Origin of the sequence: Sporosarcina aquimarina (genome assembly GCF_023715615.1) — a bacterium.
GTDB classification, from domain to species: domain Bacteria; phylum Bacillota; class Bacilli; order Bacillales_A; family Planococcaceae; genus Sporosarcina; species Sporosarcina aquimarina_A.
In genome coordinates, this window is record NZ_JAMBOM010000001.1 from 980,417 (window position 1) to 1,441,789 (window position 461,373).

Genomic DNA, 461,373 nt, shown 5'->3' on the forward strand with positions numbered 1-461,373 from the left:
ATCTGCGTTGAAGAGAAATTATAACGTGAAAGATTCAGGTAAGCTGCTTCCTGGACACGGTGGTATTTTAGACAGGTTTGACAGTTTGTTATTTGTTTTGCCGCTGCTTCATTTATTGCACTTTGTTAGTTAATTGAAAGGGATGTTTTTGATGAAAAAAAAGATCAGCCTTCTTGGTGCTACAGGTTCTATTGGGCTACAAACACTTGAAGTAATTGCAGCTCACCCAAATCAGTTTGAACTTGTAGCATTTTCTGCTGGCCGTAATATTGAGAAAGTAAGGGAAATTGCCGCTTTTCAAATGCCGCCACTCGTTTCAGTTATGGAGAAGGCAGATGCTGAAACACTACAAGGCGAGTTTCCAGGGGTACGATTCCTTTATGGAGCTGAAGGATTAGAAGAAGTTGCGGCCAATTCAGGTGCTGATGTACTCCTTAACTCGGTAATCGGAAGTGTAGGACTTAAACCGACTCTTGCTGCGATTCGTCAAGGAATTACGATAGCAATAGCAAACAAAGAAACACTCGTTGCAGCAGGTGATATCGTGATGGCAGAAGCGAAGCGATATGGTGTGTCTATTTTGCCGGTAGATAGCGAGCATTCCGCTATATTCCAAGCGTTGAATGGGGAACAATCCAAATCGATCAGCCGGCTCATCTTGACGGCTTCTGGAGGCAGCTTCAGAGACTTAACACGTGATGAGTTAGCTAATGTGACACTGGAACAAGCACTTGCTCATCCGAACTGGTCTATGGGGAATAAGTTGACCATTGACTCAGCGACTATGTTTAATAAAGGGCTTGAAGTGATTGAAGCCCACCATCTTTTTAATATGCCTTATGACCAAATCGATTGTCTTTTACACAAAGAAAGTATCATCCACTCCATGATTGAGTTTGAGGATACAAGTGTCATGGCTCAATTAGGTTCTCCTGATATGCGTGTGCCAATCCAGTACGCGTTGTCTTATCCAGAACGAATTCCTATGAAAGATCCGCAACGCTTAAAGCTTGAAGATATTGGTACGCTACATTTTGAAAAAATGGATCTTACTCGTTATAAAGCTCTTGCACTTGCATACGAGGCAGGACGCATTGGAGGCACAATGCCGACAGCAATGAATGCAGCAAATGAGATGGCTGTGAGTCAATTCATGGCAGGTCATATTCCATTCATTCAAATTGATGAGCTAGTTGAGCAAGTGATGGAGCAACACAGAACGATTCATGAACCTGATTTGGAAATAATAATTCAGACGGATATGCAAACTCGTAAAATCGTCCATTCCATGATAAAATAAGGTATTTAGTACAGTAGCCTAGAAGGCTGAAAAGGTGGGTATAAATGGCGACGACAGTTATCTCGTTTATAATTATTTTCGGCTCATTGGTCTTTTTCCATGAGTTTGGACACTTTCTATTTGCCAAAAAAGCCGGCATTATGGTCCGTGAATTTGCGATTGGAATGGGACCGAAGATAATTGGTATTCAAAAAGGTGAAACTTTATATACGTTACGCTTACTACCGCTAGGCGGTTATGTTCGGATGGCTGGAGAAGACTTTGATACAGTTGAATTATTGCCAGGCTATCGTGTAGGATTAATACTTAATCCACAAGATGAAGTGACTAAAATTTATCTGAATTCAAATGTTTCGAATCCAGATGTGCTTTTTCTTGAAACAGAAGAAGCTGATTTGAATGATAAGTTATTCATTAAAGGATATGATGACGAAGGAAGTCTTGTTCGCTTTTCAGTATCTAGGACGGCTGTCATTATTGAAAAAGGACAAAAAACCCTTATTGCTCCAAAGGATCGACAATTCGACTCGAAACCTCTTATGGGAAGGTTCTTGACGATCCTAGCAGGTCCGGTTTTTAACTTTATTCTCGCATTTTTTGTTTTCGTTGCACTTGGTCTATTGAATGGCGTTCCAACTAACGAACCTATTATTACTGATGTTCAAGAAAACAGTCCAGCTCAAGCAGCTGGTATAGAAAAAGGCGACTATGTAAAATCATCGAATGGCGTAGCTGTCGATACATGGACGGAATTCACAGAAACCATTCAAGACAATCCAGGAAATTCGGTTGATTTAGAAATTGAACGTGACGGGGAACTTGTCACGTTACAAGTAACTCCTGAAGAAATGGAAGATGCGGGTCAAAAGTTTGGCCAAATAGGTGTATTCTATACTAGTCCAGTAGAGAAAAATCCTTTGAAAGCCATTGCGTATGGGGCACAACAAACTTGGTTTTGGATTGCTAAGATATTTGAACTTCTTGGTATGCTCATAACCGGTAAGTTTACTTTGGATGCACTTTCAGGTCCAGTAGGAATCTACAAAGCAACTGAGGAAGTCGCGCAGTATGGTATTTATAATCTCATGAATTGGGCTGCCGTTTTGAGCATCAACTTAGGAATTATGAACCTTTTGCCACTACCCGCACTAGATGGCGGGAGGCTATTGTTCTTCTTGGTTGAAGCATTACGTGGAAAACCGATTGATCGCCAAAAAGAGGGTATGGTTCACTTTGTAGGAATTATGCTGCTCATGTTACTCATGCTTGTTGTAACATGGAACGACATCCAAAAGTTCTTTTTCTAGAAATGATGATCTAATTGATCAGAGAGTAACGGAGGCGACGCACGATGAAACAATCAGGTGTATTCATACCTGCTGCTGAAACTTCAACTAACTGTCTGGCAGATCAGCTTCTCACTCAATCTGGTTATGTCCAAGAAACATCTGAAGGGATGTATGCGTATTTCCCTTTGGCTGGAAAGGTCTTGGAAAATATTAAACGTGTGATCCGTGAGGAAATGGAGTCAGCGCGTGTCCTTGAAGTGGATCTCCCGTACGAACAATTTGAACATGCTTCAGGAAAATCAGATGAAATGATTTTACTGTCGTTCATTGCAAAAGAAGTTTTTAGCTCTGAGCAATTACCAATTTCAGTATTTCAAATAAAACAGCACGTCAGGAAGGCTAAGAAGCCCATTCAAGATTCTAGTCTTCTGTATGCGAAAGAGTATTCACTGGTAAGTGGATATTCTTTCCATACAGATGCGGTTGAAGCGAAACAAAATGGCGAGACGCTTTTATCAGTCTTTTCAACAATTGCGAATAGAATAGGAATCCCGTATCGGGTCATTGAATCACAAAACGATAATGGGAGAACTGAATACGAGTTTATCGCATTTTCCGAATCCGGCAAAGAATCTTTTGCACAGAGTACGAATTCGCTTTATACGTCAAAAGCAGAACTTGCAGAAGCAGTTCGAGAAGAACTTGAAGAATCCCGAAAGCTAAAGAAGGCTGAAAAAGTTAGTGGACATGGTAAAGAAATCGGTCCTCTTGCTGAGTCACTTGGATTGGACTACTCCCAAACAATTCAAGCATTTTTATATGACATTAGTTCTGAACCTACACTCATTCTTATCCGAGGAGATCATGAACTGAATGAGATGAAATTGAAGAAAGTATTTGGTACTTCAACTATTAGTTTATTAGGTGCGGAAGAAATGAAAAAAGTGTTAGATGTTGAGTTGAAATCACTTGGACCAGTACAATTACCATTTGGTCTACCGGTTTATGCAGACTTTGGTGTATCGACAGTTGTTAATGGGATTTGTGGAGCAAATGAAAAAGATACATTCTTGTTGAATGTAAATCCAGATCGTGATTTTTCAGTCGATCATTACGTGGATATTCGTCTCGTGGAAGAGGGAGAACCTTCACCTGATGGCAACGGTACGATAACATTTCGTCAAGGCGTTACATTTGCCCGAATTATTGAACCGGAACCTGTATTTAGTAAAATTAACTTTGCAAACAAGGATTCTCTCGAAATCTTGACGGGATATTATTATATGGATTTGACACGTCTATTTGCATCAACTGCTGAACATTTTAGTGATTCACTTGGATTGAAATGGCCAATTCAACTTGCGCCATATGACATTCATTTATTGATTGAAGATATAGAAGATGAAATCCAACAGCAGCTAGCTGAAGAGATTCACTCAGTCATGAATGGATATCGGTATCGGGTATTGTTTGATGATCGGAATGTAAGCTCTGATAGTAAGCTCAAAACTTCGAATCAGTTAGGAGTTCCTGTGAAAATAGTGGTTGGTGATGAAGCTGCTGCAGGAATGGTGGAAGTCACTTATCGAACAATTGGCGAGGCTGTTAGCATGAGGAAAGAAGAAGTGACAGAAAAGCTTCAAGAATTTTTTAGAACAGAGTAAAGACATGGGAAGGCCGACTTACGGTCCTTCCCTTCTTTTTACGGGAAAGGAGAGCCGGATGGACGCTAAAATAAAGATGTCAATGTTGCTCCAACAAATTGGACTTACTGAAGATGCGTTTGTCATCCATTTTCAAGATGCTGAACTAGAGCGGGTGGATATTTACAAAAAATCGAAGGTGTGGCAATTCGCAGTAACTCTAGAAAAACCATTGCCTTTTGATGTATTTCACCTATTTCGCAAACGAGTTGAACAAGCATTTTCTAATATCGCAGCGATTCGTTTACAAATTAGTACGAAAACAGAAGTGAATGATGCAGAAATGATCATTGCCTACTGGCCAGCGATAATGGACGAGTTAGGTGAAGTTTCTCCTCCAATACGGGAAGCGCTAACTTCACAAAAACCAGTTTTATCTGGTGATAAAATCACGGTTTGTTGTGTAAATGATGTTCAACAACGGACATTGAAAAATAAGTATGGGCATCTCATTTCGAATGCTTATGAGTCATTCGGATTTCCCCGGATCTATCCAGAATTTACAATTGCTGAATCTCCTATTGAAGAAGAACAAGCCCGTGTTGCATTCTTTGAGGAGCGTAAAGCTGAAGAAGTTGCGTATGCACAAAAAGCGTTAGAGGCGATGCAACAAAGAGAGACAACGAAAAAAGAAAGTGATGGAGTGCCGACCGGTCCAATTTCTCTTGGCACACCAATCCGTGCAGATGAACCACTACTAGAAATCCAACAAATCCAAGATGAAGAACGTCGTGTAGCAATAGAAGGCTATGTGTTTGATGCTGAAGTAAGAGAGCTGAGAAGTGGCCGATCACTGTTAACCCTGAAAGTGACAGATTACACCGATTCAATCCTTGTTAAAATGTTCTCGCGTGATAACGAAGACGCAGAACTCATGAAAGCACTCACGAAAGGGAAATGGGTGAGAGCTCGGGGGAGTATTCAAAACGATACATTCGTCCGTGACTTGATCATGATGGCGCAAGATATTATGGAAGTTGCTCCGGTTGTAAAGAAAGACAAAGCACCTGAAGGACGAAAACGTGTTGAATTACATACTCATACGAAGCTGAGTCAGATGGATGGGGTTTCGTCTGCTGCTGCACTTGTTGGACAGGCTGCGAAATGGGGCCATCCTGCAATTGCAATTACAGACCACGCTAACGTACAAGCTTTCCCCGATGCCTATAACGCAGGTAAAAAGCATGGCATAAAAGTGTTATTTGGCTTGGAAGCGAATCTTGTAGATGATGGTGTTCCAATCGTCTATGACGAACAGCATCGACTTCTCGAAGACGATACGTATGTTGTATTTGACGTAGAGACGACTGGTTTGTCAGCTGTGTATGACACGGTGATTGAACTTGCTGCAGTTCGTGTCAAGAACGGAGAAATTTTAGACACGTTTGAGCGATTTTCCAATCCCCATCATCCTTTATCGTCCACAACGACAGAGTTAACTGGAATTACGGATGACATGGTGAAAGACGCACCTGAAGTTTCAGAAGTAATGATCGATTTCATTGAATTTATTGGGGATTCAATTTTGGTCGCCCACAATGCTTCGTTTGATATGGGCTTCTTTTACGAGTCCTGCAAGAAGGCGGGCATAGAAACTGTAGATTATCCTGCAATCGATACGTTAGAATTAGCACGTCTCCTGTATCCGGATCTCAGAAATCATCGCCTCAATACCTTAGCCAAGAAATTTGATATCGACTTGACCCAGCATCACCGGGCTATTTACGATACAGAAGCGACTGCTCATTTGTTTGTAAGACTGATGAAAGATGCTGCAGAAAAAGGAATTACATGGTTGGATGATTTTAACAAAAACGTAGGAGAAGGGGACGCGTATAAGCGATCACGACCTAATCATTGCACGTTGCTTGCAACCAGTGATGAAGGATTGAAGAACTTATTCAAACTCGTCTCGTTCTCTCATTTAAATTATTTTTACAGAGTGCCAAGAATTCCACGATCATTACTCGTGAAATATCGTAAAGGGCTACTTGTCGGTTCTGGATGTGACAAAGGCGAAGTGTTTGAAGCGCTCATGCAGAAATCGATTGAAGAGGCTGAAGAAGTTGCAGGATTTTATGACTACTTAGAACTTCATCCAAAGCCGGTTTACAATCATCTGATTGAATTGGATCTCATTCGTGATGAATGGAACTTAGAAGACATTATGCGTAAGATGATCAAACTCGGTAAAAAGACGGGACTTCCTGTAGTAGTAACAGGTAACGTACATTATATTGAGGAAACGGATGCAGCCTATCGTCAAGTATTGGTTCGTTCCCAAGGTGGAGCGAATCCAATGAATCGACATGAACTGCCTGCAGTCCATTTCAGAACAACGGATGAAATGCTAGAGGAATTTGCATTTTTAGGTCCTGAAACCGCAGAACAAATTGTAATTGATAATCCACTTGCCATTGTAGAACGAGTGGGTGATGTTAAACCAATAAAAGATGACTTATACCCACCTGAAATTGAGGGTGCTGACGAAGAAGTGCGCCAGCTAACGTATTCAATGGCTCATAAGATCTACGGGGAAAACCTACCGGAAATTATTGAAGCTCGTATTGATAAGGAGTTAAAATCGATTATCGGAAATGGTTTTGCCGTCATCTATTTGATTTCCCATAAGTTGGTTAAAAAATCTTTGGACGATGGTTATTTAGTTGGTTCGCGTGGTTCGGTTGGCTCATCATTAGTTGCAACCATGATGGAGATTACAGAAGTGAATCCAATGCCACCGCATTATGTTTGTCCGACTTGTAAACAGTCCGAGTTCTTTTCAGACGGCTCTGTGGGTTCAGGTTTCGATTTACCTAACAAAAATTGCCCGAATTGCGACATCCCTTATACAAAGGATGGACATGATATCCCATTCGAAACGTTTCTTGGATTTAACGGTGACAAAGTACCGGATATTGACTTGAACTTCAGTGGTGAGTATCAGGCAAATGCCCATAATTACACGAAAGAACTTTTCGGTGAAGATTATGTATATAGGGCTGGTACAATTGGTACTGTTGCAGAAAAAACGGCTTATGGCTATGTCCGTGGCTATATGAACGATAATGGAATTAATTTAAGAGGTGCTGAAATTGACCGTCTCGTTCAAGGGTGTACAGGTGTTAAACGTAATACTGGTCAACACCCAGGCGGTATCATCGTAGTACCAGACAATATGGAGATTTATGACTTTACGCCGATTCAATTTCCGGCGGATGATGTTGGTTCGAGTTGGAAAACGACTCACTTTGATTTTCACTCCATTGATAATAACTTATTGAAACTCGATATTTTAGGACATGATGATCCGACAATGATTAAAATGTTGGAAGATTTATCCGGAATTGATCCTAAAACGATTCCTCCTGACGATCCAGGGGTAATGGCTTTGTTTAGTGGAACAGACTCACTAGGGGTAACTGAGGAGCAAATTAACTGTAAAACCGGAACACTTGGTGTGCCGGAGTTTGGTACGCGTTTCGTTCGTCAAATGCTAGAAGAAACGAAGCCTTCTACGTTTTCTGAGCTCATACAGATTTCTGGATTATCTCACGGAACCGACGTTTGGCTTGGCAATGCCCAGGAATTAATACAGAACAAAACATGTGTCCTTGCTGAAGTAATCGGTTGTCGTGACGATATTATGGTGTACTTAATCTACCAGGGGCTTGAACCGGCTATTGCCTTTAAAATTATGGAGTCTGTCAGAAAAGGGAAAGGCTTGACACCGGAATTTGAAGAAGAAATGAAAAAGAATAAGGTTCCAGCATGGTACATTGCATCGTGTAAAAAGATTAAGTATATGTTCCCAAAAGCACACGCAGCGGCATATGTTCTGATGGCACTCCGTATTGCGTACTTTAAAGTACACCATCCAATAATGTACTACGCAACGTATTTTACTGTGCGTGCGACAGACTACGATTTGGCAACGATGATTAAAGGACCAGCATCAATACGAGTGAAGGCAAAAGAAATTTATGATAAAGGTCTGGATGCTTCGCCGAAAGAAAAAAGCTTAGTTACGGTATTGGAAATCGCATTAGAAATGTGTGAACGAGGATTTTCATTTGCAAAACCTGATTTGTACAAATCATCTGCTGAAGAGTTTATTATTGAAGGAAACACACTGATCCCACCATTCAACGCGATCCCATCCCTCGGAACAAACGTTGCAAAGACAATTGTAGAGGTAAGGGATGATGGAGAATTCCTTTCGAAAGAAGATCTTCAGCGACGTGGCCGCGTGTCCAAGACAATAACAGAATACATGGATTCACTTGGCTGTTTGGAAGGTCTACCGGAAATGAATCAGCTTTCTCTGTTTTGAGAATGAAAAAATAATCCTTGTAAGTTATAGATGACATCCTGATGATTAAAATGGATGCCCGTCTAAAAGTAGCGTCCAGTAATCAGGGAACCCCAAACTTACTTTTTACAAATATTTGTTTGAAAGTGTTGATAGAATAAGCAGTTATTCCAAGATATACATTTGGAAAATTTGCGCGGGATATGAACGTATGGTATAATTGGAACAACTTTTGCTATAGTCTTACGCGAAAAGAGTGGGATTCCCCGCTCTTTTCTGTTGTCTGCCATTATTATGTAAGCAAATTACAACCTGCAAGGGAGGGGTAAGATGAGTAAAATTACTGAAGAGGTAGAAGCGTTAGTGCTCCCGATTGTCAATGAATTATCGCTCGAACTAGTCGACATCGAGTTTTTAAAAGAAGGAAGAGATTGGTTTTTGCGCGTTTACGTTGATACGCAGGAAGGGAACATCGATATACTTCAATGTGCTCAAGTAAGTGAACGTCTAAGTGAAGAACTGGACCGTACTGATCCAATTCCGCAAAACTACTTTTTGGAGGTTTCTTCTCCGGGAGCAGAGCGCCCGCTTAAAAAAGAGCAAGATTACGAAAAAGCGGTTGGTCAGTATATTTATGTGAAAACTTATGAGCCAGTTAAAGATATGAAAGAATTCGAAGGGCACCTTTTAGTCAATGAACCGGATGCCATTGAACTTCAAATTCGTATTAAGACACGTACATTGACAGTCAGAATCGATAAGCAAAAGATTGCTGTTGCAAGATATGCAATCGACTTTTCTGCATAATTGAATAATCAGGAGTGATGAACATGAGTAGTGATCTTCTCGATGCATTAACTGCATTAGAAAAGCAAAAAGGCATATCAAGAGAGGTTTTAGTAGAAGCGATTGAAGCGGCTCTTGTAACTGCATATAAACGAAACTTCAATCAAGCTCAAAACGTTCGTGTTGACTTGAATTTAGGAGTAGGAACGATTAAAGTCTTCTCACGCAAAGATGTCGTCGCAGAAGAAGTGGAAGAAGATCGTCTGCAAATTTCACTTGAAGACGCATTGCTTATAAATCCGGCATATGAAGTAGGAGATATCGTTGAGCAAGAAGTGACACCTCGTGACTTTGGACGAATCGCTGCGCAAACTGCTAAACAAGTCGTTACCCAACGTGTACGTGAAGCCGAACGCGGACTGATTTATGAAGAGTATATTGATCGTGAAGACGACATCGTCAATGGAATTGTAGAGCGCTTTGACGCCCGCAATCTGTATGTAGGCTTAGGGAAAGTGGAAGCTGTACTTCCAATGACCGAGCAAATTGCATCTGAAAAGTACAATCCACATGATCGCATTAAAGTGTACATTACAAAAGTGGAGCGCACTTCACGCGGACCGCAAGTGTTTGTATCCCGTACACACCCAGGTCTTTTACGTCGACTATTTGAAATGGAAGTTCCTGAAATATTTGAAGGAATTGTAGAAATCAAATCCATTGCACGAGAAGCAGGCGACCGGTCAAAAATCTCAGTCTTTACAACAAATGAAGAAGTAGATCCAGTTGGCTCTTGTGTAGGTGCGCGCGGTGCTCGAGTTCAATCTATTTCAAACGAACTTAATGGTGAAAAAGTGGATATTGTGGAATGGTCAGAAGATCCAGTTGTCTTTGTTGCCAACGCACTAAGTCCTTCAAAAGTATTGGACGTTCAAGTGAAAGAAGAAGATCGTTCAACAACTGTTGTCGTACCAGATTACCAATTGTCACTTGCAATCGGTAAGCGCGGTCAAAATGCACGATTAGCTGCAAAATTGACTGGCTGGAAGATTGACATTAAAAGTGAAACAGATGCTCGTGAACTAGGTATCTACCCTCGTTTTGAAGAAGAACAAGCCGAGGTAGAGTACGATGAAGAGGCAGAGCAAGTAGATGTTTATTCTGACGAAGAAACTGCGTTGGAGTCGACTGAAGACCTACAAGAGCAAGATATGGATTCGATTGACTTGTATCAAGACGAACCTCAATAAGAAGTGACGAAAGGGTGCATACGCATGGCAGTCAATAACCGAAAAGTGCCGTTGCGCAAGTGTGCTGCTACCGGCGAAATGTTTCCTAAGAAAGACATGATCCGGATTGTTCGCACAAAAGAAGGAGAAATATCCGTCGATTTGACTGGTAAAAAATCCGGACGTGGAACGTATGTATCGAAATCTGAAGCAGCTGTAGAAAAAGCGCAAGCGACTCGAGCCATAGAGAGTCAGTTGGGCAGCGCTGTTCCGGAGCAAGTGTATGCAGATCTATTGCATGCGATTCGGAGAGAGGCTATTAAATGATTTCAACTGAAACTAAAATACTTCAACTACTAGGTTTAGCCGCTCGGGCTAGGAAGTTGACAACGGGTGAAGAACTCGTCGTCTCCGAAGTTCGGGCACAAAGTGCAAAACTTGTTATACTATCAGAAGACGCATCTGACAATACGAATAAGAAATTGTCGGATAAATGTAATAGCTACAACGTTGAGAAGCATGTTTTTGGGAGCCGTGAAGCACTCGGGCATGCAATCGGAAAAGAGTCGCGGGTCGTCCTCGCGGTAACGGACAGCGGTTTTGCAAAAAAGCTGTCCTCGCTCCTCAACGAATTATAACGGGGGTGGGCTAATGACGAAAATACGTGTACATGAATACGCGAAGAAGGTTAACAAATCAAGCAAAGAGGTCATTGAAGAACTAGGTAAAATGAATGTGGATGTTGCGAACCACATGTCGATGATCGATACAAGTTCTGCTGAAAAATTAGATAAGAAGTTTTCAACTACTAAAAGCTCTCCATCTAATAATCAAGGTTCTTCTCGTCCACAAGGACAAAATTCAAATCGTCCCCAAGGTCAATCAGGTAACCGTTCACAAGGACAAAGCAACAACCGTCCTCAGGGGCAGAGCAGCAGTCGACCACAGGGACAAACGGGCAACCGTCCTCAGGGTCAGAACAGTAATCGTCCCCAAGGACAAACGGGTAACCGACCACAAGGACAAGGTAACAATCGTCCCCAAGGACAAAACGGAAACCGCTCTCAGGGACAAACTAGCAATCGTCCACAAGGCCAATCTGCTAATCGTCCCCAAGGTCAATCCAACAATCGTCCATCAAGCGGCGGGCAGAGCTCAGCTCCAGCAGGACAAAACCGTCCTAACCAAGGACCGTCTTCTCAAAATCGACAAGGCGGTGGCGGAAATCGTCGAGGCGGGCGTCCGCCAGCACGCGGCATTAACCAAGGACGTCGTAGACATCGACCAGCGAACCCGATGCCTAAAGTGGAAAAGCCATTACCGGAAAAAATTACGTTTTATGAATCACTATCTGTTGGAGAACTTGCGAACAAACTAGGTCGCGAACCGTCAGAAATCATTAAAAAATTATTCCTTCTTGGTGTAATGGCTACCATTAACCAAGAACTTGATAAAGATGCAATTGAATTGATTTGTGCAGAGTACGATGTTGAAGTGGAAGAAGAAATTCGCATTGATGTAACGGACCTTGAAATTTACTTTGAAGATCCGGATACAGATGAGGATTCTGTTGAAACGGATACAGAAGCAATTGAGCGTCCACCTGTTGTAACAATCATGGGACACGTTGACCATGGTAAAACAACCTTACTCGATTCCATCCGGGATACGAAAGTCACTCAAGGTGAAGCGGGCGGAATCACTCAGCATATCGGTGCTTATCAGATTAAGTCCGGCGGGAAAAAGATCACGTTCCTTGATACACCTGGACACGCAGCATTCACAACAATGCGCGCACGTGGTGCAAAGGTTACTGACCTCACAATCTTAGTTGTAGCTGCTGATGATGGAGTTATGCCACAAACGATTGAAGCTATTAACCATGCAAAAGCCGCTGAAGTTCCTATTATTGTTGCAGTGAATAAGATGGATAAACCTACAGCTAATCCTGATCGTGTCATGCAAGAGTTAACAGAACATGGACTAGTTCCTGAAGCATGGGGTGGAGATACAATCTTTGTTTCGATTTCAGCATTAAAAGGTGAAGGAATCGATCAATTGATTGAAATGATTTTACTGGTTGCTGAAGTTGCTGAATTGAAAGCAGATCCTTCTGTTCGCGCAAAAGGGACTGTCATAGAAGCTCAACTTGACCGCGGTCGTGGTGCTGTTGCGACCTTACTTGTTCAAGATGGAACACTTCGAGTTGGTGACCCAATTGTTGTTGGTAACACATTCGGTCGCGTTCGTGCAATGATTAATGATGTTGGGCGCCGTGTAAAAGAAGTGGGTCCTTCTGCTCCTGTTGAAATTACTGGGCTAAGCAACGTTCCACAAGCAGGTGATCGCTTCGTTGTCTTCAAAGATGAGAAAACAGCCCGTCAAATCGGTGAGAGCCGTGCAGGGGAAGCAATCCAAGAACAGCGTACAGAAAAGACGCGTGTTACATTGGATAACTTGTTCGATCAGATGAAGGAAGGCGAAATGAAAGAATTGAACCTAATTGTCAAAGCTGATGTTCAAGGTACAGTGGAAGCAATGGCGGCTTCTCTCATGAAGATTGATGTAGAAGGTGTCAATGTGAAAATTATTCACACTGGTGCTGGCGCCATCAATGAATCGGATATTTCCTTAGCAGCTGCTTCAAATGCAATCGTCATCGGCTTCAACGTACGTCCAGATGTTAATGCAAAGCGTGCTGCTGATGAAGAGGGCGTAGACATTCGCCTACACCGTGTCATCTATAAAGTTGTAGAAGAAATTGAATCTGCAATGAAAGGTATGCTTGATCCTGAATTTGAAGAAAAAGTAATCGGTCAAGTAGAAGTCCGTGAAACATTCAAAGTTTCTAAAATCGGTACAATCGCCGGAAGTTATGTGACTGATGGTAAGATTACAAGAGATTCCTCAGTTCGTATTTACCGAGACAACATCGTCATTTTTGAAGGAGAACTTGATACATTAAAACGTTTCAAAGATGATGCCAAAGAGGTCGCGAAAGGATACGAGTGTGGAATCACGATTAAGAACTTCAATGATATAAAAGAAGGCGATATTATTGAGCCATACGTCATGCAGGAAATTAAGCGCGTGTGATTGTTTACGCAGAATGTTCGTTCATCATTCCAATGGCGGCTTCTCTTAAAGATAAACGCTCAGTGCTTAAACGCATGATGGATCGTGTGAAAAATGGGTATAATGTTTCTATAGCTGAATTGGATCATCAAGATTTATGGCAAAGGACAACACTGGGTGTTGTCGCAGTTGCTTCATCAACTGAAGCCGCTGAACGTGAAATTCATCGCGTTCAGCGATTTCTTGAGTCCAATCCAGAGTGGGAACTAACTGAAATACAGATTGACTATCTAGGATAGTGAAGCGGGGTGAAACTCCATGTCAATGCGTGTTAATCGAGTTGCAGAACAAATGAAAAAAGAGCTCGGTGACATTATAGGTCAACGTTTAAAAGATCCTCGTATTGGTTTCGTAACAGTTACCGATGTGGAAGTAACAGGGGATCTTCAGCAGGCAATGATTTATATTTCTGTTCTCGGAAAAGATTCTGAGAGAGAAGCGTCACTAGAAGGGCTTAAGAAAGCAAAAGGATTCATCCGCTCTGAAATTGGAAAACGAATCCGTTTGAGAAAAACACCAGAGATCGATTTCGCGTTTGATGAATCCGTCGCATACGGCAACCGAATCGAATCACTTCTACGTGAAGTGAAGGACGACGAGTCGGACAATTAAACAAAAGGGATCGGTATCCAATTGGATTTCCGATCCCTTTTTACGTTTACATAGCACTTAGCTAGCTGGATAAGAGGAGGCGATGAAATGGACGGAATCCTGCCGCTGTGGAAAGAAAAAGGATTGACCTCACATGATTGTGTATTTAAATTAAGGAAAATTCTCCGCACGAAAAAAGTAGGGCATACAGGGACTCTTGATCCGAATGTAGAGGGCGTCCTTCCGATTTGCATCGGCTCAGCCACTAAAGTCGCATCATACATTACAGATTCAGGAAAAGAATACATTGCTGAAGTGTTAATTGGAAAGGCAACCGAAACTGAAGATGCGGATGGCGCTGTTGTTGAGGAAGACTTATCGAACAAGGTCATCACTCGTGAACAGATCCTGCAAGCAGTAGAATCTTTAACAGGTTCTATCACACAGATTCCGCCTATGTACTCCGCTGTTAAAGTGAATGGAAGAAAACTTTATGAGTATGCAAGAAAAGGAATTGAAGTGGAACGTCCCGAGAGAATAGTTCACATCCATGAAATTGAGTTATTAAGTGAAGAGTCTCAATTCCAAGGAGTTGAGCCTCGTTTTACCATTAGAGTTTCTTGTGGTAAAGGGACGTACATCCGGACACTTGCAGTTCAAATCGGAGAACATCTTGGGTATCCTGCCCATATGTCCCAATTAGTTAGAACTGCTTCAGGGACATTTACACAAAATGATTGCCGCACGCTTGATGAAGTGCGCAAGATGCAAGATGAAGGTATTCTAGAAATGTTTTTAAAACCTTTGGAGTCGGCTTTAAATGGAATTGCTGAGGTGAAATTGGATGAAAATGAAGAACTGCTGTCCAAGATTTTAAATGGTCAAGTTCTCCCCCTTCATCCGGTATTCGACTCAGCAGACGAAGCGCTATTCATGTTAAACAACAAAGCTCTAGCTGTGTATGCGCCTCATTCAGAAAAAAAGGGGCTTATGAAACCGGTAAAAATGTTTCCGGTTAATAGAAGAGAGGGGGAGAAAGACCGTGGAAATAATTGAGTTGAAAGTTGAACAAGGGATTGTACAGATTGTAGACAAAGAATTTTCAGTAGCTATCGGTTTTTTCGATGGATTGCATAAAGGTCATCAGGTCGTCATCCAACGCGCAATTGACACATCAAAACAATTAAACAATTTTCCAGCTGTCATGACATTCAATCCACATCCATCTCATTTGTTTACAGATGAAAAAGGTAAGATTGGGTACATCACGCCTTTGGAGGAGAAAAAAAGAATTCTTCATGAAATGGGTATAGACACATTGTTTATCGTTACATTTGATCGAGACCTTGCTGATTTGAGCCCTGAGGAATTTGTTGAACAAGTCTTGAACAAGTTAAATGTGCGTCATGTAACAGCTGGATTTGACTTCACATTTGGTGCAAAAGGCAAAGGAACAATGGAACAGATGGCTTCTTTAGCAAATGGAACATTTGGTACGACACTTGTGGAAAAAGTTGCTGAGAGTGATGAGAAGATTTCATCTACACGTATCCGTAAGTTATTGGCAGAAGGAGAAGTGGCAAAAACAGCAATGCTACTTGGCAGGCCTTTTCGTTCAATCGGCAAAGTTGTAGATGGAGATAAACGCGGTAGGCAACTTGGTTTTCCGACCGCAAATATTATTCCGGGTGCTGAACTTATAGTTCCGCAAAACGGAGTCTATGCAGTTCGATTTACAGTAGACGGAACTACTTATGATGGTGTTTGTAATATTGGCGTCAAGCCAACATTCGATCAGCCTGATGAAGCACGAAAAACGATTGAAGTGAATGTATTCAATTTTGATGGAAATCTGTACGGCAAACAAGCAATTGTTGACTGGATTGACCACATCAGACCTGAACAGAAATTCGAATCAATCGACATGCTCATAAGTCAAATTGCGAAAGATAAAGAAATCGCTAAAAAGATTCTTTCTAAAAAAGACTGACGGTTGCAAGGGGAAGTCTCGCATGCTATGATAGGTAAGTGTACAATGTACACGAACCTTTCCTTGGCATGACGATTCACCAACGTATGCTTGGGACTTGGGGATATTAAAGAATGGGAGGTGACTAGGATGGCTATTACACAAGAGCGTAAACATGAATTGATTAACGAATTCAAAACTCATGAAAACGACACAGGGTCTGCAGATGTTCAGATCGCTATCCTTACTGAAGAAATCAACAACTTGAACGAGCACTTACGTTCACACAAGAAGGATAACCACTCACGCCGCGGTCTTTATAAGATGGTCGGTACACGTCGTCGTCTTTTGAAGTACTTGCGTGAAACAGAAGTTCAGCGTTACCGTGATCTAATCGCAAAACTCGGCCTACGCCGTTAATATTGACAACCGAAAAAGCGGGCTTTGCCCGCTTTTTTCTATGCACACGGACAATAACACTGGCGTTTGTAACTCCAATATCCCATTACTCAATGAAATATTTCGCAAACCATTGCTTAATTTGATACACTAATACGTAATACATACTACGTAAACACAGGATGTAAATCGAGAGGAGATCAATCATGACAGAACACAAAAAGTTTACAATGGATTGGGCTGGCAGAGAGCTCACCATCGAAACGGGGCAACTTGCAAAGCAAGCAAACGGGGCAGTTTTCGTGCGCTACGGAGAAACGACAGTCCTCTCTACTGCAACTGCTTCTAAAAATCCGAAAGCACTAGATTTCTTCCCCCTTACTGTGAATTATGAGGAACGTCTTTATGCAGTTGGTAAAATCCCAGGAGGGTTCATCAAGCGTGAAGGACGTCCGTCTGAAAAAGCAATTTTGACGAGCCGTTTAATTGACCGTCCAATACGACCTCTATTCCCAGAAGGATTCCGCAATGACTTGCAAGTGATTTCACTTGTCATGTCAGTAGACCAAGATTGTTCGTCAGAAATGGCAGCAATGATTGGATCTTCACTTGCAATTTCCATTTCAGATATTCCATTTGATGGTCCTATTGCAGGTGTTCAAATCGGTCGTATAAATGACGAATTCATCGTCAATCCTACGCCAGCACAACTTGAAGCAAGCGAACTTGATCTTGTAGTGGCTGGAACAAAAGATGCAATCAATATGGTAGAAGCCGGCGCGAAAGAAGTGTCTGAGGCTATTATGTTAGAAGCAATCATGTTCGGTCATGAAGAAATCAAGAAACTCGTTGCCTTCCAAGAAAAAATCATTGCAGAAGTAGGCAAAGAAAAGATGGAGATCGAATTGTTCCAACTCGATCAGGATCTTGTTGCATCGATTAAAGAGAGCTGTAATAGCGATTTAGTCCAAGCCATCCAGACTGAAGAAAAGCATGCTCGTGAAGAAGCAATCACTGCTGTGAAAAACGAAGTGATCGCACGTTACGAAGAGAACGAAGCAGATGATGCGACGATGAAGCAAGTTCGTAACGTATTGGAAAAGCTTGTGAAAGATGAAGTACGTCGTCTCATTACAGATGAAAAAGTACGTCCAGATGGTCGTGGACTTGAAGAAATCCGTCCACTTTCTTCAGAAACAGGCATTCTTCCTAGAGCGCACGGTTCAGGTCTATTTACACGCGGACAAACTCAAGCACTTAGCGTATGTACATTAGGTGCACTCGGTGAAGTGCAAATTATTGATGGGCTAGGGTTAGAAGAAACGAAACGCTTCATGCACCACTATAATTTCCCGAACTTTAGTGTTGGAGAAACGGGTCCAATCCGTGCTCCTGGTCGTCGAGAAATTGGTCACGGTGCACTAGGAGAACGCGCACTTTCAACAATCATTCCAGATGAAAAAGATTTCCCATACACAATTCGACTTGTAGCTGAAGTTCTTGAATCTAACGGTTCTTCATCTCAGGCTTCAATTTGTGCTTCAACTATGGCGATGATGAATGCAGGAGTTCCAATCAAAGCACCAGTTGCGGGGATCGCAATGGGACTTGTGAAAAAAGGGGACAACTACTCGGTGCTGTCTGATATCCAAGGAATGGAAGACCACTTGGGAGATATGGACTTCAAAGTAGCGGGTACTGCTGAAGGAATTACAGCACTTCAAATGGATATAAAAATCGAAGGTCTTTCTCGACAGATTTTGGAAGAAGCATTGTCACAGGCGAAAATCGGTCGTATGAAGATTCTTGGTCACATGCTCGAAACGATTGCGCAACCAGCACAAGAACTTTCCAAATATGCTCCTAAGATCATTATGATTCATATCAATCCAGACAAGATCCGTGATGTTATCGGACCTGGTGGTAAAGTGATCAACAAGATTATTGAAGAAACTGGCGTGAAAATCGATACAGAACAAGATGGTACAATCTACATTTCATCTCCGGATTCTGAGATGAACGACAAAGCGAAGAAGATGATTGAAAATATCGTCCGCGAAGCAAAAGTCGGAGAATATTACATGGCAAAAGTAAAACGTATTGAAAAATTTGGTGCTTTCCTTGAGTTGTTCCCAGGAAAAGATGGATTGCTCCACATTTCCGAAATTCAAGAAGAACGTACGAAAGCAGTAGAAGACGTTATGAAATTGGGTGACGAACTCTTCGTCAAAGTCATCGAAATTGACAACCAAGGTCGCGTTAACCTATCGCGTAAAATTGTCATTAAAGAAGAAAAAGAAAAAGCAGAACAAAAAGGCGAGTAATTTATATCGCAAGAAGCCTCCCTCCCACAGTTGTGAGAGCGGGGCTTTTTTGTTTACGGATAATAGGGAGGCACCATAATGGTAACTATTCAAACACTAGAAAATGGCGTAAGGGTCGTAAGTGAGGCGATATCCCACGCCCGCTCGGTATCGCTTGGGATATGGGTAAAAGTAGGTTCTGCCGAAGAGTTGACAGGTGAGGAAGGCATTGCACATTTCATAGAGCACATGCTCTTTAAAGGCACCACGTCCCTTACAGCAAAAGAAATCGCACAGCAATTTGATCGATTTGGAGGTGATATCAACGCCTTTACGACAAAAGAAGCGACTTGTTTCTACGCAACCGTTTTAGAAGATCGTGCAAAAGACGCAGCACGTATCTTGGCAGATATGTTATTGAATTCTAAATTAGATGAACATGAAATGGCGAAAGAAAAATCTGTCATTATTGACGAACTTGCATCTGTTGAAGATTCTCCAGAAGAAGATGCAGATGAACGCTTATGGGCGCTCATGTATCCCCATCATTCCATAGGCAAACCGATTGGCGGCACACCAGAGCGTGTCCAGTCCTTTACAAGACAGAACCTAATCGCATTCATGGATCGTTTTTATACACCGGAACGGATTGTCATTTCTGTTGCAGGAAATTTTAATCATTCTTTGCTACTAGAGATTGAGCAACTATTTGGTACATTTAACAAAACTGTTTTAAACGAGCCACGCCCAACTTTGAAACCGGCTAACTTCACAAATGGAGAAGGTCGAAAAGCAAAAGATATCGAGCAATCCCATCTGTTATTAGGTTACCCAGGTCTTCCCCTCAAGCACCCTGACATATACAGCTTGGCAATGCTCGATAGTATTCTTGGAGGAACGATGTCATCGCGATTGTTCCAAGAAGTGCGAGAAGAAAAAGGTTTGGCGTACTCGGTATATTCCTACTACGCTTCTCATGCAGAGGAGGGGGCATTCGTCATTGGATGCGCAGCTTCTCCAGAGAACGAGAAACAGTTATTTGAAACCGTTCAGTCCGCTATTCAAGAGATTATCGAGCATGGAGTAACTGCTGAAGAACTCAGGAACGCAAAAGAACAAATGCGCGGAAGTTACCTAATCGGCTTAGAAAGTACAGAAGCAAGAATGCATAGAAATGGCAATAACGAGTTGATCCTTGGCGAACATCGTTCGGAAGAAGAAATCATTGCTCGGATCCAAGCAGTTACGACGAAAGATGTAGCAGAAATGGCAAATGCTTTGCTAAGGAATGCGCCTGCAATATCCATTGTTTCTCCAAACCAATACTAATCAAATGGATTGTCAGCTTTTCACATGTTTAATCATAGACTAGTTGTAAAGAGACTAGGAGGAATGCATGTGCTATTGTCTGAACTCGCTCAAAAAGAGTTGATTCAAGTAGAAGAGGGCATCCGTTACGGGTTTTTAGCAGATACGGATTTGTTATTCGATCGTTCGAGCGGTACGATTATTGGATTTGAAATTCGTGATCGAGCGAGTAAAATTCCATTTCTACAAAAGAAAGAAGCATCAAAGCAATATATTCCATGGAGCGAAATCGTATTAATTGGCGAACACCGTATTTTATTTGGTCGAACTCATTTCTTAGATGGAGCAGAGTTTGATGAGTGAAGCGCGTTGGCTCATGATTGGTTCTGATCGTCGGATAGAAGAATGCGCCAGTTTTTTCAAAGAACAAGGCTTGGATGTTACGGTTCACTTACATGATGACGTGTCAGAGGACCTTACAAACAAGATTGTCGAAATTCACCCTACCCATATTGTGTTACCGATACAAGGGATGAAGGGGATGCTCGACTCAAAACTATTTTCCAGAGGGACTGCTTTTTTTACAGGCATTCTTCCTGAAGTCCAGAAAACAGCATTGGAATCATCAGGTCATTTAGTGTCGAGCTATCTAAGTGATGAACGATTTGTTTGGAATAATGCTCTTCTCACGGCAGAAGGTTTCGTGAAAGATTTTTATCTGGAAACCAACACGCCGATTGCTAATACCCATTTTCAACTAGCTGGTTTTGGAAGAGTAGGGAGAATGCTTGCTCACGTTCTCTCGGCATCTGGCGCCAAACTGACGGTTTTTGCAAGGTCAGAATCTCAACTCGGTGAAGCTGAAGCCTTGGGATTTGAAGTGAAAAATCTATCGCCAGATGTTGAATTCAAACCTGGCTTTTTGATAAATACCATTCCCTCTCAATGGCTATCTTTACAGCCAGAAGATACTTTACGTGTGTTTGATCTGGCATCTAAGCCCGGGTGCCTAAAGCCCGGAATGTCCTCTGCATACTATACGTTACACCTCGGTCTGCCGGGAAAACATTTTCCGCAAAGAGCAGCAAGCTACCTGGCAGATACAATTTTGAGGATGTGTAGAGGAAAGGAGTAAAAAAATGCTTGAAAACAAACGTATTGGATTGGGGATTACAGCGTCCCATTGTACGTACGAAGAATTGATACCAATGATTACTAAACTTCAAGACGCTGGTGCAACGGTTGTGCCTATCATTACTCATTCTGTCCTTACAGCAGCTACACGGTTCGGAACTGGTGATGAATGGATTGAAAAGATTGAGCGGGCAACCGGCGAAAAAGTGATTTCATCAATTGCAGGCGCTGAACCTTTTGGACCGTCCACTCCGGTTGATTGCATGATTATCGCTCCACTTACAGGAAATTCGATGAGCCGCTTTGCGAACGCCTCCACCGATTCTCCTGTTCTCATGGCTGCTAAAGCGACGTTACGTAATTATTCACCAGTCCTACTCGGGATTTCAACTAATGACGCTTTGGGATTGAATGCAGCGAATCTAGTCAAATTATTAAACATGAAAAATGTGTTCTTCATCCCATTCGGTCAAGACGATCCCTATAAAAAACCAAACTCCCTCATTAGCGACTTTTCATTAATTGTTGAAGCAGCAGCAGCAGCCATTGAAAAAGAACAGCTCCAACCTCTTTTAATACTTCATTCTTCTAAAAAATAATCCGCCGATTATTCAATGTTATGGTATAATTCCTGCAATACGAATTATCGATGTTCTCATTTTTGTGGGTCATCGTGTTAGCGAAGGAGAATCATTATGCAGACTTATACAGTTGCGATTGTTGGTGCAACAGGTGCAGTAGGCGCTAAAATACTTGATAAACTTATTGAGCGGGCTTTCCCGTTCCGTTCTGTGAAGTTGTTGGCTTCATCCCGTTCAGCGGGTACAGTTATTCAAGCGGGTGGAAGATTATTCACTATTGAGGAAGCGAAACCAGAGTCATTCAATGGCGTCGATTTTGCTTTTTTCAGTGCGGGAGGGGCTATTTCAGAAGAACTTGCGAATGAAGCTACTCGTCGAGGAACGATTGTGATTGATAATACAAGTGCGTTCAGAATGGATGCAGAGGTTCCACTCGTTGTCCCTGAAGTAAATCCAAAAGCACTGAATACTCATAACGGGTTGATCGCAAATCCAAACTGTTCAACGATTCAGATGGTCGTTGCACTTAATCCTATAAAAGAAGCGTTTGGCATAAAAAAAATACTAGTATCTACCTATCAAGCGGTTTCTGGAGCAGGAGCAGATGCGATCCTGGAACTGAAATCACAGAGTGGCCAATTTGACAGCAGAGCGGAAAATTCAGCGTCACAGCTGCCTAGTGCAGGTGCCGAACGACATTACCCGATAGCATTTAATGCGATTCCTCAAATCGATTCTTTCGACGACATGGGGTATACAAAAGAAGAATGGAAAATGATCAATGAGACGAAAAAAATCTTCAATGATCCTTCCATCGCAGTTTCTGCAACATGCGTAAGGTTGCCAGTCGTCACAGGACATTCAGAATCGGTATATGTGGAGATAGATAAAGAAGGCATTACAGCGGAGGAATTCAGTAGGGCGATTGCAAAAGCGCCAGGTGTAGTCGTTCAAGATAATCCTTCAACGCAAACGTATCCAATGCCGCTTTTTGCGGAAAATAAGGACGATGTCTACGTAGGACGCATCAGAAAAGATCCAGATCATCCAAGAGGCTTTCACTTGTGGATTGTCGCTGATAACTTGTTGAAGGGCGCAGCGTTAAACTCTGTGCAAATTGCAGAACAGCTCCTTAAAAATCGCGACGCACAAAACAACTAGATAACTGAAAAGGAAGGGTGCGAATGAAGTTAGGTTCGATTGGTACAGCGATGGTCACACCGTTTAATGAAGAAGGTGAGATTGACTATGAAGTGACACGACTTCTTATTAATCACTTAATCGAAAACGGAACAAATTCGCTCATTGTCAATGGAACAACTGGGGAATCACCTACTTTGTCAGAAGAAGAAAAAGAGCAGTTGCTCGCTCATGCAATTTCGGTTGTGGATAAACGAATCCCTGTCATTGCTGGTACGGGGAGTAATGATACACGCGGTTCAATACGAGCGACGAAACGTGCCGAGCAGCTTGGTGCAGATGGGGTTATGCTTGTAGTGCCCTATTACAACAAACCTGATCAAAACGGTATGTACGTACATTTTAAATCCATTGCAGAAAGCACTTCATTACCGGTATTGCTCTATAACATTCCCGGAAGATCCGGTGTGAATTTATCTGCAGAAACAGTAATTCGATTATCGAAAATATCGAACATTTTAGCAGTGAAAGAAGCAAGCGGAGACTTGGCACAAATGGCTGCTATCCTTGAAGGAACAGACGATACATTCAGTGTTTACAGTGGTGATGATGCGTTAACGTTACCGCTGTTGGCAATTGGTGGATCTGGAGTTATTTCCGTATCTTCGCATATCGTCGGGCTTGAGATGCAACGAATGATCCAGGATTTTCATAGCGGAAAAATTGCCAATGCTGCTGCGCTCCATCAATCTCTCCTGCCATTATTTCAATCGGTATTTTCAAAACCTAATCCAGTGCCGATTAAGTATTTTTTGAAAAAGGCTGGGCTTCCAGTGGGGGATGTACGTCTACCCCTAATCGGAATTTCAGAAGTGGATTCTTATTTGGACCTTACTCTACAAACGTTTCAACAACAATTTGATACAAAAAGGGAATAGCCGGCGAGACTGCCGGCTTTTTTTGTTTGTGCAGAAGTGCTATGTCAAGTATAATGAGAACTAGTCGTTTAGAGCGGGAATTTTATATAGGAGGAAACAATGTGACTAAAGTCAAAAATGAAGTAATAAAAGTCATTCCGCTTGGCGGGGTGGGAGAGTTAGGGAAATCGATGTATGTGGTAGAAATCGATGATGAATTATTTGTTGTCGATGCGGGCCTGATGTTCCCAGAGGAAGAAATGCTGGGAATCGATTTCGTTATTCCAGATATGACATACCTTGAAGAAAATAAAGATCGGGTTAAAGGGATCTTCTTAACGCATGGTCATGAGGATGCAATTGGGGCAATTGCTTATTTACTACAAAAAGTACAAGCACCAGTTTATGGTTCAAAACTAACACTTGCTTTAGCTAAAGAGCATTTGAAAGTGATGCCTGCTCCTTCTAGTGTGAAATTCTTTGAAGTGTCTACGAAGAGCCGCATGAATTTCAAGCGTACATACGTGACGTTTTTCAATACGACTCATAGTATTCCGGATGCACTTGGCATTGTATTCCATACGAGTGAAGGAGCAATTGTTCACACAGGAGAGTTTAAATTTGACCAGGCAGCTAAAGGTCCTTATAAGCCTGACCTTGGGAAAATGGCAGCTCTTGGTGAAGAGGGCGTATTTATATTAATGTCTGATTCAACTGAAGCAGAGCGACCTGGTTATACAACATCTGAAACTGTAGTCGAAACTCAATTGTCAAAAACTTTTTATGGTGCAGAGGGAAGAATTCTAGTTGCAGTCTATGCTTCGAATTTTCTTCGAATCCAGCAAGTTTTGGACAAAGCGGCTGAGGCAGGCAAGAAAGTTGCTGTCGTCGGAAAAAGCTTGGAAAGCTACTTTGAAGTCGGCGTAAAACTTGGCTATTTAAATGTAGGCGAAGATATTGTCATTTCTGTTAAAGATATCGGGAACTACAATGATAGCGAAGTGGTCATTATTTTGACTGGTAACCAAGGGGAACCACTCGAAGCTCTTGAAAAAATCGTCCGCAAACATCATCGCGATATTCGTATTAAAGATACAGATACGGTGTTGATCACTGTTACACCGTCTCCAGGATCTGAGGTCTCCGTATATTCAATGATGAACGAACTTGCAAAAGCAGGAGCAACTGTTCTGACGTCTGCGCGTAATGTTCATGTTTCAGGGCATGGTAGTCAAGAAGATTTAAAGATGATGCTGAATCTTATGCAACCTAAAAACTTCATTCCGGTAACGGGTGAATACAGAATGCTCATTGCTCACTCAAAGCTTGCACAAGAGACTGGTATGCGTAAAAATCAAATCTTCATTGCAGATAAAGGCGATATTGTTGAATACAAGAGTGGTAAGATTAGAATGAGTGGTCGCGTACCAGCGGGAAATATTTTGATAGATGGAATTGGCGTAGGGGACGTTGGTAATATTGTCTTGCGCGATCGTAAACTACTTTCACAAGATGGGATTTTTACAATTGTCATTACATTAAGCCGGAAGCAAAAGAAAATTGCAGCAGGTCCTGAAATTGTCTCCCGTGGTTTTGTCTACGTTCGTGAATCGGAAGAGTTGTTAGAAGAAGCATCCAATCTGATTCGTAAAATTGTAGAAAAATATGTGAATAAAGAAACGTTTGAATGGACAAACATTAAACAAGAGATCCGAGACACGCTCAGCTCTTATTTGTATCAGCAAACGAAGAGACGACCAATGATTATTCCTATTATTATGGAGTATTGATCGAAAGATTCTTCTTAAGGATTTCCTTGCCGTCAGGCAGGAAATCCTTTTTTCGCAAAAAGGAGGTACAGCATGTCTAAGAAAGTTTCAAAAAAGAAAAAGAAAAGAGCAGCTAGTAAGAAAAAAGGGAAATCAACCTTAAATCCGCTTTTGTTTGAAGTAATCGGATTAACAATGCTCGCACTTGCCGTTATTATGATATTTGAATTTGGTATTGTTGGAAGAGGTTTGGGTTCATTTGGAAGATTCTTATTCGGTAATTGGCATGTAGCTTTACCGTTTATCCTAATAGTTCAAGCACTATTATTTATGATAAAACGTGGAGAGCTTGGATGGAAAAATCGAATTGTCGGTGGAAGTCTTTGCATACTAGCAAGCCTGCTCCTATTCAGCCACATCCTTTTGTTCAAGGAACTGTCCGCTAGTCGTGTTCTTATGTCGGATTCTGCTTTAAAGGAAACGTGGAAAGTACTTATCTCAAACGGAGGGATTAGTACTAGAAGTGGAACACTTGGCGGCGGCATGATCGGGGCCGTCCTTTTTGCGATGTTCTATTCACTCTTCGATGCTGCAGGTGCAGCTGTCGCTGGAATATTGCTTTTATTGACAGGACTGATTCTCGTATCTGGTAAAGCACTCGCACCATATCTTGCTGAGTGGTTTCCTGCTGCATTTTCAACTGTCAAAAATAAGCTTAAAGAGATTAGTTTCCGTCCTGCACCTAAAGTTGCCCCAGAAAAAAAGTCAAAACCAATACGGACAACACGTTCGAGCAAGCATCAGAAGGAGCCTGCTCAAGTAAAGGAAACTACAGTCGATGCAATAGCGAAGCCTGAGGAAGAAGAACCCTATGTACAGCCGATCATATCAGCATTTAATGAACGCAATGATGAAGCAGCCGTACCGACTCAAAAAGAGACGGAACCTGCAAGTCCAATATATGAAAAAGAACTCGATGTAACTGAAGCATCCAGAGATCCTTATCAAGGTGTCTCAGGAGAAAAAGAGAACGAATCGTATCAGTTGCCATCGTTTAATCTATTAAAACAACCCCCTGAAAATGACCAGTCAGGGGAATACAACGCAATTCAAGCAAACGCACAAAAACTGGAACGGACATTTCACAGTTTCGGCGTGAAAGCTCGTGTAACTCAAGTCCATCTAGGTCCTGCAGTAACCAAGTATGAAGTGCTGCCCGATACCGGTGTGAAAGTAAGCCGAATTGTCAGTTTGGCAGATGACATCGCACTTGCACTTGCAGCGAGTGGAATTCGGATTGAAGCGCCAATTCCAGGGAAATCCGCTGTAGGAATTGAAGTCCCTAATACCGCGGTTGCGGTAGTGAGTTTGCGTGAAGTGCTAGAAGCGAAACAGAATAACCGCCCTGATTCGAAGCTTCTTATTGCATTAGGTCGAGATGTGACAGGAGAAGCAATGCTCTCGGAGTTAAACAAAATGCCTCATGTGCTGATTGCTGGAGCCACGGGTAGTGGTAAGAGTGTCTGTGTAAATGGAATCATAATAAGCATTATTATGAGAGCTAAGCCACATGAAGTGAAGATGATGATGATTGACCCTAAGATGGTCGAATTGAATGTCTACAATGGAATTCCTCATTTATTGGCGCCAGTCGTTACAGATCCAAGGAAAGCGGCACAAGCATTGAAGAAAGTCGTATCTGAAATGGAAAGACGTTATGAGCTGTTTTCCCATACAGGCACGCGTAATATCGAGGGATATAATACACACATAGACACTTGGAATGAAGAAAATGATGAAAAACACCCGAAAATGCCTTATATCGTAGTCATCGTGGACGAGCTAGCGGATTTGATGATGGTCGCATCCAACGAAGTGGAAGATGCAATTACACGACTTGCTCAAATGGCCAGAGCTGCAGGAATCCATTTGATTATCGCAACACAGCGACCAAGTGTAGATGTCATCACCGGAATTATTAAGGCGAATATTCCTTCCAGAATTGCATTTGCTGTCTCTTCAGCAGTCGATTCCCGAACGATTCTGGATAGTGGCGGCGCAGAAAAGCTACTTGGAAGAGGAGATATGCTCTTCTTACCAGCAGGTGCTTCCAAGCCAACACGGGTGCAAGGTGCGTTTGTTTCAGATCGTGAAGTAGAATCAGTTGTAGACTTTGTCATACAACAACAAAAAGCACAATACCAGGAAGAAATGATACCGACAGAAATAGAAGAAGTCCACCAGTATGACGAGACGGATGAGCTTTATGAAGAGGCGGTCCAATTGGTCGTAGAGATGCAAACTGCCTCAGTCTCCCTATTGCAAAGACGTTTTCGTGTAGGGTATTCAAGAGCAGCACGAATTGTCGATCAAATGGAAATGCGTGGAGTCGTAGGACCTCCAGAAGGAAGTAAACCGAGACAAGTATTGGTAGGGAAAGATTCAACAGACATGTAACACAGGAATTTGTCAGATTTAGAACAATAAGTAATTGAGGAAAATAATTTTTTTGAAACGATGTTTATTTTCTCGTCGTTAAATGTTATAGTATGGGTGAATAGAACGACGTTAAACATCAGAGGTCTGACCTCGGCCGGAGGGAGATGGGTTGATGATTAAGGCAGATCAAAGACATTTATATGTCCAAGTCATCGAGCATATTAAGCAGGACATTGAAGCCGGCGTGTTTAAAGAAAATGAAAAATTCCCTTCGGAGTTTGAACTGGCTAGGACGTTAGGCGTAAGTCGGGCGACATTGCGGGAAGCACTTCGTGTATTAGAAGAAGAGAAAATAATCGTTCGAAAACACGGAGTGGGGACATTTTTGAAAGCGCGTCCATTGTTCTCTTCAGGAATCGAAGAACTATCAAGTGTTTCTTCAATGATTCGGGATGCAGGTATGGAGCCGGGAACGATATTTCTTGAAGTTTCAGAAGCGCTTGCAACGGAAGAGAATATTGAAAAGTTCAGTTGCAACCACAAGGAGTCCATTGTTACTATTAAGAGAGTTCGAACGGCAGACGGTGAACCCGTTGTTTACTGTGTAGACCAAGTAAACGCAAAGAATCTTCAGACGGAAGCAACTGCTCTTATGAAGAATTCAATTTTTGATGCGCTGGAAAAAGATGGGAAAATTCATATTACCCAAGCGATTGCGCATATTGAACCTGTAGGATACGATCATGAAGCATCATCCATACTGAGGTGTGGTGTCGATGTTCCATTGCTTGTATTGCTACAAAAACACTACACGGAAACTGGTGAAATGGTCCTGTTCTCTAAGAACTATTTTCGCGCGGACAAATTTAGCTTCCACGTAGTACGTAAACGGGTATAAGGCGAATTCGCCATAATCATACCAACATATAAATAGGGAGGTCACAAAATGAGTAAACGCAGATTTGGTCTTGCACTGTCCCTTGTACTTGCTGCAGGTACGGTTTTGGGAGCTTGTGGTTCAGACAAAGAAGAAGGCAACGGAAGTGACAAAGGTTCATCTTCTGATGGAGGTAATACATCTGAATTTTCTCTAGGAATGGTAACGGATGTCGGCGGTATTGACGACAAATCGTTCAACCAATCCGCTTGGAAAGGTATTCAGGACTTTGGTTCAGAAAACAGTTTGAAAAAAGGCGACGGAGGATTTGACTACTTGCAATCACAAAGTGATGCAGACTACACAACAAATCTTAATGCGCTCGCTCGACGTGATTTCAACTTGATCTTTGGTGTTGGATTCCTTATGGAAGATGCAATTGATACAATTGCTCAACAACAAAAAGATACTGAGTTTGCTATCATTGATGGCGTTGTTGAACAGCCAAACGTAGCAAGTGTGCTCTTTAAAGAACAAGAGGGAGCTTACCTTGCAGGTGTTGCTGCAGCTCTAATGACTAAATCCGATAAAATCGGTTTTGTTGGCGGTATGGAAATTCCAGTAATTGAACGTTTTGAAGTTGGTTTCCTTGCCGGTGTTAAAGCCGTTAAGCCAGATCTTAAAGTAGACGTTCAATACACAGGTGCATTTGATAAAGCAGAACTTGGTAAAGCAGCAGCTAACCGTATGTATTCATCAGGCGTAGATATTATCTTCCACGCAGCTGGTGGTAGTGGTAACGGTGTATTCAGTGAAGCTAAAGAACGTAAATCAGCAGACAAAGATGCATATGTATGGGTAATCGGAGTTGACTCTGACCAGTACGACGAAGGTCAAGTTGGAGACGATAACGTAACACTGACTTCAATGTTGAAGCGTGTTGACAACGCTGTAAACGATATCGCGAAGCTTTCTAAGGAAGGGAAATTCCCTGGCGGAGAAACAAAAGTTTACGGTTTGCATGATGAGGGTGTAGCTCTTGCAGATTCACGCGGTGCGATTCCTGAAGATGTACTTGCTCAAATCGAAGAGTATGACAAAAAGATTTCCGAAGGTGAAATCGAAGTTCCAGGTGAAAAGTAAGAGGACTCTCAATGAGAGAATGGGGGCCGGTTCATACCGGCCTTCGTTGTTTTTGTATACATAGTCAAAATTAGAAATTCCTAAATTGCCAGACTAAAAGGTTCTATTTGGAATCTTTTATTGTGTTAATTTAACAAGTTAAACTAGTAGAAACTATAAGCAAGGAAGTGAGATCAGTGGAATACGTCATCGAGATGCTGAATATTAAAAAGAAGTTCGGCACTTTCTATGCGAATAACAATATTACTCTCCAGTTGGAAAAAGGCGAGATTCATGCCCTTCTCGGCGAGAATGGTGCAGGTAAGTCAACATTGATGAATGTATTATTCGGTCTATATCAGCCAGATGGCGGAGAGATTAGAGTCAAAGGCAAAAAAGTCGACATCACAGATCCAAACGTAGCAAACGATTTAGGAATTGGAATGGTTCATCAACACTTTATGCTTGTTGAAAATTTGACAGTTACTGAAAATATTATCCTAGGTAGCGAACCTACTAAAATGGGCACGCTTAACATCAAGGACTCTGCGAAAAAAGTAGCGGAAATTTCCAAGCTATATGGGTTGGATGTTGACCCTTATGCGAAGATTGAAGACATTTCTGTCGGAATGCAACAACGTGTGGAAATTCTAAAAACACTTTATCGGGGAGCCGAAATACTAATTTTTGATGAGCCAACAGCATCCTTAACACCACAGGAAATAGAAGAATTAATCAGAATTATGAACAAATTGATAGAAGAAGGAAAGTCAATTATTCTTATCACTCACAAACTACAAGAGATTATGTCAGTTTCTGATCGTGTAACTGTTATTCGTAAAGGGGAAGGAATTGGAACGGTTACTACAGCTGAAACGAACCCTGAAGAACTTGCTACACTTATGGTTGGGCGCCAAGTAACCTTTAAAACTGAAAAAGGACCATCCCATCCTACTGAAGAAATATTGAAGATTGAAAACCTTGTCGTAACAGATTATCGGGGAATTGAAAAAGTAAAAAAACTAAACCTATCTGTCCGTCGCGGTGAAATTGTTGGTCTCGCTGGAATTGATGGCAATGGTCAGTCCGAATTAATTGAAGCAATTACAGGATTGCGCAAAGTGAAGTCTGGTAAAATTATTATGGGTGACAAGGACGTTACAAATAAAAAACCGAGACAAATTACTGAAAATGGTCTAGGACATATTCCGCAAGATCGTCACAAACATGGACTAGTCCTAGATTTTAGTGTTGGTTACAACTCGGCGCTTCAGTCCTATTATCAAAAGCCATTTTCTTCGAATGGTCTTATGAACTACAAGGAAGTAACGAAACATGCGAACAAACTAATTGCGGACTTTGATGTTCGAACTCAAGGTGAACATGAACTTGCTCGCGCCCTTTCTGGGGGGAACCAACAGAAGCTGATTATCGGTCGAGAAGTGGACCGGAACCCTGACTTACTGATTGCAGCACTTCCTACCCGAGGTCTTGATGTCGGTGCTATTGAGTTTATTCACAAACGTCTCATTGAACAGCGTGATCAGGGCAAAGCGGTTCTCTTGATTTCGTTCGAGCTAGATGAAGTAATGAACGTATCCGATCAGATAGCCGTTATTTATGATGGCGCGATCGTTGACACAGTAATTCCTGCCGAAACGAGTGAACAAGAACTAGGTTTGTTCATGGCAGGGCATAGCAAAAGTGAAATTGTTGAAGGCAGTGACGGTGCTGTATTGAAAGAAGGTGATGACGACCATGTCTAATCGATTAATAAATGTGCTCGTTCCTGTGATTTCAATTATCCTCGGATTGTTAGTTGGAGCGGTTGTCATGCTTGTGAGTGGCTACGATCCAATTGCGGGTTATATTGCACTTTGGAACGGTATATTTGGAGATTCTTATGCGATTGGAGAAACCATTCGTCAAATCAGTCCATATATCCTTGCTGGACTAGCGGTTGCATTTGCCTTCCGAACAGGTCTATTCAATATCGGAGTTGAAGGTCAGCTGATTGTAGGTTGGTTTGCAGCGGCATACGTAGGTATGGCGTTCGAATTACCAAAAATCATTCACTTGCCGCTAGCACTACTTGCAGCGGCAGCGGCAGGAGCAATTTGGGGGCTAATTCCGGGCTTGTTGAAAGCGACGTTGAAAGTTCATGAAGTAATTGTCACGATTATGATGAACTATATTGCATTACACCTTGTGAATGCGCTCATTAAAGTGGTGGCTAAAGGTGGATTTAAAACGGATAAAATCCAAGATACTGCATCACTGCGATCGGATTTCTTATCAGAGCTAACAGATTTTTCAACGTTGCATTACGGAATCTTTGTTGCGCTCTTTATGGTATTCATCATGTGGTTCATCCTGGAAAGAATGAAGCTTGGGTACGAGTTGAAATCTGTTGGATTCAATGAAAATGCTGCACAATATGCAGGTATGAGTGTTAAGAAGAATATTGTAATGGCAATGGTCATTTCAGGAGCCTTCGCAGGTCTCGGTGGCGCAATGGAGGCACTTGGAACTTTTGGTAACATGTCTACACGGGCTGGATTTACAGGAATCGGTTTTGATGGAATCGCCGTTGCTTTGTTAGGTGCAAATACTCCACTCGGTGTAGTTTTCGGAGCGAGTTTGTTTGGATCGCTTAAATATGGAGCAAACAATATGCCGAATGCTGCTAATATACCAATTGAAATTGTGTCAATTGTCATTGCGTTAATTATTTTCTTTGTAGCATGTGGCTATATCATCCGCGTTGGTTTACAGCGTATTGGTAAGAATAAGGAGGCGAAGTAAAATGAGTGGCTTTCTCGATATACTATATTTCATCGTTCCAATATCGATTGCTTACGCTGCGCCTCTGATTTTCACCGCAATTGGCGGTGTGTTCTCTGAACGCTCAGGTGTCATAAACATTGGACTAGAAGGACTTATGGTGATGGGTGCGTTCGTAGGAATCGTATTCAACTTATTTTTTGTAGATACATTCGGTGATTGGACGCCATGGGTTTCGATTCTAGTGGCGATGCTCGTTTCGGCAATCTTCTCACTGATGCACGCAGTTGCATCGATTTCGTTTCGTGCCGATCAGGTCGTTTCGGGTGTTGCCATTAACTTGCTAGGTATTGCAATTGCTTTGTTTTCAGTAAAAATGATTTATGGGAAAGGACAAACCGACTTTATTCAGGAGAAAATTCCGCGGTTTAATATTCCCTTTTTACAAGACATCCCGGTAATTGGGCCAATGTTCTTTAAGTCGGTTTATGGATCCTCTATTTTAGCGGTTGCGATTGCAATCCTTGCCTGGTTTATCATCTTTAAGACTCCATTCGGATTGCGTCTTCGTTCTGTAGGGGAGCATCCGATGGCTGCGGATACGATGGGGATTAAAGTCAATCGGATTCGTTATATTGCAGTTATCATTTCTGGTGGTCTTGCTGGTATGGGTGGAGCTGTCTATGCACAAACCATGACGAATGATTTTGGCCATGCAACTATTAATGGTCAAGGGTTCATGGCACTAGCAGCGATGATCTTCGGAAAGTGGCATCCAATTGGAGCGATGGGAGCAGCGTTATTCTTCGGCTTTGCTCAAGCTCTCGCAATCAGTTCCTCTGGAATACCATTTATGCAAAACGTCCCTTCAGTATTTTTGTATATTTTGCCTTATGCGCTTACGATTATTGCGCTTGCTGGCTTTATCGGAAAAGCGAATGGACCAAAAGCCCTCGGAGATCCTTACATCAAAGGATCTCGATAATCAGTTACTGCTCGGAATGTCCAACCAAGGACACTTCGGGCAGTTTTTTGTTGAACCCATTCACTTGTATGAGAACGTTTGGAAATGTATAGTGAAGTTGGAAAGAAGCATACTACTTGAACACGTGATTTGCGTGAGTTTATCGCCATCTACTTATCCTAAAGATTGAGGTGTTTTTTGCATGTTCCATAAATCTGAACTTCAATCTGGCGTGAATTTGTATACACGTCAGACTACACAGTTTAAAACCGTGAGTGTAGCCATTAAGTTTACAGCACCATTGACAGAAGAAAATGCAGCGGCACGTACGGTACTTGCCAATGTGCTAGAGGATTCATCTGCACATTATCCAACCCGCACAAAGTTACGACAAGCTTTGGAAGAGTTATACGGTGCTGTGTACTATACAGACACAAGTAAAAGAGGGAATGAGCATATCTTTACAATTTATGCCGAGAGCGTAAACGAAGAGTATTTACGTAATCCTGAGGTGCCTGTTTTTGAGCAACTTTTAACACTTGTTACAGAGTGCTTGTTTAAGCCGAATTTGACAGATGGCTTTTTTGACGAAGCCACTGTAGAGAGAGAGAAACAAACGGTTATAGACCGAATCGGATCCATTTATAATGATAAAACCCGTTTTGCGAATAAGAGGATGCTTGAACTGATTCGCTCGGGGCAACCAGCTTCACTATCCGCTTCGGGAACGGAAAAAGCGGTCTCTGCTATTACGAAGGAGTCACTAAAAACAACGTACGATCAGATGTTGAGCGAGGATACAATTGATATCTATATTCTTGGAGATGTTGATACGGATCAGCTGACAGATCATGCAAAGACATTATTCCCTTTCATGAAGGAAGCACGTAAATCTGTACCTGTAACAGCATCGACAAAGAGTGAAGGAGCTATTACTGCAAAACATATCCGTGAAAGACAGGAGATGAAGCAAGGTAAACTGAACATTGCTTTCAGTACGCCAGTCGGTTTTAAGCATCCAGATTATCCGAAAATGCAAATGATGAATGGTGTATTAGGCGGATTTGCGCATAGTAAGTTGTTTATCAATGTACGTGAAAAAGAGAGCCTCGCTTATTACTGTTCGAGCTCGTATGCCTCTCATTACGGATTGCTCTATATCATGTCTGGAATTGATGCTGAACAGGAAGAGAAAACAGCAGCGCTCATCGACCAACAAATAGAAGCACTCCGAAATGGCGACATTTCTGACTTGGAAATGCGACAGACGTTAGCACTTTTGTCAAATAGCATTCGTAGTTCATTCGATTCTGCGAAGGGGCAGATTGAAATTTACGACCAATATAAGTTATTGGATGAAAACTTTTCATCGGATAAGCTCATTGAAAAATGGGAGCGTGTAACGAAAGAGGATGTTCAGGAGATGGCCGCATTATTAACGAAGGAAATCACATATCTTCTTTCAGGAAGGGAGGCAATGGATCATGAATAAAATTCACTTTGAACAACTACAAGAAACACTGTATCATCAGAAACTTGAAAATGGACTCAACGTCTATGTCCTCCCGAAAGAAGGCTTTTCCAAAACATATGTAACGTTTACAACAAAGTACGGCTCGGTGGATCGGACATTCATACCCCGTGGTGGGAAGGAACTGGTAACGGTACCTGACGGGATTGCACACTTCCTAGAGCATAAGATGTTTGAGAAGGAAGAGGGGGATGTTTTTCAACAGTTCAGCGAAAACGCGGCGGCAGCAAATGCATTTACTTCGTTTACTCGGACATCGTATTTGTTTTCATCCACTTCTGAGCTATATGAAAATACAAAAACGCTACTCGATTTTGTTCAACAACCTTATTTCACTGAAAAAACAGTGGAGAAAGAAAAAGGGATTATTGCTCAAGAGATTACGATGTATGACGATCAGGCGGATTGGCGTCAATATTTTGGTACCATAGAAAATTTGTTTGAAAACCATCCGGTTCGCATTGACATTGCGGGTACCGTGGAAACAATTCAAGACATTACTGCAGAGCATTTGTATGAGTGTTATGAAACGTTTTACCACCCTTCCAACATGGTGTTCTTTGCTGTCGGTAACGTAAATCCTGAAGAAATGCTGAAGTTTGTAGAACAAGATCAGCTTGCGAAGTCATTTGAAGCACCAGAACCTGTTGTTCGCAGTTTCCCAGACGAACCAGATCATGTTGCGAAAAAAAGAAGTGAGCTGTATATGGACGTCTCTAAACCTAAATTGATGGTTGGAACAAAATGCCGCAAAACAGATATGTCTGGAAAAGATATGTTAATCAGAGAATTGGCATCTGATGTGACGCTGGATATATTGTTCGGCAGATCTTCTGACTTCTTCACCCAAGCTTATAATGAGGGCTTAATTGATGAATCATTCTCTTACGAATTCAATCTTGAAAATGGATTTGGCTTTGCGGCTATTGGGTCTGATACTGATAAGCCTGAAGAACTTGAGAAATTGATAAAAAGAGTTCTCGACGATATGAAAAATAATTGGTCCATTACAGATGAGCAACTTGAGCGAATTCGCAAGAAACGAATTGGATTATTTATGAGAGCCTTGAATTCTCCAGAATATATAGCAAACCAGTTCACACATTACAATTTTAATGAGATGAATTTGTTCGATGTCGTTCCGGTGTTAGAAGGTCTCACAACAGAGCAACTGAAAACAGCATTTGATGATCTATATTATGAAGACGGTCAAACCATCATGACAATCTATCCAATGGAGCAATCGAAGTGAGTTTGAAAAACTATGCTCTTGTCCTCGGTGCTTCTGGAGGGATAGGAGAAGCCATCTGCAAAAGGTTAGCGACAGAGGGCTGGTCTTTGTATATGCATTACAACAACGGGGAACAGATCGTTAACAAGATGCAAGAAGAACTCAGTGAGAAGTATCCTTCAGGTGATTTTAAATGTGTTCAATCGGATTTTTGTCAGCTAGGAGCTGCCGAACGGCTAGCTTCTCAGCTGACGGATGTCCGAGCTGTTATTGTAGCAAACGGACAATCGATGCTAAAACTCTTAACAGAAACAACAGAAGATGAGATGGAATCTCTATGGCGTGTTCATGTCCAAAACCCAGTTCGCATGATTAGTTTACTTTCTGCTGGTTTACGGTCCTATGCATCTTCCTATGTTGTGTTTATCGGTTCTATATGGGGAAACACAGGAGCTGCGGGTGAAGTGATGTATTCGAGTGTTAAAGGTGCGCAGCATGCGTTTGTGAAAGCCTATGCCAAAGAAGCTGCATATGGTGGGATTCGTGTGAATGGTATTGCTCCTGGATGGATTGAAACACGGATGAATGGAGAAATCCCTGAAGATGAAAGACAAATGGTTATGGAAGAAATTCCACTTATGGTTCCAGGGAGACCTGCTGAGGTAGCTGATCTCGTCTGCTTTTTAACGAGTGGCAAAGCCGATTATATGACTGGGGAGATCCTGAAGTTGAATGGCGGCTGGTATATCTGACCAGTTCGTGGACAACTGGAGATCCTTGTTTTAGTTTTTCGCTTTCACTCAAGCACTAATTCAGCTATTATAGGAACTAAGCTGTTGTTTTTTACGTCCTATCCAATGAGTGGTGAACAGACGAAGGAGGGATTCCATTGGGTGAGTGGTATCTGGAATACAAATTACAAGTGAATCGCCCTGGTCTCTTAGGGGATATTGCTACTTTGCTAGGGATGCTCCGAGTCAACATTGTCACCATCAACGGAGTAGATGGGAATACACGCGGTATGCTTGTACGGACTGAAGATGATGACCAAATCAGACGGTTTGAATTAATTGCATCGACGATGGAACAAATTGAAATCCGTAAAATTAGAGAACCGAAACTAAGAGACGTTCTTGCAGTTCGACACGGACGATATATCCAGCGAACAGTGGATGAGCGTAAAACATTCCGATTCCTACGTAGTGAATTAGGGGTCTTAGTGGACTTTATGGCGGAAATCTTCAAGACAGAGGGACATAAGCTTGTTGGAATTAGAGGAATGCCTCGGGTTGGAAAAACAGAGTCTGTTGTCGCAGCAAGTGTCTGTGCAAACAAAAAGTGGATTTTTCTTTCGTCAACGATGATAAAACAGACAGTCCGCAACAGTTTAATGGGTGATGAGTTTTCAAAAGATAATATTTTCATTTTAGACGGAATCGTAACGAGAAAAGCTGAAGATGAGCGTCATATGCAGTTAGTTAGAGAAATGATGCGTCTCCCTTCAACAAAAGTTGTGGAGCATCCTGATATGTTTGTTCAACACTCGGAATATTCAATCGAAGATTTTGATTACATTATCGAACTGCGTACAACACCCGAACAGGAGATTACATATGAAGTTATCCAAAATAATGGGATGATTTCTGGCCGTGATGGCGCGGGCGGCTTTGGAATGTTCAATTTTTAAAACAGGCAGGTGATAAAGTTGTCCGGTTTAGGCGATCGCCTTAAAGAGGCGAGAAAAGCAAAAGGATACACTTTGGATGACTTACAAGCAATTACTAAGATTCAGAAACGGTATTTGACTGGAATTGAAAACGAAGACTACAGTATGATGCCAGGTTCATTTTATGTTCGGGCATTCATCAAGCAATACGCTGAAGCAGTTGGGCTTGATGCTCAAGAAATGTTGTCGTTGTACCGTGAGAACGAATCCTCAGAGCAAATGAAAGAAGAGGAAATTCAACGAAGTGCTCCCCAGCTGTCACAAAACCCAGGCTTTATGAAATCCGGTAGAATGAATGAAGTTCTACCTAAAATTATAGCAGCCTTGTTCATCATCGTTATTCTTGCTGTTGTTATTTTTCTGTATCAACACCAGGCAAATGCGCCGGAACCTGAAGTAGGGAAATCCGATGAGATTACAGTTGATAAAAACAAACCCGAAGATTCGAAAGTAGATGAGAAAAAAGATGAGGGTGGCAAAGATGCGGAATCTAAAGATGATGCAACTAAGCCAACTGAACCTGAAGAGGAGCCGGAAGAAGAACTAGCTCCTGAACAGACGCTTACACAAGGCGCTGTAAACGGTCCGACAACGACCTTTACGCTAGAAAATACGGATACATTTACGTTATCCGTCAAGGTGAAAGATGGCGGAGAATCATGGATTGGAGTTACCAACCAAAGCGGTCAGGAACTTCTACCTCAAGGTGCACGTGTTATGAAAAATGGAGAAGAAGCGGAACTTGAACTAACAGACCAACAATCTGCAAGAGTTCGTGTAGGGCGTACACAATTTACAGAAATTCTTGTAAATGGGCAGCCACTAGCTTATCCAAATGATACGGTCACTCAAAATATCATTATTGAATATAAAAAATAAAAATAGTCATCTGCGAAGATGACTTTTTTCTTTAAGCCCTGCTGGAAGGCAGGGCTTTTCAAAGAGTAAAACTAACGAAAAGAGGGTGCATTGCACTATGAACTTGCCTAATAAAATTACAGTTTCACGCGTCTTGCTGATTCCTGTATTCATCGTATTCATGCTAGTTGACTTTGGAATGGGTCAACTATCAATCGGCGGAACTACTTTACCTATTGAACAATTCATTGGCGGTCTTATATTTATATTTGCTTCTGCAACAGATTGGCTCGATGGATACATTGCTCGGAAGAACAACTTAGTTACCAATATGGGAAAGTTTTTGGATCCGTTAGCAGACAAATTGCTTGTCTCTGCCGCATTTATCATATTAGTAGAATTCGGACTAGCACCTTCATGGGTCGTCATAATTATTATTAGTCGTGAATTTGCTGTTACGGGATTACGACTTCTACTAGCAGGCGAAGGAGAAGTCGTAGCTGCTAATCAGCTAGGGAAAATCAAAACAGTTACTCAAATTTTAGCGATTTCATCATTACTATTGAATAATATTTTCTTTGAAGCTATTCACGTTCCATTTGGCACAATCATGTTATACATTTGTCTCTTCTTTACTATATGGTCAGGCTTCGATTACTTCATGAAGAATAAGCACGTTCTTACGAAATCTATGTAAAGGGGAAGATCGTTCATGCGAGCAGAAATTATTGCAGTTGGATCAGAGTTATTGCTCGGTCAAATAACAAATACAAATGCTAAATTCATGTCTGCTCAACTTGCGGATATTGGAGTCGATGTACATTATCAGACTGTTGTTGGAGATAACCCAGAACGGCTGGTAGAAGCAATCCGAATCGCTGAAGGTAGAGCGGACCTGATTATCTTTTCAGGTGGGTTGGGGCCAACTAAGGACGATTTAACAAAAGAGACCATTGCAAGACATGTAGGAGTTGAACTAGAATCCAACAGACAGGCATTGCAATCGATTGAAGCGTACTTTGAGCGTACGGGCAGACCAATGACTGAAAACAATAAAAAGCAAGCACTCGTCTTGAAAGATTCGGCTGTGTTGGAAAATCGATTTGGGATGGCACCCGGTATGGCAATTACGGCTAATGAAAGAACGTATATGCTTTTACCAGGTCCTCCCCATGAAATGGAACCCATGTTTAGAGATGAAGCTATTCCATATTTACAGCGACTGTCAGGTAGCCAGGAAGTAATTGTTTCAACTGTCGTGAAATTTTTTGGTATCGGAGAAGCAGAACTTGAATATAAAGTTCAAGACTTATTGGAAGCTCAAACGAATCCAACTATTGCTCCTCTAGCTTCAAAAAACGCTGTTACACTTCGTATCACTGCTAAAGCCAAAACGGCAGAAGAGGCACACCATTTAATCGAACCTGTCCTCTCTCAACTGCATGACGAAGTTGGCGAGTTCATTTATGGCACTGATGACGACACACTTTCTTCCAAAGCGGCTTCTTTACTAATTGAGGCTGGTCTTACGATCTCCGCTGCAGAAAGTTTAACGGCCGGACTCTTCACAGCATTACTCGCAGAAGAACCAGGTATCAGTGCGTCCTTAAAAGGTGGCATGACTGTTTATAATGTAGAAGCAAAAACAAAGCAGCTTGGGGTCGATTCACAACTTATTGAAACGTACGGAACTGTCAGTGCTGAATGTGCTGAAGCGTTAGCAGAGAGAATCCGTGACAAGTTCCAAACGGATATTGGAATCGGGTTAACAGGAGCTGCAGGACCCGACATACATGATGGACAACCTGCTGGAACGGTTTGGATTGGTCTTTCATACAAAGAGAAAATAAAATCCTACAAACTCAGACTATCAGGTTCTCGAAATACAAATCGTTTGCGCGCAGCGAACTTTGCCCTATATTATTTAATTCGCGAGCTGGAATCTGAAATGACCTAACTTTCGATTTTCACTCGAATTCTCAATTAAAATTCAAAAACACTTCGAATTCTCAATTAAAATGAGAAACTCTAATAAAAAGTCGAATACTCGTTCGCTTTTTTCTTGTTTATTTTTCTCAATAGGAGTATAGTAGAGACAGATAGAAAACACCTTGAAGGAGGAATTATTTTTGAGCGAACGTAAAGCGGCTTTAGATCAAGCACTTAAACAAATAGAAAAACAGTTTGGAAAAGGCTCTGTCATGAAACTTGGTGAGAAGACGGATAGAGAAATTTCAACATCGTCTACTGGTTCACTAGCACTTGACTCAGCACTTGGAGTTGGCGGTTATCCGAGAGGACGCGTAATTGAAATCTACGGACCTGAGAGTTCGGGTAAAACAACCGTTTCACTTCATGCAATTGCAGAAGTTCAAGCTTCAGGAGGAACAGCTGCTTTTATCGACGCGGAACATGCACTTGATCCTGTCTATGCACAAAAACTAGGAGTGGACATCGATGAGCTCCTATTATCACAACCGGATACAGGAGAGCAAGCACTAGAAATCGCTGAAGCACTTGTAAGAAGTGGTGCAGTCGATATCGTTGTTATTGACTCGGTAGCTGCCCTAGTACCTAAAGCAGAAATTGAAGGAGAAATGGGAGACTCACACGTAGGTCTGCAAGCACGTCTGATGTCTCAAGCTTTACGTAAACTTTCCGGTGCTATTAACAAATCGAAAACGATTGCTGTCTTCATCAACCAGATTCGAGAAAAAGTCGGAGTTATGTTCGGTAACCCTGAAGTCACTCCAGGTGGACGCGCACTTAAATTCTATGCATCTGTTCGACTTGAAGTTCGACGTGGAGAAGCCATTAAACACGGCAACGAAATCATGGGTAATAAAACTAGAATTCGCGTGGTGAAGAACAAAGTAGCACCGCCGTTCCGTACCGCTGAAGTAGATATTATGTATGGAGAAGGAATTTCCAAAGAGGGCGAAATCGTCGACTTAGGTGTTGAAGTAGAAGTCGTTCAAAAGAGCGGCGCATGGTATTCCTATGAAGGCGAGCGTATGGGACAAGGTCGTGAAAATGCGAAACAGTTCTTAAAAGAAAATCCGGCAATCCGTGCGGAAATCTCCGGTAAAATCCGTAGTAGTTATGGATTGACTAGTGATAATTATGTAATTGCAGCTCATGAGTCAGAAGATGAGGATGAATTAGAGTTATTTGACGAAAAAGAATAACACATTACTATACAGTTCTAAGCCGGCTTCCCTTTAGGAGGGAGTGCCGGTTTTTTTAATAACTTTTTCATTAACCGAACTACAACTCATCATTGTAGAATCATAGTCTTATCACTTCTCCCGTCTTGACATGGGAATATGACATCGATACAATTAGAGTTGTATAATTCTCACCATTTGAAAAGAATTTGGCGGTATGTTGAAAGTTGATGTACAAGCTGACTGAAAATGAAAAAATAAGCAAGAGGAGGTGACCTGAATGGGTACTATCATCATCTCCGCTTTGATCGGTCTCATCGTCGGTGCAGTTGTTATGTTTGTGTACAACAAAAACGTGAATGAATCAAAAGTGACAGGTGCAAAGCACTCCGCCGCAACAATCGTTGAAGAGGCGAAGCGCGAAGCGGAGGCATTAAAAAAAGAAGCACTTCTTGAAGCGAAGGATGAAAATCACAAATTGCGAGTTGAGGCAGAAACGGATATCCGCGAACGAAGAACAGAACTTCAGAAGCAGGAAAACCGTCTTTTGCAGCGGGAAGAAAATATGGACCGCAAAGATGACTCACTCAACAAGCGGGAAGCAAGTCTGGAGCGCAAGGATGATGCGCTATCCGGCAGACAACAGCATATTGAAGAGATGGAACGCAAGGCGGAAGAACTGGTTGCCACGCAGCAGACAGAGCTCGAGAAAATTTCAGCTTTGACACGTGATGAGGCAAAACGTCTAATCCTTGATGATGTAGAAAGAGAACTATCTACAGATATCGCAGTGATGACAAAAGAGTCCGAACAACGTGCTAAAGAAGAATCCGAAAAGAAAGCCCGAGAAATTCTATCTCTTGCTGTCCAGCGATTTGCAGCAGATCATGTGGCTGAAACGACAGTATCTGTCGTCAACTTGCCAAATGATGAAATGAAAGGACGCATTATTGGTAGAGAGGGACGGAATATCCGTACACTCGAAACGTTAACTGGAATTGATCTTATCATTGATGATACACCTGAAGCTGTTATTCTTTCTGGTTTTGATCCAGTCCGACGTGAGATTGCAAGACTGGCACTCGAAAAACTTGTAGCAGATGGAAGAATTCACCCTGCTCGAATTGAAGAGATGGTGGACAAGGCTAGACGAGAAGTTGATGAGCTGATCCGGGAAACAGGAGAGCAAACTACTTTCGACATTGGTGTTCATAATTTACATCCTGACCTTATTAAGATTTTAGGTCGCTTGAAATTCCGTACTAGTTATGGTCAAAATGTATTGAAACACTCTACTGAAGTTGCTTATCTTGCAGGTTTATTGGCAGCAGAACTTGGCGAAGATGTTACATTGGCTCGACGTGCAGGTTTGCTTCATGATATCGGAAAAGCGATTGACCATGAAGTTGAAGGTAGCCACGTGCAAATTGGTAAGGAACTTGCAGTTAAGTACAAGGAACATCCTGTTGTCATTAACAGTATCGCTTCTCACCATGGTGACGAAGAAGCGACATCCGTTATTGCAGTACTTGTCGCAGCAGCAGATGCGCTATCAGCAGCGCGACCAGGTGCACGGAGTGAAACACTTGAAAACTACATTAGACGTCTCCAGAAACTGGAGGAAATCTCCGAGTCTTATGAAGGCGTTGAGAAATCATTCGCGATTCAAGCAGGTCGCGAAGTTCGAATTATTGTACGCCCCGATATTATTGATGATATTACGGCGCATCGTCTTGCTCGTGACATTCGGAAACGAATTGAAGAAGAGTTGGATTACCCAGGACATATTAAAATTACCGTTCTTCGGGAAACACGGTCGGTTGAGTACGCAAAATAAGGGAAAAGGCTTCCTGCTGAATACTGGAAGCCTTTTTCTTTTTGGAAATGAGGAAAAGAAATGAAAGTGTTATTTATTGGAGATATCGTCGGTTCGCCAGGGAGAGATATGGTATTTGATTACCTACCTCGATTGAAACGAAAATACGAACCGGATGCGGTGATTGTAAACGGTGAAAATGCGGCTTCTGGAAGAGGGATTACGAAAGCGATTTTTGACGATTTACTTCGAGCTGGAGTAGACGTAGTCACGATGGGAAATCATACGTGGGATCATAAAGAGATTTATGATTTCATCGACGAAACGGATTCACTAATCCGTCCTGCAAACTTTTCAGATGAAGCACCTGGTCAAGGAATGACATACATTGAGCGTGGCGGTGTCACATTAGCAGTCATGAATCTACACGGTCGTACATTCTTACCACCACATGACGATCCCTTTAAAAAAGCGGATGATCTTTTGAAAGAAGCGAAAGAGCGTACACCACTTGTTTTCGTCGATTTTCACGCAGAAGCAACGAGTGAAAAAATCGCTATGGGGTGGCATCTAGATGGACGTGCTTCTGGTGTAGTTGGTACACACACACATGTACAAACTGCGGACAGCCGAATTTTACCAGAAGGAACGGCTTATATTACAGATGTCGGCATGACGGGACCATATGACGCAATATTAGGCATGAAGAAAGAAGATGTCATTTATCGATTCCAGACAAATATGCCCGTCCGTTTCCAAGTACCGAAACAAGGAAGAGCACAGCTGAACGGCGTCATCATTGACATTGATAATCAGACAGGTCGCGCACGTTCTATTGAACGAATAATGATCAATGAAGATTCACCGTTTCAGTCTTGAATTGAGCGTCTAATTGTTCCATCTCCTTCATAGGATAGTGCATGGAGAACTGCATTCCATACACTATTCTTTACAAGGAGGAAATACCATGAATCCATTAAAAGTATCATCACGCTCGAATCCTAATTCAGTTGCAGGAGCTCTTGTTGCAGTCATCAGAGATCAGGGATTTGCTGAAATGCAGGCTGTAGGTGCAGGTGCCTTAAATCAGGCAGTAAAAGCAGTTGCGATTGCACGTGGCTTTGTAGCTCCAAGCGGGAGTGATTTGATATGTGCACCGGCTTTTGCAGATATTGAAATTAATGGAGAAGGCCGGACCGCCTTAAAATTATTTGTTGAGAAAAGAACTCGTCAGCAAGCATTATGAAAACAAAAACTGTGGAGAACTTTCCTCCGCAGTTTTTTTCTGTGACAAATGGGGGACAATCCCTTATGCTCGTATACAGACGTCAATCCCTTCAGTATAATGGGGATACCTACTGTTTGGTTTCAACTAGATGAACAGAAACAAGAGAGGGGCTCATTGCATGAACGAAGAACAACGGCTAGCGGGACAAGCACCTACTACCACAGAAAAAGACTACAGTCAGTATTTCGAATCTGTTTATACCCCGCCATCTTTAAAAGATGCTAAGAAACGTGGCAAAGAAGAAATTTCCTATCACGATGATTTTGAGATTGATGAACAATTTCAAGGAATGGGAATTGGACGCAAATTTTACATACGGACATACGGCTGTCAAATGAACGAACACGATACGGAAGTTATTGCCGGGATTTTAGTGGGACTTGGCTATGAACCGACGGACACAGTCAAAGACGCAGATGTTGTTCTATTGAATACGTGCGCAATCCGTGAAAACGCTGAAAACAAAGTGTTCGGTGAACTTGGACATTTGAAGCCACTTAAACTTGAACGTCCGGATATGCTGATCGGTGTATGCGGATGTATGTCACAAGAAGAATCAGTTGTAAATAAAATCCTCAAAACGTACGACCAGGTTGATATGGTATTCGGAACGCATAACATCCATAGGCTGCCTGCAATTTTACGGGAGGCGTATCTCTCAAAAGAAATGGTAGTTGAGGTTTGGTCAAAAGAAGGAGATATCATAGAAAACCTTCCGAGAGTGCGAAAAGGCAATATTAAAGGCTGGGTTAACATTATGTATGGCTGTGATAAATTCTGCACGTACTGTATCGTGCCGTACACTCGAGGGAAAGAGCGTAGTCGACGTCCAGAAGACATTATTCTGGAAGTGCGTCAGCTAGCTGCTGCTGGCTATCAGGAAATTACATTGCTTGGTCAAAATGTAAATGCATACGGAAAAGATTTTGAAGATGGTAATTATCGATTAGGAGATCTGATGGACGAGCTTCGCAAGATTGATATTCCGCGAATCCGTTTTACGACAAGTCATCCGCGTGACTTTGATGATCATCTCATCGAGGTCCTCGCTAAAGGTGGTAACTTAGTTAATCACATCCACTTACCAGTTCAATCTGGTTCTAGTGAGATCTTGAAGTTAATGTCTAGAAAATATACGAGGGAGCACTTTTTAAATCTCGTAACGAAGATTAAAAAGGCAATTCCCAACGTAACGCTGACAACGGATATTATAGTCGGTTTTCCAAATGAAACCGAAGAACAATTTCAAGAAACCATTTCGTTGTATAATGAAGTCGGATTTGACATGGCTTTCACATATATCTATTCTCCAAGAGAAGGTACACCAGCTGCGAAGATGCAAGATAATGTCCCAATGGAAGTGAAGAAGGATCGACTTCAGCGACTAAACAAAGTTGTCAATGATTTCTCAGCAGCTGGGATGAAACCCTATCAAGGCAAAATTGTAAATGTGTTGGTAGAAGGCGAAAGTAAACGAAATAAAGAAGTACTCTCTGGATATACCGAAAAAAGCAAATTGGTGAACTTCCGAGCGCCATCTAATGTCATCGGTAAAATTGTTCAAGTTCGTATAACTGAAGCGAAATCTTGGTCACTCGACGGAGAATATATCGGAGTAAAAGAAGAGGAAAAGGTGGTATTATAATGGAAAAACTATATACAAAAGACGAGATTATTGTAAAATCAAGAGAACTTGCACATATGGTCGCAAACACGGAACAAGTAGAATTGTTCAAGAAAACAGAAGCTCATATTAATGAAAACAAAAAAGTAAGAGAAAAAATTGCAAGCTTGAAATCCTTACAAAAACAAGCCGTCAATTTTCAAGAATACGACAAAGAGCGTGCCCTTGGAATTATTGAAAAGAAAATTGAGCAAATCGAAAACGAAATCGATGAGATTCCTTTGGTTCAAGAATTTAAGCAATCTCAAAATGATGTGAACGATTTACTGCAATTAATTTCAAATACGATTTCCAATCGAGTAACTGATGAAATCATTGAGTCTACTGGTGGAGATGTACTAAAAGGGCAGACAGGTTCTTACGTTCAAAGCACTCAACATAAGCCTTTAACCTAACTTTCAAGTCGGGGGAGAAAAATTCTCCTCCGATTTTTTCACTTTCTGGGCTCCTGTTGCATAGGATGTAAAGAAGTCCACGAAGGAGGAAGAAAACTGAAGAATCTACGACAAGTCGTTACGAAGGCAGTGATTGCCAAAGGGAAGCAGCGTACAGAAAAAGAAGTCACGCTCATCCCGCCTAACCGTCCTTCCAGTATTCTTGGCTGCTGGGTCATCAATCACACCCATAGTGCCAAAAAAACTGGCTCATCCATTGAAGTTTCGGGTAAATTTGATGTCAATGTCTGGTACTCTCACCACGATCATTCCAAAACTTCAGTATTCACGGAAACAGTGACGTACAAGGATGTTATCCGATTACGCTATCGGGATGAACCGTCTTCATCTAAAGAAGAAATTCGAGTAGAAGTGTTGCAACAACCAAACTGCACAGAGGCAATCATCTCGGAGTGCAAAGAAAAATTCTTAATCAAAGTGGAACGTGAGCTCGTGGCGGAAGTAATTGGGGAAACGAAGGTCATGATTACAGTTCACCCAAATGACTTCGAAGAAGAGTGGTCATTCGATGAGTCATCTCACCATCAGAGTCATTCAAATGAGGCAGGTTCAAGAGTAGGAAAAGATAATTCTCAGTTTTAAAAGCCGAAGCATGTTTCGGCTTTTTTCTTTTTTTTGGAATGAAAACGATTGAGCTTTCGTCAACGAATGGACTCATCTTCTGTTATACTTAAGGAATACTATTTAGGCTGTGAGGGAAATAGAATGACAACACATACACCAATGATGCAACAGTACTTACAAATAAAATCTCAATATGAAGATGCTTTTCTCTTCTTTAGATTAGGTGATTTTTATGAAATGTTTTTTACCGATGCGACAGAAGCATCTCATATACTTGAAATTACATTAACGAGCCGTGAAGGTGGAGAGTCTGGAAGAATTCCAATGTGTGGCGTTCCCTATCATTCCGCTCAAGGATACATAGAAACTCTTGTCAGCAAGGGCTATAAAGTTGCAATCTGTGAGCAAACAGAAGACCCAAGACATGTAAAGGGTATTGTAAAACGGGAAGTCGTGAAAGTTATTACGCCAGGTACGATTACAGAAGGTAAAAACATCGATTCCAATTCCAATCATTTCATCGGGTCCTTCGATCGAATTTCTGAAAACTTATCTGCGTTTGCCTATGTGGATCTTGCAACTGGTGAAGGTACAGTGGAACACATCCAAGGAGACGAGGGGGCACTTGCGGCTGCAGTGGAATCCCTTGGAATGAAAGAAGCGGTCGTTGATGAACAAATGCAGCTGATGCTTGGTGATATTAGCCAAAACAAAGGCATTGTTTTATCCATTTGTGATAGAGAGCTATATAAGCCGCACGGCAGGGAACTTTTTGAAGCAATCCCGGAAATGGCGACGGGTGCATGTAAACGCCTCGTCGCCTATCTTCAACAGACGCAAAAAACAAGCTTAGAACACTTGCAACCATTTAAATTTCTAGCTAGGGAAGCTAAGCTGACGATTGATGCAAACTCCATGCGAAACTTGGAGCTCGTGCAATCGATTCGCTCTGGTGGGAAAGAGGGAACATTATTTTGGCTACTCGATGAAACCAATACCGCTATGGGTGCTCGTAAATTGAAAACTTGGATTCGCCAACCGCTCGCAGACCGCCTAGAAATAGAGCATAGATTGGATACGGTTTCGGAACTGATGGATGCCTACTTTTTACGGGATGATGTGAAGTCAGCACTACGTGAAGTGTACGATTTAGAGAGATTGGCTGGTAGGATTTCAATGGGAAGCGCAAGCGCACGTGACCTTGCACAACTACGAAATTCGCTTCGAACAGTTCCTGCTTTAAAACAGCAACTTGCTGATTCAGATAAGAAGCAATTAGTGGAGTTTTCTAAACGCATCGATCCGTGTACAGAACAATGTGCAGTCCTTGAAATGTCTATTGCTGAGTCACCACCTCTTTCCGTGAAAGAAGGAGGCGTCATTAAAGATGGGTACAATGAAAGATTGGATACGTATCGTGATGCTTCCAGAAACGGTAAGTTATGGCTTGCTGAACTGGAACAGAAAGAACGTCAGAAAACAGGGATTAAAGGATTAAAAATTGGTTACAATCGAATTTTTGGTTACTTCATTGAGATTACAAAATCCAATCTACATCTTGCGGATTTAACGCGCTATGAACGTAAACAGACTTTAGCAAACGCTGAGCGTTATATAACACCTGAGCTGAAAGAAAAAGAAGAGCTGATATTGAATGCGGAGGCAGAGAGTTTAGATCTCGAATATACGTTATTTGCAAAAGTTCGGGAGCAAATGAAACAGGGCATCGAACAAATCCAGCAACTTGCGTCTGTCCTTAGTGAATTGGACGTTTTGCTCGCGTTCGCTGAGATTTCAGAAACACAAAGCTATGTAAAACCTAATTTCACCGAAGATAGAGCACTCGATATTCGAAACGGTAGACATCCGGTCGTCGAAAAAATGATGGACCACTCGCTCTATGTACCGAACAGCTGTAAGTTAGCAACCGATGCCAATATGCTATTAATTACCGGTCCTAATATGTCGGGTAAAAGTACATACATGCGTCAAGTCGCATTGACAGTAGTTATGGCGCAAATCGGTTGTTACGTTCCTTGCGAGTTTGCATCACTACCGATTACAGACCAAATCTTCACGAGAATCGGTGCAGCGGATGACTTGGCCTCAGGACAAAGTACTTTCATGATGGAAATGTTGGAGTCCCAACAAGCGATTGCGCATGCTACAGATCGAAGCCTCTTGTTGTTTGATGAAATTGGACGGGGGACGTCCACGTATGACGGCATGGCTTTAGCGCAAGCGATGATGGAATACATCCATGACGAAATCGGTGCAAATACACTATTTTCAACACATTACCACGAGTTGACTGCTCTCGATGAACGGTTGGATAGTCTGATGAATGTCCACGTCGCAGCAATGGAACAAGAAGGGAAAGTTGTCTTCCTACACAAAGTGATGGCAGGTCCGGCTGATAAAAGTTACGGAATCCACGTCGCTGAACTAGCTGGCTTACCGTCTGAATTACTGCAACGGGCAAGAGAACTACTGGAAGGATTCGAGAATCAGAAAACTTCTGAAAAAATTCAGCTTCCACCGAGTGAACAAATTAGTTTCTTTGACTTACGATCTGAAGAACCAGTTGCTGTACAGCCACCTGAAGAAAACGAAATCCTTGAGAAACTGAAAGCTATAGATTTAGCGAATACTACTCCATTACAAGGCTTGCAGCTATTATTTGAACTAAAAGCAAAACTGTAATAAGAAGGGAGCGAGACGATGGATATCATTAAGGTGATGGACGAACCATTGGCAAATAAAATTGCAGCTGGAGAAGTTGTAGAGCGACCTGCATCCATCGTGAAAGAGCTTGTGGAAAATTCAATCGATGCAGGCAGTACAACGATTGAAATTACGCTGGAAGAAGCAGGACTAACAAGTATTCGTATAACGGATAATGGAAAGGGTATGACCACAACAGACGCGGTTCGAGCGTTTGAACGGCACGCAACAAGTAAAATTGATAATGAGCATGACCTGTTCAGAATTCGTACACTTGGTTTTCGTGGAGAGGCCCTTGCTAGTATTGCAGCTGTTTCGAAAGTACACCTTTGGACGTCTGATGGTGTAAGTGGAACCGAAGTCGATATTGAAGGTGGGAAGGTCTTGAACCATCGTGCGGCATCTCTCCGTCAAGGAACGGATATTACGGTTTCACAAGTGTTCTTCAACACCCCTGCCCGATTGAAATATATGAAGACAATCCAAACGGAAATCGGTCACACAATTGACTTAGTTAATCGGCTTGCAATCAGCCATCCAGATATATCATTTCGTTTAGCCCATGGTCAGCAAGTGTTGCTGAAAACGTCTGGTTCTGGTGATTTGCTTCGCGTACTATCTGATGTTTATGGGATTGCAGTAGCAAAAAAAATGATTCCCTTCCAAGCTGAAAATGCAGACTATAAAGTTAGCGGTTATGTAACCTTACCCGAAATGACACGGGCCTCTAAGAACTACATGACGGTGCTTATCAATGGTCGATGGGTTAAAAGTTATCCTGTAAATAAAGCCGTTTTGAATGCACTGCATACATATTTGCCGATTGGTCGGTTTCCGATTATTGTATTGCAGGCAGAAGCGGATCCTTATCTAACAGACGTCAACGTTCATCCTTCCAAGCAATACATTAAAGTGAGTAAAGAAGGAGAATTGCTCGCTGCAGTTCGAGATGGGGTTCATGCGGCAGTAAAAAAGGCGATCATTGTTCCGGATGCAATTGTAAAAGAAAAGAAAAAACCAAGTACACCTAGCGTCCAAGAATCGTTTTGGAAGCATCCTGAAAGCAGTACGAAACCAGTGCAAAGTTTTCAAACGACAAGTAACTATCCATCCCAACAAAAACCTGCTTGGACGGTTGAAGAGCTTGCACCAAGTGAAAATCTAAACATCGATCCGGAAGGTCAGTTCGACCATGTTGAGACATCCGAAACTTCCTACTCTGAAGATGAACTAGTGTCAGCTACTCATCAAGAAGAGGTAGCAGAAAATGTGGAAACCTCCGAACAAAAAGCCTCGTTCCCGAAGCTATTACCAGTCGGACAAGTCCACGGCACTTATATTGTGGCACAAAATGAGGATGGATTTTATATGATTGATCAGCATGCAGCACAGGAGCGCATTAAGTATGAATATTTTAGGACGAAAATTGCGGAAGTGGATCATGAAGAACGACAAATGCTATTAATGCCTTTGATTTTTCATTACTCTGCAGATGAGCAACTCAAAATTGAAGAGCGACTGGATGCGCTAGAGGACGTTGGCATCTTTCTTGAACAATTCGGCCCCTCATCCTACACCGTAAAAGAGTATCCTTCCTGGTTTCCTGCTGCAGAAGCCTCTTCAATTATTGAAGAAATGATTGAACAAGTTTTACACACTCGGCAGGTGAACATTGCAAAATTACGTGAAGACACCGCAATCATGATGAGTTGTAAAAAATCTATTAAAGCAAATCATTACTTAACGATGGAGGATATGAATCGCTTGTTAAATGATCTCGGTAAGGCAGAAAATCCGTATACGTGCCCCCATGGTCGACCTGTTTTAGTCCATTTCACGACGTATGAACTTGAAAAAATGTTCAAACGTGTAATGTAAGGGAGGAATGAAAATGAAAGCACAGATACTTACAATGTCAGACGGTGTTATACTTGATTCCTATTACGTGGAACCATCAGGAACACCCTGTGGACACATCCATATAGTTCATGGCATGGCCGAGCATATAGGTCGATATGAGGCTGTCATGAACGACCTTGCACATTCAGGCTATATCGTAACTGGTTATAATCAGCGTGGACACGGGCAACGAGCATTAGATCATCACCAGCTTGGCGATTTTGGAGATGGCGTTACATTTGATAGACTCGTTGAAGATGTTCTGGAAGTGATGGATGTATACAAAGTGGAATATCCCAACCTACCTCGCATTTTGTTCGGACATAGTATGGGATCGTTCGTTGTACGCCGTTTTTCTCAAAAATACGGTTCTGAAATAGACGCACTAATTTGTTCAGGGACAGCTGGAAAACCTGGTCTGACAAGAGTAGGTGGCAGTCTCTTAGCTTCGATTTTATCCATCAAAGATGGTGCGCATGCTCCGAGTAATGTTCTCGATACGATCGGTTTTGGAGGCTACAATAAAACAGTCTCAAATCCAGAGACGAAATTCGATTGGCTTTCAACAGATCGACAGACGGTACAAGACTATATTGATGATCCGCTTTCTGGTGCGGTTTCTACAAATAGTTTCTTCCAAGTTTTATTCGACGGATTAAAAATTATTAGTTCAACAACCGCCTACGAATCTGTCCCTAAGAAATTGCCTATACTTCTATTTGCAGGTGCAGAGGATCCTGTAGGGAATATGGGCAGTGGAATTTTTGAAGCAGCTGAAATGTATAAGGATGCAGGCGTTGAAAACGTTACCGCATATCTTTACGAAGGTGTAAGGCATGAATCCTTACAAGGACCTTCCAGAGAACCTGTGTTGAATATGATGAAGCAGTGGGTGAAGAATCTATGACTCGTTCAGCGGATGTACTAGCAATTGCTGGCCCGACAGCTTCCGGTAAGACCGCCCTTGCGGTAGGACTTGCTCAATGCCTCGATGGGGAAGTAATTAATGGCGATGCAATGCAGGTTTATCGCGGACTTGATATTGGGACAGCGAAAATCACTTTAGACGAAATGGAAGGCATTCCTCATCATCTATTTGATATCAAATCTCCAATTGAATCGTTTTCAGCAGCAGAGTATCAGCAAATCGTCCGGGAAAAGATTGCCGAGATCCAATCCCGTGGAAAACTTCCTATACTAGCGGGCGGTACCGGATTATATATGCAGTCCGTGCTTTTTGATTACAGGTTTACTGAAGCAGCAGCCGACCTAGAAGTACGAGCTCGACTTGAAGGTGAGCTTGAAACTTTAGGTGCGCATGTACTATACGAACGGCTACTTCAACAAGACCCTGTGAGCGCTGAAAAAATCCATCCTAATAATCACCGAAGACTAGTAAGAGCTTTAGAAATCCTTGAGGTGAGTGGTGAGACAAAAGCGAATCACGAAGCAGACCAAGGGGCGACACCAATGTACAATTCTTATATTGTTGGCCTTGAACTGCCAAGAGAAATCCTTTATGGAAGGATTGACCGACGTGTTGACCTCATGATGGAAAAAGGATTACTAGGTGAAGTACAGGGTCTGTGGAAACAAGGGATTCGCGATGTCCAATCTGTTCAGGCGATTGGATATAAAGAATTGTACCAAGCAATTGAAGGGGCATTACGCGTGGAGGAAGCAGTTGAACTTATTAAAAAGAATACACGTCATTATGCAAAACGTCAGATGACCTACTTCCGTAACAAGCTTGAAGTTAATTGGTATGATGCCACAACAGAGAAAAATCAGCTGGTTCAGAAAATATGTAACGAAGTAAAGGGATTTCAGTTGCATGTAGCGAATACAAAAAGCAGGCATTAATTGCGAATAAGAACTGTGGGGGGAAACGAGATGGCAAATGCCAATATGCAGGATACGTTCCTGAATTCACTCAGAAAGAATAATACGTTTGTAACTGTATTTTTAACAAATGGTTTTCAGCTGAAAGGTATGATTAAGTCGTATGATAACTATACGGTTCTTCTAGAATCAGACGGCAAACAACAACTTATCTATAAGCACGCGATCTCTACGTATGTGCCAGCAAAACCAGTTATTCTGAAAGATGAGCAATAAAAAAAGGCCGTGATTGGCCTTTTTTATTTTGGTAATAATGAGCGTTGAGGCAGTTGCCAGTGAAACTTAATAGATAACATACGTAAAGCCGCTGTAACGATTAGTAGAATATAAAGCGCAGCGTCATGTATATACGTATCAAAGCCGACAATTAGCCCTGCAAGCGCAGCCCATACCGCATATATATCACTTTTAAAGACAAGTGGCTGGCGTCCAGCAAGTAAGTCACGAATAACTCCCCCTCCGGCACCTGTTAAAACCGCAGCCGCCACTACAGCAAACAGAGACATCTCCAATTCAACGGCCATCAGGGCACCTTGAATCGCAAAGGCAGCTAATCCTACTGCATCAAAGTAAGATCCCCATCGATTCCACGTCTTCAGTAAGTAGCCTGAAAAGAAAAAAATCACGGCTATTAGAACGGAAGCCACTGTAAAGAACAGTTCTTGTCCCCAAAGGACCGAAACAGGCACTCCGATGAATACGTTACGTACCGCACCTCCACCAAAAGCAGTTACCATTCCTAATATATAGACTCCAAACATATCAAAGTCTTCCTCCATCGCAACAATAGCACCTGAAATTGCAAATGCAGCTGTACCGATTAGACTAAATACATCCCATGTCACTTCAATGTTCCTCCGTTCAACATGTCTTAAGATTGTCGGGATGTCTCTTCCGTTTACCGAAAGCGTTCTACCTGCTAAAATGGGCTTTGAACCTAAGGTACAGATTGGAGCATCCTGAATGAGTATACAGCAATTGAACGATGAAATCTTAAATCGTGCAGAAAAAGTCGAAACCGAGCTACAACCTTATGCAAAAGCTACAGAACGTATAGCTTTCATGAATCAAAAGAAAGTACTGGCAGCATTCAGAAAAAACCAAGTGAGTGACTTTCATTTAACCGGTTCTACTGGATATGGATATGATGATGCGGGCAGAGAAGTGCTGGAACAATTATACGCCGATGTTTTTGGGGCAGAAGCAAGTTTAGTACGTGGACAAATCATCTCAGGAACTCACGCAATTGCCATTAGCCTTTTCGGGATTTTGCGACCTGGAGACGAATTGCTTTATATAACAGGGAAACCATATGACACATTAGAATCCATTGTTTCAGGAGGAGAACAAGATACTGGCTCCTTACAAGATTTTAATATTGGCTACCATCACGTGGATTTATTAGAGGATGGAACTGTCGACTTTGAAGAGGTAGAACGTCAAATTAATTCACACACAAAAATGATCGCAATTCAGCGGTCAAGAGGGTACGCAGATCGACCTTCCTTCACAGTTTCTGAAATTGCTGACATGGTCAAGAGAATAAAAGCAAATCATCCTGATATTATTATATTTACTGATAACTGTTATGGTGAATTTGTCGAAGAGCTTGAACCCACAGATGTAGGCGTAGATCTTATGGCGGGTTCATTGATCAAAAACCCTGGTGGCGGTCTTGCTCGTACTGGTGGGTACATTGCAGGTAGAAAAGAGTTAATTGAGAAATGTGGCTACCGCATGACGTCACCAGGTCTAGGTGCAGAAGCGGGGGCATCGCTCGATACGTTACGTGAGATGTACCAAGGCTTTTTCCTTGCACCACATACCGTGAGCCAAGCCGTAAAAGGTGCACAATTTACAGCGGGAATGCTTGAATCCTATGGACTTGTGACTTCCCCCCATTTTTCTGCACCACGAACAGATTTAATTCAATCAGTTTCGTTCCAAAATGCCGAACAGATGGTTGCATTCTGCCAAATGATTCAAGCCAACTCACCAATCGATGCCCACGTGAGTCCAGTGCCATCCTATATGCCAGGCTACTCAGACGATGTCATCATGGCTGCAGGGACCTTCATCCAAGGCTCCAGCATCGAGTTGACAGCTGATGGCCCAATTCGTCCACCTTACACAGCCTACGTGCAAGGCGGTCTCACATACGAACATGTAAAAGTAGCCATTCTTTCATCTGTTGAACGACTGATTGAACAGGAATTGATCAAAGCGTAACTAGTGGAGAACTTGTGAGAGCTGAAAAATCTTGGAGAGTGCTTGTAAACTGCGGGAAGTGCTTATAAATTTGAGGAAATGATCATAACCTGTGGAAAGTGCTCATAAACTTGATTAAATGATCATAACCTCTGGGAAGTGATCATAAACTTGAGAAAGTGATCATAAACCCTTGGGAAATGATCATAAACTTGAGAAAGTGCTCATAAACTTGGAAAAGTGATCATAACCCGTGTAAAGTGCTCATAAACTCGAGGAAATGCTCATAACCCGTGGAAAGTGATCATAAACTTGGGAAAGTGATCATAAACCCTTGGGAAATGATTATAAACTTGAGAAAGTGCTCATAAACTTGGAAAAGTGATCATAACCCGTGGAAAGTGCTCATAAACTAGAGGAAATGCTCATAACCCGTGGAAAGTGCTCATAAACTCGAGGAAATGCTCATAACCCGTGGAAAGTGCTCATAAACTCGAGGAAATGATTATAACCCGTGGAAAGTGTTCATAAACTTGAGGAAATGCTCATAACCCGTGGAAAGTGCTCATAAACTCGAGGAAATGATTATAACCCGTGGAAAGTGTTCATAAACTTGAGGAAATGCTCATAACCCGTGGAAAGTGCTCATAAACTTGAGGAAATGCTCATAACCCGTGGAAAGTGCTCATAAACTTGAGGAAATGCTCATAACCCGTGGAAAGTGCTCATAAACTCGAGGAAATGCTCATAACCCGTGGAAAGTGCTCATAAACTCGAGGAAATGCTCATAACCTGTGGAAAGTGCTCATAACCCCCAGGAAAGTGCTCATAAACCCAAATAACTCCTCATAGCAAAAACTAAAAAAACTGCGTACTCATCAGTTGTGACGAGTACGCAGTTTTTATATAGAAATTTAATGAATCGTCCGGTAAACACCGACCACTTTTCCTAGAATTGAGACATTCTCAATAATTATAGGATCCATTGAAGAGTTTTCAGGTTGCAAACGGAAATAGTCTTTTTCTTTAAAGAAGCGTTTAACAGTTGCTTCATCTTCTTCAGTCATCGCAACGACAATTTCTCCATTGTTCGCATTATGTTGCTGCTTCACAACAACGCGATCACCATTTAAAATACCCGCTTCGATCATACTATCTCCTACGATTTCCAACATGTACAAGTTATCCTCAGAAGTCCCAAACGTATCCGGGATAGGAAAGTATTCTTCGATATTTTCAATAGCGGTGATAGGAGTCCCAGCTGTAACTTTTCCGACTAGTGGAACATGAACAACGCCAGTTTTTAACTCGTCCATACCTTGTTGGTCCAAGATTTCGATTGCACGGGGCTTGGTCGGGTCACGTCTAATGAGACCTTTACTTTCGAGTCTCGCAAGATGGCCATGAACTGTTGAGCTGGAAGCAAGTCCTACAGCTTCACCAATTTCCCGTACGGAAGGTGGATACCCCTTTTTTTGAACTTCATCTTTAATGAAAGTCAGGATATCCTCCTGTCTTTTGGAGATCTTTTTCAATATGTTCACCTCTTCACTTTTTTTGCAGCGGACGGTGCTCTGCGAAGTGTTTCTATGAAAATAGTATAACAGGTGTTCGTACACATAGCAAACAAAGGTTCTAATTTTTAGTGTTGACATACAAACCCGTGTTCGCATATAATAAAAATATAGAACCGAACGTACATTCTGAAAGGGGAAACCAATCATGATACTTATCCGGAAAAACAAAAATCTTATAGCGGCATTCGCATTATTTGCAGTATTAGCATTCGTTCTTATTCATAAACTTTCTGTTCCTCAAGATATTATTGAAGTGACAATCGTTGAAGGAGATACACTTTCACAGCTAGCCGAACGTTATGCAGGTGAAATACCGACTGACCGCTGGATTCATGAGGTAGCGACACTGAATAATTTAACGGATTCTGCTATTATTGCAGGTGAAGATCTTAAGTTACCTTCTTATATTGAGTCGGAGGTTGACGATACTCGACTCGTTCTTGCAGAGGAGGGAGAATAATGGGGAATAGAGGAAATTGCGTCTTGTATTGTAGAGTTAGTACAGAAAAAGATACACAGGAGCTATCACTCGCCCGACAACACGAAGAACTGACAAACTTGTCAGAATCATTGGGGTTTAAAGTAGCAGCAACATTTACAGACAAACACAGTGGATACGAATTGGATCGGGAAGGTCTATTGGATCTTCTTGATTATATCAAGGAAGACTCCGTTGATGCTGTCCTAATTCAAGATGAAACACGACTCGGTAGAGGCAATGCGCGTGTTGCAGTTTTGCACTTGCTTGCGAAAACAAACACTTCCGTTTTTACCAATCATGACAATGGCCCATTAGAATTGAACGAAATGGACTCCATGCTTCTTGAGATTCTTGCCATAGTAGAGGAATATCAGAGAAAGCTACATAACGCTAAAATTAGAAGAGGTATGAAACGCGCCGTGGAGGCTGGGTATCGACCAGAACGTAATTTAAGCAACCAAGGGAATGCGGAAGGTAGAGAAAGAGTTGAGGCACCAGTTCAAGAAATTGTTTCTTTACGAGACAAAGGGCTGACATTTGAAGAGATTACATCTGTACTCAAAGGCCTCGGGCATAACGTCAGCAAAGCGACTGTACATAGACGGTATCAAGAATATAATGCGGAGCAAGAAGGCTAATTGGTTGCACTTCCTTTCATTTTTGTTTACGTTCTAATTGACGAATTCGAAATGGAGGGAACGTTATGCTAGAAGAACATAAGATAAAACGTATTAATGAACTTGCAAAAAAAGCTAAAACATCAGGTCTTTCCATTGAAGAAGCGAAAGAGCAATCCCAGTTGCGTAGTGAGTATTTGAAAACTTTCCGTTCAACAATGAGAGACACGATCGAAAATGTTAAAGTTGTGGATCCTGACGGAAATGACGTAACGCCTGAAAAAGTGAAAGATGCTCAAAACAAGAAGTTTTTAAATTAAGTATCCCATATCTTTCTGACCGCAGTTTGTATTCCTGCGGTTTTTTCATTACAATGGATGAGGAATCTAGTTAAAATAAGAGAATGTGAAAGGGTGTAATTACCGATGACCAACACTATTGATCAACTGGCGGTTAATACGATTCGGACGTTGTCGATTGACGCAATCGAAAAAGCAAATTCTGGCCATCCTGGCCTTCCTATGGGAGCTGCGCCAATGGCCTATGTACTTTGGACACAGCACATGCACCATAATCCAACAAATCCTTCTTGGTTTAACCGGGATCGCTTTGTATTATCGGCTGGACATGGATCGATGTTGCTTTATAGCATGCTCCATTTAAGTGGATATGATCTTCCAATGGAAGAATTGAAAAACTTCCGTCAGTGGGGATCTAAAACACCGGGTCATCCTGAATATGGACACACCGCTGGAGTTGAAGCGACAACAGGACCGCTTGGACAAGGTATTGGAATGGCTGTCGGAATGGCAATGGCTGAAAAACACCTTGCTTCCACATACAATAAACCAGGTTTTAATGTTGTCGATCATTACACATATGCACTTTGTGGTGATGGAGACTTAATGGAAGGTGTAGCCGCTGAAGCTATTTCACTTGCGGGCCACCTTGAATTGGATAAGCTAATTGTTCTCTATGACAGCAATGACATTTCCCTAGATGGGGAATTGGACATGTCCTTTACAGAGAAAATCCAAAAACGATTTGAGTCCTATGGATGGAACTACATTCACGTAGGTGATGGCAATGACACCGCTCACTTGTCTAATGCTATTGAACAAGCAAAACAAAATACAGGTGGACCGACACTAATCGAAGTGAAAACCGTCATTGGATATGGCTCACCAAATAAATCTGGTAAATCGGATGCTCACGGCGCACCTCTTGGTGAAGATGAGATGAAATTAACAAAAGAAGCCTATAAATGGACATTTGAAGAAGACTTCCACGTTCCTCAAGAAGTCTATGAACAGTTTAAAACATCTGTACAGAAGCTTGGTGTGGACAGTGAGTCTGAATGGAACAACTTATTTGCTGCTTATGAAAAGGAACATGGTGAACTTGCAACTCAACTGAAAAAAGCAATTGATGGAACAGATAAAAGCGCAGTCGAAGCGCAGTTGCCTGTTTATGAAGCAGGAAAGTCCGTTGCAACACGTTCAGCATCAGGAGATTCAATTAATGCAATTGCAAAGGCTCTCCCTTCATTCTTCGGTGGTAGTGCAGACCTTGCAGGTTCTAACAAAACTTCAATTAAAGGAGCAGGAGATTTCCTTCCAGGTAGTTTTGATGGTCGCAACATCTGGTTTGGTGTACGCGAATTCGCAATGGGTGCTGCTTTAAATGGAATGACACTTCATGGCGGTTTGAATGTATTCGGCGGAACGTTCTTCGTATTCAGTGACTATGTTCGTCCAGCAGTCCGTCTATCTGCGTTAATGGGCATTCCTGTAACCTATGTATTTACTCACGACAGCATTGCTGTTGGTGAAGATGGCCCTACACATGAACCAGTTGAGCACTTAGCTTCACTTCGTGCAATGCCTGGCTTGTCTGTGATCCGTCCTGCTGACGGTAACGAAACGTCAGCTGCATGGAATTTAGCTGTCACTTCAACGAATAAACCGACTGTTCTTGTATTGTCACGTCAAAACTTACCAGTACTTGAAAAGTCAGCAGAACTGGCATCTGAAGGAGTCAGTAAAGGTGCGTATACCGTATCACCTTCTAAAGCAGACCAACCTGCAGCAATCTTGATTGCAACAGGGTCAGAAGTTAGCCTAGCTGTAGAAGCACAAGCGAAACTGAATGAGAAGGGAATTGATGTCGCAGTCGTCTCAATGCCTTCATGGGATCGGTTTGAAGAGCAAGATGCGGCTTATCAAGAACAAGTTCTTCCTAAAGCTGTGACAGCGCGTCTATCTCTCGAAATGGGATCATCTCTCGGTTGGCATAAATACGTCGGAAACGACGGTGATGTCCTTGCTATCGACACATTCGGTGCAAGTGCGCCGGGTGAAACTGTCATGAAAGAATACGGATTCAGTGTTGAAAATGTTGTATCGAAAGTAGAAACAATGGTAGGTAAATAAGTTATAACTAATAAAAGCAGAGGCCAACTTAGCCTCTGCTTTTATTAGTAAAAAAAACTTTAGATTTTCATGAAGTATAACTCTCACTAGATTTTAGTTATATATCTTACTATTTAGACGTTTCGACATAAATAGTGATGTTCTATTCCGCCAAGTGACAGCCTTTGCGAACCACCTCCTGTACGATAATGTAAAGGAGTGGTCATACATGCGAACATATGGAATTTATAAAATCAAAGAAATGTACCAGACTTTTGTCCTTGGACGTGAAAAACTGCTATATGATTTATTGAAAGCAGATGGTCGAGAGAATCATTTACAAGAAGTTCGATATTTATGCGATCGATTGGAAATTAGTGATGTCGAACAGGCGATTATGAGCGAACTCGGAAAGAATTTTCATACAGTAGAAGCTGGAGATATGAAATATACATTGACCCATCCATTGAAAGGCACGATTGATATCGGTTTTTCTTCTCATGCATTACATGCAGCTTGCCACGGTTCACGCATGCTCGATTTAGATTTGTTTGTAGCACTTTCAAGTGTGGAAGACCGCTATTTTGCTATTATGGATGAAGCTGGCGAATGGGGTTGGCTAAAGCCGGTACGCTATACGTCTTCTCCGTTAGAACCCCAATACGTCTTCGTTTGAGTTTGAATATTTTATGAAATATTCGTTAACTTGCAGTCGTGTGGCAGAAGAAAAACGCATTGTGATAACTGAGACGTTGCGTACTGGGGTTCTGATGCTGTATAATCCTTCTTGGTGGAAACACTTGGACTATTGCAGTAGGGGAGGTAGTACGTATGACTATTTGGTGGATCGTTGGAATTATTGTTGCACTTGCAGCAGGAGTTGCTCTTGGTTTCTTCTTAGCTCGTCAATATATGATGAAGTATTTGAAAGATAACCCACCGATTAATGAAGATATGCTTCGAATGATGATGATGCAGATGGGGCAGAAACCTTCTCAAAAGAAAATTAATCAAATGATGGCTCAAATGTCTAAGGCGTCTGAAAAAGACTCTAAGAAAAAGAAATAAAAACGTTGATATAATAGGCTTATATGACTATCATGAATAAAAAAGCACCCCGTTCAATAATATTGAACGGGTTTTTCAATTTAAATACCCATATTTTCTTAAGAAGCGTTTAACAGTAGCTTCATATTCTTCTGGATTTTCGTTAAACGATCTAGCATGCGCACCTTTTGGAAAAAGTTTAATAGACTTTCCGCCATTTTTTTGCTCATACAACTCCTCAGTCATGGTTGGTAGGATGAAATCATCTTCCAAACTATGAATGAAAAGCATAGGGTGTGCTACCTGAGCGATGACTTGTTTTGGAGAAACTAGAGAAGTAGTATAACCATCGCGGAGCTTCAAAAAGATATTAGCAATTCGAATAACCTTAGGGGTACGTAGCGGCGTGGTTGTTTTCAAAATATGAAAAACCTGATCAGTAAAATCCGAAAAAGGACAATCGGCTACATAAAAATCCGCTTCTTCTGGATAAGTCCCCGCTGTCAAAATCATCGTTGCTGCTCCCATCGATTCACCATGAATTCCGAGTAAAGCCCGTCGACCAATACGCTCCCGGACTGCTTGAATTATTGCGCGTAGGTCCATTTTTTCATAGAATCCAAAACTGGTCGTCTTTCCACCAGAATCTCCATGCCGACGATGATCGTATACAACAGAGTTAAATCCAAGACGTTCGAACATACGCGCAAACTTCATTGAATTTATTTTATTTTCCGTAACCCCGTGGCAAATAATTACTGTTCTTGTAGTATCAAGAGGTCTTAGATAGATTGCGTGCAACAAATATCCATTGGGCGATTGGATACGCATTGTCGTTTTCGGTACCGTTTCATACCAGTGCGCATCGAATCGACGAGCGATGGATTCTCGTTTTAAAACAACATCGGTATCTTTTATTTTAAGAAACATTAAGCGATTGGTAGCTAGGATGCCAAATGTAGTTACCAGAGCAGTCGCAATGAAAGTGACACCACCTGTAATTGCAAGCAGACGCTTTCTCAATAATTTCAGCTCCTTAGATCCTTCCGTTTTCATACAAACGGTACATGCCGCTCTCGATCGGCCGTGAGACATGTGGTGCAATTTTTTCAACTGCTTCACACACTTGTTTTACATCGATACCTGTAGAGATTTCTAGTGAATCTAGCATGTTCACTACATCTTCGGTCGCAACATTTCCAGTGGCGCCAACAGCAAATGGACATCCGCCAAGGCCGCCAGCTGCCGAATCGAATCGGTCAATGCCTGCTTGCAAGGATGCAAAAATGTTTGCGAGTGCCATTTTTCTAGTGTCATGGAAATGAGCAGTTAGCAGTACCGAAGGGAATGACTGTCGAAGGTGTGTGAAAAGTTCATAGGTCTCGACAGGATTGGCCATACCAATAGTATCAGCAACGCTAAGCTCATCTACACCTAGCGCGACAAACTGTCTGCAGAGTTCAATACAATCATCCACTTCAATTTTCCCTTCGTATGGACAATAAAACGCAGTAGAAATACAAGCGCGAACAAAAACGCCTTCATCTTTTAGCTTAAGTATTACCGGAGCAAGCGCTTCTACACTCTCATTAGTCGTACGGTTAATATTTTTTTGATTAAATGTATTACTCACACCTACAAAGACTGCGAGACTTTTAGCACCGGCTTCTTGGGCAAGTTCGACTCCTTTCGCATTGGGAGTAAGGACAATCGAGCGTTCCACTAAGTCTGCCTTCTTCATAATTTCTAGCGCGTCACTCATTTGTGGTACCCATTTAGGAGACACGAACGAGGTCAGCTCCATTTCAGTTACTCCGGATTTTTTTAATAGACGGATAAATTCTAGCTTTACATCGGTTTCAACCTGGTTCTTCTCGTTTTGTAGACCATCGCGGGGTCCTACCTCGATAATTGTCACTTTTTTTGGTAAACTAAACATACAATCCCTCCTACAGCCTATTCTAACGGACTGTAGCAGATGCAGGCAATTCATATGTGGGAATGTTCTGTATTTCATAAAGGGAAAGACTCATAAACACATAGGGGGAATCATAGTGTCAGAACAAATCGTAATTGCAAGTGCTGTAAGAACACCGATCGGCTCATTTTTAGGCGCATTGAAAAATGTGAGCGCAACAGAACTAGGTGCTCTTGTCATTAAAGAAGCTATAAATCGGGCTGGGCTTACAGGAGCAGACGTGGATGAAGTCATTTTGGGGAATGTACTACAAGCGGGTCTTGGACAAAATCCGGCTCGTCAGGCATCATTAAAAGCAGGGCTTCCTGAACAGGTACCAGCGATGACGATTAATAAAGTATGTGGTTCCGGATTAAAAGCGGTCCAGCTTGCCCGACAAGCAATTTTATCAGGTGATGCAGAAGTAATCGTTGCCGGTGGTATGGAAAGTATGAGTCAAGCACCATATGTCCTGAATAATGCACGTGAAGGATTTAAAATGGGTGATCAAAAAATGGTAGATACTATGATTTCAGATGGACTTTGGTGTGCATTTAACGATTATCATATGGGTGTCACTGCAGAAAATCTGTGTGATCGTTATGGTTTGTCTCGTAAAGAACAAGACGAATTCGCTGCCAATTCTCAGAGAAAAGCTTCTGCAGCGCGCACAGCTGGAAAGTTTGCTGATGAAATTGTTCCGGTTGAAATTCCTGTACGTAAAGGTGAACCAATCCTATTCAAGGAAGACGAATATATTAAAGAAGGTACGACTGTAGAGAAACTGTCCAAACTTCGGCCGGCATTTAAAAAGGATGGAAGTGTGACCGCTGGTAACGCATCAGGACTAAATGATGGGGCTGCTGCATTAGTCATCATGTCTAAAACGAAGGCGGATGAACTTGGGATTACGCCGCTCGCAACAATTGTTGCAAATGCAAATGCGGGAGTAGATCCAGCAGTAATGGGAATCGGGCCTGTACAGGCGGTTTCAAATGTGTTGAAACGATCGAACCTCAAGTTAGATGATATGGATTTGATTGAAGCAAACGAAGCATTTGCAGCTCAATCACTTGCAGTAGATCGGGAATTGAAATTTGATGCTGAAAAACTAAATGTGAACGGTGGTGCAATTGCACTTGGTCACCCGATTGGGGCAAGTGGTGCACGAATACTTGTCACACTGTTATATGAAATGAAACGGCGTGATTCAAAACGTGGATTAGCTACACTTTGTATTGGTGGCGGACAAGGTGTCGCGACAATTGTCGAGCGTCTGTAAGTAGAAAAGAGGAGAACAACCATGGCGAAAAAAAGAAATCAACAACGTTCAGAAAACAAACCGAAAGATGATGGTGCACTCCGACTCGTCGACGCATTGGGGGAGGATGTTCTTTCTAAACTAAAAGAAGCGAAGCAAGAACTCTCGCAAGCGGAAGCAAAAGAGGAAGAAGCTCGCAAGGAACAAGAGATAAAAGATAAAAAAGAGCGGGAAGCGAATAAGAGTTTCGCTGAATTGCTAGACGAATACGACGGAAAAACAGGTAAATACTAACGAACAAAACCGCATGTGTTTCTTACGTGCGGTTTTGTTAATGAAGGAAGGGAAGATGAAATGATTATTCGTGATGTAATCATTCGGAAATTGGAAATGACGATGAAGAATCCATTTTCAACAAGCTTCGGAACGATGCAAACTCGACAATTTCTCGTAATTGAAGTGATCGATGAAAGGGGAAATAAAGGTTATGGAGAAGGTGTAGCGTTTTCCATACCTTGGTATACAGAAGAGACGACAGAGACTTCTTTACATATAATCCAAGACTTTTTAGTACCGTTGCTAAAAGGAAAGACTATCCAACACCCTGATGAAGTGAATGAAATTTTTAAATCGATTCGAAAAAACAATATGGCAAAAGCTGCAGTTGAGTGTGCAGTTTGGGACTGCTGGGCAAAACGACGAGGAATTACATTAACAGAGGCGATAGGTGGTAAGAAAGAAAAAATCGACGTAGGAATCAGCATCGGACTTCAAGCGGATATCGATACGTTAGCTGAACGAATTAACCAGAGTTTGAAATCAGGTTTTAAACGAATAAAAGTGAAAATTAAACCCGGACACGATATGAAGTTACTCTCGGAAATCCGTGAACGTTTTCCTAAAGTTCCACTCATGGCGGACGCAAACTCCGCTTACACATTAGATGATTTGAAATTACTAAAACAGCTGGATCAGTTCAGCTTAACGATGATCGAACAGCCCCTAGCATCTGATGACATCGTTGATCATGCAACATTACAACGGCAAATCCAAACACCGATTTGTTTGGATGAAAGTATTCTTTCCGCTGAGGATGCACGAAAAGCTATTGAACTAGGTAGCTGCCGTGTTATGAATATTAAAATAGGTCGTGTTGGAGGAATGGCAGAAGCTAAACGAATCCATGACGTGTGCCAGGAAGCCGGAATCCCAGTTTGGTGTGGAGGTATGTTGGAAGCAGGAATTGGACGAGCACACAATATTGCACTTACTACATTGCCGAATTTCACATTTCCTGGAGATACAGCGGGTTCTTCTTCATATTGGGATCGCGATATTATTACACCTGAAGTCACAGTGGAAGATGGGACGATCACGGTATCTAAATTTAATGGCATGGGATATGAAGTGGACATGAATGAAGTTGAGCGCCATACCACCAAGCGTATTGATATTCATCTTTGACAAAAATACACATAGTTTTTCTACTTTTTGTCCATACTGTCTGTAAACAGATATGGAGGAGAGACAAATGAAGAAATTTTGGATGGTATTCGCTGCTTGCCTGCTGATGTTATCGCTTGCTGCATGTGGGAAAAAAGATAAAGATGTGGAAAATCAAACAAACGACACAGGTGTCGTGGAGAATGAAAATGATACAACGACAGACATGGATGGTACTGATGATGACACCACAAACGATGATGCGACAAACGATCAAACTGTCGAGAACGCTGATGAGATTGCAGACGCCGTCTCTAGCCTAGAAGAAGTCGATCATGCAAGAGTTCTTAAGATGAACAACAGTGCGTATGTTGGTGTGACTCTTAAAGAGGGGACTACTTCTTCGAAAGAATTAGATGACAAAATTGCCGACAAAGCTAAGGAAGCAGGAGCAGATACTGACCAAGTATATGTATCCACAAATCCTGACTCTGCAAAACAGATTGATGAGTACAGCGACCAGATTCGAGATGGGGAACCAGTAGAAGGATTTTTCGATGAAGTCGGAGATGCGATGAAGCGAATTTTCCCAGATGCTCATTAAGCCATAAAACAAAACCCGACACTTGAAGTGTCGGGTTTTGTTTTATGTTAACCTATTTTTACAGATGATGGCGAAAGTTTTGTTATCCATTGAAGTGTGTCTTCTTCTTCACCTAATTGTATTTTCGTTAATGTCTCATATAGCTTTTTTGAAAGAGAACCTGTCTTGCCATCATTGACGGTCATAATTTTACCATTCCAGTTCAATTCTCCAACAGGAGAAATAACAGCTGCTGTGCCCGTACCGAAAACTTCTTCTAATTTTCCTGATTCATGAGCTGCAGCCAATTCTTCCATTGAAATTTTACGTTCTGTCACAGGGATTCCCCAATGATGGAGAAGCTCGATAATGGATTTACGGGTAATCCCTTCAAGGATGCTTCCATTAATGGCAGGAGTAATGACTTCACCATCTATTTTAAAGAAAATATTCATACTTCCAACTTCTTCGACATACTTTCGTTCCACTCCATCGAGCCACATTACTTGTGAGTAGCCCTGTTCACTTGCAGTTTCCTGTGCTTTCAATGCAGAAGCGTAGTTTCCTGCCGTCTTAGCACCACCGGTCCCACCCTTGACAGCGCGGACAAATTCATTTTCAACTAAGATTTTAACCGGATGGATACCTTCTTCATAGTAAGACCCTACTGGAGACAGGATGATGTAAAACTGATAAGTCGTAGCTGGAGCAACTCCTAAAAAAGCTTCCGTTGCAATCACAAATGGACGAATGTAAAGGGAATTACCTTCTAACTTAGGAACCCATTCTTCTTCTACTTTCAATAATTCCAGAAGTCCTTCAATCGCTTTTTCTTCGTCCACCTGAGGCATACATAGTCTGTCTAAGGAACGATTTAGCCGTTTGAAATTCTCTTCTGGGCGGAATAGACGAATTGAATCATCTTTAGCACGATAAGCTTTCAATCCTTCGAATACTGTCTGACCATAATGGAATACGATGGCCGCGGGATCGAGCGAAATCGGTGCATACGGAACGATACGATGGTTTTGCCAACCCAGCCCTTTTACATAATCTGCAATGAACATATGGTCAGTGAAATGTCGACCAAATACAAGATTCTCTTCGTTCGGTTTTTCTTTACGGGAATCGGTAAGGTTGAAATCGATCTTAGATGTCGTCATGGCTTATTTTCCCCTTTTCAATTAAAAGTTACTTGCAATTGATATATCGAATACTGCCATTATACGCCATTCTTGTTCAAATGAAAGAATAGTTCGTATATTACTTTTATTACAATTTTGAAAACGATTACAGTGTCGGTGGTTTGATGAATGGTGTTGACCGTTGTACACTGTTAGGATGAAAAAGGAGGGAACACAGTGGAGCAAATCATAATTATTGGATCCGGAATTTTAGGTTCATCTACTGCATACGAACTTGCAAAACGGGGTGCCTCTGTTACTGTGATTGACCGAAATGATTCTGGAAGTGCAACTAAAGCCGCTGCTGGGATTATTTGCCCTTGGTTATCACAACGCAGAAATCAGGATTGGTACAGACTTGTCCGAAATGGTGCTAAGCATTATAAAACACTTATCACCGAACTTGGAGTCCTAGGTGAGTCTGAAACAGGTTACCGTCAAGTAGGTGCCATCAGTTTGTTTACAGATGAGACTAAACTTGAAAAAGCATACGAGCGAGCACTTACAAGAAGAGAACAAGCACCTGAAATCGGTCATATTGAAAAACTCTCAGAAGCACAAACTAAGCAGTATTATCCTCCGATTGCTGAAGGATTTCAATCGATATACATATCCGGGGCTGCGCGAGTCGATGGACGCCAACTTCAACAAGCCCTGATTCGTGCTGCGAAGTATTATGGCGCAGTTTTTGTGGAGGGGAGTGCGACGCTTCGCAAAAACGAAGACAATGCGATCCAAGTAGTATGCGAAAATCAAACCTACGACGCAGACAAAATTATTTTAACTACGGGTGCGTGGTCGCCGGATTTGAGTTCACTCAACATTCGTCTAACCGTTCGAGGTCAAAAAGCACAGATTATTCATATGGATCCGTTCAATGAGAACAGTTTGAACTGGCCGGTCGTGATCCCACCAGGTGACCAATATTTACTCTCTCTTGATGATGGGCGAGTAATCGCAGGGGCGACACATGAAGACGAAGATGTTTTTCAACCCTCTATTACAGTAGGTGGGGTTCAAGAAGTGTTAACTAAAGCATTGGATGTAGCACCAGGATTAGAGAGTGCAGAATTGTTGGAAGTACGGACAGGCGTACGACCATTTACTCCTGGATTTCTACCGGTCATTGGTTCATTACCAGAGCATCCGTCAATTTTTGTAGCAAATGGATTAGGGGCATCTGGACTTACTGCAGGACCATATTTAGGTAAATTACTAGCTCAGCAAATTTCAGGCGATCCAGTAGATATTGATCTATCGCCCTACTCAGTAGAGCAAGCAATTGAACTTCTATAAAAGAATCCGCTTACATTTTTCCTATTTTAGAATAGGTCTTGTTTTCTTGATTGAGCATGCTATACTAAAGTCAAAATCGAATACATTCACTCATATAATAGCGGAGATATGGTCCGCAAGTTTCTACCGGTTTGCCTTAAACAAACTGACTATGAGAGCAACGGACTTGAGAGGATCTGAAGAGTGACTACAGATTTTCGCTTGTTTTCATCTGGTGAATAGTAAGCCGTGATGACCTTTGCTCCACTCATAGATATGATTGGATGCGCGGGTCATACGGCTTTTTTGTATGTCTGCCATACCACTGAGGAGGAAATACGATGCAACTGTTAAAGGATAAAATTATGGAAGAAGGAAACGTGTTACCGGGAGATGTCTTGAAAGTCGATTCCTTCTTGAATCACCAAATCGATGCAGAGCTCATGCAAGCGGTTGGAAACGAGTTTGCGGAGAAATTCGCAGATGCTGGCATCACAAAGATTTTGACATTAGAATCATCAGGGATAGCGCCTTCAGTTATGGCTGCTATTCAGCTCAAAGTCCCTGTAGTGTTTGCCCGAAAGCGGAAATCATTGACGCAAAACAGCAACCTTTACAGTGCATCTGTTTACTCATACACAAAACAAGAATCGAACGAAATATCGGTATCGGAAGCACACCTTGGTTCAGAAGATACATTGCTAATTATTGATGATTTTCTTGCAAATGGACAAGCAGTCTTAGGCTTGTTGGAAATTGCTGAACAAGCAGGCTCAAAAACGGCAGGTATTGGAATTGTCATTGAAAAAGGATTCCAACCTGGTGGCGCAATGTTACGGGAAAAAGGACTTCGTGTAGAATCACTTGCAATTATCGAATCACTTGAAAACCTACAAATTACTTTCAAGGAGGCTGTCGAATAATGAAAGCGACGCTTCTAGGAATTCAACATCTGTTAGCTATGTATGCAGGTGCAATCCTAGTTCCACTAATCGTAGGTGGCGCGATTGGACTTACACCTAAACAGCTTACGTATCTCGTTTCTGTCGATATTTTGATGTGTGGTGTTGCAACCCTTCTACAAATTATGACAAATCGTTATTTTGGTATTGGACTTCCTGTCGTGCTCGGTTGTACGTTCACAGCTGTAGGACCGATGATCTCAATCGGAAACACGTTTGGCTTATCTGCAATCTATGGTTCTGTAATTGCGTCTGGTGTAATTATCGTACTCATCAGCGGAATATTTGGGAAACTGGTCAAGTTTTTCCCGCCAGTTGTTACAGGTTCTGTGGTAACAATTATTGGAATTACACTAATTCCTGTTGCGATCAACAACATGGGTGGAGGACAGGGGGCGGCTGATTTTGGCTCTACTACAAATATCCTGTTGTCTTTCGGAACACTTGCATTCATCGTTCTCGTATACCGCTTTTCCACAGGCTTTTTACGGGCGATCGCAATCTTAATCGGCCTCGTTGGTGGAACTATCGCAGCGATGTTCATGGGTGTAGTTGACTTCTCAGCTGTACGAGAAGCCTCCATGTTTCACGTCGCTCAACCATTCTTCATCGCTACACCAACATTCCAATGGCAACCAATTTTAACAATGACGATTGTTGCAATGGTCTCGCTCGTCGAGTCAACTGGAGTATACTTTGCACTCGGAGATATCTGTGAAAAAGACATAAAATCTAAAGATCTTGCAAAAGGGTATCGCTCAGAAGGTCTTGCATCTGTTCTCGGAGGATTTTTCAACGCATTTCCATATACGACTTTTTCTCAAAATGTTGGTCTTATTCAAATGTCCGGTGTGAAGTCTAGAAAGGTTCTTGTAATTACAGCTGGCATGCTGATTGGACTTGGTTTCATGCCGAAAGTTGCTGCAATTGCTACTGTTATTCCTAATGCTGTCCTTGGTGGAGCGATGGTTGCAATGTTTGGAATGGTCGTATCACAAGGAATTAAGATGCTCAGCACTGTTGTTGTTAAATCACAAGACAATGCAATGATTGTTGCGTGTTCAGTCGGAATTGGTCTTGGAGTATCAGTTGTACCAGAGCTGTTTGCGAAACTCCCTGAAGGCGTCCAACTATTGACGAGTAACGGAATCGTAGCAGGGAGCTTAACGGCGATTGCGCTAAATATTATCTTCAATATGATTCCGAAGCGAAAGCGTAAAGAAGCAGTTGTGTTAACTGAACAAGAAGCATAAAAAGAGTGGGAGCTAGTTGTTAGCTTCCCACTCTTTTTTGATTCATGATGTAAGTCAAATTCGGTGCTGGTCGTATTTGTGTAATTCAAGATGTTTAGTTAGGGCATCAAGTTCTACATGACTAACGTCTGTCTCATAAGCGTAAACGGAGTCCATCAGCTGTTCGTGCGTGCGTGCTCCAACCAATGTAGTCGCTACAACATCTTTCTGAAGACAAAAATGAATCGCAGCTGCATGAAGTTTTTTTGTATGTGCTGTCAAATTATGTAAAACCTCACCTAGTGCAGGTTGCTTATAATTAACAAACGAGTCAGTCTGAGCCGCTCGTTTCTCACTTTCAGCTGTCAGAAGACCTTTCGCTAATGTCCCACGTACAATGACAGAAGCATCGTGTTCCTCAACCGTGGAAAACCATTCTTCAGGACGTCGATCGAGCATATTGTATTGCATCATTACAGAAACAGCGCTACTGTTCTTCAAAAACTGTTGAATGACATTCGGACGGATTGATGAGATACCATACTGGCGGATTATCCCTTCATCTTTTAAACGCTCAAACGCTTCAATCACTTCGTCAGCATTATCCTCCATAGTTCCACCGTGTAACTGATACAAATCGATATAATCCGTACTAAGTCTTCTGAGACTCTCTTTGACCCCTTCTATGATGTGTTCTTTAGAGGCATCCCAGTGCCAAGTTTTCCCATCAGGATTCATCTTATTTCCAACCTTTGTAGCTAGGATGATGTCACCTCTCCGATTGCGGATTGCATGTCCGACGCCTTCTTCATTTGCTCCACCTTCATACAAATCTGCAGTGTCAAAGAATGTGATGCCTGCATCTAGAGCGGCTGCAACGATATCGTCTACTTCGTTGCGATTCGTTGGTAGTGACATGCACCCAAGTCCCAGCTCGGAAATAGCTAGATCACTTTTACCGAGTTTTCTTGTCTTCATCCAAACACCTCCATTATCCCCATGGTATACTGGACGAAACAAGAAAGAAAGTGGGGGATCTTATGAAAAAATTCGAAGAACGAACAGTAGTTAGTGAGACGCTATATAATGGGAAAATTATTAAATTACATGTAGACGAAGTTGAACTGCCTGACGGAAAACGTGCAAAGCGAGAGCTAGTCAAACACCCAGGAGCAGTTGCGATTATCGCCATTACAGAACACAACAAACTGATTCTCGTTGAACAGTTCAGGAAGGCACTTGAACGGTCAATCATTGAAATCCCTGCTGGTAAAATAGAACCTGACGAGGATCCAGAAAAAACTGCAATCCGTGAGCTGGAAGAAGAAACAGGCTACCGAGCGAACGAATTTACATATATCCAGTCTTTTGCAACTTCTCCGGGATTTGCAGATGAGATCATACATCTCTATTTAGCAAAATCTTTGGAAAAAGTGGAGAACCCTGCAGCGGGGGATGAGGACGAATTCATCAATCTTCTAGAATGTACGCTCGAAGAAGCGGAGGGAATGATGAATGATGGAAGAATCTATGATGCGAAAACAGCCTTTGCTGTTCTCTATATAAAAGAACTCCTGAAAAGTTGAACTAATTATTACCGGACAAGCATAGAGTAGTACAAACTATTCGGAGGTGCATGTCTATGGTTCGTTCGTTATCGTTTTTACAGTTGTTTGTAATTCTCGCCGTAGGTTACATAGGTGGCGTGTTACTCTATCGAGGTATTCCTGATGCTGATTTCTCATTTTTAGTTCAGCTTTACGATAGTCGTGCAGCACAGAACAGCTCCACTTCTTTACTGATTCAACTAGCATCGTTTCTTTCTTTTTACGTAGTGGCGATGATTTTGTCATTATCCAAGAGAACTAGTTGGTTCGTTATGCTGGTAGGGGCGCTGAAGGCGGTTTTGTTTGGGCTCGCTTCCGCGCATATTCTTGCTGGTGGAGTGAATATGCTCGCTTACTCAGGATGGTGGTTCCCATTTAAATTACTAGGAACGTTCCTTGTAATAGTATTCTGTTGGACCCTTTCACCACCATTTTTCACACGCAAAACAGTCAAACGTTCTAACAATAGTAAACTTCCTCTTATGATTGTGGGTGTAGGACTTGTACTTTTCTTCGCAGATAAAGCTGCTTACAATCTCTTAGGAGGATAAAAGCGCTATAGGACGGTTTCCTTTCTATTGTCATAACGAATGACGATTTGCTATAATAGAATCATTCTTGAGGGGGGCGTCCTATGGAAAGCCGAATTGAACGCATAAAAAAACAATTACATGGGGCCAGCTATAAATTGACGCCTCAACGGGAAGCTACAGTCATGGTACTTCTGGAAAACGAGGCAGACCATTTAAGCGCAGAAGATGTGTTTCTGCTTGTTAAAGAAAAAGCCCCAGAAATTGGTCTAGCTACTGTTTACAGAACACTAGAATTGTTAACTGAATTAAAAGTCGTAAACAAAATTAATTTTGGAGATGGCGTTGCCCGCTATGACTTACGTAAAGAAGGCGCGGCAAGATTCCACCATCATCTAATATGTATTGAATGCGGAGCAGTCGATGAAATTCAAGAAGATCTTCTCGGTGAGGTAGAAAAAGTCGTTGAAAAACGATTTGGATTTACAGTCAAAGATCATTGGCTCACCTTCCATGGGATTTGCAAACGTTGCAAATCTGAAGGAGATACAAAGGGAAAGTGAGAGAGGGCGGCAGCATGCTGTCCTCTTTTAACGTTTTTGTTGGAAAAGGAGGGAAGGAGTCTGAGTCTGCAGCATAGTGCTGTCTAATCAGATATCCGCAGCATATGACAGATATGCAATTTGCTTTGCAAGATTACTTGCACTTTTTAAAAGTCGAACGGCAGCTGGCAGATAATACGATCTCTTCTTACAAACGTGACTTAACCGCGTACACGAGCTGGTTAGCTATTAACTTAACACCATCAGATACGATTGACCAACAACAAATAACAAACTACTTATTCCAATTGAAAGAACAAGGAAAATCATCAAGAACGATTTCAAGACACATCTCATCCATCCGTTCTTTTCATCAATTTATGCTAAGGGACAAAGTGACAGACGCGGATCCAACGGTTCACTTGGAGTTACCGAAACTGGAAAAGAAATTACCGAGGGTTCTATCCGTATCTGATATAGACAAGCTCATCGAGACGGTTGGTACGAAGACACTTCAAAGTATTCGGGACACGGCTATCCTTGAATTGTTATACGGAACAGGAATGAGGGTAAGTGAACTAATAGGGATGAATGCAGAAGATATCAATTTAACGATGGGATTTGTTCGCGTTTTCGGTAAAGGAAGTAAGGAACGGATTATTCCTTTAGGCAACACAGCAGTGAAAGCGTGTACAAGCTATCTTGAAGACGTAAGACCACAGTTCGTTTCTTCTGGAACAGGGAAAGATGCGCTCTTCTTGAATGCCAGAGGTGGACGCTTAACACGTCAAAGCATTTGGAGTCTTCTACAAGAAGTTTCCAAAAATGCGGGAATGGTTCAAAAGTTAACGCCTCACATGTTACGTCACTCGTTTGCAACACATTTAGTAGAGAACGGTGCTGATCTGAGGGCTGTACAGGAAATGCTTGGACATTCTGATATCTCAACGACCCAAATTTACACGCATGTCAGTCGAACGCGACTAAAAGATGTATATAGTCAGTTTCATCCAAGAGCATAAGCATATTTTTTTAGGAGGCAATTCAAATGAGTACACAACCATTTAAAAGAATTCACTTAATCGTTCTAGATTCTGTCGGGATTGGTGAAGCTCCGGACGCCCACTTATTTGGGGATGAAGGCGCAGACACTCTCGGTCATATCGGGGAACACATGGAAAACGGTCTACATATGCCTAATTTAGCTCGAATGGGTTTGTCAAATATAAAAAAAATTCAAGGCGTTCCTGAAGAACAGTCACCTATCGGATTATACGGTAAAATGCAAGAAGCTTCAGTTGGTAAAGATACGATGACTGGACATTGGGAAATGATGGGGCTTAATATTGACCAGCCATTTAAAGTTTATCCAAATGGATTCCCCTCTGAACTAATTGAAGAATTGGAAAAACGAACAGGCAGAAAAGTAATTTGTAACGAACCGGCAAGTGGTACTGCGGTTATTGAAGAATACGGAAAAGAGCATATGGAAACAGGAGCACTTATTGTTTATACATCTGCGGATCCAGTCCTTCAAATTGCGGCACATGAAGAAATTATACCGATTGAAGAGCAATATCGTATTTGTGAAATTGCTCGTGAACTTACACTAGAGCCGGAATTTCTAGTCGGTCGTGTCATTGCTCGCCCATTTGTTGGGGTGCCAGGAAGTTTTGTTCGAACAACAAATCGCCATGATTATGCACTTAAACCGTTCTCTCCTACCGTCATGAATGCATTACAAGATATCGGACGAGATGTAGTAGCTGTAGGGAAAATCTCGGACATCTTTAATAATGAAGGTGTTACAAAAGCTGTTCGTACAAAGAGCAATATGGATGGTGTGGATAAGTTACTCATAGAAATGGACACAGATTTTGAAGGATTAAGTTTTACAAACCTTGTTGACTTCGATGCCCTGTTCGGTCACCGTCGTGATCCTGAAGGCTATGGACTTGCATTGCAAGAATTTGATGCACGGATGCCTGAAATAATGAGCCGCTTAAAACCAGATGATTTATTGATCATCACTGCAGATCACGGCAACGATCCAATTCATGAAGGTACAGATCATACACGAGAGTTTGTTCCATTGCTCGTCTATTCTCCTCGTTTTACAAGCGGCGGAACGCTTCCGCTTCGCAACACGTTTGCTGATATCGGGGCAACGATTGCAGATAATTTTGAAGCAACGGCACCTGAATTCGGAGAGAGCTTTTTACAATCACTAAACGAAAAGGTACGGTGATAAGAATGAGAATGGTCGATATAATTCAGAAAAAAAGAGATGGCGAGACTTTGTCAGAAGAAGAAATTCGTTTCTTCGTAAATGGATACACGGATGGGTCTATAAGTGATTATCAAGCGAGTGCATTTCTAATGGCAATTTATTTTTCTGATATGGACGCAGAGGAACAAGGCTATTTAACGATGGCTATGGTGAATTCAGGCGACCAAATCGACTTGTCGGCAATTGAAGGGATTAAAGTTGATAAGCATTCTACGGGAGGCGTTGGTGATACTACAACGTTAATTCTTGCGCCACTTGTCGCCGCATGCGGAGTACCTGTTGCGAAAATGAGTGGGAGAGGACTTGGACACACTGGAGGGACTCTCGATAAGTTAGAAGCAATCGAAGGATTTCATGTGGAAATAACGGAAGAACAGTTCGTGAAACAAGTGAACGATTTGAAGTTAGCGGTTATTGGACAAAGCGGTAATTTGACACCTGCTGATAAAAAGCTATACGCACTCCGTGATGTGACAGCGACTGTAGACAGCATTCCGCTCATTGCAAGTTCCATTATGAGTAAAAAGATTGCAGCCGGTGCGGATGCAATCGTGTTGGATGTGAAAACTGGTGATGGTGCGTTCATGAAAACTACTGAAGATGCAGAGGCACTTGCCGAATCGATGGTAGCAATCGGAAGAGAAGTAGGTCGTCATACGTTGGCTGTTATTTCGGATATGAGTCAACCACTAGGATACGCAATTGGAAATTCATTGGAAGTGGAAGAAGCTATAGATACGCTAAAAGGTAATGGACCTGAAGATTTAACGGAATTGTGTCTTGTTCTTGGGAGTAAAATGCTAATTGCTGGTGGAAAAGCAAAAGATACCAAAGAAGCTCGAAATCAGCTGAATCAGGTCATTCAAGATGGCTCTGCATTGGAGCTATTCGCTAAGTTTCTTGAAGCGCAAGGTGGCAATCCAGCTATAGTGAAAAATCCTGAACTTTTGCCGAAAGCTGCTCATCAAATTGAAGTGAAATCGACAACTACAGGATTCATAACAAAGATGGAAGCGGATGAAATCGGTGTTGCTGCGATGCTACTTGGAGCCGGTAGAGCAACGAAAGAAGACGATATTGACTTGGCAGTCGGCATAGTCTTAAAGAAAAAAATAGGCGATGCTGTTAACTCAGGGGAGACAATTGCTGTTATCCACTCGAATACTGAAAACATCTTGCAGACCGAAAGTTTACTACTTAAGCATATTCACATTACACAACATGCGCCCAAGCGCCCTAAACTGATTCATAAAGTTATGGCATAAGAGCAACCATAGATGAGAAAGGCACTATTCACGATTGTCGTGAAAGGTGCCTTTTTTTATGTAAAAAAAAGAATAGTTGTCTAAAGACTGTCAATTTTGGACAGGCTACAAGTAAGTTCTGTTGTCGGTTCATGTAACGTGAACACTAGTTTTGACTAGTTTTGTCACGAAGAAGGGTTCCGCTTAACCGCCGTTGAATAGTTGGCGAGAAGGAGGGGTTGACGATGACAGATATAGCAATTACAAAAAATGGCATCATAGTTGTGGCGTTACGTGGAGAATTAGGAAATCATGAAGCCAATCGCATCCGAACACAAATTTCATCGGAAATCTTTAGTGGAAAAGTACATGGGGTAATTTGGGATTTGACACATCTTGGATTTATGGATAGTTCAGGGATTGGATTGATTTTAGGGAGAATGAGAGATCTTGCTCCGCAAAATGGAGAGACGCTCATACTAAATCCCTCAGCAACTATGGAGAAGATTTTTCAATTCTCAGGACTTGGCACAGTGGTGAGGCATTGCAACGTAGAAAAAGCTATAGGTGAAATCGGAGGGGTTTTACATGAACAATGAGATGACATTGTCATTTGTCGCAATCGAAGAAAACGAAGCGTTAGCTAGAATGACGATGACGTGTTTCATAACACCTTTAGATCCGACGATTGAAGAGTTGTCCGAATTTAAAACAATTGTTTCTGAAGCTGTGACCAATGCAATTATTCATGGCTATGACTGTGATGGAATAAGAAAAGTGACTATTCATGGGAAAATTGAAGACAGTAAAGTCACGATGACAGTTTCGGACGAAGGAAATGGTATTTTCGACGTGGATCAGGCAATGGAACCGATGTTCACTACAAAACCATTATTAGAAAGATCTGGGATGGGTTTCACAATCATGGAAAGTTTTGCGGACAATTTGTCAGTTGAATCTGCAATTGGACAAGGGACTGTCGTGCGGTTTGAAAAAACATTTTCTCCGGTCACGGAAAAAAGCAGAATGAGGTGACCTATGGAAATGTCTGTTGAAAAAAATGGAGCACTTCTATCCCAAGAGGAAATGCGCATGCTGATTCAACAGTCCCAAGCAGGCGATAAGGAATCCCGCAGACGCATGGTGGAAGGGAATACACGTCTCGTCTGGTCAATTGTTCAGCGGTTCGCTTCGCGTGGTGCAGACTTGGAGGATCTGTTTCAAATCGGCTGTATCGGTCTCATGAAATCGATTGATAAATTTGATTTGTCTTATGAAGTAAAGTTTTCAACGTATGCAGTTCCAATGATAGTCGGAGAGATACAACGGTTTTTACGAGATGATGGAATGGTGAAAGTGAGTCGTTCCATTCGTGAACTCAGTTTTAAAATCAGACATGCGACAGACAGTTATGTGAAGGAGCATGGAATATCACCTTCCATTTCTGAGCTTGCTAAAACACTTGAAGTCACGATAGATGAAATTATTTTAGCATCTGATGCTTTGAGAGATCCTGCATCCTTGCATGAGCAACTGTACGACAGTGATGGGGATAGTTTGACACTGATGGATCAGCTCAAAGATGATCGTTCTACTCGGCTATTTGACCATATCCCTTTGCGAGATGTTGTTTCAAAACTTAACAAACGAGATCAGACAATTATTTACATGCGATATTATTTAGATTGCACACAAAGCGACATTGCGGAACGAATTGGGATTTCTCAAGTCCAAGTTTCGCGATTAGAAAAGAAAATTCTAGCCCAATTGAAAACCTGGATGGGTGCAGCTGCAGAAGAAACGTTGGATAAAGCGAGGGCTGATCGATAAATGAATCCATTATTTACATCTAAGACTGAAGCCGAAGCGTGGTTTGTTGATAAATTTGGAACAGGTGAAACGTATGATGCAGTAACACGAGAAATTCATTTGTGGGAAATGCCAGTTCTTCTACTATACATCAATGGACTTGTTGATGGGCAGACGATTACAACGTTACTAACGGAAATGCAAGATGCAGATAGAGGAAATGAAGCTTCTCACCATTCAGGTGAGAAGCTGCTCTCTTACTTCCCCTATCATGCAGTAGAGCAGCCGAAAAGTCGGGATGAATTTTTAACATCACTATTGAGTGGACTTGCAGGGTTCGTGTCTGATGATGGGTTCACCTTTCTTATCGACATTAGAAGTTATCCCGGGAGACAACCAGAAGAGCCTGATAATGAAAAAGTAATAAGAGGATCCAGGGATGGGTTCACAGAGAACATTCTTCAAAATACAACTTTAATAAGAAGAAGATTGCGGACACCGGAACTTCGATTTGAAATGCATAAAGTATCTGCGGTTGGAAAAACCGATGTGGCAATTTCCTATATTAAAGGAGCTGCCAATGAAGATATATTAGACGGAATTCGTAAAAGAATGGATGAAATTGAAACAGATGGACTAACGATGACGGATAAGTCGTTGGAAGAGTTTCTATTTAAGCAGAGGTTTAATCCGATGCCATTTGTTCGATATACGGAACGACCTGACATTTGTGCAGCTCACCTCTTAGAAGGACATATTGCTCTTGTTGTCGATACATCTCCATCTGCTATCCTCGTGCCGACCACAATTTTCGATCATATGCAGCATGCAGAAGAATACAGACAGGCTCCTTTTATTGGGACGTTCGTTCGCATGATTCGCATGGCAGGTGCAATTTTCAGTCTTCTATTGCTTCCCTTTTGGTACTTACTTGCAACAAAAACTCAACATATTCCTCAGTTTTTACATTATATCGGTCCGGATGATCCGGGGGCGGTTCCACTATTCGTTCAGTTATTACTTGCAGACTTAGGAATAGAAGTGCTGAGGATGGCGGCCATTCATACACCGACCCCTATGACAACGGCCATGGGGCTAGTTGCTGCAATTGTCATTGGACAAGTAGCAATTGATGTAGGCTTATTTACACCAGAAGTGGTGCTATATGTAGCGGTTAGCGCAATTTTAACATTTGCCATTCCTTCCTATGAATTGAGTATCACAACTAAGATTTTCAGGATTGGTTTGCTTTTTGCTGTTGCTATAGCTGGAGCGCCAGGGTTTTTCGTTATGCTTGCGGTACTCTTCTACTACCTGAGTTCTATGAAACCGTTAAATGTTCCTTACTTATGGCCAGCGTTGCCATTTTTCCCGAAAGCGATGCTGCGCGTAATCTTGCGTCAACCGATGACGGTGGATATGCCAAGGCCTTTCATCACGCACTCCCCTAAGCGTAATCGAATGCCGTAAACAATTGCCTCCCCCTAAAAGTTATGATAAATTTGTCCTTAGACAACTCCTTCTACAATAAATGTCTGTACGAGGAGATTTATCGCAATTATTGGAGTGGAGGCGTAACCGATGGACTTATACGGAACTCAAAAGGTGAACGACAAAGGGCACTTAGTCATTGGTGGAACAGATGCGATTGATCTCGCACATGTTTATGGCACACCGCTCGTCGTCTATGATACTGCGTTATTTCGTAAGCGAGCAGCAGGTTTTCAAAGTACGTTTAAAGCGATGGGGATAGAAGCTCAAGTTGCTTATGCAAGTAAAGCGTTTTCTTCGGTTGCCATCTATGAACTAGCCGCACAAGAGGGATTGTCCCTAGATGTGGTTTCAGGTGGAGAATTGTTTACTGCTGCAAAAGCTGACTTCCCAAGAGAGCGTATTCATTTCCATGGAAATAACAAAAGCTATATGGAATTGAACTATGCGTTTGATGAAAAAATAGGTTGTATTGTCGTAGATAACTTTTTAGAGTTGTCCATGGTAAAAGAAATCGCATCTACTCGAAAACAGCAGATGAACATTTTGTTGCGAGTGACGCCAGGTGTTGAAGCTCACACACATGAATTCATTACGACTGGTCAAGAAGATTCCAAATTTGGATTTGACTTGAAAAATGGACAAGCAGACAAAGCATTTGAACTTGTTTATGATGCGCCATATCTACAATTGCTAGGACTCCATTGTCATATTGGATCTCAAATCTTTGAAACTGATGCTTTTACCCATGCAGCAGAAGCACTGATGAAAAAAATGCAAGCGTGGAAAGAAAGCCATTCGTTTGTTTGTACGGTTCTGAACTTAGGGGGAGGTTTCGGAATTCGGTATACGGAAGAAGATCAGCCGCTAGAACCTTCTCAATATGTAGAAAAAATGGCTGAGGTCGTCCTTGAATTATCAAAAAGTTGGAACTATCCACTTCCGGAAATTTGGATAGAGCCAGGTCGGTCACTTGTAGGGGATGCAGGGACAACACTGTATACTGCTGGAAGTGAAAAAGAGGTGCCGGGAATTCGCACATACATTGCAGTTGACGGAGGAATGTCGGATAATATCCGCCCCGCCCTATACGATGCAAACTATTCAGCAGCCGTTGCAAATCGGATGTTGGAACCTCATAATACAACCGTTACGATAGCAGGAAAATGCTGTGAATCAGGGGATAAGCTCATAATTGACGCAAACCTTGCGGATGTTACTGAAGGCGATATCCTAGCACTGTTTTGTACGGGAGCGTATACGTATTCAATGGCGGGGAATTATAATAGACTTCCTAGACCTGCAGTAGTATTTGTAGAAGAAGGACATCACCAACTCGTGATTAGACGAGAGACTTATGAGGACATTACTCGTTTAGATCTCCCCCTTCAGCAGAAGGTGAGGAAAGAATCGTAATGAAAAAGCGTAACCTTCTATTGTTTTTAGGAATTGTCATTATCGCATTAGTTTGGGGAGCGGTATATTGGTATTTTGTTGTACCGGTTATCGATCCGCGCTAAGACCTAAGTTGATAAATAATCGACAATCCTGTAAAATCGAGCAGATAGTATTATTGAAAGTGAAGGGATACCCATGAAACTTGTTCGTTATAAAAAAGCGTATCACAAAATAGCAATGGGGTTTCTTTCATATAGTTCCGGTGACCAGCCTGTCAAACAACTCCAAGAAACCATGACCCGTTATGAAACAGATGATAACTGGGAAATGTACTTGGTGAAGGAGAAAGAAGATATCATTGGAATTGTCGGTGCAGAAGTTGCGGACCACTCATTTGTCGTTCAACACCTATCCATCAATCCATCTTTTAGAGGCGAAGGAATCGGGAAAGAAATGGTTGCCAAACTTCAAGAAGAATTTCCGGACAAAACTCCCTATGGGAATGAATATACGGATGCATTTGTCAGTAAATGTGTTCTGGAAGAAACAAGAGCGGAACGCTAACGTCCGCTCTTCTTCTTTTCGTTACGAAGTTTTAGAATATCACTTCTGTCCCTAAGCATATGTTTATGAATAACGTCATCGCTACCGGGTGGTAGTAAATATAGGTTTTGTTTGGTTTGGCGTACTAATTCATTTAGTTGCTGAGAATGGAAAGTGAGTTTTATTGGTTGGAATGAATTTCCATTTGAGATCTCGGATTTTGCAAAAGCAACCTCTTGAACTAGGTGGTCGAAGTCAACTACATCCAAATATTCATCGTATTTGGATGGAAGCGAGGTGAATCTCTGGTGCGACTTGGTAATTGTTCGTAAAGCTCCATTCAGATTCCCGCGTCTCCAATGATACATTCCAGTAGAAAGCAAAATATAAGCAGTAAGTGGATGTGCCTTTGAGTAGCCAGGAATGGACTTCCAATATTCTTCTAACACTTCATGGCCCTCGAAATAATCTTGATTGTCATTAAAATATACAATGAACTCCACGAAGAGCGGATGAAAATAAGGATGCATACAGTCACTCCTATTCATTAGTGCATCTGCTGTGAGCAGAAAAGGTGAAAAAATGTCTTATAATGTAAAGCTAGAAGCATTCGAAGGTCCTCTAGATCTATTGCTGCATTTAATCAACCGATTGGAAATTGATATTTATGACATCCCAATGGCGCAGCTGACAAACCAATACATAGAACACTTACATGCGATGCGTGTACTCGAACTGGATGAGCTAAGTGAATACTTGGTTCTTGCCGCAACATTAATAGAAATCAAAAGTAAAATGCTACTTCCTGTGCATGAGGGGGAAGTTTTCGATGACGAAGGGCAAGAGTTCGACATGGAAGAAGACCCACGAGATGAACTGATTGCACGAATACTTGAGTACAAAAAGTATAAAGAAGCAGCTGTGCAACTGAAAGAATCGGCTGATGAACGTGCTGTCCACTATACTAAACCTCCTACTGAAGTAGAGGCATATGGCGTCGTGGCTCCAGCCGATTCGGGTGATGAACTCAACGTGTTTGATCTTATCGGTGCCTTTCAGCGCATGCTACAGCGTAGGAGATTAAAAGCACCTATGTCTGCCAGTATAACAAATAATGAAATTTCTGTCGGCGATAAGATGGATGAGATTATGAGTCGAATAGAACGTAAGGGGGGGACTTGTGAGTTTGAAGAGTTGTTTGAAGAAGGAGACATTAGTGGTTTAATCATCACATTTTTGTCCATTCTTGAACTAATGAAACGAAGTGATATTATCGTAGAACAACACGGGAATTTTGACCGGTTACAGATTAGAATGCAAATGGAGGAACGGACGTATGAATGAAGGTAACATCCTAACAGCTACCTTAGAAAGTTTCCTTTTCGTTGCTGGTGAGGAAGGGCTGACGTTAAAACAGCTTGCTGCACTGACTGTTTGTACAGAAGGTGAAGTGACTGATGCTTTAGAACGGTTGCTAGCGGGATACGAAGAACGGAGAACAAGCGGGATTACGTTACGTCAGTACGGTGGAGTCTTTCAACTTGTCACTAAAGCGGAATACGCAGAGGATATTAAACGATTGTTTGAAAACCCTCCTTCTAAAATGATGACTCAAGCAGCACTTGAGGTACTTGCGATAATTGCTTACAAGCAGCCGGTTACACGTGTGGAGGTAGACGATGTCCGGGGGGTAAAATCCGAACGAGCTATCCAGACACTTGCTTCCAAAGGATTCATCATGGAAAAAGGACGTTTAGAAGCAAGTGGTCGGCCGATACTATATGCAACAACGGCGTATTTTTTGGATCGATTCGGACTCAATTCACTTGAAGACTTGCCGCCACTCCTTCAAGAAACAGAGGAAGATGAAGATACAGACCTATTTCTAACCAAGTTTCAAGACATATTAGAAGCTCAAGAAGAAGGAGGAAATCGTCTTTGAAAAAAGTGCTGGCTATACTGATGCTTTGTGCTTCAATGGTGCTCTTGCCCGTTCCAACAGCGAACGCTGCTGTAACCTCATCGTGGGTGGTCATCGATGGTGATACAGGGAGAATACTGGATGGAGACAACCCGCATGATCAGTTACCGATTGCGAGCCTAACAAAAATTTGGACGGCTCTGACGTTTATTGAATCAGGTGCAGCCGGTGAAGAAATAGAGATTTCACAACGGGCTTCATCAGCGGAAGGTTCTTCGATATACTTAGAGCCGGGCAGCACCGTCCCGACAAAAGATTTACTTCATGGACTCATGCTTCGATCAGGAAATGATGCAGCGATGGCACTAGCTGAGCATGCAGGTGGATCTGAAGAAGGATTCGTACAACTTATGAACGAACAAGCAGATCTTTATGGACTAAAGGATACGCACTTCACCAATCCGTCAGGTCTTCATGATGAACAGCATTTGTCGTCTGCCTATGATACTGCGATGATGCTCTATTTTGGAATGAAAAATAAAGAATTTAAAAAGATTGCTTCTACCGAGCAGTACACCAGGACGGGCAAACAACCGGGGGTTTGGGAAAACAAACATCGTCTTATCACATCCGACACCGACGCAGTAGCAGGTAAGACTGGTTTTACAAAAGCAGCAGGTAGGACATTAGCCACTTACTTTGAGAAGAATGGGAAGAAAGTGATCGTCGTTACATTGAATAATGGGAATGACTGGAACGTTCATAAATCGCTAGCAGCGAAAGTTTTCCAGGAGTATTCTGTTGTAACTGTTGCTAAGAAAGGTGAGTATTCGGTCTTGCCGGGTGTTACGGCCAAGTTGAAGAAACCTATAAAAGTGTTGCTCAAACCGGAAGAGAAGAGTAAAGTTAGTTCTGTCATGCGAATTCCGCGAGATGAGACGCAATCATCACTAGGTCAATGGACTGTCTCTTTGGACCAAGAGCCATTGGTAACTGCGGAAGTTGAACTAAAACGCAAATGAAATCTTCTGTATGAAAAAGTGGATAAGAAAAGTTGAAACTCTATGAAGCAGAGGACTACTTAAAGCCTCTGTTTTTTCTTTTTTCTTAAAAAACAGATGAACGTGATGAAAAGAGGTCGCTATCTTTTAGATCAAACATGTATTATGCGGTCTCCTTTTCATTTGCATAAAAATATGACATAATTTTTTAGACTGAAGAATGAGGTGACGGAAATGGAAAGACTACAAAAAGTATTAGCGCGAGCTGGAGTTGCATCCCGCAGAAAAGCTGAAGGGTTGATCCTGGAAGGCAAGGTTAAAGTGAATGGATCCGTTGTAACGGAACTTGGAACGAAAGTAACAAATTCAGATAGAGTGGAAGTCGAAGGTATCCAAGTCGTCAAAGAAAACTTCGTTTACTATTTATTGTATAAACCGAGAGGCTACATATCAACGGTTCACGATGAAAAAGGACGAAAGACTGTATTGGATCTTATGCCAGGCGTTGAACAACGGATTTTTCCGGTGGGAAGACTAGATTATGACACGTCGGGTGTCATCATTATGACGAATGACGGTGATTTTTCTTACACAATGACACATCCGAAGTTCGGAATACGGAAGCAGTACATTGCAAAAGTAAAAGGGATTCCAACTCGGGAAGCACTCAAGAAGCTCGAACATGGAATTGAATTAGAAGACGGCTTAACGGCTCCTGCAAACGTTAAGATGCGTTCAATGGATAAGAAAACACAAACTGCTCTCGTTGAAATTACAATTTCTGAGGGGAAAAACCGCCAAGTTCGTCGTATGTTTGACGCCATCGACTGCCCTGTTGTGAAATTACGTCGTGAATCCTTTGCATCGCTTACCACATTAGGTTTGAATGCAGGTGAAGCTCGTGAGTTAACTACTCATGAAGTGAAACAACTGCGTGTTCTTGCGGAAACCGGTAAAATTGGCTAATTTGTGACACAAATGTTTCACAAAACACTCATGAACGAAGCCAATTAAAAAACACATCTTTGTTATAATGAAGGATGCTATGAACGATTCGAAGTACCAACGTTAGGGGGGAAAGAGGTGGCTAAGATGGACAAAAAGAAGAAACGCCTATTCATTAGGGGAGCGATCTTACTAGTCTTGGCGGCAGCCATTGTCTTTGCACTTACTTCTAAGAAAGAAACCAAAGTGCTTGCTGTCGGGGATAAAGCACCGAACTTTGAACTTCAGGATATGAATGGAAAGAAAGTAAAACTCTCTGATTATGAGGGACAAGGCGTGTTTTTGAATTTCTGGGGAACATGGTGTCCACCTTGTAAAAAAGAAATGCCGTACATTGAAAAGCATTCTAAGGAGTTCACAAACAAAGGTGTCCAAGTTCTTTCTGTTAATATCGGTGAATCTGAGTTTAAAGTGAATACATTTATTAACCAATACGGACTAACATTCCCTGTTCTGATCGATAAGAACAAAAGTGTGAGCCGGAATAGTTATAATGTGGTCCCATTGCCTACGACAATGCTGATCGATAAAAATGGAGTTATTAAACAAATTGTTACTCGAGAAATGAGCGAAGCTGAAATTGTGTCTCTTATGGAGAGCATTCAACCCGAATAAGGAGCATGGTATCCAATGAGTAAAATTAAATGCCAGTGCGGTCACGAAAATCCTTTCGGAACCGTCCTTTGCGAAAAGTGTGGTCGACCACTTACTGATGAAGCAAAAAAAAGTGAAATGGTGGACATGCGTTATGAAGGATCCGCAAGACGTTCGCAAACCTATAAAAAATCAGTCATCGATAAGGTTTGGAACTTCTTCTCTAGTGTTAAAATTGGTGTCAGTATAATTATTGCGGTGCTAGCAACTTCAGCAATCGGTACAATCTTCCCGCAAAAGTTTTATGTACCGGTGAGTGGGAACGATCCTTCAGAGTATCTGGAGTACTATGAGCGTCTCTATGGTACTGTCGGAAAACTGTATTATCAGCTCGGTTTTTACGATATGTATAACAGCTGGTGGTTCAAAATCTTAATTGGAATGCTTGGAACTTCTATCATTATTGCAAGTTTGGACCGGGTTATTCCGCTTTACAAGTCATTAACGAAACAGCGTACGAAACGTCATCCATCTTTTATGAAACGACAACGAATTTACGGAGAAAGTAAGGTCTCTGATTCTGATGAATCACTTAAGAATGCTGAAAAAGCTCTAAAAGATTTACACTATAAAGTAAAGGTCGAAGATGGCGCAATCCTCGCTGAAAAGAATCGGTTTGGTCGCTGGGGCCCCTATGTTAACCATACTGGACTTATCATATTTTTATTAGGTGTGTTAATGCGTGGTATACCAGGGTTTTATGTCGATGAAACGATGTGGATTCGCGAAGGGGAAACTCGAGAAATTCCAGGAGCTCCTGGATACTTGCTTGAAAATGTCGACTTCTCTGTAGAAACGTATTCAAAAGATAAAGCGGACGAAGTTTTCGGTGAGGCTCTCGATAAAAATGGTGCCATCGTGAGCGAGTTCAAATCTGATGTTAAACTCTATAAAGAAAAAGAAGGCTCTCTACCAGGTTCTTCTGATGTTGAGTTCATGAAAGAATATCCGATCGTTGTCAACAAACCATTGAAGTTTGATGGATATAGCATTTTCCAAATGGATTACAAAACAGGTGAATTGAAAACAATGACGTTTTCTTTGATGAACAAAAAGACAGAACAGTCTGTTGGGGAATTTACTATTGATCTTAACGATCCGGCCAATGATTATGATCTTGGGAATGGAACTTCAATAGAACTCATGGAATATTATGCGGATTATGATGGAATTGTCGATGGACAACCTTCATCAAAGTCTCCTATTCCGAACAACCCGGCATTTATATTCAATATGAAGACTCCTGAACATCCTGATGGCGAGAAGAGTTTTGTTGCTATTCGTCAAACATTAGAAGTTGAGCCAAACGACTACGAAGCCAAATTTCTCTCTGCTGAAACTAGAGATGCATCAGGTCTCACAATCCGTAAAGACAAGACACTTTATATTCTTTTGTTAGGTGGGATCGTCTTTATGATTGGTGTGATCCAAGGATCCTATTGGCAGCATAGAAGAATTTGGATTCAAAAGGGATCGGATTCTGAAATGCTGATTGCAGCACACACCAACAAAAACTGGTATACACTTAAAAAAGATTTGGATAAAGTGAAAGAAGTTGCTACTCTTCCAACGTATACCGATAAGCAGGACAAAGAAGCTGTCATTGATACGACGGAAGGAGAGACAAAATAATGGATTACGCGGCATTAAGTGCGAATTTACTGCTAGTATCATTTATCGCCTACCTGGTCGGCACCTTCTTTTTCGGAGGGGCAGTCAAGGTTTCAAAAACAGAAAAAACCTACAAAGATAGCATGTGGGGGAAAATCGGGATTGTCATTACAATTATCGGTTTTGTTTCTCAACTAGGATATTTCATAACTCGATGGATAGCATCAGGACATGCTCCTGTCAGTAATATGTTTGAATTTACGACTGCGTTCAGTATGATGCTTGTCGGATCTTTCATTCTCATTTTCTTTATCTACAAAACACCTTCGCTCGGTTTGTTTGCGCTTCCGATTGCGATTGTCATTATTGCATATGCAAGTATGTTCCCTAGAGAAATCACACCACTAATTCCAGCATTGAAGAGTTATTGGTTAACTGTACACGTTATTACAGCAGCACTTGGTGAATCTATTCTTGCTATTAGTGCGGTGGCTGGACTGATCTACCTTGCTAAAAACGTAGACTTGACAAAGAAGTCAAAAGAACGTTTTTGGCTGGAAGCAGTTATGTTCACGGTTGTTTTAGTTCTTGGATTTGTTGTTTCGTCAACAGCTTTCAGCCTATCAGGTTATGAAGCAGACTTTACGTACGTCGACAAAAACGGTAAACCTTCTGAAATGACGTATAACATGCCACCGTTGTTCGGCATGAGTGAGTACGAACAAGTCACAACAGATACGATGAAACCTTGGTTCGAAACGCCTGCAATCGTCAATGCGAAAACACTTACAACATTTGTTTGGTCACTATTTACGGGAATCATCCTCTATATACTGATCCGACTCATTTTCAGGCGTCCGATTGCAGCACTTTTACAGCCATTTGCCAATAAAGCCAATTCGCAATTAATGGATGAAATTGGTTATCGATCCGTTCTCATAGGCTTCCCAGTATTCACACTTGGTGCGCTTATTTTTGCAATGATTTGGGCACATGAAGCATGGTCTCGATTCTGGGGCTGGGATCCGAAAGAAGTATGGGCTCTCATCACATGGCTCTTCTACGCAGCATTTTTGCACTTACGCCTATCACAAGGCTGGGAAGGCAAGAAATCGGCATGGCTTGCTGTTGCTGGATTCGTCATTATCATGTTCAATTTAGTAGCCGTCAATTTAATCATTGCAGGTCTACACTCATATGCATAACAAAAACTGTGCAGCAAATCCGCTGCACAGTCTTTTTATGTGTTTTATTTATCAGAAGTCCTACACAATGTGCGTTGTATGTGAGGTAAATAGGTATACTAGTTTCTTTTTTCACGCTGGACAAGTACAATGAAAGAAGTAGTTTTGAAAGGAGCAATCGTCAATGGATGAAAACTTAAAATTGCTCGTCGTGGACGACGAAGACCGTATTAGACGGCTTCTTACAATGTATCTCTCTCGTGAGGGGTATGAAATGGACGAAGCATGTGATGGCGCAGAAGCGCTTGAAAAAATTGAAGAAAATCATTATGACTGTATCTTACTTGACGTCATGATGCCTGAAAAAGACGGAATGGAAGTTTTGGAAGAACTAAGAATAGCTGAAAACCAAACCCCAATTATTTTATTAACCGCAAAAGGAGAAGAATCTGACAGGGTCACAGGGTTTGAAACAGGAGCTGATGACTATATCGTTAAACCATTTAGCCCTCGTGAAGTAGTATTGCGTGTAAAGGCGCTTTTACGACGTGCGGGCTCATTTAACGGATCTTCCACTGCTGCAACTTCTAAAGACTTAGTCGTTTTCCCACAACTAACAATCGATCACGATGCACATCGAGTTACGGCAGAAGGCAAAGAGGTCAGCTTAACTCCAAAAGAGTACGAATTGTTGTATTTCTTGGCGAAAGCACCAGACAAAGTGTTTGACCGTGAGCAATTGTTAAAAGAAGTATGGCATTACGAATTCTTTGGGGACCTCAGAACCGTGGATACTCATGTAAAGCGCTTAAGAGAAAAGCTAAACAGAGTCTCTGAACAAGCAGCTAAAATGATTGTAACTGTTTGGGGCGTCGGCTATAAGTTTGAGGTGCCCACTGAATGAATAGAATATGGAATTCAATCGTCGGGAAGCTATGGGCAACCATATTGCTTCTCGTTTCATTTGTCCTGTTTATCGTCACGGCATTGCTATTAGAGTTCTTTGATAACTTTCATACACGTCAAGCTGAAGAAACACTTTCACGAGAAGCGAAAACTGTGGGGAGTATTATTATGGACCACGAAAACGAATCTGCAATGAAACTCGTCGTCAACGATATTTTGAATAACGGTACACATGCCATGGTCGTTGGTAACGATGGGCAAGTCGCTTACTCATTCCATGATGGAGTAGCAAATGTTAAATCGATTGAAGAGAAAATCTTAAGTGATAAGGTATTCAGCGAAAAAAATGATAATGAGAATTCCTCGAAACAAATGATTCTTCCTTCTCTAACTGAAAAAGAAGTTTCAGAACGCTACATTGTATCCTCCACACCTTTGCCAAATGAAGGCGAAGGCTATGTTGTTGTATACCAAAGTTTTGAAGCAATCCATGACACGACTAAGTGGACAACACATATCGTGCTACTTTCTGCATTTATCGCTTTCATTTTAACTACATTTTTCGCGTTTTTCCTTTCTACACGAATAACTCGACCGTTACGGCAGATGAAAGAAGCTGCATTTGAGTTGTCAAAAGGCAATTTCGATGCCAGGATACCGGTGAAGCAAAATGATGAAATTGGTCAACTATCTACAGCATTTAACCAAATGGGTAGACAATTAAAGTACAACGTGGAACTCATTAAACAGGATAAAGAACAATTATCGAGTATTTTGACGTCAATGACAGATGCAGTAATTACATTCAACCGGGATAACACAATTTTGCTCAGTAACCCTCAAGCGGAAAACGTTTTGCAAAAATGGTCATTTATCAATCAAGACTCAAAAGAACTGTTGCCTCCTGAAATTATTCATATGTTGGAACACGCCGTCATGTTTGCGGAGGAAGTGGATGCTGAATTAGAACTTGGGAAAAGATTTTTTGTAGTGAAGATTAGTCCCTTATACAGCAAGAATAGCATTCGAGGAGCAGTAGCGGTCCTTCGAGATATGACAGAGCAACACCAGCTTGACAAATTGCGATCTGATTTCATTGCGAATGTATCTCACGAATTAAGGACGCCAATCTCCATGCTTCAAGGATATAGTGAGGCGATCCTAGACGGGGTCCCTGAAACTGCCGAAGAAAATCATGAAATGGTGAAGATCATTCATGATGAATCTCAGAGAATGGGACGATTGGTGACAGATTTGCTTGATCTAGCACGGATGGAATCTGGACATATGCGTTTGTATAAATCGGAAATGGCGGTTATTCCATTTTTAGAACGAATGCGGAACAAATTCATGCAAGTTGCAAAAGACGCAAACGTCGATCTTGAAATAGAGCCTAATGGATCAGAAATGTTACATTTGCAAGCAGACGAAGATCGGATTGAACAAGTGTTCACCAATTTAATCGACAATGCAATTCGGCATACACCTGACGGAGGGCACGTAAAACTTTCTGTTGAGAAATATCCTAAATCCGTTGCAATCTCTGTAATTGATACAGGAAGTGGAATTCCTGAAGAAGATTTACCCTTCGTATTTGAACGTTTCTACAAAGCTGACAAGGCTAGAACACGTGGTAAAAGTGGAACCGGTCTTGGCCTTGCAATTGCGAAAAACATTGCAGATTCTCACGGTGGGAGTATTAGTGCAAGAAGAGGTGAGAAGGAAGGCACGATCTTTACTTGTGTGCTACCTCTAGAGTAATTTAACATGTAACTTTAGCGGTATATAGCCGTCAACTTATGTGAACGAGGAGGATTATTGTGGACGACTCCGTATTTCATCATTTATATGAAACGTATCATCAGGATGTATATAACTTCTTGACATACTTGACGAAAAATCGTCAACTTGCAGAAGACTTATCCCATGAAGTATACGTGAAAGCGATTCGTGCCTATTCCTCGTTTGAGGGACGGAGCAGCGAAAAAACTTGGTTGTTTGCCATTGCTAAGAATGTATCGATCGATTATTTCCGGAAAACGAAAGTACGCAGTAAATATGACGCTACTTTTTTCGACTGGGACAAAGATGACTTGAAATCGACAGACAAGACGCCTGAGCAACAATCGATTGATAAAGAACAAATGCGTTCTGTTTTTGAAAATCTGGATTCGTGTACGATGGACCAACGTCTTGTCATCATTATGCGCTATTTCAATGACCTATCGATATCAGATACAGCAGAAGTGCTTGGATGGTCTGAAGGGAAAGTAAAAACAACGCAACATCGCGCACTGAAAAGCTTAAGGACAAAAGTAACTTTGGCAGAATCAGAGAGGGGGGAGCCGAGTGAATCACGAACAAAAAGTTGATGAATTGGAAAAGCTCCTGCACTCTATGCCAAAAATAAAGGATGAACGTTCTAAGGAAGAAGTACTGGAACGTTTGAAGAACGATAAGCGACTTACTAAAACACCAGCCGTACCGTTGCGCAAGAAAAGCCGCGTTGTTCCCTTAATAGTGGCAGTAGCAGCAGTCTTACTGGTTGCGATACTAATTCCTACTTTCATGAGCTCTATGGACACTGGGAAACAATCAGCAGATGAGGCGTCAATCGAAAGTGATTCAGAGGGTGTGCCTGCAACTGCAAGAGAAGATGAAGAGATGGAGAACTTTTCAAAAGATTTTAGTTCAAAATCTGCCGTTTCAATGGGAGATGATTCTCAATATGCCGTGTATCCAGCTGATCTGGATGGAGGACGCATATTGCATATAGGGTTACAGGATGCTCAGGCTGTCAGTATTCCAGTTTCTATTCTTTTGTCTAAAGAACAGTTAGAAGCTAAAGGGGTAACTGAAGACTCGACAGATCTGGAAATCTACAAGGCATTTGCTGGAGAGTTGGATGAGGAAGCGCTAGGTTTTGAACCCATGCATCCTTTAGATGCGACATTCTCTGAAAAGGGGGATCAGCTTACCGTACTACTTAGCGATACGCATGGGTATGACTTATCAGCTGCTACACAGGAAGTGTTTCTTCACTCTCTTATGCAGACATTCCCTTCATATCGCAATATCCGAATATTAGATGGTTATGGGCAACCCGCCGATTTTGATCAAGTAGGTGAGCTTGAGCCAATCGATATACAAACAGAACTAACCAATACGCCTTATTATGTCTACACACTAGAAGATGGTCAACAGGTACTTTCTCCAAACTTCATGCAGCAAGCCGAGTCATTTAAAGAAGCCCTAAATCTCATGCAAACAGCACCAAATGACTTGTATGACCCTGTGATTCCCAAAGAGATGGATTTCACTGTCACGGTAAATGAAGGAATTGCTGAAGTTAAATTTAACAACGTTGTTCAACTAGATTCCATGCCACTGGATGTAGCTAGTCAACTAATTGATGGACTTACGCTAACAGCAGCTAGTTTTAATCTACAGCTAAAAGTAGTCAATGTTGAACCACTGGATTGGAATGGCTTGAATTTCAGAGGACTTCTCCCAAAAGCGATTGGAGCAAATCCGATGCCATTTATTTTGAAGTAACAGCCAATCTGTAAACAGACAAGTTTACAGATTGGTTTTTTTTTTATATACTAATGGTGTAATAAAATATTGATTCATCTTCGGGGCAGGGTGAAATTCCCGACCGGCGGAAATGGAAGCGAAAGCTTTTTAGCCCGCGAGCTTAACAGCTGATTCCAGTGAGATTCTGGAGCCGACAGTATAGTCTGGATGGGAGAAGGTGAAGGCGAAGCCGTCTTTTTGTCTGTTAGGCAACGGCTTATTTAAGCGCGAACATTCTAATTGATGTTGGTGTCTTAATTAAACACGTCTACACACTCCCTTTGGCATATATTTGCTGAAGGGTGTTTTTGTGAAGACAGACGAAAGATTAGGCAGATCCTTTCCTCTTTGTGAAGTGAATCGCAAAAGGAGAGAGTAGTATGAATAGTAAGAAATTACGGGTGATGATTTTAGTCGCCATCCTAGGTAGCATTTCCACAGTTCTTATGCAGTTTAACTTCCCGCTACCAGCACTACCAGGTTTTTTGAAAATTGATTTTAGTGAAATACCTGCAGTGTTAGCGGTGATGACACTAGGTCCTGTGGCAGGAATTCTCGTAGAGTTACTGAAGAACGTACTCTATTGGTTCTTATCAGGAAGTCCAACAGGTGTGCCTGTTGGGGAAATAGCGAACTTTGTGACTGGTGTCTTGTTCATCATGCCGATCTACTTTATATTCAACAAATTCCGTACCTCACGCGGCTTAACTGTGGGACTTTTATCAGGTACAATCTCGATGGCAGTTGGCATGAGTCTGTTAAATTACCTAGTCTTTTTGCCGGCTTACACGTATTTCTTAAATGCGCCGCCAGTAACAGGAGAAGGACTCTATACAATGATTGTCTTAGGGATTTTGCCGTTCAACCTGATTAAAGGTGCTATATTAATGGGGATTTCTCTACTGCTATATAAAAGTATGCAGAACTGGATTTCACAACAACATCGTAAATTATCTGTATGAACTAGAAAAACAGGCTATCCGCTAAAATGCGGGTAGCCTGTTTTTTAGTCTTCATATTTGAGTGGATCGCCATCGAATGGATCATCTGCAATTTTGATGGAGTCTGTTGGGCATCCGTCAAATGCATCTTCAAGGTCCTCCAGCAGTTCTTCTGGAACTTCAGTATTTCCCGTGTTATCATCGAGGATAACAAACGCAATTCCTTCATCATCATAATCATAAATATCAGGCGCTGCAGCTCCGCAAGCTCCACAAGCGATACATGTGTCCTGATCTACGATAGTAAACTTTCGAGTAGACATGTTCGTTCTCTCCTCTTTTCTTCACACTAGCAACTAGGTACTTCATCCATTCTAAAACGGTTTTCTACAGTTTTCAACCTTTAACCACTAGAAAGTAGGGATTCTTAGTGAAGTTGAGTTCAATAATTTTAAAGATCGCAAAAAAAATGGATGGGCAAAGGTCTTTGAATGCGAGTTTACATGTCTTGCGTGGAAAACGTTCAGGGCAGACACTCCAAGATATCGATTATTTTTCAGTGAAACCATATTTTTCACTACTCCCAAAACTAGCAGATGCGACTTTTGCAGAGGCTGTTCAGTCACTTCGACATTCAGGATTAATAAAAGAGAGTGAAGGAATTGTAACAGTCACAGAAAAGGGGAAGCGAACGGAAGAAGAATTACGAGTTTTTCACTTTGATGGCTGGAATTATAGAGGAAGGGAAGAAGTTTTCTTTTTGCGATTGGTCTTACTTGTACAAACGCTTTCTCAGTTACGAGACTCCCAAAATTCTTTTCATCCAATCACGAACGACCGGAAAATCCAGCAGTTTGTGAAGGAAGTATTACGAAGTCTTTATGATTCAAGACAGAATAACGCGCAGTACTTAGCAGATGAATTACTTCTGGCTTTGGAAATGACCGGTATTTCTGACCTTCAGGCATCCATATTGTGCCACCGACTAACCGGGGTGAACGCTTCCGGCTGGACTTGGGAGCAGCTTGAAGAGGCAACAAGCGAACCTGTCGCCAGTTTACAACTCGAGTATTTAGAAGCACTACATCGATTAATTGCTGTGTCAGAAAGTGAAAAGTTGGCTGAAAAGCTCCCGATACTACATAAGCTTGCGCGAGGTATTCGTATTGAAACACCACTAACAGATTCGACATCGATTACAAAAAAGTTGTTTGACCAAGGGGTGTCTATTGAAGAGATTGCAAGTACCCGTCAGTTAAAAGTGAATACCATTGAGGATCATATTTCAGAAATTGCGGCGAACGACCGAGATTTCCCTATTTTACAATTTGTAAATCAGGAAGATCAACTAGCGGTTGAAATGGAAGTGAAAAATAATGATGTGAAACGTTTACGTCTTCTGAAAGACAAGTTTCCACATTTGACCTATTTTCAAATTCGTCTTATTTTGACTAAAATGAAAGGAGAATACGTGTAATGGACCTTCATCATGAATTAAAAGTGCGATTTGGATATGATGAGTTTCGACCGGGTCAAGAAGGTGTCATACGCTCGATTTTGCAGCGTAATGATACACTTGCAATACTCCCAACAGGGATGGGGAAGTCGTTGTGCTATCAGCTGCCCGGTGAGATGCAGGATGGACTTGTTCTTATCGTATCCCCACTCGTTTCTTTGATGGAAGATCAGGTAGCGAGTATCCGTAAGCGTGGAGAAAAACAAGTTGCGGCAGTTAATTCATTTCTATCATCTGAACAACGAAAATACATATTTGATGAAATCCATAAGTTAAAATTCCTGTTCATTTCTCCTGAAATGATTAGTCGCTCTGACATGACAAATTTTTTGATGAGAGTACCTATTTCAATTCTGGTGGTGGATGAAGCGCATTGTATTTCCCAGTGGGGGTTCGACTTTCGCCCTGATTATTTGCGTTTAGGAGAGTTTATCCGATTAGCTGGAAATCCTCCGGTTCTAGCTTTGACGGCAACTGCTGATGCTCGAGTAGAAGCAGATATTATCCACTACTTACATATGTCTAATCCAAACGTAATTCGCCAGTCCTTGGACCGACCGAATCTAACATATACGGTTCAGCAACTGGAAACGGAAGCTGATAAGACAACGTGGCTAAAAGAACGGTTGAGAATGACTAAGGGTCCTGGAATCATTTATGTTGCCTCCAGGAAGCGTGCGGAAGAATTGACACATGCCCTTCAGCAAGAGGGAATTAGGATTGCTTCGTACCATGCGGGAAAAGAAGCTGGGGACCGAAATATTATTCAACAGCAATTTTTGAGCGGAGAATTATCTTGGATTTGTGCAACCAATGCATTTGGGATGGGCGTCCATAAGGATGATATTCGGCAAGTCATACATGATCAAATGCCGGCATCTGCAGCTGCGTATGTTCAAGAAGCTGGCAGAGCGGGTAGAGATGGTAAACAATCGAGTGCAGTTTTGTTGTATGTTACGGACGATGAACAGAAAGTTCGTTTCATTGTTCAAAAGGATTTGCCTGATGAACCACAAGTGCATCATTTTGCGGCAATGCGATCTTCTGGTCAGTCGATAGAATCTTCAGCAGAACTTGCAGGGATTTCTGAAACGGGCTCCAGAGTTGTTCAGTATTATCTGGAATCACTTACTTTGGAAGATGTTTATAAAACGTTCACAAAGTTAAAGTACGACAAAGAAGAGAAGTTAAGGCAAATGATTGCCTATGTGCATGAGAAAACCTGTTTGCGAGGGCAATTACTTTCTTATTTTGATGAGACATCCCAGACAAAGCCTAATATGTGCTGTTCCGTATGCGGAACGGTGAATGATGAGTGGCTTATAAGTACTGAGAGTTTAGGTAATCGAAGACGACTCCTACAATGGGAGGAGAGAATTCGATTACTGCTTTGCTAGTAGACCTTATTGCCGTTTACTTTTACGACAAAATTCGTCATAATAAAGATATAGTAATAGGGGATAGGAGAATGCCACTATGACAAAAAGTGACTATAACTCAGAGTTTGAAGAAAATAGAAAAGAGATCGACTTAGAGGATGACACTAAAGCCGATTTGCCCTCTCGCGTAAAACTACGTCAGAATAAAAATGCGACCCCTGGGCGTAAAAAGAAAGAATCCCGCAAAGGACTAACGCTGATCAACGTTATTCTTGTGCTCTTTACGCTCATACCGGTTGGAATATTTGTGTATGTTCTTTCGGATTTGTATAATCCTAAAGAGGGAACTAACGTTGAAATTGATCAATCAGACGTGACATTTGAACTGGGTTCAAGTCAGTCACCGAATTCTTCGAATGATGCGGCGGTTGATTCAAATGAAAATAAAGAAGACGATGATTTGAAAAAGGATGAAAACGCTAAAAAGGATGATGAATCTGAATCTCAAAAGGCAGAAAATAAGCCTGTAGCCACTCCAAAACCGGATCCAAAGCCAGAAACAAAGCCGGACCCAAAACCGGATCCAAAGCCAGATCCAAAGCCAGAAACTAAGCCAGACCCAAAACCGGATCCGAAACCAGAAGATAAGCCTTCTGCAAAATCACATACCGTTCAACCGAACGAAACACTTTATCGTATTTCGGTCACTTATTATGGTTCGGGTAGTGGGGTTGAAAAAATTAAAGCAGCAAATGGGTTATCATCAAATTCAATCAGTGTTGGTCAGACGCTGGTCATTCCTTAATTAAAAATTTTGAAAAGGCAAAGTACGCTAACTTTGCCTTTTTCATATGGTAGGTGGATGTATGAAAAATGTTTGGATTGGAATACGTGTGTTATTCACGTGTTTAAGCGTGCTGCTTGGATGTATGTTTTATAGTGCACATCGAAATTCTTTAAAGACCCACCGCATGAAGGTGAAATCTTCCTCCAAAGCTGACTGCGAGCTTACTGTATTTTTTATAAGTGACGTGCACCGCAGAAGAATCCCTACTAAATTGATAAAAAAAGTCCATTCCCGATCCAGCTCAGTGGACCTAGTTATTATTGGTGGCGATGTGGCGGAGAAAGGTGTTTCATCAGAAAGAGTGAGAAGTAATGTAGAAAAACTATCAACCTTAGGACCGGTGTACTACGTATGGGGAAATAACGATAGAGAAATTGGAGAATCCGTCATTCGAGAAATTATTGAAGGTGTCGGTGGAAAGATACTTGATAATGAAAGTGTTTGCATCCCGTCACATTCAGATTGGATTCTTAGTGGTGCAGATGATCCTTCGAGTGGTAATACAAACTTAAAAAAAGCTGTGTCATACAATGGTGAGTATACGTATCAGCTTATAGCAGTTCATAATCCATCGTTGTTCAATAAACTTCTCCAGATTGCTAATCCTGAGCTCCTCATAGGCGGTCATACACATGGAGGGCAAATTCGCTTCGGACCTTTCGGGATGCAACCACGAGGTGAATTTAAGGTTGAGGAAGATTATGCACAACTGATTAGCAATGGTTTTGGCACAACGCTGGTTCCATTACGTTTTGGTGCCCCCCCTGAAACTCATCTTATAAAAATTGAGTATAAAAAAGGAGTGTAACAAGTCGACATGCTTAAAACAGATGCCATTATTATAGGAGCAGGTCCTTGTGGACTATCTGCTGCTATTCACTTACAACGGTTAGGTCTTGATGTATTGCTGATAGAAAAGGGAAGTATCGTAAACTCGATTCACAGCTATCCAACACATCAAACGTTTTTTAGCTCAAGCATGAAATTATCAATTGGTAACATTCCATTTATTACTGCGAAAGATAAACCTCAACGTAATGATGCGCTGGTTTACTATAGAACAGTTGCCGAACTCGAACAATTAATGATAAACAGTAATGAAACAGTTTTATCTGTTGAAAAAACTGGGCATGTGTTTCATGTCACAACGGATAAGGCAGTGTACGAAACTTCATACGTTGTAGTTGCTACAGGTTATTACGACCAACCTAATCGCCTTGAAGCAGTCGGTGCAGACTTACCGCATGTTCATCACTATTTTAAAGAAGCGCACCCATACTTTCGAAAGAACGTAGTAGTCATCGGAGGAAAAAACTCTGCAGTAGATGCTGCGCTTGAGCTTGAACGAGCAGGTGCTAACGTAACAGTCGTTTATCGTGGTGCCTCATACTCACCTAGTGTGAAGCCTTGGATTTTACCTGGATTTGAAAGTCTGGTCAATAACGGGAAAATCAGAATGATTTTTCAAGCTACAGTAGAAGAAATTAGGGAAGATACAGTTCGTATCCGTACCGAGACAGGTGTAGAAGAAATCCAAGCGGATACTGTATTTGCCATGATTGGTTACCATCCGGATTACAATTTCCTTGGAAGTATAGGAATCGAGTTGGAACAGGAAAGTGGATGCCCGTTGTATAACGAGGAAACCATGGAAACTTCAGTAGAGGACCTCTATATTGCAGGGGTGATTGCTGCGGGTAATAATGCGAATTCAATATTTATTGAGAACGGAAGGCATCATGGTGAGGCCATTGCTTTATCTATTTCTGAAAAGTTGAAAGCGAATTGTTAACAGAATAGGTAATTGTTTCTGTATTTGTGATATAATCACCCTGATTGGGGGTGCGAAGCTTGATAATTTTGTTTACAGTTGGGATCGCTCCGTCACTGGCTTTATTTAGTTATCTCTACTTAAGAAAAGAAATTTCTAGGGAACCTTCGCGCACTCTTTTTCAAGCCTTTGTTTACGGAGCAGTTATGACGTTTCCGATACTGTTCGTTCAACATGTTTTTGTAGAGGAACAGGTCTTCGCCAATGAATTTTTACAGAATACTGTATTCACAGGTGCTTTGGAAGAATTTTTTAAATGGCTGATTTTATTAGTCTTTGTTTACAAAAATTTTGAGTTTGACGATGTGTATGACGGAATTCTTTTCGGAGCCAGTGTTTCGCTGGGGTTCGCGACAGTTGAAAATATCTTGTTTTTGTTCACATTTGGCCTGGATACGGCTTTTATTCGTGCGTTACTTCCGGTTTCCAGCCACGCATTGTTCGGTGTAGTGATGGGATACTATTTTGGGAAATCGAAATTTGCAATGGCTGATAAGAAAAAATGGAACTTGTTAATTGCATTGATTTTCCCTTTTGTATTACATGTTACGTACAACGCAATTTTAGAAATTCATGATCTTTGGGTATATTTAATGATTCCGTTCATGTTGTTTCTATGGTGGTTCGGCCTTACAAGAGTGAAATACGCACATGTTTTTGCAATGAGACAAACCAAAAAAAGAGCATCATGAAAACCATCCACAATTGTTGGATGGTTTTTTTGTATTGAAATGGAACAACGCATCATAATTCTGGTGATTTAGGACAGTCTAAAGGTACAAGTAGAACGACTGGAGGAAAAGACATGAACAAAATGATGCGCACAATGTTAATTGGTTTGCTCTTTTTTGTAGGTATTCAATTGTCACTTTCAACTGACACTCAAGCTTTCACGAATCGGGAACTCGCAAAAGGCACTAAAGGAGACGATGTCATTGAACTTCAAGCAAGACTTCAATATATTGGTTTCTTCAAAGGGAAAATAGACGGTAACTTTGGTTATCAAACTTATTGGGCGTTACGCGAGTTTCAAGAAAAGTATGGGATGCCTGTAGACGGTATCGCAGGAACTAAAACGAAGAAAAAGTTAACTTCGGCCTCTTCTTACGACAAGAAATTTGTCATGGACAATATTAAGGCGGGGAAAGAATTTACTCATTATGGGGGTAAACCGTTGTCTTCTCAAGTTAAGGGGGGATCAACTACTACAAAACCGAGTACGAATACTCAAGTCCCTTCAAAATATAGTGCAGACGACCTCAAATTATTAGCTAATGCGGTATATGGTGAATCACGAGGGGAACCTTATGAAGGTCAAGTGGCTGTAGCAGCTGTCATATTAAATAGAATTGAGCATCCGGACTTCCCGAACACGGTTGGTGGTGTAATTTTTCAACCGGGTGCATTTACAGCAGTTTCTGATGGTCAAATATGGCTAGAACCTAATGAACGAGCAAAAGAGGCAGTAATCGATGCGATGAATGGGTGGGATCCTTCGGAGAATGCAATTTATTACTTTAATCCGGTAACTGCTACAAGTAAATGGATTTGGTCACGTCCACAAATTAAGAAAATAGGATTGCACATTTTTTGTAACTAACAAAAAAATTGTTACTTCCCATGAAACTATAACTATTACAGAAAGCAGGTGTAGTACATTCTTATGAAAAAACTAGTGTTTCTTGCTGTTTTTGCAATTGTTTCGTTATCCGTGTACTCCTATTCAACAGCTACACAAAATAAGGATTTGCAAAATGCTTTATCTGTGCAGTATGCAAAGAATATTTCTGATGCCTCTTCGAAGTTGCAGGAGTTAGACGAAGCCGTTAAGAAGACATTGCTATTCAACCAAGGCCAAGGAGATCTTGAGGCTCGTGAGGATATTTGGAGGCTGTCTTCGGATATTCAGCAATCTGTGGCATCACTACCTCTCGACCAACGATTTTCAACAACATGGATGAACTACTTAGGAAGGTTAGGGAAGTTCTCTAAAGAAGGAGATGAAAAGACTGACCCTACAGAATTTCACAATGTTATGGATCGTGCCTCGAAAAATATCCAAAGTCTTTCAGACCAATGGTCAGTTGCAACTGCAGATATGGCTAGTGGGAATCTTTCGATGGCAGAATGGCAAGATCGACTGGACGGTGAGAAAGCTTCTTTCGACTGGAAAGGACTAAGCGCATCCATTCAACAATATACGGAAAGTGATTTCCCGCTAACAGCAAGTGAATCCGATGCGTTAAAGAAAAAAGAATTAAAACATATTAAGGACCCTGCTGTTACCAAAGAGGATGCATTATCTAAATTCAAAAAATTATTTCCTGACGTATCCAATCAAGTTATTGACACAACAGAAAGTAAACCAGGTGCAGCCTATCCGTTTTATCATATCCGCTTTGCAGATAATGACTCCGTGGGATATATTGATATCACGAAAAAAGGAGGACATATACTCTCTTTCTTAACAGAACGACCTTCGGGTGCAGGCACTATGGAATTAGACGATGTACGTAATCGGATTGAAACGTTCTTAAAAGATTCAGGATACACGGATGTAGTCTTCGAAGAAGTTAGAGAAAACGACACAGCCTTTCACTTTGTTTATACACGAGTAGAAAAAATGCATAAGGCGAAAGTTTTGTCTGATACGATTCAGATAAAAGCAGCAAAAGAAGATGGTCGAATACTAGGTCTTAATGCTGCGGAGTACATTCGGAAAGAACAGCTTAAGGATCAACCGATGATTACAATAGATTGGAAAACATTCTTTCATAAGAATGTAACCGTAAATAAACAAGAACTTGTTTATGTCGAAAATGAACATGGTATCCAGCGTCTTGCCTATGCCCCAACCGTAACACTTGAAGAGAACGGTCAAGTTGGTACGTATATTGTCTTAGTAGACACGGAAACAAAAGACGTAATCAGGACGGAGAAGCAACCTTAAAATAGTGTTTGGAAAATCCCGCCACTCATGTCATAATACTAGTATGAAATCATGACAGGTGGCGGTTTTGTGAAGCTTGCATTAGGAACTTCTATCACAATAGACAAAGATTATACCGAAGAAGGCGAGAAATTTAAAAGTCGAGTCGTGGATATCGATAAAGAGTGTGTAATGATTGATTATCCGACTAATCTTGAAACAGGAAGAACGGCATTCTTTATCGATGGAACTCAACTTTTGGTCTCATTCGTTGATGAGTTGAAAATGGCTTATGTCTTTAAGACTGAAGTGATGGGAAGACTGAATCGAGGAATCCCGATGCTTCAACTGTCATACCCTGGTGATTCAGAATTGATAAAAATTCAGCGTCGGGAATTTGTACGCGTAGATTCCCCGTTGGATGTAGCTGTAGACAAAGATGGTATTGTTCACCAACTTGTTGCGGAAGATATAAGTGCAGGCGGCATGGCTGTCAATTTGGCGAAGTCGAACTTTGAAGAAGATGACATTGTCAGGCTGACAATCGTTCTTCCCTTCGCCAATAATTCCATTAAATATGTGAGAGTAAATGCGAGAATTGTTCGGATATGGGAAAAAGATGGTAGGAGAATTGCGTCTTTGCAGTTCGACCAAATTGATCACGAATCACGACAGCAAGTCATTCGTTTATGCTTTGAAAGACAATTGAAAAAACGGAACGAATAGGAAAAAGTCTTTAAGAAAAAGACTTTTTCCTTTTCGCTATGGTACAATGTTTGCGAATTGAGTACGGGGGTATTGGACATGGAAAAAGGAATACAAATTGCAATAGATGGTCCTGCAGCTGCAGGTAAAAGTACAATCGCAAAAATAACAGCAAACAAGTTGGGATACACTTACATCGATACAGGTGCAATGTACCGGGCTCTAACATATAAGGCGTTAAAAGAGCATATAGATGTATATGACGATGATGCCCTCTCTAGTTTGTTGGAGCGGATCGATATTGAGTTATTACCAACCGAAGAAGGACAAAGTGTGCGAGTAGATGATGAAGATGTTACGGAAGAGATTCGGTCACAGGAAGTTACGTCAAATGTATCTGCTACCGCTGCTCAACCACGTGTTAGAGAAATAATGGTAGAAAAGCAACGACTTTTAGCGAATACTAAAGGGGTTGTAATGGATGGTAGAGATATCGGAACTGCAGTATTACCGGATGCGGAACTGAAAATATTCATGACTGCTTCTGTAGAAGAACGTGCCGCAAGACGTTTTGTGGAGAACACGAAAAGAGGCATTGATCGTTCGATGGAAGAGCTCTGCCAAGACATCGCGAATCGGGACAAGGCAGATACAGAACGTATCGCATCTCCACTAAAGCAAGCGAGTGATGCGATTTTTATCGATACAACCTCGATGAGTATTGAACAAGTTGCAGATACGATCATTCATCATGCAGAAAAGAGGAAGCGCCCATGAATTTATATCCTCTTGGGAAGGCACTGTGTACTGCAGTGTTAAAACCGTTCTATCGAATCAAAGTAATCGGTCAAGAAAATTTCCCTAAAGACCAAGGCGTTCTTTTGTGTACCAATCATATCGATAACTTAGATCCGCCTGTTGTTGGTTTAACAGCTCCGCGTCCTGTGCACTTTATGGCGAAAGAAGAGCTGTTCCAACTTCCTGTGTTAAAATCAATATTACCTAATGTGAATGCCTTTCCTGTAAAACGAGGGCTGAGTGATCGTCAGGCGATTCGTAAAGCGCTTGAATTACTTCGCTCAGGACAAGTAGTTGGAATGTTTCCTGAAGGAACAAGGAGTAAAACTGGGGAAATAGGGAAAGGACTAACAGGGGCAGGTTTTTTTGCACTCAAAGGAGATGCGTTAGTCATGCCTTGTGCAATTATTGGCCCATATCGCCCGTTCAAACAGCTGAAAGTAGTTTACGGGGAACCAATTGATATGACATCTTACCGTGAACGAAAAGCTTCTGCCGAAGAAGTTACAGAAGTAATTATGGCCGCTATTCAACAGCTAATCGAAAAAAATCGCTGACACACAAGTTCAATTTTTTGTTTTTATGGGTATATTCCAATAGTATAGAATTATGATTATTATGGAGGAGGACTACATATGACTGAAGAGATGAATGTAGAAGCAATGGACGGATACAACGAAGGAGATCGTGTGACAGGTAAAGTAACTAAAATTGAAGACAAATCTGTCACAGTAGAAATTTCTGGAGCACCATTTGACGGCGTGATTCCAATCAGTGAATTATCTAGTCTTCACATCGAGACAGCATCAGATGCAGTAAAAGAAGGCGACGAACTAGAACTTTCTATTATTAAAGTTGAAGATGATGCCTTCGTGTTATCTAAACGTAAAGTGGATGCTGAAGATGCTTGGGATACTTTGGAAGAGCAATTTAATAATTCTGTCACAATTACAACAGAAGTGAAAGATGTTGTAAAAGGTGGTTTAGTAGTAGACCTAGGAGTGCGAGGATTCATCCCTGCATCCTTAGTCGAAGATCATTTTGTCGAATCATTTGAAGACTACAAAGGTCGCTCAATGGAATTTAAGATTGTAGAAATGGATAAAGAGAAAAACCGGTTAATCCTTTCTCATCGTGCAGTTATTCAAGAAGAAAAATCATCTAAAAAAGAGGAAATCCTAGAAAACCTTCACGAAGGCCAAGTCCTTGAAGGTACCGTGCAACGCATCGCTTCATTTGGTGCATTTGTAGATTTAGGCGGCGTGGATGGCTTAGTTCACATTTCCCAAATCGCTCATGGACATGTTGAGAAAGTTTCGGATGTCCTAAAAGAAGGCGATAAAGTGCAAGTCAAGATTTTGGCGGTGGACCGCGACTCTGAACGAATTAGCTTATCTATTAAGGAAACGTTAGCTGGCCCATGGGAAGGCATTGAAGACAAAGCCCCTAAGGGTGCAGTCTTACAGGGAACTGTAAAACGTCTTGTGTCTTACGGAGCTTTCGTTGAAGTATCCCCAGGGGTCGAAGGCCTTGTGCATATTTCAAGAATTTCTCATGATCATATTGGGACACCGAACGAAGTTTTGTCTGAAGGACAAAATGTTGAAGTGAAAGTATTGGACGTCAATCCTAATGATAAACGTCTCTCTCTAAGTATAAAGGATCTAACTGATAAAGAAGAGGACACCTACGATGGCTATGAAATGCCAGAAGAACCATCTGGTTTCTCTATCAGTGATGTCATCGGAGATCAGTTAAAAAAATTCTCCAACTAAAAAGGTTTGCGAACCTGTAACAACTGTATTGAAAGAGATGGCTCTTTTAGGAGCGCCATCTCTTTTTTTTGTGTATAATATGCAGAAGATAGCTTGGAAGGATGAATGACTAATGAGTAAACCAACAGTAGCCATCGTAGGACGTCCGAATGTCGGTAAGTCCACGATTTTTAACAGAATTGTCGGAGAACGTATTTCGATAGTGGAAGATGTTTCAGGTGTGACCCGGGACCGCATTTACAGTGCGGCAGATTGGTTGTCTCACGACTTTAATTTGATTGACACGGGTGGAATTGATATTGGGGATGAGCCGTTCCTAGTTCAAATCCGTATGCAGGCTGAAATTGCAATCGAGGAAGCGGATGTAATTATTTTCCTGACAAACGGAAGAGAAGGCGTTACCGATGCAGATGAGCAAGTTGCGAAAATCTTGTATAAGACAAAAAAGCCAGTAGTTCTTGCCGTCAATAAGGTGGATAACCCTGAGATGAAGGATATGATTTATGATTTCTATTCACTCGGTTTTGGTGATCCGCATCCTATCTCGGGATCACATGGCTTAGGACTTGGAGACCTTTTGGATACCGTTGCAGAAAATTTCCCTGATCCATCAGAAGAAGAAATTGAAGAGGATGTTATTCGCTTTTCTTTAATTGGTCGACCGAATGTTGGGAAGTCTTCTCTTGTCAACGCATTGCTAGGTGAGGAACGTGTTATCGTAAGTGACGTTGCTGGAACTACAACTGATGCAATTGACTCTTCATATGAATATGAAGGGCAGAAATTTAAAATTATTGATACAGCAGGAATGCGTAAAAAAGGTAAAGTGTACGAAAATACGGAAAAATACAGTGTGCTACGTGCGCTAAAAGCAATCGATCGTTCTGACGTTGTACTGATTGTCATTAACGGTGAAGAAGGTATTCGCGAGCAGGATAAGCGGATTGCAGGGTACGCAGAAGAGGCCGGGAAAGGAATTCTATTCGTTGTCAACAAGTGGGATGCTCTTGAAAAAGATGAAAAGACGATGAATCGCTTTAACGAAGATATTCGTAAAAATTTCTTATTCCTGGATTATGCACCGATTGCCTATGTATCAGCAAAAACAAAACAGCGGGTTCGCTCGTTGTTTGATATGATTATTAATATTAGTGAAAATCATTCAATGCGCATTCAATCCAGCGTACTAAACGAAGTGGTTGAGGATGCAATCGCTAGAAATCCTGCACCGACGGATAAAGGTAAACGACTCCGTATTTATTATTCAACTCAAGTAGCAGTTAGACCTCCTGCTTTTGTCGTATTTGTAAATGATACAGAACTAATGCACTTTTCATATGAACGATTCCTTCGCAATCGTTTGCGTGAGTCTTTCGGATTTGAAGGAACACCAATTCGAATTATCACTCGGGCTAGAAGTTAACGAAACTGTGGGAAAGGATGAGGAAACGTGACAAAAGTTTCTGTAATTGGTGCTGGGAGCTGGGGAACCGCTCTTGCCTTTGTTCTTGCTGAAAATGGACATGACTGTCTAATTTGGGGAAGACGGAAACAGCAAACCAATGAGATAAACGAACAGCATACGAATCATTCATATTTGAAAAATTGCATGCTACCAGAATCACTGAAAGCAACTTCAGATCTAAAGCAAGCTGTTGAGCATGCTGATGTTCTAATCGTTGCTGTACCGACAAAAGGAATGAGGGAAATCGGTGCACAATTGAATAGTTTGATACAAAATCCGAAACTCATCGTACATGTGTCTAAAGGTATTGAACCTGATACGCTCAAGCGAATTACTGAAATGCTAACAGAAGAAATTCGACCTGAAGCACGTAGAGCCTTGGTTGTCCTCTCGGGGCCATCTCATGCGGAGGAAGTCGTATTGCGTCATCCGACGACCGTAACAGTGGCCTCAGAGGATGGTCAAGCTGCAGAAGAGGTTCAGACACTATTCATGAACTCATATTTCCGCGTGTATACAAACGAAGACGTTCTCGGAGTTGAGCTAGGCGGGGCTTTGAAAAATGTTATCGCACTTGCTGCTGGGATTACAGACGGTTTAGAATATGGCGATAACGCAAAAGCCGCCCTAATAACTCGAGGTCTTGCAGAGATTACGCGTCTTGGGGTTAAGATGGGGGCGAGTCCCCTTACATTTGCAGGGCTTGCCGGTATGGGAGATCTTATCGTCACGGCAAACAGTGTCCATTCGCGTAACTGGAAAGCAGGAAATATGCTTGGGAAAGGTCATTCACTAGAAGAAGTGACACAAGGCATGGGAATGGTGATTGAAGGCGTCCGTACAACTAAGGCAGCTCATCAGTTAGCAAAGCAATATGACGTTTCAATGCCATTAACAGAGGCCCTATATACTGTCTTGTTTGAAGATAATGAACCGAAAGAAGCGGTAGATTGGTTAATGAGTCGAGGGAAAAAGAAGGAAACTGACGATTTTTCCAATTAAAGGAGCTTATTTAATGTTCTCGCGAATTACGCGTTGTGTCGCATAAATTTACGACTGGAAGGAATGACGTACTTTGTCCTCGTTGGATAAAATGTGGCTATCTTTTTACGCCATGGGTTTCATGATGATTTCAATGGGACTCATTCATGTTAGCCGTACCAAATTAACAAATAAGCTTCTCAAGATAGTGTTTGCGGTCATTGCCTATTGTTTACTGATCTTTTCATTCTTTGCAATGATCTATCTCGTCTTTAACGGACCTACGGGAGGCTCGTAAATCTATGAAAAGAATGTTACTACTTCCTATAGTGGCGATACTTTCTATTTTTTTGTCAGGATGCATGTACCCTCAAGATGAAATAGAAAGCAAGCAGAGACCATATGAGGATCAGCTAGGGACTGTTCAAAAAGCGGTAGATACGTACCGTGAACAGTCACAAGGTTTATTGCCAATAAAAACACGGGATATGGATGTCGATCAATATATTAAATATCCAATAGATTTCACTAAAATTGTTCCATCTCTAACGGAGAAAATCCCTTCAAATGCTTATGAGCAAGGGGGGATTTATCAATATGTTTTAATGGACGTGGAAGAAAACCCAACAGTTAAGCTTGTAGATTTACGTGTTGCAGAAAGAATTCGGGAACTGATATTACGAAAAACAGTGAATGGTGTACTGCCTTTCAAAGATCCTGTTCAAGAAGGTGCAAACGTCTATGAAGTGGATTTTGAAAAAATGGGTCTTAAGGAACCGTTGACTGTAGAGAGTCCTTATTCTGATGCTCATTTACCACTTGTTGTTGGCGGAGACGGCAATTTCTATATCGATTATTCAATAGATTTAAACCGTATTTTGGAGAAGGAAAAGCCTGATGTGAAGCCAGGAGAGGACATTCGCTACTTGCTTTCAGAAAAACATCCGATACTCCCTGCTTATTCTTTACCGTATACGGTTAACGAAAACAATGAACCGATTTTCATGAAATCGTCTAACTAAACAAGAAAACGTTTTGTGCTTTTATGCATGAAACGTTTTTTGTTTTCATAAACTACTATGCGTAGAAAAGGAGGACGATGGAAATGAAAGAAGAACTATATGAAAACTTAGCGAGACGAACAGATGGCGATATTTATATCGGAGTGGTAGGACCTGTTCGTGTCGGAAAATCTACTTTTGTTAAACGTGTCATGGAAGAAGTAGTTATCCCCAATATGAGTGAGCAGGCAGACCGTACTCGAGCACAGGATGAGCTCCCACAAAGCTCTCCAGGGCCAGTCATCATGACGGCTGAGCCGAAATTTGTCCCTGCACAAGGAACGGCGGTTTCGATTGGAGATGGGGAACTCTCTTTTCAAATTCGACTGGCAGACTGTGTGGGGTATGTCATCGATGGTGTGAAAGGGTATGAGGATGAGGATGGCCCTAAATACGTCCATACTCCATGGCATAATGAACCGATTCCATTTGAAGAGGCAGCTCGTATCGGAACAGACAAAGTTATTCGAGATCATTCAACAATCGGTATCTTGCTGACTACCGATGGAACCGTCAATAATATTCCGAGAGCTTCTGCTGAAGCTGCGGAAACAGAAATTGTATCAAAACTTAAGGAAATTGGTAAGCCGTTTGTCATTGTTCTGAACTCGAAAATGCCAGCACATGAAAAAACGGTTCAATTAAAACAACAACTACAAGAAGAACATGGTGTTCCTGTCATTGCAATTAGTGCGGATCAGTTGAATGCACAGGAAATCCAATTGATTTTAAAAGAAGCCCTTTATGAATTCCCAATTACACATATTGACCTTCAAAAGCCGGACTGGATGGATGTGTTAGGCTCAGAGCATTATTTAAATTCGAATATTGATGAAATAATTAATGAAGGCTTCCTTGAAGCATCCAAGATCCGTAAAGTTCAACAACTTGCGGAACGGTTGAATGAAGAGGACTACATTAAGCATGCAGAAGTCATTGAGGTAGATGCAGGAAAAGGAAGAGCCATCCTGGACTTGAAAATAGACGAACAAACGTATCTGGGCGTTTGTGAGTCCTATATGGACACCGAGATGAAAACGAAGAAAGACTGGCTAATATTCATCCAAGAAGCGGTCAAAGCGAAAAAATCCTATGATATGTTCGCTGAGGCAATCGAGACTGCGAAAAAGGAAGGGTATGGGGTCGCCTTGCCAACCATTGCAGATTTCCAGCCGACGCAGCCTGAACTTATAAAACAAGACTCTTTTTATGGAGTACGCATGAAAGCTACAGCTCCAGCGTTACATGTGATTCGGATTGATATGGAAGCAGAATTTGCCCCTCTCATCGGTTCTGAATTCCATAGTCATCATTTGTTGAAAGAACTGAAAAATGCTTACTTACACGATCGTGAAGCGTTGTGGGAGACTCAATTGTTTGGAACACCGCTCCATGAAGTGTTGAAGGAAAGCATCCGATTTAAGACGTCTGCAGTACCTTCCAGCGCTCGGAGAAGACTGCGTGAGACCATTGAGAAAATGGTGAATGAAGGAAATAAAGGCATGGTGACGTTCATCGTCTAAAGAGTAAAGATCCGTCTACAGCGGGTCTTTTTTCTGTTTTTTGGATACCTATCCACCACGTAGACCACAATATTCTTGCACCCTAGAATTGGTTATGTTACTCTTTTTACAGTGTTAAAGAGGTTTTACAAACGTTTGAGAGGAGGTGAACGAGATGAACAAAACTGAATTGATCAACTCCGTAGCAGAAGCAGCAGGTCTTTCTAAGAAGGATGCAACAAAAGCTGTTGAAACTGTATTTGAAACAATCCAAGACGCTCTTTCAAAGGGTGAGAAGGTACAATTGATTGGCTTCGGTAACTTCGAAGTACGCGAGCGTGCTGCTCGTAAAGGCCGTAATCCACAATCTGGAGAAGAAATTGAAATCGCAGCTAGCAAAGTTCCTGCATTCAAAGCAGGTAAGGCATTGAAAGATGCTGTAAAGTGAGTTCAATTACATAGAAGCCCGTCAGACGTCCATAACGGATAAGCTGGCGGGCTTCTTTCCGTATTACGAGGTAAATACGAGCCATCAACTGTACTGAATGCGAGGAGTATGCTACTATTTTGAAAGACTAGATGTGCATCAGAGGAGGTTCCATCCATGGAAGAAGTGAATTATGGGAAAATAGAACAAGCGGTCACGATGATCCTCGAAGCGATCGGTGAAGATCCGGAGCGAGAAGGATTGTTGGAAACACCAAAGCGCGTTGCGAAAATGTATGCAGAAGTGTTCGCGGGAATGGCGGATGATCCTCGTATGTACTTTGAAACCGTTTTTCATGAACAACATGAAGAAGTCGTCCTTGTAAAGGACATTCCATTTTACTCGATGTGTGAACATCATCTTGTTCCATTTTTTGGTGTTGCCCATATTGCATACATACCCCGTGACGGCGTTGTGGCAGGACTCAGTAAATTAGCAAGAGCTGTTGAAACAACAGCTAAGCGTCCACAATTGCAAGAACGTATTACAACGACTGTCGCAGATGTCATGATGGAAATGTTGAAGCCACTTGGTGTATACGTCATCATCGAAGCAGAACATATGTGCATGACGATGCGAGGTATAAAAAAACCAGGTTCAAAAACAATTACAACTGCAGCTAGAGGAATTTACGAACATGATGATGTTAAACGATCAGAAATTCTTTCGCTTGTAAAGTAAGATTGCGGTCCTTTGCGGATCGCGGTTTAACTATGATATGATAGGTAAGATATGAAAGACGGGGGAGAGAACTATGACTGCACCAGATTACATCGTCATTAAAGCAAAAGAAGATGGTGTCAGTGTTATCGGGTTAACCCGTGGAAACGACACGAAATTCCATCATACGGAAAAACTCGACTGTGGAGAAGTGATGATTGCCCAGTTTACAGAACACACATCCGCTATGAAAATCCGTGGGAGTGCAGAAATTACAACTGCGCACGGGGTTGTCTCCAGTGAAGAGAGAGCATAACAGCAACCTGCATCGTTCACTTGTTAGATGCCTTGGAATGGAGAAACGGTGATGAATAAACACGAATTGAATTCAATTGTAGAAAAATATATAAGCGACTTGCAATATGCACTTCGTGAATCCATTCTAAAGCGGGAAATTGGTCATTTTCCTGTGGACTCCATAAAAGCATTTTTTCTTTTGCTACCCATTGTGAACGAAAAAATCAAAGAAGACAAACTTAGAAAAATTACATTGTCTGTTGGAGCGATACACGCTGCGCTTGATATTCACGATCGCATAGAAAGTGCTCAAGCGACGTCTGCTGAGCAACAACTGACAGTATTGGCTGGGGATCATTTCAGTGGTATCCACTATCGGATATTAGCTGAAATTGGTGAATTCGGATTTATACGCGGATTATCCCAAACGATTGCTCATATTAACGAACAAAAAACATCGTTGCACCACGAACGACGTACGACAGGTCCAATCTTACTGGAAAGGCTAAAAGTAATTGAGTCAGGGTGCACTGCTACATACTATAAGACGTATGGTTTTGACAGCTACCTTGATTTAGCTGAGACTGTACTTACGTTTGTACGACTGGACAGAATGGCTAACTCCACCGAGCAACAAGCATTTGCAATTGATAAAACCATTATTCAACAGGCGATGGATTTACTCTTACCAAAGCTCAATCTTGAGCTAGAGCAAATGAGTTCGTTGGACCCGTTACTTCAACAGGTGATTCATGAGCTTGTGAACCCTTTGAAATCGCTTAGCTGATATTGAAAAGAGGAGATTCCACTTGAGTCAATCTAAAGAACAGAAAGTACATTCTGTATTCGAATCCATATCAACAGACTATGACAAGATGAATTCTGTCATCAGTTTTAACTTACACAAAAGATGGCGTGCCGACATCATGGAACGCATGAACGTAAAAGCGGGATCCAAGGCATTGGACGTTTGTTGCGGCACGGCTGACTGGACCATCTCTTTAGCACAAACCATTGGGATTAAAGGCGATGTAACAGGTCTTGATTTCAGTAATGCAATGCTCTCTTCAGCTGCGCCTAAAACTGCCAAGTACCCTAACATTACTTTGATACAAGGGAATGCGATGGACTTACCGTTTGAAGATAATACATTTGACTATGTGACAATTGGTTTCGGCTTACGGAATGTGCCCAATTATGAAACAGCGTTGAGAGAGATGTACCGTGTCGTTAAACCTGGTGGGATTGTTGCGTGCTTGGAAACGTCACAATCAGAGATTCCGGGATATCGTCAATTATTCAGACTTTACTTTAATTACATTATGCCGGTATTCGGAAAAGTGTTCGCGAAAAGTTATAATGAGTATTCTTGGCTTCAAGAATCTGCTGATGAGTTTCCAGGTCGTGAGGAATTAGCTCAGCTATTTAAGTCTGCTGGATTTACTCAAGTCGATTATCGTCCTTATAGTGGCGGGGTAGCTGCTGGACATATCGCAATCAAATAATAAGCAGGCGGGAGAAGGGAATCATTTTGGAAAAGTTGAAGGCGATGGCATTATATACCGATTTCCGAAAGGAACTCATTTATATCGAGAAAGAGCTTGAGAATGCCGTTCAATCGGATTCTCCGCTTATTCAGCAAGCATCCATACATTTGCTGAGAGCTGGAGGAAAGAGGATCCGTCCAATTTTCGTATTTCTTTCTTCCAAGTTCGGAGACTATTCGATGGAGACAACCGCAAAAGTAGCGGTTTCCTTAGAACTTGTTCACATGGCTTCTCTCGTTCATGACGATGTCATTGATGATTCAAATATGAGAAGAGGGCGCAAAACCGTTAAAGCAAAGTGGGATAATCGAGTTGCGATGTACACTGGCGACTTCATTTTTTCGCGTGCACTAACTTCAATTGGAGAAATTGAAATGACTTCCGTGCATCAATTACTAGCGGATACAATGCTCGAAATTTGTAAAGGTGAGATCATACAATTTGATTACCAAAGAAGAACGGACCAATCATTCCGAGATTATTTGCGTCGCATCAAGCGAAAAACCGCACTTCTTCTATCATCCAGCTGTGAGCTAGGTGCGTTAATCTCTAATGCGGACGATGAAGTTGTGCGTAGATTGAGGAATTTTGGATATTACGCGGGAATGGCATTCCAAATCGTCGATGATATATTAGACTTAACGTCTTCGGACAAACAGTTAGGAAAACCAGCGGGTTCTGATCTTCTCAATGGACATCTGACGTTACCTGTCTTATATATCCGAAACGAGCCCTCATTCCAACCGTATTTAGCAAAAGCTTTTGCTGGAACGTTGTCGGAAAAAGAACGTGGGGATATGTTGCGTTATATAAGAGAGAGCGGAGCCATTGAAAAAGCTCATGAGGTAAGTGACCTCTATCTAGAAAAGGCGACAGCTGAGATAAGGTTATTACCGGATAGCGATGCGAAAAAAGCGTTTGAACAAGTAGCTGAATTTTTGGCTAAACGAACATTTTAAATTCTCGCAGAAAAATAAAAAATTGAAAGATCGTTCCACCTTTGGTACGATCAGTAGGGGTAATCCCGATTTGTCACTATGAAGGAGTGTAATTGAATTATGGAAAAAACATTTTTAATGGTAAAACCTGACGGCGTTCAACGTGGTCTAATTGGTGAAATCGTAAACCGTTTCGAAAGCAAAGGATATCAGCTAGTTGGCGGTAAATTGATGACAATTTCTCAAGAACTTGCAGAGCAGCACTACGGTGAGCACAAAGAGCGCCCATTCTTCGGTGAGCTTGTTGACTTCATTACATCTGGTCCTGTATTCGCAATGGTATGGGAAGGCGAAAACGTCATCTCTACAGCACGTCTTATGATGGGTGCTACAAACCCTAAAGAATCAGCACCAGGAACAATCCGCGGTGATTTTGCAGTTACTGTCGCAAAGAACATCATCCACGGTTCAGATTCACCAGAATCTGCAGAACGCGAAATCGGTTTGTTCTTTAAAGAAGAAGAACTTTCTTCTTACGAAAAAGTAGTAAACAGCTGGATCAACTAATACAAAGCAAAAACAGCCTTGCGGGTTCCGCCGGCTGTTTTTGTTATACATAATTGCTGGATGGATGGAGGTAAACAATTGTCAGATTACACAAAATTTATCGCCAGTGTAAAACAAAAAACAGGAATCGACCTATCTCTGTATAAAGAAGCACAAATGAAAAGACGCCTAACCTCGCTTTATGAAAAACGAGGCTGTAAAAATTTCACCGAGTACTTTGAGTTGATCCGCAATGATCAATCCAAGATGGATGAATTCCTGGACCGCATGACGATAAATGTATCAGAATTTTACAGAAATTCACAACGATGGGGAGTATTAGACACAAAAATCCTTCCACAGCTTTTACACAAAACTAAAAAGTTAAAGTGTTGGAGTGCTGCGTGTTCTACAGGAGAGGAACCGTATTCAATGGCGATGGTTCTGTCGAATCACCTACCTTTAAGAGAAATTACGATTTCAGCGACTGATTTGGATAATGGAGTACTTGAAAAAGCTAAAGTGGGTCTATATCCGGAACGTTCTTTGAAAGAAGTCCCTCCAGATGTAAAGAGAAAATTTTTTAAGCAAGAAGGCCAGTTCTACCAGGTAACAGACGAAGTGAAAAAAACAGTCGTGTTTAAACAACATAATTTGCTTGATGATGCGTATGGAAATGACTTTGACCTGATTGTCTGTAGAAATGTCATGATTTACTTTACAGAAGAAGCCAAAGATCAAATTTACACGAACTTTGCCAAAGCGTTGAAACCTGGAGGGATTCTTTTTGTAGGAAGCACTGAGCAGATTTTTAGTCCCGAACGATATGGTCTTGAATCTGAAGATACCTTCTTTTATAAGAAAATATGAAAAATCCGGACACTTCCGGGTTTTTTTGTTTAAAGAAGTAGTCAATATTGCTGTAGTTTGGTAAAGTGCTAACAATGGTTCATTTCAGCAAGTATCAAAAGGGGGATTTGGAGATGAGGATATTAACAGCGGGAGAATCACATGGTCCAGAGTTGACCGCAATTATTGAAGGGTTACCGGCGCAATTGCCATTGACAGCTGAAATGATTACAAGAGAACTATCACGTCGGCAGGGGGGACATGGAAGAGGACGCAGGATGCAGATTGAAAAAGATCAGGTAGTGATATCATCTGGCGTTCGCCACGGGAAAACCCTTGGTTCACCTGTGACGTTGACAGTCGTCAACGATGATTGGAAGCATTGGACATCTATTATGGGGGTTGAACCACTTTCAGAGAACGTTCGACCGGAGGATATTAAACGACAGATTACACGGCCGCGCCCAGGCCATGCAGACTTAGTCGGAGGCATTAAGTATGGGCATCGAGATCTTAGAAACGTACTTGAGCGCTCATCAGCTCGTGAAACAACGATGCGAGTAGCTGCGGGTGCTGTGGCGAAACAATTTTTACGTGAACTCGGTATTAATACGATTGCGCATGTGGTCGAAATTGGAGGTATTGTCGCTGACTCCAATTCAACTGCTGAGCTGACCATGGAAGAAATTCGTGCAAAAGTGGAAGCCGATCCTGTATACTGTGCGGATTCCGAAGTATCTCAAGCAATGGTGGAAGCAATCGATGACGCAAAAGGTCGTGGAGACACTTTGGGCGGTGTAGTGGAAGTTGTAATTGAAGGATGCCCACCTGGTATGGGAAGTTATGCACAGTTTGACCGGAAGTTAGACGGTCGTCTTGCAGCGGCAATGATGTCCATCAATGCGTTCAAAGGTGTAGAGTTTGGCATTGGATTTGAAATGGCAAAGCGTTTCGGCAGTGAAGTGCACGACGAAATCGTATGGTCCGAAGAGAGAGGCTATTTCAGAAAATCGAATCGTCTTGGAGGATTAGAAGGTGGCATGTCGACGGGAATGCCGATTGTTATTAGAGGCGTCATGAAACCTATTCCGACGTTGTATAAGCCGTTAGAAAGTGTCGATATCGATACGAAAGAGCCATTTACAGCAACCATCGAGCGGTCCGATCCATGTGCGGTTCCTGCTGCATCCGTTGTTGCAGAACACGTTATCGCTACTGAGTTAGCAAAAGTCATCATTGAAGAATTTCGTTCGTTTGAGATGGATGGGCTGAAAGCTGACATCGAGCAATACCGCCTTTATGCAAAGGAGTTTTAAGCGATGGAACAACTCACTGTTAAAACCAAAAACTGTTCTTACAGCGTTCATATTGGAAAAGAGGTGTATGACCTCTTTTCCACAGAGTACAAGGAGTTACTGCACAATGCAGATAAAGTAGGAATTTTTGCAGATGCGACAGCTGCTTCCTATCACTTGGAAAAACTTGAACAAGCATTAAATGCTGCCGAGATTGCCTATGAGCTGCATACCCTTCCAGCGGGAGAAGAGAGTAAAAGTCCGTTAAGTTTCATGAGTTGCCACTCATTTTTGTTACAGCATAATTTTACGAGACAATCTGTGCTTATTGCATTTGGTGGGGGAGCTTGTGGTGACCTGACTGGGTTTGTCGCAGCAACCTATATGAGGGGGATTCCTTTCATTCAATGCCCCACAACGATACTTGCTCATGATAGTGCTGTAGGCGGTAAAACGGCTATTAACATGCCTGAAGGTAAAAATATGGTCGGTTCGTTTCATCAGCCGGCGGGTGTTCTGTTCCAACCAGATCTATTTGCCACCCTTCCGAAACGGGAAATTCGCTCTGGCATGGCCGAGCTCATAAAACATGCACTCATATCAGATGCTGACTGGACGGAGTCATTGCTTTTGAATTCTGACTTCCCGAACTTTTCTGCTGACGTGTTATCCTCTGAGCTATTAAAAGGGATTCAAGTCAAAGCTGAAATTGTTGAACAAGACGAATTTGAACAAGGTATGCGTAAGTTTTTGAACTTCGGTCATACTCTAGGCCATGCTGTGGAAGCATATTTTGGATTTGGTAAAGTCAGTCATGGAGAGTGTGTAATGATTGGTATGGCGTATAGTCTGTTGTTAAGTGAATCATATGGTGACATCACACCAGAATACACAGAGAGATTTATCCGGTTTTCTGATCATGCAGGGTATCCAATGCAGGCAATTTTGGAAGTTGAATTCTCTGCACTGCTACCATTTATGAAAAAGGATAAAAAAGTATCTTCAGGAGAATTGGTCTTTGTATTACTCAAGAGTCTGGGAAATCCATTTACACAAAAAGTTACTGAAGAACAATGTGAACACTCGTATTATGAATTGATTTCACGTATAAAGGGGGAAGTGCAAACATGACAGTAAGAGGCGTAAGAGGAGCGACAACCGTAAGTCAGGATGAACAACAAGCCGTTTTAGAAGCAACCGAGCAATTAGTTCAAACCATGGCTAATGAAAATAATTTCGAAGCCAATGACATTGTGTCAGTGCTAATCTCTACAACTGTTGACGTACAATCCGCATTTCCTGCAAAAGCGGTGCGAACTATAGAAGGTTGGACATATGTTCCTGTAATGTGTATGCACGAAATGGACGTACCTGGAGGAATGCCACTATGTATTCGTGTCCTCATGCATGTCAATACAGAAATTGCCCAGCAAGATATCATTCATATCTATCAAAATGATGCAGTGAAACTAAGACCTGATCTTAAGAAATAGGTCAACATACAGGAGGAGTTCTCACATGAATTGGAAACCAGCACTAGCAACTATGAAGCCGTATAAACCAGGTAGATCCATTGAAGAGGTACAAAAGGAATTCGGCTTAGAAGAAATTGTAAAGCTAGCTTCTAACGAAAATCCTTATGGTTGTGCTCCTTCGGTACGTAAAATTTTAGAGAATCCAGAGCTTCAGATTGAGATATATCCTGAGACCGGAGCCCCTCCGCTCAAAACAAAACTTGCGGAAAAATTAGGTGTGGATGAATCGAATGTCATCTTAGGAAATGGATCAGACGATCTTATTACGATTATTTGTCGTGCCCTCTTAACACGTGAGTCGAATACCATAATGCCAACGCCATCATTTCCACAATACGGGCACAATGCAAGGGTTGAAGGTGCAGAGGTTCGTGAAGTTCCGTTAGTGGATGGTCAACATGATCTTAAACAGTTCTTACAAGAAATCGATTCATCCACATCAGTTATTTGGATATGCAGTCCTAACAATCCTACGGGTGACTTGATCCCATCTAATTGTTTGAAACAGTTTTTAGATGAAGTGCCTAGTACGATCTTGACTGTTTTGGATGAAGCATACTTTGAATACATAACTGAGGAGAGTTATGAGGATCCGATTCAATGGCTATCTGAATACCCGAATCTCATAATATTACGTACCTTCTCCAAAGCATACGGTCTAGCCTCCTTCCGTGTTGGATACGGAATTGCTTCTTCTGAAGTTATTACAGAGCTCAACAAAGTTAGAAATCCATTTAATACGAGTTCCCTATCTCTCATTGCCGCAGAAAATGCTTTAGAAGACCAGAGATTCATTGAAGAATGTCGTCTTGAAAATGCTAAACAGCGAAAGCGTTTTGAAAAATTTGCAGACGAGCATAATTTGACCATCAATCGTTCTGAAGCGAACTTTGTCCTGATTGAAGTCCCTATAAGTGCAAATGAAGCAGCAAATCAGTTAATGCAACTTGGCTATATTGTACGAAGCGGAGATCTACTCGGAACGCCTAATCGAATTCGTGTGACCATCGGTTCTGAAGAACAGAATAATGGTTTCTTCAAAGCGTTCGAAACACTATTGACAAACAGGGGTTAAATCTATGACAACTAACGTATCTATCATTGGGCTAGGGCTGATCGGTGGTTCCCTAGCGCTAGCGTTGAAACGAAATCCTGAAGTCGTAATTACAGGATTTGATCGTTCTTATAAATCGGCGGATGAAGCTTACCGAAGAGGCATAATTGACTCCGTCGCACCTTCTGTCAAATCGGCAGCAAAAGAAGCGGACTTCCTCATATTTGCTGTGCCTGTTGCGGCAACTGCGCAACTATTACAGGAGGCTGTTTCATGGGACATGAAACCGACTGTCATTGTTAGTGATACTGGAAGTACTAAACAACCAATCATGACTGCGGCAAAGGCGTTAATCGACAAAGGAGTCACCTTTATTGGAGGGCATCCGATGGCAGGATCCCATAAAAGTGGAATTTCTGCAGCAATCGAGCATCTTTTTGAGAATGCTTATTATGTGTTAACTCCCGAAGAGAGTTGTCATTCAGATGACCTTGAACGCATGAAAACACTGTTAACAGTGACACAAGGCAAAATAGCTGTGCTAGACGCATCAGAGCATGATCAGATGACTGCAGTAGTAAGTCACTTCCCTCATATAATCGCATCCTCTCTTGTGAACTTGCTTTCTCACCAAGAACAACGACAGCCTTTCGTTCGAAGACTTGCTGCTGGTGGTTTCCGAGATCTTACACGGATTGCATCTGCGGATCCGATTATGTGGCGGGATATCACTGTTCAGAACAAAGAGGAGTTAGTAGGTCAGCTAGATAGATGGCTAACTGAAATGCATACGGTTCGAGAAATGTTAACTGACAACGACCCTAGTTCAATTCAAAAATTTTTCGATGATGCAAAAAAGTTTCGCGACAATCTTCCATCAGTTACACAAGACGAAGTTCAAGGCGCTTTATATATGCAATTCGACCTTCATATAGATGTCCCTGATCATCCTGGAGTGATTTCTGAAATTACACGTATTTTGGCTTTAAAAGAGATTAGTTTGACAAACATTCGGATTGTCGAAACTCGGACTGATGTATATGGAATTCTCGTCATCAGCTTCCGTTCTGCAACGGAACGGAACGATGCTGCACAAGTACTTGAGAAAGAAACAGAGTACTCTATGCAAATACTTTGACGGAGGCGCTTTTTATGGAGAAAATAGATAGGATTACAGCTTCCTTTGAAGGAGGCTCATTGAATGGTACATTGCAAGTTCCTGGCGACAAATCGATTTCGCATCGTGCCGTCATGCTCGGTGCTATTGCAAAGGGTACAACGACTATTAGTGGTTTTCTTGCTGGTGAAGATTGTCTTTCTACAATCCGTATTTTCTCCCAGCTTGGAGTGAATATTGAAAGAAGTGGAACAAATGTAACCGTTAAAAGCCCAGGAATCACTGGTTGGAAAAATCCAGATGAGGCATTGGATGCTGGTAATTCAGGTACCACAGCTAGACTACTGCTAGGAATTCTCGCAGGATCGATGGTGACAGCTGAAATTACAGGTGATCAGTACTTATGTAAGCGACCGATGCGTCGTGTCACAACCCCATTGACTGAAATGAATGCTAAATTTGAGAGTAATCATGAAGCAGGTACTTTACCATTAACGGTGAAAGGTTCACATCTCAAAGCCATGTCTTATGAGATGCCTATTGCCAGCGCACAAGTAAAATCTGCTCTGTTATTTGCAGGTTTTTCAGCCGAGGGAACGACAGTTGTTACTGAAAAAGCTGTCTCGCGCGATCATACTGAACGGATGCTTCAACAGTTTGGAGCTAAGGTCCAAACCGAAGGAACCTCTGTGTCAATTGTTGGTGGACAGTCTCTGCAAGCTTGTGATGTGAAAGTGCCTGGTGACATTTCTTCTGCTGCCTTTTTTATGTGCGCAGCAGCAATGGTTCCGGGAAGTGCCATTACCTTTAAAGATGTTGGACTCAATCCAACTCGCACGGGGATTGTCGATGTATTGAAAGAGATGGGTGCTAGAGTGTCTATTGAGCAGGAGTTTGAAATGGAAGGCGAACCCTATGGAAAGCTTACAGTGGAATCGTCAGACTTACATGCGGTTGAAATTAGTGGTTCTCTAATACCCAGGCTGATTGATGAGTTACCTGTGATTGCTTTACTTGCAACTCAAGCAAAAGGCACAACGATTATTAAGGACGCTGAGGAACTTCGAGTGAAAGAGACAGACAGGATAGAAGCGGTTTGTTCTGAACTTCAAAAGCTAGGTGCATCCATTGAACCGACACCTGACGGAATGCGTGTTACAGGTCCAACTAAACTAAAGGGTGCAACACTTACCTCTCACGGTGATCATCGATTGGGAATGATGGGTGCCATTGCTTCACTAGTAACTGAAGGGCCAGTGCAGATTGAAGATGCTTCCTGTATAAATGTTTCCTATCCTGGATTTTTCGAACATCTTAATTCGTTGACCCAATCGAAACACTAATGGACTTATTGTATACAACGTGTTAAAAAAGGAGAAACTATGGAGCAAGTACAACAGTTAGAAAACATGATAATGAATGGCGATTTACAAGAGATTGAAGAAGTGGTTAAGCAACTGTCAAAAAGCACCGAGTTTGAAACGGTTTATGACTGTGCGACTCTTCTAATGGAATATGGTCTCGTTCCTCAGGCGGATCAGTTGTATGATACTTTACTTACTCATATGCCAGATGCGGGTCAATTAAAAATCGATCGAGCAGAAGCGATGATGGCATTAGGAAGAGAAGATGAGGCACTGTTACTCTTGACGGATATACAGAAAGAAGAAGAAGAGTATCTCCAAGCGCTGTTATTGCAAGCCGATTACTACCAAACACTTGGAATGGCAGAAGTTGCATTATCTAAAATTGATGAAGCGGCTGAGCTTGCACCAGAAGAGCCTGTCATTCGTTTTGCGAAAGCGGAACTTCTGCTTGAGAGTGGTAAATATTCAGAAGCTGTTCGTCTTTACTTGAAACTGAGAGAACGGGGATTCGATGAAGTTGGTGGCACTTCTCTTGAATCGCGAATTGCAGAAGCATACAGTGCAGGTGGTGCATATGAAGAAGCAGTTCCTTATTATGAATCTTTACTAAAGCATGGGAATGTACATCCTGACACGCTTTTTGGTGCTGCATATAGCCAATACCAAAGTGGAAACCCTCAACCAGCGTTGAACCATTTAGATCAGTTAATTGAGATGGATCCTGATTATTTTTCTGCATATATGTTGGCGGGGCAGGCAAGTCTATTACTTGATGAAAGTGAAAAAGCGCTCTCTTTCTTCAAAGAGGGAATACGCAGAGACGAGTTCGACAAAGAGCTCCATCTCGCAGCAGGTAAAATTGCACTGAAGCTAGGAATGCCTAATGATGCAGAGCACTATTTGGGAGATGCTCTAGCTTTAGATCCTGAGTACGTAGAAGCTCGAATTTCACTAGCTTCTTTGTTTGAACAACGAGAACAACATGATAACTTACTGGAACTTCTTCAAGATACATCTGAAGAACAGTTGGAAATCCCTTTATTAGCTGCATTCAAAGCGTATGCTGAGGAGAATCTAGAACGGTATGCGGAGGCATACGATTCTTACGTTCAGGCATACACTGGCATGAAGGAAGATCCGGAATTTCTAGAAAGATACGCTAAATTTCTACTAGAAGAAGGGAAACGACCAGAAGCGATGACCATTATAAAGGAACTGGTGGTGCTTGTACCGGATCATCCTGAATGGACATCATTTCTAGAGGATCAGGAAGAAGAGGAGGCGTAAGATGGAAGCCATGATTCCTGTCGCTGCCAAAAAGGATTTCATTAGGTGGTTTTTAAAGCGCTATCGTTTAAAGCGCCGGGAATGTGTCTGGATTTTGAATTACTTATTAAGCCATGAGAAGATTTTGAGAAATGTTCATTTTACAGACGACGCGCATTTTTGTCCGCGAGCGATGGTGATTTCGACAACTGACTCGAATGGTGTGCCTTTCAGATTTTACAAAGGGAGTCTAATGACAACAGATGCGGAGAAATCGTTTCATGATTTGCGTTTACATCCGGATGAAAAAATGTTCATTCAGCTTAACTTCCTTAAGAGTAACAGTTCGCCCCATTACGCTAGTGTGCTTGAAGAGAATCCGTATTTTCCAATGGATCAGCAAGTCAGCGAGCGGGATCGACAGATTGCTCAGCAGTTATTAAATGAAAGTGTAACAACGATGACTAAAGAAACATTGATGAAGTATGTAGATGAAGCCCTTGATGCAAATGATGAGCAACAATTTTTGGCTTTATCAGCAATGTTGAACGAGTTGAAAGTATTTGAAGAGAAATGACTCCATCTTATGTGATGGAGTCATTCTTCTCTAGGAAAGGTAGGATACAATGAATTGGAACGCTTCAGATATGAACTTGTTTTTGCAACAAAAAGAGTACATAGATACATTGGTCGTCCCACTTATAAAAGTAGAGACAGTTGAAGAGAGAATGAAAGCCAGTGCATCTTCAACTGACTTTCTTATGAATTTAGTAGACTATATTGAATTGCAGTTCAAAGGAAGGATCATGGTGGCACCTCCTTTTGCGTACACACCTTCAATGGACGTTCATCAATTCGGTGAAGTGATTTCAACAGACTTGACTAAATCCCCATTTAAACACATCTTTTTTATTACAACGGATTCTGCATGGACAAGCATTGACATCCAAGAAAAAGTGTTATGGTTGCCTTCCATTCCGATTGAAAATATGGATGATCGGTTAAAACAATCTATTTTAGAAGACCAATTAAAGCAACTATTACCGCGGTTTACGGAAGAATGGATAAAATAGGTAATATGTAGAAGGATTTGTGAATTATAACTGAGAAAAATTCATGATTTGTTCACAAACAGAAAACGCATTTAAATGCAACGTTGAATTTCAAGTGGTGGTAGGATATTATAGATATGTCCTAGTATTAACAATTAGCAAAAGTATGTCCGTTGGACTGACTTTGGAGTAAGAGGAGGGAAATGAATGAGCAGCAAAGTGTCTAGACGCCAATTCCTTAACTACACATTGATGGGTGTCGGCGGATTCATGGTCTCAGCAGCTGCAATGCCGATGATTCGCTTTGCAATTGACCCGGTTTTAGCATCAGCAGATGGTGGAGATTTTGTCCCAACTGACCAAAAAGCGGATGATGTAACTGAAACGCCTGTCCGAGTCGATTTTACCATTAAAGATCGAAAAGATGCTTGGTACAAATCAGACGTTTCAAACACTGCTTGGGTCTATAAAGATGGCGATAAAATTATCGCGTTATCCCCTGTTTGTAAACACTTGGGTTGTACAGTGAACTGGGCAGGCGATGATACCCACCCTAATGAGTATTTCTGTCCTTGTCATGGTGGTCGCTATGAGAAGAACGGAAAGAACGTTCCTGGCACTCCGCCAACTGGTCCACTTGATCAGTATGAAGTTGAAGTTGTTGACGGTCTCGTCCACCTCGGTAAAACAATGCCGAACACACTAGTCTAAATAGTCAGGGGGTACAATCAAAGTGATGAACAAAATTTATGATTGGGTCGATGAACGGCTTGATATCACACCGATTTGGCGCGATATCGCTGATCATGAAGTACCTGAACACGTAAACCCCGCACATCATTTTTCTGCATTCATCTATTGTTTCGGAGGATTGACATTCTTCGTAACGGTAATCCAAATTCTATCTGGTATGTTTCTTACAATGTATTACACACCGGATATTGAAAATGCTTGGAAATCCGTTTATTATCTTCAAAATGAAGTGGCATACGGAGAAATCGTGCGTGGTATGCACCACTGGGGAGCTTCTCTCGTAATTGTAATGATGTTCTTACATACATTACGTGTATTCTTTACAGGTGCTTATAAGAAACCTCGTGAATTGAACTGGGTTGTCGGCGTTCTATTATTCGTTGTCATCTTAGGTCTTGGATTCACTGGATACTTATTGCCATGGGATATGAAAGCTTTATTTGCTACAAAAGTAGGAATTGAGATTGCAGGTTCTGTTCCGTTTATAGGTGAGTGGATTAAAATCCTTCTTGCAGGTGATGCAACGATCTTAGGAGCACAAACGCTAACGCGATTCTTTGCGATCCACGTATTCTTCCTGCCTGCAGCACTTCTTGGATTGCTTGCAGCACACTTTATCATGATCAGAAGACAGGGTATTTCCGGACCATTGTAAAATACGGAAATCTTTGATTTCTCACTAAGGAGGGAACAAGATGCAGCACGGAAAAGGTATGAAATTTGTTGGAGATTCACGAATTAAAACGAATAGAATGTCCAACACACCTAAAGACTATTCCGAATATCCGGGTAAAACGGAAGCCTTCTGGCCAAACTTCCTCTTGAAAGAGTGGATGATTGGTGCAATCTTCTTAACCGGGTATTTGATAATTACATTAGCGCATCCATCGCCGCTTGAGCGTCAAGCGGATCCAACGGATACGACATACATTCCTCTTCCAGACTGGTATTTCCTATTTATGTATCAGTTGCTGAAGTATGAATTTGCGTCAGGTCCATTTAACGTAATTGGAGCAATTGTTGTTCCAGGACTAGCAGTTGGTGCACTGATGCTCGTTCCGTTCATGGATACTTCGAAAGAGCGTCGTCCTTGGAAACGTCCGTTGCCAACAGGATTCATGCTTCTTGCATTTGCGGCTATTTTCTATCTAACATGGGAATCTGTAGTGAACCATGACTGGGAAAAAGCAGCAGCTCAAGGAGCTATCGTTGAAGAAGTTGAATTTGATACAGAAGCTGAAGGTTACAAAATCTATCAAGGTTCAAGCTGTATCAATTGTCACGGTGATCAGTTCCAAGGCGGATTGGGTCTTCCGTTAACGGATACTGGACTTGCACCAGAAGAAATTGAAAAAATCGCTCATGACGGTATTGGCACAATGCCAGCTGGTCAATGGGAAGGTTCCGATGAAGACTTGGCGACAATGGCGGAGTTCATCTCGAATCTAGGAAAAGAATAACTTTAAGGAGTCAGGAAACTGACTCCTTTTTTTTACATATAAATGGATTCTGGAATGTTTGGAGAGATGGCTATGCAATTAGCACGAACTTGGATACGAATGATTCTGTTCAACAAATCGTTCCTATGGATTTTATTGTTTATCAATATCATTGGAACGGTTTACGGGTATGATTGGTACATGTGGCAACTTGAAATTACAGAGCCAATCTATTGGATATTCGTTCCTGATAGCCCGACTGCTAGTTTGTTTTTCTGCTTTGTAATCATCGGTTGGTTATTGAATACGAACTTCAAGTTGTTTGAAGCTCTGGCCCTAATTACTCTTGTGAAATATGGAGTATGGGCTGTAGTTATGAATCTGCTGACATTGAACGAAGTAGGCACAATTGGTCCTGCTGGATGGATGCTCGTCATATCTCATGGGGCGATGGCGCTTCAAGGAGTATTGTATTGGAATAAGTATAAGTTCGGTATGATTTCGATATTTATAGCCGCTGTTTGGACGTTGCATAATGATGTGATCGATTATGTCTTTGGACAGATGCCGATCTATGGAGACTTGATGAAGATGATGGATACCATCGGCTACTTCACGTTCTGGCTATCCATTGCTTGTATTTTACTAACGGTATGGAATTGGAAGCGTCGTCATAAAATTGTAACAGAGCCAATCCATTAAGTATCTTAAAAGTTGCGAGTCACTTTCAAGCACATTAAAATAGGGAGTAGGGAAAGGGTGAGGACCGTTGAATTTCTTAGTGTATTTAGGCATCATAATTTTGTTGCCATTGTATGCACAGTTCAAAGTAAAAAGTACGTATAACAAGTATTCAAAAGTTCGTTCAACATCTGGAATGACAGGTGCACAAGTCGCTCGTCTAATCTTGGACCACAATGGCCTACAAGATGTAAAAGTTGTAGAAACTCAAGGAGTTTTAAGTGATCATTACAATCCTGTAACTAAAATTGTTGCATTATCGAGTCAAAACTATCACGAGGCATCTGTTGCTGGAACAGCTGTAGCCGCTCACGAGGTCGGTCACGCCATCCAAGACAAGGAAGCTTATGCGTTCCTTAAATTTAGACATCGCCTCGCTCCTGTAGCTGGAATCACTTCTAATGCAAGCTGGTTCTTTATAATGGCGGGTCTGATTTTCTCAAGCATGAACAGTTTACTGGGTATTGGTATTATCATGATGGCAGTTGGAGTAGTATTCCAGATTGTCACGCTTCCAGTAGAGTTCAATGCCTCGAGTAGAGCGATGACCCAAATAGTTGAGCTAGGGATCATTCGAAACGAAGAAGAACCCCATGCGAAAAAAGTTTTAAGTGCAGCCGCAATGACATACGTTGCAGCAGCTGCTGTGGCGGTACTTGAATTGCTACGTCTTGTAACAATTTTCTTAAACCGTGACTAAACAAAAAAATGCCCACGCTGAAATTTAGCGTAGGGCATTTTTTATCTTGGAATCGGTTGTTTCTTATCGTCTAACGTAAAGCCTTCTCCCATCACATCATGGACGTCTGAAACGGAGACAAAGGCATGTGGGTCAATGGAGGTGATAATATTTTTCATCCTCATAATTTCGTTCTTTGCGATGACGCAGTACAAAATACTGCGATCCGCTTTTGTGAAGTGGCCATATCCTTTGAACACAGTCACTCCACGATCCATCTCAAGGGCAATCTTCGTTGCAATCGCATCTTGATGGTCCGAGATGATGAACGCCCCTCTTGCGGCGTATGCACCTTCTTGTACAAAGTCAATGACTCGCGCACCGACAAATAATGCTACAAGCGTGTACATCACTGAACGATGATCGAGATAGACATACCAAGAGACTAGAATAACGACAGCGTCAAACATAAACATCGTTTTCCCAATGCTCCATCCCCAATGGATTTGAGCGAGACGTGCGATAATGTCTACACCACCTGTAGTACCTCCGAATCTGAAAATGATTCCAAGGCCAACACCGATAAAGATACCTGCGAATAATGATACGAGGAACATGTCCCCTTCGAGGTGGATATCAATCTGATACTTCATGAATACCTTGAGAAAAACAGAAACGGCAATTGTCCCCACGACGGTATAAGTAAATATCCGTTTTCCGAGCATGCGCCATCCGATGATGAACATAGGAACGTTAAGTACTAAGTTCATAATCGCAGGATCCCATTTGAAAGCGAAAAACAGAATTAGTGTAATCCCTGTAAAACCGCCTTCAGCTAACTCGTTTTGAATATTGAAATGAACGAGTCCAAAGCTGAAAATGGCAGCTCCGAGTACAATGAAAAACAAATTTTTTAACTTTATGTCCTTGAACATCTCATCACTCTCCTAAAAGCACTAGTGTTATTATCAGCCATCCAATATATTTTGACAATAGGAAGATGAATGAATACGATAAGGAAAGAAAGGTGTGAGCGACAATGAGTGAATTGAAAACAATGAAAGCGATGCAAGATGAGGTGGATGCATACATTTCAAGCTTTAAAGAAGGATACTTTCCGCCAATGGAGCTCATAGCCCGTTTGACAGAAGAATTAGGTGAGTTATCACGGGAAGTTCAGCATGTACATGGCATGAAGAAAAAAAAGAGTTCTGAAATGCCGAGTACGTTAACTGAAGAGACAGGTGATTTGTTATTTGTACTCATTTGCTTTGCGAACGCTCAAGGGATTGAGTTGACGGAGGCGTTAGATGCCGTTCTTAATAAGTTTAAAACGCGTGACGCAGACCGCTGGACTAAAAAGGAGGAAATCTAATGACAATCCGTGTCGCAATTGCAGGAGCCCGTGGGCGAATGGGAAGCACTGCAGCAACAGCAATAACTGAAGCTCCAGATATGGAATTTGTTGGAGCTCTTGACTATAAATATGATGGTTGGTACATAAATGAGGGGACACTTAATGAGTATTCACCTGGAGTCCGAGTATATACATCTATCGCTGAACTAGCAGAAGTTGAGAGACCTGATGTACTCCTCGATTTAACGGATCCAGAAGCAGTCTTTCCGAATGCTCAAAAAGCGTTGACTCTGGGCATACGGCCTGTTATTGGAACATCAGGTTTGACACTAGAAGAAATTGATCAATTGAAAATGTTGAGTGAGCAAAATGGATTATCTTGTATTTTAGCTCCTAACTTCTCGATTGGAGCAGTTTTGATGATGAAATTTGCTGCACAAGCCGCTCACTATCTAGGGGATGTTGAAATTATTGAAATGCATCATGACCGAAAGTTGGATGCTCCTTCAGGGACTGCAGCTAAAACAGCGGATATGATTTCGAAAGTAAGGACACCGCACCTACAGGGTCATCCAGACGAACAAGTGAACGCTTATGGTGCAAGAGGGGCTGATGTTCAAGGGATGAAGATCCACAGTGTCCGTTTGCCTGGATTACTTGCACACCAGCAAGTGTTGCTAGGTGGTGAAGGGGAGTTATTATCCATACGTCACGATTCGTTCGACCGAAAAAGCTTCATGCCAGGCGTTCTCCTTGCCGTGAGTGAGTCTATGAGTCAACATCAATTTATCAATGGGCTAGAAGAACTTATCTAAACACGTTGGACAAAAAAGTGTGATGGAACCTAATATTGTAGTCGTTAGTAGGAAATGTTGTAGCAGAGAAATACTTATGCCAGTGATATTGAAGCATTTGAGCATAAGTTGGTGTCCATTATTTTGGCGAATGGCCTGGAACTAGGGGAAGTCGAACTCGAACTCGAACTCTAGGTGGGTTGATGAGCTTAAAATTCAACTTCTTCGAAAACAGTCGATTGCAGCAATAAATAAGGACCTAGACAATTGCATAAAACGTAATGAAATCTTAATAAGTAAGGGATGATGGGATGGAACGATTAAAAATAGGTGTCATATGCTATCCATCCTTAGGAGGATCCGGAGTAGTAGCTACTGAACTCGCTATTAAAATGGCGGGAAAAGGCCATGAAATTCACTTTATAACGTCAAGCCTTCCGTTTAGATATAACGAACCTCATGAGAATATCCACTTCCATGAGGTAAGAATCGATGGATATGCAGTATTCAAGTATCCTCCATATGACATCGCTCTCGCAAATCGAATTGGTCAAGTCGTTGAAGAGCACCAGTTAGATTTGCTTCATGTTCATTATGCGGTTCCGCATGCAGTCTCAGCAGTGTTGGCGAAAGACATGATCCAATCGGATATCGGTATTATTACGACGTTACATGGCACGGATGTGACGATTCTAGGACACGATCCTGCACTTCGCAATACAGTTAAATATGGAATTGATAAGTCTAATATTACAACAGCGGTTTCTGATTCGCTTCGTATAGAAACTATAGAGTTAATAGAGCCTACTAATGATATTAAAACCATTTATAACTTCATCGATGAAGATACGTACCATCCTGTTGAATGTGGATCTTTACGTGAGGACTTCGATATTAAGAAGGATGAAAAAGTAGTCATTCATATATCGAATTTTAGAAGCGTCAAGAGAATTCCAGATCTGATTCGTGCATTTGCGAAGATTGTAGAAAAAGTTCCCGCCAAACTTTTATTAGTTGGAGAAGGTCCTGAGGTTCCAAGAATTCGTAGGCTGGTGGACATGCTTGGCGTTACTGAGAAAGTAATTTTTACAGGGAAACGTGATGACTTGCCAAAACTTTTATCATTCAGTGATGTCATGGTTCTTCCTTCTGAAAAAGAGGCATTCGGACTGGTGTTATTAGAAGGGTTTGCATGTGGGGTTCCTGCAGTCGGTACAAATGCAGGAGGAATTCCTGAAGTAATCGAAGATGGAGTTAATGGTCATATAGTACCTATAGGTGACCCGAATGCGATTGCAGAAAAAACGCTACGTATTTTGAGTGACGGCGATGTTCATCAAAAGATGAAAGAGAACGCGTTGAAAACTGTAAAAGGGAAGTTCGCATCTGACACTATCGTCGCACAATATGAAAAGCTTTATTATGACTTGCAAAAGAAGGAATGCTAATATGTTTGGAACTACTCAAAGCCGTACAGTCATCACTCGTTTGAACGAATTGGGGCATGAAGCTGTTTTTGTAGGTGGAGCTGTTCGAGACTTTCTTCTTGGTAAAGAACCAACGGATATCGATATTGCCACTTCAGCGACCCCAGAACAAGTAAAATCTGTTTTCAGGAACACAATTGACCTCGGAACAGAGCATGGCACCGTATTGGTGATTGAATCAGGTGAACCGATTGAAGTGACGACTTTTCGTACCGAAGGAACATATTCAGATAATCGGAGACCAGATGAAGTCCATTTTGTAACTTCTCTAGAAGAAGATTTGAAAAGACGAGATTTTACCATCAATGCCCTCGCTCTTCGGATTGACGGAGAAGTGGTAGATCCTTTTAAGGGTAGAGAAGATTTGTCAACGAAAACAATTCGGGCCGTTGGGAATGCGAGTGAACGCTTTAATGAGGACGCGCTTCGAATGATTCGGGCAGTCCGGTTTGTATCTGTGCTTGGATTTGAATTGGAAAACTCGACGAAAGATTCGATTACATTGCTGGCCAGTACTGTTAAAACTCTCTCTGTTGAGCGGATTAAAACTGAGTTCGATAAATTGTTTCAAGGTACATTTGCTCACGATGCTTTGAAGTTACTAGCAGAAACCAATTTGTCGGAGGCACTTCCTTTATTTCCCCCGAGGCAAGATACATGGTTGCAGTGTGCCCCATTCCGAAATTCCCTTGAAGGGTGGGCATCCTTGATGATTGCTGGTAATTACGATGCATCCGAAGTCGTACGAGCATATAAATTATCAAACAAGGAACGATTGTATTTACAATCGATACAAAAGTTCTTTAAAATTAGACAACTGCGCGCTTATACAATCGATGATTATTACGTAGCAGATTATTCGACGCTAGTTTCTGTTGAAAAGATGGTACGTGCGTTTACCAATCAAGTAACAATCGCAGAAGACGAGATTAACACAGCGATGAACGGGTTGCCGATCCATTCCAAGCAAGAGTTAGAGGTAAAAGGTGAACAGCTGATGGAATGGACAGGTAAAAAAGGAGGAAGATGGCTAGGAGAAGCGATTCAAGCCATTGAGCACGCGGTCCTGTATCAAGTAATTTCGAACGAACAGAATGCAATAAAGGAATGGTTTTTACATGAATACGAATGTGAAAAGTGAGTTACTGAAACGAATGTCGGCAGGAAAAGACAATCCGGTGTCAGGACAGCTATTGGCAGATGAGTATGGTGTATCTCGCACCGCCATCTGGAAATATGTAAAAGAACTTGAAAGTGAAGGGTATGAAATTGGTACGATTCGTAAAAGAGGGTATTACTTAATCGACTCACCAGATACTGTAGGTCCTGCTGCAGTCCAACAGTTTTTGCAAACGGAAAACTACGGACGTATCATTCATCATGTTGAATCGTGCCCGTCGACCCAGATACTGGCACATGAAGAAGCCCAAAATGGTGCAGCCGACGGGACAGTCATTATTGCGGATGAGCAAACGGCAGGCAAAGGTAGATTATCTCGTCCCTGGTCATCTGTTGCTGGAAAAGGAATTTGGATGAGTGTTATTACACGACCCAGGTTAACTCCCCAACAGGCACCTCAAATGACTCTTGTGGCTGCAGTCGCTATTGTACGTGCTATCGAAGAGCTGACAACTGTCACGCCGACTATAAAATGGCCGAACGACATTTTGGTGGGTGGTCGTAAACTAACAGGGATTCTAACAGAGCTTCAAGCAGATCCAGATCGTGTAAAAGCCATTATACTTGGAATTGGCATGAACGTTAATCAGCAGTCAGAAGAGTTCCCAGAAGAGATTCGTTCAATTGCCACATCACTTTGTATCGAAGAAGGTCAACCAATTAGCCGTGCCAAATTGGCGGCAAAAGTCTTGGATTACTTGGAATTATACGTGGCGTTATATGTAGAAAAAGGATTCGCCCCCATTAAACTCCTTTGGGAAGGCTACGCAGACTCTATCGGCAAACGGGTTCGCATCTCGACGCTTCAAGACACATATGAAGCGACTGCTAAAGGCATTTCAGAAGACGGTAGACTTGAAGTCGAGCTGGATGATGGAACAATACGAGGCATCTATTCAGCTGATATTCACATTGTCTGAACAATTAAAAACCATTTGGCAAGTACCCACATTGAGTGTTATAGTGATTGAGAAGGGCGATATCATATTGAATCGCACCTGTAATACCGGTACGTGAACACAATTTAATAAATCTGCCTTGATCATATTGACAGGGACGGAGGAAACCTATGACGATATCCTACACAACCCTTCTGTCTTCTTATGACTAGAAGGGTTTTTATGTTTTGGTTTTCTCCTGAATAGGAGAGGAGAAGAACAATGAAAACGATTACGGAATTGAAACGAATGAAAGCAGAGGGGAACAAAATTGTGATGATGACAGCATATGACTACCCTACGGCGGTTTTTGCTGAAAAATCGGATGTTGACATTTTACTAGTTGGGGATTCTCTTGGAATGGTCGTTCTGGGGTATCCATCTACTGTATATGTGACTTCAGAGGACATGGTTCATCATGGAAAAGCGGTAAGGCGTGGTGCGAAAGATACGTTTCTTGTTGTCGATCTGCCCTTTGGTACGTTCAGAGGGTCACAAGATCGAATTCTTAACGAAGCAATCCGAGTCTTTCAAGAAACAGGTGCAGATGCGCTTAAAGTTGAAGGAGCTGATGAAGTATTGGATACGATTCAGCTACTTACGAAAACAGGGATCCCAGTTGTTGCCCATTTAGGATTACTTCCTCAATCGGCATCTGTTATAGGGGGCTACAAAGTACAAGGAAAGACAGCAGATGCTGCACGTAAGCTGTTGGATGATGCAAAAATGTGTGAACAAGCAGGGGCGTGCATGATCGTTGTCGAGTGCATCCCTCATCAGTTGACGGCGCAGTTAACGAAAGCGGTCAATATCCCGATTATAGGGATAGGTGCAGGGGCAGAAGCAGATGGCCAAGTACTTGTGTTCCATGATCTTGTAAAATATGGAGACCACCGTCTGCCGAAATTCGCACAAAGCTTCAGTGATGCTGGAGTAGTCATTCAAGATGGAATTGCATCCTATACCAATGCAGTGCGATCAGGGGCGTTTCCTGACACACAGCACGAGTTTACGATGAAGGAAGAAGAATTGTTGACCTTGTATGGAGGCGAACACGAATGACTGAGACGACTCCAATGCAATCCACAGCTTTAATCTCAAAAATGATTGAATGGCAACAAGAAATGAAAACATCGAAACGGACAATTGGTTTTGTTCCAACGATGGGATTTCTTCATGAAGGTCACGTAGCTTTAATACAGGAAGCGAAAAAGAATAATGACTGCGTGGCAGTTAGTATATTCGTAAACCCTACCCAATTTGGACCAGGGGAGGATTTTGAAGCATATCCTCGCAAGTTAGATGCTGATATAAGACTTGCTTCGCAAGCGGGTGCAGACATTGTATTTTGTCCTGAGGTAAAGGAAATGTATCCAACTGACGGAGGGATACGTATAATGCCAGGTCCTCTTGCAGACCAGTTATGCGGAATATCCCGTCCAGGTCATTTTGATGGCGTGTTGAAAGTTGTCTTAAAGCTCGTTAATATCGTGCAACCAAACAATGTGTATTTTGGCATGAAAGATGCACAACAACTTGCGATTATTGAGACATTTTTCCGAGATTACAACTGTCCAGCAACCATAGTTCGTGTTCCGACAGTTCGGGAGATAGATGGATTGGCCAAAAGCTCGAGGAATGTGAATCTTTCTGTACAAGAACGAAACGAGGCACCAGCGATATATGAAGCCTTGCAACAAGGGCAAGTTTTAGTCCTTGAAGGGGTCGCAATTGATGCAGTTAAACAATTTGTCACAGATGTACTCGAGAAAAAGACGTCAGGAGTCGTTGACTATCTATCAATACTGACCTATCCACAATTGGAAGAACCGACCGCTATGTCGAAAAATCTAATTATTGCTTGCGCTGTCCAATTTTCAAAAGCTCGTTTAATCGATAATATCATTTTTGAGAGGGAAGGCTGAATCATGTTCCGTACGATGCTTACAAGTAAACTACACCGCGCTACTGTAACAGAAGCCAATTTGAATTATGTAGGAAGCATTACAATTGACGAAGACTTACTAGATGCTGCCAATATCCTCGTTAACGAAAAAGTTCAGATCGTCAACAATAACAACGGGGAACGATTCGAAACGTATACCATCCCAGGAAAACGTGGAAGTGGCATGATCTGCGTTAATGGTGCTGCTGCAAGGCTCGTCCAACCAGGAGATATCGTCATTATACTTGCGTATGCACTCATGGCGGATGAAAAAGCACAACAGCATGTACCAACGGTCTTACTCATGGATGAGCACAATAAAATACAACAAATCATCCAAGAATCCCACGGAGTTATTGTTTAATAAACTCTATGTGAATTGCGTTGAGAAACACACACTCAATTCGAATATAAAACTAATTGACTATCCAGAATCAGTATTCTATGACTTTCTGGATAGCATTTTTATTTTTTGTCCTGTTCGTACCCTTCCTTTAGAGCCTAGACTGAATATATGGTACAATCTGCAGTAGGAAACCGATACAGGAAGTTGATGAATCCATGGAAAATCTAAAATTTGCAGTAGTCGATTTGGAGACAACCGGTCATTCCTCTGAAAAAGGCGACCGGATTATTCAAATTGCCATCATGTTCATTGAAGATGGCATCCTCACAAACGAGTATGTCCGCTTTGTCAATCCCGGTCAAAAAATCCCTGTTTTTATACAAGAACTAACGGATATCACGAACACCGAGGTAAAAGATGCACCGTTATTTGAAGAAATTGCACAAGAAGTAAGGGATTTATTAGAGGGATGGATTTTTGCTGCTCACAACACGAATTTCGATTTAACATTTCTGCAAAAAGAGTTTCAACGTTGTGGAATTTCTCGATGGCAGGGAAAACAAATCGACACAGTCGAATTTTCGAAAATCATGTTTCCGTCGGCTGTCAGCTATCGTTTAAAAGAATTGACAGAGGAACTTGAAATCGAACTTTCCGCTGCTCACAGGGCAGATGATGATGCAAGAGCGACAGCCCACTTATTGCTTAAATGTATTGAAAAAGTCAATTTGCTTCCTGAACAAACTATAACTCGTTTACATAAGCGCTCCTTTTCGCTGAAAACAGATCTATCCGTAATATTCTATCTTGCACTAGTAGAAGCGCGTCAAAAAACTGCTCATTCGCATCTTTCTCATTTCAGGGGCATTCCTTTTCAGCAGACCCAAAAAATCCAAAATGTAGAATCGAGAGAAATTACCTATCCAATCAGTCAAGATGAAAAAGACCAGTTGCTCATTCAAGCTTATCCGTCCTACGAATCTAGAATGGCTCAACTACAATTCATGGATGCTGCTTGGAAATCGTTGCGCACAGGAACGGAGATCATGGTTGAGGTGCCTACAGGAATAGGAAAGACCGTATCCTATTTACTGCCTGCGGCCATTCGTGCAGTGGAAACAAAACAGGCAGTCATTGTGAGTACGTATACCAATCATTTGGCAGATAAAATTATGGAAGAAGAAATTGACGTCGTCTCGAGAGCACTATCGGTTCCCGTTCAAGCTACCGTGTTGAAGGGCAGTTCAAATTATATCTCACTAGCAAAGTTTGCTGAACTGTTGTTAAGTGGCGAATCGAGTTATGACAATATCTTCACTGAAATGCAACTGTTAGTGTGGCTGACGGAAACCACGACGGGCGATGTCAACGAACTCAATCTATCAGGTGGCGGCATGTTGTATATCGATCGAATCCGCAAACGCTCTTCGGTTCTTGCAGAAGATGAAGTCGGAGTGGATTTTCATCAAATCGCCTTGGAAAATTGCCGTCATGCAGATATTGTCATTACGAACCATGCATTACTTCTCAGCGATGGAGCCAGTAAGGAACAAATCGTTAAGGAATCTTGTGGGTTGGTTGTCGATGAAGCCCATCAGTTTATACACGCGGCCTATAAAACAAATGAAATCATCTTCTCCTATACGAATTGGAAATATGTATTGGGACAAATCGGTTCTGAAGCAGATGACCAGATTAGTCGTCGCATCGAAGCGATCCTCATACGAAAGAGAGTACATCGTTCACGCGAGCGTTCAAATCTTTTGATAGCATTCGAAAAATTCTCTTCTTCTTTTGACGCTGCTATCCATGAATTAATAGGGTCAGAATCAGTTCAAAGGGGACATGTAAAGGGTAGTCGACTTCATGTTGCTTTGGAGGACATCTCAGTAGACCGGATCGTATTTGAAACTGTCTTCCAATCGATGAATCGTTTTATTGAGCAAGCTTCGATATATGTCAAACGATTGGATCAGGAAGTGGAAAGTCTTTCCGATAAAGAACAGGCAATTCTAGCAGAATGGCATTATTGGATAGATGAGCTTCGCGTGAAAATCGGAGAATGGGTCGAATTATTCCTTGATTCTGAAACGGATGGAACTGTTTGGATGGAGCAAGACCAAAGAAGTATCCCGGGAAGTCTTACAGTTATTAAAAGTCCGATTGACAGCGCACCCGTAATTCGTAATTCCTTAAATTCATTTTTCACTAAGGAAAAAGGTGTAATATGGACATCTGGGACATTATCTGTGAAAAGTGATGAGCGTTTTGTTGCACGGCAATTAGGAATTGCCCCTGAGGTGCCCGTTTTGAAGTTGCTTGCACCTGAACACTTCTATACAGGTGCCCAGATCTTTCTCGTCGACGATATGCCAAACATACAACAAGTCGCACAACAAGAATACGTGGAAGAAGTGGCAGAGGCAATTGTCCAAACAGTTATGGTTACTGAGGGAAGACTTTTTGTTCTGTTTACCTCACAAGATATGTTAAATCAAACCCATGAACTCGTTTCAGACAGTGGATTATTGGAAGACTACGCACTCATCGCACAAGGCATTAGCTCAGGTAGTAGGTACCGATTGTTGAAATCATTCCGTCAGTATGAAAAAGCAGTATTGTTCGGTACAAATAGTTTCTGGGAAGGGGTTGACGTCCCTGGCAACTCATTGTCGGCGATTATCATCGTGCGTTTACCTTTCTCCTCTCCGTCTGAACCCGTGTTTAAAGCAAAAACTGCCCTACTGAACCAGATGGGGAAAAATGCTTTCACTGCTTATGCATTACCTGAAGCAATTCTGAGACTACGTCAAGGTTTTGGAAGACTGATTCGCTCATCTTCGGATACTGGTTTTTTCATCATCTTGGATCGACGAATTGAAACAAAATCATACGGTAAGAAATTTTTAGAAGCATTGCCAGACGTGCCTGTTAAAAAAGTATCACTTGCACGTATGGTAGATGAACTTAATAATTGCTATAATAAATGAGTCTAACGGACTTGGATGAATGCATTTTTGCACAATCATTCTAGGTCTGTCTATACCCATTAAGAGTGGGATGTGAAATAGTGGTCAACTGGATAAAATTTTTCGTCATTTTTCTCTTCACACTAACAGTAGCTTTTACGTCATTTGTCTTTTACAAAGCGTATCAACCTGCTTCTACATTAAAAGAAAATGCGACCAATCGCGTATTGGATGCGGGTCTTTTAGTAGAAGCAGATCGGGCTGAAGTGTACAATGGCACAACGTCACTTACAGTGGTCTATGGAAAAGATGAAAAAGGTGTTTCTAAAGCCGTTTTTGTAAACGAGAAGGCGAAATCAGATGAGGATTTGAACGTAATTGCTCTTAAAAAAGGCATTACCGCAAAACAAGCATTATCCTCTGTCAAACAAGAAATGAACGTCAACAAACTCATCCATGTTAAACTGGGGGAGGAAGACGATGCCGCTGTATGGGAAGTTGCATTTAAAAATGAGGCCAATAAACTGAATTACGTATATGTCTCATTTTCAGATGGACAGTGGCAAAAGCGAATTTTAAATTTATAGAAAGTGCATGAACGCACTGGTAAAGGGAGCGATGGACTTGGCGAAGCAATTAGCATCCAGAGTAACTACTCTTTCACCTTCAACAACTTTGGCGATTACAGCTAAAGCGAAAGAAATGAAAGAATCTGGTATTGATGTAATTGGTCTTGGTGCAGGAGAGCCTGACTACAATACACCTGAACCTATACTGGAGGCAGCATGGCGTTCTATGAAAGAAGGCAAGACCAAGTACACCCCATCTGGGGGTCTTCCTGCTCTAAAGGATGCAGTCATTGGAAAATTGGAAAAAGATCAAGGCTTAACGTATGCTCGTAGTGAAGTCATGATTGGAATTGGCGCAAAGCATGTATTGTATACATTGTTCCAAACGATTCTAGATCCATTAGATGAAGTGATTATTCCTGCGCCATACTGGGTGAGTTATCCAGAGCAAGTGAAACTTGCAGACGGACTACCTGTTGTCGTTCAGGCGACTGCAGAAGCAGAGTTCAAAGTGACGGCTAGTCAGATTGAGCAAGCCATAACAGAAAAAACAAAGGCACTTATCCTTAACTCTCCTGGCAATCCTACAGGAATGGTGTATACAGAAGAAGAACTAAAAGCGATTGCGAAAGTGTGTAAGGAACATGATATTTGGATTATTTCAGATGAAATTTATGAAAAACTCGTATATGGAACGGCAAAACACGTTTCCATTGCAACATTGTCAGAAGATGCTAAGGAGCGCACGTTCATTATTAACGGTGTTTCCAAATCACATTCGATGACAGGATGGCGTATTGGATTCATTGCGGGGAACGAGAAAGTCGTAAAAGCGATGACAGATCTTGCTAGCCATTCGACATCAAATCCTGTGACGACTTCACAATATGCGGCAATCGAAGCGTATACTGGTTCACAAGATGCAGTAGAAGTTATGCGGAAAGATTTTGGCACTCGCTTAGAACGTATTTATCCGCAAATCCAGGCTATTCCCGGTTTTCATACTGTGAAACCACAAGGTGCATTCTATTTGCTACCTGACGTATCAGAAGCTGTAAAACATACAGGATATGAAAACGTGGATGTGTTTGCAAAAGCATTACTGGAAGAAGCAAATGTGGCAGTCATCCCTGGTAGCGGATTCGGTTCAGAAGAAACGATTCGATTATCCTACGCGACTTCTATTGATTTGTTAGAAGAAGCTGTGCGCCGTATAGACCAATTTGTAAAAGAGAAATGGAACGACTGAACGAAAACTGACTAGGTAGTACTACAAGTACTTAGAAAAAATTTGGAGGCTCTTATGAAAACGATTATGATTCACGAAATGCCTGATCATGAAGGCGAAATAGTTCGAATGGGTGCGTGGCTTGCCAACAAGCGTTCAAGCGGTAAAATAGCATTTTTACAATTACGTGACGGCTCTGGTTTTGTACAAGGGGTTGTTGTTAAGGAAGATGCTGGTGAAGAATTATTTGCTACTGCAAAAGGTTTAACACAAGAGACTTCCTTGTATGTAACAGGTGAGGTCACTGTAGACGAACGTTCAAGCTTTGGCTATGAGCTTCAAGTTCAAGGGATCGAAGTGATTAAAGTAGCAGAAGATTACCCAATCACACCTAAAGAGCACGGAACAGAATTCCTGATGGATCACCGACACCTTTGGTTACGTTCACGGAAGCAACATGCAGTGATGAAAATCCGCGACGAAATTATTCGCGCGACGTATGAATTCTTCCATATGAATGGATTCATCAAAATCGATCCACCGATTTTGACAGGTTCTTCTCCTGAAGGAACTTCAGAGTTATTCCACACGAAATACTTTGATGAGGATGCTTATCTTTCACAATCAGGTCAACTTTACATGGAAGCTGCTGCGATGGCACTTGGTAAAGTATTTTCATTCGGCCCAACATTCCGAGCTGAAAAGTCGAAAACTCGCCGTCATTTAATCGAGTTTTGGATGATTGAGCCTGAAATGGCGTTCGTAGAACATGCGCAAAGTTTAGAAGTACAGGAGCAGTATGTAGCACACGTTGTTCAATCTGTTCTCCAAAACTGCAAACTTGAGCTAGAGCGTCTTGGTCGGGATACTTCGAAATTGGAAAAAATCCAAGCACCGTTCCCACGTATAACGTATGACGATGCAATTGAGTTCCTTCACAAAGAAGGATTCGATGATATTCAATGGGGAGATGATTTTGGAGCACCTCATGAGTCGGCAATTGCGGAAAGTTATGATCTACCTGTATTCATCATGAATTATCCAATCGGTATAAAGCCGTTTTATATGCAGCCACACCCTGATCGTGATGATGTTGTGCTATGTGCAGACTTAATCGCCCCTGAAGGATACGGAGAAATTATTGGTGGATCTGAACGTATTCATGACTATGAACTTATGAAGCAACGGATTGAAGAACACCAGTTAGATGCTTCTGCATACGAATGGTATTTGGAATTAAGTAAATATGGCGCTGTGCCTCACTCTGGTTTCGGTCTTGGATTAGAGCGTACTGTCGCTTGGATTTCAGGCGTTGAGCACGTGCGGGAAACGATTCCGTTCCCACGTCTACTCAACCGTCTGTATCCTTAATAAAGCAACAAGGAGGAGTTCGCCATATGCAACAAGATGAACGGCTCCGGATGTGGATTGAGCAGGGGAATGTTACTATTCCCCAGCTTTTTTTTAACTCTTATAAAAAACTAGGTATCCAGGATTCGGATGCCATGCTCATTTTACAAATGGAAGCCTACCATGCTCAACATATTGAATTTCCAACCCCGTCCGACTTTTCATCCCGGATGAACCTTACTGAAAACGAGGTATCCCAAGTATTGCAGCGTCTCATGCAAAAGGGATATTTGAAAATTGACCAAACTAGTGATTCTAACGGCGTGCTGTTTGAACAATTTTCACTACTTCCTTTATGGGAAGCAGTTTTAGAATGTGAAATTGGGAGTCAAAATAAATCAATAGAAGCACAAGAAAAAGAAGAAGAAGGGCAAATTTTTCACGTTTTTGAACAAGAATTCGGACGTCTTCTTTCTCCTATGGAATGTGAAACGATTGCGATGTGGATTGATCAGGATCATCATGGCATTAATATAATAAAAGCAGCTTTAAAAGAGGCTGTAATTGCTCAGAAACTAAGTATGCGTTACATCGATCGTATTTTGTTTGAATGGAAAAAGAAAAATGTAACGACACTTGCAGATGTCGAAAAACAAACGAAAGCCTTCCGTTCCCCTACGCAATCGATTCGACAGGGAAAAGCACAAGGTACTGTGAAACGGGTTCCTCTTTACAACTGGCTTGAAGATCGGGATGGGTGAGTGAAATGTTAACTAAAACCGAGTGGCAATATTGCTTAGAGGAAATCGACACAATGTTTCCAGATGCACATTGTGAGCTAGTTCACGAAAATGCCTTTGAACTGGTAGTTGCGACACTTTTATCTGCACAATGTACGGACGTGCTAGTCAATCGTGTAACTTCTGAGTTGTTTAAGAAGTACAAAACGCCAGGAGATTATTTGGAAGTTCCAATAGAGGAATTGCAACAAGACATTCGTTCTATTGGTCTCTATCGAAACAAAGCTAAAAATATCCAAGCGCTATCGCTCATGCTTCTAACTCAATTCGGTGGAGAAGTTCCTGAAGATCGCGACATGCTGACAACACTCCCCGGAGTGGGGAGGAAAACAGCGAATGTTGTAGTCTCAAATGCGTTTGGTGTTCCTGCTCTAGCTGTCGATACACACGTTGAACGTGTGGCCAAGCGTTTGGCAATGAACCGATGGAAAGACTCTGTGCTGGCAGTTGAAGAGAAAATCATGAGATGGACACCAAGAGAACGATGGACACAAACACATCATCAACTTATTTTTTTCGGTCGATATCACTGCAAAGCCCAAAGGCCGAACTGTCCGGAATGTCCACTACTTTCTGTATGTCGAGAAGGAAAGAAGAGAATGAAAAATAATGGATAATTCAAAACCTGCTATAACAAAAGACCAAATAATGCTTTACTTTGATAAATGGGAGTCTTTAAAACCTGAAATTCAATTGCTTTATGACCAAAAGCAATCCAATGCTTCAGAGTTGATGGCGATTGCGATTGCACACTATGAAGAATTACTAGAGGTATGTGCACCAGTCGGTGGTTCTGATCGTTGTACTAAGATGGAACCATTGAATGGGGAAGAGCGCCTTCAATTCATTAAGGATAAGATAGTAAGCCCTTTTGCACTCATTCAATTGAATTTGCTTTATACGGAATTGAGGAAGAAGATTGCCCGATTTATCACCCATTAAAAAACAGCGACTTCGTATTTACGAAGTCGCTGTTTTTGGTTGTCAGTTTTCGTCTGCTGTTTTTGTATCATCCGGTTTGGTGGCAGAAGGTTTCGACGAACTGGCTGTATTGGAGTTTGAGTTATTCGAAGGGTTGCTGCTGACGCCATCTTTGTCGTCAGCATCGTCACCTTCTCCGTTATTTCCAGTGTTATTTCCGTCTGTACCATTGCCGTTGTTGCCGTTATTCCCATTGTTGTTTCCATTATTATTGTTCCCGTTATTGTTATTTCCATTATTGTTGTTGTTGTTGTCACTGTTAGAGCCATTATTTTGACCGTCATCCTCTTTGTCCTGATCAGAGTCCCCTTGGTTTTCATCATCAGGATTTTCTTCAGGCACTTCTTCAGTTGCTTGAATCAGAAGCGTTGTTGAAGCAGGGGAGCTTACAAGATTATCTGCTTTTGCAATGACAGAGAACGTATACGTATGACCTGGTTCGACATTTCCGAATGTGAAGGAATTATCGGTTGTCTCTGTAAGTGATTGGGATCCGCCGCCATCTACAGATACTGAAACTGCAAATGAGACATCGCCTTCAAAATCATCAGAATCAGGTTCGTTGTGGTTCCAACTTAAGTCGATTTCCTGGTTATCAGCGTCATATTCTGCACTTAAATCAGTAGGTGCTTCTAGTTCCGTCACTTCTTCCTCAGGCTCTTCCTCTACATATGTGCGCTCAGGAAGAGTTCCACGAACAAATAATTCATCACTTTTCAAGTTGCTTGGTGTGCTGTTCGTTGCCAGCTGAAGCGGTTGAGATCCTGCGACAATTGTAGCTTCTTCAACAGAACTAGGCTTTTTGAATTTCTTCGGATAGTTGCCAGATGTTATATCGCGCATGACTTGACGGAACAATACTTTAGGCATATCGCGTCCGCCTTGGAAGCCAACTATTGGTTCACTTCGTTTTTCATGACCTCCCCAAACGGCAATCGTATAGTCTGTTGTGTATCCTGCAAACCAAGAGTCAGGCACGCTGTATTGGCCAGTAATATTATAAGTCTTTTTGTCGTTAGCTGAGTAGTTAGTTGTACCCGTTTTCCCCGCAATGTCCATTCCAGGAATATTCGCTTTTGTGCCAGTTCCATTTGGTTTTGTCAACACATCACGAAGCATATCTGTCACCATATAAGCGGTGGAATCCTTCATAGCAGAAACTGGATCGGGAGCAAGATTGATTTCAGTTTTACCATCTCGTAAAATTATTTTTTTCACTGCATGTGGAGTGTTGTAGATACCTTCGTTTCCGAAGGCTGCAAATGCTCCTGCCATCTGAAGAGTGGAGAAATCGTTTTCGGATCCGCCAATCGCATCGGACTGAAATAATTTTTTAACTGGCAATCCGAGAGAATTTGCAAACTCCCCAGCGTTTTTATTACCAACTTCTTCAAATGTTTTAATCGCTGGAATGTTACGAGATTCATACACTGCTTGACGCATGGTAATTGGACCCTTAAATCTACCATCGACATTATTTGCTTTAATACCTTTTGTTTTTTCGTCTACGATTGTCTGACCAGTCGACCAGTTCAAGTATTCAATAGCAGGACCATAGTCTAAAATTGGTTTGATGGAAGACCCCGGCTGTCGTTTTTGGTCGCTTGCAAAGTTATGGTTAAATAATTTGTAATCACGACCGCCACCAACTGCCACAATCTCACCAGTTTTTGTATCGACAACCGTCATTCCGGCTTGAATTGTGTCTGACTCAAAGTTACTTGAATCAGCAAGTGCTTTTTCGACAGCCTGTTGTGCGTTTGGATCGAGAGCAGTTTGAATCGTAACCCCATCTGCCTCAATATCTTTGTATCCTGCTTTTTGGAGTTCATCCATAGCAATATCGATATACGCTTGGTATTTAGTATCCATTGGTTTTTCACGTTTCTCTTCTGGAAGAAGAGAAGCGGTAACAGGAATGGACTTTGCGCTTTCCATTTCCTCTTTTGTGATTTTTTCGTGTTGGTTCATAAGTTTCAATACAATATCACGACGCTTTTGCGCACGTTCAGGGTGCTTGAATGGATTGTAAGCATTTGGTGATTGAGGCATTCCTGCTAACATTGCCATCTCCGGTAGCTCCAGCTCATTTAACTCTTTTCCGAAAAAGTACTCAGCACCAGTACCAAATCCGTATTTATTACCTGACATGAGGACCTTGTTGAAATACATTTCAAAAATTTCTTCTTTAGAATAATTTTGTTCTAGCTTAAACGCTAGCCATGCTTCCTGAGCTTTCCGCTTTAATGTTTTTTCATTCGTGAAGAATGAGTTTTTTATAACTTGTTGCGTTAAGGTCGAAGCCCCTTGAGAACCAAAACCGCTTTTAAAATTGGCAAGGACAGCACCACCAAGACGCCATAGGTCTATTCCGTGGTGTTTGTAAAAACGGGAGTCTTCCGTTGCAAGGATTGCGTCTTCCAATTCTTTTGGAATTTTGTCGTATGGGATATATTTTCGCTTTTCATTACCAGTTGTGTAAATAACATTGTCGTTGCGATCTAAAACTTTGGAAGATAGCGGATCTTTCAGTAGACTTTCGTCTAATTTAGGTGCTGTACTCGCATAGTAGGCGAATAATCCTGCACCTGCTATTAAAAATAGTAACCCAATCACGACGATTGCTTTGAATAGGGTCTTGACGAGACTTTTTTTCTTTTTAGGTGTTTTTTTATGTTTCCTTGATGATTTCTGTTCCGCTTCTGCTTGTTGTCTGCGTGCGGTCCTTGAATTTGGAGTATTATTGTCCATTAGGATTCCTACCTTTCAATTCGTTCGCCGGTTGTTTGTTCAACTATACCGGTTAAAGCATGTAAATAGTCTAAACGTGGTTGATAACCTGGCTGTAATTCGATTGACAATTCCTCAAGTTCAGAAATAGGAATCGATTTTCTGCCACCCTCAATCATTCTCGTCCATGTTCCGATGAAGTTTTTAAAAGGTAATACAAAATAGCGATCTAAGAGAGAGAACCGGATTATTAGAAATGCAATACCACCTTGTTCGTGTACTTGAGACATATGCTCAACTTGATGATCATGTATATTTTGTAAAGGAAAAGAAGTTTTGTTTTTCGTCTCCTTCGCTTCAAAATCGACATATTTCCCTTGCCATACGCCGTTGTAGTCCGTTGTGGAAGCAGTCTTGAAGTAAGCTTCAGTGATTACTGCTGCACTTCTCGCCGGGTAACGGACGTTTACAATTTGAATAGGTACAGGTTTTTTATGAATGACTGCGATCCCTCTACTAGTATAATACTCGTTACTGTCATTCAGTTCATCTTCCAACGTTTTCCCTCGATTGCTGAAAGATAATGAAGTTGGTTTGGCAGCAGTATTCGTTGTAGTTGGTATATATTTTTTGCCATTTGGATAGCGTATCGCCAACATACTCACCTCACATCATCAGTGTATCATACCACAATATTGAGACGTTAAAACGTTGTTTAGGTTGCAAACTACAAAAACCTCTCCCTTTTAAAGAGGAATGCACGTTCGTCAATATTGGAACTGAGAGCACTAATTTGATAAACTTAAAATAGAAGTAGTAGAAAGGTGACAAGTAGTATGAGGTTACAACTGTTAACAGAACAATTACTTGAAGTATGTGATGAATGCTTAGTTCGGCATAGCGACATGCGAAATGAAAATCGCGAACCCGACTTTTATAAAGAAGTTAAGCCATACGCCGACCACTGGCATGAAGTGATAGATGAATGGGACGAACTCGTACACCAATGGATTCGTACAAGCCGGCCAAAATACGTACGACCTATTCAAATTTCTACGTTGAATGATTTGATGAAACAATTTACTGTTCAATCCTTTTATCAAAAGACAGGGAAGAAGCGATTTGTTCAATCCATTCAATCCGCCAGTTATACATTAAATACCGTTCGTATCGCATTGGAAAAAGAGAAAAAGGAGGGCGGAGATGGCAAATAACCTAAATCTCCAGTCATTTATTGATGAGTTGAGACAGGACCCGGAATTCGCGAAGAATGTGAAGCATTATAAAGTGACGGAAGGAAAAGATGCTATCTATGCTCCGTTTCCAGAGAAATTACATCCTTCACTCATAACGGCTCTTTCACATAGAGGGATTCATCAATTATATAGCCATCAGCGGAGAGCATTCGACTTCGCACAACAAAAAAAATCATATACAGCGGTAACTCCAACAGCATCCGGTAAATCACTTTGTTATCATTTACCTGTTCTTCAAAGCATATTGGAGAATGAAGCCTCGCGAGCGTTGTATCTCTTTCCTACAAAAGCACTTGCGCAGGACCAATTAGCTGATCTACATGAACTCATTGAAGCGAGTGGAGAGACGGTATTGAGTTATACGTATGATGGGGATACTGCACCTGGACTTAGAACTAAGGTACGCAAATCGGGACACATTGTGTTGACTAACCCAGATATGCTGCATTCTGGAATTCTTCCACATCATACGAAATGGGTATCACTTTTTGAAAACTTGAAGTATATCGTGATTGATGAATTGCATACGTATAAGGGAGTGTTTGGTACACATGTTGCCCATGTGTTAAGACGCTTAAAACGAATTTGTGCTTATTATGGAAGTAACCCGGTGTTCATCTGCACTTCGGCAACCATTGCTAACCCTCAACAACTTGCGGAAAACCTGACGAATTCTTCGATGGAGCTCATTGCGGACAACGGAGCGCCGGCAGGCAAGAAGCATTTCTTGTTTTACAATCCACCTGTTGTTCATGAAACGTTCGGAATTCGTAGGAGTGCTGTCTTGGAAGTTCGGGATATTGCTTCTCGTCTTTATCGAGAAGGGGTTCAAACCATCATTTTTGCAAAAAGCAGGGTGCGTGTAGAAATGCTCGTAACCTATATGAAAGAACTTACCAAAAAGAAATTGATGGATGAGACGATCATGGGGTACCGAGGTGGTTATCTTCCTTCAGAGCGTCGTAAAATTGAAAAAGGACTACGAAATGGGACGATTAAGACAGTAGTTAGTACAAATGCTTTGGAACTTGGTATTGATATTGGTCAACTCCAGGCGTGTGTAATGACAGGTTACCCGGGAAATATCGCAAGTGCATTGCAACAAGCAGGTCGGGCGGGAAGAAGGCAAGATGACGCACTCATCATTTATGTCGCACAGTCGATGGCGCTGGACCAATACATCATTGAGCATCCGGATTACTTATTAGGTGGATCACCTGAGGAAGCGCATATTCACCCTGACAATATTGTCATTCTCATGGATCATCTACGGTGTGCTTCGTTTGAACTGCCTTTTTCGGTGAGCGACCAATATGCAGAGTTCGATGTTCAACAATTATTGGAATTTTTAGCGTCGGAAGGGGTTCTCGTATTAGCAGGGGATCATTGGCACTGGATGACCGAGCGTTTTCCTGCGAGTGAAGTAAGTTTACGATCTGCCTCTCAAGAAAATGTAGTGATTATCGATAAAACCCGTCCTAAAGAAACGACGGTCATTGGAGAAATGGATCGATTCAGTGCAATGACCCTGTTACATGAAGAAGCGATCTATTTGCACCAAGGTACACAATACCAAGTAGAAATGCTGGATTGGGAAGAAAAGAAGGCGTATGTGACAGAAGTGGATGTCGATTACTTCACAGACGCCAATTTAGCTGTTGAGCTGAAAGTAATCAGTGAAGATAAAAAGCAGGAACTCAATTCGCAGACAGTTGCTTTCGGTGATTTAGCCGTTCTTGCCATCCCTACAATTTTTAAGAAAATTCGATTCGATTCTCATGACAATATCGGTTCAGGTCCTATTCATTTGCCAGCTGAAGAGTTACATACTGCATCCACGTGGCTAGCATTTGATGTGCCTGAAGGATGGACAGAAGCTACCCTGACGGATGCCATGACCGGTGCAGCACATGCGATGCAATCTTTTATTCCTTTGTTTGTGCAATGTGACAGAACTGATATTCATGTAGTGCCGCAAGTGAAAGCAGTTCATACTGGAAAACCGACGTTTTTCATCTATGATAGCTATCCTGGAGGTATTGGATTGAGTGAGAAGATGTTTGACCAATGGTATTCATTGCTTTGCCAAGCTGCCTCTCACGTAAGTTCATGTGAATGTGAAGGGGGCTGTCCAATTTGTACAGGTCCGCCCGAATCTGATACAAATTTGAAGCGAGGCGCTTCGGAGCTTTTGAAGAGTTTAGCAGGTGGTGACGTGCATGTCCTATGAACAAAATCTCATGAAGATGAAGGGCATGTTGAAAAAAACAAAAGCCGGCTCTTCAACTCTGAAAGAAACCTCAAAGATTGTTCAAGCGTCATCACCTAGTTACGAATCACAGTGGCTGGCAGCTGGTCTCGAAAAAGAGACCAATCATTACGGGACCGTTTATAAGAAAGTTGTGGACTATGACGAATCCTATACACATGGGAGATATCAATTGACTGAGTTGACGGCCACGTTGCAAAAATGGAAAAGCTCAGGGGAACGACATCCTTTAGCACCAGATCCAGACAAACGACTCCTTTTTTTTGATACGGAAACTACGGGCTTGAAAGGGACCGGAACACTGATCTTTCTGATTGGTTTAATCGAGCAACGAGGCAACGGGTTTAGAATGACCCAATATGTACTGCCCGGTCCTGCTCATGAAGCAGCATTTCTTTATGCGACTGGATTATGGGAAAAGCCGGTCACGCTTGTCATGTATAATGGAAAGAGTTTTGATGTCCCCCAATTGGATACGAGGTGGACAATGAATCGGAACTTACTCCCCCCTTTGCCGAAGCACGATCAGATTGACCTACTCCACGGTTCCAGACGCATTTGGAAACATGAAATGGCGTCGTTCAAATTGCCTGCAGTTGAAGAGGAGCAACTTGGATTTGTTCGAGAAGACGATATGCCGGGGTATTTGGCACCGATTATCTATCAAGATGCAGTGAAAAATGGTCGTGCAGAAATGTTGATGAAGATTTTGCTGCACAATGAGTATGATATTTTGTCACTTGTCACGTTGTATATTCGTTCAACTGAGCTTCTTTTACAAGAGGAGCTATCAGGAACTGCGATTAGCCAAACGAATATTGCCAAGTGGTATGCTGATTTAAAGTCGCATAGTCGTGCAACTGCCGTCTTAGAGCAGGTAATCGAGGAATATGGGACTCAACATCCGACAACTCACTTCCATTTTGGATTTCTATTAAAAAGAGACGGTAAATATGGTGAGTCACTAGAAGCGTTTGGTGTCTGTATGACGAAGTCGACTGGACGTGAACGAATTATTGCACTTGAGGAAATGGCAAAAATTCTTGAGCATAAAAACAAAGATTGCACGAAGGCTCTACAACTTTGTGGAGTTGCCAAGGGTCTGCTTGCACGTGATTCCTCATTGTCTGCATCGTTTTCAAAACGTATGATTGCGGAATTCACAAAAAGGGAAATGAGACTTAAGAGAAAAATATTTCCCGGGCAAGCGCAGTACTCGACAAAATAACACTTCTAATCTTGACGTAAGCAGACAGAATTGGACAGGATATGCTATACTTAGAGCAGTTACCACTGACGGAAGGACGTTGTTGAATGGATATTAAATTGGATTCAAAAACGATTCTTGAAAAAGAGTTTAAAACAGGTATGCGCGGTTATAATCAGGAAGAAGTCGATTTGTTTTTAGATAGTGTGATTCATGATTATGAAAGTTTTAAAAAACGGATCGCGGAGCTTGAACGCGAAAACGGAGAACTTCAAAATGAGTTATCTACTGTCCAGAAACGACCAGCATCGAGCGCTCCTGGTACAACAAATTTCGACTTGCTGAAACGTATTTCTAATTTGGAAAAAGCCGTGTTTGGAAGTAAACTTTCAGGAAACGAATAAGACGAACCCCACTTATCCTTGCGGAAAGTGGGGTTCTACTGTATACTTATCAAGCCATGACGGAAATTCAGGTAATTGCTGCAGTGCTAGACACTGGAGAGGAAAGTCCATGCTCACACGGTACTGAGATGTCCGTAGTGTTCGTGCCCGGCCAAAAAATAAGCCGGGGCGCTGTTTACTCAGCTGACGGCGGAAATAATTCCTAAGTCCTTTTGGGATATGGAAGACGTTTCCTGAAAAGTGCCACAGTGACGGAGCTGTATCGGAAACGGTACAGGTGGAACGAGGTAAACCCCGCGAGTGAGAAACCCAAATTATGGTAGGGGCGCTCTTCCGAAGGAAATGAACGGAGGAAGGGACAGACAATCGTCTGTAGATAGATGATTACCACCCTGAGTACGAGGTGTAAACCGTTCGAGTACAAGGGAACAAAACATGGCTTACGAATTTCCTGATGGTACTTAATGTATACAATCATGCTCTCCTGTATTTATGGAGAGCATTTCTGCGTTAGAAAACAGGTTTGTTCATATAAAGCACGTACATAAAGTGATTCAACAGTGGAGAGGAAGTGTACGATTCATGAAAGAATACAAATTAGTAGCAACGGCAGCGATGGGGCTTGAGGGACTCGTAGCAGAAGAAGTGAAAGCATTGGGATATGAAACAATAACCGAAAATGGAAAAGTTTACTTTTCTGGCGATGCCCATGCAATTGCAAAAGCGAATATGTGGCTGCGCATCGCTGACCGCGTTCGAATTATCGTGGGGGAATTTAAAGCAACTACTTTCGACGAACTATTCGAAAAAACTAAAGAATTACCGTGGGAGGAATATCTTCCAGTGGATGCAACATTCCCGGTTGCGGGTAAATCAGTTAAGTCAATTCTTTACAGTGTGCCTGATTGCCAAGCAATTGTTAAAAAAGCAATTGCAGAAAAACTTAAAACCGTCCATGGCCGTGTCGGCTTTTTAGACGAAACGGGTCCATTATTCAAATTGGAAGTATCGATCTTAAAAGATAAGGTGACACTAACAATCGATTCAAGTGGTGCTGGTCTGCACAAACGTGGATATCGCGTTGGACAAGGGGATGCTCCGTTAAAAGAAACGTTAGCTGCAGCTCTAGTTAAATTAACCAAATGGAACCCGGATCGACCATTTGTCGACCCGTTCTGTGGTTCAGGTACGATTCCAATTGAAGCTGCAATGCTCGGACAAAATTTAGCGCCAGGCTATAATCGAGAGTTTTTAAGCGAACAGTGGCCATGGATGGCTGAAAGCGTATGGGACCGAGTACGTGAAGAAGTGGAAGATGTCGCAGATTATGATCGTAAACTGATGATCTCAGGTTCTGACTGGGATCCATCGATGATAAAAGTCGCAGAGAAAAATGCTGCGGAAGCAGGATTTTTAGATATTATTAATTGGAATGTTTGCAACGTTGCAGACCTTTCACTTGAAGGGGAAAACGGTGTTTTAGTCGGAAATCCACCGTATGGAGAACGTCTTGGTGAACTAGAAGAAGCTGAAGACATAACCGCTACATTAGGGAACGTCATGAAACCTTACCCATCATGGTCTGTCTATATGCTTTCTTCTCTTGAAAACTTTGAGACGATGTATGGCAAGAGAGCTACGAAGAAACGGAAACTTTTCAATGGGTTCATACGCACTGATCTTTATCAGTTCTGGGGCAAACGAAGCTAATTTTAATAGATCAAAAAGAGAGGATTCTCCTCTCTTTTCTTATGTACTAGAAAGGGGTTCACTATGACAGGAAAGTTACCATTTGCACTCACACGCGACAAAACATTCTACGAATCACTTAATGAGTGGATCGGAGATACCTTATATGATGAGCTCACCGAAAAAGGATTCGATTGCAGAGATGAACAAATCTACATGTCTTTCCAAATAGAGCAAGCCCTTCGTGAAAAAGAAGTATTATTCGCTGAAGCTGGAGTCGGAACGGGCAAGACAATTGCTTATCTACTTCCTGCCATCGCCTATGCACGTTACACAGGAAAACCAGCGTTAATTTCTTGCGCAGACGAAACATTAATTGATCAGCTCGTTAAAGAAGAAGGGGATATCCGTAAACTTGGTGAAGCATTAGAGCTCACAATTGATGTGCGACTTGCGAAATCGCGTGACCAATATCTTTGCTTAAAGCGTTTAGAAGAAATGAATCGCGCAGACGAAGAATATGCCGGGGAAGTAGAAGATGCTCTCCCAGAATTCGTATATGGGCCAGCTTCATTATCTGAAGTGTACCCATACGGAGAACGTTCTTCCTATCCGGATTTAAGTGATGGTGAGTGGGAGACGATCAATTATCATCCAATCCAACAATGTGGTGGATGTGACCTCCGAAACCGTTGTGGGCAAACGATTCATAGAAGTGAATATAGGAAAGCAGCTGATCTCATTATCTGCTCCCACGATTTCTTTATGGAACACCTATGGACGAAGGAGTCAAGAAAACGACAGGGGCAACTTCCATTGCTACCAGAGGTTTCTATGGCTGTTTTTGATGAAGGCCATCTACTTGAATATGCTGCACAACGCGCCCTAACTTATGAAGTACAAGATAGCACGCTTCTCGGGCTTCTGGAACGTGTCATGACAGATGGTGTTCGTGAGCAAACGCTTCAACTGATGGAACAACTGATGGAATGTCATGAACTGTTCTTCGACTACCTCTCTGAATGTGCTCAGGAAGATGGGGAAGAACGACTCGCGATTTCAAAGACTACCGAACTTATGAATACAGCACGTGAAGCCGTTCGTCTTTCCAATGCATTGCTCGAAGAATTTGTCTTTGATAGTGAACTTTATGTAATACCAGAGTATGACTTGAGAATGGTAGAAGAATATCTCGAACAATATATATTTTCTTTAGAATTGTTTTCGGATAATGCGGAAGCTGTCGATTGGGCAGAAGACCGAGAAGGGGAATTGACATTAGTGATAATGCCGCGCCTTGTAACGGATGTTTTACAGGAGCGCTTGTTTTCAGAAAAGCTACCAATTATTTTCTCATCCGCTACATTGTCCGTGCAAAATGATTTCTCGTTTATTGCTAATAATCTAGGTATCAAACATTCTGTTTCTTTTTCAATTGAATCTCCATATGATTACGACGAAGTTATGGATCTTTCCATTGAATCGCTATCTGAGGTTGGAAAAATGAACAGACTTGTCGAGTTATTGAATGATGGCCACCAGACGCTAGTGTTGTTTAAGTCGAAACAGTCCATGGAAAACTTCCGAGCGCAATTGCCGGAAGGACAACTTCCTTTCGCGGCGTTTGAAGGAGACCGTGAACTATCGTCTATCGTTAAAGAGTTCCAAGCTAAAAAGTGGTCTGCATTCTTCTCCTATCATTTGTGGGAAGGCTTGGATATTCCCCATGATGCATTAACGAGAGTGGTCATTTATGATTTACCATTACCGCCTGCTGACCCGTTGTTCAATGCGAAACGTAGCCATGCAACTGCTCCATTTGAAGAAGTAGACTTACCATATATGTTACTCCGTTTACGTCAAGGTGTTGGTAGACTTATCCGGACTGCGACAGATTCAGGTTCTGTTCATATTTTGTTGAACCCTGAAGAATCTAAATTAGTCCCCACATTCGATACAATTTTTCCCGTTGCCCCAAAAGTGAAATCTTGATAGGTATGTAAATAGAACAAAACAAAAAGCAACAGGCCGTTGGCCGTGTTGCTTCAGACTGTAGACAAAAGGAATGGAAATCGATTTGATTTCCATCCCTTTTGTCTTTTTGCATTGTTGACGCTGGAAATGAAGGCTGACAGGCCGTTGATCTCCGTTCCGGACGGGCGCTTTCCGGGGGCTTGCTCTCAGCCTCCTCGTCGTTTCACTCCTGCGGGGTCTTCGCGCTGCGCTGATCCCCAGGAGTCGCCGTCCTGCACTTCAATCAACTGAATGTCCGAGGACACATTCACTTCATTCAAGCAAACAATGCAATTGAGTCTCCATTTCCTGCTGGCAAGACTTATTAGATGTAACAGAAGACCTGAGACACCGATATGAAATCAAAGAAGTCTATATAAATGTAAAGAGACCGTTGAACGTGTCTTTGTCGACGCCAAAGAGAAGCTTGGTGTGCGATGGACAAGCCAAGGAGGGCTTAATTTAATGAATGGATGACATTTTTTGAGAACAACAGGATCAATGCTGGGTCTCCCACATAGGGAATATAGATTTTCAACCAATGGATAAATAAAGGGAAAATCAATTACTGCATCTAATTTACGGAACAGATGGTCTTGCGGAACTAACTGTTAGATTGTAAGCATCTCCTTCTGTTCTCGTTCTTAGATTTGATTATTCATCATCATTTCCATCACCTCATTTGATAATTGAGTGACATTGTTGATTGTAGCGGAGAGCAAGCCCCTCGGAAAGCGTCCGCTTGCAGCGAAAATCAACTTTTCATAGATAATTCTATTGTAAAAAAACAGACTGTAGGCAAGCCCCATGATTTATGGCGTTTGTCTACAGTCTGTGCAACAGGGCGTTGCCGTATTGCTTTTTGTATTGTCGTTATGATTCATCGTTTATTAACCTTTTTCAAGCTTCGTCGATAGTCAGTAACACATTGGAAGGTGGTGCGTTGTTAAAATTCAATGGTAATTTAAATGCTTGTTGGAAACCATAGAACTTTGTCTCACCGGTTAAAACAGTTGGAGGAGAAATATCCAGTGTTAGTGCATCCTTTTCGAGCAAGGTACATAGATTTCCTGCCACCATATTTCCGAGTTCGCCAGTAAACGACTCGATCATTTCGCCTTCAATCGTCATGCCGAACATCGCTTCGCCTATTTGAGAAATTGTCGATTCGTTTGTATCGATAATAAGTCTTCCGCGAACGTCGCCAAGCAGTGCAATAAGTACACTTAGTTCTTTTTGTTCATATGGCTGAATTGTGAGAGAAGGTGAGAGAACGTCGAATTTAACAGGGATAACTGTAGTTAGAGATTGTATTGTACTATTCAATATATGTTGGATTGTTTTTGCATCAGTCATTTAGGCACCCCTTCAGCAGGTAATAATAGTCCAATGATACCACTCGTGTCGTTAATTGTATAGAGTATTTCTATAATTAAAAACGGAGAATATATGGATAGAGTGTGAACAATAAATAATGGTATGATAGACAAAGCTCTAGCAGAAGGGATCGAAGCGTTTATGACTCAGCATAAAGATTTTTTAGACGAAACAGCAGTACTTGGTCTTCTTTGTAAGGAAGATGGGGATCAGGAAAGGTTTCAAAAAGCTACAATGCTTGCGAAGAAATTAGTGAAAGATGACTATACCATTGCATTTGCAGGCCACTTTTCAGCAGGGAAATCATCAATGATCAATGCGCTGACAGGAGAGGATCTGTTGCCATCTAGCCCTATTCCAACTAGCGCTAATATCGTTAAAATACATAAGGATGAAGAGGACTTCGCTATCGTTCATCGACAAGATGGGACTTCCGTTAAAGTTATAGGCGAAGGATTCTCACAAGCTGTTAAAAAAATGAGCAAAGAAGGCGCATCAATTGCTTCGTTAGAAATTGGACATACTGCATCTAAACTACCGTTAGGTATTTCGGTTATGGATACACCTGGTGTCGACTCAACAGATGATGCTCACCGGCTATCGACAGAATCTGCTCTCCATTTAGCGGATATGGTGTTTTATACGATGGACTACAACCATGTGCAGTCTGAATTGAATTTCAGGTTTACCAAAGAACTGATGCGTTATAATCCGAATGTCTATTTAATTGTCAACCAAATTGACAAACACCGTTCAAACGAGTTGTCATTTGATGAATTCAAGGAATCAGTACGGCATTCATTTTCACTTTGGGGTGTCGACCCGAAAGGGATATTTTTCACATCTCTCAAACAGCGTGACTTAGTAGGTAATGACTTTGATTCTGTGAAAGAAATTGTCAACAGATCGATTGAAAATCGCGATGAACACTTTGATCGGAATGCACAAAATGCTCTCGCGCAGTTAACTGCAGAGCATATTGACTTTTTAAAAGAAGAGATTAAAGAAACTATAGATACTCATCCTGAAATTGCGGATGAGGAATGGTCTGAAACAAATGAACTCGAATTAGAAACTGAAGAGCTTCAAATGCGACTATCACTCATTCATGGAGATGCATTCCATCTGCACTTTGAGAAAGAGCGAAAAGAACTTTTACAGAGTGCTACTCTAACTCCTTATGAAACGAGAGAATTGCTAAAAGAGTATTTAGAGTCTCAAACTAGTCATTTTAAAGTCGGACTTTTCTTTAGTGCGAAAAAGACAGAGGAAGAACGCAATCGGAGACTTCAGACACTTAGTGAGTCATTGGAAAAGTTAGCCCATACTCAAATTGAGATACATCTTCGGTCACTTATGAAGAAGGTATTGAAACAAGCGGGCTTGTTAACCGATGAACGCTCATTGGAAATCGATGATATAGATCTAGCATTCCGTTTTAGCGAGATTGCATCTACTTTGACAACACCGGATATTTTGACAGGCGAGCTAATATTAAATGCAGCAAGTCAAATGCGTGAAGCTGTCCTGAACGATTACAAGAGGAAAACAGATGATTGGAAGGTTCGGATTTCAGATGTAGCGAAGCGTGAAGGTGAGATAGCTTCCGAGCGTTTGCAAAAAGAACTTAACGATTTAGAGCTGAAGTTAGCTGCAATTCGACTTGTTAAATCACGTACTACAAACCTTCAATTATTTGAATCCGGTCAGCAACATGAATGGTCGAAAGAGGAGCTAGCCTCATTAAATCGCTTAAAAGAAGAGTGGAAAGCTCAATCCGAGCCTGAAATTCTCGATGTACAACGACAGCTAGAAACTGAAGTCATCCAGGAGCAAACTAATCAAGATCTCTTCGTTCAGGAACAAACCGAGGAAACCTTCATTGGGGATCTTGAACTCGTCGTAAAACGTGCACAACAAGTTGCAGACGAAGTGGTTCACATTCCGGGTTTCAAAGAGCTTTCTGTGTACTTGCAATCTAAGTCGAAAAGACTTGAACAGCAAGAGTTTACAGTCGCATTGTTTGGAGCGTTTAGTGCAGGGAAATCTTCTTTCTCAAATGCGTTGCTTGGTGAATCGGTACTGCCTGTTTCTCCAAATCCGACAACCGCTGCCATTAATCGGATTCGACCGACTTCCGACGCACATGCCGATGGAACGGCGGATATTCACTTTAAAGCACCTGAGCAATTGACTCAAGATACTGTGGACGCATTCGCAATGCTTGGTCTATCTATTTCAACACTTGAAGAAGCGTTCACACGTGCAGAGGAAGCGTTAAAATTAGAACTAGTTGAAGAATCACTTCATATCCATAAATCATTCATACGGGCATTCCAAACCGGCTACCCAACCTATCAAGATTTCCTTGGCACTGTGTTGACTGCTGAACGAGATGAATTCGTCCGCTTTGTAGCAGAAGAAGAGAGAAGTTGTTTTGTCGAATCGATCGACTTATATTATGACTGCGAACTGACACGCCAAGGGATTACCTTAGTGGATACTCCGGGCGCCGATTCGATAAATGCTCGACATACAGACGTAGCGTTTGAGTATATTAAAAATGCTGATGCCATTTTGTTTATCACCTATTACAATCATGCGTTTTCTCGAGCTGACCGTGAATTTTTAATCCAGCTTGGACGTGTGAAAGATGCGTTTGAAATGGACAAGATGTTCTTTGTGGTCAATGCAATCGACTTGGCTGCAAATGAGGAGGAAGCACAGGAAGTAAAAGGATTTGTAGCAGAGGAACTTGTGAAATTCGGAATTCGAAACCCACGCGTTCATGGAATCTCTAGCTTGCAAGCACTTGAAGCAAAACAACAAGGCGAAACCGAGTCGAAAATGAATGATTTTGAAACTCGTTTTTATTCGTTTTTAGAAAATTATTTAAATGCATTAGCTGTTCAAGCGTTGGATGAAGAGACTACAAAAACGGTTGAACGTCTTGCTGACCTCATTGATCGGACTGAAAAAAACCGTGAACGGAAAGCGGAACGGTTAGAAGAACTTGCTGTTTTTGAACAACGTGTAAAGGAACATTATAATTTAAGTTTTGCACCAGTTCTTAAAAAAGCTGTAGAAGAAGAGTTGAGGGAACTTATTTTCTACATCCATCAACGAGTATTTCTTAGATTCCCAGATTTCTTCAAAGAAGGCTATACACCGTCGTTATTTGTTCGTCACCAAGCTTCAGAAGCACTTCGTTTAGCACTTGAAGAAACCATAGGAATGACAGGCTTTGACTTTGCACAAGAACTTAAAGTGACAAATTTACGAATGCTGACGTTCATGAAGAAACAAGTTGACGCACGGCAACGGACTGAACAGCGTTGGCTAGCTGAAATGGATAGTGCGCTGTCGCCTTCTCCGTTCGATTCAAAGGATGCAGAAATGCTGAAATTTGTTGCGCCATTCGAACAGATAGAACGATATAGTGCAGTGAATCGACACTTTAAGAATGCGAAATCGTTCTTTGAAAAAGGTGATCGGAACACACTTCAAGAGCAATTGACAGAATTACTGAAGAAAGATGCTACCACCTATTTAGAGCAAGAACGACAACGCTTAGGGGAATGGACCAACAAGTGGATTGACGATGCTGCAGCCGCATTGACGGATCATTTATTAACGGAAACGTTGGCTCAACTTGAAGCTGAACGGAGTCTTTTGGAAAGTCATGAGCAGCTGTCCGAGTGGCGGTCGATTTATGGACAACTTCAACAGAAGGAGCTGATTTAAGTGAACGTATTCAAATCTATGGTTGTACAAAATAGTGACCAACCGCGTAAATGGATTGATGCACGATTCTCTCTTCAAGATCCTGGAATGGGAGTGAATCTCTATAGTCAAAGTCATATTCAACATGCAATCCATTGGGATCTTGAAAAAGATTTGTCGGATATGCAAAGAAGTGGCGGACGGCATCCTCTGCCTGATCACGAAACATTAACTGAGCTATACCGCAAGAGTGGTCTCCATTTGGAGGACGAAATCATCATTTACGATAATGGAGGAGAACCATTCGCTGCTCGTGCATGGTGGATGTTGCAATATGGAGGATTTAAAAATGTGTACATTTCTCTAGAAGGCTATGAGGAACTTGTAGAACTTGGATTTCAAACAGATGCCAGCGTTGTGACTCCTGAACGCTCAACAGTAGAACCGGAGTGGAATGAATCTATTTTAGCGTCAAAAGAAGATGTGAAGAACCTAGTGCAAGCAAATGGTGAGAACTTACTGCTAGATGCAAGGGCAGCCGCACGTTACCGTGGAGAGCATGAGCCACTAGATGCAATAGCAGGTCACATTCCAGGAGCACAAAATTTTGACTGGGCACAGTTGACTACGAATGGGCGCTTTGAAACATCGGGTGAGGCAGTTAATGGATTAGAAAAGATGGCCAATCATGAACAAGCGATTACCGTCTATTGTGGTAGTGGTGTGACTGCAGCACCTCTTTACGCCATGCTGACGGAAAAAGGGTATTCTAATGTCAGGTTGTATGCAGGAAGTTATAGTGATTGGATTTCTGAAGGAGACCTAGCGGTTGAAACAGGAGCTTTTAAAAAGGGTGATTCGCTGTGAAAGTAGCATTTATTAGTGATATCCACTCTTCTTTAGATGAACTGAAAATGGTGCTTGAGCAAATTGAAAAGGTAGCGCCAGATGCAAAAATAGTCGGTGTCGGAGATTTGTTCGAATGCACCATCGGTAAGAAAAAACTGGATGGCACGACCTTTCCGCTTCTCAGCGAGATCATGCTCAATCCAGTTGGGTTCGAACAACTTCTTGATTTTCCTTCAATTAGAGGGAATCAAGAAGAGCGGATTCTCCTCATTTCCCGGTCAACTGAACCGTTGTTGCAAAAGATTTCTCAATTACCAGAACGAATGAGAATCGGTGATGCGTTGCTTATTCACGGTCACCAATGGCCATACAATGAGTTGCCCCCGCAACACGTGACGCAAGGTGAACCTTTAGTGGTACATGGGCATACACATAAATCCTCTTGGTCTGTAGAAGGTGAGGAGCAGAAGTTCCACTTCTTTGAGCCAATTGAGATTCCTGAGAAATCCGTGACGGTAAACGTTGGCTCGGTTGTCGATAACAAAGAATGGGTGTTGTACGATGACAGTGAACGCAAAGTGACATTTATGAGAGTGGCATAGGAATTGATTCATCGTTGCTTATGAATCGCTTGACGAGCGAGCGCATCTGCTGCTCGATTGGTATCATCTGCAATCCATTTGATAAAAAAGTACTCGAAGTTCTTCGTGAGCTCGAGTACTTTTTTTAAATGAGGTTTATACAGGTCATTTTTCACAAATTCTTTTTCTACCGCCTGTACCACAAGTTGCGAATCGCTTCGGACTGAAAGGATTCCAGACGTTAACTTCGTAGCTTCCTCTAGGCCTCGTATGAGCGCTAAAAACTCCGCTGTATGGTTATCACATGGAGGTATCGGCTCAGAAATTTTAAGGGAGTGACCTTCACCTGTGATATAAATTCCGATTCCGCTTTTTCCCGGGTTTCCTGCACTTGCGCCGTCTGTATAAAGTTCAATCATGTGAATTGGCCTCCTGTATAGTTGCATCCTCGTCTCAGAAAACTTACAATTAACGTAAGGTCTGACGGGAGGGGCTTATGAAGAAAACTACTGTTATTTCTGAAATTGATGAAGTACTCGATATGTATTGTGAAGGATGTCTAGTGAAAAAGCATTTGACACAAGAGCGCGGTAAGACGGAAGCGCACAAGTTTTGTATACGTGAATGCACTGTGGGCGACCAACTTCGTTTTCTTGGGTCTGAAATGAATAAATTAATGAAATAAGATCCCACTGATGAAATCAGAGGGATCTTTACATATTATGGCGAGAGATCATTGGTCGGTCGAAGAGACATTTGCCGCTTGAGGACCACGATTACCTTCTATAATTTCAAAAGAGACATTTTGTCCCTCATCCAGCGTTTTGAATCCTTCTGCTGTGATGCCTGTGAAATGGACGAAAACATCTTGTCCGTCATCCGCTTCAATGAAACCGTACCCTTTTTCATTACTGAACCATTTGACTTTACCGTGGTACATAATTATTCCTCCTCGGCGTTAGATGTCTTCCCATTTGAAACATGGTTAAGTTTACTATACCGCAACCTTTTATGAAGGTCAAACGCACTATCAGATTTTTGGAAAATATAAAAAAGGTGTGATTTTGGAAATGACATACAGTGTACAGTGTGCGATTGTAACGAAAGAAATATACGAAAAATTTGATGCCAGTCATGATTTTGACCATATTCTACGAGTTTTACAAAATGCTCATGAAATTATGAAAGAAATGGACGGTGTGAACCGGACAGCAGTTGAGTTGGCGGTCTATCTGCACGATGTGGATGATCCCAAGTATGCAGGTCTCACCAATACTTCCGCTGTAGCAATATTAAAGGAATTAGCAGTGCCGCAAGCTCTTTCTGAACTCGTTTTAGCTACAATAGAGTCCGTATCTTTTAGCGGAGGCAATTCAAAAGAAATAGATTCTCCTGAAGGTGCCATCGTTCGGGATGCAGATCGATTGGATGCGATTGGAGCTATTGGGATTGCGCGCACTTTTGCTTATGGGGGTGCAAAAGGACGTAAATTATATGACCCGACAGAGAGTATACGCACGAGCATGTCAGAACATGATTATCGGTCGAAAAAAACAGCTTCTGTTACGCACTTCCATGAAAAATTATTTTTGTTAAAGGATTTAATGATAACAGAACGAGGTAAACAACTCGCGGAAGATCGTCATCAGTTTATGAAACAGTTTGTCCGACAATTGGAAATTGAAACAGGACAATCCTTGTAATACCGAATGGACATAAAAGCAGGCATCACTCAATGAGGATGCCTGCTTTACGTAGTGCTTCAATTGCTTGGTCAATCTGTTTTGCAGTATCCGCCATCACGGTATGTAAGTGAATATGATCTTCTGATAGAGCAGAAAGGTAGATGGCATTGGCTGTAGCAATCTTTCTGAGGAATTCTTTTACTTCCATGCGATTTGTAACCATAATCGAGGCAGTTAAGTCTCCATATACCGGATGTTCCACCCGAACGTCTTTAACAGTCACACCATGATCCACGAAAATCGTTAGTTCCTCTTCCGTTTGGTTGGCCAAATGCTGACACACCACAATTTTTTCGATTTGGCCAGGACCTTTTTGTTCACTCATGTACAAATACCCTCTACTTGTTGCAACAATCGGTTCATTTACAGCTTTCAACAAATTAATATCTCCAACCACAACTTGCCTACTAACACCTGTTCGTTCACCGATTTCTTTTCCTGTCATAGGTGTTTTAGTTTGTTTTAACAGCTCAAGAATTTGGACTCTTCGTGCTTCACTTGCTGTCCGGTTTGTTGACATGGATCCGTCATCTCCCTTTACTTATCAATCATTTCTTCTTTCTGAACTCTTTTAATCGTTCATAAATCGCAGCTGATTTTTTCTCTTCACCTGCTAAAACGGGCGTGTAAAATTGTAGGTTTGCGATTGAGTCCGGTAAATAGGACTGATTTACCCAACCGCCGAAAGAGCCAATTGGGTGATCGTGTGGGTAGATGTATCCGCCATGTCCTAACTTTTCAGCACCAGCATAGTGGGTATCACGCAAATGCATTGGAATATCACCGGTTTTTCCTTGGTGAATTGCTGCAATAGCAGCATCTAATGCTTTGTAAGCAGAGTTAGATTTGGAAGCGAGACACATTTCTATGACAGCATTAGCAAGTGGAATTCGTGCTTCGGGCAACCCTAATCGGATGGCAGCATCCGTTGCGGCAGCTACATGTGGACCCACTTCTGGTGCGGCTAGCCCGATATCTTCATAGGCCATTACGAGCAGCCTCCGATTGACAGAGACTAAATCCCCAACTTCGAGTAAGTGTGCTAAATAATAGAGTGCAGCATCCGTATCGCTACCTCTGACGGATTTTTGCAGAGCAGATAGAAGATTATAATGATGGGAGCCGTTTTTATCACCAAAAACCCCAATCCGTCCAATCAAGTTCTCGATGAGCCAATCTTCGATAATGACTTTTCCACCTTCTTCGTCAGATGCAGATATAAGTGATTCGAGTAATGTCAATGCTTTGCGAGCATCCCCATTGACTCCTTCAGCAATTTTTTCGATTTGATGATCAGAAATCTCAATTTGCTGCTTCCCTAGTCCGCGAGTTTCGTCGTTAAGTGCTCTAGTGAGCAAAACGAGTAAATCTTCTTTATCAAGCCTTTTTAACTGTAGAATTTCACCGCATCTGGAACGGATAGCTGGGTTAACATCATGAAATGGATTTTCTGTTGTCGCCCCAATCAATACAACCGATCCGTTTTCGACATGTGGTAAGAGAGTATCTTGCTGAAGTTTGTTAAAACGATGGATTTCATCTAAAAACAAAATCACTTTCCCGGTGATTCGTGCTTCATCTACAACACGTTCAATATCTTTTTTTCCTGAAGTCGTTGCATTTAATGGAATGAAAGTTAAATTCGTAGAGCCAGCAATCGCATAGGCAAGAGAAGTTTTTCCAATACCCGGCTCTCCGTAAAGTAACATCGAGGGCACGTGTCCATTTTTAATCATCTTATAAAGCGCCGTCTCATGACCGATGACGTGCTGTTGACCAGCAATTTCGTCAATCGAACGCGGTCGCATTCTAAATGCTAGTGGTTCGTTATGCATGGTATCCCTACTTCCGTTCAAAAGTGTTCTGTTGAGATAAGTATACATGTGCAATCGCTTGAAGTCATTTCAAGGAAGCCGAGTGTTCGAATATGATATACTATCGGAAGCAATTTCAAAAAAGGGACGATGGCAAATGAGAATATCAACAAAAGGAAGATACGGTTTAACCATAATTGTCGAACTCGGCAAACGATACGGAGAAGGACCAGTGCCGTTACGGAAAATAGCGGAAGAACAGACACTGTCAGAGGCGTATTTGGAACAACTTATTCCATTGCTTAGAAATGGGGGTCTGGTGAAGAGTATCAGAGGGGCTTATGGCGGGTACAAACTGTCAAAAGAACCTTGTGAAATGACGGCAGGGGATGTCATCCGTCTTCTTGAAGGTCCGATCCAACTTGTAGAAGGACTTGAAGAATCTGATATCCCACAACAATCGCTTTGGCTGAAAATCAGCGAAGCTGTACGGGAAGTACTAGACACAACAACAATTGAGGACTTAATACAGTCTGAAAGAAACCAACCTAAATCAGACGGTTATATGTTTTATATTTAAAGGAGTTAAAAGCATGAAAACACCTATCTATTTAGACCACGCAGCGACAACACCAATACGTCCCGAAGTGGCAGAGACCTATATGAAAACCATGCAAACGGTACCTGGGAACCCTTCCAGTGTACACAGTCATGGGAGGGCTGCAAGAAAGAGCGTGGACGATGCGCGGCAACAACTTGCTCGCTCAATTCATGCTGAAGCGAGTGAAATCATTTTAACTTCAGGTGGGACGGAAGCGGATAACTTAGCGGTCACTGGAACTGCAATGAGCAGAAGACATCTCGGAAAACATATTATTACCACGAAGATTGAGCACCATGCGGTATTAACAACATGTGAAGCCCTCGAGAAAAGTGGGTTTGACGTGACGTATTTGCCGGTGGACCGCAATGGACAAGTGACTGTTCAACAAGTTACTGAAGCACTACGTGAGGATACAATCCTCGTTACAATCATGTATGGCAATAACGAAGTGGGCACGATTCAACCAATTAAAGAAATAGGTGAACTATTAAGTGATCATCAAGCGCTGTTCCATACAGACGCTGTTCAAGCTTATGGGGTTCTTCCTATCAATGTGAACGAGTTACAAGTTGACTTGCTGTCGGTTTCATCCCACAAAGTGAACGGACCAAAAGGCGTTGGTTTTCTTTATCAGCGTAAAGGGATCGACTCCTTTCCGATTATTCATGGAGGTTCACAGGAAAGAAAACGAAGGGCAGGAACTGAAAACGTACCTGCAATCGTTGCATTCGCAAAAGCAGTCCAACTTTCTGCTGATGTCCAACTTGAAAATGTGATGCGCTATAAGTATTATCAAACAATTATGAAAAAAGCGTTCCAACAGTCGGAGGTCGAATATGAACCGACTATAGAAGAAGGGACGCCTGTGCTTCCACATATTTTCAATGTTTACTTTCCCGGAACAGATATTGAATCTTTGCTCGTCAATTTAGATCTAGAAGGTATATCTGTGTCCAGCGGTTCTGCCTGTACAGCTGGTTCTTTAGATCCTTCTCACGTTTTGCTTGCGATGTTCGGAAAAAAATCACCACGTTTAAGAAGCTCTGTCCGTTTCAGTTTTGGCTATGGCTTATCAGAAGAAGACGTACAACAAGCGGCAGAACGGATTGCACTCGTCGTCAAACGCACTATGAAATAACACCTAAAAGGAATGAATGATAAATGAGAATCGATAAAGCAAAAAAAGATACAAGAGTCGTCGTAGGGATGTCAGGGGGCGTTGACTCATCTGTCGCTGCCTATCTGTTAAAGCAAGAAGGCTATGAAGTCATAGGGATTTTCATGAAAAACTGGGATGACACGGATGAGTTTGGTGTTTGCACTGCCACCGAAGATTACGAAGATGTCATTAACGTATGTAACCAAATTGGTATTCCTTATTATGCAGTCAATTTTGAACAGCAATATTGGGATAAAGTATTTACGTACTTTTTGGATGAATACAAAGCGGGTCGAACGCCAAATCCAGATGTAATGTGTAACAAGGAAATTAAATTCAAAGCATTTTTAGAACATGCGATGAATCTTGGGGCAGACTTCCTTGCAACTGGGCACTACGCCCGGATAGCAGAAACAGAAGATGGAGTTGCCATGCTCCGTGGTGTAGATACGAATAAGGATCAGACGTATTTCTTGAACCAACTGAACCAAGAACAACTATCTAAAGTGATGTTTCCAATCGGTGACATGGAAAAGAGTCGTGTTCGTGAAATTGCGGAAGAGGCTGGTCTTGCTACAGCTAAGAAAAAAGACTCCACAGGTATTTGTTTTATTGGGGAAAGAAATTTCAAAGACTTCCTCTCGAATTATTTACCAGCTCAACAAGGCGATATGAAAACGATGACGGGTGAGAAGCAAGGTCGTCATGACGGATTGATGTATTATACAATCGGACAACGTCACGGTCTTGGTATCGGCGGTTCAGGAGAGCCTTGGTTCGTGATTGGGAAAGATCTTAAAGCCAATACATTATTGGTTGGACAAGGCTTCCACCACGACGCGCTCTATTCGGAAAGTTTAACAGCGACTGAAGTAAGTTTCACAACTAAACGGATTTTACCGGAAGAGTTCAAATGTACAGCTAAATTCAGATACCGCCAAGCAGATACTGGTGTAACGGTTAACATGACAGGACCGACAACCGCTGAAGTTGTATTTGACACTCCAGTACGTGCAATTACACCAGGTCAAGCTGTCGTCTTTTACGATGGCGATGAATGCCTTGGTGGGGGAACAATCGATACAGTCATAAAAAATGGAAAAACACTCGACTATGTCGGATAAGGGAGAACTAAGAATGGGACACAATGAACAAGCGATAGAAGCGTTACAAGCAGGGAATTTTGAAAAAGCAGTGGAAGAATTCATCAAAGCAGCAGAAGAATCACCTGACGATCCCGTCGGGTATGTAAATGTCGGGAACGTATTTGCATCCATTGGGGATGTTGAAAAAGCAGAACCATTTTTCCAAAAAGCACTCACGCTAGATGGTGAAATGGGAACAGCCTATTATGGGTTAGCCAACCTTTACTTTAACCAAGATCGTTACGACGAAGCAACAACACTCTATGAAAAAGCAATTTCATGCGGTGTTCTAGAAGCAGACGCCTATTTCATGTTAGGGAAAAGTTTGGAGAGAGCAGAAAAAGGTCGCTTGGCACTACCTTATTTGCAAAGGGCGCTTGAACTAGCTCCTGAAGATCTTGAAATTCGTCTATCTTATGGGATTTTGCTAGCAAACGAAGGTGTCTATGATCTAGCTGAAGACCAGTTCAAATCGATCTTAGAAGTGGAATCAGAGAACTCTGATGCTCACTTCAATCTAGGGTTCTTATATGCAGTTTCTACAGAAGACAAAGAACTGGCGCTACATCATTTAGAACGTGCATACACGATTGACCCAGAACATGTCCAGGCAAGATATATCTACGACATGATTCATATGGGGGAAGAAAACGAATCCGCTGACGAGTGAGGTGAGGCTAGACTATGGAAAAAACCGATTCAGCAGTTCAAGAAGAACCTTTTTTAATTGGCAGAGCGGTCGTGACGATTTTCCATAACCCTGATAGTTTGTTTACGATTGCTAAACTGAAAGTGCGGAAAACAAATTGTTCGTTTGAAGGAAAAGAAATTGTCGTCAAAGGGAACTTTCCAAAACTATCCGAAGAGGAAGAATACCGGTTTACAGGAAGACTCATCAATCACGCAACATATGGTCAGCAATTTGATGTGAAAACGTTTCAAAAAGAATTGCCTGCAACTGAAACAGGGTTAATCCACTACCTATCAGGAGACCTATTTCCTGGAATTGGGCGGAAAACTGCTGAAACGATTATCAATCATCTTGGTCCTGATGCGATTCGTAAGATAATGGAAAATGACGGTGTCTTGGATGAAATTCCTCGCCTCAACGCGGAAAAGAAAGAGACTCTCGTTTCCGTCCTGAGGGACAACCTTGGTTTGGAAAGGACAATCGTCAAGTTAAACGAATGGGGATTTGGTCCTCAAGTTGCCATGAGGATTTACCAAACGTATAGGGAAGAGACGATTGATATGCTTACTGAGAATCCTTACCGCCTCATTGAAGATGTTGAAGGTGTCGGATTTCAACGAGCGGACGAACTTGGAAGGCAACTAGGAATTACAGGTACACATACATCTCGGATTCAGGCTGCGATCCTGCATACGATCAATACCGGGACTCTATCGAGTGGTCATGTGTACTTGGAAGCCGTTCAAGTGTTACCGGAAGTTAAATGGTTGTTGGAATCCAGTCAACCTGAGGAAATCCCTTTCAAATTAATATCCAACGCCATTATTGAACTAGTAGAAGAAAGCCGGTTGAGTGCAGAACAACGCAAACTTTATTTGCCCTCATTGTATTTTTCAGAGCTAGGAATCGCTTCAAAAATGGAACGGATATTAGATCAAGATCGAAAAAATACATTTCCGTCTTCAGAAATGAGAAAAGCAATTGGTGAAACGGAAGAACGTCTTGAAGTCAACTATGCGGAGACGCAAATTGCTGCGATTGAACAAGCCCTCAATTCTCCTGCCATGATTTTAACGGGAGGACCAGGGACTGGTAAAACTACAGTCGTAAGAGGTCTTGTGGAAGTTTACGCAGAGCTACATGGCCTGACACTCGATCCGAAGGAGTACGCGAAAAAAGAAGAGCCATTTCCAATCATTTTGGCGGCTCCTACGGGGCGTGCTGCCAAAAGGCTGTCAGAATCCACTGGACTACCAGCCATGACGATACATCGGCTTCTCGGCTTTACAGGACAAGAAAAAGAAGAAGAAACCGAGCGAGAAATCAAAGCTAGGCTTGTCATTATTGATGAGGCGTCGATGCTCGATACGTGGCTAGCCCATCAGCTTTTGAAAGCAATCGATAATGACGCTCAAATTCTGTTTGTCGGAGATCAGGATCAGCTTCCTTCTGTTGGTCCAGGTCAAGTGTTACGTGATTTTTTGGAGTCCGGAACAATTCCTGTCGTCGAACTGACGGAGATTTATCGGCAAAGTGCTGGTTCTACGATCATTGAATTAGCTCACGCTATCAAGAAGTCTGAACCACTTGGCGATTTAGCGATGAAAACATCAGATCGCTCATTTATCCGTACTGATGCTGACCAAGTAACGACAGTTGTAAGTCAGATTGTTAAAAATGCGTTAACTAAAGGTCAAGCTATTAAAGATATTCAAGTGCTTGCCCCAATGTATAAAGGTCCTGCGGGGATTGATGCATTGAATACCATGATTCAGGAAATGGTGAATCCAGCTTCTGCGGGACGCAAGGAAGTCACGTTCGGAGATGTGGTTTACCGAATTGGCGACCGCGTGCTTCAACTCGTCAATCAGCCTGAAAGTAATGTGTTCAATGGGGATATGGGTGAAGTGATCGCAATCTTAAAAGCTAAGGAAACAATCGAGAAAAAGGATATGATGGTTGTATCGTTTGATGGAATTGAAGTGACATATGAACGGACGGATCTGAATCAGTTAACATTGGCTTACTGTTGTTCAATCCATAAGTCACAGGGGAGTGAATTCCCTACGGTTATCATGCCTGTTGTTCGTAGCCATCGGAAAATGCTTCGTCGTAATCTACTTTACACAGGGATCACACGAGCTAAAAACTTTCTCATTCTATGTGGCAGTCCAAACGAATTTGAAGAGGGGATCGCCAGGATGGACGAACGTGAACGGCAGACTACTTTAAAAGAACGTCTTCGAGGAGAAAGTCCGGAACCTGTAGCTAACGAGCCAACTATTGCTGAGATAGATGTCCCTGCAACTAATGAAACGAATGCTACAGCTGCCATAGAATCGGAAGTAACTAATTCAACTGAAAAAATCGTCCAAGTTCACAAGAAATTGGCGAACGTTTTATCGAGCGAAACTATATTGGATGTAGACCCTATGGTAGGGATGAACGGAGAAAGTCCATATGACTTTATGCGTACTGTGAATTGACAACACTTTCCGACTTCCTTATAATCCAAGTATAGCTTGAATACAAAACACATTGATGGAGAAAGTATGCATGTTGAAGTGTGGTAAGAGAGGCTTCCCCAGGCTGAAAGGGAGCTCACACAATGAATGCTGAAAGCTACTCCGGAGTGCGGGTGAACCCCGCCGTATGCCGCGTTATGGCAACTCAAGATGCCGGAGTCTATATTTTCGGCAATGAGGGTGGTACCGCGAACAATACTTCGTCCCTTTCCTGGGGCGGAGTTTTTTTATTTTCAGCTAGATACACTACTAGTATGGATGTACCCTTAAGACAGATGGTCTCAACTTTTGTCAACAGAACTATTTGCACCTGATTTTACAGTGAAAGCTTATATCCAAGGAGGAATTGATGATGAAATCACTTACAGCATCTGAAATACGGAGTTTATTTTTAGAGTACTTTAAAGCAAAAGGGCATAGTGTCGAACCATCGGCACCATTAGTTCCGATCGACGACGCTTCTCTACTATGGATTAACAGCGGTGTCGCGACACTTAAGAAATACTTTGATGGACGAGTTGTTCCTGAAAACCCAAGAATTGTTAACGCTCAAAAGTCAATCCGTACGAACGATATCGAAAACGTCGGAAAAACTGCTCGCCATCATACTTTCTTTGAAATGCTTGGTAACTTTTCAATTGGAGACTACTTCAAAGAAGAAGCTATCCTTTATGCATGGGAGTTCCTGACGCATCCAGATTGGATTGGTTTCAATCCGGAATTACTATCCATCACAATACATCCTGAAGATGAAGAAGCCTACACAATTTGGAAAGATAAAGTCGGCTTACCTGAAGAACGTATTATTCGTCTGGAAGGTAACTTCTGGGATATCGGGGAAGGACCAAGCGGACCAAACTCTGAAATTTTCTATGATCGCGGACCTTCTTACGGAGATGATTTCACTGATCCAGAACTTTATCCAGGTGGAGAAAATGACAGATACTTGGAAATTTGGAACCTAGTATTCTCGGAATTCAACCACAATCCAGACCATACGTACACACCACTTCCTAAGAAAAACATTGATACAGGAATGGGTCTTGAGCGGATGGCCTCTGTTTTACAAGAAGTCCCAACAAACTTTGACACGGATCTTTTCTTACCAATCATTCGCGCGGTTGAAAAAGTTTCCGGCGAAGCTTATGGCAAAGGGGATGTAACAGATACAGCATTCAAGGTAATTGCTGATCATATCCGTACAGTTGCATTCGCTATCGGTGACGGTGCACTTCCTTCAAACGAGGGAAGAGGATATGTCCTCAGAAGACTTTTACGTCGTGCCGTTCGATTTGCAAAACAGCTCGGCATCGACCGTCCATTCATGTATGATCTTGTTCCCGTTGTTGCTGACAAAATGGAAGATTTCTATCCACAAGTAAAAGAAAAACAGGAATTCATCATGAAAGTAGTTAAAAACGAAGAAGATCGATTCCATGAAACATTAACGGAAGGCATGAGCATGTTAAGTGGTATTTTGGAGAAAGCCAAATCTGCAGAACAGCCAATTGTTTCTGGTGCAGACGCATTTCGACTTTATGACACTTATGGATTCCCTTTCGAATTGACTGAAGAATTTGCTGAAGAAGCAGGTGTGGCGGTTGATGAAGCTGGTTTCCATAACGAAATGGAAGCACAACGCAAGCGAGCAAGAAGCGCTCGTCAAGATGTTGACTCGATGCACGTTCAGTCCGGTGTACTTGGCGATATCCATGAATCGAGTGAGTTCATTGGTTATGAACAATTAGAAAGTGAATCAAAAATAGTGGTCCTCATAAAAGATGGTGAACTTGTGGAACGTGCATCTGTAGAAGATGAAATCCAATTCATTCTTGACCGAACTCCGTTTTATGCAGAAAGCGGAGGTCAAATCGCGGATAAAGGGATGATTGAGAATGATTCATTTTCTGCAGAAGTGGTGTCTGTGAAAAAAGCGCCGAATGGGCAGCATTTGCATACAGCGATTGTCCGTTCAGGTGAAGTGTCACCTGCAACGTTTGTACGTGCACAAGTGAATAAAGCTGACCGCGCTCTTACTGTGAAAAACCATACCGCAACACACTTATTGCATAAAGCTTTGAAAACAGTACTAGGAGATCACGTCAATCAAGCAGGTTCTTATGTAGGACCAGATCGCCTTCGCTTTGACTTTTCACATTTTGGACAAGTAACTAAAGAAGAGCTAGAACAAGTTGAACAGATTGTGAATGAGAAGATTTGGGAAGATATCGCGGTTTCAATTGAACAAAAAGGCATTGCTGAAGCGAAGGAAATGGGCGCTATGGCATTGTTCGGAGAAAAATATGGTGATGTTGTACGCGTAGTATCGGTGGGAGACTACTCGCTTGAGTTATGTGGTGGATGTCACGTACATTCAAGTGGAGAAATTGGAGTCTTCAAGATTGAATCTGAGGGCGGGATCGGAGCAGGAACACGCCGGATTGAGGCTGTGACAGCGAAACAAGCATATCGTTCATTTAAGGAAGAAGAAGCTATTTTAATTGAAGCTTCGTCACTTTTGAAGTCAAATTCCAAAGAGCTTGCAACAAAAACGGCATCTTTCCTTAGTGATTTCAAAGAGTTGCAACGTGAAAATGAGTCCTTATCTGCAAAACTAGGGAATAGCCAGTTGACGGATGTGTTAGCGAACGCAAAACAGGTTGACGATATGACAGTCATTGCTGCACGTGTTGATACAAAAGATAATAATGCACTTCGTCAAATGATTGATGAGCTAAAACAAAAGATTGAAAAAGGTGTAATTGTTTTAGGTGCTGCATCTGAGGGCAAAGTGATGCTTGCGGCTGGCGTAACTGCTGATTTAAAAGGTGAGCAACATGCCGGAAAGATTGTCAGCCATGTGGCGTCAATATGCGGAGGTAAAGGTGGGGGCCGTCCTGATATGGCAATGGCTGGAGCAAAAGACGTCTCAAAACTTGATGAAGCGCTACTTTCCGTGTATGATTATGTCAAATCTGTTTAACTGAATTCGGCTCCCAAAATTGTGGCTTGTGAAGGTCATAATATTGGTTAGCCGATCGGACAAATTGAAAGCGGGGTGTCGATTGTGAATTCATATGACAAAACGATGAAGTTCAATTTTCCTGAGGAATCGATGGAGCAAGAGGTCAAACAGGTGATGCTCCACGTGTACAAGTCATTAGAGGAAAAAGGATACAACCCCATTAACCAGCTTGTTGGCTACTTGCTCTCAGGCGATCCTGCTTATATCCCACGCCATGAGGACGCACGTAATATGGTTCGTAAATTGGAACGGGATGAAATTTTGGAGGAACTCGTGAAGTTCTATATCCGTGAAAACGGAGGCAGTAAGAAGTGAGAGCGATGGGCTTAGATGTAGGAACTAAAACAGTTGGCGTCGCAATTAGCGATGCCATGGGTTGGACAGCTCAAGGCATTGAAACAGTTCAAATTGACGAAGAATCGGGTAATTTAGGCATGAAACGCATTAAAGAGCTTGTTAAAGAGTATAACGTCAGTTCTTTTGTTGTCGGTCATCCTAAAAACATGAATAATTCGATTGGTCCTCGAGCAGAGGCTTCTGAAAGATATGCCCAGTTGCTAGAAGAAAAATTTAATATGCCTGCAATCCTTTGGGATGAACGGATGACTACAATGGCTGCAGAACGGATGTTAATTGAAGCGGACGTTAGTCGTAAGAAACGAAAGACTGTCATCGATAAAATGGCAGCAGTCATGATTCTTCAAGGATATCTTGACTCAAAAACTACATGAGGTGATCAAATGGAACACGGTATGGAAACAATGACAATTGTAGACGAAAAAGGACAAGAACATGTATGTGAAGTGATTTTTACATTTGAATCAGAAGACTACGGCAAATCATACGTGCTTTATCACGTACTTGGCGATGAGCCTGAAAACGACGATGAAGAAATTGAAATCTTTGCTTCAAGCTTTGTCCCTTCAGAAGATGGTGAAGATGGAGATTTAATGCCAGTTGAGTCTGATGAAGAGTGGGAAATGATCGAAGAAGTTTTCGGTACTTTCTTGGATGAGCAAGACGAAGACGAAGAGTAAGCCATATGCGCACGTACGGAACGGTGCACACCGTTCCGTTTTTTTCATTGCAAACGAATGGTAGCGTTAAAGCAGCTGGCCAGTGATACAACAAGAAAGAGGTGACCTTCCATATGGCGAAGGGTTCAAAAAAGGAAGTAATGTTTGAACGTATGCAAGAACAGAAAAAAGAAGTTAAAGTCATACGCAAAATTGTTTTTTGGATCGCAATTGCATTGATTCTACTTGTTGCGGTGGGTGGGTTCTTCACGTATCGATACATAAAAAGTGCACTTGAGCCGATGGACGCCGATTCTGAAAAAACGGTGGAAGTGGAAGTTCCTATTGGTTCAGGGCTAGATACGATTTCTCAGATTCTTGAGGATAAAGGTCTTATTAAAAATGCGAAAATCTTCAAGTATTATGCCAAAGTGAACAACGAATCAGACTTTCAAGCAGGAACTTATGGGTTGTCTACTTCTATGACGCCAGACGAACTTTTAAAAAGTTTAAAGACAGGAAAAGTTTATCGTACACCTGTATTTACAATGACGATTCCTGAAGGTCTGACGGTCGAGCAAATAGGTGAACGGGTAGCAGCAAAAACAACTGTAACAAAAGATGAGTTCATTTCCTATATTGATTCCGACGAGACGATTACCAATTTACAAGCTTTATATCCAGAGGTTATTACGGATGAAGTGAAAAATGAAAACATTCGTCATCCGTTGGAAGGTTATCTTTTCCCAGCCACCTATCCATTTTACGAGGAAGAGCCTACCGTGCAGACAGTAGTAGAGACGATGATTGACGGAACGAAAGCAAATGTTACACCTTATTTAGCTTCACTAGAGGAAAACAAGAAATCAGTCCACTGGTTACTTACGTTTGCCTCATTATTAGAACGTGAAGCAACAGCCCAAGCGGATCGCCAAACAATCGCAAGTGTCTTTTATAATCGTCTGGAAGAGGGAATGCCTCTACAAACGGATCCAACTGTCTTATATTCTCTAGGAGAACATAAAGATAAAGTCTCTCTCAAAGATTTAGAAGTAAAGAATGCGTATAATACCTATCAGAACAAAGGTCTACCACCAGGTCCAATTGCAGCTCCAGGGGCGGAATCGATCGAAGCGGTAATAGACCCTTCCGATACTTCTTATTTTTATTTTCTGGCAGATAAAACTGGGAAAAATCACTTCGCTAAAACGTACGATGAGCACTTGAAGTTGAAAGCGGAGTATATAGATGGCAAGTAAAAAAGCAGGATGGAGTTTGTATAATGACAAATTATGAAACGTACCGGTTACACTTCGAAAAGGAAGTGGATCCAATTGTTCAGGAAATGGAGAAAGATGCTGAAGAGCATTTTGTACCTATCATGGAACGCAGTGGAATTGATACGTTTATCGGCTTGTTAAGTATTCAAAAGCCGCGTACCTTGCTGGAAATTGGAAGTGCTATTGGCTATTCAGCGATTCGTCTCGCACAAGCGAATCCTGTATTGCATATTTCCACTATTGAGAGAGACGAAGAACGTCATGCAAAAGCAGTTCACTACATCAATCGCGCCAAGCTGAATGACAGGATTACCTTGTTTAAGGATGATGCACTGACGTTCGATACAGATTTGCTTCCATTTGAATACTTTGATGCGTGTTTCATCGATGCAGCTAAAGGGCAGTACAAACGCTTCTTTGAAAAGTATGAACCACTTGTCAAGGCAGGTGGTGTCATTTACTGTGATAATATGTTTATGCACGGAATGGTATTTTTAGAGGATCAGGAAGTGCCAAAACGCAATCGCACGATGATTCGGAATTTAAAAGCATTTACAGAGTGGATTATGGATAATCCTGCGTATGAAACTTCCTTACTTCCTGTAGGAGACGGAATTTTAATCGCTCGTAAAAACTTATAAAGTTGCACCAGCTACAGAGGAGGAATTAGGAAGATGGGAACGCAAAAACCCTTAATTATTGGTATCGCAGGGGGCTCTGGCTCAGGAAAAACTAGTGTAACAAAGAAGATTCATCAAGTTTTTCAAGATCATTCTGTTGTCGTTATTGAACAAGACTTTTACTATAAAGATCAGTCACACTTAGATTTTGAAGAGCGACTTTTGACCAATTACGATCATCCACTCGCTTTCGATACGGATTTGTTAATTAATGATTTAGAAAAACTTCTTATTCGTCAGTCGATTAACAAGCCAGTATACGACTATGCATTGCATACACGTTCAAGTGAAACAATTGAGATTGAACCTAATGATGTGATTATCTTAGAAGGTATCTTGATTTTGGAAGATAAACGGTTAAGAAATCTCATGGACATTAAATTATTTGTCGACACGGACGCGGACTTGAGGATAATTAGAAGAATTCTGCGTGATATCAACGATCGAGGTAGAACAATTGAGTCTGTCATAGATCAGTACATGAGTGTCGTTCGCCCCATGCACAATCAGTTCATAGAACCGACAAAGCGCTATGCAGACATAATCATCCCTGAAGGCGGGCAAAACGAAGTTGCAATTGACCTAATGGTAACGAAAATAAAAACAATTCTTGATTCTGGTAATGATATGTAATATGATATTGTCAGATATTCATATAATAAACACTATGTCGCATACCTTTCTTTGAGGTGCGACATATTATTTTGATGATTTGTAAATTGAGGAGTGAGGAAATGGTTTCTGAAAAAAAATACCCAATGACTATTTCAGGTAAACAGAAATTAGAAGATGAACTTGAATTTCTTAAAACAGTAAAACGTAAAGAAGTTGTAGAACGTATTAAAATTGCGCGTAGTTACGGAGATTTGTCTGAGAACTCCGAGTACGATTCTGCGAAGGAAGACCAAGCTTTCATAGAAGGTAAAATTTCATCGCTTGAATCTATGATCCGCAATTCTGTTATCATATCAGAAGATACTCGCACTGAGGAAGCGCAACTAGGTAGCACAGTAACGTTTAAGGAAATCCCTGGCGGGGAAGTTGAAACGTATACGATTGTAGGATCTGCTGAAGCTGACCCATTAGAAGGCTTGATTTCCAATGATTCACCTATCGCCAAAGGAATTCTTGGTCGTAAAAAAGGTGATCAAGTGAAAATCATAACACCGGGTGGCGAAATGCAAGTTGAAATCACAGAAGTGAAGTAACATAGAGAAGCCGCCTTCAAAATAAAGGCGGCTTTTTTTGTGAAACATCACGCATGCAGAAACGTCCAATCGTTAGAAGCGTGGAACTAAGGGAGATGATTTCAAGTGAGTGAACAAAAACCGGAATATTCAAGGGTGCGTCGGAAACGACAAAACAATAAAGGGAATAAGATGTTAAATTGGATGATTGCCATTGTTGTTTTGTTAATTGTCCTCGTGGGAGTGAAAATACTTTCAAGTGACAGTACACCAGAAGACAAAGAAGTAGCTATAACTGAAACAACCCCTGAAGATGAAACGAGTGGTACAGAAAATAGTACTGATGAAACTGATGATGGGGAAAAAGAAAAGGATTCAGATCAGACTGCAGATGGCGATGACTCGTCTAAAGAAGGAATTGCCAATGACGAATCCGACGATAGCGAACAGAGTGAGGATTCATCAAAAAAGAATGATACTGAAAAAGAAGGCACTGTTACCTATACAGCTAGTGAAGACGCCGTCGTGGACGAAACAGTTTCAAATGCCTCTTGGGAGCCTGTAGGAACGTCACAGTCAGGTAATCACGTATCGCAGTATGATGGTTCATCAGTAGACTGGCAGGAGAAAAAGAAGGCGCTAGCGTATGCAACAGGGATGGCTGAAAACGATATGATTTTCTTGAAGATAAAAAATGGGGGGAGTCCTCAAAAGTCAATTGGGATCGTCTCATCAAAAGATAAATCAAAAAAATATAGAGTCTATTTGGAGTGGGTTGACGGCAAAGGTTGGAAACCGACGCAAATGGACGTTTTGAACACACTCGATTTTAACTACTAATAGGTAATGCCAGATAGGGGATATAACGATGAAAGTTGGAATTATCGGAGCAATGGAAGAGGAAGTTACCATTCTCAAAAATCAGTTACAGTCAGCTCGTCAAACGGTTATCGCTGGTTATGAATTTAGCGAAGGGACGCTTGGTGGCCGTGAAGTCGTACTCGTAAAAAGTGGTATTGGTAAAGTAAACGCTGCTGTAGCAACGACTTTACTCCTGCAACTATTTAAGCCTGATGCGGTATTGAACACAGGATCTGCAGGAGGTATAGGTGAAAACCTAGAAGTCGGAACAGTTGTGTTATCGAAGGATGTTACGCATCACGATGTAGATGTAACTGCTTTTGGATACGCACTCGGACAAGTGCCGGGCGGTCCAGTCACATACATGGCTGATGACAAGCTACTTCAAGTTGCGGCAAAAGCAGTTGAAGAGATTGGGAAGCATGCGCACGCATCTGGACTTATCGCTTCAGGAGATGTGTTCATGAGTGATCCGACACGGGTGTATAATGTGAAGCAACAATTTCCAGAGCTAATTGCTGCAGAGATGGAAGCTGCTGCAGTTGCACAGGTGTGTCACGAATTTCAAGTGCCTTTTGTTGTAATTAGAGCGCTCTCGGATATTGCTGGGAAAGAATCTTCCTTGTCATTCGATGAATTTCTACCTGCGGCGGCACAACATTCTTCAGTAGTTGTGCTTGAAGTCATCTCGAAACTTTAATCCATTCGTGGTAAACTAGATATTAAGAAGTAAAACCTAATTCATGGAGCGAGGAGGAACTCGTATGTTATTTCTAATGTTGGGTGCATTTATTGTCACAGCTGCTCTTACAGGCGTGATCTATTTTGAAGTGAAAGCTGATTGAAGATAATCAGTGTAGACGTCTCCAGCGAGGGTACGAATGCTGGAGACGTTTTTTAATTTGAAATCCAAGGTTACTTGGAGTCTTGTTCACGTTTGAACAACTGATACAACTTGACAATTGCTCTTTTTTCAATTCTAGACACATAACTTCTTGAAATTTGTAGTTCATCTGCAATTTCTTTTTGTGTCATTGGTTGGTCGTTTAGAAGACCAAAACGTTTTTGGATGATTTCAAGTTCTCGACCTTCCAAATTATGAAGATGTCGGTAAAGCCGTTCTTTTCGTTCATTCATTTCGGCATGATCGTGGGGAGATTCTTCGTCTGTTTGGAGTAAATCTGCTATTTCTAATGATTGCCCCTCACTATCTGTGCCAATGGGTTCGTTCAAAGAGATATCTTTTTGAGTCTTTTTCTGTGTTCTTAGAAACATTAATATTTCATTCTCAATACATCGTGCTGCGTACGTTGCAAGCTTGGTTTTACGATCTGGAGTGAAGCTTGCAATTGCTTTCATGAGGCCAATTGTTCCGATTGAAATGTAGTCGTCAAGCTGTTCGTGTTTAGGATGGAACTTCTTAACAATGTGTGCAACGAGCCTCATATTGCGCTCGATCAGTTCATCACGGGCGTCTTCATCTCCTTGTGCTAGACGTTCGAGACATTCGGCTTCTTCCTCTTTTGAGAGTGGGCGTTTAAATGCCTGCCCTCGGATGTACCCTAAAACTGCAGGAATCTCGAGCCAAAATTGTACTAGCGCCATAACAAAGCCGCTCAAATGAACCACCTCCTCTGTCGTTGTCTGACATCCTATGCGGGTAAAAGATGGCGTATCACCGCTGATTTTGGCGGACAGGCAGTTTTTACAAGCATGACTGCCTTAGTTTGGTCTGCAAGTATTATCGCTTAGGTATGGTATAATAAGTGCGAATTAGCACAGTAATGGAGTGGATAGGATGTACAGTTATTTCTTGCCGGATCAATATGTAAAGGATGTTTATCAACTTTCACCTACTGATTTTATAAATAGAGGCATCAAAGGAATTATTACTGATCTCGACAATACATTGGTCGCTTGGGATCGACCGGATGCAACACCCGAAATTGCTACATGGATAAAAGAAATGCAGGATGCCGGTCTGCAAGTAACGATTTTATCGAATAATAATGAGCTGCGTGTAAAAGCTTTCAGTGAGCCAATTGAAACGCCTTTCATCTTTTCAGCGAGGAAACCACTTTCAAGGGCGTTCAGGAAAGCGCTCGACCAGATGGGACTGCAAAAAGAGGAAGTCGTGATGATTGGAGATCAGGTAATGACCGACATCCTTGGAGGCAACAGGTTCGGACTACAAACGATTCTCGTTGTTCCAGTGGCAAGTTCTGATGGTTTCATGACAAAATTCAATCGTCAATTGGAACGTCGTATTTTGAAAACGTTGAAACGAAAAGGAATGATTTCGTGGGAGGAATAGATTTGGAACTCACTTGCATTGGATGCGGTATTGGCATTCAAACAGAAAACCCCAAAAAAGAAGGATATGCACCACCCGCTTCGCTTGAAAAGGAAGAGGTAATTTGTCAGCGTTGTTTCCGTTTAAGAAACTATAATGAGTTGCAGCCAGTTTCATTATCTGGGGATGACTTTCTCGCTATTTTAAATGGTATCGGGGATCGAAAAGGTCTTGTTGTCCTCGTTGTGGACATCTTTGACTTTAATGGCAGCTGGATTCATGGTTTACAACGCTTTGTCGGTAAAAAAGATATTGTGTTGATCGGAAACAAGGCAGACGTATTGCCAAAATCGGTGAATCGTAACAAACTGATTAACTGGATGAAAGAGCAATCTGCCAAACTTGGACTAAAACCTGTTGAAGTCATGCTGGTTTCTGCGGTTAAAGGACAAGGCGTTCCTGAAGCGCTCGAACGAATTGATGAATTACGTAAAGGTCAAGACGTATATGTGGTAGGTTGCACAAACGTTGGAAAGTCGACTTTTATAAACCGAATCATTAAGCAAGCTACAGGAACAGGAGAAGTCATTACAACTTCACATTTTCCAGGAACCACGTTAGATCTTGTTGAGATTCCTTTGGATGACGGCAAAGCAATTTATGATACTCCTGGAATCATTAACAATCATCAAATGGCACATTATTTAGATCCGAGCGAACTAAAAGCGATCACTCCCAAAAAGGAAATCAAGCCAAAGATTTTCCAATTGAATGCAGAACAAACACTTTTCGTTGGTGGTTTAGCTCGATTTGACTTTATAAAGGGAGAGCGTTCTTCATTTAACGTACACGCTTCAAATGCACTTCCGCTTCACAGGACGAAGCTTGAAAATGCGGAGGCGTTATATGAAACACATCTCGGAGACATGCTCTCACCGCCTGGGCCAGAATCGCTAGAACGTTTCCCTAAATTAGTTCGTCATGAGTTTTCAATTAAAAAAGCAAAGACGGACATAGTCATTTCGGGTCTAGGTTGGATTACAGTTCAGCATGCAAATGTATTGGTTGCTGTTCATGCACCTCGTGGTGTAGACGTGGTCTTACGCCCGTCATTAATCTAACAGAGGGGGACTCAATGTGAAAAAATGGTTTGCAGTCATTGGAGATCCAATTGCACAATCGATGTCACCCGGTATGCATGATCACTGGTTTAAGGAGAACGGTATTGATGCTACCTATATTCCTGTCCATGCGAAAACCGAGGAGCTACCTTCTGTAATTACAAGTCTACAATTATTAGGATGTAGTGGTTGGAATGTGACGGTTCCACATAAAAGTGATATACTCCCTTTCCTAGGAAGTGTTGATGAGGCTGCCTCTCATATGGCAGCAGTTAATACGGTAGTAACCGGGGAAAACGGATGGCTAGTTGGATCTAATACAGACGGAAGTGGATTCGTCAGGGCATTAGAAGAAAAGTACGGTAGTGGGCGGAAAAGAGATGAGATTTTAATTATAGGTGCCGGAGGGGCGGCGAAGGGAATCGCCTTTGCATTACGTAGCGCTGGATATGGCACGATTACCTTTACCAATCGGACATTAAAAAATGCTGCCGAAATAAGTAAACGATTAGCCAATTCAACTTATTTAACGATTGCTGAAGCGGAAAAGCAGCTTGCCCGTTTTGGCATCATTATACAAACCACTTCTGTTGGAATGGTATTTTCCTCTGAGGGAATGCCTCTAGATCCTTCTAATGTGAAACCGGGGACTGCAGCCATTGATATTATTTATAATCCTCTTGAAACCGAATTTTTAGCAACTGCTCGCAACAAAGGAGCGGAAACAGCAAATGGGATAGGTATGTTTGTCCACCAAGGAGCACTCGCTTTTGAGGAATGGACAGGCATTCGCCCAGACACTGTTGGAATGATGAAACGACTAACACAACAATTGGAGGATTAACATGTTAACAAGTAAACAAAAGAGTTTCTTACGTAGTGAAGCACATCACTTACAACCTATTTTTCAAATCGGTAAAAGTGGGTTGACGGACGCAATTATAAAACAAATTGAGGAAGCGCTTGAAGCGAGAGAACTTATCAAAGTGTCTGTTCTACAAAACTGTGAACAAGACAAAGAGGAAATTGCTGAAGTACTTTCTGAACAACCCGGTTTGGAAGTTGTACAAATTATCGGTAAAACGATTGTTCTTTACAAGGAATCGACAGAAAAGAAAAAGATTGTATTACCATAAGGAGTGGCGGAATGCGGAAAATCGGTATTCTTGGCGGTACTTTTAACCCACCCCATATCGGGCATCTCATAATGGCGAGTGAAGTTCGCGAAGCCCTTGAATTGGATGAAGTAAGACTGATGCCAACAGCAATCCCTCCACATAAGCAGCTTTCCGATACTGCTACCCCTATTCAACGTCTTGAAATGGCAACGTTAGCGGTGACAGGAAATGAGTACCTCAGCACTTGTGATGAGGAAGTGCATTTTGGAGGCGTTTCTTATACGTTCAATACGATGCAGAGATTGCTCGCTAAGGAACCTGATACAATGTTTTATTTTATTATCGGGGGAGATATGATCGATTCTTTGCATACGTGGTACAAGATTGACGAGTTGGTCAAGATGGTTCATTTTGTTGGTGTTAGAAGACCGGGCACTGTGAGCATTACTGATTATCCGATTCGATATATTGATTCACCTTTGATTGATATGTCCTCGACTCTCCTTAGGGCTAAATATGCACAGCATAAAACAACTGCGTATCTCGTACCGAAATCTGTAGATCGCTACATTCGTCAGGAGGGCTTATATGGAGCCTGGTAACCTCATTCAGGAATTGCAGCAACGGATGCCCCTTCAGCGTTTTCAGCACGTCCTACGAGTAACGGAAACAGCTAAATCCCTTGCCCGGATGCATGGCGAGTCAATAGAAGCTGCAGAAACTGCTGCACTGCTTCATGATGTTGCCAAGTTTATGGATGCAGAAGAAATGCGTAAGCTTTTACTCGCAAAGGGTGTAGGCCCATTGGTTTTTGAATTTCATAAAGAGCTTTGGCATGCTCCAGCGGGTGCTATCATTGCTCTTGAGGAATTCAAAGTTCAAGATGAAGACATTCTAAATGCGATTCGTTTTCATACGACTGGCAGAGCTGCGATGTCGAAATTAGAAATGATTATATATATTGCAGACATGATCGAGCCTGGAAGAAACTATCCTGGTGTAGAGGAATTACGGCTAAGTGCAGAAGGTCCGTTAAAACAAGCGATGCGTACATGTATTATACACAGCGTTACACACTTAATTGGAAAACAGGTCCCAGTATACCCAGACTCCATTGAGTGCTACAATTATTTTGTGAAGTGAAAGGGAAGTGAAACAATGCCAACATTATTAGAAGTAACATTTAAAGCAGCAGACGATAAACGTGCAGAAGACATTGTCGTCCTCAATATGGAAGGCGTATCTTTGATAGCAGATCAGTTTGTGATCTGTCATGCAAATTCCGAACGTCAAGTTCAAGCGATTGCTCGCGAAATTGCTGACAAAGCTTCTGAAGAAAACTATGAGGTGAAACGTATCGAAGGTATGGAATCAGGTCGATGGGTTCTCGTTGACCTAGGAGACGTTGTCGCTCATATTTTCCATAAGGATGAGCGTGGTTTCTATAACTTGGAAAGACTTTGGGGCGATGCACCAATGATTGAAATTGGAGAAGACTCCGTTCAATGATGTATGCTCAATTTGCGTCTGTATACGATGAGCTGATGTTAGATATTCCATATCCAGCATACGTTGACTTAGTCGATACAGCGCTACATGGTTTATCAGGTAAAAAGATCCTGGATGTCGCTTGCGGCACCGGGTTTCTTTCCGTTCTACTTGCTGAAAAAGGAGCGGACGTCACGGGAATTGATCTATCGGAAGAAATGCTTGCTGTTGCTGCATCTCGCGCGAACGAGCGTTTTCCATCTATGGAATTTTCACAACAAGCAATGCAGCATTTGAATGTGCCTGGCCAATATGATGCTGCGGTAATTCCAATTGATTCATTGAATTATTTAGAAGATGAACTTGAAGTGAGTCAAACGTTTAAAGGAATCCACGATGCGCTTCTTCCAGGTGGATTATTACTGTTTGATGTGCATTCAACGTTCAAAACGGATGAGCTATTCATGGAGAGTCCATTTACGTATGTTAGCAATACTATTTCATACATATGGGAAACTGAAGAAGGAGAAGAACCTCATTCTGTCCATTCAAACCTTGCTTTTTTTGTGCGTGAAGAAGATGGTCGGTATACTCGTTTTGACGAAGTTCATTACCAACGGACTTTTCCAATCATGAAATACGTTGAATTACTTGAGCAAACAGGTTTCTCTGTAGAACGAATTTTTGCAGATTGGTCCGATGAAGCACCGGCAGTAGAAAGTGAGAGAATATTTTTTCAAGTCCGTAAATAACAGTACCGCTTCATGAACGGATGCGTTATAGTAGAGAGGTCTCCATTAGCTAGCAACTTTTAGAAAGGATGACTAACTCTGTTTTCTAAACTAATCTTTGGGAAATGGCGGAAAGTCACCACTCCTCTTGCAATAGCGGCGGTCATCTCAGTATTTTTGTTCTTTCCCCGAGAACAAAGAGATGGCGAGCATCTTCCTGATAAAAGTTTGTACGATTCACTTGAGGTAACTTCTGAAACTCCACTTGAAGGGACTCCTGTAAATGAGAAGATTGACCTGGTTGCTGATCCTGCACCTCAAACACCTGAACTGATTATTGTAGATGTGAAGGGTGCAGTTATTCATCCTAACGTATACACGTTACAAGAAGGGCAACGTCTGATTGATGCTATTACAGCTGCGGGTGGATACACATCTGACGCAGACAGTCGACTGTTGAATCATGCACAGCGATTAACGGATGAAGCAGTGATTTACGTTCCGCTTATCGGAGAAGAACCTCCAGTTTTTGAAAATTCGACTAGTGGTTCAGACGAAATGGACGAGCCGGATACCGCATTGGTCAATATTAATACTGCTGATGAGACCGAATTGATGACGCTTACAGGAATTGGTCCTGCTAAAGCGTCTGCAATTGTGAAATACCGAACTGAACAAGGTGCTTTTCAAACAATCGAAGAGTTAAAAGATATTTCAGGTATCGGACAAAAGACCTTTGATGCGCTGTCCGATTTAATAACTGTTAATTAAAGGATTATGAAGAATGTAGTAAAAGTTTGGAGGCGACCATATGGATAGAATTACATGGGAACAATTTTTTATGGCGCAATGCAGCCTGCTTGCTGTCCGGAGTACATGTACACGGTTAGCAGTAGGGGCGGTCATTGTCCGAGATAATCGAATCATCGCTGGTGGTTATAACGGCTCGGTTTCTGGAGGAGATCATTGCATTGACAAAGGATGCTACGTCGTTGACAATCATTGCATTCGCACAATCCACGCAGAAATGAACGCCCTGTTACAATGTGGGAAGTATGGAATTCCGGCTGCGGGCTCTACGTTGTATGTGACACATTTTCCATGTTTGCAATGCTCAAAGGCAATTATACAAGCGGGTATTTCTAAGGTCTACTACGGCACGGATTACCGCAATAATGATTATGCAATTGAATTGTTTAAACATGCAGGTATTGATGTAGAGCATATTCCATTTGATGGGCGTACCATAGATTTTGAGAAAGCTTCAAAAGAGAAATTGTTTAACGATATGTTGAACTCGATGCAACAATCCAATGTTCCTGAAGACGACCTGAAAAGTTTTTCGGAACGTGCACAAGAATTATTTGGAAATTAGTTCCTAGAACCCGCTTGATGTACTGGACAATTTCGGTAGCCGTATCAGCTATGGCTGCATACGGTATTACTGAATTGTTATGGCTTAACCTTCTTCTACTTCCCCTTATATTGACAAGTAAAAAAGATATCCCCAATTTAATTATTCTGCTTGCAGTAAGTTCAATTTCCTATTGCTACTTCCTAAATTATCTATCTACACACACGCCGAAACAGACCGAGGAGACAATAATACGCTCTATGCAATGGAGTGATACCGTCAAAATTGACGGAGGTAAATTAAAAGGTTTTGCGAAAGATTCAGAGGGCACCCCTTATTACGTTACGTACACCATTGAAAGTGAAGAAGAAAAAAATCGTTTACTGGAAACCCCTTTATCAGGTAGGAGAATTTCTGTGCAAGGTACACTTGAGCTACCTGAACCACCAGCCCATGAGTTTTCATTTGATATGGCCACATACCTTCGAATGAATGGTGCTACCTATCTATTTCGAGCAACGGAAATGACTTTACACGGAAAAGTAATTCGACCTTCGACTCGGTTAACAGAGAGGCGTACTGCAGTTAAAACGCATATCCAAAACACGTTTCCCGCTTCTTTGCAAATCGAAGCCGAGGCATTATTAATTGGCGATAGGAGTGGCATGGACACTGAACTATCCTCCGAATATAGAACCTTAGGAATTACCCATTTGTTTGCAATCTCAGGACTTCATGTCGGTTTATTAACGGTCATGCTGCGCATAGTAGCCAAACGAATGCGACTGAGGATCGAGACGACTGATACCCTACTACTATTCCTGTTGCCTTGCTATGCGCTATTGGCAGGGGGTGCACCTTCTGTATGGCGTGCAGTATCCGTTACGATGCTGTTGCTATTATCAGCATCCGGAAAGTTGAAATTGAAAATGGACGATGCGTTGGCGTTGAGTGCATTAGGTTTTATATTTCTAAAGCCATATGTTTTGTTTCAACCTGGATTTCAGTTATCTTACATGGCTGCCTTCTCGTTGCTATATTCAGCGCGTTATTTACAGAAGCAACAATCGGTTCTTATAATTTCTGCCAGTGTGACCGCGATAACACAACTTGCGCTTGCACCCATTTTATTGGTTCACTTCTATGAGTTATCACTTTCATCCTTCCTCGTGAATTTAGTATACGTTCCTTTATACTCACTTGTAATTCTTCCAAGTAACATTGTTCTACTCATCGTTTCGTTACTTTCCCAAACAGTTGCTGCACCACTGTTTTTCATATATGAACCTTTCCGTAATTCCATCGCAACCGTAACTAGTTGGTTGGCAGGTTTACCTTGCCAAGTGTGGACTGCCGGTAAGCCGAGCGCAGTATGGTTAGTATGGATGATTGTAAGTATAGCCTGTGCCTTTATAGTGATTGAACGATGGAATAGGAAGCTGATAGCACTTATCATTGTTCTCATTCCGGCTCTACTTTTCCAAGTCAAACCGTATTTAGATCCGACTACGTATATTTCTTTTTTGGATGTGGGTCAAGGAGATAGTATAGTCATCGAACTAGGGTATAGAAAAGGGGTATATGTTATTGATGCTGGTGGAACAGTATCTATTGGTCCTCCTACATGGAAAACTCCAGATAACCAGTTTGAAGTAGGTAGGCAAATTGTCGTTCCGTATTTAAAAGGGAAAGGGATTCATACGATTGATAAGTTGATCATTTCCCACGCGCATGACGATCATATGGAAGGTGCGGATGAAGTACTCCAAGAACTAAGGGTAAAGGAAGTACATGCTCCGGTTGGAAGTTTGACAGAAAAGAATATGATTCCATTATTAAGAGAAGCGAAGCGTGGAAATACTCGCATCGCAACCATGCAGGCGGGGGAAGGGTGGAAGACTGCTCAAACAGAATTTACGTATGTATCGCCATTCGATGAAAAGTACTCACATAATGACAGTTCACTCGTATTACTGATGAAAAATGAATTTGGATACTTGTTGTTCACCGGTGATTTAGAAATGGAGGGAGAACGCAAACTCATTAATAAATACGGCCAAACAGAACTTTCCCCGCTTATTTTGAAAGTTGGTCATCACGGAAGCAAAACATCGACTACTCAAGATTTCTTAAATTTCTTACAACCGGAAATGGCAGTGATTTCGGTTGGCCGTCGTAATCGGTATGGACACCCACATGACGAAGTAATTGAGCGACTCTTCGAACAAAAAGTGAAGTTATTTTCAACAGCAGAGCATGGAACGATCATCTTACAGATGGACGGGGACGTATTGAAACCATCTATTACAAGATAAAAAAGAAAGACTCCGAGTAGTGGAGTCTTTCCCTAGTTTGACTATTGTCTGATCAGCGCGCAGCGACTTCGACAATCGTAGCAATTACCCAAATTAAAGAGAAACCTACGAAAGATACAATGAAGCCAACACCTGAGTCAAGAAGATCATTACGTTTGGACTGGACGTCCTTTTCGAATTCGTTCATTGCTACACCTCCTGATTCAACTTCAAGTATAGAACAAAGGGACTTAAAAATCCATAGTAAAACGGAGATATGGCAATTGCGTTTCAATTTGTCACAAATTCTCCATACACAACATCTGTCATGTATACTTAGAAGTAGTGAATGAGGTGAATGAAAATGGTATCAGCAGCGTGGAAAGAAATTGGGAAAAATCCTGAACAACCAATTTACTTACTCACAGGTACAGAGTTGTATTTGTTACAACAAACTTTGTCTAAAATTATTTCTGGAACGCCTGGCATAGAGCAACAAGACGTCATGTATTTCGATTTGGAGGAAACATCAGTCGATCGAGTCATTGAAGAGGCGGATACGCTACCTTTCTTACAAGATCGAAAAGTGATTGTCGCTAAAAATGCGTCATTCTTAAAGGCTAAGGAACGTGGGAAAGAGAAAATCGAGCACCCCATAGACCAATTTGAGGCATGGCTGGAAAATCCCTCTCCAACAGCTACAGTGATTTTTACCGCACCTTACGAGAAGTTGGACACTCGGAAAAAAATCACAAAAAAGATGATGTCCAAAGCCGTGGTCATTGAAGCGAATAAGTTGACTGGAAGTGACCTAACGGTTTGGGTACAACAAAATGCGACTTCGTTTGGAATTAGTATGGACCGTGGAATAGCTGACTACCTTGTTGAAACAACAGGTGAAAATATGATGCAGCTTTCTAAGGAACTTGAAAAAATCGCAGCTTTTTTAGAGGAATCGGGGAATGTGACAGAAGAAGTTATCGATCTCTTAGTACCCAGGTCCCCTGAAACAGAGATTTTCAGGTTAACGGATACGTATATTTCTGGAAATCGCGCACAAACATTAGCGGTATATCATGATTTGTTGAGAAGTGGAGAAGAACCGATTGCGATGACTTCGTTAATCGCTGGACAAGTTCGACTGATGTTACACGTAGGAACCCTTAAAAGAAAAGGGTACCATCAACAACAAATCGCCAGCACCCTTAATGTACATCCATATCGTGTGAAATTAGTTATGAATAATCGAAATAGTCCTTCGGAACAACGGTTGTTGCGGGTTTTGGATAAGCTAGCTTCTATCGATTTGAAACTAAAATCCACATCTGGTAGCCGTGAAAGGGTCCTCGAACTCTTTTTCATGGAAAAGTTGTAACAAAAAAAGCTGTCCGTCATTGACGGACAGCTTTAAAAATTACAAAGCTTTTTTTGTAAGACGTGCTTTTTGACGTGCAGCTGTGTTTTTATGGATAAGGCCTTTACCGGCAGCAGTGTCCAATGATTTAATAGCAGCGCGCTTCAATTCCTCTGCATTGTCAGCTTTGTTGTCAATTGCAACATCAGCTTTACGCAAAGCAGAACGCATTGCAGACTTTGTGCGTGAGTTTTGTTCATTAATCGCGTTGCTTTGCTTAACGCGTTTGATTGCACCTTTAATGTTTGGCATTTCATTCACCTCCAGAAATCAGGTAAGAAGAGTGTTTCCACGATCTCTCGGATATCTCTTTATAACAAAAATAATTTTATCAAATTCACACCGTTTATGCAACAACAAAACGCACACATGGGGAATCTCCTGTCAAAAAAACAACAAAGCATAAAAAGTAACTATCGCGTACACACTTATAATAGAGGTGATGGTCATGGAAAACTACGACTTTTACAGGACGGATTTAGTCGTTGAGAGTGAAGAAATGGTGAGACACCAAACTTCCGAGGAAAAAGAAAAACTTGATGAGTCAGCGGGTATTCTGTTCACTGAAGACAAAAAGGGAAGAACAATCCTGACGACCGTTGTTGTGGATGAAGAAGGCGAAAAACGAATTGGGAAGAAAAAAGGAACATATATTACATTAACAGATCCACTGTTACATGCAGATGATAACGTTGGATTAACGAAATTAGCAAAATCGATGACGCAACAACTAAAAAAATTGACTGAACCTTTAAATCTCAAGGAAGATAGTAAGATTTTGTTTATCGGACTTGGAAACAAGGATGTGACACCAGATGCAGTAGGCCCGCTCACAATGGAGCGGCTCAACACAGTTGTTCCGGATTACTATAAAGATGAGGGAGCAGATGTATATGTGTATTCACCCGGAGTTACGATTCAAACGGGTTTAGAGACAGCTGACTTCATTAAAGCGGTTGTCGACGTCGTGAATCCGGATTTACTCATTGTCATTGATGCACTTGCTGCACGTGATAGTTCGAGGTTGTGTAGGACGATTCAACTTACCGATACCGGGATTCACCCAGGCTCAGGTGTGGGTAATAGCCGTAAAGAAGTGTCTCAGGAATCATTGGGAATTCCAGTTGTAGCAATCGGAATCCCAACCGTGGTAGATGGTCCCGTGCTGATTGCGGATGCAATTGACACGTTATTTGGATATATGGCGGCTAAAATTGAGGAAGAAAGCAAACCTTCTTCGAGGCTTTCTGTCACGCCGTGGCTCCATTCTGATACCAAAAATGCAGATCGAAAAAGTTTAATTCCTGTATTTGGGGACTGGGCATCTTGGCCACACGAAGAGCGCGTTCAATTATTTGAAGAAGTTCTGTCGAATCATCAGTTGAAGACGTTCATCTCACCTAAAGAAATTGATAGCTGGGTGCAACATTATTCGTTAGCATTATCGAATTCCCTTGAATCTTGGATACGGAGTGTAAAACAGAGTTCTTGATGGGCTTCCCCCCGCATATAGTAGCTGAGACGGGGGGATGACTGTTGAAAAAGACACTAAAAATCTGGACTCTAGCTGTATTCATCTTATTTCTATTTCCAATCTTGCTCCAATTGCTTCCCGCAAAACAATCGGACAGTTCCTCAGTGATGCTAAAACAAAAAGCATACATTGTTTACGCATCCAATGTATTGGAAGCACCTAAACCATCAAGCGACAAGAAGGTATTAATCCATTTTACGCATTCTGAAGAAGCGTATGAGCCAATCACACTCGCTGCAAATGGAAAAGTTGCTGTCTCTCACAAAACAGAAAACATCACAAAACTGGGAGATAAACTGCAACTGCAGTTTGCTGCATACGGTGTGGAAGCTGACTTGTTACCAGTGGATATTCAAAAAGTAATGGCAAAAAAGAGTATTCCATACCACCGTTCCTACAAAACAATTCGTCCCTATTTGCAACAAACGCTCGCAGATAAAACCTATGACATAGTATTGGATATACATCGGGATGCCTTGGGTGCGGACAAAACAACGGTTTCTGTGGATGGGGAGAGGTATGCAAAAGTAGCATTTGTCATCGGGAAAGAACATAAGAATTATACCCAAAATTATGAAGTAGCGAAGCGGTTGAATAAAGAAATGGAAGCTCGGGTACCTGGCATTACGCGTAATATTATTGTAAAAGGTGGACCGGGAGTGGATGGTAAGTACAATCAGGATCTTCATCCGGGATTCGTTTTAGTGGAACTTGGTGGCATCGGGAATAATGAAGAGGAACTAAATCGAACGGTTGCTGTCATTGCCGAAGCGGCCGCTTCAATATTTGCGGAAGAATAAGAGGAAGTAAAAAATAGTGAGTTACCAGACTCAGTGTTTGAAGAAAGGAGGAGCGGATACTGCTTCTCTTTTTTTGTTTGAAAAGAAAAACACATTTAATCTATAGTAAAAAGGAAATGTGTAACACCCCTGCTCGGTTTCTGCTATAATTCATACTAGCCGAATTAGGAGTGAGAATTATGATGAATCATCAACAGAAATTAGACCGACAGAAAAATATACGCAACTTTTCAATTATAGCTCATATCGATCACGGGAAATCTACGCTCGCAGATCGAATACTTGAAAAAACCGAAACCATTACTGCTCGTGAAATGAAATCACAAACGTTGGATTCAATGGATCTCGAAAGGGAACGTGGGATCACGATTAAATTGAATGCAGTACAGATTTCTTATACTGCAAAGAGTGGTGAAGAGTACACGTTCCATTTAATCGATACTCCAGGGCACGTCGATTTCACGTACGAGGTGTCTCGAAGTCTTGCAGCGTGCGAGGGTGCGATACTCGTAGTGGATGCAGCACAGGGAATTGAAGCACAAACCTTAGCAAACGTTTACTTAGCGTTAGATAATGATCTTGAAATCTTACCTGTAATCAATAAGATTGACCTGCCAGCGGCGGATCCAGAGCGTGTGAAAGACGAAATCGAAAATGTAATCGGCATCGATGCATCAGAAGCAGTCTTGGCATCAGCAAAAGCAGGAATCGGGATTGAAGAAATCTTGGAACAAATCGTTGAAAAAGTTCCGGCTCCAACAGGAGATCCAAGTGCCCCACTAAAGGCATTGATATTCGACTCCCATTATGATCAGTACAAAGGTGTCATCGTTAACATCCGAATCATGGAAGGCACCGTTAAACCAGGAGATACAATTCGCATGATGGCAACTGGGAAAGAATTTGAAGTTGTCGATCTGGGTGTTTTCACTCCAAAAATCTCACCACGGGATGAATTGACAGTTGGGGATGTTGGTTATTTGTCAGCTGCTATTAAAACAGTAGGGGATACGCGCGTTGGAGATACGATAACACTTGCTGAAAACCCTGCTGAGGAGGCATTGGAAGGGTACCGTAAGATGAATCCAATGGTATTCTGCGGCTTATATCCGATAGATACTTCCAAGTATAATGATTTAAGAGAAGCGCTCGAGAAGCTTGAACTTAACGACTCTGCTTTGGAATACGAAGCGGAAACTTCTCAAGCTCTCGGTTTCGGATATCGTTGTGGCTTCTTAGGGCTTCTCCACATGGAAATCATTCAAGAACGGATTGAGAGAGAATTCAATATCGACTTAATCACAACGGCACCAAGCGTAATTTACAATGTCGTCTTGACGGATGGTAGTGAAATGAAAGTCGACAATCCGTCAATGATGCCGGATGCACAAAAAACGGAATACGTGGAAGAGCCTTACGTTAAAGCATCTATCATGGTGCCAAACGATTATGTTGGTGCTGTTATGGAGCTTTGTCAGAAAAAACGAGGTAATTTCCTTACAATGGACTATATGGATTCTTCCCGTGTTAACATTTTGTATGAACTACCACTAGCGGAGATTGTTTATGACTTCTTTGATCAGTTAAAATCGGGTACTAAAGGATATGCATCCTTAGATTATGAATTAATCGGTTATAAGAAATCCAAACTCAATAAGATGGACATCTTATTGAATGGCGAGACTGTCGATGCGCTTAGCTTTATCGTTCATCGTGATTTCGCATACGATCGTGGGAAAGCGATTGTTGAGAAGTTGAGATCCTTGATCCCGCGTCAGCAATTCGAAGTTCCAGTACAAGCTGCAATCGGACAGAAAATCATTGCACGGTCAACGATTAAGTCAATGGGTAAAAATGTACTTGCGAAATGTTATGGTGGAGATATTTCACGTAAAAGAAAACTTCTTGAAAAGCAAAAAGAAGGTAAGAAGAAGATGAAACAAGTAGGATCTGTAGAAGTGCCACAAGAAGCTTTCATGGCAGTACTACGTATGGACGAAGAGTAATTGGAATAAGCTGCATGAGCAGAGGGCATATAGCCCTCTGTTTGGCGTTTACAGGAGGGAAAGCAACTAATGAGAGGTATTTACATCCACATCCCATTCTGCCACCAAATCTGCCACTATTGTGATTTTAACAAAGTGTTTTTTGAGAACCAACCAGTGGACGAATACATTGAGACGATAGATAAAGAATTGTCGTTATTAAAACAAAGCGGAGCCGATTTCACAAAAGTTGAAACTGTTTTCTTTGGAGGTGGAACTCCAACTGCGTTAACAGCAAAACAGCTAGAGCGACTCCTTGAAATTGTGCATAGCTATATAAATGTCGATGCTTTATCGGAATTTTCAACAGAAGCAAATCCCGATGAGTTAACCATGGATAAACTGAATGTGTTAAAAAATGGTCACATGAAACGGTTAAGTTTAGGAGTTCAATCATTTGATGCGGACCTACTGAAAAAAATTGGGCGTTCTCACAGTCCTAAGCAAGCAATTGACGTTGTCAACAACGCCCGACGCGCAGGTTTTGAAAACATCAGCATTGATATGATTTATGCGTTGCCAGGACAAACACAAGCTCAATGGAAAGATACGCTAGACCAAGCACTTGCGCTTGAGCTACCACATTACTCGGGGTACTCGCTAATCGTTGAACCTAAGACAGTTTTTTATAACTTGATGAATAAAGGACGACTTCCGTTACCAGGGGAAGATGAAGAGACGGTTATGTTTGCTGAACTTATCGATAGGATGGAGCGCGCAGGAAGAGCACAGTATGAAATCAGTAACTTTGCAATTCCTGGCAGTGAGTCAATTCACAACATGATCTATTGGGAAAACGATGAATATGCTGGAATCGGGGCAGGAGCTCATGGCTATCTTAATGGTGTTCGTTATGCAAACATCGCACCGCTAAAACGGTACATGGATCATGTGGAAACTGGTGCGTTGCCGAGAAAAGAAGAGAATACAGTGACTCTTCAAGAAAGCATGGAAGAAGAAATGTTTCTCGGACTTCGAAAAACAAAAGGAGTTTCTATCCAACACTTCGCTGAAAAATTCGGAATTCCAATGGATGAAAAGTACGGTACAGTCATCCAGAATCTCATACAAAAAGATTTACTTGAACTCCATGAGAAGCGAATCCGCCTAACGCGAAACGGAATTTTTAAAGGAAACGAAGCCTTTCAACAATTTCTTGGATGAAACAAGACTCAAATGTTTGACACTATCTTTGTCATTTGATAAATTATGAGTAGTATTAGCACTCGTTTAAAAGGAGTGCTAACAGGAGTGATGATTATGTTGACAAACAGGCAATTGCTAATCTTGCAACTGACGGTTAACGACTTCATCGAATCCGCTCAGCCAGTGGGCTCCCGGCAACTTTCCAAAAAGGAGGAAGCTCCTTTTAGTCCGGCGACCATCCGAAATGAGATGGCGGATCTTGAAGAAATGGGATTTCTTGAGAAAACCCATACATCTTCCGGAAGGGTTCCTTCTGAAAAAGGATATCGATTTTACGTCGACCACTTGCTGACACCTCAAAAGCTAAAAATGGAGGACAACCTTCAATTACGTTCAATCTTTCAGGAAAAAGTCCTGGAAGCGGAAGTACTCATCAGGAATTCAGCATCTATTCTCTCGGAACTGACGAACTATACAACTGTCTTACTAGGGCCAGATACAACGGCTCATAAAGTAAAACGGTTTTCAATAGTTCCCTTATCAGAATCGAAAGCAGTTGCCATTATGGTAACGAATAGCGGCAGAGTAGAGAATCATGTATTCGATGCAACTGACGGATTATCGCCTTCAGATATTGAGAAAATGGTCAATCTCTTGAATGAGCGACTTGTTGGAACTCCGCTCTCTGAAATTCCGCGTAAACTAGCGACAGAATCGAAACTGTTGTTTGAACGGCATGTCAAAAATGCGGGTACAATTCTTACTTCCATTCAAGACGCCATGGCAGGTAAAACAGAGGAACGCCTATTTTACAGCGGTCAGATGAACATGATGAAACAACCAGAATTTAATGATGTTCAAAAAGTTAAGACGTTTTTAGAAGCAATTGAGCATGGAATGCCGCTCACATTGTTCAAAAATGATCTCGCAGGCATCCAAGTACGTATCGGTTCAGAAAATAATGAGCAAACATTAGATGATTTTAGTGTCATAACGACGGCCTATGCAGTTGGTACGGATATGACTGGCTCGATTGCAATCATTGGGCCGAAACGTATGGATTATGGCAGAGTGATTACATTGCTAGATATTTTAAGTGATGATCTTTCTACTGCACTTGCAAGACTCACGATTGAGGGAAGAACAGATAGGAGGAACGAATCATGACAGAAAAAGGCCAAACATCTGAAGAGATGGAAACTGAAATTTCTGAACAACAGGATGAAGCAGTAACTGCTGATACAGTTCAAGATGAAGCAGTTGAAGTGGAAGAACAAGTGACACTAACAGAAGAAGAACTAAAAGATGCTGAAATCGAAGAACTGAAGGCAAAGCTGCAGGACGAAGAGAACAGACGCTTACGAGTTTTAGCGGATTTGGATAATGCTCGCAGAAGAGCTACGCTAGATAAAGAAGCATTGCAAAAGTACCGTTCACAAGAGGTATTGACAAACCTTGTACCGGTATTGGATAACTTCGAGCGTGGACTTTCTGTTAAAGTAGAAAGCGACGATGCCAAGTCATTACTTACTGGAATGGAAATGGTATACCGTAGTTTGGAAGAAGCCTTGAAGTCATCAGGATTAACTGAGATTGAAGCAGCTGGTATCGAATTCGATCCGAATTACCATCAAGCCGTCATGACAGATTCAGATGAGAATTTCCCATCGGGATCGGTGCTTGAAGTATTGCAGAAAGGGTATACGTTGAAAGATCGTGTACTTCGCCCTGCAATGGTTAAAGTGAACGAATAACTATTCTACTAAAAACTTTGATGAACCAAAATTAGGAGGAATTTAGACATGAGTAAAATTATCGGTATTGACTTAGGAACAACAAACTCAGTAGTGGCAGTATATGAAGGAGGAGAGGCAAAAGTTATTCCGAATCCGGAAGGCAACCGTACAACTCCTTCAGTTGTTGCGTTTAAAAATGGAGAACGACAAATCGGTGAAGTTGCTAAACGTCAATCGATTACAAATCCGAACACAATCATGTCCGTTAAACGTCACATGGGTACAGATTACAAAGAAAAAGTGGAAGACAAAGAATATTCACCACAAGAGATTTCGGCAATGATTCTTCAATATATGAAAGGTTATGCAGAAGAATATCTTGGTGAAAAAGTAACGAAAGCAGTAGTTACTGTTCCTGCTTACTTTAACGACGCACAACGTCAAGCAACAAAAGACGCTGGTAAAATTGCTGGACTTGAGGTCGAGCGTATTATCAACGAGCCAACGGCAGCAGCACTTGCATATGGGTTGGATAAAACGGATGAGGACCAAACAATTCTAGTTTATGACCTTGGTGGAGGTACGTTCGACGTTTCCATCCTTGAACTTGGTGATGGCGTATTCCAAGTACGTTCAACAGCTGGAGATAACAAACTAGGTGGAGATGATTTCGACGATGTGATTATCGAATACCTAGTGCAGGAATTCCGTAAAGAAAACGGTATTGACCTCTCTAAAGACAAGATGGCAATGCAACGTTTAAAAGACGCTGCGGAAAAAGCGAAAAAAGATTTGTCAGGTGTTACAAACACACAAATTTCACTACCTTTCATCACAGCAGGAGAAGCTGGACCACTTCACTTGGAAGTTTCGATGTCTCGTACTAAGTTTGACGAACTCACGGCTTCACTAGTAGAACGTTCTATGATTCCAACTCGACAAGCGATTAAAGACGCGGATCTTTCACCATCAGATCTAGATCGCGTTATCTTGGTTGGTGGTTCTACTCGAATTCCAGCAGTACAAGAAGCAATCAAAAAGGAAACTGGAAAAGAACCATTCAAAGGCGTTAACCCAGACGAAGTAGTAGCAATGGGTGCTGCTGTACAAGGTTCAATTCTTACAGGAGACGTTAAAGACGTAGTATTGCTTGACGTCACTCCATTATCTCTTGGTATTGAAACAATGGGTAGCGTATTCACAAAACTAATTGACCGAAATACAACGATTCCAACAAGTAAATCACAAGTGTTCTCAACTGCTGCTGATAACCAGCCAGCTGTAGACATCCACGTCCTTCAAGGTGAGCGTGCGATGGCAACTGACAACAAAACACTTGGACGTTTCCAATTGACAGATATCCCACCAGCTCCACGTGGTGTACCTCAAATCGAAGTAACATTCGATATTGACAAAAACGGTATTGTTACAGTTAAAGCTAAGGATATGGGGACACAAAAAGAACAAAATATTACAATTCAGTCTAGTTCAGGTCTTTCTGACGATGAAATCGATCGCATGGTAAAAGACGCAGAAGCTCACGCTGAAGAGGATAAGAAGCAAAAAGAAGAAGCAGACCTTCGTAACGAAGCAGACCAACTCGTATTCATGTCTGAGAAGACGTTGAAAGACTTGGAAGGCAAAGTGTCTGAAGAAGAAGTGAAGAGCGTTGAAGAAGCGAAAGATGCTTTGAAAGCTGCAATCGAAGCGAATAACCTCGAAGAGATGAAAGAAAAGAAAGATGCTCTTGAAGCGGTTGTACAACAAATGACTATGAAAATGTATGAGCAAGCACAAGCTGAAGCGAACGCTCAAGGCGAAAACACAACGGGTACAGATGATGGTGTTGTAGACGCTGATTTCTCTGAAGTAGAAGATGACAAGAAAAACTAAATCAATAACTGATTGACGGAAAAGTCAAAGTCCGATATTCCGGCTTTGGCTTTTTCGTTTGTTACCAAACTTACTCAAAAAGTGTTACAATGCACACAACGCTAAATGAGTTTCGGGAGTGTAGATGAATGAGCAAACGAGATTATTACGAAGTACTTGGAGTGGCGAAAACGGCTACAAAAGAAGAGATACGGAAAGCTTATCGTAAACTTTCCAAACAGTTCCACCCAGATTTGAACAAAGAAAAAGGGGCGGAAGAAAAGTTTAAAGAAGTTACAGAGGCTTTTGAAGTCCTAAGTGATGAAAATAAGCGCGCTTCTTATGACCAGTATGGCCATGCAGATCCGAACCAAGGTTTTGGCGGAGGCGGATTCAGTGGCTTTGGCGGTGGTGGAGATGGATTTGGATTCGATGACATTTTCAGTTCGTTCTTTGGTGGTGGCGGAGGACGTCGCCGCGACCCGAATGCACCACGTAAAGGAGACGATCTGCAATATACAATGACCATCGACTTTATGGAAGCTGCTTTCGGTAAAGAAACGGAAATTGAAATACCACGTGAAGAAGTCTGTAATACATGCGATGGAAGTGGTGCTAAAAAAGGTACTTCAGCGAAAACATGTACAAATTGTGGCGGTACTGGTCAAATTTCAGTTACGCAAAACACGCCACTTGGTCAAATGGTGAATCGAAAAGTATGTAATGTCTGTCAAGGTACAGGTAAGATTATCCCTGAAAAGTGTGAAACTTGTCATGGTAGCGGCAGAATCAAAAAACGTAAAAAAATCAAGGTTACAATTCCTGCAGGTGTTGACGATGGGCAACAATTGCGCGTGTCGGGTCAAGGGGAAGCTGGTGTAAATGGTGGACCATCAGGTGACTTGTATATCGTATTCCGTGTGCGAGCACATGAGAAGTTCATTCGTGAAGCGGATGATATCCTTTTGGAAGTCTCGCTGACATTCCCTCAAGCTGCTCTTGGTGATGAAATAGAAGTGCCAACGATTCATGGATCTGTGAATTTGAAAATTCCTGCTGGTACCCAATCAGGAACTACATTCCGTTTACGCGGAAAAGGGATTCAAAATGTTCATGGACATGGAATAGGGGACCAACATGTAGTTGTGAAATTGTTGACACCTAAGAAAATGACAGAAAAACAAAAAGAACTGCTTCGGGAATTCGCTTCAATCGATGGAGCTGCTCCTGGAGAATATTCAAGTTCACTGTTTGATAAAATCAAACGATCCATTAAAGGTGATTGAAGGGACTGAGCGTACGTGAAATGGTCTGAAATAGCGATTCACACGACAAATGAAGCGACTGAGGCAGTTGCCAACATTCTACATGAGGCAGGAGCAAGTGGTGTAGTCATTGAAGATTCAGGAGAACCGGAACGTACTCATGAAGATCGGTTCGGCGAAATCTATGACTTGGATCCACAAGACTTTCCTTCTGAAGGTGTTTTAGTGAAAGCCTATTTACCAGCAAGCAGTTTCTTAAAAGAAACGGTGCAGGAAATTAGTGAATCGATTGATAAACTAAAACAATTCAACTTAGATACTGGTAAGAAAGCGATCACAACTACTGAAGTGGATGAAGAAGACTGGGCGACTGCTTGGAAAAAGTATTATCATCCGGTGAAGATTTCAGGCCGTTTCACCATTGTTCCAATTTGGGAAACATATGTACCGGTGGAATCTGATGAGCTTATTATTGAATTGGATCCAGGAATGGCATTCGGCACAGGTACTCATCCAACTACGGTCATGTGTTTACAAGCGCTCGAAAAGTATGTGAAGCCTGAAGACTATGTCATCGATGTAGGAACAGGCTCAGGTGTTCTCGCAATTGGTGCGACTTTGTTGAACGCTAACCGAGTACTCGCGTTGGATCTGGATGAAGTTGCTGTTCGGTCTGCAAAAGAGAATATTGCGTTAAATAATTGTAATGAAAAAGTTGAAGTCGTGCACGGCAATCTTTTGGACTCTGTAAAAGAGCCTGCAGATTTAATCGTTGCTAATATTTTGGCTGAAGTGATTGTTACATTCTCTGAAGACGCTTTTCAGCTATTAGCGGATAATGGGTTGTTCATCGTATCTGGTATCATTGGGGCTAAAAAAGACTTTGTAAAAGAAGACCTCATTCAAAAAGGATTTGAAATCGTTGAATCTGTTTTAATGGAAGATTGGGTTGCATTGGTTGCCCGCAAACGGGGGGAATAACGTGCAACGCTATTTTCTTGAACAGCCGTTTGGAGAAGACGGCTTTGCAATGATAACTGGTGAAGACGAAAAGCATATTACTCGTGTGATGCGTATGCGCGAAGGTGAAAAAATTTGCTGTGTTTCAGAAGGCGTTGGCCACATTGCAACGATTCATCGTTTCGATGAAGAGGGCGTAACTGTACTAGATACAGGCAATACTTCTTCTATGAGTGAACTTCCTGTACAAGTTACACTAGCGTGTGGATTACCTAAAGGGGATAAGTTGGAGTTAATCGCCCAAAAAGGAACTGAACTAGGAATGACTGGAATCATCCCTTTTCAAGCGGAGCGCTCAATCGTAAAATGGGACGAAAAAAAAGGCGACAAAAAAACAACGAGGCTACGTAAGATTGCCAAGGAAGCTGCTGAACAATCTCATAGGACAGTCATTCCAGAGATTTCCGAACCTCTCACTTTTAAAGAGATTTTGAAGCAAGCGAAATCTTTCGATGTTTGTCTATTTGCGGATGAAGAAGAAGCGAAAGAAGGAACTTCAAATAAGATTGCAGTCCGTCTCAAGAAGGTGTATCATGGACAATCGATACTGGTCTTATTTGGTCCTGAAGGCGGACTCTCAAGAGATGAAGCTGAAGCCTTAAGGGATGCCGAGTTCTTACCTGTATCACTTGGACCCCGTATTCTTCGAACAGAAACTGCTCCTTTATACGTGTTATCCGCTATGTCTTACGAATTTGAATGAAAGAGGTGAGCAGCTGATGTCATTGGTTGCCTTCCATACATTGGGCTGTAAAGTGAATCACTATGAAACTGAAGCAATCTGGCAGCTTTTTAAAGATGCTGGCTATGAACGTACTGACTTTGAAAAAAACTCTGATGTTTATGTCATTAATACATGTACTGTAACCAATACTGGTGACAAAAAAAGCCGCCAAGTCATTCGGCGCGCAGTTCGTCAAAATCCAGATGCAGTTATTTGTGTAACCGGTTGTTATGCACAGACTTCACCTGCTGAAATTATGGCGATCCCTGGCGTCGATATCGTCGTCGGAACTCAAGATCGTACGAAATTGCTTGGATTAATTGAAGAATATCGTGAAGAACGCCAGCCGATCAATGCTGTGCGTAATATCATGAAAAATCGGGTGTATGAGGAACTGGATGTGCCTGCATTCACAGACCGTACCCGTGCATCATTGAAAATCCAAGAAGGATGTAACAATTTCTGCACATTCTGTATTATTCCATGGGCTCGTGGACTAATGCGGTCCCGCGATCCGGAAGAAGTTGTTCGCCAAGCTCAGCAGTTAGTCGATGCTGGGTATTTGGAAATTGTTTTAACAGGGATTCATACAGGTGGCTATGGTGAGGATTTGAAAGACTACAATCTTGCTAAGTTGCTGATCGACCTTGAAACGAAAGTAAAAGGTTTAAAACGACTGCGAATTAGTTCGATTGAAGCAAGTCAACTAACTGATGAAGTGATTGAGGTGTTAAATAACTCATCTATCATCGTGCGCCATTTGCATATTCCTATCCAGTCAGGTTCTAATACAGTACTTAAAAGAATGAGACGTAAATATACGATGGAGTTCTTTGCTGAGCGATTGGATCGTCTTCGTGAGGCATTGCCTCATTTAGCAATCACATCAGATGTGATTGTAGGATTCCCGGGTGAAACGGAAGAAGAGTTTATGGAGACCTATAATTTTATCCGTGATCATCGATTTTCCGAGTTGCACGTATTCCCGTATTCTAAACGTACAGGGACACCTGCAGCACGCATGGAAGACCAAGTGGATGAAGATGTGAAAAATGATCGCGTTCATCGCCTAATCGAACTGAATGATCAGCTTGCAAAGCAGTATGCAGCCGAGTTTGAAGGTGAAGTTCTAGAAGTTATCCCGGAAGAGAAATTCCAAGAAGATCCGGAAAGTGATTTGTACGTAGGCTACACCGACAATTATTTAAAAGTGGTGTTTCCTGCTGAAGAATCAATGGTCGGTAAAATCGTTCGCGTGAAATTATTGAAAGCAGGATATCCGTACAACGAAGGACAATTCGTTAGAGTGCTGGAAGAAGAACAAGAATTAGTCCATTAATCGAAACCGCTGGGCATTGTGCCTAGTGGTTTCTTTTCTATTGTGATTGATTCTGATATGATGGAAGAAGTACGTACATCCTCCAGGAGGTCATAATTATGAATTCAATAGCAAAAATGATCGATCACACATTATTAAAAGCAGATGCTACAAAAGAACAGGTTATAGAGCTTTGTAATGAAGCGAAACAATATGAATTTGCTTCAGTATGTTTGAACCCGACGTGGGTAAAAACCGCTGCTGAATTGCTTCAAGGGACATCTGTAAAAACTTGCACAGTTATCGGTTTCCCACTCGGTGCAGCAACATCAGAGGTTAAAGCATTTGAAACGAAAAATGCAATTGAAAACGGCGCAAGTGAAATTGATATGGTCATTAACATCGGCGCTCTAAAAAGTGGGGATACAGAAGCAGTTCAACGAGATATAGAAGCGGTTGTAAACGCAGCAGCAGGCAAAGCAATCGTAAAAGTAATTATTGAGACGTCGTTGTTAACTGATGAAGAAAAGCGTACAGCTTGTGAGTTGTCCGTTCTTGCAAAAGTAGATTTTGTAAAAACTTCTACAGGATTTTCAACTGGTGGAGCAACAGTAGAAGATGTGAAATTGATGCGCAGCACAGTCGGACCTGAAATGGGTGTTAAAGCGTCGGGTGGAGTTCGTAGTTTAGAAGATTTGACGGCTATGAAGGAAGCAGGTGCAACACGCATTGGAGCAAGCTCTGGCGTAGCAATCATGAATGGCCTTCAGTCAAAATCCGACTATTAATTTCAACTTTTATATTGACCGTTAGAAAATAATACGTTATAATTTTCAAGTACATAGCAGTATGCTATGTTCGAAGTGTGTTCGGAGGGAGGGACAAGAGATGACTAAAACAACTGTTCGTAAGAACGAATCACTTGAAGATGCTCTTCGCCGCTTCAAACGTACTGTATCAAAGAGTGGTACGATACAAGACGTAAGAAAGCATGAGTTTTATGAGAAGCCAAGTGTTAAGCGTAAAAAGAAATCTGAAGCTGCTCGTAAACGCAAATTCTGATTAACTCCTATATTGTTTGCTTAAAGCAACGTTAACCCAGTAAAATGCGCGTAAGCCAGAAAATCCTATGGATTTTCTGGCTTACTTTTTTATATTCACAAATAAAGTTAATTCTTGTTAGGAGTTCATAGAATTCATTAAATCTAAAAAGTTAACAGTCGCAAATTATTCACAAGAAACTTTCCCCAGAGTGAAACTTACGTGTGTTTCGTCCGTATAATAGGTATACTTAAAGGACAATCAACTTAGAAAGTAGGTGAGGTTTTTGCAGAAGCTCATTAGAGGATTTCTGCTTTTGACACTTATCGTATCAGCTATTGTACTTCCATTTTCGAATACTTCTCTAGCGAAAACTGGAACCGTTTACAAAGTTCCTATTCATAATGAAGTAGAAAAGGGCTTGTATGCGTTTCTGAAGCGTTCTTTCAATGAGGCTGAAAAAGCAGGGGCAGATGTTATTGTGCTTGACATCAATACACCAGGTGGCTTTACAGATACTGCAGGTGAAATCGCGAAGTTAATGGATGAGACTGAACCTAAAATTGTTGCATACATTAACAAACGGGCTTTATCAGCAGGAGCTTTTCTCGCCCTTCATGCAGACGAAATCTATATGTCACCTGGCTCTAAAATGGGTGCTTCGGCAGTGATTGACGGTTCTGGTAATGCGGCAGATAAGAAAGCTCGAAGCGCTTGGTCAGCAGATATGAAAAATGCAGCTGAGTCACAAAAACGTGATCCTAAATTTGCGCTGGCCATGGCAAATCCAGAGGAAGATCTCCCGGAATTCCGTGCAGGTAAAGGTGAGTTATTAACATTGACTGATCGTGAAGCCGTAGAAGTAGGCTACAGTGAAGGAACAGTCGCTACTTATGATGAGTTGTTGACGGAAATTGGGATGGAAGATGCAACAACTATATCTACCAATCCAACATTTAGTGAACAGATTGCACGATTCATTACCAATCCTGTAGTTGTTCCAATATTACTTTCAATTGCAGGACTTGGATTAATCGTAGAATTGTACTCCCCTGGATTTGGAGTTGCGGGTACAATGGGGGGTTCAGCGCTATTACTCTTTTTCTACGGACATTTGATAGCTGGTTTAGCAGGCTACGAAGCGATTCTCTTGTTCCTCCTTGGTGCGGGATTGATTGTCGCAGAGTTGTTCTTGCCCCATGGGATTGCAGGAATAGCAGGTGCAGTCGCTGTCACCGGTAGTATTATAATGGCAGGTGCGAATCCTGCATATATGGCGATTTCTGTGCTCATTGCACTAATAATTGCTACAACGGGGATGGTGGTTATTATGAAATTCTTTGGAAAGAAACTGCATTTGTTGAACAGAATGATTCTTATGGACGCAACGGATACGGAAAGCGGATATGTTTCGAATGTAAACCGCATTGATTGGCTTGGCAAAACAGCAATCACTTTAACACCGTTACGTCCATCAGGAGCAATCGTGTTAGACGGAGAACGAATTGATGTCGTTTCAGAAGGAAGCTACATTGATAAAGGAAAGCGTGTTAAGATAGTGAAAGTTGAAGGATCTCGGACAGTTGTTCGGGAACTTCAAGAAATGGAGGGAAATGAATAATGATCAGTGGTAGTCTAATTGGGATTGTAGTAATCGCCGTCGCTGCGATTATAGTGTTGTCTGTGTTCTTTACGTTTGTACCTGTCGCATTGTGGATTTCCGCAATATCTGCAGGCGTTAGAGTGAGTATCTTAACACTCGTAGGAATGCGTCTCCGTAGAGTTATTCCGAGTCGTGTTGTAAACCCACTCATTAAAGCACACAAAGCTGGAGTGGATGTGACGATTAATCAGCTAGAGAGTCATTACCTTGCTGGTGGTAACGTTGACCGAGTTGTAAATGCACTAATTGCAGCTCAACGTGCGAATATTGAACTTACATTCGAACGTGCTGCAGCAATTGACCTTGCAGGTCGTGACGTGTTGCAAGCCGTACAAATGTCTGTAAATCCTAAAGTTATTGAAACACCATTCATTGCAGGTGTTGCGATGAACGGTATTGAAGTAAAAGCGAAAGCGCGTATTACAGTTCGTGCGAACATCGACCGCCTCGTTGGTGGTGCTGGTGAAGAGACAATTGTTGCGCGTGTTGGTGAAGGTATTGTTAGTACAATCGGTTCTTCAGTCGATCATGCAAAGGTACTAGAAAATCCTGATTTGATTTCTCAAACAGTTCTTACAAAAGGATTGGATTCTGGAACAGCATTTGAAATACTCTCAATCGATATTGCTGATGTTGACATCGGTAAGAACATTGGTGCAGAACTTCAAACTGAGCAAGCACAAGCGGATAAGAATATTGCACAAGCTAAAGCGGAAGAACGCCGTGCAATGGCTGTTGCTAGCGAACAAGAAATGAGTGCCAAAGTTGTTGAGATGCGCTCTAAAGTTGTGGAAGCTGAAGCTGAAGTACCACTTGCTATGGCAGAAGCACTTCGTAGTGGTAACATCGGCGTGATGGATTACATGAATTACAAGAATCTCCAAGCGGATACAGGTATGAGAGATTCCATCGGGAAAATAAGCGGTTCTGGAGATCAGGACAATAAGCCGAAGAACTAATGGTTAGCCGCAACTTCCCGGAAAGGGGATGTGCTGATGGAACAAATAATAATTCTGATTGTGATCGGACTTCTCAGTACGATATTCGGTAAAAAGAATAAGGGCGACGATCAAACTCGGAAGCAAGGGACACCTCAAAATACGGAGCCTCCTAATAGACCTAGTTCAGGTAGACAGTCAATGCCGCAAAGGACAGAAGCGTCTCAAACGCGGCAGGGGTCTTCTTCTGGACAAATGGATCCTTTTAAAAGGTTAAAAGAGCTTACAGGTGAAATTTATAAAGAAATTCAAGAAGACCAGCGGAAATCGGTGACGCAACAAACGACACCGATTGAACCTGTTTCAATCCCTGAAGAACCTGTGAAGAAGTTAGTGAATACAAAACCAGTTCGCGCAGAAAGACAGGCGAACACACGATCTTCGGGTAGACTCTCGACGCATAATCCAGACCAACATCGGTTTGTGAAGAGCGAATCCCTTAATGTCGATGTTACGAGCAAACAAGATATCCTGAGAGGGGTCGTGTTTTCAGAAATTCTGGGACCGCCTAAATCTAAACAATAAACCAATACGCATTGACCCCCTGTACCGAGCATAAGAATGGTATAGGGGGTCAATGCGTTGAGAAAACTATTTGAAATGGGATCTTTAGTTTCACTGGAAGATTTAACTTCACTCAAAGTACTTGGAGGATATGAGTTGGTGATCATTTCCGAAAATTACGCGAAGTTACGTAAGGAAGGCTATGTCATCCATATTAAAGGCACTGACATTCATTTTGACATGCTAATGGAAAAATCAGCGTTACTCTCCTTCACTGAGTTACACGAACTTCGAATTATGAAAGACACGAAGGAAGGAGAGGTGTATGAAGCGTAAGCAATATGACGTAGAATTGAAAGGTGAAGGAAAGCCTGCCCATCTAGTCAATGAGATGATTCAGAATAAGAAACGTGTTTCTAGACTTGAGCACATAGACGGTGCCGTTTGGTTTCGTACAGACAAAAGTGGTTTAAAGTACATTCGGGCAAATAGACGACGAATTAAATTAAAAGTCCATGTAGAGCGCTTAGGAGATGGAACCCCATTCAATCGACTATTCCATTCGTGGGTCGGCTTACTACTCTGCATCATCCCGTTTCTCGCTTCCATGTTTTTGTGGCAAGTAAATGTTGATGCGGAGCATCCTGAAATTGCTGAACGAATCGAACAAACTTTGAAAAAGTCATCAGTAGTTCCGATGAAGTTGTTGCGTCAGCTACCAGATGAAGGAACGATCAGGAGCCAAATTATGACGGATGAGCCTGATTTATCCTGGGTACGATTTGAAAAGAAGGGTGCCACACTTACTGTTATCCCGATGATTTCACCCAAAACCTCAAGCAAGATTGAAAAAACAGGAAAACCTGGTGAGCTAGCAGCGCGCACTGGAGGAGTTATTACAGGCTTTCAGCTGAAAAGTGGAGAAAGGGTAGCTCGGCTCAACCAAACCGTTAAAAAAGGGGATCTGTTGGCGACAGGCGTATTAAAGCAAGGTGACAAGGTGGCAGTAGTAGGAGCAGAAGGTGCTGTTTTTGCGGATTATTGGCTCGAGTACAAATTCTCATTACCTAAAACGGTTCAATACGCTGCCGCTGGGGAAAAGCGTGTCTTTGTAGAATGGCACTTGCCTTGGCTTAAACAAAAATCGTCAACTCGTCCATTCTGGAAAATTGTAGAATGGAACGAAGAAGTGGATACCACCATAAAGACTATTACTTTAGAAGAAGGCATGGAGAAAAAAATTTTAGTCCCATTATTAAAACACAAATTATTATCTGAAACCTCATTTGAAAAGGATATAAAGGATGAAAATATTTTACAGGTGACGTTTGATAGTGATAAAGTAACAGGGACTATACTTTTTTTGATCAACGAAAACATTGCGGTAAAAAGACCATTATCCCAAGGGGGAGACGATTGATTGAGTGAACAACAACTACAACTACATCTAGAAGATCCAAACGAAGCGATCATGTTACTTGGAATTTCCGACCAGAACATTAAGCTGATTGAAGAAAATCTATCCGTTGCTGTACTGTCACGAGGTGAAACGATATCTCTCAAAGGGTCGGAAGAGAATACAGATGCAGCGAAACAACTTTTAGAACAATTGTTGAAAGTGATTCGTAAAGGAATCCAAATAAACCAACGAGATGTTGCAACTGCTATTGAAATGGTGAATAATGGTACTATTGAATACTTTGCCGAACTGTATGATGTGGAAATCGCTCGCAACAGTAAAGGAAAAGTGATCCGCGCTAAAACAATAGGACAACGTGAATATGTTCAAGCTATCCGGCAGAACGATTTGACGTTTTGTATAGGACCTGCTGGAACGGGGAAAACATATTTGGCCGTTGTACTTGCAGTTCATGCCATGAAAACTGGTTCTGCAAAAAGAATCATTTTAACGAGACCAGCTGTGGAAGCAGGAGAGAGTTTAGGCTTCTTGCCTGGTGATTTAAAAGATAAAGTCGATCCGTATTTGCGGCCGCTTTACGATGCGCTGCATGATATGTTAGGAGCTGAACATACGGAACGTCTAATAGAGCGTGGAACCATTGAAATTGCGCCGCTCGCTTACATGAGAGGACGTACACTGGATGATGCGTTTGTCATTCTTGATGAAGCTCAAAATACGACGCACGCTCAAATGAAAATGTTCTTAACTCGATTGGGCTTCGGTTCTAAAATGGTCATTACGGGAGATAAGACACAGATAGATTTACCCAAGGGTTCAAAGTCCGGACTCATTGCAGCGGAATCCATTTTGTCAAAAGTTCGAGAAATTCACTTCCAATACTTAGAACCAGCTGACGTAGTCCGACATCCTATTGTTGCAAAAATTATCGATGCATACGAAGAAGAGCAGTCCTAACCGGGCTGCTCCTTACATACTTTTTTGTATTTCAGACTGAAAGGGGATTCAAGGGATGCTAAAGCCGTTGATCCAACTTATCAAGTCCTTAAAATTTCACGTAATTGCCTGGTTGGTTATTGGATTGTCTGCAGTCCTTCTGTTTTTTATTATCTATGATGATGTAAAGCAAGAGACGTATGAGTTAACTACATTTCAAATTGCGCCAAGTACGCTCCGATCTTTAAAAACGGTGGAGGATACTGCGAAAACAGAAGAAGAGCGTGACCGTGTTTCAGAAGAACTACCACCTGTTTATCAGTTCAATGAAGAGATTTCTACCAATCGACAGTCGATCGCAACCTCGTTGTTCGATTATATTCTTGAAGTGAAAAAAAGTACATTGAGTGAAGAAGAGACGATTTCAGCAAACTCAATGAAAGCTGCAATTCGTGAAATGAATAAGAAGTTAAAGGAATTAAAAGAGACTGAACCAGACTTTTATTTGAGTGAAACTGTCTTAACAGGATTACTCACTGAAAATGAATCAGTATTACTAGAGATGCGCTCTGAACTTACTAAAATTGTGGCAGAGGAACTATCGAAACCGATTAAAGCAAAAGATGTTACGGTTGCACAATATGATGCTGAGCGTAAAATCAGAACGTCTTCAAAAATTCCTGATGGACAAGTTCAAACGATGATTCAACTAGTACGCCCGCTAATTGTCCCTACAGAAACCATAAACGAGGAATTGACAGAGGAACGATTAAAACAGGCTCGAGACAGTATAGAACCTACCAGAATTCTTCAAGGGCAAGTGATTGTAAGGGAAGGTCAAGTGATTGACAAAGAAATATACCGTCAGCTTGAAGTAACGGGAATGCTGACAAACCAAACATCCATCAAACCGATAGTTGCACTAATTTGTTTGATTGTTCTTTTATCGGGTCTGGTCTATATTCATTTCATGTCAAGAAAAGAAGATAAACAAGTCTTAAAGAAAGCACTACTCATCTTTTACTCAATTTTCTTTTTGATTATTGTAATGATGAAGCTTACAGGATTATTGGAAAAAGAGTTCGATGTCCAAGTCTCTTTTCTTTTTCCTGCCGCATTAGCTCCTTTACTAGTGAAAATTCTTACGAATGAACGATTAGCCATTCTATCTGTAGTAATGACTGCCGCAACAAGTGGCCTTATTTTACAAGAAGGCGTTACGTCCATCATGCAAATGGAAGTAGTATTGTATTTCCTACTAAGTGGCGTAACAGCACTACTTGTCCTTGGCGAAAGTGGAAGACGACTTACGATTATGAGAACAAGCTTGGCGGTTGCCATTGCAAATTTGTTGTACGTTGCGTTCTATTTACTGATGACACAATCGACGTACACGCTTTCAGAACTCGTATTCTATGCAATAGCTGCTATCAGCTCGGCAATACTTTCAGCAGCGCTTACAATCGGTTTGTTACCATTCTTTGAATCGATATTTGGAATTGTTTCGGATATGCGTCTAGTCGAGTTGTCTAATCCAAACCATCCGCTATTGAAAAAGGTGCTGACAGAAACACCAGGAACGTATCATCACAGTGTGATGGTCGCCAATTTAGCCGACGCGGCGTGTGAGGCAATTGGAGCGAATGGACTACTTGCTCGAGTTGGCAGTTACTATCATGACATTGGCAAAACTGTAAGACCCTTGTATTTTATCGAAAACCAACATGGTGTCAATCCTCACGATCAGCTAACACCTGAAGAAAGTCGAGATATTATTATTGCTCATGCGTCAGATGGCGCTGATCTACTTGCCACAAAGAAGATGCCACAACAAATTATAGACATCGCACGTCAACACCACGGAACCAGTTTCTTAAAGTACTTTTATTTTAAAGCAAAAGAAGAAGGTAAAGATGTAGTAGAAGATGACTTTAGATACTATGGACCAAAACCGCAAACAAAAGAAATTGCAGTCATTTCAATTGCAGATAGTTGTGAAGCGGCCGTTCGTTCTATGAAAGAACCGACTTCTGAAAAAATCTCAAGTTTGGTTAAATCGATAGTGAAGGACAAACTTAATGATGGCCAATTCGATGAATGTGAGTTGTCCTTGAAAGAAATCCGTAAAGTGGAACAAGTGATTTGTGAAACGTTGAACGGTATTTTTCATAGTCGGATTGAATACCCAAAATGAGGAAACAGAGGAGGGAGTAATATGTTAGAAATCGATTTTATAGATGAAATAAATGGTGATGGGCAAATTGCTGAACAACTGATTCAGAAGCTCCTTTCTTTTGCTGCTGATGCAGAAGGGCTTGAAGCCGGAACTGAATTGTCTGTCACTTTTTTAGATGATAACGCCATAAAACAGGTCAATCGAGATTACCGAGGGAAAGATCAGCCAACAGACGTTATCTCTTTTGCGCTTGAAGAAGAGGGCGAAGGAGAAGCGGCTATTATCGGAGCCGATGATATGCCACGTCATTTGGGTGACTTATTAATTTCGGTAGAAACCGCTCAACGGCAAGCCGAAGAGTATGGGCATAGTGTAGAACGAGAACTTGGTTTCCTTGCATTGCATGGCTTTTTGCACTTGCTTGGATATGATCACATGACGGAAAACGATGAAAAGAAAATGTTCGGTCGACAAGATGACATCTTAAAGTCGTTCGGACTCGAGAGATAATGCGGTGAAAGCATTTTTCAAAGCATTCAGCTACGCTTGGATGGGAATTGTGCATGGAGCAACTAGGGAACGGAACGTTAAGTTTCATTTAGTGGCAGCGATTGTTGTGATCGTTGTAGGATGGTGGACAGGGTTAAGTTACTTTGAGTGGATAATTATTACCACTGTTATTGGACTGATGATTGCATTAGAATTAATGAATGCTGCAGTTGAGCGTGTGGTAGACTTAGTAACACAAGAAAGGCATCCTTTAGCGAAACAAGCAAAAGACCTCGCAGCCGGGGCTGTGCTTGTTTTTTCTATCGCCAGTGCGATAATTGGGTTGCTAATCTTTTTGCCGAAATGGCTGATGTAAACGAATGGAGTGAGATTTTTGGACAAACAACAACTAATGGAGCATGCAAAACATGCAATGCATAATGCATATGTACCCTATTCTAAATTTCCTGTAGGCGCTGCCTTACTTACAGAAGACGGGACCATATTTGAAGGATGTAATATTGAAAACTCAGCTTATAGCATGACAAACTGTGCAGAACGTACTGCTTTTTTTAAAGCAATATCTGAAGGCAATCGTTCGTTCGTAGCGCTAGCTGTGACAGGGGATACAGATGGACCGATCTCACCGTGTGGCGCATGCCGACAAGTGATTTCTGAATTTTGTTCTGTAGATATGCCTGTTTATTTAACGAATCTTAAAGGTGATGTTCTGAACACTACCGTTGGAGAACTGATACCTGGTGCGTTTCGTAAGGAGGACCTCGAATATGGCGCCAAGTAATTTTAAATCAGGATTTGTTTCGATAATAGGAAGACCGAACGTTGGAAAGTCGACTTTTTTGAATCGCGTAGTCGGTCAAAAAATCGCTATTATGAGTGATAAGCCTCAAACTACTCGTAATAAGGTCCAAGGGGTCGTCACGGGCGATACTTCACAGATTGTATTCATTGATACACCAGGGATTCATAAGCCGAAGCATAAGCTAGGTGATTTTATGGTGAAGTCTGCCAAGAACACATTAAAAGAAGTAGACGTCATTATGTTTATGGTGAATGCTAACGAGAAAATCGGACCTGGAGATCGCTTTGTTATTGAAATGCTAAAGAACTCAGATACACCAGTGTTCTTAGTCATCAACAAAATTGACCTCGTTCATCCTGATGATTTGCTAGGAATCATTACATCTTATGTTAATGAATATGACTTCGCAGAAATTGTTCCGTTATCCGCATTAAACGGCAATAATGTTGAACGCTTAATGGAGACGATCAACAAGTATCTTCCAGAAGGTCCTAAATATTATCCGGACGACCAAGTAACCGATCATCCAGAGCGTTTCATTATATCAGAATTGATTCGTGAGAAAGTACTTCACCTGACACGCGAAGAAGTTCCACATTCGATAGCGGTAGTTATTGAGAAAATCGCTCGTGATGAAGACAAAAATATTGTCAATGTCATGGCGACCATTATTGTAGATCGCGATTCCCAAAAAGGGATTGTCATTGGGAAACAAGGAGCCTTATTGAAGCAAATCGGTACAAAAGCACGACGCGATATCGAAATGTTATTGGGCTCTAAGGTATTCCTTGAACTGTGGGTGAAAGTTCAAAAGGATTGGCGCAACAAACCAGGACAGCTGAAAGAATTCGGCTTCCGCGACGACGAGTATTGATCGTCCCGCATACTAGTGGAGGCGAACGTCATGATGAACAAATGGGAAGGCATCGTATTACGTACGATGCCTTACGGTGAGACGAATAAGATTGTAACAATCTTAACGAAGGAAGCAGGCAAGATGACAGCGATGGCCAGGGGAGCCAAAAAGCCAGCCAGTCGTTTGTCTTCCATTTCTCAAGTATTTGTCTATGGATCCTTTTTACTGCGAACAGGAAAAGGGATGGGTTCTCTTGAACAAGGGGAGCCTATAGATTCCATGCGGCATATACGTGAAGATTTGGAAGCCACTTCGTATGCAAGTTATATTGTAGAGTTGATAGACAGACTTACGGATGATGGTGAGCGATCGGCAGGCGTCTTTAATCTTTTATACGAAGCATTGCATGCCATTAACGAAGGATATGATCCTGAAGCCATTGCGCTTTTCGTTGAGTGGAAGATGCTTCCGGTCGCAGGGATACATCCGGTGTTAAATCGCTGTGCATCATGTGGTTCGGTGGAAGGGGAATTTGCATTTTCGTTTCAGGAAATAGGATTTCTGTGCCATCGTTGCTTCCATACGGATCCATATATCGTAAGAATCACTCCTGCTCAACTGAAACTCATCCGTACATTTGCAACAGTACCGATTACACAAGTAGGTTCTCTTACACTAAAAAAAACGACCAAGCAATTCATGAAGAAGCTGGTTCGTCAAATTTATGATGAACAAGTCGGACTGAGATTGAAATCACGTTCTTTTCTAGATCAGCTCGATCGGACACCTAGTCTATTACCAATAAAAGAAAAACCGACAAAGTCAGATGAATAATCTGATTCTGTCGGTTTTTTCAATCACTCGTGACTTCATCTCATCACATATAGAAGTGGGAGACTGATGCTGCATTCAGTTAAAATGCAATACGTTCTTCGATATAAGCTTTTAGCTCTTCAATCGGCAAGCGAACTTGTTCCATTGAGTCGCGGTGGCGCACAGTTACTTGACGATCTTCTTCAGAATCGAAATCATACGTAATACAGAATGGAGTTCCAATCTCGTCTTGTCGACGATACCGCTTACCGATGGACTGTGAGTCGTCATACTGTACAGGGAAGTGCTTGCAAAGCTCTGCATACACATCTCCCGCACCTTCAGCCAACTTCTTAGACAACGGCAACACAGCGGCTTTAACGGGCGCTAAAGCTGGGTGGAAGCGCATGACAGTACGTTTGTCATCGCCTTCAAGTACCTCTTCGTCAAATGCATCGCATAAAAATGCAAGAGTGACACGGTCAGCACCCACTGATGGTTCGATACAGTACGGTACAAACTTTTCGTTTGTAACAGGATCTTGGTAATGGAAGTCTTCATTGGAATACTCCATATGACGCTTCAAGTCGAAGTCTGTACGGTTAGCGATCCCCCATAGTTCACCCCATCCGAATGGGAATTTGAACTCGATATCGACTGTCCCTTTTGAGTAGTGAGATAATTCGTCTTCGTTATGCTCTCGAAGACGCATATTCTCTTCAGATAGGCCAAGGTCGAGCAACCAGTTCTTAGAAGTGTCTCGCCAGAAGGTATACCACTCTTCGTCTTCACCTGGTTTACAGAAGAATTCGAGTTCCATCTGTTCGAATTCACGTGTACGGAATGTGAAGTTACCCGGAGTGATTTCGTTGCGGAAACTTTTTCCGATTTGAGCGATCCCGAATGGGAGTTTTTTACGCATGGATCGCTGCACGTTCTTGAAATTTACAAAAATCCCTTGAGCCGTCTCAGGACGTAAGAAAATTTCGTTTGCAGATGAATCAGTAACCCCTTGAGTCGTTTTGAACATCAAGTTGAACTGGCGAATGTCGGTATAGTCTAATGCAGAACAAGAAGGGCAGACGATTTTGTGCTCGATGATTAAGTCTTTCATTTTTTCAAATGGCATGCCGTCAACGACAATTTCCATACCTTTAGCTTCTAGTGCATCTTCAATTAGTTTGTCTGCACGATGACGTGTTTTACATTTTTTGCAGTCAATCATAGGATCATTAAAGTTCCCGATATGGCCAGACGCTTCCCAAACTTTTGGGTTCATCAAGATTGCAGCATCAAGTCCTACGTTATGTGGAGATTCTTGAACGAATTTTTTCCACCATGCTCGCTTGATATTGTTTTTCAGTTCAATACCAAGTGGTCCGTAATCCCATGTATTCGCTAGTCCTCCATAAATTTCGGATCCAGGAAATACGAATCCACGCTGTTTTGAAACGTTAACAATTTGTTCCATTGTATACATAATTATCCCTCCAATTAAAATAAGCACCCATCCTCGGACAAATGTCCGAGGACGGGTGCGTAATGCCCCGCGGTTCCACCTCGATTGACTGCGTAACTGAACAGTCCTCTTTAAGCTTACTATGGCTCCAGGCTGCCTTTTCATGTCAAGTACGGGCTCTCACTATCCCCGATCGCTTATTGCTGACAGTACTTATTAACCTTTCTTCGCCTATTCAAATGTTGTGTTTAGTTTAGCACGGTTCGTGATTCTTCGCAATAGAACTGGATTTGTTATATACTGAAGTAAGATTTGTTTAATTGAACGCTTAGGACGGTGACATAGATGGAACTCAATAAGCGCCAGACGGAGATCCTCGAGATCGTCAAGGCGGACGGACCGATTACCGGAGAACATATTGCCGAGCGGTTAAACTTAACAAGAGCTACCATACGACCTGATTTAGCTATCCTTACTATGGCAGGCTATTTAGATGCACGCCCTCGTGTCGGTTATTTCTACTCAGGTAAAAAGCAAGTGCATTCCGTGGGAGATGAAATGATTGGAATGAAAGTCGGGGACTTTCAATCCACTCCAGCTGTTGTACCAGAACACAGTTCAGTTTATGATGCAATTTGCCAGATGTTTTTACAAGATGTAGGTACCTTGTTTGTTGTAGATGAAGAAGCCTGTTTAACAGGGGTCCTTTCACGAAAAGACTTATTGAGGACAAGTATTGGGAATACGGAGCTCGAAAAAATACCCGTACACGTCATTATGACCCGAATGCCGAATGTTATTTACTGTCACAAGAAAGACACACTTTTATCTGCTGCACGAAAAATGATCGATAAACAAATAGATTCATTACCTGTAATAGGGACAGCAAAAGAAGGTCTAGAAGTGGTTGGAAGAATTACAAAAACAAATATAACTGCAGCGTTTTTAACACTTGCACAAGATCATGAGCTATGAGGTGAGTCCTATGAAAAAACTCAAGTTTTTTATCGTTTCAGATTCAGTTGGTGAAACCGCGGAACTTGTGGCGAAAGCAGCAGCGAGTCAATTCCGTCAAGATTTGGATACGGTTTCTATGAAGCGATTTTCCCATATTGAAGAAAAAAGTCAGCTTGAAGAAATTTCCTGGCTTGCTGAACAACAGGAAGCAGTCATCGTCTATACATTAGTTCGTAGTGATATGAGAGAAGCGCTGACACAGTTTTGTCGGGAGCACCATGTACAATGTATAGATTTATTAGGTCCCATTATGAAGTCACTTGAACATGTATTAGATGAAAAGCCAACTGAAGAACCAGGACTTGTCCGTCAGTTGGATGAAGACTACTTTCGAAAGATTGAGGCTATCGAATTTGCTGTAAAATATGATGATGGACGTGACCCTCGTGGCGTATTGAATGCAGACATTGTTCTAGTCGGAATATCCAGGACTTCAAAGACTCCTCTTTCTCAATATTTAGCCCATCAGCGCTTTAAAGTCGCCAATGTTCCGCTCGTTCCAGAGGTGGAGCCCCCTGCCGAACTTTATGAAATCGATCCTGATAAGTGTTTTGGGCTTGTCATTTCTCCTGAGATTCTCAATTCGATTCGTAAGGAACGGTTAATTGCTTTAGGGCTAAAAGATGATGCGAATTATGCTAAAATAGATAGAATCGAACAAGAAATTACTCATTTCAATAAAGTTGTCAGTAAAATCGGATGTACGGTGATTGATGTGTCAAATCGGGCAGTGGAAGAGACAGCGAATGTCATTTTATCTCATATGAATAGCCGTAAATTTGAACAAATTAGGAAGGACCTCCATCGATAAGGCGGGTCCCTCTTTTTTCGTTCAATACTTCATTTACAACTAGAACTAGTATTCACAGATACTTTCCTGTAAAATAGCAGTTTCGGAGAAAAATAAAAAATTTGTCGAATAAGAAGGATTTTCAATGGATACATCGAATTTAAAGACAGTGAAGATGGTGATGGCATGTCAAAAATTCCTGAACAGACGATAGAGGAGATTCGTTCAAAGACGGATATTGTGGATCTAATAGGTGAGCATGTCCGTCTTACGAAGAGAGGAAAGAATTGGTTTGGGCTGTGTCCATTCCATGGAGAAAGTACCCCATCTTTTTCGGTATCTGAAGACAAACAGCTCTTTCACTGTTTTGGTTGCGGAGCAAGTGGGAACGCCATTACTTTTGTAATGGACATTGATAATCGTCCATTTACAGAAGCGGTTGTACAACTCGCTGAGCGACTTGATATACCGATTGATGCATCTATAGAGATGGGAAGTGCGTCTGAAAAAGATGTAGCGCATAAACAGATGTATGAAGCCCATGAATTCGCGGCAAACTTCTATAATCACCTCCTGTTAAATACGGTGGAAGGCGAAAAAGCATATCAATATCTTGAACAAAGAGGATTTACAAGGGAAAACATCGAAAAGTATAGTATAGGATGGGCACTTGATGACTGGGAGGCGCTATCTTCCCTTTTGCAGCGTCAAGGTTTTGATATGAATGAGATGGAACGAGCAGGGCTTGTCATCCAGCGTGACAATGGAACTGGATTTTTTGATCGGTTCCGTGGAAGAGTAATGTTTCCACTTTATGACGATCATGGTACAATAGTCGGGTTCTCTGGCAGAGTGCTCGAGAAGACCGAAAAAGATGCGAAGTACTTAAATAGTCCGGAGACTCCTATATTCGAAAAAGGTCGATTGTTGTACAATTTTCACCGTGCACGTCTTAATGCTCGGAAAAAGGGTAATGTAATAGTATTTGAAGGATTTATGGATACGTTGTCTGCAGATCGTAATGGTATTGAAAATACTGTAGCAGTCATGGGGACAGCGTTATCAGATACTCAACTGATTAAGTTGAAACGGATTACTAACGATCTTATTATTTGTTGTGATGGGGATAACGCGGGATGGGAAGCTTCTAAACGTTTTGCAGAACTCGTCATGCAGAAAGGGTTCTCTCTTAAAATTGCAGTACTTCCTAATAAAATGGATCCCGATGACTATATTTCTGAAAATGGAATTGAAGCATTTCAAGAAAAAATTCTAGGTCGTCCTCATACGTATATGTCTTTCATGATGGCGTATGCAAAAAGGTCAAAAAATCTATCACATGAAAATGATGTACTGCAATATATCCATGAAGTGATGGAAGAACTTGCGGGAGTCTTAGCACCGGTAGAAAAAGATATGATGTTGAGGCAGCTTTCGATGGATACAAATGTATCGGTTGATGCACTCGAGCAGCAGTATGCAAAAGCTGCAGGTAAAGCTGTCAAGAAGTCACAATCTGACATCATCACCGAGCCCGTCATCCCAATCATTCAACAAAGAAAGCAAAACCTCTCCGCGACAGGACGCGCTGAGAGGCTACTGTTAAGTCATCTGTTGAACGATGGAACCTTATTTGACACGATTCAGAATCACCACGAGGATCTGTTTGTTCATGATGACTATGCTACCATATATATCCATTTAGCAGGCTTCTATGAGCAATATGGATCACCTGATTTTCATCGCTTTGCAGAAACAATCGAAGACCGCGAACTTCGGAAAATCGTGTTGGAGGCAGCAGTGATGGAAAGGGACCCAGAACGCGCAGAGCAGGAAGTGGAAGATTGTGTCTTACATTTAAAGAAACACAGAATTCAGCAACTCATTTCACAAAAAATGCACGAAGCAAAAGATGCAGAAAAAATGAACGATCTCCCCGCAGCCCTTCAGCTAGCGAGAGAGATCATACAGCTCCGGAAATCATTATCGGCAATGTAAGCCGACCGGCGTACTAAGGAGGAACAGGTTATTATGGCTAAAAAAGAGGAACTAACTGGAGAAACAGAGACAACGTTGGAGGAAGTCAAAGCTGCTTTGCTGGAAACCGGTAAAAAGAGTGGCGAGTTGACAATTGAAGAAGTCACTGAAAAATTGGCTACGTTTGAAATGGAGCCCGACCAGTTTGAAGAGTTCCTCGATCAAATCGAGGCAGCTGGTATTGAGATGGAAGGCAAAGAAGAAAGTTCTGAAGAAGCGCCAGGCAAACCTGCTGCAGATGAAGAACGATTCGACCTGAATGACCTGAGCGTTCCGCCGGGTGTAAAAATTAATGATCCCGTCCGCATGTATTTAAAAGAAATTGGCCGTGTGGATTTACTTACCGGTAAAGAAGAAGTAGCTCTTGCTAAACGTATTATCGCAGGCGAAGAGGAAGCTAAGAAACGATTGGCAGAAGCCAATTTGCGTCTTGTAGTAAGCATCGCAAAACGCTATGTTGGAAGAGGTATGCTCTTTTTGGATTTGATTCAAGAAGGGAATATGGGTCTTATTAAAGCCGTTGAAAAGTTTGACCATACAAAAGGCTTTAAGTTTAGTACGTATGCAACATGGTGGATTCGCCAGGCCATTACACGTGCGATCGCAGACCAAGCAAGAACAATTCGTATTCCTGTCCACATGGTAGAGACGATCAACAAGCTCATTCGTGTTCAGCGTCAATTGTTGCAGGATTTAGGAAGAGAACCCTCACCTGAGGAAATTGGTGAAGAGATGGAACTAACTCCTGAAAAAGTTCGAGAAATCCTAAAGATTGCACAAGAACCGGTATCACTTGAAACACCAATTGGTGAAGAGGACGATTCACATTTGGGAGATTTCATTGAAGACTCGGAAGCACAGTCTCCTTCAGATCATGCAGCCTATGAATTGTTAAAAGAACAGCTCGAAGATGTTTTGGATACGCTGACAGATCGCGAAGAGAATGTCCTTCGGTTGCGTTTCGGATTAGACGATGGCCGTACTAGAACTCTGGAAGAAGTGGGCAAAGTATTCGGAGTCACTCGTGAGCGGATTCGTCAAATCGAGGCGAAAGCTCTTCGGAAATTACGACATCCTTCTCGTAGTAAGCGTCTGAAAGACTTTTTAGAATAAGAAACTGGCACCGTGCAAATTCCTTGCCGGTGTCTTTTTTCAGTAGAAGGAGAGAACGTTTATGAATGCGCAGCGTAAACGAATAATTATTTCAGAAATACATTATTGGAAGAAGAATCGTCTGTTGCCAGAGCAGTATTGTGATTTTTTAATTACATTATACGCTCAAGGGGATGCAGAGGCAGCTACGAATGTACAAGTAGAAAAAGCGATTTTGGAAAAAGAGCGTTATACAGTCACGAAAAAAATGATCCTATTGGTAATTTTGGCAGCAGGTCTTTCCGCTTTGATGTTTACTATTGTTAAGTATCCTATCATTATGATTGCAACTGCATCCATTTTTGTTCTTGGATTAATTGTAAGATTACTAATTAGCAAACCATTACGTTCGGCCCTCATTCCTTTTACATATATTATTGCGGCTTTTATGTTACTCGCATTATCACTGAAAGTATGGTTTGCTTTCTTTGAAGGTGAGACAATGTTGTTAGTAGGCATTCTAATGTTGAATAGCATTTTATGGCTATTTGCTGGACGCTTGCTGAAGCTACTGTATTTTACGATTTCAGGCTCTGTAGGGTTACTGATGATTATTGGATTTTTGCTCATTTCTTATTGAGCGAAAATCCTTTTTTTTCTGTTAAACTATCGACTAATTCTGTATAATGAAACTTGTAAGCGTTCACAAAAAAGGGGATGTCATAATGGATTTCAATTTATCTACAGAACAACAAATGATACAGCGTACAATTCGAGAGTTTGCAAACGAAGTTGTCGCACCAGGTGCAATTGAAAGGGACCGGACGAATGAATTTCCTGTAGAAATATTTAAACAACTATCTGAAATGGGAATGATGGGACTTCCATTTTCAGAAGAGTATGGCGGAGCCGGAGCAGATACCATCAGTTTCGCTATCGTCACTGAAGAATTAAGTCGGGCTTGTGCGTCTACTGGAATTACTTATTCTGCGCACATTTCGCTTGGGGGAGCGCCACTTAGCTTGTTTGGAACAGAAGAACAAAAACAAAAATATTTGCGTCCTATATGTGAAGGAACCTCATTTGGTGCGTTTGGACTTACCGAACCTAATGCAGGATCAGACGCAGGAGGCACGCAAACAACAGCAAAACTTGAAGATGGAACTTATACCATTAATGGCTCTAAAGTATATATCACCAACGCAAGTTATGCTAAAAATCTTGCTTTGACCGCCATAACAGGACAAACCGAAAAAGGCGGAAAAGAAATTAGCGCGATTATCGTTCCTACAGATGCAAAAGGATTCAAAGTAATTGATAACTATGAAAAGATGGGGTTGCATGCATCCAATACGACCGAACTCGTTATGGAGAATGTACAAGTACCTGAGGAAAACCTACTAGGTAAAAAAGGGAACGGATTCCGTCAGTTTTTAGTTACACTAGATGGTGGGCGAATTGGAATTGGAGCAATGGCAGTTGGTATTGCTCAAGCAGCCTATGATCGTGCCATGCAATATGCAAAGGAGCGGAAACAGTTTGGAAAGTCGCTTTCCGAGTTCCAGGTGACGCAATTTAAGCTTGCAGATATGGCGATGAAAATTGAGCTTGCAAGAAATATGGTCTATAAGGCAGCATGGTTGAAAGACGAAGGAAAGCCGTTTACAAAAGAAGCAGCGATGTGTAAATTGTATGCATCTGAAATTGCAATGGAAGTTGCGGATGAAGCCATTCAAATCCATGGTGGTTATGGGTATATGAGAGAATACGAAGTTGAAAGATATCTGCGTGACGCAAAGTTATTGGAAATTGGAGAAGGAACTTCTGAAGTCCAACATATGGTGATTGCCCGCCAAATTGGATGTTAACGAAAAAAGTTCACAAAGTATGTCCAAAATGTCACAAAAGAGAAAAGTCTGTTGATAAGTCTTTCGATTTCATCCGGAATACAGTACAATAAGAGTTGTGCACTATATACTACAGAATCGTTTCTGGTGAAGGAGGTTAAGTTCGTTGAGTAAAAATCCTGTTGTTCCTTATATTTTGATTTTCGCATTAGGTATCGGACTCATTTTCTTCATGTCCATGTATGGTATTGATCAACAAAAAGAGATTGCCGATGCAGATGGCGAAGCAACGGAAGAAGGCAAGGAAGATGATGAAGGCGCATCTGCTGAATTCGATGCTGAAGCTGTTGCTCAGCAAAAATGTATCGGATGTCATGGTGGAGATCTAGAAGGCGCTGTTGGCCCGAGCCTTCACGGTGAAGACAAAGATCCTAAAGAGCTTCACGAGATCATCAAGAATGGTAAAGGCGGTATGCCTCCTGGACTCATCCCAGATGAGAACATTGATGCAATGGTCGATTACATTCTAACATTAAAATGATAATCTAGAGAGCAATCAGTGTGGCGGAACTCCGCTACCTGGTTGCTCTTTTGTTGATACGTGCAAAAAAGTCTCATTTTAGATAAAATTAACGGAAGAAGTCGACGACGGTTTGTACGTCTGCTGAAAGGTGGAACAAAAAGTGAACGCGAAAAATTTATCAGAACGATTGCGGTTGGTCGCATCATTTGCTGAACAAGGAACCGTCCTTGCAGATATCGGAAGTGACCACGCTTATTTACCCTGCTGGCTAATTCAAAAAGGGCAAATATCCAGAGCCATTGCAGGAGAGGTTGTTAAAGGACCATTTGAATCTGCAAAACGAAATGTTGCAAAGGAAGGCTTGACAGATAAGGTGACTGTACGCCTCGCAAATGGGCTACAAGCTATTTTTGCTGATGATGGTGTTGAAACAGTGACAATCGCAGGGATGGGTGGGGCTTTAATTGCCTCTATCTTAGACAATGATGCTGAAAAGTTAACAGGGGTTAAACGAATTATTGTACAGCCGAATATCCATGCAATGGCAATTCGTGTTTGGGCGGTCAGCAATTCATGGAAAATCTTGAATGAATCGATTCTTAAAGAGGATCATAAAATCTATGAAGTACTTGTCCTGGAAAGAGGCAATCGCTCTTACACCCCTGAAGAATTACTAATGGGACCGATTCTTTTACAGGAACGTTCAGCCGTTTTTCTAGAGAAATGGCAAGGAGAGTTAACTGAGATATCACGTGTGATCGATGTGTTAACACAGTCTGCACAATCTGAAGAGGCAAAAGTGAAACGTCAGCAATTAAGTGAGACGAAAGATATGATTGAAAGGGTGTTAAAGTCATGAAAGATGTGAATGGTCATCAAATCATTCAAGTATTTGAAGAGTGGGCACCGAAAAAATTAGCAATGGAAGGGGACCCCATCGGTTTACATATTGGTCAATTGAATCGACCAGTTGACACCGTCTTAGTCACATTGGATGTGAATGAAACGATTGTCGACGAAACGATTGAGCGAGGGGCAACGCTTATCATAGCACACCATCCGCCCTTATTTAGACCAGCGAAACACATATGGACAGATACCCCACAAGGACGAATGATTGAGAAGTGTATCAAACATGACTTGTCTGTGTATGCAGCCCATACGAACCTAGATATAGCGATTGGCGGGGTGAATGATTTACTTTCAGACAAACTAGGGCTCACTCAGATGGAAATTCTTGAACGGACTTTTTATGAATCAGACCAAGAATATGGCATAGGTCGAGTTGGCAAGCTTCCTTCAAGCATGTCGCTTGAACAATTTGCCATCCACGTGAAGGAGAAACTAGATGTCCCTGCAGTTAGAATGGTAGGAAATAAAGACCGATTGATACATAAAGTAGGCGTTTTAGGTGGAGATGGAAACAAATACATTTACGCCGCTAAACGTGCTGGAGCAGATGTGTTAGTAACAGGAGATCTGTATTACCATGTCGCACAAGATGCTGAAGCGATTGACTTATGTGTTGTAGATCCTGGTCATAATGTTGAAAAAGTGATGATTCAAGGTGTTGCAGAACATATGACTATGAAATGCCAAGAACTTAACTACAATGTGGCGTTCTTACAATCCCAACTAAAAACAGAACCATTTACATTTGTTTAAAAAAATCCCCCAGCTCTCAAGAGTTGGGGGATTTACTCAATTAAACATAAGGTTCAATTCGTGTAACGGGTGTGGGATTCTTTATTTTCGGTAACAGTCGATTCAAGTCAAACTTGCGCTCTGCGATGTGTGTTGAAGGATCTGCAGGGTCAAACTTAGTCAGGAATTCGATCACTTCACGAACAATTAATGTAGGAGTAGAAGCACCTGCTGTGACGGCCACGCGTTCGACTCCTTCTAACCAACTCAACTCAATTTCAGAGACATCTGAAATTCGATAGGATGGGGTATTAGCAATTTCAACTGAAACTTGTGTCAAACGATTGGAGTTATTGCTCTTAGGATCACCAACTACAATCAGCAAATCTGCTTCGCCCGCTTGCTCGGCAACCGCTTCTTGTCTAACTTGTGTCGCCATACAAATTTCTTTATGGACTTCGATGTGAGGATATTTCTTTTTTAAGTCTTCCATGAGATGGATTACGTCCCACTGACTCATAGTTGTCTGATTTGTGACAAGTAATTTGTCATTTTGAAGCGTTAACTGCTCGATATGCTCAGCATTTTCAACTAAATGTACTCTGCCGGGAGCAACACCAAGAGCGCCTTCAGGTTCCGGATGATGTGCCTTACCGATATAAATGATATCGTAGCCTTCAGCCGTCTTCTCGCGAATCAAGTCATGTGTAACAGTTACGTCAGGACACGTAGCATCGATTGAAACTAGCCCTTTTTTACGTGCAAGTTCACGTACTTCAGGAGAGACTCCGTGTGCTGTGAATATGACAGTTCCTGTCTCGACTTGTTTGAGAATTTCAAGACGATTATTTCCTTCTAATGTGATAATGCCATCTTCCTCGAACGCATCCGTCACATGCTTGTTGTGTACAATCATGCCCAATATATAAATCGGTCTCGGCAATGATTCGTCGAGTGCCGCATTTCTAGCAATCACCATTGCATCGACGACCCCATAACAATAACCCCGCGGGGAAATCTTCATAACTTCCATTTTAAGCTCACTCCTCTAAAGGGATCTATCCCTATTATAGCGGAGTTGGCTTAAAGGTTCAAAGTCTTAGATTGGTGGCTGAAACACTTTAGGTACAGAAGGTCGAGGTCCTGATGCGACTGGCGCTGCCCCACGTGCAACAGATGCTGCTGCAGATGCTCCTGCTACCCCTGCGTCTGGAAGAGATTGAAATCCTCGGTACAATTTCCACATGGCGGGTATATTTTGAAGCATAGGTGCAAACTGCTGTACCATGGGTGCGTACTGTTGTACGGTCGTCATAAAGCGATTGGCGGTTTCCATATACATTTCAGGTTTTGAAAGACCTGCTCTTGGAGGGGCTCCACCTTGTGCTTGCTGTTGTCCACCAAACCCAGAATCCATTCCAAATGGGGAAGGTTGCTGATTCGCTTGGCCTTGTGTAAATGGTGTCGCAGACCCTTGCGTAAAGGGGTTGGCCTGCTGAAAGTTTCCTCGAAACATCTGTTGTCCAGCAGGAGCTTGCCGCTGCTGATTAGCGAATGGATAAAAAGATTGATATCTCATAATTATCTCCTTTCCCAAAGAGTACTTTGTCGATAATGTATCCTATGCGAAAAAAGCAACCAGCGGTACAATTTCGTGCTACAATGAACGAATGATAGGAGGACACGAACATGTCTAGATATACTGATTACCAATTTAAACCGTTTCTTCGTGAAGCAATAGAACAGTTGGGCTTCACAAGTCCAACCCCCATACAAAAGGAAATGATTCCGCTCATTTTAAAAGGTCAGAGCGCAATCGGACAAGCGCATACAGGAACAGGGAAATCCCACAGCTTCCTAATTCCAATTTTACAACGCATCCATACAGATGCAGATGAGCTTCAAGCAGTCATCACAGCTCCAACACGTGAGCTTGCTATCCAGTTATTTGATGAGTTGAAAAAGCTCACGACTTCCTCAGAGGTCCGCACTAGTTTATTGATTGGCGGGACGGATAAAAAACGCTCAGCTGACAAATTGAAATCGAATCCTCATTTAGTTGTTGGAACACCTGGACGTATCCGAGATATGTCAGACACAGGTGCGCTATCGATTCATACATCCCGAATCCTTGTAATAGACGAAGCCGATCTTGCGTTTGATATGGGTTTCATTGAAGACATCGACCAATTTGCAGGGAAAATGCCAAGTGACTTGGAAATGTATGTTTTCTCTGCGACCATTCCAGAAAAACTGAAACCGTTCCTTGCTAAGTATATGGACTCACCTGTTCATATCCAGCTCGGGACAAAGAAGCCGTTAACGGAGGGCATGCACTATTCACTTGTTCCAGTAAGAGGGATGGATCGAAAAAAGAAACTATTGAACGTCATTCAGGCAATCAATCCCTATTTGGCGATTATTTTTACCAATACGAAACAAAATGCAGATGAACTTGCGGGCTATCTTGCAGCGCAGGGCGTGAAAACAGGTAAAATTCATGGCGATTTGAATGCGCGTGAACGGACTCGTATGATGAAACAAATTCGTGACCTCGAATACCAATTCATTGTAGCGACAGATCTAGCAGCACGGGGAATTGATATCCCAGGCGTGAGTCACGTCATTAACTATGAGCTACCTGAAGACCTGGAGTTCTACATTCACCGCGTAGGACGTACAGCGCGTGCTGGATTGGAAGGAGTCGCAATCACATTATTTGATCCTTCTCAGGATGATGCGATCGTTAAAATCGAGAAAATGGGTATTCCATTCGTACATGAAGATGTGAAAAATGGAGAATGGAAACAGCTGAAAGAGCGGCATTCCAGGAAAAATCGTCCAAAAGAACAAGACGAAATCGATAAAAAGGCTGCTTCTTTAATCCGGAAACCAACAAAGGTGAAACCGGGTTATAAAAAGAAACGGGCAGCGGAAGTGGATCGCTTTAAAAAGCGTGAAAGGAGACTGAATAAGAAAAAATGAGTGAACAACCTCTATTAATTGGATCCCATGTATCGATGAGTGGGAAGGATATGTTACTTGGTTCAAGTAAGGATGCTCTCGATTTTGGTGCTTCGACTTTCATGATCTATACAGGAGCTCCTCAAAACACGCGACGTAAACCAATCGAAGAGTTGAACATCGCAGCAGGGCAAGCTCATATGAAGGAGCACGGGCTATCCTCTATGGTCGTCCATGCGCCTTATATCATTAACATTGCAAATACCGTGAAACCGGAAACTTTCAAACTAGGTGTCGATTTCTTGCAGGAAGAAATTAGACGTACAGCAGCACTTGGTGCCAATCAGATTGTATTGCATCCTGGTGCGCACGTGGGCGAGGGCGTTGACAAGGGAATTGCAAAGATTATTGAAGGGTTGAACGAAGTATTAGCTGAAGACGCGGATGTCCGCATCGCATTGGAAACAATGGCAGGTAAAGGCACTGAATGCGGAAGAAGCTTTGAAGAGCTTGCGAAGATTTTTGATGGTGTTAAAAACAGCGATAGACTTTCGGTTTGTTTTGATACTTGCCACGTTCATGATGCTGGTTATGATATCGTAAACGATTTTGAAGGTGTGCTGGATGAATTTGATCACTTCATTGGTAGAGACCGAATTTCAGTTGTCCACGTCAATGATAGCAAGAACGTCCGTGGCGCAGGGAAAGACCGGCACGAAAACATTGGTTTTGGTCACATCGGTTTTGAACCACTGCACTATGTCGTTCATCATCCATCATTCACAAACGTTCCAAAAATACTGGAAACTCCATTCATTGGAACGGACAAGAAAAACAAAACAGCACCATACAAGGAAGAAATCATCATGCTGAAAAGTGGAGAATTTACCACTAAATACCGTGATGCACTTTTGAACGAGGCGACTAACGCATAATAGTCATCGTTTTTATGGGTTAATAGGTATGGATATGCAGAAAAACATTACAGTTTACAATACTTGTACGAAATGAAATAGACTGTCGAGCAAATCGGTCACTACTGATTTGCTCGACAGTCTCTTCTTACTTTCGCATATTCAAATAATCCTCTAACAACTGATTCGTGCGTTTCTGTCCTAAAACCCGTTCCACCTTTGAAATAAAACTCTCAGGAACCCCTGTCAAAATCCAATGCATAGAGATCTCATCTAACAAAGGTCTTAGCATTCTGATTTCCTCTAGAGTAAAGTCTAATCCATACGACTTGGACATCTTCAACATCTCTTCATCGCTTCTTTTTTTCATCTCCAGTAGCAAACGTGTGTAATCCAAATTGTCACCTAGCTTTCTTTAAATTTGTAAGCCCGCGCCATTTCGTTTATACTCATTGATGTGAATCGTAATCATTACTATTAATCGAAGGATGGTTGTATGCAAGAAAGTCTAGTGAAATTAACAGATGTAACTTTTAACTATGGAAATTCATCGGTGTTGAAAGATATCACCTTAACTGTGAAACCAGGTGAATTTTGGGCACTTATTGGTCCGAACGGATCTGGGAAGTCGACTCTCATAAAAATTTTATTAGGATTGTTAAAGCCTAATAAAGGTTCAGTCGAACTATTAGGGGAGCCAATTTCTTCAGTCAGCCACAAAGAACGAGTTGGCTACGTTTCCCAAAAATCTAATTCATTCAATAGCGGATTTCCAGCTACTGTTCTGGAAGTTGTGAGAAGTGGTTTGACAAAAAAAACGGGATTGTTCAAGCGATTTTCAAAAGCAGATACAGAAGCTGCTTTGAATGCGCTTTTGGAAGTAGATATGAAAGAATTTGCGGATCGTAATATAGGTGAGCTCTCTGGAGGCCAACAACAGCGTGTCTTCATAGCACGAGCACTTGCGGCAAAACCGGAGCTGCTTATCATGGACGAACCGACTGTCGGAGTGGATCAGCAAAACTCGGCTTCTTTCTATTCTATGCTTGAAAAATTGAATCGTGACAATGGCATAGCCATTATTTTGGTTTCCCATGAAATTGACCTTGTGACAGATCTTGCGTCACACGTTGCCTGTTTGAATCGGACTATGCACTTTCATGGTGGAAGAAGAGACTTTGCGAAGCTGAATGATAATGATCTATCGCGATGGTACGGTCACTCTGTCCGTCTCGTTCATCAGAAGGAAGGAGACACTTCCAATGATTGAAGCATTATTTACTTATGAATTCCTACAGAATGCGTTTTTCTCGGGATTAATTATCGGAGTGATTGCACCCATGCTAGGGCTCTTCATCGTTGTTAGGCGTCTTGCTCTAATCGCTGATGCCCTTAGCCACGTCTCGCTTGCAGGGATTGCAGGAAGCTTGTATTTAAGTCAGCAAGTGTTGTTCTTCGCAGGACTCAATCCGATTTATTTAGGAATGGCGGCTGCGGTGGGTGGCTCGCTCTTAATCGAGCGATTACGAAGGATTTATCGAAATTTTGAAGAACTTGCGATTCCGATCATACTTTCAGCAGGTATTGGATTCGGGGCTATATTCATTTCGTTAGCTAAAGGCTTTGGTTCGGACCTTGTAGGCTATTTGTTCGGTTCGGTCTCTGCTGTAAGCCGGCAAGACTTACTAGTTGTCTCAATCCTTGCAGTCGGTGTGTTTGCATTCATATATTTGTTCTATAAAGAATTGTTCACGTTATCCTTCGATGCGGATTATTCTCAGGCGTCGGGTATTAAAGGACGCGGAATCCAAATGTTTTTCATGGTGCTCACGGCGTTAGTAATAGGGGCTTCCATGCGAATTGTTGGAATTCTTCTTGTGTCGTCTCTTATGACTTTACCGGTTGCCGCTGCAATTCAGGTCGCAAAAAGCTTTAAATCCGCTATGTTACTGTCAATTCTTTTTGGTGAAATTTCCGTTGTTACCGGGCTATTCGCTGCATATCATCTGGATATTGCGCCCGGAGGTACGATTGTAGTGACGGCAATCGTCATATTACTACTTGTATTAATGGGGAAACGTTTCACTGGACAAAGTACTGTGAGAAGGAAGGGGGAAGTACTGTGAATGTAGAAAAAGCATGGGAGACATTGAAGGAACATTCTTTCAAACGAACAAAAAATAGAGAAGCGATTTTAGAGTTTCTTGCAGAGCGAGATGGATATACTGCTGCGATGGATGTTGGTGAATTTCTGAAGAAAGACAATCCCGGTGTGAGCTTTGATACAATTTACAGAAACTTAACCACGTTCGCAGAGCTCGGTATTCTGGAAGAAACTGATTTGAATGGGGAGCGCCAGTATCGGATGCATTGTGATCCAGGGGTACATCATCATCATTTTATATGTACGATATGTGGAAAAACGAAGCACATACCCACCTGCCCTATGGATCACATTGCAGTTAACTTACCTGGTGTGGAAATACAAGGGCACAAGTTTGAAATATACGGAAAATGCCCTCAATGCCAATAAAAAAGAAAGGCTCAGAAACTGAGCCTTTCTTTTTTTTATTTCACTGAAGTTGTAAAAAAATTATGCTGAATCCAATCATTAGCTTCGTTCCAGTTATTGACTCGAATGACACCATTCGGGATTGGATCCCGATTATATGGTGTGTCAAAAAGGATGACAGGAATATCAAGCTCCTCATGGAGGTCGACAGCATTATCGTGTTTGTCTTCGAAAAATACGTCCGTTCCAAATTTGCGAGCAGTCTCTATTTTACGATGACTTCCGATTAGCTCGATGTGGTCATAAGGGAGCTGCTCAAGCTCGAACCATTTCATTGTGACATCGAACACTTCAGAACCACGTGCAGAGATGTAATACAACTCTGCTTGCTGTTTCTGCCAGTCTGTTAAAAATTGTTTCGCTTGTTCTTGTGTAGAGGAGGTGAGACAAATCTCTGGTTCAGCCTCTTTGTACCACTTGTAAAACTCTGTAGGATCGACATCGAAAGCAGTTGTCAGATCATACTCCTTAATATCATCTAAAACGAGCTCGCATCCAAACTTTTTATTGATATGCGGAAGTAGAGAGGATGGAGTTGTTACAGTTCCGTCAATATCGATACCGAATCGATAGTTTTTCACTTAGAGGCTCCGCTTTCTTCAAGCAGTTCTTCTTGTCTCTTTTTCTCAAAGTACTCTTCCGCAAGCTTATCAATTTCCATCTTCAATTCCTCGACCATTGTTTCTTCAGGAACTTTCCGCACTGTTTTTCCGTGCATGAACAGAAGACCTTCGCCGCGGGCACCTGCGATTCCAATATCCGCTTCTCGTGCTTCTCCAGGACCGTTAACTGCACAGCCAAGAACAGCTACTTTAAGAGGTGCTTTAATATGTGAGATATATTCTTCTACTTCATTTGCAATCGATATTAAGTCAATTTCAATGCGTCCGCAAGTCGGGCATGAAATGAGAGTTGCTGCGTTCGATGATAGTCCGAATACTTTCAATAACTCACGCGCCACTTTTACTTCTTGCACAGGATCAGCACTCAATGATACACGCATCGTGTTACCGATACCTGCAGATAGTAACGCTCCTAGACCTGCAGAACTCTTAATGGAACCAGTAAAGAGTGTCCCAGATTCAGTAATACCGAGGTGAAGAGGGTAGTCGAATGCAGCTGCAGCTTTCTTGTAGGCTTCAATTGCCAAGTTTACATCAGACGCTTTCAACGAAACGATGATGTCATGGAAATCGAGGTCTTCAAGGATTTTAATGTGGTGCAGGGCACTTTCAACCATACCGTCAGCTGTAGGATAGCCATATTTCTCAAGGATTTTCTTCTCAAGCGATCCAGCATTTACGCCGATTCGAATAGGAATTCCTTTTGCTTTAGCTGCATTAACAACAGCTTCCACTTTTGCCTGCTTCCCGATGTTACCCGGGTTAATACGTATCTTATCAGCACCTTGTTCAATCGCAATCAGTGCCAGTTTATAGTTAAAGTGAATATCGACAACGAGCGGAATGTTAATCTGTGCTTTAATCGCGCCGATTGAATAGGCTGCGCGCTCATCTGGACAAGCAACGCGGACAATCTGAACACCCGCTTCTTCCAAACGTTTGATTTCTGCAACAGTTGCTTCCACGTCATGTGTTTTAGTCGTCGTCATACTTTGGATGAATAGTTCGTTGCTTCCTCCAATTGTAAGATTCCCAACTTTAACAGGACGAGTGTTGGATCGATGTATCATTTCAGTCATTATTTTCTCTCCTTACTTCGAATTACTACTGTTTACTATAGTACATTTTATCAATCATTGTGCTAAAAAGACAAGGAACTGCCCTCCGCACGCTATTGTTTTGAGCAAAATGTGACGGTTTCACTACTAAGTGGAATTTCAATCTGCTCTCCACCTACAATGTCCTGAAGCTGCAAATGAGGGTTCAATTGATAAAAAACATTCAATCGATCAATGAACGTTAAACTCGGATCTGGATAAAGTGCAAATAGTGTTTCAATTGTATCACCTTGAACCGTTGTGACGACAATAGATACAGGCTTGTCCACTTCCTGACAGGTGGGTTCATCTGATGCGAAAGCTGCAAGTTGAATCGTACCTTCTGTCAAATCACTTTTTAGCATATGGATAAGCGCAAATACAGCTAGCGCGGTAATAAGTAGTCTCATAAGAAAAGCCTCCCTTCGCACACGTTATGCAGGAAGGAAGACAATTATGCACGAGTTACTTTTACTTGAGGCTGTTTCGGATAATAGTTTGTAGCTAATGCTAAATACACAATATGAATAATCGCGGTAAGTGGGAAATTAAAGACATTTTCAACATGAACGATGTCCAGAACTAAAGAAACTAAAATAGGGACAGTAATTGAAACAGCTGAAGTACGCCACATATGCCTGTATTCTCCGCGACGTTTGAAAATTTTCAAAAGTCCAAGCCCAACAAGCCCGAAGAAACTAACTCGAATGAATAAATAAAAGGTGCTAATCAGAAGCTGAAGGACAAATGCCATAGGATAGAGCAAACCTCCCACAGTCTTTGCGTAATCGATTAATTCTTGAGAAGAGCCAAACAAATCAATATCTCCCGTAAGGAATCGTATAAAGGACACTAAGGTGGAAAGAATTACAAACAAAAATACGTATTGAAATACTTTTCCAATAGGTAGCAATCGGAAAGCTGCAAGTTTTTTTGGTTCGTGGATGGAAGCAAGAAACAATTGATAGTTCTTCAAAGTGGTGACTCCTTTCTAGGTATATCGCTAGTTTAGCATCGGTTGTATGCTATTGGGTAGGGATAGTCACAACAAAAACAAGTTTAGCATGTCAATTGTTAAGGGATTGTAAAGATTGACCGTTGTCTATTTACATATGAGAAGTCGGCGACAATAATAGGGGAGTATACATATCGTTATTGGAGGTTGTGCATTACATGGATATTAATTGGCAGGAAGTGGCGTTTCAATTTCTTGGTGGACTAGGTATTTTTCTTTTCGCCATTAAATACATGGGGGACGGTCTTCAGAAAGTAGCTGGAGATAGGCTACGTTCCATTCTTGACCGTTTTACTACAAACCCGTTCATGGGTGTACTAGTTGGTATAATTGTGACTTGTCTCATACAGTCTAGCTCGGGTACTACGGTTATCACAGTCGGTCTCGTAAGTGCAGGATTCATGAAGCTTAGACAAGCAATTGGAGTCATTATGGGTGCTAATATCGGTACAACCATAACTGCATTTATCATCGGGTTGGACGTAGGTGCTTATGCGTTGCCAATTATGGCGGTAGGTGCGTTCATGATATTCTTCATCCCAAAATTGACGGTAAAACATTTTGGTGAAGTCGTGTTCGGGTTTGGAGGACTGTTCTTAGGTCTTGAACTCATGAGTGAAGGGATGGTACCTTTACAAACACTTGATTCGTTTACTGATTTGACAGTTTCGATGGCAGACCACCCGATGCTTGGGGTGGTTGCAGGAACGGTGTTTACCTTGATCGTTCAGAGTTCCAGTGCGACTGTAGGAATTTTGCAAGGCTTATATGCGGAAAATCTTATCGATTTGAAAGCTGCTTTGCCTGTTTTGTTCGGTGACAATATCGGAACTACGATAACCGCAATTTTAGCTTCAATTGGCGCTTCTGTTGCTGCCCGTCGTGCGGCTGCAACCCACGTTTTGTTCAATATTCTTGGAGCTGCCATATTCATGATTCTCCTTGTACCTTTCACTGTTTATGTGGAATGGATTACGAGTACACTTGGACTCGATAAGAAAATGCAAATTGCGTTCGCACATGGTACTTTTAACGTTGTGAACACAATCATTCAGTTCCCATTCATTGGTGCTTGGGCATATTTTGTAACGAAACTTATTCCTGGTGAAGATGTGACGATTGAATATAAACCAAAACATTTAGATCCGCATTTCATCACTCAGTCTCCAGCTGTTGCAATTGGACAAGCAAAAGAAGAAATCATTCGTATGGGTTCATTTGCTGTCCAAGGATTGGAAGAAACATTTGATTACTTGAAGAGTAGTAAGAAGAGTCATGCAGAAACTGCGTACCAAATTGAAGATGCCATTAACAATTTAGACCGAAAAATCACGGATTATCTAGTTGAAATTTCGGCTGTCAATATTTCACCAGTTGAATCAGTTCGACACGTCATGTTAATGGATACGGTTCGTGACATCGAGCGTATTGGTGACCACTTTGAGAATATTATTGAACTTATTGACTTTAGAGAAGTTAATAAGGTGAAGCTTTCTGAAGATGCTCTAGAAGAACTTTCGGAGATGTTTGCACTGACTATCGGAACAGTACAAAAAGCAGTGGATGCTTTAGATACGAATGATTGGGAGCTTGCGCGTACTGTTGCAAAACAAGAAGAATTGATCGACAAAATGGAACGCAAATGCAGAAAGAGCCATATTATTCGATTGAATGAAGGTGGCTGTTCTGCGCAAGCTGGTATTGTATTTGTCGATATTGTCTCTAACTTAGAAAGAATCGGAGACCACGCTGTCAATATTGCTGAAGCGGTTTTAGGAAAACGCGCATAAGGGAGGAGGAAGTCGGATGGAGTGGATTGCATGGATTGTAGCAAGTTTGTTTTTCGTCGTTGCTTTTATGGGGTTAATCTATCCGATCATTCCTTCTGTTCTTTTCATCATTGGTGGCTTTTTGCTCTATGGGTTAATCGATACATTCGATTCCATGGGATGGCTGTTCTGGACTATACAACTTTTATTCACTATTTTGTTGTTTGGAGCAGATACAATTGCCAACCTTTTCGGTATAAAGCGCTTTGGAGGATCTAATGCTGGAGGATGGGGAAGTACGATTGGTCTTCTCATTGGGCCATTCCTCATACCAGTAGCTGGAATTCTCATTGGACCGTTCCTTGGCGCAGTTTTGGCGGAATTGCTCGTTACTCGTGCTGGTTTTAAACAAGCCTTTCGTTCAGGAATTGGTTCATTGGTCGGATTTTTAACATCGGTTGTCGTCAAAGGTGTTGTCATGATTGTTATGATCGGTATTTTCATCTTCTTCGTCACATAAAAGACAAGATAATTGAATGCCTATGGGAAGTTTGATAATCTTGAAGGGTAGGAAAGAATTTAATCATTCAAGGAGGAATTGGAAATGGCTTATAAATTACCTAAATTGCCTTATGCATATGATGCACTAGCACCACACATCGACAAAGAAACGATGGAAATTCACCACACGAAGCATCATAATACGTACGTTACCAATGTCAATAATGCATTGGAAGGACATGCTGATCTTGCTGCTAAATCTGTTGAAGAGCTTATCTCAGATTTAAATGCAGTTCCTGAAGATATCCGTACTGCAGTTCGCAATAATGGCGGAGGTCATGCGAACCACTCCTTATTCTGGACACTTCTTTCACCGAACGGTGGCGGAGCGCCAACTGGTACTCTAGCTGAAGCAATTGACAAGAAGTTTGGAAGCTTAGACAAATTCAAAGAAGAGTTTGCGAATGCTGCAAAAACTCGCTTTGGTTCTGGATGGGCTTGGCTCGTTCTTGATAACGGCGAACTTTCAATCATGTCTACACCAAACCAGGACAATCCATTAATGGAAGGTAAGACTCCACTTCTTGGCCTTGACGTTTGGGAGCATGCTTACTACTTGAACTATCAAAACCGTCGTCCAGATTACATTACAGCATTTTGGAATGTTGTAAACTGGGATGAAGTACAAAAGCATTACACAGAAAATAAGTAAGTGATTGATGCAACCAAGCACACATCTTGTTCGTCAAGATGTGTGCTTTTTCATTTTTAATGCTATAATTCATTTGATGTGCACCTAATGAAGGAGGAGGAAAACGTGAGGAAAAATCAGCGTAAAGTCGATCAGGCAAAAGTACGCCAGCGCAAATTGACTTCCTTCAGGATGAACTTTTTATTCTTTTCTATATTCGTTTTGTTTTCGTTGCTAATTTTTCGTTTAGGATATTTGCAAATTGTTAAAGGGGAAGACTATAAAAGTGAATTAGAACGTAAAGAAGAAATCGCAGTGAACACAAGTGTTCCAAGAGGCCGGATTTTTGATCGAAGTGGCCATCTGCTCGTCGATAACGAACCACGAAATGCGATTACATATACGAAGGCAACTTCAACAACTTCGGATGAAATGTTGAAAACTGCTAAAAAGCTTGCGAAGTTAATTGACAAACCTACCACGCGAGTCACGCTAGGTGATAAAAAAGATTTTTGGATTCTGCTACATCCTGATGAGGCATTGGAAAAAATTACGAAGAAAGAACAGTTGGCGCTTCAAAATGACGAATCCATCTCAAAAAAGGAAGCACAGCGTAAAATTACGAAAATGACGCGCGATCGCATTACAGACGAAGAATTGGATTCATTTTCAGATAGTGAGCTTGAAATACTCGCGATTTACAGAGAAATGATGTCAGGCTATGCCTATACTCCTCAAATTGTTAAGAGTGAAGATGTGACCGATGAGGAATTTGCAACGGTCTCAGAACAACTTGGCTCACTTCCAGGAGTTAATACGACAACAGATTGGGAACGCGTTAAGATGTCAGATAGCGCAATCCTTGGCACGACAACAAGCCCACTGGAAGGGATTCCTAAATCGGATCTGGACTATTTCCTTTCACGGGGTTATTCGCGGAATGATCGGGTAGGCAAAAGTTACATTGAACGATATTATGAAGATTTGCTAAAAGGACAAAAGACAGTTGTAAAAAATATTAAGGATAGAACTGGCCAAGTCGTAGAAACCAAAACCGTTCGTGAAGGTGAACCAGGGAAAGATCTGATGCTGACATTGGATACTGAACTGCAATCCCATCTAGAAAAAATTGTGGGAGATAATTTACTAAAAGCAAAACGGATGGGCGGCTCTCAACTTTTAGATCGTGCCTTCTTAGTGATGATGGACCCGAATACAGGCGAAGTACTTTCCATGGTTGGAAAAAGGATTGTAAAAGACAAAGAAACGGGTAAGCTAACTGTACAAGACTACACATTCGGTGCGTTCAGTACATCATATGAAGTGGGATCGACTGTGAAGTTGGCGACTGTATTAAGTGGTTATCAGCACGATGTATTAAATTTGGGAGACAGGAAAGTTGATGAACCTATCTATGTAGGTAAACAACGGAAAGCCTCTCTCTTCAACCAAAATTCACGTGTTTCCGTTAACGACATTGAAGCACTTGGGCGTTCCTCCAACGTATATATGTTCAAAATTGCAATGGACCTTGCAAACTATAATTATGTAAAAGGCGGTAGCTTGAAAATCGATTTTGATGCATTCAACAAATTACGAGAGAGTTATGCCTCATTCGGTTTGGGTGTGAAAACTGGAATCGATTTGCCAGGCGAAGTGTCTGGATCTTCACCAGAGCCAAACCGTAAAGAACCTGGTAAATTGCTCGACTTATCGATAGGTCAGTATGATACGTACACACCCCTTCAACTTGCGCAGTATGTTTCCACTGTTGCAAATGGTGGATATAGAATTGCACCACAAGTACTGAAGGCTGTATACGAGCCATCTAAAGATGGGAAAGAATTTGGAGCGCTCTTGGAACAGAATGATCCGAAGGTTCTCAACCGAATTAATAATACACCTGAAGAAATTGAACGAGTTAAAAAAGGGATGCATTATACGTACTATCAGCCCAAGGGAACTGCATACAACATTTTCCAAGGTGAAGATTTCGATGCTGCAGGGAAAACGGGTACAGCGCAGGCAGGATATTATGAAGGCGAAGATCGATCTCTATGGGGGACTCAAACAGTTTCTGTTGCTCACGTAGGTTTTGCTCCATATGATAAACCTGAAATTGCATATTCCGTTATTGTGCCGCACGTATCTACCTATACAAATGGTTATGCTCACCCCAATAATGACATTGCTCAAGCGGCTGTCAAAGAGTATTTTGCACTTAAGAAAAAACGGGCTGAGTCCGAAATCTTCTCTACAGAAACACCGACTATTCAGCCGTCGATAAAAGTGGAAGATGGAACAGAAAAATAACATACAAAAAAGACAAGCTTAGTGTTAGTAAGCTTGTCTTTTTTGTTAGTGCTTTATAGTTGTAAGCTCTTTGGCTAGATCTGCAAAATTCATAGATGAATCCACTTCGTGTTGCCCGATTTGCATCTTTCCTGACAGACCATTTTTAGTTAGATATCCTTCAAATTCTGTTGCACTTTTTATTATTCCTGATTTCTCAAGGAAATCAGAAGCGTCTTTAGAAGTATCACCGGGTGATAGAGTGAGAATCATCTTGATAACAGAATCCTTTTTCCCGGAATCGTCGGACTTTTGAGTGGATACAGCAGCTTCGTCATTAGCCTTGGTATCTTTTTGTGCGTCTGCTAAAGCAACTTTAACAGTAGCTAATTCTTGATTGAGCTCTGCAATTACCTTGCCCTGATTCACATATTCTTCGTCCTCTGTCCCGCTTGTGAAAAATAAAACAGCGCCTGCTGTTAAGCATCCCATGCCTATAAGTTGGAGGAGTTGTCGAATCATACGCGCACACCTTTCGAACGGAGGACTGAGAGGACCTGTTCTGAAGGGAGGGAAGAGCGTTTGGAAATATCCTCAATAGAGTAACCTTGACCGTGAAGTGCAATAATCTGACTTACGATAATCGTATGTACCGGTTTCTGCATTTCATTAGATCGTGATGAGTGAGTAAGTGGTTCTGGATCTACCATTAGCTCTTCTTCTAGTGCTTTTACCCTTTTTTTCAATTGGCTGGTCTCTTGGTGTAAACTGATGGAAATTTGTTCAATTTCATTTGTATTCGGTTGCTTTGATCCAAAAAAGATGGAAACGAACAAAGCAATTATCCCGACTATCATAAGGGTGATAGGCAGTGACACAATAGCGCCCTCCTTGGTTGGTTAGTTTACTTAATGGTACCATATCAAAAACCAATTAGGGAATTTAGATTTCTTGCTAGACAATCATTGAATTTATGATACAATAGAACAGTCGTATAAATCATGCTCATAAATACTCTACTATCGCTGATGAGTGGGAGGGACAACAATGCGCGTAAATATTACACTTGCTTGCACAGAATGTGGTGAGCGTAACTATATCACAAAGAAAAACAAGCGTAACAATCCAGAACGTCTTGAAATGAAAAAATATTGCTCACGTGAAATGAAACAAACGCTTCACCGTGAAACAAAATAATTGCTCATGCCAAAACCTATCACGGTTTTGGTTTTTTCTTTCAAAAAGAAGGGAAGAGAGTATATAATGAAAACTATAATCAGGAAAAATTGTTTATTGAAATTGAAAAATATGTCTGCGGATGAATATATAAAGAAATCAAATTGCATCCGTTTGCGCTTACTTGAAACCGCAGAATTTATAAAAGCTGAAACGGTTGCTATTACTATATCACGTACGACTGAAGTTCAAACACGTACGATTATTGAAGCCTGTTGGAGATTAGGGAAAAATGTTGTAGTTCCGAAGTGTAACCCAGAACAAAAAACAATGGACTTTAGAAAAATCACCTCTTTTGAGCAATTAGAAACTGTCTACTTGGATTTACAAGAGCCAAATCCGATAACTACAGATTCTGTAAAAAAGATTGAAATCGATTTACTAATCGTTCCCGGAGTTGTGTTCACAAAAGAGGGGTACCGCATAGGCTATGGAGGCGGTTATTATGATCGTTTTCTTGAAACCTATACGAAAGAAACTTTATCAATTGCTTTTGAAGTTCAACTTGTCGACCAAGTACCGATTGAAAGTCATGATATACCAGTTGGAAAAATACTCACAGAAGAGCGTGAAATTCAATGCAGCAAACAGGGTTGAAAGAATTTTGGGACGTCTTAAGACTTATGAAGCGTTTCGGTGCATATATCTATACGGGTGATAGAGAAGCAGATATATTATTAATGCAGTCCGAATTGAAAGATTTATATGATGACAAACTTATCATAAAAGAAGATTATATTAGTGCATCATTACTCATACGAAATGAGTTGTACAAATGTGTGAAAGTTCCTGAAAAGTAACCACAACATTCCAATGAATTTTGTTATAGTGAAACTTTTGTGTGTCTTAAAACGTTATAATAAGGTAGATACATGTTATGTTTTAGAAAGGAAGAGATCAAATGAGGAGATTTAACTGGCCGAAACACTCCTTGCTAGTAATTGCAATTCTTGCAACCTGGCTAACGACCTACTTCGGTTATTTGACAAGTTTTAATATGAGTATTGACAATATGGTTCAACAATTAATTCTTTTTATAAACCCACTTAGTTTTTTATTGTTAGTTTATGGAGTAGCGCTATTCATCAAAACAACGAAACGCCGCAATATTTATATTATCACTGTCAGTGTGATGACATCGATTGTAATGTTTGCGAACGCAGTATTTTATCGTTTCTTCAGTGATTTTATAACGATTCCAACGCTTTTCCAAACAAATAACTTCGGAGACTTGTCTTCATCGGTTATGGCAAACATTCACGGAACTGATATCTTCTTTTTCACAGATGTAATTATTGTGGCACTTGCTGTGAAATTTATTCCCCAGTCAACTGAGAGTGTAAATCAATTTAAAATGGGTCGCCGGTTATATTTCATCGCAACAGCAGCTTTGTTCATGGTGAACTTAGGTCTTGCTGAAGCAGAACGTCCTCAATTATTGACACGAAGCTTTGACCGCGAACTACTTGTGAAAAACATTGGTACGTACAACTACCACATTTATGACTTGATCATCCAGTCAAAGTCACATGCACAGCGGGTGCTTGCTGATGGCAGTGAACTTTCTGAAGTTGAGAACTATATTCATGCGAATCATAAAGAACCAAGTGTTGATATGTTCGAAGATGCAAAAGGGCGAAATATAATTACAATATCTCTTGAATCCCTTCAAAGTTTTGTCATTAACCAAGAAATGGATGGACATGAGATTACACCTTTCCTTAACGAGTTGACAAAGGATAAAGATACATTCTACTTCGATAACTTCTACCACCAAACAGGACTAGGTAAAACATCAGATGCAGAATTTATTGTAGAAAACTCGATTTATCCGAGAAATGGTAGTGCTGTGTTCTTTACACACAGTGGGAATACATTCGATTCTATGTCGGAGAAACTAGCTGACAATGGTTACTTTACTAACGTCATGCACGCGAATAATCGGAGCTTCTGGAACCGTGACATTATGTACAAAGCACTCGGTATTGAAAAGTTCTATGATGTGGAAAGTTACGATATTGGTGAAGGTCAAGCTGTCAATTGGGGTATGAAAGATATCCCATACTTTGAACAGTCTGTCCAGATGATGAAAGAGATGCCACAGCCATTTTCTTCTCGTATGCTGACGTTAACCAATCATCACCCGTTCGATTTGGATGATGAGGATATGCTAATTCCTCCATATACATCAAATTCGAAAACATTAAATAAATACTTCCAAACGTCTCGCTACTTAGATGAATCGATTAAAGTACTTTTCGAAGAACTTAAAGCAAATGGTCTATACGATAATTCGATTATTGTAATGTATGGTGATCACTACGGTATTTCTGAGAACCATAATAAAGCAATGGGGATGTATTTGAATAAAGAGATTACACCGTTTGATAATGCTGAACTACAAAAAGTTCCATTCTTCATTCACATTCCTGGTAACGGTAAAGGAAAAGTGATGCATGAACTTGCTGGTCAAATGGACATTCGTCCAACAGTACTAAATTTGGCTGGAATTGATACGAAAGACGATTTACAGTTTGGTTCTGACTTGTTCTCGAAGGAACATGAGGACTTTGTTATCTTTAGAGACGGCAGATTTATAACAGACAAATACGTTTATTCGCACGAAGTTTGTTATGATGCTGAAACAGGTGAACCTACAGATGGGGAGCTTTGTGCGCCTTATGTAGAGCGAGCTTCCAAGGAACTTGAATACTCAGATACGATTATTAACGGGGACTTGCTACGATTTAAAGATGGGCAAGGAAATCCTTCAGAACAGCAGACAGAAATAAAAGGCAAAGAATAAGAAATAACCCGATTGTGAGCTATGCCTCTCAATCGGGTTTTGTATGTAATAAAGAACAAAAAAGAAAACATCTTTTGCAAGTGAGCAAAAGACGTTTTTCAATTGACATTAATGTAGGGATGGTGGATAGCCTTGGAAAACAATTGTAGCAATTGTAAAACCACCAAAAATTACGGCTGCCAATAGGTTAAACACAATACTGAGCAAGTTGCGCTCTTTGAATCCTTGCACGGTACCAACTACAGCTAAAATTGCAATAAGACCAAAAATAACCATTAAAAGATTCATGAATGATGACACTCCTTTCAAAAAAGAACAAATGAATGCCTAGTTAGCAATACTCACCTTCTATTGTACTGTTTCACTACCAGTTTGTCGAGTTGTAAACGTGACGATTGTTTGAAATCTTTGCAAGGATTCCGTACTATAAAGTAGAGGAGGCGATTCTTGTGAAAATTAAAACCTTACCACTTGGACCAATACAAGCGAATTGTTACCTGATTAGTAACTCTAACGGCAATTGCCTAATAATTGATCCAGGAGAAGAGCCGGAAAAAATTATTGAAGCCGTAGAAGCTGCAAATATGAAGCCAATAGCAATTTTATTGACACATGCACACTTCGATCATATAGGAGCGCTTGAGGCGGTTCGTAAGCAATACAGCATTCCGGTATACATCCATAAAGATGAAAATTTATGGTTACGCAATCCAGATTTAAATGGCTCTGCGAAATATCCCATGTTAGCTCCTGTTGTATGTCAACTTGCAGATCATATTATTGAACATGAGGGGATTATGCAACTCGGTCCTTTTGAGTTCGAAGTGCGTCACACCCCTGGCCACTCACCGGGAAGCGTAAGTTACGTCTTTCATGAGAATCGATTCGTTATTGTCGGGGACACGTTGTTCCGCCAGGGAGTGGGTCGTACAGATCTTCCTGGAGGAAACACGCACCAATTACTGACATCGATTGAACAGAAGTTATTATCTTTAGATGAAGATTATAAAGTCTATCCGGGTCATGGGCCAAAAACAACTCCGAAAGACGAGATGGACTCCAATCCATTTCTAAATGGATTTTAAAAAAACAGCCGAATTTCGGCTGTTTTTACTTTTAGTGCCCTGCACCTGGTACGTGAATGAATGTTGCATAGTACGTGAACCCAACTGTAAATACCATTAAGTAAGCTCCAAACATGTACAAGTACATTCTTTCAGTAAGTTTCATGTAGCCAAGCAGCATGAAGAAAATAGTACTTACGACAAATAAAAGTGCGACTTGGTCCATATGACCAACAAAAAACATAACTGCGAAAATCCCTGTCCAGAAACCACACAGCTTGAACATATTATCCATAAGTGCGTCCCTCCTTACAACAATACAATAAACTCCTCTTTATTATATAGGATAGTGCTGTCAAAAGTAAACTCAAAGTAAAAGGCTTAATGTGACAGATCCGTGATGTTCAAAGAATTTTTACGTCAATCAAAATTGAATTGACATACGGGTATAGGTATCCAAAATGCTACTTTCGCGTAAACTATTCCATTTTTTCTTAAGGGGCATTATACTATTGGCAAGACATAAAGCGGTCTTATGTTTATAGAGAGAGGGGTGTACATGGAAACTCAAGAAAATGTGATTGAACAAAAATGTTTTCAATTATTGCAAAAAGCAATTGATGTGGATGCGACAGATATTCACCTTGTACCAACTGAAGATGGTTATGGCTTGTTTCACAAAAAAAACACAAAGCTGGAACGGATCGGTAAACTCCCCCCACAGTTAGCGACCCGTATGATTTCTTTTTACAAATTCCTATCTTCCCTCGATATTAGCGACCGTCGAAAACCTCAAAGCGGTTCTTTCCACAAACAATTCAACAAAAGCAACTACTCATTTCGTATTTCAACAATTCCATCCATACATCTAAATGAAAGTGCAGTTATACGAATCCAACAACATGACAGGATTGTCTCACTTGATCAATTATGCATTGAATCATCTTGGGCTGAAATGCTGAAACACTCTATTAAACAACAACAAGGATTGTTTATGATTACGGGACCGACGGGCTCCGGAAAGACCACAACCATTTACTCGTTAACTGCACACTGCGTCAATGAATTGGATCGTCATGTGATTACTTTGGAAGATCCAGTTGAAAATCCTCATAGTCACTTACTGCAAATTCAAGTAAATGAACGAGCAGGCATGTCTTATGCAGCTGGGCTGAAGGCAATCTTACGTCATTCGCCGGATGTCATTATGATTGGAGAAATTCGTGATGCAGAAACAGCGAAAATTGCTGTGCAAGCGTCTTTAACTGGACATTTAGTTTTAACTACCGTCCACGCAAAAGATCCGATAGGCTGCTTTTATCGGATGATGGATTTCGGTATTTCAGCAGAGGAGCTACGTCAGACGGTCGTTTGCATATCAGCTCAACGTCTCATCCGTAAATCCGATGGGGAATTGGCAGCTGTTTTTGAAATTTATCAAGATGAAGAATTAGAGAATCTAAAAGACTCCCTCAGTAAGAAAGATCCAATTTCTCTCTCTGAAGAAGGGAGCGTAGAGGCAGTTGCGAGAAAATACAGTAGCTCCAGCTATTCGCCATAAGCGTTGGTATTCACTCAGAAGAGATTCGCTATTCGTTGTAAAAGACAAGTCGCTGTTTCTTTTGCGTGCTTCTGAATTACTACAGGAAGGCTATACGATCCAGGAATGTTTTTCTTTATTAATCCCTCATCACAGTTTGCATAGTTTGACGTTGATTCAAGAAGTCGATGACATTTTTAGAGAAGGGGCCAACGTTTCAGAAGTACTCAGATTCCTCGGATTTCCGGACAGAATTTTATTGTCCGTTGAGTTGTCCGAGAATGACGGAAGGTTGGCAGAAGCATTGAATGGCGCGTCCCTACGGCTAGAAGCAGCCCAACTAAGAAAACAGAAATTCATTCAAGCAGCGACTTATCCGGTAGTCCTTATGTTTGCTATGGCGTTATTGCTTATTGCATTTAAGATTTATTTTCTACCGAACTTCGAGACGCTCGCCTCTTCTCGATCGGCGACAACTCAAGGTATCGAAAAGTATTTGCCCCGTGTAGTAGCGAAAGCACCTGATTTGTTATTAGGAGGAATCGGCGCCGGTGTGGCTTTGTTCGTAATTACAAGAATCTATTTGAAGCGATTAAGTCCTTTAGAAAAAATCAAAAGAGTAGGAGCGCTTCCATTAGTTGGTGAAATGTATAAAAGCATTTTGACTCGATTATTTGCTTCTGAAACAGGAAACTTACTCGCAGCGGGCAATTCCATCCAAGAGGCGATGACTATTTTAACGAAACAAAAAACTGATCCTATTTTAGCGAGTGTTGCGCAATCCATTCATGAGGAAGCAGGAAAAGGAGAACCTTTTCATGTAGCGATAAATCTTACAGATGGGCTCATGACAGACTTATCGTTCTTTGCAAAACACGGTTCTGACAGTGGCCATTTAGCTAAAGAATTGTTGCTTTATAGTGAGCAATTAGGGAGCACAATCGATCGTAAAGTGAACCGGATGATGGCTATGTTGCAACCCGTTTTGTTTGTCGCTCTAGCCGTTTGCATAATTGCAGCTTATTTAGCATTATTATTGCCCGTGTATGGAATGATAAAAAACATGTAAAAGGAGCATATTCAATGAAATTTCTACGCAATGAGAAAGGGTTTACGCTGATTGAAATGATGATTGTATTATTAATTATTTCTGTGCTGATTTTAGTTGCGATACCCAACGTGACGAAGCATTCGAAGTCCATTGACACAAAGGGATGTGACGCCTACTTAAAAATGGTGGAAGGGCAAGTGCAGGCTTACAAAATGGATACGAAACAAATTCCTACTAGTCTGGAAGACCTAACTGCTAAGGACTATTTGCCAGCAGAGGCGAAATGTCCTGACGGTACCCTCCTAACCATAAATGCAGAAGGAAAAGTGATTAATCCTAAATCAGCTTCTGCAACTGAATGAACAACTCGACTGAACAGGGGTTGACGTTTTTGGAGTTGCTACTGGTACTCGCAATTTTAGGGGTGCTAACTGCAATTATAATGCCTGTTAGCAGTGGATGGACAACCGAGCAGTCGGAACGGGACGGGCTAGAAGCATTTAAAGCGACTGTTCAAAAAATGCAGGCATATTCCATTGCGCATCAAACAACTACGTGGCTGAGTTTCACGAATGACGGGAAAACGTATTCAGTGACCTACTCTGATACGAATGAGAATACAAAAACAAACTTTCCACCAACTATAAAATTTGACAACACGAGTACATTACGGAATATCAGTTTTCAGGAAAATGGAAATATGTATAAAACGGGTACGATGACGTTTGAAACTTCAAGTGGATCGAAAAAGATTAGATTTCAGTTCCAAAGGGGGAGGATGCTGCTCTATGAATGAATCAGGTTATTCCTGGCCGGAAGCCATTTTAACACTAACCATTATGATGGTCATTTTTAGTGCGTTACTTCCTTTGTCTTTCAGGATGCTATCAGGGTTAGAGAATAAAAAACATGAAATGAGAGCAAAAGAAACGATGTATCAAGGGGCTTTGCTGTATACGTCTTATGGAATTAGCGGAGGAGTTCGAACTGAAGAAGGTACTGAATATGAATGGACAGTTGTAAATAATCGGCTGTGCGTCAATTATCCAACATCCAACAAAACAGAAATGATATGTACACCTTGAAGAAAACCCGGAATGAGTCAGGTTATACGTTGCTTGAAAGTTTATTTCAACTGATCATTGCGGCCGCGTTCTTACACCTCATTATCCTGTTCTTGCTCTTTAAAGAGTCCACATATAACCAATTAACAGATAGTCAAACTACTGAATGGGAGCTGTTTATGGTAGATTTGCAAACAGATCTTTCAGCAGTAAAAAGGATTGAACTCAACACGGAAGGTACGATTTTAACCGCCTTTATGATGGATACCTCTACGAATACAGAGTACAGCAACGTAGGCGGTGTCATACGAAGGAGAGTTGGAAGCCAGGGACATGTTCCATTGCTAACCAATGTGCAAAAAGTAATCTTTGTTGATGAAGGTCCATTACTCGTAGTCTCTGTAACACTTCAAGATGGGACGGAACGCCAAAGGAGGGTTGCGGTTGGACTTAGTGAAAGATGAACGTGGGGTCGTCCTTATGATGGCACTTGCATTATTATTTTTCGTCTCCCTCTTTCTTTTTACATTCGTTTCGTGGCATGATAGTTTATATGGAACGTATGATTCGCTGGGAACGGTTTATGAGAAAGCAGCGATAACAATAATGCAGAGCGGATGATTTTATGAACAAAGTATACCTAGTTGGATTCATGGGGTGTGGAAAAAGTGCAATTGGTAAGCGATTGAGTTTTTTTACAAAGCTCCCCTTTTATGACATGGATCATGAAATCGTACAGAAAACAGGTATGACGATCCCACAAATTTTTGAAACCTTTGGGGAAGAACGTTTTCGTGAGATGGAAACCGAATTTCTTCAAACCTTTCGAGACGAAAAGTGTATTATAGCAACAGGTGGTGGTGTTGCAATGCGTAAAGAAAATCGAACGATCATGCGTGCGACTGGTCTGGTGTTTTTCCTGGATGCCCCTTTTCGTGATATCTGGCGAAGGATTGCAACGGATAAAAACAGGCCGATTGTTCAGCGCTCCACTCGTGCGGAAATCGAGTCACTTTACCACAAACGCTACGATGCGTATAAACAATCCGCGCATTTCATGGTTCAGACCAGGCAGCGATCTCTTAGTAAAGTCACCGAGTACATCGCATTCCAAATGGACCGCTTGTCTAGTGAGACGGATTCAATTGAAATCCCTTACGATCACTTAAGGGGCACTCAAAAGTAATTGCACTTCAATCGGCAAACTGGTAAGATAGGGTCGAAAGATATTAGTTTTCGGAATCTTAAACTATCTTGCAACGAATTGAATAGTGCGGATGAATGCATGGGGAGAGTGCGCACAAAGCGCCGCCGAAGGAGCAAGTGACAACGTCATGAATCTCTCAGGCAAAAAGACTCATGTTGGACGCATCTCTGAACAGTGCCGGTCAATTGTGTTGCTGGCATCTGAAGTTAGCTTCCGCAATATGGAGCGTTCAGAAGGATGGACAGGGGCTCTCTTTTAAAAAGGGGGTCTCTTTCTTTTTTTTAGATGAATGGGGGAGATTGTGTTGTCAGGAACTTTAAAACGAACACCACTTTTTGATAGTTATGTGAGGTATAATGGAAAAACTATCGATTTTGGTGGTTGGGAACTACCAGTTCAGTTTTCTAGCATAAAAGCAGAACATGAAGCTGTACGAACAAAAGCGGGACTCTTTGATGTATCCCATATGGGTGAAGTTCTCGTTAGTGGAGAAGGCGCATTACCTTTTTTACAAAAGCTTGTGACGAATGATGTTGCAAAATTAGTCGACGGGCAAGCACAGTATACTGCTATGTGCTATGAAGATGGCGGCACAATCGATGATTTGTTAATCTATAAACGGGGAGATAACGACTATCTTTTAGTTGTCAACGCATCCAACATTGAAAAGGACGTTAACTGGATGGAAAAACAGGCTAACGAGGACGTGCACATTGACAATCAGTCAGAGAAGTGGGCGTTACTTGCATTGCAAGGACCTAAAGCAGAAACCATTCTACAACGCCTTACGGATGAACCACTGTCAGAAATTCGTTTCTTCCGTTTTAAAGACAATGTCGATATCGCAGGTGAAAAAACGTTAGTATCGCGTACCGGATACACTGGAGAAAATGGATTTGAAATCTACTGTTCTCCTGAAGCTGCAGTTAAACTATGGGATAGAATTTTGACTGAAGGAAAAGAAGATGGCTTGATCCCTACAGGTCTAGGCGCGAGGGACACGCTTCGTTTTGAAGCGGGATTACCATTGTACGGCCAAGAATTATCAAAAGAAATTTCACCACTGGAAGCAGGACTTGGTTTTGTTGTGAAATTGAAAAAAGAAGAGTACTTCCTTGGTAAGTCAGTTTTGGCTGCACAAAAACAAGATGGCATACCGCGCAAACTTGTCGGAATTGAAATGATAGACAAAGGAATTCCGCGTACCGGATATCCGGTTTACCACAATGGAGAATTGGTCGGTGAAGTAACGACTGGCACACAATCTCCTACACTGAAAAAGAATATAGGCTTTGCTTTAGTGAACCAAGAGGTATCTGATCTTGGACAAGAACTTGAAGTGGAAGTTAGAAATAAAAAGCTGAAAGCGCTAATTGTCGAAACACCATTTTATAAGCGCTCATAAAGTGAAACGACTACTATTTTCGTACAAAGGGAAAGAGGGGAACTATTAATGATGCATCGTTATATGCCAATGACTGAAGCCGATCGTGTAGAAATGTTGAATGTGATCGGAATTTCTTCGGTCGACGAACTGTTCGCAGACATACCTGAAAGTGTTCGTTTCACAAGGGATTTAGCCATTAAAGAAGCAAAATCCGAATCTGCATTACTCAAAGAACTTTCGAGATTAGCCGCAAAAAATGCGGATTCCAAACAATATGCATCTTTCCTAGGAGCAGGAGTCTATGATCACTACAAGCCAATCATTGTCGATCATGTTATTTCCAGATCTGAATTTTATACAGCCTATACACCGTATCAGCCGGAAATTTCCCAAGGGGAGCTTCAAGCAATCTTTGAATTCCAAACAATGATTTGTGAGTTAACGGGTATGGATCTTGCAAATTCCTCTATGTATGATGGTGGTACGGCACTTGCTGAAGCGGGAACACTAGCAGCAGGGCATACGAAACGAAAGAAACTACTTGTTTCTGAAACGGTACATCCAGAATCGAGAGATGTAGTTCGAGCTTACGCGGATGGTCAGCAGATTGAAGTTATCACGATTCCACAAAAACATGGCGTGACAGACGTCGAAGAATTAAAGAAACTGCTGGCTGATGATACGGCTGCTGTACTCGTACAGTATCCGAACTTCTTTGGTCAAGTTGAAGAATTACAAGAAATCGGTGAGTTAGCACATGACAATGGCGCATTATTTGTCGTATCATCCAATCCACTGGCGCTTGGTATTTTAACACCTCCAGGCGAACTTGGAGCAGACATTACAGTTGGAGATGCACAACCCTTCGGTATTCCTGAACAGTTCGGTGGACCTCACTGCGGATATTTTGCAGTGACCAAGAAACTTATGCGTAAAGTTCCTGGACGTCTTGTTGGTGAAACAACAGATGATCAAGGTCGAAGAGGCTATGTACTTACATTGCAAGCACGTGAACAGCATATCCGACGTGATAAGGCCACTTCCAATATTTGTTCAAACCAAGCCTTGAACGCACTTGCAGCTTCTGTTGCGATGACAGCTCTCGGAAAAAACGGTGCACGTGACATTGCCTACCAAAACTATGCAAAAACTCATTATGCTAAGCAGGCATTCGAAAAAGCGGGCTACACAGTTCTTGGTGGAAATGCACACTTTAACGAAATTGTTGTCGATTGCAAGCGTTCAGTTAAAGAGTTGAACAAACATTTACTAGAGCAAGGTATTATCGGCGGATACGACCTTAGTTTGACATATGCAGGAATGGAAAATCACGCATTATTTGCAGTGACCGAGCAACGGACGAAAGAAGAGATTGATGCACTTGTGCAGGAAATGGAGGCCGTCCATGCATAACGAAAACCAACCACTTATTTTTGAAATCTCAAAACCAGGACGTATTGGATACAGCTTAACTGATTTGGATGTTCCTGAAGTGGATTTGTCAGCACTACTACCCGAAACGTTAATTCGTAAGCAAGATGCTGCACTTCCTGAAGTTTCTGAGTTGGATATCATGCGTCATTACACAGCGTTGTCGAACCGTAATCACGGCGTTGACACAGGATTCTATCCGTTAGGATCATGTACGATGAAATACAATCCGAAAATTAACGAAGCGGTTGCACGTATTCCAGGATTCGCTAACATCCATCCTTTGCAAGATGAGTCAACTGTACAAGGTGCAATGGAAGTTGCCTACGACTTGCAGGAGCATCTATGTGAAATTACTGGTATGGATGAAGTTACACTTCAACCAGCAGCTGGAGCACATGGAGAATGGACTGCATTGATGATGATCCGTGCATTCCATGAATCAAATGGCGATACAGGACGAACAAAAGTACTTGTTCCAGACTCAGCACATGGTACAAACCCTGCATCTGCGACGGTAGCAGGCTTTGATACGATTACTGTTAATTCCGATGAAAACGGTCTAGTGGACATCGAGGACTTGAAAGCGAAAGTCGGAGACGATACGGCAGCTCTCATGTTAACGAATCCTAATACTCTAGGTCTTTTTGAAGAGCATATTATGGAGATGGCAAAAATCGTCCATGGGGCTGGAGGGAAGTTGTACTACGATGGTGCGAACTTGAATGCAGTCATGTCAAAAGCTCGACCTGGAGACATGGGCTTCGATGCAGTACACTTGAACTTGCATAAAACGTTCACAGGGCCACACGGCGGTGGCGGTCCAGGTTCTGGACCAGTTGGTGTGAAGAAAGAACTTGCCGCCTTCTTGCCAAAGCCTGTATTAGAAAAGAACGATGGTGTCTACACGTTCAACTACGACGTACCACAATCTATTGGTCGTGTAAAACCATTCTACGGGAACTTCGGAATTTACTTGCGTGCTTATACGTACATCCGCTCAATGGGGCCAGATGGTTTAAAAGCAGTCACGGAAAATGCGGTTCTGAATGCGAACTACATGATGCGTCGTTTGGAGCCGTTTTTCGACCTTCCATATCCGCAGCATTGTAAGCATGAGTTTGTTTTATCAGGTCGTCGTCAGAAAAAACTTGGTGTTCGAACGTTGGATATGGCAAAGCGACTGCTTGATTTCGGATTCCATCCACCAACAGTCTACTTCCCACTTAATGTTGAAGAAGGCATGATGATCGAGCCGACTGAAACAGAGTCTAAAGAAACGCTTGATTCCTTTATCGATGCGATGATTCAAATTGCAAAAGAAGTGGAAGAGAATCCGGAAATCGTTCAAGAAGCACCTCATACGACAGTCATTAATCGTTTGGATGAAACAAAAGCAGCACGAAAACCAGTTCTTCGTTACACTCCTGCAACGGAAGAAGAATTAGTGAAAGCATAAATAAAGGACCGGAGCCTAAGCGCTTCGGTCCTTTTCTTCAAATTATTTTTTACTTTTCACTTTACCTGACCACGTACGGAATCCACCTTGTAAATGGTAAAGCTGGGAATAATCTTTCTTTTTCAAGAAAAGAGCTGTTCGTGCGCTTTTACCTCCATTTTGATCATACAGGTAGACGGGTTTGTCAGGACGAATTTCTTTATACCTTTGTCGCAGTTGAGTGTACGGAATGTTGCGGGCACCAAGTATATGACCTGCATCAAAATCTTTTGGTTCGCGTACATCGATCAGTTGCGCTTTCCGGTAACCTTCAATGAATTGCTCTTGCGTCAAATTCGTAACCGCTTTGCGGAGTCGAAGAGCCGTAATGATGAAATAGGCAATCATTACAACTAACAGTCCGATTAATACATACAGATTAGCATTCAAAACATCTTTCCCCTTTCTATCTCATTCTTCATTATAAAGATTAAGTGGCACATGTTCAATTGCAATGATAAAATTGAGTTCGTTATAAAGGGATAGGTGGGAGGAATGGAAAATGAAATGGAACTATATACAGTCAGGTAAGTGTTCTCCATCATTCAATATGGCTTTGGACGAAGCATTACTCGACTGGCACAGCAAAGGGGATATTGGTCCGGTCCTTCGTTTTTATGAATGGAACCCTGCAACGCTTTCAATTGGATATTTTCAAAGTGTGTCTAAAGAAATAGATATTGAAGCTGTACGGAAACACGGACTCGGCTTCGTGCGGAGACCAACAGGGGGAAGAGGGGTTCTTCACGAGCACGAACTTACATACAGTGTCATTGTTTCAGAAGAATATCCAGACATGCCTGAAACTGTGACAGAAGCGTATCGTGTTATTTCAGGAGGTTTGCTCGAAGGGTTTCGGAACCTCGGTCTAGAAGCCTCTTTTGCTGTACCTTCAGAACAAGTGTCGGAACAACTGAAACGTCCAAAAAGCGGGGTTTGTTTTGACACTTCAAGTTGGTACGAGCTCGTTGTAGAGGGGAAAAAAGTGGCGGGCAGTGCACAAACACGTCAAAAAGGCGTGATATTACAACACGGTGCGATTTTACTCAGTTTGGATGAAGACAAACTTGTATCACTATTTAAATTCGATACTGAAGAAGTTAGAGAACAAGTGAGAAAAGGACTCCCGCAAAAAGCAGTCGCTATTGATCGCTTAACTGATCGTAATATCTCTGTAACCGAGTGTTCTTCAGCTTTTTCAAAAGGCTTTGAAAAAGCACTCAACATAGAACTCGTCCCATATGAACTCTCTGCTGAACAACTTCAAGTTGTGAAGGAAATTGAAAAACGTAAATATGCGAATGATGAATGGACATATCGAAAGTGAAAAGGAAGGCTCCCCTCGTGGAAGCCTTCCTTTTGCATTATAGATTCACTGTACTCATTTCACTCTCTGGAGATAATGGGGATGAATCAGTTAGAACATCCTCACCATGTACTTCAATTTCAAGCAATTTGTTGAACGAAGCAATTGCTACTTCTACCTGATCATCTTCGGGTTCTTTTGTAGTTAACAATTGAAGCCATAACCCAGGGTATCCTAGGTAACGTAGCACAGGAATATTTCGTACAGCATTCGTTAGTTGAAGCACTTCGAATGATACTCCAAGAACAACTGGGATCAGTAGAATTCGATTTACAATTCGCAACCAGAACGGATCGGTTGGTACTAAGAAATAAATAAACATCCCAACAATAACTGTGAATAGCAAGAAACTACTGCCACATCGATAATGCAAGCGTGATTGAGCTTGCACATTCTCAACGGTTAATGGAAGATTATTTTCATAAGCATTGATGACTTTATGCTCTGCACCATGGTACTTGAAGACCCGTTTTATGAGAGGCGTCATGGATATGAGGGAAACATAACTCAATAAGAGAGTCAGTTTGAAAAATGTCTCTAATAAAATTTGAGCTGTTTTTCCTGGGAAAATCGGATGGAAAAGGCCAGCAAGGAATACTGGGAATAGCGTAAAGACAAACTTCCCAAATAGGAAGGAGAGTACTCCTACTGCCGCAACCCCTAAAATCATTGTCAATTTAGATGATTCTTCATCTGATTTATCGACTTCTTCGCCGGGCATCACGTCATAATGATCACTGGCAAAAGTTAAATGCTTTGATCCAAGTCCTGCAGACTCGACGAGCGCCACAATCCCTCTGATAAAAGGGATTTTTTTTAACTTTTGACGAAGGGGGCTACTTTCTTTCAGTGCGTGAAAATAATCAATCGTACCATCTTTACGACGAATAGCGGTTACGGTATGTCGTCTTCCCCCAAACATAACGCCCTCAATAAGTGCCTGACCGCCATATGCAGGGGATTGATGATCTTTTTCCATGTACAGCCCACACTTTCTTTATAAAGTCTCAATTTTGTATCAATGTTCTCATTGTACAGGAAAAAAGATGATTGCTCCACCATCACGTTTAAAATTGAGAGAACCGGTGAGACTTGGGGCAGGAGGGACAACTATGCATATGCCTACACTTTTTTGGACCGCGTTAGTTGCTGCATTACTAACGGCTCTGAGTCTGAAGTTTTTAAAAGTATTCCATTTTGTAAAATGGTCACCAATTGGTTGGTCTCGCAAATGGAATATCCTTGCTGCAGAATCACCGATTGTGAAATGGCTGGTTTTAATTATTGTGTTAATTGTACTTTTCATCGTGCTGTATAGTGTGATGCAATTTGCTTCAAAACTACCGCCTTCAATTATGTCAATTGTACTTGCCGTTTTGTTTGTTTGTGCAGTGGAGTGGACGATTTCAAAACCTGATTCTGTAGAATCTGCTTTTAAAACAGTGTCAATCCCATTTCTTTGCTTAACCGCCATTATTACTAGGTTTGTCGTGGGTACTTCAGTTTTCATGAAGAATGAACTTCCGAAGAAAGCCAAATAGGTTACCTCGTCTAAATGTTGTGATAAAATAGAAAGGAAAATGGCTAGGGGCTGAGAGACTATGGATTTGTTGCTGCTAAATGGACCCAATTTGAATCGATTGGGAAAACGGGAACCTGATGTTTATGGACATGAAACACTCGAGGATATTGAAGTTCGTATTCGCGCGTTATGCATGGACCATGATATCGGGTTATCGTGTTTTCAATCGAATCATGAGGGCGCTTTAATTGATCGTATTCATCAAGCTGCAGAAGAGGATACATATGGAATCGTTTTTAACCCTGGCGCATACACACATACGAGTATTGCTATTCGGGATGCCATTGCATCTGTAAATCTACCGGTTGTAGAGGTACATATTTCGAATATACATAACCGAGAGCCATTTAGGCAGACCTCTTTACTTGCTCCTGTGTGTGCAGGGCAGATTTCAGGATTAGGAACCGACGGCTATGAGTTGGGTGCACGCGCATTGATTCGTAAAATGGAAAGGAACTGATTATTATGAAACTGACAAAACTTAGAGAATTATTAGTTGAAAAAGAATTGGATGCATTATTGGTTACGAGTGGCTATAATCGCCGATACATGACAGGCTTTACGGGAACTGCGGGTGTTGCGATCATTTCGAACGACGACGCAGTATTCATTACTGATTTTAGATATATGGAGCAAGCCGCTGACCAAATTAAAGATTTCCGCATTGTTCAACATGAAAAAACGATTATTGAAGAGGTTGCGCAACAAGTTGAGCAAATGAAGGTGAAGCGTTTAGGATTTGAAAAAGAAGATTTGACATTCGGTATGTATGAGCTGTATAAAAGCAAAGTAACAGCTGAGCTAATCCCAACTGCTGGCCTTGTGGAAAAAATCCGAATCATTAAGACACCTGAAGAATTGGAAGTATTGAAGCAAGCTGCAAAAATTGCGGATGATGCATTCACTCATATTTGTGGATTCATCAAAGCTGGCATGACAGAACTTGAAGTTTCAAACGAACTCGAGTTCTTCATGCGTAAACAAGGGGCCACTTCTTCGTCATTTGATACAATTGTTGCTTCGGGTGTTCGCGGTGCACTTCCGCATGGAGTAGCAACTGACAAAAAAATTGAAACTGGAGAACTCGTGACATTGGATTACGGTGCGTTGTATAATGGATATATCTCCGACATAACGCGAACAGTGGCTGTCGGTGAACCATCGGAAAAAATGCGGGAAATCTATGAGATTACCCTTGCTGCGCAGAAATTGGCAGTTGAAGGCATCAAACCAGGGATGACCGGCATCCAAGCAGATGCGATTGCACGGGATTACATTGCTTCAAAAGGGTACGGAGATGCGTTCGGCCATTCTACAGGTCACGGAATTGGTCTTGAGGTCCACGAAGCTCCAGGGCTGTCCTTCCGCTCTGAAACGGTATTGGAACCGAACATGACGGTTACTGCTGAACCAGGTATTTATTTGCCAGGTATCGGAGGCGTAAGGATCGAAGACGATCTAGTGATCACTGAAAATGGTTGTGAACGGTTGACTCACTGTACAAAAGAACTGCAAATTTTATAAGAGCTATTGGAGGAAACAAGATGATTTCAGTAAACGATTTTAAAACAGGATTGACAATCGAAGTAGACGGCGATATTTGGCGCGTTATGGAATTCCAACACGTTAAACCAGGAAAAGGCGCTGCGTTTGTCCGTTCGAAATTACGTAATTTACGTTCAGGTAACGTGAACGAGAAGACGTTCCGTGCCGGAGAGAAAGTAGCGAAAGCACAAATTGACAATAAACGTATGCAGTATCTTTATGCAAACGGTGACGATCACGTATTTATGGATAACGAAAGTTTCGAACAAATCGAACTGCCAACTAAGCAAATTGAAGAAGAATTGAATTACTTGAAAGAAAACATGGAAGTGCACGTCATTCAATACAAAGAGGAAGTACTTGGCGTAGAAGTACCTTCGACAGTTGTACTTGAAGTTGCTGAAACTGAACCAGGTATTAAAGGCGATACTGCGAGTGGTGGATCTAAGCCAGCGAAGCTTGAAACAGGTCTTACAGTTCAGGTGCCATTCTTTATTAACATTGGTGACAAACTCATCATCAATACAGAAGAAGGAGAATATGTGTCCCGCGCATAATCTCATATGTATTGATAACTTATAAAAATACCCTCTAAAACGCTTGTCCATTCAACTTGAATGGGCAAGCGTTTTTCATATTGTGTGCAGCACGTGCGTATAGTGAAACAGGAGGAGGATCGCCGGATGGAACTAAATGATTTATTGCGAATTGCCGGCATCGGACTGGTTATCGGTTGTTTGCACATCTTTTTCGAACAGACAGGTAAGAAAGAGTTCTCTTTTTTCTTATTCTTCATTGCTTATTTGTACATTGCAGTAGAAATGATCCGCTTTTTAAAGATTTTCTTTACTGAAATCTCCGAGTTCTTTCAATGGCTTTCTTTGGCAATGTAATGGCACTTCTTTTTCAATTACTCGTCGTTTTCTTGTTGCTACTTGTTATCCGTTATGCAGTGCCACAGTTACATCCAATCTTGTATAGTGCCTTGTTCCTGTTTGTTCTTGCTTATATCATGATGAACGTTTTAATCCCATTCATAAAAAAATTGAGAAATATCTTTCACGGCGTACCTGAGCCATATGGGCAACTTCTGTTAATTAGTGCATTTTTGTTTTTTATTTCGGAATCAATTATGCAACATTTGTCTGAATCCGGATATTCGTCGCTCGCGAACCTAGCTCAATTTGTAGTCAAAATTGCCATCCTGTCCTTCTGGCTGCCTGAGCTTGTCAAACTCATACAGACACTTACTGCGCTCATCACGCCGTGAATGGGGGATGATGACCATACTCGACTTTCTTCAATCACTAATTAGTGGCGTGCTCTATAGCTTCATTGTCGTAATTATCATTGCATTATTGGCGACAGTATTGAATTATCTATTTCCCTCATTTTCGGAGTGGACGAAACAATTACTTTATATTGTGATAATTCTAGTAGTATTGCGTCCCGCGTTTGAGCAACTCTTGCTGATCCAACAGCTCATGAAGTCGATTGCCATGTTATTCGTGACGAGCTATCCGGTTTTGACAGCGGGTATGGCGATATCAGGAAATGCACTGAGTCTGCTCAACTTTCAGCCGGCTTTGCTGTTGTTTGCAAATGGTGCTGTGTTTTTTGCAGACAAACTGTTATTACCGTTGGTCACGGCTGCGTTACTATTCGATATCGTTACCAGGCTAAATCCTCTCATTTCGTATTCGAAACTTTCGGACATGCTGAGGACAACATTATTAGCTGTTGTATCTTCAATTGTTGCGGCCTATTCAATTTTCATCACTGCTGGCGGAGCAGTTTCATGGGGAATTTCAGAAGCAGCAAGTGAGCCTCTGAAAGAATTGATCCGACAGAACATTCCATTTGTCGGGTCATTTGTGACAGACAGCATGGGTACACTTGGACGGTATTCATCTGGGGCAGGATTTATGGTGGGAGGCTGGCTGTTAGTAACATTGTGGGGCATTGCCATCTTGCCTGTCGTGCAAACGCTGCTATTGGCTTTTTTATATCGATGGTGTGCAGCGCTGATCGAACCGTTCACTTCATCTGAGTTATCTGACGTGCTGGATGATATCGGACGATCTCTATTCGTGTTATGCGCAATTACATTTCTAATGATTTTTGCTTTTGTTTATACAGTTCTATTTTTTATCGTTTACGTGAAGCTTTCAATGACTTAACGGAAAAAGGGAGGGGATTTGATATGGCAAATTTCTGATAGGCGTTGTCCTGATTTCGGTTCTCTCGGGGGTCTTGTCTATGATGATGCCAGAATCCAGAAAAGAAGATTTCGGACATTTGGCTAAACTTGCTGCTGGAATGTGGTTGCTACTGAATATCTTTTCCTTTCTCAGGTTATAGGAAGAGAAAAACGTGCATACATTGTTTCATAGATGAACAGGCCCCCGGTCCTAAACAGACAGATGGAATGGTGATGTCATGCAAAAACCTACTGGGAAAATGCAAGTGATCCTATTCATAGGAATCACGGTTCTCGTATTCATCTTACTCAATCCACCCTGGAATTCAGAAGGAGCGACGTCCGGGAAGTCTAATGAAAAGGAGGGGAATACAGAAGCGCTAGCACTTGAAACAGCTTTGAAAAAGATAGATGGGGTGGGGGAGGTTTCTATATACCTTCATCCTCCTAAGGGAGCTAAAGAACAATCACCGCTTACTGATTACTTTTCAAAGTCAGCGGATTCCAACACACACGAAGCGACGGGCGTACTTGTTGTGGCGGAAGGAGCCGGAAATCCTGGTCTCAAATCTGAACTCACAAGGATATTGTCTGCTGTCCTTCAAGTACCAGAACATCGAATTGTTATCGTGGAAATGACCAAAAGGGGGAACTATGATGAGAACAAATAAACGAACAGTTTGGTTTTTAACACTAATGAGCCTTGTTGCTGTCATCTCGATTTACTATATTAAAGAGAAAGCACCAATGCCATTCGACGGAATCTCAATTTTTTCAAGTGATATGACCGAAACGGCTGAAGTCCCGAAAAAAGGCTCATCCGATAAGCAAACGCCGGTGTTTGCAACGTCGTATGTATTTGAAGAAATGCGGATGGCAGTCCGTGATGAGCGAAGCAAAATATCAGAACAACTGAATGCGAAGATGACATCCCCTGATGCTACAGCTGAAGAGAAAAACGAAGCATTCGACGAAATGTCCGAGCTTAATAAACGGGATTCTGCGGAGACGTTATTAGAATTACAAATCAAGGCACTTGGATATCCAGAAGCATTTGTCCGTACAGAGAATGGAGAAGTGAAGGTAACGGTTCTCTCAACTGAAGGGCATTCCGCTAAACTGGCAGATGAAATCACTCAATATGTTCTAGCGAGTTGGGAAGATGCTAAAAAAGTACAAGTCGATTTCACAGGCAATCAGTAATCAGTTAAAGGCCCAAAATACGGGTCTTTTTTTCTGTTTACAGGTTTTTTAGCAGGGAAATGGGGGTTAACTATTTCAAAATCCATAAAAAACGTCTACTATAGAGAATGAGGGTGTAAAACAAAACTTTATGGAGTCAGGAGAATCGTTCATGTTAAAGATTCAAGAAATTAGAGAAATTATTAAACTTATCGATCAGTCTTCAATCGACAAATTCACGTATGAAGCAGATGGGGCTAAAATTAAAATCGTAAAAAGTAATACTGTTGCAACAGCAACGGCACCTATTCAAGTACAAATGCCAGTACCAGATGTTCAAGATTCAACTTCAGGAGCTCAGACTGTACAACCATCTGCACCTGTATCGGTTGAAGCACCTAAAAAAGTGGCAGCACCGGTTGCGGAGCCTGCAGTGGAAGAAAAAGTTGCTGATCCATCATTAAAAAGTATCGTATCCCCAATGGTCGGTACGTTCTATAAGTCATCATCTCCAGAAGCAGCACCATTTGTTCAAGTTGGACAAAAAGTTGGAACTGAAGATGTTGTCTGCATTGTAGAAGCTATGAAGCTATTCAATGAAATCGAAGCAGAAGTATCTGGTGAAATTGTTGAAATTCTTGTCAAAGATGGACAGCTGGTCGAGTATGGGCAGCCTCTTTTCCTTGTAAAAGAAAATTAAAGGGGGAATGGACGATGAAGAAAATTCTAATCGCAAATCGCGGTGAAATTGCCGTACGTATTATCCGTGCATGTAAAGAGCTAGGTTTGGAGACAGTCGCTGTGTACTCAGAAGCCGATCACGATGCATTGCATGTCAAAATTGCCGATGAAGCATTTTGCATCGGGCCAAAACTCTCAAAAGACAGTTACTTGAACTTTTCAAATATCATAAGTGTCGCAAAAATGACCGACTGCGATGGTATTCATCCAGGATATGGTTTCCTTGCTGAAAACGCAAGCTTCGCTGAAATGTGTGAAGAAGTGAATATCGAGTTTGTCGGTCCTACTTCTGATGCTATTTCACGTATGGGTACCAAAGATGTAGCGCGTGAAACGATGCGTCTAGCTGGAGTACCGATTGTGCCGGGATCAGATGGTCTGGTCGCTGATGAAGAGGAAGCGCTTACCGTAGCTGAGGGAATCGGATTCCCTGTCATTATTAAAGCAACTGCTGGTGGCGGAGGAAAAGGAATTCGTGTAGCACGTGATCCGGAGGAACTTAAAAAAGGGATCAAGATTACCCAGAAAGAAGCTGCTGCTGCGTTTGGTAATCCTGGAGTTTATCTTGAAAAGTTCATTGAAGTTTTCCGACACGTTGAAATTCAAGTATTGGCGGACAAACATGGTAACACAGTTTACCTTGGTGAGCGCGATTGTTCCATTCAGCGCCGGATGCAAAAGTTAGTGGAAGAAGCACCGTCTCCTGCACTAACTCCTGAATTGCGCAAAGAAATGGGACAGGCAGCTGTTAAAGCAGCGGAAGCCGTTGATTACAGAGGTGCTGGTACGGTTGAATTCATCTTTGATCATATCAATAAGAAGTTCTACTTCATGGAAATGAATACAAGAATCCAGGTAGAACACCCTGTAACTGAAATGATCACGGGAATCGACCTAATTCAACAGCAATTGAAAGTTGCAGCAGGTGAAAAGCTAACTTTTAAACAAAAAGACATTAAGATTAATGGCTGGTCAATCGAGTGCCGTATCAACGCGGAAAACCCGGAGAAAAACTTCATGCCATCACCAGGTACGGTAGAAATGTATCTTCCACCAGGTGGAAATGGTGTACGTGTAGATTCAGCTGTTTATCCGGGATACAAAATTCCGCCGTTTTACGACTCGATGGTAGCGAAATTGATTGTTCATGCGGACACGCGTGAAGAAGCGGTTGCACGCATGAAACGCGCACTAGATGAATTTGTGGTAGAAGGAGTTAAGACAACTATTCCTTTCCACTATAATCTCATGAAAAATGATGTGTTTAAATCAGGAGATTTTGACACGAAGTTTCTTGAAAAATATGATGTTATGAATTCAAACTAAGGAAGGAGGCGCGCTGATATGGCTGAAAAAGCGAATTCTTTTATTGAAGCAAACTCCTCTGCTAGCGAGAGCCTTGGCCAGATTGAGCTCGCTCCTGAAGTTCTGGAAGTTATTATTGGAATCGCAACTTCTGAAGTTCAAGGGATTGCGATGACTTCAGGAAACTTTGCAACTGGTGTTGCAGAACGATTCGGAAAAGTCATGCATGGTAAAGGCGTGAAAACTGACTGGGTAGATAACAAACTCATCATAGACGTCTTTTGTATCGCAGAAGATGGTCAACTTATCCCACAAGTAGCTGCAAATGTACAGAAAAAAATCAAAGAAGCAGTGTATCACATGACTTCGATTGAAACAGGAGAAGTCAATGTACACGTAACTGGAATCCGTTCTGAAGTGAATTCAGTGACAGAATGACGAAAAGCATCATCTTCGGATGATGCTTTTGCCTATTGTGACTGTATCTTCATACAGCATGTGTGCTATGATAAAGCCTAATCGAACCAGTGACGAAGGAGACAAATTGTATGAAACGAAGAGAAGCGAGAGAAAAAGCGGTCCAGACCCTTTTCCAGCTTGATGGAACAACACTACCTGTAGAAGAGGCAATCAGCTATATTACTGAAGAACCTGTAGATTCTTTTTATGAAATGCTTGTAAAAGGAACACGTGAAAAACAAGAATCTATTGATGAAGTGCTGACAGGGAAATTAGAAAATTGGTCATTAGACAGACTTCCGAAAATTGAACGTACAGTACTTCGACTGGCAGTGTACGAGTTGTTGTATAACGAAGATGTTCCGCACAAAGTAGCAGTGAACGAGGCAATTGAACTTTGCAAAACTTTTGGAGATGAAAAGTCAGGCAGATTTGTTAATGGTGTGCTGTCGAAATTTGAACAACAAAGGATGTGACGAATTTGCCAAGTGAACTCATAGATGGAAAAGCGATCGGCGCAAAAATTCGGGAAGAGATTAAAATAGACGTGGACCGACTCATCGAAAGAGGATGTCGTCCAGGTCTTGCTGTTGTCCTTGTTGGAGAAGACCAAGCATCTCGTACATACGTAAAAAATAAAGAGAAATCCAGTACAGCAGTTGGCATGAAATCTGAAATGATTGAGTTACCAATTACCGTTAGTCAAAAAGACTTGTTGGATACGGTTGCTCGGTTGAATAGCGATCCAACAATTCATGGCATTCTTGTCCAATTGCCATTACCTCCTCATATTGATGAAAACAAAGTGATTCGTTCCATTTCCCCTAAAAAAGATGTGGATGGTTTTCATCCGGAGAACGTAGGCAAGATGATTATTGGCCAGAATTCATTTGTCTCATGCACCCCTGCAGGTATTATGGAATTACTTGAGCAAGCAGGGACTACAATATCTGGGAAACATGCAGTTATTGTCGGTCGTAGTAATATCGTAGGTAAGCCTATGGGACAATTGCTTCTTCAAAAAGACGCAACCGTAACCTACTGCCATTCTAAGACAGAAAACTTGGAGTCATTTACTCGTCAAGCGGATATATTGATAGTCGCGATTGGGCAGGCAAAATACATTACAGCTGAGCATATCAAAGAAGGTGCCACAGTCATTGATGTTGGCATGAATCGGGATGAAAATGGAAAGTTATGTGGAGATGTCGATTTTGAGAGCGTTAAAGAAAAAGCAGCTGCACTAACCCCTGTCCCAGGTGGTGTCGGTCCCATGACTGTAACTATGTTACTGAAAAACACGTTGAAGAGTGCTCAATTGACGTGTAGTAATTATATTTAAGAAAACGGCTAATGCCGTTACATAGAATAAACCAGTGCTGTTTCTTGTTAGAGAGAGACAGCTTTTTATACGCAGGAGGGGAATTCGTTGTCAGGTAATCCATACTTAACCGTACAAGCAGTAACTAAATACATTAAGCGGAAATTTGATGCCGATCCACACTTGCGGAATGTCTATATAAAAGGTGAATTGTCCAATGTGAAAATTCATCCAAGTGGACACATATACTTTACGTTGAAAGATGACAAAAGTAGAATTCAAGCAGCTATGTTTCGTGGGAATGCTTCTAGTTTGAAATTCAGACCAGAAAGTGGCATGAATGTACTGATAACAGGGGATATTAATGTATATGAAAGTAGTGGGCACTATCAGCTTTATGTACAAACCATGGAACCAGATGGTATCGGGGCACTTTTTCTTGCTTTTGAGCAATTAAAAGAACAATTAGGCAAGGAAGGTTTGTTCGACGTCCGATGGAAAAAGCCGTTGCCGTGGATTCCTAAAAAAGTAGGTGTCATTACCGCTAAATCTGGCGCTGCGTTCCAAGATATCTGTTCAACGATAGCTCGTAGATTTCCTATGGCTGAGATAGTATTGTTCCCCGCAGCTGTTCAAGGGAAACAAGCGGTACCTTCCATTGTTGAAGCAATTGGACAAGCGCAACTCCATGGTGATATCGACGTCCTCATTGTTGGAAGAGGCGGTGGCTCCATAGAAGATTTATGGGCATTTAACGAAGAAGCGGTGGCTAGAGCAATTTTTTCTTGTCCAATCCCTACCATCAGCGCAGTCGGTCACGAGACAGATACAACGATTGCGGATTTTGTTGCAGATCATCGTGCCCCCACTCCTACTGCGGCTGCAGAACTTGCAGTCCCCGCAAAAGAAGAATTGGCAGGACGTATTCTAGATCGAAAACGAGTGATTTATCGTTCTCTTGCGACGCATCTTTCTCAAGAACAAAAAAGATTGGATCGTTTGAAAAATGCGTATCCGTTTCTTTATCCGGAAAGATTATATCGACCATTTATTGAAAAACAGTCATCTCTTGAAGAGCGTCTTTTGCGGAGTCACAGTGAATTGGTATATCGAAAATCTCAGCATGTTACTCAAGTAAGTGCACGATTACAATACGTTTCACCAGTTCTCCAGCTACAGCAACACTTAAAAGATTCGGTTATTGTTGAAGAACGGCTCCTTCGGGCAATGCGGCAATCCTTAGGTGGCAAACAAGACCGCTTCTTGACAGGTATTCGAATGTTGCAAGCTCTCAATCCACTAAACGTGATGGAGAGAGGATTTACAATCGTTTATAAACAAGGCGAACTAGTGAAGACCGCCGGATCCCTAACACCAGGAGATTCTGTAGAGATCAACATGCAGGATGGTACTGCGATTGCTGAAGTCCGCTCGATTGAACCCCTTAAGGAGGAATCATGAATGGAAACTGATTCAATGAAATTTGAAGAAGCGATGCTGGAATTGGAAAAGATTGTTCAACAACTTGAAACTGGAGATGTTCAACTAGAAGATTCCATCGCCTTATATAAAAAAGGAATGGAGCTTTCTACATTCTGTCAACAAAAACTGCAACATGCTGAGAAGCAACTCGTTAGTATTGTAGACAAGAATGGAGAAACGACACCATTGGAATCTTCGAAGGGAGAGAATCCAAGTGAGTGAGCAACTGAATAGATTTATGGATGAACAGTTACCGCTTTTACATACACACTTCACAGAACTTTTTAAAGGGAAGAGTTACCCTGAAGTTTTGAATGAAGCGATGTCCTACTCTGTGCATGCAGGAGGAAAAAGGATCCGCCCTCTCCTAGTTCTCGCAGTGCTTAAAGATTTACAATCAACATCTCAAGATGCAGTGCAAGTGGCGGGTGCGATTGAACTAATTCACACATATTCTTTAATACATGATGATCTTCCATGTATGGATGACGATGATTTTAGAAGAGGAAATCCGACAAACCATGTTGTCTTTGGAGAAGCAACAGCTGTTTTAGCTGCGGATGCCTTGCAAACTCTTGCATTTGAAGAACTTGCATCGTTGCAGCACACGGATCCAACTACAATACTTGCCATTTTAAGAGCAGTGAGTACCGCATCAGGGGCAGCCGGAATGGTAGGGGGACAGATTCTTGATATGCAAGGAGAAGGAAAACAGCTTACCTTAACTGAGCTAGAAGAAATTCATGTCCATAAAACAGGCGCATTGCTTGCGTGTTGTGTTGAATCTGGTGCACTTCTAGCAAATGTATCTGAATCGGTCATGCAAAGCCTTCGCATTTTTTCAAGTAATATAGGCTTGGCATTTCAAATCAAAGATGACATATTAGACGTTACTGCTTCCACTGAGCAACTTGGAAAGACGGCAAACAAAGATACAGCAAGTGCTAAGAGTACATACCCAGCATTACTCGGGCTGGAAGGCGCTCAAGCTAAGCTTGAAAATCATCACAAACTAGCACTAGATGCTTTAGAGGAAATCGGTTTAGGAAGTTCTCTATTATCACAAATTGCAGACTATATTATTAATCGAAACGCATAAAGTAAGGCGTCTAGATGGTACTGTTTGTTGGATTGTTGATATAATAAGGAAAACGAGTGAAACAGTAGTATTAACTTATGAAGGTGTGTGATAGAGATGGATCTTACAAAGATCAACAGTCCATCGGATATTAAAAACTTGAACCTGGAAGAGATGAAAGAACTCGCTTCAGACATTCGGAAGTTTCTAATAAACAAATGTTCTGTAACAGGCGGTCATATCGGACCTAATCTAGGTGTAGTGGAGTTGACAATCGCTCTACACAAATTCTTTAATAGTCCACAGGACAAATTTATTTGGGACGTTGGGCATCAAGCGTATGTTCATAAAATTTTAACCGGTCGAGCTGGTGATTTTGACACGCTTCGTAAATACAAAGGGTTAAGCGGTTTCCCAAAGATGGCAGAGAGTGAGCATGACGTCTGGGAAACAGGACATAGTTCAACTTCGTTATCGGCAGCGATGGGGATGGCGGCAGCGCGCGATATTAAAGGTGACGACAACTATGTTATTCCTATTATCGGTGACGGAGCATTAACAGGCGGTATGGCGCTGGAAGCCCTTAACCATATTGGAAGTCAACAGACAAACATGATCGTTATTTTGAATGATAACGAAATGTCAATTGCACCGAACGTAGGAGCACTACATTCTGTACTAGGGAAATTACGGACAGCTGGAAAATATAACAGCGTAAAAGACGATGTTGAAGAATTGATAAAACGTATCCCGGCAGTTGGAGGGAAGATGGCATCGTTAGCTGAACGACTTAAAGATAGTCTGAAATATTTAGTTGTATCCGGTGTTTTCTTTGAAGAGCTCGGTTTTACCTATTTAGGACCGATAGATGGTCACGATTTCAATGAATTGGAACGCAATCTACTCTATGCTAAAAAAATGGAAGGACCTGTCCTTCTTCATGTTGTTACGAAAAAAGGAAAAGGTTACCATCCAGCTGAAAATGATAAAGTGGGAACCTGGCATGGAACTGGTCCTTATAAAATAGAAACTGGAGATTTTGTAAAATCCCCTGCTAAAGGACCATCTTGGAGTGGATTGGTTGCAGCCACAGTTGCAAGAATTGCTCGAGATGATCGACGTGTTGCGACGATTACACCAGCGATGCCTGTTGGTTCAAAATTAGAAGCAATTTCAGCCGAATTCCCTGAACGTTTTTATGATGTTGGAATTGCAGAACAACATGCAGCGACTATGGCTGCAGGTATGGCGACACAAGGGATGAAACCGTTCTTGTCCATCTACTCTACGTTCCTTCAGCGTGCATATGATCAGTTAGTCCATGATATTGCTCGTCAAAAGTTAAATGTTTTCATTGGTATCGATCGCGCGGGACTAGTAGGTGCTGATGGCGAAACTCACCAAGGTGTTTTTGACATCGCATTCTTACGTCACTTACCTCACATGGTTATTATGATGCCGAAAGATGAAAATGAAGGTCAGCACATGGTTAAAACTGCGTTAGAGTATAACGATGGACCAATTGCTATGCGGTACCCACGAGGAAATGGGTTCGGTATTCCTATGGATGAAGAACTAAAAGTGTTACCAATTGGGAAATGGGAAAAGTTAACCGATGGACAAGATGCAACAATTTTAACATTCGGTACAACAATTCCGATGGCATACGAAGCTGCAGAACTATTGGCAGAGCGAGGAATTTCAGTTAGCATCGTAAACGCTCGTTTCATTAAACCGTTAGATGAAGAGATGTTGAATGAACTCTTTGCAGCTGGAAAACCGATTATTACTGTGGAAGAAGCAGTTCTCGCGGGAGGTTTCGGTAGCGCAGTTCTTGAATACGCTCACGATTCCGGTGTTAGTGCTCCGATTTACAGAATGGGGATACCAGACCAATTTATCGAGCATGGAGATGTCGATGCATTGCTTGCTGAAATCGGGATGACTCCGGGTACACTTGCAGATTTGACGGTAGATGCAATTTCCGTATTGGAACGGAAGAAGGAAATGCAATGACCAATACGGATCCTAAAGAACGGGTTGACGTCTTGCTAGTTCAACGTGGGTTGGTAGAAACGAGAGAACAGGCAAAGCGATCGATTATGGCAGGCATCGTGTATTCCAATGAAACACGGATGGATAAGCCAGGAGAAAAAATAAAATCTTCCTTACCGTTACAAGTAAAAGGCTCAACGTTGAAATACGTGAGCCGCGGAGGATTAAAATTAGAAAAAGCGTTAGAGGAATTTGATGTTACGGTAAATGGACGGATAATGCTGGACATCGGTTCATCGACAGGTGGATTTACGGATTGTGCGCTTCAGAATGGTGCAAAACATTGTTATGCTTTAGATGTGGGGACAAACCAGCTTGCGTGGAAGATCCGCTCAGACAATCGTGTTACGGTAATGGAGAAATGCAACTTTCGATATGCAACACCTGATATGTTTACCGAAGGATTACCTGATTTCGCGACAATTGACGTATCCTTCATTTCCCTAGGACTGATACTACCACCTTTAAAACAAATACTGATTCCTGGCGGAGATGTGTTGGCGCTAGTGAAACCTCAGTTTGAAGCTGGTAAAGAGAATGTTGGGAAGAAAGGAATCGTACGCGAAGGTGCGGTTCACAAAGAAGTATTGCGAAAAGTAGCCGAGTTTGCTTCACAAGAAGGGTTTAGCCTAAGGGATTTGACGTATTCTCCAGTTACAGGAGGGGAAGGGAATATTGAATTCCTATTCCATCTAGTTGCTGAAGATCAGCCTACAACTAGTGTTACAGACAAAGACTTCTCAGAATTAGTTAAGAGAGCCCATTCAGAATTAGCGTAACAAGAAAAGGGATTCATCTGGAAACAATGATGGAATCCCTTTCTTTTTCTTACAAATGATGTGCAGGGAGTGATTGATATGAACAAAGGGCAGCGCCATCTTCGCATCCGCGAGATTATTACCTCTCAAGCGATTGAAACGCAAGATCAGCTCGTAGATACACTAAAAAGTTCGGGTGTGGATGTGACGCAAGCAACCGTTTCCCGAGATATTAAAGAATTACATTTATTCAAAACACCATTGCCTGATGGACGTTATAAATATAGTTTACCGGCTAATCCACAATTCAATATTGAGGATAAATTACACCGAATGTTGACCGATGCTTTCATTAGTATTGATGGTGCAAGTCATTTTCTCATATTGAAAACGCTACCTGGCAATGCACATGCAGTTGGTTCACTCATCGATCATCTGGAATGGATCGAAATGCTTGGCACCATTTGTGGCGACGACACGTGTATGATTATCTGTCGTGATGAAGTAGGTGCGAGCTCAGTGAGAGATCGTTTGCTTGCAATGCTGTAAGAAAGGGGGGAAATCCCTTGTTAAGTGAACTATCTATTAAAAATTTCGCAATTATAGAAGACCTGGATGTCTCATTTGAAGAGGGACTTACCGTTCTGACAGGTGAAACAGGTGCAGGTAAGTCCATCATTATTGATGCCGTTCAGCTTGTTGCGGGAGGACGAGGTTCTGTTGAATTCATCCGTCATGGCACGAAAAAAGCGGAACTGGAAGCAATGTTTGAAATTCCTGATTCCCACCATCCAGTTTTTCAAAAACTGAGTGAAGTAGGTATAGAAGCCGAAGAGGGTACTATCATTTTGCGCAGAGAGTTGAACCATAGCGGCAAAACGACTTGTCGGGTTAATGGAAAGCTGGTTACCATTGCGATTCTTCGTGAAATTGGAAGTCAGTTGATTGATATCCACGGTCAGCATGAGAATCAGGAATTGATGCACCAGAAGCGACATATCCATTTATTGGACTCGTTTGCTGGATCACCATTTAAGCGCGCGATGAAAAACTATGCAGAATTATACGAAGACTATGTAAAGTTGCACAAAAAGTTAAGTCTTGCATCGGAAAACGAACAGCAAATTGCTCAACGTATCGATCTGTATACATTTCAGTTAACCGAAATCGATGAAGCTGCTCTCAAAATCGATGAAGAAGAAACATTGGAATCCGAGCGAGTTAAGCTTCAGCATTTCCACCGTCTTTTTGATCGGTTAAATAGTGCATACGAAGCCATTCAAGGTGATTCCCGTGCGTTGGATTACCTTGGAACAGCAATGAGTGACCTGGAAGATGCTGCGTCAGTGGATGGGGATTTAAAAACTCTTGCAGAAACCACTGGAGAAAGTTTCTATTCACTGCAGGATGTCGCCCATGACATTAAAGGCATGATTGATGAAATGGAATATGATCCAAATCGTTTAGAAATTGTCGAAGATCGATTAGCCCTGTTAACAACTCTTAAACGAAAGTATGGCAATTCCGTTGAAGAAATATTACTGTATCGGGATAAAATTGCCGATCGATTAGATGAGCTCATTAACCGGGATGACCGTCTTGAAAAAGAACAAGAAAAATTACAGCATTTACGTGCAGACTTGGAAATCGAAGCAGGGGAACTTTCTGCAATTCGAAAAGAGTCATCATCGATGCTAGAACAAGCAATTATGGAACAACTTCGTCAACTACATATGGCGAAAGCCGAATTCCAGGTCAAAATTGAACGGAAAGAAGCCGGTTCTTTTGATTATAATGGATTCGATGATGTCGCATTTTATATATCGACCAATGTTGGTGAACCCATGAAGCCTCTTGTTAAAGTCGCTTCTGGTGGTGAGTTATCACGTGTAATGCTTGCGTTAAAAACAATTTTCTCCAAACACCAAGGCATCACATCGATTATCTTTGACGAAGTCGATACGGGCGTAAGTGGTCGTGTAGCGCAAGCGATTGCAGAAAAAATTGCAATGGTTGCGATGAATTCCCAAGTATTATGTATTTCCCATTTGCCTCAAGTTGCTGCAATGGCAGATCATCATTACCTCATCCGTAAAGAGGTGACAGATGAACGTACACGGACATCAATTCAAGATGTATTAGATGAAGATCGCACTAGAGAGTTGTCTCGAATGTTATCAGGTGCTGAAGTGACGCCATTAACGTTGCGTCATGCTGACGAATTACTGCAGCTTGCTGAAGCGCGTAAAAGCATATTGTAAAAATTAAAGGAATATCGGGTGGTGATCCCGATATTCTTTTTCAATTCCACCTTTGCATGTTTTACCCTTTCATAACAACCTTCATAACGCACACTCTATAGGTAATCTAAAATCGAAGGAGGTGACTTATGGAATGGAGTAGACAGCTGAAACTTTTCATGGCGTCTGTTGTGATGATTGTAGGTATGTCCTTTAGTTCTATCGTTGCGTTTGCGGCAAGCAGTTCTTTAATTCCAATGGGGAATTCGATTGGAATTCAACTGGAGCTAGCGGGTGTCTTTGTGACAAGTGATGTGCCGCTGAGTAAAAAGAATGCTTCGCTTAAAGCTGGAGATCAGTTAGTGAGCATCGACGGCACGTCTATTGAATCACTGAAGACCTTAAATGAAAAAGTGGGAGTAATTGAAGATGAATCTGTCGTAAAGCTCGTTCTCAAACGTGATGAAAATGACGTGACAGTAGAAGCGGACGGATTGTCATTCAAGCGAGCACTACCCTTTTTGAAGGACACGACAGAAGGAACAGGGACGCTAACATATGTCGACCTAAACGATGGAACGTATGGAGCACTTGGACACCAAATCATTGATAGTTCTCTAAACAGTGCACCGAATTTCGATAGTGGCTCCATTTACTTGTCGGAAATCGAACAAATTAAGAAAAGCACCCCAGGAAACCCCGGCTATAAGATCTCTTCAATCATCAATCAGGATAAAACGCTCGGTTCGATTTTAACCAATAGTGTTTATGGAATCTTTGGCGATTGGAATACTTCTTATAAGGAAGTCTTGACGGAACCATTGGAAGTTATGCAACCAACAGAGTTAACTGTTGGAAAGGCTGAGATTTTAACGACGATTCAAGGAACTGAAGTCGAATCGTTTGAGATTGAAATCTCGAAGCTGTCCAATGATTCATTTCAATTTAAACTGACAGATAAGCGTCTCCTAGAAAAAACAGGGGGCATTTTGCAAGGGATGAGCGGTAGTCCTGTTATCCAAAAAGGAAAATTTGTCGGCGCAGTCACCCATATGTTTGTAGACGAGCCTGAAAAAGGAGCCGGTCTATTCCTTGGAAAAATGACAGAAGTAGGTGCGAAGTAAACGAAAAACAGCCAACTCTTTTTCAGAGTTGGCTGTTTTCTGTTAAACTAAAGTGTTAAAAATTAATGAATTCTGTCGAAATAAAGAGAAACCGTACGCCATTGGATTCATTTTATATTTCAATAAAGGAAATGCAGAACCTTTGTCGAAAATTTTATCAAGCAAGGAATCGACAGGGAATTGCAGCAACAGACTTGCTGCGTGTCAATCAAGGGGGAATTGAGAATGGGAAAAATTAAAATAGCAATAGCTGATGATAACAAAGAGCTTGTGAAAACAATGACTGCTTATTTTGAGAAGCATCCTGAAATAGATGTGCTATGGACAGCTCAAAATGGAAAGCAGTGTTTACTGAATTTAGAACAATCCGTTCCCGACGTGCTATTACTGGACATCATTATGCCTTATTTGGATGGTATTGCGGTATTGGAGCAAATTCGTTCTAATGATGAGACTGCTGATTTGAAAATTATAATGCTGACAGCCTTTGGACAAGAAGATGTAATGACACAAGCCGCTGGATTAGGCGCTTCCTACTTCATGTTAAAGCCCTTTGAATTTGAACAGCTCGTTAACCAGATTTTCCAAGCCGCTAGCGTACAGAAACCATCGCGTGAACAACAACCCGCACAACAAGCTGTCAAAGCCGAAGAAGGCGTTTCTCAAAAAGTACTAGATACAGCTATTACGACAACCATTAAAGAAATTGGAGTTCCCGCTCATATTAAAGGCTATTCATACCTTCGAGAAGCAATCCAAATGGTTTACAATGATAATGATTTACTCGGTGCTGTAACTAAAATATTGTACCCTGAAATTGCAGAAAAGTATAAAACAACTCCTTCACGGGTAGAGCGAGCTATTCGACATGCAATTGAAGTTGCATGGAATCGAGGGAATTATGAAGTTATCTCAAAAACGTTTGGCTACACAGTTCATCATTTAAAGAGTAAACCTACAAATAGTGAATTCATCGCAATGATCGCTGACAAAATCCGTTTGGAACATATGGCGAGCTAATGTTCTTTGCTGTTGAATGCAGGTATAAGCAAAAAAACTAAAAAAATACAAAGGCGGGAGATCTTGGTCCTGCCTTTTTGTGTGCCCTTTATTCCTAGGTAGTCTAATGAATCAATACGCAGTAATTTTACCTATTCTGAATTTTGAAGGTGGAAAGCATCCCAGTTTACTTTTTTCCTAATAGATAAGCCGCTGGGAACTGTGTGAAAAGATGCAAAACTTTATTGTTCAGTGAAACGCAAAAGGACTAAGTATAGACGAAACACCTATTTCTTATAATGGTTAAAGATTTATAATGGATGAAGGGAGAGGTGAACAAAGTGTTATATGAAAACGATTTCATCGAATTGACACGAAATGAAAACACGATAAAAATGCGTACAAAAAAGAGCGGTTTTCCCATTAAATCTTTTGACAAGATCACACAAAAATTACCCCGATTAAAAATTACATCCTTTCCAGAGCTTCGTCGAGCACTTTCTACTGAAGGAAACGAAGGAGAAATCGCTACATACGCTCCAGTTATTGAAATTATCGTTTCTTCCGACAAAATGAAAGCAGAAGCTGAAATTTACTTGACTGAAGCTGAAATTGAAGAAAAAAGAAATGAGCTTCCCTCATTAGTAGCAGAGGCTTTAAAAAGTAAAGGCATTCAGCCGGGTCAATATAACGTAAGTTGGAATGCGGTTAAGGCGCGACAAACCATTGTGGTAGCTGAAGGCAAATTCCCTGTAAAAGGCGATGATGCACGTATTACATACATAGAAGTTCCTGAAAGACGACCAGTTATACGCGCAGATGGATCTGCGGATTATTATGAGATGAATTTTGTGACGCCCATTAAAAAAGGCGACTGGCTGGGTGAAAAAACTCCAGCTCAAGATGGAACCCCAGGAATAGACGTTTTTGGAAATGAGATAGCGAGCAAGAAAGGGCTGGACAACAAGCTCTACTACGACAGAAAATCTGTTGAAGAAGTGGACGAAGACGGAAAAAAGGTCCTACGAGCAATCCATGGCGGAGTTTTGGAATTTGTTAACGGCATCGTAGGAATCGGTCAACAACTCGTCATTAATGGGGATGTTGGGCCAGAAACCGGCTCCATTACTTTTGATGGCACCGTTGTGATTTCAGGTACGGTACTGGCAGGCTACAGCGTAAATGCCACAGGGGATATTTCGATTGGAGCAAACGAAGGGGTAACCAATGCAAAAGAAGTGAGATCTGAACAAGCTGATGTCTACATTAAAGGTGGTGTATTTGGAGGAGGTACAACTCTCATTGAAGCGAAAGGGAGTATCTTCATTAAACATGCTAATGAGTGTAGTCTTTTTTCGAATACTGTACAGGTTGGACTCTATTTGCTTGGATGCGAAGTGATTGCAGATTATGTTTATGTTGATCGTTATAAAGGGAAAATCATCGGTGGAACAACCGAAGGGAAGTATCGGATAGAGTGTGCAACTGCTGGGAATCGGCATGAGCGTTCGACTTTGTTGTATGCGAAAGGAATCGATAAAGAAGTCGTCCAAATTGAAGTTCAAAGAATGGCACAGTCGATTAAAAACTTACAAAAACAAATCGTTAAGTTAGAGTCGCATATTGAACCATTAGAAAAAATGATTACGACGCTAGTAGGACCTCAGCGTGAAGCATATGATAAGATACAAGATACGTTAACAACCAGCCGTGAAGAGATTTTTGTGCTCGATCAAGCCATTCAATCCAACTTACAAATTATGAAATCAGCAATTCCTCCACAAATCGAAATTACACACGAAGCAAATCCTGGAGTATGTATTCATATTGGATCTAAGACTTCTATTATCGAATCCCCTACAAAAGGTGTTTTTGAATTGATTGATGGGGTATTAAACATCTAAGTCAAATATAGTCCAGGAGGCTGCTATATGTCTGTAGAAAACAAGGTAGAGAAACGTCGAGAAATTTATGCACATCGAGGTGCCTCAGGAAAATACTTTGAAAATACGATGAAGGCATTTTATGGAGCTGTTGAAGCAGGAGCAGATGGTATTGAATTAGATGTCCAATTGTCAAAAGATGGTGTCTTTTTTGTCATCCATGATTCTGATCTTTACCGCTTATCCGGTATCCGAAAAAAGATTTCGGAAATGGAGGCAGCTGAAATTCAACAAATTCGTATTGGAAAGCGATTTTTGAGAGGAATAAAAGGCGATTCGATTCCGACTCTTTCTTCCGTGATTTCATTTGCAGCTTTGGAATCAGTGGGGTTAAATATTGAACTAAAAGAGACAGTTTCGGATCATCCGGAATGTCTTTCAACTTTATTGGACCAAATCTCAGTTCTTGATGAAGTTTACATATCCTCATTCGATTATAGTTTGGTTAAAAAGGTAAAACAATTAGCCCCGGATATGGAAGCTGGATTGCTTCTTAAAAAATCAATGCTGACAAATCACCAACTATCAGACTATCCTGCAGCAGATGCATTTCACTTTCACAAAAGAATGATGAAAGATCCTTATCTTAGCCAATGGCAACAAACAAAAAAAACGATAAGGGTTTACGGGGTAGATGGAGAAGAAGCTTTTGTCAAAAGTCCGCCAGACTTCATCTATGGATGGATTACAGACTATCCAGAACGGTTTACCAAGTAATAACTGTAGTTTACTGTCTATTAGTTAATATCATGAATGGAAGCGAAAATGTTTTTGGAAATCAATTGTTGTGTTGACTAACAAAAAGGGCGAATGAAGTTCATATATGAAATAGGAGACGTGGCAATTACGCCAAGTCTCCTATTTTTATTTATTCTTTTTTTGTATTCTCCCTGTTCGCTGATCTCTTCGAAACAAAAATCCAGCAAAAAATCCGATGCTAACTGCAAGTAAAAGAAATCCTGCAATAAATTGCATCCATATGTATGGGAACGGACTAAATAAGATCCCGAACAATGCATCACGCATTAACTTTATGCCAAGAGCGGCGGCAACACCTGGTATTACGAGCACTATGAACGCTGCCAAACGAGCCATATGAACCCCTCCAATCCTTATTAATTTTACCTGCTGCCGAAAGATTGTCAAGACGCGAAGGATAATGTATGATAAAATTGGAAATGCAAAAGATTGCACAAAGGTGAGAGGGGGATTGAACATCTTTGCAAAACATTTTAATAATTGATGCTGACCAAGAAAGCATTAGTGTTTTACAGCACATTGAGCAAATTGAAACTTACCAAATAATCGGTATTGTTGATCGTACAGAGAACTGTGATTGCAGTAAGTTTGCGAGTCAGAACGGAATCCCTCATGGACCTAATCCAGAAAGTTTTCTTTCAGGAAATGTGCAACTAGTTCTAGATTTCTCAGGGGACTCCCCATTCATTTACAGTCAAACATATCCACAAATTACAGTGGTACCGAAATCCATTTGTCAACTTATCGTGAAGACTTTAGCTAATCACCAATCAGAATTAAATTCATTGCATTCAGAGATGTTGGTATACAAATCCATTTTCAACTCAGTTGGAGAAGGCATGATAGGAATTGACGAAACGGGTAACATAAACCTATTTAATGATAGCGCTTCCAAAATGCTTGATTTTTCAGCTGAAGATGTAATCGGAAAGCCAATTCTATCGATAATCCCTGCATCAGGTTTGCCGGACATTTTACAAAATGGTCATCCTGAATTCGATGTTGAACTTCAACTAACTAACGGGTTGGATATTTTGAGTTCCAGATATCCTATCGTCATGCCAGACGGCCATATAACTGGAGCGTTTGCTGTTTTTAAAGATGTGACAGGAGTTATTCGCACAGCAGAAGAAATTACAGACCTAAAGCGAGTTAAAACGATGCTTGAGGCAATAATTCACTCCAGTGATGATGCAATATCCGTCGTAGATTCTGAAGGATTAGGAATCTTAGTCAATCCAGCCTACACACGGTTAACAGGTTTAACAGAAAGTGAAGTAATTGGTCAACCGGCAACTGTCGACATTAGTTCGGGAGAAAGTATTCACATGAGGGTCCTTGAGACGAAAAGACCTGCACGCGGTGTTAATATGCAAATCGGTGAAAATAATCGAGATGTGATTGTAAATGTTGCACCGATAATTGTTGACCAGGAAGTGAAAGGCAGTGTCGGTGTCATACACGATATTACAGAAATACGCAGTCTTATGAAACAACTTGACCATGCAAAAGCGATGATTCGAGAGTTAGAATCGACGTATACATTCGATGATATTATCGGAACCAATGAAGACCTGCTAATTGCAGTTAGTCAAGCAAAAATTGCAGCGGGATCGGAAATCCCAGTGATGCTTCGAGGCGAACCAGGGAGTGGAAAAGAACTTTTCGCTCATGCCATTCATACAGGAAGTAGAAGAAATGATGGAGAGTTCATGAGGGTTTCTTGTGCATCATTAGATGTAGATGCAATTGAGGTTGCACTCATGCACACTGAAATTCAACATGAAAAAAGTTCAGGAACGCTGTTTTTGGACGAAATTACCGAATTGAAACCTGATGTACAGAAAAAGCTCTTAGAATACCTAACTTCTGGACGTATCACGGCAGCGGGACAGCCGATACAACTGACAGTGAGAATTATTACGTCCTCTGCAGCTAACTTGGAACGCGCTGTTCACGAGGGAGTCCTTTGCGAAGACTTGTACTATCAACTCACCCGCATGTCTATCCGGATTCCTCCGTTGCGAACAAGGACAGATGATATTGAGCTTTTGACAGATGTTCTCCTCGCAATGCTAAATCAGGAATTCGGAATGACGATTCAGCATGTGACATTTAAGGCGATGCAACGTCTACAATCCTATGAGTGGCCAGGAAATGTCCGTGAACTGGAAAATGTGTTAAGTAGAGCGATGATCTTAACGGAAGCAGGTTCTACAAAGCTCGATGAAGCGGACATCGTACGAGCATTGTCTTCGCGTAGTGAACAGCGAACAGATTCAGGAATACCTGATAAGCGGACGCTTGCTTCGCTGATGGAAGATCATGAAAAGGTATTGCTGGAGACCTCGTTGAAGGAAAATAACGGTCAAAAAGTTTTGGCAGCTGATCGACTTGGCATTTCACTTCGGTCCTTGTACTACAAGTTAGAAAAATACAAATTGATTTAACGAAAGTGAGGTGACGGGATGGAAACACTTTCAGAACTTGTACAACAAGCAGCTGCATTATCGGACAGACCATGCACCGCTGTTGCTTGTGCAGCAGATGCGGATGTATTGGAATCAGTTGAACTAGCAGTTACGAGAGGTCTAGCGACTTTCAAACTCTATGACGATAAAAAACAATTACAAGAAACCATTCAATCCAAGTATCCTCAGCTCGCTAATCATCCTGATATCGAACTGATATATAGTGAAGGAATGCAGCATTCAGCTCAATTAGCAGTCGATGCGGTATCTACAGGGAAAGCCCAAGTGCTGATGAAGGGGAATCTTCCTACTGCGGCATTGATGAAGGTTGCCTTACGAAAAGAAGCGGGCTTACGAACCGGGAATGTGCTTTCTCACGTAGCTGCATTTGAAATCCCAGGCTTCAACAAGCTATACTTCGTAACGGATTCAGCGATGAGTATCCTACCAGAACTTCAGGTGAAAGCACAAATTATTCAAAATGCGGTAACTGTGGCTAGAGCATGTGGTATCGATGTTCCAGTTGTAGTGCCACTTGCTGCGGTAGAATCTGTAAACCCGGCGATGCAAGCAACGTTGGACGCAGCTTCCTTGACGATGATGAATCAGCGAGGACAGTTGAAAAATTGTATTGTTGAAGGACCTATGGCATTGGATAACGCAATTTCACCAGAAGCCGCTCAACATAAAGGGCTCTCTGGTCCTGCGGCAGGGAAGGCTGATATTTTAGTTGCACCCAACTTGGAAGCTGGTAACATTCTCTACAAATCGTTAACCTACTTTGCTCGTGCGAAAGTAGGCGGAATCATCCAAGGAGCTTCCGCGCCAATCGTTGTCACGTCACGTGCGGACAATGCCGAAACGAAACTTCATTCACTAGCACTTGCATTACTAGTAAGTAAAAACTGATTGAATAATTGGAGGAATTACAAATGGAAATTATCAAATACATGGAAACTTACGACTATGAGCAATTGGTGATCTGCCAAGACAAAACAACTGGCCTAAAAGCATTCATCGCAATTCACGATACAACACTGGGACCTGCACTTGGTGGAACTCGCATGTGGACATACAACAGTGAGGAAGAAGCAATTGAAGACGCTCTTCGCCTTGCACGTGGAATGACGTATAAAAACGCAGCTGCTGGCCTAAACCTCGGTGGCGGTAAAGCAGTTATTATGGGGAACCCTAAAACAGACAAAAACGATGAATTGTTCCGTGCGTTCGGACGCTTCATCGAAGGCTTAAACGGTCGGTACATTACAGCTGAAGATGTAGGTACTACTGAAGCGGATATGGATCTTATCCACCTCGAGACAGATTACGTAACTGGTGTTTCTGCAGAATTCGGTTCTTCAGGTAACCCATCACCTGTAACAGCACTTGGTGTCTATGTAGGAATGAAGGCAGCAGCTAAAGAAGCATTTGGAGATGATTCACTTAAAGGCAAGACAATCGCAGTACAAGGTGTTGGAAACGTTGCCTACACAATGTGTGAGTACCTTCATGAAGAAGGCGCAAAACTGATTGTTACTGATATTAATGAAGAAGCGGTGCAACGTGCAGTAGACAATTTCGGCGCAACTGCAGTGGGCATTAACGAAATTTATGGAGTAGATGCAGACATCTTCTCACCATGTGCACTTGGAGCTGTCATTAATGATGATACAATTCCACAATTAAAGGCAAAAGTCATAGCGGGATCTGCAAACAACCAATTGAAGAACCCAGAACACGGCGACAAAATCCACGAAATGGGACTTGTGTACGCACCAGACTACGTCATCAACTCAGGTGGAGTTATTAACGTAGCAGACGAATTGGATGGATATAACCGTGAACGTGCGTTGAAAAAAGTCAACACAATCTACGATACGATTGAAAAGATCTTTGCTATTTCTAAGCGTGACAACATTCCTTCATACGTTGCAGCAGACCGTTTGGCTGAAGAGCGTATTGAGCGTGTTGCAAAAGCACGTAACTCATTTCTACAAAAAGAAAAAAGCGTACTCTCAAATCGTCGATAAGCAACTTTTGAGCTGTGCTGTGAAAGGAGAGGATACTTGTGCACCTTGCAGTTGAAAGAATTTTGACGATCAACCCTGGCTCTACCTCTACAAAAATTGGCGTGTTTGATAATGATCGGCTCGTCATGGAAGAGACACTGCGTCATTCCACTGAACAACTTGCCCAGTTTGCTTCTATCACCGCTCAGTACGAATTTCGTAAGTCGATGATTGTAGATGAGCTTCAACAACATGAAATTGAACTATCCTCTTTATCTGCAGTGTGTGGACGCGGTGGCTTACTGCGTCCGATTGCTGGAGGTACGTATACAGTGAACGAATCGATGCTTGAAGATCTGCGAGAAGGATATTCTGGTCAGCATGCATCCAACTTGGGGGGAATCCTTGCAAATGAGATTGCAACGGAGTGTAAGATTCCTGCCTATATTGTTGATCCAGTTGTAGTGGATGAACTACAGCCCATCGCAAGAGTTTCTGGATTTAAGTTACTGGAACGACACTCGATTTTCCATGCGTTAAACCAAAAAGCGGTAGCTCGAAGATATGCTCTGCATACTGGTAAAAAATACGAGGATCTTAGACTCATCGTAACGCATATGGGAGGCGGGATTACAGTTGGTGCCCATCGTCATGGAGAAGTCATCGACGTAAATAATGGACTCCACGGCGACGGTCCCTTTAGTCCCGAACGTGCAGGTACAGTTCCTGCTGGAGATTTAGTAGATATCTGCTTTTCTGGAAAGTACTATCGTCAGGAAATAATGGAAATGCTCGTCGGTAAAGGTGGTCTCACAGGTTACCTTGGTACGAATAACGCAGTTGAAGTGGAAAAAAGAATCGCTGCTGGGGATGGACATGCAAAAGAAGTTTACAGTGCAATGGCTTACCAAGTCGCTAAAGAAATCGGTAGCGCAGCGGCTGTACTCCAAGGTAAAGTGGATGCAATTATTTTGACTGGCGGACTCGCATACGGCAAAGACTTTACAGCTGAGATACAAGGATATGTTGACTGGATAGCAGATGTCGTTGTCTACCCGGGGGAAGACGAATTGCAAGCCCTTGCGGAAGGGGCAATCCGTGTTCTTACCGGTGAAGAGGAAGCAAAAGTGTATCCATCAAGACAGACAAACATAGAAATGGAGGCTGAACACATTGGCTCAAGAGTATGATGTAGTAATTCTTGGTGGCGGAACAGGTGGATATGTAGCTGCCATTCGTTCTGCCCAGCTTGGTCTGAAAACAGCGCTCGTTGAAAAAGGTAAATTAGGTGGCACATGCTTACATAAAGGATGTATTCCTAGTAAAGCGTTATTAAAAAGTGCAGAAGTTTACCAGTTAACAAAAGAAAAAGCTCAAAGTTTTGGTATTGAAACAGAAGGCGTTACACTTAATTTCTCAGCTGTCCAAGAAAGAAAAAAGTCCATCGTCGACCAACTTTATAAAGGTGTTCAAGGTCTTATGAAGAAAGGCAAGATCGATGTCTATGAAGGAACAGGCAGAATGCTTGGTCCCTCTATCTTCTCCCCGATGCCTGGAACCATCTCAGTTGAGATGAATAACGGCGAAGAAAACGAAATGCTCATCTTGAAGAATCTTGTGCTTGCAACCGGCTCACGTCCTAGAACATTACCCGGACTAGAGTTAGATGAACAGCAAATCCTTTCTTCAGATGGCGCACTTGCTCTTGAATCATTGCCATCTTCTATGCTAATCATTGGTGGCGGTGTTATTGGAATCGAGTGGGCTTCTATGCTCAACGATTTCGGCGTTAACATTACTGTCATTGAATACGCAGACCGAATTATTCCAACTGAAGACGAAGACATTTCAAAAGAAATGAAAAAAATTCTTGAGAAAAAAGGCATCAAATTCGTCACAGGTGCAAAAGTGCTTCCTGAAACAGTTGAAAAGACAGCTGAAAATGTAACCATTTCAGCGGAAATTGGTGATTCTACTCAAAGCTTCACTGCAGAAAAAGTTCTAGTCTCAGTTGGCCGACAAGCCAATACTGAAGGAATCGGAATTGAAAATACAGATATTGAAGTTGAAAAAGGATACATTAAAACAAAGCCAACGTTCCAAACAAAAGAAAGTCATATCTATGCGATTGGAGATTGTATTGGTGGACTACAACTTGCACACGTTGCCTCTCACGAAGGAATTGCAGCGATAGAACATATCGCAAATCAAACTCCAGAGCCTATGGATTATGAGAAAATTTCACGTTGTATCTATTCGAGCCCTGAAGCAGCAAGCGTAGGCATCACCGAAAAACAGGCGAAAGATCGCGGATTCACTGTGAAAATTGGTAAATTCCCATTCCAAGCCGTTGGTAAAGCGCTGGTGAATGGTAAAGCAGACGGCTTTGTAAAAATTGTTGCGGATGAAAAAACGGATGATATTCTCGGTGTACACATGATTGGTGCCGGTGTTACAGACATGATTTCTGAAGCAGGCTTAGCTATGGTATTAGACGCAACACCTTGGGAAGTTGCAGAAACGATTCATCCTCATCCATCACTCTCAGAAGTGATTGGGGAAGCCGCATTAGCTGTAGATGGTAAAGCAATCCACATGTAAAAAGGGGGAAATAATCATGGCAACAAACCGCCACGAAGAGCTTGGGCTCACAAATGATGATGTATTACAAATCTATGAAACAATGTTAATGGCTCGAAAAATAGATGAGCGCATGTGGCTTCTGAACCGTGCAGGTAAAGTTCCATTTGTTATTTCTTGTCAGGGACAAGAAGCTGCACAAGTAGGAGCTGCATATGCACTCGATAAAGAAAAAGACTGGACTGCCCCTTACTATCGAGACATGGGAGTCGTCTTACATTTTGGCATGACACCAAAGGATTTGATGCTTTCAGCATTTGCGAAAGCAGAGGACCCGAACTCAGGTGGACGACAGATGCCAGGTCACTTTGGACAACGCAAGAATCGTATTTTGACAGGCTCTTCACCTGTTACAACACAACTTCCACACGCAGTGGGGGTTGCACTTGCAGCGAAGATTAAAGGCGAAGACTTCATTACATTCACAACGCTCGGTGAAGGGTCTTCTAACCAAGGTGATTTCCATGAAGGCATGAACTTTGCAGGTGTACACAAATTGCCTACTGTTGTCATGGTAGAGAACAATAAATACGCAATTTCAGTTCCAGTTGAAAAACAACTTGCCTGCGAGCATGTTGCTGACCGTGCAGCTGGTTATGGAATGCCGGGTACAACAGTCGATGGAACAGATCCACTTGAAGTTTATAAAGTCGTGAAAGAAGCGGCAGACAGAGCTCGTCGTGGAGATGGACCAAGCCTCGTTGAAGCAGTTTGCTATCGCTTGACGGCTCACTCATCTGATGATGATCACCGTTTGTATCGTGATGCTGAAGAGTTGGAAACAGAGCGTAAACTCGACCCAATTCCTAAATTTGCTAATTACTTAAAAGAAGCTGGTGTGCTTACAGATGAATTGAATAGCGAAATTGAAGAACGAATAATGAAGCAAGTGAACGAAGCGACAGATTATGCAGAAGCAGCTCCTTATGCAGAACCAGAGTATGCACTTCGTCACGTATATGCTGAACAAGGAGGGAAAAACTGATGGCGGTCATTTCATATATCGATGCAATTACTAGTGCTATGGCAGAAGAAATGGAACGTGACGAAAACGTTTTTGTAATGGGAGAAGACGTAGGTCGTAAAGGTGGCGTTTTCAAAGCGACAACTGGTTTATACGATCAGTACGGTGAATACCGGGCACTCGATACGCCTCTTGCTGAATCCGCGATTGCTGGTGTTGCAATCGGTGCAGCTATGTATGGCATGCGCCCAATCGCTGAAATGCAGTTTGCAGATTTCATTATGCCTGCGGTCAATCAAATCGTTTCGGAAGCGGCAAAAATCCGTTACCGTTCAAATAATGACTGGTCTTGTCCACTCGTTGTCCGCGCACCATTTGGCGGCGGCGTTCACGGAGCGCTCTATCATTCACAATCGGTAGAATCCATGTTTGCAGGAACGCCTGGACTTAAAGTTGTTATTCCATCGACTCCTTACGATGCAAAAGGTTTGTTGAAGGCAGCTATTCGTGACGATGATCCAGTGCTGTTCTTTGAACATAAGCGTGCGTATCGACTTATCAAAGGCGAAGTACCTGAAGAAGAATATACAATAGAAATCGGAAAAGCAGATGTGAAGCGTGAAGGGGAAGACATTACGATCATCACATATGGTCTATGTGTCCACTTTGCGTTACAAGCTGCAGAGCGTCTTGCTGAAGATGGGATTTCAACACACATTCTCGATCTGAGAACAATTTATCCTCTGGATAAAGAAGCGATCATTGAAGCAGCTAAAAAGACAGGGAAGGTTCTTCTTGTTACAGAAGATAACAAAGAAGGCAGCATCATGAGCGAAGTTGCAGCGATTATTTCAGAAAACTGTTTATTCGACTTAGACGCTCCGATTCAACGTCTCGCTGGACCGGATATACCTGCAATGCCGTATGCACCAACAATGGAGAAGTTCTTTATGGTGAACCCAGATAAAGTAGAAAAAGCAGCACGAGAGTTAGCTGAATTTTAATAAGGAACGGAGGGAAATACAGTGGCAATTGAATCCATTAAAATGCCTCAACTCGGTGAGAGTGTAACTGAAGGTACGATTGAAAAATGGCTCGTAAAGCCAGGTGATCACGTAGAAAAGTATGACTCACTTGCGGAAGTGAATACAGATAAAGTAACAGCTGAAGTACCTTCATCATTCACAGGGACGATTAAAGAAATCCTTGTTCAAGAAGGCCAAACAGTTGCTGTAGGTGAAATCGTTTGTACGGTCGAAACTGAAGGCGGAGGCAGTGAATCTGCGCAGCCGGAAGCAGCACCAGCTCAAAAAGAGCCAGCGAACGAAATGCCGGCAGAAGGTTCACAAAAACCAAAGAGTCCTGTGAAAAAAGAGAAGGGCGCTGCTGCGGGTCGTTACTCACCAGCTGTTCTTCGTCTTTCACAAGATCATGATATCAATCTAGCGGATGTCGATGGTTCCGGCCGCGATGGACGGATTACACGTAAAGACATTCAAGCAATCATTGATAGTGGTGAAAAGCCACAACCTAGATCAGCTGTTGAGGCACCAGCTTCAGCTAAGCAATCCGCACCAGCAGCACCGGCTTCAAGTGCACCTGCACAAAGCGTACCAAATGTACCTGTTGCAGCAGGTGATATTGAAATTCCAGTCACTGGGGTTCGACGTGCAATCGCTAACAACATGTTGAAGTCTAAACACGAAGCACCGCATGCGTGGACAATGATTGAGGTTGACGTAACTGAAATGGTGAAATACCGCGATTCATTGAAAGCTGAATTCAAGCAAAAAGAAGGCTTCAACTTAACGTACTTCGCATTTTTCGTCAAAGCAGTTTCTCAAGCATTAAAAGAATTCCCGATGATGAATTCAATGTGGGCTGGCGACAAAATTGTGCAGAAAAAAGACATTAATATTTCGATTGCTGTAGCAACTGAAGAGGCATTGTATGTCCCAGTAATCAAGCAAGCGGATGAGAAAACAATTAAAGGCATTGGCCGTGAGATTACAGAGCTTGCTGGAAAAGTACGTTCCGGTAAACTGAAATCTTCTGAAATGCAAGGCGGTACGTTTACTGTCAACAACACAGGATCATTCGGTTCTGTTCAGTCAATGGGGATCATTAATCACCCACAAGCAGCAATTTTGCAAGTGGAATCGATTGTCAAACGTCCAGTTGTTATGGACAATGGCATGATCGGTGTTCGGGATATGGTTAACCTTTGTCTGTCATTAGATCACCGTGTATTAGACGGACTCGTAGCAGGTCATTTCCTAGCACGTGTTAAGGAAATACTAGAAAACGTATCACCAGAAACAACATCTGTCTACTAAGTTAGACACACCAACCCCCTCGGCCATATATAGAATGGACGTGGGGGTTGTCTTTTCAAGAAGGATCCATTTCAGGTACACTATGAGGTAACAGTTATACAGGGAGGGATTTTAAATGAGCAACTCTGACATACATAACATGATGCAACAACGCTTCGAACTTCCGGATTGGAACGAATGGAAAGAAGTAGCGGAGCGGTCATTGAAAGGGAAGACAATAGACTCCCTTAAAACAACGACAGCAGAAGGTATCACACTTAATCCGCTGTACACAGCACCCGTCGAACCAAACAAAAATATACGTCCTAGTCAAAGGAAATGGATTAGTGCGCAACCGACTGCGGGAAGTGCAGGCTCTGAGTGGATTACTTCTATGTCTGAAAGTCTCGAAAAGGGAAACGAAGCGATCTATATTGATGGAAGAATATCGATTGAATGGAACGATGCTTCTTTACATGCACTTGCCTCATTAATGAAAAACCATCCAATTGCCTTCATGCACATAGAATCTCAAGATCGTTTGCTTGAAGTATTTGAGATGATTTCGTCTGAAGAACGCGAAAAAGTGACAGGTCTTTTGCTAACTGCAGAATTTGACTTGCCTTCAGGATATGAAAATATTAGGTCACTAGGTATTGATTTGGAACCGATTCATATGAATGGGGCAGATAGTGTCACTGAGCTTGCAATCGCATTATCAGAAGCAACGAATCTCGCAACCAAAGCAGCTCCGTTTGATCACTTTAAGAAAAATGTCTTTTTTAGATTTCCAGCAGACACTCATTTCTTTATGGAAATCGCAAAATTTAGAGCGTTCCGTACTTTATGGCAATTGTTTTGCAGTGCATACGATGAAAACGAGTCAAGTCCTGTTCCTTTAATTGGAGTAACTTCGCTGAGATCGTTCTCAAAAATAGATCCTTATGTGAACTTGCTGAGAGCGGGAAATAGCGCGTTTTCAGCAGTTTTAGGCGGAGCTGACTGGCTAACGGTTTACCCTTATAACGAGTTGACGGGAAGTACGGTGCAGTCGCTTAGATATGCTCGAAATGTACAACTCATTATCCGAGAAGAAACACATGCTGACAAAGTCATCGATCCTGGTGGCGGCTCGTACTTCATTGAACAACTAACAAAAGAATTAGTTCATAACGCTTGGGAACTGTTCCTAGAGATTGAGGAAAGCGGCGGCAAAGATGTCTATCTGCAATCCGGAAAGCTACAACAGCTTGCATATGAACGAAAAGCTAATGCTGCAACTGGAGTTACTTCTTTGATAGGAACAAGTGTTTATGCAGATCCTGAGAATCATAATTTAGCTGAAAACGCTTTTAGAAACGAGACATCTCGTCCGGCATATCCATTTGAGGAGCTACGTAAAAAGGCAGCTGAACAGCTGATTGACATTCGCCTTCTCGTATTTGGTAGCTTAAAATCCTACAAACCGCGCGCAGATTTTGCGACAGGTTTTCTGGCAACCGCTGGGTTAACTGCTCAACATAGCCCAGCATTTCCTGATGCTGCATCTGCTATTGAATGGCTAAGAAGTGAGAAACCAGACTATGCAATCGTGTGTGCGACTCCAGATATGACGGAACAGGTTACTGCAGAACTAATTGCAAATAAGCCTCAAAGTCTTCTATTGGATGTTGCAGGCCGTGTGAGTGAAGAGCTAACGAGCGAATGGCTAGCAAGCGGACTAGATGGATTTGTATACAGCGGACAAGATCGTATTGGGAAGCTTAGTCAAATCCTCAATCGTTGCAAGGGAGGCGCAGAAGCATGAAAAAGCCTGATTTTAGCAAAGTAGATATTAACCAAGTGACTCAGAAATCGACATCTGGTCAGAAACAAGCGACGGAATCATTTCTAACAAATGAAGGAATTCAAGTAAAGCCTTTCTATACTCCCGAGGATAGTAAAGGACTCGATCACTTAGGGGACTTTCCTGGAATAGCACCAAATACAAGAGGTCCATATCCGACTATGTATGTCGCTCGTCCGTGGACCGTACGTCAATATGCAGGCTTTTCAACTGCCGAAGAGAGTAATGCATTTTACCGAAGGAATCTCGCGATGGGGCAAAAAGGGTTATCAGTCGCATTTGATTTGGCGACACATCGTGGTTATGATTCTGATCATCCGCGTGTAACAGGGGATGTAGGAAAAGCAGGGGTTGCAATCGATTCAGTTGAAGATATGAAAATCTTATTCGACGGAATTCCTCTTGATCAGATGTCGGTATCCATGACGATGAACGGTGCCGTATTGCCAATAATGGCATTCTACATTGTCGCAGCGGAAGAACAAGGGGTTTCTCCAGAGCAACTTGCTGGAACAATTCAAAATGACATTTTAAAAGAATACATGGTGCGGAATACGTATATTTTCCCTCCGGAAATGTCGATGCGAATCATTGCTGATATTTTTGACTATACATCAAAGAAAATGCCGAAGTTCAACTCCATTTCAATTTCCGGGTATCACATGCAAGAAGCTGGTGCGACGGCGGATATTGAACTTGCCTATACATTAGCTGATGGTTTGGAATATGTACGAACAGGATTGAAAGCTGGAATAGACATTGACTCATTTGCTCCCAGATTGTCGTTCTTCTGGGCAATCGGCATGAATTATTTCATGGAAATTGCCAAGATGCGTGCAGCACGTATTATTTGGGCAAAAATGATGAAAACGTTTGAACCAAAGAACTCGAAATCCTTAGCATTAAGAACCCACTCACAGACATCGGGCTGGAGTTTGACTGAACAAGATCCTTTCAATAACGTAACGCGCACTTTAATAGAGGCCAACGCTGCAGCTATGGGTCATACACAATCGTTGCACACAAATGCTCTAGATGAGGCGATTGCACTACCTACTGATTTCTCTGCACGAATTGCGAGGAATACTCAGCTGTTCTTGCAAGAAGAAACGATGATGACAAAAACAATCGATCCATGGGGTGGCTCTTATTATGTGGAGTCACTTACAAATGAGCTCGTTGAAAAAGCTTGGGAATTAATCGAAGAAATTGAAGAATTGGGTGGGATGGCGAAAGCGATTGAAACTGGTCTTCCGAAGATGAAAATTGAAGAAGCAGCTGCTAAGCGACAGGCGAAGATCGATTCAAAAAGTGAAACGATTGTCGGCGTGAACAAATATCGCTTAGATCAGGAAGAACCAATCGATATTTTAGATATCGATAATACGTTAGTACGTCAAAAGCAAATTGACCGTATCCATCGCATGAAAGAAGAACGGGACGATATGTTAGTTGCACAAGCCCTTAACGAACTCACTGAGAGTGCCAAAGAAGGATCAGGTAATTTACTTGCACTCGCTGTGAATGCAGCGAGGGTGCGTGCCACTATAGGGGAGATTTCAGATGCGATTGAAGAGGTTTCGGGTAGACATAAAGCAGTTATCCGTTCTGTGAGTGGTGTGTACAGTCAAAACTTCTCCAACTCAGAAGAAATCGATGAAGTGAAATCGATGACAGATGAATTTCTTGAAAATGAAGGCCGTCGACCAAGGATTCTGGTTGCAAAAATGGGGCAAGATGGACATGACCGCGGTGCAAAAGTGATTGCTTCATCTTTCGCTGACCTTGGTTTCGATGTTGACATCGGTCCGCTTTTCCAAACGCCTGAAGAAACAGCTTTGCAAGCAGCTGAAAATGATGTTCATGTCATTGGGGTAAGTTCGCTTGCTGCGGGACACAAAACCCTCGTTCCTGCATTACGGGCAGAATTAGCGAAAATAGGTAGACCAGATATTTTGGTAATTGTCGGTGGGGTCATTCCTGCCCAAGACTATGAATTCCTTCGAGAGAATGGTGCAGCAGCTATTTTTGGTCCAGGGACCGTCATTCCAGTAGCTGCTCAAAAAGTAATTGAAGAGATCTACCGCCAACTAGGTTACGAGGAAGTGATGGAGTGAACCAACGTGATGAGGACGTGCGGGAGGAAACCGCGCTCAACGTTATGGAAGGTCTGCATTCGTCTCATGATGGCATGAAGTCTGTAAAGAGAAGAAAGTTTAAAAGAAACAAAGCACCGGTTGATATCAATGAGCTCTCGCAGGGAATTGCTGAGGGCTCTAGGCTTAGTCTGGCAAAAGGAATTACTCTTCTTGAAAGTGTTGCCATTCATGACAAACCGGCTGGTCAAGAATTGCTTCGTACGTTATTGCCTAAAACCGGAAATAGCATTCGACTCGGAATTACTGGAGTGCCTGGAGCGGGGAAAAGTACTTTTATCGAAGCATTCGGACTCATGCTGACGAAGGCGGGTCATAAAGTAGCAGTTCTCGCAGTCGATCCGAGTTCTTCCATTACAGGGGGAAGTATTCTAGGTGACAAGACCCGAATGGAACTGCTGGCGCGTGATCCTCAAGCCTTCATTCGACCGTCTCCTACAGCTGGAACGCTAGGTGGGGTCCATCGTAAAACACGTGAAACGATGTTGCTATGCGAAGCGGCTGGATATGATGTCATTTTGGTCGAAACTGTAGGCGTTGGTCAATCCGAAACTGCGGTGCGCGAAATGACGGATTTCTTCTTACTGCTCGCTTTAACAGGTGCGGGAGATGAACTGCAAGGGATGAAAAAAGGAATTATGGAACTTGCAGATGGTATCATTGTCCATAAAGCGGATGGAGAAAACGAAAGACTTGCCAAGAAAACTGTGAGGGATTATCGTCAGCTTGCACATTTCCTTCAACCTGCATCTCCCGGTTGGACGACGCAAGCTTTGGCGGTATCCTCCATAAAGGAAACAGGATTGTCGGAAACGTGGGAGATGATTCAAGAGTTTAGAACCGTAATGGAGCGGTCAAACTATTGGACAGAAAGACGTCAATCCCAAACGCGAAGCTGGTTTTACTCGATGATCAATGATCACTTGATCGATTCGTTCTATGGTGAACCAGGTCGCAAGCAAGAAGTATCAGAGTTGGAAGGGAAGTTATTGAGCGATCAGATAACCGTTGCTGGAGCCGTTAAGCAACTATTTGATAAGCAAAGCAGCTAATTAAAAACGCTGTCGTATTTGCATATGCACGCGAAATTGCTGAACAGTTTTCATCGCACTCTTAAACTGTTATGATAGTAGTATCATGCACCAAAGGGGGACAACTAGATGTCAATGGATTTTAATTTTTATATGGACGATATAACTGGCCAGGCTCGTGGAGAAATGGAAGCGGGTGGCTATGAGCAATTGAAAACAGCGGATGATGTTGAAAATGCATTCAAACGTGAAGGTACAACACTCGTCATGGTTAACTCAGTATGTGGTTGTGCAGGCGGTATCGCACGTCCGGCAGCTCTTCATGCTATCCACTACGATAAGCGTCCGGATCACTTGGTAACCGTATTTGCGGGACAAGACAAAAAAGCAACTGCGCAAGCGCGTATGCACTTTGGAGATTACCATTTACCTTCTTCACCGTCATTCGTCTTGATGAAAGATGGAGAAATGGTTGCTGAAGTGGGACGTCATGAAATTGAAGGCCATGATCCAATGTCTGTTGTGACAAACTTGCAAGATCAGTTTGAACAGTATTGTGAAGAACTATAAAAAACAGGCCGGCATCAGTGTGACTGATGCCGGCCTGCATTTTCGTGTCTTCTATTAAAATAATGTACTGAGACCAAACAAGACTGTGGAAGCAACCATAGCAGCGATCATAATAATGACAATCGTTTTTTGAACTTTTTTATTGCTCATGTGCAAAAACCCCTTAATTGGTTTGATACTTTTAGTTTAACAGAATCTACACAATTCTCAACTGGTGGCACAATATTTTAAGAGCAGTTACAATAGAATAGGGGTGGAATCGTGGAAAAGGTTGACCATATCGGTATTGCGGTAAAAAGTATTGACGATTCAATGGATTATTATATACATACACTTGGTTTGAAGTTGTTGGGCGTGGAAAAAGTCCCTCAACAGCATGTGACGGTAGCATTTTTAGATGCCGGTAATATCAAACTCGAGTTGCTTGAGCCAATTGGTACTGAAGGAGCCATTGCAAGTTTCCTGGAAAAACGCGGTGAAGGAGTCCATCATATTGCATTCGGTGTTAGCAATATTCGTGAACGAATGGAAGAATTGAAGACCAACGGCGTCCGGTTACTTCAAGAGGAACCTAAAATAGGTGCAGGTGGAGCAGAAGTTGCATTCCTGCATCCAAAATCTTCGTTTGGAGTTCTTTATGAACTATGTGCCAAACGCTCATTGGGGGATGAGTAAGATGGATATTTACGAAAAAATTAACGAACTTTACGATAAGAAACGGAAAATAGAACTAGGTGGTGGCGATGATCGCATTGCCCGCCAACATGAAAAAGGAAAACTAACCGCACGGGAACGCATCGAATTGCTCGTCGACAAAGGAACATTTGTTGAATTGAATCCATTTGTGGCTCATCGGACACGTGACTTCGGGATGGACAAAATGGAAGGTCCAGGTGATGGAGTTGTGACGGGTTATGGGAAGGTAAATGGTCGTCCGATTTACTTATTTTCACAAGACTTTACTGTTTTTGGCGGGGCACTTGGTGAAATGCATGCCATGAAAATTGCCAATGTCATGGATCTCTCTGCAAAGAATGGAGCTCCTTTTATTGGATTAAATGATTCAGGCGGCGCCCGTATTCAAGAAGGAGTCGTCTCTCTGGATGGTTATGGTGAAATTTTCTATCGCAACTCCATTTACTCAGGTGTGATTCCACAAATTTCGGTTATTCTTGGTCCATGTGCAGGAGGAGCCGTCTATTCACCAGCGATTACAGATTTCGTTTTTATGACTGATGAAACAAGTCAAATGTTCATCACTGGACCGAAAGTCATTGAAACCGTTACGGGTGAAAAGATTTCATCTGAAGACTTGGGTGGATCGAAAGTGCATAATGCCATTAGCGGTAATGCACACTTCCGAGGAGCCGATGAACAGACAGTACTTCAAGAAGTACGGCGGTTACTGACGTATTTACCTCAAAACAATGAAGAAAAAACACCAAATCAACCTATAGCTGAACAAGATGATTATCGTCCGGATTTAGCGGATGTCGTGCCATTTGAAACAATCAGACCTTATGATGTTCGGAAAGTGATCGAGCAAATTGCTGACGCAGACTCATTCATGGAAGTTCAAAAAGAGTTTGCGCGTAATGCAGTCGTCGGCTTTGCAAGAATCAAAGGAGAGGCAGTCGGATTTGTCTGTAACCAGCCGAAAGTAATGGCAGGTGGTTTAGATATCGATTCATCGGATAAAATCTCAAGATTCATACGTACGTGTGACTCGTTCAATATCCCACTGATTACGTTTGAAGATGTGACTGGATTCTTCCCAGGAGTCAAACAAGAGCATGGCGGAATTATCCGTCATGGAGCAAAGATCTTGTACTCTTATTCGGAAGCGACAGTACCAAAGATCACAGTGATTTTGCGTAAAGCATTTGGTGGGGCTTATGTTGCCCTCAATTCGAAAGCGATTGGTGCGGATCTCGTATTCGCTTGGCCAAATGCAGAAATTGCAGTAATGGGAGCAGAAGGTGCAGCGAACATTATCTTCGCACGAGATATTGCCGCTAGTGAAGATCCTGAAGCAACCAGAGCTGCCAAGATTGCGGAATATCGTGATAAGTTCTCTAATCCATACGCAGCGGCAGCAAACGGAATGGTCGATGATGTCATTGACCCACGCGAGACGCGTATTAAACTTGTGCAAGCACTTGACATGATGAGAAATAAAAAAGAACAACGTCCTAAAAAGAAGCACGGCAATATGCCGCTATAAGAGGAGAGATTCCATGAATTACGAACGTATGCTAGACGAATTTTTTGAATTAGTGAAGATTGACTCTGAAACACGACACGAAGAACAGATTGTTGGTGTTCTAAAAGAAAAAATGGAACAAATGGGCTTCGATGTTTTTGAAGATGACTCAAAAGAACGTACAGGCCACGGAGCAGGAAACCTCATCGCAACGATGAAAGGTACTGTACCGGAAGCGGATCCAATTTACTTCACTTGTCATATGGACACAGTTACACCTGGAGTTGGAATTGAACCAGTCTTAAAAGAAGATGGGTATATCTATTCTGCGGGGGATACGATTCTAGGTTCAGACGACAAAGCAGGACTTGCGGCGTTGTTTGAAATGATGCGGACCCTTAAAGAAAGTGGAGAAGCGCACGGGGACTTACAATTCATCATTACTGCTGGGGAAGAAAGCGGTCTAGTGGGAGCTCGAGAAATCGATCGAACTCTCATGCAAGCAAAATATGGCTATGCAGTGGACAGTGATGGAAAAGTTGGAGGAATCGTTACTGCAGCCCCATATAATGCGAAATTGAAGACAGTCATTCATGGTCGTACGGCTCATGCGGGAGTGGAACCAGAAAAAGGTGTTTCTGCGATTACAATTGCTGCAAAATCAGTGGCAGCCATGAAACTTGGAAGAATTGACTCAGAGACAACAGCAAACATTGGAATGTTTTCTGGTGGACAAGCAACAAATATTGTTTGTGATGAAGTCAACATTGTCTCAGAAGCACGTTCCATCAACTATGAAAAGTTACAAGCACAGACTGAGCATATGGTAAAAGCATTCGCCGAAACTGCTGAAAAAATGGGTGGGTCTGCTGAGACAGAAGTTCGGCTAATGTCTCCGGGATTCCATTTTGAAGAGAATGACGAAGTGGTTCAAGTAGCTTCGGAAGCGATCCGTGCAATTGGACGGACACCGGAATTGAAAACGAGTGGTGGAGGTAGTGACGGGAATATCTTCAATGGACATGGCTTCCCAACCGTGACATTGTCTGTAGGCTATGAAGAAATCCATACTAAAAACGAACGGATGCCCGTTGAAGAGCTTAACAAACTAGCAGATTTGCTCCTTGAAATTGTGCGTACCGTGACGAACCGCGGAAAGAAGGTTCAGTAATATGGCTAACACAAAAGCGATTGTCGTTCGGTGTGGCAATGAAGAGTACGCAATTCCAGTCGAGCAAACGGTTTCCATTGAAGAGTTAGAAAAAGTGAACCCCATCCCACATTTACCTGAATACCTATTAGGTTTAATGAAAATTCGCGGGGAGCTCGTTCCAATTTTGGACTTCCAGCAAATTCTCTATGGTAACTCAGCAAAAGATGATCCTAATGCTAAAGTAGTTGTTGTACAAACAGAAGGTGTTTACTTTGGATTACTGGTGTTAGAAGCAAAAGAAATTCTTGATATTTCAGAAGATACATTAACATCAAAAGGGTTAATGGCGTATTCCAAAACGCCTTATTTCTCTTCTGTAGCCAATTTGGAAAATCGAATCATTACGATGATTGATCCGACAATTCTTTCTGACACACTGACAGGAATGGATGACATTACTGACTATGTGGGACAGCAAGTATCAGAGAACGTGTGACTGTTGAAACCGGGTAGTACGCTGCCCGGTTTTTTCTTGAAGCTAGAGAGGTGAGTACATGGATCGCAAAGAACACGTCAACCGTCGAGTCATTCTGCATTTGGATATGAATTGTTTCTTTGCATCTGTTGAACAAGCTCATAATCCAGAATTGAAGGGTCTTGCACTAGCCGTTGCAGGAAACCCTAAGGCACGTCGAGGGATTCTTGTGACGTGCTCATACGAAGCACGCGCATTCGGTGTTTATACGACAATGACTGTCGGAGAAGCAAAAAGAGTGTGCCCTGAGCTTGTACTGGTACCTCCGGACTTTGAAAAGTACAGACAAGCCTCACAGGCGATGTTCGATATATTGAGAACATATACAGAATTAGTGGAACCGGTCTCGATTGATGAAGCATACATCGATATAACTGCGATTGGCGGTCTAGAGGACGCAATGGGAATTGCTAAAGATATGCAAGTACGGATATTACGCGAACTAGATTTACCCTGTTCAATAGGAATTGCACCGAACAAGTTTTTAGCGAAAACTGCTTCTGACATGAAAAAACCGATGGGGATTACGATTTTAAGGAAACGTGAAGTTGAGAAAATCTTATGGCCACTTTCCGTTATTGAGATGCATGGCATCGGTAAAAGCAGTGCGGAAAAGCTAGCCCAAGCGGACATTCATACAATTGGTGATCTTGCAACAGCTGATGAGTTGAAGGTGAAAATGACTCTTGGTAAAAGAGGACTAAACTTGAAGCAACGTGCAAATGGAGTAGATAATCGAATTGTCGATCCAGAAGCTTCAGAAGAACGAAAAAGTGTGGGCAGTTCCACAACACTAGCAATAGATGAAACCGAATTAGACCCATGTCTAGCTGTCTTTCAAAAACTCTCAGAAAAAGTAGCTAGCCGATTGGAAGCTAAACAGTTAGCTGGCACTGTCATCTCTATCCAGATCCGAACGGCGGCTTGGCGAAACCAATCGAGAAGTAAAACTGTTTTGAATCCATTATATCGTCCGCAAGAAATCTATAAAGAAGCCGCACAATTATTTCGACTTCACTGGGATGGAGAACCAATCCGACTACTGGGGATTACGGTATCCAGTGTTGTTCCCTTTGAAGAATTACATGAACAGCTGTCCTTCGATAATTTCGAGCGTCATGATAAAGAAGTGTCCATGCAAAAACTGGTTACACGTATGAATGACCGATTTGGTCCAGGTACAATTCATAAAGGAAAGCAATAGAGAGGAGGAATTTGTTATGGATTTGCAGTTTTTAGGTACCGGGGCAGGAATGCCTTCAAAATTGCGCAATACGACTTCAATTGTTTTGAATTTGTCTTCTGAAGAGCGAGGCTATTGGATGTTTGACTGTGGGGAAGCAACCCAACATCAAATGCTTCACACAACCTTGAAACCGCGAAAAGTTACCAAGATGTTCATCACCCATTTACATGGGGATCATTTATTTGGAATCCCTGGTTTTATCGGCTCTCGCTCGTTTTTAGGCGGAGATAGTCCTCTTGATATCTATGGACCTATAGGGATTGAAGAGTGGATCCATACGACATTACGACTAACAAAAACTCATCTTACATATCCGTTAAGAATTCACGAAATTGAGGAAGGTATTGTATTTGAGGATGATGAATACATCGTAACCACACGCGAGTTGTCCCATGTCATCCCGTGTTTCGGCTACAGGATTGTGCAAAAGCCGTTGCCTGGAAAGTTGCTGATCGACAAGGCGACCGAAGCTGGAGTTCCGAAAGGTCCGCTCCTTCAGCAACTCAAAAATGGAAACGATGTTACATTGGAGGATGGTACGCTTGTCACAAGCGCATCAGTCATCGGTGAGCCGAAACCAGGGTTTGTAGTAACGATTCTAGGGGACACAAGTGTCTGCGAAGCGTCAGTGGAGCTCTCTCGAAATGCCGACTTAGTCGTCCATGAAGCGACGTTTAACGAAGAAACGGGACAACTAGCAAAAGATTTTGGGCATTCCACGATTCAACAAGCAGCAGAAATTGTGAAAACGGCTAGTGCCAAAGCGCTTGTTGCGACTCATATTAGCTCACGCTTTCTCCCAAATGACATTGATGCATTTAAGAAAGAAGGACAAGAAATTTTTTCTAATGTCTTTGTAGCAAGCGACTTTGCTCAGTATTCACTTCACAATGGGGAAGTCATTGAAAGTAATTTTAAAAAATGACTAACCTTTAAAGGGTCCCATCAGTTGAAAATTCCAGCAAGCAAGACAAACACTAAAAACCTCCATTAGTAATAGGATGCTATAGGAGGCGATGAGTATGTATTGGCATCATAAAATAGGGTCTTTAATCAATCAACCTGTTGGAATTTCATTGACGAATGGGCAAGGGACATCAGGAATATTGTGCGGTGTTACTAATGGTCAACTTCATGTAATTGAATACTTATATCAAGCACAATTTGCTTTAAAAAAGTATGATTTCTATATGATACAAGATATAAATGGATTTCCCCCTTGTCAGAATCAAGGTCGACTCTATTAGAAACAGTTAATGAGCAGTGAAAATGATGTTTTAGAGAAAATCCGATGGTGGGAATGAAGTGACATTTGAAAAGACCGCAAATCCGTCTAAGAATGTCCGGTTAGTTAAATGGTTCATAACTTAAAATAACGAGCAAATTATCATCAAATTAGAGCTTTGACTAGCATCGCATTGAGCGGTGCTTTTTCATTTTTTTGAAAGTATTTATGGGTATCTTTGGTATAATAAAATCGAGAGTATTCTGTTAGTTATAAAAACAGAATGAGTAACGATGGAACTTAATGATCTTTACACAATGATGCGGGGGTACTCATGAAAATTCACTACTATTTAGGTTGGTTTAGCAACTTTTTTCCAGAGAATCTGGGCAGAGTGTTACAGGAGGATATAACTGATAGAAAATCGCTTGCTATGATTAGCTCGAATCCATCCTGTTATGAAGATGATGGTGCTACTGAACGTTCGTGGCTCGACGAGGCTGGCATTATGTTTGATGAATATCATTTAATTAATTATTGCGTACAGAAGGAAGAGGCTCAAAAGTTAATTCAAAATGCTTCAGTCATTTTCTTGTTGGGTGGAAATATACTTAAACAAAATGGTTTTTTGAAGGAATATGGATTATCGGATTTGATAAAAAAAGTAGTGCCGTTGTGATGGGAGCAAGCGCGGGTTCGATTAACATGTCCGCTAAATTCTTATGTTCGAAAAACTTTGGAGATAAGGTTGAAGTAAGCTCTGTTTACGATGGAATCGGCCTTGACGATTTTTCCGTCTTATCTCATTTTGATCTGGAAAATAACATCGCGCTGGTTCAACGCGAACTTTCTTCCCTATCGGAGGAAATAAATATTTATGCGTCGAACAAGGATTGCGCTGTGCGAGTAAAGGGAGAGAGGTTGGATGTTTTGGGAGAAGTGTATTTAATTTCCCACTCAAACATCAAGAAATTGGATGAGACACTTTAGTTGTGGTCAATGGCTATGGCTTGATTGAATCAATTTCATTATGTAATGCTTCTATCTTAAATTTAGTGAAGGCGAACTATGCAAAATAGGATGGTTTCTTCATTATCCAGAACGTATAGATGTGCAGAATGGCTAAGTTGCAATAACGCCAAACTGTCTGTGAAGACTGTTGCTTTCCGCTTCAGGAGGTACGCTTTACGCACCAAGCAACGGAGTATATTAATATAAATAGCTTCTTCTTCGAAAGGGCCATTTTGTAGTTTACAAAATGTTGCTTTACTCTCCAGACTGCACGCTTTCCGAGGGGCGTGGCTTGAGCCTCCTCGGTCGCAAGAAGCGCGCCCTGCGGGGTCTCAAGGCGAGTGCAAAGATATGCTTCCAACGCTTTGCTTTTGTTCGCAAAAGCCGTTCTTCGTTACGTCTTTCGCTGATCCCTTCGGAGTCGGCCGTCTTTGTCTCCAAGCAACGGAGAGTAGGGGTTATAAAGGATACATTCAAAAAACGAGCCATTAAAAAAAGTTGTTGAGAGAATAAGAATATGAAATGCACGGGGGGATAAATGATTATTTTCTGGAGGCTAAATGTTATTAGTATGTTATATGCTTTAATGGTTTTCATACCTATGGAGCTTCTCACAAATGGATCCCGCATAACTAGACTAACAGGATGGAATCCTAATGTTACTGCCATAGCTATAGGAAAAAGCACTATTATTTCCGTTATAATTTTCTCTATAATTATTGGGTGCTTGACAAAGCCTTGGATGAATAACCGCAAATCATCTTTTTGGTCTGTTCTTCTTTGTCTGCCCTATTTAGTTCTATTTACTTTTATCTTCGCTTCGTTATTTCCAATTAATAATCCCGCAGATAAAGGTGGTCCTGGCGACGGACTTCTGATTTTAGGACTTTTAATTTTGTATCCTTTATATGTTTTATTGCTTAATGCCTTTAGCACATTTTCGAGTGATGAAAAAGCAGTATAATTCAATGTCAATCATTTGACTGATTCAACACTATTCCAGAATTGGGTGTTTTTGTTGAATTCATAAGTGGGACAAATGGTCCGAATTATGTAATAAAGGAGTTGTTATAATGCTTTTTACTGGAGAAAGAATTCGATTAAGAAAAATGTCCATAGAGGATGCTTCGATTTACCATAAGTGGAGAAATGATATTGAGGTTATGCAGTATACAAGTCCATTTTTAGATGTTTTCACTTATGCCGATACTGAAAGATTCGTCAATAGTGTGATTGATTCTCATAATTCAAAGGGATATGTGATTGAAGAAATTAGTAATAATAAGCCAATCGGGGTTACATCATTAATCAACATTGACTACGTCAATCGGAACTCTGAATGCATTATTGATTTAGGTGATAAGGATTATTGGAGTAAAGGCTTTGGAGGGGAGGCATTTAAGCTACTATTGGAGTTCGCTTTCAAAGAGTTAAATTTGCATAAGGTATATCTGCGTGTGTTTTCTTTTAATGATCGAGCAATAAAATTGTATCAGAAGCTTGGTTTTCTTGAAGAAGGAAAATTGGAAGAACAGCTTTATCGAGATGGAAAGTGGCATGACATCATTTTTATGGGACTTTTAAAAAGAAACTACAAAGAATAAATTCATTACATATTCCTGCAATCGGGCGCAATTCTTGAATAGGGATCTGCATCCCATATTGAAGAATCTGGAAAATTAAAAGAAGCTCTTGGTAAATTGACAATCGGGGATTTTTAACAAATAAGGTCTATACTTCTATTCGGCAATTGATTGTTGATTTTTAAGAATAATCGGCGTTGTAAAGGAGGGAAAGAAATGGGGATTGACATGGTTATTGGCCTAGCTATCGGTTTGTTTTTAATGTGGCTTGGCTATTTTGTCCGAACCAAAAAGGCGTTTGGAATTCTTGCAGGATTCGGGGAAACGTGGCAGCCGGTTCATAAAGAAAGACTAGGGAATCGAATTGGTATTCTTTTAATCATTTTAGGTGCGATCGCTATTTTTACATCTATTTTTATGATTTGGTTTGGGGCGACAGCTGGAAAGATCTCTGGAGTATTAGCGATTATTGACGTAGTTTTGATAATTATCGCAATCGGTTTAGATCAAATCGGTTATTGATGTGAAAGGAGTGTACACGTGCGGAATTGGAGAATCAAATTGGTCTTGCTGCTTACGGTTTTGAATATGATAGGGATCTTGGCTATTATTCCATATCAAATGTCGTTAATGGGCGATCAGCCTCTGCCGGGAAATATACCAATGTCATTAATCGTTATAATCAATTCAACTGTACAGGTATTTTACATGGTTGTATTGATATTGGTGGGTGTCAGGCTTCAAAATCGTACAGGCTTACAAGCGCCCCTGTTAAATGGAATTGTTTACCCTGAGGCACGCGTTCCAATCTCGAAGAAATGGATAGTTCTCAGTATTGTGGGGGCTCTCATCGGAAGTGGTATTGTCATTCTATTGGATGTATTCGTATTTGCTCCTATGATAGGTGAACCGATGAATGAGGTATCCTCGCCAAGTTGGTGGAAAGGTTTGTTGGCTTCGCTATACGGAGGCATTACAGAAGAAATTATGCTGCGATTGTTTGGTATGACATTCATTGTATGGCTAATAGCTTGGATAACAAAAAAGAGAAAGAATGAAATTCCTACTAGTTATTACTACATTGCAATTTTTCTTATAGCCATCGTGTTCGGATTAGGACATTTACCAGCGACCATACAAGTTTTCGGCAATCTATCTACAATTATTGTAATACGGGCACTGGTTTTAAATGGACTTTTAGGCTTGTGGTTCGGCTATTTATATTGGAGGAAGGGCTTTGAGTATGCAATGGTTGCCCATATGTCAGCGGATGTCTTTCTTCACGTTCTCTTTGTTTCTATACTAAATTAAGCAATCGGGCCAAAGAACAGAGGAGGGAATTGTAGTTGGTTTTTTAAAAGGGAGGTGAAATGATGAATTCGTCAAAAAAAGGCTGGACCATAAGCATATTCATATGGATAGTTACAGGAATATTGTTATTACTAATATTGGGCACTGTCTTTTTATTCATGTATCTTAGAGCGTCATTGGTGCCAGATGAACAAGAAATGGAAAAGGCAACTGAACAAGCAGAACAATACCTACAAACAAAATACCCAGAAATGAAATACCAAATTTCACATATCTCTTATAATAGTGAAGAGAAATCCGGAAATTACGATTATGCTGCATCGGTTTTTGATACAGAGACACAAAAATCATTTATGGTTTATGAAAATAGAATTACCGGAAAAATGGAAGATGATAGATCAATTCAGGAAGAAGAAGAATTCCTTAAACAAGTAAAACCAAAAATTGATAGTTATATAAATCAAAAATTCGGTGAAACAAAAGAGATATCTCTTACGGCATCTTATGAGGTAGGAGGTATACCTTCGCTTAATATTGGGCTAAATAACAATAAAGAAGAATTAAGCGAAGAAATGTTTTTATCTTTTATTAATTATCTTCAAAATGAATTGAAAATCGAACATGCATATGTATCGATTAAGTATGACAACGGAAATGAATTATGGGATAAAAGCTATTAAAAACTTAGAAGAGTTGCTTTTTTTGAACAAATAAATTTGATGTTTACTTATTTTCAGCATCCCATCACTTGAGACTTTCATATCCGTACTCTTCCCATCATCATATCTTCTTCAAATTGCTAAAATATGCATTATTTTATTTGGTAATTTGTTTGATGATAGAGATTATGATGAAACAGCTATTTATACATTTGGTGGGATTATCGTATTGTTGCTATCATTTTTGTTTTCACTCATGTGCTATGCAATAATATTATTAGAAAACTTAGAGTTCTTCGAATTAACTCTTGCGGTAATCTTGAGAATTTGATTTTTTTAAATCATTTTCCTCACCTAATTGATTTTAGATTTGTTGATACTAATGTTTTAGATGGTGACTTATCGGTGATTTTGGACCATCCAATAATTCGAAGTGTAGGATTTTCGAATAAGAGACATTACAATATTAAAAATGACAAGATGGATGCTTTTTTGTAGGATAAAAGTGGTGGAGAAGAATATAAAACTGCTATCCAGTATAGAAAACATGAGACTTATAGATATATTTATTAACTCAATTGTTATTGAGCTAACGTGGACTTATCTTATTACTGTGTCATTCAAGAAGAAAACGTAATACAGCAAAAGGGCGTGTTTGCGTAATAAGGACAGTGCATCAAACTGGCCATTATCTTGAATACTAACAAGCGAGAAATAAAATGAGTGCAATTGTTAAATTAGGCGGCAACCTTTCTGCTAACGGTCAGTTTTGTTGAACTAGTTGTAAATTGAACAGTTTACAGTGGGAGCAGTAAGAGCATTTCTTTTTAATGGGAAATGCTTTTTATTTTTGTCGAAATTGACTGGGGATAACAATAATAATAGGCTGTTTTGCAATAACAATTTATTGTTTAACGATAAATCCTATGTTAAAATCATTGTATCATTAAACAATGGGGTGCTTTAAATGAATGTTAAACAGGGTTCTACCATCTTCTTAAAGGTAATTATTTTTCTGGTTGGAATTGCAGAGCTAGCCATGTGTGTATATTTGTTGCCTGAAGCAGCCAGAAGGGATGCGATAGAACGTCCAGGTGATTATTCGCTATATCCACTTTTGGTATGTGCATATGGAATATGTATTACGTTTATTGTAGCGATGTATCAAGTGTTTAAACTTTTAACCTATATCGAAAAGAACAATGCTTTCTCTGAGTTGTCTCTTCAATCTTTGAAGATAATAAGAAAATGCACTTTTTCTGTCATTTTCTTCATTTTGTTAGCAATAGTCTATTTAAGGGGACGTGTTCAATTCACAGGTGATGATGCAGCAGGTCCTATATCTTTAGGTTTAATTTTGATTTTAGCAACAAGCATCGTCCTAGCTTTTGTGAACGTTCTTCAACAGCCAATTAAAAGTTTCTTGAAAAAATTGGAATAAAAATGCGAGGTGTATATTTTGAGAGAAGTCACATCCTTGTTTTTAAGCGAACGGGCGCGATTGTAGGACATCGCTCTATCAGAATCGTACCATTTAATTATGGAGGGTGTATTTAGGGAGGAGGGATATAGTGTCGACTTGCCAGAATTGTAATAATATGTGGAATTGGAAACAGACGATAAGGAAAACAACAACGTTGGACCCTGCAATGACTTGTCCTAACTGCGGAGAAAAGCAATATCAAACACAAAAATCTAAAAAGAGGATTAGTTTTCTAACTGTAATTATTTTATTACCTCTACTGATTCAAACCTTCTCTGATATACCAGTAATTATGTTACTTAGCTTACTTCCTGTTATCGCTGTAATCGTTTTTCTTTTATATCCATTTTTTGTGGAATTGAGTAGTAAGGAGAGGTACATAGGCGAAGAGTGAAATGTTTGTACCAGAATCGGGCGCTATTCTGGCATTGCCTTGATGGACGATCATTAAACTGTATTTCATTGCTGCATCGAGATTTTGTTGAGGTAATATAAAGTGAGGGGGCAAATGCCTCCTCTTTTTGTGGATTAAAATTGAACGATTTCAGGATGAAGATATCATCGTCATTCAAAATATAGATTCACTATGGAATATGAAGGAGTATACGCTACTTTTGTGGTATTAGTGGATCAGGGGGTTAGACGATGAAAAGGTATTCCATTTTCATTTCAATGAAGAACAAAAAAGACGAACAATTTGAATCTGTCGATAACCCATTAGAGATTTAACCAGTAAAGATTAACGGTGCCGAAATGGTAATTACGAAAGAACGATATAGTATCAATCTGTTGCAAGTAAAAAGCATGGATGTAATGGAGATTGGAAAAGGAAAAATTGATGAACTAATATCATAATAAACCAAAAGGCGGCTACTCTTAATTGAGCGGCCACCACTTTTTATGTTGACGGAAAAATTAGTAAATGTTAAAATTATACTGTTATCAGGTTTACCTCTTTTTCATAATAATCTTTAGTCTTCCAGTGGCTAAGGAATAAGTGTGCAAAGCCCTGTCCTTAATCGGATATGGCTTTTTATTTTTTGAGAAAAAATTTGGTAAGGATTTCTTGTAAAAGGCATTAATTGTAGATTTAATAGCGATATATTGGTAGTATTAGAGAGATTCGTCAGAGTCATCTTGTAAATTTCCCCTTTCCTTAAATGGATGGGGCTTTTTTATTTTTACTTTACATAAGAATGTTTGTTCGATATACTGAAATTAAGGAGGGGAACGAACGTGCGTAAGACATTAGAAAGAGCGGTAAGATATGGTGAAACATTAGAGATGATGTATTTTGCTAAAGACAGTAGCGTCACAAAGCGACGAATCAATGTCCTGCAGGTGGGGGATAAATCTTTTCGTGCTTATTGTCATCTGCGAGAATCCAAAAGGACTTTCGTTATCGAAAATGTTTTAGCGCTCGTCCCCGTAATTGAACGTGAAAGGTCAGTGATCTAATATGCTTGCAACAAGATCAATGACTGACGAAGTAATTGAGTAATTTGAAAACATGATCTATCTGCCGATGTTGCTAACCATCCTAGACAGAGATCTAAAACACATCAATGTTATGTCCGTTAAGTTTAAGGGTCCTTACGTATCTGTGGTAAAGAGAGCAACTGACAACATCCACAGTGACCTGAAAGACATACATCAATACTTCAACCGCAATAAAATGAGACTAATTAATGAAGGAAACGACTAGAACTTTGCGACTTATCTTTTTAAAGTCGGAGCTGATCGTTATCAAATGTAGTATATGAATTTTCGATTGTGTAATCGTTCTGAGGACTTGCTGGAGATTTATTTAATGGTTGGGTCAGTGATTAATGGAGATAAAAGCATGTTACAAAGGTGGAGGATGAGTCAAATGGTAGGAATTCCAAAGCCGGCATCGACAAAGAAGACACCAACCAAAAAGGAGACCATCCCATGGGGCGAACAAAAAAACGCAGCAGCGTCTAAGTCCCTGGCGACAGGAGTTGGACATTTCAGATGGGACCTATCTATATCGGCCGATTACCAGCGAAGAGGCATGTCGATCAATTATCGGATATATAAGATGAAATGGGCCAGTTGAAAAAATGAATTGAGAAAAGCACTCCTATCCATCACGGACGGGAGTGCTTTATTGTTTATCACTTTTATGCTTCTTTATCAATTGAATGTAAAATATTTATATTTTCCGGCGTAGATCGGTTGTGGGTAAAAGTGTGAACAGCTACGTAAACACCTTTTGGATAGACTGATGTTATCAAAGTTTTTAGTTGAGAAAATCCCTCGAGCTGAGGTGCAAACAATTCCGAACACAAGCCACGATATTTATAAGGTAACGGCAAATGGAAGCAGTATATGATCAGAGGCCAAAGTAAATTGAAAGGTAAGATACATTCAGGTTTAAGGTCTGGTAAGTTACAGTTACAAGCCAATAACGTTGGGGGATTGGCAAATGACGGTCTAACTCGGGGAGATGATGTTCAAGGTCTGTATGAAGGCTATTTTATTGGTATAATAAAAAACTGGGAGCTCTATGTGAAGGTTATATGATTGTCTTCCGCTTTTTGTTATTAACCAAAAGGGGCTGTTTATGAACAATGATTAGCGCTCATTCTTCATAAAAGATGCCGTTTTGTGAAAAGGCTTCAGAAAGGAGTTATGAATAGAAAAGTTATGATAATGTGAAATTCAGAGTTAATGTAATTACTTTTAACCGAGAGAATTAAATTCAGTTGAAAAATGATGTGGACTTGTGGTGAAACCCTTCAGGTCATGTAAAATTGATGAAACAGTACTGAACAAATATGAGAGAAGTAAAAGAATAGACTCAATTAGATGTACTAATTTAAAACTGTTTGTATATATTCTGACTCTGTTTTACAAGTTTTCATTCTTCAAATAGCGAGGAAGTTCATGTATAATACCTTTTCTACTGTTAGATAATGCTCGTTCAGAAAAAAGAAGCGGCATATATTCGTTGACCAATATACTTGAATCCGACGTACAATTTAAGTACGTGATTTTTATAGAAATGGTTTTACTTTAACCGCTTTTATATTTCATAATAACGGGGTATGTATTTAAAATGATTCAGAAAATACGTGAATATGATAGGGGCAAAACAAACCAATGGCATATATTTTATTAATTGTTGGATTTACATTGTTGATAAAAGGAGCTGGCTATTTTGTTGACGGATCTTCCAATATCGCGAGACTGCTCCAAGTTCCACCTATTTTAATCGGGTTAACAATTGTAGCTTTTGGGACAAGTTCTCCGGAAGCGACAGTCAGTATTATTGCAGCACTGGAAGGGACTGCAGATGTTGCAGTGGGAAACGTAGTTGGCAGCAATATTTTTAACATTACTCTCGTTGTTGGTGTGGCTGCTATTCTATATCCGTTGAAGGTAGAAAGTGAGACGATTAGAAAAGAAATTCCATTTACCTTACTCGCAAGTGTGGCATTATTTATTCTTATGAGTGACATAGTATTGCAGGGTTTCAGCAACAACGTGATTTCACGCGGTGATGGGTTCATCTTTATGCTGTTCCTTTCCATTTTTATGTATTATGTTATTGAGATTGGTCTAAAAAGTCGGAAAAATGCAACGGACGAACCAGTACCTGAGAACATCAGCTGGGGAAAAAATATATTAATTACCATATTAGGTCTGGCTGCAATAATATTTGGAGGGGATTTGGTAGTAGATAATGGTACGAAAATTGCCTACTCTCTGGGTATGAGTGAAACATTGGTGGGACTAACAATTATTGCAATAGGAACATCTCTTCCTGAACTGGTCACATCAATTACAGCTGCATTGAAAAAAGAAAGTGAAATTGCGCTTGGGAATATCGTAGGGAGTAATATTTTTAACATTCTATTTGTACTTGGTGCCTCGTCTATAATTTCACCATTAGCGGTGAACGATAAGGTACTGATTGATGTTGTGTTTATGATTGTACTGACTGTAGTATTATTGATTTTTTCAAGAACCGGTTTCAAAATTGGAAAGCGTGAAGGATTGGTGCTTGTCGCGATCTACATCGTTTATTTAGTCTATATTATATTACGGAATTAAAGAAATCACTTTAACGCTATTTGATTGATTAGGGTATGAAAGGCTATACCGCAAATTTATTAAAGAAATTGCGGTATGACTAAAAGAGATTCCATCATAAATGAAAAAGACGGTTTTTTACGTCTTTTTCATTTATCAAAAATCGAATAATATACTGGAACAATTGACGAATTAATAGATAAAGTCACAAAGAATCAGGAATACTATCCTAAGAGGTGCCACAAATTGAATACTTTCCAGTCTTATTAACACCATTAATTGGTAGGGATTTTCGTCATGTATTCGTTAGCTGCCTTCATTAGTCTGTTTTTCGTAAAATAGGAATAAGAATAAATAATAGTGCAGCACAAGCAATCAAAGGAAGAGAACTCCAAGTCATTATTACATTAATGGTTATGCCAAGACCTAAAAGAGACGAAGTGATTGCATAGGATAAAGGAACAAGTCCTATAGATCCCGTACGTATTAAACTCATAACTCTCCCGACTTTGTTTTCATCCGTATAGGTTTGGACCATGGATACTAGCGGAATGTTAATTGCGGGGGTAAGTATCCCAATCATAATAATTACTATAACCGCAATGCTGACCGTTTGAATTTGACTGAATATAAGCATGCCTAACCCCTGAAGAGCAATTAAATACAAAGTATATGCCCCTCTTTTTCTTTTCATATTAACTATGCCAATGATTACTGATCCAGCAATCATTCCAAAAGTGAATCCCCCTTGTACTAAACTGAAAGCCAGTGAATCCCCATCCAGTACCCCTCTAACAAAGATGGGCAAACCCATCATTAATGGACCAGATATAAATAAATTGGAAACAACCGAAATAATAAAAATTCCTCTCATTAGAGGTTCTTGCCATGTATACACGAAACCTTCTTTCAAATTATTAATGAAAGTAGTCTCAGGTTGCTCATTTATCTTTTCTTGCGTGTTAGGCGTACTGATAAAAAGTACGCCAATTCCTGACAAGCATAATAACAGACTAATAATGAGTAATAACAAATGGTAACTAATAACACTAACGAGCAGCCCAGCCAAGAGAGGTCCAGAAAAAAGAGCAATTTGAATTGCTCCTTGAGTCATTGAGTTTGCTCGTGTTAATTGTTCGGTTTTAACTATCTTAGGTAAAATGGAATCTCTTGCTGGTTCAAATATTCCTCCAAAGATTCCAACAAAAGCAGCATTTATGGCTAAAATCCAAATAGGAACTTCATTGAAATACATAAAAAGTAAAGCTAATCCTAAGAGTAGCACTGCAGTAGAAGAATCCGAAAAGAACATAATTCTATTTTGTCTATTGCGATCTGCAAGTACTCCACCAATAATCATGGAAAACATCCTTGGTATTGTTAAGCAAATCATAATAATTCCCAGACTTGCTTCCCTATTAAGTTCAGCAACAACATACCATGATTGAATGAACATAAACATAGAAAGACTTAAGCTAGATACAACGGTGGCAATCAATAACACGACAAACGATCTTGACCTCAATAGATTAACTTTTTCCTCTTTATCGATCACTTTAGCATCGCTCACTATATCACCTCTGTTTTTTATTTTTACACGGTAAAATTAATTTAACATATAGATCTGAAAAAAGAGCCCAAAACCGGAGCTTAGGACTCTTCTTCTATTCTTTCAAAAAAACCTTCTTCTATTTCTAAACCAAGCATATGGAAATAATATAATTTAGCATCTGGGGAAGGGCTAGGTCGTTGAATCACCGCAAGCTCTTCCATTAATGCAGAGAATTTCTTTTGCCAAGCCATGAAATCTTGCTCAGTGGCATGGATTTCATAGGCACTGGAGCGGTATTTCCATTCTGAAGGATCCTTTGAACCTGAATCTTCTTGCAGAGAATCTTCCGGAGCAGCAAGAATTCTTCTTCTCGACTGATCCAGCATACTTATCATCATTTGTCTGACAGTTTCAGTCATGGTAGAGTATGGTAGAAGCGACCTATCAGGTACAAAACCACCTGCAGTGGCCTGATAAAACTTTTGTACAATTCCATTTTTCTCCTCAGTTCGCACAATAGATATTAAATCATTTTTCTCTAATTCTTTTAAATGATAATGAATTCTAGCACGGGACAATTCAAATACCTCCGATAGCTGTTGTCCAGTCTGCGCTCGTTCCATTAAACGTAATAGCAATTCACATTTGAAGGGATCACTAAGTGCCTTGAGTTGTTCATGAGTTGTTAATAGCTTTATATCTTTCATATGTTCACTCCATTTACTCGGTAAAATTAATTTAACAATAGGTTAGCAAAAATATATTGACTTGTCAAATTACTTTTGAAATCAGTTACTATGAGTATTTGTTATTCAATAATATAGAACAGATTCTACAATTGGATAGGATTGCTACTATATCGCAATTTATCATTCAAGAATGAAACCATTTTGTTTATGTACTTTTCAAAACGGTTTCTTTTTATTTGGTTTGAAATAGATTCCTGACGCATTAGTGCTTAGACTTAGGTGGTTATTACATTTATCCTTACTACAATTATTTGATTGTCGGCTTTCACTACTAATTGCATTGTTAAGAAAAAAATTTGAATTTTATCGAGAAATTTAAATGATTTTTGCAACTACTTTGTTAATCTATATTGAAGAGTATTTTAAACAAGAATAGGTGAGGCTGATCGAAGACTATATCTTAATTCGAAAAATAAAATCAGGTGATACAGAGGCTTGGGAAAGACTGGTTAATAAGTATTACACTCAAATATTCTCATTCTGTGTACGAAGGTGTTTGGGTGATAGGGGGGTGGCTGCTGATTTAACACAAGATATCTTTTTGAAAATCATAGAAAACATTGAGAACTACAAGTTTAGTGGGAAATTTTTCAATTACTTATTTACGATTACAGTCAATGTTTGTAATAACTACCATAGTAAAAAGAAACTTATCCAGTATGAGTTTGATGAGGAATTTATAAATGTGGGTACTGATACTCTTTTTAAAACTATCATTGCTTGTGACAATTCAAATCAAGTGCAACTCGCACTCAATACTCTTCCTGATATTCAAAGGGAAGCCTTGATCTTGAAATATTATCATGATTTAAAAGTGAAAAATATTGCTAAAATCACCGGGACGAGTGTATCTACTTCCCAATCTAGGATTAATCAGGGTCTAAAAAAATTGAAGGGATTATTAGACAGGGAGGAGTTAATGAATGACTAATAAAACCATAAAAAAAATGAAAACCTACGAAGTAAATATCGATGAGATTCATAAACAAAAGATAATTAAATTGGGAAAACAAGAATTAATCCAAACCCAACTTTGTAGGCATTCTTTACTTGATTTAATTCGTTCATCTATACAATTTACGAGACTACATACTTGGTTCATTCAATTTGCTCTTCTCATCTTGACAACTTTTTTAATTACTAATGTTATTAACAATGAATCATTCCTATTTGTCATTCAAAGTTTAACAGTGATTGTTATCTTCTCTGTTATTTTCTTGATAGATGAATTACTTCGAAGTTTTACATCTGGCATGTGGGAATTAGAACAAACACTAAAATACGATTTACGCCAGCATACAATTATAAAGCTATTTATTTTCGGAATGGTCGATTTTCTACTGATTTCTTGCTTGGCTTTTATCAGTCAGGGTGTATTAGAAATTTCTTTTTGGAAAATAATTTTGTATTTGCTAGTCCCATTTAATATTATTTGTATCGTTCTGTTTTCTCTTTTCACAATTTGGAGAAATACTTTTTCTTCTGCAGTTCTTTGGATTAGTTCAGGAATCGTTATTGTGAGTGTCCTGTTCATATCCAACTTTTTTAATATTTATGAATTAGAAATGAAGTTTTGGGGAGCGGGATACATTTTATCGCTACTATTTTTAATGATTGTCGTAAAGGATCAACTTAAAGTTAAGAAATGGGAGGCGCTTTTCTAATGCTGTTAGAGGTAAATAATATTACAAAAAAATATGACGATATAGATGTTCTTCATGATGTTTCATTTACATTAAAACCAGGTGTATATGGACTTTTAGGTTCAAATGGATCAGGTAAAACAACGTTGTTTAGAATTATTTGCGGTCTGATTAAACAAAATACCGGTACAGTTGTTTACAATCATGATGATGTACAAACCAATCCAGATGCTTTTCGCTCGGTTTTGGGATTTTTACCACAAGATTTTAGTTACTATCCTGATTTTACAGGGATGAAATTCATGTTGTATATCGCAGCTCTTAAAGGCATCAATAAAAGCTTCGCAAGGAAAAGGTGTCTGGTACTTTTAAAGCTTGTCGGATTAGAAGACGTATGCAATAAAAAAATAAAAAAGTATTCAGGTGGGATGAAACAACGATTAGGAATTGCACAAGCGATGATTAATGATCCAGAAGTATTGATTTTAGATGAACCAACAGTTGGCTTAGACCCAAAGGAGCGTGTCCGTTTTAGAAACTTAATCAGCTCTTTTTCTGAAAATAAAATTGTTATTCTATCAACTCATATCGTTTCAGACATTGAGTATATTGCAGATGAAATAATTGTTTTAAATAAAGGGAAACTTGAAGACAGAGGCGTGCCTTCTGAATTGGTTAATACTATAAATGGTAGTGTTTGGGAGGTTTTGGTTGAAGCAAATAAGCTAGATCATATGCTTGCTGAACATGTTATAAGCAATCAAAAACACAGTGTCAATGGAACGGTGTTAAGAATTATTTCAAAGACAAAACCAACCCATAATGCCCATCCAGTTCAACCAACATTGGAAGATTTGTATCTTTACTATTTTAGGGAGGACGCTGTAAAATGAGGACTATTATAAAATGCGAACTTGATAAAATCATACAAAATAAATCTTTTGTTGGCGGCCTGATTGTATCATTTGTTGTTTTAGCGGGGATATTATTCATCGGTTTTTATTATTCTCAAATCAACATTAGTGGTGAGAAAATTGGCGATGGAAGAAAACTTTATCAAGAAGTTGTAAAAGTAAGTACTGGTGATTTCACAGATCAAAAAGTAAAGGATATTCTTTCAAATTACATAGATAGATTCCAAAGCACTGATGTAGATAATAAAGCCGCTGATTTGTTTTCTTGGCAAATTGGAGATACCTTTTTCCCACAAGATGAAGATATCTATTCGAAAATGAATGAAGCGGTAGCACAGAATGAAAAAGTGACGATAGACCAATTAAAACTTAAAACTCTGAAAGAAGTTGGTTTTACCCAATTTGAAACGCCATTGAAAATCGGTAGCCATGTGACGTGGTATGACCTTTATAAAGTCACAAATCAGTTATTTATTCTTACAAGCATGATTACAATACTAATATGCTCGCTTGTTTTCTCTGGAGATACTGCAAGAAATATGAATCAATTATTATTGTCTACAAAGTTCGGTAGAAACAAGTTAACTCTTTCCAAAATTATTTCACCAACTTTAATCTCCGTTTTCGTGTTTCTCTTAATTCAAGTAATATCCTTTGTCTCCTTCTATATCTACAATAGTGGTTTTAATGGCTGGGACACTAGTATTCAAACAAATTTTTCATTAAAATTATTCAGTTTTCCGGTTGAAATAAATCATTTACAAGTTTACTTATTATTGGTGGCCTTCCATTTTATTAGTATGCTTTCCATTGTAGGGGGAACTTTATATGTTTCATCCATCACACGTTCACCGTTCAGTTCCTTAATCATTGCATTGAGCCTATTCTTTTTACCTAAGGCGTTAACAGAATTCTTTAAACGAGGAATTGTCTATCAAGTATTAAACTTGTTTCCGATAAATAACTATAGTATTGAAAATTTCTTGTCTTTATTAAGTTCAAAGCAGGATTTCCTCCTAAATTCTTTTGTGCAAAATATAGTGCTTGCTATGGTTGTTCTATTGGTTACTAAAATGATACTAGATGTTATCGTGTATAAGCGAATGAAGAAATATCAGAACACATAGTCTTTTACGGGTTAAGGAGTAGTCACTGCTAGAAAAAGGGAAATTGAACTGAATCGATATGCTCGATTTGTGTTCAAACCTTGATAAATTGAAATTTAAAAGACCACTAATTCATATGAGAATTAGCGGTCTTTTTTATAGTTATCTCTGACGTTCTGAAGAGATTGGCCCTATTTTTCAGTTTGCGTATTATATTCCGATCAAAATCTCCAGGCTCTATTATATTGCGTAGGAGCCTCAATTTCTGTATGAAGTTCACGGGCAGCTTGATACGGCCAATACGCGTCTCGTAACAGTTCTCTACCAATCAAAATGAGATCTGCACGATTATTTCTCAAAATTTCTTCAGCTTGCAATCCCGAGGTGATCAGACCTACAGCACCAGTTGCGATTTCGGCACCTGTTCGGATTGTTTCTGAATAAGGCACTTGGTAGCCAGGGAACGGATCAATTTTTGCCGGTACGACAGCTCCAGAACTCACGTCAATCAAGTCCACGCCTTGGCTCTTCATCCACTTCGCCATCTCAATGTACTGGTCAGAAGTCATACCGCCTTCTGTATACTCTTCAGCAGATAACCGAACAAATAATGGACCTTCCCACGTCTTCCTGACGGCATCGATGATCTCGCTGAGGAAACGATATCGATTTTCTGCGCTTCCGCCATACTCATCAGTTCGATGATTGGTAAGGGGAGATAGGAATTCGTTAATAAGATAGCCATGTGCCCCATGAAGCTCTAGTAGATCGAATCCTGCATTAGCAGCTCGTTTTGCAGCTAGCGCAAATGCGTTAACAGTTTCTGCAATAGCTTCCTTGCTCATTGCGACAGGTGTTTTGTATTCATCACTAAACGCAATGGCACTCGGTGCTTGGATATCACCATCTACCGTCGCTTTCCTGCCGGCATGCGCAAGCTGGATTCCTGCCGCAGCACCGTGTTGTTTAATGAGGCGTGTCAGTTCAGTCAAGCCTTCAATATGGGTGTCATCCCAGATTCCGAGGTCTTGTGGGCTGATTCGTCCTTGAGGCTGAACAGCTGTCGCTTCCAAGATAATCAGACCTGATTGACCGACAGCTCTTGAGCCATAATGGACACGATGCCAATCTTCGACTTTACCATCTTCATTTTGAGAAGAATACATGCACATCGGAGACATCGCAATTCTATTTTTTAATGTAAGATTTCGAATCGTGTACGGTTCAAATAATTTAGCCATTTCCGAGTCACTCCTTTTTATGAATGACTCTACTATAGCAAAGAAGCGTAGGAATTCCTTTAGGAAGAACTCGTACTCTCTTTAACCTCTGTAGATCCAAGCTCTCTAGAGCGTTTTTCAGCATGCTCGATGCAACTGAAGACGGCTTCCTGGAATCCTGCGGAAGTGAGTGCTCGAAGCCCTGCCTCCGTCGTGCCACCCGGGCTAGTCACGTTTTCTCTTAGAAGGGCAGGCTCTTCTTGGGTTTGTCGTAACATGCATGCAGCCCCTTCAATTGTCTGAATAATGAGATCGCGGGCAATCGGCTGTTCGATGCCAGCTCGCATAGCAGCTGTCTCTAATGCTTCTGCTAAATAGTAGATATATGCAGGACCGCTACCGGATAGGGCTGTAACGGCATGTAAGTCATCTTCTTCAACTTCTGCTACGATGCCAATCGAACTTAATAATTCAAGAATTTCTTGTTTCTCTTTAGATTTCATCAAACTATTAAATGCAATACCAGTTGCAGACTTCCCAATTGTTGCAGACGTATTCGGCATGGAGCGGGCAATAGCGTGTTTGCCTAGACCTAATTCAATAGTATCCATTGAAACACCAGCGAGTAAAGAAAGGACAACTGCTTTTTCGTTAAGTAAAGGAGAAATCTGTTCCATCGCAGTATAAACATCTTTAGGTTTAGTAGCCAATACGATTAAATCAGCCTTTCGGAGCTGATTTTTGTCCGGACTGACAATTGAGATGCCATACGTATTTTGTAACAATTGAAGGCGTGCTTCATCCGCTCGGTTCATGACAAAAACATTAGAAGGCGCAACAGTACCTTGCTTACAGATTCCGGCAATCACTGCTTCCGCCATCGATCCGGCACCTACAAATACGATTTTTTCCATGGAATTCCCTCTTTTCCTAGATAGGTGTATTCAATCAGTCTATGCGATTATAGAAATAAGTCAACTGATGATTCAGTTATCGATACATGACGAACGTACAAAAAGCATGTACAATAGAATGAATAGTGATTCAATATTGGAGGCAAAACCATGATTCAACAACTGACGATACCAACACCGTATGCTGTTGGCGATGTTAATGCATTTTTAGTGAAGAGCGATACTCTGAGTCTATTCGATGCTGGTCCAAAGACACCCGAAGCTCTTAAAGCAATAAAGGCAGGGCTTAAAGAATCTGGATATACGTTGGAGGATATTGAACAAGTCATTCTTACACATCATCATCCAGATCATTCAGGTTGGGCGGATGCATTTCCGAACGCTGAACTTTATGGCCATGAGTACAATAATCTCTGGTTAACAAGAGACCCGGATTTCATTCAATTTCATGACAAATTTTATATGGAGCGATTCATAGAGCAAGGGGTTCCTGAAAAAGCGCTAGGAATTGTGGGGAAGATGAAACGCGCGGCAGATTTCATGGCAGAGCGTCCACTTGATCATATTTTAACTGAAGGGGACGAAATACCGGGACATCCAGGGTGGACGACTCTTGAGACGTTAGGGCATGCTCAAAGTCATTTGGCATTTTGGAATCCTGAAAGGAAAGAACTCATCGGAGGTGATTTATTACTGGAAAAGGTTTCTTCCAATCCACTCGTAGAACCTCCGAAAGGTCCTGAATATCCCCGACCAAAAACAATGTTGCAATATAACGCTTCCTTAAAACGATTGCTTGACCTGCCTGTAGAGATGGTTTACAGCGGACATGGAATGCCTGTAACGGGTGTTCATGACCTTATTGAGAAGCGACTGCAAAAACAGCACGAGCGAGCAATGAAGGTTTACGATATGCTGTCAGTTGGTCCGCAATCTGTCTTCGAATTGACCGTGCAATTATTTCCGGCTGCCTATAAAAGGGAGCTTGGTCTAACACTCTCAGAGACACTTGGTCAAATGGATTACTTATTAGAGCTAGGCAAGGTTGTTCAAAAAACAGACAATCAAGGAATTCATCGGTATGAGCAAGCGTAAAACGATTTTAATAACAGGAGCTACCAGTGGTGTAGGTTATGAAACTGCAGTAAGGCTTCTATCTGAAGGTCATCGTGTCCAAGTGACGGGGCGTTCAGAAGAAATTCTGGCTAAGCTTGTAGCTCTTGGAGCTGATGCGATTCAACTAGATTTAACAGGTGAGGGAGCGGCTGATTACTTGCTACGTGAGCTAGAAATGCCGGATGTCATTATTTTCTCAGCAGGGGTTGCAAAGTTTGCATTTGCTCATGAAACTGAAGATAGACAGGTTGAGCAAATGTTTTCAGTGAACGTGACAGCACCGATTCAGCTTACTCAAAGGATACTACCGTCATGGATGGAACGTAGAGGTGGACATCTAATTTATATTGGTTCCCAAGCAGGAAAAGTGGCGACACCAAAAGCAGCTGTCTATGCAGCGACGAAACATGCATTGATTGGATACACAAATGCGTTACGTATGGAAGTTGCACAATATGGAATCGACGTATCTGTTATTCATCCAGGTCCAATCGACACAGCCTTTTTAGACAAAGCAGATGATAGTGGTACCTATAGGGGGGCAGTTGGTAAGCATTTGCTTACTGTAGAGGAAGTAGCAGAAGGTGTCGTTAAGATGGTTCGTCATCCTAAACGACAAGTGGATATGCCACGAGTGATGGGTCTGACGAGCAAACTTCATGCAATTGCTCCAGGCTTAGTGGAACGAATAGGAAAACCTTTTTTTATGAAAAAGATGAAATAAATCCAAAACCTCACCTAATTTTGAGAAATGAAAAAGAGGCATCCAAATAGCGGATGCCTCTTCATTCGCGGAAAATTTGTTTTAACTAGTTGCGTGTAGCTGACGGGTAAATCGAAAGCATACTGCAAACTCTTCTTGCACGCATTTCACTTCATCGTTCTTTAAATCGAAGAGAAACGGTTGTTTAGGTTGCACTTGCACAAAAAACTTACTTCTTACTGGTCTTACAAACACTCGTAACTCTTCTTACGGTGATGCTTCGTCAGTACAGCAAATTTCCCGCCAAGGCTGTGCATTTCTCCAAGTAAGCGCTTAGCGCCTTCCAGGATTTCGCCTTGTAGTAATCTATACCCGGCAAAACAACCTATAAACCTATTTTTTAAAATTCTTTTTTATTTTCTTTGAATTTCTATTGCGGAATCTTAAGAAGACATGAACATAGATATTAGAAAATATAATACAACACTGCATTTGAAAATTGTTTATGATAAACTGTGACTAAACAAACCGTTCAGGAAAGGTGTTCTTTCATGATACAGCTAACCGTACAAAACATTGTACACCAATTTTCATTCGAAATTTTATCTGGGAGCGACCACTTGGAAAGACCGCTGAAAAAAACAAAAGTTCGTCGTCCAGGGTTGGAATTCATGGATACGTTTGAGTTCATAGCGAGAGGACATATTCAAATACTCGGTAAAAACGAGGTAAACTATTTACATACGCTTACTGATGACGAATGCAAACGCAGAATTTCGAATCTTGTCGAATACGATCCACCTTGTATTTTAATTACTTCCAATCAGGAACAACCTTATGGACTACATACGTATTGTACGGAGAACGGTATTCCTGTTTTAAGAACTCCTGACTCTATGGGTGTGGCGAGTGCAAAATTGGATGCATTTGTTATTAGCTCGATGGCAGAAGAAATTGCCATTCATGGAGTTGTCGTCAATGTAGCGGGAATTGGAATTTTATTGCGCGGCAAATCAGGCGTTGGAAAAAGCGAGACAGCACATACACTGATTGGTAGGGGACACCGGCTTGTAGCGGATGACATCGTCGTCCTTCGAAAACTCAGTCCTCAAACGTTACTCGGTACTCATAATCAGACTAACCGGGAATTTTTGGCGCTTAGGAGTATCGGTTTAATGAACGTTGTCCGTTTATATGGACGTGCTGCGTTTCAAGAAGAGACTAGAATCGCTCTCGATATCGAATTGACAGAGTGGAAAGACAACTCACTTAACAATGAACTGGAATTAGACGAGAAGTTTACTGAGTACATGGGTGTACCTATACCTTATATTCAAATCCAATTACAACCAGGGCGGGATGTCGCTGGGCTTATCGAAGCAGCTGCAAACAACTGGTATTTAAAACAACAAGGGTATAGTGCTCTTGAGGAATTCATGGAGCGCCTGGAGCCTGAATTCAAGCAGGAATGATCTGACAGGAATAGTTCGTCTTTATCTGGAAAAACTATTTGTACACTAGTTTTGAAGGAGGATGACTAATGACGGAAAAGAAAGAGCCACATGAAATGATGACTGAGAAAAACAACAAACTTTCATCAGCTCAAGAAGTAGAATATGTGGACGACTTTAAGAAAGCGGACAAAGCAACGAAAAATACGAATAAACGTAAAAACGAATACTAACAAAAAAGTCCGGAAGCCCATATGAGCTTCCGGACTTTTTTCTATTCGACTTCCTTTAATAACTCCAACACTTCGTTTGACCGTATGAACATCCCAACTTTACCATGGGAGTCAAGCTCGGTTATCGCAAAGACAACACCGATGACCTCATCATTTTGGAAAACGGGGCTGCCACTGTTTCCTCTGTAAACAGGTGCATCCAATAGAATAATAGGTACATTACGCCCCGCCCATTCACTTTCTCCTATCAGTTTTCCTTCATTTGCGATCCCAAAAAAGTTCAAAGGATTTCCGATGAACATGACTTTGGAATCTGGTGTGTAAGTGGGAGTTTCCGCTAGTTTTAGCGATGGAACATCTGGTGGATCTTTAATTTGCAAAATCGCTAAATCATTGACGGAATCTTGTGCGACAAGAGTGGCTGAAAAGCGACCTTGCTCTTCAAATGAAACTGTAATCTGTTTTGTATTTTCGACCACGTGATTATTTGTCACAATCAACCCATCTGGAGATACAAAAAAACCTGTTCCTTTTCCATCTTCGGTCAAAACAACAGCAACGGATTGTTTCCACTTTGTAATGTCCTCACGTTTTGAAAGCTTCGCAGATGTTTTTAAAAAATCGATTGCTGGTAGTGAATAGATATCGAAAATGAAAGCGACAGGCTGAAATAGTAAAACCAATGCCATGAGCCATACAATCCACCTAGGAACTCTACGTTTTCTTGGCTGAGGATTGTTTCGAAGGTAAGCTTCTTTTGCAAGTGCTTCCCGTTGTGCTTCCAATACAAGCTGGCGAAACTCCTCTTCTTCTATTTCTTCTTGCGTAAGTTCGGGTTCTTCAAATTGATCGACCTCGTTGCCTTCAAGAGCTTCAGAAACATTATCGTCTACATCTGCTGGGAAATGATTTTCTTGGTGGAATTCATCTTGATTCTTCTGATCGTCCTGATTCATATGTATAGACCTCCAATATACGTTCCTGAAATTGAGGTAAAAGGGGTTAACCAAAAGTGTATCATAGATTGTGATGAACAATTCTGAAAAAATAAACTTAAAAACCTATCTACTCACCATTATACTTGATATACTTTCCATATGTGTATTTGTGTCTATTTGAGGGGAGATGTGTTACGGTGGATGAAAATGCATTGAAGAAGACGGAACCAGAACGTTATCCAAGTACAGTCACTGAAGAAGTGCATACTCTAACTACTAAAGTAAGAGCGTTAGAGGACGAAATCAGTGAATTGAAAAAGGATATACACGCTATCGACTTCTTGCAAAAAAAACCGATTATTTCAGGCGATGCGATTGCTACCGGAGGCTTCTGGATTGTAGCGGCATTAGCTGTAATCGGGATATTTTTTTAATGAAGGAGGTAATTACGTATTATGAAAAGCCCAGGACTAGCAGCTGTACTTAGCTTTTTTTGGACCGGTGTCGGACAGATTTATAATGGTCAGATCCTGAAAGGTCTCATTCTAATTGGAGTGCAAGTTATCAATTCACTTCTTATGTTTGTATTAATTGGGTTTATCACGTATCCACTTGTTTGGATATGGGGGATGTATGACGCTTACAAAACAGCTGAAAAACACAACGCTCGTCAAGTTTACTAATTTTCTTTGTGGTTTAAAAGGATAGTTTACCAAAAAGAAAATTTAATAGGCTGTGTAACCTTAGATGTATAGTTGGTTTCATGCGCCTATTAAAATAACTATATTAAAAAGACGTCCATCGATTAATGAAATCGAGGACGTCTTATTTTATTTTCGCTTTGCTTTAATTAGATCTAACTCCGTACTTAATGCTTTTATGAGAGAGAAGATCATCAACAAAATGACAAATGAGAATGGGAGGGCGGCTATAATAATCGTATTCTGCAATGCATCTAACCCATTGACAGAAAGTAAAATTAGCGCGATTGCCGATTGAAGGACTCCCCATATGAGTTTGATACTATTCGGCGGTGTCAGTGATCCGTAACTGGATTGCATTCCTAACACAAATGTCGCTGAATCCGCAGAAGTGATGAAGAAGGAAGCAATCAGGATAATTGCAACTATGGAGATGAATGCACCCCAAGGTAATGTACTAAATAACTCAAAGACCACGAGTTCAGTAGCTTTATCTGCAAGGTTGACGACCCCTGCTTTCTGAGCTTCAATCGCAGTCGTTCCAAAAGCGGTAAACCAGAACGTGCAAAGAATTGTCGGCGCAATCATAACACCAATCATGAATTCACGAATTGTACGTCCTTTGGACACACGTGCGATAAACATACTAACGAAAGGTGCCCAAGAAATCCACCAAGCCCAGTAAAAGATGGTCCACATATCCAACCACTGGCGGTTCTCTGCATTTAATGGAGAAGTGGAGAAACTCATTTTCACAAAATTAGCTATATACCCGCCTAAGGAGTCTGAGTACATATTAAAGATTAATAAGGTTGGGCCAAGTATCACCACTAAGATTAGTAAAGCTATCGCAAGTACAAGATTCAAATTGGATAAGTATTGAATCCCTTTACTAAGACCACTCCAAGCTGACATGATGAAAAGTACAGTTACAACTAATATGATGATGAATTGAGACTGAGTTCCTATTTCAACTCCAAACAAATAATTCAACCCTGCATTAATTTGTACAGCGCCAAAGCCGAGAGTCGTTGCAACACCGAAAGCGGTTGCAAACACAGCGAGAACATCCACAAGAACACCCCAAGGGCCATTCATCTTATTCCCAAAAATCGGCTTCAATGTTGAAGAAATTAAACCAGGTTCTCCCTTACGGAACTGGAAGAATGCTAGAGATAAGGCGACAAAACCGTACATTGCCCATACATGGATACCCCAATGGAAAAAGGATTGACGTAAGCCTTCTTTAAATGCAGCTGGTGTATTGAGCTCACCTGTCGATGACATGACAGCATAGTGTGAAAGTGGCTCTGCAGCTCCATAAAAGACTAGTCCGATGCCCATACCGGCTGAGAATAGCATGGCAATCCAGGATACTGTTGAAAACTCGGGTTTGTCTGTATCTTTCCCAAGTCTTATTTTCCCGAATGGACTAAAAATCAGAAACAGGCAAATGATGACGAGTACGGATAACAGCATGAGGTAATACCAACCAAAGGTAGATGCGACGAAGTTTTGAATCTTTCCGGTTTGTTCGGCAAAACTTTCCGGCGCGAGCACACCGTAGCCAACTGCCAAAACGATCAGTCCGATCGTAATATAAAATACGTTTGAAATTTTTCTCATAATTCCCCCTAAGATAATTGTAGTGATTTCACGGTTATTAACTATAGCAATAAAGAATTGAAAATGCAAAAGAATATAAAAAAAGGAGAATGTAAGAACATCCTCCTTGTCTTAAATGCGAAAAAATAGTGTCATCACAGGCATTTTAAAAAAACGATTTAAGCTAAGCGGTCCTTTTCGTGGATATCGTCAGGCTCACGAAGCAAATAATACTTTCCTTTGGTTACCTTTGCGAGAAGTACAGTAAGTATTGAAGCGAGAACAGCGGCGAAAAATGCTGCTGTAGACTCTAAGAAAATACCCATATATCCTAGTGCGGCAAGGGTTCCGAGAAGACTTGCAACTAGTAGTGAAACTACACCCACTGGATTCCAGCGATACAAATATTCTTGACGAGCTACATAATAATTGGGGCCAATCTTCATTAGTTTTTTGACGACAAGAGCATCGGTTACTAAAATCGCTGCCCATGAAAGCAGAAATACGCCTTGGAATGTCATCATCGTACTTAAATGATCCACAATATTTGCAAGCATCAGCAACATTGCACTAACTCCTGACACAACTACCCAAAAACGCCGTCCCGGAGTGAAACGGAACATATTTTCAAAGAAATTAGAAAGCGACAATGAGCTACTGTAAATATTCGTGACGTTTATGCGTAATTGAGTAAGCATAGTAAACAACGCACCGCCAATACCAAGCAACAGAACGATGTAAACGCCTGGATCTGGCTCCATAAAACGAACACCAAACCAGATGCCTAACCCACCCATAACTCCAAAACAAAAGATTTGGGGGATAAAACCAATCATAAAAGAGCCTAGTTTAATATCTTTAGGCTTTAAAAATCGTGCATAATCTGAAGCGAGGAGAGCTGTCAGACCCATAATACCATTATGCATACCGATACACATGAGTAACGCGGTACCACCTAGTGTGACTCCTTCCGGCATATAGGAAAATACGGCTCCGGTGTACACTGCTGGTTTATAAAACGAGATAATAATTGCAGTGATTAAAAATACGACAAATACTGGCATTGACCACTTTTGCAATTTATCAAGCTGTTCAATTCCGAACCAATTCAAGGGGATGACGATTGATCCGAACACGATGATGAGAATCCACTTTGGGAGGGTAGGGAAAAAGTGGTGAACTGCAGATACTAAAATTAACCCTTCAAATGCACAATACATAATAAAGTTAGATGCGTAAATCAGTGACGTAAGTGAGGATCCGATATATCCGAAACCCCCACCGCGTGACAGGAGATTTACATTCATTCCAGATTTCGCAGACAAATAGGCGATAACTGTTCCTAATATCCCTGCGACTATGATTGCGTAAGTTGAAGAAATCATAGCATTTGCTGCCCCATAAGAGAGAGCCATGACACTTCCCATCTGGAAGTAAAAAATGGCAGTAGCGATTCCGAATGTAATGTTGGTAATGCTTAACCAACCCTTCGTACGATCTTCTCGAGGAACTCTGTCCAGTGAATAGTCACTTTCTAGTTCTTCTATTTCTTCTTTATATTCATTTGTACTATCAGTTACTGATTTCATTCAATTCCTCCTAATCGATACATGCATCTCCTTCCTGTTCAGTCAATTATTTTTTCGCAAGTTATACACTGTAGAAGCATAACAAAAAAACGATAGATTGTTAAGGGATGCAGTTGACATGCCTATATTCTATAAAGAGTTGGGCAAAGATAACCATAGTTCAATTCATGATTTACAGAGGATTTGAACTTTCGTGATTTGCAGGTGAAATGGGGAATACTTAAATATAGAAGTTTAACTTTAACTATTTAAGTGTTAAACTAGTGTTGATAAAAAGGAGTGATACTTATGGGTAAATTAGATGGTAAAGTCGCGGTAATCACTGGCGGTGCTGGTGGTATCGGAAGTGGTATGGCAAAAGCATACGTTAAAGAAGGCGCAAAAGTAGCAATCGTTGACTTAAACGCTGAAACTGGCGAAGCAATGGTGAAAGAACTTCAGGTGTTCCAACCTGAAAGCATGTTCATTCAAGCGGACCTTACAGATCGTGACAAGCTGAAAGATATCATTGCAACAGTTGTCGACAAGTTTGGAAAACTAGATATCCTTGTCAATAATGCACACGCATCACGTCAAGTATTGCTAGCAGAAGCAACTCAAGCGGATATGGATTTCTCCTTTAACACTGGGTTCTATCCAACGTTTTACTTGATGCAAGCAGCATACCCACACTTAAAAGAGTCTGAAGGGACAATCATTAACTTCTCTTCAGGTGCTGGTATTAACGGGGATATTATGCAAGGTACGTATGCGGCTGCAAAAGAAGCGATCCGTGCGATTACTCGTGTAGCAGCTAACGAATGGGGTCAGTTCGGCATTAACGTCAACTTGATTTCACCGATTGCCAATTCACCTGGTATCCAACAGTGGAAAAAAGACCAGCCTGAAGCGTTTGACAAAATGATCAACAACATTCCAATGCGTCGTCTTGGGGAATTGGAAGGCGATATTGGTCGAGTTGCAGTCTTCCTTGCGAGTGAAGATGCATCATACATTACTGGACAAACAATTATGGTTGACGGTGGCGCAACTAAATTACGCTAACTAAAAAAACACGATCCTCTGAACTTGAGGATCGTGTTTTTGTTATTTCCGTAATAATAAATAGATGAAGTAAGGAGCGCCGATTAAGGAGACGACTAATCCTGCTGGAATAATCCCTACACTGGATACGTTTCTCCCGATCGTATCTGCAAGCAATAACAACCAGCCACCTAGAAGAATAGCGATTGGAAGATAGAGCTGACTGCGTGGGCCAATCAATGACTTTGCAATATGAGGAGCCATCAGCCCGACAAAAGCAATTCCTCCAGTAACGGAAACAGCTGAGGCTGCAAGCGCGACTGCGGTGACGAGAAGAATAATACGTTCTCGCTCAACAGACACACCAATTCCAATGGCAACAGATTCACTTAACCCTAATACATTCAATCGGTTCGCTTTATATAACGCGAACGGTACGAGAATAAGTAACCAGGGCAATAGTGCAATGACAAATGGCCAATCAGACCCCCAAATATTTCCCGCTAACCATTTTGCAATGAAATCCACTTTGTCACGATCTGCTGAAGAAGTAAGAACAATCATGACACCGGATAGTGCTAGAGAGAACCCCACACCTGTTAACACCAATCGGACCGGTTGCATCCCTGTTTTTTTATCGTAAGCAAAAAGATAGATTAGGAATGCGGTCAAAAATGCCCCAACTAACCCGACAATCGGCATCAAATACACAAACGAACCTGCTTCAACAGGTACAAACAGAAAGAATACTGCTATTGAAGTACCAGCTCCTGCGTTAATGCCAATAATTCCGGGATCTGCCAAGTCATTTCGTGTAATCCCTTGAAGTATCGAGCCAGAGAGCGCTAAGGCTGATCCTGCTAAGAATGTTATTGCTATACGAGGAAGACGAATAGAAAACAAAACAAATTCTTCTTTAAATGTCCCGTTGCCAAAAAGTGCAGGGAAGATGCGACCAGGTTCTACGGAAGCTGGCCCGAGTGCAATGGCTGCAACTGCAGTTCCGAGAGTGAGGAGGCTGAATAGGATCAATAAGAGCCGCTGTTTTCTTAACACATTAGATTGAATCATGAGAAAGCACGCCCTCCTTTACGAAGAATAATAAGGAAGAACGGCAAGCCCATCACCGCAACAAGTGAGGCAACGGGTGTTTCGTATGGTGCGTTCATAGTCCGCCCTAATGTATCGGCAAGCAACATGAATGCACCACCAAGTACGGCAGACATTGGCAGTATAAATCGATAATCCGTGCCAACAATTGCGCGAACGATATGCGGAATCATAAGTCCCACGAACGCCAAATTTCCGACTAGAGCAACTGCAGATCCAGCGAGAAGGATAATTAGGATGAACAAAATCATTTTAATTCTGAATGTATGTTGACCCAATCCGACAGCTACTTCCTCATTTAAACTAAGTAGGGTGAGTTGTTTGGACAAAACTAGAGCGATTCCTATCCCTATAACAATCACCGGAGTAATAATTTGAAGTTGAGACCAAGTAGTTCCGATCACACCTCCAGCAGTCCACATGGAAATGTCTTTTGACACTTTAAAATAGATTCCGACACCTTCAGCAACCGCAAAGAAAAATGTCGAGACTGCAGCGCCTGCCAAAACAAGGCGGAAAGGTGAGAATCCACCACGTTTTGCAGAGGCAATGCCGAATACCACTAGGGCACCAGCTGCTGCACCTAGAAAACTAGCGGTCATAATCCCATAATAATTGAGGGAAGGAACAAGTGCGATTGCAATGGCAAGAGCGGCATTAGCACCTGCTGTTAAGCCGAGTAATCCAGGATCAGCTAGAGGGTTTCTGGTCATTCCTTGCATGATGGCTCCAGAAACAGCCAAGGCAGAACCGACTAGTAAAGCAGCGAGTTCGCGTGGGAAACGGATTTCTCGTAAAATCAAACTGTTTTTACTTGAATCTCCAATAATAGCAAGCCACACATCCGAAACGGAAATATTTGCTGCACCCAGTATCATTGCCAGGAATAGAGAAGCAACCAATCCGATGCAAGCAATAACAAATTTAATTGAAAATGGCATAGTTCGCAGATTCATTAGCCAGAACTCCTTTCGCAAAAGAAAAGGATCCTTTCAAGGTGAAAGAATCCTTCTTGAATAACAATTACTTTAAAAAGTTTTCTTTGAAAAACTCAAGCTGATACTCGAGTGTTAGAGGATCGTTGAAGTAGAACTCACTCAACTCAGCTTCAAATACATGACCTTCTTTAACAGCTGGAGTATTTTTATATGTCTCAGTTTCCATAAAGGAATTATCGCCATCGCTATTGCGACTTAAAATAACGTAATCTCCCATATATTCAGGAAGTACTTCAGAAGAAAGAGCAAAATAACCATCTTTTAATGCATCAGCCTTGACTTTTTCAGGCATCGGTAGCTTCATCTCTTGAAATAGGATTTCTGTTCCGCGTCCCCAGCTATCTCCATATACATAGAGCTGCTTGTCAAAGTTTTCAATAACTGAAACGGTCTTACCCTCACCGATTTTTGCTTTAATTTCTTCGCCAGTTTCTTGTGCACGCGATTTGAAATCAGTGACCCATTCTTGAGCTTCCTCACCTTTGTTCAGTAACTTACCGATTTCAACATACTGAGTCAAATAATCGACTTTATTGTAAGTGAATGTGACAACGGGAGCAATTTCTTTTAACCGATCCAGATTATTCAATGGAGATAGTCCGACGATTAAATCTGGTTCCAGTTCAATGATTTTCTCTAAATCTTCATCAGACACAACTTCAGCATCTTTCAGTTTCGATTCAAATCGAGGATTATCTTTTGACCAAGAGTCCACACCGACAATAGGAACGTCAAGTGACATAACATGACCTGCAAATGATGACAAAACGACAACACGCTGTGGATTTGCTGGAACTTCTATTGGGCCATCTTCAGATTCATAGGTAATAGTTCCTGAATCTTTCGCGGCTCCATCTTTCTCAGGTTCCTTGGAAGCATCCTCATTTTTAGAAGAGCAAGCTCCTAGAACAAGAACCAGTGCAAGGGATAAGAATAATAGTGCCTTTTTCATGTTAGTATTCTCCTTTTAATAGATCGTATGTAATACACATTGGTTTACCGCTTCTCGGATCCACTCCGATTTCTGCGTCAATCCTAAACACTTCACGCAAAGTTGCAGATTCTATCACTTCTTCAGAAGAACCCGCTTTAATGACCTTCCCATCTTTCATCGCTATTAAATAATCAGCGAAGCGAGCTGCTTGATTTAAATCATGTAACACCATGATGATGGTTCGTTCTTGCTCAACATTCAATTTCTGTAATAGTTCAAGAACTTCCAACTGATGTGCCATGTCCAGATAGGTTGTCGGTTCATCAAGAAAAATGATGTCTGTTTCTTGTGCAAGAGCCATTGCAATCCAGACCCTCTGACGCTGTCCGCCTGAAAGGGCATCCACTTGACGATCACGGAAAGATTCTGTATTAGTAACAGCAAGTGCCCAGTTAATGACCTCTAAATCAGTTGTTGTCAACCGTCCTAGTCCAGATTGATAGGGGAATCTTCCATAAGAAACAAGTTCGGACACGGTTAGACCACTCGCAGCTTCTTGCGTTTGGGGAAGAATGGCCATTTTTCGTGCGAGCGCCTTTGTCTTGTGATCAGCAATATCTCCTCCGTCCAACAATACCTTTCCTGAATGGCGAGGAATGAGACGTGTCATCCCTTTCAAAAAAGTCGACTTTCCACATCCGTTAGCCCCGATGATCGCAGTTATTTTCTTATTGGGAATCGTAACGGATAGGTCGTCCACGATGATTTGTTCACCGTAAGCAATCTGTAAGTTTTCAGTTGCCAAACGTACCATTCGGAGCACTCCAATCTTTTATACACAATAATCGTTGATAATGATTCTCATTATCGGTATAATGCTACTATAAAGAGTGATCCTAAAGAAGTCAAATATAAATTTAGGGGGATGAAGTATGTCTCAAGCAACAATTGTAGATGTGACGATTATTGGAGGAGGGCCTGCGGGGCTATATGCTGCTTTTTATAGCGGGTTACGTGGTATGTCTACTAAAATCATCGAATTTCAACCGGAACTGGGCGGGAAACTACATGTTTATCAAGAAAAAATGATTTGGGACATTGGCGGAGTCACACCAGCACCTGCAGCTGACATGATTGATAAGTTAGTGGAGCAAGGCATGACGTTCAACCCTGAAGTTGTATTGAATGAAAAAGTGACAGGTATTGAAAAAGATGACGAAGGAAATTTTGTATTAACTAGCGCTTCCGGGGCTAAACACTACAGTAGAACAGTCATTCTTGCTGTAGGTGGAGGTATTCTAAAGCCACAAAAGGTTGAAATAGAAGGAGCAGAGCGATTCGAAGTTGCGAATTTACATTACACAGTCAAATCACTACAACACTTCAAAGGGAAACGTGTTCTCATATCAGGTGGCGGAAATGCCGCAATCGATTGGGCTAACGAGCTTGAACCGATTGCTAAAGAAGTGATTTTAACATATCGGAAATGTGATTTGAACGGACATGAAGCACAGGTTCAGCAACTGCTCCAGAGTAAAGTAGTGTGCCACTTTAATACACGGATTGACAAATTGATAGCATCAGCGGATCACTACTCAATTGAAAAGGTTGAATTAAAACATTGTCTAGAAGAATCTGGCTTGACACTGGAAGTTGATGACGTGGTCATTAACCATGGGTATGAGGTGGATACCTCATTAATAGGGGGCAGTGAAGCGAACCTTGAGCTTACGAGTGACCACCGAATTGCCGGAACACCAATGAGCGGGACGTCAGTTGCAGGAATCTTTGCAGCTGGAGATGTCCTTTTCCATGAAAGTAAAGTCAATCTTATTGCGGGGGCATTCCAAGATGCTGCCAACGCTGTAAATAGTGCCAAAATGTATTTAGATCCTAAAGCAACACAGGCAGGAATGGTGAGCTCGCACAATGACGTCTTTAAAGAACGGAACAAAAAACTTGTGCAGCAGTTAATTAGTTAAACAAAAACGGAATGATTTTTCTTGAAAAGAAGCGGATGCATTATACTCTGCTTCTTTTTGTCGTTCCTATCCCAAAATGTGTGCAATTATGGCAAGTACAATGATATGAAAGATTTGGTCAGCCATTATAAGCAGCCACGCAGGTTCTCCATGTTTTACCCCCATAATCGTCATAGACCACCATGCGACAAAACGACGGCGATCCAAGATGACATGACTCACAAAAATAATGGCCACTACCCATAAAGGAATCATTCCTGTGTCTATTAATAATGAAGCACTTACAGCCGATGTATAAACAAAACAATGCGTTAGGAGCGGAGCCCATTTAGTGGCTTTTCCTGCTGCCATCCAACTCGTTTGCAGTAAATAATCGCCAATCAGATGACCTATTAACAAATATGAGAATAATGTCACGTCATCGCCTCCGAATTACCGAATTTTTATATATTGTAATGACTTTAGTTGCGTATTTATAGTTATTTCATGCTACTATTATTGCAAATAGAGAGAAACGTGACAATAGTTTTTTAGAAAGGAATAAATAAATGGAAAAAACACTTGCACAAACGGACGTCCCTGAATTTCCACAGTCAGATTTACTTTTATCCACTATTTTTGAATATATGGGGAAAATGTCTACTGAAACTGACATTGAGAAGATGCTTTTATTACTAGCCGATTTAGGCACAAAGTTAGTACAGGCAGATCGATGTACGGTTTGGCTCCACGAATCTACCTCACAAACTGTTTGGACAGTCGCAGGACATGGGGTAAACCGAATTGTTATTTCTGATACGAGTGGGTTTGTAGGAAGAAGCATACAAACTGGAATGGTGATTAATGTGGTAGATGCGTATTTAGATGACCGTTTCAATACTGCAGTCGATCAGGAAACAGGTTATCGCACACGTTCTATACTGTGTATCCCATTCACTAACCAAGAAGGAAAAATAATAGGTGCATTCCAAGCTATTAATAAGCTGGGGGCTACACACTTTACAAAAAAGGATGAAACGTTGTTATCATTCGCCTCAACGTATGCTGGGAAGTCTCTTGATACGTTTATGTTACATAACGAGTTATTGGAAACACAACGAGAAATTATTGAAAAGATGGGGGCGATTGGCGAGAGTCGATCCCAAGAAACCGGTAACCATGTTAAACGTGTGGCAACCTATTCTTATAAATTGGCTCAACTTGCTGGGATTTCTGAGCCACAATCATTACTTCTTCGTTACGCATCTCCCATGCACGACATAGGAAAAGTGGCAATCCCCGATTCAATTCTTCTGAAACCCGGAAAGTTAACATTAGAGGAATTTGAAGAAATGAAGTTACATACAGTCGTTGGATATAATATTTTTCGGAAATCAGACCGTGAATTACTAAAAACTGCCGCCATTATCGCTTATGAACATCATGAAAGATGGGAAGGTGGGGGATATCCCAGAGGGTTGGAGCGGGAAGAGATTCATATATTTGGAAGGATCACTGCAATCGCTGATGTATTTGATGCACTAGGTAGTGACCGTGTATATAAAAAGGCTTGGCCACTTAAAAAAATCGTGTCATATATGTCTGAGCAACGAGGCAAACAATTCGATCCCACCTTAATAGATCTATTTCTTGCCCATTTAGATGAATTTGTTGCAATTCGTGATAGTTTTTCCGATAGGATGTGAAGCGCCAGTGTCAAAAACTATTTATATAGAAGAAACTCGTCTAGTTACTTTGCCACTTGAAATACTATGGGGGCTAGTTTCCGATACTAATCGATTAAATCGATACATTGGTTTGTTGCCAGTTGAGTTTACACCGTTTACGAATAGGACCCAACAGCTCATACGAAAAGCAAAGGGAAAAGCTTATGGATTAATAGAGGTTGAGTGGGATGAAAACGTTTTTGAATGGGTTCGTGAATCTTATTATACAGTTGAGCGCAATTATACGAAGGGACCAGTAGAGCGTGTGATTTGGAAAGTGGCTGTTACGAGAGTGGACGAGCAAGAAACGAAGTTGACACTTTCAGGATCATTTGAGTATCGCTCTCTTTTAGGGAAAGTTGCATTGAAAAAAGGAATTATTCCTCAGCTTCTTCAAACATTTACTTATGTCGAAGATGCTGCACAGACTAAAAAGCAAATGCCAACAGCAAGAGAACAGAAGACCATTCAACTAGATGAACGCGTTTTACAGAATGCAGAGCGTCACTTGAACGAATTATCACTGGATCCTACTCTTGTTAGAGCACTAATTAGGACCATTCGAACAGAATCAGATGAAGCTGTGACATCTATTCAGCCATATCGATGGGCATTCGAGCAAGGATTTACCAAACAACAAGCAGTTCGTCTATTCTTGCTTGCGAGTGATGCCGGAGTATTGGACTATGAATGGAGTTTGATGTGCCCTAACTGTCGAGTCGCTAAAGATCATGCCTCCGTCTTAAAAGATGTGAAAAAAACGGTGCATTGTGATCTATGCGGTGTAGATTTCGAACTTGATTTTGAAAACTATGTAGAAATGACGTTTCAAGTGAACGGTGCAATCCGAAAAACTAACAAAGAAACGTTTTGCATTAACGGACCAACCAATTCACCACATACTATTGGGCAGTTTCGGATTCCACCTCAATCGAAGAAGCATGTACCGTGGACTAGTATTGCTAAAGACATGCAAGTTCGGGTGGTGAAGCATAATTTTAAAGTGCCATTTACCTATCAAGCAAACATTGAATCTTCCGAATTACATATTCAGCCGAATGGTATTGTCGAACAATTTCTCATGCAAAGCCCAGATATTTCAATTGTAAACACGAGTGATGAAGAATATATTGTGGCATTTGAAGAGACGAAATGGGATGAATATGCGATTACAGCACGTGAGGTCACCTCCCTACAATTGTTCCGTGATTTGTTACCAGCAGAAGTTCTTGCACCGGGCATGCAAATTGGAGTAGGTAAACTTACTATTTTATTTACAGACTTGAAGGATTCTACTCAGTTGTATGAACGGGTTGGGGATGCAAGCGCATATAGTGATGTCCAAAAACATTTCATCTCACTTGGGAATCTAATTCGTTCTTATGATGGAACAATTGTAAAAACTATAGGCGATTCGATTATGGCGGCATTCTCTTCTAACATTCAAGCGTTGGAAGCATCGCTTGATATACAATCCTCTGTGTCATCCCTCAACAAAATGTTGAATAATCCTGTCATTATAAAGATTGGTTTGCACGAGGGTCCCGTGATCGCGGTTAATGCAAATGGTGTGTTAGATTACTTTGGTAGAACTGTTAACATGGCAGCGCGTGTTCAACAACAGAGTAAGGGAGGAGACATTGTGTTGGAAAAGCAACTCTTCGATGAGCTGGAAATCAAGGGAGATTTAAGGATGGTAACGGAATTTACAACACATCTCCATGGAATGACATCACCTATTCAATTGGTCAGATTGAATCCTATACTTGGTGACATAGATAGAAAAGAGCTATTATAGCTCTTTTTTTCGTTTTTACGTGTATTTGAAAGTGAACAGGGAAAATAAGAAAGGTAAACATTCATATATAGAAGGGAGAATGATTATGAAACAAAATCTTTTGCTACTCACTATGTTACTGTCTGGTGGTCTAGCAGCCTGTTCTGCATCTCCAACGGACGAAACAACCGATTCAACCCAACAGGAAATGGGCGATTCTGTTCAAAACGAAACAGGTGGAAACGCTGCTGGTCAAAATGATGAAGAAGAGCAGACCTCCAATAACGAACAGTCCGAGGCAGATGAAACACAAGATTCACAAAACAGCGAAGAAACGACATCATCAGAAGCAGATGAGAACAAAGATCATTCTAGCCATGAGAGCACTGCCGATGAGTCAATTGATAAAGAGCAAAAGAAAATGGCAATCGATACATTGAATGACTTAGTTTTAGATGGAAAGAAAGGGAAAGTATATCATCTAAATGATAACTTCTATGTGGGGAAAACCACTCAAACTGACGTCTATAATACTATTGGAAAGCCTGAACGCAAAGACACATTCGATCGATATACCGGGTCAATGGGGCAAGCTTCCTATGATCTCAGATATAACGAAAAAGGTCTATTAGTTGAAGCACGTTACCTTGGAACGAACGTTGAAAGGCAAACGAATTTAGGTGGTATCAGTTCAAAAGATTTAGTAGAGCAATTGGGTAACCCAGATGAAAAAAGGATGCTGGAAGATTCCAATCAAACCAGTTATATATATGAATTAGGGAGCTACGAGATCCAGTTCGTCATGACTGAGAAAGACAATGCTGACCATGTCAACTTGTTGCTAGTCTCCTGAAAAAGCCATGCGGTGCTCAATCCGCATGGTTTTTATATGTTTTATTCGGACTTCAACCGATTGATAATCTCCTTTACATAGAACATGGTTCGACTTGCCGCTTCACCAGGAGTTGCTTCAATCCTATTATTAAGGAAATTCATGAGCATCCCTTGCCAAATTAAAATCGTGACTTCGTTAAGTGATTCGATTTTTTCGGCATCTAAGCTACCTTGTTCCACAGCTCTTTTCAAGATAGGATTGCCTCTCTTTACAACATTCTGTTCAAGTAAGCTCATTCTGATTTCTTCGGGAACGTCCACTAAGTCCGCTGGATAAAATTCATAATACTTCTCTAACAAATGATCGGGGTTATCCCCGAGATCTCGGATGAAAACAGAGTGGAAGATATCTGGTTGTTTAAACGAGTATTCACAAAAACATTCCCATGCAGTTACATACTGATCTAGCGCACAAGATTCCTCATTCATGCGTCTCGTCACTTCAACTGTATAATCCTGCATCAATCGCATCGAGGCGAAAAACAACAAGTGGGAAAACTCGTCAAAGTAATTGTATATGGTAGCGCTATTATAGCCAGCACGGTCTGCAACCTTACGGATTGTAACAGCTCTCGCCCCTTCTTCTTCAATGATTTCAGTAGCGGCCTCGACAAAGTACTTCCACATTCTACTCTTTTGAAGCATTTTTTTATCCAAATAAAGCGCCTCGCTTTTCTCGTTTATCAGTAATTGTACAATACTAACAGTCTAGCTCAATATACTTGTACTAGCGAATTTATTCTGATAGTATAAACACGTTCACAATATAATCATGATTATAAATCAAGTATTGAGATTTCGCAATTCATTTCGATTACACAAAGCTCGTTGAATTTCTGTTAATTGTGTTATTTGAAAGCGTTATCAAATTTGCGTTTGTGAAACAAAAAAGGGGGTTGGAAGATGCAGAAAACGAGATTAGATCCTTTCGTATTTTGGACGTCAATAGTAGTCATTTTATTCGCGACTGTGCTGCTTGTAATCTTTAGACAAAGCGCGGAACCAGTACTAGATGAGGTCATGACGTTCATTACATTTAAGATGGACTGGGCATTCCAATTTTTAACGTTTGGTCTATTTGTATTTTTGATATGGTTGGCATTTAGTAAGTTTGGTCGCATTAAATTAGGAGATGGGAAACCGGAGTTCTCTAGTTTCAGTTGGGGTGCCATGTTATTTACAGCTGGAATGGGGACCAGCATCATGTATTGGTCCATGATTGAACCGATTTCCTACTTTTCGGGTCCTCCATTTGGAATAGAACCAGGAACAAATGAGGCAGCAGAATGGTCGCTTACATATGGCTTGTTCCATTGGGGTATTTCGGCATGGTCTCTTTATGCATTTCCTACCGTAGTGATTGCATATTCCTATTTCGTGAAAAAGCGTCCATCTCTTAAAATCAGTACAGCTCTTAGCGGTGCATTGGGTAAATACGCAGATGGATGGGTTGCAAAGCTTATTGACGTACTTGTTATTTGGAGTTTAGTCGGTGGACTCGGAACTTCTTTAGGACTTGGTGTTCCGATGGTCTCTGCAGTTGTCGGATCGATACTATCCATTGAACCCTCTCTTGGGATGGATACAGTTATTGTCATACTCATTACAATTATCTACTCTGCCAGTGCCTTTTTAGGCTTGCAAAAAGGGATTCGAAGACTAAGTGATATTAATATTTACTTAGCGGTCGCCCTTGCTCTCTTTGTTTTCATCGCAGGACCTACTTCGTTTATACTCACGTATTTTTCGAACAGTTTTGGAATGATGCTTCAAAACTTCACGTTTTTGAGTTTCCACACGGATCCGATAGCCAAAGGTGGATTCCCACAAGGTTGGACAGTGTTCTATTGGGCTTGGTTTTCTGCAACTGCAATGTTTATGGGATTATTCGTCGCCCGAATTTCCAAAGGGCGAACGTTGCGTGAACTGATTACCCACATGTTATTGTGGGGTTCAATTGGAGGTTGGATCTATTTTATGGTCTTCGGTGGATACTCTATGAATTTGCAATTACAAGGAATCACCGATGTTGCGAAAACACTCTCTGAACAGGGGGGGCCCGCAGCTGTTGTTGAAATCCTCCGTTCTCTACCGTTGGACATCCTTGTATTGCCATTCTTTGTGATCGTTGGTGTTGTTTTCTTATCAACATCCATGGATTCCGCGACCTATATTTTAGCTGCAGTTGCAACAAAAGAATTACAGCCGGGTGAAGATCCTGCTCGTTGGCATCGTATGGTTTGGGGCGCAATACTTGCGGTTCTTTCAATATCGTTGCTCTTAGTTGGAGGACTTCGCGTCATACAGACTTCTGCCGTTGTTGTAGCAGTACCGATATTCATCATCTATTTACTGCTTCTCGTTTCACTTGTAAGGTGGTTGCGTGAAGATTTTCCAAATGAAACTCTAAACAAATAATTGGAGGCATTTCTCATGGTATTTAACGTAAGAGAAACAAATCGTACAATCCGCACGACATTCCCAAAAAAAACGAAAGAAATACCGAACGTTATGATCCCGCTTTCTGACGGAACACAATTGGCAGCCCACATTTGGTTGCCGGTAGATGCAGAAATAAAACCGGTACCAGCAGTTCTCGAGTACTTGCCCTATCGTAAAAACGAATTTACCGCACTGCGTGATTCACTTCGACATCCCTACTTTGCAGGGCACGGATATGCAAGTATCCGGGTAGATATCCGAGGGACTGGTGATTCAGACGGCATTTTGTATGATGAATACTTGAAGCAAGAACAAGATGATGCACTAGAAGTATTGGACTGGATTGCAAAACAGCCATGGTCCACAGGTAGCGTCGGGATGATTGGTAAATCGTGGGGCGGCTTCAACGGACTTCAAATCGCAGCGCGTCAACATCCATCATTAAAAGCGATCATCACGTTGTGTTCTACAGATGATCGCTATGCAGATGACGTTCACTACAAAGGGGGCGCAATGCTTGCGTCAGATATGCTTTGGTGGGCTAGTACGATGTTTGCTTACAATGCCCGACCACAGTTTCCAGAAGTCAGGGGCGAGTCGTGGAGAGAAAATTGGTTGGAGCGCATGGAACTGACTCCTCCATATGCAGAAGAATGGGTTCGCCACCAGCGCTACGATGCGTATTGGAAACACGGTTCTGTTATTGAAAACTATGAGGATGTAACGATTCCAGTCTTTGCAGTTGGTGGCTGGGCAGATGGTTATACGAATGCGATTCCAAGACTATTAACAGGTTTAAAAGGACCTAAAAAAGGTCTGATTGGTCCATGGGCACATGAGTATCCTGAAATGGCGGTACCAGGTCCACAAATTGGATTCTTACAAGAAGCGGTCCGTTGGTGGGATGAATGGCTAAAAGACGAACGGACAGGCATTATGGATGAGCCAATGGTTCGCGTGTATATGCAAGATAGCGTTCCCCCTCAAACCGAGTACTTATATCGTCCAGGTCACTGGGTAGCAGAAGAACAATGGCCACCAGCACAAATACAAGAAAAGCTGTTGTTCTTAAATGGAAAGAACTTGAGTGACACAGCTGAAGGGAAAGATGTAATCGTATCGTCCGTTCAACAACACGGATTGTATGCAGGAGTTTTTTGTCCATTTGGCCAGCCAGGGGATCTACCGGGGGATCAGCGAATTGAAAACGGCATGGCAGTAGTGTTCGATGCAGCACCTGTTGAAAAAGATGAATCCATTCTAGGCGAACCTGAATTCCGTTGCAGAATTACTTCAGATAAAAAAGCTGCACATCTAGTGGTCCGGCTCAACGATGTTGCGCCCGACGGTTCTTCCACTCGGATCACTTGGGGTGTTTTGAATCTTACACACCGCGATAGCGATGAGACCCCAAGTTATTTGGAACCAGGAAAACCTTACGACATAACAGTAAAGATGAATGTCATCGGACATACCTTGCAAAAGGGTCACCATTGGCAACTCGCGGTTTCACCAAACTATTGGCCACACATTTGGCCATTCCCTGAAGCGGTTACCTTCACAGTTGAAACGGGAGAAGAAACGGCACTAGTCTTGCCACTTAGAAATCCTACAGATCTGGACAAGACGTTAAAACCTTTTGCTCAAGCAGAAACAGCGGAAGTACTTGAGAAGGACATTTTGCGTGAAGCAGGTCGTACACGAGAAGTGAAGCAAGATGCTGCAACCGGCGTCTGGACGTTAGATGACTTTTCAGATGAAGGCAAGCGTAGACTGCACAGCAATGGACTCGAATACGGAAGCACCAATCGAAATCTCTATACCATAAGAGAAAATGATCCACTCAGTGCGCGCGTAGCATGCGATTGGACGTTAAGTGTCGGTAAAGACGAGTGGCAGACCTACTTGGAAACAAAGAGTACGATGACTGCAGATGAAACCCATTACTACCTCATGAATGAATTAAAAGCATGGGAAAACGATAAGGAAGTGTTCCACAAGAAGTGGGAAGAAAAGATCGAACGCGATTTCACTTGATGTAACGTTCGTGTAAAAGTAGAATACTAATGAAGCTGTAGAGGGATTCAGTGAAAACTGTTTCCCTCTGCAGTTTCTTTTTTTTTTGTGGATGGGTTGTTATAGCGAATAAACCGATGGGGAATTAGACAATAATGCTCTTAGAGCTCCATATGTGCTCATAAATCATGGATAATACTCATAAATAACAAGATATGCTCATAAATCTTAAAATCTGCTCATAAATCTTAAAATCTGCTCATAAATCCTGAAACGTGATCATAACTCCAAAAAAGTGATCATAACTCTAGAAAAGTGCTCATAAATTACCATGATTGCTCATAAAAACCCGCGGCTATAGCAAAAGTCAAACCCACTCCTATATCTCGCAACCAATTCAAACGTACTTTTCATTAACAAAGGAAGAAACTTCAAATAACATGATTTGGGTGATAAAAAGTACCGTGACGCGTGATTTTTATTTACTTAAATTCTACAAGTGATCAAGATTTCAATATTGAATAATCAGAAATAGCGGAATTAAATAGGAAGACTCTGTTATAATCAAAGAAAATTAAGTGAGTTAAGTTATTCATAAGAATAGAACACCTGTTGCTTCTCAATCTAATTGCTATGTGTCCCAAGAGAAGTGTTTTGAGTTTACTCGGTCCCAAAAAGCACCTCCCCTATGAGTGTTTCGTATCACACGCTGATCCCTTTTAAGTTGACCAACTTACTCTACCAGAAACAAAACATTTTTATAGTATATAAAAAGCGTATTTTTCAAAATTGCCAGTTTGTGAAGCAAGAAAACTAATTATCGGAGGAGATTTAGCCTATGGATGTTTCGGCATGGAAACTGAAGGACAGTTGGACTTGTAAGGAATTTATATTACTACTATTACTCGAATTTGTTTTTGTGATTGTGGTTGTTAAATATGGCGTCCAATCACTTTATCTTTCTTTGTTTAGTAACACACTATACTCTGGAACATTAACCGGACTAACAATTGCGATCGTACTTATGTCAGGAATATATTTTATTGCATTACGTCCAAAAAAACTTTCATGGAAAGAGGTAGGAGTACGAAGTTTTTCTACAAAGTACTGGTGGAAAATCCCGATATGGTTAGTAATAACCATTGTTACAAGCGTAGCTATGATATTGCTGACTACCTTAGTTGGTAATAGTGTTGATAACAGCAAAACGGAAAGCCTACAGCAAAATATTAATTTATTTACTATACTCATTGGTATTATTTCTGCTGGCATAGTATCTCCGGTTTACGAAGAGATATTTTATCGAGGATTTATCTACCGTTGGTTAAGAGTGAGACTTGGAATGAAATGGGGAATAGGGATTAGCTCGTTACTATTCACATTAGCCCACTTTCCAACTTTAAACGCAATGCCAGTGAATTTCATCAACGGTGTTGTGTTCGCTTGGGTGTATGAAAAGACAGGTTCTGTCATACCACCAATCATAATTCATGGGGTTTTCAATACAATAGCAGTTTTATTAACGGCAACAGGATAATTCGATCAGTTTAAACTTAATTCGCTAGCGTATCCGATTGCGCATATATCGCAATATTGCCAGGTTTCGGCAAAGGAAGACGGCAGTGTGTTTCCGAAATCTTAAAAAAGGAAAATTTGATATAATGTTAAGTTGTTTCTTGACGCCCAAGCAGAAAGGTTTGATTAAAAAATTGAGGATAAATAAAAATCTGAATCAAAACTTTACAGCAGTTCTAGACCATGTAACTAATACATATAAACAGGTGGTTTGCAGTGGAGCGGCAACTATTATAATCCATAATGATCATGTGGTCTTGGAAGAATATCTTGGAAATCAATCTATTACAAAAGGGGCTAGACCTATCCAGGAAGATACCCAATTTCACGTGGCATCTGTAAGGAAGAGCTATATTGGATTTGCAGTAGCTTACGCCGTTAATTACGGCTATATAAATGATATTGATGATCTTGTATTAAGATACAAACCTGAACTTGACCCTGAAGTATGGAAAGATACATCTATTAGACATTTGTTAACGCATACCCATGGATTAGATGAGAAAGAAGGTATAACTTATCGAGAGTATCCTCAAGGGGAAAACTGGTCCTATAAAAAAATAGGAATTCAAATGTTAACGGATATTGTGGAACAAACGACTGGAATGACAGTATCAGATATTTTACACAAACAAGTATTTAAACCATTACGCTTCACTGAAACTGATTGGTATTCAAAAACACATGAAAAAATTGCAGATGTTATTCTTACATATGACCAGGATAAGTATTGGCAAATCAGTACTAGTACTAAAGGTGATGCAATGAATATGTATGTTTCTGCGCGGGAGTTAGCATGTTGGGGATATCTGCATTTAAATGAAGGTAACATTGAGGGGGACCAAATAGTCCCAAAGAGAATAATTTCTTTAGCTACAGAATTACAAAGTCCCTCACATTTAGATGAGAATTTACCTCAAAATGGTTTTTTATGGTTTGTAAAGGATCTACCAGCTTTGAATACGGAAATTGGTGAAGATGTACCAAAAGGTTCCTATCAAATTCTTGGGTATACAGGAGTAACCTTATTAGTTATCCCTCAAGAACGTATAGTAGCTGTCCGTATGTTTAATAGTTTTGGTTCACCTGAAGGATATAATTATTTAGATGATGTTAGATCTTTCGGTAATACGGTTTTGAGCTGTCTAGAAAAAGTTACAAAGTAACCCTTTATCCTAGAAAATGTCGAATTTATAAGATCGTTGCTGTCAAGAAAATGGGTTACTTTGCAAGGAATAAGTTGTGTGAAACTGCAGCACTTTCGCAAGTCGATAAAAGGAATAAAATATGTACCTGTAAGTTGGCATCACTTCGTTTGTTTTCTTGAGTTGATGTTTAGTTTATTACTGAGTAATTAACAGAAGAAACTCAAGAAATATAGTACTGTAGAGTATATGGGATCAATCAATACATCACGATAGCTTACGGAATTGAGGTGCTAATTATTTGAGAAGTGTGTTTCTGCTTAGTTACGGATGTGATCTGGATCATAGTAATATTGACTTTCTAGTCAAGGAACGCTTAATGCCTTTCGCAATTAAAAGGGAAGATAAAACGAAAAGAAGAAATGTAAAAGATTTAACAATACATTTGATGTATGATGTTTACGATGTAAATTGGAATAAGCATGAAGACAATAAATATTATCTAGAGGAATTTCTTATTAGTGAGACACATCTTCTAGCATTTGAATATTCCCTTTCAAAATTAAAAGGTAATCATAGTAGATGTCGTCCATATGCTCGTGGACATTATGACCTTACCATCAATGAAAAGGAATATTCACTAAGAGTTTACCAAAAGCTCTCAGGAGATAAGGAATTGTTCTTTATTGATGAAGAATCACTTCACAATACGAGTCTAAGAATTCAAAATCATAAGCTTCCAAGAGAACTTCAATGGCTTTTGTTAACTACAGAGATAGAAACATATGAAAGAGAGGCCGCCATTATTGAGTGGATACAAACAGTTCTTAACAGTGGGAGAAGAAATTCATAATTGGGTTTACCCTATTAGCAGGGGTCACTTTTTATCAAATAGATTGATAGTATAATAGTATCAGGTACATCGAGTGGATGGGTGATTTGCCCCCCCCTTGTAAAAGAGGGTCTTTGATGACACAGAACCAATAAAAGTAGCATTTCGACAATTTTAACTCAAAATTGGGTACTGATAAAAATTTGAGAAACAAGTTAAATTAAAATTACTACAATTATCTTTTGGAAGAAGACAAATAAAAAAACATGCTAAGTTAGCGGGCACTTGGAAAATATGAACAAACATTAGGCTGCATGCTAAATGCAACGCATGTAACTACTAAGGGGGTTAGTGAATAATGTCAGATCGTAAGGTAGAAGAATTTTGGAATAGGTATGCTAGTGAAAATAGGTTAAGCATGAGCACTCCGGAAGCATGGATGTTTGGAGATGGTTCCAAAGAAATGGGAGATGAATTAGGGAGTTTGGTGGTTACTGGCTTAAAAACAGGAACGTGTTCGGCGCATTGTATTTACGAACTGGAAGGCGAAGAAATTCCACAAGAAGGTCAATATGAAATTGTTTTAGATGGAGACAGTAATCCGTTAGCCATTATCCAATATACCAAGATTGATTTTGTGAAAATGAATGAGGTAACGAAAGATTTTGCGAGGTCTGAAGGTGAAGGCGATTTAAGCTATGATTATTGGTACCGTGCGCATGAGAAATTTTTCACTTGGGAGTTAAGTCAGTATGGACTTACTTTTACTCCAAATTTATTGCTGATTTGTCAAACGTTTAAAGTCGTAGCTGTTCACAAAGATTTGTTATGAGAATTTATTTTACATACCACGCGTATACAACTTTATCGTTCTAAGAGTGTTGTAATAAAGGCGTTAAAATGACAATTATTTTATAAGTAAATTAGAAGTCTCTTCCATCACTAAATTTGCACTTGGACTCGTTGAAAAGTTCAGGTTACACTTTAAAAACATCTTGTTTACAACCCCTACCTGAAAGGGAATACACACACTAGTACCTGAAGGAGGTGGCGTTATGAATCATCCAGCTTCCATAGAAGAATTTGTGAAACAAGCCTCTCAAATGCAAGGAAATCAAAAGACGTTGTATGTGAACCAATCCGACTACACACCTGAAGAGGCGATTGTTTCGGATGAAGACACTGCTGGTGGAGTTAACATGCAAATGATACGCATACTTGCTTCATCAAATAAGAATGCAATTTATTGGGAAGACCCTTTTTACGAAAGTGGTGAATTGGAACAGCTCAATATTCACCTTGATACAATGGAGTCATTTACCCGAAAAGTCATCACGTTGAAAGAAATGGAAAAAATGAAGTCCCACTTTGGAATGACACGAGACTCCATCCAAGATGAAAATGAACCTTCCTAACATGTCTTTTCTCACTCGCAGCATCAGCCGTTTTCGTTTATAATGGATAATTAGATGATTAATAAGAACAGGTTCAGCCATTTACGAATGGCTGACCTTTTTTTACGGAACGAAAGAAGTGAAGGCCATGAACCGACATACCTTTGAAGAGACGGTAAAATGTGAATTGACCATGACAACGAGTGCTCGTAATGGGATTGAAAAAATCGCCAAAGACGAACATTCTTTTTTTGCTATGCAAAAATCATTCTATGTACATATCGAAAAAAGACCTGAAAATCAACAAGGGAGCCAAGCGTTTTCCTTTTTCTTTGACCCTGAGGAGAATGTAAAACTGAAAGAATTATTGGATGGCCGTGTTCCAGTGCTTGAATGCATCGTGAAAAATGATGGGTTCCTTGCGACTGGCTTTCATGTACGCGGTAAACGGGAGCCTGTAGCCACGAATCGAAGACTGCGGGCAACGATGAAATTTAAATTAGGAAAGAGCTCTGGGATTACGTTGCCCATCGATTTTGCAACACTCTTACGAGAGCTTCCGATTGCTGAAGAGCGTTCGGAATATGTGAAAAAACGAATTGGTGGTTGGGAAGGCTACTTACGGATCATGGAAAAGAATGCGGATGTTGAAGATCTTCACGCTCGTGTAAAATCAGTCACATTGAGTGAAGATTTTCGTCAAGCCTCTATCCGAATCGATGGTCTGCCAGGTAAAGCCTGGAAAAGTATTACTGGTTTTTCTGCAAAATTTGCAGGTGTGGGGTATGACTTGGGGAATGTCGTTAATGCCGATAGAAAAACATCTCGCATTGACGTAGAACTGAAGAACAGCACCATCCAAAATGCACGTAAAACCGGTTTTCAAGGAAAAGATTTCGAAACAATCGTTTTCAGTAACTTTGCAGAACTAAGCCAAGTAAGAAGGCTAAGAAGAGGATTCAAGGATTTGCAAGACGGACTAGCCGCGAATGCAAACCTGGAGAAAATCTTATTTGAAGAACGTCCTGTTGTAAAAATAACGAACCGCAGGGAGCCCCTTGAGTTTGAAACTTCTCTGAATGAGTTCCAACAGGAAGCAGTTAACGGAGCGATGAATGCGAGTGATTTGTACGTCATTCAAGGACCACCTGGAACAGGAAAGACTACAGTCATTTCGGAAATTTGTAATCAGGCTGTAAAAGCAGGTTTGCGTACACTCGTCGCCTCTCAAGCAAATCTTGCTGTAGATAATGCATTAGGAAGGCTACTCAACAACCAAGACATCCGAATTTTGAGGTACGGTAGGACGGAAAGTATTGAAGAAGAAGGTCGCAAATTCATTGAAGAAAATGTAGCGGAGCATTGGCGGACTCAAACGTTAGAAGCGATGGAATCTCAGCTTGAACAACATAGTCAGCTTGAATCCACACTGCGTTTAGAGGAAGAGACATTAAACTATAAAAGCAAAACTCTGATTGAGCGTAGAGTTGAGTTACTAGAGCAACAGCAGCAATGGAATGATGACGAAGAAAAACTGCGTACAATCCAACAGGAAATAAAAGAAGTGAAACACAAAAAACAGGAACTACAACTTGCAATCGAAAAAAATGAAACTGCGAAGAAATTATCTGAGGGCAATTTAGAAGAAATAATGACTGAAATTAGTCGATTAGAGAAGTTAGCGACTGGAGTATCTGCAGAAAAGCCTACTTTGAGTGAACTTGAAAGTGAGCAAAAACAACTGAAAGAGCGAATCGACTTACTTAAAACGAGTCAATCGTTAACTGAAATGGTTGCTCAAGTAAATGAGCTGCAGACGTCACTTGACCATACAATGATACGGATTGAATCCTATCAAAAAGTTCTCACTAACATGACGACAGTAGGAAAGTTGAACGATTTGAAAGATCTTTTGGACGAAGTTGAGTTTGTTCCTCCTCCACAACTAGATCACCAAATGACGGAGCTCATTCGTCAAATTGATCGGGTACAAGAAGTAGGAGGGGAAGAGAGTTTTACAGCTTGGTCGGATACGGTTGCTCGAGTGGATAAAGCAATTACTACCGTAACAAAAATCCTGGAAGATCATCAATTTCATAATCGAATACGCATTCCAAAAGGATTCAGAAATCGCCATTCTCTGCAGTCAATCCAAGAAACAGTTAGTCGGGTTGGACGCTATTTAGTTCAGCCGAATGTGAAAAAGATTTTAAGCACAACCTCCTTTTCAGTAGAATCCTATGATTGTCTAGAAAACCTAACAAAAGCAGTGGGGTTACTGCATGATCGTAAAAATTTCATTTCCGCTTTCCTTTTGGAAGCACAATCTACGACGTCGTTATTTGACGACATTAAAAAGAACGTAGCAGAAGTCTTCAATGAAAACCTTTCAACATTATCCGCAAAACATAAACAGCTGCAAGGTCGTTTTAATCAGTTAAATGAGCAGCTGTCAGAAGTCCAGCACTTGAGTGTTGAATCGTCGTCGCCTGAAGCAATAGCTACGGTTCTTAGTGAAGTTGTAGCCTCACATGAAGCTATATCCAAAACAATACTAGGCGCTTTGGAAGCAGAGAAGTCCCTAAAAGTAGCTGTGCAAGATCTTGAAACAGCCCACGAACAGAGAGAAACAATTCAAGCTGCCATCCAATCATACTCAAACCTAGAAAGTGAACAAAATGAGCAACTGAATGGATTTGTCGGTATTATTGTGGAGAGGCAGAAGCAGGAAGAGATACTAAAACAATCGTTAGTAAATGACCCGGCTCCACTTTTAGCGGAGAATGCGCAAGCTGAAAAAGAATTGGAACACCAATTTGAGTTGGTTACCAAGCAATTAGCAAACGTTCCGGCCATCCAATCTATTCAAAAAACATGGCATCAGATGCTAACAGATGCAAGCCCTTATGATTTGGACGAAATCCGGAAATTATATGTCAAACACGCAAATGTTATTGGCACTACGTGTGTCGCTTCCGCTCGAAAAGAATTTGTAGAAGAATATCCGGTATTCGATTTAGTTATTATCGACGAAGTTTCAAAAGCAACCCCACCTGAATTGTTACTTCCAATGCTAAAAGGGAAAAAGATCGTGCTCGTAGGTGACCATCATCAGCTCCCCCCATTAGTTGGACAAGAAACGATGGAAGAGTTTTTAGAAGAAATGCCTGATGATGAACAGAAAAAAGATATGGAGCGTCTTCTTAAAGAATCTCTATTTGAGCGGTTGTTCAGAACGTTGCCAAAGCAAAATAAGACGATGTTAGGGATTCAATACAGAATGCACCAACGCATCATGAACTCTATCACTCCATTCTACAATGAAAACGGCTATGAGCTCCTTTGTGGGCTTCCTAATTCTGATGCAGCACGAGCACATCATCTGAAAACAGAACTCATTGGACCCGAAGATCATTTACTATGGATGGATCAACCTAATTCTCCTGATTTCTATGAAGCGAAGCCAAAAGGTGGGACAAGTCGTTACAATGAAAGTGAACTGTCAACCATTCGTGACATGATAAAAGACTTGAATCAGGCTACTGCAAAAGCGATTGAAGAAGGCAAACTCCCAGTGAATACGATGAAACAAGTTGGCGTAATCAGTTTTTACGGGGAGCAAGTTAAACGCATCAATCAGCTTATTCAAGAAGAGCTACAGACAGAGCATTTGACGTTCCGAACAGGTTCTGTGGACAAATTCCAAGGGATGGAAATGGACATCATCATTGTTAGTTTTGTTCGGAATCATGGAGAGGTGAGCGGTGACATCGGGTTTGCGAAGGACTACAGACGTCTCAATGTCGCACTCTCTCGAGCAAAAGAACTGCTGATGATAGTTGGGAGTTCTGAGATGTTCATCAACAAACCTAAATCAAAAATGACTCGTGATATGTACCAAAATCTATACGACGAAATTAGTAGGCAAGGTGGCATCCGATCCCTTACCGAATCCGTTAGATAACGACAGGAGGTGGGGATCAAAGTGGAAGAATTGAAAAAACGACTGCAAACAGAATTGCAACAATCGTTGGATTGCAAAGTTCTAGCGGACCAATCCTGGGCATTCACAGCACACAAAGTGCTTGTTTCTTACACTACCGTAACTAAAACCAAAATGGATGTTTTGATGAAAATGATGTTGATGTCTGTGCAACAACTTAAGATAGAAAGGGCAGATGAACTTGCTCATTTGTTAGGTGTTGAACTATTATTTGTTGAAGATCTTCTTTCGATTATGAAAGGCGCAGGACTTGTAGTGAGCAATGATGTCTGGTCAATTACAGAACTAGGGGTTTCTCAGTTAACGACAGGAATGCTGCTTCATGAAACAGAAACAGAAGAGTCGGTACTTCTAGTGAGTCCACTTCACAACGAATTTCTGGATGTTGAGAAACCTCAACCTCTTCAAGCAAGTTTGTGTCCCTTCCGATATGAGAATGATCCTAGTAGATGGTCCACAACTGACATTTCTACTGACACCTTGCAGTCGGAGCTTGCTTCATTAGTAGAACAGGACAATACGATAGAACGTCAGCAAGTCGTGGAACAAGTCCTGAAAGTTGAGAAAATCGAACAGATTCAAATTCCTTGTATTGAGTTTCACATCCACAATACAAATCAGGATGTCCTATATGCGAGAATTTGGAATACGTATGCCGAGCAGTGGGATGAAACGTTGGAACAACTTGTGAATACAAATGAGCGCTCTAGTTGGCGTGAACGTTACTTAACATAAGAGGAGGAAATATTATATGAAACATAGTGCAACGTATTGGACAAAAAAGTTGAAATTAGAAACCCATCCGGAAGGTGGTAGCTTTGCGGGCTCTTATGCAGCTGAAAGTACAATAGAAACTTCTACAGGAACCAGACCACTTTATACAAGTATTTACTTTATGCTAGCGGATGGAGAAATCTCTCATTTTCATCAGCTCCAGTCTGACGAACTTTGGTATTATCACGATGGGAATGCTTTAAGCGTCCATATGATCTCAACAGATGGAGAGTATTCATCGGTGAAACTAGGATTGGACATAGATAAAGGAGAACTACCGCAAATACTCGTTCCCGCGGGAACAATATTTGGGTCATCTATGATTGAAAGTGGAGACTATGCGCTAGTAGGATGCATGGTATCGCCTGGTTTTGATTTTGAGGATTTCAAACTGTTCTCAGAAGAAGAGTTGGTAGAACAGTTCCCTCAACATACAGCGATTATAAAAAAGATGACACCATAAAAAGACGTTCAGCCGAATGTGGCTGAACGTCTTTTCTTACATACTTATTCACTCTCTGTACCTACATCATTATTTTTTTGAATCGAAGTAGAATTATCGGAATCTGAAGACAGAAAATCTTTTAGAGCTTGAGTGTTCTCTTCGAAGTCAATCATCAATACCTGACCGACTCCTGGGATTCGTTGCTTTTCGTCGAATGATCCATCAATTGGCAAACGCATGGATTCTATGCCGGATTCTTTGTTGCTTAACAACCCTTTGCCGATTGAAATCATAGTTTTCTTATCTAAGTTCGTGTGCACATAACTGTCGGCCATACCAAGTAACTTAGGAAGACTTAGGATACTGTGTAGACTTGCAGCTTCGGTTTTTAACTTAGCAAGGGCTTCTTGCTGCCGATCCACACGTCCGAAATCACTTTTACTGTCATGACGGAATCGAACATAACCAAGTAATTCATCTCCATTAAGGCGTTGAACACCAGGTTCTAGCGTCATGTTAATACCATGAGACATTTTATAGGGAATATCGACTTCAATTCCATCGGGTGCAATAACATCGACCATTTTAGGGAAACCGTCGAAATTGACTTCTGCGTAATAATGGATATCTATTCCAAAATTCTCTTTAATCGTTTGACGAACAAGTTCTGGGCCACCTAATGAGTAGGCAGCATTCATCTTATGTTTGCCATGACCGGGGATATCGACGTAAATATCGCGCATGACGGAGACTGTTTTCAGTTCTTTTGTGTCCTGATTGTAGTGTCCGATCATCAGTGAATCAGAACGTCCTTCATCATCATTTGGACGTGCATCTGACCCTAAAAGCAAGATATTGATTTCTCCATATTGTGGTTCGGGAGCGTTAAATATATCTTCTTCTTTATCAGGTTTTTCGCCTGCGAGGGATTGTCCAGCTTTAAACTGATCAAACAAAAAATAAGATACACCACCGATAAGGAGGAATAGTAGGAGTAGGATTACCCAGAGTTTTTTTCTTTTTTTACGAGTTCTGCGTTCAGAACGGTTCATAGTGCCACCACCTGTTGTTGGTTCCGCAAGTATGCGGTTTGTTGCTTGATAAGTAGGACGCATTTCTACAAGAAATGTTTTCTCAAATCATTTATTAGTCTCTAACTAATGAAGCATACGATGGAACTCAATTTTTTGCAATAGTTAACTACTTGTTGTAAGCACGGATTGTAATTGCATAGAGAGGGTATGCTAGTTATAATAGCTTTTGAATAGATGATTGACTCACCTTTATAGGAAAGGTGTGACGGATGGTCCTTGTCTTCTCCGTCTGACAGGACTTTTTTTGTTTCTCTAATTCACATAAAAAATTTTGAATGTAATTGAAAGGAGATGTATGATGTTTTTTATTGAAGCTAAACGAATTGTCACCGTTATTTTAGGCGCCTTATTATTAGCGGTATCGTTAAATTTGTTTCTCATTAACGCAAATGTTTATGCAAGCGGTTTTGCAGGAATTGCCCAGTTACTTTCTAGTGTTCTCTCGGACTTTGCAGGAATAACTGTCACTACAGGGGTGCTCCTCTTAGTATTAAACGTTCCGGTTTTCATACTGGGATGGTTTAAGGTGGGGAAAGGTTTTACCATTTACAGTATCGTTTCTGTAATTTTCACAACAATTTTTATGGAGATACTTCCAGTAATGTCCTTATCAGATGATATTATCCTCAATGCTGTATTTGGTGGAGTTATCGGAGGGGTTGGCGTCGGAATTTCTCTGAAACTTGGGGCTTCTACAGGTGGAATGGATATCGTTGCAATGGTGTTGTCAAGACTACAAGACAAGCCGATTGGTACGTATTTCTTGTTGCTAAATGGAATTATTATTGTCGCTGCAGGATTTTTATACGAGCCAGAAAACGCATTATATACAATGGTTGCCCTTTATGTCTCGACTGCGGTCATTGATGCTATCCATACACGTCACGAGAAAGTGACGGCCATGATTGTTACCCGAAAAGCTGATGAGCTTCAGGAGGCTATCCATAATCAGATGGTACGAGGTATTACCATCATGCCTGCTAAAGGTGGATATACGAAAGAAGAAAAGAATATGATGTATTTGGTCATAACACGATATGAACTGTACGATTTGGAAAAAATAATTAATGAAGTCGATCCGAATGCTTTTGCAAATATTGTTCAGACTGTAGGCATTTTTGGTTTCTTCCGTCGCGAAGGTCAATCGATCACATAATGTTGGAGCACCCTGCTATGTAAAACAGCAGGGTGTCTTTTACTATTTCTTTTCTTGCTGTGACTTTCTATAAAGTTCTTTTAGGGCCTCACGTTTTTCACCGTGTGTAGAATAATCAGCAGAAAATTCTTCACGTCCCGGCAATTTTGGATGGATAGACTTCTTTTCACCATCTATATTGCGTTTCGCCATTTGGAAACCTCCCTTTTTAAAAAAAGTATGTGAAGTAATGACTGCTTTTAGTCACCGCTTGAAGTCGGGCACCATACTTATAGAGTGAAAGGGGAGGATGGGTTGGTTACCGTTACTTCAGTACAGATTGAAGGGCATAGTTTTACAGCTGTCTCCGTATCGCTTCCAAAAACTACGTTGCTGACAGTTTCAAACGAGAACGGGTACATTATGTGTGGGGCGCTTGACGTTGGATTGCTGAACCGATTGTTATCAGATCGCCGCATAATAGCAGGGCGTGCCACTGGTGTGAAAACCATTGATGAGTTACTTGCGGCGCCGTTGGAATCTGTGACGCTTGAAGCGGAAGAATGGGGTATAACGGCAGGCATGACAGGAGAACAAGCATTATTGAAGATGATTTGACTCACAACTGAAAACAAAACAAGAATCTCTGTAATTTTTAGAGGTTCTTGTTTTGTTTTCGACACAAAACCTCAATAAGTTTGTTTTGAATCATGGATTATTGTTGCGATTCCCAATCTGATGTTTTATGATGAAAATGAGAAACAATCTCATTGACTACATAATCGCCATGCGGTCAACTGCGAAAGATTTTTGCGCATGGGAAAGGTGAGTGCTATGAAAAAAATCATTTTCGCTGCAATTGTCTGCGGCGTTGCACTAGCAGCTCTTGCATCACGTAATTACTCCACCGTTTTCACGGATGGTCTAATCGCGGGGCTTTTGGTGATTACGATCTTATCAGGCTCATCGGCCATCATCGCAGTCCAAGCACGCAGAAGGCGAGCATGGCATTGAACAAATGATCTGAATGTAGCCGGCAGGTGATTTCTGCCGGCTTTTGCTCTTTTTTTATGCAACTTTTCATTCAATCAGATAGGGGACAGTATATGAATATTCATGTAACTTACGGAGATGTAACAGAGTTAAAGGCAATTAAGGAAAGTTTAACAGATCAGCAACTTGTTCTGATGGAACTTGGAAACGAAGCTGTACTTATTCAAGAAAATGAAGGTTCTGCAGGGTTTGCTGAAGCAGATTCTTATACAGTACTCGATGCTTCAGGTGAAATCGTTAATGGAAACTATGCAGTTTTCAATAACATTCCTGTTACTACTGAAGGAAGAGAAATTTTTGAACAACGGTTTATGGGGCGGGCTCGACGAATTGAAGATACTGAAGGTTTTTCTGCAATCCGAGTACTCCGTCCATTAGAGAGCGATACGTACGTCATTTTGACAAAGTGGAAAGATGAGGCATCATTTAAAGCGTGGCAAAATTCTCAAGAATACGCAGATGCACACCAAAAGCGTGGGACAGAAGAAGGCATTGATCAGAAACCGAATATCTTCTCTCGTCCATCGTTTGTGACAACGTACCTAAAAGTAGACTGAATGAGCATACAGAACCGGTTTCCCATTTTAAAATGGGTGATCGGCTTTTTTATGTTTCCCACCTTTTAATGTTTGAAAACGAGATACAAGTGAAAGAGAACACTATAGGTGGAACTGAGGAGGCGTTAAATTGAAGAAGAAACTCACAATTTTGCCATCATTGGCACTTATGTTTGGTCTGGTAGCATGTGGAACTGAAAACGATTCAGAACAGGCGATATCAGGACAAGAGGTTGAAAAGAATAATGAAGTTACTGAACCTGAAAATGACACGCGATCGGAACCATTTACAGTTCTAGTGGATTTAAAGGATGCGGACGGTCAAACTACCGGAACTGCTGAATTGGAAGAGACTGATGAGGGGGTCAATGTGCATGTAAAGGCGGAAGGGCTTCCAGAAGGAAAACTTGGACTCCATTTTCATGAGACAGGTGTTTGTAAAGCACCTGACTTTGAATCTGCAGGGGGCCACTTTAATCCTGAAGAGACGAATCACGGACTAGAAATGGATGGTGGACCACATGCTGGAGATCTTCCAAATTTAGAAGTAGGGGAAGATGGGATTGTAGATGATGAATTCACTGCTAAAAATGTGACATTGGAAACTAGTGAACCTAATTCGTTGTTTAAAGATTCTGGTACAGCACTCGTGATCCATGCAAGGGAAGATGACGGTAAAACTCAACCATCAGGAGACTCAGGAGAACGAATTGCATGCGGCGTTATTAAGTGATGAAAAAATGGACAACCTTGAAATCAGGTTGTCCATTTAAAAGTTACATGAGAGAGGCGATAATTCCCCGCTCATCATCTAGTAGGAATTTAATGCCCGCAGCGTAAGGGTCTTGGTGAAGTTGCTCTTCAATCCATAACCTAAGTGCTTGGGTCATGTCGAATGTATTCAAGTTGACGGTCATGCCATTTACAAAAGCTTCTGCATAAAAACCTTCGTCATCATCATAGAACAGTTCAACTTCTACTTCCTCTGGTTGAACGGACTTGCTTTTGGCCTGGTGTAGGCAAATCGCATTTATGATATCTTGTTCTTCAATCATCAGTTCTGCCACCGGTGCATGTCATCTTTATCCTGTTTCTTTTTCTTGAAATAGAGATAAGCCATTCGGATAACGCCGATAATAGCGATGATCGCAAAGACATTAACGAGTAAGCCTAAAATTGAGCCAAGAATACCCATGTTGGCAAACAGACCACCGAATAGGAGTCCTGCTAATCCACCAAGCATAAGGCCTTTCATTAGCCCTCCCGATTTCGGCTTAGCCGCTTGTGAACCGGTGTTTTTAGTGAAAGACGTATTGTCTTTCTTATCGACTGCTGGTTTGTTGAAATTGTTTTGGTTAGGTGAAAACCCTTTTTTGCCGGATTTGTAGCCTTTCGCTTCTGCAGATGGTGAATGATCGTTAAATACGATCGTTCCAATCGGCGAAAGAATGAGCGTGAGTGCTAAAAAGGCTGCCGCAATTTTTTTCATGACCTAGTAAAACCTCCGATGAAGTAATGGATTGATTTCAATCCTCTTCATCATTGTACAATAGAATGATTCAAAGTTAAAATGGTTCACACTCTACAATTGAGGAACGAACGTTTTACAGTCTGTTTCACTGCTGGACTTTGCATGGTTGCCTTTCTTGCTGACAACGTAAATTTCGTCGGCTCCACATTTGTTTCCCTCAGACCAAAACTTGCAATTATTTACTTCACATCGAATCCGCTGTCCCATTCCAATGCACCTCCTTTTTTATAGGATGTGCAAGCCATACGGCACTATACAAAGTAAATAAATATTAATTAAATGCCAAACTAAAAACTTGAAGTATATGAAAAAGAAGCGTATAGTGACTTGATGGTATTCTGAATAGGAGAGTATGACATGTGGATTTGTAAAAAGATTACGCATTGTTCAGCACATAGTTTACCTAGCTTCAGAACAAAATACATTAAACTAAAAAAGGGGATTTGCACATGACTACGCCGCTCAATCCTGAAGAAGCAGCAAACGTTGCTACAGAAGGCACACAGCTACCTTCCAATCAAAAACAAGATATTCTAGACCAGTTGCTTAAACCAGAAGTTCAAGAATCATTGACCACTCTTGTTGAAAAACTTCCTCAACTGACGGAGCTTGTTGACTTAATGACAAAATCTTATGATGTTGCCAAGGCTGTTGCAACTGACGAAGTATTAGTTAACGACACAACTGAATTTATGAAAGAAATCGTAGGGCCAGTTAAAGATTCTGCGAAAAATATGGCGGCAACTGTTATCGAAGCAAAAGATCTTGCTGCAAAAAACACAGAAACAATCGGCTTGTTTGGTCTTATGAAGATGATTAAAGACCCTGAAGCACAACGTATTTTCCGTTTCTTGAGTGCTTACCTTGAAATTGCTGGACAACGCAACCATACAAAATAATTCGAACTAATTATTAGTAGAAGGGGACTAGACAATGACCAAACACATCGTTATTTTAGGAGCAGGTTATGGTGGTCTTTTGACAGCACTGAATGCTCGTAACTTCCTGTCAGAAAGTGATGCCACTATCACACTTGTCAACCAAACACCAACTCACCAAATTATTACTGAGCTTCACCGTTTAGCTGGAGGAACAACTAGCGAAGGTGCGGTTGCACTTCCACTTGAGAAACTACTTGCTGGTAAAGGAGTAGAATTGAAAATCGCAACAGTTGAGAACTTTGACGTGAATACGAAAAAAGTAAACTTTGCTGGCGGAGAAACTCTTACTTATGATGCACTAGTTGTTGCACTTGGTAGTAAAACAGCGTACTTCGGAATTCCAGGACTTGAAGAAAATAGTATGGTTCTTAAATCCGCTAGTGAAGCAAACAAAATCTTTAAACACATCGTGGACCGCATTAAAGCGTATGCAACTTCTCATGATGAAGCAGATGCAACAATCATGATTGGCGGCGGCGGTTTGACAGGTGTTGAGCTTGTTGGTGAAATCGTTGACAACATGCCTAAAATTGCACGTGAGCACGGTGTAAACCCTGCTGATTTGAAGATTATGCTTGTTGAAGCAGGTCCGAAAATCCTTCCAGTACTACCTGATCACTTGATTGAGCGTGCTACGGAAAGTCTTGCAAAGCGTGGCGTTGAGTTCTTAATCGGACTTCCTGTTACAAACGTTGAAGGTAACGAAATTTCATTGAAAGACGGCCGTGTCATTAAAGCGAATACTTTCGTTTGGACAGGTGGCGTTACTGGTAATCCACTCGTTGGAGAATCTGGTATTGAAGTCGACCGTGGTCGTGCAACTGTAAACGAATTCCTTCAATCTAAATCTCACTCTGATGTATTTGTTGTTGGTGACAGTGCTGTTGCTTTCCCTGCAGAAGAGGGAGCACGTCCATACGCACCAACTGCACAAAACGCTTGGCAGATGGGCGAACTTGTTGGATACAACGTGTACGCAATGCTTACAGGCAAGTCTATGGAAGTGTTCAACCCAGTAAATTCTGGAACGCTTGCTAGCCTTGGCCGTAAAGATGCAGTTGCATCAATTGGTGGAAACAATACTTCCCTTAAGGGAATGCCAGCTTCATTGATGAAAGAAGCAAGTAACATTCGCTACTTGACTCACATCAAGGGACTTTTCGGTCTCGCATACTAAGAAGTATTAGAGGACAGTCACAGAATTTCAGTACATACTGAGTTCTGTGACTGTCCTCTTTATTAGTTTAGGAACAATTTTGAATAGAGTTGTATAAAATATTCTTATTAAGTTAGTTTACTGATAGTCAGAACGATTCGTCATTTGACAGAAGAAAACTAGATTCGCTATAGTTAGCAATGACGGCAATTTAGTCCGTGCAAAAAGGAGAGTAGTAGGCACGTAAAGTATTGGAAACCAATTAAAGCGCCAGCGCCGAGGAAATCGCACAGATTCTCGGCAGACGAGGTGGAGGTTCATCGAACATTCGGCGGATGCCTCCTGATCGCGGATACCCGATCACATGCAGTTCCTAAAACACGGTGGTAACTCGGTGATACAAAAGGGATGTAGCAGGTATCATTCAAATTTAATGGCCAGTCCGGGCAGAACTGCCTGAACGACCTAACCAGTTTTGACTCCGGACTGCCTGATGCGGAGGAACAATTATGTGCGGAATTGTAGGCTATAACGGAAAAAAACAAGCGGCAGAGATTTTATTGAAAGGGCTGGAGAAGCTCGAATACAGAGGATACGACTCTGCAGGGATTGCATTCCAAACTTCTAAAGGCGTGCAAATGTTCAAGGAAAAAGGACGTATTGCGGATCTGAGAGAAGTAGTAACGGAAGAAATTGATACACATGTCGGGATCGGCCATACACGCTGGGCGACACATGGTGTACCTGATCAGAAAAATTCACATCCACATAAAAGCGCATCTGGACGTTTTACACTTGTCCATAATGGTGTCATTGAAAACTATGAAAAACTGACTCGTGAATATTTGCAAGATGTCCAGTTCGTTTCTGAAACGGATACGGAGGTCATTGTCCAACTGATTGAATACTTCACAAACTCTGGAATGACAACAGACGAAGCATTTCGTAAAGCGTTGTCATTGTTACACGGCTCTTATGCGATTGCGATGTTAGACGAACAAAATCCGGATACAATTTTTGTTGCGAAAAATCGTAGTCCCTTACTAGTTGGAGTAAGTGAAGAGTGTAATGTGGTGGCTTCTGACGCTATGGCGATGCTTCAAGTGACCGATCAATTCATCGAGCTACATGATGGTGAAGTTGTTTTACTTGGGAAAGACGGCATTGTAATCGAAACACTCAATGGAGATAGAATCGAGCGGGCTCCTTATACAGCGGAACTCGATATGAGTGATATTGAAAAAGGGACATATCCTCATTATATGTTAAAGGAAATCGATGAGCAGCCAGGTGTGATGCGTAAAATCATCGATGCCTACAGCGCGGAAGAGGGCTCTTTGGATATTGACCCGTATATCAAGCAAGCATTTCAACATGCAGACCGTCTTTATATTATCGCCGCAGGAACAAGCTACCATGCGGGCTTAATAGGAAAAGAATACTTTGAAAAACTAGCTGGTTTACCGGTTGAAGTCCACATTTCTAGTGAGTTTGGCTATAATATGCCACTTCTTTCTAAAAAGCCATTGTTCTTGTTTATTACACAATCTGGCGAAACTGCAGATAGTCGACAAGTGCTTGTAAAAGTGAAAGCACTCGGATATCCATCAATTACTATGACCAATGTGCCAGGCTCTACGTTATCGCGTGAAGCGGACCATACGTTATTGTTGCATGCAGGACCAGAAATCGCTGTGGCATCGACTAAAGCGTATACGGCACAACTTGCAGTGCTTGCGATAACTGCTTATTCATTAGGCGGAGGTTCGCGGAAGCTAGATTTAAAAAAAGAGTTAGCAATTGCAGCTAATGCGATTCAAATGTTAACGGATGCTAAAGAAGAGATTGAAAAAATCGCTATAGAGCTATTAACCGATAAGCGTAACGCCTTTTTCATCGGACGTAATCTCGACTATTATGTGAGCTTAGAAGGTGCGCTAAAACTGAAAGAGATTTCCTATATCCAAGCAGAAGGATTTGCTGGAGGAGAACTGAAGCACGGAACAATTGCATTGATTGAAGAAGGGACTCCGGTCATCGCACTCGCGACTCAAGCAACTGTCAGCCCTAATTTACGAGGTAATGTAAAAGAAGTCACAGCCCGTGGCGCACACGCCTGCATCATCTCGATGGAAGGTGATAGTGAACCAGGAGATCGACTCATCTTGCCTCATGTCCATGAGCTATTGACGCCCCTAGTTACAGTTATTCCGCTTCAGTTACTAAGCTATTATGCATCCTTGCAGAGAGGCTGTGACGTGGATAAGCCGCGGAATTTGGCGAAAAGTGTGACTGTAGAGTAAGAAAATTTAAATTTAATAGAATTGCATAAATTAACCTCTTTGGATAGAATTGTCTAAAGAGGTTTTTTATTTGTATTTAGAAAGTCTGGGATTAAATGGTTAGGGAGTATGCTTTTTAGGCAAGGTTTAACTTAGAGAAGTAGTGTTTGTTATGAACAGAGAACGACCAGGTTTATTAGTAGTGGTACTTACATGGATTGCATATATCATTTGTGCATTGATATTTGGATTTAGTCTGTGGTTTGTCGATAGTCTCGGTATCGCATCTATTGTTCTGCTGGTAATATTACTTTTAATTGTTTGGAAGAATAAAGAAAATAAAAATGATTTTTAAAATTAACTAAGTTACATCAACTGGCGCAGTTGTGGAAAATAGGTTGCGCTTCAATGTGGCCATTATATTAAATGGGAAAATTAGTATAAGAGATAAAGAAAGTAAAAACGGAGGTGATTATGTATGGAGAACTATGGAATGCCAACAGGATTCTGGACAGAATTTATAATAATCATAGTAAGTATTATTCTCCTAGTTGGCATTATTCCAGCTATATTTCGTTATAAAATGGGAGCTGATAAAAAGAAGTGGTTTTCTTATAATCATATAAATAAGCTCCATAAAAAAATCGATTGGAAATTGCGGATAGTTTATATGATTTCTATTATAGTAAGTGCAATAATCTATTATAAACAGCCTCTTTTAATATCTATAATTCTTGCAGTTTTCGTATTAAGTCAAATCGGAGTTCAGGCATTTATAGAATGGAAGTTTTCGGAAAACAGGAAAAATTTTCAGGTATCTATAATCCAATTTGGTTTAACTTTTATTACCTTAGCGGGCGTATTCTTCTGGATAAAATATTACTTATAGAAAATTTCAATTTAAACTAATAACACTAACGGGCATTAACCTTGAATAAATCTTGGGCCATATAAAAAAGAAATTTCCATCACACTGTATAGTTTTTTTAATAAGAATGTTACACATTATTGAAAATTGAATGGATTTTGGGGGCTACCAATGAATAAGTGGAAAACGTTACACTCAGAGTATTTACATAAAAGTTCATTCGGAAATATTAGAATAGATTGTTGTGAACTTCCAAACGGTATAGTGATTGATGATTATTATGTTAATGAGTATTCTGACTGGGTAAATGCAGTTGTAATTACTAAGGAAAACCAGATTGTACTCGTTGAGCAATATCGCCATGCAGGAAAAGATTACTTCTTAGAAGTTCCAGCTGGGAAAAAAGAAGGTGACGAAACTCATGAGGAAGCCTTAATTAGAGAAGTGAAAGAAGAGACAGGTTACACTTCTGCAAGAAAACCTTTTTTCTTAGGTGAATTTTGGGTGAATCCAGCAACACAGAACAATAAAGTAAAGACCTACCTAATTCTTGAAGCGTATAAAGCATATGAGCAGGATATGGATGATACCGAAGAAATAATAGTTAGGTTATGTGACTTCGAAAATTTTGAAAAACAAATCCTATCAAACAAAATTAAAACGCAGCTATTTACGGTGACAGCTTATTATATGGCTAAAAACTTTATCCTTGAAAACAGACATGAAAAGTCTTGATACGGAAAAATGTTATTTAAGAACAGGTGGCCGAAATGCAGCTCGGAAAGGAGTGTTTTTATGGATTTTGGAAATGAATACTTGAAGATTGTGAAAGAAAGATTTGAAAGTGTTAAAAAGTTAGGAGATAAAACCATAAGCCAATTATCAGAGGAAGATATACACTGGCGATTAAACGAGTCTTCAAATAGCATCGCGATTATTGCAAAACATGTAAGTGGAAATATGATTTCCAAATGGTCAGACTTTTTAAAAACGGATGGAGAAAAGCCTTCTAGAAATCGTGATCAGGAATTTGAAGATGATGTCTCCTCAAGACAAGAGATGATAACTGTTTGGGAAAAAGGCTGGATTATACTTCTTGATACATTGACAAGTTAGAAAATCAAGACTTATTAAAAAAGATAACAATTCGTGGTGAGCAGCACACTGTGCTAGAAGCAATTGAACGGCAGATGGCTCATTATGCTTATCACGTTGGTCAGATTGTTTATATTGGGAAGCAATTAAAAGGTGAAAACTGGGAAACCCTTAGCATCCCAAAAGGAAAATCAGATGATTACTTGCAATAGAAGTTAAAAAAACATCAGTTTAAGTAATAGTGGACACTTGTTCTGGAAATGAGGGCTTTGCAGGTCCTAACCATACTAAAAATACGGGGGATGACTTTGTGAAAAGATGGCTATCATGCATCACTTTGATGTTCGTTTTGATTGGAGTCCTCAGTGCTTGCAACAATCAGAGCGTTGTTAAACTGAAGGGGGAAAGTAATTATTGGCAGGGGACGTTCGTGATGACTCATCCTTTCAAAAAGAAAAGTACAGTGACCCTTTCCTATACGGACTATGAGTTGAGGGTGACATTCAAAGGGAAGGCTAAGAAATTGGAAGGTGTGAACACTTTGGAATATGACTATGCAACAGCTTTAATAGGCGCGAGCACAGAGCTGCGTTTTCCTGAACTTCCCGAAGGTAAGACATTTTCGCTAAAAGGGTAAGAAACCGGTGAGACCGCTATCGAGAAAGAAGACAAGATTGTTATTACCATCAGGTGGGATGGACAGGAAGAATCATTCACTGTGGACTGACGAATTGCAGCAGTTCAAGGATTGAAGCAACAATAACACGGCAGCTTGACAGGATTGAAGACAAAATCGATCGGATCTGATGATTGGCTGGTGGAAGACAGGTATGTATTTATAGCAGAAAAGTAATATATTTGTGCATTCAAATAGGCTGACGATTTCTTATTCTTAGATAAGAATAAATAAGTTGTAGAGATAGAGCGGGAGTTTATTGAAAATCAGTAATCCTTTCAAAAATCTATCTCTATTATCGGGTGCAGTTGTAGAAGAATCATCGTGCCTGAAACCGGCCGGTAAGTTTAGAATGGCTTGGTTTTTTCTAGGGATATTAAAAGTTTAATAATGAAAATGTATAGGCTATTCAAGCATGAAGAAATATTATTGAACAGTCGGGGTGATCCTATGGAAATTTATCAATTTAAAAAAGAAATGGGCAAAAAGGTCACACAATTCAGTTCGGATTTTATATTGACACGTATTGCCCTTACTCAGAAAGCAAATATCGGATGTATGCACTTAGAGGAGAACGGAGTAATTGGTTTCCATCAAGCTGTTGTACCTCAGCTTCTTTTGATTGTAAATGGTGGAGGTTTTGTTAGAGGGGAATCAAATGAATTTGTAAAAGTGCAAAGTGGTGAAGCGGTTTTTTGGGAGAAGGATGAATGGCACGAAACCAAAACCGATACTGGCTTAACGGCAATTGTAATACAAAGCGAAAAGTTAGATATTTCATCATTAATGTCTTTACAAAAATAGGGTTTCTTCACCAATAGGGGCGATTCTGGAATAAGGATTATACCGATAAAGGGACTTTATGAAGTATACAAACTGTTGCTTTCCGCTCCAGCCGGCACGCTTTCCGAGGGGCGTGGCTTGAGCCTCCTCGGTCGCGAAAAATGCTCCCTGCGGGGGTCTCAAGGCGCACTCTGATCCCTACGGAGTCGGCCGTCTTTCACTCCAAGCAACGGCGAGTTTTTAATATAAAGCGTCCATTCGCCATTCGGGCCAGTTTTAGTTGAACAAAGACAAGTTTACAGAGAGAATAAGTAAATAGAAATAATGTAAAGTGGGGTTCGGAAATGGAGAAAGTTCTTGAAAAACTAAAGGAATTAGAGTCAGGAGAAGTTGGAATTATTATTTATTCTAATGTAAAACAGGATATACTTTCATCATTAAATAAGGGGTTATTAGTGCCTCTGGCTTCTGCGGCAAAAGTTGCAATTGCCTTTGGTATAACAAAACTGGTTGAAGAAAGACACTATAAATGGACTGACATTGTTGAAGATATAATTTTAAATCCAGAAGAGGATAGTAAAGAGGTGTATCCTCACTTTCAAAGTAGAGACAACTTGGCACTCCAAGAAGCGCTGGAAGTGATGATAGCCTGTCACGATAGTTTTGTTGCAGATAGAATTGTTCAATTTTGTGGTGGATGGGAAATGATTAACAATAAAATAAAATCATATTTTAAAAATATAAATATTACTCAGAATCCAAGGGACATAGATAACCACGGAGAATTGAGTGAGATATTAGAACTTTTACAATTAATATATCAAGGATACAAAACTGATCCTGATTTATGGATTCCAGTTATTAATGGCTTAGTTAGGCAGAGAGGTGATATAGAAGGTATACCAAGCCATTTCTTAAATCATATGTCTGGTGGATTAGATAATGTAGTAGTTTATATTGGAATAATGGGTGAGTTTTCTAAAGATCCATTATTATTTGTTTTGGGTGCAAAGGAGTTACCAAATCGATATAAAGAGAAATTAGCAGATGAAATAATTATTGATGCAATGAAGTTAATTTATGATGAATATTGCAATCAGGAAGTTAAGCTGGAAAATAAAAATCTATCTAATTCATATAGTGGTTATTAAACTAACGGTGGCTTTAGTTGGATTAGAATTTAATTTATTTATCTAAAATTAATCCTGAAAATGAAAGAACTAAAATATGTATGAATGTGGAAGGATAGAAAGATGAAGAAAATTGTATCTAAGAATTTTGTGAATCATGTATATAATCAGGGACAATCAAGTAGAGACAAAACGATTATTGTCTTTCATGGATGGGGTTCAAGTGTTAATAATTATGTTGAACTTGCTCAGTATTTTTCTTCAATTGGTTTTAAAGTCATTGTTCCTGAAATCATCTTTCATGATAGTAGACATAAATTAGAAAATCATTTTCTGAAAGAAGTTACTCAAGAATACTTCTGGAAGACCATTTTCAGAAGTATTGATGATGCTACATTATTATTTCAAGAACTAGGTGTTTCGGAAAAAGATGTGATTCTTATGGGTATTTCTATGGGTGGGTTTATCGCAAATGGAATATACGCTAAAGGTAATAATTTTGCTGGATTAATAAATATTAATGGTTCTGGTTCGTTTCTTTTATCAGAGAATATTTTTAGGGCAAATGATCAACGTCCAGAATTGTCCGATGAAGAAATAGACAAAATAAATATTTATAATCCAATAGGGAAAAATATAAGTAACTCTTCAATATTATTAATGCATGGTGAATTGGATGGAGTTATATCAATTGATGGACAGAAGGACTATTTCGAGTTTTTGAAAAGTTCCGAAACGTCATGTGATGTGGTTTTTAATGTATATGAAAATGTTAACCACTCTCTTACAGAAGAAATGCTTGAAAACCTAAAACAATGGTTAGATGAGAAATACTAAGTTATTTAGGGGCTCTAAAAAACTGTTATGCAACTGGCGGCATTTGATTTTTATAGTAGAACACTTTAGATGATTGGAGTAGACGCCCACCGTAAATCGTCCGACTGGAAAGCAAAACAACGGGTTTAACGTTATTACAGATTCGAGGTAAGTTGTGCAACTTGCACGTGCCTGAAAGGAGCCTGATTCTGTTGATGACTCTTCTTATAATAGTGAACAGGAACTTCAGTGAAATATGATTTTGCAGGTACATGTAAATAACTAAGAAAAACTGAGGTGGTGGAATATGGATATAAACAAAGATAGGTATTTTTTAAAGTTGGCTCTAGTAGAAGCAGAAAAATCCTTGTATGAGAATACATACCCAGTTGGGGCAATTATAGTTGATGATAATCAAAACATAATTGCGAGCGGGCGAAATAAAGTACACACTCATCAGGATGCTACTACCCACGCTGAAATTGATGCTATTCGTAATGCTGGGAAATCAATATTTAAGGCTAAAGTTAACCGTGAAAAACTTACAATGTACACTACATTAGAGCCATGTCCAATGTGCACTGGTGGAATTCTTTTTGCGAAAATAAAAAAAGTTGTATGGTTACTAAATGATGACATGGGGTTTGGTAGTTTTAATAAATTCAAAGATGCGGAAATCTTTGATAGGAAGTTCAGTGAAATTGAATCAATCGAAGAACCTTATGATGATTTAAAAAAGAAACAAAAGGAATTAATGAATAAATGGTTCGCCAATCCTAACTATATTACTAACTTACGAAAGGCTATTGTGCATCAATGAAATATCTGAAACTGGATTTAATATTATTGTCGATATTAAAAATTGCGAGTGTACAAATTTAAAAGTGACAAAAACAGAAGCTTTGGCAGTTATTGATTATCAAACTGAGCTTATGTCTTTATATACAAAAAAGTATGAAGGCGAGTATATAGGTTGGTCTGTGAGAAAAGCTTTTTAGTTAAAAAATCGTTTTTTTATTAACGGGTGCGAATGTTTTGTAGGCAAATGTCTCAATACCGCAAACGGGCCAGATTGTTGAATAACCCTCAAATATAAATATTTGGTAATCAATGTTAAAGTTAATAAAGTTTGTGAAGCAATGCACTTAAACTAATGGGGCAGGATAGTTGAAGAACAAGTTGAATAGAATTTTATTTTTTTATTAGAACCCCAATAAATATTATCTTAATTCAAGGAAGAGGCGTCAATCCAAAAATTGATGGACGTCTTATCTTATTTGTCTGGTTAGAATTGTAGTTCAATTAGAACCTTCAAAAAAGATACTTTTAAAAATTAAAGTAATCTACAATCATTTGTATGATTAAAAGAACTGTTACTAATCTAAGAAGTGGTTTTACATGTTCCGTTTTTAATTTACGAGCTAATCTTACTCCGAACTGTGCACCAATAATAGATCCAAGCATTAATGCTATGGTAAGGGGCCAGAAAATTTTACCCGTTGATATGTAAGTGATGGCAGAACCAAAGCAACTTGCAAAAACCCCAACTCTTGCTAAGCCAACTGCTCGGATATAGGCAATTTTTTGGCTTGCATATAAATACATCGCAAGTGTACTGCTTCCTGGCCCAAACATTCCGTCATACATTCCTATACCAATTAGTGCAGTTCCTGATTTTTTACTTGCATGAAACTGTTCAGTTCCATCAAAATCACCTGTATTCATGAAGGAAGTTACAAATGCAAAGCTTAATAAAATAATTGCAATAAGCGTTAGGGTACTTCCGCTTAAAAAGGAAGCAATGAGTCCACCTAAAATACCTCCTCCAAGACAAAACATTAGGACTAATAATGCTTCTTTTGTGGAAACTTCTTTTCTCTTTAATATGACAAGAAAGCTTGAGAGTGAACTGACAGTATTGGAAACCTTGTTTGCACCGATTGCTGAATGCACGGGTAACCCCATGAGTAACATAGTGGGTAAGCTAATCAGTCCCCCTCCTCCGACCATTGTACCGACTACATTACCTATAATTCCAATCATAAAAAAAACGACAAATTCCATTGAACAACCTACTTTCAAAATTGCATCATAGATTCAGTTTACCACGTATAATATTTGGTATTAACTCTAAATGAAAAAAATTAAAAATTCAATGAACAGAGTGATAAGGTAGAAGAATTCGAATTATTTATAAGTAAATGATATGGAACATAATTTTCAATATTGTGTTTTAATTCAACTAAAGGTTACCGTTTTTTAATAACAATCTTCTACAATAGGGCGCTATTCTTGCACATCACACTCTCGGTTGAGTGGAGTGCAAGACGGCGACTCCTGGAGGATCAGCGTGAGTCTTGAGACCCTGGACAGAGCGAAGCGAAGGAAGCGGCTCAAGCCACGCCCTCAGGAAAGCGTCCGTCTGGAACGGAAATCAACGGCTTTACACCGTTCCAGAATAGAGGGCGTTTAAAGTATAAGAGATAGCCTATATTCGGATCAGATTATAGCGGCATAAGAGTAGGAGGAAGATATTTGGATTTTGTGAACATTGAGGGCTTCCCTGATGCCGAGGTACTAAAACAGATTTTAATTCTGCATGAAGATATTTTTAAAGACGCTCATACACTAGTTAGCAAAGCTCAAAGTAAACCGAAAATACTATTTACAATCGGATTAGAAAGAGGAGAAGTTGTAGGGTATAAAATTGGTTATGAGCTTAACTCTGACTGCTATTATAGCTGGCTTGGTGGCGTGAATGAAAATCATAGAAATAAGGGCATCGCTTCCAAGCTAATGTATCAACAACATCTGTACTTAAAAGAAAAAGGGTATAAGAGCGTACAAACTAAAACAAAAAACAATTGGCGAAATATGCTCATTTTAAACATTAGGAATGGGTTTAATGTGATTGGGACGTATACAGATAATAGCGATGAATTGAAAATAATACTCGAAAAAAGTTTATGAAGATATTCTACATAAGGGGCAATAGTTGGAAAGCAATACTTATCAAATTAGCCTAAATGTTGTAGATAAACATCTCTAAGTAGTTAAAGAAAAAAGATTCCAACCTTCGAAAGAAAGCAGGAATCTTTATAGTTTAATTATTTTTATTTCGAATTTCTTTCTGGATTTTACGAAGTGCTTTTTTCGAACCTCGCTCAATATCATGATTTTGTTTTCTAGTATAGTAATCAATGAATAAAGTGTCTAAATCATAGCCCTCTGGATATAACTCTTCTGCTTTTAACTCTAGTACCAAGCGTTTTTCATTTACTTCAAGAAATTGTTTTTGATAATACACAGTAACGTTATTGTAATTATCTTTTTCTTTATACACTATTCCAAAGTCATCCTGGTCCAGCAGTTTTACACGGTCTCCTTTTTGATAATCGATAATATTTTCAATTTTTTCAACCACTGTTTTTGGTCTTAGGATTTTGCTTTCATGTAACCGTTCCAAGCGATACTCTTTGTTTTCCATATAATCTACTGCTCTTTTTAAAACATTTTCCGGTACATTCATCTTTCTAGAGATCCATAAAGCGTTACTGTCTCCAGACTGTCCGATGAGCAGTTTAAATAAAGGCTCTAATGTTTCATGATTAAATTGCATGGCAGCGTTCATAAAATCACTATGCATTTCGGAAAAACGTTTTATTTCTCCATAATGAGTTGTTGCGACGGTAATACACCCTTTAAGATAAAACTCTTCTAGGAGGGAGATTGCTAATGCTGCTCCTTCATTTGGTTCTGTCCCACTGCCAATCTCGTCGAATAATAACAAGGTATTGTTGTTTACTGATCGAAGTATCTCAGATAAGTTCTTCATGTGAGAAGAGAACGTACTAAGTGCATTTTCTAAACTCTGATTGTCACCAATATCTACAAACATGCGCTCAAATACTGCAATTTCGGTTTCTTTCGAAGCAGTAATGTGGAACCCAGACATAGTTGCCAAAGTAACAAGACCAATTGTCTTCAGCACAATTGTTTTCCCTCCTGCATTAGGTCCAGTTATGATTAAGCTCCGATAACTGCTCCCAATCTGAAAATGAAGTGGTATAACATGATCCGATAGTAATGGATGCTTGCAATTTATTAATTTTATCTTCCCAATATCATTTATGTGTGGCTCAATTCCATCCACATTTTTGCTATATTTTGCTTTAGCAAAAATCATATCGTACTGGGCTATAAGCTCAATATTAATAGTAATGGCCTCAAGGTTTTCATTCACTAGCCCTGTTAACGTAGCAAGTATTTGATATTCCAACATTGCCTCTTCGGATTTTAATGTTGCTAATTCAACACTTAATTTTGCCGCTATACTGGGTTCTATAAAGACTGTCGAACCTTTAGATGATACTTCAATTATAGAACCCTGTACTTGATTTTTGTACGAGGATTTTATTGGTATTGTATAGCGATCATTCTTGATACTAATTATGAACTCCTGGATATAGTTTCTATTTTCACTACTGTTTAGAAATTTATTTAATCGTTCCTTTATTTTTTGTTCAGTTGATTGGATATGATGATGAACACGTTTGAGTTCTTTATTGGCATCCGAGTCAATCTGATTATTTTTTATAGAAAAGTTAATTTCCTCTTCTACCGCCATGAATTCTGTCATGGATTTAGCATAGGATGACAAGGTCGGAGCAAAAAATTCTTTACCTGACATGAAAACTTTTATTTTTCTGCAACCTCTTAAAAAATCAGAAATACTTAAAAGTTCTGATGGAGTTAAAATTATACCCTTTTCCAATTTGTCAATTGTGTGTTCCATGTTGGTAACACCCATGAAAGGTACATTTCCTCCTGCATCCAGAATGGCACGTGCTTCAGATGTTTCGGTTAATCGATGCTTGACTATTTTTAAGTTGGAACTTGGAATTAATTTATCAAATAATTGTTTGCCCAGTCCGCTAACGCAATAAGATTTTATTATCTCTTTGAGTTCATTGTACTGTAATTTTTCAAAAGTACTCTCATTCATGATATCATTCTCCTCCATGTGATTAATAGATCAGCAATGAAGAAACCTATCGGCAAAATTTCAATGAGTTGCACATAAATATAAAAAAGCTGCGGTAGATACCGCAGCTTACGCTTACAATGCAAAAGTAATATACATAAATAAAACCATCAATAACGATAGTTTTAATCATGAAGTGATGCACTTTTTTGTAAAGTATGGTAGGTATCTTCATAAGTGGAAATAAGTCCACAACAAATAAGGGGGTGAAAATAACTGAAATCCCCTGTTGTTAAAACTTCCTTATTTCCTATAAAATTCTCTTATTTAGAAACTACCGCACTCACAAACTTCACCTCTTGTAAAATAATTGATATGCTCATTGAAATCGACTTTACAGGTTTATTATACTTAGTGAGTAGGGATATGTAAAGAAGGTCAAATATCCTGTAACAATCTTACAAACATGAGGGTGATTCTAGTATTCAGCATTTTTTCCTATTCTTTAACTAGGAGAAGAAACAAGAAAAAGAGATAAATTAAATGTTAGATGAAAGGGAGTTTTTTTAATGATACAGGCTTTACTAGTGATTGATGCACAACAAGAGCTCATTAATGGTAATGAAAAAGAGAAGGGCGTCTTTAATAAGACTACACTCCTGGATACTATCAATTCAGTGGTGAAAAAAGCAATAGCATCGGATAGTTTGGTTGTTTTCATAAGAGATAAAGATGTTGCACAAGGCAGTGGTAAGGGCTTTGAGATTCATTCTGATATTCATATACCTTCTGAATCTAAGGTATTTGATAAAGAGGCAACCAATTCATTTTATGGAACTCCGTTATTGGATTTTTTACAAGATAACATGATTGAGCATCTCGTTATTTTGGGCTGCAAGACAGAGCATTGTATAGATACCGCAGTTCGAACGGCAACGGTAAGTGGATTTGATGTCACCTTAGTAGGAGATGGCCATTCAACAACGGATTCTCAATCTCTTACTGCTGAGCAAATCATAGCACATCATAATGAAGCTCTTCATGGACATTATAACGTTGATAATTTTTCAATGGTTAGAAATGCAAGTGAAGATTTGTTTAGTCCAAATCACAATGATTACCGATGAACGTTATTTAGAACATTGTCATCAGTTGGGCGAGAACCAAGGTCTCCATAATTGTATATAGGATGCAGATGCCCTTCAAGGGAAGATTGTAGTACAGGATTTGTATGGAGCGATTGAGCCTGGAAAAGATTCGAAATGGGAATTCTCTGTGCAGATTAGGGAAGACGGATACTATGGGAAATTGGATTTCAAACCACTCGACGATACGAAGCTCTGGTCGGGAGCGCAGTTTACTTGACTTCCAGTGGGACGTATTGTATTGAATTGGATCGGGAGAATTTCCATATGGACATTGAGTAAGCCGCTTCAGAGTAAAAAGAGGCAGTCGAGAATGCAGTAGAAAAAGGGCACAAAGCAGATCCGTATTAAGAACTAAAAATAAGGACCCTCACGCATTCATAGAATGTGTGGGGGTTATTTGTTAGAGAGTGATTGTGCAAAAAATATTATTAAATGCCTAACAAATACTTTTGAGAATCAGAATAGTAGAGTCGAATGCTGTAATCAGATGTAGTAGTTAGATAGTGGTATGATGTCAGCTCGGTAAAATTTAATTTGTAAAAATGGGAATTTTAGTGGTTTTTAATGACTTTTATCGGTATTATAAACTGAATACATAGTTTTTTGTAATAGCACGGAGGGGGAATGCAATTAATGGAGTTAGAGTTAGCAGATGGTATTACATTGGTTCTACCACCTATACTTATTACAATTATCGGAATTATAGTTATTATACTTTTAGTAAAGTGGAGTAAGGAGGTAGAAACACGACGTTTTCAATTTTCTTGTATTTCTTAGTTACCTCTTTCATTGCTCCGATTTATTCTCAAAGTACAAAAAATGGAGTTTTTGAGCTATGGATTCCTTTGGGGTTTATAGTTGTTTTAGTTTATTTAAATGGTAGTAAAAGGTATCATCCATCTAAAATGAAAGCGAGTATATTAGGACTTTGCATTGCATTGTATCAATTGGTCCTTCAATATGTCGGGTAGTTTTACTGTTTAAAAAAAGATACGGTTCTGTAAACTAGTTGCGATATAGTTGGTCCACTAATTTAATTAACTAAATGAATTAGTGTGAGTATGAAACAGGTCATTACAATTTAGAAAAGATCATTTAAAAGCTTAAAAACATGAGTTGTCCCAAAACAGACTAAGCAAAGTTAGGAGGAGAAAATGTGATTTGGGTTCTTTTGCTCTTATATGCTATTTTTATTTATTACTTCATTCTCAAGAGTGATTCTCAAACCAATACGAAAATATTTTCTGCACTTTCAGGAGTTTTTTTGATACTGATGCTCACTCCATTGTGGAGCGATAGTCTTTTTATGAGTTTCATAAATATAAGCTTATTTTTTCCATTTGTGTTTGGTTTTCTAGGTATAATATTGGGATGGTTTGGGATAAAAGGTGGAGTTAGAGGGGTCTTATTATTTTCAAACATCTTAGCGATGGTCTTTTATCTTATCGTATTTCTCATAGGTACAGTAGGATTTCAGCAACCATAACTTAGTAGACTTTTTTTGATCCTAAACTTGATGTTATTGTTAAATAATAGCATCATTTTGATCTAGCTATTTTATTGTGGGAATGCTAACTGAGTAAGAGGCTATTATAATAATTTTAATAATAGGAGAGTCTATGTTTTATAGGAGAAAATTTTACATTGTAAAAAATGAATTTGTCGAGAACTTTAATACTCATTTTAACAAAACGAACTTACCAACCCAACTTAAATACGGTTCACGTTTATTAGGACGGTGGATGAACAAAAATGACAACGACACTGTCGAGATTTTCGCTATATGGGAATATGACAGTTATGAGGATTATTTAGAAATTGAAGATAAGGTGAGAAGTGACATGTCTCATGTTGAGCGTGTGAAAGACTGGTATGAAAAGGACGGTGGGAAGGAGAAAGTCCTTAAGGAGTATATTTTGCAGGTGAAAAATGAAGCTATAGAAACGACTATAGAAAATCAGGTGTGACATAGAATTCAATATCCCGAGATGCGTACAGTCATGGGATGAAGGCTTTGCTCACTAGCGGTTTGTTTCGAGAAATTACTTTAAGCATGTTGAGGTGACTGTGTTGTTTGTAAAAGGGTTAAACCATTTCTTATTTTCCGTGTCTGATTTAGAACACTCTATAAAGTTTTATCAAAATATATTTGATGCAAAGTTATTGGTTAAAGGAAGAAATACTGCTTATTTTGATTTGAATGGTATGTGGTTGGCACTTAATTTGGAGAAGGACATTCCACGAAATGAAATTAGCCAATCTTACACGCACGTTGCTTTTTCAGTTGATAAGAAAGACTTTGATGGCCTATATAACAAGTTAGAGAAATTAGGGGTGAAAATTTTAACGGGGCGATCAAGAGATGAAAGGGACGAAAAATCTATTTATTTTACTGATCCTGACGGGCATAAATTTGAATTTCATACCGGTACTTTGCAGGATAGAATCGATTATTATAAGAAGGATAAACCGCATATGGAGTTTTATACTTAAAGATTTCTTTCATAGTAGGGTGTGATACCTATTCATGAGAATGCGCTTGATTAGCATAAGGGGCATTCAGCCAGTGACGAACTTATTTAATAGCTAGCATAGAGTGGAGGAAAAGTGTGAATATAAAACAATCTTTTTTTACTATATTTATATTCTCTTTGTTGTTTATTTTGGGATGTGCTTCATCCTCAAGCTCGGACTGGAATGTAAATTTTGTTGTTTGGGAGAGCTATATGTATGAAACTACTGAAGAGTATGTTAGTGAAATAGATAAAGAAATTGGTCATGTTACTAAGTATTTGGACACGGAGGGGACATACTCTGGAAACTTTTCGAATACGTACAAAAAGGGAACGGCGTACTACTCAATACAAGGAATAAATACTAATGAAGCCATAGCTATTAAAGAAAAGGATGGACGTTTTAAAAAGGCAATTAGAACTGGAAAATATAATTGAATGCTGACTAACCAGTACCAAAAATTTAGAACGAGATTGTAGGTTAACGTCATATAAAGATTCTATATCCATGACCTCAAACTGGAAGAGAATGAAATTAATTCAGTTTATAAGAACACATTGAATATAATTGGAGCCTTAATTGAAATGCTACGCTCTCTCTATGTTATTGATGTAGATAAAGATCTTATTAGGAAGTACTCTGGATATCTCAACGAATAACTTACGTATTAAAGCTCGCTGCATAAAAGTAGTGACGCGACTAAGGAGGTAGTTGGGAAATAGGTAAAGTTGCAATTAGCGATGGATCAAGTGATGTATCTGTACGATTTTAGCCATCATCTAGCAAGAGTGAGTTAATTTTTTTGCTCATTTTTAGCTACAAAGAGTTTCCGCCTTTTTGATGTGAGGGGTGGGAGCTTTTTGTTTTTCTAAAAACAGAATTATTCACGTACATATTAAAGAATGATTAATTTTTTTAATTCTACCCTTAAATATATCAATTACATCTGTTCTGTTAGTTGAATATATATGATAAGATATTGATAAAGTTAGGAGAGGGATATATGGCTTACCCAATTATCACGAATTGCCCTGTTTGCAGTAAAGTGTTAAAAATTACGAAGTTACAGTGTACGCATTGCCAGACAACAATTGAAAACGAATTTGAATTATCCAAGTTTGCAACCCTAAGTCAAGAACAGCTATATTTTGTTGAAATTTTCCTTAAAAGCCGCGGGAATATAAAAGAAGTGGAAAAAGAATTAGGTGTTTCTTATCCAACTGTAAGAGGTAAGTTAAACGAAGTTGTTTCTGCTCTTGGGTTTGCTGACAAGAAAAGCGATCTAGATGACAAGAACGTAATCGATATGCTTGATAAAGGTGAAATCTCTCTTGATGAAGCATTACAAACAATAAAGAAAAAATAAAAGGGGGAACTGGAAAATGAATGAAGAAATTGCAAAGGTGCTATCTATGGTTCAAGAGGGGAAGCTTAATACCGAGGATGCGAGTGAACTCATTCAAGCATTAAAGGAAAAAGATAGGACAACAGGTACGGTTAAAGAATCGAACTACTTGGATAAAATGTTGAAAGTTCGCGTCACCTCTGAAGAAGGCGATAAGGTGACTGTAAACTTACCATTGCGACTCATCAATGTTGCGTTAAAAACAGGTCTTAACATTGCTTCTGCAATACCTGAATCCGCAAAGTACGTAAAAGATATCGATGTTCTTGATGTGGACTTGATTTTAAAAGCGATTGAAGAAGAATTGTCAGGTCAAATTGTCGATGTCGAAAGTCAAAATGGCGACAAAGTCTCCGTCATTATAGAGTGATCTCATGTTAAAAGTTAAAGTGAAACAAAAAGAAAAAGTGGAATTCACTGTTCCATTGCCGTATCTTCTTTTACATGCCGGTGGTTGGGTTGCATCTTCGCCTTTACTTTGGAAATTTGTAAACAGTACTTTTATCCAGAAGAATATAGATGAACATGCAAAGTCGTTTATTCCCGTATCAATTGATCGTAAAGAGGTTAAGAATTTATTGAGAGAAGTCAAAAAGTATCGCGGATTAACTATCGTTGAAGTAAAAGATAAGGACGGAACGGAAGTTGTTGTAAAGTTATAAAAGACGGGTCGTATTTGGAAAAACAGATGAGATTCAAGGGATGTCAATTTCAATATAAATCGTCTTAGCAGATCGTTTTGATGGGTTCGGTCACCGCAAGTTCTGGCCAGATTTTGCAATGTCGATGAGAGATAATGGGCTAGATAAAATTATTGGACAGGTAAGGAATTGGCTGCCGGAGAGGAATAAAATTCAATTCACAGGTTAAAAAGGAGATTCAAACCGTTTACCGAATTCAATACTATAGTTGGCAAAGAATTTTTTCTAGAGGAGTTGCATGATAAATGAATCGTATCAATCTTATAGCATTAGGGGTAAGAGACATTCGAAAATCTTTGAATTTTTATAAGGAGATTGGGTTTGAAGCATCTGTGGTGGGCGATGAAGAAAAGCCGGTCATTGTTTTCTTTAAAAATGAAGGATCTAGACTTGAGCTGTTTCCATTGGAGGAACTAGCAAAAGATATTAACGTGGAGAATCCACCTGCCCTATCTACTGGAGGATTTCCAGGGTTTACGCTAGCTTATAATGGAAAATCTGCAGCTGAAGTAGATGACATATTTAAAAAGGTAAAGGACGTAGGAGCTCACGTCGTTAAACACCCCCAACCTCTTTCTTGGGGAGGTTATGGAGGGTACTTTGTGGACCCGGATGGCTATTATTGGGAAGTTGCATATGGAGCTGATTGGCAGTTCGATGAGAATAATATGTTGATGATTTAATATAGTGTTGAAAATATAGCTATTTAAATAATATCAATAGAACGCTTAATAAAACCTTTCAGCTAAAAATAGAACTATTGGGAATGTTTAGCTGAAAGGTATTTCATTCACTGACTCAAATATGGTAAATTGGAATTAAGTCATAATTCTGAGGGGGGAGTAGTGGTGAAAGAAAACTTAAAGTTAGCTCTAATCGTTTCACTGTTTAGTTTAATTGGGTTGCCTATATTTTTTCTCATCCTTTCAATAACTACAGGAAATTGGAAATTCTTCTTATTCAGCTTAGCACCCGCACTCACTGCTGGTTTGAGTGGACTTCTTTTGACACTTCAGCGAATTCGACAAACTAAGCAAGTAAACATACGCTGATAATAGGAAATGTGAATTTAGAAGGTCGGTTTTAAGAATGAATCGTGAGCTGAAAATAAAAGGATGAACATAAATGGATAGTTTTTTAGGTAAACTGATAATAGCTGTTGTTTTATGCATGGGTATGTTCTATTTGCTAGACAGCCTATTGCGTCGCTATTTAAAACTAGAAAAAGTAAATTTTTTCAAGAATAACTATGTGAATGATAAACATCAAAAAATTGATTGGATTCTGCGATTTGTTTTGATTTTAGGTTATCTATTGGTGACTATTATCATGTCATCAGGAGAAAAGAAGACCACAACTATCTTTATCATTTTTGTTTCTTTTTCGTTACTCAATGCAGTCGTGTTGGAGTTAGTAAGAGCCTATTTGCAGAAAAAGTACGCTGAGCACAAAAATGAGTATATCCCAACCCTTATTCAATTGTGCCTACTGATTATAGTGGTCCCTACTCTCCTTTATACAAAATTTTTTGGATGGTTTGACTAAGGTTGTGTCAGGCATTAAATCTTATGTAAAACTTGCTAAATGACCATAGTCCAGAAAACATAATAAAAGAACTTCCTGATATATTTCCGGGAAGTTCTTTTTCTATGCCTAAAATTTGACAAGTATGCAGACTTTCAATGCCGCGCAACATAAGTGCCACCTACAAAATCGTGGATTCCTCTCTTGTCTTCACGAAAAATGATCATTCCAGCACTGACAAGTATCGAAACACCCAATGTGAGTGTGCCAATCAAATAATAACCGACGATTTCTCTCATGAACATATTGGATAACGTGACATTTCCTTGGTCCACTCGCTTCACTTGGATGTGGCACATGCGTTTCCCGATGACATATCCACTCCAAATAATAGGGATGACCATCAAATAGAGAGTATAGATTGACTGCCAGGCAATTCCGTTTGCAAAACTAAAAGAAAAGGAGCCTGTGACTAAATAAATACCCGAAGCTATAATTGTTGCGAGTATCACAAAATCCAGAAAACTAGCTGCCAATCTGATTCCCAGTCCTGCACGATTTGCATAAACCATTTCATCCTTCCCTTCAGAAGAGTTGTTCTCAAAATTACCAAATATCTAATTGTACTATCCAAATAATCTGATAGAATTGAAATTAGGATAATTTTGGCGGAATTTTCAAGTTGTTAGAATTATACCATGACTGTTCATGTGATTTGTATTTTAAATGAAACTGGATATAGGATCATACGTATATGTGTTTAAATTGGAATTAGATAGAAAAGTTCATGTAGTTATTCAAAGGAGAGAACGGTTTTGCGAACTACAATTATTTTTGTGCGGCATGCTCATTCAACCTATACCCCCGATGAATTAGGACGGCCACTGTCTAGTAAAGGTTTTTCTGATGCAGTCAAAATGAGCGAAGTGCTTAAGAACGAACCCATTGATGTTGTCATTTCTAGTCCATACAAAAGGGCAGTTCAAACGGTGGAGGCAATTGCCGAGTTTATTGATCAGAAAGTTATTATAGACAAAGGTTTTATGGAACGAAAATTGTCTGATGAACCTGTTGAAGATTTTGATTTTGCAATTAAGAAAGTGTGGCAGAATCCTAGCTTTTCCTGGAATGGAGGAGAGTCGAATGAGATTGCGCAACTACGCGGAGTTGAGGCAACTCTTAAGGTGCTCGACTTGTATGAAGGTAATAACATCTTAATCGGGACTCATGGCAATATCATGGTACTCATTATGAAGTATTTTGATGACCACTATGACTTCAGTTTTTGGAAAAATCTTGAGATGCCAGATGCATATAGAATGGTTTTTGAAAATAAGAAGATAATAGAAGTGAAGCGACTATTATGGAAAAGTGATGGAGGACTCCTCGGTAAAGCACAAGTTCATATAGGACCTAAAATTCCGTGGAGGTGAGTATGTGAAAATTATTTTTCAAGCAATCGTTGCCTCTCTTGTAATACATGTCATTTACATAGTAGGAATGCTATCATCTGGGTTTATCAAGACGCTTATCTATAAACCAGATATTGAAACGGCCTGGAAGAAAATTGATATTATTCAAAGTGAAGTTGCATTTGGAGTGACTTTTTCTCCATACATAATCGTACTGTCTTTTGTTAGTGGAACATTGGTTTGCTGGTGTTTCCTTTTATTCATCCAAAAAAACGCAGGAGTTATTCAGGGAAATTAAAATTCTGAGCGTGCATTACAGGATGTTATCGCCCGATAGGTCAGATGAATGATCATTAACGAATCAACAAAATGAAGGACATATATCCCCGAATAGCAGTCTGAAAAGGCATTCCGTGATTTCTGAAGGGGGAGATAGATGTGGATTATTCATATTTTCTACCGTTTGCAATAGTGTTAGGTTTTAACTTAGTCCTATTATTGACTGAATATGTTACGAGAAAATTGCTGAAAACTGAAAGGAAGAGATTTTGGTTCAATCAGTATGTAAATAACAAACACTTCAAAATCGAATGGGTTCTAAAAGGACTTTTGTTGGCAGGATTAGTTGTGATGAGCTATATCTTTCTTTCAACTAACGCGCCAATAGATACTTGGTTCACACTTTTCCTCTCTTATATGTTGTTTATGAATATTGTGAATGAGTCGGTTACTGCATATATGGAAAAAAAGTACGCAAAGAGTAAAAATCAATATATTGCGACACTCTTTGAACTAGTGGTAATCTCAATTTTACTGCTCTCAATAATAGTCATGAATCTGTTTGGATTGCTTCCTTAATTTGTTAATGATTGGTGTAGAAACATACAAAGAAACATGGAATAGAAAATGAGTAATCTTCATGTGGAATTAGAACGCTTTCAAGTCATCGCAGGTAAAGAAGAAAAAGCACGGGAATGGATGGAATTCTTGACGACACATTTAGAAGAGTTGAAGAAAACACTTCCTGCAGAAAAAATGTATGTAGAATTCATTTTTGAAGAAACAATTGAAGGAGTTATGTACTTGTATTGGGTTTCCTATCAGGGCATGCCGTCCGAGGGTGTTGTGTTTTCAAATAATTTTATCGATAAGAAGCATTTGGAGTACTGGAATGAATGTATCGACCCCTTCTATCCAGAGAGTATTTTGAAAACAAATGTCGTCATGATGCAACATACAATTAGAAAGAAGATGAAATAATCAACGGATACATTGAGGTGGGTGGAGTTCCATAAACAACCACTTTTATGAAATAAATAACTAAGGTTTAGAATGGTCATTACTATTAAATTGAGTTAAAGGAGTGGAGTATATGATTTTTGTACCAGTCGGGATTGGTCTTATTCTTGGATATTTACTATTTTCATTTGTATATATCCTTACAAAAAGAAGCGAAAAGCGTTATATTGCGTCAGTCATTACAGCACTTGCAGGTATTGCTATTATTGTCGCTAGTATTCTATTGATTGGCGGATTTGAAGGAATGGGATTTGGCATCATAGGTATAGGATTTTTGGTCATTGCGATAGCTGGACTATTTGTTTTTCTTTTCAAGCCTGTAGATCATCACGCTTCACATCAATTGTCAGTTAAAGACAAACGTAATCTAATGGGAATACCAGCTTTTTTTGTCATAGTTGTGGTCTTCACGTTTTTCATAAGTTAAGGATGATATTAGTCAACTTAGCATCTTAGTGTAAGGAGCTAAATTCATGAATTATGATCAAGAACTTAAGAAAATTATATCAAATGACGATGTATTTCTATCAGTATTGCGAGCAGTAGAGGAATTACATCTACCTGATGCTTGGGTTTGCGCAGGTTATCTCCGTAACAAAATTTGGGATGTGCTAGATGATATTTCAACGCCTATTAATGATATCGATGTCATTTACTTTGATGGAGATGATACAAGCACTGGTATAGAAAAGAAACTAGAAAAACAACTAAAAGCAGTTTTGCCTGCTCTACCATGGTCTGTAAAAAATCAAGCAAGGATGCACGAGAAAAATGGTTTACTTCCCTATTATTCGTCTTTTGACGGGGTCTCAAATTTCCCTGAAACACCAACAGCTGTTGCAATCCGATTAAAAAATAATGAGCTAGAAGTTATGGCCCCATTTGGATTGAGTGATTTGTTCTCCAAATATGTTAGACCCACACCTAGTTATGCTGAAAATAGTCAGCTCTATGCGGTATATCATGATAGAGTGAGTCAAAAATGTTGGGAGGAAATATGGAGTGATGTCATTATAGAAAGGTAAATTAATTAATGTGTGTGGTAGAAGTGAATGCATTAGATATGGAAGAATATCTGGGAGTTAGACAAATAGCTTCAACAGCAAATGTAAGATGCTGAAGACAGGTATCCAAATGATTGGGAAAGAAGCAGAATCAACATGTCCTTTTTCTCAGCAGGTTAAGAAAGCATTAAACTATTCAGTTGATGAATGTCTATATTCTTATCTTGGTTGACTTCTCTAGTTCAAGTTTAAATTTATCAGAGGAAAGGGAGAAAACGTTATTTTGGAATGGATGCTATGTATCTTGTAGTACCATTCAAGATGTTGGATTTTTTAAGGAGGAGATTAGATTGTTTCCTATACTAGAAACAGAAAGAATTCGATTGAGAGAAATTAAGAAAGAGGATGCTAATCGCATTTTCTCGTATTTTTCTTCTGATGAGGTCACTCGTTATTATGGACAAGATTCCTTTCAAAAAATTGAAGACGCTGAAAACTTAATTGAGCTTTTTCATAAAAACTATAGTGAAAAAAGAGGAATACGCTGGGGGATTGAGTGTAAACTGACAAATGAACTTATAGGTACGATTGGTTTTCATCTTTGGTCCCCAAGACATAAACGCGCAGAAATAGGTTACGAGCTGCATCCTGATCAATGGGGAAATGGATATGCACAAGAAGTGGTAGCTGAGGTTCTTTCATATGGCTTTACTGTCATGGAACTTACTCGAATAGGAGCAGTTGTATTCATAGAAAACGATGCTTCTAACAAATTGTTGTTAAAACTAGGATTTGAGAGAGAAGGTATTTTGAAAAGCTATATGTATCAAGATGGTGTTGCTCATGATACTTATATTTATTCTTTAATAAAAAGTAAAACTCTATAAAATTGAAGGTGATAAATTATGCAGGTTCGAAAAATGAAAGCGAATGAAAAACCTCCAATGGACTTATTATTGTTGGCAGATCCTTCTATAGATAAGATTGAAGAATATGTGGAGAATGGAGATTGTTTCGTAGCAGAGAGTGAACAACGGATTATTGGTGCCTATGTATTGTTGCGAACAAATTCTGATAATGTTGAGCTAATGAATGTGGCCGTAGCAGAAGATTTGCAAGGGAATGGAATCGGTAAGGAATTAGTGCTGGATGCTATTCAAGTGGCTGAAAACGAAGGATACACGACACTTCATGTTGCTACAGGTAATTCAAGCATTGGGCAGTTGGCACTTTATCAAAAGTGTGGATTTCGGATAGTTGGTGTAGATCACGACCATTTTATCGTTCATTATCCGGAAGAAATTTTTGAGAATGGCATCCAATGCAGGGATCGCATTCTGATGACACGAAGTTTATAAAATATATTGACTAAAACCAATAAGTTCGTGGTGTTATAGGTAGAAGATAGGTGAAAAAGGTGTGGTTAGGTGGTTGTATCCATATTATTAATCTTGTTATTTACAGGATTGGGGACGCTCTTTATCAAAGGAAAAGGGGCGGATCTTATTGCTGGGTATAACACGATGGCAGAGGAAGAAAAAGCAACTTACGATACAATTGGATTATGTAAGTTTATGGGGAAGATGATGTTTGCTCTCTCTTTTAGTATGGTGTTCTGGATCATGAGTGACATTCTTAATACGCCTTGGCTCCTGTACTTTGGTCTGGTGCTATTTGTAGGCATTATAGTTTTCATGATTATCTTTACGAATACAGGTGAAAGATTTAGAAATAAGAGTCCTTCATGAGAGCAGCAACTCAAGGTTCGAATGCAAGACACGAGTACTAGAAACAGGTTGAATAGAAAGGGGACTTCGTGTGAACAAATCTGAAGGAGAGTTGAGAACATGTGACAAGGGACATCAGTATTATAAGAAAAGTGACTGTCCAACTTGTCCAATGTGTGAAAAGGAAGGGAAACCAGAAAGCGGCTTTCTCTCACAACTATCAGCACCTGCCAGACGTGCTTTAGAGAATAACGGGATTCATTCTCTTGAGATTCTGGCTACGTATACGGAGAAAGAACTCTTACAACTTCATGGTCTAGGACCGGCTTCAATTCCTAAACTATTGGCAGCACTGAAAGAACAAGGGATGTATTTAAAGCATGAGTGATTCTTGGATTTAGTTGATATCGAGGAGGTAATGGCTATCATTTTAGGATTAGTTAGAGGTGAAATCCAGCTTGTGGACCCTCAAGTTGGATGGAAAGAGGAATTTCTAAAGACACAGCAGCAAATCCACGAGGCAACTGGACTGGCTCTCAACCGGATTGAACATATCGGTAGCACTTCGATTAACGGGATCAAAGCAAAGCCAATGATCGATATCGCGCTTGGCGTGGATGACATCCACCATGTACCTGTTGACTTGTTAAAGAGTTTGAAATCCATTCAGTTTTACCGTCTCCAAGTCGTTCTAGAAAATGAGGTAGTTCTCGCGAAGTTTTTGGATAATGGAAAATTAGATACGAAAACACATATTATTCATCTCGTAGAATACAAAGGTCAGAAGTGGAATGACCTCTTATCATTTAGAGATCAGCTGAATGCATCGGATTTGTTAGCACAGGAATACGAGGCGCTGAAGCTAAGTTATTTGTTGACAGGTAACAAAGATATGAATGACTATACATTGTATAAAGAGGATTTTGTCAAACGTACAGTGAGTAGAAACAACACTACTGATTCATAAAACTGGATGTACTCAGAAGGAGGACGACTACGGATTATGAACTCGATCATATCGGAATCGCTGTCAGAAGTATTGAAGAAGCGCTTCCATTCTATCTAGATATTTTGAATGGATCATTGGAGGATCAGTACACGAGTGATGTGCCGGGGGTTGAAGTGCGTGTAGCGGTTGTACAAACTAACGGACAAACCATTGAACTGCTTGAACCGACAAATCGAGATTCACCGATTGCGCGGTTTATTAGGCAAAAGGGGAAAGGTGTTCATCATATTGCATATCGTGTTGACGATTTAGACAAAGCAATTCTGGATGCAAAAGAAAAAGGCATCCGTTTTCTTGAGGACACTTTACGCACGAACGTACGGGGACGACGACTCGTCTACTTAAATCCAGCCTCTACAGAGGGGACATTATTCGAGCTTTGTAGCTATCCTCAAGAGTAATGCCTCAATAGTTTTCAATGCAAAAAAACAGAGACAAGTTATCTCTGTTTTTTCTTTTGTCTGCATGGAGCTCAAACTTATTGAACAGTAATTTTTCCATTATCTGATCTTAGTCGGATTTTGTGATGACCTGCTCCAAACTCCGTACGTGAGTTGTTTTCTCCAAACACGTCTACACGCCCGTGAGCGGTTTTTGTTTGAATACTAACATTTGTAGGCTTTTCTTCAGTTTGAATCAGTATGCTACCGTTGTCTGTTTGCATATCAATGTTGCGATCTAGACTATTGGTAAGCAGTGTAATTCGTCCGTTGTCGGTTTCGCCAATGATGTTTCCGTTTACGTGACTCAGCTCAATTCGTCCGTTATCTGTTTCTACTCCAATTGCATCTGCATCGACATGACGCATTTCGATACGACCATTATCGGTTTTTGCGATGATCCGATCAGATTGTGTATTCGTTACTTCAATCCGGCCGTTATCCGTTTTTGACTCTAGTAAACGAGTGGCAATCTCTCGTAATTGAATCCGCCCATTATCGGAATATACTCGAAGTGATTGACTTAGTAACTTTTCTGCGGAGATTCTGCCGTTGTCCGTTTTCAAGGAAATGGAATCATACAGTTTCTTAGGTATAGAAACTTTCAATAGTACACTTTTCATTGAAAAGCTGAACATCATAAATCGTGGGCGAAGACTCTTCAGCTTAACAACTAGTGCATTCCCATTTACTTCAGCGGACAATTTCAACTTATCGTTACTTCCTTCCAGTTCTATTGTTGTGACATGATCTTCAGAAGGGAACAAGAGCAGAACTCCATGTTGAACGTCAATGGAAATATCTTTGAAACTATCATCTTGGAGGCGAATGACTTCAGTAGTAGCATCTGTTTGAACTACTTTACTTGGTTCAGGGTAAGATGCGAGCAGTTCATTGGCAATTGATATAGGGGGTCCTAAAGACCCTGTAATTTCATCATCTGATTTTCCGTCTTCACGACCATCAACAAAGTATTCTCGGATGTCTTGTACGATGTCCTGACGCTCTTCTAAAGGGAGCCGGCTCAACAATCCTTCAAGTTCCGTAATGTATTGTTTTTCAGTCATTTTTGATACCCTCCTTGATAAGTGTGTTGACGCCTTGAGAAAAATGCTTCCATTCATTTAGTTGTTCATGTAAATATTCACGTCCTGTGTCCGTCAACTTGTAGTATTTTCGTGGCGGACCTTCTGTAGACTCTTTTAGATATGTCGTGAAATATCCTTCTTTAGTTAATCGTCGTAACAAGGGGTAGACGGAACCTTCTGAAATCGCAATTTGATTTGAAATTTTTTGTACCAATTCATAGCCATAGCGATCCTGTTTGTCGAGAAGTACTAGCACGCAAAGGTTTAAGACACCTTTCTTAAACTGGATGTTCACAAATGTTTCCCACCTTTCGCTACCATTTAATGAACAGTACTAATTTAAACAAAGTACCATTACTAATAGAATATCATGTAGTATTGTTCATTGCAAGGTACTGTCATATTTTTTTAAGTTACCTGGGATATCCTATACCGATTGGCTGTTCTGTAAACCACTATGTAGTTTTGTTCGTAATGATTTATGAATATGTTAGAGCTCCATAAACTATTAAATTTATGAATAGGCTGAGTCCCATTGTCATTACAACCAATGGGGCTCAGCCTGTTATTTGCTTAGCAATCGTTTTTGTGATGATGGTGGTCATTGTTATTAGAAGCAAAAGAAGCACCGATGATGATAAGTAGAATGAAAAGTACAACTAGTAGCGCAAAACCGCCTCCGTTACCTCGACCTCCGTAATTTCCACATTGAGGACCGTAACCTCCGTATCCGCCATAGCCGCAAGGATCACATCCATAACCCATAGTATTCACCTCCTCAAACGTCCAGCTTAAAAGAGTAGTCATAAGCAGTTCGAGTAAATGGTTATCAGATCCGCTCATACCACCTCCACGTTGCCTATGTTGATAGAGTATGCAGGCTGCATATCAGTGACAGGGACATTCACACAATTCGTTTCTATTTGGGTGTTGTCCCTTTCGCAGAATCGAATGTGTTCATATACTGCTAGAGGGTGACTAAGATAGGAGGGTGAAAAATGGCGAAGGAAAACATGTATCAGATGTGCAACCGTCATAGAGGGAAAGCAGTGATGATTCGTACAAAAGATGGCAAGGAACACCGCGGGATCATCCATCATGTGGATAATCGACAAGTATATTTGCAGCCAATGAATGGTGGAAGAAATTTAGGTGGATTCGGCTATGGATATGGTGGTTATGGATATCGAGGTAGAGGTTTTGGATTAGGTATCGCGTTAGGTGCAATTGCCACGCTAGCGGTACTCCCTTTCTTTTTTTGGTGATGATGGACTAGGAAGGCAGCACTGAGTAACAAGTGTTGCTACCTTCCTAGTTTTTTTGAGTTATTTAAGTGGTTGAAGATTTGCAATGACTTCTGCGTCAACCTTTAATAGATCGACAGTGCATAATTGGTTTTTATTTAGATAGTCCTCTACTAAATAATAGCCAACACAGTAACCGGCCATTTTAGGAACACCTTTCCATCCGAATAAGAGTTGGTTGTGTAAAGGGTGAGATTTCCTTAGTTTTATTTTAGATAGAATGGTCTTTTTCCAAATCTTCTCGAGATTTACTTTGGTATGCAGTTTTGTCCAAGATGCTGTATATGCCACTCCTAATCGTTCACGTACTGCATGCTCGGCTAGACCTTCTAGAATAATAGAGTCGAGCAATGTGAACGATTTCTCTGCCTTTTTTATATGCCATAGCCGACAAACATGATTATATTCATGGATGAATAACGCTTTCAACTCACGTTCTGATATCGATTCAGGTACAAATAGGAAGAGTTTATCTGAAAATGCTAAGCCCGCTTTTCCATTCGTTCTACGCATTAACTCCTTATCGGCAGTGTTTGAAGGCAAAATGACAATGGGCACATCGGGTCCACTCCATTTTTCTCTAAGCGCTTGATGCTCCTTTTTCACAATGGTCCAAACATTGTTAAAGACCATAGTATCGACCAGTGTAGTTCCGTTTTTATCCAGTTCCTGATACATGCCATTCATACGAAAGTAATCATGAATTTCTAAAGCTGAAACACCAGGGAATAAGGGTTTCAACTTTTTACATAACTCCATAGGATTATGATACAGGTCAATTAGCCATTCATCTGTTTTTATGACAGGCATCGCAGCACTCCTCTTTAACTTATTGTATGCATTTGTTTACTCAAGGACTCTTGTAACCGTGTTTGTGGATTAGAAAATGTTCATCTTTCGCTTCTTTGCATATCTATAACAGGAGAGGAAGTGAAAGTATTTGGATAAAACTTACTTATCTTGTTTAGCTGAATTTGGAATAGGAGGAGCTCATCCAGGAGGTCTTCAACTTACTAAAAAATTGTTAACCGATGAAAGGTTCGATGAGAACACAGTTGTGTTGGATGTAGGATGTGGGACGGGGCAAACAGCTGCCTATCTTGCGAAGGAATTCGAGTGTCAGGTCATCGCGATAGACAATAATCCATTGATGGTTGAGAAAGCTAAGGAACGTTTTGTAAATTTACAGAAAGAAATAAATATCGAAGTTGCAGATGTTCAAAGATTGTCCTTTGAAAAAGGGTCAATTGACGTGATCCTTTCTGAGTCCGTACTTTCTTTTACAGACCCTACTATCAGTATCCCTGAGATAACAAGAGTATTAAAAGAAAACGGAAGGCTTTTTGCAATCGAGATGGTTCTAGAACTACCGTTGAACGCTGAGGGGAGGAGAGAGATCAGCGAGTTTTACGGATTGGGTCAAATTTGGACTGTGGAGGAATGGAGAAGGGCTTTTCTTGCGTCAGGTTTAGCAGTTGAGTCAATCGAAGTACCTGACTTAGAGGCCAATAGCCATGATAGTGAAACTGCTACTGATTTTTCACTATCAGAATCGATAGATGAAGCGTTTTACGATATTTTGAGCAAGCACTTTGTATTGACGGAAAACTATAAGGATCATTTAGGTGTCCGTATTTTTAAATGCATGAAGTAAAAGACTTGGAGGAGAATAATGGAGATCCGATTGGCCAAGGAGAAGGAAATGTTAGAGATTTTATCTCATTGGAAAGCTGTCATGGCAGAAGCTACAGCAGGGTACTTAGAAAAGAATCCGGAGAGTGAACTCACACCCTTAGCTCCATTTTTCTATAATGACTTTGATTATTTGGTTTCGGTAGAAGAGGGAACGGTTCAAGGTTGGATTGGAACAGGAGAAATCCGCGATGCCCATATTTATGAATTGAAAGGATTCATATCTGAACTGTATGTACTACCAGCGTTCAGGAAACAAGGGATTGGCCGAAAACTTTGTCAGGAAGCAATCAATAAGTTCAACGAGGCAAATTATGACTCTGTTCAATTAAACGTGTTCAAAGGAAATGATGCAAAGTACCTTTATGAGAATTTAGGATTTTCTGAAGTGAGTTGTTTGATGGAGCTAAGATTGGACTCGTAGTAAACGTTGTATTTTCAGTTTTTTAACTAAGATAGATCCACATTGAGGAAGGCAGTTTTGAGTTAGAAGAATTACAAAGCACAAGTTACATGATTCCTTGAAAAGAGTAAGCTAATGACGTAATTAAAATGCAGCTAATACGATGGGGAATTATAGCAGGAAATGAATTGGAGTAGTAAATATCTTGTCTGATTAGAGTTTTCTTGCAAGTCTATCAATAATGTGTTAAAATAATAGCAACTATTCTGAACGGAGGTGGAAAGAATGAACAAGACAGTCGCGCTGACAGGTGTACAAGTAGATACTGCCATGTATTTTGCACGTGTCATTACTTTCGTTTTTTTGGAGAACGGGATACGTATGTCCATTTTTACAAAACCAAAAAATGATAGCGCAACTGATTAACTTCATTCTTTTCACGAAAAGACTGCTTGTTAACAGGCAGTCTTTTTTGTTTGCCTGAAATCAGTGCGCTCCTGGAGGCACTCATTATGCATATTAAAGCTGAAAATCTTACAAAATCTTTTGGCGGTACAGTCATATTGGAAAAACTGACCATGGAAGTGAATTCTGGAGAACATGTGGCACTTGTTGGTCGAAACGGTTGTGGAAAAACGACACTATTAAGTTTACTTGCGCGTGTTGAATCTCCTGACGAGGGTCGTATTATTCAAGCAAAGGACAGCAAAATCGGATATTTGCATCAGATTCCTTCCTATCCAGATCACCTTGTTAGAGATGTTTTGCTGGAGGCGTTTAGTGAGTTGCTTGCAATTGAACGCCGAATGAAAGAACTTGAATTACAAATGGCAACCGATAGTTCGGAACGAATTCTTAGTCAATATGGGGAACTCCAAGAGAATTATTTGGAACTTGGAGGCTATGAGATGGAATCCAAGTTAACTAGCATCTCGAATGGATTAGGGATTATGCACTTTTTCCAGCAGCAATTTGATGCGTTAAGCGGTGGTGAGAAAACAAAAGTGATGTTGGGCCAAATCTTACTGAAAAATCCGGATATCCTTCTTTTGGATGAACCGACAAATCATCTGGATTTATCTGCCATTGAATGGCTAGAACAACACCTGCAACAATTCCCAGGAACTGTCGTACTCGTTTCTCATGACCGTCAATTCATGAACCGTGTCGTTAAGAAAGTCATTGAGTTAGAAGATGGCCAATGCTGGCTGAGTCACGGAAATTACGACGCCTTCCTATTGAATCGAGAAGCTAAATTGGAACAACAGTTTTCGGAGTACAAAGAGCAGCAAAAGAAAATCAAGAAAATCAGGGAGGCAATTCGCAGACTGCGTCAATGGGCAAATGAAGCTTCACCACCAAATCCAGATTTATTCCGAAAGGCGAAGTCCATGGAGAAGATGTTAGCGAGGATTGAAGTCGTCAAAAAGCCGAAAACAGAGAAAGCAATGCGACTACGCTTAGAAGCAAGTGACCGTAGCGGAAAAGAAGTCGTACGGATCGAACAGTTAACTCATCGTTTTGCTTTGGAACAGCCACCGATTTTCGATGGGATTTCTATGTCAGTGTACTGGCAAGATCGCATAGCGATAGTCGGGAATAACGGAACGGGTAAGTCTACGCTATTGAAAATGATCATGAACCAGTTAGTTCCGTCTGAAGGAGGAATTCACATAGGCAGCAATGTCACAATCGGATACTTGGCTCAGCAATTTGAAACACTTAACGATGAACTGCGCTTAATAGATGCCTTCCGTGAAGAAATTGAGATGACGGAACCCGATGCCCGCCACGTTCTCGCACAGTTTCTTTTCTACGGTCATGATGTTTTTAAGAAAGTGAAAGACTTAAGTGGAGGAGAGAAGATGCGACTTCGACTCGCGCAGCTGATGCAACAAGATATTAACTTGCTAATTTTAGATGAACCAACAAACCATTTGGATATTGAGAGTCGGGAAGTCCTGGAAGATACGCTTGGAAATTTTGAGGGCACTATGATTGCAGTGAGTCACGATCGCTATTTTTTGCAAAAGCTATTCACGAAAATTGCGTGGATCGATCAAAAAAAGATGACGGTACACGAGGGTGATTTTGTATTTGCACAGAGAAAGCAAGTTGGGCATGAATGAGGAGGTCGTTATGCATCGAATTCTAGTGATGGGAGTTTCTGCGGGGGCGGGGAAATCGACTTTTGCTCGTACCTTAGGAGAAAAGCTTAATTATCCAGTTACTTATTTAGATCGTCTATTTTTTGAACCTGGTTGGAAAGAGGTTGCTGAGGAAGTATTTGAACAACGTCAAGTTGAAGCGACATCAGGTTCCAATTGGATTATAGAAGGAAACTATTCCAGGACAGTATCAGTACGTGAAAAACGTGCTGATACTATTGTTTACTTGGAACTCCCTCTCTACCTGTGCTTGTATCGTGTGCTAAAACGGCGCATTCGATATCATCGTCAAACGAGACCTGAACTAGGAAAAGAATGTCCTGAAAAATTGGACTGGGAATTCTTTAAGTATATCGTCACTACGTATAGACGTCGAAAACTAGAGATGCAGGGTCGGATGCGCCGATATGCAGATGAAGGGAAAAGGGTGTTCCATCTTCAATCACGGCGACAAATAAGAGATTTTCTTAGAAATTTGAACAAACATACATGAAAGAGCTGCCTAAGCAGTTCGTTTTATTTGTGTGTACAATACTTTTAGGTATTACTGTATAGAATTAAGAGTGATTTTGAGGGTGAAGAGGAGGATTTATTATTGGGGCTTAGGAGTTTATGATCACACTGAGAAGTTTATGAGCGGAAAGCGAGATTTATGAGCACATTGCCGAGTTTATGAGCGAACTGCGAGATTTATGAGCACATTGCAGAGTTTATGAGCGAAATGCAAGATTTATGAGCACATTGCCGAGTTTATGAGCGAACTGCGAGATTTATGATCACATTGCCGAGTTTATGAGCGGAATGTGAGATTTATGAGCACATTGCCGAGTTTATGAGCGAACTGCGAGATTTATGATCACATTGCCGAGTTTATGAGCGAACTGCGAGATTTATGATCACATTGCAGAGTTTATGAGCAGAATGTGAGATTTATGATCACACTGCGGAGTTTATGAGCAGAATGTGAGATTTATGATCACATTGCAGAGTTTATGAGCGGAAAGCGAGATTTATGATCATATTGCCGAGTTTATGAGCGAACTGCGAGATTTATGATCACATTGCGGAGTTTATGAGCGAACTGCGAGATTTATGATCACATTGCGGAGTTTATGAGCGAACTGCGAGATTTATGAGCACATTGCAGAGTATATGAGCGGAAAGTGAGATTTATGATCACAATCCAGAACTTATGAGCAGAATCCACGATTTATGACCAGCACATCGATGCTAGCGATCGGCAAACGAAAAAGAGCAGCCGCAGCTGCTCTTTTTCATGTGGTCTCTTTTAGAATGTCATCTACTGTTGCATTCACTTCGTCGCGTTTCATCTTCTCTTCGCCTTTTTCAAGCGCAGACAACGTCTTTTTCGCGAGCGCTAAGGGGATTTTGCAGAATAACGTGATGTTTTTCGTTTCAATCTGTTTCATATATTCATCCGCCATGTCTAGATTTTCTCGGGCATAGTCAAACAAATCATCACGCGTCCATCCTTCTGGTAAGAAACGGACGCCTCGTTCTGCGTCTTCGTCCTGATTACGCAACATATTAACTGCCTGTAACCCACGTCCATATCCAATCGCTAACTCGCGATCGGTGATTGTACCATCGTATTGCTCCCAAATATCTGAGAGCATGACACCGACAAGTCCTGCTACGTAATACGTATACTCATCCAAGTCTTCTTTTGTTTCGATTTGGAAGTCTTTTTCCACCCATTTTGCCATCCCATCCGCCATAATTGCAGTGACGTTGCGGACATTTTCATACAACTCCGGTGGGCAGACAGCGAGCCAATCAGCTAATCGAAGTGTCACTTCGGGTAATTGACCTTGTACAGGTTTTAAGAGTTCAACATAGTCTGCTTCGTTGAATCCGTTTCGAAGAAGTTCTGCTGTAGCACGGAGCAAAGCAGTCTTTTTCACAGGATCCAGTTGTTCGTGATCTTCGATTTCATCGATTGCTCGTAGGCATAGATAAGCAGAGCCGACCGTTTTTCGAAGTGTTGGGTTCAATAATTTAATCGGTATGTAGAATGTTCGGCTTGTTGCTTTTAAAACGCGCATCGCATCTTTTTGTAGGGCAGCTTCATTCATGTCAAATCCTTCTTTCCATAATACGATGTAGTAAATTCTAGTATTTATATCATACCGCTTACTCACGGTCATTTCCATTGAAAGCCACTTTAATGCTTGACGCGGATTTGATTGAAATTTATACTAATAAATACTTCAATGATTAAATTATTTAGCTGATAAAGTAAATTACCAAGAAGGAGGAGTTTATGTCCGTGGGAAACTCAAAGGATTTTGTAAAGTTTGAAGAATTATTTTGGAATGTGACTCGGGAAATGGGGAAGATGTGGAAACAAATCTTTGAATCACATCTACCAGGATCGCAGTCTCATTTAGTTTTTACACTAGCGCGTAAGGGGCCATTGAAAATGTCGGAGTTGGCGCAAATTCTCGGATTGACCGCTGGTGCAGTGACCTCTGCTTCAGACAAACTCATCGATCATGGATATGTGACCCGAATTCGTGATGAAAAGGATCGCAGAATTGTCTATTTGGGAATTACTGACGAAGGAAGAGAAATGCTGCAGCAGTTACGCGAGGTTGGTAGAACGAAAATGACCGAAGCGTTTAGTCATCTTACTGAAGACCAACTGCCGATGATTCTCGAGATTTTTGAACAGGCAGCTGGAAATATATCGAATATGAAAGGAAATGAAAAATGACCCACTTAACAGCGAAGCAAAAAGTGACGATCATGATTGCAATTATGACGGCGATGTTTTTCTCCGCGATTAATCAAACGATTATTGGTGTCGCCATGCCACGAATCATTTCAAAACTAGGTGGCATGGATTATTACACGTGGGTCATCACAATTTACTTGCTGACAATGGCGGTTGCGACAATACTTATTGGGAAATTGTCTGATATTTACGGTAGAAAACCGTTTCTTCTTGCGGGTATCGGAATCTTCATGGTCGGTGCATTCTTGTCAGGATTTTCGTCCACGATTTTCCAACTGATCATTTTCAGAGGCATTACAGGAATCGGCGGTGGTGTCATCATGTCTACTGCGTTTACTGCAGTGGGTGATTTATACTTACCAAGAGAACGGGCAAAATGGACGGTGGCAATGAGTGGAATCTTTTGGATTTCCAGTGTCCTTGGACCTTTGATGGGAGGATACATTGTCGATCACCTCGATTGGCATTGGGTCTTCTGGATTTTCTTGCCCCTTGGATTTGTAGCATTTGTGTTGATTGCAAAACTGTTCCCGAAAGTTCCTAGAAGAGAAGGTGAGACTATCGACTACCTTGGTTCTCTATTTTTAACGGTAACGATTGTTTCACTCTTACTCGCTTTCAGTTTAGCAGGTGAAGGAGTAGGCAAATACCCATGGTCTTCTTGGCAGATAATCGGACTCTTTGCATTGACCATATTAGCGTTGATGGCGTTTGTTGTTACTGAAAGCAAAGTGAAAACACCAGTCTTACCGCTTTCACTATTTAAAAACGACATTGTTACCATGTCTAATATCGCAGGGTTTTTATTAGGTGCAGGTATGATGGGAATTATGATTTATATGCCGTTCTTCATTCAAGGTGTAAAAGGAATTTCACCTAGTGGATCTGGTTACATTATGATGCCGATGTCCATTACAATGGTGTTTGCAACCACGTTCGCCGGAGCTTTTATGACGAAAACGGGGAAATATAAAGGGTTGGCCATCTTAGGATTATCGATTGGAGCCATTGGCATCTTTTTGATGAGTTTCATTACTATCAGTACCTCTGTAGCATTGATTATCTTGTATTTATGTATCGTTGGGATTGGTCTTGGGCTCAGTATGCCTGTATTTTCACTCACTGTACAAAATGCGGTTAGCTTGCGACAACTAGGTGTTGCCTCAGCTTCTTCACAGTTGTTCCGATCTCTTGGGAACACTATTGGAATCGGTATTTTTGGAGCGATTATGAGTTCAGTTATGTCAAAAAAGTTAACGTCAGAGTTTTCAGGTGAGAGCAGTGCATTAACCAATTTGCCTCCTGAAGAAGCTGGAAAGATCGGCCAGCTGATGAATCCAGAGATTTTATTGGATGGTCCAAGACTGGAAAAACTAACAACCAGTCTACCAGCGGATATTCAGCCGATTGCAGAACAGCTAGTAGGAACAGTTAAAGGGGTATTCAGCGAAGCCATTACAACAACTTTCTTTGTGGCTGCTTGTATCATGGTTGTCGGGATAATTGTTGTGATATTTTTACGTGCGATTCCACTTGTCTCTGCAAATGATCCTTCATCAGCAAAGCAACAAACCAAGCAGTAATCACAAAATCAGGTGTAGCCTTACGGAGTTGTTCCGATAAGGCTACTTTTTTTCGACCAAATCGACATGATTTCGGACAGAATGTGCACGTAAACGGCCAAGGTACGCAGGAGGTATTGAATTAGGAACAGTCTAGACGTAGAATAACTTTAGTATTCAGAAAGTTTAAAAGATTGATTTGCAAATGCATCTTAAGGAGGAGTTACATATGGGAGAATTACGCCAAGTAAACAAAGAGGATTTTAATAATGAAGTATTGAACAGTGAGGTGCCTGTTGTCATCGACTTTACTACAGACGGATGTGGACCTTGTGAATTGCTTGTACCGATTCTGAAGGATATCGATGACAAGTTTGGTTCACAAGTAAAAATCATTCAGCACAATGTGGACTTTGATGATTTGGTAAATGAAGCAAACGAGCATATCAAGACATATGACGTCATGGGCTTCCCTACAATTGTTATCGTTAAAGACGGAAAGTCTGTTGATAGTATTCTTGGAATTTACGACCCCGAAGAAATTGAACGTAGAGTCCAACAAGTATTGTAACGGAAACTGTAATTTCAAGCGAAAGGACGTGAACCATCTTGGTGACGGCAACGCAAAAAAGTGTTAAGCGAGATATCCGGCGTCAACAGGAGAGTGGCATGTGGAAATCGTATGTCCGTCTCCTGTTTAAAACCAAGCTGCCATGGTTCTGGTTAGGGTTTCTTGCGTTACTTAATATCGGTGATATAACGTTAGGTCTTTTACTACCAGCCTATACTGCGGAAGTTGCTTCGGGGGTTATAACCACTCCAGTGATTACAGGTGTAGTCGTTGTAATTGTTGTGCGTGTTCTAGCTTCAGGTATTATTCGATACATCGCTAAAATAACTTCCTATAAGATTGACATTCGCTATCGCAAATTGATCTGGAATCGTCTAATGCGGTCGCCAATCAAACTATATGATTCCGTTAAGCCAAGTGAGATGGTAAGCCGTACAGTAAATGATACATCTCAAATCAGTTCAGTTATTTCCGGACTACTACCTTCTTTGATCGGAATGATCTATGGCACAGGTTACATAGCAAAGGTGCTGTACGGATACGATTGGCGCTTGAGTGCTGGGTTGGTACTGTATACACCGGTCTATGTATTATCGATTATATATTATGGTAAATGGAACTATAGGACACACAAATATACACAGAATCGTCTTGCTGGTTTGACTCAGTTTCTCTCGGAATTACTTGTGAGTATCCCGTTGATTAAATCATTTGCGAATGAACGAAAAGAGACGGAACGCGGAAAAGATAATATACAGCTTTACTACAAAGCAAACATGAAGCGTTCGTTGACGGCATGGGTAAATACACCGCTCACTAGCATACTAAATCTAGTGATGGAATTGTTCGTGATTGTGTTCGGGATTTACTTGGTTACTCAAGGGACTATCACAATTCAGATCTGGATTGCCTTCTTTATGTACGTTGGGATGTATTTCGGAATGTTAGAAACGTTCGGCATGATGTATACGCAAATTAAACAAAGCCAAGGAGCGACTTCACGTATTGCACATCTCGTTGAAAACGATCTCGAACAATACCACCGTGAACAGGAAGTAGACAGCGATCAACTCGATCTTGAGTTCAATCACGTGACGTTTGCATACGGTGACAAACTTGTCCTTGATGAAGTCTCATTTACGGTCCCTTACGGAAAGGTAACTGCCATTGTTGGACCGAGTGGTGGAGGAAAGTCAACAATCTTGGCGCTCCTTCAACAGTTGTACCATCCGAATGGTGGACAGATTAGTTTCGGCGGCACACCGATTGAGAAATTCCATTTAGATAGTTGGCGTAATCTATTCAGCTATGTAGCTCAAGATAGTCCGCTATTTGCTGGGACGATCAGGGAAAACATTATGTATGGACTTGAACGCGAAGTATCAGAGTCAGAACTCATCAATGCTGCAGAGAATGCCAATATCTTAACCTTCATTAACGAACAGCCGGATAAGTTTGATGCGTCTGTAGGTGAAGGTGGATCGAGTCTCTCAGGTGGTCAGCGTCAGCGCATTGCAATCGCTAGGGCATTCTTAAGGAACTCGGACTTCTTGCTGCTAGACGAGGCGATGGCAAGTCTTGATGTCCAATCTGAAAAAGCGGTTCAGGCAGCTATGAGCGTTTTGATGGAAGGTCGAACAGCTATCGTTGTTGCTCACGATCTATCGATCATCCGCAATGCAGACCAAATCATTCTTTTGAATGAAGGAAAAGTGGAAACAACAGGGACACATGAGGAAGTTCTGAAAGAAAGCGATTTATATAGACAGTTTGTTGAATTTTTGAATAATACAACTAAGGGCTGATGACTGCTTGTAGAAGGAACGGGGGAATCAGCAATGAATGATCTGAAACGCAGAAGCTCTTGGGGAGAATTCTTCCATCTTATTAAGACATCAAAACTGCCGTGGCATCTATACTTTTTCCAAATAGTGTCTTCCCTTGCGACGACAACGCTATTGCTCAGTATGCCTCTTGTCATCCAGCAAATTATGGAAGGAAACATTTTTGATAAAGAGATTGTTATGAAATACGTCTACATGAATATTGGTAGCGTTGCACTTGTGACCATTTCATCCTTCTTTGTCTATATCACGAGTCCGATTACCAAAAGGAATATCCAGCGTGTTATATGGCCCAAACTGATTCGTTTACCTATGAAAGAGTACCGTGATAACAAATCGTTGAACATGATTAGTCGGGTAACACTCGATCCTTCGTACATTGACCGCTCGATTTCGGATTTTACGGGTCTTTTCAATACAACTTATAGCTTGGTTGGTTCGTTTGTCATCATGTATGGCATGAATGTCAAATTGACACTGGCTCTACTACCGGTTATTCCTTATATCGTTATTGTATCTATTGTTGTGGGGCATTTCACACAAAGAACACAACATGGAGTTCAAAACCAATTGTCCAATATGACGGCATTCTTTGCAGAACGTCTCCCTAAGATCAGACTTATCAAAACATTTGGTAAAGAAGATTTTGAGTTTGAAAAATCGAGCCGAGTGATTGAAAACCAATATACAGCTGATAAGAAACGAGCATTTGTAGACCTATACGCCGAACCACTCATGCAAAGTGTCCAGGCGATTGTAGTAGGTACGGTTCTTGTTTATGGCGGGTACTTGGTTTCTAAAGGAGACATGAAAGTCAGCCAGGTCATTTCGTTCTATTTATATGTACAGTTCATCCACAACAACGTATTGCAGTACGGACTGTTCTGGCAAACACTTAAACAAGCAAAGGGTGCTTCTACAGAAATCGCTAAAATTCAAGAAGACGGAGAAGAAAAGCTGGATCGCACGTATACGTTCAGAGAAAAAGCGACCCAGACTGATGCGGATTTAACGTTAGAGAATGTTTCGTTCAGCTATGACCAACGTCTCGCGTTGAACAATGTCAATTTGACGATTCCTAAAGGGAAATTAACAGCCATTGTTGGGCCGAGTGGTGGAGGTAAATCTACTATTTTTGCAATGCTTGAAAGATTATATGAACCAAATGTTGGTCGCGTTCTGATTGGGACCACGCCAGCTGAAAAGGTTCACTTAGATGAATGGCGATCTGGTATTGCATATGTATCTCAAAATGCACCGTTACTTTCAGGTACGATCAGGGAGAATATTTTATACGGGATTCATGAAGATGTCAGTGATGATATTGTGTGGCTTGCTGCACGACACGCTTCTGCAGAAGAGTTCATCCGTGAATTTCCAGAAGGATTGGATAAAGACGTCGGTGAGTTCGGGACAAAACTTTCAGGCGGTCAGCGTCAGCGAATTGCAATCGCCAGAGCCTTTGTCATGGATCCGGAGTATTTACTTTTGGATGAAGCCATGGCAAGTTTGGATGCCCAAAGTGAACACGAGATTAATCGCGCACTTCGTTTATTAATGCATGGTAGAACAACTGCATTGATTAGTCACAATTTACGGACGATGAAGCAGATGGATCATATCATTGTTGTCAACAATGGACACGTGGAAGCATCTGGAACACATGCGGAATTGATAAAAACGAACGAGTTATATGGAGATTTAATCGAGATTCAAAATGAGAAAAACGAGCTGCTGTCATTTATGTAAAGGATAGCAACAAAAAAATAAAAGGGGTGCTTTACATGGAAACGATTAAAAAAGCTTTTTTAGTATTCATGCTGATGATAGTGACAGGAGCATTAGCAGCTTGTGGCGGAGATTCGGCAAATGATAATTCAGCAAAGCCTGATACAGAAGCGACAGACACTGATACAACAGAGTCTGGAGCAGACGCAAGCGCTGAGAACGTGGAACCAACAGATCCGAACTTCGATAAAATTCTAGACTTGCTCAAAGAAGCAGGAGTAGAAGTTGGCGAAAAAACAACTGGAATTGCTGACATCGCTGGAGCTACACAAGTTATGAACGTTGTTATTAATGGTGAAGATATGCTTCCTTTCCAAGTTTACATGATGGAACCGGGCAGTGAAAACTTGAAATCAGCAAAAGAAAAAGGCGAAGTGACAATGGAATTCGAAGGTCAAGAGGGACAAATCCCAATGGAAGTTAAAGATGATTTCCTATACTTTATCGCGGATGGACATCCAGATCATGACAAGGTATATGACGTGATGGTAAACGACTTCAGTCAAGAATAATAAGGATATTCGCCGGCATAGCCCCTGCAATCATGCTATGTCGGCTATTTTATCACCAACGATAGAAATGGAGGAACGATCATGAGCATACCTAAAGATGCGATTAAGAGTAATTTGCATGTGCACGTACTTGAAAGTAAAAATTTTAAAACCATCACTGTGGAATTGAAGTTTCAAACTTTATTAGATCGTGCGACAATTACTGAGAGAACGCTATTACCTGGGGTTTTACGAGCAGGTAGTAAGTTGTATCCAACTGCTGGTGCAATGCAGAACGAGCTGGATGATTTATATGGGGCATCGTTTCAACTTTATCAAAGTGTTACTGGGAACAGTCACATTTTAACGGTTCAAATGGAGTTCGCCAACGAACGATTTATTGATAACGAAAATAACCTCGCTGAGAATGTGTTTCGATTTATCAACGAATTCTTATTCAATCCGAAGACTAGTCAAAGCGGTTTTGATAAAACTACAGTCGGACAAGAAAAAGAAAAGTTAAGAAAAAATCTTGAAGCGAGTAAAGATGATAAAACCTCCTATGCAGATGAGCGATTGATGGATGAGATGGCACTTGGTGAACGATATGCTGTACACCCGAACGGTTATTTGGAAGACATTGATGCGATTACAGAACAACGACTTTTGTCCTCATACAAAGCACTTTTGGAGACTGCGAGAATTGATGTTTTCGTTGCAGGAGATGTAAAACCTGAACGGACAAAGGAATTAATTGAAAAAGTGCTTACTGGAGTGCCTAGCGGTAGTGATCTGCGTTTGGAAGAAGGAGCGGCGTTACCAAAGGAAGTGAAGTCAGTTGAATCGTCAAAGATCATTCGTGAAATAGATGATATCCAGCAAGCAAAATTGCACATCGGGTATCGTACTCAAACGATTTTTACAGATGATGATTTTGAAGCATTGATGGTAGGAAGTATGCTTCTTGGCGGGCATGCAGGCTCCTTGCTATTTACGACCGTTCGGGAACAGCATAGTTTAGCGTACTATGTGGGAGCAGACTTAGATCTATTTAGTGATAAACTGATTATTTTCTGTGGAATCGCACCTAAGGATTATGAAAAAACTGTAGAAATTATTGATGAACAAATAAAGATTCTACAGACAGGAACATTCTCTCAAGACGTTTTAGAAGATACCAAAGCAATGATGGTCGGCAGCTACCAACAAGCACTAGACGGTATCGGCGGAATGATTACAACAGAATATCAGAAAGTACTAACGGGGACACAGAAAACACCACAAGAGATGATTGAGAAGTTCAAGTCAATCACTCGTGAAGATATTATAAGAGCGACTAGTAAACTAGAGCGAGACACAACGTTTATTCTAACAAGTGAGGAGGGACAATAATGGAGAAATTGGCATTTTCAACAATTGATGAAATGGTTTATACAGAACAATTACCGAACGGATTGAATGTCATCTTGATGCCAAAAAAGACATTAAGCAAAACGTTCGGCATTTTTACGACAGATTTCGGTGCGGCAGATTTAGAATTTATTCCGTTTAATAAAACTGAGTCTGTAAAGATACCGGCGGGGACTGCCCATTATTTAGAGCATAAGCTGTTTGACAAAGGCGACCATGACGTTTACGCGGACTTTGGTAAGCTAGGTACTGATGCGAATGCGTATACGAGTGATTCAGAGACCTCTTATTATTTTACAACAGTTGGGAACGAGATTGATAATGTAGAACTGCTATTAAATTTTGTTCAAGATCCTTACTTGACAGATGAGACGGTGAACAAAGAAAAAGGGATAATTAGTCAAGAATTTCAAATGTACGCAGACATTCCCGATCAGCGTATTTACTTAGCTGTCCAGGAAGCCTTGTTTGCGAAACATCCTGTACGAAACGAAGTTCTCGGTACAATCGAATCGATTCACAATATGACCAAAGAAGAATTGTTAACAGCATACGAGACATTCTATCATCCAACAAATATGACATTAGCAGTTGCCGGCAATTTTGATACTGAAGAAATGATGACTGCCATTCGAAAAAACCAGGGACAGAAACAATTCCCTGACATCGGTCCATTTACACGAGTGTATCCTGAAGAGAACAATGAAGCGTTTGCTGCAGAGGTTACTCTTAACATGAATGTAAGTGTTCCCAGATTGATGGTTGGGGTCAAGGAATATGGCGGTGAAATCCCAGCTGAAGAACTGGGGCTACGCAAGCTATTAACGAATATGACGCTAGACTATTTTTATAGTCGTAGCGGTCAATTTTATCAGGAATTACTTGAGGAAGAGCTCGTAGATTCATCATTTATATACACTTCTGTAATCGATAAAACATTCGGTTTCACGATGATCGGCAGTAACTCAAATCACCCTGAACAACTGGCAATAACAATTAAGAAGCAGCTACATTCACTATCAACATTTGAGCTAGAAGAACAGCAGTTCGAACGCTTGAAAAAGAGAACAATCGGAAAGACACTAAGACGCATGAACTCTATAGAAAACAATGCACAGGGTATGATCTGGAACCGCAATCGAGGGTTGTCCTATTTTGAAACAATCCCAGCCATCCAACAACTGACACTCGATGATTGGAAATCATTCCTCCTTTCATGGATCCACGAAGAGCGCATGACAGTTGTCACTATCCAGCCTGAATAACCATAGCTCTTCTTCCGTAATGGGAGAAGAGTTTTTTTATTTGCATAATTACGCCGATTACTTGGGATATGGTATAATTCGAACAACATTAGTTGACAAGGTGATCAATACATGAATATTATCTCGGGGATTTTTTTAACGATTACAGTTTTTACAGGGCTCTTTCTAGCTCAATCAGCAGTAGGTATTCATCCGTTAAAGTCGATACAGAAAGTAATCCTCTCCATAGTAATCGCAACTATTGTTTTCGAAGCGCTTCAATTTCTTACGGGAAGGGAGCTTAATTCGGGCATCGTCTCGATCCTTTTACTACCTGGGCTCGTATGGTTCGTTCGCATGCCGTTCCTCCAGGCAGTTTTTACGATTCTACTTGGATGGACTTATCAGATAGCAATCGTCTATGTGTTGCAACGAAATCTTTTTGAATTAGCGATTATGCAGGCTAAATTAGAAGCCGATTCCTTCATCATCTTCATGATGGAACTGTTTATACTCATGAATAATTTGTTAATCATTTTATTTGTTGTACGTTTGAAACCAATTTTACTTCCAGCTGAAGTGTTCAGAAAAACTGAAACAACTGATAAACCCAAATTGGTGCATCATACTACTTTATTAGCTAGTGCAGTTTTGCTTATTGTAATGGGAATATTTTTCCAATACACTTATAATGAGCGACAATTTTTCACTCCAGCTTATCGACTTTTCTTAACAGGTTGGTCCCTGTTATTACTAGCAATTTTGGTCGTTTATTTAAAAACATCACTTCGGCAAAAGCTCGCACAAGAAAAATTCTACCTAGACCAGCAATACCAGCAAGATATGCTTTCTTTCTTTACGGTAATCCGTTCGCAACGTCATGATTTCACCTTTCACTTAACATCAATATACGGACTTTTGAAAAAGAACGAGTATGATGAAGCGAGCTCATATATTGGTCAAGTCGTTCAGCAAGTTCAGGATGTCAACGAATTACTTCCTCTAGCTCATCCTGCAATGAGTGCACTGCTAAACACACAAGGGGAACTGGCTAAGCAAAAAGGAATTGAAATCCACTATTCAATATTTGATGATTTACGGGGAATTCCTGTTTCAGTATATGATGTCAATAAAATTCTGGGGAATCTCATTCAAAACGCAATGGAAGAACTCGAATTGCTGCCAGCTATAGAGCGTAAACTACATGTGGAAATTACGAAAGAAAAAAGGCATTACGTGATTCGTATTCGTAATCGAACCACAGCAGACCATCAACGTATCATGAGCATGTTCCAATCCGGATTTTCAACAAAAAGTTCACACGAAGGAATTGGTCTTGCAGGAGTTGAAAAAATTGTGACTGCGAATTTTGGGGTGATTTTCCCTGAATTGAGTGAAGAGTGGTTGACCATACACGTAAGAATACCAGAAGACACAGAAAATTATTGAAGCGATTTAAAGGGGGAGTAGTATGCAAATCCGAACAATGATTGTAGATGATGATCAGCAAGCAATTGATTTACTAGCTGCTGATCTTAAATCTTTTCCTTTCATTTCACTCATTAATACCGCAAATAGCGGGAAGTCGGCATTGGCTGTTTTACGAACGGAGAAAGTAGATTTATTATTTTTAGACATTGAAATTGGGGATATAACTGGTTTAGAGTTAGCTGGACATATTCAGTCCGTATATCCTCATATTGAAATTGTCTTTGTTACGGGACATGCGGGATTTGCGCTAGAGGGTTATGACTACCGTCCCTTAGATTTTCTTATCAAACCTATCAATTTTTTTAGGTTAGAGAAAACAATGATGACTGTTCAAAAGTCTTTTCAAGAATCTCAGAAATCCAGTATCCCGAATCATAAAATCGGTATGAAGGTTTCAGGTGGAATTCGTATTGTGAATGTAGGGGATATTTTATATATCGAAAAAAGTGGACGCAAAATCTCAATTGTCACTTTGCATGAGTCATTTATTTCTGGAGATTCCATGAAAGAAATCGAAACGATGTTCGATGGATATGGTTTTTATCGAGCTCATCAGTCTTTCATCGTTCCTTTACATCATATAATTGCAGTTCAGTCGGATTCCACCGCACGTTCTTATACCATTGAGCTTTTGAATGGACAGCAAATCCCATTAAGTCGAAACAAATATAGTGAACTTCAAACTTTGCTGGAAGCAGAGGGAATTCAAATTGTGTAAAGAGGAACAGATTGCTGGTAAAAGCATCTGTTCCTCTTGTTTTGGTTAGTTATCTGAATTATCATTAAACTGAGTATCTCAAATTGAGGGGGATGTTGATGACTAGTCAATTCAATGTTGAAAGTCTTATCGATCATGTTCAGTCTGTGCGAAGAAATACGTTAGGTGATTTGCTACTCCGAACGAGTGAACGATTTCCAACAAAGCTTGCACTCGTTTTTAAGAGTCAACGTCTTACTTATGAAGAGCTGAATGTTTTAGTGAATCGTACAGCACACGGCTTATTATCAGTCGGTATAAAGAAAGGTGACTTTGTCACTGTGATGTCTAGAAACAGTTTAGATTTTGTCGTCTTGAACTTTGCTTTAGCTCGCATCGGATCGATAATGGTCCCCATCAATTATATGCTAACTAAAGACGAAATTAGCTATATTATCGAACATGCCCGAATTCATGCTGTGTTTGCCTCAAAAGAGTTTACAGCAATTATGGACCAATCCTTGGTACGTCATGAAGTTGAGAAAAAAGTAATCATTGGTCAGTTTGATGAATGTTCGCCTGAACAGTGGATTTCCATCAACACCATTCGAAAGGGTCAGTCTGCTGATCTCCCAGAAATACAAATCGAAGATGATGATGTCGCGCAGGTGTTATATACAAGCGGTACGGAGTCGCGTCCTAAAGGTGTTATGTTAAGTCATAAAAGCTTGATAAGTGAATATGTCAGCAGCATGATTGACGGGAAAATGAGCGCAGAAGATATCGTTATACATGCGCTCCCTCTATACCACAGTGCTCAATTGCACGTCTTCCTTGGCCCGAGTGTATATTTAGGTTCAACTGGGATTATTTTAGAATTTCCATCACCAGAGACGATTTTACAAACTATCGAAGAGGAAGGGGCATCGTTGTTGTTCTGTCCTCCAACTGTGTGGATTGCTCTTCTTCGGCATGCAGATTTCGATAAAAGGGATTTGTCTACTTTGAAAAAATGCTATTATGGCGCTGCGATTATGCCGATGGAAATCTTGAAAGAACTAAAAAATCGGTTACCAGGTGCATCCCTTTGGAATTTTTATGGCCAAACGGAAGTTGCGCCTCTCGCAACTGCACTACAACCTGAGGACCAACTAAGGAAACTAGGTTCAGCAGGATTGCCAACTTTGAATGTGCAGACAAGGATTGTAAGTGATCAAGATGAGGAAGTTCCACGAGGGCAACTCGGTGAAATCGTCCATAGAACGCCACATGCGATGAAAGGATATTTGCACGATGCAGAAAAAACAGCAGAAGCTTTTCGTGGAGGTTGGTTTCATACGGGTGATTTGGGTATCATGGATGAAGATGGCTATTTAACGATTGTGGATCGGAAAAAAGATATGATTAACACGGGTGGAGTCAATGTTTCCAGCAGAGAAGTCGAGGAAGTCATTTATGAAATGGAAGGTGTGTCCGAAGTGGCGGTCATTAGTATTCCAGATTCTTATTGGATTGAAGCAGTTACTGCAATAGTCATTCCGAAAGCACATACGGAAATACAGAAAGACGAGGTTATCGAGTTCTGCAAACAACGATTGTCATCATTTAAAGTGCCGAAGTATGTAGAGTTTACAAACGAACTGCCTAAGAATCCTAGTGGGAAAGTATTAAAACGCACGTTGCGAACAGATTACACGAACTTGAGCGGTAAATGAATACTTCGTCTGTCAGGAACGTGTTTCTGTTTCGAAGTACAAGTGCGCATGGAGGCTACATCCTGGATTAAAGTTACTATGACAGGTAGGACAGCTGGATCGGCAGCTTAAATACTGTGCGACGGTCAATTCATGTCCACAACTGCCGCACAAAACGGCTTTTTGATCAAAGGAATTTTGTGGCCATGGTTGTGGCTGACCACATCCACAATGTGCATGGCATTCGTAACAAGGGAAATACTGATTGCAGCAATAAAATTTAATGGCAATACGATCGAGTTCTTTATGATAATGCGCGCATCTCGTTTCAGAATCAACTTGGATTCCAAGAACCGTTTGTCCATGAATTTGCACCAGACTTTCAACTCCTTTCTCTTTATTGTAAGCTAAAATATGAAAGCAGACAAAAAGCATGAATTTACGTGGATTCAAGACATTTTGATGCATACTACAACATGTTTTGTGGTATACACAAGTAGGAAGGAGGGATTGCTGAATGACATTTGTCCACTTAGGCGTGTTTTTACTCGCCGTATCGTTCGCGATCTTCGCAATTTATTTATGTATTGTCCTATCTCGAATATCCGGACTGCTGACGACTGTCGGGAGTACTGTGAACCGAATGGTAGACAAAACGGATGTCACCATTAAAGAATTAGAGCTGACAATTGTCGAAGCGAGAACTTCAGCTACTGATGTACAAATGAAATTAGATGCTTTGAACAACGTAGCAGCAACTGCGAAAAATCTTGGAGATACTGCGTACACAGCTACACAAAGTGTACATGGGATGGTAAAGACTTTTGCGGAGCAGCCGGATTTACCGGGTACTAAGCCTTTCATTGGGCTAATCCAGTTAGCAGAGTTTGCTTCTAGCCTTCTCTCTACATGGAAGAAAGCTGAAAATGTAACGAAATGATGGAGGGATGAAGATGAGTTTAACCGGAATTGGAGTACTCCTAATCGGAGTCGCGTTTCTCATACTTGCGATTTACATAGCGCGAGTGTTGAATGGTGTTGCAGGCTCATTAGGCGGAGTGAACAAAACACTCGAGCAACTGCCAGACCAACTCGATGGAATATTAGGTGAAACAGGACAGCTGATACGTCATTCAAATGATACTTTGTCAGATGTGAATGAGAAATTGGGCAACTTGACGCCAATGTTTGAAGTAGTGGGTGATGTTGGGAATACGACACGCAATTTAACAGCTTCACTTCATAATGTGACAGATGCTGGAAAACGTAAAGTGGACCGTTTGGATGAGAGTATTCGAAACAAATCCATTGGCGGCCTTTATGGAACAGTAGCTCTAGGTTATTTTGCAATACGCAAGAGCGCAGCAATGAAAAAATCGACAAGCTATTCACGACCAGGTACTTTACTTGGTGAAGGGGAGCAACGTGCAAATGACATTCAGCGGATGAAAGCTGAAGCAGCTGTTGCTGCAAAATCCGGAAAGTATGTGAAAGAGGATTTATAAAAGATAAAAAAAGCGCTGGCAGTTGCCGGCGTTTTTGTTTGGAGAAATTTGATAGTAAAGGGGGAGCTTCCTAAACTCATGTCCAATATATATAAAAAGCCGGTGCTCATCGGCACCGGCTTACAAGTTATTTCTTAAGAAGTTCTGCTTCTGTCTTCATTTCTTTTTTGTTTTGCTGAAGGTAGAAGAGGAATGACAGGAAACCATACAACCCTTGATATCTTTTACGTCTAGTTAAGTTTGCTGCATCTCCAGTATTCTCTTTCAACGTATTCGATTTACTTAATGCACTTTGTGTGAGAGAACGAGCAGCTTCTCCAGTATCGCCAACAATCTTGAAAAGAGGAGTAATTTCGTTTACTTGCTGATTCACATTACCGATCGTTTCGTTACTCGTATTCAACACGAGCTGTGCTTGTCCGGTTACGTCATCCATTACATTTGGCAACTTTTCAGTTGTCTGTTTCAAGTTATCCATAACGTCTCCAAGGTTCTTGAGAGGTTTGATCAGAATCACGACTAAAACTGCAAAGGCAATTCCAATGACCAATACACCAATACCCATCCAATCCATCTACATCACCTCTAGGTTAGTTTTTCTGCTTCGGTTCAGGCAATCTTTTCTGAGGAGAGGGGAGTAAGCCCACTCTCTCTGTTTTTCGTTTGTTTTGTTTTGGAAAATCAGAAGCGTTTGTTTGTTTTGCTTTTTCTCGTTTAGCTCGAAAATAGATGCTAGCAGCGATTCCTGTAACGGTATTCGCTTTTTGCATCAAGTCTTTGTACTTTGGATCAGGTTTACTGATCTGTTCAGACAGTGATTTAAATGACTTATTCATATGTATCGTTGAATCGTCCAATTTTTCAGCTGTCTTTGAAACACTGTCCAATGATTGCATTTTGCGTTCTACATCTTCTGTAATACGGTTTGTATTCGCAAGTAATTCGTTTGCTTGATCGGTAATGCCGTTTAACTTACCTTGCATAGTTGTTAATGTTTCGGAAACTTCATTCATCGTCGCTTTTGCGCTTTTTAATGTAATGATAACGAATACTGCGATGAGAAGAAGTGAAAGCGCGGCAATTGCTGCACTAACATACAAAAGAATCTCCATTCCACAATCCACTCCATTCTGACTGTCGTCTGCTACTTACCCCACATACCTAGTTGTACCACTATTTCATTGTGCATAAACACTCCTGGACATGCAAGTTCAACTATAGTAGAAAGCCATTGCGATGAACATCAAAATGAAAATTGGGATTCCAGTTAGGAAAAACACCTTTGGGCTCATGGAAAAAACTTCTGAAGGTGAACGCATGGACTCTAAGTCTTCTTTAGAATGCTTGAATGAAAATACCTTCCTCATACTCCTATTAAAAAAATCAAATGAACCTGTCCGGAAGATGTAGATAATTCCTCCTACAAACAGCAATAGGCCTCCCACATAGAATGAGGAATTGATGTATGCCAACAACGACATCCCTTCTTTTGATAAAAAAGAAAGAATGAAAATAACCAATTGACCGAATAAAAAAAACAGAGCGATTTTTTTCAAATTTCTAACCTCTTTTTCTGAATCTTGTACGTAATCACTATGTATAATACAATACTATTACAACTTTTACAAAGAGAAAACATAGGAGAAACCGCTTACCGACACAATTTATAGGCAATTCACATTCATCTATTGGTTGTGTCTAGTAAAATTTCTTTCAAAAACACTTTGACTTAAGAGAATTTAATTGTATAATGAAATAGTGTTAATTCTTCAGACAATTATAAAAAAGGGGGGCTATACCTTGAAGAACACAAAATGGTTGTTACTAATGGCAATGACATTAGTACTAAGCATCTTCCTTGCTGCTTGTGGCGGTGCGGAAGAAAAAGAAAAAGACGCTTCAAAAGATGGTGAAAAAGATGGCAGTGCAACTGAAACACCTAAAAAAGAAGACGGTGAGCCAGACGCTGAGCAGATTTTGAACTTAGCTGAATCTGCTGCAATCCCTTCTGTTGACTCTGCAATCGTTGAAGATGCAGTAGGATTCAACGTATTGAATAACGTAAACGAAGGTCTTTACCGTTTAGACCAGGAAAACAAGGCTATTCCAGCAATGGCTTCTGAAGAAGCAACTGAAAGTGAAGATGGACTTACTTATACGTTCAAACTTCGCGATGCAAAATGGTCAGATGGAACACCTGTAACTGCTGACGATTTCGTATTTGCTTGGCAGCGTGCAATCGATCCTGCAACTGGATCACCTTACGGACCATTCATGATGTCTGGTACTGTTAAGAACGCAACAGCAATCAGTGAAGGTAAAATGGATAAGAAAGAACTTGGAATCGTAGCGAAAGACGAAAAGACTTTGGAAGTAACGCTTGAGCGTCCAGTTCCATATTTCCTTTCATTGATGTCTTTCGGAACATTCTACCCACAAAAAGAAGAATTTGTTACATCTAAAGGCGATGCATACGCAACAAACTCTGATAACCTTCTTTATAACGGACCATTCACACTTACTGATTGGGACGGTACTGGCGGTAGCTGGTCTTATAAAAAGAACGATGAGTATTGGGATGCTGAAAACGTAAAACTTACAGAAATCAACGTAAACGTTGTTCAAGATTCAGCAACTGCTGTTAAACTTTACAAAGATGGAAAGCTTGACCGCGCTGGAGTATCTGGCGACTTGGCAATGCAATATTCTACAGATCCAGAAGCTGTCGTTCAACCGGAAACTTCTGTATTCTACATGAAGTTCAACCAGAAGAAACTAAAACAAGAAGAAACACCACTTGCTAACGTTAATATCCGTAAAGCAATCGCAAAATCATTCCAAAAAGAAGACCTTGCAGATGTCGTGTTAGCTAACGGATCACTTCCTGCAAACTTCCTAGTACCAAAAGACTTTGCTTTTGACGAAAACCAAAAAGACTTCCGTGAGCTTAGTGGAGATCTCTTGACTTACAACGTGGAAGAAGCTAAAGAGTATTGGGAAAAAGGTTTGAAAGAACTTGGAGTAGATTCACTTGAGCTTGAAATCCTAGGTGGAGATACTGATCTTTCAAAGAAAATGGACGAGTACTTCAAGTCACAGCTCGAAACAAATCTCGAAGGTTTGACTATCAAACTTAAAGAAGTTCCATTTGCAGTTCGTCTTGAATTGGACGACAAGCAAGATTACGATATTCAAATTTCAGGTTGGGGACCTGACTTCCAAGACCCTATCTCATTCCTTGACTTGTTCGTTACAGATGGCACAAACAACTTAATGTCTTACTCTAACCCTGAGTATGACAAGTTGATTGCTGATTCTAAAGCAGAACTTGCATTGAAGCCAGAAGAACGTTATGAAGCATTTGCAAAAGCTGAAAAAATTCTTTTAGAAGATGACGCAGCGATTGCTCCGATTTATCAACGTGGATTGATTTTCCTTGAAAAACCACACTTCAAAGGTTTAGTAAGTCACCCATTCGGTGCTGACTACAGCTACAAGTGGGCTTATATTTCAGGTAAAGAGTAAACGTTAGATAGCTGAATAACGGGAGTATATGGTGAGTATTCACCATATGCTCTCTTTTTAATAATATCGAGTATTGCGAATGTTTTGTAAGTGCTTTCATTTTGAAAACAAACCGACAATTGGTTTCACATAGAGTAGTGGTACATAGATCTGGAGGTGCACTATGGTTAAATATATTGGAAAACGAATAATTTATATGTTCATCACAATGTTTCTCATTGCGACTGCTACATTTTTCTTAATGCAAACGTTACCGGGTTCACCCATTCAGTCATACAGCAAATTGAATGATACGCAAAAAGCTATAGTTGAAAAGAAATATGGAATTGATAAACCGAAACCTGTTCAGTATGCAATCTATATGAAGAACTTGGCAAAAGGTGACTTAGGAACATCATTTGCGTTTAAAGGGAAAAGCGTAAATGATCTACTTGCTTCGCGTATGAAGCCATCCTTTATACTCGGAATCCAAGCAATGGTCTTCGGAACGATAGTTGGGATATTGCTCGGTATGATTGCAGCACTAAAACAAAATACTTTCTGGGATTATGGAAGCACCTTTTTTGCCATATTAGGAATTTCAATTCCTTCATTCGTATTTGCAACACTTCTTCAATATTATGTTGGTTCACAGTGGCATCTTCTTCCAGTCGGACTTTGGAACGACGGTTGGAAATCTAGTATCCTTCCATCTCTCGCGTTGGCGATGGGACCGTTAGCATTATCTGCACGTTTCATCCGTACAGAAATGATTGAAGTTATGGGATCAGACTACATTACACTTGCAAAAGCAAAAGGGGCTAGTGGTTTTGAAATTGCATTTAAACACGCATTCCGAAATGCATTAATTCCTTTGATTACGGTTTTAGGTCCCGTAGCAGCAGGTTTAGTAACAGGTTCACTCGTTGTTGAGCAAATATTTGCAATTCCTGGAATCGGTGAGCAGTTTGTTTCTTCAATTATGGTGAATGACTTTGCAACAATTATGGGTACGACATTATTCTTCTCAGCATTCCTAATTGTTGTCATCTTTATTGTGGATATTTTATATGGTGTCATTGATCCTCGTATCCGCGTGGCTGGAGGGAAAGCATAATGAAAAAAGATATCGAACAGCTGCCACAAGAACAATTTGAACGTGTCCATATCGATAGCTCGAAAGCTGAACGGATTGAGAAGCCAAGTTTGAGTTTCTGGCAAGATGCTTGGTTACGCCTTCGTAAAAACAAAGCAGCGATCATTAGTATGGTTGTACTTGTTTTGGTAGTACTCATGGCGCTAATTGGACCTCATTTGAACGGTCATGATGGAACTACTCAAAACTTAAGACACGCAAACTTACCACCTAAAATGCCTGGAATTGAAAAAATGGGGATAATGGATGGTTACGGTAACTTGAGTGGTGAAAAAGTAGATTTATATGCAATGAAAAAAGTTGATGAGTATTATTGGTTTGGAACAGATGGTTTAGGTCGTGACTTATTTACACGCCTTTGGGAAGGAACTCAAATTTCATTGCTAATTGCATTCGTTGCTGCAATGATTGACTTAGTTATCGGTGTAATTTACGGAGGAATTTCTGGTTACTTCGGCGGTCGTACAGATGACATCATGCAACGAGTTGTTGAGATACTAATTGGTATTCCGACATTGATTGTTGTTATTCTCATGCTGATGATCATGGAACCAGGACTCATGGCAATCATCATCGCTATTTCCATTACCGGATGGATTGGAATGTCGCGTATTGTCCGTGCTCAAATCTTGAAATTTAAAAACCAAGAATTTGTCTTAGCTGCTCGAACTTTAGGATCGAATGATTCTAAGATTATTTCAAAGCATTTGTTGCCCAACGTGTTAGGGATTATTGTCATTAATACAATGTTTACAATTCCGAATGCAATATTCTTTGAAGCGTTTCTTAGTTTCATTGGACTCGGACTACAACCGCCATCTGCTTCACTAGGTACTCTTATTAATGATGGCTTCAAAGTTATGGAATTCCAACCTTATGTATTATTGTTCCCGGCCCTTGTCATTAGTATCTTGATGATTGCATTTAACTTAATTGGTGATGGGTTACGTGATGCACTTGATCCGAAAATGAAAGACTGATAGGAGGAAAGCGAAATGAGTAAAATATTACAAGTTAAAGATTTAGAGCTTTCCTTCCATACGTTTGCTGGTGAAGTGAAAGCGATCCGTGGAGTGAATTTCGATTTAAACAAAGGGGAGACACTTGCGATTGTTGGGGAATCAGGTTCTGGTAAATCCGTAACGACGAAATCCATCATGCGGTTGTTACCAGAGTCAAGCTCAGAATTTAAAAATGGTGAAATCCTATTTGATGGAAAAGATTTAACAAAATTACCTGAACGGGAAATGCAAAAAATCCGAGGTAAAGATATTTCGATGATCTTCCAAGATCCAATGACTTCATTGAATCCGACGATGACGATCGGTAAACAAATTATGGAACCGATTTTGAAGCACCAAAAAGTTAGCAAAGCGAAAGCGCGTAAAGTTGCGATTGAATTGCTGAACATGGTTGGGATTCCAAATGCCGAAAACCGTTACAAAATGTATCCTCACCAGTTTTCAGGTGGACAACGTCAGCGTATCGTTATTGCAACTGCGCTTGCATGTAATCCTCAGATTTTGATTGCTGATGAACCAACAACCGCATTGGACGTAACGATTCAAGCTCAAATTTTAGAACTGATGAAAGATATCCAAAAGAAAATTGATACGTCAATCATCTTCATTACACACGATTTAGGTGTAGTAGCAAACGTAGCAGACCGCGTAGCTGTTATGTACGGCGGAATGATTGTTGAAATCGGTACGGTTGATGAGATTTTCTATAATCCTCAACATCCTTATACATGGGGGCTATTAAGTTCGATGCCTTCTATGGATCTCAATGAAGAAAAGTTGTATGCCATTCCAGGGACACCTCCTGATTTGTTGAATCCTCCTAAGGGAGATGCATTTGCTCTGCGTAGTGAGTATGCACTGAAAATTGACATGGAACAGCCACCTCCATTTTTCCGAGTGAGCGATACGCATTATGCTGCAACTTGGTTGTTGCATCCACAAGCTCCGCAAGTAGAGCCACCTGCAGGAATCATTGAGCGTATGCGTACTTTCCCAGGTAGCAGATACTATGAAGCGACAGGAGGACGTGCGTAATGTCTGATGTATTACTTGAAGTAAAGAATTTAAAACAATATTTTAATGAAGGTAAGGCCTCTGAAGTTCGTGCAATTGACGACATTAGCTTTGCCATCAACCGGGGTGAAACATTTGGTCTTGTTGGAGAATCCGGTTGTGGTAAATCTACGACAGGGCGTACAATTATCCGACTTTATGATGCAACTGATGGAGAAGTGCTCTTTAACGGAGTGAACGTTCAAGATAAGAAAACAAAAGCTGCTAATAAGGATTTCAACCGTAAGATGCAGATGATCTTCCAGGATCCTTATGCTTCACTGAATCCACGGATGAAGGTAATGGACATTATCGCTGAAGGTATCGATGTTCACGGTCTTGCTAGTTCTAAAAAAGAGCGCAGAGAAAAAGTAATTTCTTTGCTTGAAACAGTTGGGCTGAATAGAGAACACGCAGAGCGTTATCCTCACGAGTTCTCAGGTGGTCAACGTCAGCGTATCGGGATTGCACGAGCGCTTGCAGTGGATCCTGAATTCATCATCGCGGATGAGCCGATCTCCGCTTTGGACGTATCCATCCAAGCTCAGGTCGTCAACTTGCTTAAGGAGTTACAAGAAGAACGCGGATTGACTTATTTGTTCATCGCACACGATTTGTCGATGGTAAAATACATTTCTGACCGTATTGGTGTTATGTACTTTGGTAAACTAGTTGAGATGGCATCTGCGGATGAGCTGTATCGTAACCCGATGCACGCATATACGAAGTCATTGCTTTCAGCAATCCCTCTTCCAGATCCAATTTACGAGCGCTCACGTGTACGAACTCCATATAATCCAAAAGATCATAACTATGGTTCTGATGAGCATGTGGAGTTCCGAGAAATCGCTCCTGAACACTTCGTCCTTTGTTCCGACAAGGAATTCGAAGAAATGAAAAAGAACTACGTTCCAAAAGAGTCATAATATGAAAAGCCGGACACTCTAAAATTAGAGTGTCCGGCTTTTTTAGGAGTTAGAAAGGATTAATAAATCTTCATATAACGCTCAAGCTCCCATGGATGAACCGTGATCCGGTAGCTATCCCATTCCCGCTGTTTGGCCTCTTTGAAATTCGCATAAATGTGACTACCTAGCGCTTCTTGAATAACCGTATCCTCACCCAATGCTAAAAGTGCATGATCTAGGTCGGTAGGCAGGGTTGCGATCCCTTCTTTTTGTCGTTCTGAAGCATTCATTTCATAAATATTACGATCACATGGTTTACCAGGATCGAGATCACGTCGAATTCCATCCAGTCCAGATTTAAGAATCGCTGCCAAAGCTAAATAAGGATTTGCAACAGAATCGACGGAACGTACTTCGATTCGAGTACTTAAGCCTCTTGACGCTGGAATTCGGATAAGTGGGCTCCTGTTTTGAGCAGACCATGCGATGTAGCAAGGTGCTTCATAACCAGGAACAAGACGTTTGTAGGAGTTAACGGTTGGATTTGTAATTGCTGTAAATCCTTCAACATGGTCAAGTACACCAGCCATGAACTGATACGCGGTCTTACTCAACTTTCTTTCGCCGCTTTCATCGAAAAATGCGTTTTCCCCATTATTGAATAGAGAAATGTTGCAGTGCATGCCTGAACCGTTGACACCAAAGATTGGTTTTGGCATGAACGTTGCGTGTAGCCCGTGTTTACGTGCGATTGTTTTCACAACGAGTTTGAATGTCTGGATATTGTCACAAGCTGTTAACGCATCTGCATACTTAAAATCGATTTCGTGCTGACCAGGAGCTGCCTCGTGATGAGACGCTTCCACTTCAAATCCGAGTGCTTCCAACTCAAGAACAATATCACGTCTGCAATTTTCACCGAGATCTAGAGGAGCGAAGTCGAAGTAATCTCCATGGTCGTTCAATTCCATAGTCGGTTCCCCGTTGCTGTCTAATTTAAATAGGAAGAATTCAGGTTCTGGCCCTAAGTTAAAATCAGAGAACCCCATCTCTTCCATTTCCGCAAGTATTCGTTTTAAGTTCCCTCTTGGATCACCAGGGAACGGTTCGCCGTTTGCTAGTGAAACGTCACAAATGAGACGCGCAACTTTTCCAGTTCCAGATGGCCAAGGGAACACCATCCACGTATTTAAATCTGGAATTAAGTACATATCAGATTCTTCAATTCTCACAAATCCTTCGATTGATGAACCGTCAAACATCATTTTATTATCGAGCGCTTTTTCAAGCTGGCTGATGGGAATTTCAACGTTCTTAATCATTCCGAGAATATCTGTGAATTGTAGACGAACAAAATTCACATTATCTTCTACCACATATTTTCGAATGTCGTCTTTTGTTGTATTCTTCATCAGGCCACTTCCTTTTTAAAGTTTTGTCATTATCATAGGTGCATAATAATTTTTTATAATACGCAAATTTGTATCCATTTACAAGAATTTTTTTCAAGTAAATTGAAATTTTTCAGTTGTTGGTGAAGTGTGGGTTTGTCGTTTTACCCATGAGGGAATGAAAGGATAGGTTGAAATACTGAAAATTGTATGGGCAGGAGGGGATTGTATTGAATCGTATTTTTTCAATTGTTGTTTTTATAGGAGTTCCCGTTGTTGCACTCGGGGCATTTTTAAATTGGTCAGACCTCATAATGTTTGCACTGAGTTGCATGACGATTATCGGGCTATCGGGTTTCATAGGAAGAGCTACAGAAAGTCTTGCGATCGTTAGTGGACCTCGAATTGGAGGATTATTAAACGCCACATTTGGTAATGCGGTTGAACTGATTATTTCGATTTTCACGTTGAAAGCCGGTCTCATCGGAATTGTATTAGCTTCACTGACGGGTTCTGTTCTAGGAAACTTACTTCTCGTACTTGGGCTATCCTTTTTTGCAGGAGGTCTGAAGTACAAAAAGCAGAATTTCAGTCTTCATGATTCTCGGTATAACTCCGGATTACTGATTTTTGCGGTTGTTGTTGCGTTCGTTATTCCAGAAGTGTTTTCAACGACTATGAATCCCACGACGACGTTTCAACTAAGTATCGGAGTCTCTGTGATCTTGATTGCCATTTACTTGTCCGGTCTGTTTTTCAAATTGGTAACCCATCGAGGTGTATTTGCTTCTGGGGATGAGGAGATTGAAGAGGAAGAAATCCCGGAGTGGAGTAAAGGGAAGTCCATTTTAGTATTGTTATTGAGTACAATAGCCGTTGCATTTGTTTCAGAACGACTGGTTCACACGTTTGAGACGCTTGGAGAGCAATTTGGATGGACGGAATTATTTATTGGGGTCATTATAGTAGCAATTGTAGGAAATGCTGCTGAGCACGTATCTGCGATTACGATGGCAATGAAAAATCGTATGAACGTGTCCGTTGAAATCGCAGTCGGTTCAACATTGCAAGTAGCAATGTTTGTCGCACCTGCACTTGTCCTCATATCTATGTTAATGCCAGAACAAATGCCGCTTGTCTTTACGATCCCTGAATTAGTTGCAATGGTGACCGCTGCGCTTCTTGTTATTAGTTTATCCAATGATGGTGAATCGAATTGGTTTGAAGGACTGATTCTATTCGCAGCTTACATCATTATGGGGATTGGATTCTTTTTATTGTAATCTTAGGTAGTCTCATTAGAAATAGAAACCCGCGCACTCGATTGCTTGAGAGTGTGCGGGTTTCTATCTATAGCTATTCAATAAATTCTACGATACTGTTCAATTTCCCATGGATGGACGGTGATCCGGTAGCTATCCCATTCTTTTTGCTTCACTTCTCTGAAGTTCGTATAGATATGATTCCCTAACGCTTCTTGCATCACGGGGTCTTTGTCTAAAGCTATCAGTGCATGATCCAGATCTGTTGGCAATGTTTCGATTCCTAATTCGTCGAGTTCATGGGCATTCATTTCATAAATGTTATAGTCACAAGGGGCGCCTGGAGTGAGGTTCTGTTCGATGCCACTTAAACCGGCTTTTAAGATTGTGGCTAATGCTAGATACGGATTCGCAACTGAATCGACTGATCGAACTTCGATTCGCGTACTTAATCCTCGAGAAGCTGGAATTCGGATGGCAGGACTTCTATTTTGTGCGGACCATGCAACGTAGCATGGAGCTTCAAAACCGGGTACCAGTCGTTTGTAAGAATTGACTGTGGGATTGGTAATCGATGTAAAACCTTTAACGTGTTTAAGGACGCCTGCCATGAACTGATAAGCAGTTTCGCTTAGTTTCAGTTCTCCTTGTTCGTCGTAAAATGCATTCTCCCCGTCTTTGAATAGAGAAATATTACAGTGCATACCAGAGCCGTTGACTCCAAAAATAGGTTTCGGCATGAAGGTTGCGTGAAAACCGTGTTCTCTTGCAATTGTTTTTACTACGAGTTTAAACGTCTGGATATTGTCACAAGCTTTTAAAGCATCTGCATATTTGAAATCGATTTCGTGTTGGCCAGGCGCTGATTCATGGTGAGATGCTTCCACTTCGAAACCCAGTTCTTCCAGCTGTAAAACGATGTCCCGCCTACAATTCTCCCCGAGATCGAGAGGGGCGAAGTCGAAATAATCACCTTGGTCATTCAAGTGCATTGTGGGATCGCCATGACGATCTAGCTTAAATAAGAAAAATTCAGGCTCAGGCCCTAAGTTGAAGTCTGTGAATCCCATGTCTGTCATTTCTTTAAGAATCCGCTTTAAATTCCCGCGTGGATCACCAGGGAAAGGCGTTCCGTCAGCTTGTGCTACATCACAAATGAGCCTGGCCACTTTACCGGTACCAGAGGGCCAAGGAAACACCATCCAAGTATCTAGATCAGGTATCAAATACATATCTGATTCTTCAATTCTTGTAAACCCTTCAATAGAAGAACCGTCAAACATCATTTTGTTATCTAAGGCTTTTTCTAGCTGTGTAACAGGTATTTCTACGCTCTTGATCATTCCGAGAATGTCAGTAATTTGGAGTCGGATGAAATTCACATTCTCGTCTTTCGCATATTTTCGAATGTCATCTTTTGTCATCTTACTCATCAAGACACGTCCTTTTTTAATAGTTTTTATTATCTCACTTGCATAATAACTTATAATTATACATAGTGTGACAAACGTTTTCAAGGAAGTGACATCGATCTTCAACATTACAGATAGATGGATGGTTGTGATTGGTATTAGGAGGAGTGAAGAGGTGGCTTACTGTAAAGGGTTTTGGGGGATATAAAAAAGACCACATTATTTGCGGTCTTTCCAGTTAGCTTCTATGAATTCGTCACGACCTGATTGAGCACGGTCCGCTTCGTATGCTTCTTTTTCTTTTTTATAAAAGTCTTGGTGGTAGTCTTCAGCCACATAAAACGTTTCTGCGGGACGGATAACTGTTACGATCGGTTTTGTGAATCGGCCGCTTTCGGCAAGTTTGTTCTTAGAGTGCTCTGCAGCTAAACGTTGCTGTTCGGATGTATAAAAGATAGCAGTCGTATACGAGTGACCTCTATCTTGGAATTGGCCGTCAGCATCTGTAGGATCGATTTGTGGCCAATAGAGTTCTAACAAGTCCTCATATGGATAAACCGCAGAGTCAAAAGTGATCTCAACGACTTCCAAATGTCCTGAATTGCCTTCTTTTACTTGCTCATATGTTGGATTTTCGACTGATCCACCCATATAACCGGAGACGACCTTATGAATACCCTCCCATTCAGTAAATGGCTTGACCATACACCAAAAACAGCCGCCAGCAAAAATTGCTTTTTCAAGTTGTTCCATCTTGTCTACCTTCTTTCAATTGAGTCCATTCTTACATCTTAGACGTTCACTCTTTTAGTGTCCAGTGTTCGCGCATGATATACTAGATTTACACTATGCAACCAACGATTCAAGAGAACGTCCTGTTTTGTGACTTTACTATTGGGGGAATACAATAATGTCAGAACACTATGAAGGTCCAGTCCCGAAACGCCGGAGACGACGGAGATTGAGAAAAGGCAGAGTACTTGTCACTCTATTTTTACTCGGGTTTGTTGGAATAGGACTTTTTTCATCTTATCAATATATCGCGGGCAAAAGGATGGCTTCTAAAAACGCTATAGAGCCGGGAAGTTTTGAAGGTGATTTGCTCGATCCTTCAACGTCATCTGTTGAAAACTATTTGTTACTCGGCGTCGATGATGATGGCAGCGGGAGATCCCGTACCGATACCATGATGGTTCTTTCATGGGACAAGCAAGCAAAAACAATGAAACTTGTATCGTTTATGCGTGATATTTATGCGGATATTCCTGGATATAAGTCGTACAAGCTTAACACGGCATATTATTTAGGTGGTGTGCAAAGTGCTAAAGACACCATCACGGGAATGTTCAACATTCCTATACACCACTATGCGATTGTTGACTTTGATAATTTTGAAACCATCGCAGACACTGCCTTTCCAGACGGAGTAGAAATGGATGTAAAGAAAGAAATGTCTGAGAAAATCGGGGTTACATTAATGCCTGGCGTTCAACAGTTAAATGGAAAAGAGTTGTTGGGGTATGCCCGATTCCGTGCAGATTCTGAAGGCGATTTTGGACGTGTCCAACGCCAACAAGAAGTTTTGGCAGCTGTTAAAAAGCAGGCGATGACTCCAGGAATGTTAGTTCGTGCACCCAAAATTGCAGGCGTGATTTCTCAGACCGTAGAAACAGATTTGACATCTAAAGAAGAACTTTCTCGTCTGACGAATTTGTTAGTGAAAGGCGGAGCAGATATAGAAACTCTTACTGTTCCTGTAAAAGGTTCATATTCATTTGCAGATTACTCACATGCGGGTTCGGTTATTGAAGTGAATCTGGAGCAGAATCGTGAAGCGATTCGTTCATTCATCGCAAATTGATAGGAAATCGACTTATGAAGGAGTGGGGGATTTGGCGGGTAAGAGGGAAGTGCATGAGGACCATGATCAGAATGAGGAATATGGAATTCCTCCTAAGAACCGTATTATTCGGTTCTTAGGAGGCAAGACCACACTCTTCATACTAATTGTATTATTGCTTGTCGGTCTGAACGTTTTAATATTCGATAAAATATCGTTCATCTTTTATCCGATACAAGTACTATTTTCAACAGTGGTGTTACCGATTATATTGGCAACAATTTTATATTACTTGTTACGACCACTGCTAGATAAATTAGTAAAGATAAAAATCCCTAAAGTATGGGGAATCGCAATTATTTTTCTGACAGCAATCGGACTGATCACATTACTCGTGTTTTTAGTCTTACCATTTTTGAAAATACAATTTTGGAAGCTCGTCGAGGAATTCCCAACATACTTCAATCAACTAATTCTTACTCTCGATTCATTTTTTAGCAATTCTCTATTTGCACCTTACTACAATCAGCTGGACATTAATGCTTCGGAGCTACTGGACTCGGGGCTTGAAAATATTGGACAGATGGTTGCTGATGCACTTGGCGGCATTGCATCCGGTTTGACAACGTTTATCTCTACGTTGACCGGAATCATTCTTTCTATTGTTACCGTTCCGTTCATCTTGTTTTATCTTTTGAAGGATGGGGAGAATCTACCGAAATACGTAATAAAACTGTTACCACCAAGAATGCGTGATGATGCTCAGTCGATTTTAAAGGATGCAGACCATCAGATTAGTGCTTATATCCAAGGTCAAATCCTAGTTGCGATATGTATCGGTGCGATGGTAACAATCGGTTTCTTGATCATCGATATGAAATACGCCCTCTTGCTTGGTGTGCTTGCCATGTTCACAAGTGTGGTCCCATATCTTGGTCCAGTCATTGCCATTACACCGGCAATCATCATTGCTATTGTCACTTCACCATTCATGCTCGTAAAACTTGCGATTGTGTGGACTGTTGTTCAGTTGATTGAAGGGAAGTTCATTTCACCACAAATCATGGGGAAAACCCTACATATTCATCCAATTACCATCATTTTCGTCTTACTGACGGCAGGTTCGTTATTTGGTGTGGCGGGTGTCATACTAGGGATACCTGGTTATGCGTTACTCAAAGTCTTCACTACGCATTTGTTCCGGTTATTGAAAGTGCGCTATAACAAATATGAAGTTGATATCCGTATGCATTATGAACGTCCGAATTATGACAAAAAAGAGTAACTGTTAAAACAGCCGTGCTTATATGCAGGGCTGTTTTTTTATACTCAACTTTACCATAATTATATTATGTAAAGCTGATAATCAAAAACACTCTCTAAATACAGGAGAGTGTTTTATGGGGTATCATATAAAATTCTTCCCATTTGAGAAAAGTCATAACCTTTTATAGCAGAAAGCTCTTTCTTAAAAGCTTCAGATTGTAAGATGTTCAAAACTGTTTCCCGCAATGTTTTGTTATCTTCACGTTTGATCATGACTAGGTCATATTGTTCTTCCGTCATGGGGATATATTCGACGTTCACTAAGTGAGCATTCTTTTCAATCCCAACACCAATATCCGCTTCTCCTGCTGCAACTTTACTTGCTACTGCTAAGTGATTCATCTCGATATTCTCATAGCCTGATATCGTCTTTGGTAGAATACCTTCCAGTCGCAGTCGTTCATCCGTTAATACTCGAATTCCAGATCCCAGTTCACGATTGACAAATTGAATATCATTACGGTTTAAATCACGCCACCCTCTAATATTTTTCGGATTTCCGGGCTGAACGTAAAAACCCGCCGAACGGGAGAGTAAGTTAACTACAGTATATTCTCGGCCAATTAAGATTCTTCGAATGTAGGGGATGTTATAGGAACCTGTATCCCCATCAAAAAGATGAGTACTGACAAGATCAGCTTCTCCCTGAACGAGTGCGAGCAAACTGTTCAAACTACCAGTGTGAGAACGGAGAGTTCGATAGTTACTTGATGTAGCGGTGATTGCGTTTGCTAAAAGGTCCAGAGTAACATCTTGTCCGCTAATGATTACATGTTGCAAAGTCCGTGGTTGCGGGAGAGGGGGGATAGACTGATTCTGTAAGATAGTTGGCTCAACAGATTTCGGTTCAGGTACTTGTTGTGGAGTTGGTTGTGGCACAGGGCGATCGGTTCCACTTTTCATGCGTTCTTTATAAGCTTCAAAGTCAGAAGCGTCAATCCGCATTTGCCTACCAACTCGGTATGCAACGATTTCTCCTTTTTTAATAAGATCATACACAGTTAATTTGGAGACTTGCAGCAAGTCAGCGAGATCTTCAGTCGTATAAGAAACGTTATCATGTGAATTCAACTTACAAACCCTCCATTTCTTTCTTCTATCTTCTCTTATTTTTAGAATTATTGCAATAGACACAACGAGATATAACGATCAATAGTTAGAATTGTTTAATTATATATAGATAAAGAGAGTTCCCTTATGTTATAAATAGATATAGATAGTTATAATTAAATATAAATGGTGAAGGGGAGAATGATTTGAATAAAATACGTTTTGGGCTCATGATGGCAATCTTGCTACTAGTATTGGTGGGTTGTTCAAATAATAAGACTGCGTCTGACGGAAATAGAGCTAATAAAACGGATAAAGTGGAGCTCCACATTTCTGCTGCAGCCAGTTTGACCGATGCATTGGATGACTTTAAAAAAATGTATGAAAAAGAGCATGAGAATGTGGAGTTGACGTTCATGTATGGCGGGTCTGGAAAGCTTGCCACTTCGATTGAAAATGGAGCTCCTGCTGATGTATTTTTATCTGCAAGTAAAAAAGATATGGATACACTTGAAAATGAAGAGTTACTAGATGCATCAACGCGGACAGATTTTACAAAAAATGTGTTAGTTTTAATTGCAAATGAAGAGTCAGATTCAGCACTTACTAATTTTGAAGAGATTGACCCAGCTTCGATTAATCATTTCGTCATTGGTGAACCAGAAAGCGTCCCAGTGGGCCGTTATACAAGAGAAGTATTTGAACATTTAAACCTATGGGAGCCGTTGCAGGACAAGTTGGTTCTTGCGTCAGACGTGCGACAAGTGCTTACTCAAGTCGAACTGGGAAATGCAGATTACGGGGTTGTCTATTCGAGTGATGCGTTTATTTCTGATAAAGTAAAAGTAATCGCTGAATCAGATCCGAGCTGGCATGAACCGATTGTTTACCCTGGTGCCGTTTTGAAAGAGTCTCAACACCCGGCAGAAGCCCAACAGTTTTTCGATGCATTACTAGGTGATCAAGGCCAAGAAACGCTAGCAAAGTACGGATTTAAGTAAGCAAAGGAGGTAGATGGTTTGGATTTAAGTCCTTTATTACTTTCTATAAAAGTAGCGGTCATCTCCACGACCATCGTATTTGTGTTCGGTGTGTTTTTTGCACATTTATTTGAGAAACGACTATTTTGGGGGAAATCGATAGTTGAATCATTATTTCTCTTACCGCTCGTCTTACCTCCGACTGTCGTAGGTTTCGGTCTGCTGATTTTATTCGGAAAAAAGGGCTGGATTGGTAACTGGTTACTCGAGACGTTCGATATCCAAATTGTATTTACTTGGACGGCTGCAGTCCTTGCATCTGTGGTTGTCAGTTTCCCTCTCATGTATCAAAGTGCGGCGGCAGCTTTTGATAGTCTAGACAATAAGTTAGGGGATGCGGCGCGGACGATGGGGGCCTCTGAGTGGCGGGTTTTCAGAACCATCACGTTTCCACTTGCATGGCCGGGATTATTAGCGGGACTTGTTCTTTCGTTTGCAAGAGGGCTTGGTGAATTCGGTGCAACGCTCATGCTAGCTGGATACATACCAGGTAAGACGGACACGATTCCAATGGCAATCTATTTTGCAGTAGAAGCGGGGAAGATGGAGAAAGCGACGTTTTGGGTTGTCATTATTACAGCACTCGGTTTCAGTACAATTCTTTGGTTAAACTGGTGGAGTAAACGGAACTTAAGACGCTTTGCTTCAGAAAAAAGATAGGCAGGTGATTCGATGTTAGACGTATCCATCAGGAAACAGCTAGATCATTTCGAGCTGGATGTTAGTTTTACAGCGTATAACGAAATTATTGTTTTGGCGGGGTCTTCAGGAGCAGGGAAGACGTCTATTTTGCAAGCCATTGCTGGATTAAATGAACCTGATAGCGGAATGATTACGCTCAATGGAAAGAGTTTTTTTGATGGGAAGAGGAATTCATTACCCACGAGATCCCGTAATATAGGGTACTTATTTCAAGATTATGCGTTGTTTCCACATATGACAGTCGAACGCAATATTCACTACGGCCTTCATAAGCAAACTACTGCGACGACTGGTTTTATCATCGAACAATTACTGACGGTGCTTGGCATAAGCCATTTGTTGGACAAGTATCCTCATCAGATTTCTGGCGGGGAGAAACAACGGGTTGCTCTTGCTCGTGCGCTTGCTACAGAGCCTGATTTGCTTCTATTGGATGAGCCATTATCCGCTTTGGATGAAGAAACGCGCGAGGAGTGCCAAAATGAGTTACTCCGGTTACATGAATTATGGAAAATCCCATTCCTTATAGTGACTCATAGCCGATTAGAGGCTGAAAAGTTAGGGGATCGGGTACTCCATTTGAAAAAGGGCTTGCTTGTCAATGATAGTCGTGGAACAATGAAAGAAACCCCAGTGCACTAAGTAACGGGGTTCCGGAGGCGATACCTATGGATGAAATTACAATTGTTCCATTGACAAATGAAGAAGAACTGATTGAAGCTTTTCCGATTATGAGTCAGCTCCGTACCCATTTAGATTTGGAAGAGTACTTGGAGCTCGTGTATGAGTCTGAAGCAAAAGAACGTTACCAGATGCTCGGATTACGGGATAATGGCGAGTTAAAAGCGGTTATTGGCTTTAAACCGATGATTACACTCTATTACGGGCGCTCGCTATGGGTATGTGACTTAGTGACGGACAAATCAGGTCGATCTAAGGGCTATGGCGATAAATTGCTTACACACGTTGAGCAATGGGGGAAAAAACACAATTACGAATCGATTGCATTATCTTCAGGGTTACAACGCACGAGTGCACACCATTTTTATGAGGAAAAAATGGACTACAGCAAAGTCAGTATCGTGTTCAAAAAAGAATTTTGATGCGAAAAGTGCCGATTTTACGGGTATGCGAACAAAGATGCGAACAGCCGGTAGATACCAACCAATCTGCCGGTTTTACGAATGTTTAAGGAGTTGTTGGACGAATGTGGGTCAATGAAAATGGAATGCTGAGACAAACATCAGATGAGACACGTGTAAAATTCAGAACATCGATTAGCCAGGAGATTTTGGAGCAGCTTAAACAGCTAGCAGATCAGCATGGAACGTTTGTGAATTATTTGCTTGAAGATGGATTAAAAGTCGTATTGCAGCAAGGTTCAATAACATTCAATAAAGAAACGCGACCTAAAGACCGGATCCAGTATAAAACGACATACGATAAGCAGTTGTTGGAAAGCGTGCGAGCGTTAGCCAAAGATCATCAGTTGTATATAAATGACGTGATTGAGTATGGGGTGCAGTTTATAGATGTGGATCGGGCAAAAGCGGGGCAACATAGATATCGGATTGAATAATAGTTGCTTTCCTTTAACGCCCCCGTCATAATATATATTATAGGAAGTTGCGTATCACTTATAAGTATACTTAGGATAGTGAGATAAAACAGCGAAAATGTGTGATTTCTAAGGAATTTATAAAACGCGACTTTTTTTCTAAAGTCGCGTTTTATTGTAGTTCTATTTAGTTTACGTGCACTTAAACGCTCTTCACAGGAATAATTGCATCCGCAGCTACTGGCTCTTCCAGTTGAATCTTACGCTGTTTCATTTGCAAGAAAAATAGCACAGTCAAACTGATACTAATCACTCCAAATACGATAACCATCACTTGCAATCCTACAATATCCAGGAACGCCCCGGTCGCTAGTAAAACGACTTGGAATACAACTCGCTCTAACATATTTCGGAATGAGAAAAATCGTCCGTGATACGCTTTCGGCATCTGCTTTTGGAAAATTACCATAGCTGTTGGGAAAAAACAACCTAAACTGAATCCAAGGACTGTAAATGCTGCTAACGTTGCTAACTGACTTTGTGCGAAGAATAATAAGAATTCTGCTACGGCCACCATACTTGCAAAGAAAAATAAAATTATTGTAGTTCTCCATTTTAAAGCAATCTTCTTAACCGCAAATGAACCGATCATGAAAGCAACGCCTTCACATGTGTAAATTAACCCTTTGATCGACGCTGAATCTTGAATTTCACTAATGTTGATGACAATTAAATTAAATGAACCTAAAAATAATAACGGAATTAATGTCATCACTAGCGTCATACCGACTGCAGGATACGCTTTTAGCACGGGAAAGACTTCCATGAATCCACCTTTTGCGCCTTCGGTTTTAACAATAGCCTCCTTCCCCTCCCCTTCATCAATACGTAGCATGAATGTGAAGATGAGTAATAAGCCGTATGCAATGATTGAAATCCAATATAGTGACGATAGCGACCAGTAAACTAAGATGACCCCTGCTAATGCAGTCCCTGAGACACGTGCAATGGTCGCTACGTTCATGTGCATGCCGTTCATCGTCAGTAGGTCATTATCCTTCACAACGAGCGGAATTGCCGCTTGTAACGCTGGGAAGTAAAACGTTGCTGCGAGTTGAATGCTAACTACGAATGCAATCATCCACCATACAGAACCCGTTGCAATTGCAATTAACATGAAGACGACACTAATGAGGCGTCCTACACCTGCTAGCAATAAAATGCGCTTCTTAGCTTGCTGATCAATGATTTTACCTGCTAAGGGTCCTGCCAATATCCCTGCCAATAGCCCGACTGATAGAATCAATGCTTTCACGAAGTCTGAAGGGATTTTTTCTTGCATAAACTCCAAATTTCCGATGATTCCGGTCCAAAGACCAATACCTGCTATCAATTCACCAGAAAGAATAATCCAAACATTACGATTTTTCCACATATACCCTCCCACTTTCTCTCTCAATAATTCGCTTTCCGAATTATTATACGATAGATATACAAAAAGCACACGAGAATTTTAAGGATCCCGTGTGCTTTTCATTAAGAAACGTTATTTGGTTGTAGGTTTATCGTTTTTTGCGGTTGGTTCGTAGTATAACCGACTCGCTAGACCGTTTTTCGCTTCATCCGATACTGCGCTTCCGTTTGACTGGCGATCCGATAATCTCAAACTGCTTGGATCGATCTCAGTTTTAACATCATTTACGGTTGTCAGAATGAGTTTTTCAGTGGAACCAGTAATCTTAGCACCGATCACACGATATGGATTCTTTTTCAGTTCTTTTAAAATCATTAACCCGCGTTGAGCGCGTGAGCCGACTTCAATTTCTTTTAATGCAGTGCGTTTCACGGTACCACGCTGTGTTGCTACGACAATGGATGCTGAACTGTCTGTAATGACTTGCATGGAAACGATATAGTCTTCTGTTTTTAAGTTAATTCCCTTCACACCGGCGGTTCGGACACCAGTCGTAGCGACATCACTGAGTGGGAATCGTAAAATGTACGCCTGATGCGTTACTAGAACTGCATCTTCACTACCCTTTACTAGTCGAGCATCTAGTAATCTGTCGCCTTTTTTAACGTTCATGCCTTTGTATGCTCGTCCGTAGCGTTGTACGTGGAAATCAGCTAGTTTGGATAGTTTTACAAATCCATTTGCTGTAACCGTCAAGATGGAGTGAATGTCATCGAATTGTTCTAATCCGATCGCCGCCACAATCGACTCGCTCGGCTCTAGCGACACAATACTCGAAATGTGCTGTCCAAGATCACGCCATTTAATATCAGGAAGTTCATGAACCGGCTGATAAATGTAATTTCCGAGAGACGTAAACAGCAACAAGTGATGCTGCGTATTCATCGTACGCTCGAGAACAGGATAATCGGATTCCTTCATCGCCATCCCAGTTCCATTAGATGCGCCATAAGAGCGCAATCCTGTACGCTTCACATAGCCTTCTTTTGTGACCGATACGACAACTTCCTCACTTGGAATCAGAATATCAAGATCGACTTTCAATTCCTCAATTTTCTCTTCAATTATAGAATTACGTGGTTCCGCAAATTGCTTACGGACAGCATGTAATTCTTTTTGAATGACGCGTGACAACTTAGCGGGGCTCGTTAGAATCGCGTTGAGCTCTTCGATAAGTTTACGCAATGCATCTTGTTCTTCTCTTAACTCAGTGATATCCGTATTCGTCAGACGATATAATTGCAATGAAACAATCGCTTCTGCTTGGATCTCCGAGAATTCGAATTGGTTGATCAAGTTGTTTTTCGCATCGCGTTTATCATTGGAGCTACGGATTGTCCGAATGACTTCATCCAAAATGGATAGAGCTTTCATCAGACCTTCTACGATATGTAGACGATCTTGAGCTTTTCTCACATCGAACTGAGACCGTCGAGTGACCACTTCTTTCTGATGCTCAATATACGCATCCAATAACATCGGAAGTGACATCAGTTTAGGACGTCTATCTGAAATAGCGACCATATTAAAGTTATACGCAACCTGTAAGTCCGTATTTTTCAATAAATAACGTAAAATTGGCTCGCCATCGATATCTTTTTTCAACTCGACTACGATTCGCAATCCTGTACGATCTGATTCGTCACGCACTTCTGCAATACCGTCTAATTTCCGATCAACACGTAGCTCGTCCATCTTTTTCACAAGATTTGCTTTGTTGACGTCATATGGTATTTCACTTATTACGATTTGAGATTTCCCAGCTTTTAACTGCTCAATTTCTGATTTAGAGCGGACAATGACACGTCCTCTTCCCGTTTCGTATGCCGCTTTAATACCATCTGTACCCTGGATGATCCCGCCAGTAGGGAAATCAGGCCCCTTTAGGACTGTCATCAGTTCATCCACTGTAGCTTCTGGATGCTCCATCCGCATGAGTACCGCATCAATCGCTTCATGAAGCGCATGTGGTGGGATGTCCGTTGCATATCCCGCAGAAATCCCTGTCGATCCGTTGACGAGCAAGTTCGGGTAACGCGCTGGGAGAACGGTTGGTTCCGGTTCTGTATCGTCAAAGTTAGGGATGAAATCTACCGTCTCTTTGTTGAGATCCCTTAGCATTTCCCCCGCGATTGAAGACAGTCGCGCTTCTGTATAACGCATTGCAGCTGCAGAATCGCCGTCGACTGAACCGTTATTTCCGTGCATTTCGACCATCAAATGTCGTAGTTTCCAGTCCTGACTCATCCTTACCATTGCTTCATACACGGAGGTATCGCCATGTGGATGGTAGTTACCGATTACGTTACCAACTGTTTTTGCAGATTTACGGAACGCCTTTTCGCTTGTATTGCCTTCGTTATACATCGCATACAAAATACGTCGTTGGACAGGCTTTAACCCGTCCCTTGCATCCGGTAATGCGCGATCTTGAATAATATATTTACTGTATCGACCAAAACGGTCACCGATGACTTCCTCTAATGGGAGGTCCTGAAAGCGTTCTGTTGCTGTCATTCCACTTCCTCCTCAACATGCAGGAATTCGTTTTCCAATATAGTACTTCCTTCTTCCAAGCTGAAGTCTACATTGCTCTCAATCCAACGACGGCGTGGTTCGACTTTGTCGCCCATTAGCGTCGTGACTCTTCGCTCAGATTGGGCACCATCTTCAATCGTCACTCGGATGAGTGTACGTGTATCAGGATTCATAGTCGTATCCCATAGCTGTCCTGCGTTCATCTCTCCTAGTCCTTTATAACGCTGAAGCATATAGCCCTTGCCGATTTTGTTGGTTGCAGCGCCTAGTTCGCGTTCTGTCCACGCATATTCGACTTTCTCTTTTTTACCGATCCCTTTCGATACTTTATAAAGCGGTGGTAATGCAATGAATACCTTACCTGCTTCAATAAGGGGTTTCATATAGCGATAAAAGAATGTTAATAAGAGCACTTGAATGTGTGCACCATCTGTATCTGCATCGGTCATGATGATGACTTTGTCGTAAGCAGCGTCTTCAATCGTGAAGTCGGCACCGACACCCGCACCGATTGCATGGATAATCGTATTAATCTCTTCATTTTTCATAATATCTTCGAGTTTCGCTTTTTCCGTGTTGATGACCTTACCACGTAACGGCAAGATTGCTTGGAAAGTCCGGTCCCGTCCTTGCTTAGCAGAACCGCCAGCAGAGTCACCCTCGACAAGGTACAATTCGTTCTTTTTCGCATTTCTTGATTGAGCTGGCGTCAGTTTGCCGGAAAGGAGTGTGTCGCCTTTCTTCCGCTTCTTACCTGAACGCGCGTCTTCCCGCGCTTTACGAGCAGCCTCACGTGCCTGATGGGCACGTACTGCTTTACGGATCAGGTTTGCGCTCAATTCTGCATTTTCTTCTAAGAAATACAGCAAATGCTGTGAAATGACAGCATCAGTGACAGTTCGTGCTTCACTTGTCCCCAACTTGCCCTTTGTTTGGCCTTCAAACTGCAAGATTTCTTCAGGAATCCGCACAGAAACAATGGCTGCGATACCTTCCCGGATATCAGAGCCATCCAAATTTTTGTCTTTTTCCTTCAATAAACCCTTTTTCCTCGCATACTCATTGAATACACGGGTCATGGCGGTTTTTGCTCCAGTTTCGTGCGTGCCGCCATCTTTTGTGCGGACGTTATTGACAAACGAAAGGATGGTCTCTGAATAGCCATCGTTAAATTGGAACGCAAATTCCACTTCAAGTCCATCGGTCTCGCCTTCAAGATAAGCAACTTCGTGAAGTGTGTCTTTTTCTTCATTCAAGTATGAAACGAAGGCTTTGATGCCTGTTTCATAATGAAACGTCTCGGTTTTTTCTGTACTCTCTTCTGTCAGGACAATTTTCAGTCCTTTTAACAGGAATGCCGACTCTCGCAACCGTTCTGCAAGAATATCATATTGATATTTAGTCGTAGAAAAAATCGTCGAATCGGGTTTGAAGTGAATGGTTGTACCTGTTTCCTTCGTTTTCCCGATGATTTCAAGTCCTGTCACGGGTTTTCCACCGTGTTCGAAGCGTTGTTTGAAAATCTGACCATCTCGGTGGATGATGACGTCCAGCCATTCAGAAAGTGCATTCACGACAGAAGCACCAACACCGTGAAGTCCGCCACTTGTTTTATATCCGCCTTGGCCAAACTTACCGCCAGCATGTAAGACGGTTAATATGATTTCTGTTGTGGGTTTCCCTGTTTTGTGGGTTCCTGTTGGCATGCCTCGACCGTAATCTCGTACGCTGATGCTGTTATCAGAGTGGATGGTGACATTAATTTCAGATCCGAATCCACTTAGTGCTTCATCCACCGCGTTATCTACGATTTCAAATACGAGGTGATGCAATCCTCTTGCATCCGTCGAACCGATATACATACCCGGTCGTTTGCGTACAGCTTCCAAGCCTTCAAGCACTTGGATTGAATCATCATTATACACGTTCAATTCTTTTTGTTTCGTCAAGATGAAACCTCCATCAAACAAATGTTCTTATTTATCTAATGATACGTCGCTATTTTTATCATGTCAATAAGACACGTCAGCGCTTTGCTTAAATAATTGTATAGAAGAAATCCTTTTATTGCAATGACTGACCTCATCGGACTTATCCGCAATTGTCGTTCAGTACCGGTTCTGCTAAAATGAAAGAGATACATAATTTTTCACGAAGGGGCATGTCATGGAAATCATTTTATTACTGGTACTCGCATATTTAATCGGCTCTATCCCATCTGCGCTTTGGATTGGTAAACTGTTTTATAAAACAGATATCCGAGAACACGGCAGCGGAAATATGGGAGCGACTAATACATTTCGTGTTCTTGGCAAAAAAGCCGGAATCGCTGTTACTGTGTTTGATATTTTAAAGGGAACAGCTGCTGTTCTGCTAGTATCTCTACCCTATTTTGCCGATACACACGTTCACTCGTTAATCGTGGGTGTCGTAGCTGTGATTGGTCATATGTACCCTGTTTTTGCGAAGTTTAAAGGCGGTAAAGCCGTTGCAACTTCAGGCGGTGTATTACTCGGATACAGTTGGCCGATATTTCTGCTGGTCATACTCACTTTCCTGGTCGCGTTGAAACTTACCAAGATGGTCTCGCTCACGTCTATGATTGTCGCAGTGATGGGTGCAATTTATGGGATTATTTATTATTTCATTACAGGGGATATCTATTTGGAGCTTGTGATCGTCTTGATGGGCGTGTTCATCTTCTACCGCCACAGGGCTAATATCGCACGGATCAAAGCAGGAACCGAGCCAAAAGTGAATTGGTTGTAATATAATTTAAGGTATCCTAGAAAGGCGGGTTTTCAAATATGAATATACGCATTTCAAACGAAGCAACTCAGTGGTTTGATGAAGAAATGGACGTTGAAGCTGGGGATTCCATACGATTTTTCGCAAGGTACGGTGGTAGTAGCCCTCTGCATGAAGGATTTTCATTAGGCGTTATCCGTGAAGAGCCGGATGAAGTGGCTGTAGAAACCATTTTGGATAATGTCCGCTACTACATCGAAACTCGTGATTTGTGGTACTTTGATGGGCATGACTTACAGGTCGGTGTGAATCAAGATCTTGGAGAATTGCAGTACGACTATGTGAAGTCGGAGTAAGTGAATGGGTGCCAAGTTGTTCCGCCGAACTAGACAGACAATTCTTCTTTTGGTATAATAGTCTTGAAAAATGGATATTGTAAAAAGACCAAGAAGATGTGATGATCTTCTTGGCCTTGTAATAGAATAGCGTTCGCTTCAAAGGCGAATCGCATAGTGCGAAGTAAACCGCTCCATTGCTTGGAGGCTCATGGGCGGTTTACTTTTTTCTTGAAAAAGTATATGACAAAGCAAGAATGGCCACGATCAAACTTCCAAAGCCGATCATGAGACTCAGTGCTTCAAATGGTGTCATACGCATCACCTCCTCCCGTTCCTGATATGAACTTTCAGGAAATTGGGATTGCAGGTCTGCGAACCGCCTATGAGCTCGTGCTATTCTAGTACATCATTAAGTATAACATATTTTAATAGCTCGTACATATGTTCTTGATGGATTATTAGCGGCATTTATTACTATTCAAACACCTCGATTTTGACAGCGAGGTGTTTTTTTGTGGGTGTAATTGGTGAGTGATTTGTTTTGGGAGTGTGATGATGGGTTTATGATCAGAGTTGCGGGGTTATGATCACAATTTGAGATTTATGAGCGGAATTACTGAGTTATGATCACAATTTGAGATTTATGAGCGGAATCCCTAAGTTATGATCACATTTCGGGATTTATGAGCAGAATTCCTAAGTTATGATCACAATTTGAGATTTATAAGCGGAATTACTGAGTTATGATCATATTTTGAGATTTATGAGCGGAATCCCTGAGTTATGATCATATTTTGAGATTTATGAGCGGAATCCCTAAGTTATGATCACATTTTGAGATTTATGAGCAGAATCCCTGAGATATGATCACATTTTGAGATTTATGAGCGGAATCCCTGAGTTATGATCACATTTCAGAATTTATGAGCAGAATCCCTGAGTTATGATCATATTTTGGGATTTATGAGCACTTTCCCCCTCCCCACCGCCACATTTGCATACAAAAAGGCTTCCTGAGCACTTCAGGAAGCCTTTTTCTCCAATCAATCGACTCTTTTTGCGATTTCGACATACTTTGCGTCCCATACAGGATCTATTTTTCGTAGCGAAACAGGTCGAAAGGTGTCTTTTCGGACAACTACGTGTTCCGAGGTCGCGGTCGCCGCCACCGTCCCATCCGCATGCAAGATTTCGTAGCCGTATGTTGTGCGCAACTTCCCGTGGGATTCGATCCATGTACGAACAGTGGCTGTCTCGCCATAGCGCATCGCGGCCTTGTATTTGATGGATAAATCTGTGACGGGTGATAAATATCCGTCTGCTTCGAGTCCCGCATACGTGAATCCGAGATCCTCGATGAGCTGAGTTCGTCCGATTTCCATCCAAACTAAATAATTTGCATGATAGACGACACCCATCTGGTCGGTCTCTGCATATCGAATTTCAATTTCCTTTTGACTGACAAACATTTAACGTCACCTCTTCTACATAGCCAAGTATACAAAAAAACACAAAATAAATCAGTCACCGAGATTATAAAAACCCCTTACTGAACTGAATCAGTAAGGGGAAGGTGTCGATTATGTTAACCTTTCATCTTGTCGCGAAGTACCATTTGAAGAATGCCGCCGTGACGGTAGTAGTCAATTTCGACTTCTGAATCGAAACGCGCGAGCGCATCGAATTCCGTTACAGTGCCATCTACAGCAGTAGCAGTCACTTTCAAGATGTCGCGAGGCTTAACGCCTTCTGCGATGTTGACGCTGAGTGCTTCTTCTCCTGTTAAACCAAGAGATGCTGCACTTTGTCCGTTCACGAACTGAAGTGGAAGAACACCCATCATTACAAGGTTTGAACGGTGAATGCGCTCGTAGCTTTCAGCAATGACTGTTTTAATGCCAAGAAGAGATGTCCCTTTCGCAGCCCAGTCACGTGAAGAGCCCATTCCGTAATCTTTACCAGCGATGACAGCAAGTCCTGTACCATCTTGTTGGTACTTCATGCAAGCGTCATAGATTGGCATGATTTCTTTGTTTGGCCAGTAAGTTGTGTAGCCACCTTCTGTCCCTTTTGCAATTTGGTTACGGATGCGGATGTTTGCAAACGTACCACGCATCATTACTTCATGGTTACCACGACGTGAACCATATGAGTTGAAGTAACGTGGCTCTACGCCGTTTTCACGCAAGTAGATGCCTGCTGGTGTATCTTTACCGATTGCACCTGCTGGTGAAATGTGGTCTGTTGTAATCGAGTCGCCAAATTTACCAACAACGCGCAAGTTATTCAATGCACCGATATCTTCAGGCTCTTTTGAAAGACCCTCGAAGAATGGTGGATTTTGAATATATGTTGAGTTCTCATCGAAATCATACAATGCATCGTCAGTTGTTTCGATTGCATTCCACGCTTCGTTTTCAGAGAATACACGTGCATATTCTTTACGGAAGAGTTCAGGAGTGACCGTTTTCTCGATCATTGCCTTTACTTCTTCTGTTGAAGGCCAGATGTCTTTGAAGAATACATCTTTACCATCTTTAGATGTACCGATTGGTTCTTTTTTGAAGTCGATATCCACTGTTCCAGCGAGTGCATACGCAACAACTAATGGCGGTGAAGCCAAGTAGTTCGCTTTCACGTACGGGTGGATTCGTCCTTCAAAGTTACGGTTACCAGAGAGAACGGATGAAACGAGCAAGTCGTTTTCGCCAATCGTCTTCTCGATTTCTGGAAGCAATGGACCAGAGTTACCGATACATGTTGTACATCCGTATCCAACTGTGTTGAATCCGATTTGGTCGAGGTACTTATCAAGACCAGAGTCTTGTAGGTAACCTGTAACAACTTTTGAACCTGGTGCCAGTGAAGTTTTTACGTATGCAGGTGGTGTTAATCCGAGCTCAACCGCTTTTTTAGCGACAAGTCCAGCACCGAGCATAACGTATGGGTTCGATGTATTTGTACATGAAGTGATCGCTGCAATCGCTAAATCGCCTGTTTTCATCTCCATTTTCGTACCGTTTGCGAATTCGATTGTACCACTCTTCTTCATTTCTTTCGGCGTAAGTCCGAATCCTTGGTTGCCTTCAGGTGCTACAACCGCGTCGTTGAATTCACGCTTCATGTCTGAAAGTGGAATCATATCTTGTGGACGTTTTGGACCAGCAAGGTTCGCTTCTACTTCAGTCAAATCGATTTCGATGACTTCTGTGTAGATTGGGTCTTCTTTGTCCGTTGTGAAGAACATGTCGTTTTCTTGCAAGTACTTTTTCACGACATCGATATGTTCAGTATCGCGACCCGTTAATTTCATATAGTTTAGTGACTCTTCGTCAACTGGGAAGAAACCACAAGTTGCGCCATACTCTGGAGCCATGTTCGCGATTGTCGCGCGGTCAGCAAGTGGCAATTGTGGAACGCCTGGTCCGAAGAACTCAACGAACTTACCGACTACACCATGTGCACGCAATGTTTGCGTCACTTTTAGTGCTAGGTCAGTTGCAGTGGTTCCGTTTGGAAGCTCTCCCGTCAACTTCACACCGATTACTTGTGGAATTGGGAAGTAAGAAGGCTGTCCAAGCATTCCTGCTTCAGCTTCAATTCCGCCAACGCCCCATCCGAGTACGCCGATTCCGTTGATCATTGTTGTGTGAGAGTCTGTTCCGACTAACGTATCTGGGTACGTTTCGAATGATCCATCTTCGTTTTCAATTGCATGGACAACGCTTGCCAAGTACTCAAGGTTCACTTGGTGAACGATGCCTGTTGCTGGTGGAACAGCACGATAGTTGTCGTATGCTTTTTGTGCCCAGCTCAAGAACTGGTAACGCTCAGCATTCCGTTCAAATTCGAGTTCCATGTTTTTCTGTAGAGCATCTGTTGTTCCGTAGCTGTCAACTTGAACCGAGTGGTCAATAACGAGGTCTACAGGAATTTCGGGATTAATCTTATCTGGATCTCCACCCATTTCTGCCATTGCAGAACGAAGAGATGCCAAATCGACAACGACTGGTACACCAGTGAAGTCTTGCAAGATAACGCGTGAGGGTTTGAATGGTACTTCTGCATCCGCATCAGCGTCCTTGCCCCATTTTGCCAAGTTGTTTACATGATTGTCTTGGATGACATATCCGTCGTGTTGGCGCAGGACAGATTCTAAAAGTACTTTGATCGAGTAAGGCAATCTTGAGACTTTTGCAATACCCGCTTCTTCAATCGCTCCAATGCGGTAGTAGTTATACTTTTTACCGTTCAGATCAAACGAGGAGCGACTGTTATGAAAATTGCTCTTTGTCATTGCTAAATTCCTCCTTTACGAACTGAAAAGGCTCTATAAATAAGCATCTTTTCTCTACTACATCATATAACAGCAAAGTCTATAAGTAAATTACATTAAATTTATAGTAATCCATAAGTAAACACGATAGATATCTCGTAATACAGAAAGATGCATATTTTTGTCAGTCTGTGCATAATGGAACTAGAATAAGGAGAGGACGTGCTGGATGTGAAGAAAGCATTGTTGGTGATTGACTACACTGAAGATTTCGTAGCAGAAGATGGAGCGTTGACGTGTGGAGAACCCGGGATTGCCCTAGAGAAGTATATCGAGCAATTGACGAAGGAGTTTATTGACCAAGATGAAGCAGTTGTCTTTGCTGTGGACGTTCATGACGAAAACGATCCATATCACCCAGAATCACGTCTATTCCCTCCACATAACCTAAGAGGAACTGCAGGGAGAGAACCGTTTGGATCGTTAAGAAAACTATATGAAGATAACCAAGATTCGATCCACTGGATGGATAAAACCCGTTACAGTGCATTCGCAGGAACAGAACTTGAAATTTGGTTACGTGCTCGTGGTATTCAAGAACTCCACTTAGTAGGCGTCTGTACAGATATTTGCATTTTGCATACTTCTGTAGATGCTTACAATAAAGGATTTACCACGGTAATCCATGAACGTGGTGTTGCAAGTTTTGACACAGCTGGACATGACTGGGCATTGCGTCATTTTGAAAACACGCTTGGTGCCACCATTATTCGATAAGTTTAGCGAAATTCGCTCATTTAGTATGAACAATTGTAGCTAATATGTTTCAAGTAGGTCATTTACGGTTATTATACTTACTAGAACAGACATACTATATTAACAAAAAGGAGAGGATTTCAAATGAGTTTCATTTGGTTCTTAATCATCGGAGGAATTATCGGTTGGCTTGCTGGCCTTATTCTAGGGAAAGATATACCAGGCGGAATTATTGGTAACATTATTGCGGGTATCGTAGGGGCATGGGTTGGTGGAATGCTACTCGGCTCTTGGGGACCTAAAGTTTCCGATTTCTACCTCGTACCAGCTATTCTAGGTGCTGTCATTCTTGTCTTTATCGTCAGCCTGATTATGAAAGCTATGCGTAAAGCAGTATAACAAAAAGGACTTCGCATTTTGCGGAGTCCTTTTATTTTTGTGCTTGTTGAGTTTGCTGTGCTTCGTATTCATCAAAAAACCAAAGTACGTCTTCTACGTATTTATCGCTATGATTGTAGTGGAAGATCGCTTTTTCGATTTGGCCGTCAGCCGCTCCGCTTGATGCTAGGTAGTTAGCGGCGCTAAAGATCGCGTCTTCCAAATTATAAGGGTCGGCAATTCCATCGCCATTACCATCTACTCCATATCCCCCGTACTTTGCAATAATATCAGGATTGGTTTTATCCTCCTCGGGGATATTTCCTTTACCTAAGTCTTTACAACCAGGATAGCTCCAGCCAACAAATGTACAAGGCATGAATTGCATGTGCCCTTCCGCTCCAGTTGGAGAAACCATAGTTTTCATAGTGGAAAAACGTGTTTCCACCCGATGGTGTGCAGCAAGCAATGTCCATGGAATGTCATATTCTTCTGCTGCTGCTTTATAAATGGGTATATACTCATCTGGAATGGTCAATCCACCATGTCGATCTGACAACTCCATCAACGTGCTGGCGGATTTTTTAATGACTTCAGGATGCCGGAGACTTGTCCAGATAATCGCGGTCAAGGTGAACAGGACGACTGAAACGGGAATGAGCAACGCAATCATGATAATCTTGCCTTTCGCTGATAAGCTACGTTTCTTTTTCTTTTTCTTCACTCGTCCCTCTCCTCTCTCCGCCGATTAGTCTTCTTTGCTTAGGGCTTTCATATCCGACACGATGGTATCGTACGGAACGTCTTGGTATCCAGCATACAATTTGACGACCTTACCTTCCTTATTGACCAATCCGAATCTAGAACCGTGTACGACTTGGTCGGTGTTCGGATCGTCGATGACCGGCATTTTAAATGATTTTACTGCGAGATCGTTAATGTCTTCCATCGTGTAGCCAGTGAGCATCTCCCATTTTGATGGATCTGGAACACTGAAACCTTCTAAGTATTTACCTAATTTTTCGGGTGTGTCTACTTCAGGATCTACGCTGAAAGAAACAATTTTGTAATTTTCTATATCTTTTTCGATTAATTTCTCCTGGAGCTCCGACATATTGGACATCATCGGTGGACAGACACTCGTACAGGTCGTGAAGACAAACTGCGCTAACCAAATCTCACCTTTTAAATCATCCAATGCGACAGACTCGTTGTCTTGGTTCGTAAACTCGAAGGGATCGATGCTGTAATTATGATCTGCTTTAAACCCACCCGAACAGGCACTTAATACAAGTGCCATCATGAATACGCCAAAAACTAGTACTTTTTTCTTCATCACTTTTCCCCCAAACTCTCTGCATTTACCTTATCATATCGAACAGACAAACGCCAAACAAGCGCGGATTCCCAGGTTGTTTGGCGTTTCTTTGTCGGTTATGTGAAACCTATTTCACTTTTAGAGTGACAAGAGCTCCATGGATTGCTTCGAGTTTCACTTCTAGACGGTGGAGCAGATAGAAGGAAACAAAAACTGGAAATCCCACCTCTTGGATGAACCCCATCGTTTGTTCCAACAATTGTTCCATCACATTCGCCTCCTTTAAATGTAGATCCTTGTGCTGTGAACACCAGAAAGTCTTACCCTAAAGCTTTTAAAACCGATCCCTGTCAGCTGACGAGGGACCGGTTTACCAACTTTTTTCTTATTATTTGCTGCTGATTAGATCGTTCGTGGAGCGATCGATAATTCGAGCGCTTTTCACAGCCGTGAGAACGTCGCCATCTTTTTTAAAGACACCAGAAGCAATAATTTGCTCCATTGCGGTTTGGACTTCCGTCGGTGTTATTCCCGGACGCGGTTCATCGACCGTTAAGACAAAATCCTTTCCATCTGACTTTTTGAATACGAGTTGAAGTGTGAGAGCCATTTTTGAACTCCTCCTTTTCGCTTTGTTAGTTTGTGATTTCGGATGTGACGATTTTTTCATAAGACATGACGGTCATTGATGAAAGTTGCCCTAGTGATGCCAGTGCCAGCTGTAAGTTAGCTGGTGTTGCATTTTGTTCTACGAAACGGTAGGTCTTCGACTTTCGGATCAGGCGTCCATCTGGTGTTGAGCCTGCATTGAAGAAAATCTTGCCGACTGCTGTTTGAAACTCGAGTGCTGCTGCCATGTGCGTTCCCCTCCTTTCACAGTCTAGATAGACGAAACTTACAGAAAAGGATACAATGTTCGTGAAAGTTTTTAAGTTTACGGGTACAATTGATAGCATAGAGAGTTTTAAAGAGGTGACGTATTATGCCGGGCTGGTTTATCTGGTTTATTGTATTTTGGTGTGTTGTCTTAATCGGCTTGTTTGCGATAGGTGGATTTTTCATGTTCCGCAAGTTCCTTAAAGTGTTCCCGAAGGAAGATGGCAAATCGACATTGGACTGGGAAGAGTACTACGTGGATCGTTCGCTTCACCTATGGAACAACGAAGCGAAGGGGCTATTGAATGAGCTTGTCCAGCCGGTTCCCGAGCTATTCCGTCCGGTGGCAAAACAGAAGATTGCTGGTCGTATTGGGCAAATTGCATTGGATGAGCGTGCGAAGACGATTGAATTCGATCACATCATTCGAGGGTACATCGTGGCGACGCCGAAACGCGACCACAAATTTTTACGCAAGAAGCTCACGACAATGGATGTCGATATGACACCGTATGAGCATCTTTTTTAACACAAAAAGAGAGAGGCCTGGTCATTTGACCATGAGTCTCTCTCTTTTTTTTAGGTTGTTATATTTGATGAGCATACCGATACGCCATGGAACAATCATCGCAAATGCAAGGATGAAGAACATACCAGCGAGTTCCCCGACATCGATGGAGCTACTGAGAATCAGTTTAGCGACCAGACGGAAGATAAGTAATCCCGCCAAAATGACAATAAATGCTTTTGAACGCTTGACGAACAATTGACCATTTTTCTTCTCAAAATTAGTCGTTGCTATTAAGATCGTTGAAAAGAGCAGTCCGACCGCAGCTGCTTCAATCACCTGCCCCCACGGAACTTGAAATTGTGTAAACAAAAACATAAGCATCCCCGAAGACATGAACAGCGGTGGTAGCACAATACGTATCGGTGAAATCGGCCGTTCAGCTGCTTTAGAACGAACGATGAACCCTAAGACTCCCATGAAGAAAAAAACAACAGTTGAGCCGATAATTAAATAGACAGACGGAATCTTAGTGAAAACTGTATCAATCAGTTCCTGCAGTTGACTCATGCGCCCGTCGCCTCCTTCAATTCCTCCAACCGTTTGCGAAGTTGCTCCATCGGGACAAAACGTGCAAACCGAGTTATTTCTTTTCCTTGCCTGAATAACAATACCGCAGGCGCTGTAAACAGAGAAAGCTGCCCTGCCATTTCTGGCACTTTTGCGACATTCACATAATAGAACGGAAATGGATACTGTTCAGTAAGCACTTCTACTTGTGGGTACAGCCCATCACATACAGAACAATGATCTGTTTTCACGAATAATAGCATCGCATCATGTTGTGTTAAAAGTTCTTGCCATGCTTGAAAAGACATAACTTCGTTCATTGTTCAATCCTCCTTGATGGTCAAAATCCTTGGAAATCTCCAAAAATCGGACTAAGTAAGCTGATTAAGTAGGTCATGCCGTCAAAGAATAATACGATACCGAAGACAATCATGAAGGCTCCACCAATCCGCATAATCGTACGATTGTGTTTGCGGATCCATCCGAGACGTGTCACGAAGAATGAAAGAACGAAAAACGGAATCGCAAATCCAAGGACATAGGTCATCATGTACAGCATACTCGACCCAGGGTTAGAAGCGGCAAGTCCAATAATAGCGCCTATTATTGGCCCCATGCATGGTTGCCAGCCTGCTGAAAACGCAAGCCCGATGAGTGCAGAACCGAAGTAACCGGACGGTCGATTTTTAAATTGTAATTTGTGTTCTTGCATTAAAAACTTCGGTGTGAAAATTCCAACTACCATTAACCCGAACAATACGATGAAAATGGCACCTACTTGCCGAAGAAGATCCATGTACTCGATAAAGAAACGACCGATAAAAGAAGATCCGAATCCAAGGAAAATAAATACAATGGAAAAACCAAGAAGGAAAAAGAGCGTATGTAACATTCCATTTCGGCTCATTCGTTTCTTATCTGAGCGCAAGTCTTCAATCGACATTCCCGTAATATAGGAAATGAATGCTGGGTAAAGCGGCAAAACACACGGGGAGACAAAACTTAAAAAGCCCGCGCCGAATGCAAGGAATACGTTCACATCTGTTGCCAAGGAACTTCCCCCTTTGATTTTTTTCTTTTTCCTATCCATCGTATCAGAATGCGTCCACGAATACGCACATTTTGTCTGTGAACAGTTTATGACACATTTCACACAGTGTGTGTCTCAGAGTATAATTTTGATTCTCCGTTTAGGGTTTGAGGAACATTACTTGCTTTCAACACATCCAGAAGTAAAACCTATTCTTGAACGTTGTTTTAGGCGAGACTAGTTAATATAAAAGTTATGATGAAGTGTTGTTGTTTAGCTATTGGGGAAACTATCTATTTCTATACGAACCAGTTTCTATATAAAAAATGCAATACAAACTAGTCATTCGGTTTGCATTGCATTTTTGTGATATTCGTAAGTTCTTTTATCACGTAATATTATTTTTAATAACATTGTAGAATTACCCGACTGACGACTTGGTTAGTCTTGCTGTTTTACTGTATGTTCTTTTAAAATTCGAGTTTGCTTTTTTGGATTATCCTTCCCTACAACCTGGTCTATTCATTTTCATTATGTTTTTAAAAATGGTGCAAATACAATTTCAAAGCTAACGTTTGTTTTTACATAAATTTCACAAATTCACCGACTGGTTTTCGATAGCCGCGCAATCTTCTAGACTGTTCCTTCTCTTTTCCAATTGTGATCATTAACACAATTTCATGAGTGTCAGGAACTTCTAATAGTTCTCGCAGTTGTAAATCATTGTAACCGATCATAGGGCAAGTATCCCAACCATGATTTTTTGCGGAGAGCATGAAAAACATAGAGGAAAGAGATGCATTTCGAATGGCCTCTTCTTTCATAAACTGTTCTCCTCGTCCCTCATAAAATGTAAAATTATCTTCAATTGTATTTCTTAACTCAAACTCGCTCATCATTCCAAGGTCGACCATACCTTGATGGAGGCTTTCTGTATACTTGTACGCGTACCGATCCGCGATGGCAATTATAACAGCAGATGAACTGTGTACTTTGTATTGCCCAAAAGCGGCTTCTCTTACCTTTTCTTTTAGTTCGTTATCTGTAACGACTATATATACTGTATGTTGTAGATTAAAAGCAGATGGAGCAAGCTTAACATCGCTGAAAATAGGAATTAGGTCTTCCTCGGTGATGGTGACATTCGGTAAAAAGTTGTTAGCTGAACGACGCATCTTAATTAATTCTTGAAATTCCATCTCTGTAAGCTCCTTTTAAAAACTAAAAACCATAGGCTTCGTCTTTTTTAATTCGAATTGCTTCATATGCTTCAAAGGTTGTTACCGTATCTTCTGCAAGGCGATCTAACCGGAAAATAATATCATCGTTACTAATTTCTTTACGTAAGAAATCTTGTTCTTCAATAAAGACATAGGTTGGAACAATTTGTGCTTTCATATATGACAATATTGGTTTTAATTGTTGCTCAGCCATTAAATAATGTTTTGCTGTACCTGCAGTCACGACAATACTAGCCACCTTGTCACGGAATGCATGAATAGGAAGTAAATCAAAAATATTTTTAAGTGTAGCAGGAATAGATGCTTGAAATATTGGCGTACCAATAATAAGTGCATCCGCTTTCATGATTGTTTCAGTTACGTATTTGGTGTCACCTTCGTAATCAATATAATTGCGCCCATCACTATACTCTATTTGGTAGTCAGCTAAATCTAAGAGTTGTACATCGTGTTCCGGATATTTCTGTAGGAAAATTTCTTCAGTTTTCAGCATGGCCGTTTTTGTTTTTGTGCCTACAATCGATCCGGAAAGTATCACTATTCTCATAACGTTATTCTCCTTTTTCTCTAGTGTGTTTCTTAATTGCTGGGATAATGTCATTTCCAATCATTTCGATATTTTTCATGAGTTTATCGAATGGTACCCCACCAAAGTCAATTTGCGCCATAAATCGTTGCATTCCATAAAGTTCATGTTGGTATAGCAACTTTTCGATAATTAGTTCTTTGCTACCTACCATTAGTGCATCACGATAGTCTGTTGTCTGGGCAAATTGTTGTTTTGGATAACCGGCTCCTCGAATTGCCTGGAAGCCACTATTAATGTGTGGATACATACCTTGCAAGGCTTCGTTGTTCGAATCTGCTACATAGAATAAGCTTGTTGTTCCAATTGGTAAGCTCTGTGCATCAAATCCATTATTTTCTGCTGCCTGTCTGTATGCATCAACAGAATGTTTGAAATTCATTGCGGGGCCGCCTAATGTAGTGAGCATCATTGGAATCCCCATATGCCCTGCTTTAATGGCACTTGCAGGTGGCCCTCCGACAGCTCGCCAAATAGGTAGGAATCCATCTTTAGGTTGTGGAAGAATTTCTGCGTTTTGTAGAGGTGCTCGATAATTTCCTTGCCAAGTGATGCGTTCTTCTTCATTAATCAGCTTAAGAAGCTCTAACTTTTCTTCAAATATGTCCTCATAATCTTGCAAGTCAACCCCTAATAATTGATAGGCACCCACTCGCGAACCGCGTCCTGCGACAATTTCAGCACGACCGTCAGACAGCAAATCGATTGTGGAAAAATCTTCGTATACTCGTACAGGGTCTAAGACACTGAGCACAGTCGCGGAACTGGTGATTTTTATTTTCTCGGTAGCTTGTGCAATTGCTCCTAAAATCACCGTGTGAGCCTGTGATGCAAAATACTTCTGATGACTTTCCCCTACCCCGAATACGTCAATCCCGGCCTGTTCAGCTAATTGACTCACCTCGACAAGTTCCTGTATGCGTTGCTGAGCTGAGATGCGGCTACCTGTCAACGGATTGAGGATATGATCACCCAACGAATACAATCCGAATTCTATTCCTTTTGATGAATCTATTCTATATTTCTTCATTTAATTGTCCTCCAATGGTTTTAAGTTTGCTTCGATTTCGTCCCGTTGACTTTCTAAAAAAGGAGGCAACTCCAATTTTAAACCGAGCGTTGCAACATCAGAATCGATTGTAAATCCAGGACCGTCTGTCGCAATTTCGAATAAAATTCCATTCGACTCTCTGAAATACAAGCTTTGAAAATAAAAGCGATCGATAATCCCTGAAGAATGGAACCCGCGTGAACGTATTTTTTCTTCCCAAAAGGCTAATTCTTTTTGGTCTTTTACACGAATGGCTAAATGATGAATACTTCCTCTGCCCGGTTTTTCAGTAGGGCCATCTAACTGTTTCACTACGATTTCTCCAAAAACTTCTCCGCTTACTGATTGAAAAATGGCTACATCTTCGGTTCGTGATACTTCTGTATAGCCAAAAACATCAGTTAAGGTATTTGCGAGTTTATCCAAACGGCGGACTGTAATTTCTACTGAACCCATTCCTTGAATCTGGTGTTCTATAGGTACTTCTGATTCTTCCCATGCTTTCCAGTGCACTAACTTTTCATTGTTTGAAGCAAGCAGAACCATGCGTAATCCTTCCGAATCTTCAAAGTGCAAAGCAGGACGATGAGCATACGTCGTGAGTTCTCCATGGCAAACATCGTATTTTTCAAATCGCTGTTTCCAATAAAGTAAACTTTCTTTAGAAGAGACAAGCAAACCAATTTGTGTAATCGCATTTGTGCCTTTGTAAGTGCGACCGGCAAACGGCATTTCAAAAAAAGATAATTCAGTGCCTGGGCTACCTGTCTTGTCTCCATAAAACAAGTGATACATGGATGGATCATCTTGATTGACGGTCATTTTAACCCGACGGAGTCCTAAGATTTTACTGAAAAACAAATTGTTTTGTTTAGCATTTTTTGTAATCATCGACAAATGGTGATGTCCTGGTATGGTATACATTCTCTTCTTTCTCCCTTCAGTTAACTAGTCAAGTGATGAGGTAAAAAAATTCAAAGGTTCTTTTGAATTTTTTGTTCCCCGTTTTTTTGAACTCGAGAAATAAGATCGAGTAGTGTTTTTTGTTCATTCTCCGTTAAGCAGTCCTCAAAGAACGAAGATTGAAATGCCAGTTGTGCCTCAAAAGCAAGGTCTAGTTTCTCCTGTCCTTTGGATGTTAAAGAAATGGTTTTCGTCTTCCATTCCTGTTTACGGTGGATTAACTGTTCTTTTTCAAGACGTGCTAGCATGCGGGAAATTCCGCCTTGCGTTACCGTTACTTTTTCTGCAAGTTCTCTTTGTGTTAAAGGTCCATATGTTGAGATTTGAATCATCACATCAAATTGAGCCGTTGTTAAATCAAACTGCTTCAAAAATTCATTTGATAGCAAATTGCTTTGATGTGTAAATCGAACTAACCTTAACCAAATAAGTGAACCACGAGTATTTTTTTTCATGTAATAGGAACCTCCTATATCATCAATTTACTACTCAAGTGATAAGTAGTCAAGGAAGTCGCCTCGAATAGATATTTTTTTAAATGATGGTTTTATGATGAAACAGCAAGAAGGAAGTACCTTGAGTCTTGTTTACTGGTAGTCGACTAAGACATCCCAAAAGACGGAAGGTATTTCCCTGTATCTGATTGCTTTAATGCTGCACCGAGGCCGTTCATAGAATCGTTTTTTAGGCTAGGAGATTAGGCAGTATGGCCATTCTGTAACTGGTACATCTTATAATAGAGTCCCTTCATGCTGAGAAGCTGCTGATGGGTTCCTCGTTCAGCAATCTCGCCCTTATGCAATACTAAAATCAGTTCTGCATCTTGAATCGTACTAAGTCGGTGTGCAATCGCAATCGTCGTCCGCCCTTTTCGCATTTTTTGAAGACTAGCTTGAATTGCGATTTCCGTTTCAGTATCAATATTGGCGGTCGCTTCATCGAGTACAAGGATTTTCGGGTCCACTGCCATTGTACGTGCAAATGCAATGAGTTGTCGCTGTCCACTCGACAATGTGGCTCCACGCTCCATCACTTTGTGCGCATAATCGCCTTCTAATTGTTCGATGAATTTATTCGCTTGTACAAATTCCGATGCCGCCCGCACTTCTTCGGATGTCATCGATTCGTTATGCAAGCGGATATTACTTTCAACATCGCCGTAAAACATGAACGGATCTTGAAGAACGAGCCCGACTTTGTTACGCAATTCCTCCATTGGATAGGATTTTAAGGAACGTCCGTCAATGGTGATAGAACCGTGCTCGTACTCATAAAAGCGCATAAGTAAGTTGATGATTGAACTTTTCCCACTCCCTGTATGTCCAACGAGTGCGACGGTTTCCCCGGCATTCGCGGTAAACGAAATGTCTTTTAATACATCCGTTTTGCCATTATAGCTAAATGTGATGCCTTCAAATCTGATAGTTCCTTCTGTTATCTTTGTGTCCTCTTTTACTTGTTGTACAGGTTCCATGTCGGGTTCGTCAATGAGTGTGAAAACGCGCGATGCAGAAACAAGCGCCTGCTGGAAAATGGACATCCGGTTCATCACTTGCTGCACGGGTTGGAACAGGCGGCTTAGCAATGTTGTAAACGCGTAAATTACTCCTACATCGACTGCAGTTGAAAGTGACGTGAACCCGAAGTAGGCAAGCGTACAGACGACCGCTGCTGCATATAGCAAGTCAATGAACGGTCCGAGTAGAATGCTGTCAAACTTGATGTTCCGGATACCTGCTCGATAGTGACCCTCATTGATCGACTCGAATTCATCCGCTAGCCGCTTTTCTTGGCGGAATGCTTGGATCATTCCCATTCCAGAGAGTGACTCAGATATCTTGCCATTCAATTGACTAAGTCGTTCGCGGATATCTTGATAGAAATCAGCACTGTAGTGACGATAGACTGATATTAGAACAATGAATAAGGGTAACAACACCATAGAATACAGCGCCAGTTTCGCATCTAGTGAAAACAGCGCAATGTAGACGCCGATGACTCCGAAAATCGCCTGTAAGAACGTGACGACAACACTCACAAACATTTCCTTAATCGCTTCCGTATCGTTCGTTACACGCGAAACAATTGCACCCGCCGGTGTTTTATCGAAATACCGCATTCCGAGTCCTTGCACTTTAGTAAACGCATCGATACGTATTTGCTGGATAATCTTAAGCGCAATTCTTTGAAAGCGTAGCGACTGGAAATAGGAAATTACAACAACTATTAATTGAATGATGATGTACGTAACGAGTAATCGAATCACACTTGCTCGCTCGAAATTCAAGGGTACGAGATGATTGTCGATGAATGATTGAATCAGGAGCGGACTCACGATACTCCCTGTAATCGTGAGAGCAAGGAGTAGCAGCGCAAAAGCGATCGACATTTTGTGAGGCTTCAAGTATTGGAGAAGTCGAACAAATACTTCCCATTGCCCACGAGCTGACAATTTTGTTTGTTTCACTTCTGCCATTATGCCTCACCTCCTTGTTCTACAGACACTTCGAGTTGTTGCAAGTCGTACATTTCTTTGTATTTTCCGTTCAATTCCATTAATTCTGCATGAGTTCCAGATTCTGCAATTACGCCTTCATCCATGACAATGATTTGGTGCGCATGTTGAATGGCGCTCAACCGATGTGAGGTAATGATTGTCGTTTCTCCATTACGCGTTTCTTTCAGTGAACGAAGAATGGCTTCTTCTGTCTTTGCGTCCACTGCGGAAAGAGAATCGTCTAAAATGAGTAACTCTGGCTGCATAAGTAAGGCACGGGCGATCGAGATCCGCTGTTTTTGTCCCCCGGATAACGACACTCCCCGCTCCCCGACAATCGTTCGATAGCCTTCTGCAAACCCTTCTATGTCGTCATGAATATGCGCAAGTCGCGCGGCATTGTGAATTTCTTCTGTCGGAACCGTTGGATTCGTAAAGGCGATATTTTCCGCCAATGTTGTTGAAAATAGGAAATGATCTTGCGGGACATATCCAATCGACTCACGTAGCCGCTGTTGTTTGTACTGGTGGATGGAATGCCCACCGTACGAAATGACACCATCATAGTCGTCAAACTCTCGTAGCAACAGTTTCAAAATTGCTGTTTTTCCGGACCCGGTTTTTCCAACGATTCCGAGTGTTTCTCCTTGTCGCAACGTGAAGTGTACGTCTGAAAGTGCAGGCTTTGAATCTCCCGGGAACGTAAAAGCGTCAATGTCGACTGAAAGATCTCCTTTTGGTCGTTCATCAAGTGCACCTTTCACATCGACCACTTCAGGATCGACAGACAGCAATTCACGAATTCGTGTATACGAAGCATTTCCTCGCTCCACAATATTGAAGAGAAATCCAAATGCAAGCATTGGCCAAGTTAACAATCCAAGATACGTGCTGAACGCAACCATATCCCCTACACTCATTTCGTCAGCGAGGATAAAACGAGCACCGAATATAAACGAAATGATAGAAGAAACTGCAAAAATTGCACCAATTGTCGGGTCAAATAAAGCATCTACACGGGCAACCCGCATGTTTTTCTCGACTACTTCATCGGATAATTGCCTGAAATCTTCGATGTCCTCTTTTTGCTGTCCAAACGTTTTAATAACTTTCACTCCGGAAATGCTCTCTTGTGTCTTGTCGTTCATGCTGGAGAATGCTTCTTGAGCAGTCCTGAAATAACGACGTAGCAATTTGCCATAAAAACTCGTTAAGACAATCATGAGTGGAATCGGAATAAGTGCAATAAGCGTTAATTTCCAATTAATCGTCAATGCCATCGTCAAGATGACGGACCCGCCTGTTAAAATCGAATCGAATAGGGTTAACACGCCCATGCCTGCGGTTTGCTGAACCGCACTCACATCGTTGGTGGCGTGCGCCATTAAGTTGCCCACTCGACGTTTTTGATAAAAAGCCGGAGACATCTTTAAAAAATGATCGAATAATTGCTTGCGAATTGTTCGTGCAAGTACAATCGACGAACCGAAAATCATGACCCGCCAAAGATAGCGGAACCCGTACATTGCGACCCCTGCGATCGCAAGGATAACCAGCCATTTCATCATCTGGTTGGCAGTTAACGTTCCTTCCGTAATGTCATCGACGATATATCCAATGATTTTTGGCGGCAGTAGCTGCAAAATAGAAACGAGTACCAGTGCTGCAATTCCAATTGCATAATGCTTTTTACGCTGTTTAAAAAACCAGCCGAGCTGAATGAGTACGTTCAATGGATTCCCCTGCCAATCTATAATAGGACTTTGAATAGTTTAGCAGATTCTTACACCATTCGGATAGTATTTGTTTCGAATTATCCGATTTCAGAAATAGTTTCAATATCGAGAAGCGACAGAATGCGTGCCACCCCACCGATCGTCACAACGCGTAACTGCTTTCTTTCTGGTTCTAGACAATGAACATAAAAGTCATCGGATGCGGGTGTACCGGTTTGCCAATGCGTGATGGTGATGGCTCGATGAGTCTCCATGGCGGCAGCGATGATGTAATTCCACTCCTCCAGTTGCTGTTCATCAGGTTCGCTTCGTACCTGGACTGCATCTTCTGCTTGCCATGCGCGCAACCGCTCGACGTGTTCCGGTAGCATCAGCGCCGTCCATTTAATCTTTCCACGGTCTCGTAACATCGTACTCTCTCCTTTCGTCCATTACCTGTTATTTCACATGTCCGCCAATCAGTCCTGCTCGGTGGCGCGCTGTCCCTGCATCGGTATACGATACAGCACGTAAGACAGCAGCTGATCCGTATTTACTGCGGAGTTCATCCACTGTCTCACCAAGCTTTCGTTTCTTCCATTTATGCTGGTCAAACAAGCTCAGTTGCATCGAGTGCTCCTCAACTAGATTGGACAAACTTAGCGACAGTTGGCGGACGGGGCGTCCATCGTGAAATGTATCGAACAGTTCGGTACAGAGTTTGTAAATTTTCATCGTATCGTTCGTCTCTTCTACAAGGGATTTGGAACGGCTGAATCCGCCACCTAATGCACTTTTAGAGTAGCCGACGGATAAGTGGACCGTCCGACCGGCGCGCCTTGCAGTACGAGCACGCATTGCGACGTCTTCACACATTTCGAGCACCACGGCAAGCACATCCTCACGGCGATAATAATCGCGGAAAAGAATTTGCCCTTTCCCGTAGCTCACTTGCCCCTCAATCAGAGGAGCACCGAGATCAGACAAATCGATCCCATGTGCATGATGGTAAAGCTGATTTCCCATAACACCGAACTTCTCTTCCAGCTGGGCAAGGGACGCATGTGCGAGATCGCCAACGGAGTAAATTCCCATTTCATTTAACGTATGTTCAGTTCTTCTTCCAATCCCCCACATTTCACTGAGCGGCGCGATAGGCCATAATTTCGTTGGTACATCCTCGTAGCCCCAGTGAGCAAACCCGGTTTTTTTCGCTTCCAAATCCAGTGCAAGTTTAGACAACAGCATGTTTGGCCCCATTCCACATGCGGATTGCAGTTGGAATTGGCGAAGTAAATCATCCTGAATGCGTGCAACGGTTTCTCTTGCGGGACCCCAAAGTTTCTCCGTTCCATCTAAGTCAACAAAGCTTTCATCAATGCTATACACGTGAATGGCTTCTTTTGGGACGTATTGGTTTAACAAATGAGTGATTTCCATCGAAACCTTTATATAAAACTCCATCTTGGGTTCAATTAGTTGTATGGAGGGATCATCCGGGATTT

488 protein-coding genes, 1 other RNA gene, 3 pseudogenes, 3 riboswitches and 1 other annotated feature (2 of these 496 only partly in view) are annotated in these 461,373 nt (G+C 41.0%); of the genes and pseudogenes, 399 read left to right on the forward strand and 93 right to left on the reverse strand.

Going from position 1 to position 461,373, the window contains the following annotated elements; genetic code table 11:
• The 48 genes from M3197_RS04540 to hfq all read left to right on the forward strand — a co-directional run.
• On the forward strand, positions 1 to 133 hold the end of the coding sequence (locus tag M3197_RS04540) for a phosphatidate cytidylyltransferase (protein WP_251658990.1). The gene continues 662 nt to the left of window position 1, outside the view; the window shows 133 of its 795 coding nt (coding positions 663-795); its start codon lies beyond the left edge, outside the window; the stop codon is at positions 131 to 133.
• 18 nt (positions 134 to 151) lie between these two features.
• Positions 152 to 1,300, forward strand: coding sequence for a 1-deoxy-D-xylulose-5-phosphate reductoisomerase (locus M3197_RS04545; protein WP_251658992.1), 1,149 nt, complete (start codon positions 152 to 154; stop codon positions 1,298 to 1,300).
• Between the two features lie 44 nt (positions 1,301 to 1,344).
• The gene (rseP, locus tag M3197_RS04550; RefSeq protein ID WP_251658994.1) at positions 1,345 to 2,607 is read left to right on the forward strand and encodes an RIP metalloprotease RseP; all 1,263 of its coding nucleotides are present in this window, start codon (positions 1,345 to 1,347) and stop codon (positions 2,605 to 2,607) included.
• Positions 2,608 to 2,651: 44 nt separating this feature from the next.
• Positions 2,652 to 4,253 carry a proline--tRNA ligase gene (locus tag M3197_RS04555; RefSeq protein WP_251658996.1) on the forward strand — a complete coding sequence of 534 codons (1,602 nt, stop codon included), beginning with the start codon at positions 2,652 to 2,654 and terminating at the stop codon, positions 4,251 to 4,253.
• A 58-nt stretch (positions 4,254 to 4,311) separates the two neighbouring features.
• Positions 4,312 to 8,625: a PolC-type DNA polymerase III gene (locus tag M3197_RS04560; RefSeq protein ID WP_251658998.1), complete on the forward strand. Its 4,314-nt coding sequence runs from the start codon at positions 4,312 to 4,314 to the stop codon at positions 8,623 to 8,625.
• Positions 8,626 to 8,934: 309 nt separating this feature from the next.
• On the forward strand, positions 8,935 to 9,411 hold the full coding sequence (rimP, locus tag M3197_RS04565) for a ribosome maturation factor RimP (protein WP_251659000.1): 477 nt from the start codon (positions 8,935 to 8,937) through the stop codon (positions 9,409 to 9,411).
• 23 nt (positions 9,412 to 9,434) lie between these two features.
• A complete protein-coding gene (nusA, locus tag M3197_RS04570; protein WP_251659002.1) occupies positions 9,435 to 10,640 on the forward strand; it encodes a transcription termination factor NusA in 1,206 nt (401 codons plus the stop codon).
• A 24-nt stretch (positions 10,641 to 10,664) separates the two neighbouring features.
• Complete coding sequence (gene rnpM, locus M3197_RS04575) at positions 10,665 to 10,946, forward strand: RNase P modulator RnpM (protein ID WP_025785008.1); 282 nt, start codon at positions 10,665 to 10,667, stop codon at positions 10,944 to 10,946.
• On the forward strand, positions 10,943 to 11,257 hold the full coding sequence (locus M3197_RS04580) for a YlxQ family RNA-binding protein (RefSeq protein WP_251659003.1): 315 nt from the start codon (positions 10,943 to 10,945) through the stop codon (positions 11,255 to 11,257). Before rnpM ends, M3197_RS04580 begins: the two co-directional genes overlap by 4 nt.
• Before the next feature lie 13 nt (positions 11,258 to 11,270).
• Positions 11,271 to 13,715 carry a translation initiation factor IF-2 gene (gene infB / locus M3197_RS04585; RefSeq protein WP_251659006.1) on the forward strand — a complete coding sequence of 815 codons (2,445 nt, stop codon included), beginning with the start codon at positions 11,271 to 11,273 and terminating at the stop codon, positions 13,713 to 13,715.
• Complete coding sequence (locus M3197_RS04590; RefSeq protein ID WP_251659008.1) at positions 13,712 to 13,993, forward strand: DUF503 domain-containing protein; 282 nt, start codon at positions 13,712 to 13,714, stop codon at positions 13,991 to 13,993. Before infB ends, M3197_RS04590 begins: the two co-directional genes overlap by 4 nt.
• A gap of 19 nt (positions 13,994 to 14,012) precedes the next feature.
• Positions 14,013 to 14,366 carry a 30S ribosome-binding factor RbfA gene (rbfA, locus tag M3197_RS04595; RefSeq protein ID WP_251659010.1) on the forward strand — a complete coding sequence of 118 codons (354 nt, stop codon included), beginning with the start codon at positions 14,013 to 14,015 and terminating at the stop codon, positions 14,364 to 14,366.
• An 87-nt stretch (positions 14,367 to 14,453) separates the two neighbouring features.
• Positions 14,454 to 15,401 carry a tRNA pseudouridine(55) synthase TruB gene (gene truB / locus M3197_RS04600; protein WP_251659012.1) on the forward strand — a complete coding sequence of 316 codons (948 nt, stop codon included), beginning with the start codon at positions 14,454 to 14,456 and terminating at the stop codon, positions 15,399 to 15,401.
• Positions 15,388 to 16,335, forward strand: coding sequence for a bifunctional riboflavin kinase/FAD synthetase (locus tag M3197_RS04605; RefSeq protein ID WP_251659014.1), 948 nt, complete (start codon positions 15,388 to 15,390; stop codon positions 16,333 to 16,335). The genes truB and M3197_RS04605 overlap by 14 nt, the downstream gene beginning before the upstream one ends.
• A 129-nt stretch (positions 16,336 to 16,464) precedes the next feature.
• The gene (gene rpsO / locus M3197_RS04610) at positions 16,465 to 16,734 is read left to right on the forward strand and encodes a 30S ribosomal protein S15 (RefSeq protein ID WP_251659016.1); all 270 of its coding nucleotides are present in this window, start codon (positions 16,465 to 16,467) and stop codon (positions 16,732 to 16,734) included.
• Between the two features lie 185 nt (positions 16,735 to 16,919).
• Positions 16,920 to 19,037, forward strand: coding sequence for a polyribonucleotide nucleotidyltransferase (pnp, locus tag M3197_RS04615; protein ID WP_251659023.1), 2,118 nt, complete (start codon positions 16,920 to 16,922; stop codon positions 19,035 to 19,037).
• A gap of 78 nt (positions 19,038 to 19,115) precedes the next feature.
• Positions 19,116 to 20,345 carry a M16 family metallopeptidase gene (locus tag M3197_RS04620; protein WP_251659060.1) on the forward strand — a complete coding sequence of 410 codons (1,230 nt, stop codon included), beginning with the start codon at positions 19,116 to 19,118 and terminating at the stop codon, positions 20,343 to 20,345.
• Between the two features lie 63 nt (positions 20,346 to 20,408).
• The gene (locus tag M3197_RS04625; protein ID WP_285851083.1) at positions 20,409 to 20,687 is read left to right on the forward strand and encodes a YlmC/YmxH family sporulation protein; all 279 of its coding nucleotides are present in this window, start codon (positions 20,409 to 20,411) and stop codon (positions 20,685 to 20,687) included.
• Positions 20,680 to 21,459, forward strand: coding sequence for a hypothetical protein (locus M3197_RS04630; protein WP_251659064.1), 780 nt, complete (start codon positions 20,680 to 20,682; stop codon positions 21,457 to 21,459). Before M3197_RS04625 ends, M3197_RS04630 begins: the two co-directional genes overlap by 8 nt.
• A 4-nt stretch (positions 21,460 to 21,463) precedes the next feature.
• Positions 21,464 to 22,057 (forward strand): dipicolinate synthase subunit B, encoded by a 594-nt coding sequence (locus tag M3197_RS04635; RefSeq protein ID WP_251659069.1) that lies wholly within the window; start codon positions 21,464 to 21,466, stop codon positions 22,055 to 22,057.
• Between the two features lie 96 nt (positions 22,058 to 22,153).
• Positions 22,154 to 23,200, forward strand: a complete 1,047-nt coding sequence (locus tag M3197_RS04640; RefSeq protein WP_251659072.1) for an aspartate-semialdehyde dehydrogenase — start codon at positions 22,154 to 22,156, stop codon at positions 23,198 to 23,200.
• A gap of 23 nt (positions 23,201 to 23,223) precedes the next feature.
• The gene (gene dapA, locus M3197_RS04645; RefSeq protein WP_251659074.1) at positions 23,224 to 24,117 is read left to right on the forward strand and encodes a 4-hydroxy-tetrahydrodipicolinate synthase; all 894 of its coding nucleotides are present in this window, start codon (positions 23,224 to 23,226) and stop codon (positions 24,115 to 24,117) included.
• A gap of 101 nt (positions 24,118 to 24,218) precedes the next feature.
• Positions 24,219 to 25,886 (forward strand): ribonuclease J, encoded by a 1,668-nt coding sequence (locus M3197_RS04650; protein WP_251659076.1) that lies wholly within the window; start codon positions 24,219 to 24,221, stop codon positions 25,884 to 25,886.
• A 72-nt stretch (positions 25,887 to 25,958) separates the two neighbouring features.
• A complete protein-coding gene (locus M3197_RS04655) occupies positions 25,959 to 28,322 on the forward strand; it encodes a DNA translocase FtsK (protein WP_251659078.1) in 2,364 nt (787 codons plus the stop codon).
• 151 nt (positions 28,323 to 28,473) lie between these two features.
• Positions 28,474 to 29,202, forward strand: coding sequence for a GntR family transcriptional regulator (locus M3197_RS04660; RefSeq protein ID WP_251659080.1), 729 nt, complete (start codon positions 28,474 to 28,476; stop codon positions 29,200 to 29,202).
• A 48-nt stretch (positions 29,203 to 29,250) separates the two neighbouring features.
• A complete protein-coding gene (locus M3197_RS04665; RefSeq protein ID WP_251659082.1) occupies positions 29,251 to 30,324 on the forward strand; it encodes a BMP family lipoprotein in 1,074 nt (357 codons plus the stop codon).
• 176 nt (positions 30,325 to 30,500) lie between these two features.
• Complete coding sequence (locus M3197_RS04670; RefSeq protein ID WP_251659083.1) at positions 30,501 to 32,069, forward strand: ABC transporter ATP-binding protein; 1,569 nt, start codon at positions 30,501 to 30,503, stop codon at positions 32,067 to 32,069.
• Positions 32,062 to 33,108, forward strand: a complete 1,047-nt coding sequence (locus tag M3197_RS04675) for an ABC transporter permease (protein ID WP_251659091.1) — start codon at positions 32,062 to 32,064, stop codon at positions 33,106 to 33,108. Before M3197_RS04670 ends, M3197_RS04675 begins: the two co-directional genes overlap by 8 nt.
• 1 nt (position 33,109) lies before the next feature.
• A complete protein-coding gene (locus M3197_RS04680) occupies positions 33,110 to 34,072 on the forward strand; it encodes an ABC transporter permease (RefSeq protein WP_251659093.1) in 963 nt (320 codons plus the stop codon).
• A gap of 181 nt (positions 34,073 to 34,253) precedes the next feature.
• Positions 34,254 to 35,543 carry an EF-P 5-aminopentanol modification-associated protein YfmF gene (yfmF, locus tag M3197_RS04685; RefSeq protein ID WP_251659095.1) on the forward strand — a complete coding sequence of 430 codons (1,290 nt, stop codon included), beginning with the start codon at positions 34,254 to 34,256 and terminating at the stop codon, positions 35,541 to 35,543.
• Positions 35,536 to 36,834 carry an EF-P 5-aminopentanol modification-associated protein YfmH gene (yfmH, locus tag M3197_RS04690; RefSeq protein WP_251659097.1) on the forward strand — a complete coding sequence of 433 codons (1,299 nt, stop codon included), beginning with the start codon at positions 35,536 to 35,538 and terminating at the stop codon, positions 36,832 to 36,834. The genes yfmF (M3197_RS04685) and yfmH (M3197_RS04690) overlap by 8 nt, the downstream gene beginning before the upstream one ends.
• A gap of 2 nt (positions 36,835 to 36,836) precedes the next feature.
• Positions 36,837 to 37,565 carry an elongation factor P 5-aminopentanone reductase gene (gene ymfI, locus M3197_RS04695; RefSeq protein ID WP_251659099.1) on the forward strand — a complete coding sequence of 243 codons (729 nt, stop codon included), beginning with the start codon at positions 36,837 to 36,839 and terminating at the stop codon, positions 37,563 to 37,565.
• Between the two features lie 137 nt (positions 37,566 to 37,702).
• On the forward strand, positions 37,703 to 38,500 hold the full coding sequence (locus tag M3197_RS04700; RefSeq protein WP_025784984.1) for a DUF3388 domain-containing protein: 798 nt from the start codon (positions 37,703 to 37,705) through the stop codon (positions 38,498 to 38,500).
• A gap of 18 nt (positions 38,501 to 38,518) precedes the next feature.
• Positions 38,519 to 39,418 carry a helix-turn-helix domain-containing protein gene (locus M3197_RS04705; protein ID WP_251659101.1) on the forward strand — a complete coding sequence of 300 codons (900 nt, stop codon included), beginning with the start codon at positions 38,519 to 38,521 and terminating at the stop codon, positions 39,416 to 39,418.
• A 97-nt stretch (positions 39,419 to 39,515) separates the two neighbouring features.
• Positions 39,516 to 40,094 (forward strand): CDP-diacylglycerol--glycerol-3-phosphate 3-phosphatidyltransferase, encoded by a 579-nt coding sequence (gene pgsA / locus M3197_RS04710; protein WP_251659103.1) that lies wholly within the window; start codon positions 39,516 to 39,518, stop codon positions 40,092 to 40,094.
• Between the two features lie 15 nt (positions 40,095 to 40,109).
• Complete coding sequence (locus M3197_RS04715) at positions 40,110 to 41,354, forward strand: competence/damage-inducible protein A (protein ID WP_251659106.1); 1,245 nt, start codon at positions 40,110 to 40,112, stop codon at positions 41,352 to 41,354.
• A 172-nt stretch (positions 41,355 to 41,526) separates the two neighbouring features.
• A complete protein-coding gene (gene recA / locus M3197_RS04720; protein WP_025784981.1) occupies positions 41,527 to 42,585 on the forward strand; it encodes a recombinase RecA in 1,059 nt (352 codons plus the stop codon).
• 259 nt (positions 42,586 to 42,844) lie between these two features.
• Positions 42,845 to 44,401, forward strand: a complete 1,557-nt coding sequence (gene rny, locus M3197_RS04725; protein ID WP_251659116.1) for a ribonuclease Y — start codon at positions 42,845 to 42,847, stop codon at positions 44,399 to 44,401.
• Between the two features lie 60 nt (positions 44,402 to 44,461).
• Entirely contained in the window at positions 44,462 to 45,259 is a 798-nt protein-coding gene (locus M3197_RS04730) for a TIGR00282 family metallophosphoesterase (protein ID WP_251659118.1), read from the forward strand.
• A gap of 88 nt (positions 45,260 to 45,347) precedes the next feature.
• Positions 45,348 to 45,626, forward strand: coding sequence for a stage V sporulation protein S (locus M3197_RS04735; protein ID WP_025784978.1), 279 nt, complete (start codon positions 45,348 to 45,350; stop codon positions 45,624 to 45,626).
• Positions 45,627 to 45,786: 160 nt separating this feature from the next.
• A complete protein-coding gene (miaB, locus tag M3197_RS04740) occupies positions 45,787 to 47,313 on the forward strand; it encodes a tRNA (N6-isopentenyl adenosine(37)-C2)-methylthiotransferase MiaB (RefSeq protein WP_251659120.1) in 1,527 nt (508 codons plus the stop codon).
• A complete protein-coding gene (locus M3197_RS04745; protein WP_251659122.1) occupies positions 47,313 to 47,747 on the forward strand; it encodes a YlbF/YmcA family competence regulator in 435 nt (144 codons plus the stop codon). Before miaB ends, M3197_RS04745 begins: the two co-directional genes overlap by 1 nt.
• Positions 47,748 to 47,876: 129 nt before the next feature.
• A complete protein-coding gene (gene cotE / locus M3197_RS04750) occupies positions 47,877 to 48,389 on the forward strand; it encodes an outer spore coat protein CotE (protein WP_369795181.1) in 513 nt (170 codons plus the stop codon).
• 123 nt (positions 48,390 to 48,512) lie between these two features.
• On the forward strand, positions 48,513 to 51,074 hold the full coding sequence (gene mutS / locus M3197_RS04755; protein WP_251659124.1) for a DNA mismatch repair protein MutS: 2,562 nt from the start codon (positions 48,513 to 48,515) through the stop codon (positions 51,072 to 51,074).
• A gap of 18 nt (positions 51,075 to 51,092) precedes the next feature.
• The gene (gene mutL / locus M3197_RS04760) at positions 51,093 to 52,973 is read left to right on the forward strand and encodes a DNA mismatch repair endonuclease MutL (RefSeq protein WP_251659126.1); all 1,881 of its coding nucleotides are present in this window, start codon (positions 51,093 to 51,095) and stop codon (positions 52,971 to 52,973) included.
• Between the two features lie 13 nt (positions 52,974 to 52,986).
• The gene (locus tag M3197_RS04765) at positions 52,987 to 53,901 is read left to right on the forward strand and encodes an alpha/beta fold hydrolase (RefSeq protein WP_251659128.1); all 915 of its coding nucleotides are present in this window, start codon (positions 52,987 to 52,989) and stop codon (positions 53,899 to 53,901) included.
• Entirely contained in the window at positions 53,898 to 54,857 is a 960-nt protein-coding gene (gene miaA, locus M3197_RS04770) for a tRNA (adenosine(37)-N6)-dimethylallyltransferase MiaA (RefSeq protein ID WP_251659130.1), read from the forward strand. The genes M3197_RS04765 and miaA overlap by 4 nt, the downstream gene beginning before the upstream one ends.
• Before the next feature lie 30 nt (positions 54,858 to 54,887).
• Complete coding sequence (gene hfq / locus M3197_RS04775; RefSeq protein ID WP_025784970.1) at positions 54,888 to 55,112, forward strand: RNA chaperone Hfq; 225 nt, start codon at positions 54,888 to 54,890, stop codon at positions 55,110 to 55,112.
• Between the two features lie 23 nt (positions 55,113 to 55,135).
• Here hfq and M3197_RS04780 read toward each other — a convergent pair whose 3' ends face one another.
• Positions 55,136 to 55,741, reverse strand: a complete 606-nt coding sequence (locus M3197_RS04780; RefSeq protein ID WP_251659132.1) for a trimeric intracellular cation channel family protein — start codon at positions 55,739 to 55,741, stop codon at positions 55,136 to 55,138.
• A gap of 118 nt (positions 55,742 to 55,859) precedes the next feature.
• Between M3197_RS04780 and M3197_RS04785 the strand changes: the two genes are divergently transcribed.
• The gene (locus M3197_RS04785; RefSeq protein WP_251659134.1) at positions 55,860 to 57,125 is read left to right on the forward strand and encodes a methionine gamma-lyase family protein; all 1,266 of its coding nucleotides are present in this window, start codon (positions 55,860 to 55,862) and stop codon (positions 57,123 to 57,125) included.
• A gap of 893 nt (positions 57,126 to 58,018) precedes the next feature.
• Here M3197_RS04785 and lexA read toward each other — a convergent pair.
• Complete coding sequence (gene lexA, locus M3197_RS04790) at positions 58,019 to 58,639, reverse strand: transcriptional repressor LexA (protein WP_251659136.1); 621 nt, start codon at positions 58,637 to 58,639, stop codon at positions 58,019 to 58,021.
• A gap of 187 nt (positions 58,640 to 58,826) precedes the next feature.
• On the opposite strand from lexA, the gene yneA reads away from it, so the two are divergent.
• The 6 genes from yneA (at position 58,827) to M3197_RS04820 (ending at position 63,258) form a co-directional block, all read left to right on the forward strand.
• On the forward strand, positions 58,827 to 59,141 hold the full coding sequence (gene yneA / locus M3197_RS04795) for a cell division suppressor protein YneA (protein ID WP_251659138.1): 315 nt from the start codon (positions 58,827 to 58,829) through the stop codon (positions 59,139 to 59,141).
• Complete coding sequence (locus M3197_RS04800) at positions 59,141 to 59,800, forward strand: YneB family resolvase-like protein (protein ID WP_251659140.1); 660 nt, start codon at positions 59,141 to 59,143, stop codon at positions 59,798 to 59,800. Before yneA ends, M3197_RS04800 begins: the two co-directional genes overlap by 1 nt.
• A gap of 65 nt (positions 59,801 to 59,865) precedes the next feature.
• Positions 59,866 to 60,099, forward strand: a complete 234-nt coding sequence (locus M3197_RS04805) for a DUF896 domain-containing protein (protein WP_251659149.1) — start codon at positions 59,866 to 59,868, stop codon at positions 60,097 to 60,099.
• 105 nt (positions 60,100 to 60,204) lie between these two features.
• Positions 60,205 to 62,211, forward strand: a complete 2,007-nt coding sequence (gene tkt, locus M3197_RS04810; RefSeq protein WP_251659151.1) for a transketolase — start codon at positions 60,205 to 60,207, stop codon at positions 62,209 to 62,211.
• Between the two features lie 208 nt (positions 62,212 to 62,419).
• On the forward strand, positions 62,420 to 62,866 hold the full coding sequence (gene sirA, locus M3197_RS04815; protein ID WP_251659153.1) for a sporulation inhibitor of replication protein SirA: 447 nt from the start codon (positions 62,420 to 62,422) through the stop codon (positions 62,864 to 62,866).
• Positions 62,867 to 63,021: 155 nt separating this feature from the next.
• Positions 63,022 to 63,258: a YneF family protein gene (locus M3197_RS04820; protein ID WP_025784961.1), complete on the forward strand. Its 237-nt coding sequence runs from the start codon at positions 63,022 to 63,024 to the stop codon at positions 63,256 to 63,258.
• Between the two features lie 75 nt (positions 63,259 to 63,333).
• On the opposite strand, the gene M3197_RS04825 is transcribed toward M3197_RS04820, so the two are convergent.
• Entirely contained in the window at positions 63,334 to 64,293 is a 960-nt protein-coding gene (locus tag M3197_RS04825; protein WP_251659155.1) for an alpha/beta hydrolase, read from the reverse strand.
• Complete coding sequence (locus tag M3197_RS04830) at positions 64,274 to 65,176, reverse strand: hydroxymethylglutaryl-CoA lyase (RefSeq protein ID WP_251659157.1); 903 nt, start codon at positions 65,174 to 65,176, stop codon at positions 64,274 to 64,276. The genes M3197_RS04825 and M3197_RS04830 overlap by 20 nt, the downstream gene beginning before the upstream one ends.
• Before the next feature lie 115 nt (positions 65,177 to 65,291).
• On the opposite strand from M3197_RS04830, the gene M3197_RS04835 reads away from it, so the two are divergent.
• The 4 genes from M3197_RS04835 to M3197_RS04850 all read left to right on the forward strand — a co-directional run bounded on the left by M3197_RS04835 (position 65,292) and on the right by M3197_RS04850 (position 68,502).
• Entirely contained in the window at positions 65,292 to 66,476 is a 1,185-nt protein-coding gene (locus M3197_RS04835) for an acetyl-CoA C-acetyltransferase (RefSeq protein ID WP_432813967.1), read from the forward strand.
• 21 nt (positions 66,477 to 66,497) lie between these two features.
• Complete coding sequence (locus M3197_RS04840; protein WP_251659159.1) at positions 66,498 to 66,749, forward strand: YqkE family protein; 252 nt, start codon at positions 66,498 to 66,500, stop codon at positions 66,747 to 66,749.
• 60 nt (positions 66,750 to 66,809) lie between these two features.
• Positions 66,810 to 67,919, forward strand: a complete 1,110-nt coding sequence (menC, locus tag M3197_RS04845) for an o-succinylbenzoate synthase (protein ID WP_251659161.1) — start codon at positions 66,810 to 66,812, stop codon at positions 67,917 to 67,919.
• A gap of 67 nt (positions 67,920 to 67,986) precedes the next feature.
• On the forward strand, positions 67,987 to 68,502 hold the full coding sequence (locus M3197_RS04850) for a YhcN/YlaJ family sporulation lipoprotein (protein ID WP_251659163.1): 516 nt from the start codon (positions 67,987 to 67,989) through the stop codon (positions 68,500 to 68,502).
• 47 nt (positions 68,503 to 68,549) lie between these two features.
• On the opposite strand, the gene M3197_RS04855 is transcribed toward M3197_RS04850, so the two are convergent.
• Positions 68,550 to 69,644, reverse strand: coding sequence for a branched-chain amino acid aminotransferase (locus M3197_RS04855; RefSeq protein ID WP_251659166.1), 1,095 nt, complete (start codon positions 69,642 to 69,644; stop codon positions 68,550 to 68,552).
• Positions 69,645 to 69,842: 198 nt separating this feature from the next.
• On the opposite strand from M3197_RS04855, the gene M3197_RS04860 reads away from it, so the two are divergent.
• The 3 genes from M3197_RS04860 (at position 69,843) to M3197_RS04870 (ending at position 73,155) form a co-directional block, all read left to right on the forward strand.
• The gene (locus tag M3197_RS04860) at positions 69,843 to 70,961 is read left to right on the forward strand and encodes an NAD(P)/FAD-dependent oxidoreductase (RefSeq protein WP_251659168.1); all 1,119 of its coding nucleotides are present in this window, start codon (positions 69,843 to 69,845) and stop codon (positions 70,959 to 70,961) included.
• Between the two features lie 70 nt (positions 70,962 to 71,031).
• Positions 71,032 to 71,133: riboswitch (purine riboswitch) on the forward strand.
• 148 nt (positions 71,134 to 71,281) lie between these two features.
• The gene (locus tag M3197_RS04865; RefSeq protein WP_251659170.1) at positions 71,282 to 71,863 is read left to right on the forward strand and encodes a xanthine phosphoribosyltransferase; all 582 of its coding nucleotides are present in this window, start codon (positions 71,282 to 71,284) and stop codon (positions 71,861 to 71,863) included.
• Positions 71,863 to 73,155, forward strand: coding sequence for a nucleobase:cation symporter-2 family protein (locus M3197_RS04870; protein WP_251659172.1), 1,293 nt, complete (start codon positions 71,863 to 71,865; stop codon positions 73,153 to 73,155). Before M3197_RS04865 ends, M3197_RS04870 begins: the two co-directional genes overlap by 1 nt.
• Positions 73,156 to 73,209: 54 nt before the next feature.
• Here M3197_RS04870 and M3197_RS04875 read toward each other — a convergent pair whose 3' ends face one another.
• Entirely contained in the window at positions 73,210 to 74,112 is a 903-nt protein-coding gene (locus M3197_RS04875) for an aldo/keto reductase (RefSeq protein ID WP_251659175.1), read from the reverse strand.
• A 62-nt stretch (positions 74,113 to 74,174) separates the two neighbouring features.
• On the opposite strand from M3197_RS04875, the gene M3197_RS04880 reads away from it, so the two are divergent.
• The 13 genes from M3197_RS04880 (at position 74,175) to M3197_RS04940 (ending at position 84,609) form a co-directional block, all read left to right on the forward strand.
• A complete protein-coding gene (locus M3197_RS04880) occupies positions 74,175 to 74,720 on the forward strand; it encodes an NUDIX hydrolase (RefSeq protein WP_251659176.1) in 546 nt (181 codons plus the stop codon).
• A gap of 56 nt (positions 74,721 to 74,776) precedes the next feature.
• The gene (locus tag M3197_RS04885; RefSeq protein ID WP_251659178.1) at positions 74,777 to 75,292 is read left to right on the forward strand and encodes a hypothetical protein; all 516 of its coding nucleotides are present in this window, start codon (positions 74,777 to 74,779) and stop codon (positions 75,290 to 75,292) included.
• Positions 75,293 to 75,375: 83 nt separating this feature from the next.
• A complete protein-coding gene (gene fur, locus M3197_RS04890; protein WP_025784947.1) occupies positions 75,376 to 75,834 on the forward strand; it encodes a ferric iron uptake transcriptional regulator in 459 nt (152 codons plus the stop codon).
• Positions 75,835 to 75,938: 104 nt separating this feature from the next.
• Entirely contained in the window at positions 75,939 to 76,835 is an 897-nt protein-coding gene (gene xerD / locus M3197_RS04895; protein ID WP_251659180.1) for a site-specific tyrosine recombinase XerD, read from the forward strand.
• Between the two features lie 26 nt (positions 76,836 to 76,861).
• A complete protein-coding gene (gene deoB, locus M3197_RS04900) occupies positions 76,862 to 78,061 on the forward strand; it encodes a phosphopentomutase (RefSeq protein WP_251659182.1) in 1,200 nt (399 codons plus the stop codon).
• A gap of 5 nt (positions 78,062 to 78,066) precedes the next feature.
• Positions 78,067 to 79,368, forward strand: a complete 1,302-nt coding sequence (locus tag M3197_RS04905; RefSeq protein WP_251659184.1) for a pyrimidine-nucleoside phosphorylase — start codon at positions 78,067 to 78,069, stop codon at positions 79,366 to 79,368.
• Positions 79,369 to 79,592: 224 nt separating this feature from the next.
• Positions 79,593 to 79,946 carry an anti-sigma factor antagonist gene (locus tag M3197_RS04910; protein WP_251659186.1) on the forward strand — a complete coding sequence of 118 codons (354 nt, stop codon included), beginning with the start codon at positions 79,593 to 79,595 and terminating at the stop codon, positions 79,944 to 79,946.
• Positions 79,936 to 80,382, forward strand: a complete 447-nt coding sequence (spoIIAB, locus tag M3197_RS04915; RefSeq protein WP_251659188.1) for an anti-sigma F factor — start codon at positions 79,936 to 79,938, stop codon at positions 80,380 to 80,382. Before M3197_RS04910 ends, spoIIAB begins: the two co-directional genes overlap by 11 nt.
• 3 nt (positions 80,383 to 80,385) lie before the next feature.
• Entirely contained in the window at positions 80,386 to 81,177 is a 792-nt protein-coding gene (locus tag M3197_RS04920) for a SigF/SigG family RNA polymerase sporulation sigma factor (RefSeq protein ID WP_251659190.1), read from the forward strand.
• On the forward strand, positions 81,178 to 82,626 hold the full coding sequence (locus M3197_RS04925; RefSeq protein ID WP_251659192.1) for a spore germination protein: 1,449 nt from the start codon (positions 81,178 to 81,180) through the stop codon (positions 82,624 to 82,626).
• Between the two features lie 111 nt (positions 82,627 to 82,737).
• Positions 82,738 to 84,063, forward strand: coding sequence for a diaminopimelate decarboxylase (lysA, locus tag M3197_RS04930; protein WP_251659194.1), 1,326 nt, complete (start codon positions 82,738 to 82,740; stop codon positions 84,061 to 84,063).
• Positions 84,063 to 84,167 carry a YdgA family protein gene (locus tag M3197_RS04935; protein ID WP_251659196.1) on the forward strand — a complete coding sequence of 35 codons (105 nt, stop codon included), beginning with the start codon at positions 84,063 to 84,065 and terminating at the stop codon, positions 84,165 to 84,167. The genes lysA and M3197_RS04935 overlap by 1 nt, the downstream gene beginning before the upstream one ends.
• A gap of 73 nt (positions 84,168 to 84,240) precedes the next feature.
• Positions 84,241 to 84,609: a GNAT family N-acetyltransferase gene (locus M3197_RS04940; protein WP_251659198.1), complete on the forward strand. Its 369-nt coding sequence runs from the start codon at positions 84,241 to 84,243 to the stop codon at positions 84,607 to 84,609.
• On the opposite strand, the gene M3197_RS04945 is transcribed toward M3197_RS04940, so the two are convergent.
• The gene (locus tag M3197_RS04945) at positions 84,606 to 85,118 is read right to left on the reverse strand and encodes a DUF309 domain-containing protein (RefSeq protein ID WP_251659200.1); all 513 of its coding nucleotides are present in this window, start codon (positions 85,116 to 85,118) and stop codon (positions 84,606 to 84,608) included. The two genes, M3197_RS04940 and M3197_RS04945, sit on opposite strands and share 4 nt — an antisense overlap.
• Before the next feature lie 52 nt (positions 85,119 to 85,170).
• Here M3197_RS04945 and M3197_RS04950 point away from each other — a divergent pair, with 52 nt between their 5' ends.
• The 12 genes from M3197_RS04950 (at position 85,171) to M3197_RS05005 (ending at position 97,408) form a co-directional block, all read left to right on the forward strand.
• The gene (locus M3197_RS04950; protein WP_251659202.1) at positions 85,171 to 85,932 is read left to right on the forward strand and encodes a segregation/condensation protein A; all 762 of its coding nucleotides are present in this window, start codon (positions 85,171 to 85,173) and stop codon (positions 85,930 to 85,932) included.
• The gene (gene scpB, locus M3197_RS04955; protein WP_251659204.1) at positions 85,925 to 86,530 is read left to right on the forward strand and encodes an SMC-Scp complex subunit ScpB; all 606 of its coding nucleotides are present in this window, start codon (positions 85,925 to 85,927) and stop codon (positions 86,528 to 86,530) included. The genes M3197_RS04950 and scpB overlap by 8 nt, the downstream gene beginning before the upstream one ends.
• Positions 86,531 to 86,535: 5 nt before the next feature.
• On the forward strand, positions 86,536 to 87,531 hold the full coding sequence (locus M3197_RS04960; protein WP_251660095.1) for a D-alanyl-D-alanine carboxypeptidase family protein: 996 nt from the start codon (positions 86,536 to 86,538) through the stop codon (positions 87,529 to 87,531).
• Between the two features lie 213 nt (positions 87,532 to 87,744).
• Positions 87,745 to 88,476: a pseudouridine synthase gene (locus M3197_RS04965; RefSeq protein ID WP_251659206.1), complete on the forward strand. Its 732-nt coding sequence runs from the start codon at positions 87,745 to 87,747 to the stop codon at positions 88,474 to 88,476.
• Between the two features lie 126 nt (positions 88,477 to 88,602).
• Positions 88,603 to 89,130 (forward strand): thiol-disulfide oxidoreductase ResA, encoded by a 528-nt coding sequence (gene resA / locus M3197_RS04970; protein ID WP_251660098.1) that lies wholly within the window; start codon positions 88,603 to 88,605, stop codon positions 89,128 to 89,130.
• A gap of 15 nt (positions 89,131 to 89,145) precedes the next feature.
• Positions 89,146 to 90,801: a cytochrome c biogenesis protein ResB gene (gene resB, locus M3197_RS04975; RefSeq protein ID WP_251659215.1), complete on the forward strand. Its 1,656-nt coding sequence runs from the start codon at positions 89,146 to 89,148 to the stop codon at positions 90,799 to 90,801.
• Positions 90,801 to 91,985: a c-type cytochrome biogenesis protein CcsB gene (gene ccsB, locus M3197_RS04980; protein ID WP_251659217.1), complete on the forward strand. Its 1,185-nt coding sequence runs from the start codon at positions 90,801 to 90,803 to the stop codon at positions 91,983 to 91,985. The genes resB and ccsB overlap by 1 nt, the downstream gene beginning before the upstream one ends.
• Before the next feature lie 163 nt (positions 91,986 to 92,148).
• On the forward strand, positions 92,149 to 92,868 hold the full coding sequence (locus M3197_RS04985) for a response regulator transcription factor (protein WP_251659220.1): 720 nt from the start codon (positions 92,149 to 92,151) through the stop codon (positions 92,866 to 92,868).
• Positions 92,865 to 94,631: an ATP-binding protein gene (locus M3197_RS04990; protein ID WP_251659222.1), complete on the forward strand. Its 1,767-nt coding sequence runs from the start codon at positions 92,865 to 92,867 to the stop codon at positions 94,629 to 94,631. The genes M3197_RS04985 and M3197_RS04990 overlap by 4 nt, the downstream gene beginning before the upstream one ends.
• 59 nt (positions 94,632 to 94,690) lie before the next feature.
• Positions 94,691 to 95,242, forward strand: coding sequence for a sigma-70 family RNA polymerase sigma factor (locus M3197_RS04995; protein ID WP_251659224.1), 552 nt, complete (start codon positions 94,691 to 94,693; stop codon positions 95,240 to 95,242).
• A complete protein-coding gene (locus tag M3197_RS05000; protein WP_251659226.1) occupies positions 95,220 to 96,425 on the forward strand; it encodes a hypothetical protein in 1,206 nt (401 codons plus the stop codon). The genes M3197_RS04995 and M3197_RS05000 overlap by 23 nt, the downstream gene beginning before the upstream one ends.
• 72 nt (positions 96,426 to 96,497) lie before the next feature.
• Positions 96,498 to 96,630, forward strand: a riboswitch (FMN riboswitch).
• Between the two features lie 196 nt (positions 96,631 to 96,826).
• Positions 96,827 to 97,408 carry an ECF transporter S component gene (locus M3197_RS05005; protein ID WP_251659228.1) on the forward strand — a complete coding sequence of 194 codons (582 nt, stop codon included), beginning with the start codon at positions 96,827 to 96,829 and terminating at the stop codon, positions 97,406 to 97,408.
• Between the two features lie 44 nt (positions 97,409 to 97,452).
• On the opposite strand, the gene M3197_RS05010 is transcribed toward M3197_RS05005, so the two are convergent.
• The gene (locus M3197_RS05010) at positions 97,453 to 97,710 is read right to left on the reverse strand and encodes a ferredoxin (RefSeq protein ID WP_251659230.1); all 258 of its coding nucleotides are present in this window, start codon (positions 97,708 to 97,710) and stop codon (positions 97,453 to 97,455) included.
• 146 nt (positions 97,711 to 97,856) lie between these two features.
• Between M3197_RS05010 and M3197_RS05015 the strand changes: the two genes are divergently transcribed.
• The 39 genes from M3197_RS05015 to M3197_RS05205 all read left to right on the forward strand — a co-directional run bounded on the left by M3197_RS05015 (position 97,857) and on the right by M3197_RS05205 (position 131,819).
• A complete protein-coding gene (locus M3197_RS05015) occupies positions 97,857 to 98,864 on the forward strand; it encodes a YpbB family protein (RefSeq protein ID WP_251659232.1) in 1,008 nt (335 codons plus the stop codon).
• A complete protein-coding gene (locus M3197_RS05020; protein ID WP_251659234.1) occupies positions 98,864 to 100,300 on the forward strand; it encodes a RecQ family ATP-dependent DNA helicase in 1,437 nt (478 codons plus the stop codon). The genes M3197_RS05015 and M3197_RS05020 overlap by 1 nt, the downstream gene beginning before the upstream one ends.
• Positions 100,301 to 100,379: 79 nt before the next feature.
• On the forward strand, positions 100,380 to 101,087 hold the full coding sequence (locus tag M3197_RS05025; protein WP_251659237.1) for a LysM peptidoglycan-binding domain-containing protein: 708 nt from the start codon (positions 100,380 to 100,382) through the stop codon (positions 101,085 to 101,087).
• Positions 101,088 to 101,253: 166 nt separating this feature from the next.
• Entirely contained in the window at positions 101,254 to 101,937 is a 684-nt protein-coding gene (locus tag M3197_RS05030) for a metallophosphoesterase (RefSeq protein ID WP_251660100.1), read from the forward strand.
• A gap of 9 nt (positions 101,938 to 101,946) precedes the next feature.
• Positions 101,947 to 102,921, forward strand: coding sequence for a YpdA family putative bacillithiol disulfide reductase (locus tag M3197_RS05035; protein ID WP_251659239.1), 975 nt, complete (start codon positions 101,947 to 101,949; stop codon positions 102,919 to 102,921).
• Positions 102,922 to 102,980: 59 nt separating this feature from the next.
• Positions 102,981 to 103,652, forward strand: a complete 672-nt coding sequence (gene prsW / locus M3197_RS05040; protein WP_251659241.1) for a glutamic-type intramembrane protease PrsW — start codon at positions 102,981 to 102,983, stop codon at positions 103,650 to 103,652.
• Positions 103,653 to 103,774: 122 nt separating this feature from the next.
• A complete protein-coding gene (sleB, locus tag M3197_RS05045) occupies positions 103,775 to 104,560 on the forward strand; it encodes a spore cortex-lytic enzyme (RefSeq protein ID WP_432813977.1) in 786 nt (261 codons plus the stop codon).
• A 63-nt stretch (positions 104,561 to 104,623) separates the two neighbouring features.
• On the forward strand, positions 104,624 to 105,910 hold the full coding sequence (locus M3197_RS05050; protein WP_251659244.1) for a PepSY1/2 domain-containing protein: 1,287 nt from the start codon (positions 104,624 to 104,626) through the stop codon (positions 105,908 to 105,910).
• A gap of 69 nt (positions 105,911 to 105,979) precedes the next feature.
• Positions 105,980 to 106,615 carry a flagellar brake protein gene (locus M3197_RS05055; protein ID WP_251659246.1) on the forward strand — a complete coding sequence of 212 codons (636 nt, stop codon included), beginning with the start codon at positions 105,980 to 105,982 and terminating at the stop codon, positions 106,613 to 106,615.
• 78 nt (positions 106,616 to 106,693) lie between these two features.
• Complete coding sequence (gene cmk / locus M3197_RS05060; RefSeq protein ID WP_251659248.1) at positions 106,694 to 107,371, forward strand: (d)CMP kinase; 678 nt, start codon at positions 106,694 to 106,696, stop codon at positions 107,369 to 107,371.
• Positions 107,368 to 107,949 (forward strand): lysophospholipid acyltransferase family protein, encoded by a 582-nt coding sequence (locus M3197_RS05065; RefSeq protein WP_251659250.1) that lies wholly within the window; start codon positions 107,368 to 107,370, stop codon positions 107,947 to 107,949. The genes cmk and M3197_RS05065 overlap by 4 nt, the downstream gene beginning before the upstream one ends.
• Before the next feature lie 78 nt (positions 107,950 to 108,027).
• Complete coding sequence (rpsA, locus tag M3197_RS05070; protein WP_251659252.1) at positions 108,028 to 109,167, forward strand: 30S ribosomal protein S1; 1,140 nt, start codon at positions 108,028 to 108,030, stop codon at positions 109,165 to 109,167.
• A gap of 112 nt (positions 109,168 to 109,279) precedes the next feature.
• Positions 109,280 to 110,590 (forward strand): ribosome biogenesis GTPase Der, encoded by a 1,311-nt coding sequence (gene der / locus M3197_RS05075; protein ID WP_251659254.1) that lies wholly within the window; start codon positions 109,280 to 109,282, stop codon positions 110,588 to 110,590.
• A 27-nt stretch (positions 110,591 to 110,617) separates the two neighbouring features.
• Positions 110,618 to 111,634 carry an NAD(P)H-dependent glycerol-3-phosphate dehydrogenase gene (locus M3197_RS05080; RefSeq protein WP_251659256.1) on the forward strand — a complete coding sequence of 339 codons (1,017 nt, stop codon included), beginning with the start codon at positions 110,618 to 110,620 and terminating at the stop codon, positions 111,632 to 111,634.
• A gap of 91 nt (positions 111,635 to 111,725) precedes the next feature.
• Positions 111,726 to 111,911, forward strand: coding sequence for a DUF2768 domain-containing protein (locus tag M3197_RS05085; RefSeq protein ID WP_256378136.1), 186 nt, complete (start codon positions 111,726 to 111,728; stop codon positions 111,909 to 111,911).
• A gap of 4 nt (positions 111,912 to 111,915) precedes the next feature.
• The gene (locus M3197_RS05090) at positions 111,916 to 112,635 is read left to right on the forward strand and encodes a YphF family lipoprotein (protein WP_251659259.1); all 720 of its coding nucleotides are present in this window, start codon (positions 111,916 to 111,918) and stop codon (positions 112,633 to 112,635) included.
• Between the two features lie 83 nt (positions 112,636 to 112,718).
• Positions 112,719 to 114,197, forward strand: coding sequence for a stage IV sporulation protein A (spoIVA, locus tag M3197_RS05095; RefSeq protein WP_051508736.1), 1,479 nt, complete (start codon positions 112,719 to 112,721; stop codon positions 114,195 to 114,197).
• Between the two features lie 154 nt (positions 114,198 to 114,351).
• Positions 114,352 to 114,624: an HU family DNA-binding protein gene (locus M3197_RS05100; protein ID WP_025784891.1), complete on the forward strand. Its 273-nt coding sequence runs from the start codon at positions 114,352 to 114,354 to the stop codon at positions 114,622 to 114,624.
• A 156-nt stretch (positions 114,625 to 114,780) separates the two neighbouring features.
• Complete coding sequence (gene folE / locus M3197_RS05105; protein WP_251659268.1) at positions 114,781 to 115,344, forward strand: GTP cyclohydrolase I FolE; 564 nt, start codon at positions 114,781 to 114,783, stop codon at positions 115,342 to 115,344.
• A 73-nt stretch (positions 115,345 to 115,417) separates the two neighbouring features.
• Positions 115,418 to 115,639, forward strand: a complete 222-nt coding sequence (gene mtrB, locus M3197_RS05110) for a trp RNA-binding attenuation protein MtrB (protein WP_025784889.1) — start codon at positions 115,418 to 115,420, stop codon at positions 115,637 to 115,639.
• A gap of 51 nt (positions 115,640 to 115,690) precedes the next feature.
• Positions 115,691 to 116,407 (forward strand): heptaprenyl diphosphate synthase component 1, encoded by a 717-nt coding sequence (locus M3197_RS05115; RefSeq protein WP_251659271.1) that lies wholly within the window; start codon positions 115,691 to 115,693, stop codon positions 116,405 to 116,407.
• 22 nt (positions 116,408 to 116,429) lie between these two features.
• Positions 116,430 to 117,125, forward strand: a complete 696-nt coding sequence (locus M3197_RS05120; RefSeq protein WP_251659273.1) for a demethylmenaquinone methyltransferase — start codon at positions 116,430 to 116,432, stop codon at positions 117,123 to 117,125.
• A 26-nt stretch (positions 117,126 to 117,151) separates the two neighbouring features.
• The gene (locus tag M3197_RS05125; protein ID WP_251659275.1) at positions 117,152 to 118,126 is read left to right on the forward strand and encodes a polyprenyl synthetase family protein; all 975 of its coding nucleotides are present in this window, start codon (positions 117,152 to 117,154) and stop codon (positions 118,124 to 118,126) included.
• Between the two features lie 99 nt (positions 118,127 to 118,225).
• Positions 118,226 to 118,672: a nucleoside-diphosphate kinase gene (gene ndk / locus M3197_RS05130; RefSeq protein WP_025784884.1), complete on the forward strand. Its 447-nt coding sequence runs from the start codon at positions 118,226 to 118,228 to the stop codon at positions 118,670 to 118,672.
• 78 nt (positions 118,673 to 118,750) lie between these two features.
• A complete protein-coding gene (locus M3197_RS05135) occupies positions 118,751 to 119,521 on the forward strand; it encodes a CheR family methyltransferase (RefSeq protein ID WP_285851091.1) in 771 nt (256 codons plus the stop codon).
• Positions 119,522 to 119,634: 113 nt separating this feature from the next.
• Entirely contained in the window at positions 119,635 to 120,816 is a 1,182-nt protein-coding gene (gene aroC / locus M3197_RS05140) for a chorismate synthase (RefSeq protein WP_251659279.1), read from the forward strand.
• A gap of 3 nt (positions 120,817 to 120,819) precedes the next feature.
• Entirely contained in the window at positions 120,820 to 121,926 is a 1,107-nt protein-coding gene (gene aroB, locus M3197_RS05145) for a 3-dehydroquinate synthase (RefSeq protein WP_251659281.1), read from the forward strand.
• Complete coding sequence (gene aroH, locus M3197_RS05150; RefSeq protein WP_251659283.1) at positions 121,923 to 122,288, forward strand: chorismate mutase; 366 nt, start codon at positions 121,923 to 121,925, stop codon at positions 122,286 to 122,288. The genes aroB and aroH overlap by 4 nt, the downstream gene beginning before the upstream one ends.
• A gap of 25 nt (positions 122,289 to 122,313) precedes the next feature.
• Positions 122,314 to 123,405, forward strand: a complete 1,092-nt coding sequence (hisC, locus tag M3197_RS05155; RefSeq protein WP_251659285.1) for a histidinol-phosphate transaminase — start codon at positions 122,314 to 122,316, stop codon at positions 123,403 to 123,405.
• 4 nt (positions 123,406 to 123,409) lie between these two features.
• On the forward strand, positions 123,410 to 124,522 hold the full coding sequence (locus M3197_RS05160; protein WP_251659288.1) for a prephenate dehydrogenase: 1,113 nt from the start codon (positions 123,410 to 123,412) through the stop codon (positions 124,520 to 124,522).
• A 14-nt stretch (positions 124,523 to 124,536) separates the two neighbouring features.
• Positions 124,537 to 125,844 (forward strand): 3-phosphoshikimate 1-carboxyvinyltransferase, encoded by a 1,308-nt coding sequence (gene aroA, locus M3197_RS05165; protein WP_251659290.1) that lies wholly within the window; start codon positions 124,537 to 124,539, stop codon positions 125,842 to 125,844.
• 39 nt (positions 125,845 to 125,883) lie between these two features.
• Complete coding sequence (locus M3197_RS05170) at positions 125,884 to 127,155, forward strand: tetratricopeptide repeat protein (RefSeq protein ID WP_251659292.1); 1,272 nt, start codon at positions 125,884 to 125,886, stop codon at positions 127,153 to 127,155.
• A 1-nt stretch (position 127,156) separates the two neighbouring features.
• Positions 127,157 to 127,711 carry a ReoY family proteolytic degradation factor gene (locus tag M3197_RS05175; RefSeq protein ID WP_251659294.1) on the forward strand — a complete coding sequence of 185 codons (555 nt, stop codon included), beginning with the start codon at positions 127,157 to 127,159 and terminating at the stop codon, positions 127,709 to 127,711.
• A 49-nt stretch (positions 127,712 to 127,760) separates the two neighbouring features.
• Positions 127,761 to 128,207 (forward strand): DUF2487 family protein, encoded by a 447-nt coding sequence (locus M3197_RS05180; RefSeq protein WP_251659296.1) that lies wholly within the window; start codon positions 127,761 to 127,763, stop codon positions 128,205 to 128,207.
• Between the two features lie 186 nt (positions 128,208 to 128,393).
• A complete protein-coding gene (locus M3197_RS05185; protein WP_251659298.1) occupies positions 128,394 to 128,897 on the forward strand; it encodes a Rieske (2Fe-2S) protein in 504 nt (167 codons plus the stop codon).
• A 22-nt stretch (positions 128,898 to 128,919) separates the two neighbouring features.
• Positions 128,920 to 129,594, forward strand: coding sequence for a menaquinol-cytochrome c reductase cytochrome b subunit (gene qcrB, locus M3197_RS05190; protein WP_025784873.1), 675 nt, complete (start codon positions 128,920 to 128,922; stop codon positions 129,592 to 129,594).
• Between the two features lie 40 nt (positions 129,595 to 129,634).
• A complete protein-coding gene (locus M3197_RS05195; RefSeq protein WP_251659300.1) occupies positions 129,635 to 130,399 on the forward strand; it encodes a menaquinol-cytochrome c reductase cytochrome b/c subunit in 765 nt (254 codons plus the stop codon).
• Positions 130,400 to 130,471: 72 nt separating this feature from the next.
• Positions 130,472 to 131,080 (forward strand): lipoprotein heptaprenylglyceryl N-acetyltransferase LhaT, encoded by a 609-nt coding sequence (gene lhaT, locus M3197_RS05200; RefSeq protein WP_251660104.1) that lies wholly within the window; start codon positions 130,472 to 130,474, stop codon positions 131,078 to 131,080.
• Between the two features lie 67 nt (positions 131,081 to 131,147).
• Positions 131,148 to 131,819, forward strand: coding sequence for a zinc metallopeptidase (locus M3197_RS05205; protein WP_251659302.1), 672 nt, complete (start codon positions 131,148 to 131,150; stop codon positions 131,817 to 131,819).
• Positions 131,820 to 131,860: 41 nt separating this feature from the next.
• On the opposite strand, the gene M3197_RS05210 is transcribed toward M3197_RS05205, so the two are convergent.
• On the reverse strand, positions 131,861 to 132,733 hold the full coding sequence (locus tag M3197_RS05210) for a YitT family protein (protein ID WP_251659304.1): 873 nt from the start codon (positions 132,731 to 132,733) through the stop codon (positions 131,861 to 131,863).
• A 104-nt stretch (positions 132,734 to 132,837) separates the two neighbouring features.
• Here M3197_RS05210 and M3197_RS05215 point away from each other — a divergent pair, with 104 nt between their 5' ends.
• The 15 genes from M3197_RS05215 to M3197_RS05285 all read left to right on the forward strand — a co-directional run bounded on the left by M3197_RS05215 (position 132,838) and on the right by M3197_RS05285 (position 147,702).
• Positions 132,838 to 133,173 (forward strand): nucleotide pyrophosphohydrolase, encoded by a 336-nt coding sequence (locus tag M3197_RS05215; RefSeq protein WP_251659306.1) that lies wholly within the window; start codon positions 132,838 to 132,840, stop codon positions 133,171 to 133,173.
• Complete coding sequence (dapB, locus tag M3197_RS05220; protein WP_251659309.1) at positions 133,173 to 133,970, forward strand: 4-hydroxy-tetrahydrodipicolinate reductase; 798 nt, start codon at positions 133,173 to 133,175, stop codon at positions 133,968 to 133,970. The genes M3197_RS05215 and dapB overlap by 1 nt, the downstream gene beginning before the upstream one ends.
• A gap of 290 nt (positions 133,971 to 134,260) precedes the next feature.
• A complete protein-coding gene (gene bshA, locus M3197_RS05225) occupies positions 134,261 to 135,397 on the forward strand; it encodes an N-acetyl-alpha-D-glucosaminyl L-malate synthase BshA (RefSeq protein ID WP_251659310.1) in 1,137 nt (378 codons plus the stop codon).
• 1 nt (position 135,398) lies between these two features.
• On the forward strand, positions 135,399 to 136,577 hold the full coding sequence (locus M3197_RS05230; RefSeq protein ID WP_251659312.1) for a CCA tRNA nucleotidyltransferase: 1,179 nt from the start codon (positions 135,399 to 135,401) through the stop codon (positions 136,575 to 136,577).
• Positions 136,555 to 137,535: a biotin--[acetyl-CoA-carboxylase] ligase gene (locus tag M3197_RS05235; RefSeq protein ID WP_251659314.1), complete on the forward strand. Its 981-nt coding sequence runs from the start codon at positions 136,555 to 136,557 to the stop codon at positions 137,533 to 137,535. Before M3197_RS05230 ends, M3197_RS05235 begins: the two co-directional genes overlap by 23 nt.
• A gap of 240 nt (positions 137,536 to 137,775) precedes the next feature.
• Positions 137,776 to 138,615 (forward strand): 3-methyl-2-oxobutanoate hydroxymethyltransferase, encoded by an 840-nt coding sequence (gene panB, locus M3197_RS05240; RefSeq protein ID WP_251659316.1) that lies wholly within the window; start codon positions 137,776 to 137,778, stop codon positions 138,613 to 138,615.
• A gap of 14 nt (positions 138,616 to 138,629) precedes the next feature.
• The gene (panC, locus tag M3197_RS05245) at positions 138,630 to 139,478 is read left to right on the forward strand and encodes a pantoate--beta-alanine ligase (RefSeq protein ID WP_432813978.1); all 849 of its coding nucleotides are present in this window, start codon (positions 138,630 to 138,632) and stop codon (positions 139,476 to 139,478) included.
• 3 nt (positions 139,479 to 139,481) lie between these two features.
• A complete protein-coding gene (gene panD / locus M3197_RS05250; RefSeq protein WP_251659320.1) occupies positions 139,482 to 139,862 on the forward strand; it encodes an aspartate 1-decarboxylase in 381 nt (126 codons plus the stop codon).
• 197 nt (positions 139,863 to 140,059) lie between these two features.
• A complete protein-coding gene (gene dinG, locus M3197_RS05255) occupies positions 140,060 to 142,834 on the forward strand; it encodes an ATP-dependent DNA helicase DinG (RefSeq protein ID WP_251659322.1) in 2,775 nt (924 codons plus the stop codon).
• Between the two features lie 80 nt (positions 142,835 to 142,914).
• The gene (locus M3197_RS05260) at positions 142,915 to 143,400 is read left to right on the forward strand and encodes a cell wall elongation regulator TseB-like domain-containing protein (RefSeq protein WP_251659324.1); all 486 of its coding nucleotides are present in this window, start codon (positions 142,915 to 142,917) and stop codon (positions 143,398 to 143,400) included.
• A gap of 7 nt (positions 143,401 to 143,407) precedes the next feature.
• Entirely contained in the window at positions 143,408 to 144,631 is a 1,224-nt protein-coding gene (locus M3197_RS05265) for a pyridoxal phosphate-dependent aminotransferase (protein WP_432813968.1), read from the forward strand.
• A 54-nt stretch (positions 144,632 to 144,685) separates the two neighbouring features.
• Positions 144,686 to 145,981, forward strand: coding sequence for an asparagine--tRNA ligase (gene asnS, locus M3197_RS05270; protein WP_251659326.1), 1,296 nt, complete (start codon positions 144,686 to 144,688; stop codon positions 145,979 to 145,981).
• A 26-nt stretch (positions 145,982 to 146,007) separates the two neighbouring features.
• Positions 146,008 to 146,721 carry a DnaD domain-containing protein gene (locus M3197_RS05275; protein WP_251659328.1) on the forward strand — a complete coding sequence of 238 codons (714 nt, stop codon included), beginning with the start codon at positions 146,008 to 146,010 and terminating at the stop codon, positions 146,719 to 146,721.
• 5 nt (positions 146,722 to 146,726) lie between these two features.
• Entirely contained in the window at positions 146,727 to 147,377 is a 651-nt protein-coding gene (gene nth, locus M3197_RS05280) for an endonuclease III (protein WP_251659330.1), read from the forward strand.
• A complete protein-coding gene (locus M3197_RS05285) occupies positions 147,370 to 147,702 on the forward strand; it encodes a YpoC family protein (protein WP_251659332.1) in 333 nt (110 codons plus the stop codon). Before nth ends, M3197_RS05285 begins: the two co-directional genes overlap by 8 nt.
• A gap of 42 nt (positions 147,703 to 147,744) precedes the next feature.
• On the opposite strand, the gene M3197_RS05290 is transcribed toward M3197_RS05285, so the two are convergent.
• Positions 147,745 to 150,492 carry a penicillin-binding protein 1A gene (locus M3197_RS05290; protein WP_251659334.1) on the reverse strand — a complete coding sequence of 916 codons (2,748 nt, stop codon included), beginning with the start codon at positions 150,490 to 150,492 and terminating at the stop codon, positions 147,745 to 147,747.
• A gap of 8 nt (positions 150,493 to 150,500) precedes the next feature.
• Positions 150,501 to 151,127: a Holliday junction resolvase RecU gene (gene recU / locus M3197_RS05295; RefSeq protein WP_251659335.1), complete on the reverse strand. Its 627-nt coding sequence runs from the start codon at positions 151,125 to 151,127 to the stop codon at positions 150,501 to 150,503.
• 180 nt (positions 151,128 to 151,307) lie between these two features.
• Between recU and M3197_RS05300 the strand changes: the two genes are divergently transcribed.
• The 7 genes from M3197_RS05300 (at position 151,308) to M3197_RS05330 (ending at position 159,288) form a co-directional block, all read left to right on the forward strand.
• A complete protein-coding gene (locus M3197_RS05300; protein ID WP_251659337.1) occupies positions 151,308 to 151,685 on the forward strand; it encodes a YppE family protein in 378 nt (125 codons plus the stop codon).
• Positions 151,675 to 153,957, forward strand: coding sequence for a DEAD/DEAH box helicase (locus M3197_RS05305; protein WP_251659338.1), 2,283 nt, complete (start codon positions 151,675 to 151,677; stop codon positions 153,955 to 153,957). Before M3197_RS05300 ends, M3197_RS05305 begins: the two co-directional genes overlap by 11 nt.
• Entirely contained in the window at positions 153,947 to 155,224 is a 1,278-nt protein-coding gene (locus tag M3197_RS05310) for a ribonuclease H-like domain-containing protein (protein ID WP_251659340.1), read from the forward strand. The genes M3197_RS05305 and M3197_RS05310 overlap by 11 nt, the downstream gene beginning before the upstream one ends.
• Before the next feature lie 86 nt (positions 155,225 to 155,310).
• Positions 155,311 to 155,607 (forward strand): cell division regulator GpsB, encoded by a 297-nt coding sequence (gene gpsB, locus M3197_RS05315; RefSeq protein ID WP_025784848.1) that lies wholly within the window; start codon positions 155,311 to 155,313, stop codon positions 155,605 to 155,607.
• Positions 155,608 to 155,670: 63 nt separating this feature from the next.
• An RNA gene (rnpB, locus tag M3197_RS05320) (RNase P RNA component class B) lies at positions 155,671 to 156,054 on the forward strand.
• Between the two features lie 135 nt (positions 156,055 to 156,189).
• Positions 156,190 to 157,317 (forward strand): THUMP domain-containing class I SAM-dependent RNA methyltransferase, encoded by a 1,128-nt coding sequence (locus M3197_RS05325; RefSeq protein WP_251659342.1) that lies wholly within the window; start codon positions 156,190 to 156,192, stop codon positions 157,315 to 157,317.
• A gap of 63 nt (positions 157,318 to 157,380) precedes the next feature.
• The gene (locus tag M3197_RS05330; protein WP_251659345.1) at positions 157,381 to 159,288 is read left to right on the forward strand and encodes an ATP-dependent DNA helicase; all 1,908 of its coding nucleotides are present in this window, start codon (positions 157,381 to 157,383) and stop codon (positions 159,286 to 159,288) included.
• Between the two features lie 500 nt (positions 159,289 to 159,788).
• On the opposite strand, the pseudogene M3197_RS05335 reads toward M3197_RS05330, so the two are convergent.
• Positions 159,789 to 159,935 (reverse strand): annotated as a pseudogene (locus tag M3197_RS05335) (transposase); the annotation flags it as partial.
• 274 nt (positions 159,936 to 160,209) lie between these two features.
• The gene (locus tag M3197_RS05340; protein ID WP_251659347.1) at positions 160,210 to 160,665 is read right to left on the reverse strand and encodes a chemotaxis protein CheX; all 456 of its coding nucleotides are present in this window, start codon (positions 160,663 to 160,665) and stop codon (positions 160,210 to 160,212) included.
• A 162-nt stretch (positions 160,666 to 160,827) separates the two neighbouring features.
• Between M3197_RS05340 and M3197_RS05345 the strand changes: the two genes are divergently transcribed.
• The 3 genes from M3197_RS05345 to M3197_RS05355 are packed head-to-tail and all read left to right on the forward strand — an operon-like array spanning position 160,828 to position 165,860.
• On the forward strand, positions 160,828 to 164,430 hold the full coding sequence (locus M3197_RS05345; protein WP_432813979.1) for a dynamin family protein: 3,603 nt from the start codon (positions 160,828 to 160,830) through the stop codon (positions 164,428 to 164,430).
• Entirely contained in the window at positions 164,431 to 165,276 is an 846-nt protein-coding gene (locus M3197_RS05350) for a sulfurtransferase (RefSeq protein ID WP_251659351.1), read from the forward strand. It abuts the gene before it with no gap.
• Positions 165,273 to 165,860 carry a metallophosphoesterase family protein gene (locus M3197_RS05355; RefSeq protein WP_251659353.1) on the forward strand — a complete coding sequence of 196 codons (588 nt, stop codon included), beginning with the start codon at positions 165,273 to 165,275 and terminating at the stop codon, positions 165,858 to 165,860. The genes M3197_RS05350 and M3197_RS05355 overlap by 4 nt, the downstream gene beginning before the upstream one ends.
• Positions 165,861 to 165,868: 8 nt before the next feature.
• Here M3197_RS05355 and M3197_RS05360 read toward each other — a convergent pair whose 3' ends face one another.
• Positions 165,869 to 166,258, reverse strand: coding sequence for a ribonuclease HI family protein (locus tag M3197_RS05360; RefSeq protein WP_251659355.1), 390 nt, complete (start codon positions 166,256 to 166,258; stop codon positions 165,869 to 165,871).
• Positions 166,259 to 166,335: 77 nt separating this feature from the next.
• Between M3197_RS05360 and M3197_RS05365 the strand changes: the two genes are divergently transcribed.
• The gene (locus M3197_RS05365; RefSeq protein ID WP_251659356.1) at positions 166,336 to 166,524 is read left to right on the forward strand and encodes a zinc-finger domain-containing protein; all 189 of its coding nucleotides are present in this window, start codon (positions 166,336 to 166,338) and stop codon (positions 166,522 to 166,524) included.
• 48 nt (positions 166,525 to 166,572) lie between these two features.
• On the opposite strand, the gene M3197_RS05370 is transcribed toward M3197_RS05365, so the two are convergent.
• Positions 166,573 to 166,779, reverse strand: coding sequence for a cold-shock protein (locus M3197_RS05370; RefSeq protein WP_251659359.1), 207 nt, complete (start codon positions 166,777 to 166,779; stop codon positions 166,573 to 166,575).
• A gap of 130 nt (positions 166,780 to 166,909) precedes the next feature.
• Here M3197_RS05370 and M3197_RS05375 point away from each other — a divergent pair, with 130 nt between their 5' ends.
• Positions 166,910 to 167,542: an HD domain-containing protein gene (locus tag M3197_RS05375; protein WP_251659361.1), complete on the forward strand. Its 633-nt coding sequence runs from the start codon at positions 166,910 to 166,912 to the stop codon at positions 167,540 to 167,542.
• A 25-nt stretch (positions 167,543 to 167,567) separates the two neighbouring features.
• Here the strand turns inward: M3197_RS05375 and M3197_RS05380 are convergent, their stop codons facing one another.
• On the reverse strand, positions 167,568 to 168,104 hold the full coding sequence (locus M3197_RS05380; protein ID WP_251659363.1) for a transcription repressor NadR: 537 nt from the start codon (positions 168,102 to 168,104) through the stop codon (positions 167,568 to 167,570).
• A 28-nt stretch (positions 168,105 to 168,132) separates the two neighbouring features.
• Positions 168,133 to 169,419, reverse strand: coding sequence for a replication-associated recombination protein A (locus M3197_RS05385; RefSeq protein ID WP_251659365.1), 1,287 nt, complete (start codon positions 169,417 to 169,419; stop codon positions 168,133 to 168,135).
• Between the two features lie 136 nt (positions 169,420 to 169,555).
• Here M3197_RS05385 and cymR point away from each other — a divergent pair, with 136 nt between their 5' ends.
• The 15 genes from cymR to mtnN all read left to right on the forward strand — a co-directional run bounded on the left by cymR (position 169,556) and on the right by mtnN (position 184,271).
• Positions 169,556 to 169,978: a cysteine metabolism transcriptional regulator CymR gene (gene cymR / locus M3197_RS05390; RefSeq protein ID WP_125103660.1), complete on the forward strand. Its 423-nt coding sequence runs from the start codon at positions 169,556 to 169,558 to the stop codon at positions 169,976 to 169,978.
• 13 nt (positions 169,979 to 169,991) lie between these two features.
• Positions 169,992 to 171,140 (forward strand): cysteine desulfurase family protein, encoded by a 1,149-nt coding sequence (locus tag M3197_RS05395; protein WP_251659368.1) that lies wholly within the window; start codon positions 169,992 to 169,994, stop codon positions 171,138 to 171,140.
• Between the two features lie 23 nt (positions 171,141 to 171,163).
• Positions 171,164 to 172,285 carry a tRNA 2-thiouridine(34) synthase MnmA gene (gene mnmA / locus M3197_RS05400; RefSeq protein ID WP_285851107.1) on the forward strand — a complete coding sequence of 374 codons (1,122 nt, stop codon included), beginning with the start codon at positions 171,164 to 171,166 and terminating at the stop codon, positions 172,283 to 172,285.
• Between the two features lie 13 nt (positions 172,286 to 172,298).
• Positions 172,299 to 172,976 (forward strand): tetratricopeptide repeat protein, encoded by a 678-nt coding sequence (locus M3197_RS05405; RefSeq protein WP_251659370.1) that lies wholly within the window; start codon positions 172,299 to 172,301, stop codon positions 172,974 to 172,976.
• Between the two features lie 14 nt (positions 172,977 to 172,990).
• Positions 172,991 to 175,483: an SF1B family DNA helicase RecD2 gene (gene recD2, locus M3197_RS05410; protein WP_251659372.1), complete on the forward strand. Its 2,493-nt coding sequence runs from the start codon at positions 172,991 to 172,993 to the stop codon at positions 175,481 to 175,483.
• 43 nt (positions 175,484 to 175,526) lie between these two features.
• Positions 175,527 to 175,733 (forward strand) — a binding site (T-box leader).
• Positions 175,734 to 175,874: 141 nt separating this feature from the next.
• Positions 175,875 to 178,505: an alanine--tRNA ligase gene (alaS, locus tag M3197_RS05415; protein WP_251659374.1), complete on the forward strand. Its 2,631-nt coding sequence runs from the start codon at positions 175,875 to 175,877 to the stop codon at positions 178,503 to 178,505.
• Positions 178,506 to 178,589: 84 nt separating this feature from the next.
• A complete protein-coding gene (locus M3197_RS05420) occupies positions 178,590 to 178,862 on the forward strand; it encodes an IreB family regulatory phosphoprotein (RefSeq protein ID WP_251659376.1) in 273 nt (90 codons plus the stop codon).
• Positions 178,859 to 179,278: a Holliday junction resolvase RuvX gene (gene ruvX / locus M3197_RS05425; protein WP_251659378.1), complete on the forward strand. Its 420-nt coding sequence runs from the start codon at positions 178,859 to 178,861 to the stop codon at positions 179,276 to 179,278. Before M3197_RS05420 ends, ruvX begins: the two co-directional genes overlap by 4 nt.
• 9 nt (positions 179,279 to 179,287) lie before the next feature.
• Positions 179,288 to 179,584 (forward strand): DUF1292 domain-containing protein, encoded by a 297-nt coding sequence (locus M3197_RS05430; RefSeq protein ID WP_191688052.1) that lies wholly within the window; start codon positions 179,288 to 179,290, stop codon positions 179,582 to 179,584.
• Between the two features lie 113 nt (positions 179,585 to 179,697).
• The gene (mltG, locus tag M3197_RS05435) at positions 179,698 to 180,822 is read left to right on the forward strand and encodes an endolytic transglycosylase MltG (protein WP_251659380.1); all 1,125 of its coding nucleotides are present in this window, start codon (positions 179,698 to 179,700) and stop codon (positions 180,820 to 180,822) included.
• A gap of 23 nt (positions 180,823 to 180,845) precedes the next feature.
• Positions 180,846 to 181,484 carry an O-methyltransferase gene (locus M3197_RS05440; protein ID WP_251659382.1) on the forward strand — a complete coding sequence of 213 codons (639 nt, stop codon included), beginning with the start codon at positions 180,846 to 180,848 and terminating at the stop codon, positions 181,482 to 181,484.
• Between the two features lie 33 nt (positions 181,485 to 181,517).
• On the forward strand, positions 181,518 to 182,156 hold the full coding sequence (udk, locus tag M3197_RS05445) for a uridine kinase (protein ID WP_251659391.1): 639 nt from the start codon (positions 181,518 to 181,520) through the stop codon (positions 182,154 to 182,156).
• A 101-nt stretch (positions 182,157 to 182,257) separates the two neighbouring features.
• Positions 182,258 to 182,731, forward strand: coding sequence for a transcription elongation factor GreA (gene greA, locus M3197_RS05450; RefSeq protein WP_251659393.1), 474 nt, complete (start codon positions 182,258 to 182,260; stop codon positions 182,729 to 182,731).
• A 105-nt stretch (positions 182,732 to 182,836) separates the two neighbouring features.
• A complete protein-coding gene (locus tag M3197_RS05455; RefSeq protein WP_251659395.1) occupies positions 182,837 to 183,550 on the forward strand; it encodes a YrrS family protein in 714 nt (237 codons plus the stop codon).
• Positions 183,551 to 183,578: 28 nt separating this feature from the next.
• A complete protein-coding gene (mtnN, locus tag M3197_RS05460) occupies positions 183,579 to 184,271 on the forward strand; it encodes a 5'-methylthioadenosine/S-adenosylhomocysteine nucleosidase (protein ID WP_251659397.1) in 693 nt (230 codons plus the stop codon).
• A gap of 215 nt (positions 184,272 to 184,486) precedes the next feature.
• Here mtnN and sigK read toward each other — a convergent pair whose 3' ends face one another.
• Positions 184,487 to 185,191, reverse strand: a complete 705-nt coding sequence (gene sigK / locus M3197_RS05465; protein WP_251659399.1) for an RNA polymerase sporulation sigma factor SigK — start codon at positions 185,189 to 185,191, stop codon at positions 184,487 to 184,489.
• 178 nt (positions 185,192 to 185,369) lie between these two features.
• Between sigK and M3197_RS05470 the strand changes: the two genes are divergently transcribed.
• The 11 genes from M3197_RS05470 to M3197_RS05520 all read left to right on the forward strand — a co-directional run bounded on the left by M3197_RS05470 (position 185,370) and on the right by M3197_RS05520 (position 193,991).
• Positions 185,370 to 185,885 (forward strand): YqeG family HAD IIIA-type phosphatase, encoded by a 516-nt coding sequence (locus tag M3197_RS05470; RefSeq protein ID WP_251659401.1) that lies wholly within the window; start codon positions 185,370 to 185,372, stop codon positions 185,883 to 185,885.
• Positions 185,882 to 186,985: a ribosome biogenesis GTPase YqeH gene (gene yqeH, locus M3197_RS05475; RefSeq protein ID WP_251660111.1), complete on the forward strand. Its 1,104-nt coding sequence runs from the start codon at positions 185,882 to 185,884 to the stop codon at positions 186,983 to 186,985. The genes M3197_RS05470 and yqeH overlap by 4 nt, the downstream gene beginning before the upstream one ends.
• Before the next feature lie 16 nt (positions 186,986 to 187,001).
• Positions 187,002 to 187,829: a shikimate dehydrogenase gene (aroE, locus tag M3197_RS05480; protein ID WP_251659403.1), complete on the forward strand. Its 828-nt coding sequence runs from the start codon at positions 187,002 to 187,004 to the stop codon at positions 187,827 to 187,829.
• A gap of 1 nt (position 187,830) precedes the next feature.
• Entirely contained in the window at positions 187,831 to 188,121 is a 291-nt protein-coding gene (yhbY, locus tag M3197_RS05485; protein ID WP_251659411.1) for a ribosome assembly RNA-binding protein YhbY, read from the forward strand.
• An 11-nt stretch (positions 188,122 to 188,132) separates the two neighbouring features.
• Positions 188,133 to 188,705: a nicotinate-nucleotide adenylyltransferase gene (locus M3197_RS05490; protein WP_251659413.1), complete on the forward strand. Its 573-nt coding sequence runs from the start codon at positions 188,133 to 188,135 to the stop codon at positions 188,703 to 188,705.
• On the forward strand, positions 188,692 to 189,246 hold the full coding sequence (gene yqeK, locus M3197_RS05495; RefSeq protein ID WP_251659415.1) for a bis(5'-nucleosyl)-tetraphosphatase (symmetrical) YqeK: 555 nt from the start codon (positions 188,692 to 188,694) through the stop codon (positions 189,244 to 189,246). The genes M3197_RS05490 and yqeK overlap by 14 nt, the downstream gene beginning before the upstream one ends.
• Before the next feature lie 15 nt (positions 189,247 to 189,261).
• Positions 189,262 to 189,612 (forward strand): ribosome silencing factor, encoded by a 351-nt coding sequence (rsfS, locus tag M3197_RS05500; RefSeq protein ID WP_251659417.1) that lies wholly within the window; start codon positions 189,262 to 189,264, stop codon positions 189,610 to 189,612.
• The gene (locus M3197_RS05505) at positions 189,609 to 190,343 is read left to right on the forward strand and encodes a class I SAM-dependent DNA methyltransferase (protein WP_251659419.1); all 735 of its coding nucleotides are present in this window, start codon (positions 189,609 to 189,611) and stop codon (positions 190,341 to 190,343) included. The genes rsfS and M3197_RS05505 overlap by 4 nt, the downstream gene beginning before the upstream one ends.
• A gap of 156 nt (positions 190,344 to 190,499) precedes the next feature.
• The gene (locus M3197_RS05510) at positions 190,500 to 191,093 is read left to right on the forward strand and encodes a helix-hairpin-helix domain-containing protein (protein ID WP_251659422.1); all 594 of its coding nucleotides are present in this window, start codon (positions 190,500 to 190,502) and stop codon (positions 191,091 to 191,093) included.
• Between the two features lie 40 nt (positions 191,094 to 191,133).
• Positions 191,134 to 191,697 (forward strand): ComE operon protein 2, encoded by a 564-nt coding sequence (locus tag M3197_RS05515; protein ID WP_251659423.1) that lies wholly within the window; start codon positions 191,134 to 191,136, stop codon positions 191,695 to 191,697.
• Positions 191,698 to 191,714: 17 nt separating this feature from the next.
• Entirely contained in the window at positions 191,715 to 193,991 is a 2,277-nt protein-coding gene (locus M3197_RS05520) for a DNA internalization-related competence protein ComEC/Rec2 (protein WP_251659424.1), read from the forward strand.
• 52 nt (positions 193,992 to 194,043) lie between these two features.
• Here the strand turns inward: M3197_RS05520 and M3197_RS05525 are convergent, their stop codons facing one another.
• Positions 194,044 to 194,178 carry a YqzM family protein gene (locus M3197_RS05525; protein ID WP_025784809.1) on the reverse strand — a complete coding sequence of 45 codons (135 nt, stop codon included), beginning with the start codon at positions 194,176 to 194,178 and terminating at the stop codon, positions 194,044 to 194,046.
• 156 nt (positions 194,179 to 194,334) lie between these two features.
• On the opposite strand from M3197_RS05525, the gene holA reads away from it, so the two are divergent.
• Complete coding sequence (holA, locus tag M3197_RS05530) at positions 194,335 to 195,345, forward strand: DNA polymerase III subunit delta (RefSeq protein ID WP_251659425.1); 1,011 nt, start codon at positions 194,335 to 194,337, stop codon at positions 195,343 to 195,345.
• 39 nt (positions 195,346 to 195,384) lie between these two features.
• Here the strand turns inward: holA and rpsT are convergent, their stop codons facing one another.
• Complete coding sequence (gene rpsT, locus M3197_RS05535) at positions 195,385 to 195,636, reverse strand: 30S ribosomal protein S20 (protein WP_025784807.1); 252 nt, start codon at positions 195,634 to 195,636, stop codon at positions 195,385 to 195,387.
• Between the two features lie 196 nt (positions 195,637 to 195,832).
• On the opposite strand from rpsT, the gene gpr reads away from it, so the two are divergent.
• The 25 genes from gpr (at position 195,833) to recO (ending at position 220,584) form a co-directional block, all read left to right on the forward strand.
• The gene (gene gpr / locus M3197_RS05540) at positions 195,833 to 196,876 is read left to right on the forward strand and encodes a GPR endopeptidase (RefSeq protein WP_251659426.1); all 1,044 of its coding nucleotides are present in this window, start codon (positions 195,833 to 195,835) and stop codon (positions 196,874 to 196,876) included.
• 44 nt (positions 196,877 to 196,920) lie between these two features.
• Complete coding sequence (gene spoIIP, locus M3197_RS05545) at positions 196,921 to 197,718, forward strand: stage II sporulation protein P (protein WP_251659427.1); 798 nt, start codon at positions 196,921 to 196,923, stop codon at positions 197,716 to 197,718.
• A gap of 182 nt (positions 197,719 to 197,900) precedes the next feature.
• The gene (lepA, locus tag M3197_RS05550; protein WP_432813980.1) at positions 197,901 to 199,724 is read left to right on the forward strand and encodes a translation elongation factor 4; all 1,824 of its coding nucleotides are present in this window, start codon (positions 197,901 to 197,903) and stop codon (positions 199,722 to 199,724) included.
• A 69-nt stretch (positions 199,725 to 199,793) separates the two neighbouring features.
• On the forward strand, positions 199,794 to 200,927 hold the full coding sequence (gene hemW, locus M3197_RS05555; protein ID WP_251659429.1) for a radical SAM family heme chaperone HemW: 1,134 nt from the start codon (positions 199,794 to 199,796) through the stop codon (positions 200,925 to 200,927).
• Between the two features lie 96 nt (positions 200,928 to 201,023).
• On the forward strand, positions 201,024 to 202,076 hold the full coding sequence (hrcA, locus tag M3197_RS05560) for a heat-inducible transcriptional repressor HrcA (protein ID WP_251660113.1): 1,053 nt from the start codon (positions 201,024 to 201,026) through the stop codon (positions 202,074 to 202,076).
• Positions 202,073 to 202,663: a nucleotide exchange factor GrpE gene (gene grpE / locus M3197_RS05565; protein WP_251659430.1), complete on the forward strand. Its 591-nt coding sequence runs from the start codon at positions 202,073 to 202,075 to the stop codon at positions 202,661 to 202,663. The genes hrcA and grpE overlap by 4 nt, the downstream gene beginning before the upstream one ends.
• A gap of 48 nt (positions 202,664 to 202,711) precedes the next feature.
• Positions 202,712 to 204,538, forward strand: coding sequence for a molecular chaperone DnaK (dnaK, locus tag M3197_RS05570; RefSeq protein WP_251659431.1), 1,827 nt, complete (start codon positions 202,712 to 202,714; stop codon positions 204,536 to 204,538).
• Positions 204,539 to 204,666: 128 nt separating this feature from the next.
• Entirely contained in the window at positions 204,667 to 205,803 is a 1,137-nt protein-coding gene (dnaJ, locus tag M3197_RS05575; RefSeq protein ID WP_251659432.1) for a molecular chaperone DnaJ, read from the forward strand.
• Between the two features lie 15 nt (positions 205,804 to 205,818).
• Positions 205,819 to 206,763: a 50S ribosomal protein L11 methyltransferase gene (gene prmA / locus M3197_RS05580; protein ID WP_251659433.1), complete on the forward strand. Its 945-nt coding sequence runs from the start codon at positions 205,819 to 205,821 to the stop codon at positions 206,761 to 206,763.
• Between the two features lies 1 nt (position 206,764).
• Positions 206,765 to 207,505, forward strand: coding sequence for a 16S rRNA (uracil(1498)-N(3))-methyltransferase (locus M3197_RS05585; protein WP_251659434.1), 741 nt, complete (start codon positions 206,765 to 206,767; stop codon positions 207,503 to 207,505).
• Between the two features lie 16 nt (positions 207,506 to 207,521).
• Positions 207,522 to 208,865, forward strand: a complete 1,344-nt coding sequence (gene mtaB, locus M3197_RS05590) for a tRNA (N(6)-L-threonylcarbamoyladenosine(37)-C(2))-methylthiotransferase MtaB (RefSeq protein WP_251659435.1) — start codon at positions 207,522 to 207,524, stop codon at positions 208,863 to 208,865.
• 95 nt (positions 208,866 to 208,960) lie between these two features.
• A complete protein-coding gene (gene deoC / locus M3197_RS05595) occupies positions 208,961 to 209,632 on the forward strand; it encodes a deoxyribose-phosphate aldolase (protein ID WP_251660116.1) in 672 nt (223 codons plus the stop codon).
• Positions 209,633 to 209,732: 100 nt separating this feature from the next.
• Positions 209,733 to 209,906 carry a 30S ribosomal protein S21 gene (rpsU, locus tag M3197_RS05600; RefSeq protein WP_025784794.1) on the forward strand — a complete coding sequence of 58 codons (174 nt, stop codon included), beginning with the start codon at positions 209,733 to 209,735 and terminating at the stop codon, positions 209,904 to 209,906.
• A gap of 265 nt (positions 209,907 to 210,171) precedes the next feature.
• Positions 210,172 to 211,506, forward strand: coding sequence for an NfeD family protein (locus tag M3197_RS05605; protein ID WP_251659436.1), 1,335 nt, complete (start codon positions 210,172 to 210,174; stop codon positions 211,504 to 211,506).
• Complete coding sequence (floA, locus tag M3197_RS05610) at positions 211,506 to 212,507, forward strand: flotillin-like protein FloA (protein ID WP_251659437.1); 1,002 nt, start codon at positions 211,506 to 211,508, stop codon at positions 212,505 to 212,507. The genes M3197_RS05605 and floA overlap by 1 nt, the downstream gene beginning before the upstream one ends.
• 36 nt (positions 212,508 to 212,543) lie before the next feature.
• Positions 212,544 to 213,071, forward strand: coding sequence for a YqfB family membrane protein (locus M3197_RS05615; protein WP_251659438.1), 528 nt, complete (start codon positions 212,544 to 212,546; stop codon positions 213,069 to 213,071).
• A gap of 57 nt (positions 213,072 to 213,128) precedes the next feature.
• Complete coding sequence (locus M3197_RS05620) at positions 213,129 to 213,386, forward strand: hypothetical protein (protein WP_251659439.1); 258 nt, start codon at positions 213,129 to 213,131, stop codon at positions 213,384 to 213,386.
• Positions 213,376 to 214,470, forward strand: coding sequence for a sporulation protein YqfD (locus M3197_RS05625; RefSeq protein WP_251659440.1), 1,095 nt, complete (start codon positions 213,376 to 213,378; stop codon positions 214,468 to 214,470). Before M3197_RS05620 ends, M3197_RS05625 begins: the two co-directional genes overlap by 11 nt.
• Complete coding sequence (locus tag M3197_RS05630; RefSeq protein WP_039041695.1) at positions 214,471 to 215,427, forward strand: PhoH family protein; 957 nt, start codon at positions 214,471 to 214,473, stop codon at positions 215,425 to 215,427.
• A gap of 55 nt (positions 215,428 to 215,482) precedes the next feature.
• The gene (locus tag M3197_RS05635) at positions 215,483 to 217,600 is read left to right on the forward strand and encodes an HD family phosphohydrolase (RefSeq protein ID WP_251659441.1); all 2,118 of its coding nucleotides are present in this window, start codon (positions 215,483 to 215,485) and stop codon (positions 217,598 to 217,600) included.
• A gap of 21 nt (positions 217,601 to 217,621) precedes the next feature.
• The gene (ybeY, locus tag M3197_RS05640) at positions 217,622 to 218,092 is read left to right on the forward strand and encodes an rRNA maturation RNase YbeY (RefSeq protein ID WP_251659445.1); all 471 of its coding nucleotides are present in this window, start codon (positions 217,622 to 217,624) and stop codon (positions 218,090 to 218,092) included.
• Positions 218,093 to 218,132: 40 nt separating this feature from the next.
• Positions 218,133 to 218,447, forward strand: coding sequence for a diacylglycerol kinase family protein (locus M3197_RS05645; RefSeq protein WP_251660118.1), 315 nt, complete (start codon positions 218,133 to 218,135; stop codon positions 218,445 to 218,447).
• Positions 218,448 to 218,465: 18 nt separating this feature from the next.
• A complete protein-coding gene (locus tag M3197_RS05650; protein WP_251659447.1) occupies positions 218,466 to 218,873 on the forward strand; it encodes a cytidine deaminase in 408 nt (135 codons plus the stop codon).
• Complete coding sequence (gene era, locus M3197_RS05655; protein WP_251659449.1) at positions 218,860 to 219,768, forward strand: GTPase Era; 909 nt, start codon at positions 218,860 to 218,862, stop codon at positions 219,766 to 219,768. The genes M3197_RS05650 and era overlap by 14 nt, the downstream gene beginning before the upstream one ends.
• Before the next feature lie 30 nt (positions 219,769 to 219,798).
• Positions 219,799 to 220,584 carry a DNA repair protein RecO gene (gene recO, locus M3197_RS05660; protein WP_251659451.1) on the forward strand — a complete coding sequence of 262 codons (786 nt, stop codon included), beginning with the start codon at positions 219,799 to 219,801 and terminating at the stop codon, positions 220,582 to 220,584.
• 79 nt (positions 220,585 to 220,663) lie between these two features.
• On the opposite strand, the gene M3197_RS05665 is transcribed toward recO, so the two are convergent.
• Complete coding sequence (locus M3197_RS05665; RefSeq protein WP_251659453.1) at positions 220,664 to 222,043, reverse strand: glycine--tRNA ligase; 1,380 nt, start codon at positions 222,041 to 222,043, stop codon at positions 220,664 to 220,666.
• A 324-nt stretch (positions 222,044 to 222,367) separates the two neighbouring features.
• On the opposite strand from M3197_RS05665, the gene ccpN reads away from it, so the two are divergent.
• The 9 genes from ccpN to M3197_RS05710 all read left to right on the forward strand — a co-directional run bounded on the left by ccpN (position 222,368) and on the right by M3197_RS05710 (position 230,993).
• Complete coding sequence (gene ccpN, locus M3197_RS05670; protein ID WP_251659455.1) at positions 222,368 to 222,997, forward strand: transcriptional regulator CcpN; 630 nt, start codon at positions 222,368 to 222,370, stop codon at positions 222,995 to 222,997.
• A gap of 10 nt (positions 222,998 to 223,007) precedes the next feature.
• Positions 223,008 to 223,850, forward strand: a complete 843-nt coding sequence (locus tag M3197_RS05675; protein ID WP_251659457.1) for a pyruvate, water dikinase regulatory protein — start codon at positions 223,008 to 223,010, stop codon at positions 223,848 to 223,850.
• Between the two features lie 165 nt (positions 223,851 to 224,015).
• Positions 224,016 to 225,827, forward strand: coding sequence for a DNA primase (gene dnaG, locus M3197_RS05680; protein ID WP_251659459.1), 1,812 nt, complete (start codon positions 224,016 to 224,018; stop codon positions 225,825 to 225,827).
• Positions 225,828 to 225,860: 33 nt separating this feature from the next.
• The gene (gene rpoD / locus M3197_RS05685) at positions 225,861 to 226,979 is read left to right on the forward strand and encodes an RNA polymerase sigma factor RpoD (protein ID WP_025784778.1); all 1,119 of its coding nucleotides are present in this window, start codon (positions 225,861 to 225,863) and stop codon (positions 226,977 to 226,979) included.
• 61 nt (positions 226,980 to 227,040) lie between these two features.
• The gene (locus tag M3197_RS05690) at positions 227,041 to 227,598 is read left to right on the forward strand and encodes a hypothetical protein (protein WP_251659461.1); all 558 of its coding nucleotides are present in this window, start codon (positions 227,041 to 227,043) and stop codon (positions 227,596 to 227,598) included.
• 85 nt (positions 227,599 to 227,683) lie between these two features.
• Complete coding sequence (locus tag M3197_RS05695) at positions 227,684 to 228,826, forward strand: acyl-CoA dehydrogenase family protein (RefSeq protein WP_251659464.1); 1,143 nt, start codon at positions 227,684 to 227,686, stop codon at positions 228,824 to 228,826.
• Between the two features lie 145 nt (positions 228,827 to 228,971).
• Positions 228,972 to 229,346: a cytochrome c550 gene (gene cccA, locus M3197_RS05700; protein ID WP_251659466.1), complete on the forward strand. Its 375-nt coding sequence runs from the start codon at positions 228,972 to 228,974 to the stop codon at positions 229,344 to 229,346.
• 142 nt (positions 229,347 to 229,488) lie between these two features.
• Positions 229,489 to 230,187 carry a tRNA (adenine(22)-N(1))-methyltransferase gene (locus tag M3197_RS05705; RefSeq protein ID WP_251659468.1) on the forward strand — a complete coding sequence of 233 codons (699 nt, stop codon included), beginning with the start codon at positions 229,489 to 229,491 and terminating at the stop codon, positions 230,185 to 230,187.
• Entirely contained in the window at positions 230,184 to 230,993 is an 810-nt protein-coding gene (locus tag M3197_RS05710; protein WP_251659476.1) for a Nif3-like dinuclear metal center hexameric protein, read from the forward strand. The genes M3197_RS05705 and M3197_RS05710 overlap by 4 nt, the downstream gene beginning before the upstream one ends.
• A 40-nt stretch (positions 230,994 to 231,033) precedes the next feature.
• On the opposite strand, the gene M3197_RS05715 is transcribed toward M3197_RS05710, so the two are convergent.
• On the reverse strand, positions 231,034 to 232,005 hold the full coding sequence (locus tag M3197_RS05715) for a 4-hydroxy-3-methylbut-2-enyl diphosphate reductase (RefSeq protein WP_251659478.1): 972 nt from the start codon (positions 232,003 to 232,005) through the stop codon (positions 231,034 to 231,036).
• A gap of 66 nt (positions 232,006 to 232,071) precedes the next feature.
• A complete protein-coding gene (locus tag M3197_RS05720) occupies positions 232,072 to 232,551 on the reverse strand; it encodes a YqfQ family protein (RefSeq protein WP_251659480.1) in 480 nt (159 codons plus the stop codon).
• Between the two features lie 110 nt (positions 232,552 to 232,661).
• Between M3197_RS05720 and M3197_RS05725 the strand changes: the two genes are divergently transcribed.
• A complete protein-coding gene (locus tag M3197_RS05725; protein WP_251659482.1) occupies positions 232,662 to 233,957 on the forward strand; it encodes a DEAD/DEAH box helicase in 1,296 nt (431 codons plus the stop codon).
• Positions 233,954 to 234,871: a deoxyribonuclease IV gene (locus tag M3197_RS05730; protein WP_251659483.1), complete on the forward strand. Its 918-nt coding sequence runs from the start codon at positions 233,954 to 233,956 to the stop codon at positions 234,869 to 234,871. The genes M3197_RS05725 and M3197_RS05730 overlap by 4 nt, the downstream gene beginning before the upstream one ends.
• A 127-nt stretch (positions 234,872 to 234,998) precedes the next feature.
• On the opposite strand, the gene M3197_RS05735 is transcribed toward M3197_RS05730, so the two are convergent.
• Positions 234,999 to 235,247, reverse strand: a complete 249-nt coding sequence (locus M3197_RS05735; protein ID WP_251659485.1) for a hypothetical protein — start codon at positions 235,245 to 235,247, stop codon at positions 234,999 to 235,001.
• Between the two features lie 99 nt (positions 235,248 to 235,346).
• Here M3197_RS05735 and M3197_RS05740 point away from each other — a divergent pair, with 99 nt between their 5' ends.
• The 3 genes from M3197_RS05740 to M3197_RS05750 are packed head-to-tail and all read left to right on the forward strand — an operon-like array spanning position 235,347 to position 237,383.
• Positions 235,347 to 236,120: a metal ABC transporter ATP-binding protein gene (locus M3197_RS05740; protein WP_251659487.1), complete on the forward strand. Its 774-nt coding sequence runs from the start codon at positions 235,347 to 235,349 to the stop codon at positions 236,118 to 236,120.
• On the forward strand, positions 236,113 to 236,976 hold the full coding sequence (locus tag M3197_RS05745; protein WP_251659489.1) for a metal ABC transporter permease: 864 nt from the start codon (positions 236,113 to 236,115) through the stop codon (positions 236,974 to 236,976). Before M3197_RS05740 ends, M3197_RS05745 begins: the two co-directional genes overlap by 8 nt.
• On the forward strand, positions 236,973 to 237,383 hold the full coding sequence (locus M3197_RS05750; RefSeq protein WP_251659491.1) for a Fur family transcriptional regulator: 411 nt from the start codon (positions 236,973 to 236,975) through the stop codon (positions 237,381 to 237,383). The genes M3197_RS05745 and M3197_RS05750 overlap by 4 nt, the downstream gene beginning before the upstream one ends.
• Before the next feature lie 35 nt (positions 237,384 to 237,418).
• Here M3197_RS05750 and M3197_RS05755 read toward each other — a convergent pair whose 3' ends face one another.
• The 4 genes from M3197_RS05755 to M3197_RS05770 form a co-directional block, all read right to left on the reverse strand.
• Positions 237,419 to 238,003 (reverse strand): 5' nucleotidase, NT5C type, encoded by a 585-nt coding sequence (locus M3197_RS05755; RefSeq protein WP_251659493.1) that lies wholly within the window; start codon positions 238,001 to 238,003, stop codon positions 237,419 to 237,421.
• Positions 238,000 to 239,124 carry a flavodoxin-dependent (E)-4-hydroxy-3-methylbut-2-enyl-diphosphate synthase gene (ispG, locus tag M3197_RS05760; protein WP_025784763.1) on the reverse strand — a complete coding sequence of 375 codons (1,125 nt, stop codon included), beginning with the start codon at positions 239,122 to 239,124 and terminating at the stop codon, positions 238,000 to 238,002. The genes M3197_RS05755 and ispG overlap by 4 nt, the downstream gene beginning before the upstream one ends.
• 92 nt (positions 239,125 to 239,216) lie before the next feature.
• The gene (locus M3197_RS05765; protein ID WP_251659495.1) at positions 239,217 to 239,552 is read right to left on the reverse strand and encodes a hypothetical protein; all 336 of its coding nucleotides are present in this window, start codon (positions 239,550 to 239,552) and stop codon (positions 239,217 to 239,219) included.
• A gap of 44 nt (positions 239,553 to 239,596) precedes the next feature.
• A complete protein-coding gene (locus M3197_RS05770; RefSeq protein WP_251659498.1) occupies positions 239,597 to 240,118 on the reverse strand; it encodes a DUF1189 family protein in 522 nt (173 codons plus the stop codon).
• Positions 240,119 to 240,315: 197 nt separating this feature from the next.
• Here M3197_RS05770 and M3197_RS05775 point away from each other — a divergent pair, with 197 nt between their 5' ends.
• The 4 genes from M3197_RS05775 (at position 240,316) to M3197_RS05790 (ending at position 245,431) form a co-directional block, all read left to right on the forward strand.
• Positions 240,316 to 241,947 carry a Na/Pi cotransporter family protein gene (locus tag M3197_RS05775; protein ID WP_251659499.1) on the forward strand — a complete coding sequence of 544 codons (1,632 nt, stop codon included), beginning with the start codon at positions 240,316 to 240,318 and terminating at the stop codon, positions 241,945 to 241,947.
• Between the two features lie 16 nt (positions 241,948 to 241,963).
• Positions 241,964 to 242,446 (forward strand): DUF456 domain-containing protein, encoded by a 483-nt coding sequence (locus tag M3197_RS05780; protein WP_251659501.1) that lies wholly within the window; start codon positions 241,964 to 241,966, stop codon positions 242,444 to 242,446.
• Positions 242,447 to 242,530: 84 nt separating this feature from the next.
• Positions 242,531 to 243,139 carry a superoxide dismutase gene (locus tag M3197_RS05785; RefSeq protein WP_251659503.1) on the forward strand — a complete coding sequence of 203 codons (609 nt, stop codon included), beginning with the start codon at positions 242,531 to 242,533 and terminating at the stop codon, positions 243,137 to 243,139.
• Positions 243,140 to 243,244: 105 nt separating this feature from the next.
• Positions 243,245 to 245,431 (forward strand): peptidoglycan D,D-transpeptidase FtsI family protein, encoded by a 2,187-nt coding sequence (locus M3197_RS05790; RefSeq protein ID WP_349774093.1) that lies wholly within the window; start codon positions 243,245 to 243,247, stop codon positions 245,429 to 245,431.
• 45 nt (positions 245,432 to 245,476) lie between these two features.
• Here the strand turns inward: M3197_RS05790 and M3197_RS05795 are convergent, their stop codons facing one another.
• Together M3197_RS05795 and M3197_RS05800 are read right to left on the reverse strand one after the other, a co-directional pair.
• Positions 245,477 to 245,932, reverse strand: a complete 456-nt coding sequence (locus M3197_RS05795; protein ID WP_251659507.1) for an endolytic transglycosylase MltG — start codon at positions 245,930 to 245,932, stop codon at positions 245,477 to 245,479.
• Positions 245,929 to 246,288 carry a hypothetical protein gene (locus M3197_RS05800; RefSeq protein WP_251659509.1) on the reverse strand — a complete coding sequence of 120 codons (360 nt, stop codon included), beginning with the start codon at positions 246,286 to 246,288 and terminating at the stop codon, positions 245,929 to 245,931. The genes M3197_RS05795 and M3197_RS05800 overlap by 4 nt, the downstream gene beginning before the upstream one ends.
• Before the next feature lie 169 nt (positions 246,289 to 246,457).
• Between M3197_RS05800 and rpmG the strand changes: the two genes are divergently transcribed.
• The 4 genes from rpmG (at position 246,458) to M3197_RS05820 (ending at position 249,452) form a co-directional block, all read left to right on the forward strand.
• On the forward strand, positions 246,458 to 246,607 hold the full coding sequence (rpmG, locus tag M3197_RS05805) for a 50S ribosomal protein L33 (protein WP_025784754.1): 150 nt from the start codon (positions 246,458 to 246,460) through the stop codon (positions 246,605 to 246,607).
• Between the two features lie 66 nt (positions 246,608 to 246,673).
• Positions 246,674 to 247,243 (forward strand): 5-formyltetrahydrofolate cyclo-ligase, encoded by a 570-nt coding sequence (locus M3197_RS05810; protein ID WP_251659511.1) that lies wholly within the window; start codon positions 246,674 to 246,676, stop codon positions 247,241 to 247,243.
• The gene (locus M3197_RS05815; RefSeq protein ID WP_251659513.1) at positions 247,225 to 247,446 is read left to right on the forward strand and encodes a YqgQ family protein; all 222 of its coding nucleotides are present in this window, start codon (positions 247,225 to 247,227) and stop codon (positions 247,444 to 247,446) included. The genes M3197_RS05810 and M3197_RS05815 overlap by 19 nt, the downstream gene beginning before the upstream one ends.
• A 101-nt stretch (positions 247,447 to 247,547) precedes the next feature.
• Complete coding sequence (locus tag M3197_RS05820) at positions 247,548 to 249,452, forward strand: LTA synthase family protein (RefSeq protein ID WP_251659515.1); 1,905 nt, start codon at positions 247,548 to 247,550, stop codon at positions 249,450 to 249,452.
• Between the two features lie 108 nt (positions 249,453 to 249,560).
• Here the strand turns inward: M3197_RS05820 and M3197_RS05825 are convergent, their stop codons facing one another.
• Positions 249,561 to 249,740, reverse strand: a complete 180-nt coding sequence (locus M3197_RS05825) for a DUF2759 domain-containing protein (protein ID WP_025784750.1) — start codon at positions 249,738 to 249,740, stop codon at positions 249,561 to 249,563.
• A 161-nt stretch (positions 249,741 to 249,901) separates the two neighbouring features.
• On the opposite strand from M3197_RS05825, the gene M3197_RS05830 reads away from it, so the two are divergent.
• Positions 249,902 to 250,537 carry an MBL fold metallo-hydrolase gene (locus M3197_RS05830; RefSeq protein WP_251659517.1) on the forward strand — a complete coding sequence of 212 codons (636 nt, stop codon included), beginning with the start codon at positions 249,902 to 249,904 and terminating at the stop codon, positions 250,535 to 250,537.
• A 31-nt stretch (positions 250,538 to 250,568) separates the two neighbouring features.
• On the opposite strand, the gene M3197_RS05835 is transcribed toward M3197_RS05830, so the two are convergent.
• On the reverse strand, positions 250,569 to 250,811 hold the full coding sequence (locus tag M3197_RS05835; RefSeq protein ID WP_251659519.1) for a DUF2626 family protein: 243 nt from the start codon (positions 250,809 to 250,811) through the stop codon (positions 250,569 to 250,571).
• A 264-nt stretch (positions 250,812 to 251,075) separates the two neighbouring features.
• Here M3197_RS05835 and comGA point away from each other — a divergent pair, with 264 nt between their 5' ends.
• The 11 genes from comGA (at position 251,076) to gcvPB (ending at position 259,655) form a co-directional block, all read left to right on the forward strand.
• Positions 251,076 to 252,077, forward strand: coding sequence for a competence type IV pilus ATPase ComGA (comGA, locus tag M3197_RS05840; RefSeq protein WP_251659521.1), 1,002 nt, complete (start codon positions 251,076 to 251,078; stop codon positions 252,075 to 252,077).
• Entirely contained in the window at positions 252,040 to 253,125 is a 1,086-nt protein-coding gene (gene comGB / locus M3197_RS05845; RefSeq protein WP_251659523.1) for a competence type IV pilus assembly protein ComGB, read from the forward strand. Before comGA ends, comGB begins: the two co-directional genes overlap by 38 nt.
• A 14-nt stretch (positions 253,126 to 253,139) precedes the next feature.
• The gene (gene comGC, locus M3197_RS05850; RefSeq protein WP_251659525.1) at positions 253,140 to 253,469 is read left to right on the forward strand and encodes a competence type IV pilus major pilin ComGC; all 330 of its coding nucleotides are present in this window, start codon (positions 253,140 to 253,142) and stop codon (positions 253,467 to 253,469) included.
• Positions 253,466 to 253,903 carry a competence type IV pilus minor pilin ComGD gene (gene comGD, locus M3197_RS05855; RefSeq protein WP_285851124.1) on the forward strand — a complete coding sequence of 146 codons (438 nt, stop codon included), beginning with the start codon at positions 253,466 to 253,468 and terminating at the stop codon, positions 253,901 to 253,903. Before comGC ends, comGD begins: the two co-directional genes overlap by 4 nt.
• Positions 253,896 to 254,192, forward strand: a complete 297-nt coding sequence (locus M3197_RS05860) for a hypothetical protein (RefSeq protein WP_251659529.1) — start codon at positions 253,896 to 253,898, stop codon at positions 254,190 to 254,192. The genes comGD and M3197_RS05860 overlap by 8 nt, the downstream gene beginning before the upstream one ends.
• A complete protein-coding gene (gene comGF, locus M3197_RS05865; RefSeq protein WP_251659531.1) occupies positions 254,189 to 254,635 on the forward strand; it encodes a competence type IV pilus minor pilin ComGF in 447 nt (148 codons plus the stop codon). Before M3197_RS05860 ends, comGF begins: the two co-directional genes overlap by 4 nt.
• Positions 254,616 to 254,792 (forward strand): hypothetical protein, encoded by a 177-nt coding sequence (locus M3197_RS05870; protein WP_251659533.1) that lies wholly within the window; start codon positions 254,616 to 254,618, stop codon positions 254,790 to 254,792. Before comGF ends, M3197_RS05870 begins: the two co-directional genes overlap by 20 nt.
• Positions 254,793 to 254,796: 4 nt before the next feature.
• The gene (locus M3197_RS05875; protein WP_251659535.1) at positions 254,797 to 255,357 is read left to right on the forward strand and encodes a shikimate kinase; all 561 of its coding nucleotides are present in this window, start codon (positions 254,797 to 254,799) and stop codon (positions 255,355 to 255,357) included.
• Positions 255,358 to 255,448: 91 nt separating this feature from the next.
• Positions 255,449 to 255,540, forward strand: a riboswitch (glycine riboswitch).
• A 127-nt stretch (positions 255,541 to 255,667) separates the two neighbouring features.
• Positions 255,668 to 256,783, forward strand: coding sequence for a glycine cleavage system aminomethyltransferase GcvT (gene gcvT, locus M3197_RS05880; protein ID WP_251659537.1), 1,116 nt, complete (start codon positions 255,668 to 255,670; stop codon positions 256,781 to 256,783).
• Between the two features lie 48 nt (positions 256,784 to 256,831).
• The gene (gcvPA, locus tag M3197_RS05885) at positions 256,832 to 258,178 is read left to right on the forward strand and encodes an aminomethyl-transferring glycine dehydrogenase subunit GcvPA (RefSeq protein WP_251659546.1); all 1,347 of its coding nucleotides are present in this window, start codon (positions 256,832 to 256,834) and stop codon (positions 258,176 to 258,178) included.
• Positions 258,171 to 259,655 carry an aminomethyl-transferring glycine dehydrogenase subunit GcvPB gene (gene gcvPB / locus M3197_RS05890; RefSeq protein WP_251659548.1) on the forward strand — a complete coding sequence of 495 codons (1,485 nt, stop codon included), beginning with the start codon at positions 258,171 to 258,173 and terminating at the stop codon, positions 259,653 to 259,655. The genes gcvPA and gcvPB overlap by 8 nt, the downstream gene beginning before the upstream one ends.
• Before the next feature lie 42 nt (positions 259,656 to 259,697).
• On the opposite strand, the gene M3197_RS05895 is transcribed toward gcvPB, so the two are convergent.
• Positions 259,698 to 260,042 carry a rhodanese-like domain-containing protein gene (locus M3197_RS05895; RefSeq protein WP_251660120.1) on the reverse strand — a complete coding sequence of 115 codons (345 nt, stop codon included), beginning with the start codon at positions 260,040 to 260,042 and terminating at the stop codon, positions 259,698 to 259,700.
• Positions 260,043 to 260,196: 154 nt separating this feature from the next.
• Here M3197_RS05895 and M3197_RS05900 point away from each other — a divergent pair, with 154 nt between their 5' ends.
• A complete protein-coding gene (locus M3197_RS05900) occupies positions 260,197 to 261,021 on the forward strand; it encodes a lipoate--protein ligase family protein (protein WP_251659550.1) in 825 nt (274 codons plus the stop codon).
• Positions 261,022 to 261,058: 37 nt separating this feature from the next.
• Here the strand turns inward: M3197_RS05900 and M3197_RS05905 are convergent, their stop codons facing one another.
• Positions 261,059 to 262,039, reverse strand: a complete 981-nt coding sequence (locus M3197_RS05905; protein WP_251659551.1) for a DUF1385 domain-containing protein — start codon at positions 262,037 to 262,039, stop codon at positions 261,059 to 261,061.
• Between the two features lie 133 nt (positions 262,040 to 262,172).
• Here M3197_RS05905 and M3197_RS05910 point away from each other — a divergent pair, with 133 nt between their 5' ends.
• The 25 genes from M3197_RS05910 (at position 262,173) to M3197_RS06030 (ending at position 283,791) form a co-directional block, all read left to right on the forward strand.
• Positions 262,173 to 262,601, forward strand: a complete 429-nt coding sequence (locus M3197_RS05910; RefSeq protein WP_251659553.1) for a hypothetical protein — start codon at positions 262,173 to 262,175, stop codon at positions 262,599 to 262,601.
• 60 nt (positions 262,602 to 262,661) lie between these two features.
• Entirely contained in the window at positions 262,662 to 263,102 is a 441-nt protein-coding gene (gene aroQ / locus M3197_RS05915; RefSeq protein ID WP_251659554.1) for a type II 3-dehydroquinate dehydratase, read from the forward strand.
• 2 nt (positions 263,103 to 263,104) lie between these two features.
• Complete coding sequence (locus M3197_RS05920; RefSeq protein ID WP_432813981.1) at positions 263,105 to 264,166, forward strand: M24 family metallopeptidase; 1,062 nt, start codon at positions 263,105 to 263,107, stop codon at positions 264,164 to 264,166.
• 20 nt (positions 264,167 to 264,186) lie between these two features.
• Positions 264,187 to 264,744 carry an elongation factor P gene (gene efp / locus M3197_RS05925; protein WP_025784731.1) on the forward strand — a complete coding sequence of 186 codons (558 nt, stop codon included), beginning with the start codon at positions 264,187 to 264,189 and terminating at the stop codon, positions 264,742 to 264,744.
• Positions 264,745 to 264,870: 126 nt separating this feature from the next.
• The gene (locus M3197_RS05930) at positions 264,871 to 265,080 is read left to right on the forward strand and encodes a SpoIIIAC/SpoIIIAD family protein (RefSeq protein WP_025784730.1); all 210 of its coding nucleotides are present in this window, start codon (positions 264,871 to 264,873) and stop codon (positions 265,078 to 265,080) included.
• Entirely contained in the window at positions 265,080 to 265,457 is a 378-nt protein-coding gene (locus tag M3197_RS05935) for a SpoIIIAC/SpoIIIAD family protein (RefSeq protein WP_251659558.1), read from the forward strand. The genes M3197_RS05930 and M3197_RS05935 overlap by 1 nt, the downstream gene beginning before the upstream one ends.
• A 7-nt stretch (positions 265,458 to 265,464) precedes the next feature.
• Positions 265,465 to 266,367: a stage III sporulation protein AE gene (locus M3197_RS05940; protein WP_251659559.1), complete on the forward strand. Its 903-nt coding sequence runs from the start codon at positions 265,465 to 265,467 to the stop codon at positions 266,365 to 266,367.
• Positions 266,368 to 266,626: 259 nt separating this feature from the next.
• Positions 266,627 to 267,058, forward strand: a complete 432-nt coding sequence (locus M3197_RS05945; RefSeq protein ID WP_251659561.1) for a SpoIIIAG-related protein — start codon at positions 266,627 to 266,629, stop codon at positions 267,056 to 267,058.
• On the forward strand, positions 267,045 to 267,590 hold the full coding sequence (locus M3197_RS05950; RefSeq protein ID WP_251659563.1) for a SpoIIIAH-like family protein: 546 nt from the start codon (positions 267,045 to 267,047) through the stop codon (positions 267,588 to 267,590). Before M3197_RS05945 ends, M3197_RS05950 begins: the two co-directional genes overlap by 14 nt.
• 151 nt (positions 267,591 to 267,741) lie before the next feature.
• Positions 267,742 to 268,269, forward strand: coding sequence for an acetyl-CoA carboxylase biotin carboxyl carrier protein (gene accB, locus M3197_RS05955; RefSeq protein ID WP_251659565.1), 528 nt, complete (start codon positions 267,742 to 267,744; stop codon positions 268,267 to 268,269).
• 14 nt (positions 268,270 to 268,283) lie between these two features.
• The gene (accC, locus tag M3197_RS05960) at positions 268,284 to 269,636 is read left to right on the forward strand and encodes an acetyl-CoA carboxylase biotin carboxylase subunit (RefSeq protein ID WP_251659567.1); all 1,353 of its coding nucleotides are present in this window, start codon (positions 268,284 to 268,286) and stop codon (positions 269,634 to 269,636) included.
• A gap of 18 nt (positions 269,637 to 269,654) precedes the next feature.
• Positions 269,655 to 270,053, forward strand: a complete 399-nt coding sequence (locus M3197_RS05965) for an Asp23/Gls24 family envelope stress response protein (RefSeq protein WP_251659568.1) — start codon at positions 269,655 to 269,657, stop codon at positions 270,051 to 270,053.
• A gap of 110 nt (positions 270,054 to 270,163) precedes the next feature.
• Positions 270,164 to 270,550 carry a transcription antitermination factor NusB gene (gene nusB, locus M3197_RS05970; RefSeq protein ID WP_251659570.1) on the forward strand — a complete coding sequence of 129 codons (387 nt, stop codon included), beginning with the start codon at positions 270,164 to 270,166 and terminating at the stop codon, positions 270,548 to 270,550.
• A gap of 5 nt (positions 270,551 to 270,555) precedes the next feature.
• A complete protein-coding gene (folD, locus tag M3197_RS05975) occupies positions 270,556 to 271,416 on the forward strand; it encodes a bifunctional methylenetetrahydrofolate dehydrogenase/methenyltetrahydrofolate cyclohydrolase FolD (protein ID WP_251659572.1) in 861 nt (286 codons plus the stop codon).
• 87 nt (positions 271,417 to 271,503) lie between these two features.
• A complete protein-coding gene (xseA, locus tag M3197_RS05980; protein WP_251659574.1) occupies positions 271,504 to 272,856 on the forward strand; it encodes an exodeoxyribonuclease VII large subunit in 1,353 nt (450 codons plus the stop codon).
• Positions 272,857 to 273,099, forward strand: coding sequence for an exodeoxyribonuclease VII small subunit (locus M3197_RS05985; RefSeq protein ID WP_251659576.1), 243 nt, complete (start codon positions 272,857 to 272,859; stop codon positions 273,097 to 273,099).
• A complete protein-coding gene (locus M3197_RS05990) occupies positions 273,092 to 273,976 on the forward strand; it encodes a polyprenyl synthetase family protein (protein ID WP_251659578.1) in 885 nt (294 codons plus the stop codon). Before M3197_RS05985 ends, M3197_RS05990 begins: the two co-directional genes overlap by 8 nt.
• 96 nt (positions 273,977 to 274,072) lie before the next feature.
• On the forward strand, positions 274,073 to 275,971 hold the full coding sequence (gene dxs / locus M3197_RS05995; protein WP_251659581.1) for a 1-deoxy-D-xylulose-5-phosphate synthase: 1,899 nt from the start codon (positions 274,073 to 274,075) through the stop codon (positions 275,969 to 275,971).
• Entirely contained in the window at positions 275,968 to 276,789 is an 822-nt protein-coding gene (locus M3197_RS06000; RefSeq protein WP_251659583.1) for a TlyA family RNA methyltransferase, read from the forward strand. The genes dxs and M3197_RS06000 overlap by 4 nt, the downstream gene beginning before the upstream one ends.
• A 78-nt stretch (positions 276,790 to 276,867) precedes the next feature.
• On the forward strand, positions 276,868 to 277,317 hold the full coding sequence (gene ahrC, locus M3197_RS06005; protein ID WP_251659585.1) for a transcriptional regulator AhrC/ArgR: 450 nt from the start codon (positions 276,868 to 276,870) through the stop codon (positions 277,315 to 277,317).
• Between the two features lie 17 nt (positions 277,318 to 277,334).
• Positions 277,335 to 279,029: a DNA repair protein RecN gene (recN, locus tag M3197_RS06010; protein WP_251659587.1), complete on the forward strand. Its 1,695-nt coding sequence runs from the start codon at positions 277,335 to 277,337 to the stop codon at positions 279,027 to 279,029.
• A gap of 128 nt (positions 279,030 to 279,157) precedes the next feature.
• The gene (locus M3197_RS06015) at positions 279,158 to 280,132 is read left to right on the forward strand and encodes a SpoIVB peptidase S55 domain-containing protein (RefSeq protein WP_251659589.1); all 975 of its coding nucleotides are present in this window, start codon (positions 279,158 to 279,160) and stop codon (positions 280,130 to 280,132) included.
• A 225-nt stretch (positions 280,133 to 280,357) separates the two neighbouring features.
• Positions 280,358 to 281,152, forward strand: coding sequence for a sporulation transcription factor Spo0A (gene spo0A, locus M3197_RS06020; RefSeq protein ID WP_251659591.1), 795 nt, complete (start codon positions 280,358 to 280,360; stop codon positions 281,150 to 281,152).
• Between the two features lie 311 nt (positions 281,153 to 281,463).
• Entirely contained in the window at positions 281,464 to 283,035 is a 1,572-nt protein-coding gene (locus tag M3197_RS06025; protein ID WP_251659593.1) for a flagellar assembly protein A, read from the forward strand.
• A gap of 27 nt (positions 283,036 to 283,062) precedes the next feature.
• Complete coding sequence (locus M3197_RS06030) at positions 283,063 to 283,791, forward strand: glycerophosphodiester phosphodiesterase (protein WP_251659595.1); 729 nt, start codon at positions 283,063 to 283,065, stop codon at positions 283,789 to 283,791.
• A 147-nt stretch (positions 283,792 to 283,938) separates the two neighbouring features.
• Here the strand turns inward: M3197_RS06030 and M3197_RS06035 are convergent, their stop codons facing one another.
• Positions 283,939 to 284,169, reverse strand: a complete 231-nt coding sequence (locus tag M3197_RS06035; protein WP_251659597.1) for a DUF2627 domain-containing protein — start codon at positions 284,167 to 284,169, stop codon at positions 283,939 to 283,941.
• A gap of 125 nt (positions 284,170 to 284,294) precedes the next feature.
• Here M3197_RS06035 and M3197_RS06040 point away from each other — a divergent pair, with 125 nt between their 5' ends.
• The 12 genes from M3197_RS06040 to M3197_RS06095 all read left to right on the forward strand — a co-directional run bounded on the left by M3197_RS06040 (position 284,295) and on the right by M3197_RS06095 (position 299,835).
• Positions 284,295 to 286,283, forward strand: a complete 1,989-nt coding sequence (locus M3197_RS06040) for a sigma 54-interacting transcriptional regulator (protein WP_251659599.1) — start codon at positions 284,295 to 284,297, stop codon at positions 286,281 to 286,283.
• 18 nt (positions 286,284 to 286,301) lie between these two features.
• Complete coding sequence (locus tag M3197_RS06045; protein ID WP_251659601.1) at positions 286,302 to 287,213, forward strand: bifunctional enoyl-CoA hydratase/phosphate acetyltransferase; 912 nt, start codon at positions 286,302 to 286,304, stop codon at positions 287,211 to 287,213.
• Between the two features lie 23 nt (positions 287,214 to 287,236).
• Positions 287,237 to 288,334 (forward strand): Leu/Phe/Val dehydrogenase, encoded by a 1,098-nt coding sequence (locus M3197_RS06050; RefSeq protein ID WP_251659603.1) that lies wholly within the window; start codon positions 287,237 to 287,239, stop codon positions 288,332 to 288,334.
• Between the two features lie 38 nt (positions 288,335 to 288,372).
• Positions 288,373 to 289,503: a butyrate kinase gene (gene buk / locus M3197_RS06055; RefSeq protein WP_251659605.1), complete on the forward strand. Its 1,131-nt coding sequence runs from the start codon at positions 288,373 to 288,375 to the stop codon at positions 289,501 to 289,503.
• Positions 289,487 to 290,914, forward strand: coding sequence for a dihydrolipoyl dehydrogenase (gene lpdA, locus M3197_RS06060; protein WP_251659607.1), 1,428 nt, complete (start codon positions 289,487 to 289,489; stop codon positions 290,912 to 290,914). The genes buk and lpdA overlap by 17 nt, the downstream gene beginning before the upstream one ends.
• A 16-nt stretch (positions 290,915 to 290,930) precedes the next feature.
• Entirely contained in the window at positions 290,931 to 291,938 is a 1,008-nt protein-coding gene (locus M3197_RS06065; protein ID WP_251659609.1) for a thiamine pyrophosphate-dependent dehydrogenase E1 component subunit alpha, read from the forward strand.
• A complete protein-coding gene (locus M3197_RS06070; protein WP_251659611.1) occupies positions 291,938 to 292,921 on the forward strand; it encodes an alpha-ketoacid dehydrogenase subunit beta in 984 nt (327 codons plus the stop codon). Before M3197_RS06065 ends, M3197_RS06070 begins: the two co-directional genes overlap by 1 nt.
• A gap of 21 nt (positions 292,922 to 292,942) precedes the next feature.
• A complete protein-coding gene (locus tag M3197_RS06075) occupies positions 292,943 to 294,253 on the forward strand; it encodes a dihydrolipoamide acetyltransferase family protein (RefSeq protein WP_251659613.1) in 1,311 nt (436 codons plus the stop codon).
• Positions 294,254 to 294,368: 115 nt separating this feature from the next.
• A complete protein-coding gene (locus M3197_RS06080; RefSeq protein WP_251659615.1) occupies positions 294,369 to 296,039 on the forward strand; it encodes a methylmalonyl-CoA mutase family protein in 1,671 nt (556 codons plus the stop codon).
• Positions 296,036 to 298,195 (forward strand): methylmalonyl-CoA mutase, encoded by a 2,160-nt coding sequence (gene scpA / locus M3197_RS06085; protein ID WP_251659617.1) that lies wholly within the window; start codon positions 296,036 to 296,038, stop codon positions 298,193 to 298,195. Before M3197_RS06080 ends, scpA begins: the two co-directional genes overlap by 4 nt.
• Before the next feature lie 44 nt (positions 298,196 to 298,239).
• The gene (gene meaB / locus M3197_RS06090) at positions 298,240 to 299,286 is read left to right on the forward strand and encodes a methylmalonyl Co-A mutase-associated GTPase MeaB (protein WP_251660122.1); all 1,047 of its coding nucleotides are present in this window, start codon (positions 298,240 to 298,242) and stop codon (positions 299,284 to 299,286) included.
• 108 nt (positions 299,287 to 299,394) lie between these two features.
• Positions 299,395 to 299,835, forward strand: a complete 441-nt coding sequence (locus M3197_RS06095; protein WP_251659619.1) for a BrxA/BrxB family bacilliredoxin — start codon at positions 299,395 to 299,397, stop codon at positions 299,833 to 299,835.
• A 54-nt stretch (positions 299,836 to 299,889) separates the two neighbouring features.
• Here M3197_RS06095 and prli42 read toward each other — a convergent pair whose 3' ends face one another.
• Positions 299,890 to 299,985: a stressosome-associated protein Prli42 gene (gene prli42 / locus M3197_RS06100; protein ID WP_156028906.1), complete on the reverse strand. Its 96-nt coding sequence runs from the start codon at positions 299,983 to 299,985 to the stop codon at positions 299,890 to 299,892.
• A gap of 111 nt (positions 299,986 to 300,096) precedes the next feature.
• Between prli42 and mce the strand changes: the two genes are divergently transcribed.
• The 19 genes and pseudogenes from mce to M3197_RS06190 all read left to right on the forward strand — a co-directional run bounded on the left by mce (position 300,097) and on the right by M3197_RS06190 (position 316,324).
• Entirely contained in the window at positions 300,097 to 300,510 is a 414-nt protein-coding gene (mce, locus tag M3197_RS06105; RefSeq protein ID WP_251659621.1) for a methylmalonyl-CoA epimerase, read from the forward strand.
• 1 nt (position 300,511) lies between these two features.
• Positions 300,512 to 302,059, forward strand: coding sequence for an acyl-CoA carboxylase subunit beta (locus M3197_RS06110; protein WP_251659623.1), 1,548 nt, complete (start codon positions 300,512 to 300,514; stop codon positions 302,057 to 302,059).
• A gap of 13 nt (positions 302,060 to 302,072) precedes the next feature.
• On the forward strand, positions 302,073 to 303,209 hold the full coding sequence (locus tag M3197_RS06115; protein ID WP_251659625.1) for a M20/M25/M40 family metallo-hydrolase: 1,137 nt from the start codon (positions 302,073 to 302,075) through the stop codon (positions 303,207 to 303,209).
• 1 nt (position 303,210) lies between these two features.
• The gene (locus tag M3197_RS06120; protein WP_251659634.1) at positions 303,211 to 303,687 is read left to right on the forward strand and encodes a chemotaxis protein CheW; all 477 of its coding nucleotides are present in this window, start codon (positions 303,211 to 303,213) and stop codon (positions 303,685 to 303,687) included.
• Positions 303,688 to 303,745: 58 nt separating this feature from the next.
• The gene (locus tag M3197_RS06125) at positions 303,746 to 304,930 is read left to right on the forward strand and encodes a DNA polymerase IV (protein ID WP_251659636.1); all 1,185 of its coding nucleotides are present in this window, start codon (positions 303,746 to 303,748) and stop codon (positions 304,928 to 304,930) included.
• Between the two features lie 16 nt (positions 304,931 to 304,946).
• Positions 304,947 to 305,897, forward strand: coding sequence for a ribonuclease Z (gene rnz, locus M3197_RS06130; RefSeq protein WP_251659639.1), 951 nt, complete (start codon positions 304,947 to 304,949; stop codon positions 305,895 to 305,897).
• 97 nt (positions 305,898 to 305,994) lie between these two features.
• Positions 305,995 to 306,219, forward strand: coding sequence for a hypothetical protein (locus M3197_RS06135; protein WP_125103342.1), 225 nt, complete (start codon positions 305,995 to 305,997; stop codon positions 306,217 to 306,219).
• A gap of 312 nt (positions 306,220 to 306,531) precedes the next feature.
• Positions 306,532 to 307,187 (forward strand): annotated as a pseudogene (locus tag M3197_RS06140) (Type 1 glutamine amidotransferase-like domain-containing protein).
• 559 nt (positions 307,188 to 307,746) lie between these two features.
• Positions 307,747 to 308,172: a hypothetical protein gene (locus M3197_RS06145; RefSeq protein WP_251659640.1), complete on the forward strand. Its 426-nt coding sequence runs from the start codon at positions 307,747 to 307,749 to the stop codon at positions 308,170 to 308,172.
• A gap of 109 nt (positions 308,173 to 308,281) precedes the next feature.
• Positions 308,282 to 308,812, forward strand: a complete 531-nt coding sequence (locus M3197_RS06150) for a GNAT family N-acetyltransferase (RefSeq protein ID WP_251659642.1) — start codon at positions 308,282 to 308,284, stop codon at positions 308,810 to 308,812.
• A 195-nt stretch (positions 308,813 to 309,007) separates the two neighbouring features.
• Positions 309,008 to 309,313, forward strand: a complete 306-nt coding sequence (locus M3197_RS06155; RefSeq protein ID WP_251659643.1) for a hypothetical protein — start codon at positions 309,008 to 309,010, stop codon at positions 309,311 to 309,313.
• An 18-nt stretch (positions 309,314 to 309,331) separates the two neighbouring features.
• Positions 309,332 to 310,102, forward strand: coding sequence for a CPBP family intramembrane glutamic endopeptidase (locus M3197_RS17405; protein ID WP_251659645.1), 771 nt, complete (start codon positions 309,332 to 309,334; stop codon positions 310,100 to 310,102).
• 62 nt (positions 310,103 to 310,164) lie between these two features.
• Entirely contained in the window at positions 310,165 to 310,782 is a 618-nt protein-coding gene (locus tag M3197_RS06165; protein ID WP_490723205.1) for a YfjL-like protein, read from the forward strand.
• Between the two features lie 946 nt (positions 310,783 to 311,728).
• Positions 311,729 to 312,202 carry a DUF2975 domain-containing protein gene (locus M3197_RS06170; protein WP_251659649.1) on the forward strand — a complete coding sequence of 158 codons (474 nt, stop codon included), beginning with the start codon at positions 311,729 to 311,731 and terminating at the stop codon, positions 312,200 to 312,202.
• A 130-nt stretch (positions 312,203 to 312,332) separates the two neighbouring features.
• Positions 312,333 to 312,638, forward strand: coding sequence for a TIGR04104 family putative zinc finger protein (locus tag M3197_RS06175; RefSeq protein ID WP_349774097.1), 306 nt, complete (start codon positions 312,333 to 312,335; stop codon positions 312,636 to 312,638).
• Positions 312,639 to 313,480: 842 nt separating this feature from the next.
• Positions 313,481 to 313,702 (forward strand): transcriptional regulator, encoded by a 222-nt coding sequence (locus M3197_RS06180; RefSeq protein ID WP_251659653.1) that lies wholly within the window; start codon positions 313,481 to 313,483, stop codon positions 313,700 to 313,702.
• A gap of 52 nt (positions 313,703 to 313,754) precedes the next feature.
• Positions 313,755 to 313,949 carry a YhjD family protein gene (locus M3197_RS17520; protein ID WP_490723206.1) on the forward strand — a complete coding sequence of 65 codons (195 nt, stop codon included), beginning with the start codon at positions 313,755 to 313,757 and terminating at the stop codon, positions 313,947 to 313,949.
• A 138-nt stretch (positions 313,950 to 314,087) separates the two neighbouring features.
• A complete protein-coding gene (locus tag M3197_RS06185) occupies positions 314,088 to 314,324 on the forward strand; it encodes a hypothetical protein (RefSeq protein ID WP_251659656.1) in 237 nt (78 codons plus the stop codon).
• A 1,046-nt stretch (positions 314,325 to 315,370) separates the two neighbouring features.
• The gene (locus tag M3197_RS06190; protein ID WP_251659658.1) at positions 315,371 to 316,324 is read left to right on the forward strand and encodes a calcium/sodium antiporter; all 954 of its coding nucleotides are present in this window, start codon (positions 315,371 to 315,373) and stop codon (positions 316,322 to 316,324) included.
• 298 nt (positions 316,325 to 316,622) lie between these two features.
• On the opposite strand, the gene M3197_RS06195 is transcribed toward M3197_RS06190, so the two are convergent.
• Positions 316,623 to 317,873, reverse strand: coding sequence for an MFS transporter (locus tag M3197_RS06195; protein WP_251659660.1), 1,251 nt, complete (start codon positions 317,871 to 317,873; stop codon positions 316,623 to 316,625).
• A gap of 80 nt (positions 317,874 to 317,953) precedes the next feature.
• On the reverse strand, positions 317,954 to 318,562 hold the full coding sequence (locus M3197_RS06200) for a winged helix-turn-helix domain-containing protein (protein ID WP_251659662.1): 609 nt from the start codon (positions 318,560 to 318,562) through the stop codon (positions 317,954 to 317,956).
• Between the two features lie 418 nt (positions 318,563 to 318,980).
• On the opposite strand from M3197_RS06200, the gene M3197_RS06205 reads away from it, so the two are divergent.
• Genes M3197_RS06205 through M3197_RS06220 form a run of 4 tightly spaced genes read left to right on the forward strand, consistent with a single transcriptional unit; the run spans position 318,981 to position 322,288 of the window.
• Positions 318,981 to 319,535, forward strand: coding sequence for an RNA polymerase sigma factor (locus M3197_RS06205; protein WP_251659664.1), 555 nt, complete (start codon positions 318,981 to 318,983; stop codon positions 319,533 to 319,535).
• On the forward strand, positions 319,528 to 320,268 hold the full coding sequence (locus M3197_RS06210; RefSeq protein ID WP_251659666.1) for a hypothetical protein: 741 nt from the start codon (positions 319,528 to 319,530) through the stop codon (positions 320,266 to 320,268). Before M3197_RS06205 ends, M3197_RS06210 begins: the two co-directional genes overlap by 8 nt.
• Complete coding sequence (locus M3197_RS06215) at positions 320,268 to 321,140, forward strand: ABC transporter ATP-binding protein (RefSeq protein WP_251659668.1); 873 nt, start codon at positions 320,268 to 320,270, stop codon at positions 321,138 to 321,140. Before M3197_RS06210 ends, M3197_RS06215 begins: the two co-directional genes overlap by 1 nt.
• Positions 321,137 to 322,288, forward strand: coding sequence for an ABC transporter permease subunit (locus M3197_RS06220; RefSeq protein WP_251659670.1), 1,152 nt, complete (start codon positions 321,137 to 321,139; stop codon positions 322,286 to 322,288). Before M3197_RS06215 ends, M3197_RS06220 begins: the two co-directional genes overlap by 4 nt.
• 200 nt (positions 322,289 to 322,488) lie before the next feature.
• On the opposite strand, the gene namA is transcribed toward M3197_RS06220, so the two are convergent.
• Both namA and proC read right to left on the reverse strand, forming a co-directional pair.
• Entirely contained in the window at positions 322,489 to 323,508 is a 1,020-nt protein-coding gene (namA, locus tag M3197_RS06225) for an NADPH dehydrogenase NamA (RefSeq protein ID WP_251659672.1), read from the reverse strand.
• Positions 323,509 to 323,567: 59 nt separating this feature from the next.
• Positions 323,568 to 324,401, reverse strand: coding sequence for a pyrroline-5-carboxylate reductase (proC, locus tag M3197_RS06230; protein WP_251659673.1), 834 nt, complete (start codon positions 324,399 to 324,401; stop codon positions 323,568 to 323,570).
• A gap of 150 nt (positions 324,402 to 324,551) precedes the next feature.
• Here proC and M3197_RS06235 point away from each other — a divergent pair, with 150 nt between their 5' ends.
• The 4 genes from M3197_RS06235 to M3197_RS06250 all read left to right on the forward strand — a co-directional run bounded on the left by M3197_RS06235 (position 324,552) and on the right by M3197_RS06250 (position 327,904).
• Positions 324,552 to 325,496, forward strand: coding sequence for an MBL fold metallo-hydrolase (locus tag M3197_RS06235; protein WP_251659674.1), 945 nt, complete (start codon positions 324,552 to 324,554; stop codon positions 325,494 to 325,496).
• Positions 325,483 to 326,241 carry an SDR family NAD(P)-dependent oxidoreductase gene (locus M3197_RS06240; protein ID WP_251659675.1) on the forward strand — a complete coding sequence of 253 codons (759 nt, stop codon included), beginning with the start codon at positions 325,483 to 325,485 and terminating at the stop codon, positions 326,239 to 326,241. The genes M3197_RS06235 and M3197_RS06240 overlap by 14 nt, the downstream gene beginning before the upstream one ends.
• Before the next feature lie 530 nt (positions 326,242 to 326,771).
• Positions 326,772 to 327,692, forward strand: coding sequence for an HPr(Ser) kinase/phosphatase (hprK, locus tag M3197_RS06245; RefSeq protein WP_025784682.1), 921 nt, complete (start codon positions 326,772 to 326,774; stop codon positions 327,690 to 327,692).
• A 68-nt stretch (positions 327,693 to 327,760) separates the two neighbouring features.
• Complete coding sequence (locus tag M3197_RS06250; protein ID WP_251659676.1) at positions 327,761 to 327,904, forward strand: YfhE family protein; 144 nt, start codon at positions 327,761 to 327,763, stop codon at positions 327,902 to 327,904.
• Between the two features lie 41 nt (positions 327,905 to 327,945).
• On the opposite strand, the gene M3197_RS06255 is transcribed toward M3197_RS06250, so the two are convergent.
• Complete coding sequence (locus M3197_RS06255) at positions 327,946 to 328,860, reverse strand: S1C family serine protease (RefSeq protein ID WP_251659678.1); 915 nt, start codon at positions 328,858 to 328,860, stop codon at positions 327,946 to 327,948.
• Positions 328,861 to 329,039: 179 nt separating this feature from the next.
• Between M3197_RS06255 and M3197_RS06260 the strand changes: the two genes are divergently transcribed.
• The gene (locus M3197_RS06260; protein ID WP_251659680.1) at positions 329,040 to 329,276 is read left to right on the forward strand and encodes a hypothetical protein; all 237 of its coding nucleotides are present in this window, start codon (positions 329,040 to 329,042) and stop codon (positions 329,274 to 329,276) included.
• Between the two features lie 21 nt (positions 329,277 to 329,297).
• Positions 329,298 to 329,525: a hypothetical protein gene (locus M3197_RS06265; RefSeq protein ID WP_251659681.1), complete on the forward strand. Its 228-nt coding sequence runs from the start codon at positions 329,298 to 329,300 to the stop codon at positions 329,523 to 329,525.
• A 147-nt stretch (positions 329,526 to 329,672) separates the two neighbouring features.
• Here the strand turns inward: M3197_RS06265 and M3197_RS06270 are convergent, their stop codons facing one another.
• On the reverse strand, positions 329,673 to 331,169 hold the full coding sequence (locus tag M3197_RS06270; protein WP_251659683.1) for a glycine betaine uptake BCCT transporter: 1,497 nt from the start codon (positions 331,167 to 331,169) through the stop codon (positions 329,673 to 329,675).
• 158 nt (positions 331,170 to 331,327) lie between these two features.
• Positions 331,328 to 332,737 carry a purine-cytosine permease family protein gene (locus M3197_RS06275; protein WP_251659685.1) on the reverse strand — a complete coding sequence of 470 codons (1,410 nt, stop codon included), beginning with the start codon at positions 332,735 to 332,737 and terminating at the stop codon, positions 331,328 to 331,330.
• A 288-nt stretch (positions 332,738 to 333,025) separates the two neighbouring features.
• Between M3197_RS06275 and M3197_RS06280 the strand changes: the two genes are divergently transcribed.
• Positions 333,026 to 333,781 carry an SDR family NAD(P)-dependent oxidoreductase gene (locus tag M3197_RS06280; protein ID WP_251659687.1) on the forward strand — a complete coding sequence of 252 codons (756 nt, stop codon included), beginning with the start codon at positions 333,026 to 333,028 and terminating at the stop codon, positions 333,779 to 333,781.
• Positions 333,782 to 333,823: 42 nt separating this feature from the next.
• On the opposite strand, the gene M3197_RS06285 is transcribed toward M3197_RS06280, so the two are convergent.
• The 4 genes from M3197_RS06285 to M3197_RS06300 all read right to left on the reverse strand — a co-directional run bounded on the left by M3197_RS06285 (position 333,824) and on the right by M3197_RS06300 (position 337,616).
• Positions 333,824 to 334,831 (reverse strand): FecCD family ABC transporter permease, encoded by a 1,008-nt coding sequence (locus M3197_RS06285; RefSeq protein WP_251659689.1) that lies wholly within the window; start codon positions 334,829 to 334,831, stop codon positions 333,824 to 333,826.
• A complete protein-coding gene (locus M3197_RS06290) occupies positions 334,828 to 335,826 on the reverse strand; it encodes a FecCD family ABC transporter permease (RefSeq protein ID WP_432813969.1) in 999 nt (332 codons plus the stop codon). Before M3197_RS06290 ends, M3197_RS06285 begins: the two co-directional genes overlap by 4 nt.
• Before the next feature lie 67 nt (positions 335,827 to 335,893).
• Positions 335,894 to 336,820 (reverse strand): iron-hydroxamate ABC transporter substrate-binding protein, encoded by a 927-nt coding sequence (locus M3197_RS06295; protein WP_251659691.1) that lies wholly within the window; start codon positions 336,818 to 336,820, stop codon positions 335,894 to 335,896.
• A gap of 1 nt (position 336,821) precedes the next feature.
• A complete protein-coding gene (locus M3197_RS06300) occupies positions 336,822 to 337,616 on the reverse strand; it encodes an ABC transporter ATP-binding protein (RefSeq protein WP_251659693.1) in 795 nt (264 codons plus the stop codon).
• A gap of 118 nt (positions 337,617 to 337,734) precedes the next feature.
• Between M3197_RS06300 and M3197_RS06305 the strand changes: the two genes are divergently transcribed.
• Positions 337,735 to 338,784, forward strand: coding sequence for an NAD(P)/FAD-dependent oxidoreductase (locus M3197_RS06305; RefSeq protein WP_251659696.1), 1,050 nt, complete (start codon positions 337,735 to 337,737; stop codon positions 338,782 to 338,784).
• 66 nt (positions 338,785 to 338,850) lie between these two features.
• Here M3197_RS06305 and M3197_RS06310 read toward each other — a convergent pair whose 3' ends face one another.
• Positions 338,851 to 339,201 carry a DUF3307 domain-containing protein gene (locus M3197_RS06310; protein ID WP_251659698.1) on the reverse strand — a complete coding sequence of 117 codons (351 nt, stop codon included), beginning with the start codon at positions 339,199 to 339,201 and terminating at the stop codon, positions 338,851 to 338,853.
• Positions 339,202 to 339,332: 131 nt separating this feature from the next.
• On the opposite strand from M3197_RS06310, the gene M3197_RS06315 reads away from it, so the two are divergent.
• The 3 genes from M3197_RS06315 (at position 339,333) to M3197_RS06325 (ending at position 343,120) form a co-directional block, all read left to right on the forward strand.
• The gene (locus tag M3197_RS06315) at positions 339,333 to 340,469 is read left to right on the forward strand and encodes an HD domain-containing phosphohydrolase (protein ID WP_251659700.1); all 1,137 of its coding nucleotides are present in this window, start codon (positions 339,333 to 339,335) and stop codon (positions 340,467 to 340,469) included.
• A gap of 7 nt (positions 340,470 to 340,476) precedes the next feature.
• Positions 340,477 to 342,288: an adenylate/guanylate cyclase domain-containing protein gene (locus tag M3197_RS06320; protein ID WP_251659702.1), complete on the forward strand. Its 1,812-nt coding sequence runs from the start codon at positions 340,477 to 340,479 to the stop codon at positions 342,286 to 342,288.
• An 85-nt stretch (positions 342,289 to 342,373) separates the two neighbouring features.
• Positions 342,374 to 343,120, forward strand: coding sequence for a DUF4309 domain-containing protein (locus M3197_RS06325; RefSeq protein WP_251659704.1), 747 nt, complete (start codon positions 342,374 to 342,376; stop codon positions 343,118 to 343,120).
• 41 nt (positions 343,121 to 343,161) lie between these two features.
• Here M3197_RS06325 and M3197_RS06330 read toward each other — a convergent pair whose 3' ends face one another.
• Positions 343,162 to 343,788 carry a TetR family transcriptional regulator gene (locus M3197_RS06330; protein WP_251659706.1) on the reverse strand — a complete coding sequence of 209 codons (627 nt, stop codon included), beginning with the start codon at positions 343,786 to 343,788 and terminating at the stop codon, positions 343,162 to 343,164.
• 276 nt (positions 343,789 to 344,064) lie between these two features.
• Between M3197_RS06330 and M3197_RS06335 the strand changes: the two genes are divergently transcribed.
• The 10 genes from M3197_RS06335 to M3197_RS06380 all read left to right on the forward strand — a co-directional run bounded on the left by M3197_RS06335 (position 344,065) and on the right by M3197_RS06380 (position 357,805).
• Positions 344,065 to 345,579: a BCCT family transporter gene (locus M3197_RS06335; protein WP_251659708.1), complete on the forward strand. Its 1,515-nt coding sequence runs from the start codon at positions 344,065 to 344,067 to the stop codon at positions 345,577 to 345,579.
• Positions 345,580 to 345,594: 15 nt separating this feature from the next.
• Entirely contained in the window at positions 345,595 to 347,640 is a 2,046-nt protein-coding gene (locus M3197_RS06340) for a CocE/NonD family hydrolase (protein WP_251659711.1), read from the forward strand.
• Positions 347,641 to 348,457: 817 nt separating this feature from the next.
• Entirely contained in the window at positions 348,458 to 349,156 is a 699-nt protein-coding gene (locus M3197_RS06345; protein ID WP_251659720.1) for a CPBP family intramembrane glutamic endopeptidase, read from the forward strand.
• Between the two features lie 139 nt (positions 349,157 to 349,295).
• Positions 349,296 to 350,360, forward strand: coding sequence for a serine hydrolase domain-containing protein (locus tag M3197_RS06350; protein ID WP_251659723.1), 1,065 nt, complete (start codon positions 349,296 to 349,298; stop codon positions 350,358 to 350,360).
• 289 nt (positions 350,361 to 350,649) lie between these two features.
• Complete coding sequence (locus M3197_RS06355) at positions 350,650 to 351,192, forward strand: hypothetical protein (protein WP_251659725.1); 543 nt, start codon at positions 350,650 to 350,652, stop codon at positions 351,190 to 351,192.
• A gap of 337 nt (positions 351,193 to 351,529) precedes the next feature.
• Entirely contained in the window at positions 351,530 to 352,003 is a 474-nt protein-coding gene (locus M3197_RS06360) for an ASCH domain-containing protein (protein ID WP_251659727.1), read from the forward strand.
• Positions 352,004 to 352,226: 223 nt separating this feature from the next.
• On the forward strand, positions 352,227 to 352,586 hold the full coding sequence (locus M3197_RS06365; protein ID WP_251659729.1) for a hypothetical protein: 360 nt from the start codon (positions 352,227 to 352,229) through the stop codon (positions 352,584 to 352,586).
• 127 nt (positions 352,587 to 352,713) lie between these two features.
• Entirely contained in the window at positions 352,714 to 356,529 is a 3,816-nt protein-coding gene (locus tag M3197_RS06370; RefSeq protein ID WP_251659732.1) for an AAA domain-containing protein, read from the forward strand.
• A 21-nt stretch (positions 356,530 to 356,550) separates the two neighbouring features.
• Positions 356,551 to 357,303, forward strand: coding sequence for a hypothetical protein (locus tag M3197_RS06375; RefSeq protein WP_251659734.1), 753 nt, complete (start codon positions 356,551 to 356,553; stop codon positions 357,301 to 357,303).
• 16 nt (positions 357,304 to 357,319) lie between these two features.
• On the forward strand, positions 357,320 to 357,805 hold the full coding sequence (locus tag M3197_RS06380; RefSeq protein WP_251659736.1) for a cupin domain-containing protein: 486 nt from the start codon (positions 357,320 to 357,322) through the stop codon (positions 357,803 to 357,805).
• A gap of 44 nt (positions 357,806 to 357,849) precedes the next feature.
• Here M3197_RS06380 and M3197_RS06385 read toward each other — a convergent pair whose 3' ends face one another.
• Positions 357,850 to 358,839, reverse strand: coding sequence for an LCP family protein (locus M3197_RS06385; protein ID WP_251660127.1), 990 nt, complete (start codon positions 358,837 to 358,839; stop codon positions 357,850 to 357,852).
• A 340-nt stretch (positions 358,840 to 359,179) separates the two neighbouring features.
• Between M3197_RS06385 and M3197_RS06390 the strand changes: the two genes are divergently transcribed.
• Positions 359,180 to 360,037 (forward strand): YitT family protein, encoded by an 858-nt coding sequence (locus M3197_RS06390; RefSeq protein WP_251659739.1) that lies wholly within the window; start codon positions 359,180 to 359,182, stop codon positions 360,035 to 360,037.
• 42 nt (positions 360,038 to 360,079) lie between these two features.
• Here M3197_RS06390 and M3197_RS06395 read toward each other — a convergent pair whose 3' ends face one another.
• Positions 360,080 to 360,229, reverse strand: coding sequence for a hypothetical protein (locus tag M3197_RS06395; protein ID WP_251659741.1), 150 nt, complete (start codon positions 360,227 to 360,229; stop codon positions 360,080 to 360,082).
• Positions 360,230 to 360,331: 102 nt separating this feature from the next.
• Here M3197_RS06395 and M3197_RS06400 point away from each other — a divergent pair, with 102 nt between their 5' ends.
• The 4 genes from M3197_RS06400 to M3197_RS06415 all read left to right on the forward strand — a co-directional run bounded on the left by M3197_RS06400 (position 360,332) and on the right by M3197_RS06415 (position 362,359).
• On the forward strand, positions 360,332 to 360,634 hold the full coding sequence (locus M3197_RS06400; protein ID WP_251659743.1) for a YunC family protein: 303 nt from the start codon (positions 360,332 to 360,334) through the stop codon (positions 360,632 to 360,634).
• Between the two features lie 216 nt (positions 360,635 to 360,850).
• Positions 360,851 to 361,030: a hypothetical protein gene (locus tag M3197_RS06405; protein WP_251659745.1), complete on the forward strand. Its 180-nt coding sequence runs from the start codon at positions 360,851 to 360,853 to the stop codon at positions 361,028 to 361,030.
• 92 nt (positions 361,031 to 361,122) lie between these two features.
• The gene (locus M3197_RS06410; RefSeq protein ID WP_251659747.1) at positions 361,123 to 361,626 is read left to right on the forward strand and encodes an antibiotic biosynthesis monooxygenase family protein; all 504 of its coding nucleotides are present in this window, start codon (positions 361,123 to 361,125) and stop codon (positions 361,624 to 361,626) included.
• Positions 361,627 to 361,756: 130 nt separating this feature from the next.
• Positions 361,757 to 362,359 (forward strand): superoxide dismutase family protein, encoded by a 603-nt coding sequence (locus M3197_RS06415; RefSeq protein WP_251659748.1) that lies wholly within the window; start codon positions 361,757 to 361,759, stop codon positions 362,357 to 362,359.
• 43 nt (positions 362,360 to 362,402) lie between these two features.
• On the opposite strand, the gene M3197_RS06420 is transcribed toward M3197_RS06415, so the two are convergent.
• From M3197_RS06420 to M3197_RS06430, 3 genes are all read right to left on the reverse strand, one after another.
• Positions 362,403 to 362,681 carry a DUF2653 family protein gene (locus tag M3197_RS06420; RefSeq protein WP_285851129.1) on the reverse strand — a complete coding sequence of 93 codons (279 nt, stop codon included), beginning with the start codon at positions 362,679 to 362,681 and terminating at the stop codon, positions 362,403 to 362,405.
• Positions 362,681 to 363,115 carry a hypothetical protein gene (locus M3197_RS06425; RefSeq protein ID WP_251659752.1) on the reverse strand — a complete coding sequence of 145 codons (435 nt, stop codon included), beginning with the start codon at positions 363,113 to 363,115 and terminating at the stop codon, positions 362,681 to 362,683. Before M3197_RS06425 ends, M3197_RS06420 begins: the two co-directional genes overlap by 1 nt.
• Positions 363,116 to 363,208: 93 nt before the next feature.
• A complete protein-coding gene (locus tag M3197_RS06430) occupies positions 363,209 to 363,364 on the reverse strand; it encodes a DUF1540 domain-containing protein (RefSeq protein ID WP_251659754.1) in 156 nt (51 codons plus the stop codon).
• 242 nt (positions 363,365 to 363,606) lie between these two features.
• On the opposite strand from M3197_RS06430, the gene M3197_RS06435 reads away from it, so the two are divergent.
• From M3197_RS06435 to M3197_RS06485, 11 genes and pseudogenes are all read left to right on the forward strand, one after another.
• Positions 363,607 to 364,056, forward strand: a complete 450-nt coding sequence (locus M3197_RS06435; protein WP_251659756.1) for a helical membrane plugin domain-containing protein — start codon at positions 363,607 to 363,609, stop codon at positions 364,054 to 364,056.
• A 34-nt stretch (positions 364,057 to 364,090) separates the two neighbouring features.
• On the forward strand, positions 364,091 to 365,275 hold the full coding sequence (locus tag M3197_RS06440) for an NAD(P)/FAD-dependent oxidoreductase (RefSeq protein ID WP_251659758.1): 1,185 nt from the start codon (positions 364,091 to 364,093) through the stop codon (positions 365,273 to 365,275).
• Between the two features lie 488 nt (positions 365,276 to 365,763).
• Positions 365,764 to 367,557, forward strand: a complete 1,794-nt coding sequence (glmS, locus tag M3197_RS06445) for a glutamine--fructose-6-phosphate transaminase (isomerizing) (RefSeq protein WP_251659760.1) — start codon at positions 365,764 to 365,766, stop codon at positions 367,555 to 367,557.
• Between the two features lie 457 nt (positions 367,558 to 368,014).
• On the forward strand, positions 368,015 to 368,425 hold the full coding sequence (locus M3197_RS06450) for a DUF4181 domain-containing protein (RefSeq protein WP_251659762.1): 411 nt from the start codon (positions 368,015 to 368,017) through the stop codon (positions 368,423 to 368,425).
• A gap of 150 nt (positions 368,426 to 368,575) precedes the next feature.
• Positions 368,576 to 369,139 (forward strand): NUDIX hydrolase, encoded by a 564-nt coding sequence (locus M3197_RS06455; RefSeq protein WP_251659764.1) that lies wholly within the window; start codon positions 368,576 to 368,578, stop codon positions 369,137 to 369,139.
• A gap of 60 nt (positions 369,140 to 369,199) precedes the next feature.
• A pseudogene (locus tag M3197_RS06460) lies at positions 369,200 to 369,711 on the forward strand (DUF1572 domain-containing protein).
• A gap of 221 nt (positions 369,712 to 369,932) precedes the next feature.
• A complete protein-coding gene (locus M3197_RS06465; RefSeq protein WP_251659766.1) occupies positions 369,933 to 370,136 on the forward strand; it encodes a hypothetical protein in 204 nt (67 codons plus the stop codon).
• A 489-nt stretch (positions 370,137 to 370,625) separates the two neighbouring features.
• On the forward strand, positions 370,626 to 370,979 hold the full coding sequence (locus tag M3197_RS06470) for a cupin (protein WP_251659767.1): 354 nt from the start codon (positions 370,626 to 370,628) through the stop codon (positions 370,977 to 370,979).
• A gap of 323 nt (positions 370,980 to 371,302) precedes the next feature.
• Positions 371,303 to 372,109: a serine hydrolase gene (locus M3197_RS06475; RefSeq protein WP_251659770.1), complete on the forward strand. Its 807-nt coding sequence runs from the start codon at positions 371,303 to 371,305 to the stop codon at positions 372,107 to 372,109.
• 102 nt (positions 372,110 to 372,211) lie between these two features.
• Positions 372,212 to 372,925, forward strand: a complete 714-nt coding sequence (locus tag M3197_RS06480; RefSeq protein WP_251659772.1) for an alpha/beta hydrolase — start codon at positions 372,212 to 372,214, stop codon at positions 372,923 to 372,925.
• A 286-nt stretch (positions 372,926 to 373,211) separates the two neighbouring features.
• Positions 373,212 to 373,724, forward strand: coding sequence for a nucleoside deaminase (locus tag M3197_RS06485; RefSeq protein ID WP_251659774.1), 513 nt, complete (start codon positions 373,212 to 373,214; stop codon positions 373,722 to 373,724).
• Between the two features lie 506 nt (positions 373,725 to 374,230).
• Here the strand turns inward: M3197_RS06485 and M3197_RS06490 are convergent.
• Entirely contained in the window at positions 374,231 to 374,968 is a 738-nt protein-coding gene (locus M3197_RS06490; RefSeq protein ID WP_251659776.1) for a sulfite exporter TauE/SafE family protein, read from the reverse strand.
• A 480-nt stretch (positions 374,969 to 375,448) separates the two neighbouring features.
• Between M3197_RS06490 and M3197_RS06495 the strand changes: the two genes are divergently transcribed.
• Positions 375,449 to 375,874: a GNAT family N-acetyltransferase gene (locus M3197_RS06495; protein WP_349774102.1), complete on the forward strand. Its 426-nt coding sequence runs from the start codon at positions 375,449 to 375,451 to the stop codon at positions 375,872 to 375,874.
• 133 nt (positions 375,875 to 376,007) lie between these two features.
• On the opposite strand, the gene M3197_RS06500 is transcribed toward M3197_RS06495, so the two are convergent.
• Positions 376,008 to 377,909, reverse strand: a complete 1,902-nt coding sequence (locus tag M3197_RS06500) for an endonuclease MutS2 (protein ID WP_251659780.1) — start codon at positions 377,907 to 377,909, stop codon at positions 376,008 to 376,010.
• A gap of 548 nt (positions 377,910 to 378,457) precedes the next feature.
• Between M3197_RS06500 and M3197_RS06505 the strand changes: the two genes are divergently transcribed.
• From M3197_RS06505 to M3197_RS06565, 12 genes are all read left to right on the forward strand, one after another.
• The gene (locus tag M3197_RS06505; protein ID WP_251659782.1) at positions 378,458 to 379,015 is read left to right on the forward strand and encodes an isochorismatase family protein; all 558 of its coding nucleotides are present in this window, start codon (positions 378,458 to 378,460) and stop codon (positions 379,013 to 379,015) included.
• A gap of 100 nt (positions 379,016 to 379,115) precedes the next feature.
• The gene (locus M3197_RS06510) at positions 379,116 to 379,253 is read left to right on the forward strand and encodes a catalase (RefSeq protein WP_285851132.1); all 138 of its coding nucleotides are present in this window, start codon (positions 379,116 to 379,118) and stop codon (positions 379,251 to 379,253) included.
• A 939-nt stretch (positions 379,254 to 380,192) separates the two neighbouring features.
• A complete protein-coding gene (locus M3197_RS06520) occupies positions 380,193 to 380,522 on the forward strand; it encodes a hypothetical protein (RefSeq protein WP_251659784.1) in 330 nt (109 codons plus the stop codon).
• A gap of 133 nt (positions 380,523 to 380,655) precedes the next feature.
• A complete protein-coding gene (locus M3197_RS06525) occupies positions 380,656 to 381,003 on the forward strand; it encodes an NIPSNAP family protein (RefSeq protein WP_251659786.1) in 348 nt (115 codons plus the stop codon).
• Positions 381,004 to 381,106: 103 nt separating this feature from the next.
• The gene (gene fosM / locus M3197_RS06530) at positions 381,107 to 381,529 is read left to right on the forward strand and encodes a FosM family fosfomycin resistance protein (RefSeq protein ID WP_251660131.1); all 423 of its coding nucleotides are present in this window, start codon (positions 381,107 to 381,109) and stop codon (positions 381,527 to 381,529) included.
• A 116-nt stretch (positions 381,530 to 381,645) separates the two neighbouring features.
• Complete coding sequence (locus M3197_RS06535) at positions 381,646 to 381,987, forward strand: hypothetical protein (RefSeq protein ID WP_251659788.1); 342 nt, start codon at positions 381,646 to 381,648, stop codon at positions 381,985 to 381,987.
• A 566-nt stretch (positions 381,988 to 382,553) separates the two neighbouring features.
• Positions 382,554 to 382,916: a DUF2089 domain-containing protein gene (locus tag M3197_RS06540; protein ID WP_251659790.1), complete on the forward strand. Its 363-nt coding sequence runs from the start codon at positions 382,554 to 382,556 to the stop codon at positions 382,914 to 382,916.
• 16 nt (positions 382,917 to 382,932) lie between these two features.
• Complete coding sequence (locus M3197_RS06545; RefSeq protein WP_251659792.1) at positions 382,933 to 383,325, forward strand: SHOCT-like domain-containing protein; 393 nt, start codon at positions 382,933 to 382,935, stop codon at positions 383,323 to 383,325.
• A 4-nt stretch (positions 383,326 to 383,329) separates the two neighbouring features.
• Positions 383,330 to 383,617 (forward strand): hypothetical protein, encoded by a 288-nt coding sequence (locus M3197_RS06550; protein ID WP_251659794.1) that lies wholly within the window; start codon positions 383,330 to 383,332, stop codon positions 383,615 to 383,617.
• A gap of 284 nt (positions 383,618 to 383,901) precedes the next feature.
• Positions 383,902 to 384,339, forward strand: a complete 438-nt coding sequence (locus M3197_RS06555; protein WP_251659796.1) for a VOC family protein — start codon at positions 383,902 to 383,904, stop codon at positions 384,337 to 384,339.
• 165 nt (positions 384,340 to 384,504) lie between these two features.
• On the forward strand, positions 384,505 to 384,708 hold the full coding sequence (locus tag M3197_RS06560; protein WP_251659798.1) for a hypothetical protein: 204 nt from the start codon (positions 384,505 to 384,507) through the stop codon (positions 384,706 to 384,708).
• Between the two features lie 73 nt (positions 384,709 to 384,781).
• Positions 384,782 to 385,201 (forward strand): DUF4181 domain-containing protein, encoded by a 420-nt coding sequence (locus tag M3197_RS06565; RefSeq protein WP_251659800.1) that lies wholly within the window; start codon positions 384,782 to 384,784, stop codon positions 385,199 to 385,201.
• A 134-nt stretch (positions 385,202 to 385,335) separates the two neighbouring features.
• On the opposite strand, the gene M3197_RS06570 is transcribed toward M3197_RS06565, so the two are convergent.
• Entirely contained in the window at positions 385,336 to 385,752 is a 417-nt protein-coding gene (locus tag M3197_RS06570; protein ID WP_251659803.1) for an RDD family protein, read from the reverse strand.
• Positions 385,753 to 385,995: 243 nt separating this feature from the next.
• Between M3197_RS06570 and M3197_RS06575 the strand changes: the two genes are divergently transcribed.
• From M3197_RS06575 to M3197_RS06630, 12 genes are all read left to right on the forward strand, one after another.
• Entirely contained in the window at positions 385,996 to 386,613 is a 618-nt protein-coding gene (locus M3197_RS06575) for a histidine phosphatase family protein (RefSeq protein WP_251659805.1), read from the forward strand.
• 4 nt (positions 386,614 to 386,617) lie between these two features.
• The gene (locus tag M3197_RS06580; RefSeq protein ID WP_251659807.1) at positions 386,618 to 386,890 is read left to right on the forward strand and encodes a hypothetical protein; all 273 of its coding nucleotides are present in this window, start codon (positions 386,618 to 386,620) and stop codon (positions 386,888 to 386,890) included.
• Between the two features lie 140 nt (positions 386,891 to 387,030).
• Positions 387,031 to 387,450, forward strand: a complete 420-nt coding sequence (locus M3197_RS06585) for a DUF4181 domain-containing protein (RefSeq protein ID WP_251659810.1) — start codon at positions 387,031 to 387,033, stop codon at positions 387,448 to 387,450.
• A 48-nt stretch (positions 387,451 to 387,498) separates the two neighbouring features.
• Complete coding sequence (locus M3197_RS06590; protein ID WP_251659812.1) at positions 387,499 to 387,852, forward strand: DUF6176 family protein; 354 nt, start codon at positions 387,499 to 387,501, stop codon at positions 387,850 to 387,852.
• A gap of 112 nt (positions 387,853 to 387,964) precedes the next feature.
• Positions 387,965 to 388,318, forward strand: coding sequence for a YesK family protein (locus tag M3197_RS06595; protein WP_251659814.1), 354 nt, complete (start codon positions 387,965 to 387,967; stop codon positions 388,316 to 388,318).
• A 46-nt stretch (positions 388,319 to 388,364) separates the two neighbouring features.
• Positions 388,365 to 388,916, forward strand: coding sequence for a nucleotidyltransferase family protein (locus M3197_RS06600; protein ID WP_251659816.1), 552 nt, complete (start codon positions 388,365 to 388,367; stop codon positions 388,914 to 388,916).
• 329 nt (positions 388,917 to 389,245) lie between these two features.
• Positions 389,246 to 389,782: a GNAT family N-acetyltransferase gene (locus tag M3197_RS06605; protein WP_251659817.1), complete on the forward strand. Its 537-nt coding sequence runs from the start codon at positions 389,246 to 389,248 to the stop codon at positions 389,780 to 389,782.
• An 18-nt stretch (positions 389,783 to 389,800) separates the two neighbouring features.
• Entirely contained in the window at positions 389,801 to 390,253 is a 453-nt protein-coding gene (locus M3197_RS06610; RefSeq protein WP_251659819.1) for a GNAT family N-acetyltransferase, read from the forward strand.
• 69 nt (positions 390,254 to 390,322) lie between these two features.
• On the forward strand, positions 390,323 to 390,643 hold the full coding sequence (locus M3197_RS06615; RefSeq protein WP_251659821.1) for a DUF3784 domain-containing protein: 321 nt from the start codon (positions 390,323 to 390,325) through the stop codon (positions 390,641 to 390,643).
• Between the two features lie 70 nt (positions 390,644 to 390,713).
• Complete coding sequence (locus M3197_RS06620; RefSeq protein WP_251659823.1) at positions 390,714 to 391,010, forward strand: RNA polymerase alpha subunit C-terminal domain-containing protein; 297 nt, start codon at positions 390,714 to 390,716, stop codon at positions 391,008 to 391,010.
• 3 nt (positions 391,011 to 391,013) lie between these two features.
• Positions 391,014 to 391,589 carry a GrpB family protein gene (locus M3197_RS06625; protein ID WP_251659825.1) on the forward strand — a complete coding sequence of 192 codons (576 nt, stop codon included), beginning with the start codon at positions 391,014 to 391,016 and terminating at the stop codon, positions 391,587 to 391,589.
• A 2-nt stretch (positions 391,590 to 391,591) separates the two neighbouring features.
• Complete coding sequence (locus tag M3197_RS06630) at positions 391,592 to 392,032, forward strand: VOC family protein (RefSeq protein WP_251660133.1); 441 nt, start codon at positions 391,592 to 391,594, stop codon at positions 392,030 to 392,032.
• Between the two features lie 77 nt (positions 392,033 to 392,109).
• Here the strand turns inward: M3197_RS06630 and M3197_RS06635 are convergent, their stop codons facing one another.
• The 3 genes from M3197_RS06635 to M3197_RS06645 all read right to left on the reverse strand — a co-directional run bounded on the left by M3197_RS06635 (position 392,110) and on the right by M3197_RS06645 (position 393,924).
• Entirely contained in the window at positions 392,110 to 393,138 is a 1,029-nt protein-coding gene (locus M3197_RS06635) for a DUF4097 family beta strand repeat-containing protein (RefSeq protein WP_251659827.1), read from the reverse strand.
• Positions 393,131 to 393,454, reverse strand: a complete 324-nt coding sequence (locus tag M3197_RS06640) for a PadR family transcriptional regulator (protein WP_251659829.1) — start codon at positions 393,452 to 393,454, stop codon at positions 393,131 to 393,133. The genes M3197_RS06635 and M3197_RS06640 overlap by 8 nt, the downstream gene beginning before the upstream one ends.
• Before the next feature lie 278 nt (positions 393,455 to 393,732).
• The gene (locus tag M3197_RS06645; RefSeq protein ID WP_251659831.1) at positions 393,733 to 393,924 is read right to left on the reverse strand and encodes a YjcZ family sporulation protein; all 192 of its coding nucleotides are present in this window, start codon (positions 393,922 to 393,924) and stop codon (positions 393,733 to 393,735) included.
• A gap of 233 nt (positions 393,925 to 394,157) precedes the next feature.
• On the opposite strand from M3197_RS06645, the gene M3197_RS06650 reads away from it, so the two are divergent.
• The gene (locus tag M3197_RS06650; RefSeq protein ID WP_251659833.1) at positions 394,158 to 394,424 is read left to right on the forward strand and encodes a hypothetical protein; all 267 of its coding nucleotides are present in this window, start codon (positions 394,158 to 394,160) and stop codon (positions 394,422 to 394,424) included.
• Positions 394,425 to 394,484: 60 nt separating this feature from the next.
• On the opposite strand, the gene M3197_RS06655 is transcribed toward M3197_RS06650, so the two are convergent.
• Positions 394,485 to 395,273, reverse strand: coding sequence for a DUF2268 domain-containing putative Zn-dependent protease (locus M3197_RS06655; RefSeq protein ID WP_251659835.1), 789 nt, complete (start codon positions 395,271 to 395,273; stop codon positions 394,485 to 394,487).
• A 130-nt stretch (positions 395,274 to 395,403) separates the two neighbouring features.
• On the opposite strand from M3197_RS06655, the gene M3197_RS06660 reads away from it, so the two are divergent.
• From M3197_RS06660 to M3197_RS06680, 5 genes are all read left to right on the forward strand, one after another.
• Complete coding sequence (locus tag M3197_RS06660; RefSeq protein WP_251659837.1) at positions 395,404 to 396,117, forward strand: class I SAM-dependent methyltransferase; 714 nt, start codon at positions 395,404 to 395,406, stop codon at positions 396,115 to 396,117.
• Between the two features lie 18 nt (positions 396,118 to 396,135).
• On the forward strand, positions 396,136 to 396,579 hold the full coding sequence (locus M3197_RS06665) for a GNAT family N-acetyltransferase (protein WP_251659839.1): 444 nt from the start codon (positions 396,136 to 396,138) through the stop codon (positions 396,577 to 396,579).
• A 264-nt stretch (positions 396,580 to 396,843) separates the two neighbouring features.
• Complete coding sequence (locus tag M3197_RS06670; protein ID WP_251659841.1) at positions 396,844 to 396,984, forward strand: RAxF-45 family protein; 141 nt, start codon at positions 396,844 to 396,846, stop codon at positions 396,982 to 396,984.
• Between the two features lie 86 nt (positions 396,985 to 397,070).
• Positions 397,071 to 398,687: a ribosomal protection-like ABC-F family protein gene (gene abc-f, locus M3197_RS06675; RefSeq protein WP_251659849.1), complete on the forward strand. Its 1,617-nt coding sequence runs from the start codon at positions 397,071 to 397,073 to the stop codon at positions 398,685 to 398,687.
• Between the two features lie 10 nt (positions 398,688 to 398,697).
• Positions 398,698 to 399,219 carry a P-loop NTPase family protein gene (locus M3197_RS06680; RefSeq protein ID WP_251659851.1) on the forward strand — a complete coding sequence of 174 codons (522 nt, stop codon included), beginning with the start codon at positions 398,698 to 398,700 and terminating at the stop codon, positions 399,217 to 399,219.
• A gap of 781 nt (positions 399,220 to 400,000) precedes the next feature.
• On the opposite strand, the gene M3197_RS06685 is transcribed toward M3197_RS06680, so the two are convergent.
• Positions 400,001 to 400,822, reverse strand: a complete 822-nt coding sequence (locus M3197_RS06685; RefSeq protein WP_251659853.1) for a squalene/phytoene synthase family protein — start codon at positions 400,820 to 400,822, stop codon at positions 400,001 to 400,003.
• Positions 400,823 to 401,016: 194 nt separating this feature from the next.
• On the opposite strand from M3197_RS06685, the gene M3197_RS06690 reads away from it, so the two are divergent.
• From M3197_RS06690 to M3197_RS06740, 11 genes are all read left to right on the forward strand, one after another.
• Positions 401,017 to 401,463 (forward strand): MarR family winged helix-turn-helix transcriptional regulator, encoded by a 447-nt coding sequence (locus M3197_RS06690; RefSeq protein WP_251659855.1) that lies wholly within the window; start codon positions 401,017 to 401,019, stop codon positions 401,461 to 401,463.
• A complete protein-coding gene (locus M3197_RS06695) occupies positions 401,460 to 403,067 on the forward strand; it encodes an MFS transporter (RefSeq protein WP_251659857.1) in 1,608 nt (535 codons plus the stop codon). Before M3197_RS06690 ends, M3197_RS06695 begins: the two co-directional genes overlap by 4 nt.
• 208 nt (positions 403,068 to 403,275) lie before the next feature.
• Entirely contained in the window at positions 403,276 to 403,617 is a 342-nt protein-coding gene (locus tag M3197_RS06700; protein ID WP_251659858.1) for a thioredoxin family protein, read from the forward strand.
• A gap of 41 nt (positions 403,618 to 403,658) precedes the next feature.
• Entirely contained in the window at positions 403,659 to 405,422 is a 1,764-nt protein-coding gene (locus M3197_RS06705; protein ID WP_251660135.1) for an ABC transporter ATP-binding protein, read from the forward strand.
• A gap of 33 nt (positions 405,423 to 405,455) precedes the next feature.
• A complete protein-coding gene (locus M3197_RS06710) occupies positions 405,456 to 407,210 on the forward strand; it encodes an ABC transporter ATP-binding protein (RefSeq protein WP_251659860.1) in 1,755 nt (584 codons plus the stop codon).
• A 35-nt stretch (positions 407,211 to 407,245) separates the two neighbouring features.
• Complete coding sequence (locus tag M3197_RS06715; protein WP_251659862.1) at positions 407,246 to 407,761, forward strand: hypothetical protein; 516 nt, start codon at positions 407,246 to 407,248, stop codon at positions 407,759 to 407,761.
• 81 nt (positions 407,762 to 407,842) lie between these two features.
• Positions 407,843 to 409,132 carry an EF-P 5-aminopentanol modification-associated protein YfmF gene (gene yfmF, locus M3197_RS06720; protein ID WP_251659863.1) on the forward strand — a complete coding sequence of 430 codons (1,290 nt, stop codon included), beginning with the start codon at positions 407,843 to 407,845 and terminating at the stop codon, positions 409,130 to 409,132.
• Positions 409,132 to 410,415: an EF-P 5-aminopentanol modification-associated protein YfmH gene (gene yfmH, locus M3197_RS06725; RefSeq protein WP_251659865.1), complete on the forward strand. Its 1,284-nt coding sequence runs from the start codon at positions 409,132 to 409,134 to the stop codon at positions 410,413 to 410,415. Before yfmF (M3197_RS06720) ends, yfmH (M3197_RS06725) begins: the two co-directional genes overlap by 1 nt.
• A gap of 111 nt (positions 410,416 to 410,526) precedes the next feature.
• Positions 410,527 to 411,843, forward strand: a complete 1,317-nt coding sequence (locus M3197_RS06730) for a sensor histidine kinase (protein WP_251659868.1) — start codon at positions 410,527 to 410,529, stop codon at positions 411,841 to 411,843.
• Positions 411,844 to 411,865: 22 nt separating this feature from the next.
• Positions 411,866 to 412,603 carry a LytR/AlgR family response regulator transcription factor gene (locus M3197_RS06735; RefSeq protein ID WP_251659871.1) on the forward strand — a complete coding sequence of 246 codons (738 nt, stop codon included), beginning with the start codon at positions 411,866 to 411,868 and terminating at the stop codon, positions 412,601 to 412,603.
• Between the two features lie 98 nt (positions 412,604 to 412,701).
• Entirely contained in the window at positions 412,702 to 414,297 is a 1,596-nt protein-coding gene (locus M3197_RS06740) for an acyl-CoA synthetase (protein WP_251659873.1), read from the forward strand.
• Between the two features lie 125 nt (positions 414,298 to 414,422).
• Here M3197_RS06740 and M3197_RS17460 read toward each other — a convergent pair whose 3' ends face one another.
• A complete protein-coding gene (locus tag M3197_RS17460; protein WP_432813970.1) occupies positions 414,423 to 414,641 on the reverse strand; it encodes a hypothetical protein in 219 nt (72 codons plus the stop codon).
• 152 nt (positions 414,642 to 414,793) lie between these two features.
• Here M3197_RS17460 and M3197_RS06750 point away from each other — a divergent pair, with 152 nt between their 5' ends.
• Together M3197_RS06750 and M3197_RS06755 are read left to right on the forward strand one after the other, a co-directional pair.
• Positions 414,794 to 415,216 carry a DUF948 domain-containing protein gene (locus M3197_RS06750; protein ID WP_251659875.1) on the forward strand — a complete coding sequence of 141 codons (423 nt, stop codon included), beginning with the start codon at positions 414,794 to 414,796 and terminating at the stop codon, positions 415,214 to 415,216.
• Between the two features lie 13 nt (positions 415,217 to 415,229).
• Positions 415,230 to 415,781: a DUF948 domain-containing protein gene (locus M3197_RS06755; protein ID WP_251659878.1), complete on the forward strand. Its 552-nt coding sequence runs from the start codon at positions 415,230 to 415,232 to the stop codon at positions 415,779 to 415,781.
• Positions 415,782 to 415,908: 127 nt separating this feature from the next.
• On the opposite strand, the gene M3197_RS06760 is transcribed toward M3197_RS06755, so the two are convergent.
• From M3197_RS06760 to M3197_RS06770, 3 genes are all read right to left on the reverse strand, one after another.
• Positions 415,909 to 416,355, reverse strand: coding sequence for a DUF948 domain-containing protein (locus M3197_RS06760; protein WP_251659880.1), 447 nt, complete (start codon positions 416,353 to 416,355; stop codon positions 415,909 to 415,911).
• Positions 416,356 to 416,371: 16 nt separating this feature from the next.
• Positions 416,372 to 416,893, reverse strand: coding sequence for a DUF948 domain-containing protein (locus M3197_RS06765; protein ID WP_251659882.1), 522 nt, complete (start codon positions 416,891 to 416,893; stop codon positions 416,372 to 416,374).
• 99 nt (positions 416,894 to 416,992) lie between these two features.
• Complete coding sequence (locus M3197_RS06770; protein ID WP_251660139.1) at positions 416,993 to 417,262, reverse strand: DUF3899 domain-containing protein; 270 nt, start codon at positions 417,260 to 417,262, stop codon at positions 416,993 to 416,995.
• Between the two features lie 319 nt (positions 417,263 to 417,581).
• Here M3197_RS06770 and M3197_RS06775 point away from each other — a divergent pair, with 319 nt between their 5' ends.
• The 5 genes from M3197_RS06775 to M3197_RS06795 all read left to right on the forward strand — a co-directional run bounded on the left by M3197_RS06775 (position 417,582) and on the right by M3197_RS06795 (position 423,442).
• Positions 417,582 to 419,306, forward strand: a complete 1,725-nt coding sequence (locus tag M3197_RS06775; RefSeq protein ID WP_251659884.1) for a peptide ABC transporter substrate-binding protein — start codon at positions 417,582 to 417,584, stop codon at positions 419,304 to 419,306.
• Positions 419,307 to 419,469: 163 nt separating this feature from the next.
• Positions 419,470 to 420,402 carry an oligopeptide ABC transporter permease gene (opp3b, locus tag M3197_RS06780; RefSeq protein WP_251659886.1) on the forward strand — a complete coding sequence of 311 codons (933 nt, stop codon included), beginning with the start codon at positions 419,470 to 419,472 and terminating at the stop codon, positions 420,400 to 420,402.
• Positions 420,402 to 421,421: an oligopeptide ABC transporter permease gene (gene opp3C / locus M3197_RS06785; RefSeq protein WP_251659888.1), complete on the forward strand. Its 1,020-nt coding sequence runs from the start codon at positions 420,402 to 420,404 to the stop codon at positions 421,419 to 421,421. The genes opp3b and opp3C overlap by 1 nt, the downstream gene beginning before the upstream one ends.
• Positions 421,422 to 421,436: 15 nt before the next feature.
• On the forward strand, positions 421,437 to 422,498 hold the full coding sequence (locus M3197_RS06790; RefSeq protein ID WP_251659890.1) for an ABC transporter ATP-binding protein: 1,062 nt from the start codon (positions 421,437 to 421,439) through the stop codon (positions 422,496 to 422,498).
• Positions 422,498 to 423,442 carry an ABC transporter ATP-binding protein gene (locus tag M3197_RS06795; protein WP_251659898.1) on the forward strand — a complete coding sequence of 315 codons (945 nt, stop codon included), beginning with the start codon at positions 422,498 to 422,500 and terminating at the stop codon, positions 423,440 to 423,442. The genes M3197_RS06790 and M3197_RS06795 overlap by 1 nt, the downstream gene beginning before the upstream one ends.
• Positions 423,443 to 423,501: 59 nt before the next feature.
• Here the strand turns inward: M3197_RS06795 and glnA (M3197_RS06800) are convergent, their stop codons facing one another.
• Positions 423,502 to 424,836: a type I glutamate--ammonia ligase gene (gene glnA / locus M3197_RS06800; RefSeq protein WP_251659902.1), complete on the reverse strand. Its 1,335-nt coding sequence runs from the start codon at positions 424,834 to 424,836 to the stop codon at positions 423,502 to 423,504.
• Positions 424,837 to 425,039: 203 nt separating this feature from the next.
• Between glnA (M3197_RS06800) and cax the strand changes: the two genes are divergently transcribed.
• A complete protein-coding gene (cax, locus tag M3197_RS06805; protein WP_432813982.1) occupies positions 425,040 to 426,098 on the forward strand; it encodes a calcium/proton exchanger in 1,059 nt (352 codons plus the stop codon).
• Positions 426,099 to 426,175: 77 nt separating this feature from the next.
• Here the strand turns inward: cax and glnA (M3197_RS06810) are convergent, their stop codons facing one another.
• Together glnA (M3197_RS06810) and msrA are read right to left on the reverse strand one after the other, a co-directional pair.
• On the reverse strand, positions 426,176 to 427,510 hold the full coding sequence (glnA, locus tag M3197_RS06810) for a type I glutamate--ammonia ligase (protein ID WP_251659906.1): 1,335 nt from the start codon (positions 427,508 to 427,510) through the stop codon (positions 426,176 to 426,178).
• Positions 427,511 to 427,708: 198 nt separating this feature from the next.
• A complete protein-coding gene (gene msrA, locus M3197_RS06815; protein ID WP_251659908.1) occupies positions 427,709 to 428,242 on the reverse strand; it encodes a peptide-methionine (S)-S-oxide reductase MsrA in 534 nt (177 codons plus the stop codon).
• Positions 428,243 to 428,399: 157 nt separating this feature from the next.
• Here msrA and M3197_RS06820 point away from each other — a divergent pair, with 157 nt between their 5' ends.
• Together M3197_RS06820 and M3197_RS06825 are read left to right on the forward strand one after the other, a co-directional pair.
• Entirely contained in the window at positions 428,400 to 429,350 is a 951-nt protein-coding gene (locus M3197_RS06820) for an LCP family protein (RefSeq protein ID WP_251659909.1), read from the forward strand.
• Between the two features lie 85 nt (positions 429,351 to 429,435).
• Positions 429,436 to 430,614, forward strand: coding sequence for an AI-2E family transporter (locus M3197_RS06825; protein WP_251660141.1), 1,179 nt, complete (start codon positions 429,436 to 429,438; stop codon positions 430,612 to 430,614).
• 113 nt (positions 430,615 to 430,727) lie between these two features.
• Here M3197_RS06825 and M3197_RS06830 read toward each other — a convergent pair whose 3' ends face one another.
• Positions 430,728 to 431,726, reverse strand: a complete 999-nt coding sequence (locus M3197_RS06830; protein WP_251659911.1) for a substrate-binding domain-containing protein — start codon at positions 431,724 to 431,726, stop codon at positions 430,728 to 430,730.
• Positions 431,727 to 431,911: 185 nt separating this feature from the next.
• Here M3197_RS06830 and modA point away from each other — a divergent pair, with 185 nt between their 5' ends.
• From modA to M3197_RS06855, 5 genes are all read left to right on the forward strand, one after another.
• Positions 431,912 to 432,706: a molybdate ABC transporter substrate-binding protein gene (gene modA, locus M3197_RS06835; protein ID WP_251659913.1), complete on the forward strand. Its 795-nt coding sequence runs from the start codon at positions 431,912 to 431,914 to the stop codon at positions 432,704 to 432,706.
• Between the two features lie 18 nt (positions 432,707 to 432,724).
• The gene (modB, locus tag M3197_RS06840; protein WP_251659920.1) at positions 432,725 to 433,405 is read left to right on the forward strand and encodes a molybdate ABC transporter permease subunit; all 681 of its coding nucleotides are present in this window, start codon (positions 432,725 to 432,727) and stop codon (positions 433,403 to 433,405) included.
• Positions 433,406 to 433,417: 12 nt separating this feature from the next.
• Complete coding sequence (locus M3197_RS06845) at positions 433,418 to 434,089, forward strand: ATP-binding cassette domain-containing protein (RefSeq protein WP_251659921.1); 672 nt, start codon at positions 433,418 to 433,420, stop codon at positions 434,087 to 434,089.
• Between the two features lie 26 nt (positions 434,090 to 434,115).
• A complete protein-coding gene (locus M3197_RS06850) occupies positions 434,116 to 434,550 on the forward strand; it encodes a GNAT family N-acetyltransferase (protein WP_251659922.1) in 435 nt (144 codons plus the stop codon).
• 104 nt (positions 434,551 to 434,654) lie between these two features.
• Positions 434,655 to 435,026, forward strand: a complete 372-nt coding sequence (locus M3197_RS06855; protein WP_251659924.1) for an rRNA methyltransferase — start codon at positions 434,655 to 434,657, stop codon at positions 435,024 to 435,026.
• Positions 435,027 to 435,207: 181 nt separating this feature from the next.
• On the opposite strand, the gene M3197_RS06860 is transcribed toward M3197_RS06855, so the two are convergent.
• From M3197_RS06860 to parE, 3 genes are all read right to left on the reverse strand, one after another.
• Positions 435,208 to 436,440, reverse strand: coding sequence for an MFS transporter (locus M3197_RS06860; protein ID WP_251659926.1), 1,233 nt, complete (start codon positions 436,438 to 436,440; stop codon positions 435,208 to 435,210).
• Between the two features lie 111 nt (positions 436,441 to 436,551).
• The gene (gene parC, locus M3197_RS06865) at positions 436,552 to 438,996 is read right to left on the reverse strand and encodes a DNA topoisomerase IV subunit A (RefSeq protein WP_251659928.1); all 2,445 of its coding nucleotides are present in this window, start codon (positions 438,994 to 438,996) and stop codon (positions 436,552 to 436,554) included.
• Positions 438,993 to 440,966 (reverse strand): DNA topoisomerase IV subunit B, encoded by a 1,974-nt coding sequence (gene parE, locus M3197_RS06870; RefSeq protein ID WP_251659930.1) that lies wholly within the window; start codon positions 440,964 to 440,966, stop codon positions 438,993 to 438,995. Before parE ends, parC begins: the two co-directional genes overlap by 4 nt.
• 217 nt (positions 440,967 to 441,183) lie before the next feature.
• Between parE and plsY the strand changes: the two genes are divergently transcribed.
• Together plsY and M3197_RS06880 are read left to right on the forward strand one after the other, a co-directional pair.
• Entirely contained in the window at positions 441,184 to 441,786 is a 603-nt protein-coding gene (plsY, locus tag M3197_RS06875; RefSeq protein ID WP_251659932.1) for a glycerol-3-phosphate 1-O-acyltransferase PlsY, read from the forward strand.
• A gap of 38 nt (positions 441,787 to 441,824) precedes the next feature.
• Positions 441,825 to 442,121: a HesB/YadR/YfhF family protein gene (locus M3197_RS06880; protein WP_251659934.1), complete on the forward strand. Its 297-nt coding sequence runs from the start codon at positions 441,825 to 441,827 to the stop codon at positions 442,119 to 442,121.
• Positions 442,122 to 442,320: 199 nt separating this feature from the next.
• Here the strand turns inward: M3197_RS06880 and M3197_RS06885 are convergent, their stop codons facing one another.
• The 3 genes from M3197_RS06885 to acnA all read right to left on the reverse strand — a co-directional run bounded on the left by M3197_RS06885 (position 442,321) and on the right by acnA (position 446,400).
• Positions 442,321 to 442,416, reverse strand: a complete 96-nt coding sequence (locus M3197_RS06885) for a putative holin-like toxin (RefSeq protein WP_231567266.1) — start codon at positions 442,414 to 442,416, stop codon at positions 442,321 to 442,323.
• Between the two features lie 730 nt (positions 442,417 to 443,146).
• Positions 443,147 to 443,572: an acyl-CoA thioesterase gene (locus M3197_RS06890; RefSeq protein WP_251659935.1), complete on the reverse strand. Its 426-nt coding sequence runs from the start codon at positions 443,570 to 443,572 to the stop codon at positions 443,147 to 443,149.
• Between the two features lie 116 nt (positions 443,573 to 443,688).
• Entirely contained in the window at positions 443,689 to 446,400 is a 2,712-nt protein-coding gene (gene acnA, locus M3197_RS06895; RefSeq protein ID WP_251659937.1) for an aconitate hydratase AcnA, read from the reverse strand.
• 210 nt (positions 446,401 to 446,610) lie between these two features.
• On the opposite strand from acnA, the gene M3197_RS06900 reads away from it, so the two are divergent.
• Together M3197_RS06900 and M3197_RS06905 are read left to right on the forward strand one after the other, a co-directional pair.
• Positions 446,611 to 447,156 carry a cysteine hydrolase family protein gene (locus M3197_RS06900; RefSeq protein WP_251659939.1) on the forward strand — a complete coding sequence of 182 codons (546 nt, stop codon included), beginning with the start codon at positions 446,611 to 446,613 and terminating at the stop codon, positions 447,154 to 447,156.
• Between the two features lie 123 nt (positions 447,157 to 447,279).
• Positions 447,280 to 447,534, forward strand: a complete 255-nt coding sequence (locus M3197_RS06905) for a GlsB/YeaQ/YmgE family stress response membrane protein (RefSeq protein WP_251659941.1) — start codon at positions 447,280 to 447,282, stop codon at positions 447,532 to 447,534.
• 31 nt (positions 447,535 to 447,565) lie between these two features.
• Here M3197_RS06905 and M3197_RS06910 read toward each other — a convergent pair whose 3' ends face one another.
• From M3197_RS06910 to M3197_RS06930, 5 genes are all read right to left on the reverse strand, one after another.
• On the reverse strand, positions 447,566 to 448,237 hold the full coding sequence (locus M3197_RS06910) for a lytic transglycosylase domain-containing protein (RefSeq protein ID WP_251659944.1): 672 nt from the start codon (positions 448,235 to 448,237) through the stop codon (positions 447,566 to 447,568).
• A gap of 24 nt (positions 448,238 to 448,261) precedes the next feature.
• Entirely contained in the window at positions 448,262 to 448,849 is a 588-nt protein-coding gene (locus M3197_RS06915; protein WP_251659946.1) for an SCO family protein, read from the reverse strand.
• Between the two features lie 109 nt (positions 448,850 to 448,958).
• The gene (locus M3197_RS06920; protein WP_369795222.1) at positions 448,959 to 449,099 is read right to left on the reverse strand and encodes a YvrJ family protein; all 141 of its coding nucleotides are present in this window, start codon (positions 449,097 to 449,099) and stop codon (positions 448,959 to 448,961) included.
• A 120-nt stretch (positions 449,100 to 449,219) separates the two neighbouring features.
• Positions 449,220 to 449,441 carry a DUF2922 domain-containing protein gene (locus M3197_RS06925; RefSeq protein ID WP_039043492.1) on the reverse strand — a complete coding sequence of 74 codons (222 nt, stop codon included), beginning with the start codon at positions 449,439 to 449,441 and terminating at the stop codon, positions 449,220 to 449,222.
• A 25-nt stretch (positions 449,442 to 449,466) separates the two neighbouring features.
• Entirely contained in the window at positions 449,467 to 449,688 is a 222-nt protein-coding gene (locus M3197_RS06930) for a DUF1659 domain-containing protein (RefSeq protein WP_251659948.1), read from the reverse strand.
• Positions 449,689 to 449,813: 125 nt separating this feature from the next.
• Here M3197_RS06930 and M3197_RS06935 point away from each other — a divergent pair, with 125 nt between their 5' ends.
• The gene (locus M3197_RS06935; protein WP_285851135.1) at positions 449,814 to 450,236 is read left to right on the forward strand and encodes a DUF2621 domain-containing protein; all 423 of its coding nucleotides are present in this window, start codon (positions 449,814 to 449,816) and stop codon (positions 450,234 to 450,236) included.
• A gap of 21 nt (positions 450,237 to 450,257) precedes the next feature.
• Here M3197_RS06935 and M3197_RS06940 read toward each other — a convergent pair whose 3' ends face one another.
• The 12 genes from M3197_RS06940 to M3197_RS06995 form a co-directional block, all read right to left on the reverse strand.
• On the reverse strand, positions 450,258 to 450,785 hold the full coding sequence (locus M3197_RS06940) for a CcdC family protein (RefSeq protein ID WP_251659950.1): 528 nt from the start codon (positions 450,783 to 450,785) through the stop codon (positions 450,258 to 450,260).
• Entirely contained in the window at positions 450,782 to 451,105 is a 324-nt protein-coding gene (locus tag M3197_RS06945) for a thioredoxin family protein (RefSeq protein WP_251659952.1), read from the reverse strand. The genes M3197_RS06940 and M3197_RS06945 overlap by 4 nt, the downstream gene beginning before the upstream one ends.
• 20 nt (positions 451,106 to 451,125) lie before the next feature.
• On the reverse strand, positions 451,126 to 451,836 hold the full coding sequence (locus M3197_RS06950) for a cytochrome c biogenesis CcdA family protein (protein WP_251659953.1): 711 nt from the start codon (positions 451,834 to 451,836) through the stop codon (positions 451,126 to 451,128).
• Between the two features lie 560 nt (positions 451,837 to 452,396).
• A complete protein-coding gene (locus tag M3197_RS06955; protein ID WP_251659955.1) occupies positions 452,397 to 453,014 on the reverse strand; it encodes a nitroreductase family protein in 618 nt (205 codons plus the stop codon).
• A 22-nt stretch (positions 453,015 to 453,036) separates the two neighbouring features.
• Positions 453,037 to 453,603 carry an NADPH-dependent FMN reductase gene (locus M3197_RS06960; RefSeq protein ID WP_251659958.1) on the reverse strand — a complete coding sequence of 189 codons (567 nt, stop codon included), beginning with the start codon at positions 453,601 to 453,603 and terminating at the stop codon, positions 453,037 to 453,039.
• 4 nt (positions 453,604 to 453,607) lie between these two features.
• Positions 453,608 to 454,672 carry an LLM class flavin-dependent oxidoreductase gene (locus tag M3197_RS06965; RefSeq protein WP_251659960.1) on the reverse strand — a complete coding sequence of 355 codons (1,065 nt, stop codon included), beginning with the start codon at positions 454,670 to 454,672 and terminating at the stop codon, positions 453,608 to 453,610.
• The gene (locus M3197_RS06970; RefSeq protein ID WP_251659963.1) at positions 454,673 to 455,617 is read right to left on the reverse strand and encodes a ring-cleaving dioxygenase; all 945 of its coding nucleotides are present in this window, start codon (positions 455,615 to 455,617) and stop codon (positions 454,673 to 454,675) included.
• A gap of 50 nt (positions 455,618 to 455,667) precedes the next feature.
• On the reverse strand, positions 455,668 to 456,111 hold the full coding sequence (locus tag M3197_RS06975) for a MarR family winged helix-turn-helix transcriptional regulator (RefSeq protein ID WP_251659965.1): 444 nt from the start codon (positions 456,109 to 456,111) through the stop codon (positions 455,668 to 455,670).
• 242 nt (positions 456,112 to 456,353) lie between these two features.
• Entirely contained in the window at positions 456,354 to 458,132 is a 1,779-nt protein-coding gene (locus M3197_RS06980) for an ABC transporter ATP-binding protein (protein ID WP_251659968.1), read from the reverse strand.
• Entirely contained in the window at positions 458,132 to 459,886 is a 1,755-nt protein-coding gene (locus M3197_RS06985; protein WP_251659969.1) for an ABC transporter ATP-binding protein, read from the reverse strand. The genes M3197_RS06980 and M3197_RS06985 overlap by 1 nt, the downstream gene beginning before the upstream one ends.
• An 80-nt stretch (positions 459,887 to 459,966) precedes the next feature.
• Complete coding sequence (locus tag M3197_RS06990) at positions 459,967 to 460,299, reverse strand: YolD-like family protein (protein ID WP_251659972.1); 333 nt, start codon at positions 460,297 to 460,299, stop codon at positions 459,967 to 459,969.
• Positions 460,300 to 460,327: 28 nt separating this feature from the next.
• Positions 460,328 to 461,373 carry the 3' portion of a Y-family DNA polymerase gene (locus M3197_RS06995; protein WP_251659974.1) on the reverse strand. 205 nt of this gene lie beyond the right edge of the window, so 1,046 of the gene's 1,251 nt are visible here — the last part of the coding sequence; the start codon falls outside the window, past its right edge; the stop codon is at positions 460,328 to 460,330.

Coding starts and splice junctions, on each gene's coding strand:
- M3197_RS04545 (WP_251658992.1), top strand. CDS start 152: ATGAAAAAAAAGATCAGCCTTCTTGGTGCTACAGGTTCTATTGGGCTA.
- rseP (WP_251658994.1), top strand. CDS start 1,345: ATGGCGACGACAGTTATCTCGTTTATAATTATTTTCGGCTCATTGGTC.
- M3197_RS04555 (WP_251658996.1), top strand. CDS start 2,652: ATGAAACAATCAGGTGTATTCATACCTGCTGCTGAAACTTCAACTAAC.
- M3197_RS04560 (WP_251658998.1), top strand. CDS start 4,312: ATGGACGCTAAAATAAAGATGTCAATGTTGCTCCAACAAATTGGACTT.
- rimP (WP_251659000.1), top strand. CDS start 8,935: ATGAGTAAAATTACTGAAGAGGTAGAAGCGTTAGTGCTCCCGATTGTC.
- nusA (WP_251659002.1), top strand. CDS start 9,435: ATGAGTAGTGATCTTCTCGATGCATTAACTGCATTAGAAAAGCAAAAA.
- rnpM (WP_025785008.1), top strand. CDS start 10,665: ATGGCAGTCAATAACCGAAAAGTGCCGTTGCGCAAGTGTGCTGCTACC.
- M3197_RS04580 (WP_251659003.1), top strand. CDS start 10,943: ATGATTTCAACTGAAACTAAAATACTTCAACTACTAGGTTTAGCCGCT.
- infB (WP_251659006.1), top strand. CDS start 11,271: ATGACGAAAATACGTGTACATGAATACGCGAAGAAGGTTAACAAATCA.
- rbfA (WP_251659010.1), top strand. CDS start 14,013: ATGTCAATGCGTGTTAATCGAGTTGCAGAACAAATGAAAAAAGAGCTC.
- truB (WP_251659012.1), top strand. CDS start 14,454: ATGGACGGAATCCTGCCGCTGTGGAAAGAAAAAGGATTGACCTCACAT.
- rpsO (WP_251659016.1), top strand. CDS start 16,465: ATGGCTATTACACAAGAGCGTAAACATGAATTGATTAACGAATTCAAA.
- pnp (WP_251659023.1), top strand. CDS start 16,920: ATGACAGAACACAAAAAGTTTACAATGGATTGGGCTGGCAGAGAGCTC.
- M3197_RS04620 (WP_251659060.1), top strand. CDS start 19,116: ATGGTAACTATTCAAACACTAGAAAATGGCGTAAGGGTCGTAAGTGAG.
- M3197_RS04625 (WP_285851083.1), top strand. CDS start 20,409: ATGCATGTGCTATTGTCTGAACTCGCTCAAAAAGAGTTGATTCAAGTA.
- M3197_RS04630 (WP_251659064.1), top strand. CDS start 20,680: ATGAGTGAAGCGCGTTGGCTCATGATTGGTTCTGATCGTCGGATAGAA.
- M3197_RS04635 (WP_251659069.1), top strand. CDS start 21,464: ATGCTTGAAAACAAACGTATTGGATTGGGGATTACAGCGTCCCATTGT.
- M3197_RS04640 (WP_251659072.1), top strand. CDS start 22,154: ATGCAGACTTATACAGTTGCGATTGTTGGTGCAACAGGTGCAGTAGGC.
- dapA (WP_251659074.1), top strand. CDS start 23,224: ATGAAGTTAGGTTCGATTGGTACAGCGATGGTCACACCGTTTAATGAA.
- M3197_RS04655 (WP_251659078.1), top strand. CDS start 25,959: ATGTCTAAGAAAGTTTCAAAAAAGAAAAAGAAAAGAGCAGCTAGTAAG.
- M3197_RS04665 (WP_251659082.1), top strand. CDS start 29,251: ATGAGTAAACGCAGATTTGGTCTTGCACTGTCCCTTGTACTTGCTGCA.
- M3197_RS04675 (WP_251659091.1), top strand. CDS start 32,062: ATGTCTAATCGATTAATAAATGTGCTCGTTCCTGTGATTTCAATTATC.
- M3197_RS04680 (WP_251659093.1), top strand. CDS start 33,110: ATGAGTGGCTTTCTCGATATACTATATTTCATCGTTCCAATATCGATT.
- yfmF (WP_251659095.1), top strand. CDS start 34,254: ATGTTCCATAAATCTGAACTTCAATCTGGCGTGAATTTGTATACACGT.
- yfmH (WP_251659097.1), top strand. CDS start 35,536: ATGAATAAAATTCACTTTGAACAACTACAAGAAACACTGTATCATCAG.
- pgsA (WP_251659103.1), top strand. CDS start 39,516: ATGAACTTGCCTAATAAAATTACAGTTTCACGCGTCTTGCTGATTCCT.
- M3197_RS04715 (WP_251659106.1), top strand. CDS start 40,110: ATGCGAGCAGAAATTATTGCAGTTGGATCAGAGTTATTGCTCGGTCAA.
- rny (WP_251659116.1), top strand. CDS start 42,845: ATGGGTACTATCATCATCTCCGCTTTGATCGGTCTCATCGTCGGTGCA.
- M3197_RS04730 (WP_251659118.1), top strand. CDS start 44,462: ATGAAAGTGTTATTTATTGGAGATATCGTCGGTTCGCCAGGGAGAGAT.
- M3197_RS04735 (WP_025784978.1), top strand. CDS start 45,348: ATGAATCCATTAAAAGTATCATCACGCTCGAATCCTAATTCAGTTGCA.
- miaB (WP_251659120.1), top strand. CDS start 45,787: ATGAACGAAGAACAACGGCTAGCGGGACAAGCACCTACTACCACAGAA.
- M3197_RS04745 (WP_251659122.1), top strand. CDS start 47,313: ATGGAAAAACTATATACAAAAGACGAGATTATTGTAAAATCAAGAGAA.
- mutS (WP_251659124.1), top strand. CDS start 48,513: ATGACAACACATACACCAATGATGCAACAGTACTTACAAATAAAATCT.
- mutL (WP_251659126.1), top strand. CDS start 51,093: ATGGATATCATTAAGGTGATGGACGAACCATTGGCAAATAAAATTGCA.
- M3197_RS04765 (WP_251659128.1), top strand. CDS start 52,987: ATGAAAGCACAGATACTTACAATGTCAGACGGTGTTATACTTGATTCC.
- miaA (WP_251659130.1), top strand. CDS start 53,898: ATGACTCGTTCAGCGGATGTACTAGCAATTGCTGGCCCGACAGCTTCC.
- hfq (WP_025784970.1), top strand. CDS start 54,888: ATGGCAAATGCCAATATGCAGGATACGTTCCTGAATTCACTCAGAAAG.
- M3197_RS04785 (WP_251659134.1), top strand. CDS start 55,860: ATGAGTATACAGCAATTGAACGATGAAATCTTAAATCGTGCAGAAAAA.
- yneA (WP_251659138.1), top strand. CDS start 58,827: ATGATACTTATCCGGAAAAACAAAAATCTTATAGCGGCATTCGCATTA.
- M3197_RS04800 (WP_251659140.1), top strand. CDS start 59,141: ATGGGGAATAGAGGAAATTGCGTCTTGTATTGTAGAGTTAGTACAGAA.
- M3197_RS04805 (WP_251659149.1), top strand. CDS start 59,866: ATGCTAGAAGAACATAAGATAAAACGTATTAATGAACTTGCAAAAAAA.
- tkt (WP_251659151.1), top strand. CDS start 60,205: ATGACCAACACTATTGATCAACTGGCGGTTAATACGATTCGGACGTTG.
- sirA (WP_251659153.1), top strand. CDS start 62,420: ATGCGAACATATGGAATTTATAAAATCAAAGAAATGTACCAGACTTTT.
- M3197_RS04820 (WP_025784961.1), top strand. CDS start 63,022: ATGACTATTTGGTGGATCGTTGGAATTATTGTTGCACTTGCAGCAGGA.
- M3197_RS04825 (WP_251659155.1), bottom strand. CDS start 64,293: ATGAAAACGGAAGGATCTAAGGAGCTGAAATTATTGAGAAAGCGTCTG.
- M3197_RS04830 (WP_251659157.1), bottom strand. CDS start 65,176: ATGTTTAGTTTACCAAAAAAAGTGACAATTATCGAGGTAGGACCCCGC.
- M3197_RS04840 (WP_251659159.1), top strand. CDS start 66,498: ATGGCGAAAAAAAGAAATCAACAACGTTCAGAAAACAAACCGAAAGAT.
- menC (WP_251659161.1), top strand. CDS start 66,810: ATGATTATTCGTGATGTAATCATTCGGAAATTGGAAATGACGATGAAG.
- M3197_RS04850 (WP_251659163.1), top strand. CDS start 67,987: ATGAAGAAATTTTGGATGGTATTCGCTGCTTGCCTGCTGATGTTATCG.
- M3197_RS04855 (WP_251659166.1), bottom strand. CDS start 69,644: ATGACGACATCTAAGATCGATTTCAACCTTACCGATTCCCGTAAAGAA.
- M3197_RS04865 (WP_251659170.1), top strand. CDS start 71,282: ATGCAACTGTTAAAGGATAAAATTATGGAAGAAGGAAACGTGTTACCG.
- M3197_RS04870 (WP_251659172.1), top strand. CDS start 71,863: ATGAAAGCGACGCTTCTAGGAATTCAACATCTGTTAGCTATGTATGCA.
- M3197_RS04875 (WP_251659175.1), bottom strand. CDS start 74,112: ATGAAGACAAGAAAACTCGGTAAAAGTGATCTAGCTATTTCCGAGCTG.
- M3197_RS04880 (WP_251659176.1), top strand. CDS start 74,175: ATGAAAAAATTCGAAGAACGAACAGTAGTTAGTGAGACGCTATATAAT.
- M3197_RS04885 (WP_251659178.1), top strand. CDS start 74,777: ATGGTTCGTTCGTTATCGTTTTTACAGTTGTTTGTAATTCTCGCCGTA.
- fur (WP_025784947.1), top strand. CDS start 75,376: ATGGAAAGCCGAATTGAACGCATAAAAAAACAATTACATGGGGCCAGC.
- xerD (WP_251659180.1), top strand. CDS start 75,939: ATGACAGATATGCAATTTGCTTTGCAAGATTACTTGCACTTTTTAAAA.
- deoB (WP_251659182.1), top strand. CDS start 76,862: ATGAGTACACAACCATTTAAAAGAATTCACTTAATCGTTCTAGATTCT.
- M3197_RS04905 (WP_251659184.1), top strand. CDS start 78,067: ATGAGAATGGTCGATATAATTCAGAAAAAAAGAGATGGCGAGACTTTG.
- M3197_RS04910 (WP_251659186.1), top strand. CDS start 79,593: ATGACAGATATAGCAATTACAAAAAATGGCATCATAGTTGTGGCGTTA.
- spoIIAB (WP_251659188.1), top strand. CDS start 79,936: ATGAACAATGAGATGACATTGTCATTTGTCGCAATCGAAGAAAACGAA.
- M3197_RS04920 (WP_251659190.1), top strand. CDS start 80,386: ATGGAAATGTCTGTTGAAAAAAATGGAGCACTTCTATCCCAAGAGGAA.
- M3197_RS04925 (WP_251659192.1), top strand. CDS start 81,178: ATGAATCCATTATTTACATCTAAGACTGAAGCCGAAGCGTGGTTTGTT.
- lysA (WP_251659194.1), top strand. CDS start 82,738: ATGGACTTATACGGAACTCAAAAGGTGAACGACAAAGGGCACTTAGTC.
- M3197_RS04935 (WP_251659196.1), top strand. CDS start 84,063: ATGAAAAAGCGTAACCTTCTATTGTTTTTAGGAATTGTCATTATCGCA.
- M3197_RS04940 (WP_251659198.1), top strand. CDS start 84,241: ATGAAACTTGTTCGTTATAAAAAAGCGTATCACAAAATAGCAATGGGG.
- M3197_RS04945 (WP_251659200.1), bottom strand. CDS start 85,118: ATGCATCCTTATTTTCATCCGCTCTTCGTGGAGTTCATTGTATATTTT.
- M3197_RS04950 (WP_251659202.1), top strand. CDS start 85,171: ATGTCTTATAATGTAAAGCTAGAAGCATTCGAAGGTCCTCTAGATCTA.
- scpB (WP_251659204.1), top strand. CDS start 85,925: ATGAATGAAGGTAACATCCTAACAGCTACCTTAGAAAGTTTCCTTTTC.
- M3197_RS04965 (WP_251659206.1), top strand. CDS start 87,745: ATGGAAAGACTACAAAAAGTATTAGCGCGAGCTGGAGTTGCATCCCGC.
- resA (WP_251660098.1), top strand. CDS start 88,603: ATGGACAAAAAGAAGAAACGCCTATTCATTAGGGGAGCGATCTTACTA.
- resB (WP_251659215.1), top strand. CDS start 89,146: ATGAGTAAAATTAAATGCCAGTGCGGTCACGAAAATCCTTTCGGAACC.
- ccsB (WP_251659217.1), top strand. CDS start 90,801: ATGGATTACGCGGCATTAAGTGCGAATTTACTGCTAGTATCATTTATC.
- M3197_RS04985 (WP_251659220.1), top strand. CDS start 92,149: ATGGATGAAAACTTAAAATTGCTCGTCGTGGACGACGAAGACCGTATT.
- M3197_RS04990 (WP_251659222.1), top strand. CDS start 92,865: ATGAATAGAATATGGAATTCAATCGTCGGGAAGCTATGGGCAACCATA.
- M3197_RS05005 (WP_251659228.1), top strand. CDS start 96,827: ATGAATAGTAAGAAATTACGGGTGATGATTTTAGTCGCCATCCTAGGT.
- M3197_RS05010 (WP_251659230.1), bottom strand. CDS start 97,710: ATGTCTACTCGAAAGTTTACTATCGTAGATCAGGACACATGTATCGCT.
- M3197_RS05015 (WP_251659232.1), top strand. CDS start 97,857: ATGGATGGGCAAAGGTCTTTGAATGCGAGTTTACATGTCTTGCGTGGA.
- M3197_RS05020 (WP_251659234.1), top strand. CDS start 98,864: ATGGACCTTCATCATGAATTAAAAGTGCGATTTGGATATGATGAGTTT.
- M3197_RS05025 (WP_251659237.1), top strand. CDS start 100,380: ATGACAAAAAGTGACTATAACTCAGAGTTTGAAGAAAATAGAAAAGAG.
- M3197_RS05030 (WP_251660100.1), top strand. CDS start 101,254: ATGAAGGTGAAATCTTCCTCCAAAGCTGACTGCGAGCTTACTGTATTT.
- M3197_RS05035 (WP_251659239.1), top strand. CDS start 101,947: ATGCTTAAAACAGATGCCATTATTATAGGAGCAGGTCCTTGTGGACTA.
- sleB (WP_432813977.1), top strand. CDS start 103,775: ATGATGCGCACAATGTTAATTGGTTTGCTCTTTTTTGTAGGTATTCAA.
- M3197_RS05050 (WP_251659244.1), top strand. CDS start 104,624: ATGAAAAAACTAGTGTTTCTTGCTGTTTTTGCAATTGTTTCGTTATCC.
- cmk (WP_251659248.1), top strand. CDS start 106,694: ATGGAAAAAGGAATACAAATTGCAATAGATGGTCCTGCAGCTGCAGGT.
- M3197_RS05065 (WP_251659250.1), top strand. CDS start 107,368: ATGAATTTATATCCTCTTGGGAAGGCACTGTGTACTGCAGTGTTAAAA.
- rpsA (WP_251659252.1), top strand. CDS start 108,028: ATGACTGAAGAGATGAATGTAGAAGCAATGGACGGATACAACGAAGGA.
- der (WP_251659254.1), top strand. CDS start 109,280: ATGAGTAAACCAACAGTAGCCATCGTAGGACGTCCGAATGTCGGTAAG.
- M3197_RS05085 (WP_256378136.1), top strand. CDS start 111,726: ATGTGGCTATCTTTTTACGCCATGGGTTTCATGATGATTTCAATGGGA.
- M3197_RS05090 (WP_251659259.1), top strand. CDS start 111,916: ATGAAAAGAATGTTACTACTTCCTATAGTGGCGATACTTTCTATTTTT.
- spoIVA (WP_051508736.1), top strand. CDS start 112,719: ATGAAAGAAGAACTATATGAAAACTTAGCGAGACGAACAGATGGCGAT.
- M3197_RS05100 (WP_025784891.1), top strand. CDS start 114,352: ATGAACAAAACTGAATTGATCAACTCCGTAGCAGAAGCAGCAGGTCTT.
- folE (WP_251659268.1), top strand. CDS start 114,781: ATGGAAGAAGTGAATTATGGGAAAATAGAACAAGCGGTCACGATGATC.
- mtrB (WP_025784889.1), top strand. CDS start 115,418: ATGACTGCACCAGATTACATCGTCATTAAAGCAAAAGAAGATGGTGTC.
- M3197_RS05115 (WP_251659271.1), top strand. CDS start 115,691: ATGAATAAACACGAATTGAATTCAATTGTAGAAAAATATATAAGCGAC.
- ndk (WP_025784884.1), top strand. CDS start 118,226: ATGGAAAAAACATTTTTAATGGTAAAACCTGACGGCGTTCAACGTGGT.
- aroC (WP_251659279.1), top strand. CDS start 119,635: ATGAGGATATTAACAGCGGGAGAATCACATGGTCCAGAGTTGACCGCA.
- aroB (WP_251659281.1), top strand. CDS start 120,820: ATGGAACAACTCACTGTTAAAACCAAAAACTGTTCTTACAGCGTTCAT.
- aroH (WP_251659283.1), top strand. CDS start 121,923: ATGACAGTAAGAGGCGTAAGAGGAGCGACAACCGTAAGTCAGGATGAA.
- hisC (WP_251659285.1), top strand. CDS start 122,314: ATGAATTGGAAACCAGCACTAGCAACTATGAAGCCGTATAAACCAGGT.
- M3197_RS05160 (WP_251659288.1), top strand. CDS start 123,410: ATGACAACTAACGTATCTATCATTGGGCTAGGGCTGATCGGTGGTTCC.
- aroA (WP_251659290.1), top strand. CDS start 124,537: ATGGAGAAAATAGATAGGATTACAGCTTCCTTTGAAGGAGGCTCATTG.
- M3197_RS05170 (WP_251659292.1), top strand. CDS start 125,884: ATGGAGCAAGTACAACAGTTAGAAAACATGATAATGAATGGCGATTTA.
- M3197_RS05175 (WP_251659294.1), top strand. CDS start 127,157: ATGGAAGCCATGATTCCTGTCGCTGCCAAAAAGGATTTCATTAGGTGG.
- M3197_RS05180 (WP_251659296.1), top strand. CDS start 127,761: ATGAATTGGAACGCTTCAGATATGAACTTGTTTTTGCAACAAAAAGAG.
- M3197_RS05185 (WP_251659298.1), top strand. CDS start 128,394: ATGAGCAGCAAAGTGTCTAGACGCCAATTCCTTAACTACACATTGATG.
- M3197_RS05195 (WP_251659300.1), top strand. CDS start 129,635: ATGCAGCACGGAAAAGGTATGAAATTTGTTGGAGATTCACGAATTAAA.
- lhaT (WP_251660104.1), top strand. CDS start 130,472: ATGCAATTAGCACGAACTTGGATACGAATGATTCTGTTCAACAAATCG.
- M3197_RS05210 (WP_251659304.1), bottom strand. CDS start 132,733: ATGTTCAAGGACATAAAGTTAAAAAATTTGTTTTTCATTGTACTCGGA.
- M3197_RS05215 (WP_251659306.1), top strand. CDS start 132,838: ATGAGTGAATTGAAAACAATGAAAGCGATGCAAGATGAGGTGGATGCA.
- dapB (WP_251659309.1), top strand. CDS start 133,173: ATGACAATCCGTGTCGCAATTGCAGGAGCCCGTGGGCGAATGGGAAGC.
- bshA (WP_251659310.1), top strand. CDS start 134,261: ATGGAACGATTAAAAATAGGTGTCATATGCTATCCATCCTTAGGAGGA.
- M3197_RS05230 (WP_251659312.1), top strand. CDS start 135,399: ATGTTTGGAACTACTCAAAGCCGTACAGTCATCACTCGTTTGAACGAA.
- M3197_RS05235 (WP_251659314.1), top strand. CDS start 136,555: ATGAATACGAATGTGAAAAGTGAGTTACTGAAACGAATGTCGGCAGGA.
- panB (WP_251659316.1), top strand. CDS start 137,776: ATGAAAACGATTACGGAATTGAAACGAATGAAAGCAGAGGGGAACAAA.
- panC (WP_432813978.1), top strand. CDS start 138,630: ATGCAATCCACAGCTTTAATCTCAAAAATGATTGAATGGCAACAAGAA.
- panD (WP_251659320.1), top strand. CDS start 139,482: ATGTTCCGTACGATGCTTACAAGTAAACTACACCGCGCTACTGTAACA.
- dinG (WP_251659322.1), top strand. CDS start 140,060: ATGGAAAATCTAAAATTTGCAGTAGTCGATTTGGAGACAACCGGTCAT.
- M3197_RS05265 (WP_432813968.1), top strand. CDS start 143,408: ATGAACGCACTGGTAAAGGGAGCGATGGACTTGGCGAAGCAATTAGCA.
- asnS (WP_251659326.1), top strand. CDS start 144,686: ATGAAAACGATTATGATTCACGAAATGCCTGATCATGAAGGCGAAATA.
- M3197_RS05275 (WP_251659328.1), top strand. CDS start 146,008: ATGCAACAAGATGAACGGCTCCGGATGTGGATTGAGCAGGGGAATGTT.
- nth (WP_251659330.1), top strand. CDS start 146,727: ATGTTAACTAAAACCGAGTGGCAATATTGCTTAGAGGAAATCGACACA.
- M3197_RS05285 (WP_251659332.1), top strand. CDS start 147,370: ATGGATAATTCAAAACCTGCTATAACAAAAGACCAAATAATGCTTTAC.
- M3197_RS05290 (WP_251659334.1), bottom strand. CDS start 150,492: ATGGACAATAATACTCCAAATTCAAGGACCGCACGCAGACAACAAGCA.
- M3197_RS05300 (WP_251659337.1), top strand. CDS start 151,308: ATGAGGTTACAACTGTTAACAGAACAATTACTTGAAGTATGTGATGAA.
- M3197_RS05305 (WP_251659338.1), top strand. CDS start 151,675: ATGGCAAATAACCTAAATCTCCAGTCATTTATTGATGAGTTGAGACAG.
- M3197_RS05310 (WP_251659340.1), top strand. CDS start 153,947: ATGTCCTATGAACAAAATCTCATGAAGATGAAGGGCATGTTGAAAAAA.
- gpsB (WP_025784848.1), top strand. CDS start 155,311: ATGGATATTAAATTGGATTCAAAAACGATTCTTGAAAAAGAGTTTAAA.
- M3197_RS05325 (WP_251659342.1), top strand. CDS start 156,190: ATGAAAGAATACAAATTAGTAGCAACGGCAGCGATGGGGCTTGAGGGA.
- M3197_RS05330 (WP_251659345.1), top strand. CDS start 157,381: ATGACAGGAAAGTTACCATTTGCACTCACACGCGACAAAACATTCTAC.
- M3197_RS05340 (WP_251659347.1), bottom strand. CDS start 160,665: ATGACTGATGCAAAAACAATCCAACATATATTGAATAGTACAATACAA.
- M3197_RS05345 (WP_432813979.1), top strand. CDS start 160,828: ATGACTCAGCATAAAGATTTTTTAGACGAAACAGCAGTACTTGGTCTT.
- M3197_RS05360 (WP_251659355.1), bottom strand. CDS start 166,258: ATGATTGAACTTTATACAGACGGCGCAAGTGCAGGAAACCCGGGAAAA.
- M3197_RS05365 (WP_251659356.1), top strand. CDS start 166,336: ATGAAGAAAACTACTGTTATTTCTGAAATTGATGAAGTACTCGATATG.
- M3197_RS05370 (WP_251659359.1), bottom strand. CDS start 166,779: ATGTACCACGGTAAAGTCAAATGGTTCAGTAATGAAAAAGGGTACGGT.
- M3197_RS05375 (WP_251659361.1), top strand. CDS start 166,910: ATGACATACAGTGTACAGTGTGCGATTGTAACGAAAGAAATATACGAA.
- M3197_RS05380 (WP_251659363.1), bottom strand. CDS start 168,104: ATGTCAACAAACCGGACAGCAAGTGAAGCACGAAGAGTCCAAATTCTT.
- M3197_RS05385 (WP_251659365.1), bottom strand. CDS start 169,419: ATGCATAACGAACCACTAGCATTTAGAATGCGACCGCGTTCGATTGAC.
- cymR (WP_125103660.1), top strand. CDS start 169,556: ATGAGAATATCAACAAAAGGAAGATACGGTTTAACCATAATTGTCGAA.
- M3197_RS05395 (WP_251659368.1), top strand. CDS start 169,992: ATGAAAACACCTATCTATTTAGACCACGCAGCGACAACACCAATACGT.
- mnmA (WP_285851107.1), top strand. CDS start 171,164: ATGAGAATCGATAAAGCAAAAAAAGATACAAGAGTCGTCGTAGGGATG.
- M3197_RS05405 (WP_251659370.1), top strand. CDS start 172,299: ATGGGACACAATGAACAAGCGATAGAAGCGTTACAAGCAGGGAATTTT.
- recD2 (WP_251659372.1), top strand. CDS start 172,991: ATGGAAAAAACCGATTCAGCAGTTCAAGAAGAACCTTTTTTAATTGGC.
- alaS (WP_251659374.1), top strand. CDS start 175,875: ATGAAATCACTTACAGCATCTGAAATACGGAGTTTATTTTTAGAGTAC.
- M3197_RS05430 (WP_191688052.1), top strand. CDS start 179,288: ATGGAACACGGTATGGAAACAATGACAATTGTAGACGAAAAAGGACAA.
- mltG (WP_251659380.1), top strand. CDS start 179,698: ATGGCGAAGGGTTCAAAAAAGGAAGTAATGTTTGAACGTATGCAAGAA.
- M3197_RS05440 (WP_251659382.1), top strand. CDS start 180,846: ATGACAAATTATGAAACGTACCGGTTACACTTCGAAAAGGAAGTGGAT.
- udk (WP_251659391.1), top strand. CDS start 181,518: ATGGGAACGCAAAAACCCTTAATTATTGGTATCGCAGGGGGCTCTGGC.
- greA (WP_251659393.1), top strand. CDS start 182,258: ATGGTTTCTGAAAAAAAATACCCAATGACTATTTCAGGTAAACAGAAA.
- mtnN (WP_251659397.1), top strand. CDS start 183,579: ATGAAAGTTGGAATTATCGGAGCAATGGAAGAGGAAGTTACCATTCTC.
- M3197_RS05470 (WP_251659401.1), top strand. CDS start 185,370: ATGTACAGTTATTTCTTGCCGGATCAATATGTAAAGGATGTTTATCAA.
- yhbY (WP_251659411.1), top strand. CDS start 187,831: ATGTTAACAAGTAAACAAAAGAGTTTCTTACGTAGTGAAGCACATCAC.
- M3197_RS05490 (WP_251659413.1), top strand. CDS start 188,133: ATGCGGAAAATCGGTATTCTTGGCGGTACTTTTAACCCACCCCATATC.
- yqeK (WP_251659415.1), top strand. CDS start 188,692: ATGGAGCCTGGTAACCTCATTCAGGAATTGCAGCAACGGATGCCCCTT.
- rsfS (WP_251659417.1), top strand. CDS start 189,262: ATGCCAACATTATTAGAAGTAACATTTAAAGCAGCAGACGATAAACGT.
- M3197_RS05505 (WP_251659419.1), top strand. CDS start 189,609: ATGATGTATGCTCAATTTGCGTCTGTATACGATGAGCTGATGTTAGAT.
- M3197_RS05515 (WP_251659423.1), top strand. CDS start 191,134: ATGGATAGAATTACATGGGAACAATTTTTTATGGCGCAATGCAGCCTG.
- M3197_RS05520 (WP_251659424.1), top strand. CDS start 191,715: ATGTACTGGACAATTTCGGTAGCCGTATCAGCTATGGCTGCATACGGT.
- M3197_RS05525 (WP_025784809.1), bottom strand. CDS start 194,178: ATGAACGAATTCGAAAAGGACGTCCAGTCCAAACGTAATGATCTTCTT.
- holA (WP_251659425.1), top strand. CDS start 194,335: ATGGTATCAGCAGCGTGGAAAGAAATTGGGAAAAATCCTGAACAACCA.
- rpsT (WP_025784807.1), bottom strand. CDS start 195,636: ATGCCAAACATTAAAGGTGCAATCAAACGCGTTAAGCAAAGCAACGCG.
- gpr (WP_251659426.1), top strand. CDS start 195,833: ATGGAAAACTACGACTTTTACAGGACGGATTTAGTCGTTGAGAGTGAA.
- lepA (WP_432813980.1), top strand. CDS start 197,901: ATGAATCATCAACAGAAATTAGACCGACAGAAAAATATACGCAACTTT.
- hemW (WP_251659429.1), top strand. CDS start 199,794: ATGAGAGGTATTTACATCCACATCCCATTCTGCCACCAAATCTGCCAC.
- hrcA (WP_251660113.1), top strand. CDS start 201,024: ATGTTGACAAACAGGCAATTGCTAATCTTGCAACTGACGGTTAACGAC.
- grpE (WP_251659430.1), top strand. CDS start 202,073: ATGACAGAAAAAGGCCAAACATCTGAAGAGATGGAAACTGAAATTTCT.
- dnaK (WP_251659431.1), top strand. CDS start 202,712: ATGAGTAAAATTATCGGTATTGACTTAGGAACAACAAACTCAGTAGTG.
- dnaJ (WP_251659432.1), top strand. CDS start 204,667: ATGAGCAAACGAGATTATTACGAAGTACTTGGAGTGGCGAAAACGGCT.
- mtaB (WP_251659435.1), top strand. CDS start 207,522: ATGTCATTGGTTGCCTTCCATACATTGGGCTGTAAAGTGAATCACTAT.
- rpsU (WP_025784794.1), top strand. CDS start 209,733: ATGACTAAAACAACTGTTCGTAAGAACGAATCACTTGAAGATGCTCTT.
- floA (WP_251659437.1), top strand. CDS start 211,506: ATGATCAGTGGTAGTCTAATTGGGATTGTAGTAATCGCCGTCGCTGCG.
- M3197_RS05615 (WP_251659438.1), top strand. CDS start 212,544: ATGGAACAAATAATAATTCTGATTGTGATCGGACTTCTCAGTACGATA.
- M3197_RS05625 (WP_251659440.1), top strand. CDS start 213,376: ATGAAGCGTAAGCAATATGACGTAGAATTGAAAGGTGAAGGAAAGCCT.
- M3197_RS05635 (WP_251659441.1), top strand. CDS start 215,483: ATGCTAAAGCCGTTGATCCAACTTATCAAGTCCTTAAAATTTCACGTA.
- ybeY (WP_251659445.1), top strand. CDS start 217,622: ATGTTAGAAATCGATTTTATAGATGAAATAAATGGTGATGGGCAAATT.
- M3197_RS05645 (WP_251660118.1), top strand. CDS start 218,133: ATGGGAATTGTGCATGGAGCAACTAGGGAACGGAACGTTAAGTTTCAT.
- era (WP_251659449.1), top strand. CDS start 218,860: ATGGCGCCAAGTAATTTTAAATCAGGATTTGTTTCGATAATAGGAAGA.
- recO (WP_251659451.1), top strand. CDS start 219,799: ATGATGAACAAATGGGAAGGCATCGTATTACGTACGATGCCTTACGGT.
- M3197_RS05665 (WP_251659453.1), bottom strand. CDS start 222,043: ATGTATACAATGGAACAAATTGTTAACGTTTCAAAACAGCGTGGATTC.
- ccpN (WP_251659455.1), top strand. CDS start 222,368: ATGGAACTCAATAAGCGCCAGACGGAGATCCTCGAGATCGTCAAGGCG.
- M3197_RS05675 (WP_251659457.1), top strand. CDS start 223,008: ATGAAAAAACTCAAGTTTTTTATCGTTTCAGATTCAGTTGGTGAAACC.
- dnaG (WP_251659459.1), top strand. CDS start 224,016: ATGTCAAAAATTCCTGAACAGACGATAGAGGAGATTCGTTCAAAGACG.
- rpoD (WP_025784778.1), top strand. CDS start 225,861: ATGGCTAAAAAAGAGGAACTAACTGGAGAAACAGAGACAACGTTGGAG.
- M3197_RS05690 (WP_251659461.1), top strand. CDS start 227,041: ATGAATGCGCAGCGTAAACGAATAATTATTTCAGAAATACATTATTGG.
- M3197_RS05695 (WP_251659464.1), top strand. CDS start 227,684: ATGGATTTCAATTTATCTACAGAACAACAAATGATACAGCGTACAATT.
- M3197_RS05710 (WP_251659476.1), top strand. CDS start 230,184: ATGAAAGATGTGAATGGTCATCAAATCATTCAAGTATTTGAAGAGTGG.
- M3197_RS05715 (WP_251659478.1), bottom strand. CDS start 232,005: ATGGAAGTTATGAAGATTTCCCCGCGGGGTTATTGTTATGGGGTCGTC.
- M3197_RS05720 (WP_251659480.1), bottom strand. CDS start 232,551: ATGAGATATCAATCTTTTTATCCATTCGCTAATCAGCAGCGGCAAGCT.
- M3197_RS05725 (WP_251659482.1), top strand. CDS start 232,662: ATGTCTAGATATACTGATTACCAATTTAAACCGTTTCTTCGTGAAGCA.
- M3197_RS05730 (WP_251659483.1), top strand. CDS start 233,954: ATGAGTGAACAACCTCTATTAATTGGATCCCATGTATCGATGAGTGGG.
- M3197_RS05740 (WP_251659487.1), top strand. CDS start 235,347: ATGCAAGAAAGTCTAGTGAAATTAACAGATGTAACTTTTAACTATGGA.
- M3197_RS05745 (WP_251659489.1), top strand. CDS start 236,113: ATGATTGAAGCATTATTTACTTATGAATTCCTACAGAATGCGTTTTTC.
- ispG (WP_025784763.1), bottom strand. CDS start 239,124: ATGACTGAAATGATACATCGATCCAACACTCGTCCTGTTAAAGTTGGG.
- M3197_RS05765 (WP_251659495.1), bottom strand. CDS start 239,552: ATGAGACTACTTATTACCGCGCTAGCTGTATTTGCGCTTATCCATATG.
- M3197_RS05775 (WP_251659499.1), top strand. CDS start 240,316: ATGGATATTAATTGGCAGGAAGTGGCGTTTCAATTTCTTGGTGGACTA.
- M3197_RS05780 (WP_251659501.1), top strand. CDS start 241,964: ATGGAGTGGATTGCATGGATTGTAGCAAGTTTGTTTTTCGTCGTTGCT.
- M3197_RS05785 (WP_251659503.1), top strand. CDS start 242,531: ATGGCTTATAAATTACCTAAATTGCCTTATGCATATGATGCACTAGCA.
- M3197_RS05795 (WP_251659507.1), bottom strand. CDS start 245,932: ATGATTCGACAACTCCTCCAACTTATAGGCATGGGATGCTTAACAGCA.
- rpmG (WP_025784754.1), top strand. CDS start 246,458: ATGCGCGTAAATATTACACTTGCTTGCACAGAATGTGGTGAGCGTAAC.
- M3197_RS05810 (WP_251659511.1), top strand. CDS start 246,674: ATGAAAACTATAATCAGGAAAAATTGTTTATTGAAATTGAAAAATATG.
- M3197_RS05815 (WP_251659513.1), top strand. CDS start 247,225: ATGCAGCAAACAGGGTTGAAAGAATTTTGGGACGTCTTAAGACTTATG.
- M3197_RS05820 (WP_251659515.1), top strand. CDS start 247,548: ATGAGGAGATTTAACTGGCCGAAACACTCCTTGCTAGTAATTGCAATT.
- M3197_RS05825 (WP_025784750.1), bottom strand. CDS start 249,740: ATGAATCTTTTAATGGTTATTTTTGGTCTTATTGCAATTTTAGCTGTA.
- M3197_RS05835 (WP_251659519.1), bottom strand. CDS start 250,811: ATGGATAATATGTTCAAGCTGTGTGGTTTCTGGACAGGGATTTTCGCA.
- comGA (WP_251659521.1), top strand. CDS start 251,076: ATGGAAACTCAAGAAAATGTGATTGAACAAAAATGTTTTCAATTATTG.
- comGC (WP_251659525.1), top strand. CDS start 253,140: ATGAAATTTCTACGCAATGAGAAAGGGTTTACGCTGATTGAAATGATG.
- comGD (WP_285851124.1), top strand. CDS start 253,466: ATGAACAACTCGACTGAACAGGGGTTGACGTTTTTGGAGTTGCTACTG.
- M3197_RS05860 (WP_251659529.1), top strand. CDS start 253,896: ATGAATGAATCAGGTTATTCCTGGCCGGAAGCCATTTTAACACTAACC.
- M3197_RS05875 (WP_251659535.1), top strand. CDS start 254,797: ATGAACAAAGTATACCTAGTTGGATTCATGGGGTGTGGAAAAAGTGCA.
- gcvT (WP_251659537.1), top strand. CDS start 255,668: ATGGGGGAGATTGTGTTGTCAGGAACTTTAAAACGAACACCACTTTTT.
- gcvPA (WP_251659546.1), top strand. CDS start 256,832: ATGATGCATCGTTATATGCCAATGACTGAAGCCGATCGTGTAGAAATG.
- gcvPB (WP_251659548.1), top strand. CDS start 258,171: ATGCATAACGAAAACCAACCACTTATTTTTGAAATCTCAAAACCAGGA.
- M3197_RS05895 (WP_251660120.1), bottom strand. CDS start 260,042: ATGATTGCCTATTTCATCATTACGGCTCTTCGACTCCGCAAAGCGGTT.
- M3197_RS05900 (WP_251659550.1), top strand. CDS start 260,197: ATGAAATGGAACTATATACAGTCAGGTAAGTGTTCTCCATCATTCAAT.
- M3197_RS05905 (WP_251659551.1), bottom strand. CDS start 262,039: ATGGAAAAAGATCATCAATCCCCTGCATATGGCGGTCAGGCACTTATT.
- M3197_RS05910 (WP_251659553.1), top strand. CDS start 262,173: ATGCATATGCCTACACTTTTTTGGACCGCGTTAGTTGCTGCATTACTA.
- aroQ (WP_251659554.1), top strand. CDS start 262,662: ATGGATTTGTTGCTGCTAAATGGACCCAATTTGAATCGATTGGGAAAA.
- efp (WP_025784731.1), top strand. CDS start 264,187: ATGATTTCAGTAAACGATTTTAAAACAGGATTGACAATCGAAGTAGAC.
- M3197_RS05930 (WP_025784730.1), top strand. CDS start 264,871: ATGGAACTAAATGATTTATTGCGAATTGCCGGCATCGGACTGGTTATC.
- M3197_RS05935 (WP_251659558.1), top strand. CDS start 265,080: ATGGCACTTCTTTTTCAATTACTCGTCGTTTTCTTGTTGCTACTTGTT.
- M3197_RS05940 (WP_251659559.1), top strand. CDS start 265,465: ATGATGACCATACTCGACTTTCTTCAATCACTAATTAGTGGCGTGCTC.
- M3197_RS05945 (WP_251659561.1), top strand. CDS start 266,627: ATGCAAAAACCTACTGGGAAAATGCAAGTGATCCTATTCATAGGAATC.
- M3197_RS05950 (WP_251659563.1), top strand. CDS start 267,045: ATGAGAACAAATAAACGAACAGTTTGGTTTTTAACACTAATGAGCCTT.
- accB (WP_251659565.1), top strand. CDS start 267,742: ATGTTAAAGATTCAAGAAATTAGAGAAATTATTAAACTTATCGATCAG.
- accC (WP_251659567.1), top strand. CDS start 268,284: ATGAAGAAAATTCTAATCGCAAATCGCGGTGAAATTGCCGTACGTATT.
- M3197_RS05965 (WP_251659568.1), top strand. CDS start 269,655: ATGGCTGAAAAAGCGAATTCTTTTATTGAAGCAAACTCCTCTGCTAGC.
- nusB (WP_251659570.1), top strand. CDS start 270,164: ATGAAACGAAGAGAAGCGAGAGAAAAAGCGGTCCAGACCCTTTTCCAG.
- M3197_RS05985 (WP_251659576.1), top strand. CDS start 272,857: ATGGAAACTGATTCAATGAAATTTGAAGAAGCGATGCTGGAATTGGAA.
- dxs (WP_251659581.1), top strand. CDS start 274,073: ATGGATCTTACAAAGATCAACAGTCCATCGGATATTAAAAACTTGAAC.
- M3197_RS06000 (WP_251659583.1), top strand. CDS start 275,968: ATGACCAATACGGATCCTAAAGAACGGGTTGACGTCTTGCTAGTTCAA.
- ahrC (WP_251659585.1), top strand. CDS start 276,868: ATGAACAAAGGGCAGCGCCATCTTCGCATCCGCGAGATTATTACCTCT.
- M3197_RS06015 (WP_251659589.1), top strand. CDS start 279,158: ATGGAATGGAGTAGACAGCTGAAACTTTTCATGGCGTCTGTTGTGATG.
- spo0A (WP_251659591.1), top strand. CDS start 280,358: ATGGGAAAAATTAAAATAGCAATAGCTGATGATAACAAAGAGCTTGTG.
- M3197_RS06030 (WP_251659595.1), top strand. CDS start 283,063: ATGTCTGTAGAAAACAAGGTAGAGAAACGTCGAGAAATTTATGCACAT.
- M3197_RS06035 (WP_251659597.1), bottom strand. CDS start 284,169: ATGGCTCGTTTGGCAGCGTTCATAGTGCTCGTAATACCAGGTGTTGCC.
- M3197_RS06045 (WP_251659601.1), top strand. CDS start 286,302: ATGGAAACACTTTCAGAACTTGTACAACAAGCAGCTGCATTATCGGAC.
- M3197_RS06050 (WP_251659603.1), top strand. CDS start 287,237: ATGGAAATTATCAAATACATGGAAACTTACGACTATGAGCAATTGGTG.
- M3197_RS06065 (WP_251659609.1), top strand. CDS start 290,931: ATGGCAACAAACCGCCACGAAGAGCTTGGGCTCACAAATGATGATGTA.
- M3197_RS06070 (WP_251659611.1), top strand. CDS start 291,938: ATGGCGGTCATTTCATATATCGATGCAATTACTAGTGCTATGGCAGAA.
- M3197_RS06080 (WP_251659615.1), top strand. CDS start 294,369: ATGAGCAACTCTGACATACATAACATGATGCAACAACGCTTCGAACTT.
- scpA (WP_251659617.1), top strand. CDS start 296,036: ATGAAAAAGCCTGATTTTAGCAAAGTAGATATTAACCAAGTGACTCAG.
- meaB (WP_251660122.1), top strand. CDS start 298,240: ATGGAAGGTCTGCATTCGTCTCATGATGGCATGAAGTCTGTAAAGAGA.
- M3197_RS06095 (WP_251659619.1), top strand. CDS start 299,395: ATGTCAATGGATTTTAATTTTTATATGGACGATATAACTGGCCAGGCT.
- prli42 (WP_156028906.1), bottom strand. CDS start 299,985: ATGAGCAATAAAAAAGTTCAAAAAACGATTGTCATTATTATGATCGCT.
- M3197_RS06110 (WP_251659623.1), top strand. CDS start 300,512: ATGGATATTTACGAAAAAATTAACGAACTTTACGATAAGAAACGGAAA.
- M3197_RS06115 (WP_251659625.1), top strand. CDS start 302,073: ATGAATTACGAACGTATGCTAGACGAATTTTTTGAATTAGTGAAGATT.
- M3197_RS06120 (WP_251659634.1), top strand. CDS start 303,211: ATGGCTAACACAAAAGCGATTGTCGTTCGGTGTGGCAATGAAGAGTAC.
- M3197_RS06125 (WP_251659636.1), top strand. CDS start 303,746: ATGGATCGCAAAGAACACGTCAACCGTCGAGTCATTCTGCATTTGGAT.
- rnz (WP_251659639.1), top strand. CDS start 304,947: ATGGATTTGCAGTTTTTAGGTACCGGGGCAGGAATGCCTTCAAAATTG.
- M3197_RS06135 (WP_125103342.1), top strand. CDS start 305,995: ATGTATTGGCATCATAAAATAGGGTCTTTAATCAATCAACCTGTTGGA.
- M3197_RS06145 (WP_251659640.1), top strand. CDS start 307,747: ATGATTATTTTCTGGAGGCTAAATGTTATTAGTATGTTATATGCTTTA.
- M3197_RS06150 (WP_251659642.1), top strand. CDS start 308,282: ATGCTTTTTACTGGAGAAAGAATTCGATTAAGAAAAATGTCCATAGAG.
- M3197_RS06155 (WP_251659643.1), top strand. CDS start 309,008: ATGGGGATTGACATGGTTATTGGCCTAGCTATCGGTTTGTTTTTAATG.
- M3197_RS06165 (WP_490723205.1), top strand. CDS start 310,165: ATGAATTCGTCAAAAAAAGGCTGGACCATAAGCATATTCATATGGATA.
- M3197_RS06170 (WP_251659649.1), top strand. CDS start 311,729: ATGAATGTTAAACAGGGTTCTACCATCTTCTTAAAGGTAATTATTTTT.
- M3197_RS17520 (WP_490723206.1), top strand. CDS start 313,755: ATGATCTATCTGCCGATGTTGCTAACCATCCTAGACAGAGATCTAAAA.
- M3197_RS06185 (WP_251659656.1), top strand. CDS start 314,088: ATGTTACAAAGGTGGAGGATGAGTCAAATGGTAGGAATTCCAAAGCCG.
- M3197_RS06190 (WP_251659658.1), top strand. CDS start 315,371: ATGGCATATATTTTATTAATTGTTGGATTTACATTGTTGATAAAAGGA.
- M3197_RS06200 (WP_251659662.1), bottom strand. CDS start 318,562: ATGAAAGATATAAAGCTATTAACAACTCATGAACAACTCAAGGCACTT.
- M3197_RS06210 (WP_251659666.1), top strand. CDS start 319,528: ATGACTAATAAAACCATAAAAAAAATGAAAACCTACGAAGTAAATATC.
- M3197_RS06215 (WP_251659668.1), top strand. CDS start 320,268: ATGCTGTTAGAGGTAAATAATATTACAAAAAAATATGACGATATAGAT.
- M3197_RS06220 (WP_251659670.1), top strand. CDS start 321,137: ATGAGGACTATTATAAAATGCGAACTTGATAAAATCATACAAAATAAA.
- namA (WP_251659672.1), bottom strand. CDS start 323,508: ATGGCTAAATTATTTGAACCGTACACGATTCGAAATCTTACATTAAAA.
- proC (WP_251659673.1), bottom strand. CDS start 324,401: ATGGAAAAAATCGTATTTGTAGGTGCCGGATCGATGGCGGAAGCAGTG.
- M3197_RS06235 (WP_251659674.1), top strand. CDS start 324,552: ATGATTCAACAACTGACGATACCAACACCGTATGCTGTTGGCGATGTT.
- M3197_RS06240 (WP_251659675.1), top strand. CDS start 325,483: ATGAGCAAGCGTAAAACGATTTTAATAACAGGAGCTACCAGTGGTGTA.
- hprK (WP_025784682.1), top strand. CDS start 326,772: ATGATACAGCTAACCGTACAAAACATTGTACACCAATTTTCATTCGAA.
- M3197_RS06250 (WP_251659676.1), top strand. CDS start 327,761: ATGACGGAAAAGAAAGAGCCACATGAAATGATGACTGAGAAAAACAAC.
- M3197_RS06255 (WP_251659678.1), bottom strand. CDS start 328,860: ATGAATCAGGACGATCAGAAGAATCAAGATGAATTCCACCAAGAAAAT.
- M3197_RS06265 (WP_251659681.1), top strand. CDS start 329,298: ATGAAAAGCCCAGGACTAGCAGCTGTACTTAGCTTTTTTTGGACCGGT.
- M3197_RS06270 (WP_251659683.1), bottom strand. CDS start 331,169: ATGAGAAAAATTTCAAACGTATTTTATATTACGATCGGACTGATCGTT.
- M3197_RS06275 (WP_251659685.1), bottom strand. CDS start 332,737: ATGAAATCAGTAACTGATAGTACAAATGAATATAAAGAAGAAATAGAA.
- M3197_RS06280 (WP_251659687.1), top strand. CDS start 333,026: ATGGGTAAATTAGATGGTAAAGTCGCGGTAATCACTGGCGGTGCTGGT.
- M3197_RS06285 (WP_251659689.1), bottom strand. CDS start 334,831: ATGATTCAATCTAATGTGTTAAGAAAACAGCGGCTCTTATTGATCCTA.
- M3197_RS06290 (WP_432813969.1), bottom strand. CDS start 335,826: ATGAATCTGCGAACTATGCCATTTTCAATTAAATTTGTTATTGCTTGC.
- M3197_RS06295 (WP_251659691.1), bottom strand. CDS start 336,820: ATGAAAAAGGCACTATTATTCTTATCCCTTGCACTGGTTCTTGTTCTA.
- M3197_RS06300 (WP_251659693.1), bottom strand. CDS start 337,616: ATGGTACGTTTGGCAACTGAAAACTTACAGATTGCTTACGGTGAACAA.
- M3197_RS06305 (WP_251659696.1), top strand. CDS start 337,735: ATGTCTCAAGCAACAATTGTAGATGTGACGATTATTGGAGGAGGGCCT.
- M3197_RS06315 (WP_251659700.1), top strand. CDS start 339,333: ATGGAAAAAACACTTGCACAAACGGACGTCCCTGAATTTCCACAGTCA.
- M3197_RS06325 (WP_251659704.1), top strand. CDS start 342,374: ATGAAACAAAATCTTTTGCTACTCACTATGTTACTGTCTGGTGGTCTA.
- M3197_RS06330 (WP_251659706.1), bottom strand. CDS start 343,788: ATGTGGAAGTACTTTGTCGAGGCCGCTACTGAAATCATTGAAGAAGAA.
- M3197_RS06335 (WP_251659708.1), top strand. CDS start 344,065: ATGCAGAAAACGAGATTAGATCCTTTCGTATTTTGGACGTCAATAGTA.
- M3197_RS06340 (WP_251659711.1), top strand. CDS start 345,595: ATGGTATTTAACGTAAGAGAAACAAATCGTACAATCCGCACGACATTC.
- M3197_RS06345 (WP_251659720.1), top strand. CDS start 348,458: ATGGATGTTTCGGCATGGAAACTGAAGGACAGTTGGACTTGTAAGGAA.
- M3197_RS06360 (WP_251659727.1), top strand. CDS start 351,530: ATGTCAGATCGTAAGGTAGAAGAATTTTGGAATAGGTATGCTAGTGAA.
- M3197_RS06365 (WP_251659729.1), top strand. CDS start 352,227: ATGAATCATCCAGCTTCCATAGAAGAATTTGTGAAACAAGCCTCTCAA.
- M3197_RS06370 (WP_251659732.1), top strand. CDS start 352,714: ATGAACCGACATACCTTTGAAGAGACGGTAAAATGTGAATTGACCATG.
- M3197_RS06380 (WP_251659736.1), top strand. CDS start 357,320: ATGAAACATAGTGCAACGTATTGGACAAAAAAGTTGAAATTAGAAACC.
- M3197_RS06385 (WP_251660127.1), bottom strand. CDS start 358,839: ATGAACCGTTCTGAACGCAGAACTCGTAAAAAAAGAAAAAAACTCTGG.
- M3197_RS06390 (WP_251659739.1), top strand. CDS start 359,180: ATGTTTTTTATTGAAGCTAAACGAATTGTCACCGTTATTTTAGGCGCC.
- M3197_RS06395 (WP_251659741.1), bottom strand. CDS start 360,229: ATGGCGAAACGCAATATAGATGGTGAAAAGAAGTCTATCCATCCAAAA.
- M3197_RS06405 (WP_251659745.1), top strand. CDS start 360,851: ATGAAAAAAATCATTTTCGCTGCAATTGTCTGCGGCGTTGCACTAGCA.
- M3197_RS06410 (WP_251659747.1), top strand. CDS start 361,123: ATGAATATTCATGTAACTTACGGAGATGTAACAGAGTTAAAGGCAATT.
- M3197_RS06420 (WP_285851129.1), bottom strand. CDS start 362,681: ATGATTGAAGAACAAGATATCATAAATGCGATTTGCCTACACCAGGCC.
- M3197_RS06425 (WP_251659752.1), bottom strand. CDS start 363,115: ATGAAAAAAATTGCGGCAGCCTTTTTAGCACTCACGCTCATTCTTTCG.
- M3197_RS06430 (WP_251659754.1), bottom strand. CDS start 363,364: ATGGGACAGCGGATTCGATGTGAAGTAAATAATTGCAAGTTTTGGTCT.
- M3197_RS06435 (WP_251659756.1), top strand. CDS start 363,607: ATGACTACGCCGCTCAATCCTGAAGAAGCAGCAAACGTTGCTACAGAA.
- M3197_RS06440 (WP_251659758.1), top strand. CDS start 364,091: ATGACCAAACACATCGTTATTTTAGGAGCAGGTTATGGTGGTCTTTTG.
- glmS (WP_251659760.1), top strand. CDS start 365,764: ATGTGCGGAATTGTAGGCTATAACGGAAAAAAACAAGCGGCAGAGATT.
- M3197_RS06450 (WP_251659762.1), top strand. CDS start 368,015: ATGGAGAACTATGGAATGCCAACAGGATTCTGGACAGAATTTATAATA.
- M3197_RS06455 (WP_251659764.1), top strand. CDS start 368,576: ATGAATAAGTGGAAAACGTTACACTCAGAGTATTTACATAAAAGTTCA.
- M3197_RS06465 (WP_251659766.1), top strand. CDS start 369,933: ATGACTCATCCTTTCAAAAAGAAAAGTACAGTGACCCTTTCCTATACG.
- M3197_RS06470 (WP_251659767.1), top strand. CDS start 370,626: ATGGAAATTTATCAATTTAAAAAAGAAATGGGCAAAAAGGTCACACAA.
- M3197_RS06475 (WP_251659770.1), top strand. CDS start 371,303: ATGGAGAAAGTTCTTGAAAAACTAAAGGAATTAGAGTCAGGAGAAGTT.
- M3197_RS06480 (WP_251659772.1), top strand. CDS start 372,212: ATGAAGAAAATTGTATCTAAGAATTTTGTGAATCATGTATATAATCAG.
- M3197_RS06485 (WP_251659774.1), top strand. CDS start 373,212: ATGGATATAAACAAAGATAGGTATTTTTTAAAGTTGGCTCTAGTAGAA.
- M3197_RS06490 (WP_251659776.1), bottom strand. CDS start 374,968: ATGGAATTTGTCGTTTTTTTTATGATTGGAATTATAGGTAATGTAGTC.
- M3197_RS06500 (WP_251659780.1), bottom strand. CDS start 377,909: ATGAATGAGAGTACTTTTGAAAAATTACAGTACAATGAACTCAAAGAG.
- M3197_RS06505 (WP_251659782.1), top strand. CDS start 378,458: ATGATACAGGCTTTACTAGTGATTGATGCACAACAAGAGCTCATTAAT.
- M3197_RS06525 (WP_251659786.1), top strand. CDS start 380,656: ATGTTTTATAGGAGAAAATTTTACATTGTAAAAAATGAATTTGTCGAG.
- M3197_RS06540 (WP_251659790.1), top strand. CDS start 382,554: ATGGCTTACCCAATTATCACGAATTGCCCTGTTTGCAGTAAAGTGTTA.
- M3197_RS06545 (WP_251659792.1), top strand. CDS start 382,933: ATGAATGAAGAAATTGCAAAGGTGCTATCTATGGTTCAAGAGGGGAAG.
- M3197_RS06550 (WP_251659794.1), top strand. CDS start 383,330: ATGTTAAAAGTTAAAGTGAAACAAAAAGAAAAAGTGGAATTCACTGTT.
- M3197_RS06555 (WP_251659796.1), top strand. CDS start 383,902: ATGAATCGTATCAATCTTATAGCATTAGGGGTAAGAGACATTCGAAAA.
- M3197_RS06565 (WP_251659800.1), top strand. CDS start 384,782: ATGGATAGTTTTTTAGGTAAACTGATAATAGCTGTTGTTTTATGCATG.
- M3197_RS06570 (WP_251659803.1), bottom strand. CDS start 385,752: ATGGTTTATGCAAATCGTGCAGGACTGGGAATCAGATTGGCAGCTAGT.
- M3197_RS06590 (WP_251659812.1), top strand. CDS start 387,499: ATGAGTAATCTTCATGTGGAATTAGAACGCTTTCAAGTCATCGCAGGT.
- M3197_RS06595 (WP_251659814.1), top strand. CDS start 387,965: ATGATTTTTGTACCAGTCGGGATTGGTCTTATTCTTGGATATTTACTA.
- M3197_RS06600 (WP_251659816.1), top strand. CDS start 388,365: ATGAATTATGATCAAGAACTTAAGAAAATTATATCAAATGACGATGTA.
- M3197_RS06610 (WP_251659819.1), top strand. CDS start 389,801: ATGCAGGTTCGAAAAATGAAAGCGAATGAAAAACCTCCAATGGACTTA.
- M3197_RS06635 (WP_251659827.1), bottom strand. CDS start 393,138: ATGACTGAAAAACAATACATTACGGAACTTGAAGGATTGTTGAGCCGG.
- M3197_RS06645 (WP_251659831.1), bottom strand. CDS start 393,924: ATGGGTTATGGATGTGATCCTTGCGGCTATGGCGGATACGGAGGTTAC.
- M3197_RS06650 (WP_251659833.1), top strand. CDS start 394,158: ATGGCGAAGGAAAACATGTATCAGATGTGCAACCGTCATAGAGGGAAA.
- M3197_RS06655 (WP_251659835.1), bottom strand. CDS start 395,273: ATGCCTGTCATAAAAACAGATGAATGGCTAATTGACCTGTATCATAAT.
- M3197_RS06665 (WP_251659839.1), top strand. CDS start 396,136: ATGGAGATCCGATTGGCCAAGGAGAAGGAAATGTTAGAGATTTTATCT.
- M3197_RS06670 (WP_251659841.1), top strand. CDS start 396,844: ATGAACAAGACAGTCGCGCTGACAGGTGTACAAGTAGATACTGCCATG.
- abc-f (WP_251659849.1), top strand. CDS start 397,071: ATGCATATTAAAGCTGAAAATCTTACAAAATCTTTTGGCGGTACAGTC.
- M3197_RS06680 (WP_251659851.1), top strand. CDS start 398,698: ATGCATCGAATTCTAGTGATGGGAGTTTCTGCGGGGGCGGGGAAATCG.
- M3197_RS06685 (WP_251659853.1), bottom strand. CDS start 400,822: ATGAATGAAGCTGCCCTACAAAAAGATGCGATGCGCGTTTTAAAAGCA.
- M3197_RS06695 (WP_251659857.1), top strand. CDS start 401,460: ATGACCCACTTAACAGCGAAGCAAAAAGTGACGATCATGATTGCAATT.
- M3197_RS06700 (WP_251659858.1), top strand. CDS start 403,276: ATGGGAGAATTACGCCAAGTAAACAAAGAGGATTTTAATAATGAAGTA.
- M3197_RS06710 (WP_251659860.1), top strand. CDS start 405,456: ATGAATGATCTGAAACGCAGAAGCTCTTGGGGAGAATTCTTCCATCTT.
- M3197_RS06715 (WP_251659862.1), top strand. CDS start 407,246: ATGGAAACGATTAAAAAAGCTTTTTTAGTATTCATGCTGATGATAGTG.
- yfmF (WP_251659863.1), top strand. CDS start 407,843: ATGAGCATACCTAAAGATGCGATTAAGAGTAATTTGCATGTGCACGTA.
- yfmH (WP_251659865.1), top strand. CDS start 409,132: ATGGAGAAATTGGCATTTTCAACAATTGATGAAATGGTTTATACAGAA.
- M3197_RS06730 (WP_251659868.1), top strand. CDS start 410,527: ATGAATATTATCTCGGGGATTTTTTTAACGATTACAGTTTTTACAGGG.
- M3197_RS06735 (WP_251659871.1), top strand. CDS start 411,866: ATGCAAATCCGAACAATGATTGTAGATGATGATCAGCAAGCAATTGAT.
- M3197_RS06740 (WP_251659873.1), top strand. CDS start 412,702: ATGACTAGTCAATTCAATGTTGAAAGTCTTATCGATCATGTTCAGTCT.
- M3197_RS17460 (WP_432813970.1), bottom strand. CDS start 414,641: ATGGACAAACGGTTCTTGGAATCCAAGTTGATTCTGAAACGAGATGCG.
- M3197_RS06750 (WP_251659875.1), top strand. CDS start 414,794: ATGACATTTGTCCACTTAGGCGTGTTTTTACTCGCCGTATCGTTCGCG.
- M3197_RS06755 (WP_251659878.1), top strand. CDS start 415,230: ATGAGTTTAACCGGAATTGGAGTACTCCTAATCGGAGTCGCGTTTCTC.
- M3197_RS06760 (WP_251659880.1), bottom strand. CDS start 416,355: ATGGATTGGATGGGTATTGGTGTATTGGTCATTGGAATTGCCTTTGCA.
- M3197_RS06765 (WP_251659882.1), bottom strand. CDS start 416,893: ATGGAGATTCTTTTGTATGTTAGTGCAGCAATTGCCGCGCTTTCACTT.
- M3197_RS06770 (WP_251660139.1), bottom strand. CDS start 417,262: ATGTCGTTGTTGGCATACATCAATTCCTCATTCTATGTGGGAGGCCTA.
- opp3b (WP_251659886.1), top strand. CDS start 419,470: ATGGTTAAATATATTGGAAAACGAATAATTTATATGTTCATCACAATG.
- opp3C (WP_251659888.1), top strand. CDS start 420,402: ATGAAAAAAGATATCGAACAGCTGCCACAAGAACAATTTGAACGTGTC.
- M3197_RS06790 (WP_251659890.1), top strand. CDS start 421,437: ATGAGTAAAATATTACAAGTTAAAGATTTAGAGCTTTCCTTCCATACG.
- M3197_RS06795 (WP_251659898.1), top strand. CDS start 422,498: ATGTCTGATGTATTACTTGAAGTAAAGAATTTAAAACAATATTTTAAT.
- glnA (WP_251659902.1), bottom strand. CDS start 424,836: ATGAAGAATACAACAAAAGACGACATTCGAAAATATGTGGTAGAAGAT.
- glnA (WP_251659906.1), bottom strand. CDS start 427,510: ATGAGTAAGATGACAAAAGATGACATTCGAAAATATGCGAAAGACGAG.
- msrA (WP_251659908.1), bottom strand. CDS start 428,242: ATGGAACAACTTGAAAAAGCAATTTTTGCTGGCGGCTGTTTTTGGTGT.
- M3197_RS06820 (WP_251659909.1), top strand. CDS start 428,400: ATGTCAGAACACTATGAAGGTCCAGTCCCGAAACGCCGGAGACGACGG.
- M3197_RS06845 (WP_251659921.1), top strand. CDS start 433,418: ATGTTAGACGTATCCATCAGGAAACAGCTAGATCATTTCGAGCTGGAT.
- M3197_RS06850 (WP_251659922.1), top strand. CDS start 434,116: ATGGATGAAATTACAATTGTTCCATTGACAAATGAAGAAGAACTGATT.
- M3197_RS06855 (WP_251659924.1), top strand. CDS start 434,655: ATGTGGGTCAATGAAAATGGAATGCTGAGACAAACATCAGATGAGACA.
- M3197_RS06860 (WP_251659926.1), bottom strand. CDS start 436,440: ATGTGGAAAAATCGTAATGTTTGGATTATTCTTTCTGGTGAATTGATA.
- parC (WP_251659928.1), bottom strand. CDS start 438,996: ATGACAGCAACAGAACGCTTTCAGGACCTCCCATTAGAGGAAGTCATC.
- plsY (WP_251659932.1), top strand. CDS start 441,184: ATGGAAATCATTTTATTACTGGTACTCGCATATTTAATCGGCTCTATC.
- M3197_RS06880 (WP_251659934.1), top strand. CDS start 441,825: ATGAATATACGCATTTCAAACGAAGCAACTCAGTGGTTTGATGAAGAA.
- M3197_RS06885 (WP_231567266.1), bottom strand. CDS start 442,416: ATGACACCATTTGAAGCACTGAGTCTCATGATCGGCTTTGGAAGTTTG.
- M3197_RS06890 (WP_251659935.1), bottom strand. CDS start 443,572: ATGTTTGTCAGTCAAAAGGAAATTGAAATTCGATATGCAGAGACCGAC.
- acnA (WP_251659937.1), bottom strand. CDS start 446,400: ATGACAAAGAGCAATTTTCATAACAGTCGCTCCTCGTTTGATCTGAAC.
- M3197_RS06905 (WP_251659941.1), top strand. CDS start 447,280: ATGAGTTTCATTTGGTTCTTAATCATCGGAGGAATTATCGGTTGGCTT.
- M3197_RS06915 (WP_251659946.1), bottom strand. CDS start 448,849: ATGAAGAAAAAAGTACTAGTTTTTGGCGTATTCATGATGGCACTTGTA.
- M3197_RS06920 (WP_369795222.1), bottom strand. CDS start 449,099: ATGGAACAATTGTTGGAACAAACGATGGGGTTCATCCAAGAGGTGGGA.
- M3197_RS06925 (WP_039043492.1), bottom strand. CDS start 449,441: ATGGCTCTCACACTTCAACTCGTATTCAAAAAGTCAGATGGAAAGGAT.
- M3197_RS06930 (WP_251659948.1), bottom strand. CDS start 449,688: ATGGCAGCAGCACTCGAGTTTCAAACAGCAGTCGGCAAGATTTTCTTC.
- M3197_RS06935 (WP_285851135.1), top strand. CDS start 449,814: ATGCCGGGCTGGTTTATCTGGTTTATTGTATTTTGGTGTGTTGTCTTA.
- M3197_RS06940 (WP_251659950.1), bottom strand. CDS start 450,785: ATGAGTCAACTGCAGGAACTGATTGATACAGTTTTCACTAAGATTCCG.
- M3197_RS06945 (WP_251659952.1), bottom strand. CDS start 451,105: ATGAACGAAGTTATGTCTTTTCAAGCATGGCAAGAACTTTTAACACAA.
- M3197_RS06955 (WP_251659955.1), bottom strand. CDS start 453,014: ATGGAATTTCAAGAATTAATTAAGATGCGTCGTTCAGCTAACAACTTT.
- M3197_RS06960 (WP_251659958.1), bottom strand. CDS start 453,603: ATGAGAATAGTGATACTTTCCGGATCGATTGTAGGCACAAAAACAAAA.
- M3197_RS06965 (WP_251659960.1), bottom strand. CDS start 454,672: ATGAAGAAATATAGAATAGATTCATCAAAAGGAATAGAATTCGGATTG.
- M3197_RS06970 (WP_251659963.1), bottom strand. CDS start 455,617: ATGTATACCATACCAGGACATCACCATTTGTCGATGATTACAAAAAAT.
- M3197_RS06975 (WP_251659965.1), bottom strand. CDS start 456,111: ATGAAAAAAAATACTCGTGGTTCACTTATTTGGTTAAGGTTAGTTCGA.
- M3197_RS06980 (WP_251659968.1), bottom strand. CDS start 458,132: ATGGCAGAAGTGAAACAAACAAAATTGTCAGCTCGTGGGCAATGGGAA.
- M3197_RS06990 (WP_251659972.1), bottom strand. CDS start 460,299: ATGTTACGAGACCGTGGAAAGATTAAATGGACGGCGCTGATGCTACCG.